Source organism: Oceanimonas sp. MB9, from assembly GCF_011319775.1.
GTDB classification, from domain to species: domain Bacteria; phylum Pseudomonadota; class Gammaproteobacteria; order Enterobacterales; family Aeromonadaceae; genus Oceanimonas; species Oceanimonas doudoroffii.
Map to the genome: position 1 here is coordinate 398,321 of NZ_VFBE01000005.1, position 449,113 is coordinate 847,433.

The window sequence follows — 449,113 nt, forward strand, 5'->3', positions numbered from 1 at the left end:
TACCGTCGTACTGGGCGGTGTGCTCAAAGGCGGCAATGGCCAGATCGAAACGGGTGCCTTGAGTCAGGCTGTTGCCGTTGGCATCCAGCTCGGCCAGCAGGCGGTCGTAGTCGCCGGCGTTGACCACGATGGCCACGTCGTTGTGGTTTTTGGCCGCGGCGCGCACCATGGTGGGGCCACCGATGTCGATGTTTTCAATCGCGTCTTCCAGGCTGCAGTCGGCCTTGGCAACGGTGTTGGCGAAAGGATAGAGGTTGACCACTACCATGTCGATGGGCGCAATGCCGTGCTCGTTCATGATGGCGTCGTCCTGGCCGCGACGACCCAGAATGCCGCCGTGTACCTTGGGATGCAGTGTCTTGACGCGACCGTCCATCATTTCCGGAAAACCGGTATAGTCGGATACTTCGGTCACGGGAAGGCCTTGTTCCGCCAGCAGGCGGGCGGTGCCGCCGGTAGACAGCAGCTCCACGCCACGGGCGTGCAGCCCCTGGGCGAATTCCACAATGCCTTGTTTGTCGGACACACTCAGCAGAGCTCGGCGAATGGGTCGGGCAGTTTCCATTATGTTCTCGTTCCTTTAACGATTCATCGGGGGGTTTGGTAAAATCGGCGAAAGGACGCCACCGGCTTTACCAAACCGCCTGGTACGCCAGAACGGAAGGCGGCATATTCTACCCGTTTTTGCCGTCCTGTGCCGGACTATTTGGTTTGGTGTCAAGAGGTTTTACGTGTAATCAATACCGCTCTGAAAGGAGAAGCGAATGTATCGCATCGGCGAGCTGGCCAGGGCCTTTGGCATCAAGACCGATACCCTGCGCTTTTATGAAAAGGAAGGGCTGCTGGTGCCCAGTTTGCGCACCCCCACGGGTTACCGGCAGTACAGCGAAGACGACAAGAAACGGCTGCATTTTATTCTGCGCAGCAAGAAGGTGGGCTTTTCCCTGAAAGACATCGAAGAGCTGCTGGCCCTGCGCATCAGCAGTTGCCAGGTGACCTGCCGCGAGGTCAAGGCGGTGGCCGACACCAAGCTGGCCGACGTGGAAGAGCGTATTCGCGAGCTGGAGCAGTTTCGCCGCTCTTTGCGTCAACTGTCCGAGGCCTGCTGCGGTGGGCAGGAAAGCGCCGAGCACTGCTCCATTCTGGAAGCGCTGGACGGCAAGCTTGAGAATACCGACAATAACGCTCGTTAACGCCCCCTGAAATGGCCGCCTTTGGCGGCCTGTCTTGTTGTGCCTTGCATGATGCTCAACGAATAGTTCGTAAATGCGCGCGATGAATTCCAACACGCAGCCGACGGCGGCATGTTGGAACCCGGTTGCGCTCATCGCCAATCTACGCCGATTTGCCCGCCAATGGCCGTGAACAACTGCGGACCTGCCGGCATCTGCTTGCTTTTTTCAACACGGGAGATGTTTCAATGCGACACCAGCTGGGGTGGGGACTGAGCGTGACTCAGTGGTTTGTGTTTTTGCTGGCCAACGCGCTGGCGCTGCCCATCGTGCTGGGCCAGGCCTTTGATCTGGACAGCAACGAAGTGGCCGGCCTGGTGCAGCGAACCCTGCTGGTGGTGGGCCTGAGCTCGGGGCTGCAGGCCTGGCTGGGGCATCGTTATCCCATCGCCGACGGTCCCGCCGGCTCTTGGGCCATCGTGTTTGTGGTGATGGCCTATATCGGCAGGGAGCAGGGCCTAGACAGTGTCGACACCCTGAGGCTGCTCTCCGGCGGCGTGCTGGTGGCGGGGCTTATCATGCTGTTGCTGGGGCTCGTGCGTCAGGTGCACCGACTGTTGTTTCTGTTTACTCCCCTGGTGACCGGTTGTTTCATTTTGCTGCTGGTGATTCAGCTGGCCGGGGTGTTTGTACGCGGCATGGTCACGGATCCGCGCACCGGCACCATGAGCCTGCCGGTGCTGCTGATTGGCCTGCTGGTGTTCCTCGGGGTGCTGCTGTGCTCCTTCAGCCGCCACAACCTGCTGCGTACCTATGCGGTACTGGTGGGCATCGTACTGGGCTGGATGGCGTTCTGGCTGTTTGGATTATCGCCGGCCACCCCGGCAGAAGGGACCGGCCTGGCGCTGCCGGCGTTGTTTGCCTGGGGCCTGCCGCGGCTGGATGCCGGCATGCTGGTGGTGGCGGTGCTGTTTTCACTGCTGCTGTTTTCCAACCAGATAGCGGCGGTGACCGCGGTCTCGGCGGTGGTGAGGGAGCGCCAGCGCGATGACAATGCCGTGATCAATCGCAGCAGCTGGGTGTCCGGCATCAGCCATGGCCTGACCGGCAGCTTTGCCACCGTCGCCGTGGTGCCGCTGCCGGTCACCGCCGGTTTTATTCAGTTGAGTGGTGAAGACAGGCGGGGTCCCTTTTTGTTGGCCTGCGGGCTGCTGGCACTGGTGTCGTTGTTCCCGGGAGCGGTAAGCGTGTTGTCGCTGCTGCCGGCGCCGGTGGCCAATGCGGCACTGCTGGCCACCTTTATCAAGCTGGTGAGCCTGGCGTTTCAGCTGATCACCAAAAGCGGGATGGACAACCGCGCCAGCACCATAGTGGGCGTGGCCCTGCTGCTGGGCGTGGGCTGCATGTTCCTGCCCCCCGGCCTGTACCGACACTTCCCCAGCATGGCGCAATACCTGCTCGGTAACGGCCTGCTTACCGGCACCCTGCTGGCACTGGCAATGGAGCAGCTCTGGTCAAAAGGGAAGGGGTAATGAACAGGGCCTGCAGTGCAGGCCCTGTGGGCAGGTTTAGGCTATCGGGATGGAGGGGCCTGAGGCACAGCCGAGAGGTTGCGTCATCCCATCAGCTTGTCTGGTAGCCAGGTGACTATCTCCGGTACCAGCATGCACAGGATCAGCACGCCCAGCTTGAGCGCTACAAAGGGCAGAATCGACTTGTAAATGTCCATCATGGTTACCCCGGGAGGGGCAATACCCTTGAGGTAGAAGAGCGCGAAGCCATAGGGCGGGGTCTGCACCGCGATCTCGATATTGAGAATCATCAATATGCCGAACCAGATGGGGTCATAACCTAGGCTGACGGCGATGGGGGTAAACAGTGGTGCGCAGATCAGCACGATGATCATCTCGTCGATGATAAAGCCAAGCAGTAGCATCACCACCTGCATCATGATGATGATGGCGATGGGCGGCAGATCCAGGCCGGCGGCAAAGTCGGCCACCATGCCCTGCACTCCCATCAGCAAGTGAAAGTTGCTGAATACCGAGGCGCCCAGCACTATCCAGATGGCCACGCTTACCAGCAATGCGGTTTCCGCTCCGGAGCGCTTCATCATGTTGAGTTTGAAGCGCCGGTAGAGCATGGCCAGCAGCAGGGCGCCGACTACGCCGATGGCGCCGGACTCGGTGGGGGTGGCGATGCCGCTGATAATACTGCCCAGCACCAGCACAATCAGCCCCAAGGCGAGAAAGCCGTCGCGCAGGGTGATCAACTTTTCGCGCCTGTTCTTGGGCACATCCAGGGCATGTCCCATCGGGGCCCGCTTGGGGTTGAGTTTGCAGGAGATCACCACATACAGCACCATCACAGTGATCGACAGCAGCGCCGGCACCAGGGCGGCGATAAACATCTTGCCCACCGAGTTCTGGGTAGTGGAGCTGAACAATATCATGGGAATGCTGGGCGGAATAAGAATGCCCAGGCCACCGCCGGCCATGATCACGCCCAGGGCCAGTTTTTTATCGTAGCCGCGCTCCAGCATGGGGCGCAGGGCAATGCTGCCCGAGGTCATGATACCGGCACCGATAATACCGACCATGGCGCCTATCATGGAGCAGACGCCGATCACACTGATGGCCAGCGACCCGCGAATGCGGCCAATCACCAACTGGCTCGCCTTGAACATGGCATCGCCAATGCCGGAGCGGGTCAGCAGCTGGCCCATGTAGATATAGAGGGGAATGGCCAGCAGCACAAAGCTGAACAAGGTGCTTTCAATGGTGGTGGGCACTATGTTGAAAATGCCTTCGCCCCAGGTGGCGTAACCGAGCAGCATGGCCACGCCGCCCAGGGCCAGCCCCACCTGGGCGCCCATGATAAAGGACACCAGTACGCCCACCAGCAGCAGACCGGTGATCAGTTCAATACTCATTGTTGTTCTTCCTCAGTCAACAGGGGCTCACCGGTGAGCAGTTGCCAGGTGTCCTTGATCATGTCGGCGGACAGCTGCAGCAAAAACAGCACGGCGGCGGCGGTGACCATGATCCAGAAATGGGAGATGGAAGGCGCCCACTCCGACTGGCGGGTATAGCCGAACTCCATGGCTTCCACTGCCTTTTCCCAGCCCTTGGTGGCGATCACCAGCAGGAAAAAGCCCCCGAGGGTGTTGGCCAGCAGGTCAAAGGCATTTTTCCAGCGCTGGGAGACCGCCAGATACACAATGTCCACGTTGATATGGGATTTCTTCAGCTGGGCGTGGGCGCCGCACAGGGCACCGATGTAGCCGAACAAAAACAGCGATACGTCGTAGGCCCAGAGGGTGGGGCGATCCAGTACATAGCGGGAGAACACCTCAAAGGCGACGGTGCCAGCCAGCAGCGGCAGGGCCAGGGAAATGGTATGGCTGGTGGCCGCCACCAGCCAGCCGGTAGCCCTGCACCAAAAACTAAGCAGTGTCTTCATGATAAATCCGAAGGGGTTGTCAGTACACTAGGGGAAAGTCGGCCATCGAGCCCACTTCAACGGCATGCCCTGGTTCATCCTTTAAGGCTTCCCTGCGTCGTCCATGGCGCAGGGGACGTTGAAGTGGCTCGCTTCGGCCTGCCGTCAACAGACGCTGTGGCCTGTTTTGGTTCGGCTTACTTCATCAGTTCTACCAGGCGGGCGCTGTACTTGTCGGTATTGCCATAATGGGCCCATACCGCCTCGGCGGCCTCACGCCACCTGGCCTGATCGGCTTCGGAAGCATTCGGGCTCCAGGTCAGTCCCTGCTGTTCCATGTCGGCAATGGCTTCCTGTTCCCACTGGGTGGATTTCTCGGCCTGCTGTTCGGCGTGCCAGTTGGCGGCGTTGCGCACCACTTCCTTCAAATCGTCCGGCAGCTTGTTCCAGGCGTTCTTGTTGACCAGGATGGGCAGGGCCTGGGCGCTGGATACCGGCAGCGGGTACATGAACTTGGCCACTTCGGCGAAGTTACCGTCGCGGTGGTCGATCAGGTTGGAGCCGATGGTGCCGTCGATCACACCGGTGGCCAGACTGGTATAAACCTCGCCCCAGGCCAGGTTGACCGGGGCGGCGCCCAGTTCGCGAAAGAAGCGGCCATAGGCGCCGGGGGCGCGAATCTTCAGGCCCTTGAAGTCGTCAATGGACTCGATCTTCTTTTTGGTGATGACATAAACCCCGGGTTGAAAGTAGGGGGTCAGCCATACCAGATTATGGCGGTCGTAGGCCTCGGTCAGTACCTGGCTCCAACCTTTTTCATAAAACAGCTGGTTCAGCTCTTCCAGGTTGCCGTCGGTACCGGGCAGGCCCACTTCCACCACACCAAAGGGAATTTCGCCCGCATGCATGGGTTGAAAGGGGGCGGCCATGTCCAGCAGGCCCGATTTGGTGGCGCCGATAATGCCCTTGGTGTCGACGCCTTCGCCGGCGTAGAGCATGTTGATCTTCATACGACCGTTGGAGTCGGCTTCAATCTTGTCGGCAAAGGACTGGTAGACATCACCAAAGGCGGTGCCGCGGGAATAGAGGTTGGTAAAGCGCCAGTTGACCTCGGCGGCCATGGCTTCCATGGTGGCCCCCATGCCGGCCACGGCAATCAGGGAAGCGGCAATTTTTGTACGGGCGGAGCTCCAGATTCTGTTCATGTGATTAGTCCCTTGTTTTATCACGTTCCGTTGGTGCCGGATGATGCCGGCGTGTTTCTGTTGGCGGGAATGAAGTTTGCTTCAGGTCAGGGTTGGGTTAAATGCACGAGAGTGAAACTTGAGTTTTATGACAATCAAACATAATGCGGAAAATCCTTGAGAATACGACGGTTAGCACCGCATTCGAGCGGCTTGACAGCACAACTGTTGGCGGGAACTGTGAGTATGATCATATTGATTCAACCGGCGCGGCGCCTGAAGGGGAGCGGCCTGATGATGAGTTAACGCGGCGAATTCCAGCATTCAGCCGGCTGCGGGCTGGTGTGAATTCGCCTCGTTCATTGCCAATCGACGGCTCGGGGGAAGGGTGGTCAGTTTTTGTTCAGCTGTTCCTTCAGCAGTTGCAGAAACAGCTGGCGCAACCGGCTCTGGCGTCCGTGGCTGCGGGTGATGGCGGCAATGCCCAGCTGGTGAGTTTTTTGCCGGGGCAGCAGCGGACGCAGGCGCCCGCCATCCACCCAGCGGCGGGCGTAGCTTTCGGGCAAAAAGCCGACGTACTGGCCCGAGAGGATCAGCGCCGCCCTGGGCTCATAGTGGTAGGCACGCCCGGCCAGCTTCAGACCCGCATGCTGGGCGCTGGTTTCCGGATTGGTATGAATGCCGGGGTGGATTAGCTTGAACTCGGGCAGGCGCTCGGCGATCACGCCGTCGTCCTGCTCGGCAAACAGCGGATGGCGGTCGCTGCAATAGAGAAAACAGCGCACCTGATAGAGGTGGTGGTAATCCAGCCCTTCCAGATCCCTGTGATAATGAATAAAGCCCACGTCGGCCTCGTCGCTCAACACTCGGCGTTCAATTTCGCCCATGTAGGCCACATCCACGCTCACGTTGACATCCGGCGCCTGCTCACCGAGGGCGGCAAAGACGTCCACCATGGAAAACTCGTCTTCCAGCCAGATGCTGTCACTGGAGACAATCTTGAGCTCACCGCTCAGTTGCTCGTGCAGCTCGTTGACCGTATAGCGAAACTCTTCCAGCCGACTGAACAGCCGCTTGGTGGACTCGTAAATCACCTCGCCGTCATCGGTCAGGGAAAACCCCGAGCGGCCACGCCGGCACAGCTTGAGCTTGAGCCGGCTTTCCAGGTTGGCCATGTGCACACTGATGGTGGATCGGCTGATATTCAGCTCGGTTTCCGCCGCCGAAAAGCCGCCGCACTCCACCACCGTCTTGAACAGTTTTAACAGGCGAATTTCATAGTCACCGATCTGGCCCAGCACGGGCCGGTTGGTCTGGCTCATAGTTTGAACTGCTTCAATGTGTATGTTGAAAGGTCGTCATTTATGGGACTTTGCGCTTGCGGCTAGCATGTTGTCAAACCATGGCCCGTGCCGTTGTGGCGTCGCTCACGGCAAAACCGGTAATCAGGCTTACGGGCGCGGATGGAATCAACATGAGGCAGCCAACTATGAGCATTTCTGCAGTGAACAGCACCCTGGTAAGGGAAAGCGGCCATATCGACGGTCGTTGGTGTCAGGCCGAGAGCGGCGCCACCATTGCCGTATACAACCCCGCCAGTGGCGAACACCTGGGCCAGGTGCCCGACATGGGCGAAACCGAGACCCGTGCCGCCATCGACGCCGCCAGCCGCGCCCTGCCGGCCTGGAGTGCGCTCAATCCCAAGGAGCGGGCCCGCCTGCTGCGGAACTGGTTCGATTTGATCATCGAGCACAAGGAAGATCTGGCCCGGCTGATGACCCAGGAGCAGGGCAAGCCGCTGTTTGAAACCCGGGGCGAGGTGCTCTACGGCGCTTCCTATGTCGAGTGGTATGCCGAGGAAGCCAAGCGTGCCTACGGCAAGGTGTTCTCCGCTCCCACCGGCGACAAGCGGGCCCTGAGCATTCAGCAGCCCATCGGCGTGGTGGCGGCCATCACTCCCTGGAACTTTCCCAATGCCATGATCACCCGCAAAATCGCGCCGGCACTGGCGGCGGGCTGCACCATGGTGGTCAAGCCCTCGGAAGAAACCCCGTTTTCCGCCCTGGCGCTGATGGCACTGGCGGAGCAGGCGGGCATTCCCGCCGGTGTGATCAATATGGTCACTTCCAGCCAGGCCGCCGTGGTGGGCCGCGTGATGACCGACGACGCCCGAGTGCGCAAGCTGTCTTTTACCGGCTCCACCCGGGTGGGCAAGCTGCTTTACGGTCAGAGCGCCGACACCGTGAAAAAACTCAGCCTGGAGCTGGGCGGCAACGCCCCCTTTATCGTGTTTGACGATGCCGATCTCGACGCCGCCGTCACCGGTGCGGTGATCTCCAAGTTTCGCAACGCCGGTCAGACCTGCGTGTGTGCCAACCGCATTTTGGTGCAGGACGGTATTTACGATGCCTTTATGGCCCGCTTCAAGGCCGAAGTGGAAAAGTTCGTCATTGGCAATGGCCTTGATGCCGCCACCACGCTGGGCCCGGTGATCAACAAGGCCGCCATCGACAAGATCGCCGGCATGGTGGACGCGGCCCTGACCGAAGGCGCCGAGCTGGTGACCGGCGGCACGCGTCATGAGGCCGGCGAGCTGTTCTTTGCCCCCACCATTCTGGGCAATGTCAGTCAGCAAATGGCCATCGCCAGCCAGGAAATCTTCGGTCCGGTGGCCCCGGTCATTCGCTTTAAGGACGAGGCCGAGGCGGTGGCCATTGCCAACGACACCCCTTATGGCCTGGCCGCCTACTTTTACACCGAGAACCACAGCCGTATCTGGCGCGTCGCCGAGCAGCTGGAGTACGGCATGATCGGCATCAATGAGGGCATTCTGTCCAACGAAATCGCCCCCTTTGGCGGCGTGAAGGAATCCGGCCTGGGCCGGGAAGGCTCTGCCGAGGGCCTGGCCGATTATATGGAAACCAAATACCTGTGCATGGGCGGCATTCGCTGAACCGTTTTTAAAGGAGCATTATCATGAGCAAGAACCAGCAACTTCAGCAGCGCAAGGACGCCGTCTTTGCCCGCGGCATGGGCAACCTGGCCCCCGTTTATGTGGATCACGCCAACAACAACGAAATCTGGGACGTGGACGGCAAGCGCTTTATCGACTTCGCCGCCGGCATCGCCGTGGTCAACACCGGTCACAGCCACCCGCGCATTGTGGCGGCGGTGAACGAGCAGCTGCAGCGCTTCAGCCACACCTGCGCCATGGTCACTCCCTATGAGAGTGCGGTCGAGCTGGCCGAGCGCCTGGTGCAGCTGGCGCCGGGCAACAGCCCGAAAAAGGCCATTTTTGTCACTACCGGGGCCGAGGCGGTGGAAAACGCGGTGAAAATTGCCCGCGCCCACACCAAGCGCAGCGGCGTCATTGCCTTTAACGGCGGCTTTCACGGCCGTACCAACCTGGCCATGGGCCTGACCGGCAAGGTAGCGCCTTACAAGGCCGGCTTTGGCCCCTTCCCGGGCGAGATCTATCACCTGCCGTACCCGAATGCCTACCATGGCGTGACCGAGGAGCAGTCCCTCAAGGCCCTGGACGAGCTGTTCCATTGCGACATTGAGCCGGGCCGAGTGGCGGCGCTGATTATCGAGCCGGTACAGGGTGAGGGTGGCTTCTATCCGGCGCCGCCGTCCTTCCTGCAAAAGCTGCGTGCCATCTGTGATCAGCACGGCATCGTGCTGGTGTGCGACGAAATCCAGACCGGTTTTGCCCGTACCGGCAAGCTGTTTGCCACCGAATACGCCGGCATAGAGCCGGATCTGATGACCATGGCCAAGGGCATTGCCGGCGGTTTCCCGCTGTCTGCCGTGGTGGGCAAGGCCGACATCATGGACGCCGCCAACCCGGGCGGCCTGGGTGGCACCTATGCCGCCTTTCCGCTGGCCTGCGTCGCCGGCCTGGAAGTGCTGAACATCATTGAAGAAGAGCAGCTGTGCGACAAGGCCCTGGCCCTGGGCGAGCTGATGAACAAACGCCTGCATGCGCTGCAGGAGAAGTATCCTCACCATATCGGCCAGGTGCGTAACCTGGGCGCCATGGTGGCGATGGAGCTGGTGCACAGTGGGGATGTGGACCAGCCCAATCCTGAACTGACCAAGGCCGTGGTGGCCAAGGGCATCGAGAAGGGCGTGATTATGTTGTCTTGCGGTGTACGCGGCAACGTGATCCGTTTCCTGCCGGCCCTGACCTCACCGCTGGAGGTGGTCAGTGAAGGTCTGGATCTGCTTGAGCAGGTGCTGGCCGAGCTCATCTGAGCCGGCTAATACGTCGATGTCAAAGTTGTTTGGCGGGCCATGGGCCCGCCTTTTTTGTTTTGGGCTTGACCTTCCCCTTGTGGCAGGGTTCAAAGTAGTGGGGAACTCACCAAATCAGGAGACTGAAGCATGCATATCCTTACCGTTCCCGACATGACCTGCGGCCACTGCGTGGGCGTGATTTCCGCCGTGCTGACCGAGTTGGATCCGGACTGCGAGCTGAGCTTTGAGCTGGCCAGCCGCCGGGTGGAGATTGGCACCCGCCTGCCGCGAAAGGAGATTGTCGAGGCCCTGAGCGACGCCGGTTACGACTGCGAATAAGGCGGAGGCGGCCATGACCACATTGAATCTGCGCCTGCCCATCGAAGGTATGAGCTGTGCGTCCTGCGTGTCCCGGGTTGAGAAGGCCCTGAGCGCGCAACGGGGCGTGCGTTCGGCCAGCGTTAACCTGGCGTCGAACAGCGCCGAGCTGACCCTGGACCAGGGCACCGCCACCACCGAGCTGGTGGCGGCGGTGAACAAGGCCGGCTACCAGTGCCCGGTGGAAAGGGTGGAGCTGGTGATTGGCGGCATGAGTTGCGCGTCTTGCACCGGCCGGGTGGAAAAGGTACTGGGCCGGCTGCCCGGTGTATTGTCCGCCAGCGTCAACCTGGCCGCCGGCCGGGCCTGGGTGGAGCTGCTGGCCGGTAGCCAGGATAGCACTGCCCTGATCGCCGCGGTGGAAAAGGCCGGCTTCAGCGCCGAGGCCGCCGATGCTGAATCCAGAGGCGAGCCCGATGATGGCCGTGAACGGGAACAGTACGCACTGAAACGTTCCCTGATGATGGCCGCGGTGCTCACCTTGCCGGTGTTCATACTGGAAATGGGATCTCACTTTGTACCCGGCATGCACCACTGGGTTGAAACCACCCTGGGGCAATCCCTCAACTGGCAGCTGCAGTTCGTGCTGACCACCCTGGTGTTGTTTGGCCCGGGGTGGTTGTTTTTGAAAAAAGGGTTGCCGGCGCTGCTGCGGGGGGCGCCCGAGATGAATTCCCTGGTGGCGCTGGGCGGCCTGGCGGCCTGGGGCTATTCCACCCTGGCCACTTTTGCCGGCCACTGGCTGCCTACGGGCAGCCGGCAGGTGTATTTCGAGGCGACGGCGGTGATCGTGACCCTGATTCTGCTGGGACGATATCTGGAGGCCCGGGCCAAGGGTCGCACCGGCGAGGCCATTAAAAAGTTGCTCAGCCTGCAGGCGCCCACCGCCAGGGTGGAGCGCGACGGCCATACCGAAGACCTTCCCCTTGAGCGGGTAAAGGTCAAGGACCGAGTGCGGGTGCGCCCGGGGGAGCGCATTCCGGTAGACGGCACCGTGGTTGACGGCGTTTCATGGGTGGACGAGTCCATGCTTACCGGCGAGCCGGAACCGGTAGAAAAAGGTGAAGGCGACGAGGTCACCGGTGGCACCGTCAACAACAAGGGCTCCCTGCTGGTGGAAGTCACCCAAGTGGGCAAGCAGACCCGGCTGGCCCAGATTATTCGCATGGTGGAGCAGGCCCAGGGGGCCAAGTTGCCGATACAGGCGCTGGTAGACAAGGTCACCGGCGTGTTCGTGCCCGTGGTCATGGGCCTGGCGACACTCACCTTTGTGCTCTGGTGGTGGCTGGGGCCGGCCCCGGCGCTGAGTTTTGCGCTGGTCAACGGCGTGGCGGTACTGATCATCGCCTGTCCCTGCGCCATGGGGCTGGCCACGCCCACCTCCATTATGGTGGGCACCGGCCGGGCCGCCGAGCTGGGAGTACTGTTCCGCAAGGGAGAGGCCCTGCAGGCCCTGCGTGGCGCCAAGGTCATCGCCTTTGACAAGACCGGCACTCTGACCGAGGGCAAGCCCGAGCTGACTGATCTGCAAGTGGGTGAAGGTTTTGACAAGGACACCGTGCTGGCGCACATTGCCGCCGTGGAGCAGCGCTCCGAACATCCGATTGCCGAGGCGCTGGTGGCGGCGGCGCAAGAGCGCAACCTGAATCTGCCCGGGGTGAGCGAGTTCGACACCGTTACCGGCATGGGCGTCTCCGCCATGGTGGACGGCGTACGGGTGAACGTGGGGGCGGACCGCTACTTGCGCTCCCTCGAGATGGACCTGGCGGTGTTTGCCGACACCGCCGGCCGGCTTGCCAGTGAGGGCAAAACGCCGCTGTATGTAGCCATTGGCGGCAAACCGGCGGCGATTCTGGCGGTGGCCGACAAGGTCAAGGCAGGCACGCCCGAAGCCATTGCCGCCCTGCATCGGCAGGGGTTCAAGGTGGCCATGATCACCGGCGACAACAAGGGCACCGCCAGTGCCATCGCCGCCAGGCTTGGCATCGATGCGGTGGAGGCCGAGGTCATGCCAGACGGCAAGGTGGAGGCGCTGGCGCATCTGCGCCGGCAGCACGGTGCCGTGGCCTTTGTGGGCGATGGCATCAACGATGCCCCGGCGCTGGCGGCGGCGGACGTGGGCCTGGCCATCGGCACCGGCACCGACATCGCCATCGAGGCGGCGGATGTGGTGCTGATGCGCGGCGACCTGCGTGCCGTGCCCCAGGCCCTGGCCCTCAGCCGGGCCACCCTGCGCAATATTCGCCAGAACCTGTTCTGGGCCTTTGCCTACAATGTGTGCCTGATCCCGGTGGCGGCCGGCGTGCTTTACCCCGCCTTTGGCCTGCTGCTCTCGCCCATGCTGGCTGCCGGCGCCATGGCGTTGTCCAGCGTGTTTGTGGTGACCAATGCCCTGCGGCTGAAGCGGTTCAGGCCGGCTGGCCAGGACGCGGAATAACTCTTTATAATGTGCGCTTTCTCACAAAAAGGACTTCTGTTATGACAACTCTGGGTACCCCCCTGTCGGCAACTGCCACCCGAGTGTTGATGTGCGGCGGTGGTGAGCTGGGCAAGGAAGTGGTGATTGAGCTGCAGCGTCTCGGCGTTGAAGTCATCGTGGTGGATCGCTATCCCAACTCTCCGGCCATGCAGGTGGCTCACCGCGCCCATGTGATTTCCATGCTCGACGGCGCCGCGCTGCGCGCCGTTATCGAACAGGAGCAGCCGCACCTGATCGTGCCCGAGATCGAGGCCATCGCCACCGATACGCTTGCCGAGCTGGAGCGGGAAGGCTTTACCGTGGTGCCTACCGCCCGCGCCACCCAGCTCACCATGAACCGGGAAGGCATTCGCCGGCTGGCGGCAGAAGAGCTGGGGCTGGCCACCTCGCCCTACCGTTTTGCCGGCACGCAGGAGGAATTTCGTGCGGCCGTGGCCGAGATTGGCCTGCCCTGTGTGGTCAAGCCGATCATGAGCTCCTCGGGCAAGGGTCAGAGCACGGTAAAAACCGAGGCCGATATCGACGCCGCCTGGCACTATGCCCAGGAAGGCGGCCGCGCCGGCGGTGGACGAGTGATCGTGGAAGGCTTTGTGCAGTTCGACTACGAAATTACCCTGCTTACCGTGCGTCATGCCGCTGGCACCGGCTTCTGCGCTCCTATCGGCCATGTGCAGGTAGACGGTGACTACCGCGAGTCCTGGCAGCCTCAGGCCATGAGCCCGGCAGCGCTGGCGGCGGCGGAAGCCATGGCTGAAAAAGTGACGTCGGCCCTCGGAGGGCGAGGCCTGTTTGGTGTAGAGCTGTTTATTCGTGGCGACGAGGTGCTGTTCAGCGAAGTGTCGCCCCGGCCTCACGACACCGGCATGGTAACCCTGATCTCCCAGAACCTGTCGGAATTCGCCCTGCACGCCCGGGCCATTCTCGGCCTGCCCATTCCCGCCATTCGTCAGTATGGCCCGGCGGCCTCGGCGGTGATCCTGCCCGAAGGCAACTCCACCCAAACCACCTTTGGCAACCTGAGCGTGGCCCTGGCCGAGCCGGACACCGATCTGCGCCTGTTTGGCAAGCCGGAAATCAACGGCCGCCGTCGCATGGGCGTGGCCCTGAGCCTGGCCGACGGCATCGACGCCGCCAGAGAAAAGGCCCGCCGTACCGCCGCCGCGGTCAAGGTGGCGTTTTAACTGGAGTTAATGCGGTTATTGCCGTGCAGGCGGCAATCCATAAAGTCCGGCCCGGTCCTAAGTGAGGCCGGATTTTTTATGGATGACAACCACAAGCCCTGCGGCATAAAGGCCGGGAGACCCATGATCATAGTTTGGAAGGAGCGAGCACACCCTTTTCTTAAGGGGAAGACTGCCCAGCATAGTTTTCAATCGGTGAGGGGTGGGGCAGGCATTGAACCTGCCGGCAGCGGTCGATACACTCGGGGAATTAGCTGGCATGATTGCAAACGCCCCTAAGTGAGGGAAGTATCCCTGGCATATTAAGCAGCGGAAATAACCATATGAGTAAGCACAAAAGAGCCGGTATCAGGCAGGTAGCAAGCCTGGCCGGGGTTTCCGTCGCTACCGTTTCCAGAGTCCTGAACATGCCGGACAAGGTGTCACCAGAGACGGCAGAAAAAGTCAGGCTGGCAGTAGAACAGCTCAATTTCATTCCAAACAGCTCGGCTCGAGCGCTGTCCACCCGCAGCACTCGTTCTATCGGTATTGTTGTACCGACACTGGAAAACCTTGTTTACGCCAAGTTTCTTGATGCACTGGAGTCGTCACTGGCAGAAAGGAATTACAACCTGGTGGTCTCAACGACAAGAAAGGGAGCCATTGCTGAAAGCCTGAGGGTTCGGGATCTGGTCAATATTGGCGTTGAAGCATTGATATTGCCGGGCCTGAATCATGATGCCGAACTACTGGATTATTTACGAAGAACCGATATTACCTATGTATTAAGCAGTGTTTACGATGAGGCGATAGAGCACCCGACCATCGGCTATGACAATTATGCCCTCGGTCGCAAGGTGGCTCGTTATCTGGTCAGTCATGGGCACAGGAACATTCAGTTGCTAAGTGGTCCTCTGGAGAACAATGATCGTACCATGATGAGGTTCCAGGGCGTCGTTGATGAGCTGCAGCAGCACTATGGCCCCGAATACCAGCCGCAGTCACAAATATTGGGCCTGAATACCCAATCGGCCTATGAATATGTGTGGGCAAGTATTGAGGAAAAGGGAGAGCAGGCGTTTTCCGAAGCTACCGCACTGCTCTGTCTTAGTGATGTGATCGCCATCGGAGTGCTGCTGGCCCTGGAGAAAAAGGGCATTGTCGTGCCGCAGGACCTGTCTGTGATCGGGTTTGATAATCTGGAGATTTCCGAATTCACCAATCCCTCTCTAACAACGGTGGACCTGCCTGTTACCGAGATGGGCAAGCGCATCGCACAGGCGCTGGTCTGCCATCTGGAACAGGGCACCCCACTGATCTCCCACCTGCTCGATGCCGAGCTGATCATTCGGGAAAGTGTCGCTGATATAGGGAATGACAGGGTCGGGAGCCGTATCAGGAACCATGATCCGTCCAGTCGGGACCATAGATAGGTTGCAACCAGGCCCGTCTTTTGTCATCTAGGGCAGAGCTGGCCTGGAACCGAATGTATTTCCATTTTTTCCTTTGAGTGAACGTCCACTCATTGGCCACACCCGATGAATAGCTTTGTAGCACGTAGTCATCTTCCTGCCGTTCGAACACAATTGCTTGCCAGATAACTTCATGTGGGGAGGAAAGGTGAAAGTCATAGCCGTCATCCGTTTCGCTCACCAGAAGCGGGTGGGTATCCAGCTCAATGCCGGTGCTGGCATAGAAGTTGCCTGATTTTATATTACTCAGTATGCTGGCTTCGTTTTTTTCGCCCGCTACTTGAATATATCCCAGCGGCGCATAATTTTCGTATACGTAGTGTGGCCGGTAGAAATCATCATTGCCGGCGAACCCCAGGCATTTATAACCGCGAGTGAGCAGGTCGTCCCAACAAGTTTCACTGAAGTAAGGGTAATAAGGTTTGCTTCCCTGGTCTTCTTCCAGCATTGACAGACCATTGTAGACTTCTATGCCGACCAGATTCAGCTGTTTTAATCGTGCACAGGGAAAGAGCAGGCTTTCAAGAATATTCCGCCATTCACCGCCTTCACGAGGTCGCGTGGTTTCAAAGAAGTTGGGATGGCAACAAAGAGATACGCCGTTCTCCCTTCCCATGGTCAGGGCGTGTATGTACTTTGCTTTCTCGTCCCGAAAGTAACCCCCCTCATAATGACCATAATTTATCGTGTCATTCTGTATTTCCCTTCCGGGGATAACCACAATGTCCTTGTGTTTCACGGTCTGGGTAAAGGTATCAATGGCATCGATATACGGATGAATGGAAGTACAGATAAAGTCAAAGTTGAACGGAGCGCTCAGGGATTTCCTTATGACGTCATCACAGTCTCCACCATACACATAATCAATCGGGCTGCCCTGTTTATCAGGGTTTGCCTTGGTATGAACATGAATGTTCCCTTTTTGCCAGGTTGTCGTGCCGATATAGGGGTTAGTCACCTTGAATGTCATGCTTGATTTTCCGTTATTGAAGATGCCGCCCCGGCAGGCGAAGGCAGCATCTTGAGTCATCATCAAGACTTGGTGGCAATACCATAGTCGGCGGTTTGCTCACTTGTTACCGTTGAGCTGTTTTCGGGGGCTTCCTGACGAATGGCACTCCAGTAAAACGCGCGGGCTTCCTCTTCATGAGCGTGAGAGGTCAGCTTGCTGACGATCCATAATGCCGACAGGGAAACAAAGAAGCCGGGGTAGGCCGCATCAATGCCGGTATCAAACATCGGCCACAGAACGGTGATACTCAGGGCGCCAGTCATGCTGGCAATGCAGCCACTGGCGGTGACTCGCTTCCAGAACATGGCGGCCAGGAAGGGAAAGATCAACGTAGTGGCCGATATTCTCAATGCCCATTGATACATGGAAATAATATCGCTCATCATGAACGAGACCCCCAGCGACAGCACCGAGATAATCACCACACTGATCCTGGCGGATTTCATCTTCTGCGCTTCGGTGGCTTGCTTGTTGAAAAAGCCGCAGTACAGGTCATGGGACAGATTGGAGCTGCCTTGCAGAATATAGGAGTCTGCACCTGTCATTAACGCAGAAAGCAGGCCAATAATGACAATGCCGCCGATTGCCGGATGAAGCAGCTCCATGGTGACAAAGGAAAAGACCAGATCTGCCGCCGTATCAAGGGGCACAAACTGCCTGGCCAGTACCCCAATGCTGTAGGGCAGGAAGGAAATCAGCATGACCAGCCCAAATCCGGTGACCCCGGCCTTGATGGCCACTTCTTCCGTCTCTGAGGCAAAGATCCGTTGCCAGGTCGATTGCCATACCAGGTAGAAGGGGGCCACGGTGAGCGCGAAGGTGATCACCTCCATGGTTCTGCCCGCCGGAATCGGTGTCAGAAATTCGGTGGGGGTGTTGAACAGGGCATTCTCGAGACCACCTGCATACAAAACGGAACAGACGGCCAGTATGATAATACCGGCAATGACGATGACACTCTGCAATGCGTCGGTCACTATGGTGGCTTCCAGCCCACCAAGAATGGTGAACCCCAGGATCAGGGCAAACGACAGCAGTAGCCCGGTATCCAGATCGATGCCGAAGATGACGTTAAATACGGTGCTCATGCCGACAATCTGCAGGGCAGTGGCGGGCACGGAATAAACAAAGGCAGAAAAAACAGAAGGAACAACACCGGCCTTTCTGCCAAAGCGTTTACCGAACAGATCGGCCAGTGTGTATAGCTTCAGCCTGCGAAGGGGTCTGCTGAAGAAGATGATCAGCAGCAGGCTCACCAGAATGCCGGGGAGGGCAAACATGAAGTAGCCTGATATGCCCTTGGTAAAGCCCATTCCTACCCAACCGATAAAGGCGGCGGCCCCGCACCATGTACTGATCAGGGTACCTGTGATTTTCCAGTACCCCATATTCCATCCGGCGATGAGGTATGCATCCGAGGTTTTGACTTTAAAGAAGTAATATCCACCGATCGCGAACATGATCATGAAATATACAACTGTATATCCAATGTACCACTCCATAGCGTTCTCCAATCCATTTACATCAAAGTGTTTCTTTGTGTTGCTTGAAAGTTGAATGTAACCGGTTACATGGTGATTTTTATCTCATCTTGATCATTTGTCAATCAGTTGTTAAGGGGTTGTGAGTGGAAGCCGAAGAAGGGGGGGGTGTAAATTTTTGTCACGCGCTGAACCTGCAGGGGTGATGTTGTGGTTCAGCGCGGTTGTTAACTGAGAGAGGGGGCTGTTTGTTCTGCCGGCCTACAACCACAACCCCAGCAGCATAAACGCCGGGATCAGTACCAGCAGCGGGCAGCGAAACACCCGCAACGCCAGCAGGCCCAGCGCCGCTGCGGCCAAAGCCGGAGCTCCGGTCACACTGGCCACAAACACCGGCTGATAGAGGGCCGCCAGCAGCAATCCCACCACGGCCGCATTGACACCGGCCACGGCGCCCGCCATGCGCCGGTTGGCCGCCAGTGCCTGCCATCCGTTCAACAACGCCAGCACCAGCAAAAATCCCGGTAAAAAGACTCCAAAGGTGGCCACCAGGGCACCGATAAGGGGGCTGGCCGGCAACAGCTCGGCCCCCAGAAAGGCAGCCAGACTGAACATGGGGCCGGGCATGGCCTGGGCGGCGGCATAACCGGTGAGAAAGGCTTCTTGAGAAAGCGTATCTGCCAGCAGGCTCTGCAGCAGCGGCAATACCACATGGCCGCCGCCAAACACCAGGCTGCCGGCCTGGTAAAAGTCGGCAAACAGGCCGGCCGAGCCGCCATGGGCCAGCAGTGGCAACAGCAGGAACAGGCCGGAAAACAGCAGCAAAAAGGGCCAGCTGAGGCGGGCGGCGGGGGCGCTGTCGGTGCCTTCATGCTTCAGCCAGAAGGCGCCGGTGAGCGCCGCTGCCAGCAGCGCCACAAACTGGGCCGCCAGCCCCGGCCACAGCCATAGCAGGGCGGCGGTGCCCACCGCCAGGGCCTGGGTCAGCCGGCGCCGGCAAAACTGGCCGGCCATGGTCAGTACCGCATCGGTCACCACCACCAGGGCAAACAGCTTAAGGCCGCCGATCAGCGCCGCGGTAACGGGCGAATTGGCGTAATGTTGACCCAACAATGCCAGGCTCAGCATCAACACAAATGAAGGCAGGGTAAAGCCGATAAAGGCGGCAATGGCACCGCCCAGGCCGGCGCGCTGATAGCCGATGGCAAACCCCAGCTGACTGGAGGCCGGGCCGGGTAAAAACTGGCACAGGGCCAGGGTGGAGGCAAACCTGTCCTGGGGCAGCCAGCCCAGCTTTTGCACGAAATGACGCTGAAAATAGCCGATGTGGGCAGCCGGCCCGCCAAAGCTGATCCAACCCAGCATAAAAAACTGCCAAAACACCGAAAGCATGACGATTCATTCACTCCATCTTGGTTGGGGGGCGCCATGCTAGCCGAAAAAGGTGACGGCCCGATGACAGATCGTCCTGAGCGCAGTCATGGCACGGCGTTGAGGGAAGTTCCCATGACCAGGCAAGGTAACAAAAATGGAAAATATTGCCCAGTAACCATGCAAGACGGCAAGGCATTGGCAATACTCTCAAGGATACATTTGAGTAACAGCTGTCACCAGGCATGTATACCGCATGTCTGACTAACTCGGATCAGGGAATTCCGATAGCTTCGGAAGTGATGGGAAGGAATGACGGTGAACGAGAATCAGTCAGTATTTGTGGCGGTGAGCAACATCAGCACCATGGAAGTCATTCGCGACATGCTTCAGGATGAAGTGAAGGCGCTGATTTTTCCGGAGCCCGGGGCGGACATGGTGAAAATGTTTGACCGCTGCCAGGCCCAGCTTATTGTGCTGGCCTTTAATCATGTCGAGCAATCCATCGAATTTTACGAGCGTCTCAAAAACGAAAGCGAAAGGCTGCACCTCAAGCCTTGTCGCATTTTGCTGTTGTGCGACAAATTTGAGGCGGAAAAGGCCTATTCCCTCTGTCGAAAGGGAACCTTTGACAACTATGTGGTGTTCTGGCCCCTGTCTTTTGATCCCCACAGGCTGAAAATATCCATCTATCAGGAGCTGAGATCGCTGGATAGCCTTTATAAAGCCCGTGACCGGCTCAGGAATACGGCCCGGCTGCATGCCGTGATAGACGAGCTGGAAGGAGTGGTGGCAAGGTTGGTGGATGGCGGCAGTGTCTTTACGGAGCAGGTCAGGGATGTGCTGGAGGAGGCCGAGGAGCTTCGCGTTGGTGCCCTGCCGCACATGGACCGGGATGCGGGGGTGAGCACCGAAGATATCGGCTCCCTCTATGACTGCATCAATGTGTTGAAGAACAAGGTCTGGCACTTTGAATCCCTTTGCCGGGAAGTTGAGCACAGCTACCAGGGGGCGTTGAAGCAGGTTGCCAGTGCAAAACCCTCGGTACTGGTGGTGGAAGACGACGCCTTTTACCGAAATATCATGATGACCCTGCTCAAGGCCGGCGACTATCAGGTTAATTTTGCCAAAACGGCGGCCGAGGCCCTGGGAATACTTCAGGAAAATACACCCGATCTTATTCTGATGGATCTGATGATGCCGGGCATGAATGGCCTGGAAGCCATTAGGCATATTCGACACAACGAATGGACCAAGCATATTCCGGTGATTGTGATCAGCGGGCAGAGCCAAAAGGAAGTTATTTCCAGGTGCATTCAATTGGGGGCCTTTGAATTTATTCTCAAGCCGTTCAATCGTCAGATTTTTATCAGCAAAATAGAAAAGGCACTGGGTTCCAGGGAAGCAAAAGGACCGGCAAACAAGGATCACTGGAACATGATGTAATGTTGCAGCTTTGGCATGGGTATTTGGCACCGGCAGTACCAAGCGCCTTCAGGCATTATGGCTATTCACTGAATACAATGGTGAACCTATGATAAGCAGGGCGGTAGCGGGAGCGAATGGCATCAATCATGGCCAGTGGCAGGCTTTCAGGCGTAGCGCCTTGCTGCTGGTTGGCTATTTTATGTTGGCGGAGCTTGGCATGTGGCTGGCCATGCCGCCCTTGCTCAGTGCGCCGGTCTGGCCCGCGGCCGGCCTTGCCCTGTATTGCCTGACCCTGTGGGGGGCCCAGTACTGGAAAATACTGTGGCTGGCGTCTTTTTCGGCCAATGTGCTGCACAAGGTCATGCTGGCGGATCATGACCTCAGTGCTTCCCTTATCGGCATGGCGGCGGTCACCGCCACCGGCTCGGTGCTGGCCACCCTGACCGGTGTCGTCATTTTAAGGAAACTGCTGCGCACTCGGGCCGAGCAGGTCAACGAGGGTTATATTATCGCCCTGTTGCTTTCGACTGTGGCGCTGGCCAGTATGATCACGGCAGTCACCGGCATCGGCAGTTTTTACCTGTTTCTGTCCCTGACCATGGAGCATCTGGCGGGAAGCCTGCTCAACTGGTGGATGTCGGAAAGCCTGGGCATGTTTATCGCCATTCCCTTTATTCAGTGCGCCGAGCTGAAAAGGACGGGCTTCAACGACTGCCGTGTGGGCAAGCTCCAGTTTTTGCCTATGCTGGTTTGCCTGTTGCTGGTGGTGGGGTTTATTGCGCTAAGCGGAGTGGAAAAGCTGAAAAGCGATCGGCAAATCGCCGCCTTCAGTACCCTGCTGCAAGACAGCCTGGAGTCCTCCCTGCTGTCGCTGGATGACGTCACCCGTTCGACCGCCGCCTACATTTCGAGCAGTGAGCGGGTCACGCCGGCAGAATTCTCCAGTTACGCAAGCAGTCTGCTGATTCGTCCCGGTATTGAAGGGCTGGCCTGGATTCCGAGGGTAATGCATCAAAGCCGGGAGGGTTTTGAGGCCAGGGCCAGACGGTCCTTTTATCCTGGTTTTTCCTTGCTGGAACATGATGATAACAGCATTCCGGTGGTGGCAGGCGTCAGGGAGGCCTATTACCCCTTCTGGCTGGTGTTTGTCAGGGGCGGGCGCCAGTCGTTGATTGGTTATGATCTTGGCAGTGAAAGCCGGGAGCTGTTGAAACTGTCCATCGACAGCGGTCAGGTGGTCTTTCAGGAACGCAGGCCGCTGCATTCCGGAGAAACCGATAGCAATGACGACTGGCGTTATTTTGTGCCGGTTTATACACCGGGGTTTAATCCGACGCTGGCCAGCGTGGAAGAGAATCGCCGCGAGTTTATCGGTTTTGTCAGCAGCCTGATTCACTTTAATGCCTTTATAGATGACATCAGGGAAAGAATGGGGCTGCTCGATGTCATTTTTCGCATCACCATGAATTACCGCAACGATGGCAGTCATTTTACCGTGATGGACACTCGACCCGCCGCCGACCGGAAAGGGGCGGCCGATATGCACAGCCACTTCGATTACCTTGGCTATAAAAGGTTCAATATTGAGGTTTGGCACGAGGATGCCTGGAAGCCCGCCAGATCCCTGAATACGCAAGGGTTTATGGTGACCGGGGTATTTATTTTGCTGCTGGTGACGGCCTACACCTATAACAGCCTGCTGCAAAATGTGCGTATCTCACAACGGGTGAGGCAGCGTACCGAAGCCCTGAGAAAAACCCGGCAGGAGCTTGCCGATATTCTGGATAACATGACCAGTTACATTGTGGAGGTGGATTTTAAAGGGTGCATTACCAATGTGAACCGAACGCTGCTCAGAGCCTATGGCGGTAACAAGGACAGCCTGCTTGGCGTGCGGGTGACCGACGCCTACTGGTTGCATGACCGGGAAGAAGAGCGGCAACGGCTGCGGAAAGACATCAACGACGCCTGGCGAGGCATGGCGGTCAGGCGCGATGTTGCCCTGACCAGAAAAGACGGCCAACTGCTCTTTGTGGACATGAACATCATTCCGGTGCGGGATGATAACGGCCGGGTCGAAAAGGTTATCATCGCTGCGGTAGACATCACCGAACGCAAGGTGGCGGAAGACAACCTCAAGAAGAGCAGCAAGCGCCTGTTTGAGCTGAACCTGGGCCTGGAAGATCTGGTGGAAGCCCGCACCGGCGAGCTCAGGCAACTGACCGATCAGCTGGAAGACCGTATCAAGGAGCGCACCGCAGAATTGCTGCAGGCACAGCAGAATGCGGAAAAGGCCAACAAGGCCAAATCCTATTTTCTGGCCACCATGAGTCATGAAATTCGTACGCCGCTCAATGGCGTGGTGGGCATGCTGGAGGTGATCTACCAGACCGGCCTGAGCCAAAAACAAAAGGAAGTGATGGACGTCATCTATTCCTCCTCTATCTCCCTGACCGAACTGATTAACTCCATTCTGGAATTTTCAAAAATAGAGTCCGGTACCCTGGATGTGGTGAAAGAGCCGCTGGACTTGACCGCGTTGGTGGAGCAGGTATGCCAGATGTTTGATTACCAGGCTCGCTCCTCCGGGGTGGAGCTGACCATGTTTGTGGATCCGGCGCTGCCGTCGCGAGTGAAATCCGACAGCCTGCGCCTGCGCCAGATACTGATCAACCTGATCAGCAATGCCATCAAGTTCAGCAGCACCAAGCAGCCCGGCAAGGTGGCCGTCAGCCTTAACATGACGCAGAGTGCGCCCTCTGCCATCAGCGTCAGGCTGGATGTGCTCGATAACGGCATCGGCATGAACGAGCAGGTGGTGGCCAACCTGTTTCAGGCCTTTATGCAGGCCGACTCCAGCACCACCCGTCGCTTTGGCGGTACCGGACTGGGGCTGGCCATTACCCATCACCTGGTGGGCTTGCTGGAGGGCAATATCGCCGTGACCAGTGAGCCCGATAACGGCAGCCGTTTCAGCGTGAGCCTGCCGTTTGAGGTGGCAGTCGATGATGAACCGGCAAAGACGGGCCATGCCCAGGTCGAGGGGCTGAACTGTCTGGTGATTGGGGATGAACAGGGCATTGTCTCGGGCCTGATGCGTTACCTTGACCATGACCGGGCCAGGGTGAAATTTGCCGAGACGATCCAGGTGGCCGAAAGCATGGCGCCCCGTTATTCGTCGGGGGACTGGGTCTGGATTTATGACCAGCCCCACCAGGAAAACGTCCTGGCGGCATTGAGGCAGGCGGCGTCGGCCTGGACCGGCAGCAAGGTGAGCTTTCTGACCATTGAGCGCGGGGCCCGGCGCAGTGCCCGACGAGTGGCGGCAGATCATGTGATGATTGATGCCAACCTGCTTCGTCGTGCCGCCTTTATGGAAGCGGTGATGATGGCGGCCGGGCTGGTTACGCTGCCCGAACACAACGGTGTGATGGAAAAACACGCCGGTTCGGCCGAAGGTGCCGATCGAGGCAAGGCGCGTATTCTGGTGGTGGAAGACAATGTGGTGAACCAGAAGGTCATCGTGCAGCAGCTGGATCTGCTCGGCTATGACGCCGATCTGGCCGGCAATGGCGTGGAGGCACTGAGTGCGATCCACGAGAGTCACTACCACCTGATCTTTACCGATCTGAGCATGCCTGAAATGGACGGTTATCAGTTTGTCGAGCAACTGCGCAGCGAAGAGAGGGACGGCGCCGCCATTCCGGTGGTGGCCCTGACGGCCAATGCCTTCAAGGAAGAAATGGCCCGCTGTTTTGAAAAGGGCATGAACGATTACCTGACCAAGCCGGTCGAACTGGCCCGGCTGAAGGAAATGCTGGAAAAGTGGCTGCCGCAGGAAAAAACCAGTGATGCCGGTAACGGTGTTGAGGGAGGCGACGCTCGTGACCACACCATTGACACCGAGGTGCTTCGAGAGCTGGTGGGTAATGACGAAGCGCTGTTTGGTGAACTGCTTCAGGATTATATGCAGCAGCTCAACCAGGATTTACCAGAAATAACCTGGGCCTTTGCCAGCGGGGAATGGTCACGGCTGCAGGCGTTGGCTCACACCCTGAAGTCCTCGTCCCGGGTCGTGGGAGCACAACGGCTGGGCGAGCTGTTTTTCGAGGTAGAAACCGCCTGCCGGAACAAGGAGGGCATTTCGAACAACACCATGGACGAGCTGGACCGCGAGGTCGGCCGCGTTCTGGCACACATCGGTAAAATAATGACTTGAGGGCGCAATGGATACGGGTATCGAGGTGCTGGTGATCGATGATGATATCGTGACCCTGAAACTGCTGGTGGGCATGTTAAACCGACTGGAAGGGTGCATGGCCACCGGATGCACCAGTGCGCGGCGCGCGCTGGAACGCATGAATGGCCAGGAGACGAGCCCGGACATGGTGTTTCTGGATATCAATATGCCGGAAATGGACGGTTTTTCCTTTATTCGAAAGCTTGAGGAGTTGGGCTTTAACGGCGCCCTGGTGCTGGTCAGCGGCCATGACCAAAAAATCATGCGCACCGCGGAAGAGCTGTCCAAGGCCTGTCACCTCAGGGTGGCGGCTCGACTGGAGAAACCGGTGTCATTCTCGACGCTGCAGGCGCTGATGGAGGAAACGCGCCGGCCCTTTGCCCATCCCGACAGGCATTGCCGGGACGAGCTGGCGAAGGATTTGCCGAGCGCCCTGCAGCGCAGGGAGTTTTTCAATGTGTACCAGCCCAAGGTGGCCCTGACCAATGGCGCCGTTGCCGGGGTTGAAGCCCTGGTGCGCTGGCGGCACCCGAGGTGCGGCATCCTCTCTCCCGATCACTTTATTACCCTGGCGGAACAACAAGGGCACATCGATGCCCTGACTCGGCTGGTGATGGAAAACGCCCTGCACGACAGCCGCCTGTGGCTGGAGAAGAGCCAGCCCTTTTCGGTGTCGGTGAACGTCTCCATGCTGAGCCTGATGTCCCCGGACTTTATGAATGGCATGTGCACACTGGTGCTGGAGCGAGGCTTTTCCCCTTCCGACTTTATCTTTGAGGTGACTGAAGGGCGTGTGCTGGAGGATACCAGGGCGCCGCTGGAGATTACCGCGCGAATCAAGATGGCGGGATTCGGGCTGTCAATGGATGACTTTGGTACCGGTTATTCAAATATGAACAGGCTTAGGGACTATCCCTTTGATGAACTAAAGCTGGACAGATCCTTTGTCACCGGCATCACCAGCAGCCCGACCACGTTGAAAATGTGCCACGCCAGCATTGCCCTGGCGCAAGCCTGCGGTATCAGGGTGGTGGCAGAGGGCATTGAAAGCAGAGACGAGTTTCAGATCCTGAAACAAATGGGCTGTGATTATGCCCAGGGTTACTTTATCTGCCGCCCCATGACCGCCGAGGCCATGAAGCTGTGGTTGTCCGCCCACCGGTTCGGATTTGCTCCCTGAGCCAGTCTGCCGTGAGGAGGCCATTTAGATTGATCTATCGGACTATACTGATAGCGTTTTCTCCACAGAAGGATGCGTTCGATGACAATCTCGAAAATGGCGTTATGGCTGCTGGCCGTTGTAACCCTGGGGCTGGGCGGCTGCAATACCCTCGCCGGGGCCGGCAAGGACATAGAGCAGGGCGGCGAGGCCGTGCAGGAGGCGGCACGGGACGCACAGGGATATTAGCGTGGATTACTCCACAGGCAAGGCCGGGCGATTGCCCGGCCCTTTTGGTTATGCCGGCCTCTCGCCTTGTCCCAAAATGCGCCTTGCTCGGGCCATGACCGGGCTGTCCACCATGTGCTCACCGACCGCCACCACGGCCCCCTTGACCCTCTGCTCGGCGGCCAGCACCCGCTCCGCCCAGGCCCGCTGGGCCGGGGAAGGGGCCATGGCGAGGTGGGCGGGGTTAACCTGGCGCGGGTGAACCAGCAATATGCCGCCAAAGCCCAGTTTCATGCCCTCGCGCACATAGGCGGTCAGCCCGGCGTCGTCATTAAAGGCGGTATACACCGCATCCAGTGGTGCGGCCAGGCCGTGCACCCGTGAACACACCACCAACTGGCTGCGAATGGGCAGAAAGGGCGTTTGATCCTGAGGCTCGTCTGCCGGCGGCGGGTAGTCCATGGCCAGATCCAGCGCCATGTCGAGCTGGCCGAACAACAGCCGGGCCACCCCATTGGCGCAGGCAATGGCATCGAGCCGGGCCAGGGCCTGGGCGGATTCGATAAAGGGCAGCAACGGCTTGTCGGTGACATTGGCCAGTTCGTTGAGGGCGTCCGGATCTTCCGCCTTGGGCACCACTACGGCGGCCACGGCATCGGAGCGGCACAGCGCCATGTCCTGGTTGAACCAGGGGCTGTCGGTACCATTGATGCGTACCAGTACCGAGGCGGGTGGCCGTGAGATCAACCAGCCGGCCAGGGTGGCGCGGGCGGCGTCTTTTTCCGCCGGTGGCACGGCGTCTTCCAGATCGATAATAACGGCATCGGCACCGCTGTTCAGGGCCTTGTCAAACCGCTCCGGGCGATTGGCCGGGACAAACAGCAGGGTTTGCAGCGCATTGATATTCATAGAAAACTCCACAAAGCCTTTCGCCGGGGCGAAGCACAGATAAGGGAGTCTTCTGTTTAGAACAAACGGGGCCCGGCCGCAAGCGGCACGGGCCGAACCGGCGAAAAAGCCGGCATGGACGGTCGATCAGCCCTGCTGGCCAAAGCGCTGCTGCAGGTAGGCGATAATGTCGCCAGACTCGTACATCCAGCGCGTTTCGCCGTTTTCCTCGATGCGCAGGCAGGGCGACTTGATCCGTCCTCCGCCGGCCTGCAGGACGTCCCGATGGGGAGAGCCGGGGTTCACATTGCGCAGCTCAATGGGCAGGTTGAGTTTATGCATGGCCCGGCGCACCTTGATGCAGAACGGACAGCGAGGCAGCTGATACAGCGCCAGCTCCCGGCAGGCGGTGTTCACCGCCTGCTGCGCCTCGGGGGTACGTTTTTGTCGGGGCGGGCGGGTCAGCAGATCGCCCACCACCATAATGCCCCCGAGCCCGTTTCGTAATGCCTTTACCAACATGGTCTTCCCTTTCTATACGAGATGAAAGCGGGAATTGTATCCGAAACGGGGCGGGCTGAGCAGGGTGTTACAGGCTTTGATGCGGCCCGAATACTTCGTAGTGCAGCCGTTCGGCGGCAATGTCCCAGCCGGCCAGCGTGTCCTTGACCATGGTCATAAAGGGCAGTGGGCCGCAGAAGTAGTAATGGGCGTCGGGCAGGTCGATGGCCTCACGCAGTGGGCCGAGATCCATCAGGCCGGCGGCGTCAAAGTCTTCCGCGGGCCTGTCGCTTGCCAGGGGAGCACGGTACCAGATGTGGGTTTCCAGGTTGGTGTGTGCCAGGCGTGTGGCCTGAAGGTCCTGCCTGAAGGCATGCTGGGCACCGTTGTCACAGGCATGCAGCCAGTAAATCGGGGCCGAGTGCTGCCGGTTGAGCAACTGGTCAAGCATGGCCCTCATCGGGGTCTGGCCCACCCCGGCGGAGATCAGCACCACCGGGGTGTTCGGGGTTACCTCCATAAAGAAGTCGCCCGCCGGGGGCAACACCTGCAGGGTGTCGCCCACACTGACCTGATCATGCAGAAAGCCGGAAGCCACACCGCCTTGTTCACGTTTGACCGCAATGCGGTAGTTTTCGCCGTTGGGTGCCTGGCACAGGGAGTATTGGCGATATTCCTTGTGCTCCAGCGTGTCGGAGTCCAGGTGCAGGTTCAGGTACTGGCCGGGTTTAAAATCAACCACGGCGCCGCCGTCGGCGGGGGCCAGCAGAAAGCTGGTGATCTGCTCGCTTTCGGCATGTTTTTCCCTTACCACAAAGGCTCGGGTACCGCGCCAGCCGCCGGGCCGGGTCTCGTTGTCCTGATAAATCTGTGCTTCCCGGCCAATAAAGATGTCGGCCAGGGCGCCATAGGCCTGGGCCCAGGCGTCAATCACCTCGGGCGTGGCGGCGTCGGGGGCCAGCTCCTTGATGGTTTCCAGCAGGTGATGGCCCACAATGGCGTACTGCTCGGGCTGAATGGAAAAGCCGGTGTGTTTGTGGGCGATGCGCTCTACGGCGGCGGCCAGTACCGCCGGGTTGTCGATGTTTTTGGCATAGGCCAGCACGGCAGTGAACAGGGCGGCGGGCTGACGGCCCGTCTTCTGGTGACTGAGGTTGAAGACATCCTTCAGCTCGGGGTTGTCGCGAAACATGCGCCGGTAGAAGTGTTCGGTAAGGGCGGTATTGGCCGACTCCAGCAGGGGAACGGTGCTTTTTACGATCTCAATGGTACGGGCATTCAGCATGGCAACCTCGACTGGTCTTTAATGTGCATTTTAAATGTGTGTTATCGGTGATGGATGATATAGGTACATTTGAAATGCATCAATTGGTTTTTGTCTTTTTTGACCGCCACGGGTCGAGCTGAGCCGGCGCTGGCGGTATGATTGCCGGCATTGAGCAAAAGGAGTAAGCCAAATGTCGCCTTCATCCCGCCTTGAGCGAGTCATGTCCGCCATCGATCAGATCAACAGCCAGGATCCCAATCAGCAGGATCACCGACCCAAGGAGCTGCTTTACAGCGAGCGTATGACTCGGCAACTGCAGCTGTTTGCTCCCAATGCCGGCGAGCTGCTGCATATTGCCGCCCGTGCGCAGCATATTCGCCGCTGGGCCATTCCTCGGGCCGACTACCCCATGGATCGGACCGGTTATAAACGCTGGCGCAGCGATTTGGCGCAATATCACGCCGATCTGACGGCAAACCTCATGGCCGAGGCGGGTTATGATGAAAACGAGCGGCGGCGGGTCGGTGATTTGCTGCAAAAAAAACGGCTCAAGCAGGATGCCGATGTGCAGATTTTGGAAGACGTGATCTGCCTGGTGTTTGTGCAGCATTACCTGGAAGACTTCGCCGCCGGGCACGATGAGGACAAGCTGGTCGACATTATTCGCAAAACCTGGCGCAAAATGTCTGAGCAGGGTCATCAAGCGGCGCTGGCATTGCCGCTGTCGCCGGCCATGCAGGCGCTGGTGGGCAAGGCCCTGGCCGGCTGAACATAGCCAAAAGGTTATGTACGGCATGCAGAAAATGTATTTATTTCAATTTGGTTAATGATGTTAATTTTTTGTTGTGCATCGGGACCGGTGCACCCTGACAGGATGTGATCAAGGGGAGAGGATCCGATGAATGCCATTGTATTGGCGATTTTGGTGATGGTGGGCCTGTGTCTGGCCCGAGTGTCCGTGGTGTTTTCACTGGTGGTGGCGGCCCTGGTGGGCGGACTCTGGGCCGGCATGTCGGTGGATCAGGTGATCTCGGCCTTTAACGAAGGACTGGGGGGCGGTGCCACCGTGGCCCTGGCCTACGCCACCCTGGGAGCCTTTGCGGTGGCGCTGTCGCGCACCGGCATTACCGCCATGGTGTCGGACAAGGCACTGGCCTGGGTGGGGGCGCGGCGTGATGCCGCTCCGGGGGAAAACAGTCAGACTGGCGGCGTAAAATGGCTGCTGTTTGTGGCCCTGATACTGGTGGGCGCGGCATCGGGCACCGTGGTGCCGGTGCATATCGCCTTTATTCCCATTCTGGTGCCGCCCCTGCTCGGGCTGATGAACATGCTGCGGCTGGACCGGCGTGCCGTGGCCTGCGTGATCACCTTCAGTATCACCATCATGTACATGACCACCCCGGTGGGCTTTGGCACCATCTTTCTCAACGATATTCTGACCAACAGCGTTAACCAGGCCGGGGAAGGGCTGGGCATGCAGGTGACCACTGCCATGGCACCCAAGGCCATGTTGTTGCCGGCGGCGGGCATGCTGCTGGGACTGCTGGTGGCGGTGCTGTTCAGCTACCGTAAGCCCCGGGGCTATCAGTCGCCGCTGAATGAGGTCAAGGAAGCCAAAGCCAGCCGGCCGCAACTGAGCCGCAAGCAGCTGATGATGATTGGTGTGGCCATTGTCGGCGCCCTGGTGGTGCAGTTGACCACCGGCTCCATGGTGCTGGGTGGCCTGCTGGGCTTTGCCCTGTTGTCGATGAATGGCCTGTTCAAGTGGAAGGATCAGGACGATGTGTTCACCCAGGGTATGCGGCTGATGGCGCTGATCGGCTTTATCATGATTGCCGCCTCCGGCTTTGCCGGGGTGATGAAGGCGTCCGGCGCCATTCCCGAGCTGGTGGCGGGCTCTGGTAATCTCATTGGTGACAATTCGGCACTGGCGGCCCTGGTCATGCTGCTGGTGGGGCTCTTTATTACCATGGGCATCGGTTCGTCGTTTTCCACCATTCCGATTATTGCCGCCATCTATGTGCCCCTGGCCATCAGCTTTGGCTTTTCGCCCCTGGCCACCCTGGCCCTGGTGGGCACCGCCGGTGCCCTGGGTGATGCGGGTTCGCCTGCGTCCGACTCCACCCTGGGTCCCACCGCCGGCCTGAATGCCGATGGCCAGCACGATCATATTCGTGACTCGGTCATTCCTACCTTTATTCACTACAATATTCCGCTGATCGTCTTTGGCTGGATAGCGGCCCAGGTGTTGTAAACCCGCCCGGATACTAGGCCGCGCATTCGCGTCGGCCTGGTGCATTCGCCGCCAGCATCAGCGCCGAAAGGCGCTTTTTTTCTGTGTATTCACATAATCAGCCAGCTCATCCAGCAGCCAGTTGGGATCATCGTGGGGCAGATCGTGACCGGCCCAGGGATGCTCGCGCACCTGCGTGTGCCAGTGTTGTGCCAGGGCATGGCTGCAGCGCGGATCCACCAGGCGATCGCCCCGGCCGCACAAAATGAGGGGAACAAGGCCCGGCGGCATGGCGGTCATGCGGTAGCGGGAGGCGGCGGCCAGCTGGCGCACAGCATTGGCGTGCGCCACCGGGCATTCGTTGGCGTAGCGAATCCATTTCGGCAGGGTGGTGTGGGCATCGCTCCGGCGGGCACAGGTCAGCCGGTAGATCAGGGCCTCCCGCTGCGCCCGGGGTGTCAGCAGCGTCAGCAATAATAGCGGCAGTGCGGCCGGGCGCAGACGCTGCCAGGGCGGGCTGAGGGCGCTGCTGGAGTTGACCAGCACCAGTCCGGCCACTTCCCGTGGGTAATGGGCGGCCCACTGCGCCGCAACCATGCCCCCCATCGATAACCCCAGCAACTGCACCGGCGCATTCAGGTCGGCCCGTTTCCGCACCTGTGCCAGCATGGCGGTAATCGACGGCGGGCAGTCTTGCCCGTGGTAAATACCGTTGCCGGGCAGGTCAATACATCGCACTCGAGTGCCAAGGCTGTCGGCCAGGCGCTCGGGAAAATCCCCCCAGTGGCGGCATTCCCGGGTCAGGCCCCGCAGTAATATCCAGCGAGGAGGCCGAGTCCTGCTCACCGCGCGCCCCAGCGGCGTTCGGCCTGGCGTTGGTGTTGCCGGCGTGCCGGCTCGCCGGGCAGCCAGTGCCGCCAGGCGGCCACGGCCCGCAGCAGAAAATCCAGCAACAGCTGATGGCGGCGCAGGGTGCGCTGGTGGCGGTGGGGCACCAGCGGGTTGAACAGGCCACTGTAACTGGCCAGCTGACGGGGATTTTTCTTTACCCAGAGCCAGGAGCCCATTTCCAGCGTCAGCGGCAGGAATACCTGGCCGCCGCGCTGCAGGTGTTGCCGGTAGAGGTAGTCCCACAGATCGCCATGGGTGCGGTAGTGGTGATGCTGCGGCTCAAACAGGTAGGGGTGATGAGGATGACTGCGTTCAAACAGCCGCAGCAGTACATGCAGCTCGGCGGCATGTTCCAGCAGCCGGCGCCGCCCGGAGTAGGGAAACCAGATCCGATCACGCAGGCCAAAGCCCGAATGGCAGTCCAGCGCCAGGCTGAACGGCGCCGTGGCGATCTGCTCTTGCACCAGGGCGCACATCGCTTGGGCCTCGGGCTCCATGGGGTTGTGGGGCCGTCCACGATACCAGGGCAGCCAGGGCCCAAGGCGATGCCCGGATACCGGCCAGGGGCCGGGCTGGTCGGCTTCAAGCGGCGCGTTGCGCATCAGATCGATGCCATTGCCGTTGCAGCGCCAGCCCCGGGCCATGCCCACCGGGTTCAGCAGCGGGCAGATCACGATACGCATACAGGCCAGCAGTTGTTGCAGGCTTGAATCCCAGTGCAGCCGCTGCAACAGGGTGGCGAGCTGGGCCAGCAGCAGCTGAGTGCCGATACGCTCAATGCCGTGCACGCCGCCGCACAGCAGCAGCACCGGGGCGGTGGCGCTGGAACTGCCCAGCTCAAGGGCATAAACCGGCAGTTGCCAGTGGCCATCCTGCACGTTTGTCAGCACTCGGCTGCGCAGGGCCGGTGCGCCCCGGCGAACAAGTCGTTCCAGCAGGCGCAGCTCCGGCAGCCGCTCCCGGCAATACTGCCGGTATGAACGTCGCCGGTCTGAAGCATTTGAATCGGGGTGAGGGAAGCCGGGGCCGGTGGTCATTGCTGATGAAGCCTTCTGTCTGTGGGCTATTCAGCAGTGTAGCGCCCCGCCGGCGCTTCGCCTGCGGAAGGCCGAAAAAACCGGCTCAGGCGGTGACGGGCCGTCCGGTCACCTGCTCGACAAACAGCCGGGCCGGTACCGACAGCGGAAAGGCCGGCGAGCGGGCCAGCACCACCCGCTGGGGCGGCACCTCATCGCTGAGCGGCACACAGGCGATGGGGGCGCCATCGTAGCTGTGATCTCCGGCGGGCCGGGTGCACGACAGCGCCACGCCGTGGCCGTGGGCCACCAGGCCACGCTGCATTTCAAAGGACAGGGTATGGTGAATACGCGCCGGCTGCAGATCCCGCTGCCAGAACAGCGACAGAAAATATTCCCGGGTCAGCGGCAGATCCTGCAGGATCAGGGTTTCCTCGGCCAGTTCCGCCAGACTCAGCCGTGGTTTTTCCGCCAGGGCATGGTGGGCCGGCAGCAGCGCATAGGGCCTGAGCTCATCCAGCACATGGGTGCTGCACTCCGGCGGCAGCCCCAGGCCGTAGCTCAACACCAGCTCGGTCTTGCCCTGCTCTAGCCCTTGGCACACGCCGGCCAGATCCTGCTCCTGCATGATCACGCGAATGCGCGGATAGCGGCGCTCAAACTCGCTCACCAGCCGGGGCAGGTAATAGGGGGCGATATCGCGAAAGCAGCCGAGCAGCAGTTGTCCTTCCACCTCGGTGCCGTGCCGATGCTGGCTGTCGAGCAGGTTGTGGGACAGGGTAAGGATATGCCGGGCTTCCCGAAACAGGGCCTCGCCCCTCGGGCTCAGGCTTACCCCCTGGCCACGGTGACGCTGAAACAGCGACTGGCCCAGCAGCCCTTCGAGCTGGTTGATGGCCACCGACACCGAGGGTTGGGACACATGCAGTGCCTCGGCGGCCCTGCTGATGCTGCCGTGCTGGGCCACGGCCACAAAGTAGCCCAGTTGGCGAAAGGTAAAGGGTATAGTCATTATGCTATGAACTTCATATTTAGACTGTATTTCCATGCTATGTAGAAAGGCTGTTAAAGTCGAGCCGTGACTGAACAAGGTAAAGGTATAAGGAGCGAAACATGACCACGGCCACCACCCAAGGCTGGCTGAGCGACGAGCAAATCGCCGCCTACCAGCGCGATGGCGCCATTGTGATCAAGGGCGTATTCAAGGACTGGATTGAGTCGCTGCGGGCCGGCTTTGACCGCGTGTTGCAGGATCCGAGCGAGCATGGTCGGGAGAACGTCACCGGCACCGATTCCGGCCGTTTTTTTGAGGACTATTGCAACTGGCAGCGCATTCCCGAGTTTCGCCGATGGATTGAGCAGTCGCCCGGCGCCGCCATTGTGGGTGAAGCCACCGGCTCCGAGGCTGTTCAGGTGTTTCACGAGCATATTCTGGTCAAGGAGCCGGGAACCTCCAAGGCCACTCCCTGGCACCAGGACAACCCCTATTACTGCGTGGACGGCGATCAGACCGGCAGTTACTGGATACCGCTGGATCCCATTACCCCGGAAAACGCCCTGCAGGTGGTGCTGGGCTCCCACCGTTGGCCCAAACCGGTGCGCCCGAGCAAATGGTCCACCAATGCTTCATGGTATGCCGACGACAGCCCCTATATGGACATGCCGGACATCGACAACGGCGACTTTGAGATTTTGATCCCCGAGATGGAGCTGGGGGATGCCCTGTTGTTCAACTTTAAGACGGTGCATGGCGCCCCGGGCAACCAGACTCGAAACCGTCGCCGGGCTTTCTCCACCCGGTTTATGGGGGATGACGTTCGCTTTGTTGACCGGGGCGGTCCTACCTCACCGCCCTTTGACGGCATCAACCTGCAAACCGGCGACAGAATGCGCGAAGACTGGTTTCCGGTGGTGTGGCGTCGTTGATCCCTGACGCGCTATAGAATAAATACTCAACAGGTTATGCTTTTTCAGCATAACCTGTTTGTTTTTATTCTTTTGGCCCCTGACTCCGCCTCGTTAGAATCCCGCCGTTAATTGGTTACCGGAGAAACAATATGACCACAGCCATTGCCACGGCGAGTGACCGCCGTGCTCCCCTGAGTCTGGGCGTGCTGGCGCTGATACTGGCCGGCGCACTCGCCCTGCTGCAGTTGGCCGGATTGCGTCAGATGGCGCTGTTTGCGGTAGGGGCCGCACTGGGTCTGGTGTTGTATCACGCCGCCTTTGGCTTTACCTCGTCCTGGCGGGTGATGATTACCGAGAGGCGCGGTCGTGGCCTGCGCGCCCAGATGGTGATGCTGGCGCTGGCGGTATTGCTGTTTTTCCCCGCCCTGAGTCAGGGCGATCTGGCCGGCCAGGCGGTGAGCGGATTTGTGTCACCGCTCGGCACCTCGGTGCTGGTGGGCGCCTTTATCTTTGGAGTCGGCATGCAGCTGGGAGGCGGCTGCGCCTCGGGCACCCTGTTTACCGCCGGCGGCGGTAACGCACGCATGCTGGTGACCCTGGTGTTCTTTTGTGTGGGCTCGCTTATCTCCACCCATCATGTGGACTGGTGGTTTTCCCTGCCGGCCCTTGAGCCCGTATCCCTGGTAGAGCAATTGGGCCTGATGCCGGCGTTGGTGCTTAACCTGGCGGTGTTTGCCTTGATCGCCGGAGCAACCGTCGTGCTGGAAAAACGCCGCCATGGTGGTTTGGAGGCGAAAGCGGCCGGCGCACATCAGGGGTTGGCGCGCCTGCTGAAAGGGCCCTGGCCGCTGATCTGGGGCGCGGTAGCCCTGGCGTTGCTGAACTACGCCACCCTGGCGCTGGCCGGTCGGCCCTGGGGGGTCACGTCCGCCTTTGCGCTGTGGAGTGCCAAACTGGCCCAGGGCGCCGGGCTGGATGTGAGCGGCTGGGCCTTCTGGCAGTATCCGGGCAATGCCAGTGCCCTGTCGGCGCCGGTGTGGCAGGACATTACCAGCGTCATGAACATCGGCATTATGCTGGGTGCCCTGCTGGCGGCGGTGCTGGCCGGCAAGTTTGCCCCCAATCTGCGCATTCCGCGCCGCTCCCTGCTGGCGGCGGTGATCGGTGGCCTGCTGCTGGGTTACGGCGCACGCATGGCCTATGGCTGCAACATAGGCGCCTACTTCAGCGGCATCGCCTCCGGCAGCCTGCACGGCTGGCTGTGGCTGGTGGCGGCCTTTGCCGGCAACATGATGGGAGTACGCCTGCGCGGCTGGTTCTTTCCGGGCGAGCGGCCCAAACCGGCGCTGAACGGCTGTTGACGCAAAAAGCCCGCCATTGCGGGCTTTTTTGTGGCCGGAGGGCTGTGCTCAGCGGTGTCCTTGATCTTCCTTGATCATGTCGGCGGCCTTTTCGCCGATCATGATGGAGGGCGCGTTGGTATTGCCGGAAACAATCAGCGGCATGATGGAGGCGTCGGCCACCCTCAGCCCTTCAATGCCGTGCACGCGCAGCCGGTGGTCGACCACGGCCATGTCGTCCTGGCCCATTTTGCAGGTGCTGGTGGGGTGGTAAATGGTCTGGCTGAAACGTCGGGCCGCCTCCAGCAGCTCGTCGTCGCTCTGGTACTGGCGGCCGGGCACATGCTCGTCGGTGATCACCGGGCGCAGGGCATCGGCTTCGGCAATGCGTCGGGCCACCTTGATGGCATCCACCGCCACTCGGCAGTCTTCCTCGGTGGACAGGTAGTTGGGCTGAATGGACGGATATTGATGCGGATCAGCGCTGCGAATGCGAATTCGGCCCCGGCTGTGCGGGCGCAACTGGCAAACGGAAGCGGTAAAGGCCGAAAAGGGGTGCACCCCTTCACCGGGCTTATCGGCACTCAGTGGTTGCATATGGAACTGAATGTCGGGCCGATCCAGTTCATCCCGGGATTGAGTAAACACATAAACCTGGCTGGCGGCCAGGGTCAGGGGGCCGGTGCGGGACAGCGCATACTGCATGCCCACGCCCATTTTCTTCAGGGGGTTGTTCACTTCATCGTTCAGGGTGCGGCAGCGGGTTTTAAACACCAGGCGGATCTGCAGGTGATCCTGCAGGTTTTCGCCCACTCCGGGCAGGGTATGCCGGCAGTCCACCCCGACCGAGGCCAGGTGTTCCGGATCGCCAATGCCGGAGCATTGCAGGATCTGCGGTGAGCCGATGGCACCGGCGCTCAGCACCACCTCCCGAGTGGCCCGGGCCAGCAGGCGCTCACCCTTGTGTTCAAATTCAATGCCGGTGGCCTGTTTGCCTTCCAGCAGAATACGCCGCGTGTGGGCATGAGTCAGCAGGGTGAGATTGGGGCGCTTGAGTGCCGGCCGCAAAAAGGCCTTGGCGCTGCTGCAGCGCAAGCCCTTGTGGGCGGTTTGCTGAAAATAGCCCACCCCTTCCTGACGTTCGCCATTGCAGTCCGGGTTGGCGGGAATACCGGTCTGCTGGGCGGCTTCGATAAAGCGCTCGGCAATTTCCCGGCGCAGGCGCAGATCGGACACTTTCAGCGGCCCGTCCACGCCATGATAGGCATTTTCGCCCCTGGACTGGCACTCGGACTTTTTAAAGTAGGGCAGCACCTCGTCAAAGCTCCAGCCGTCGTTGCCGAGGGCGGCCCAGTCGTCGTAGTCCTGGTGCTGGCCGCGAATGTAAAGCAGACCGTTCAGTGAGCTGGAGCCACCCAGCACCTTACCCCGGGGCCACTGCAGCTGGCGTCCGTCGATGCCCTGATCCGGATCCGTGACATAGCACCAGTCGGTGGCCGGATTATGCATGGTCTTGAAGTAGCCGACCGGTACGTGAATCCAGGGGTTCCAGTCCCGTCCACCGGCTTCCAGCAGCAGCACGCGAATGGCGGGGTCTTCGCTGAGCCGGTTGGCCAGCACACAGCCGGCCGAGCCGGCACCCACCACGATATAGTCGAACTCGCCGAACACACGGTTTTTATACAGAGACATAACCACTCCAGAAAAATGAGACGTTTTGTATCAAAATATACGCTATATGCGAGTTGGCAAGTTTTTTGTTGGTTTTTTGTTATGTTTTTGATGATGGTGTCACCGGTTTTATGGCTTATGCACTCGATGGATCGGCGTGAAGGAAGTGGACCAAGGTGAAACAAGGAAGGCAATATATTGAAAATAATGTGATTTAAATAAAATGAAACTTTTTGTATCACTTTTTATTGATTGCCTGTTGACACTTTGGTCAATCGATTTCTATAGTTCCACTCGTTGTTAGTGAGTAACTGTTTTTTAACATTCCGACGAGGGACAGGGAGAGGTCAATCATGAAGTACATATCAGGCGCAGTTTCATCCGCCGTGCTGGCCATGCTGATAAGCGGCCAGGCCGCCGCCGAGTATCAGGGGCCCAAGGTTCAGTTCAAGCTGGCTCACCCGGCTCCTCCGGGCAGTCATATCACCGCGGCCTACAAAAAGTTTGCCGACCTGGTCAAGGAAAAGTCCGATGGCCGTATTCGAGTCAAGGTGTTTCCGGGGGCGATACTGGGCAGCGACCGGGTGATGATCGAAGGGGCTCAGCGCGGCACCCTGGAAGTGGGAGTCAGCTCCACACCCAACCTAGCCAGTTTTACATCGGTATTCCAGGTGTTTGACCTGCCCTACATCACCAGTCCCGACAAACAGGAACAGCTGTACCGCGCCTTGGACAAGGGGCAGCCCCTGCATGCCTACCTGGAGCAGGCGGCCAACGACATCGGCCTGCAACCGCTGATGTATGCCGAATACGGCTACCGCAATTTCGTGTCCAAAGACCGCCCGCTGACCGGTCCCGACTCCCTGGCCGGTCTCAAGATGCGCACCACCGACTCGCCGGTGGACGTGGCGGTGGCCAAGGCGCTGGGCGCCAATCCTTCGCCCATATCCTGGGGGGAGGTGTATACCGCCCTGCAGCAGGGCACCATAGATGCCGAGGGCAATACCTTTGATCTGATGGTGGGCGCCAAGCATCACGAAAACCTGCAATATGCCATCACTTCGGCCCATAACTATGGCATGCAGGTGGCCATGGCCAACAAGAAGTGGTGGGACAGCCTGCCGGCCGAGGCACAAGAGATACTGGAGCAGGCGTCGGCCGAGGCCCTGGAATACCAGCGTACCGAGGCCTATCCCGCCGATCAGAAAAAGGCGCGGGAAAGCATGCTGGCCGCCGGCGTGACCATTCATGAAACCACCGAAGAAGACATGGCCCGTTTTCGAGAGCTGACCCGGCCGGTGTTCAGCCAGTTTGCCGAGCGCCTGCCCGCCGAGCTGGTAAAGCTGGTGCAAGACACCCAGAGCTGATCCTTACCCCTGGCCCGGGCACAGGCCCGGGCCCGGTAAAACCCGATACCGGAGCCTTATATGGATACCCTGAAGCTGGATGGTGCCATGGCGCACAACAAGCCGCGCTTGCAGCTGACCCGGCTGCTTCAAGACCTGGAAAAACCCCTGCTGTTTATCGGCCTGCTGGCGATGATTCTGATCATCAATTACCAGACCTTCTTTCGTTATACCCTTTCAACCCTGCAGGAGCTGGTGGCGACTCCCGGCTTTATGCAGGCCGTGGGAGGGCTGATTGATCCTGAGTCATTGCGCCAGGGCCTGCGTCAGGCCGCCGGCTGGGGTATCTGGACCGAAGAGCTGGCCCGTTACATCTTTATCTGGATCTCCTATCTGGCGGTGTCCCTGTCCATTCTCACCCGTAGTGGCATACGGGTGGACGTGCTGCATAACCGCTTGCCCGCGCGCGCCCAGGCGGTGCTGTGGATAGCCATTGACGGCTGCACCCTGGTGCTGGTCACCATGTTTGCGGTGATGGGCGCCGATTATGTTCAGATGCAGCTGGCCATGCCGCAGACCACACCGGCGCTGCAGATTGGCTATTACCTGCCTTATTTGATCCTGCCCATCGGTTTTGGTCTGATGGCGGTACGGACCCTGCAGTCGCTGTGGCGTCAGGGCCGGGCCATGTCATTGGCCGATGTGGTGCTGGGACTGGCCCTGGCGGCCATGCTGTTCATGCCCGTGCTGTTGTCGGACGAGTGGAGTGCCACCGGGCTGTTGTTTGGCTACTTTGTGCTGTTTCTGATGCTGGGGGTGCCCATCGCCTTTGCCCTGGGCCTGGCCGGCCTGGTGACCGTGCTGGGCGCCGGCACCCTGCCGGTGGATTACCTGGCGCAAATCGCCTTTTCTTCCATCGACTCCTTTCCCATCATGGCCATTCCCTTCTTTATCGCCGCCGGCGTGTTCATGGGGGCGGGCGGCCTGTCCCGCCGGCTGCTGGCGCTGGGCGATGAGCTGGTGGGGGCCCTGCCCGGGGGCATGGCGCTGGCCAGCATCATGACCTGTATTTTCTTTGCCGCTATCAGCGGCTCGGGTCCGGCTACGGTGGCCGCCATCGGCACCATCACCATTCCGGCCATGGTGGCCCGAGGTTACGACAAGTATTTTGCCGCCACCGTGGTGGCCTGTGCCGGCGCCATCGGGGTAATTATTCCCCCCAGCAATCCCTTTGTGGTCTATGGCGTATCGGCCCAGGTGTCCATCGGCGAGCTGTTTATCGCCGGCATCGTGCCCGGCCTCATCATGGGCGCGGCGTTGATGGTGGTGGTCTATGTGGTGTCCAAGAAACATGGCTGGTACGGCGAGGCGCGCGAGCGCTCCCTGAAAACCCTGCTGGCCAGCACCTGGCAGGCCAAGTGGGCACTGATGGTGCCGGTGATCGTGCTCGGTGGCATTTATGGCGGCATCATGACCCCGACCGAGGCGGCGGCGGTGGCGGCCTTCTATGGCCTGTTGGTGGGGCTGTTTATTCACAAGGAGCTGTCGCTGGCCAGTTTGTGGAATGCCAGCCAGGAAGCGGTGGGCATCTCCTCCATCATTATCGTGCTGATGGCCATGGCCACCATTTTCGGCAACATCATGACCATAGAGCAGATTCCGGAAACCATTGCCGATCTGATCCTGTCGATCACCAGCAACAAGTGGGCGATCCTCATCATGATCAACCTCTTTCTGCTGTGGATTGGCATTTTCATGGAGGCGCTGGCGGCCATCGTCATCCTGACTCCCATACTGTTGCCCCTGGTGACCGCCGTGGGTGTGCATCCGGTGCACTTCGGGGTGATGATGGTGATGAACCTGGCCATCGGCTTTGTCACACCGCCGGTGGGGGTCAACCTGTTTGTGGCCAGCGGCATTGCCAGCGTCGGCATCGGCGGCCTGGCCCGCCGGGTCTGGCCCTATCTGCTGGTGATGATAGCGGTGCTGCTGCTGATTACCTATGTGCCTTCCCTTTCCCTGCTGTTACTGTAATCGCCATTTATCAAGGGGCCTGCTGGCCCCTTTTGTTATTAAGGAGCGCCCATGAGTGAGCCATTATACCGGGCGGTAAGGGCCGCAGGCCGGCTGGCCGACACCCTGGAAAACGAGCCCGGCCCGCCGGTGTGCCTGGCGGTGGTGGATGACGGAGGGACACTGGTTTATCTTCACCGCATGGCGGGGGCGCCGGCCCGGCTGGTGGCCATTGCCACCGCCAAGGCCTATACCGCGGTCAGAATGGGCCAGCCAACCCAGTCCTTTCGTGAGCGGCTGGAGCGGGAAAGGCTGACCCTGGCCGATTTTCAGGACACGGGGCTGACTTCCCTGCCCGGAGGCTGGCCGCTGTCACTGACCGGCAACCTGTGGGCCGGCCTGGGGATCAGCGGTCGTACCCTGGCCGAGGATGAGCGGCTGTGCCGGCGCTGGCTCGATAGCCTGAATACGGACTCTCAAGGGGAGACCGGCGGCGTAGCATCCTGATTTTCCTATGATAAGATGCCTGTTCAATGTTACAGGAGAGTCTATGAGCACCGCTGCCAGCGCAACCAATTCCACCCTGCTGAGAGCCTTTGCCCTGCTGGAGGAAATCCTTGCGGAAGAGAGGGGAATAACGGCCGCCGAACTGTGCCAGCGGCTCGACGTACCCAAACCTACCATACATCGCCTGATTGGCCAGCTGGAGCAGGAAGGCCTGCTGCAAAAAGAGCCCGATGGTCGTTACCTGGCTCCGGGCCCCCGGCTGCGACGCATGGCCCTGGGGGTACTGGCCCATCGCAGTGTGGGTGCCGCCCGCCGGGCGGTGTTGCAGCGACTGGCGGACGAGCTGGGGGAAACCTGCAACCTGACCCTGCTCGACGGTCATGAGCTGGTTTATTTTGAACGGGTGGAAACCAACTGGCCGGTGCGCATTCAGTTGCATCCGGGCTCGCGCATGCCGTTGCATTGCACCGCCAGCGGTAAGCTGTTTTTGGCCATGATGCCGGTACACCAGCGCAAGGCCTTGCTGTCGACACTGAGCCTGGTTGCCCATACCGAGAATACCATCACCGACAGGGGGCAACTGGAGCAGGAGCTGGACAAAATCGCGGCCCAGGCCCTGAGCACCGACAATGAAGAATTGATCGAAGGCATGGTGGCGCTGGCGGTGCCCATTTATGACGACGTGGGCCAGGTGCGGGCGGCGGTGGCGGTGCATGCCCCCACCATTCGCAAACCGCTGGCCAGCCTGACGGAATGGGCGCCCGCCCTGCGGCGGGCGGCCCTGCAGTTGGAAAAGGTGCTCGATCTGTAACCGGCAGTCCTGGTATGAGTAGGACTTATTCAGCGCTCAGCTGCTGTTTAAGCTCCGCCAGCAGCCGTATGCCCGGCTCGATCCGCTCCAGCGGAATGGCCGAGAAACCAAGTTTGAGGGTATTGGTCGGCAGGCCTTCGCCAATGTGATAGCTGTCGCCGCTGATGATCAGCAGATCGTGATCGGCCGCCAGCCGCTTCAGGGCAGCGCCGTCCAGTCCGGAAGGCAGGGTCAGCCAGCAGGACGAGCCGCCGATGGACGAAACCCGGCAGTCGGGCAAATGCTGTTGCAGGGCCTCGGCCAGGCAACGGGCCCGCTCTTCAAACACCCTCGCCAGCTTGCGTACCAGGGCATCGTGGTAGCCCAGAGACAGAAACAGGGCAACGGCGCGCTGGTTGTTCAGGGGGGGGTGGCGCAGCATCAGCTGGCGCAGGTTGCGGGCCTCCTGAATCACCGGGGCCGGCGCCACCAGAAAGCCCATGCGCAGCCCGGGTGCCAGGGTTTTTGACAGGCTGCCGACGTAAAGCACCCGGCCCTTGTCGTCCAGGCTTTTCAGCGCCGGGGTAGGGTGGCTGTCGAAGTTCATCTCCATTTCGTAATCGTCTTCAATCAGCAGGAAGTCATGCTGCTCGGCCAGCCGCAGCAGGGCCTGACGCCGTTCCAGCGGCAGGGTGACCGTGGTCGGACACTGGTGGCTGGGGGTCAGGTAGATGGCATCACAGCCGGACAGCTGATCGTCCACCACCAGCCCCTGTTCGTCCACCGCCAGGCTTTGAATGCGGGCGCCAAAGAGGCGGGCAATATGGGCGGCGCTGGGATAGCCCGGATCCTCAATGCCAAAGCAGGCCTGCCGGTCCAGCAACAGCTGGGCCAGCAGGTAGATCGCCTGCTGGGAGCCGACGGTGATCAGAATTTCGTCATTACTGGCCCGTATGCCCCGGCTCGGCAGAATGCGTTTTTGCAGCTGTTCGATCAGCATGGGATCGTCGCTGTCGTATCTGTCCGAACCCCAGTCTCGAATGGCCTGCACGCTCACCGCATCACGCCAGCACCGGCGCCAGTGCTGAACCGGAAACAGGCTGTTGTCGAGCTGGCTGTAGACAAAGGGATAGCGATAACGCTGCCAGTTGTGAGACAGGCTGGCATTGGGCTGCTGACCCGGCCGAGCCTTGAACCGGCTGGCCCAGTCCAGGCCGGCCCCCGGGCGGGCGCCGTTGCCGGAACCGGTACCGCCGACCGCCTCGGCCTGAAAGTGGGGGTTGACGAAATAGCCGTGTCGTTCACGGGAGACCAGATACCCATCGGCCACCAGGCTGTCGTACACCAGTACCACGGTATTGCGGGACACATTGAGGTTTTTGGCCAGGTTACGGCAGGAAGGCAGCGGGCTGTCGGGGGACATAAAACCTTCCAGAATGGCACTGACCAGCTGTTCCCTTACCTGCCGTTGCAGGGTGGCCGGGGCGCTTCTGTCCAGGTGAAACAATGCGGACATGTTGGTGCTCTCCCTTGCTATCGATAAATCGTGCTGGCTGTTACCGACCAGCTACAGCATAGACAAAAAAACGAAACAACATGAGACATATTGTTTCGTTTTTTATGTGATCGCAAGGGGGATTTTGATGATGCCTTACAGCATTTGTCGCCACAGGGCCGCGGTGAGCACGCCGGCGGCAATGGCCGGCAGCGGCTTTTTCAGTACCAACATCACCAGGCCGGTAGCCAGCAGGGCGGCCCGGGCACCACCGTCGCCGTTCACCGCCTGGGGCGTGAGAATGGCGATCAGCACCGACCCCGACATGGCGCTGATAAAGTTCTGCACCCGGCGGTTGATGGGAATAAAGGACATTACCAGCACGCCGCCCAGGCGGGTGAACAGGGTCACTACCGCCATCACGGCAATGATAATCAGGGTGCCGTTTCCGGCGGTGTCGAGCATCATTCTCCTTTCTCCATCCAGATGGCACCCAGGGCGCCACCGGCCAGTGCCCCCACCACCACATGACTGTTTTCCGGCAACCACCAGTATGCCGCCATGGAGGTGACCCCAGCCACAATCCAGATGGCCAGGGTGCGCAAATCCTTGCGGGCACCCAAGGCCATGGCCAGCAGAAAGCAGCCCAGTACCATGTCCAGGCCGATACTCACCGGATCCTCAATGGCGCTGCCGAAGCGAATGCCCAGCCAGGTGCCGACCATCCAGAAGCTCCAGATGGCCATGCCGCCGCCCAGCAAAATACCCAGCGCCCGTTCGCCCTTGTGAAACTGCTGCATGGCCAGGGCCCAGTTGGCGTCTGAGGCAAACAACATAATGCCGTAACGCTTGGCCGGTGGTAGGTGGCGCAACCAGGGGTAGAGGGTGGCGCCCATCAGCAGGTGACGGGCATTAATGGCGAAAGTGGTAATCATCAAGGGCACCAGCGGAACCTGCAGGCCCCAGATATCCAGGGCGGCGAACTGGGAGGTGCCGGCGAACACGGCGGCGCTCATCAGCACGATGCTGGTGTCGCTGAGGCCGGTTTGGTGCGCGGCCAGACCAAAGGCCAGACCAAAGGCGGCTACAAAGAAGGAGAGCGGCAGCAGCTGTTTAAAGCCCAGCCAGGTGTCCTGCCGATCCAGTTGTGCCTGAGCGGCGTAGGTGTCCATAGGATTCCTGCGGTGAAGGCGGAAAACCGACAGCATACCATAGGGGATAGTAAGGGTGAGGTAGCCGTTTCACACATCAGTGCTGATGGGTCAGCGATTTGCCTCCTGAAATTGCTGTTCAAGCTCTCGGGTTCGACTTTCTGTTAGGCGTCTGAGTTCCTCGCTGTGAACCAGTGGTTGCATGGAGCCGCCTTCATAGGCCGACGACACCAGCTCGGCCTGGGCATCGCGAAAACGCAGCCAGGCGCGCTGGGCGGCTTTGAGTTTTTTCCGGCGGTCGGATGCCAATGAGTTCATCAGTTGGCCGTAAGCCTGGTTCAACGCCCTGTCGGCGGCCTGGTAGTTCCGCTGAGATTGCTGGTTCATTTCCACCTGAGTGGCGGCGAGGGTGAGGGCAGGCAGCAGCCAGAAAGCGGCCAGTAAAAGGCGTAATGTCATTATGAAAGTCCTTTGGGAGGTGCTTTACCTGAGTCAAGCCGCTAACAAAAAGGCTCGCGTGGAGCAGACCTTTGGCAGAAAGCATATGGCATAGCCTTTTATGTTTCCTTTTTTTATGACGTTTTTGGGATTCGGCCGGTTCGTGGATCGCTTGCTGGCGTTGACGAAAGCATAAGGCCATGCTCAAATTTTGCCTTTATAAAGCAACAAATATCGGGCGCAGAGGAATATATGGAAACGGATGACAGATACATCGTCCCTGGCTTGGTGCGGGGACTGGAGGCACTTCAGGCCTTCAGCAACGAAAAAAGGGAGCTGAGTGTGTCCGAACTGGCCGAAATTATCGGGGTCAACCGCTCCAGCGCCTTTCGTGTTGCTTACACCCTGGAGCATTGTGGCTTTTTGCAGAAGGAGGAAAACTCCCGGCGCTACAGCCTGAACTCAAAGGTGCTGGAGCTGGGGTTTACCTATCTTTCCGGGCTGGATCTGTTGGAGCCTTCACGGCCCATTATGCAGCGACTGCGGGATCAAACCACCATTGCCTGCCATTTGGTGATTCGCCAGGGCACCGATATCGTATTCGTGGATCGCTATCAGTCCACGGGGCCTTTTACCAGCACGGTCGGGGTCGGTACCCGCTGGCCGGCTCACGCCACCGTGACCGGCCAATTACTGCTTTCCGATATGTCCGATGAGGCCATCACCGAGCTGTACCAGGATTACCAGTGGGAAGCCTTTACCGAGGACACACCCGCCAGCCTGGAGGCGCTGTTGGCGCGTATCCGCGAGGTGCGTGGGCAGCCGGCCCTGGTCAGTTGGGGTTACTTCAATCCGGGCATGGCCGCCTGTGCCGCCCCCATTTTCCGGCAGAGCGACGGCGGCATGATTGCCTCGGTCTCGGTCAGCTGCCCGCTTGGCGGTATTCCCCGGGAAGAATTTGAAGGCCGTATACGTGATGCGGTGATCTCCGCCGCCCAGAGCCTGTCCCGCACCCTGAGCCTGAACAACGCCCATTCCTGAGTCCACTGCGCCGTTTGCGCGCCCCGACTTTCCTTGCAACGCCATGCCGACCGCATGGCGTTTTTTTTTGTGGTGTGCCTGACGCGGGCGCATTGTCGTGCTTCGACTCCGTGTGGGGTTTCCTTCTGCTTCATGTCGCCTGCGCCCCTCACCGTCCCGCCTTACTTTTTTCATTAACAATTCAGACGCTTGGCTGACACGTTTATTCACAATGTAAACATTGTGTTGACATGCTTTGTTAAGGAATCTAACCTTTGTTTTAAATGTGAATAATTGTTTTGTATGTAAAACAGGAGCAACCAAGCCATGAACTGGGTTTCCATTTGCAAGGTGGGCGACATCTCCGATGAGAGCCCGCTGGCCGTCAAGGTTGGCGACAAGGAAATAGGGGTGTTCAGGGTCGAGGGGCGGCTGCACGCCATCGAGGATATTTGCCCTCATGCCTACGCCCTGCTCACCGAAGGCTTTATCGAAGGCCGTACCGTCGAGTGTCCGCTGCACGAGGCCATCTTTGACATTCCCACCGGCAAGCTGCAGAGCGGCCCCGGCTGTCGCGACCTGAACCTCTATGAGGTACGGATCGAGGGCGACGACGTACTGCTGAACATGGCATGACAAGGAACTGCACCATGGATAATTTCAATCCCAAACTGGCCGCCTGGCTGAAAAAGGAACCCGCCACCGAGGCCGGCCTGAACAACATCCAGATCCCGGGCAAAACCCGCAACCTGGTGTGGCAGAACCGCTATCGCGAGCCCACCCGCTACGAGCAGGAGCTGGTCAGCCAGCTGGAAAGCGCTTTCGCGGAGGGGATCGTCGAGCTGGTCGAGCTGGTCGCTACCCTCAATCGGCGCGGGTTGCGCAACGAGGCCGGCGAGGCCTGGACCCTCGCCAATTTTCAGGACGAAATGGCCCGCCTCGGTTACTGAAGGGCGCATCACAGGGAATCTAGGAGAACACGATGAATCAACAGCTTGCAGTAGAACGCCATCTGGATTTGGGCCTCAAGGATCTGTGGTATCCGGTGGTGTCCAGCTGGGAAGTGGGCAACAGCCCGGTCGGCATCACCCGCCTGGGCGAGAATATCGTGCTGTGGCGCGATAACGAGGGCAGGGTCAACGCACTGGAAGATCGCTGTCCGCACCGGGGGGCGCGGCTGTCCCTGGGCTGGAACCTGGGCGACCGGGTGGCCTGCTGGTACCACGGGGTAGAAGTGAAGGGGGACGGCGTGGTCGCCGATGTTCCGGCGGTGAGTGCCTGCCCCATGACCGGCAGCAAATGCCTGCGCGCCTACCCGGTGATCGAAAAGCATGGCGCCATCTTCCTCTGGTTCGGCCTGGAGCCGGACGGTGAGCCCGACGATCTGGTGCTGCCTGAACAGCTCGAAAGCGAGGAGTGGAGCAGCTTCCTGTGCCAGGCGGACTGGGCGGTGAATCATCGTTATGCCATCGACAACGTCATGGATCCCATGCACGGCAGCTACCTGCACTGTACCTCCCACTCCATGGCGGAAGGGGACAAGAGCGCCGACATGCGGGCCCGCAATACCGAGCACGGCTTCGTCTTTGAAAAGGTCGGCCAGACCGGGGTCAACTTCGACTGGGTCGAGTTCGGCAGCAGCGGTGCTTCCTGGCTGCGTCTGTCCATTCCCTACCGCCAGCAGTTTGGCCCGGGCGGTGAATTCTGGATCGTCGGCCTGGCCACCCCGGTGGACGAGCATCACACGCGAGTGTTTTTCTGGCGGGCGCGCAAGGTCACCGGTTGGCAGCGTGACGTGTGGCGTTTCCTTTACCGCAACCACCTGGAGCAACTGCATTGGGATGTGCTGGAGCAGGATCGCGTCATCCTCGAGCAGATGGCACCCAACGCCCGCGATCACGAATTCCTCTACCAGCACGACGTCGGGTTGTCGCGCCTGCGCCGGTTGATGAAAAAAACCGCCGAACAGCAACTGGCCCGGCTGGCGGCCAGGCAAGAGGCAGAGTGCCATGAGTAAGCTGTTGCAGGGCAAAAAGCTGCTGATCACCGGCGGTGCCCGGGGGCTGGGGCTGGACTTCGCCCGCGCCGCCACCGCCGCCGGCGCCGAGGTGGCCCTGGCCGATATTCTCACCGAACAGGTGATGGCACAGGCCAAGGGCCTGGCCGCCGAGGGACATATCGCCCACGGCCTGGCCTTGGACCTGGCAGATCCGGCTTCTATTGAGGCCTGTGCCCGGGACGCCGCCGGCCGGCTCGGCGGCCTAGATGGCCTGGTCAACTGCGGAGCCATCGCCACCGGTATCGGCGGCGTCGACATGACCGAGCTGGATATAGAGGTGTGGGACAGGGTGATGACCGTCAACGTGCGCGGCAGCTGGCTGATGACCCGGGCGGCGGTGCCCTACCTCAAGGCCGCCGGGGCGGGCAAGGTGGTCAATATCGCCTCCGACACCGCCCTCTGGGGCGCGCCCCGGCTGCTGGCCTACGTGGCCAGCAAGGGCGCCTTGCTGGCGATGACCCGCTCCATGGCCCGGGAGCTCGGTGAATACAACATCTGCGTCAACGCCGTCAGCCCGGGGCTGACTCTGGTGGAGGCCACCGAATACGTGCCCCAGGCTCGCCACGACCAATACGTGGACGGCCGCGCCATCCACCGGCCCCAGTTGCCGGAGGACGTCAACGGCGCCGTGCTCTACCTGCTGTCGGATCTGTCGTCCTTCGTCACCGGCCAGAACCTGCCGGTCAACGGCGGCTTCGTCTTCAACTGACCGGCTGCCCAACAAGAGAGAGTGTGACCATGAAAATTACCGGAATTGAGGCCCTGAAATTCGGGGTGGATGACAGGCAAAAGGCCGCCCGTTTTCTCGCCGACTTCGGCCTGAGCCGTGGCGAGAGCGATATTCCCGGGGCGGATCTGTTCCTCACCCTGAACCGAAGCCGGCTCTACCTGTTCGATAGGGATGACGCCCGGCTGCCGGCCGCCTTCGAGCCCGGCTCCACCCTGCGTGAAGTGGTGTGGGGGGTCGAAAGCGCCGCCTGCCTGGAGCAACTGGCCGAGCGCCTGGTCGGCGTCGAGGGCCTGGTCTGCGACGCCGAGGGCCTGAGTTGTCGGGATCCCAACGGCATGACCCTGCGCTTCCGGCCGAGCGCCGTGCAGTCGGTCGAACTGCGGGTGGCCGCCATCAACCAGCACGGCGACATCCGCCGGGTGGATGAGGCCAGCCCGGTCTACGAGCGGGGCGAGCCCATCGGCGTGGGCCATGTGGTGTTTTTCACCCCCGACCTGGCCGGGGCCGAGGCCTTCTACCGGGATCGGCTCGGCTTTCACCTGTCCGACTGCTACGAGGGCAAGGGGGCTTTCATGCGCTGTGCCGCCGAAGGTCACCATCACGATCTCTTTTTGCTGCATGTACCGGGCAAGCCCGCCGGCCTCAACCACGTGGCCTTTACCGTGCGCGACATCCACGAGGTGATCGGCGCCGGCATGGCGATGAATCGCCGGGGCTGGTCCACCTTTATTGGCCCGGGCCGCCACCCCATTTCTTCCGCCTATTTCTGGTACGTGAACAGCCCCTTGGGCGGTGCCTTCGAGTATTACACCAACGACGACTACCTCACTCCCGCCTGGCAGCCCCGCACCATGGAGCACCGGCTGGAGCTCTTTACCGAGTGGGCGATCGAGGGTGGCCTGGACGGCGATACCCGGCGCCAGGTCAAACAGGGAGGCTGAGCCATGAATCCATCGATTTCCCGCATCGTCATTATCGGCGCAGGCCAGGCTGGCGCCTGGGCGGCTCACACCTTGAGGCAACAGGGGTATGGGGGCAGCCTGGCCGTGGTGTCCGACGAAGAGCGGGTTTTTTATGAGCGGCCGCCCCTGTCCAAGCAGGTACTGGCCGGCAACATGGCCCCGGCGGCGCTGCAATTGTTTTCGGACGAGGCCATTGACGCCATGAACATCGACTGGCACAAGCCGGCCCGGGCCACCGCCATCGATCGTCGGGCTCATGTGGTCACCCTCGACAACGGCACCAAGTTGCCCTACGACAAGCTGCTGCTGGCCACCGGCAGCCGGGCCCGGGTGCCGGTGCAGGAATGGCTGAACCTGCCCCGGGTGTTCACCCTGCGCACCCCCGAGGATGCGGCCCGTCTGGGCGAGCGGCTGGCCCCGGGCAAGCGCCTGGCCGTTCTCGGGGGCGGCTGGATCGGCCTGGAAGTGGCCGCCACCGCCCGGGCCAAGGGAGTAGCGGTCAGCCTGTTCGAGTTGGGCGAGCGGCTCTGTGCCCGCAGCGTGCGCCCCGAGGTGTCCGATTTCCTGCGGGATCTGCATCTGGGGCAGGGCGTCGAAGTTAACCTGGATTGTGGCCTCCTCGAGCTGGTGGCCGGCGATGACGGCACCCTGCGCCTGTTCCGGGGCGAACAACTGCTGCTGGAGGCCGACGCGGTGGTGGTGGGAGCGGGGGCCGAAATCGCCACCGAGCTGGGCCGCGACGCCGGCCTGGAAGTGGCCCAGGGGCTGGTCGTCGACGAACAGGGGCAGACCTCGGATCCGGACATCTATGCCGCCGGCGATGTCGCCATCCACCCCGGGCTGGGCTTTTGCATCCAGTCCTGGGCCAATGCCCAGAACCAGGCCATCTCGGCGGCGAAAGCCATGCTTGGCGAGGCCAGCCCCTATCGGGAGGAGCCCTGGATCTGGTCGGATCAATACGATTGCAATATCCAGATATTGGGCATTCCCGCCAGCGGCGGCAGCCGGCTGGTGCGGCGGCAGAGCGGCGAGCGGCAACACGCCTTTATCTATCTGGATCAGGACGATCGGTTGCAGTCGATGATCGCGGTCAACGACGCCAGGCTGGTCAAGCTCGGCAAGCGATGGCTCAGGGCCGGCACCGTGCTGCCCGCCGAGCAGCTGGCCGATCCCGCCGTTAATCTGATGTCGCTGAAACCGTAAAACGGAATAAAGGATTATAAGTATGGAAACGCTGAAGGAAGCCACCGGGGCTGTCAATATGCCGGTACCGTCTCGCCTGTTTAAGCAATGGTCCATTTCCCTCGTGCTGATGGTGTGCGTGGTACTGGCATTTTTCGACAAGATAAGCATTGCCGTGCTGTTCTCGGACCCGGTGTTTCAAGAGGCGATGGGCATCGGCACCGACAAGACCCAACTCGGCTGGCTGATGACCAGTTTCCTGCTGGCTTACGGCTTTTCTTCCATCTTCCTGAGTGGTGTCGGTGATCTCATCAACCCGCGTACCTGTCTGCTGGTGAGCGTGGGCTCCTGGGGCATTCTCATGGCGCTGATGGGCCTGGCCACCAGTTACGAACAGCTGCTGGCGTTGCGAGTGCTGCTCGGCATCGCCGAAGGCCCGTTGTTTGCCCTGGCCTACAGCATTGTCAAACAATGCTATAGCGCCGGTCAGCAGGCCCGGGCCAGCACCATGTTCCTGCTCGGCACCCCCATCGGCGCCGCACTCGGTTTTCCCATCACCGCCCTTATTCTCAACCTGTACGGCTGGCAGATGACCTTCTTCGTGATGGCGGCCCTGACCCTGGTGACCCTGGCGGTGGTGTATTTCGGCCTCAAGGGGATTCATCTTAACGCCGAGACCCGGCAGTCCGGCGGCAGGAAGCGGGTGGGCTGGCGGCAGCATCTGCGCAACAGCCGGCTGTTGTTCACCACACCGGCGTTCTGGGCCCTGTGCCTGTTCAATGTCGCCCTGCTCACTTATCTCTGGGGCCTGAACGGCTGGCTGCCGAGCTATCTGATCGAGGAAAAGGGCGTGGATCTCGAATCCTTTGGGGCCCTGTCGTCGCTGCCCTTTATCGCCATGCTGACGGGGGAAATTGCCGGTGCCTTCCTGTCGGACAAAACCGGCAGGCGTGCGGCCCAGGTGTTCGGCGGGCTGCTGGTTGCCGGCCTGTCCCTCTACCTGGTGCTGCAGTTGGAAGCGGCGGTGCCGGCCATTCTCGTCATGTCGGTGAGCGCCATGAGCTGGGGCTTCGGCGTGTCGTCGGTGTTCGCCTTGCTGGCCCGCATTACCCCGGCCGAGGTGAGCGCCACCGCCGGCGGCATTTTCAATGGCTTCGGCAACTTCGCCGGCGCCGCCGCTCCGGTGCTGATGGGCTATATCGTGACGCAGACCGGCGACTTCAACCTGGGGCTGTTGTTCCTGGTCTGGGTGGCGGTGATCGGCTCCCTGATGCTGGTGCCACTGGTCAGAAAATACTGAGTTAATCCCACTGTTTACTTGATTCCGCCTTTGCGGAAGGGCTTCCCCTTGCCCGCAAACGGCGCAAACACCACTGAGAGAGGTAACACAAGATGAACCCGAAATTCGATACCTGGAACAAGCCCGCCGAAAAGAGCCTGGGAGAATGGCTGGACAGCCGCATTGCCCGCTTCAGCACCCGTCGTTATGACTTTGAGGCCCTGAAATTTCAGGCCGATTTCGATCCCAAGTACCGCCGCGCCCAGATGCGTTACATGGGGACCGGCGCGACCGGGGTGAAGAATGACAGCAATACCGTCCCCTCCGAGCACTTCACCTTCTCCACCATGGTGTTGCCGGCTCAGTGCGAAGGTCCATTGCACGTGCATCACGACGTGGAGGAGGTGTTCTTCATGCTGCGCGGTGCCATCACCCTGTTTGTGGAGCACGAAGGGGAGAAGTTCGAGACCCGGCTGAGCGAGCGGGATCTGATCTCCATTCCGCCCGGTATCTACCGCGGCCTGTTCAACCACGGCGAGGAAGACGCCCTGATGTGCGTGATGCTGGGGGCCAACAAGCCGACCATTCCGACCTATCCGGAAGATCATCCCCTGGCCAAGATCAAGCGGGCCTGACCATGAGCGCCCTGGTCAATAGCCTGCCCGATTTTCCGCTGCGCCACCTCGACCTCGGCGGCCGCCGGCTGGCCTATCGCAGCGCCGGCCGGGGCCCGGCCCTGGTGTTGTTGCACGGCATCAGCTCGGGCTCCGGCTCCTGGGTCTGCCAGCTGGAGCGCCTGGCCCGGGAATTTACCCTGGTCGCCTGGGACGCCCCGGGCTATGGCCAGAGCGCGCCGCTGGCAACCGCGACGCCGTCGGCCCTGGACTACGCCGCCGTACTGCACGAACTCGTGGTGGCGTTGGAGCTGGAGCGGCCGCTGGTATTGGGTCACTCCCTGGGAGCCATGATAGGCGCCGCCTACGCCAGCCGCCATCCGGACGGGGTGCGCGGCCTGGTGCTGGCCAACCCGGCTCAGGGTTACGGCCGGGCCGATGCCGACACCCGCACACAGGTATACCGCAAGCGCCCGGAAATGCTGCGCAAACTGGGCCATCAGGGGCTGGCGGCGGCCCGCGGACCCGTGTTGTTGTCCCAGCATGCCGGCCAGGAACAATTGGATCTGGTCGCCCACGGCATGATGGGGCTGACCCTGGACGGTTTCGAGGCCGCCTCCTACCTGTTGGCCCATGACGATATCCGGAATTACCTGGCGGACTATTCCGCGCCCATCGGCGTTATCTACGGCGAGGAAGACGTGATCACCCCGCCCGCCGGGGTACTGGAGCTGGCCGCCGGGCATCCCGGGGTCGGCATCGAATCCCTGGCCGGGGCGGGTCACGCCAGCTATATCGATCAGCCCGACGCGTTCAACCGGGCCTTGCGCCGCCTGGCCGGGGCCTTACCGAATCGAGGAGTACAAGCATGAGTTTCAAACTGCAAGGCAAGGTGGCCGTGGTCACCGGCGGCTCGTCCGGCATCGGGCTGGAGACGGTTCGGCTGCTGCTGGCGGAGGGGGCCCGGGTGGCCTGGTGTGGCCGCAACGCCGAGCGGCTGGCCGCCTCCCTGGCGGAGATGCGTGCCGCCTTTCCCGGGGCCGAATGCCTGACCCAGGCCTGCGATGTGCTGGACAGGACCGAGGTGGCCGCCTTAGCGGCCGCGGTGGAAGCCCGCTTCGGCGGTGCCGATCTGCTGATCAACAACGCCGGTCAGGGCCGGGTATCGAATTTCGAGCAGACCGAGGATGACGACTGGGTAGCCGAGACCCGGCTCAAGACCTTCAGCGTGCTTCACCCGATCCGCGCCTTTCTGCCCCAGCTCGAGCGCTCGGATTGTCCGTCTATCACCAATGTCAACTCGCTGCTGGCGCTGCAGCCGGAGCCGCACATGATCGCCACCTCGGCGGCCCGGGCGGCGCTGCTCAACCTGACCCACTCCCTGGCCCATGAATTTTCCGCCAGGGGCATTCGGGTCAACTCCATCCTGCTCGGCATGGTGGAGTCGGATCAGTGGCGCCGCCGTTTCGCCGAGCGAAGCGACCGGGATCAGGACTGGGACAACTGGACCGGCGCCATTGCCGAACGCCGGGGCATTCCCATGGGCAGGCTGGGCAAGCCGGAAGAGCCGGCCCGGGCCCTGGTGTTCCTGGCCTCGCCGTTGGCGTCCTATACCACCGGCGCCGCCCTGGATGTGTCCGGCGGCTTCAACAAGCACCTGTAGGAGGGGCGATGAAACAGCTGATGATGATCGGGTTCGGCGCCATGGCGCGGGAAGTGCTGGCGCTGCTGCCGGCGGAGCTGAGCCTGAAATGGCTGCTGGTGCCGGCGTCCCGGGTGGCCGAGGTGCAAGCCGAGCTGGGGCCGGCCGTGACCGTGCTGAGCCGGGTGGAAGACTGTGACGCCACCCCGGATCTGGTGGTGGAATGCGCCGGCCAGGCGGCGGTGCGTGAACACGGCAGCGCCGTGTTGGCCCGGGGCTGGACCCTGGGACTGATCTCGGTCGGTGCCCTGGCCGACGAGGCCCTGGCCCGGGATCTGCGCCTGGCCGCCGCCCAGGGCGAAGGCCGCATCCTGGCCCTGGCCGGGGCCATCGCTGGCATCGACGGCCTGGCCGCGGCCCGGGAAGGGGGACTGGAGACGGTGACCTATCAGGGTCGCAAGAGCCCCCAGAGCTGGCGTGGCAGCCCGGCGGAAAGCCTGGTGGATCTGGACGGTGTCACCGAGCCGACGGTGTTCTTCAGCGGCACGGCGCGGGAGGCGGCGCGGCTGTTCCCGGCCAATGCCAACGTGGCGGCGACCATCGCCCTGGCCGGGCTCGGCATGGACCACACCCGGGTCGAACTGGTGGTGGATCCGGACAGCCGGCGCAACCAGCACCGGATCCGGGCCAGCGGCCGTTTCGGCGAGCTGGACATCGCCCTGAGCGGGCTGCCGCTGGCCGCCAATCCCAAAACCTCCACCCTGGCGGCGCTGAGTGTGGTGCGTGCCTGCCGTCAGTGCACGGATCCCCTGGTTATTTAAGGAGTCATGTCATGGTTAGACCCATTTTTATCGGCGGCGAATGGCGCCAGGGCCGGGGCCCGGTGAGCATCAGCCACTTCCCGGCGGACGGCAGCATCAACGCCGAGGTCGGCACCGCCAGCGTCGAGGACGTGGAAGAGGCGGTGCAGGCCGCCGAGCGCGCCTGGCGCCATCCGTCCTGGCGGCAGTCCCTGCCGCACCAGCGCGCCGCCGTGCTGTACCGAGTGGCGGACCTGATCGAACAGCGCAGCGAACAATTGGCCGCCCTGCAGACCCGGGACAACGGCAAGCCGCTGGCAGAAACCCGGGCCCTGGTGGCCAGCGCCGCCGGCACCGCCCGCTACTTCGCCGCCGCCTGCGAGACCCTGGACGAGCAGCTCAATACTCCGCGCGCCCCGGATTTCATGACCCTGAGCGTGCATGAGCCCATCGGCGTGGTGGCCGCCATTACCCCCTGGAATTCGCCCATCGCCAGCGAGATGCAGAAAATTGCCCCGGCCCTGGCCGGCGGCAACGCCGTGCTGCTCAAGCCCGCCGATGCCACTCCGCTGGCGGCGCTGGAGCTGGCCAAACTGTTCGAGGAGGCCGGCCTGCCCAAGGGACTGCTGAGCATACTGCCGGGGCGCGGCTCCGTGGTGGGCGAGGCCCTGGCCCGTCACCCCCTGGTGCGCAAGATTTCCTTCACCGGCGGCACCAACACCGGTCGCCGCCTGGCCCATGTGGCGGCGGACAAGTTGATCCCCACCTCGCTGGAGCTGGGCGGCAAGTCGCCCACCATAGTGCTGGAGGACGCGGATCTCGAGTTGGCCGCCAAGGGCGTGGTCTACGGCATCTTCAGCTCCGCCGGCCAGGCCTGCATCGCCGGCTCCCGGCTGTTCGTGCATCGCAGCCTCTACGATCGTTTCCTCACCCGGCTGCTGGAGCTGACCCGGGAGCTGCGGGTCGGTCACCCGGAGAGTCCCGGCATTCACATGGGGCCGCTTATCAACGAGGCCCACCTCGCCTCGGTGGCCGACTACGTGGCCCTGGCCCGGGCCGAGGGCTGCAAGGTGCTGTGCGGCGGCGAACGGCTCACCGAGGGGGAACTGGCCGAGGGCTGTTTCTATCCGCCCACCATCATCGCCGGCCTGCCCAACGGTGCCCGGGTATGCCAGGAGGAAATCTTCGGGCCCGTGCTGGTGGTGATGCGCTTCGACGACGAAGAACAGCTGGTCGCCGAGGCCAACGACAGCGTGTTCGGCCTGGCCGCCGGCATCTGGAGCGAGGACTTCCGCCGGGCCTGGCGCCTGGCGCGTCGGCTCGAGGCCGGCACCATCTGGATCAATACCTACAAAAAATTCTCGGTTTCCGCTCCCTTCGGCGGTTTCAAGGAAAGTGGTCTCGGCCGGGAAAAAGGCCGTCAGGGCGTGCTCGCCTACATGCAGCAGAAGAGCATCTACGTGGGCCTGAGTGACCAACCCAACCCCTGGTGCTGCTAAGCCCGGGCTAACGACTGAACAGAACAAGGACAGCATTATGAGCAACAGAGTCAATGTGGGCGAAGCCATCGCCCGGGTACTGGAAGCCCACGGCGTAACCAGCGCCTACGGGGTCATCTCCATCCACAACCTGCCCATCGCCGACGCCATCGGCCGGCGCGAACGGATCCGTTTCGTGGCCGCCCGGGGAGAGGCCGGCGCCGTGACCATGGCCGACGCCCACGGTCGTTTCTCCGGCCTGGGCGTGGCCATCACCAGCACCGGCGCCGGTGCCGGCAACGCCGTGGGTGCCCTGCTGGAGGCGCTGAACGCCGCCAGCCCGCTGATCCACCTCACCGGCCAGGTCGAGCGGGAATACCTGGATCGGGACGCCAGCTTCATCCACGAAACCCGGGATCAGCTGACCTTCCTCAAGGCCAGCAGCAAGGCGGCCTTCCGTATCACCAGCCCGGAGCAGGCGGTGGGCGTGTTGCGTGAGGCGATCCGCGTGGCCACCACAGTGCCCATGGGACCGGTGAGCGTGGAGCTGCCCATCGATGTACAGGCGGCGGAGATCACCCTGCCCGCCGAGCTGGGCCCGGTGCGTCCCCTGGCGCAGCCGGCGCCGGCAGAGCAGGAGCTGGACGCCCTGGCGGCGGCGCTGACGGCGGCCAGGCGCCCGCTGCTGTGGGTGGGGGGCGGCGCCCTGCACTGCAGCGAGGAAGTGGCGGCACTGGCGGATCTGGGGGTGGCGGTGATCTCCTCTACCCACGGCCGCGGCATCCTGCCCGATGCCCACCCGCGCAGCCTGGGTGCCTTCCACAACTCGGCGGCGGTCGAGGCGTTGATGGCCGATTGTGACCTGGCGCTGGTGGTGGGCTCGCGCCTGCGCAGTAATGAGACCCGCACCTATTCCCTGGCCCTGCCGCGCCCCCTGTATCAGGTGGATGCCAACCCGGCGGCGGCCCAGCGCAATTACCCGGTGGACCATTTCATCTGTGGCGACGCCAAGCCGGTGCTGGCCGCCCTAGTGGCGGCGCTGCGGGACCGGGCCAAGGTCAACCCCGAGTTCGACCGGGCCATCGCCGAGGCGAAAACGGCGGCGGTGGCGGCGCTCACCGAGCAGCTCGGCCCCTATGCCACCCTCTGCGGACAGCTGCGGGCGGCGCTGCCGGATGACGGCATCCTGGTGCGCGACATCACCATGTCCGGTAGCACCTGGGGCAGCCGGTTGTTTCCCATTCAGGCGCCCAATACCAATATCCACTCCCTGGCCGGCGCCATCGGCATGGGACTGGCCATGGCCATCGGTACCGCCGTGGCCAACCCGGCACGCAAGGTGGTGGGCCTGGTGGGCGACGGTGGCCTGATGCTGGGGGTGGGCGAGCTGGCGACCATGGTGCAGGAACAGACCAACCTGGTGCTGCTGGTGATGAACGACGGCGGCTACGGGGTGATGCGTGGCATCCAGAACCAGTACTTCGGTGGTCGCCAGTACTTCAACCAGCTGCATGCCCCCGACTTCAAGGCCATGGGCGAGGCCGTGGGCCTGGCCAGCTGGAAGGCGGCGAGCCTGGCCGAGTTCGAACAGGCCATCGGCGAGGCCATGGCGGTGCAGGGACCGGCCCTGGTGGAAGTGGAGATGAACGGCATAGGCCCGCTCAACTTCGCCGGTCCGCCCCAGAAGAAGTTGTACTGATCAAGACAATGGGCTGACCAGCCCCGCTTCCGAGGGAGCGGGGCCGGCGGTCCCTTGCCCCGGCCTCCCGTTCCGGGAAGAGGTGCAGCGTCCCGACGGCGCCCTGCGTTGCGGCCGGGTACCCTAGCCTAACAGCCGCTCTGACGCGCTGTGGCCTTGCCGTGCCCGCGGTTTGGGTATTTGCCGGCTGAGCTCCCTTTGCCTTTTCTCGCTGTGGTTGCGGGCCCTGCCGGCAGGCCGGAGGTCCGGTTGCCGATTGTTAAAAAAATGTTTCTTTTGGGGTTTGACAGGGAGAAACAAAGCGATTTAGAGTTTTATTGTATTTGAAACAAAGTTTCACATATGAAATTTTTAGGGTGAGCATCACCCGACATCACTGGATTCAACGGCACGCTTCAGGTGCCAAGGAGAGCAAAATGGAATTGACTCGCAGACTTTTTATCGGTGCGGCCCTGGCCTCCGCCGCCCTGCTGGCCGGGGGAGCACAGGCCGACGGTTATCCCAGCAAGCCGGTGTCCATCGTAGTGTCCTATCCGCCGGGCGGGGATGTGGACGCCATCGCCCGACTGTTCGCCGACAAGCTCACCAGCCGCCTGGGGCAGCCGGTGATCGTGGAAAACCGCCCCGGAGCGGCGGGCACCATCGGCAACAGTTACGTCAGCCGGGCCAAGGCCGATGGTCACACCCTGTTGTTCACGCCCAACACCTTCACCACGGCGCCCCTGGTGATGGCCCTGCCCAAGGCATCCCGTTACGACGTGCTGAACGGCTTCGAGCCGGTGATCCTGGCCAGCAAGCAGTCGGTGTTGCTGGTGGCCAATCCCAAGTCCGGCATCACCAGTGTGGCGGATCTGGTCGGTCAGGCCCGCGATGGCAAGCCGCTTAACTACGCCAGCCCCGGCGCCGGCTCGCCCATGCATATCGCCGCCGAATGGCTCAACAACGCCGCCGGCATCAAGGCGCTGCACATTCCCTACCGGGGCATCGGGCCCATCATTCCGGATCTGCTCGCCGGTCATGTGGATCTGGGGTATGTGGTCTACGGTCCCGTGGCCCAGTTGATCGAGTCGGGTCAGTTGGTGCCGGTGGCGGTGACCGATCCGGAACGTTCGCCGGTGATGCCGGAGCTGGCCACCGTGGCCGAGCAGGGCTACGACCAGGTGCGGCTGGGTGCCTGGCACGGGATGATGGCGCCAAAAGGCACCGATGATGAGGTGGTGCAACTGCTTAACAAGCACCTGAACGAGATACTGCAGCTGCCCGAGGTGGTCGAGCAGCTGGCGAGCTTCGGCGCCGTGCCGGTGGGGGGCAAGCCGGAGGCCCTGGGGGCTATCAATGCGGACGACCATGCTCGCCTGTCGGCCCTGATTGAACGTCTCGATATTCGGGGTAGTTGAGCGCGGTCGGCGCAAGCGGCGTTTCCTTGTGGGGATGGCTCCCCACAAGGAAATGGCGAAACAAGGAGGAGGGGGTTGCCATGTTGAGGCGTGACATCAAAGGCATCATCGGAGGGGTCGGACTTGCTGCCGTCGGCCTGTTCGCCGTCTGGTACGGCCAGACGCATTATCAGTTTGGCGGCGTTCACAATATGGGCCCCGGCTTCCTGCCGGTGAGCCTGGGTGTGGTGCTGGCGCTGCTGGGCATGTGCATCGCCATACCGGCCTGGTTTCGCTCCGGCGAGCCGATAAGCACCGAGTGGGGCAGCGCCTTTTTTGTCATCGTCAGCATCGCGGTGTTTGGCGGACTGCTGGCCTCGGGCGGCCTGGTGGTGGCCACCCTGGTGACGGTGCTGCTGGCCCTGGTGCCCGAGCGCAAGCTGACTTGGGGCACCAAGTGCAAGGTGGCACTGGGCATTGCCCTCATTGCCTATTTGATTTTTTCCCTGGGGTTGGGCATGGCGATCAAGACCTGGCCCTGGAGTGGCTGAGGCCTGAGCACTTACCGTTGTGGCCGGTATCCGCCTGAACAGGGCACCGGTCGGTTCGAGACTTGAGGATAACCAGGAACAGACAATGGATATTTTTGACGGACTATGGCTGGGACTGCAGGCCGCTATCCAGCCGAGCATGCTGCTGTATTGTTTCATCGGCGTTTTTCTGGGCACCCTGGTAGGGGTATTGCCCGGGGTGGGGGCCATGGCGGCCATTTCGCTGCTGCTGCCCATCACCTACTACATTCCTTCCACCGCCGCCATCGCCATGCTGGCCGGGGTGTTCTACGGCTCCCAGTACGGCGGCTCCATCGCCTCCATCCTGCTCAACCTGCCGGGCACGCCGTCGTCGGCGGTGACCAGCCTGGACGGCTATCCCCTGGCGAAACAAGGCAAGGCGGGGGTTGCGCTCTTTACCGCCATGGCCAGTTCCTTTGTGGGCTCCATGCTCGGCCTTCTGATGCTGATCGGCCTCGGCTCCGTCTTATCCCGGGTGGGCCTGGCCTTTGGCCCGGCGGAGTATTTTGCACTGATGCTGCTGGGACTGATCGCCGCCTCGGCGGTGGGCTCCGGATCGCCGGCCAAGAGCCTGGCCATGGTGGTGCTGGGGCTGCTGCTGGGCGGGGTAGGGACCGATGTGAACACCGGCCTGCCGCGCTTTACCTTCGGGGTGCCCGAGCTGATGGACGGCATCAACCTGGTGGCCCTGGCCATGGGGTTGTTCGGCATCTCCGAGGTGATTACCAGCATCCGGGCGGGGGAGACCGGCAGTATCAACACGCGCTTCAACCTGAGATCCATGCTGCCCGGGCGGGACGAGGTTCGGCGTTCGGTGTGTCCCGTGCTGCGGGGCACCGCCATCGGTAGCTTTTTCGGCGCCATGCCGGGGACGGGGGCCGCCATTGCTTCATTTATTTCCTATGCGGTGGAGAAGAAGGTATCCAGGGAGCCGGAGCGCTTCGGCAAGGGCGCGCTGGAAGGGGTGGCCGGGCCCGAGGCGGCCAACAACTCCGGCGCCATGACCGCCTTCATTCCCACCCTCACGTTGGGCATTCCCGGAGACGTGGTGATGGCGCTGATGCTGGGCGCCATGATGATCCACGGCATCCAGCCCGGGCCGCTGATGGTGTCGGAAAACCCGGCCATGTTCTGGGGGCTGATTGTCAGCTTTGGCATCGGCAACCTGATGCTGCTGGTACTGAACCTGCCGCTGATCGGCATCTGGGTGTCGCTGGTGCGGATCCCCTTCAGCATGCTCTATCCGGCGATACTGGTGTTTATCTGCCTCGGGGTCTACAGCGTCAACAACAATGTGTTCGACGTCTACGTGGTGTCGCTGGTGGGGGCGGCCGGCTACCTGCTGGCCAAGCTGGGCTTCAACCCGGCGCCCCTGCTGCTGGGCTTCGTGCTGGGTCCCATGCTGGAGGAGAACCTGCGCCGGGCCCTGCTGTTGTCCCGCGGTGATCCCATGACCTTTGTCGAGCGGCCGCTGAGCGCCGGACTCTTGTTCCTTTGTGTCGCCCTGTTGTCATGGGCAGCCTGGGGCGCGCTCAGGAAGTTGATGCGGGAGTCCGGCGCCCCGGTCGCGCCCCAGGTTTCTTAACCCCCGTTTTGCTAACCCCGGCAATCCCCGGGTCAGATCTGGCCCGGATCCCTTGTCTGTGGGCGGCGTACCGTCATTTTTCAGGAGTATTCCGGCCACCCGGCCGGTATTTAATGGAGTAATAAACGGATGAAATTGCACAAACTGGCCACCCTTGCGGCCATGACCTTTACCGTGTCTGTCCCGCTGCAGGCGGCCACCTGGTCCGATACCTTTATCGGCTACCGCTATGGCTCCGAGTTTACCGAGCCTAACAATGCGCGGGATGTGAGCAAAAACATCGTGCAGTTGACCCATGCCAGCGGTTATTCCCTGGGCCAGAACTACTTTAACCTGGACGTACTCAAGTCCGGCAGTGAGGATCCGGCCAATGGCAGCAGTGATGGTGCAACCGAGTTTTACCTGGCCTATCGTCACCAGCTGCATCTGGGTAAGCTGTTTGACACCGACCTCGGCTTTGGCCCGGTGAAGGAAGTGGCGTTGACCGCCGGTTTCGATCTCAATACCAAGAACTCGGCCTTTGCGCCGCGCAAGCGCTTTCTGGCAGTGGGACCGACCCTGAAGTTCGACGTGCCCGGTTTTCTCGATCTGAGCCTCTATTATGCCCGCGAGAGCAACCATTGTGGCCTGGCGTTCTGCACCCATCAGGATCTGAGTTTCGATCCCTACTATCAGATCAACCTGGCCTGGGGTTTGCCGTTCGAGGCCGTCGGCCTGCCGATGAAGTTCCAGGGATTCACCAATTACAACGGCGCCAAGGGGAAAGACTATTTCAACAGCGAGACCAAGCCGGAGCACCTGCTGCGCGCCTCGCTGATGCTGGACGTGGGTCAGCTGGCCTTCAACAAGAAGAACATCTTTTGGCTTGGGGTGGGATACGAATATTGGCGCAACAAGTATGGTAACCACGGCAAGCCGGGCGTCGATACCGATGCACCTACCCTGAATATGGAGTGGCATTTCTAAGCCGGGCGCTTGCCGAAAGGCTCCCGCATCGGTATTAACACGCGGCCATGGCCGCGGTGTGGGGGCAAGTCCGGTTGTGACCGGCGCCCAGCCAGATATGAAAAAGCCCGCGTTAGCGGGCTTTGGCATGAGCGGGTGCGCTTACTTGGCGATGCGCTTGTACTTGATGCGCTTGGGCTGAATGGCTTCGGCGCCGTAGGTTTTCTTCTTCCACTCTTCGTATTCGGTGAAGTTGCCTTCGAAGAATTCCACCTTACCCTCGTCCTTGTAGTCCAGGATGTGGGTGGCGATACGGTCGAGGAACCAGCGGTCGTGCGAGATCACCATGGCGCAGCCGGGGAATTCCAGCAGGGCGTTTTCCAGGGCGCGCAGGGTTTCCACGTCCAGGTCGTTGGTGGGTTCGTCGAGCAGCAGCACGTTGCCGCCGGTCTGCAGCAGCTTGGCCATGTGCAGGCGGCCGCGTTCACCACCGGACAGCTCGCCGACTCGCTTCTGCTGATCGGTGCCCTTGAAGTTGAACCGGCCCAGGTAGGCGCGGCTGGGGATTTCCAGGTTGCCGATGCGCATCATGTCGAGGCCGCCGGACACTTCTTCCCACACGGTCTTGTTGTTGTCCATGGCGTCGCGGAACTGCTCCACCGAGGCCAGCTGCACGGTGTCACCCAGGTTGATGTTACCGCCGTCCGGCTGCTCGGCTTGGGTGAGCATGCGGAACAGGGTGGATTTACCGGCGCCGTTGGGGCCGATAATGCCGACGATGGCGCCCTTGGGAATGCTGAATGACAGATCGTCGATCAGCACGCGGTCGCCGTAGGACTTGGTCAGGTTCTCGACTTCCACCACCTTGTCACCCAGGCGCGGACCGGGCGGAATAAACAGCTCGTTGGTCTCGTTGCGCTTCTGGAAATCCTGGTTCTGCAGCTCTTCAAAGCGGGCCATACGGGCCTTGGACTTGGCCTGGCGGCCTTTCGGGTTCTGGCGCACCCACTCCAGTTCCTTCTGAATGGACTTCTGGCGTGCGGCTTCGGAAGAGGCTTCCTGAGACAGGCGCTGATCCTTTTGCTCCAGCCAGGAAGAGTAGTTGCCTTCCCAGGGAATGCCTTCGCCCCGGTCCAGCTCCAGGATCCAGCCGGCCACGTTGTCGAGGAAGTAACGATCGTGGGTAATGGCCACCACGGTACCTTCGTAGTCGTGCAGGAAACGCTCCAGCCAGGCCACGGACTCGGCGTCCAGGTGGTTGGTGGGTTCGTCGAGCAGCAGCATGTCGGGCTTTTCCAGCAGCAGCTTGCACATGGCCACCCGGCGGCGCTCACCACCGGACAGCTTGCCTACTACCGCATCCCAGGGCGGCAGGCGCAGGGCGTCGGCGGCGCGCTCAAGCTGGTTGTCCAGGTTGTGGCCGTCGTGGGCCTGAATAATGGCCTCCAGCTCGCCCTGGCGCTTGGCCAGCTTGTCGAAGTCGGCGTCCGGATCGGCATAGGCGGCGTAAACGGCGTCCAGCTCTTTCAGGGCGCCGGCCACTTCGGCCACGCCTTCTTCTACTTCCTGGCGCACGGTATGCTCGGGGTTGAGCTGGGGCTCCTGGGGCAGGTAACCGATCTTGATGCCGGGCTGGGCGCGGGCTTCACCTTCAATCTCGGTGTCGATGCCGGCCATGATGCGCAGCAGGGTGGATTTACCGGCGCCGTTCAGGCCCAGTACGCCGATTTTGGCGCCGGGGAAGAACGACAGGGAGATATTTTTCAGAATATGACGCTTGGGCGGAACCACCTTGCCCACGCGGTGCATGGTGTAAACAAATTGAGCCATTTCTATATTGTCCTGATAAATCAGTGAGTTGACAGGCCGTATTGACAGATCACAGGGGCAGGCTGTGAACCAGCCCGCGGCCAACGCAGGGCCATGGCGCTATATGGTACTTGGCTTGGCGGGGAATGCCAGAGGCGAGTGGGGTGAAAAAGCGAAGATCCTGGCTGGCAGGAATGGCGGTTATGCGAAGCAGGGTAGGTTGCGAATGAGCGCAGCGAATTCCAACACGCTGGCGGCTGCGAAATGTTGGGATTCGCTGCGCTCATCGCCAACCTACTCACTGGAGCGCGGGCGGCCCGCCCGCATCAGCGCCGAAGGCGCTCAGTTATTCAACAGACAGGATCAGGACTTGGTTTTCAGGGTTTCCTTGAACGACTGGTCCACAAAATCACCGGTGGCGGGGTGGAATTCCTTACCTTCATAGGTGGTGTTCATGGTGATCTCGCCGCTGATCAGCTTTTCTGCCAGTTCATCCAGTTTGGCACGCACCTCGGGAGACACGTCTTCTGCCAGGGTCAGCTTGACCACGTCGCCCTGGCCCAGGCCGATTTCGGTAATTCGGTCGGGCTGCCATTTGCCTGTGGTGAAGTCCTGGGCGGCGTTCAAAATGGCCACGCTGGCGTCGGCCACCGCCGAGCCCACAAAGGTGTCATCCACCTGGGTCCAGTCCGACACGTTACCAATGTGGCGTACCTCGCCGTTGTGCTTTTTGATCTCGTCAATCACACCCTGACGACCGGCGTTGAGCATGGTGTAGATCACATCGGCATTATGGGCGATTTCGGCGGCGGCGGCCTCGGCGTTGATGCCGGTGTTGTCCAGATCGCCGGTGAACCAGGTCAGGTATTTGGCGTCGGGGTTGACGTGCATCAGGCCGTCATAGAAGGCGGCGCGACCGATCAGGCCCGGCTTGGGCCAGGCACCGGAGATATGACCCACCACGTTCGATTTTGTGGTCAGGCCTGCCAGGGCGCCCGCCAGCCAGGCGGAGTCTTCCTGGCGCACCACATAGCTGGACAGGTTGGGGCCCTGCACATGGCCCTGAATCACCACAAACTTGATATCGGGGAATTCCTGGCTCACGGTCTGGGCCGGGCCGTTGCACTGGCCGCCGTGGGCAATGATCATGTCGGGGCCCTTTTGGGCCAGCTCGCGCATGGCCTCGGTGAGCAGCACGGGATCGGAGGTGGCGGAGATATTGGATACAAAGCTGGCGTTTACATCCAGCTGATCACGAATCTTCTCATAGCCCCGGTGGGCGGCCTGCATAAACCCGCCGTCGTCATGCTTGCCGGGGATCAGCACGGCAATATCGGTGTCGGCAGCCATGGCCTGGGCCAGGGGAGAGAGGGCCAGGCCGGCGGCGATGAGCAGGTTACGTCCTAATTTGTGCATAATTTCTTCCTTGATTGTTTCTGCGTTGGTTGTTGGTTGTAAACCTTATTGCTGCTGGCAACACTATACCGATGCCGTACTGATGTTAACGCTATGTTGTTTTACTTGAGTTTTTGATCACAAAAATTGGCGTTGAGTAAAACAAATGTGTGATCAGGTTTGGGGGGAACGCAGTGACAGGTCAGGCAGGCCTGATGGAAGGAGAAGGCCGCGTCCCTGCGGCGAGGTATTAGTCCGGATCCCTGTGGTTGCACCAGCGGGTCAGGCAGGCAGACACCACGGTGTTGCCGAGAAAGGCCCAGTCCATCCAGACCGGTTTTTGCGCGTGTTTGTCGATGGCGGCGGCGGACACCAGCAGCGGCGTCCACAACGCCATCATCAGCACGCAGGAGAGCAAGCCTTTTCTTATTTTGATTTTTTTCATTGAAGCACTTCCGGTAACAGGAAGGTTTGCTTATATCACGGCACGCGCCGGGCCAGAAGTGGAGTGGCTGACTATTTTTTGTCTGCACCCCGAGGCCGGCACGTGGTTATTACTCTTCTTCCATCAGGATCTGGGTGGCCTGAATCTCATGCTCCTGCAAAAAGGCCAGCAGCTTCATCATGTTGTCCACGGTGACCGTGCTGTCCGACGCCAGCATCAGCTCCGCCTTCTTCAGGGCCTCCAGGTTCTGTTCAAGCACCGGCTTGAACGCCGCCCAGTCTTCATACTTTTCTCCCTGCAGTGCCCAGGCCGGGCTGCCCGCCATCATGTTGATGGTCATGCTCTTGTCCTCCTGCACCACAGAGAGCGCCTCACTGTCGGTTTTGGGCAGCTCTACCTCAAGGGACTGCAGCGGAATATTGGCGGTGAGCAACAAAAATACCAGCACGATAAATATGATATCGAGCAGGGGAGTGATGTCCGGGGTGAGGGCGCGCCAGCCGCTGTTGCCGGCGTCCGGGCTTTTGATCATGCGGCTTCCCCTACCTTGAGGCCTTCCAGGTGCAGGTTGCAGCGGTTCAGCTCGTGGGTCAGGCGGTCAAGCAGGCGATCGGCCCAGAGCCCGAACAGCTGGGCGCCGGCGATGGCAGGCAGGGCGATCAGCAGGCCGGCGGCGGTCGTGCTCATGGCCAGACCCAGGCCGTCGGCCAGCAGGGTTGGGGTAACCGGGTCACCGCTTTCACCGATGCTTTTGAACATTTCAATCAGCCCCAGAACGGTGCCCAGCAGGCCCAGCAGCGGGCTGATAACGCCCACCAGGGTCAGCACCCGCAAACCGGCATGCAGCCGGCGACGCTGCTGTTGCAGCCAGACCGCGGCCAGGTCTTCGCGAATTGGCTTGGGGCAGTCCTGATGCATCATCAGCAACTGACAGCCCTGCAGCATCAGTGACGCCGCCCGGCCGGTATCTTCCTGGGGCCATACCAGCCCCTGACGGCGCAGCCGGCGTTTTTCCTGCTCGCCGCGCAGGCTGGTCCAGAGCAGGCTCAGCCCGCGCTCCAGCCACAGTGCCAGGGTGATAATGGAGCAGATGATCAGGGGCCAGCTCATCAGGCCCAGTTGTGAGTGCAGTTGATTAAGAAACGCCATGATTTAGTCCAGTTTGAAACGAATAGGAATTTGTACACGGTGGGCCAGGGCCTTGCCGTTTTCCACATAGGCGGAAAAACGCCATTTGGCGATGGCCTTGAGCGCGGTGTTGTCGAGCACGCTCACGCCGGAAGAGCGGGCCAGCACCCGTTTGGTTTGCTTGCCCTGCTCGTCCAGCCACACTTCCACCACCACCGTGCCTTCCAGTCCGCGGCGGCGGGCCTGGGAGGGATAGGCAATGGGCGACGGCCGCGTGCGAAAACTCGGTTTTTCAATGCGTTTGGGCGCGCTGTCCTTGGCCTGCTGGGGCTGCGGCTTGGGCGTTTCCTTTACCTGCTCGGGAGCCGGCGCAGGCTGCGGAGTCGGCTCGGGCCTGGGCTGCGGTTTTGGTTCGGGCCTGGGCTCGGGCTTAGGCACCGGCTTTGGCTGCGGTTTGGGTTTTGGCTTGGGTTCCGGCTTTGGTTTTGGCGTCGGTTTGGGTTTCACCGGCTCCGGCTTGGGTTTGGGGTCCGGCTTGGGCGGCTCCGGGGGCGCGGGCTTGGCCACGGCCGGCATCATCTGCACGCTGATGGGACCGGGGTTATCGGCCGGTGCCAGGGCCATTTCCAGCGGCTGACGTTCCATGGCCTGGACCAGCAATCCATGCAGCAGAAGCGAGGTCACAATGAAGAGGCCGTAGCGTTTCAGGCTCACGATTAAACCCTTAACAAATCAAATGGGAAAGAATGAGGCTCACAGCATACGGATTTTTATATCAATGTCTATTTAAATGATAATGGGTTGCATTACTCTCGAGGCTAAAATAGCCTTTGTTTACCCTTGATAGCCCTGTTCCCACTGATGATTGAGGGAAAACATGCGTGAACTGACCGACAGGGTTAAGGCGCCGCTGGCCGCCGAGCCGGGGCAAAGAGGTCCACGTCATGGTGTTTTATGATGCCGGCCACTGTATTCATTCTTAAAATTTACCTGGGCCGCGACGATAAAGGGAAGCGGTTTCCCGAGCAGATCGGCGCCTTTCATGCACTGAAGGAGTTACCACATGGTTGACCAGACAGAAAAGCAGGCCCGGCTGCAGGGGCGTCTGGAGCCGGAAATCCGCGAATTCCGGGACAGCATGAAAGCCCTGCTGCTGGCCACGGTGGATGCCGAAGGGCAGCCCAACGTCAGTTATGCGCCCTTTGCCCTGCTGAAGGACGGCTATTACATTTTGATAAGCGAACTGGCCCGCCATGCCCGCAACCTGCTGGCCAACCCCAAAGTATCGCTGATGATGGTGGAAGATGAGCAGGACAGCCGCACCCTGTTTGCCCGCAAGCGCCTGACCTTTGACGCCAGTCCCGAACGGGTGGCGCGTGACACTCAAGCCTGGCAGGCCGGGGTGGCGGCACTCACCGCGCGTCATGGCGATATCGTGACCGGCCTGGCCGGCATGGGTGACTTTCACCTGTTCCGGCTGGTCCCCACTCAGGGACTGTTCGTCAAGGGCTTTGGTCAGGCCTTTGCGGTCAGCGGTGACGATCTGGTGGATGTGCTGCCCCTGACCGATGGCCACCAGCCGCTGGCCGCCGGCCAGTAAGCACGAGGAGGAGTGGCAAAGCCCGCCGGTCCGTCAGGTCGGCGGGCTTTTTGTTGCAACCGTCGCTGCACTGTGCCAAAACAGGGCACATACTTTGCCTTAATCGTGATGAACAGAAAAAGGAAGCTTTCTATGGCCTTGCAATCCGTTGGCGACATCATGACCCGCGAACTGTTGACCCTGGATCAGACCTCAACCCTGCAGGATGCCCACGAGCTGATGCGGGAAAAAGGCATACGCCATATTCCGGTGGTGGATCCGCTGACCGGCAAGCTGTTGGGGGTGCTCACTCAAAAGCGCATGATTGCCACCATTATGCGGCTGTTGGCCGACTACGGGGTCAACGCCCTGGAGCGGCGCGAGCGACAGTGCCGCGTGATGGAGATCCTCGATGCCGATATGGAAAGTGTGGATGTGCAGGCGCCGCTGACCGAGGTGGTGGAGTTCTTTCTCAGCAACAAGCATGGCTGCCTGACGGTGGTGGACGAACAGGGCAGGTTGCAGGGCATGGTCACCTCATCGGACTTTGTGCGCCTATGTGCCGAGCTGTTGCGGGCGCGCCCGGCCTGATCAGGCCGGGTAGTGAATGAGGTTGTAAAACACCACGGGCGAGTCGCTTCGGTTGCGGTAACCGTGGGGGTGGTCGGCGTTAAAGCGCACCGCCGCGCCCGGTGCCAGGGCTTGCCAGCGCCCTTCCAGCAGTAGTTCAAGTTCGCCCTGACGCACAATCACATGCTCAATCACGCCGGGTTCATGCGGATCTGATTGTCGGTGATAGCCCGGCAGCAGGGTCAGCTCCATCATTTCAAAGCCAAACCGTGTCTCAAACGGAAATAGTGGTGCCACCAGCATGCCGTCCCCGGCCGGTTGCTGGCGCAGGCGGTCAGGTTGCCGAAACAGCGGTCCCGGGCCGGGCTCGGGCACCGGCTCGAGAAAGGTAGACAGCGAGGTGTTGAAGCCGCCGGCAATCTTCCACAGGGTGGCCACGGTAGGGCTCGACTCGCCCCGTTCAATCTGACCCAGCATGGCCTTGCTGACCCCGGTGGCCTGTGCGCAGCGATCCAGGCTCCAGCCCTGCTCGGCACGCAGCCGTTTCAGGGTGGCGGCCAGGTGTTGATTCAGCTCTTTCATTGCTCGGCTCCCTCTGGTTTTTCTGTTGTGCGTTATAACATACATTTGCTAGCATGGCTTACCCATGCGTTATAACGCACATTGCGGAGACCCCCATGTTCAGTCTTTCCCACCTTGCCGCCGGTTTTATTGCGGTGCTGGTCGGCTACAGCAGTTCGGCCGCCATTATCTTTCAGGCGGCGTCGGCGGCCGGCGCCAGCCAGGCCCAGACCGGCTCCTGGATGTGGGCGCTGGGACTGGGCTCGGGGCTGACCACCCTGTTGCTGACCCTGCGTTACCGCCAGCCGGTGCTCACCGCCTGGTCCACACCGGGGGCGGCGCTGCTGGTCACGGCCCTGGCCGGCCTGCCCATGGGGGAAGCGGTGGGCGTATTTATGTTCAGCTCAGTGCTGTTGCTGGTGTGCGGCCTGACCGGCTGGTTTGATCACATTATGCGGCTGCTGCCCGGTGGCCTGGCGGCGGCCATGCTGGGGGGGGTGCTGCTTAACTTTGGCCTGGACCTGTTTGTGTCGGTGCAAAGCGCCCCCTTGCTGGTAATCGCCATGCTGGCGGTCTATCTGGCGTTGCGCCGGCGGCTGCCTCGCTATGTGATCCCGCTGTGCCTGCTGGCCGGTCTGGCGCTGGCGGCGGGCTCGGGCCTGCTGCACCTGGAGCGGCTCGACTGGCGGCCGGCCATGCCGGTGCTCACCTGGCCGGCATTCAGCCTGGCCAGCCTGATTGGCGTGGGCATTCCCTTGTTCGTGGTCACCATGGCCTCGCAAAACGTACCCGGTGTGGCGGTGCTGCGCGCCCATGGCTATCAGGTGCCGGCCTCTCCGCTGGTGAGCGTGACCGGCCTGGCCGGAGTGGTGCTGGCACCTTTTGGCGGCTTTGCCTTTAACCTGGCGGCGATCAGCGCGGCCATCTGCATGGGCCCCGACGTGGATGCCGCGCCCGAGCGGCGTTACAGAGCCACTCTCTGGGCCGGCCTGTTTTATGTTCTGATGGGCCTGTTTGCCGCCACCGTGGTGTCGTTGTTTGCGGCCCTGCCCAAAGAGCTCATTATGGCCATTGCCGGCCTGGCACTGCTGGGCACCATAGGTAACAGCCTGACCGTGGCATTGCGTGACGAGCGGGATGCGGCCCTGCTCACCTTTATGGTGACGGCGTCCGGGATGTCCTTGCTGGGCATTGGCAGTGCCTTCTGGGGGCTGGTGATTGGCGGGGGAGTACACTGGCTGAACCATCGACGGCTCAAGCGGGAAGCGGTATAACGGCAGACTGGATGCTAGCCGGGAAAGAGGGTGCGCAAGAGAAATAGAAACCCCGGGTCCTGGCCCGGGGTTTTGCTGTCAGCTGCTGTGCTCGGCCTGAGGGCGTGAGCGGCGACGGGGGGCGCCGGTGCGTTGACCGTCGCCATTACCGCTGCGGTTGCCGGAGCGCTGAGCGTTGCCGCCGCTGCGGTTGCCACCGGCACGTTGGCCATTGCGTTGGCCACCGTTACCACCATTGCGCTGACCGCCAGAGCGCTGGCCGCCACCATTGCGGCCACGGTTGCCACGAGCCGGCTCGGGGGCTTCCTTGGGGGCATTGGGATCGGGCTCAAAGCCGGCTACCTGTTCGAGATCGGCGCTCTGCTTGATCAGCTTCTCAATGGCCTTCAGCAGCGGCTTTTCGTCGGCGCTCACCAGTGACAGCGCTTCGCCGTTGCTGCCGGCCCGGCCGGTACGGCCAATGCGGTGCACATAGTCTTCCGCCACATGGGGCAGCTCATAGTTGACCACGTGGGGCAGCTCGCTGATGTCGATGCCGCGGGCGGCGATATCGGTGGCCACCAGTACGCGAATGCCGCCGTTCTTGAACTCGCTCAGGGCCTTGGTGCGGGCACCCTGACTCTTGTTGCCGTGAATGGCCATGGCCGGCAGGCCGTCCTTGCCCAGTTGTTCGGCCAGGCGGTTGGCACCGTGCTTGGTGCGGGTAAACACCAGTACCTGGCGCCAGTTGTGATGGCCGATATGGTAGCTGAGCAGGGCGCGCTTGCGGCCCTTGTCCACCTCGAAAAAGCGCTGGGAAATGGTCTCGGCGGTGGCGTTGCGGCGGGCCACTTCAATGTGCTCGGGCTTGTGCAGCAGATCTTCCGCCAGCGCCTTGATCTCGTCGGAGAAGGTGGCGGAAAACAGCAGGTTCTGCCGTTGTTTCGGCAGCAGTGCCAGCACTCGGCGAATGTCGCGAATAAAGCCCATGTCGAGCATGCGGTCGGCTTCGTCCAGCACCAGCATTTCAATGCGCGACAGATCGATGGAGCGTTGGGACACATGATCCAGCAGCCGTCCCGGGGTGGCCACCACCACGTCAACCTTGCGGCCCAGGGCCTTCATTTGCGGGTTGATGCTGACCCCGCCAAACATCACCAGGGTGCGCAGCTTGGTGTGCTTGGCATAGGCGCGCAAGTTTTCTTCTACCTGGGCGGCCAGTTCACGGGTGGGGGTGAGCACCAAGGCGCGCACCGGCGCCCGGCCGTTGGCCAGGGGGCGGGCCTGGGTTTCGCTCAGGCGCTGCAGCATGGGCAGGCCAAAGCCGGCGGTCTTGCCGGTGCCGGTCTGGGCGCCGGCGAGCAGATCGCCGCCCTTCAGAACCAGCGGAATGGCCTGTTGCTGAATGGGGGTCGGCTGGGTGTAGCCACATTCGTTAATGGCTTGAACGAGGTTTTCGTTCAGGCCGAGGGAAGCAAATGACATGAGACTCCGAACTAACAAGGTCCTGGCGGACGATTGAGGGATTGCCGGTGGGCAAAGTGGCGGCATGATAACAGAAAAGCGCCAAAAGCCATAAAAAGGCGCTAGGCCGTGGGCCGATACTCCTTTGGGTCGTCGGTAAAGATCATGTCCACTCCCCAGGCCTCGAGCGTGTGCATGCGGGCGGGATCGTTGACGGTGTAGCAGTGCAGTAAAAATCCGGCGGCCTTGACCGCGTTGGCCTGAGCCCGCGTCAGGTTGTGATGATTGCAGTGCAGGGCGATGCAGTTGAGTCTGAGCAACTGTGCGTGCCAGTCGGCGGGCAGGTGCTCCACCAGCAGGCCGCGGGCAATGCTCGGGGACAGTTGCCGCAGGTGAGCCAGGCAGGCGGGGTCAAAGCTGGAAAACAGCAGGGCATTCTGGGGCGAGGGAAGCCGGGTGACCACCTCGCTGACTCGCCGGCACAGCCGGGCGGCATCGTCACCGGGATGAATTTTCAGTTCGATGTTGACCCGAATACCAAAGGCTTGGGCCTGATCGAGGTAATCCGCCAGCCGGGGAAGGGGTTCGCCGGCAAATTCGGCACCAAACCAGCCGCCGGCATCCAGCCGGGCGAGCTCGGGCCATTCCAGCTGGCGCACTTTGCCCCGGCCATTGCTGCAGCGGTTGACGGTGTCATCGTGGATCACCACCACCTCATCATCGCGGCTGAGCTGCACGTCGATTTCCACCCATTCAAGCCCGAGTGCATGTGCGGCGCGCAGGCCGGCCAGCGTATTTTCCGGTGCCAGGGCGGCGACGCCGCGATGTCCGCAAATGATCATCTCAGTGCCCGCCACTGTTGGACCAGAGTTGGATCACCGCCACTCCGGCAATGATCAGGCCCATGCCGAGCATGGCCGGAAAGTCCGGAATCTGGCGGTAAAACAGCACCGCCAGCAGGGTCACCAGCACGATGCCGGCACCGGACCAGATGGCGTAGGCCACGCCCACCGGCATGGTTTTTACCACCAGGCCCAGCAGCCAGAAGGCGAGGCCGTAGCCGGCCACCACCGTCAGTGACGGACCAAGCCGAGTAAAACCGGCAGATGCCTTGAGCGCCGTGGTGGCCACCACTTCGGCGACAATGGCCAGGGCCAGCAGCAGATATGCGTTCATGTTATTTTCGTCGCGGTTGGTGAGAAGGGCTTACTGTGCCTGAAAGCAAGGTATAGCGAAAGGGGTCAGCAGTCCGGTTCGCTGATCACCACGGCGGGCAGGGGCTCGTCGGGCAGGCGGGCATCGGGCAGCGCCTGCACCTCAAGCCGCCAGAGGGGCGCCGGTGGCGTGCTTTCACCGGGCAGCACCGGGTAGATCAGCACGATTTTGAGCCCGGGGTTGCGCAGGGCCAAACGCTGGGCGGTGCCCAGGGCATCGGCGATGTGAAAGCGACCCACGGTGAGCATGACTGTGTGGCCGGGCTGTCGCTCAAGGTAGTTGGTAATGCTTTCGGCCATGGTGTCATCCCAGCTGGTCTGGGCGGCAAACTGGTTTTCCGTGGGGGGTTGGCCGTGAAAGCGGCTGGCCATAAAGCGGGCCTTGTAGGCATCGTCATTCAACGTGAGCCGGTCGGCCACCCAGCGGCGTTCGCCGGCGGGCAAACGGGCCAGATAATCCGGCCCCCGGCTGCCCACGCAGCGTACGATGTGGCGGGGAGCGTTGGCGGCAATCACCTCAATGCCGGCGGCTTTGGCCAGCTCTATCAGGGGACGATAATCGCTGCGGTAATGGGGCCAGGCGTCGGCCCGCTTGATAAAGGCGTCTTCGCCCCGCTCTCCTGCCAGATAGGCGTTGACCTCGGCCTGCTTGTCGCGGCTGAACTGCTCCATGGCCAGGGCAAGCGGACGAGGCTGAGCCAGCAGGGCAGCCAGCAACTCGGCCTGAAAATGATGCACGCCGGCATGGCCGTGCAGCTCCCCCACCATGATCACATCGGCACTGGCCAGCCGTCGGGCGGCCCGCTCCAACGGCTGGCGCTCGTCGTCGGCGTCGTACAGGGTGAAGTCATACAGGGTGGCGGGCGGTTCGGCCTGGACCTGGCAGCCGGCCAGCAGTATAAGCAGCAGGGTGGTCAGTGCGCGCATTGAGTCACCTTTTGAGGCAATGGGTTACGGCAATTTGTCATCAAGGGGTTATCATAGCTTTCATCATCCTCAAACCGTAACCGGAATGACGCCCGCCAACTGGCTTTCTCTGTTTTTTGGCCTGTACTTTTTCAGTTTTGGCACTTTTCTTCCCTACTGGGCCCTGTGGCTGCAAGGCGCCGGGGCCAGTGCCGGTTTTATTGGCCTGTTGCTGGGCCTGGGCATGGCGGTGCGTTGCCTGGGCAACCTGGGGGTGATGAGCTGCATTCGTACCGCCACTCATCTAGTGCCCGCCATTCGCGGCCTGGCCCTGGCCAGCCTGCTGGTGTTCACCGCCTTTTACGGCTGGCAGTCGAGCGTTGCCCTGCTGGTGCTGACCCTGCTGGCCAATCTGATTTATTCCTCGCTGATCCCGGCGGGAGAGGCCATGGCCTGCCGGTATATTGTGCAGGTGCAGCTGGATTACGGCCGGGCCCGGCTGTGGGGCTCGGTGGCCTTTATCGGCGCCAACCTGATAGTGGGTATGCTCAATGACCATTTTGGCAGCCAGTGGATATTGCACGGCATGGTGCTGTCGCTGGCGCTGCTGTCGTTGTTGTCCTTTGCGCCGATCTCGCCGGCGCCGCAAGAGCCCGCTACCGGCCGCCGGGCCGCTTCGCTGTTGCAGGTGCTGAAGCGCCCCGGTGTGGGCCGATTTTTGCTGGTGACCTCACTGCTGCAGGGCAGCCACGCCTTTTATTACGGCTTCAGCGCCCTGCACTGGCAGCAACAGGGCTACAACTCCAGCATCATCGGCTATCTGTGGGGGCTGGGGGTACTGGCGGAGATTCTGGTGTTTATGTTTTATAAACGCTGGCTGGGACACTGGTCGGCCAGCGGCCTGCTGATGGCGGGCATGATCTGCGCCCTGTGCCGTTGGCTGCTACTGGGCGCCACCACGGATCCCTTCTGGCTGGTGCTGGCCCAGGTGCTGCATGCGGGTAGTTTTGGCTTCACCCACCTGGGGGCGGTGCGCTTTATCAGCGGGGAGCTGGCGGGCGAGGCGGCGTTTGGTGCCCAGGCATTGTATGCGGCGGTGTCCAGCGGCCTGGCTCCGGGGCTGCTGCTGATGCTGTCGGGACTGCTTTACCCGAGCCTGGGCGGGCAGACCTACTGGCTGATGGCGGCGGCGGTGCTGCCGGTGGCCTGGCTGCTGACCGGTCCCCTGAACAAGGAGCAAACGCAATCATGATGCAGGGCTGGACCGTCATCAATATTTCCCTGGCCTATCTGGGCATGCTGTTTCTGCTGGCCTGGCTGGGCGACCGACCGCGCATGGGCGGCCATGTGCGCCGGCTGCGCCCCCTGCTCTATAGCCTGTCACTGGCGGTGTATTGCACCTCCTGGAGCTTTTTCGGCACCGTGGGGCAGGCCAGCACCGACGGCTGGACCTTTTTTACCATCTACCTCGGCCCCATTCTGATGTTCACCCTGGGCGGGCGCTTTGTGGCCCGGCTGATCGAGGTGGCCAAGCGTGAACACATTACCTCCATCGCCGACTTTATCGCCGCCCGTTACGGCAAATCCCAGCGGCTGGCGGTGTTTATCACCCTGATCGCCATCGTGGGCGTACTGCCCTATATCGCGCTGCAGCTCAAGGCCATCGTGATGGGGCTGAACCTGATGGCACCGGAGGTGGTGGCCGGCGCCGGCCGGGATGCGGGCGAAGTGGCGCTGATGGTAACCCTGCTGTTTACCCTGTTTATTCTGCTGTTCGGCACCCGTCATATCGATGCCACCGAGCATCAGCGCGGCGTTATTGTGGCCATTGCCGCCGAGTCGGTGGTCAAGCTGATTGCCTTTATCGTGGTGGGGGGCTTTGCGCTCTGGCTGGTACTGGCCTTTCCCAACCAGCAGCGGGTGATGATCACCGAGGACTTTATCGCCTCACTGAGCGTGGTCAGCGGCGGTCACCTGCTCGACATCGGCGTGTATACCCTGCTGTCGATGAGTGCCGTTATCTGCCTGCCGCGCCAGTTTCACGTGGCGGTGGTGGAGCACCACGGGCCGGCGGATCTGCGCTGGGCCCGGCGTATCTTTCCGGTGTACCTGCTGCTGTTCGGGTTGCTGGTGCTGCCCCTGGCGCTGGCGGGCCAGCAGTGGCTGTCGGCGGGCACCTCGCCCGATACCTATGTGATCAGCCTTCCGCTGAATCTGGGGCATCCCAACCTCGCCATGCTGGCCTTTATCGGCGGCGCCTCGGCGGCCACCGGCATGATGATCATTTCCACCATCGCCCTGGCCATCATGATCAGTAACGATCTGGTGCTGCCGATGATATTGCGCCGCCGCCAGCTGCAGGGGGCCGGCTTTGAAGACGTGGCCCAGTTGCTGCTCAACGTGCGCCGCACCGCCATCATGGTGATCATGGCCACCGCCTGGCTGGTGTTTCTGTGGCTGGGCGACATCAGCAGCCTGGCGCGCATCGGCTACCTCAGCTTTGCCGCCATTGCCCAGTTTGCCCCGGCCCTGGTGCTGGGGCTGCTGTGGCGTGGCGGCAACCGGCGCGGCGCCTACTGGGGCCTGAGCCTGGGCATGCTGATGTGGCTGCTCAACCTGATGGCGGAAACCGGACTCTTTGCCGGCGATGCCAGCACCAACGTGGTGCTCTGGCTGCTGACCCCGCCGGCGTTGGGCTGGCTGGCCGAGATGAGCCCGGTGACCTGGGGCATATTGCTCAGCCTGTTGTGCAACCTGGCCGGTTACCTGCTGGGCTCCTGGCTGTCGGTGCCCTCGGTGAGCGAACGTTTTCAGGCCGCCGCCTTTGTGGGCCGGCAGCACAAGGACGATGGCGACGTGTACCGGGCCAAGGTCACGGTGCGGGATCTGGAGCAGCTGGCGGCACGCTTCGTGGGCGAGTCCAGGGTGCGGCGCGCCTTTGCCCGTTACGCCGGTGAGCAGGGCACCCTGGAAGGCAGCATGCAGGCACCGGCCAGCCTCATTCGCCATACCGAGCGCGTGCTGGCGGGGGTGTTCGGCACCTCCTCGGCCCGGCTGGTGCTGGCCTCGGCCCTGCAGGGGCGCTCCATGGAGCTGGAAGAGCTGGCCACCATAGTGGATGAGGCCGGAGATGTGTTTCGTTTTAACCGAGGCCTGTTGCAGGGGGCCATCGAGCACATCGGCCAGGGCATTTCGGTGGTGGACAAGGAGCTGCGGTTGGTGGCCTGGAACCGCCGATATCTGGAGCTGTTTCAGTATCCGGCCGGACTGGTGCGGGTGGGGCGGCCCATTGCCGACATCATTCGCCATAACGCCGAAAAGGGGCTGTGCGGCCCCGGTGAGGTGGAGCAACACGTCAGCCGACGGGTGGAATACATGAAGGCGGGCAGCCGTCATGTGTCGTCCCGCATTCGGCCCGACGGCCGAGTGATCGAAATGCAGGGCAACCCCATGCCCGGCGGCGGCTTTGTCATGACCTTCAGCGACATCACCACCTTTCGTCAGGCCGAGCAGGTACTGAAGGACGCCAACGTCATGCTGGAGCAGCGGGTGGCGGAGCGCACCCGGGAGCTGTCGGCGGTGAACGAGCAACTGCTGGCGGCCAACCGCCAGGCGGAGCTCGCCAATGCGTCCAAGAGCCGCTTTTTGGCGGCGGTCAGCCACGATCTGATGCAGCCCCTCAACGCCGCCAAACTGTTTGCCTCGTCCTGGCTGGAAACTTCCGGCGATGATGAAAGCCGTCGTCTGGCCGGGCACATCGACCGCTCGCTGACGGCGGCGGAGGAACTGATTGCCGATTTGCTCGACATGTCCCGGCTGGAGTCGGGCAAGCTCACCGCCAAACCCCGGAATTTCGCCATCGCTGAGCTGTTCGGCACCCTCAGGGCAGAGTTCGGTGTGCTGGCCGAGCAGCAGGGCGCGCGCCTGAGTGTGGTGGCCAGCGACATCGTGGTGCACAGTGATCCCCGACTGTTGCGGCGCATTCTGCAGAACTTTCTCACCAATGCCCTGCGCTACAGTCCCGGCGGCCATATCGTGCTGGGCCTGCGCCGGGACGGAGAGCAGGTACGCATCGAGGTATGGGACAACGGCCCCGGCATTCCTGCCGACAAGCTGGATGTGGTTTTTGACGAGTTCACTCGGCTGGAGCCGGGTCAGCGCCATCAGCAGGGCCTGGGCCTGGGCCTGGGCCTTGCCATTGCCCAGGGGCTGGCGGGGGTGCTGGGGCACCGGTTGAGTGTGCGCTCCGAGGAAGGCCGGGGGTCGGTGTTTGGCGTGACCCTGGCCCGCTCGAGCCAGGCCGTCGATGATCTGGCGCCGGCCCCGATACCGGCCAGAAGCGGTGACCGGCTGGCCGGGCTGCGGGTGCTTTGTGTGGACAACGAGGCGAACATTCTCACCGCCATGGAAAGCCTGCTGACGCGCTGGGGCTGCGAGGTGAGGCTGGCCGGCAGCGGAGATCAGGCCAGGGCGTTGTGTCACAACGGCTTTGTTCCGGCGGTGATCCTGTCGGACTATCACCTGGACGACGGGGAAAACGGGGTGTCGGTGATCAACATGTTACGGCTGGAATTCGGACGCATTCCGGCGGTGGTGATCAGTGCCGACCGCCAGCCCGAGCTGCAGCAGCAACTGCAGCCGCTAGATCTCGGTTACCTGAGTAAGCCGGTCAAACCGCTGAAACTGCGGGCACTGCTGCAGCATCTGGTGAAAGGGGAATAAGAGGAATGAGTGGTTGTGATGAGCGAAGCGAACCACAACGCGAAGCCGCTGGCGGATTGTTGGAATTCGCTGCGCTCATTGCCAACCTACGGCTCATCCCTGGCGAATATTCCATTACGCAAGCGTGAACAGAGGGACTAGTCCCTAATGTCAGAAGTCGCCGCCGGTCAGCTGGGACAGGGCGATGACCGCCTGGGTTCGGTTTTTGACGTCCAGCTTGCGGAAAATGGCGGTGACATGGGCCTTGATGGTGGCTTCCGACACCTCCAGCTCGTAGGCGATTTGCTTGTTGAGCTTGCCTTCCGACAGCATGGTGAGCACCTTGAACTGCTGGGGAGTGAGGCTGGCCAGGCGCTCGGCCATGTCGTCCTCGGGGGCGTCCTCCAGGCTGATGCCCTCGGGAAACCAGCCGTCGCCTTCGAGCACGGTATTCAGCGCACTCACCAGGGTGGGCATGGGCGCCGACTTGGGAATAAAGCCCACCGCGCCCAGGCGCATGGCCTGCTGCACCACCACCGCGTCTTCGCTGGCGGACACCACCACCACCGGCAGGGCCGGGTACAGGGCGCGCAGCCGGGTCAGCCCGGAAAAACCGCTGGCGCCGGGCATTTTCAGATCCAGCAACAACAAATCTACCTCGTCGGAGTCTTCCAGCAACTGCAGCAGGCTGTCGATACTGTCTACTTCCTGCAGCTGGGCATCGCTGACTGCCAGCCGGACGGCCTGGTGCAGCGCGCTGCGAAACAGGGGGTGATCATCGGCAATAACGATGCGGTAGCCCGTGTCCATGTGTCTGGATCCTTGTGTCTGAGTAGTCTTCAATGGAAGCCGGTTCCATGTTTCAGCGTTATGATAGGGGTTTGACGGGCGGCTGAGAACTGCCCGGCGCCATTTTCGTGATCCATTGAAGAGGCGAAAACATGTTTGGCAACGATGCAAAGCAACGAATTATTCGGCTGCTGGCCCCGCACAACGGCGATGAAGATGCCCGCGTCTGCAAGGACATTCCCGATGACGCCTGCCATCAGGTGCCGGCCAACCGGCGCAGGCTGATCCTGGGGCAGTTGGCCTCGGCCCTGGCCGAACTGCTGGTCAATGCCAAAACCGTGCTGCCCTGGCTATTTCAGGCGGTGGGCGCGCCGGTGTGGCTGATCGGCTGGCTGGTGCCGATACGGGAAAGCGGCTCCATGTTGCCCCAACTGCTGCTGGGAGCCTGGGTGCGTCACATGCCGGTGCGCAAGGGCGCCTGGTTGTGGGGCGCCGGGCTGCAGGCCGGCTGTCTGGTGCTGATGGCACTGACGGCCCTGCTGTTTTCCGGCTGGCTGGCCGGCGTGCTGCTGCTGGGCGGGCTGGCGCTGATGAGCCTGTCCCGCGGGCTGTGCTCCATCGCCGCCAAAGACGTGCTCGGCAAGACCATTCCCAAAAACGGTCGGGGCAGGGTCACCGGCACCGGCGCCAGTCTGGCGGGGGGCCTGGGCCTGCTGTTCGGGCTGATGCTGGGCTGGTTGGGCGAGCTGCCGCTGTGGGGCTATGTGCTGATCCTGCTGGCGGCGGCCGCGGTATGGGTGCTGGGTATGCTCTGTTACCGCCGAATTGAGGAGCAGCCTGGCGCCACCGAAGGCGGGGTGAACGGCTGGCGCCACGCCCTGCACAGCCTGCAGTTGGTGCGTGACGACGCCGACTTTCGGCGCTTTTTGCTGGTTCGCACCCTGTTGCTGTCCACCGCCCTGGTGACCCCCTATTATGTGTTGCTGGCCCAGGATCATGACGGCGCCGCCCGCGTGCTGGGTAGCCTGGTGATCGCCCAGGGACTGGCCCAGTTCGCCAGCAGCTGGGTATGGGGCTGGCTGGCGGATTTGTCGTCGCGCCGGGTGCTGCAACTGGCCGGTGCGATTGCCGCACTGCTGGGGCTGGCGGTGTGGCTGCACCTGGGCGTGCTGGGCGGCACGCCGTTCGCCGGTTATTTTGCGGTGGTGGTGTTTGTGCTCAGCCTGGCCCACGCCGGGGTACGGGTCGGGCGCAAGACCTATCTGGTGGATCTGGCTGGCGGAAACCGGCGCACCGATTATGTGGCGGTGAGCAACACCCTGATGGGCGTACTCCTGCTGCTGGCGGGAGCGCTGAGCATGCTGCTGGCGCTGTTGTCGGGGCTGGCGGTGATACTGGTGTTTTCGCTGCTGGCTCTTCTTGGTGTATGGTTGGCACAAAGTCTGCCTGATGTTCAGGCCGACGCACCCAGTGAGGACAAATAATGCTGCACAAATGCCTGTTGGCGCTGGCGGGCCTGATGATGGCGACCGGCGCGGCCGCCCGAGACATTGAACAGTTGCGTGCCGAATTCGCGGTGACGCTCAACGGCGACACCACCCGGGGGGTCAACACCCTGACCATAGATCGCAACCGGGAGCAGTATCATGTGCACTTTTCCCTGCGCCACTGGTTGCTGGACGTGGATCAGAAGGCCAGCTTTGCCTGGCAGGACTGCACCGCCCGACCCGAAATCTTCAATTATCAGGCAAAATACCTGGGCACGACCCGGGAAGAGCGGCTGGTGTTCGATCAGGGCACCGACATGGTGCTGTACCAGGACAAGGAAGGGGACAAGCTGTTGTCGGCACAAGGCGGCGTGCTGGACCCGGTCAGTTTCTTTTTCGAGGCTCGCTGCGATCTGATGGCCGGTGAAACCGCCTTTAGCTACCAGGTTATTCGCGACGGTAAAATCAAGGACACGCCCTTCAAGGTGGTGGGTAGCGAAGCACTCAGAACCGGCCTGGGCACTCTGGACACCCTGATCGTGGAACGGGACCGGGGCGACAGCAAGCGCAAGACCCGCTTCTGGGTGGCGCCCGAGCTGGATTACCTGCTGGTGCAAATCAGCCACGAGGAAAGCAGCCTGCTGGCGGTGACCGCTACCCTCGAAAAAATGACCTGGAACATGGTGGACGCCCAGTAACAACAGCACTCCGGTGACGGCCCTAGCTCAGGACTCGCCGGCCTGCTGACGGTAGCGGGCCAGCTTGTCATACAGGGTCTTGCGGGGAATGCCGAGCCGCTCGGCGGCCAGCGCCACATTGTCATCGGCCTGGTGCATGGCATCCAGGATCAGCTGCTGCTCCAGGGCCGCGAGCTGGCGCGGCAGCGGCAGGGGCCTGTCGTTGTCGGCGTTAGGCAGCACCCCCAGCACATACTGTTCGGCGGCATGGCGCAGCTCGCGCACGTTGCCCGGCCAATTGTGGCTCATCAGTCGTTGCAGCATGGCCTCGCCCGGAGGCGCCACTTCCCGCCGGTATTGTTGCTGCGCCAGATCCACAAAGTGCAGAAACAACAGCGGAATGTCGGCCCGCCGCTCCCGGAGTGGAGGCAGGTGCAGGGTCACCACATTGAGCCGAAAGTAGAGATCCGGGCGAAACAGGCCGGCCTGGCCGGCCGCCTGCAGATCCACCTTGGTGGCCGCCACGATGCGGGCGTCCACGTCCACCTGTTGATTTCCCCCCAGGCGCTCCAGTACCGACTCCTGCAATACCCTCAGCAGCTTGGCCTGCAGATTGAGGGGCATGCCTTCTATTTCATCGAGAAACAAAGTGCCGTTGTCGGCATGTTCGATTTTGCCGATGCGTCGCTTGGTGACACCGGTAAAGGCGCCGGGCTCGGCCCCGAACATTTCGCTTTCAAAGATGGACTCGGGCAGGGCGGTGCAGTTGACCGCCACAAAGTGGCCCTTGCGTCCGCTGCCCTGATGCAGGCTGCGGGCCACCATTTCCTTGCCGGTGCCGGTCTCACCCAGGATCAGCACACTGGCGTTGGTGTCGGCAATATTGTCTATCTGCCGGCGCAGCAGCTCCATTTGCGGGGTATGGCCCAGCAGCAGACCCGGCCCCTTGCCGTCGGCCAGCTGCCGCCGCAGCCGGCGGTTGTCCAGCACCAGCGCCCGTTTCTCCATGGCCCGGCGCAGGCTGTGCAGCAGTTGCTCGGGCTGGTAGGGCTTTTCAAAAAAGTCCTGGGCGCCCAGGCGCATGGCTTCCACCGCCATGGGAATGTCGCCGTGGCCGGTCAGCAGCACTACTGGCAGCTCGGCGTCGCGTGCCTGTAAATGCTGCAACAGGGCCAGTCCGTCCATGCCTGGCATGCGCACATCCGACAGCATGACCACGGGGGCTTCTGCCGGCAGCGCCTGCAATGCCTGCTCAGCCCGGGCAAAGCCCCGGGCGCCGATGCCGGACAGCTGCAGGGTTTGCAGCAGGGTCTGGCGTACGTCATCGTCGTCTTCCACCAGCCAGACGTCAATGGGGGTCGGGGTCATGGTTACTCCAGTCAATACGAAATCGAATGCCGCCCTCGGGCGGGTGTTGAATATCCAGCCGGCCGTCGCTGGCCTCCACCAGGTCTCGTACGATGGACAGTCCCAGTCCCAGGCCCTGGCCGGCGCACTTGGTGGAGAAAAACGGCTCGGTAACCTTGTCGATGAGCTCGGAATCAATGCCGGGGCCATTGTCCTGCCATTGCAGCCAGCCAGGCCCGGCGGCGATGCTGATGCGGGCCGCGGTGCTGTCGCTCAGGGCATCGATGCTGTTGGTCAGCAGGTTTGCCAGCACCTGCTCCAGGGCGTGCAGCTCCATGGGCAGAAGTGCATCATCACCGTCGGGTCTGTCCAGCTCAATGTGCTGCTCGGCCAGCCGGGGCGCCAGCCAGCTTAGTATGTTGTCGAGCGCCTCGTTCAGCGGCGTCTGTCCTCGAGTACTGCGGCGGGTGGCCGCAAACAGCTTGAGCTGGGAGGTCAGTCGAGCGATGCGATCTATCAGCCTGCCCATGGTCTGCAGGCTGGTTTCCAGCTCGTCATGACGGCCATGCTGACTCAGCAGCAGGGTGTTCACCGACTGGTTGCGCAGCGCCGTCAGGGGCTGGTTGACCTCATGGGCGACCCCGGCGGCCATTTGCCCGAGGGCGGCCAGGCGGTTGCTGTGGATCAGTTCGTGCTGCATGGATCTGAGCCTGGCTTCGGCCTGAATGCGCTCCTGTATCTGTTGCTCCAGTTCCCGGTTGGTGGCGGCCAGGGCGGCAGTGCGGGACATCACCTGCTGCTCCAGCTCGCTGCGGGCCCTGAGTTGCATGCGGTAATAGCGCCGGCGCTGGCGCCAGTACAACAACAGCAGCCACAAGGCGATAAGGCCGACGCCGGTGAGGGCGCTCAGCAGGGTGGCATTCATGGCCAGCTGCCGGCTTGGCCACCACAGTTGCATGCGCCACTGCAGGCGGGGCAGGGCCAGCTCGCTGACCCCATACTGCTCGCCCTGCCATTCCACCTGGTGCCGGTCGTATGTAATGGCCAGGGGCGTCAACGGCATGGGGGTGTACTGGCGGGCATTTTCCAGCCGCCGGCGCGCCGTGGGGGTCAGCGGTGCCAGGGTGCGGAATTTGAGCTCGGCCCGGGAAGACAGGGCGATGACCTCGTCCTTGTCCACCACCAGCACCAGTTCGCGGGCCGGCTGCCAGCTGTGCTCCAGTGGCAGCAGGGTGATCTTGGCCGCCAGTACGCCTTTGGCGCCATCCGGGCCTGCCATGTGCAGGCCAAAAAAGTAGCCCGGGGTGCGGGTGGTGGCTCCCAGGGCATAAAACTCGCCCACGCTGCCGCGCAGGGCATCACTGAAATAGGGGCGGTAGCGGTAGTTCTGGCCGATAAAGCTGTGTGGCAGGTGCCAGTTGCTGGCGGCCAGGGTCACGCCGTCGGCGCCAATAAGGTACAGGGCTTCCACTCCGGTTTCTTCCGACATGTGCTGCAGCAGCCGGTTGGCCTGTTCGAGGGCGTCAGCCCTATCGGGATATTGCAGGGCGCGGGTCAGTACCGGGTGGGACTGCAAGGCGCGGGGAATATTTTCAAACCGGGTAATTTCCGATTCGAGGGCGGTGCGGTAGACCTGCAGCTGCTGCTGGGCGCGCAGTTCCTGCTCTTCAACCTGGTGCCGCCAGCTGGCTTGCCAGACCAGGGTCAGCAACAGGGCAAACAACAGCAGGGCGAGCAGCCAGGGCAGGCGTTTTTTCAATAAGGGCTTCAGTGGGCCTCCGAGTCACAGGCGGCAAGGGTCACTGTCTGTCCGGGTGTCAGCCAGTGGCTGAGCGGATGACAGCCCTCGTTTGCATCACAGAGGGTATATTCGCCGGTAAAGGTCGACCCGGCAAGGGTGACCTGGTCAAGCAGCAGGTTTGGCTGCCAGCGCCAGACCCCCTGCTCCAGGCGGGCCTCGGGGGGCGGCTCCATGCCGGCCCCCGATCCTTGAACGCTGGCCTCGATCAGGCGCAGTTGCCGCCCTTCGGCCTGGTAGGTTTCCTCCCAGCGCGTTTTTTCCACCGAGTGTTGCCAGCCCAGGGTGATGCTGCCGGTCAGCAGCATCACCGTCGTGGAGGCGGAAAGCAGGCAGATCACCCGGCTACCGCTACGGGTTGCCGGCGACGGCTTTGCCACCAGTGGCGACCCAGCACCAGGGCGGCCAGGGCCAGTCCCAGTTCATCGGTCATTGGCAGCGAGAATACCAGCAGGGCGGCGGCCGCCACGGCGATCAGTCGCTCCCACAGGGCAAAGGGCCGCAGCCAGTAGCCGATGGCGCCCATGCCCCACAGGGACACGGCCAGCAGCGCCTTGAACACCACGAACACGGTGGCCAGCATGCCGGCGTCACCCTGCAGCATCAGCTCCGGGGCATAGACCGCCATATAGGGCACCACAAAGCCGGCGATGGCGATCTGCAGCGAGCGCAGGCCAATGCGCAGGCCAGAGGCCTTGGCGATGGGGGATGCGGCAAAGGCGGCCAGGGCCACCGGCGGGGTCAGATCCGCCATGATGCCGAAATAGAACACGAACATGTGCGACACGATCAGCGGCACACCCAGTTCCAGCAGTGCCGGGGCGGCGATGGAGCTGGTAATGATGTAGTTGGGAATGGTGGGAATGCCCATGCCCAGCACCAGGCAGGTCACCATGGTCAGTGCCAGTGACAGCAGCAGGCTGTGCTCACCCAGCTGAATGATGAAGCCGGCCACTATGGTGGCGGCGCCGGTCAGCGAAATAACACCGATGATCACCCCTACCAGGGCACAGGCCACTCCCACCGGCAGGGCATGCAGCGCGCCCTGGTACAGGGCGTTGACCACGGTGGCGAGAATACCCTGTTCGCGTTTCAGCAACAGCAGTGCGGCCAGGATGGCCACCACCACAAACAGGGCGGTAATGCCGAAGTGGTTGAAGCTGGCACAGGCCAGGCCAAGCAGAACCCAGAAGCCGTAACGCAATCCCTTCGCGTTCAGTTTTTTGGCTACGCCATTGCCCATGATCAGCACCACGGTCAGCGCCAGGCCCATCATGCCCGCAAACAGGGGGGTAAAGCCGGAGAACAGCATGATCACCAGAGCCACCAGGGGCATCAGCAGGTACCAGCGCTCTTTCAGCGCCGCCAGCGGCTTGGGGCACTCGGACTTGGGCAGGCCATTGAGGCCGGCGCGGCCGGCTTCCAGGTGCACCATCAGAAAAACGGTAAAGAAGTAGAGCACGGCGGGGATCAGGGCCGCCTTGGTGATGTCCACATAGGGCACGTTGATGGTTTCGGCCATGATAAAGGCCACGGCGCCCATCACCGGCGGCATGATCTGGCCGCCCATTGAACTGGTGGCTTCCACCGCACCGGCAAAGTCTGACTTGTAGCCGAACTTTTTCATCAGGGGAATGGTGAACTGGCCGGTGCTGACCACGTTGGCCACGCCGGAGCCGTTGATGGTGCCCATCATGCCCGAGGACAATACCGACACCTTGGCCGGACCGCCACGGGTATGGCCGACCGAGCCGATGGCCACATCGTTGAACAGCTTGAGCATGCCGGCCTGCTCGAGAAAGGCGCCAAACAGAATAAACAGGAAAATGTAGCTGGATGAAACGTAGGTGGGAGTACCGTAAATGCCTTCGGTGCCAAAGGCGAGCTGGGACACCACCTGATCCAGGCCATAGCCCCGGTGCATCAGGGCATCGGGCAGGTGCTGGCCAAACAGGGCATAGCCCACGAAGCTCAGGCAGATAAGCGGCAGGGCCCAGCCCATCAGCCGGCGTGCGGCGTCAAACACCATGATCAGGGTGATGCTGCCGATCACCCAGTCGGCCTGACTCATGTCGCCGGCCCGGTAGATCAGGTCGGCTTCAAACCACCAGTGATAAAAGGCAAACAGCAGGGCCACGGCACCAAGCAGCATGCCCCACACCGAAGGGCGGGACAGCGGCTTGCCACGGCCACCGTAAAGCTGGTAGACCAGAAACAGCAAAAAGCCGACGTGCACCGCCCGCACTACCGTGGTGGACAGCGGGCTGAAGGCGGCGGTCACCACCTGAAAAATGGAAAAACACAGGGCGCCGTAAAAGATCAGCGCATGATGCCGGGTCTCGGAACTGCTCATTATTATCTCCCCGCCCGTGCCGTTGGCAGAACGGTCAGGCTGTTGTTATGTCGGTATTGGCCGAAGGGATGGCGCCTTCGGGGGGAAGGCGCCTGTGGCTTACTGGATCAGGCCCTTTTCCCTGAAGTAACGTTCGGCTCCGGCGTGCAGCGGCAGCGGCAGGCCGTTGGTGGCCTGGGCCGGATCGATGCCATTGGCGGCGTTATGGGCATTGCGCAGCGCCGGCAGGTTTTCATAGACCTGTTTTGCCATCTGGTAGGCGGTTTCGTCAGAGACCTTGTCATGGGTGATCAGCAGGTTGCTGATGGCCACGGTGGGCACGTCGCTGTCCTGGCCGGTGTAGGTGCCTGCCGGGATCACGCCGGGGCGATAGGCATCGTTGCCGATACCGGCGACCAGCTCGGCGGGAATGGGAATGAACACCACGGGGGCGTGTGACGCCAGATCGCGAAAGGCGGCCATGCCGAGGCCGGCAGACTGCAGGGTGGCGTCGAGCTGGCGGTTTTTCATCAGCTCCACCGACTCGCCAAAGGGCAGGTACTCGGTGCGCTCGAAGTCGTCGTACTCCAGTCCGGCGGCCTGAAAGATGGCGCGGGCATTCAGTTCGGTACCGGAGCGGGGGGCGCCTACCGATACGCGCTTGCCCTTGAGGTCTTCCAGGCTGCTGATACCGCTGTCGGCCCGGGCCACGATCTGAATGTAGTTGGAATAGGTGGCGCCCACGGCCCGCAGTTTTTTGAGGGGAGCGTTAAAGCCGGCCTCTTCCACGCCGTTCCAGGCGTCGGCCACACTGTCGGCCAGGGCGAAGCCGATTTCCCCCCGGCCCTTTTGCAGCAGGGTCAGGTTTTCAACCGATGCCCGCGTAGCCTGTACCTGTACTCGAGCGTCGGGAATTTCCTTGCCATAAAGCTGAGACATGGCCACTCCAAGCGGATAATAGACGCCACTGGTACCGCCGGTGAGCACGTTAATAAACTCGGCAGCCTGGGTGGTGGTCGCCGACAGCGCCAGGGAGGCGCCGAGCAGGCAATGTTTGATCAGTTTCATTGAGTCAATTCCCTTGGTTATGTAGTTGCGCCACCAGTGTTGCAGGTTTGATGCCACAAGTTTCACGTATGTTATTTTGTGTAACTTATTGATTTGTATAAGGTGACAAGAAAAGGGATTCTGAATTTTCAGAATTTTACGGTGGCGCGGTCCGTAAATTCGGAATGTGACGGTAACCGCGGGTGACATTCGGGACTGGTTGCTTCTGTGATAATCTGAAGTTTGGGCAGAGATGAAAGGCATAACAGATGATGTGGATACTGGGCGCCGTGGTGGTGGCGCTGGCGGCATGGCGACTGGACTGGCGGGGGTTGCTGGCGGACAAGGGGCGGCAACACCTGTGCTTTGGCGCGGCCATGGCGCTGGTGCCGCTGTGGATGCTGCAGGCGGGCATTCGCGACGGCCTGGAGGTGCATTTTCTCGGGCTCACCACCCTGGCGCTGATGCTGGGCTGGCGCATGAGTCAGCTGATGGCACTGCTGCCGTTACTGCTGGTCACCGCCTTTGGCATCGAGGCCTGGCCCGACCTTGCGGTCAACCTGGTGCTGGGCGTGATACTGCCTCTTGCGGTCAGCTATTTCGTGTTTTTGCTGACCTACAGTTATTTGTACCGGCATCTGTTTGTGTATATCTTCGTGGCCGGTTTTTTCAACGCGGCACTGACCATGGCGGTGAAGAGCCTGGCCATGGCCGCTTACATGCTGTGGTCGGGGCAATACGGCTGGAGCATGGTGCAGAACGACTACCTCAGCATATTGCCCCTGTTGTTGTTTCCCGAGGCGCTGCTCAATGGCATGGCCATTACCCTGCTGGTGGTGTTTCGGCCCCAGTGGGTGTGCACCTTTTATGACCGGGATTATCTTCATAACAAGTAGGAATATGGATCCTGAATGAGCCGGTCTGTTAGTCTCCCTTGAATCAAATGACAGAAGTGAGAACCGAATGAAACATCGTACTCTGAAAATCCTGGCCCCTCTGCTGGCCCTTGGCCTGCCGGCCCTGGCCCAGGCCGAGATGAGCCGGGAAGAATTTCAGCAAAAGGTGCGTGAAGCCCTGATGGCCGAGCCCGAAATGCTGCGGGACGCCATCGTCAAACTGGAAGAAAACGATCGCCTGGCCCAGCAGGCGGAGTTTGCCAAGCAGCTCAACGAGCAGTCGGCCCAGCTGTTTGATAACAAGACCGACGGCATCATGGGCAACCCAAATGGCCAGCTCAAGGTGGTCTATTTTACCGACTACAACTGCCCCTATTGTCGCCGGCTGAACCAGACCCTGGTGGAGATCATCAAGGACGAGCCCGAGCTTAAGGTGATCGTGAAGGACATCGGCATTCTGGGCCCGGACTCGGTGCAGGCGGCACGCCTGGCGCTGGCGGCGGCCCAGGAAGCCCCGAAACAGTATGAGGAGCTGCACCAGGCCCTGATGAACCAGAAGCGGGTGCAGACCGCGGCCCTGGCCAGCATTGCCGGCAAGGCCGGCTTGAATGCCAAGGAGCTGCAGGACAAGGCCGACAGCGAGGCCATTGCCGACAAGCTCAACCAGAACCTGAGCCTGTTTCGGGCTCTGGGCCTGAATGGCACTCCGGCGTTGGTGTTTCCCGACGGAACCCTGGTGCCCGGCGCCATCGACGCCGCCGGCCTGAAGGACATTCTGAAAGATCAGAAATCCTGATTCGGGGCAGTAATTAGGAGCAGGAAACCGGCGTTGCTCCGGCTCTCCATCATTCGATAGCAAAAGCCCCGGGCCATGGCCCGGGGCTTTTTGTTTTTATCGAAATCCAGCAGCCTTTACGTCCAGCTGGCGGCGCGCTTGGCCTTTTGCAGTTTTTCGTAGGTGGCCAGCAGCGCCTGGTGGGCGGCGAAGTCGGTCAGGCTTTCGTCGGCGGCGGTCAGGCCGTGGAAGCGGGCGCTGCCGTCAATCTGGGCCCAGGCCTCGCCGACGGTTTGCTCACCAAACATGCGGTCAAAGGCGGCGCGGTACTGCGCCGGCTCGCGGTCGTCGGACAGGTGCAGCTCCAGCGAGGCCTTCAGGCAGCGGTAGTAGCGGGCGCGCGCTTCGGTAAACACCGAGGCGTTAAAGCTCAGGGTCCAGTCGGCGTAGTCCAGGGCGGTTTCCAGCTCGCCAGCGGCCAGGGCCAGCATGCATTTCAGCTCGCCCACCCGCAGGGTGTGCCAGGCGGTGCCCTTGTTCGGGGCAATGCCAATCAGCTCGCGCACTCGAGTAAAGTCGTCCAGGCCTTCCTCTTCCAGGCGATCATACAGGCCCATCAGCTGCTCGCCGTCGGCGTCGCTGCCTGGCAGGCTCAGCAGGGTGGCGCGCAGGCCGGCGCCCATGTTGTTGTTGGCCAGCTCCAGATCTTCCACCGGATAGATGTCGGACATGCCCGGCACCAGAATGCGGCAGGCATACACGCCCAGGTGCTCATAGTCGGCGATGTACACCGGCTGTTCCAGCTCATTGAAGATGGCCATCAGGTGGTTGAACTCTTCTTCCGAGGTGCCGCTGAAGTCCCAGTCGGCAAAATCGTAGTCGGCCTGGTCCTGGAACAGATCCCAGCTGATCAGACCCGAGGAGTCGATAAAGTGGGTTTCCAGGTTGTGATGGTCGGCCACCTCGTCATCGTCAAAGGACGGCGGCACAAACACGTCCAGATCCTTCAGGCTGCGGCCCTGCAGCAGCTCGGTCACGGTGCGCTCCAGCGCCACCGCAAAGCGGGGGTGGGCACCGAATGAAGCGAAACAGGTGCTGTTGGCCGGGTTGAACAGCACCACGCAGATCACCGGGAAGCGACCGCCGAGTGAAGCATCATAGGCGAAGATGGGAAAGCCTTCCGCTTCCAGCGCGGCAATGGACTCCTGAATGTGCGGATAGCGGGCCATGACTTCGTCGGGAATGGCCGGCAGGCTGATGCGCTCACTGATGATACGGTTCTTGATGGAACGCTCAAATACCTCCGACAGCCCCTGAGTGCGGGCTTCGGTTTTGGTGTTGCCGGCACTCATGCCGTTGGATACATAGAGGTTGCCGACGATGTTCATGGGAATATGAACGGTCTGATTGTCACCCTGGCGCTCAAAGGGCAGGGCACAGATGCCGCGCTCTTCGTTGCCGGACTGCAGATCGATCAGCATGTCGGCGGTCAGCGCGTTTTCGGGATCGTAAAAGCGGCGAGTGTAGTCGTCGAGCAGGCCGGCGGGCAGGCTGTTGTCGTCGGTCAGGGGGAACCACTTTTCATTGGGGTAGTGCACGAAGTCGCCCTCGGCGATGTCGCGGCCCAGGTAGAAGTCGGCAAAAAAGTAGTTGGTGGCCAGACGCTCGAAATATTCGCCCAGGGCCGAGGCCAGTGCCGCCTTTTTGGTGGCGCCCTTGCCATTGGTAAAGCACAGCGGGCAGTCTTTGTCGCGAATATGTACCGACCACACATGAGGCACCGGGTTCAGCCAGGATGCTTCTTCAATGTTGAAGCCCAGGGCCTGCAGCTTGTCTTGGAAACGGCTGATGGAGTCTTCCAGCGCGGCGTCCTTGCTGGGAATAAAGGTTTTCATGAGTACCTCGGGCGTGATCGGCAAAAAAGGGGAGCGATCCTAACCCGGGGCGATAATTTGAACAAGCGGAAACAAAAACGCCCGCGCGGGGCGGGCGTTTTCAGCAGCAGGAGTAGTGCTTACGGCAGCAGGTGCAGCATGCGGCGCAGGGGCTCGGCGGCACCCCACAGCAGCTGGTCGCCCACGGTAAAGGCAGACAGGTACTCGGGGCCCATGTTCAGCTTGCGCAGACGGCCGACAGGCACGCTCAGGGTGCCGGTTACGGCGGCCGGGGTCAGCTCGTCCATGGACTGCTGGCGATCGTTGGGGATCACCTTTACCCAGTCGTTGTGGCTGGCCAGCAGCTTTTCCACTTCCGCAATGGAGATGTCTTTCTTCAGTTTGATGGTAAAGGACTGGCTGTGGCAGCGCAGGGCACCAACACGCACGCACAGGCCGTCCACCGGAATGGCGGCACCGGTCTGCAGTATCTTGTTGGTCTCGGCCTGCCCCTTCCACTCTTCGCGGCTCTGGCCGTTTTCCAGCTGGGAGTCGATCCAGGGGATCAGGCTGCCGGCCAGGGGAACGCCAAAGTTGTCGACCGGCAGGTCGCCGCTGCGGGTCTTTTCGGTGATCTTGCGCTCCAGCTCGAGAATGGCGGAAGACGGATCGGCCAGCTCTTCGGCCACTTCGTCGCGCAGCATGCCCATCTGGGTAACCAGCTCGCGCATGTGACGGGCACCACCACCGGATGCCGCCTGATAGGTAGACACGGCAACCCATTCCACCAGATCCTGCTCAAACAGGCCGCCCAGGGCCATCAGCATCAGGCTCACGGTGCAGTTGCCGCCGACAAAGGTCTTGGTACCCTTGGCCAGGGCGTCCTGAATCTGCTTGCCGTTGACCGGATCAAGCACGATCAGGGCCTCATCGTCCATACGCAGGGCGGAGGCGGCATCAATCCAGTAGCCGTTCCAGCCGGCAGCACGCAGCTTGGGGTAGACTTCCTTGGTGTAGTCGCCGCCCTGGCAGGTGAGCACCACGTCCAGCGCCTTCAGCGCCTCGATGTCAAAGGCATCCTTCAGGGTGCCGGCGTCCTTGCCGAAGTCGGGGGCAGGCTGACCGGCCTGGGAGGTGGTGAAGAAGACCGGATCGATACGGGCGAAATCGCCTTCTTCCACCATGCGGCTCATCAGAACGGAGCCGACCATACCGCGCCAGCCGACCAGACCTACTTTTTTCATCATTCAGTGTCCTTTCTTTGAAAGAGAGTCAAAAACCTGCCTTCCACAATACTGATTGCGCGCAAAGGTGCAAGGGCTAAGCAAAAAGGCCTGGGCGTTTTTTGACCTTGGTCGTTGCGGAATCAGCCGGTGGTGAACGAAAGAAAGCTCAGAATAAGCACGGGACCAGCCAGGCTCAGCACAAAGCCGGAGACAATGGCTACCGGCACTATGGCCACCCCGCCGGAGCGTTGCAGCACCGGCAGGGTAAAGTCCATGGAGGTGGCGCCGCCATAGCCGATGGCGCAGGAAGGATGGCGACGCATCAGCGCCGGTATGATCAGAATGGCAATCAGCTCCCGGGCCAGATCGTTGAGAAAGGCGGCGCTGCCCATCACCGGGCCCAGCCGGTCACCGATCAGAATGCCCGAGAGGGAATACCAGCCGTTTCCCGAGGCAAAGGCCAGCCCCTGAGTCAGCGGCAGATCCAGTAGCCAGGCGCCGGCCAGGCCCCCCAGCCAGGAGCTGACCACCACCATCAGGGCAATAGCCAGGCCCCAGCGGTTCAGCAATATCTGGCGCAGTTTCATGCCCGAGTTGCGCAGCTGAATGCCGATCAGCAGCAGCAGCAGCATCAGCGCCCACTCGCTCAGGGTGTCTACCGCGAACCACTCCGGATCGAGAAACTGGCCCAGGGCCAGGCCACCGAGGATCACCAGGCAGAGTTTGACGGAGTCCAGCAACAGTGCCCATTTGCTGATGACGGGGGCGCCGCGTTCACCTTCCACCCGGCCTCGGCGCAGATCCAGCAGCCAGAGCCCGGCCAGGTTGCAGACCGTGATACAGGCCAGAAAAACGCCGCAGAGGGTAAAAATAGTGCCCAGGTGAGTACTAAGATTATCGACAAAGGCTAGGCTGATGCCCATCAGGAACAGGATCAGGTACACCATGCGTGCCACCGCCACATTGATAAAGTGCACCAGTGACTGGGAGCGACAGGGAATGCAATAGCCGAGGGCCAGGGGCAGTAATACGATAAGCATGCCGGAGTACATGAGAATAATCTTCCAATTGATTTATTAGCGCAATTTTTGACCGTCATTGCCAATTGAAACAGCATACGTGAGCAATTCGTTAAAAAAAAGCCGACGGCGGCTTTTATGAATAACGACCTGGTTTTACTGGTTATGCACTTGCCAGGCCGCCACGCGCTAACCGAGCCTTGGATAACATTGTGAGGGTGATATTTTATTCTGCTTTGGTGCATAATTTTATACTGCGCAGTCCTTATTTTTAGTATAAAAAACCGACATCCTTGGCCTTTTATGGCTGATTGTGTTGTTATTGAACAAGACAAGTGGTAAGTTTTGCCGCAAAGGTTAACGGCTTGTTAACTTCTCAGGTAACAGGACAGGGCCAGCTGAGAGGCCCGGAAACAAAAGGTCTAACGGATGAGCAAACCCGCCCTCGAAGTCACGGGCCTGCACAAGCACTATGGCGCGCTGGAAGTACTCAAAGGCATCGATCTCACCGCCGACAAGGGAGACGTCATCTCCATTATCGGCTCCTCAGGCTCCGGCAAATCCACCTTTCTGCGCTGCATCAACCTGCTGGAAACCCCGTCAGCGGGGGATGTCAGGCTGCACGGCGAGCTGATTGAAATGCGTACCAGCCGCTCCGGCGAGCGTGAGCCGGCCAACATGCGCCAGGTGGAGCGTATTCGCTCACGGCTGGCCATGGTGTTTCAGAGCTTCAACCTCTGGTCCCACATGACCATTTTGCAAAACATCATTGAAGTGCCGGTTCATGTTCTGGGCGTGCCCAAAAAGGAAGCCATCGAAAAGGGCGAGGCCCTGCTCAAACGGGTGGGCCTCTACGAGCGCCGGGACTACTATCCGGGTCACCTGTCCGGCGGCCAGCAGCAGCGCGCCGCCATTGCCCGGGCACTGGCGGTGGAGCCGGAGGTGATGCTGTTTGACGAGCCCACCTCGGCGCTGGATCCGGAACTGGTGGGCGAGGTGCTGGGGGTCATGCGCAGCCTGGCGGAAGAGGGGCGCACCATGCTGGTGGTGACCCATGAAATGAGTTTTGCCCGGGATGTATCGAACAAACTGATGTTTCTGCATCAGGGCGTGGTGGAGGAACAGGGGGACCCCAAACAGGTGTTCGCCCATCCCTCGTCGGAGCGGTTCCGGCAATTTATTTCCTCGGTTTATTGAATCAACGTGAACAACACAAGGAGCAAGTCCATGAAAAAACTGTGGGTTGCGGGCGCCGTCATGGCGACCCTGGCGGCGGGAGCCGTGCAGGCAAAGGAATGGAAAACCGTGCGTTTTGGCATTGAAGGCGCCTATCCGCCATTTTCCTGGACCGATGAAAACGGCGAGCTGCAGGGCTTTGACGTGGACATGGCCAATGCCCTGTGCGAGCAGATGCAGGTGAAATGCCAGCTGGTGGCACAGGACTGGGACGGCATTATTCCAGCCCTGCTGGCGCGCAAGTACGATGCCATTATTGCCGCCATGTCGATCACCGAGGAGCGCAAGCGCACCGTGGACTTTACCGGCAAGTATGCCCTGGTGCCCAACAAGTTCGTGGCTCCGAAAGGCGCCGAGTTCGAGCTGAGCAAGGAAGGCCTGGCCGGCAAGAAGGTGGGCGTGCAGATTGCCACTACCCACGACAAGTACCTGACCGACAACTTTGGTGGTGACGTCAGCCTGGTGCGCTACGGCAACGCCGATGAGGCCTACCTGGATCTTAAGGCCGGTCGGGTCGACTATGTGTTCCTCGATGCCACGGCCATCGAAGAAGGCCTGCTCAACAAGGAAGGCGGTGATGCCTTTGAGTTTGTGGGCCCGTCGGTCACCGATGAAAAGTGGTTCGGTGAGGGGTTTGGCATTGCGGTGCGCAAGCAGGACAAGGATCTGAAGGAAAAGCTGAACCAGGCCATTCTGGAACTGCGTGAAAACGGCAAGTACCAGGAAGTGAACAGCAAGTACTTCGATTACGACGTTTACGGCGAGTAATCGACGTCGGCCGGCTCATCAGGGCCGGCATAACAGGAAGTTGTGATGTTCGATTTAAAAGGTTATGAAGGTGCCCTGCTTGAGGGCGCCTGGGTCACCCTGCAGGTGGCCTTGTTGTCACTGCTGCTGGCGGTGACCCTGGGATTGCTGGGGGCGCTGGCCAAGCTGTCGTCGGTGCGCCCGGCACGCTGGCTGGCCACCCTTTACACCACGGTGATTCGCGGTATTCCCGATCTGGTGCTGATGATGCTGATCTTCTTTGGCGGCCAGGTATTGCTCAACAACTCCCTTTATTCTCTTAACGAAAGCCTGAATGCCTGGCTGGGCGGGGGCGACCCCAACCATGAGTGGACCAGCTATGTGCCCGATTACATGGAGATCAGCCCCTTTGTGGCCGGCATAGTGACCATCGGCTTTATCTTTGGTGCCTATATGGCAGAGACCTTTCGCGGTGCCATTCTGGCGGTAGACAAGGGCGAGCTGGAAGCGGCCCGGGCCTATGGCATGCGTCCCTGGCTGGTGTTTCGCCGAGTGTTGTTCCCGCAGATGATGCGCCATGCCCTGCCGGGCCTGGGCAACAACTGGCTGGTGCTGCTCAAGACCACGGCGCTGGTGTCGATCATTGGCCTCGACGACATGGTGCGCAAGGCCTCACTGGCGGCGGGGGCGACCCAGCTGCCCTTTACCTTTTACATGGCGGTGGCACTGATCTTTTTGCTGTTCACCACCCTGTCCACCTCCATGCTGCGCTGGGCCGAGCGCCACTACGCCATTCCGGGAAGGTAAGCCATGGACTTTTCAATCATTCTTAATGAGTGGCCGGTGTACTGGCAGGGCCTGTATACCACCATCTGGCTGGTGGCGCTGGCACTGGTGCTGGGGCTGGTGATCGCCGTGCCCATGGGCATTATGCGCAACAGCAGCAACTGGCTGCTGAGGGGGCCGTCCTGGGCCTATATCTACTTCTTTCGCGGCACGCCGCTGCTGGTCCAGCTGTTTCTTATCTACTACGGTGCCGGCCAGTGGCAGTGGCTGAAGGAGTCGGCGGCCTGGGAGTGGTTCAGCCAGGCCTGGTTCTGCGCCGTGCTGGCCTTTACTTTGAACACCAGTGCCTATACCGCCGAGATCATTCGTGGCGCCATCAATGCCATGCCCAGGGGCGAAATAGAGGCAGCCTATGCCTTTGGCATGAGCCGGCTGACCACGATGCGGCGCATTATACTGCCCAATTCGTTTCGTCGTGCGCTGCCCGCTTACAGCAATGAGGTGATTTTCATGCTGCACGGCTCGGCGGTGGCGGGGGTGATCACCATAGTGGATCTGACCGGGGCGGCCCGTATCGTCAACTCCCGTTACTACTCGCCCTTTGAGGCGTTTCTGGCGGCGGGTCTGCTGTATATGTGCCTGACCTTTCTGCTGGTCTGGGGCTTTCGCCGGCTGGAACACCGCTGGTTCCGGCACCTGCGGCCGCGCCAGGTGTAACTGACTGCGGGGATTGGGGAATAGGGAGCAGGGAATGGTGTGTGGGGACGAGGAACGAGTCCCAACATTTATGCCGGTGGCATGGATGTTGGGATTCGCTGCGCTCATCGCCAACCTACGGCTATTTTTGTCGTTCCAGAATCGCCTGGTGGTCGGGAACAGGCGACTCGGGCGAAGCAGACACCCTGTGGCTTCCTTGTTTACTATCGAGTCGCCAGACAGTATTCAACCGGCAGCTCTGGAGTTTCTCGAAGCAGCGGCAGGGATTGCCGTAGCCGACCGTCAAATCTCAGGGATGACATTTGCCGAGCGTCCCACGGATGGGCTTGAAGCGTGTCGGCGGAGTGCAACTCTGCTGCTGCTTCGCACTTCGGGTGCAACCAGGCGAGCTTAATCCCTGAAGCTGGCCCAGATGGGGGCGTGATCCGAGGGTTTCTCGATGCCGCGCAGTTCATAGTCGATGCCGGTGTCGGCCAGTCGTTCCAGCAGCGGCTGAGTAGCCAGGATCAGGTCGATGCGCAGCCCTCGGTTGTCGTCAAAGCCCTTGCTGCGGTAGTCGAACCAGGAATAGGTGTCGGCGTTGTCCGGGTTCTGCCGGCGCCAGGTGTCATGCAAGCCCCAGCCCAGCAATCGCTCCATCCATTCCCGCTCCTCCGGCAGAAACGAGCATTTGCCATCTCGTAGCCAGCGCTTGCGGTTGGGTTCGCCGATGCCGATGTCCAGGTCGGTATGGGAAATATTCATGTCCCCGATCACCACCAGCGCCTCGTCGGGCTGGTGATATTCGTTCAGGTAGTGTTGCAGATCCTGATAGAAACGTTCCTTAGCCGGAAACTTGGTTTCATGCTTGCGATTTTCCCCCTGGGGAAAATAACCGTTGAGCACGGTAACCGGGCTGCCGTTCGGGCGAGTAAAGCGGCCGATGATCATGCGCCGCTGGGCGTCTCCCTCGTCGGTGGGAAAGCCTTTCTGAATGGCCGCCGCCGGCTCCCGGCTGAGCAGGGCCACGCCGTAATGGCCCTTTTGTCCATGAAAGTAAACGTGGTAGCCCATGGCCTGCACCGCCTCCAGCGGAAAGGCCTCGTCGTGCACCTTGATTTCCTGCAGGCCGATAATATCGGGGTTGTGTTTGTCGATAAGCGCCTGCAACTGGTGCAGGCGAGCACGCAGGCCGTTGATATTGAAGGAAATGACTTTCATAGCGCGATGAGGTTGAAAAATTTGGCCCCATGCTAGCAGAAAGTGGCCTACTCGGCAGCCGGCTCGTCCCGGTAGATCATGCGCCGGCTCATGCCGCCGTCCACAATAAATTCCTGACCGGTAACAAAGCCGCTCTCGCCGGATAGCAGAAAGCGGGCCATGGCCGCTACGTCCTCGGCCGCGCCTACCCGGCCGGCCGGGTGCTGGGCGTGATCCTCCGGTCCCGGTGCCGGGGTATCACCCGGTTGCAGGGCGGACACATCAATCCAGCCCGGGCTGATGATATTGACCCGTACCCGCGGCCCCAAGCTCACCGCCAGGGCGTGGGTCAGTGCCACCAGCCCGCCCTTGGAAGCGGCGTAGGCTTCGCTGTCGGCCTCGGACTGGTGCGCCCGGGTCGAGCCGATATTGACGATGGCGGCGCCGGGGGCGAGCAGGGGAGACAGGTGTTTGCACAGCAGCATGGGGCCGGTAAGATTGACCGCCAGCACCCGTTGCCAGTGGCTGAGCGACAGGCGTTCGATGGGTTCGTTAATCGGGTGGCTGATGGCGGCGTTATTGATGATGCCGCCCAGCCGGCCACATTGGCGCTCCACCAGGCGAGCCAGGCTCTGCACCGAGGGTTCGTCGGTGACATCCAGACGCACCAGCTGCAGGCCGGGCATATTGGCCTCGTCCAGACGGGCCAGGGCCTCCTTGTCGATATCCAGCCCCAGTACCTGGTAATCGTGCTGCAGAAAATAACGGGTCATGCCCAGTCCCAGGCCCCGGGCCGCCCCGGTAATCACGATAGTGCCACTGCTCATGCCGTTTCTCTCCGTTTTTCGCCGTTACCGCGCACTTTCATAAGCGTAGCGGGATTTTTGTGCACCGCCGCCGGTCTCCTGCCCTTGCCACACTTTGTCACAACTTTGCCGAACACAGACATAGTCTGGTGCCGTCAAACAGGTACACTGAAGGCAGTCCGTATTTGGAACCAAGTGCATGAAAAAACATCATTATTCCATGGTGGCGGCATGTTGTCTGCTGCTCTTTTCCGCCGTTACCCCGGCTCGGCAGGGGCCCGTGGTCAGTGCGGTGACGGTGACCGAACAGCAACTGCCGGCCACCTTGCAGTTGGTGGGTACCCTCAAGGCCAATCAGCGGGTGGCTATCGCCCCTCAGGTCAGCGCTCGAGTCACCGAGGTACACTTTGTGCCCGGCCAGCAGGTGGAAAAAGGACAGCTACTGCTGAGCCTGGATGACAGGGCGGCCCTGGCCGCCGTCAGCGAGGCCCGGGCCGGCCTCAGTGACGCCCGCCGCATTTTGACCAACTTTCAGGCCCTGTTTCGGCGCAAGGCGGTGACCCAGACCGAGCTGGAAGGCCAGCAGGCCGCCGTGGCCATGGCCGAAGCCAAGCTGCAGGCGGCTCAGGCCCAGGCCGATTACCTCCGCCTGAAGGCGCCCTTTGCCGGCGTCATGGGGCTGACCGATGTGGCGCCGGGATCCTTGCTGGCGGCCAACGAACAGGTGGCCGAGCTGTATGATCTGGAGCGGCTCAAGCTGGATCTGGCGGTACCGGAAAAATACTTTTTGAAACTGAAAACCGGTGATTTGCTGCAGGCCACCACCGAGGCCCACGGCGAGCGTCGCTTTGACGGCCGGCTGACGGTGGTGGCGCCGGCGGTCGACACCGAGACCCTGACCGCCCGAGTGCGGCTGGAGTTTGACAACAGTGACGGCGCCCTGGTGCCGGGCATGCTGATGCGGGTGCAACTGACCCTGGATGATGGCACCGGCCTGGCGGTGCCCGCCAGCAGCCTGCTTTATGCCGGCAGCCAGCGCTATGTGTTTGTGGTGGGTGAAGACGGCAAGGTCAGCCAGCGTGATATCTCGGTGGGGCGCAACCTGGGCGACTGGATCCAGGTGAATGCCGGCCTGGCGGATGGCGAGCGGGTGGTGAGCGAGGGCGTGGTCAAGCTGCGCGACGGCATGCAGGTGGAGGTGGCCGATGCGGCTCTCTGATCTGGCCATTGCCCGGCCGGTGCTGGCCACCGTTATCAGCCTGATGCTGTGCGTGTTTGGCCTGATTGCCTTTCTGGAATTGCCGCTGCGGGAAATGCCCGACACCACCTCGCCCATCGTCACGGTGCGCACCGATTACACCGGGGCCAGCGCCAGCGTGATGGAAAGCCAGGTGACCAAGCGGCTGGAAGACGAATTGTCGGGCATCAGCGGGGTCAAGTTTATCAGCTCCAGCACCAGCGACGGTGAGTCCCGCATTACCGTGGAGTTCGACCCCGAGCGGGATCTGGACAATGCCGCCAGCGACGTGCGCGAAGCGGTGTCCCGGGCCTCGCGCCAGCTGCCCGATGACGCCGATGCCCCTGTGGTGACCAAGGACACCGGTCGCAATGACGTGATCCTGTGGGTGACCCTGAGATCCACCGGCATGTCGGCGCTGGAGCTTGGCGACTACGCCGAGAACGTGCTGGCCGACCGCTTCAGCCTGCTCGACGGGGTGAGTTCGGTATGGGTGGGGGGCCGTAAGGAGCGGGTCATGAACGTGCGCCTGAACTGGGCCGCCATGGCCGCCCGCGGTGTGACCGTGGCCGACATTGCCACCGCCCTGCGGGCCGAGAATGTGGAGCTGCCGGCGGGCACCCTGGAAAACGATCAGCAGAATTTCGCCGCCCGTATTGCCCGGGGCTACAACAGCGCCGCCGACTTTGCCAGCCTGGCCATTCGCCGGGTGGGCAGCGAGACCATTTACCTGCGGGACCTGGCCGAGATCTGGGAAGGAGAAAAGCCCGAAGACACCCTGTTCCGCTCCAATGGCCAGGGGGTGGTGGGCCTCGGCATCGTCAAGCAGACTCAGGCCAACACTCTAGAGGTGATTGAAGGCGTCAAGCGAGCGGTGCTGGCCCAGCAGCCGTTTCTGCCCGACAACACCGAGCTGACCTGGACCTACGACAGCTCGGTGTTCATTGAAAGCGCCATCAGCGAGGTGTATCAGACCCTGATGATCACCATGGCACTGGTGGTGCTGGTGATCTACATCTTTCTGGGCCAGGTGCGGGCCACCCTGATCCCGGCGGTGACGGTGCCGGTGTCGCTGGTGAGCGCCTTTATTGTGGCACTGGTGCTGGGCTTTTCGGTCAACCTCATTACCCTGATGGCGCTGATCATGGCCATTGGCCTGGTGGTGGATGACGCCATCGTCGTGCTGGAAAACATTCATCATCATCTGGAGCAGGGCCGCCGGCCGCTGGCGGCGGCCTGGCAGGGCACGCGGGAAGTGGGCTTTGCGGTTATCGCCACCACCCTGACCCTGATCTCGGTGTTTCTTCCCATCGTATTTATGGGCGGCACCATAGGTCGCATTTTCACCGAGTTTGCGGTGTTGCTGGCGGCGGCGGTGGGTTTTTCTTCCCTGGTCGCCCTGACCCTGAGCCCGGTCATGGGCGCCCGGCTGTTGCGCCGGGAAACCGAGCCGGGTTGGCTGGCGCGCCATTTCAATGCGCTCTTTGCCCGCCTGGAAAGCGGCTATCGCCGGCTGCTGGAGCGGGAGCTCAGCCATGGCTGGTGGGCGCCGGCGATCATGGCCGGCGCCCTCGGCATTATCGTGCTGCTGTTTCAGGGCATTCCCCAGAGCCTGACCCCGCAAGAAGACAGGGGCGTGGTGTTTGTCATGGTCAAGGGCGCCGAGGGCGCCAGCTTTGACCGCATGAGCCGGGCCATGGGGGAAGTGGAAGCGCGGCTGATGCCGCTGCGTGAGGAAGGCATTATCAGCAGCCTGACGGTGCGTAGCCCCGGCTTTGGCGGCGGCGTCAACAGCGGCATCATGTTCGCCAGCCTGTCGTCCTGGGACGAGCGTGACTTGCCGGCGGCGGCGGTGGCCGGGCGCATTCGCGCCCTGACCCGGGAGGTAACCGATGTACTGGTGATCCCCATTCTGCCATCGTCCATTCGCAGCGGCTCCAGCACGCCGGTGGAGTTCGTGCTCGGCGGTGCCGACTACGAGCAACTGCTGGATTGGGCCGAGCAGCTCAGGGCCCTGGCTCGCAACAACCCGGGGCTGGAGGATCTGGAGCTGGATTTCGACCGTTCCAAGCCCGAGCTGCTGGTGCAGGTGGATCAACGCCGGGCAGCCAGGCTGGGTATTTCGGTGACCGAGGTGGCCGACAGCCTCAACGTCATGCTGGGAGGCCAGGCGGTTACCACCTATTCCCGTCAGGGGGAGGAATATGACGTCTACCTCAAGGGGCGGGAAGCCGACTTCAGCCGGCTGGACTCCCTGGCCTCGCTCTATCTACGGGCAGACAGCGGCGAGCTGGTCTCTCTCGACAACCTGGTCAGCCTGCAGGAGCAGGGGGCACCGGGTTCGCTCAATCATTACAACCGCAAAAAGGCCATTACCCTGAGTGCCAACCTGGTAGGCAGCTACAGCCTGGGCGAGGCGCTGGATTACCTTGACGGCTTGGTGCGAGACAACCTGCCCGATGCCGCCACCGTCGACTACAAGGGTGAGTCGCTGGAATACCGCACCAATCAGGGCGACGTGGCCTTTGTATTCGGGCTGGCGCTGGTGGTGGTGTTTTTGATTCTGGCGGCCCAGTTTGAGAGCTTTGTACACCCCTTTATCGTGTTGCTGACGGTGCCGCTGGGGCTGCTTGGGGGCCTGCTGGCGCTTTACCTGAGCGGCATGAGCCTGAATGCCTACAGCCAGATTGCCATGGTGATGCTGATAGGCCTGGTCACCAAGAACGGCATTCTGATTGTGGAGTTCGCCAATCAGCTGAGGGATAAGGGGCTGGAGTTTGACAAGGCCCTGACCGAGGCGGCGGTGCGCCGGTTAAGGCCCATACTGATGACCGCCTTTACCACGGTCGCCGGAGCCGTGCCGCTGATTCTGGCCAGCGGCGCCGGGGCCGAAAGCCGGCAGGCGGTGGGCCTGGTGGTGTTTGGCGGCGTGGCCCTGGCTACTCTGCTGACGCTGTTTATTGTGCCGGCCATGTACCGCATGCTGGCCCGCCACACCACCTCGCCGGAGCATCAGCAGCGACGGCTGGAAGCCGAACTGAACGAGTCTGACTGAGCCATCACCAGCCGGCCGAGCGACCGGGTGGCGCCACCACCCGGTAACCGTGCCGGTGGGGCCGATAGTAATTGCCGCCCTGGTAATAGAAGGGCTGACCGTTGAAATACAGGCTGATGTAACCGCCGGGCAGCTCGCGGATCAGGCTGCCCAGGGGCAGCACAATCGTTACCCCGGGCCGAGACGGTACACGGTAATGATGTGGTGCCGAGTAGTGGTAGCGTTCAATCACCCGCACTCGCTGCCGAGGGCGGTTGTGCTTGTGCTTGCGGTAATGGCGGTAGGCCTTGTGGCGACGTTCCGTCCGATAGTGCCGGCGGTGTTCACGATAGTGCCCGTAAGGCTGGTAATGGGGCTGCAACCGGTGATCGTGGCGGCGGTGGTCCCGATCGGCCTGAGCCGAAGGTGACACCACCAGCACCGCCAGCAGGGGCAGCAACCGGACGGCGAAGTGAACCAGTGAATATGTCATGACATATCTCCCGTACTGCTCGGCCACGGCAGGCTGCCGTGGCACCCGGAGATACTTCAAGTATGGTTCATTATCGAGGCATAAAAAAAGCCGGTGCAATGCACCGGCTTTTTAAGGATGGTGGAGGGAGCTGGATTCGAACCAGCGAAGGCTGAGCCGTCAGATTTACAGTCTGATCCCTTTGGCCACTCGGGAACCCCTCCACGAGTAAACTTGAAAATTGTGTGGTCCAGCGCCGCAGCGGTGAACTGAATAGGTGGTGGAGGGAGCTGGATTCGAACCAGCGAAGGCTGAGCCGTCAGATTTACAGTCTGATCCCTTTGGCCACTCGGGAACCCCTCCACATCAGTGGGGCGCATACTACCAAAACGAACGGCGATGTGAACCCCTGAAAGGCAATTAATTTACTAAAATTCGGGGCTTTCCGGCCGATAAGGGTTTAAATGCCTAACTTTTAAACTTTTCGCACTTTTTATGGCCGCACCCATTCACGCCAATTTGCTGATCAACGACAGCCAGCTGGGAGACAGCCTGAATCAGGCGGTCCACCAGGGCCGGCGTGAGGATTTTGGCTTGTTGCTGGCCATGCTGTCGGAAGACGCACGGGATCTGCCGCGCATTGATCAGCCGGCCGCCGGGCTGAGTGAGCCGGACTGGCGGGCCCATTTTGCCCTGCCCGAGCCTACTCCGCCCCTGTTTGCCGAGGCGGTGGATGAGGCGCGGGCCACCGGGCTGAGCCGGCTGGCGGGTGAGTTGCAACAGGACAGCCTGCGGCTGCTGCTGGCAATGCGCGGGGAGCCGCTCAAGCCGGCCCGCAGCGAATTGCCGGCGGAGGTGACCGCCAACCTGCATCCGCGTACCCTGGCGCGCATGCAAGGGCAGCTGACCGCCCACCTGCCCGAGCAACCCGAGCGCCTGCTCGAGGTACTGGAGTCGGTGCACGCCACCGCTTGATTTGTTTGAGGTAAAAGGTCAGATGTAACACGTGAGACGTAAAAACGTAAAAACGTAAACGTCTTACGTTTTTCCATTGGCCTGCCGGCAACCGGCAATGGCCGGTGCCAGCAGCTCAAGGGCGTTGTACTCACAGGGTGGCAGGGCGGCGTCGCTCGTGGCCAGGGGAGTGACCCGTTCCCCCCAGCGGATCACGCCGGCACCCCAGGTCAGGCCAGCGCCAAAGGCGGCGGTCAGCAGCAGGGCACCGGGAGCAATGCGGCCCTGTTCCAGCGCCTCGCACAGGGCGATGGGCACGGTGGCCGCCGAGGTATTGCCATAGTCGGCAATGTTGATCATGACCTTCTCCGGCGGTACCGCCATTTTTTTGGCCAGGGTTTCAATAATGCGCACATTGGCCTGGTGGGGCAGCAACAAGTCGATGTCCGACGGGCTCACTCCGGCCTGATCGAGTACGGTCGCGGCGGCCTCGCCCATGCCGCGTACCGCCCGTTTGAATATTTCCTGACCTTCAAAGTTCACTTCAAACAGGCCATCCACATGGGCAAAACGGGTGCGGCTGGTGCCGGAGTCGGGCACCGCCAGGATGTCCCTGGCCTCGGCATCACAGCCGAGTTTGTCGGCCAGCAGGCCGGCAGGGCCGTTACCGGCTTCCAGCACCACGGCGCCGGCGCCGTCACCAAAGAGCACGGCGGTGTCGCGGCGGGTCCAGTCCAGGTAGTGGGTCAGGCGCTCGGCACCGATCACCAGTACCCGCCGCAGGCTGCCGGTCCGTATCAGTGCCGAGCCCACGCTCAGGCCATAGAGAAAGCCGGTGCAGGCAGCGTTGAGGTCAAACACCGCGGCGCTGGTAATGCCGAGGTTGCGCTGCACCGCCGAGGCGGCGCTCGGCACCAGGCTGTCGGGGCTGGCGGTAGCGAGGATAATGCCGTCTATCTGGCTGGCTTCCAGGCCGGCGGCGGCCAGGGCGTGGCGGGCGGCCACGGTGGCGAGCGTCGAGGTGTTCACATGGGAAATGCGCCGGGCACGAATGCCGGTGCGGCTTTGAATCCAGTCGTCGGAGGTATCGAGAAAGGTGCTGAGATCGTCATTGCTGAGCACGGCCGGCGGCAGACACTTGCCCCAGCCGGTGATGGTGGCATAACTCATGGCATTCCCGCTGTGTTGTGTGTTATTTGAACGATTATGCCCCGGCGCGGGGCGCCTGTCATGCCGCTGATCGGGTCAGAGTCGACCTTCCCGTTCCAGCCGGCTGCGCACCCAGTGACGATAGAGCCAGGACAGGGTCGGGCGAATGACCGGCAAACCGATGAACAGGGCCAGAGGCCGCAGTCGGGGCACGCGTTTCATCAGTAATATGTAGGCATCCAGCTCCGAAAAAATCTCGCCCTCGGCGGTCTGCACATGCAGTTCCTGCAGCGCCTGCTGCGGACTGATCCCCAGGCTCAGCAACACGTCTTCCCTGTCGGTGATGTCGAACCAGCAAATTTCCTTGCCCTGCTCCCCGGCCCAACGCTCATATCGGACCCTGTCCCGTATGCAGCTTTCACAGGAACCGTCGTAAAACACCACCAGCCGGTGGCGCGGTTTTTTTTCTTCCATCGGCGGCCCTCCCTGGCCGGCATGGTCCTGATTCAGTCAGGCCCTGTTGTTGAGCATAGCCCACTCAGCCTGAATACCGTTGCTTGAGGTGGCGCTCAAAGGGGGCCGCGCTCAGGGCCTGACCACTGGCTTGGGTCATCAGAGCCTCTGTGGACAGCAGGCTGGCATGACGCCATACCTTTTGCTCCAGCCAGCCAAACACCGCCGGCAGATCCTCGCCGATCAGCCGCTCAAAAGTACCCAGTTGCTGCCGCATGGCCTCGGCCAGCTGGGCGGCGTAAATGGCGCCCAGGGTGTAGCTGGGGAAATAGCCAAAGCTGCCGTCGGTCCAGTGAATGTCCTGCAGGCAGCCGTTGCTGTAGTTGCCCTTGGTGCTGAGTCCAAGGTAGTGCTGCATCAGCTGATCCCAGCGCTCGGGCAGATCCCGGGCTTCCAGCCTGCCTTCGATCAGATCCCGCTCGATGTCGTAGCGCAGCATGACATGGGCGGGGTAGGTGACCTCGTCGGCGTCCACACGAATAAAACCCGGTTTTACCCGAGTATAGAGCCGGGCCAGGTTGTCGGCGGCAAAGGCCGGCTGCTCGCCGAAGTGCTGTGCCAGCAAGGGGGCCAGGCGAGCAAGAAAGGCCGGGTGGCGGCCCAGCTGCATTTCAAAGAACAGGCTCTGGGATTCATGCACACCCATGGATCTGGCCTGGCCCACCGGCAGCCGGCGCCAAGGGGCGGGCAGGCCCTGCTCGTAACGGGCGTGGCCGGTTTCGTGAACGATCCCCATCAGCGCCTGGGCCACATCGGCTTCGTCGTAACGGGTGGTCAGGCGCACATCCTCGCTGACACCCCCGCAAAAGGGGTGGGCACTGACGTCCAGCCGACCGTGGTGGAAGTCAAAGCCGAGCCATCCCATGACCTCCAGCCCCAGGGCCTTTTGTTTGTCGGTGGCAAAGGGACCCTGCAGTGGCAGCACGGTCTCGAAGCGCTGCTTTTCCTGCACCTCGGCAATGAGCCCCGGTAGCCAGCCGCCCAGCTCACCAAAAAGCCCGTCCAGGGTCTGGCTGCGCATGCCCGGTTCGTACTGCTCCAGCAGGCTGTCGTAACGGGACAGCCCCAGGGCGTCGGCCCGGGCACTGGCGGCTTCCCGAGACAGCGACACCACCTCTTCAAACAGCGGCAGAAAGCCGGCCCAGTCGTTGGCCGGACGCAGGCTGCGCCAGGCGTGCTCGCAGCGGGAGCCGGCAAGGGAGCGGGCGCGTACCAGATCGGCGGGCAGCAGGGTGGCGTCGCGCCAGGCCCGGCGCATCTCGGCCAGGCTTTGTTGTTGTTCGGCATTCAACGCGTCGTGTTCGGCGGCGGTAAACCAGTCGCCCAGGCGCGGATCCTGCAGTTGCTGGTGACACAATACCGCCAGGGTGCCAAGGGCCTCGGCCCTGGCCTCGTTGCCGCCGGCGGGCATCATGGTGGCCTGATCCCAGCCACAGATGGCGCCCAGGTGCTGCAGGTGATGCAGCTGTTCAAAGTGTTGCTCCAGTGCGGAATATGACATGGGAAATTCCTTGAAAAAGAGATCAGCCCTGACGGCTTTGCAGCCGCTCGCGGGTATGTTGTTTGGCCTGCTCGCCCTTGCGCAGCAGCACATAAAGGCAGCCACTGCCGCCGTGCTGGCGCTGGGCACTGTGGCAGGCCAGCACTTCCGGCAGTTGCGGCAGCCAGCCGGACACATAGCTCTTGAGCAGAGCCGGCGGCTGGCTGCGTTCGCCCTTGCCATGCACCACCTGCACGGCGCGAATGTCCCGGCGCAGGCAGCCCTGAATAAAGTTCAGCAGGGCATCCCGGGCCCGCTCCACGCTGTGATGATGCAGATCAAGTCGGGCTTCGCAGGGGTATTTGCCCAGGCGCAGCTTTTTGAATACGCCGTCCTGTACGCCGGGCTTCTTGTAGCTGACGATGTCATCGGGGCGCAGCAGCACCACCTGATCGAGGGAAAGACCGGCTTCGGCCGCCTCGGCTTCGGTTTCGGCGGCCCGGCGACGCTCGGCCAGGCTGGCAGAGTCCCGCCCGTTGCGGTGACCGGCGGGCAGGGTGTCCTGCTTGATGGGGGTAAGCCCGTCCAGCTCACCCAGAAAGGACGACCAGTCGGAATGGCTCATGGCACGGCTCCTTTGATTCGGGATTAGCCGCAGTATAAGCCAATGAATTGAAAGGGGGAACGACGGAGCCCGGGGGAGGAGGAGGTTGGGCTCCGTCGTTGGTTAACGCCTTTTTAGCGACCGGCCTGGTCGGGATCGGACTTCATCACCTTGTAAATGAAGTAGCCGGCGTAAAAGCTGATCAGCAGGGCGGTGGCGATAACGACGATCATGGACATCAAGCCCACATCGCTGCCAAACATTAAATCGAGCCAGAATGCCATGGAGTGTCTCCTTTCGCGTTGCCTTTGTGTGCATCCTAGCGAGACCTCATGCGGGCATGCTGATCCTGATCAATAAAGTGGTTACTCCTCGACCCTGGTCAGGGTATAGCCGGCCTGGCGAAGCATTGAAATGAGACCCCGCTCACCATAAAGATGCAGGGCACCCACCACCATCAGCGCCCGAGATGGCGCCAGTTGCCCCAGGCGCTCCAGCCACAAGTGATTGCGCCGGATCAGCAGTTCGTCCTCGATAAAGGCGGTTAACGCCGGGCTTTGCTGTTCCTGCAGCAAGGCCAGCAGGGCCTGTTCGTCGCCGCTCAGCCAGGTTTCCAGCAGCCGGTCGAGGTGGCCTTGCATCTGTTCCAGCTCGTTCAGGCTGTGTGCAACAAAGTCCTGCTCAAGGCCTCGATCCTGCAGTGACGCCAACAGGCCCATCGCCAATGCCGGCGACTCCAGCCCGGCCACCGGCAGGCCCTGCTGGCGGGCCCGCAGCCGCAGCCGCATATCGACCCCCTGACGACTGTGAAAGCCGAGTTCGGCTGCCCGCAACTGAGTCAGTTGCAGCGCCGCAAACCAGGGAGGTAGCCGGCGCAGATGCGGCTGGCCATGTTGGGTTACGGCCTGTTCCAGACGGCTTGTCAGGTCCTGCCCCAGCCGGGCCGGCCAGTCGCTGCCGGGTTGCAGCAGGTGGGCAATATCTGCGGTGTCGACCTTGAGCGGATCCACCTCCAACAGTAACAGCTCGCTATCTTCAAGGGCTTGCAGCAGTGACGGTGGCAAGGTGGCGAGGCGTTCATCGGCAATGTGTATCGAGCCAAACAGCCAGAGCTGCTGCTCCCCCCGAGTGGCCTGCCACAGGGCGGGGGCGGCAAGGAGCTGGCCGCACCACAGACATAGCAGCAGCGGTATAAAGAATTTCATGATGCCCTCGCTCAGGTTTGTGCCGATGTGAGTATGGGGCTTGGCGTGCGGCCTGGCATCAGCCACCCGCCTTCAGCATCATGCGATCCAGGGCGCGGTCGCTCAGCAACCGGCGCAGCCAGCCCAGCATTTTGGTGGGGCGGGTGACCGGATAGCGAATGTTCGGGTTGGCGCTGGTCAGGGCGTGCAACAGCGGCGGCAGGCAGGCTTCCGGCCCCAGGCTGTAGCGTGAGCTTGGGCCGGGTTTTTCCAAGCGGGCCAGGGTTTGCTCATAGCCTTGGCGATGGCGGCTGTGGGCCATGTCGATATGTCGCAAAAAGGCGGTTTTGGCGTTGGCACGAAAACGGGTTTCGATGGGACCGGGCTCCAGCAGGCTGACATGTACCCCGGTGCTCGCCAGCTCCAGGCGCAGGGTGTCGGTATAGCCTTCCAGGGCAAACTTGGTGGCGTTGTAGGCGCCGCGATATTGCATGGCCACCAGCCCCAGCACCGAACTGTTCTGAATAATGCGGCCTTCACCGGCGTTGAGCATCAAGGGCAGCACCAGCCGGGTTAGGTGGTGGGTGCCAAACAGGTTGGTATTGAACTGCTCGCGCAGTGCGGCGGTAGGCAGGTCTTCCAGGGCGCCGGGCTGGCCGTAGGCACCGTTGTTGAACAGGCCGTAAAGTTCGCCGTCGGTCAGTGCCAGGGCTTGTTCAAGGCCCCGTTCGATGCTGGCGTCATCGGTCAGGTCCAGCCGCACCGCTGGCAGGCCATCCTGTTTCAATTGTGCCACGTCCTGTTCATGGCGTGCCGAGGCGATAACATGAAATCCCTGCTGCTGCAGGTAGTGGGCGGCGCACTGGCCAATGCCGGAAGAACAACCGGTGATAAGAACGGATCTGGACATGTATGGCTCCCGTGATAAAGGAGTAGCCAATGTAGCAGAAAAGGGGTGAACACATCGAAGTGATGGCGTCCCCGGCAGGAATCGAACCTGCATCTAACCCTTAGGAGGGGCTTGTTTTATCCATTAAACTACGGGGACAGGGCCGGCACAATATTGCAAATTTCCCCCGTGGGCGCAACGTCGGTACGTGCGTTTGCCGATTAAGTAGCCGCTTTTACAGCTGTATCAGCCGGTCGCCGGGAGCAACCTGAATGCGGCCGGCTGCGGCATTGGCCGGCCTCAGCAGGCTGTAGTCGCCGTGGCTTTGCTGTACCACAAAGGTGGCCTGGGAGTGGGTTTCGCCGTAATAGCCGGGCGTCAGCTGGCGGCGGTGGCTGAGGGTGAAGCGATCGCCCACCTGAATGCCTTCCCGTCGGCCCAGATCCATCAATACGCCTTCCTCCGACTGCTGCACTATGTTGCCCACCGCCTTGAGGCAGGCCTGGGCCTGAGTCAGATCCCGGCCAATGGTGTCCAGCAACTGCGTCACCGCCTGGCCGTAGCCCGAATTCCAAAAGCCCTGTTCATGTACATTGACCTTGTCGTGCTTGCCATAGTCCCAACTGGAGCGGGTCTGATACTGGCGCTGCAACAGGGTATCGCCGGTGAGGGCATCCTCCAGGGTGACGCGCAGGCGGAAGTCCCGGGGAATGTCGGAAAAGGTCCATTTGGTCCAGTGGCCGTCTTCTATGCCGATATCTTCAATGACGCCACTGAGCAGCAGCCGGGCCTGCTGCCGGCTGGCCAGCACATCGCCGCCCTGGCGCAGGCCGGCATTGCGGGGCAGGGCGGTGTCGGTGCTCAGCCCTTGCGCCGGGGTTGACGTAATATTGACGTTTGGCGACAACCTGGCCGCCAGCCGTTCGGCAACGGCCGCACCCAGTTCATAGATTTGGCCGGTGCTGGCCTGCTCCGGCCGCAGCAGGGTAAGGGGAGTAATGCTCATGCCCGGACGGTAGCGGCTGGCGCACTGAGCCTGCTGGCGGCGTTCGCCGGGCCAGATGTCGGCGCGTACCGTCAGCCACAGCCGGCCCTGACGGCGCTGCTCGTCGAGGATCACGTAATCCATCAGTTCGCCCTGGGCGGAAATGTCCAGTTGCTGGCCGGTAAAGGCACCGTTGGTGGCCGACTGTACCGTGCTCAGGGACGCCCCCGATTGCAGCAGGGCGTCGCTCAGGGCTTGCTCCAGGGCCTGCTGGCGGGCGGTATCGACACCCAGGCTGAGCGGTGCCGAGCCTTCGGCCTGGTACCAGTCGGCCCGAACGAGTAGTGGAAACAGCAATAGCAGTGAAGCGAGGGATTTTATCGGCACGGCGTTCTTCCTGTAACATGATGAGCCGAATGGCTTCGGTGCAAAGATGGCAGGAATTATGCAAAATTCTTGCCGGGTACCGGCATATCGTCGGCGCGAAAGAGTAAAGTTGGTGCGCCGGCGGCCGATAGGATAATCATTCTGTTTTTGTTCGGGAGTCTGTTGATGACAAGAGCCCTTATTGTTCTGGCCGCCGCCCTGGGGCTGTCCGCCTGTGCCGGAAGCCCTCGGTTCGACGGCCAGAACCATTATCTTCCCCACGATCACGCGGCTCATTATGTCAGTCATCAGCCGCTGGGCGAACCGCCGGCCCCCGTCCGTTCTCCCCGTCACAGCCAGGATGGCGTGCCCATGCGCATGAGCGCCGGCACCCGCAGCGCCTATCTGCCCGAGGCGGGACCGTCGCTGGTGGGCGGTCAGACTCAGCTGCAACAGCACATGTCGGCCCTGGCCTACCGGCTGGTGTCGTCGGCGCATCATATGAACCGGCAGGCCGGCATTGCCGTCAGTGGCTTTGTCAGTCAGGAAGACTACACCAGCCAGGACGAGTTCGGCCGCCTGCTGTCGGAAACCATGATGTTTCAGCTGAATCAGTACGGCCTCAAGGTCATGGACTTCAAGGCGCTGCCCTTTATTCGCATTACCCCCGAAGGGGACGTGAGCACCAGCCGGGATCACCGCCAGCTGAGCGGGCGCATCAATGCCCAGTATCTGCTGCACGGCACCATCAGCGAAACCCAGGGGGGACGGCTGGTCAATGCCCGCTTGATTTCCATGGCGGATCACGGCCTGGTGGCCAGTGCCCAGCAGTTTATTCCCGACTACCTGGTGGCGGCCATGCTGGATACCCGTGGTCCGCAGCCGGTGATTCCCGATTACATAAGGAAGCGTTATGAGAAATAAGCTGCTTGCCCTGCTGGCATCACTGTGGCTGACCGGTTGTGCCGGCCAGGGCTCGGCGGACGCTCCCGCTCGAAACCATCTCTATGCGGTGGGGTATGCGCCCATCAGTTTGCAACGTCCCGCCGATTACCAGCAGAAGCTGCTGCACGCCATGCGCGCCTCGCGCATGGACGCTTACCGGGAGCTGAGTGAGCAACTGGGCGGTGTCATGATTTCAAGCTCCAGCCAGCTCGACAGCCACATATTGCAGGATGGCACCGTCAACAGCGCCAGCCGGGGGGTGGTGCGGGGCGCACGGGTAGTGAACAGCTACCCCGACGGTGACATGTACGTCACCGAGCTGGAGCTGGATCTGGCGCTTTATCGAAAACTGCGGCGGGACGGACAGTAACATCTCATCGGTTTGCCGGACGGCAGACAGCCCCGGCGTTGTTGCGTATCGCGAAGGGAAGGAATGACCCGTGATCGGCATATAGGCAACGGTCGGCCTGACCATTACACCTTGAAACCGGTGCCCTTGTTAATGCCCTTGGTGTGGCCTTTCTGATCGTAGGTCATGCTCTGGCGTTCGTGCAGCCGGCTCAGAATGTTGGCCAGCTGGCGGGTGCCGGCGAGGGATTGCTCCAACACCTGCTCCGCCACCTGGTTACGCTCCCGGCAACGGGCCATAAGGGTGCGCAGGGCATCAACCTGAGGCTGATGGGTAGTGGTGAGCTCGCTTACGTCCGGGTGAGCGCACAGGCTGGCGTCGGTAGACTGAATGTCGAGCAGCAGCTGTTGCTTTTGCTCGGTCAGGGGGGGGAGCTCCAGCGCCTTGCGCTGAACGATCAGCGCAAGCTCCTGCTCGGTGATATCGAGCAGGCGCTCAAGCTGTGCCTGTTGTTGTTGCAGCAGCGTATCAAGACTCATTAATACAGTGACTCTATGTCTTGTTCGAGATTGATGATGTTACCGGCCAGGCGCTCGGCGTCGACCTGGTAACTGCCTTCATTGATCGCTTTCTTCAGCGCTTCGAGTCGGGCGCTGTTGTCGGTGCCGCCAGAGGCCGCCAGGCTTTGTTGCATGCGGCTGAGCTGTTTGGCCTCCGGCGTCAGGGTAACTTCGTCCCGGCCCGGAACGGCCTGGGGACGGTTGTCGGCCTGGACCGTGTCGTTCTTGGCCGCATAGGGGTTGTTGCCAACCGAAGGTCCGGGGCGATATCCGGGGGGAAGTTTGTCGATGGCCATAATATTCAATCCTGATAAGCTGCTGTCAGCCATGTTATCGGCCGCCCTTTGGCCAACTTTAGCAGAATTTACAGTCCGACCGTCACTACTCCGGCTTCACTGATGCGGGCCTGAATTTCCCGACCGGAACGGGTGTTGCGAATTCGAATTCGCTCGTTAAAGGTGCCGTCCTCCTCGGCGGTGCCGTCGGTGCGAATCGACAGCCCGCCGCTTTGGGCCACTATGGTCACCCGGTCGCCCTTGCACACCACGCATAGCTGGCTGGCGAGAATGGGCCGTCCGGGGCGCAGATCCCGTTTGCTGCGGGTGCCAATCAGCGCCTGTATGTCGTCAAAGACATCCCCCCTGAGCAGCACTTCATCCTGGTAGCTCAGTTGCAGTTGTTCGGGTTGCAGCAGGGTATTGCGGGCGATAGGGTCGGCGGCGGTGACCACCGGTTTGAGAATGCGCACCCGCACCGGTACAAACAGGCTCCAGCCCGGTTGCTCATGGCACTGCAGGTAGACGTGGGTATTGCGCCTGACTTCGCCGCTGCCGCGAATATCGGCGGTCAGCATGCCCGGGCATTCGGTCAGCTGCAGCCGAGTATCGATGCCGGCAGCTTCGACTTCCACCCTGTCATGGGGTCCGGCCACCACGAAGTCACGTACATAGTCTTCGGCATATTGACGGGCCATGTCGTGTACGTTGCTTTGAGCATCGGCACTGCCGGAAAACATCCCGCATGACAGGGTTAGCCAGAGTCCGATGGAACATGTGCACCGTCGTTGTGAAAAAAAAACCTTAAGCATCTTACCCTCTTCGCCGATTAATACTGGCATAGCGCTTGCCGGGTGCCGGTGTTAAGCTTATTGATTGCAGGTTAATTCTGCATAATTCATGCCATAAAAATAATCTGGAGGCAGGGGAATGGCGGGAATACTTGACTCGGTAAACCAAAGAACGCAACTGGTGGGTCAGAACCGGCTGGAATTGTTGCTGTTCAGGCTCAACGGTCGTCAAAGATTTGGCATCAACGTCTTCAAGGTCAAGGAAGTACTGCAGTGTCCCAGGCTGAGCAACCTGCCACAACGCCATCCCATGATTCGGGGTGTGGCCAATATTCGCGGCCAGACCATCTCCATCATCGATCTGAGCAAGGCCACCGGCGGCCGCCCCATCGAGCAGACCGAGCACTCTTTCGTGATTATCTCCGAATATAACCGTTCAGTGCAGGGCTTTCTGGTCAACTCGGTCGAGCGCATTATCAACGTCAACTGGGAGTCCATATTGCCCCCTCCCAAGGGCGCTGGGCGATTCAATTACATGACGGCGGTGACCGAAATTGACGGCGAGCTGGTGGAAATTCTCGACGTGGAAAAAATCCTGGACGAGATCTCTCCGGCCAGCACCCAGGTCAACGCTTCCATCGTGGAGCAGGTGTCCCATCAAAAGGCCAGCCGGCATCGGCCGGTGCTGATTGCCGATGACTCTTCGGTGGCCCGGCGCCAGGTGCAAAAAGCCCTGGAAGCCCTGGGGCTGGAGTGCATCGTCACCGAAAACGGACGTCAGGCCCTGAACAAGCTGCAGGAAATGGCGGCCCAGGGGTCCATTCATGAGCAGCTGTCGCTGGTGATCTCCGATGTGGAAATGCCGGAAATGGACGGCTACACTCTGACCGCCGAAATTCGCAACCACCCGGCACTCAAAGATCTGCACGTGATCCTGCACACGTCGCTCAGCGGCGTGTTCAACAAGGCCCTGGTCGAAAAGGTCGGCGCCAGCGACTTCATCGCCAAGTTCCATCCCGACGAGCTGGCAACGGCCGTTAACAACGCGCTCTGAACAAGGTGTAAAACCCACGGATGAAAAATTTCACCGATGAGCAATATTCGGCCTTTTGCCGCTTTCTTGAGTCCCATACCGGCATTGTGCTGGGCAGCAGCAAGCAGTATCTGGTCAAGAGCCGGCTGTCTCCGCTGCTGACCCGTTTTGGCATGGAAAGCATGGGGTTTCTATTGGAACGGGCCATGCAGCCCCGGGAGCGGGAGTTGAAGACCGCGGTCATCGATGCCATGACCACCAATGAAACCCTGTGGTTTCGTGATACCTACCCCTTTGTACAGCTTGGCGAGCGGCTGTTTCCAGAGCTGGCCAAGCCCGGCAAGTCGCTGCGGATCTGGTCGGCGGCCTGCTCCTCGGGCCAGGAGCCGTACTCCATTGCCATGACCGCACTGGAATATGCGGCCCGGCGGCCGGGCTCCTTGCCGGGGCTGCAAATTCTTGCCACCGACATTTCCGCTACCATGCTCGAGCAATGCAAAACCGGCATTTACGACAGCTTGTCGCTGGCCCGGGGACTATCGCCGGAGCGGCGCACGCGTTTTTTTACGCCCCAGAGTGACGGCCGTATGCAATTGCAGGGCAGCGTCAGAAACATGGTCAGCTTTCGCCCTTACAACCTGCTCGACAGTTATGCACCCCTGGGCAAGTTCGATGTGATTTTCTGCCGTAACGTACTGATTTATTTCTCTCCCGAGAACAAATCAAAAATCCTTAACCAGTTTGCCGGCGCCCTCAACCCCGGGGGCTATCTGCTCCTCGGGGCGTCCGAATCGCTCACTGGCCTGTCTGACCGGTTTGAGATGATTCGCTGTAGCCCGGGTATTATTTACCGGCTTAAATAACCGCATTTGGGCCGGGTTCGCCGCTCCGGCCTCTTTTCGCACTTTTCCTTATTAAACTGGCACACCTTTTGCTTTGTTATGACCCATTAGCCGGGTCGCGCTGACCGGGTCACGATGGCAGCAGGAGGTGGCGGTGACGATATCTTTCGACAAGGCTTTCGGCATTCATCAGCATGCACTGGTGACGCGCTCGGAGCGCGCCGAGTTGCTGGCCGGTAACCTGGCCAATGCCGACACGCCGGGCTACAAGGCAAAAGACATGGACTTTCAGGCTGCGCTCAGCCAGGCCCAGGGGCAGCAGAACTTTTCCCTCAGTCGCACCAACGGCCGGCACTTTGCCGTTGAGCTGGCGCCACCCGGCACGGTGCAGTATCGAGTGCCCACCCAGCCCGATACCGGGGATGGTAACACCGTCGACGTGCAGACCGAACGTACCAGCTACATGGAAAACGCCTTGCAGTACCAGGCCTCGCTGGAGTTTCTCAACAGCAAGATCTCCGGCCTGATGAAAGCGATTAAAGGAGACTCGATGTGAGCCTTTTTAAAGTATTTGATATTTCCGGCAGCGCCATGAGTGCCCAGTCGGTTCGTCTCAATACCACCGCCAGTAATTTGGCCAATGCCGACAGTGTCAGTTCCAGCATTAACGAGACCTACCGGGCCCGCAAGCCGGTGTTTGCCGCCGACCTTGACCGGGCGCTGTCGGATCGTCAGGAAAGCGTCGGTGTCAAAGTTATGGGCATTGTGGAAACCGACAAGCCGCTGCAAAAGGAATTCAGTCCGGATCACCCCCTGGCCGACGCCGAGGGCTTTATCTACAAGCCCAACGTCAATGTGGTGGAAGAGATGACCGACATGCTGAGTGCCTCGCGCAATTATCAGACTAATGTGCAGGTAGCCGACGCCGCCAAACAAATGCTGCAGCAGACCCTGCGGCTGGGCAAGGGGTGATAACGCATGCAGGTCAATAACGATTACCTCAACGGCCTGAAGTGGCCGGGGGAGCAAAGTCCGGCGGAAAAGGCTGCCGACAACAGCCGGGCCAAGCTGGAGCAGGAAGACTTTTTTGCCCTGCTCACTCAACAGCTCGCCTATCAGGATCCGTTCAAGCCTGCGGACAACTCCCAGATGATTGCCCAGATGACCTCCTTTTCTACCGCCGACGGCATCAACAACATGACCCAACAGCTGTCGGGGCTGAGTGAGGTGATGACCTCCAGTCAGGCGCTGCAGGCGTCCAGCCTGGTGGGGCAGAAGGTACTGGTGCCAAGCGCCATGGCCTACTGGGACAACAGCGAGCCGGTGGATGGCGTGGTAGTGGCCGGTGAAGGCGCCACCAATGTGCTGATTCGTATCGAAAACGAAAAGGGCGAGCTGGTGCGTACCATTCCCCTGGACGGTAAGCAGCGCGGTAATGTCAATTTCACCTGGGACGGATTAAACGAGGCGGGGGAGCCGGCGCCCACCGGCAAGTACAACATCAAGGTCAGTGGCTTGGTCGACAACCAGCGGGAAGAGCTGAGCGCCCTGGCATTTGCCCGGGTCGACAGTGTCACTCTTGGGAGTGCCGACAGCCCGACCCTGGTCAATCTGGCGGGGCTGGGCGGCCTGCCGCTCAATCAAATTCTGGAAATAGCCAGCCGCAAGGCGGCGTAAGGAGAACTTATGTCTTTTAATATTGCTCTCAGCGGCGTGAATGCGGCCCAGAAAGATCTGGACGTAACCGCCAACAACATCGCCAACGTCAATACCATCGGTTTCAAGGAGTCCCGAGCCGAGTTTGCCGATGTCTACGCCAACTCCATTTTCGCCAACGCCAAAACCCAGTCGGGCAGTGGTGTGCAGACCGCCGCCGTGGCCCAGCAGTTCCATCAGGGCGCATTGCAGTTCACCAATAACTCCCTGGACATGGCCATCAATGGCAGCGGTTTTTTCGTGATGTCCGACGAAGTGGGCTCGCTGGATCGCACTTTTACCCGCGCCGGTGCCTTTCGCCTGAATGACGAGGGTTATGTAGTCAACTCTCAGGGACATTACCTGCAGACCTATCAGGCCAACCAGGACGGCACCCCGGCGGGACTGGGCCTGAACACTACCCAGCCCCTGCGTATACCCGACAAGGCGGGCGAGCCGGTGGCGACCACCGAGGTCAGAACCGGTGTTAACCTGCCGGCCAAGGCGACGGCGCTGGATCCGGCCAACTTCAGCCCCACCGATTCGTCGACCTATACCTCATCCACCTCCATGACCGTTTATGACTCACTGGGTGATACTCATACGGTGACCCAGTATTTCGTTAAGGACAACACCGTGGTGGCGCCGGCCAATGAGTGGAAAATGTTTGTTTATGTGGATGGCAATGATGCGCTCGCCAGCAATGGTGCTGTGCCGGCAAACAGCATGACGCTGGAGTTTGATACCAGTGGTAACCTGCTGCCGGCTTCGGCGACCTCAATTCAGACCGATCAGCTGGGCTTTACTAACGGCTCTGATGCTACTCAGCAAATCACCATCAATATCACCGACGCCAGCATGAATGCCGGTGCCTTTGAAGTGACTTCCAACACTCAGGACGGCAATACCGTGGGCCGGTTGACCAAGGTGGATGTGGGAGCCGATGGCCTGGTGCAGGCCACCTACAGCAACGGCAGCACCGAAAACCTCGGCATAGTGGCCATGGCCCGTTTTCCCAACGAGCAGGGCCTGACCCAGATTGGCGACACTCAATGGCGGCAATCGCTGCTGTCGGGCGAGGCGGTCAGCGGCCAGCCCAACACCGGTATTTTTGGCAAGGTAAGCGTGGCCGCACTGGAACAGTCCAATACCAACCTGACCAGTGAGCTGGTGGATCTCATCACCGCCCAGCGTAACTTCCAGGCCAACTCCCGGGCGCTGGAAGTGAACAGCACCCTGCAGCAGACCATACTGCAAATCCGTTAATACAAACCGGCTGCTGAAAGGAAAACCCGGCTTAAGTGCCGGGTTTTTTATATTGTCCTGATTGATGTCCATTCATTCCATGACCCATCGCGCGCTACCACGGTAGACGCCGAAGATTTCAACTGGCACTGATTTTGCATTAGTTCCATCATTACCCACTCGGCCAATCCGGGAGCTGAAATGGATCATCTGCTTTATATCGCCATGTCGGGCGCCAAGGAAAACATGCACAGTGTGGCCCTGCGCGCCAATAACCTGGCCAACGCCAATACCACCGGTTTTCGTGCCGATCTGGAGCAGGCTCGAGCCATGCAGGCCTTTGGTGAAGGCCTGCCCAGCCGGGTGTTTGCCATGACCGAGCGGCCGGGGCAAAATTTTGCCGCCGGCCCCATTCAGACCACAGGACGAGAACTTGACGTGGCCGTGGCCGGTGACGGCTGGCTGGCGGTGGAAGCGGCGGACGGAACCGAGGCTTATACCCGCTTCGGCAACCTGCAGGTGTCGGTGGAAGGCCTGCTGCAGACCAGTACCGGCCTTAATGTGCTGGACGATGGCGGCAATCCCATCGTGCTGCCGCTGCCGCTGGAGAAAATGGAGATTAACAAGGACGGTACCATCTTTGCACGGTTGGAAGGTGAGCCTGCCGATGGTGGTGCCGAGTTGCAGCGCATCAAGACGGTGTTGCCGGACCATGACCAGATTGAAAAGGGCAATGACGGCCTGTTTCGCCGCAAGGACGGTGAAGCCGAGCCGGCCTCGGCCCAGGTGCAGCTGATTGCCGGTGCGCTGGAAGGCAGTAACGTCAATCCCATCGCCGAAATGACCCATCTTATCGATCTGCAACGGCGCTTTGAGACCCAGCTGAAAATGATGAGTCACGCCGAGGAAAACGACAAGGCCCATGCCCAGCTGCTGCGCATCGGTTAAAGGAGAGCAACATGAACCCCGCATTGTGGATTAGCAAGACCGGGCTCGACGCCCAGCAGACCAATATTTCGGTGACCTCCAACAACCTGGCCAACGCCAGTACCGTTGGGTTTAAAAAGGGCCGGGCCATCTTTGAAGACCTGCTCTATCAGAATATTCACCAGCCCGGTGGCCGGGCCACCGCCGACAGCAACCTGCCTTCCGGGCTGATGCTAGGCGCCGGCAGCAAGGTGGTCGCCACCCAGAAAAGCTTTACTCAAGGGAGCGTGCAGACCACAGACAACGCCCTGGATGTGATGATCGACGGCCGCGGCTTTTTTGAAGTACTGCTTCCCGATGGTACCACCGGCTATACCCGCAACGGCCAGTTTGCCCTCAACGAAGAAGGCATTATCGTGACGCCCGGCAATGGCTACCCGGTATTGCCGGAAATGCAGATCCCGGAAAATGCCCAGAGCATCAGCGTGGGCACCAATGGCGAGGTATCGGTACAGCTGGCCGGTCAGGCCGATTCCCAGGTGATTGGCCAGCTCATCGTGACCGACTTTGCCAACCCCGCCGGCCTGCAGCCCAAGGGGGAAAACCTCTTCCTGGCCACCCAGTCGAGCGGTGCGCCGTTGCAGGGCATTGCCGGCGCCGATGGCTTTGGTACCCTCAAGCAGGGCATGCTGGAAACGTCCAACGTCAACGTGACCGAGGAGCTGGTCAACCTGATTCAGGCCCAGCGGGTCTATGAAATGAACTCCAAGGTGATTTCCGCCGTGGACGACATGCTGGCCTACGTCAACCAGCAGCTGTAACCGGAGACCGGCCATGAGATGTGTCCTGATCCTGAGCGCGGCCGCCCTGCTGGCGGCCTGTACCTCCACGCCCTATACCCCCAAGCCCGACGATCCGGCCTATGCCCCCGTGATGCCGGGGCCGGGGCAGGAGCAGCTCGAACCCAATGGCGCCATTTTTCAGGACAACTATGCCAACAGCCTCTATTCCGACATCAAGGCTCACCGGGTAGGGGACATCATTACCGTGGAGCTGGCCGAGTCAACCCAAGCCCAGAAACGAGCGACCACCCAGCAGGCCAAGGACGGCAGCCTCAATATCAATCCGCTCAACATCGGAGGCCAGCCCATCAATGTGGCGGGGTACCCGGTGACCGCCAGCATGTCGAGCAACAACGAGTTTGACGGCCAGGCGAACACCAACCAGAGCAACAGCCTGCAGGGCAGCATCACGGTGAGCGTGGCGCGAGTGTTGCCCAACGGCAACCTCATGGTGCAGGGGGAGAAGTGGCTGATGCTGAACACCGGCGAGGAATATGTGCGCATCAGCGGCATGATTCGTCCCGAGGACATCAGCGCTGACAACCGGGTAGAGTCCACCCGGGTGGCCAATGCCCGCATCTACTATGGCGGTACCGGCGACTTTGCCAATACCCAGTCCCGCGGCTGGCTGGCCAAATTCTTTAACAGTCCCTGGTTCCCTTTCTAGGAGAAACGGCATGAAACGATTCAGTGGCCTTTTGCTTGTTTGCCTGCTGGCGCTGCCGGCGCAGGCGGCCCGCATCAAGGACATCAGCTCGGTGGCGGGCGTGCGTGCCAACCAGTTGGTGGGTTATGGCCTGGTAGTGGGCCTGCCCGGCACCGGCGAGCGCAATAACGCCTTTGCCCAGCAGACCTTTCGCACCATGCTGACCAATTTCGGCATTACCGTGCCTGATAACCTGCGGCCCAAGATGAACGACGTGGCGCCGGTGGCGGTGCATGCCGAATTGCCGCCGTTCTCCAAGCCGGGCCAGACCATAGACGTGACGGTATCGGCCATTGGCGAGGCCAAGAGCCTGCGTGGCGGCACCCTGTTGCAGACCTTTCTGAAGGGAGTGGACGGTCGGGTCTACGCCCTGGCCCAGGGCAGCCTGGTGGTTGGCGGTTTGGGGGCGGAAGGCGCCGATGGTTCTTCCATCATGATCAATACGCCCACCGTGGGCCGCATTCCCGCGGGCGCCATGGTAGAGCGGGAAGTGCCCAGCTCCTTTGCCCGGGGCGATACCATTACCTTTAATCTACACAGGCCCGACTTTACCACCGCCAAACGCATGGCGGAGGTGATCAATGATCTGGTCGGTCCCACCAGCGCCCAGGCGCTGGATGCCACCTCGGTGAGCGTGTATGCCCCTCGTGACACCGGCCAGCGCGTCAGTTTTTTGTCAACCCTGGAAAACCTGAGTGTGGATGTGGCCGACGAAGCGGCGAAGATCATCGTCAACTCCCGCACCGGAACCGTGGTGATTGGCCAGCAGGTTCAGCTTAAACCGGCGGCCATTACCCATGGCGGCCTCATTATCACCATTAACGAAAACCCTCAGGTGTCTCAGCCCAATGCCCTGGCCGGTGGCGATACTGTGGTGGTGCCCAACAGCGGCATCAATGTGGAGCAGCAAGACGGCCGCATGTTCAAGCTCGATACCGGCACCACCCTGGATGATCTGGTGCGGGCGGTGAATCAGGTGGGCGTGGCCCCGGGTGACCTGGTGGCAATACTGGAAGCTCTGCGCCAGGCGGGCGCGATTCAGGGCGAACTGGTGATTATTTAACGCCTTTAAACAGGGTGAGCGGAGGCAGCGCATGAAACATCTCGACTCGGTTCAGAACAGCCTGCTGGCCAATGACATTCAGGGCCTGGATAGGCTGCGGCAGCAGGGCTTCGAGCAGGACAGGGGCAAGGCGCTGGACGAAGCCGCGCGCCAGTTTGAAAGTCTGTTCACCCAGCAGTTGTTCAAGTCGATGCGTGAGGCCAACCAAGTGTTTGAGGCCGACAGCCCCATGAACAGCCGCTACACCCAATTTTACCAGGACATGCACGATCAGCAGATGAGCAGCGAACTCAGTCGCCAGGGCAGCCTGGGGTTGGCGGATCTTATTGTGCGCCAGCTGGGTGGCCAGGAGGACGAGGCCGCCACCGAGGTCCGCCATTTCAGCCTGGAGAATGTGCGGCGCATTCAGGGTAAGGTGGTACGTCCGCCCGACGCCGGCAGTGACGGGGAGGCTGCTGATGCAGTCAGACCGCCCCTGAAGGCGGCGCAGAACACACTCGAACATGCCGTGACCCTGGCAGCGGGTCAGAAGTTTGAATCGCCGAAGGATTTTGTACGCCGGCTGCTGCCGGCGGCCACCGCGGCGGCTGAACGGCTGGGGCTGGACCCAAAAGCCATGGTGGCCCAGGCGGCCCTGGAGACCGGCTGGGGCAAAAAAATCATCGGTAAAAAAAATGGTGAGTCCAGCCATAATCTTTTTGGCATCAAGGCCGATAACAGCTGGAAAGCGCAAAAAACCTGGGTCAATACCCTGGAATACGAACAGGGTATCGCCGTGCAAGTAAGGGCACCGTTCAGATCCTATGCGTCCTTTGACGACAGTTTTAACGACTATGTCCGGTTTCTGAACGACAATCCTCGCTATGGCCAGGCGCTGCAGCAAACCGGCTCGCCCCGGCAGTATTTTCAGGCCCTGCAGCAGGCGGGTTACGCTACCGATCCGAATTATGCCAGCAAGCTCTCGGCGGTGCTCGACACCGTCGATCGGCTGGCTTCACAAGCATAAGGACACACCATGGCTGTTGATATGTATCAAACCGGGGTAAGCGGGCTGCTGGCGGCCCAGGCCCAGCTGGCCACCACCGGCCACAACATTGCCAACGTGAACACCGAAGGCTACAGTCGTCAGCGGGCCGAGCAAGCCACTACCATGCACATGTTTTCAGGTGGCAATTTTTACGGCACCGGCACTCGGGTTAATGACGTGACCCGCATGTATCAGGAATACGCCTTTCGCGATGTGCTGATCAACAACACCGAAAAGGCCGGTGCCGAGGCGCTTTACAATCACCTCGATTACCTCGACAAGACCATGACCAGTGTGAATGCCGGCCTGGCCAGCAGCCTGGATGATCTCTACGGTGCCATTAACGCCGTGGCCGATAACCCGGGCAACCTGGGCAACCGGGAACTGATGCTGGCCAATGCGCAGGATATCGTCGACCATTTCAACGACTTCTACAGCTCGGTGGAGCAGGAGCGCATGATCAAGAACCGGGACATTGAATCCCGGGCCGAACACATCAGTTCGCTCACCGCCGGTATTGCCGATCTCAACCAGCAGATATTGAACGCCGGCCAGAACGCGCCGCCCAACGACCTGCTGGATCAGCGTGACCGGCTGATTCAGGAGCTGGGCCAGCAGGTACATATCACCACCCTCAAGGAAAGTAACGGCATGGTGTCGGTCATGCTGGGCGGACGCGAGCCCCTGGTATCGGGCAATCAGGCCTATCAACTGGAGGTGCGGCCGGGCTCGCCGGATCAGCAACAGACTGAGCTTTACCTGCTTCCACCCAACAGCAATGGCCAGGCTACCCGGCTCAGGGGCAGCCAGGCTCTGGGCGGTGAAATGGGCGCCCTGTTTCATTATCGCGATCAGGTGCTGGGCCCCAACCTGAGTGACATGGGTAAAACCGCCATTGCCATTGCCGATGCCTTTAACAAGATTCAGGCTCAGGGGGTGGATCTGAACGGCAATGCCGGCCAGAACATGTTTAACGATATCAACGATCCCGACGCCATGGCCAAGCGCTTTGTGGGGGACAATCCCGGTGTGTCGGGCGCGGTGGAAATCACCGATACCGGCAAGCTGACCGGCGGTGAGTACAGCCTCAAATATCAGCCCAATGGTGACTTTCTGTTTACCGACGTCGCCAGCGGAACCGAAATAACGGTGGCTGCGGGTGATGTAGTGACCGGCCCCGGCACCCAGATGGCCATTACGCCGCCCAACCTTGGCTTTACCCTGACCCTCAGTGACACTCCCAACACCGGGGATGAAATGCTGGTTCAGCCCACTCGCCAAGGCGCCATTGATTTGACCCTGAACCTGAAAACCGGGGATCAGATTGCCGCATCCGGCTCGCTGATGGTCAGCCCCGATGGCGATAATACCGGCACTGCCAAACCTTCGGTCAGTCTGACCGAACCGACTCCGCCGGCCACCGCCATTGCCAAGGCCGACTACCCGCTTAACCTCAAGGTGGAAGATGATGGTTCGGGAGGCTTTGTCTATAACGTCACCGATCGCAACGGCAATAGCCTGTTCAGCGGCGTGCCTGATGCCGATGGCAAGATAGCCTTTAACGATGTTGAGCTAAGCATGAACGGCGATGCTCAGCTTTATGATCAGTTCGAAATTCGTCAGGCCAGTGGCTCGGGCAACAACGAAAACGCCCTGGCCTTTGCCGAGCTGCAAAACAAAAAGTGGCTCAACAATGGTAAATCCACCGTCACCGACAGCCTGAATCAGACGGCCGTGGGCATTGGCAGCATGACCCGAAACCAAAGGGTCAAGGCGGATGCGGCGGATGCGGCCTACCAGCAATCCTATGATCGCATGCTGGCCACCTCGGGCGTTAACCTGGACGAAGAGGCTGCCAATCTGCTGCGTTTTCAGCAGTCCTATATGGCGGCGGCACGGGTGGTGTCCACCGCCAGTGAAACCATGAATACCCTGTTGCAGATCCGCTAAGGAGTCATAATGCGTGTTGCCAGTTTTCAGTTTATTCAGCGCAACCTGAACAACATCAGCGCCCGCACCTCCCAGGCCAATGAGCAACTGGGGCAGATGTCATCCGGAAAGCGGGTGGAGCATGCCAGCGACGATCCGGTATCGGCCAACGGCATCCTTAACTACAAGCAGGAGCTGCGCAAGCTCGAGCAGTATCAGAACAATATCAACCTGGCGGAAAACCGGCTGCGTCGGGAAGAGTGGGCGTTAAGCTCCGCCGAAACCATTACCCAGCAGGTAAAGGAAATCATGCTGGGGGCCAACAATCCCGCCATGACCCAGCAGGAACGGAATGCCTACAAGGAAGAGCTGCAAAGCCGCATCGACGAAATGCTGGATCTGGCCAACACCCAGGATGAGTTTGGTCAGTATATTTTCGGCGGGTTTCAGACCGATGATTCCCCCTTCAGCCGCCAGCCCGACGGTACCGTGGTATATGGTGGTGACGGCGGTCAGCGAGACATGATGGTGGGTGACAACGTCAGGGTGGGGATCAACCACAGTGGCGAGCTGGTGTTTGGTGGTGTGCCTAATCCGCGGGGTGATTTTACCGTTAGCTATGAACTGGGCAGCCAGTCGCGGGAAGACAACCTGCGTGTTGAACGGGCCCATATCAATGACAAAAGCAGCTTTACCGACGCGCACCCCTATACCATCGACTTTGTCACCGATCCCAACAGCCCCGACGGCGTGGCCTTTACCATCACAGACGCAGGTGGCAATGTGGTGCCGGCGCCGCCCGCAGATCCGACGCCTTATGTTCCGGGTGACACCGTCACCGTCGATGGTGTTGACATCACCATCAAGGGTGAAGCCAAAGTGGGCGATAAAGTCACCCTTTCTTCTGACGTCAAAGACGGCACCGGCCAGGATAGCCGCAATGTGTTTGATGTGCTCAAAAGGGCCAAAGACTGGCTGGAAAGCGACGGCCATAACCCCTCTGGCCAGAGTGAAATGATCGAAGTGCTGGATGAACTGGATGCCATGGCCGGGCATTTTACCCGCGTACGCGCCGATACCGGCAACCGCATGCAGCGGCTGGAAAACCAGCAGCTCACCCACGAAGACATGAGCCTGACCCTGAACAAGCTGCGCAGCGGCATGGAAGATCTTGACTACGCCAAGGCCACCGGCGAGTTCAGCCAGACCATGGTGGCGCTGCAGGCTACTCAGACCATGTTCGGCAAGGTGCAGAGCATGAGCCTGTTTAACTACATTTAACGATATAACTACGTGCCGGCGTACCGGCACCAGGTTGTACTGAAAACAGACGGGGCCGGCATTTGCCGGCCCCGATGTTTATTCCGCCACACAATCCACAAAGTAGCGGGTTTCGCCCTGCTGCTCTTCCGCCACCAGACCGTGAATGTAGGTTTCAAAGCCAGGAAAACGCTGGTTGAACTCGCGGGCAAAGCGCAGGTAACTGATGATGGTGTCGTTAAACACCTCTCCCGGGATCAGCAGCGGAATGCCGGGCGGGTAGGGGGCCACCATCACCGCCGTGGTGCGCCCGGTCAGCTCGTCGAGAGGGACCCGCTCGATTTGCTTGTGGGCCATTCTGGCAAAGGCGTCGGCGGGCTTCATGGCCGGCACCAGATCCGACAGGTACATTTCCGTGGTCAGCCGGGCCACGTCGTTTTCCTTGTACACGGCATGAATTTGCTCGCACAGATCCCGCAGCCCCACTCGCTCGTAGCTGGGCTGGCTCTGCACAAACTCCGGCAAAATCTTCCATAACGGCACGTTGTTGTCGTAATCGTCCTTGAACTGCTGCAGTTCGGTCACCATGGTGTTCCAGCGGCCCTTGGTGATGCCGATGGTAAACATGATAAAGAAGGAATAGAGCCCGGTTTTCTCGATCACGATGCCGTGCTCGGCCAGGTATTTGGTCACCACCACCGCCGGAATGCCGGACTCGGCAAACTGGCCCTTCATGTTGAGCCCGGGGGTGAGAATGGTGGCCTTGATCGGGTCGAGCAGGTTAAAGCCGGGTTCAATGTCGCCAAAGCCGTGCCAGCCGTCCTCCGAGCGCAGCATCCAGGCGTCGCGCTCGTCCAGGCCGTGATCGGTGAGATCGTCCGGACCCCATACCTTGAACCACCAGTCGATGCCGTACTCGTCGTCCACCTTGCGCATGGCCCGGCGAAACTCCAGTGCCTCGGCCAGGGACTCTTCCACCAGGGCGGTGCCGCCCGGCTCTTCCATCATGGCCGCCGCCACGTCGCAGGACGCAATAATGGCGTATTGCGGGCTGGTGGAGGTGTGCATCAGGTAGGCTTCGTTGAACACATGCCGATCGAGCCGGGTCTTTTCGCCGTCCTGGATCAGGATTTGAGATGCCTGGGACAGGCCCGCCAGCAGCTTGTGGGTGGACTGGGTGGCGAACACCATGGAGTCTTCACAGCGCGGCCGGCCTTCGCCAATGGCGTGATAGTCACCGTAAAAGTCGTGAAAGGCGGCGTGAGGCAACCAGGCTTCGTCGAAATGCAGGGTTTCAATCTCACCGTCGAGCAGGCCCTTGATCTCTTCCACGTTATAAAGAATGCCGTCGTAGGTGGACTGGGTAATGGTCAGCACTCGGGGTTTGGTATCGGGATTTTTAGCCAGAATTTCCCGGCAGAAGGGGTTGGCTTCCATCTTTTGGCGAATGCGCGCGGGCTCGAATTCGCTGCGGGGAATGGGGCCGATAATGCCGTAGTGGTTGCGGGTTGGCATCAGGAATACCGGCACGGCACCGGTCATCATGATGGCGTGCAGAATCGACTTGTGGCAGTTGCGATCCACCACCACGATATCGCCGGGGGCCACGGTGGAGTTCCACACGATTTTGTTGGAGGTGGAAGTGCCATTGGTCACGAAAAACAGGTGATCGGCATTGAAAATACGGGCGGCGTTGCGCTCCGAGGCGGCCACCGGGCCGGTGTGATCGAGCAGCTGACCCAGCTCGTCCACCGAGTTGCACACGTCGGCGCGCAGCATGTTTTCGCCGAAAAACTGGTGAAACATGCGCCCCACCGGCGATTTCAGAAAGGCCACGCCACCGGAGTGCCCCGGGCAGTGCCAGGAATAAGAGCCGTCCTGGGCGTAGTGGGTCAGGGCGCGGAAAAATGGCGGTGCCAGGGAGTCGAGGTAGCTTTTGGCCTCGCGAATAATGTGCCGGGCCACGAAGTCGGGCGTGTCTTCGTGCATGTGAATAAAGCCGTGTAGCTCCCGCAGAATGGCGTTGGGAATATGACGGGCGGTGCGGGTTTCACCGTAAAGGTAAATGGGAATGTCCGGGTTACGGTGGCGAATTTGCTCCACAAACCCGCGCAGCTGCTCCAGTACCGAGTGCGCTTCTTCCCGGCTGCCGGCCAGCTCTTCGTCGTCGATGGACAGCACAAAGCCGGCGGCCCGGCTCTGCTGCTGGGCGAATGAGGTCAGGTCACCGTAGCTGGTGTAACCCACCACGTCCATGCCGGCCTTTTCAATGGCCGACGCCAGCTCGCGAATGCCGGAGCCGCTGGTGTTTTCGGAGCGAAAGTCTTCGTCGATGATAACGATGGGAAAGTAAAAGCGCATCAATGGTCCCTTGTTGCCTGGAGCGAGTGCCAAAATCATAGCCGATCCGCATTCTACTGCCTGACCAAAAGGCTGACAAAAGATAGTTATGCATTTTGGGTGATTAAATAATATTTGATGGCGTCCGGCGAGGAGCGGTGAGACGTCAAATGCTTTACCTCCACCGCCTTTCGTGTGGAAAAGGAGCGGCATCGCAGGCACTATTTGAGACTGGCTTAAGACAGGACACCTTCATGCCCGGACTTTTTCGACTCGCCGGCCTGGCCCTGGCAACCGCACTGGTGACTGGTTGTGCCACGGCGCCGCCAAAGAACCCCACCAATCTCTGTGCCATCTTTGAGCAATATCCCGACTGGCACGAGGCGGCGGAAGACACACGGCAAAAATGGGGCGCGCCGGCGCACGTGACCATGGCGATGATGTTTCAGGAAAGCAGTTTTCGTCACGATGCCCGGCCACCCATGCGCTGGTTTTTGTTTATTCCCTATGGCCGGGCTTCCAGTGCCTATGGCTATGCCCAGGCCAAGGACGAAACCTGGGCCGATTATCGACGGGAAACCGGCAACGGCTGGGCCGACCGGGACGATTTTGACGACGCCATGGACTTTATGGGCTGGTATATGAGCAAAACCAGTCGCTTGAACGGCATCTCCAAGTGGGATGCCTACGGCCAGTATTTGAATTATCACGAAGGCTGGACCGGCTACCGCCGTGGCAACCACCTGCGCAAGCGCTGGCTGCTGGGTGTTTCACGCAAGGTGGAAAGCCGAGCCAAACGCTATGCCGAGCAATACTGGGGCTGTAAGGACAAGCTTAACAGCGGCTGGTTCTGACCCCTTCGGGGAGCTGTCAGAGTGTAGGTTGCGAATGAGCGCAGCGAATTCCAACAATCCGCCGGTCCGCCGGCGGCTTCGCGTTGTGGTTCGCTCCGCTCATCACAACCTACTTTACTTACAGCTTGTGTTCAGGTATTTGGTCATTTCGTCTTCGGGCACCATGCCGCCGCCGGTGGCCCACACCAGGTGATGGGCGCGTGCCAGCCGTGCCGGTGTCAGCCCCATGCGTTCCCGGTAACCCTGATCCTCATTTTCCACGCGCCAGGGACCGGGCATGCCGGCCAGGGCCGAGGGCTCGAGAAACATGTTTTCCTGCCGGGCCAGCAGGCCGAGCAGGTTCAGCATTTGTTCATCGGGCAGGGTGTAAAAGCCGTCGAGCATCGGCGCCATCACTCGGCCCACAAAACCGGATGGCCGGCCCACCGCCAGCCCGTCGGCGGCGGTGAGGTTGTCGATACCCAAATCCTGTACCGAAATGGCGTCGTGCAGGCCGGTATAGACCCCGAGCAGCATGCAGGGCGAATGAGTGGGCTCGGCAAACACGCAGTGCACGGCATCGCCAAAGGCCAGTTTCAGGCCAAAGGCCACGCCCCCTGGGCCACCGCCCACGCCGCACGGCAGGTAAACGAACAGCGGGTGCTCCTTGTCTACGCGAATGCCCTGCTGCTCCAGTTGGGCTTTGAGCCGCAGTCCGGCCACGGCATAGCCCAGGAACAGCTGCACCGAGTTTTCATCGTCCACAAAGTGGCAGTAGGGATCGCTCTGTGCCTGGGCCCGTCCTTCGGCCACCGCCACCGAGTAATCGCTCTGATATTCCACCACCTTGACGCCGTGGCTGCGCAGCAGCGCCTTCTTCCATTCCCGCGCATCCGCCGACATGTGCACACTGACCTGAAAACCCAGTTTGGCACTGATGATGCCGATGGACAGCCCCAGATTACCGGTGGATCCCACGGCCACGGAATAACGGCCAAAAAATGTGCGGAATTCGTCGCTGTCGAGCCGGGCGTAATCGTCATTCAGGTGCAGCAGGCCGGCCTTGAGCGCCAGCTTCTCGGCATGGTGCAGCACCTCATAGATGCCGCCTCTGGCCTTGATGGAGCCGGAGATCGGTAGCAGGTCGTCCCGCTTCAACAGCAGGGTGCCGGCAAGAGAGCCGTTCAGCTGCTGGTCCAGGGCGTGCTGCATGGCGGGAATAGCCTGCACCGGGGATTCCAGAATGCCATTAAGCGCACGAGTGTCGGCAAACACGGTGCGAAAATAGGCGGCGAATCGGCCCAGCCGGGCGGCGGCGTCGGCGACATCGTCGGCGGTCAGCGCCACGCCCTTTAACGCCCGCTCCAGCGGCTGGCGTTCGGGGTTGAACCAGGTGACCGGCGTCAGCGCCATCAGCGGGTTGAGCAGCGGATAACGGTGGCAGAGCTCGTCGATAGCCTGCCGGGAATAATGAGGATGTGAATGCATGGAAAGGGTGTCCTGAATACAAGCTGGCGCCAGTATAACAAGCAAAGCCGGACCCTTGCAGTCCGGCTTGTGAGTTCATCGTCAGTATTAACTTGAATGATAAGAGGCGGCCCTGAGGCCGCTTCTTGGTTCGGTCAGCCCGCTTTTTGCCGGGCAAAGTACTCTTTGGTCAGGCGGAACACCACCGGGCTCAGCAGCGCCAGGGCGATCAGGTTGGGAATGGCCATCATGGCGTTCAGGGTGTCGGCCAGCAACCAGATAAATTCCAGCGACTGAGTGGCACCAATGGGCAGGGCCAGCACCCAGGCAATGCGGAAGGGCACGATGGCCTTGACGCCAAACAGGAACTGCACACATTTCTCGCCGTAGAAGCTCCAGCCAAGAATGGTGGTGAAGGCGAAGATGGCCAGCGCTACCGAGACGATGTATTCACCGCCGGGAATGGCCAGGGAGAAGGCCAGGGTGGTGAGGGACGCCCCGGCTTCACCGCTGGTCCAGCTGCCGGTCACGATAATGGCCAGGCCGGTGACCGAGCACACGATAATGGTATCGATAAAGGTACCCAGCATGGCGATCAGGCCCTGACGTACCGGGTTGTCGGTTTTGGCGGCGGCGTGAGCGATGGGCGCACTGCCCAGGCCCGCTTCGTTGGAAAATACGCCCCGGGCCACACCAAAGCGAATGGCGGCCCATACCGCGGCGCCGGCAAAGCCACCCTGAGCGGCGATAGGGGTAAAGGCATGTTCAATGATCAGGGCAAAGGCGGCGGGAATTTCACCCAGGTTCATTGCCAGCACCACGATACCAGCGGCGAAGTAGGATACCGTCATCAGCGGCACCAGTTTGCCCGCGACTTCCGAAATCCAGCGAATACCACCGATCAGCACCAGGCCCACCAGCACCATCAGCACAATGCCGGTCATGGTGTGGGATATGCCAAAGGAGGCATCCAGGGCGTCGGCCACCGAGTTGGCCTGCACGGTATTGCCAATGCCAAAGCCGGCAAAGCCGCCGAAGATGGCAAAGGCCACGCCCAGCCATGCCCATTTGGCACCGAGGCCATTGCGAATGTAATACATGGGGCCACCCACATGGTTGCCCAGTTTGTCGGTTTCCCGGTATTTCACCGCGCACACCGCCTCGGCGTATTTGGTGGCCATACCCACCAGGGCGGTCATCCACATCCAGAACAGGGCGCCGGGGCCGCCAAAGAAGATGGCGGTGGCCACACCGGCAATGTTACCGGTACCAATGGTGGCCGACAGGGCCGTCATCAGGGCGTTGAAGGGAGATATTTCGCCGGCACCGGCCTCGGCCTTGCTGAACAGCAGCTTAAAACCGGTGCCCAGCTTGCGAATGGGCATCAGGCCAAGGCCCAGTTGCAGGTAAAGGCCGAGGCCGAGAATACCAACCAGCATGGGGACGCCCCATACCACGCTATTTACAGAGGTCAGCAAAGAGGTGAGCCATTCCATCGGTGTCACTCCTGGAGGAAGAAAAATGCCAAAATTGGGCCGTTCAGTAAGAGACTAGACCCATTCAGACCATTAGAGTACCCAGTTCATGTTTCGAGCGAAACTAAAAGTAGCATTTCATGGCAAGGCGTAATGCCGTGATCACGCTTTTTTGCCCGGCGTAGCCCAGCCGTTTTGCCACTTGGGCCGGCTCTGCGCCGGGATGCAAGGCCGTCTGCAGCAGGGCTTGCTGGTGTGGCGCTGGCGGATGTACCGGTGTGTTATGGGCGATAAAGCGGCGCAGGGCGGGGCGATCGGCGTGCAGATCTCGGTGATAACAGGCAAAGTCATGGGCGCGTTGCGCGTCCCGCTGTTCATTGACTCGTGGTGGGGGCAGAGGCAGGCCGGCGGGCATGGTACGGCCTTCGTCACGCATATCGGCACCGAACTGCCCCTGCCACTCATGCAGCACTGATTGGGCGCGGCTGGATGCCGGCCACAGCATCATGGCCGCGTGCAGACCGCTGACACCATCGGCGGCCAGCCCCAGGCGTACCGGAAGAAAGCCGTTGCGGCTCCAGAACGTCAGCAGCTCGGGGCTGGCACCAAAGCTGGTGCCGAGAAAATCGGTGTTCACCTGCTGTTTGAGCCAGCCCAGCAGCTGCGAGCCGATGCCGGCCTGCTGGCAGGCCGGGTGCACCACAATGCGCATAATGCGGGCATAGCCAAAATCACAGGCATCCATCAGGCCGCCATGAAAGCACAGCGATTGGGGCAGCAGATGGCCCCGTGGTCGGCGCTGGCCGCGCCAGATAGCGGTAGCCAGGGCGCCATCCAGCTCGCCTTCCCGCTGTAGCAGCGCCGCCGCTACCGGCACGCCCTGACGAAAGACCACCGCCAGCGATACCCCGGGGGCATCCAGCAGTTGGCGCAGATCGCTCGGCCGGGTCTGATAATGGGCCAGGGTCAGCAGACCAAATACCTGCTGCAGCAGGGTATCGTCGGCCAGCAGGCGCTGGCGGGTGACCCATTCCATGTTCGGTGCACCGGTCGAAGGGGGCGCGGGCGGATTCGAGTCCAATGCCAGCAAGCGAAACAGCAAGGGTTCCAGCGGATCACCCTGGCTCCAGCGGGCCGGCGTACCGATATGCGCATTGCCCACCGTCGGGCTCAGGGCGGCCAGTGCCGGCTGAAATTTGAGGGTAAAGCCCAGCCCGGTGCCCTCGTAGCCATGCTCGGTGCTGGCAAACAGGCAGCAGTAGCGGCGGGCAAGCGCAAGCAGCATGGGCACCGGCAGGGCGGCGGCTTCGTCGACCAGCACCACATCGGCCGCGGGCCGCTCCGCCAGCAGGGCGTCGGGAGCCATAAAGGGCAGATCAGGTTCGCAGTGGGCTAAGGCCCGGGCAGCGGCGTCCGGGCTGGGGGCGGTAAGCAGCACCCGCTTGCCGGTGCGCAACAGCCGGCCCGCCGCCAGCCCCAGCAGGCTGGATTTGCCCCGGCCCCGGTCTGCAGTGAGCACGACGGGTTCTCCGCGGCGTGCGCCGCGCAGCAACAGCGTCAGGGCATGGCGTTGTTGCCGGTTCAGGCAACCATGCCGGTCCCGTTGCAATCGCCATGGGGCGCCGGACAGCAGCGGCAGTGTCGGTGCCGGCCGATGTTGTTGCCACAGCAATACACCAGGGGCGGAGCGCAGCAGGGCGATGGCTCGAGTGATAAATCGGCTGTTTAGCCCCTCGGCCTGCTCGGGCAAGGCCACGTAGCGGCGCAAGTCCGGATCCGCATAGGCGTGCCAGCGCTGCAGGGGAGGGCACAGCAGCACCAGCAGGCCTCCGGCGGCCAGGGCCCCCACCGCGGCGCCAAGGGCATCCGGATGCAGGCCGCTGAAGGCATTGAAGACCAGGTGGTGATATTCCCGGCCTAGGGCGGTGTGAAACTTGCCAAGGGGGCAGTGCGGCTGAGCGAACGGGGCCTCGCCCAGCCAGAGAATATGTGCAGGAGCAAGACTCGTGAGCAGGGACTGCGCCCGGGCTTGTGCCCAGTCCTGCTCGCCACTCACTATCAGCAGCCGACGTTCACCCCGTTGCAGCAGTTGCCGGCAGAAGCCGGGCCAGTCAGTCAAACAGGCGCTCACCGTTTTCGTCGATGAGGCGTTGGGCCTTTCCGATCATCAGCTCGGCGGCCTGCTCGGCACTGGGCAGCAGATCGGCCCTTATCAGCCGGTATTCCCGCCGCTCGCCGTCTTTTAGTTGCACAATGCGTCCCTGCAGCCGGTATTGTCCGCCCTCGGCGCCGGGCTCGGGATGAATGACAAAACCCTTGTATTCCACCGCTTCAAAACGGGGGCCGGCAGGAGCGGAAGAAGAAAACAGTCTGGTGAGCCAGCCGAACATGGGGGTTACTTCCTCACCCGCAGGATCACACTCTCACCCTGGGTCACAATGCCGCTGAGCTTGCTCAGATCCTTGACCTCGTCCATGTTGGAAATCACCACGGGAGCGAGGGTAGACTTGGCCTTTTGCTCCAGCAGGGCCAAATCGAACTCCAGAATGGTCTCGCCTTTTTTCACCTGCTGGCCTTCCTGGGCGATGCGGGTAAAGCCTTCGCCTTTTAGCTCGACGGTATCAATGCCGAAATGCACGAACATCTCAAGGCCGGAGTCGGACTCAATAGAAAAGGCGTGGTTGGTTTCAAAGATTTTGCCGATGGTGCCGTCGCAGGGGGCCACCATTTTGTTGCCGCTGGGCTTGATGGCGATGCCGTCACCCACGATTTTCTCGGCGAACACCACATCGGGCACTTCCTCAAGAGGCACGATTTCACCGGAGAGGGGAGCGAACACCTCTATGGTGTTGGCATCATTTGTGTCGTCTGACACCATTTTTTTCAGTTTATCGAACAGACCCATTGCCTAAGCTCCTGAAGGATTCAACCGATGATGATAGCACGGCCCCAAAGCAGGTAAACAGCCGTTGCGCATGGGAAAAGTTTGCGAGCACGGCATGCTCTGGAGGGAGAGTAGTTTGTCCTCACTGGCGGCGTTACATTCATCCTGAACGACGTGTTTAACGAGTGCCATATCGGCTGTGTGCCGGTTTCCTCGTGGCGTCATTCACATCATAAAAAAGGCGCCTTGCGGCGCCTTTTGAATCACGGCTGATTACTGTTGCAGTTCCTGCTCGGTAAAGATGCCCTGGAACAGGGCGGTGCTCAGATAACGCTCACCGGAGCTGGGCAGGATCACCACGATGTTCTTGTCGGCGAACTCGGGCAGTTCGGCAATACGGTTGGCGGCCACCACGGCAGCGCCAGAGCTGATGCCGGCGAGAATGCCTTCGTCCTTCATCAGGCGGCGGGCCATGTCGATGGCGTCTTCGCTGCTGATCTGCTCAACCCGGTCGATCAGAGACAGATCCAGGTTGCCGGGAATGAAGCCGGCACCAATGCCCTGAATCTTGTGCGGGCCGGGCTTGATTTCCTGGCCGGCCAGGGCTTGGGTGATCACCGGGGATTCCACCGGCTCAACCGCCACCGTGGTAATGGCCTTGCCCTGGGTGTTTTTGATATAGCGGGACACGCCGGTCAGGGTGCCGCCGGTGCCCACGCCAGCCACGAACACATCCACTTCGCCGTCGGTGTCTTCCCAGATTTCCGGACCCGTGGTCTTTTCATGAATCTCCGGGTTGGCGGGGTTGTTGAACTGCTGCAGCAGTACATATTTTTCGGGCTGGGATTCTTTCAGCTCCATTGCCTTTTCAATGGCGCCCTTCATACCCTTGGCGCCATCGGTCAGCACCAGGTTGGCACCCAGGGCCTTGAGCAGCTGACGGCGCTCCAGGCTCATAGTGTTGGGCATGGTCAGGGTAATGGGATAGCCACGGGAAGCGGCGACAAAGGCCAGGGCGATGCCGGTGTTGCCGCTGGTGGGCTCAATCAGTTCCTTGCCGGCAACCAGTTCACCGCGCTTTTCCGCGTCCCAGATCATGTTGGCGCCAATGCGGCACTTGACGCTGAAGCTCGGGTTGCGGCTTTCCACCTTGGCAAAGACACGGCCCTTGGCGACCCGGTTCAGCCTGACCAGAGGTGTACGGCCAATGGTGAGAGAGTTATCTTCAAAAATCTTGCTCATTGTGGCTATCCCTGATGTAAATGATCATGAAAGAGGGTTTACCATGTCAGCTTAATCTTTCCTGCGGGAATGAGAAGTGACGATTTGTTATAACAATATGTTATTAAATGATAAAATCATATTCCTTGTTTTTCGTGTTTTATCATCGATTGAAACCCGCCATTCGGGAGTCATTCGCGGTCGTCTGTGCGGCATGACCATGAGGTCAACGGCGATGGTTACAGTAAGGAACATAATCGGCCCTGGGTCCGGTCCTGATCCCGGGCGGAGTGACGGATATTCAGTGATGAAAAAAATCGGCATGACAATCTGGCTGTGGAGCATGCTGCTGCTCAGCGGCACGGCCCTGGCGTCTTCCTGGCAGGGCTCCCCCGAGGCGCGGCTGCAGTTGCATCAGCTGGGGCTGGAGCTGGCCCTGGCCGATGTCCACCCCGAACTCACCCTCCGCTGGCAGCAGGCGGTGTCGCCGGAAACCGCCTCCGATGCGGCGGACGACAGCCTGTGGCTGGGGCTGGCTGCCTTCTGGCGGCAGTGGGCCACCCTGAACTTTGAGCAACGCCAGTATCTGCAAACTCGGGACCTGGCACTGGTGGCCAGCGAGGCAGAGATTGCGGGGCTGCATGAGGCGAGACTGAACAACAACCTGCTGGCGCTGGTGCGATCGCAGATCCCCGGTTACGGCGACTATGACATCCTCAAGCAGCAGCTGGCCCGTTTGCTGGCCATGGCCGACGAGCCCTGGCCCGCTCTGGCCGGCCCCACCCTGCGTCCGGGAGAGCAAGGGCCGGCGGTAGCGCTGCTGCGCCAGCGGCTGCAGCGGTTAGGGGACATGGAGCCGGCCCTTGAGCCGGAAGAAACCGGCGACGACAACGTTTTTGATCAGGCGCTGGCGGCGGCGGTGGCGCGTTTTCAGCATCGCCACGGTCTGCAGGTGGACGGCGTGGTCGGGCCGCACACCTATGCCTGGCTCGATGTGTTGCCCCGCAGCCGGGCCCAGCTGCTGATGCGCAGCATGCTGCGCACCCTGATCGGCGACAGTCTGCCGGCCTCCTACTTGTTGGTGAACATTCCCGAATACCGACTGCGGCTGTATCAGCGGCAGGTGATGGTGCTGGAAAGCGATGTTATCGTGGGGCAGGACAGCCGAAAAACCCCCATCATGCACAGCAACATTACCAATGTGGTGGTCAATCCGCCCTGGAATGTGCCTCGCTCCATCATCAACAAGGACATAGTGCCCCGTTTGTATAAGGATCCCGGCTACATTGCCCGTCAGGGGTTTGAGGTGCTCGACGGCAGCGGTCGCGTGGTACCCGACGAAGAATGGCGGTTTGTGTTGTACACGGAAAACCGCTTTCCCTTTCGCTTGCGGCAACGGCCCGGCAACCTTAATGCCCTGGGAGCGTGGAAGTTTCATCTGCCCAACAACGAGGCCATCTATCTGCACGACACGCCCGCCCGAGGGTTGTTTGCCCGGGACAGCCGGGCACTGAGCTCGGGTTGCGTGCGGGTGGCCAACGCCGAGCAACTGGCGCTGTGGCTGCTGAGTGATCGCTGGAGCCCGGAGCGGCTGGCGGCGCTGAAAGCCACACGCCATACTCGCTGGCTTCCGGTGAGCGAGCCGTTGCCGATCTTTATGGTGTACTGGCGCGGCTGGCTGGGTGAAGACGGCCTGCCCCGCTTTCGTGACGATATCTACGACTTCGACCTGTCTCTCAATGACCCCTTTGCCCGTCGCGACAGCCAAACCTGAATGAGTCTTGAGTCTCGCTTTTGCGACTCCTTATAACCATTGGTTGTTGATCTGGCGTGTTTATTCAGGTTAGCTTGCGCTCACTTTTGTCGTATTAATCGGGCTGTCCCACACCCTGTGTAGGGCGGCCGACTCACGCATTGCTCAGGAGGTTGTATGCTGAAACGCCATGTGGATCGCCGCCGTTTTTTAATGGGCCTGGGAGGGCTGAGTGCCGCCGCACTCATGGTGCCCGGCCAGGCTCGGGCCAGTCGTTCGGCGCCGGTACGCAAGCTCAGCCTGCACAACCTGCACACCGGCGAGCAGGTCAGCGCCAGCTTTTGGGAAGAAGGCCACTACATTGATGACGGCCTGGCTTCGTTCAACAAGGTGATGCGTGACTTTCGTACCAACGAGGTGCATGCCATCGATCCCAAGCTGTTTGACCAGCTGTTTTTGTTGCAGCACCGCCTGGGCAAACAGGGCGAAATCCAGATTATTTCCGGCTACCGTTCACCGGCCACCAATGCCATGCTGCGCAAAACCAGCTCCGGGGTGGCCAAGAAGAGCTATCACATGAAGGGCCAGGCCATTGATTTGCGCCTGCCCGGCGTGGAGTTGGCCAACCTACGCCAGGCCGCCCGCAAGCTGGCGGTGGGCGGCGTGGGCTATTACCCCGGCTCCAACTTTGTTCACCTCGACACCGGTCCGGTACGCAGCTGGTAAAAGTGATCCACCCACAGGGCGGTGGCACCGCACACCGCCACCGGCATCACCAGCAAATTGATAAAGGGCAGGCTTGAGCAAAGGGTCACGCTGGCACCAAAGCCCCAGGTCAGCCGGCGACGAGTGCCGAGCTCGCGTTGCATCAGGCTGAAGTCGATTTTGTGGTTGTCAAAGGGGTAGTCGCAATACTGAATGGCCATCATCCAGGCGCTAAAGGCAAACCAGATAAGCGGCGCCAGGGTCTGGCCCACCACGGGCACCAGAAACAATAACAGGCAGCCCAGCGCCCGGGGCAGGTAATAAGCCATTTTGCGCCACTCTCTACCCAGCATGCGCGGGGTGTCCTTGATCAGATCGAGCCAGCCACTGTCGGGCACCGGATTACCGGTTAGCTTGAGCTCCACCCGTTCGGCCAGCAGGCCATTAAAGGGAGCCGCCAGCATATTGGCAAAACCGGTAAACACGAAGGAAAAGCCCATCGCTATGGTCACCAGGGCCAGCGGCCACAGCAGGTAGCCCAGCCAGTGCAGGTAGTCGGGAGTCTGCTCCGCCAGCCAGGTGAACACCGCTTCCAGCTGCACAAACAGATAGTAGAAGGCGCCGCCAAACAGCAGTAGGTTGACCAGCAAGGGGATAATCACAAAGGGACGTAAATCCCGCTCATTGATCAATGACAGGCCCTTCATCAGATATTGGGGCCCGCTGGCGCTGTGATAACTGGCAGACATAAACATGTTCCAAAAGTAACCGAGCGCTCATTTTAAAGAAGCTTACCAGCAACCGCCACCGTCGCTGATACGGCGCGAAATGCGCTGTCGCAGCCATTTTTCTTGCTTAAACCCCGCTTTGAGGCGATAAAGGTCATGATTTTATGTGACTGGTGCCTGTCAGACTCTTGTCAAACCCGCATGGTAAACATACCCTTGTCGGCAGTATTCGGGATTGTGCCGGGGCCTGCGGCTCGGCCGGCAATAACAAGACAGAGAAACGATAATGCAGGATTTGCGAATTATCTTGATTATTCTGGGCGCCATTGCCATTGCCGCCCTGCTGATCCATGGACTGTGGACCAGTCAGAAGGAACGCCAGGCCCCCATGCGCAACAAGCCTCTGGGCAAGGTGGCCACCGAGCCGGCTGCCAGCGATGACTTTGACCAGGACGGCATCGGTCGAGTGCGGGTAGTGAGTGGCCGCAAGGCCGCCCGGGATGACGACTGGCAGCCGCAGCCCGGGTTTTCGGCCCTGGATGATGATGAGGACGCCGATGAGCCGTCCCTGCGGCGGGCCGAGGCCAAGCCTCAGCCCACCCAGCACCAGCCTGCCGCCGCGTCAGTGGTTGAGGAAGAAGAATTCGATCCCCTGTTTGACGAACCGGTCCGTCCGGCTGCTGAAAGGGGTGAGACCGCCCACTCACCGGCCCCGCAGGCCGAGCCAGCAGGTCCGGCTGAACCGGTACAGCCCACAGCCAAGGCCCAGCCGCAACCACCAAAGGCTGCTCCCCGGCCCGAGCCGGTGGTGGCCGAGACTATTAACGAGCCGCAAGTGCACGCCGAGCCGGCGCCTCAGCTCAGACCCGAGCCTCAGCCGGTGCTGCGAGAGGTGCCGCGTACCTGGCAGGATGTGTATGTGGTGAACCTGATGGCCCGTCCCAACCAGCAGATTGACGGTGCCGCCCTGATGCGTGCGCTCACTACCAACGGGTTTCACTTTGGTGAGATGGATATTTTCCATCATCACCAGACCCCGGCGGGGCAGGGCAGTGTGCTGTTCAGTCTGATCAACATGGTCAAGCCCGGCACCTTCAACCCCAAGGCCATGAGTGATTTCAGCACACCGGGTGTGTCCATCTTTATGCAATTGCCCCGTCCGGGTATGGCCAAAAATCAGTTCAACCTGATGGTGCAGACCGCCGAAAACCTGGCAGAAGAGCTTGATGCCCTGCTGTTTGACGTGGAGCGAGCCCCGCTCAGCCCCGATTATCTGGCGCATTGCCGCGAGCAATTACGGGACTACGACAGCCAGGCCCAGTGACCGACTTGTTTTGAAAGTTAAGTGCGGCGTTAGCCGCACTTTTTGTTTAAACGGAACTCCATTAATGAACGACGCCCACGCCCGCCTTCTCGCCCTGCGCGAGCAGCTTAATACCTGGAATTATCAATACTACGTGGAGGATGCCCCCTCGGTGCCCGATGCGGAATATGACCGCTGCATGCGCGAGTTGATGACCTTGGAAGCCGAGCACCCCGAGTGGCGGGATGCAGCTTCGCCCAGTCAGCGGGTGGGTGGTGTGCCGGTGTCGGCCTTTCCCGAAGTACAGCATGCCCTGCCCATGCTTTCCCTCGATAATGTGTTCAGCGAAGACGAGCTGACCGCCTTTGAGAAACGTATTCTCGACCGCCTGGGACGCACCGAGCCCCTTGAATTTTGCTGTGAGCCCAAGCTCGACGGCCTGGCGGTGAGCCTGGTGTATGAGCGTGGCCAGCTGGTGCAGGCCGCCACCCGGGGCGATGGCAGTACCGGCGAGGGCATTACCGAGAACGTCCGCACCATACGGGCGGTACCTTTGACCTTGCGTGGCGAGGGGTGGCCCGAGCGACTGGAAGTGCGGGGGGAGGTCTATATGCCCCGGGCTGGCTTTGAACAAATGAATGAGCGCGCCCGGGCCGAGGGTGGCAAGGTGTTTGCCAACCCCCGCAACGCTGCCGCCGGCAGCCTGCGCCAGCTTGACTCACGTATTACCGCCACCCGCCCCCTGGCGTTTTACTGCTACGGCACCGGCCTGGTAGAAGGGGCGCCTCTGGGTGAGCGCCACTTCGATATTCTGCAAACTCTCAAGGGCTGGGGCCTGCCGGTGAGCCCGGAGATAAAACGGGTGAGCGGCCGGGAAGGTTGCCAAGCCTATCATGACGATATTCTGGCGCGTCGTGATCGACTGCCCTATGAAATTGACGGTGTGGTCTACAAGGTGGACGAGCTGGCGCTGCAGGCACGACTGGGCTTTGTGGCCCGGGCGCCGCGCTGGGCCACCGCCCACAAGTTTCCTGCCCAGGAGGAGCTGACCGAGCTGCAGAACGTGGAGTTTCAGGTGGGCCGCACCGGTGCCATTACCCCGGTGGCCAAGTTGAAACCCGTAGCGGTGGCCGGGGTGACCGTGTCCAACGCCACCCTGCACAACGCCGACGAAATCGCTCGCCTGGGGGTCATGATTGGCGACACCGTCATTATTCGCCGTGCCGGCGATGTGATCCCTCAGGTGGTGGGCGTGGTGGAAGAACGTCGTCCCGCAAACGCGGCGGAAGTGGTGTTTCCGGCGCGTTGCCCCGTGTGTGATTCCGAGATTGAGCGCATCGAAGGCGAAGCCGTGGCACGCTGCACCGGCGGCCTGATCTGCGCCGCTCAGCGTAAGGAGGCCCTGCGCCACTTTGCCTCCCGCAAGGCGCTGGATATAGAAGGCCTGGGCACCAAGCTGGTGGAGCAGCTGGTGGACCATGAGCAGGTCAAAACCCCGGCGGATCTGTTCCACCTTGAGCAAGATACCCTGATGGGGTTGGAACGCATGGGCGAAAAGTCGGCGGCCAAACTGCTGGCCGCCTTTGACAAGGCTCGCCACACCACGCTGCCCCGTTTTCTCTATGCCCTTGGCGTGCGTGAAGTGGGTGAAGCCACTGCCAATAACCTGGCGCGCCATTTTCTTGAACTGAATACGGTGATGAACGCCGAGGTGGAAAGGCTCATTGAAGTGCCCGATGTGGGCGAGATTGTGGCCAAGCACATCTACTACTTCTTTCGCCAGCCCCATAACCGGGAAGTGGTGGATGCTCTGGTCAAGCCTCGGGAAGAAGGTGGCTGCGGCCTGACCTGGCCGGCGATGGAAGCGCCCAAGGCTGATGCCCAGCCACTGGCGGGCCAGACCTTTGTGCTTACCGGCACCCTGAACCGTATGTCGCGCACCGAGGCCAAGGCCGCCCTGCAGGCGCTTGGGGCCAAGGTGGCCGGCTCCGTCTCCGCCAAAACCAGCGTGCTGGTCGCCGGCGAAGCCGCCGGATCCAAACTGACCAAGGCCCAGGATCTGGGCGTGACCATTATGGATGAAGAAGGCCTGCAGGCACTGCTGGCAGAATACAATCCAGTTTAAATTTTTTCGAGGGATGGAGCAGAGTGGCGTTATTGCCAGTAATTTTCCGTGAAGCGGTACTGGTAATGTGACGAGGACGCAGTGGTAAAGTTGACAGGATGTTGGACATATAAAATTGCGCTACCTTAACGTCAATAAAGGTAGCGCTTTTTATTAGGCTGGATTTATAGAATACTCCGACCAGATATTATGTATGAGACGTAGTTCTATATCGTCTTTAACCCTGAACACCCCGGCAGTATCTATTTTATCTACCACTTCTAGATGTTCTAGTACACAATGGTACTGCGGTCTGTTCCAAAAGTCATGTATGAATATTAAAGAGCTGTTTTGATTTTCGTGTTTGATTATGTGCTCGATAGTAGTCATGACGCAGGCCACTCTGAATCGTCCATCAATTAGAATGAAATCGAAGGCCTTGTTATGACTTAATATAGCTTGGCTATAGAGGGGGAACTTATCCTTCTGTTCTGTTAGTGGGTATCCCCAATCGCCTGTAGGTCCTATATCTACAACCTTTACCTGACATTGTTGACCAAGCGTGTTCTGTAGTGCACTGACCCAATTTGGATCGCTCTCCACACCTTCGACAGCCAACCCTTGTTCAACCGCCCATACGGTGGAACCACCCGATCCAAACTCGAAGTAGTGGTTTGCTTCTTTTAAGTGCTTGATAAACAATTTTTTTTCACTATCCGTCATGGCTGGGCAAGTAGGGATAGGGAAGGTGTTTTTTTTTAAGCTTTTGCTTTGTAAGTAAAGCTTGGCTTGCTCAGGGTTTAAGCTATGTAATAGCTTAAACGTGACTCCTTGCATGTTATGTATTGAGTCTAATAGAAATGCCAGTTTATTTACCTGATCGTTGGAGTAGGTGTCTAGTTTTTTGTTATCAGGTATGAAAATGAGTGTACCTGATGCCAGCTCACTTTCTTCCTGATTGAGTTCGGGATTCGGGTGAAAGTTATTGTGCTTTATGTCATTTATTTTTAACAATCTGAATCCAAGCTGATTTAACTTTTTGCTTATGTTTTCAAAATTGACTTGTGTGGAATGCTCAGGTGAAAAACTAATGCCTACTTCAATCAGTAAAGCGTTGGCAAGTTTTTGTTTGCCGTGTTCAAGAATGCTCAAGTTATGGTGTTGTTCATCAAGTATCAGCCAGTCAATATGCTCGATACCTTCAATATCATCGATTCGGTTGCTGGTGACCAGCATAGTGCTAACCAGTTCGGGTGAGGCCTGTCCTGGAATGATTGAAACTGGGTCAGCTTGATAGATAGGTAAGGTGGTAGAGCGTTCAGCCTGTACTGCGAGTGCAAGTTCCATCTCACTGCCATCACCTAGAACGGTAAGTGGGAAATGCTGAAACAGGCCGGTGTGCTGCAACGGTTGTGCATCGCGTATTAAACCACCCGGATCCAGACAAATGTAGTTTACCCCTCCTTGTTTTAAAAAATCTTCGAAATATGGCTTGCAAGTGAGTATGGCTCCATGTTCAAGCGCAATAATATGGCCTGTAAAGTTGAAGCTGAAGGAGCCTTCTGCTGATTGCATTGTTTCTCGTTGGGGTGATGTTGATCGTTGCGTGGCATCAAGATCTTCCGTGGCACTCTTGTCACCAGTGGCCAGTAGAGGTGTTTCAAGTTGTTTTCGCTCAAACTCGGACAGGCTGTTTCGGTAGTCCTCAGCCATATCAGGATCAAGTTCTGCCAGTAATTGATGGGCACATGCATGCGATTGGTACACAGCATGAAGCAGAAAGGCCAGTTTCAGGCGCTGGTTGGCGCCGAGATCGGCACAGCGATCGGCATTGGGAATGAAAACGGCGTCGGCGAACAGCAGCTGTTCATCGTAGTTGGTACAGGCGTCAATTTTGCGCCGGTTGAACAGGCTGTGAAAGTCAAAGCCCAGTTCGGCCATACGTTGCTGGCAGTCGGCGAGGGCTATCTGCTTCCGGTGGGTCGGCAAAAAATTGACGCGAATCTGCACCAGCAGTGGGTGAGCCAGGGTGGCCACCCCATTGGCCAGAATGGGGTCGAAGTCGTTCAGGTTGTCCAGAACCAGCCATTCCAGGGTTTCTATGCCGGCGATATCGTCGAGCCGAACGGTGTTGATAGGCACCTGTGCAATCTGCTGGTATATCTGTGCCGTCTGTTCGGGCTGCTGGTCGAACTCCAGGGGCGGCAGGGTTCCGCTATAGGCGGGATCCTGAGTAATGCTCAATATGACTTGTTCGCCATCACCCAGGGTGGTCATGGGCACATGTTGAAAATCGCCGGTCTGCTGCAATTGCTGGGCATTGGCGATACGGCTGCCCGGATCCAGACACAGGGTACTGAACACATTCAGCTTATGGAACATGCTGAAGCGATGCGAGCTGGCAAGAATGCCGCCATTATCCAGCACTACTATCTTGCCGTTGAAGCGAAAGCGGAATTCATCCTCTTCAATCACCAGGGGGTCTGCCGGCAATTGCAGTTGAACCGGTTCGGCTTCGCCTTCAAACCGGGCATGTCCGTTGGTATCCAGTGTCAGGGCGGCGGGGGCCTTATGTTCGCAATGGCGTTGCCAGATGGCGCGCATGGCGTTGCTGAAGTGGCGGGCGAAACGGGGGGCGTCACATAGGGGGGATTCCAGTAGTGCGGCCCTCAGATGGGCGCGGATATTTGACAGGTTGTCCAGATCACCGGCCAGACTCACCACTATGTCGTGGTATTGCTGCCAGTTCTCGGCCACCAGTTGCCCCAGCCCGACATTGGTCAAGTGGGTGGCGGAATGGCGCCCGGCAAAGGTGGGGCCGGGCAGGGTAACCACGGGGACGCCCATGTACATGGCTTCGCAGGTGGTGAGACCGCCGGAATAGGGCCAGGGATCCAGGGCAATATCTACCTTGTTGTAGGTTTGCAATAGTTCGGCATGGGGGGATGGCCCCTCAAACAAAATCCGGTCGGCCTCGATATTCAGCCGGCCGAATTGTGCCCTGACGTTGTTTCTTAGGGTGTCGCTGCTGAACTGAAATCCTTTCAACAGCAGGCGAGAGTGGGGCAGTGCATGCATGATGCCGGCCCATTTCTCCAGCAAATACGGATTGAGCTTGGTCGGGTTATTGAAGCAGCCCAGGGTGATGTAGCCATTATATTTGGCCGGGGGAGCGTGAATATCGGGCGTATAGATGGGGGAGTTGTAACAGATATAATCATCCGGCAGGCGAATAAGCTTCTCGGTATAAAATTCGTCTTCTCCCTCGGGCGTTTCAATCTGATCGCTCAGCAGATAATCCATGGTGCTGAGCCCTGTGGTGTTAATCAGGCCCCCCACCCATTTGACCAGAATGGGTGCGGGTTTCATCGCCATGGTGCGCATGTGGCTACCGCTGTTGTGACCGCACAGATCGAACAGAATATCGATGTTATCTTCAATCAGCTGGTGAGCCAGATCCTGCTCGCCCAAGTGCACTACCGTCATCCATTTCGCCGATAGGTTCTTTATACGTTGCGTCACGGTATCTTCGGAAAGATTGGTGCTGTACGCATAGATTTCTATTTCATGGGCGGGAATTTCCTCCAGGGCGGAGGTGATCATTTGTCCCACGGGGTGAGTACGAAATCCATCGGAAATCATGCCGATACGCAGTGTTTTATCCGGGTTTAACGCCGTTGCCGGAAGCGGCATTTTGCTGATGTTTTTCGCGTAACGTTCTTCCCACTCCTTGTAGAGTGTTAGGATTTTTTCTTTCGGGTAGTGCGGAATATAATGACAAAAACTCAGGTAGTTATTGTAAGCGATGTCATTGTCGCCGGACAGCTCGATAGCGGTCAGATAGTAGCGTTCGGCTTTCTCAAACATACCTAAGCCTTTGTATATGTTGGCCAGGTTGTTCCAGTTGAAATGGTGGGGCTTGCCGTGCTCGATGATATGCTCAAGGATGGCGGCGGCTTCATTGTATCGGTGCAGCCCGCCGAGAATCATGCTTTTGTATTCAAGGGTTTGTTGGTGTTTGGGCTGGTTTTTTTCGGCGAGTTCAATGTGATGAAGTGCCACTCGGTTTTCGTTGGCATTGTGGTACAGCTTGGCCAGTTCTAGGTTGGCTTCATGGTGAGCCGGGGCCAGAGATAAAATGTGCTGAAAATCACGAACCGCATGCTCTGTTTCGCCTCTCTCCCGGTGGATCTTTCCTTTGAGCAACAGAGTGGATATTTGGTCTGGGGTGTTCGTCAGTGCCTGTTGTAATAGATCCAGGGCTTGTTTGGACTGTGATGAGCGCAGGAGTTGTAGGGCCTTTTCCAAAGTTGGGCGGGTTTGCTCTGCAAACTGGGTCGTTTGTTCTTTGTCGTTTTTACTCTGCGTCATGAGGCAGCCCCAAAGTCGTGATGATATGACTCGTGTCAAAGAACAAAAGAGGATACAACCAGAAGCCGTTAATGGTCTAGCTTGGTCGAGTCAGATGGGTTGGTTGTAAATGAGTCCTAAAGTTGGCTGGAATGAGGCCGATACTCGAAGTAACCAAGGGCATCGAGAGGATAGCGAAAAATTTTCTAAAGTCGCTTTTTTCACAGCCGATATCCTGAGTAACACGACCTGACCGGCAGTGTGCCGGCACCCTCAACGGAGAGCTTATTATGGCGATTACAGTCAACACCAACGTCACCGGCATGACCGCACAACGTAACCTGAACCAGTCCAGCAATGCTTTGGCCACTTCCATGGAGCGTCTGGCTACCGGTAGCCGTATCAATTCCGCCAAGGACGATGCGGCTGGTTTGCAAATCTCCAACCGATTGAACTCCCAGGTACGTGGTCTGGGTGTGGCCATGAAGAATGCCAGTGATGGTATCTCCATTGCGCAAACCGCCGAAGGCGCCATGAATGAATCTACCAATATTCTGCAGCGTATGCGTGACTTGGCCCTGCAATCCGCTAACGGCACCAACTCCGCCGAAGATCGTAAGGCGATTCAGAAAGAAGTGTCTGCATTGCAAAGCGAGCTGACCCGTATCGCCGAAACTACCTCTTTCGGTGGCCAGAACCTGATCGACGGCACCTTCGGCAGTCGTACCCTGCAGGTAGGCGCGAACTCCAACGAAACCATCGACCTGAGCCTGAAGAGTGTGGCGGCGAATGCCATCGGCTCTAATCGTGTAACCCTTGCGGCAGCAACTACAGCAACAGCAGGTCTGGGGGGGGGGATTGCCGCTGTAGCCGCTATTACCACTTCCACTACCAATGGCATTACCGCAGCGACCATGACCATCAATGGTGCCGAGACCGCCACTGTGGCCATTGCTGCCGGTGATTCTGCAAAGTCCATTGCTTCCAAAATTAATTCCGAGAGTGCCAAAACCGGTGTAACCGCCGAAGCCCGCACCGAAGCGGTTATTTCCGGCCTGAGTGCTCAGGGTCAAATCAGCTTTGAGTTGAATGGCACAGCGGTATCCGCCAACGTGGCTGACACCAACGATCTGTCCACCCTGGCCGATGCTATTAACGCCAAGTCTTCCGAGACTGGTGTCAAAGCAACGGTAGACGGCGGTGAGTTGACTATCGTTAATGACAACGGTGAGGACATCAACATCGAAAACTTCACTGGTGCCAATGCCACCTTGCAGGGTAAGGATATCGATGGCAACGATGCCGGTGACGCTGTTGCTCTGGCTACCGGTGGTTCCGACAGCACCATAGTGGCTGGTTCCATCCGCACTAACTCCAACGACTCGTTTGCTCTGTCCGTAGGCACGACTAATGCCACTGTTGACTTGACTAATACCGCTGAATTCTCTGTCCTGAGCGCAGTTTCTGAGCTGGATCTTTCCACTCAAGGTGGTGCCCAGTCGGCCATCTCCGTTCTCGACGGCGCCATCGGCATGATTGACGCTCAGCGTTCAGACTTGGGCGCCATGCAGAACCGTCTGAACAGCACCATCAACAACCTGGCCAACACCCGTGAAAACGCGGCTGCCGGTATGTCCCGTATCAAGGACGTGGACTTTGCTCAGGAAACCGTGAACCTGACCAAGCAGCAGATCCTGCAGCAGGCCGGTACCTCCATCCTGGCGCAAGCCAAGCAAATCCCGCAGGCGGCCCTGTCCCTGCTGGGTTAAGCCAACCTCAACCGGGGGGCAACCCCCGGTTTTTCGCCCTTGAGCTTAGTGGTACAGCCTGTTGTTCACTAAGCTGAATGGCGTTTTCACCCTGGTGATGAGGATTTAAAACATGGACTCGCTTTCCCTTAATCAACGCCCCACCGCTTCGGCGGCCGATACCAGCCACAAGTCACCGGCTTCCGTTCCTGCTCCCGCTGGCAGTGAGCTGACGCAAACCGCCCGAGCAGTTCAGGCGGCCGACAAGGCGCAAGGAGCCACGCCTTCCGGTGAACAGCTGGAGAAAATGGCGGAGCAGATGGAAACCTTTATCGGCACTTTTAACCGGGGGCTGCAATTCAGGGTAGATGAAAACTCCGGTCGTAATGTGGTGACTGTGGTGGATACCGACAGCGGTGATATCATTCGCCAGATACCCACCGAGGAGCTGCTTCAGGTGATCAACCGTCTGGCCGAGGCCAGCGGCGGCCTGATAGACACCAAAGCATAAGCCTTGGAGCAAAGAGCATAGGAGAAACAGCGTGGCCGATCTCAAACTGCCGGGCGTGGGCTCGGGCTTTCCCATTCAGAGTTTTGTGGATGCCACCGTGGCCGGTGAGCGGGCACCCAAGGATAAAATGTTCTCCCGCCGTGCCAACGACATTGGTGTTCAACTTTCATCCTACGGCACGCTCAAGGGGGTGCTGGACGAATTCAAAACGGCCCTGGGCAAGCTGGGTGAAGAAGAAGCCTTTGAAAAGCGTTCCACCAGCTTTACCAACAGTGGTTTTGCCAGCGCTACGGCCGATAAAACCGCCGTGGCCGGCAGCTATACCCTGTCGGTAAAGCAGTTGGCCGAGGCCCATAAAATTGGCACCTCCGCAGTGCCAAAGGCCGACGCCGAGAAAAAGCTGGGTTCAGGTACTCTAACGCTGAATGTCGGATCTGAGTCCTTTAGTGTGTCCATCGCGAAAGACAAAAGCTCACTGGCCGAAGTGGCCGATGCGGTCAACAATGCCGAAGACAACAAGGGCGTGCGCGCGACCGTGGTCACCGACGACACCGGTTCACGCCTGGTATTTTTTGCCGATAAGACCGGTACCGAGAGTCAAATCAGTGTCTCCGCGTCCGGCAATGCCGACGGTGACGGCGGCGCCAGCCTGGATGTCCTGGGTGTAACCACCGAAATTCAGGCCGCAAAGGATGCGCAGCTCACCATAGATGGCGCCCTGATCACCAGCCAGAGCAATGAAATTGAAAATGCCATCCAGGGCGTGACCCTGGACCTGAAAAAGGTCAATGACGCCCCCGATGGTGAAAAGCCAGACACCAAACTGACCATTGGCTACGACAAGGGCACGGTGGAAAAAAATCTGCAGGAGTTCGTTAAGTCCTTTAACACCGTGATGGCCACCATCAATCAGCTGACTTCCTATGATCCGGAAACCGAAAAAGCCGGTCCGCTTAATGGTGACGGCACGGCCCGAAACCTGACTTCGCAAATTCGCCGCATGCTCAGTGAACCGGTGGAAGGAGCCAGTCCACCGATACAATCCCTCACCGATCTGGGCATCACCACCAAGAAAGACGGAAAAATAGAGCTGGACGAAGACCTGCTGAAAAAGCAGGTGGATGAGAACTTCGCCAAAATCGGCCAGTTGTTTGCGTCCGAAAAGGGGGTATCCAACAAGCTGGATGAAATGCTGGAAAGCTTTGTCGGCACCGAGGGCATTCTGACCAAGCGAGACACCTCACTCAATGAGCAAATGAAGAAGCTGGATAATGAACGGGCGGACTTTGAGCTTTACATGGAAAAGTATGAAGAGCGTATCTATAAGCAGTTCTCCGGCATGGACATAATGGTGGCTCAGCTTAACCAGCAGCTGAATTCGGTCATCGCCGCCTTTGATAATATGCCTGACATCAGTGGCGGACAGTCATGACGCCCCTCGAGCAGTTGCAGAAGCTGGATGAGCAGTTGCTGAGGATGCTGGCCAATCCGGAAGAGCTGGATGAAAACGGCGTTGCCGAGCAACTTGCAACCCGGGCACGGTTGTTGCAAGACGTCATCGAATTGGGTGATGTCTCAAAAAGCGAGTCCGCCGAGCTGATTAAACGCTCTCGCCAGCTCAAGGAAGCAGCCGAACAGACCCAGCGTAAGCTGGGCGAAAAGCTCAAAGCCATGCACAAAGGCCGGCGTTCGGTGCAGGCCTATCAAACCGTTAAACGCAGTTAGACATTATTTAGGAGTAAGTGCCTATGCGCGGCTCAATGAAAGCCTATAAGTCCGTGGCCCTGGACAGCCAGAAAACCCTAGCTTCTCCCTACAAGGTGGTGCAGATGCTGCTTTCGGGCGCACTGGAGCGCCTGGCCCGTGCTCGTTCTGCCATGGAGCAAGGCAAACCTGCCGAACAGGGGGAGTTGTTGGGAGCGACCATGGCCATCGTGGCCGAATTGCGTGCCGCACTGAACCATGAGGAAGGCGCCGAGATAGCCGCCAATCTCGACAACCTGTATGAGTTCATCATGGGTGAACTTGTGTTGGCCAACAGCGAGAACAGCGTAGAGCGGCTGGAAGCCATCAGTGGCCTGCTGCGTGATATCAAGGAAAGTTGGGACGCCATTCCCATGGAGCAGCAGCAAGTTCCTGCCTGATCCCTTAGCCAGCCCCGGAATGTTGTATGGGGCTGGTTTGTCGTCATTTTTATGTGGTTCCTGCCATTCAGCCCCATTGTTGTAGTCAAAAAAACATCTTTGCCCTGTAATATTTGATCCAGATCAATTCAGATCCACTTTTTGCGCCTATCTTTGTCGAGTTGTTTTGACGCCTGTGTCAGAATTACGACTCATATGGTTCATTTTGATGCCGTCAAGGTGTTAAGCTGGTACCTGGGTCAGGGATGGCGTTCGCAATAAAAACCTAATAACTAACTGAATGTAAAGGATATTTACTTTATGGGCTTTAACGGCTGTGTCTTGATCATGGATCATAACCAGGAACGGCGGTCAAGACTGGAAGCTATCCTTTCCTTTATGCAGGTCGAGTGGCGCAGTGGCAGTCGCGCCAACGATCTGGCGTGTTTGCGGGAGCAACCACACACCATGACGGTATTGCTGGGGGAAACGGATTCTCTACCCGAAGAACTGCTGCAAGAGCATGCCCAGCATGTGTTTATTACCCTTGAGCCCCTTCGTGTAACGGCGGCCAACCTGCTGGGTACCTTGAATGATCTCACTTATGACGAACTGACTCGTTTGCTGGGCCAGGCCGAGCACTGGCGTCCGGTGGCACAAAGCCATAAGCAGGAGCAGTGCCTGAAGGAGCTGCTGGTGGGTGAAAGTCCCTCCATGCAGGCCGTTAAGGGGCTGATCCGTCAGGTAGCAGGCAAGCAGGCCAATGTGTTGCTGCTGGGAGAGTCCGGCACCGGCAAGGAGGTAATAGCCCAGGCGATTCATTCGTTGTCGCAACAGGCCGAGGGGCCTTTTGTGCCCATCAACTGTGGCGCCATTCCGGCGGAATTGCTGGAAAGCGAACTGTTCGGCCATGAGAAGGGGGCCTTTACCGGTGCCGTGTCGGCCCGCAAGGGGCGTTTCGAGCTGGCCAATGGCGGCACCCTGTTTCTTGACGAGATTGGCGATATGCCATTGCCCATGCAGGTGAAACTGCTGCGGGTACTACAGGAGCGTACCTTTGAGCGGGTGGGAGGCACCCGGCCCATCAAGGCCAATGTGCGCATCATTGCCGCTACTCACCGTGATCTGGAATCCATGATTCGGGAACAGCGCTTTCGGGAAGATCTCTATTACCGGTTGAATGTGTTTCCCATTACCGCGCCCCCCCTGCGGGAGCGACGGGACGATCTGTCGTTGTTGCTGACCGAGCTGATTGAGCGCCACCGGGCTGTGCATCATGTGGACCTGGGGTTCACGCCGGCGGCGGTTCATGCCCTGCAGGGGTATCACTGGCCAGGCAACGTGCGCGAGCTGTCAAATCTGGTGGAACGCATGATGATCCTGTGTCCGGACAAGCAGGTTGATCCCATGGATCTGCCGGAAAAATACCGGGGTGATCATGTGCCTGAGTCCTTTGATGACATGGATGAGCAGGCCGCGCTGGCATCCATCTTCAGTGGTGACGGCGTTGATGTCGACCATGAAGTCGCCAGCTTCTTTGATATGGAAATGCAGGCGCAGGTGCCCGCGGGCGTCAACGGAGACGCTCACATGCCTGAGCTGGGCGATGAAGGCATTAACCTCAAGGAAATGCTGGCGGGTATCGAGGTCGAGATGATCGGTCGCGCCCTGGACGCCAGCGACGGCGTGGTGGCCAGGGCCGCGGAGCATCTGGGCATGCGCCGCACCACCCTGGTGGAAAAAATAAAAAAATACGGTATCGGGCGAGAATGAGGCCCATTGGGGCTGCGGCAGGGCGTTGTATCTGGCACACATCTTGAATAATGCAGGCCATGACGCTTCCAACTTCCATTTCAACTACTGCCGATGCCCGCTGGCTCAGCCTGCTGGGGCCAGAGCGGCTTGACGAAATTCTGCACACCATGCCAGGCGGTTTGCTGTGGGTCAACGGCCAGGGCGTGGTTAGCCGGGCCAACACCGCCGCCCGTGAGCTGCTGGGAGATCCCCTGCTCAATACTCCCTGGCTTGAGGTGATCGCTCGGGCTTTTGCGCCCCGGCCCGACGACGGCCTGCAGGTGTCACTGAAAAACGGCCGCCGGGTGCAGCTGGCCATTTCCCATTTACAGGGGCTGCCGGGGCAGCTGGTGCAGCTGACCGATCTCACGCCAACCCGGGCCTGGGCCGCACAGCAGGGCCACGCCGAGCGCTTGGCGGCACTCGGGCGCATGGCCGCCACCCTGGCCCATCAGGTTCGTACCCCATTGTCGGCGGCCATGCTCTATGGCGCCAACCTGGCGAGTCCGGAGCTCAATTCGGCCCAGCGGGCGCGGTTTCAGCAGCGGCTGATGGATCGGTTGACCGACATTGAGCGTCAAATAAACGACATTTTGCTGTACGCCCGGCCCGATCAGGCGGCCCTGGCAACACCACTTAGCCTTGCTCAGCTGTTGAATACGATCGCCGAGGCGGCAGGACCACTGTTGCAGGGCAAGGCCGGGCTTGAGTGCAAGGCTGAGGAACAGCCGGTGATTCTGGGTAACGCCAACAGCCTGCAGGGTATTGTGCTCAACCTGCTTGAAAATGCGCTGGAAGCGGGCGCCGATGTGCTGACGCTGACGGTCGGGCAACAAGGCGATCTGGCCTTTATTCGGCTTGCCGACAATGGCAAGGGCATGGATGACGCCCTGCAACAGCAAATTTTCACACCCTTTTTCACCACCCGCAGTCAGGGCACCGGCCTGGGACTGGCGGCGGTGGCGTCGGTTGTGCGCGCCCACCAGGGCAGTGTGGAGGTCAGCTCCGCACCGGGGCAGGGCAGCTGTTTCAGCCTGTGGCTGCCTTTGGCGCAGCAAAAGGAGGCATGATGAACACCGATATTCTGATTGTGGAAGACGATACCGGCCTGCAGCAGGCGCTGCAGGACACCCTGGAACTGGCCGGTCTTGATTGTCGCTGTGTGGACAGTGCCGAAGACGCCATCCTGTGTCTGCAGCAGGCACCGGTACGAATGGTGATCACCGATGTGCAGATGACGGGCATGGATGGCCTGTCCCTGCTCAACTGGATAAACGAGCGCCTGCCCGGGTTGCCGGTGCTGGTGATCACCGCCCATGCTCAGGTGTCGGGGGCAGTGGCGGCCATGCGTGCCGGTGCGGTGGATTACCTGGCCAAGCCCTTTACGCCGGCGGCCTTGCTGAAGCGTGTTCAGCGCTTTGTGCGCCCGGTCGAGAGCGGTGAGCAGGATCCGGTCGCGGAAGACGCCGTCAGCCGTCAGTTGCTGCAATTGGCTGCCCGCGTGGCGAGCACCGATGCCAGCGTGATGATCACCGGCCCCAGCGGGACCGGCAAGGAAGTGCTGGCGCGCTTTATCCATCGCCATTCCCGACGTGCCGAGGGCCCCTTTGTGGCCATCAATTGTGCCGCCATTCCCGACAACATGCTGGAAGCCACCCTGTTCGGCTATGAAAAGGGGGCCTTCACCGGGGCGGTGCAGGCCTGCCCGGGCAAATTTGAGCTGGCCAATGAGGGCACCCTGCTGCTGGACGAGATCACCGAAATGGACGTGGCGCTGCAGGCCAAGCTGTTGCGGGTGCTGCAGGAGCAGGAAGTGGAGCGCCTGGGCGGACGCAAGTCACTGTGTCTTAATGTCAGGGTACTGGCCACCAGCAACCGGGACTTGCGGGCCGCCGTAAGCGAGGGGCGCTTTCGTGAAGATCTCTACTATCGGCTCAATGTCTTTCCGCTCACGCTGCCGGCCCTGGCCGAGCGCCCCGCCGACATTCTGCCGCTGGCCCGTTTTCTGTTGGGCCGTCATGCCGAACGGCAGGGGCGGCATGGCGTCAGGTTGTCACGCGAAGCGGAAACTCGGCTGCGGGGCTGGCACTGGCCTGGCAACGTACGCGAGCTCGACAACGTTATTCAGCGGGCGCTGATCCTGTGTGCCGGCCAGGATATAGGCGATGGCGACATTTTGTTGGACGAAATGGCAACGCGAATTTCACCGGCGCCCCCGGTCGGTCCCCAGGAGCTGGGCGAAGAGCTGGAGTGTCAGGAGCACCGCATTATTCTTCAGGCGCTGCACAGCAGCGGTGGCAGTCGGCGCGAGGTCGCCGAGCAGTTGGGCATCAGCCCGCGCACCCTGCGTTACAAGTTGGCACGCATGCGGGAAGCGGGTATTCACGTACCCGCCTGACGCCGAAAAGATGAACTGGCCCGAGCTTTGCATTAGTATGCGTGAATGCCAGACATTTACTGATTGAGGAGCCAAACGTCATGGATATCAAAGCCGCTGCGCTGTTGGCCGAAATGCAATCAATGCAGGGGGAGGCCAGAAACCTGGCCCCGGTTCAGGGTGCCGTCCCTCAACAGGATTTTGCCGAATTGCTCGGGCAGGCCGTGAACAAGGTCAATGGCCTGCAGCAGACCACCAGTGATTTGCGCACCCGCTTTGAGCTGGGTGACTCCGCCGTGGGGCTGGAGCAGGTGATGATCTCGGCCCAAAAGTCGAGCATTGCCTTTGAGGCCACCGTGCAGGTGCGCAACAAGCTGGTGGATGCTTACAAAACCATTATGAACATGCCGGTGTAAGGAGCTGACGGGTGGCTGACAATCCGCTGGCGGAAACCGACAAAAACACGCTTCCGGCCAATACCGAGGGGGCCTCCATGGAGGCGGAAGAGCGTAAGAGTACGCCCTTTGCCTTGCTGGGCAACACCGACGTGCTGCGCCAGATCGTGATTGTGCTGGCCCTGGCCATCTGCTTGGCCATGGCGGTGTTTGTGCTGCTGTGGGGCAAGGAGCCCGAAATGCGGCCGCTGGGGGTATACGGCAACCAGGAACTGATCGAAACCCTCGATTACCTGGACGCCCAGAAGGTGGAATACGCGATTGACGGCAACAGCGTCTTGGTGCGCGCGGATCAATACGCCGACATTCAACTGGGACTGCGTCGTTCCGGCCTGACCCAGGCGCCTCCCGAAGGCGACAGCATACTGCTTTCCGATCCCGGCTTTGGCATCAGTCAACGGCTGGAGCGGGAGCGTCTCAATCTCAGCCGAGAGCGTCAGCTGGCCCGGGTGATCGAGCAATATAACAGTGTGTCCTCGGCTCAGGTGTTGCTGGCCATTCCCAGAGAAAACGTTTTCGTGCGCGACAAGCGCAAACCCAGCGCCACCGTGGTACTCAACCTGCGCCGGGGCGGTGCCCTGCGCCAGGAAGAAGTGGACGCCATTGTGGATACCGTGGCATCGGCGGTGCCGGATCTTACCCCGGGCCGGGTCACGGTCACCGATCAGAACGGCCGCCTGCTCAATTCCGGCTCCCAGGATCCCATGTCTGCCCGCACACGGCGTGAGTTTGAGCTGCAGCAAAAGCAGGAAGCGGAATACCGCCAGAAGATTGACGCCATTCTCAGTCCGGTGCTGGGGCTTGGCAACTACACGGCGGAGGTAGATCTGCGACTGGACTTTCGTCGGCAGCAGCAAACGGTCAAGACCTACAACCCCGACATGCCCGCGGTTCGCTCGGAAATGGTGATGGAAGATAACACCAGTGGCCGTGGCGCCATCGGCATTCCCGGTGCCCTGACCAACCAGCCGCCGATGGATGCGGATATACCCGAGGAAGCCGGCCAGGCCGCAGAGCAGAGCGCCACCGAGCGCAACCGTCGTGAGGCCACCCGTAATTTTGAGCTGGACACCACCATTCGCCACACCGAGAACGCCGTGGGCGATATTCGCCGGCTGACGGTGTCCGTGGCGGTGGACTACAAAACGGTGACCCAGGCCGACGGCAGCCTGGAGCGGGTACCCCTTGAGGCTCCCGAGCTGGCCCGTATCGAGCGACTGCTTAAAGGCGGCCTGGGTTTTGACGTTAGCCGGGGTGATGCCATTGAGGTGGTAAGCATGTCCTTCAATCGCCCCGATCTGGAGGCGGTGGCCGGAGTGCCCTTCTATGAGCAGTCCTGGTTCTGGCGACTGGCTCGCATTGTCGGTGCCGTGCTGGTGCTGGTGGTGTTGCTGCTGGCGCTGGTGCGGCCCATGGTGAAACGGCTGCTCAATATGGATGATAAAGGCGAAGAGGTGGATCTCGACAGCCAGAGTGCCCTGGCCGGCAGCGATGAGCTCAGCCTGCTGTCGCAACAGGCTGAGCTGGAAGATGGCATGTTTGGCATCAAGGACGGCCAGCTCAAGCTGCCCAACCTCAATAAGGACGAAGATCTGCTGGCTGCGGTGCGCGCCCTGGTGGGTAACGAGCCGGATCTGGCGGCGCAGGTAATCAAAGACTGGGTGCAGAGCGATGAGTGATGATGGGCTGGTAATTACCGACGAGCAGCGCCAGCTGCTGTCCCGCATGACGGGCACCGAAAGGGCGGCCCTGCTGATGCTGAGCCTGCGTGAAGAAGACGCGGCACAAATCTTTCGCCACCTGGATCCCAAGCAGGTGCAGCGCCTCGGCATGAAAATGGCCGCCCTGGGAGATTTCAGCCCCGATCGGGTCAACGCCGTGCACCGCTTGTTTATTGAAGACATTCAGCGCTTTACCAAGATAGGCGTGGGCAGCCAGGACTTTGTGCGCAACGCCCTGGTGGCGGCCCTGGGTGAAGACAAGGCGGGCAGGTTGGTTAACCAGATCGCCGCCGGCGCCGGCTCCCGTGGCCTCGACTCACTCAAGTGGATGGATGCCCGACAGGTGGCCGGCATTATTCATAATGAACACCCGCAAATTCAGACCATAGTGCTGTCGTATCTGGACGCGGATCAGGCGGCGGCCATTCTGCAGCAGTTTCCCGAGCCCATGCGGCTGGATCTGGTCATGCGTATTGCCGAGCTGGAAGAAGTGCAGCCGGCGGCGCTGCAGGAGCTTAACGACATCATGGAAAAACAATTTGTCGGCAAGAGCAACGCCAAGGCGGCCAAGATGGGTGGCCTGAAGACCGCGGCCGACATCATGAACTACCTCGACACCTCGGTGGAAGGTGCGCTGATGGACTCCATTCGCGAGCAGGACGAGGAAATGAGCATGAAGATTCAGGATCTGATGTTCGTGTTCGAAAACCTGATCGACGTGGACGACAGGGGCATTCAGGTATTGTTGCGGGAAGTGGATGCCGATCTGCTGCAACGGGCGCTCAAGGGCGCCGACGATCAGCTCAAGGAAAAGTTTCTGGGCAACATGTCCAAACGGGCGGCCGACATGCTGCAGGAAGATCTGGAAGCCATGGGACCGGTACGGGTCAGCGATGTGGAAACCGCCCAGCGCGAGATCCTCGCCATCGCCCGCCGGCTGTCCGACAGCGGCGAGCTGATGTTGTCCAAGGGCGGCGGGGATGATTACGTATGAGTAACCCGGAGCACACCGAAGATCGCACTCAGGCCGACGCTCAGGACAACAGTGCCTGGCAGTGGCCGGAGCTTGAGATTGAGCGCAAGCGTCAGCAGATGCGCAGCGCCGCCCTGCGGCTGCGGGCCGAGCCCGAGCCCAGGGAGGCCGTGCCGGCTGCCCCCGAGCAGCCGGCGCCCGAACCCCTTACCGCCGAGGCCCTGGAAAGCATTCGTCAGGCCGCCTTTGAGGAAGGCCATGCCGAAGGCAAGGCTCAGGGGGTTGCCGAAGGCCGGGAAGAGGGGCGCCTGCAGGGCATGGAGGAAGGCCTTCAGACCGGCCTGCAACAGGGGCTGGAGCAGGGACTGGCCGAAGGCCGAAAACAGGTGGCGCAGCAGCTGGAACACTGGAGCAGCCTGGTGGAGCAGCTGCAGGCCCCCCTGTCGGAAATTGATCACACCGTGGAGCAAAGCCTGGTGACCCTGGCCATGGAGCTCGCCCGCAACCTGCTAAAGTCCGAGGCCAGTGCGTCCCCGCAGTTGCTGCTGGCCACGGTACAGGAGGCCTTGAAGGCGTTGCCGGCCCAGAATGGCCCGCTGACCTTTTACCTGCATGCCGAAGATCTGGTGATGCTGGAGGCCCATTACGATCAGGACGCCCGGGCAAAACGGGGATGGGAATTTATTGCCGAGCCGGGTCTGACTCGGGGCGAGCTGAAAATTATCACCCCCCTGTCGCAGTTGGATGTGAACCTGGCACAACGCATTGATGCGCTCATGGCCAATTTCATCAAGGCTAACTGGAGCCGTTTCCATGACGCTGGCTGAGCGTCTGACCGCTTATCAGTGCGCCGGCCTGGCGCCGCCCCTGGCCGCCAGCGGCAAGTTGACCCGAGTGGTGGGGCTGACCCTGGAAGCGGTGGGGTGCACCGCCGCCGTGGGCAGCCAGTGCCGAGTGCAGACCCAGTTTGGCGAGATGGATGCGGAAGTGGTCGGGTTCGCCGATGACAAGCTCTACCTGATGCCGAGTGAGTCCCTAAAGGGAGTGATCCCCGGAGCCCGGGTCACGCCGGCAGGTGACGGCGCGGGTGTGCCGGTGGGCATGGCACTGCTGGGCCGGGTGATCGACGGCGTGGGCCAGCCCCTGGACGGACAGGGGCCGATACATACTTCCACCACCGCCGACTTTGTCTCCCGCCCCCTCAATCCCATGGCGCGCAAACCCATCGATGCGCCCATGGATGTGGGGGTTCGTGCCATCAACTCGGTGCTGACCGTGGGGCAGGGCCAGCGCATGGGGCTGTTTGCCGGCTCCGGCGTGGGCAAGAGCGTGCTGCTCGGCATGATGACCCGGGGAGCCCGGGCCGACGTGGTGGTGGTGGGGCTTATCGGCGAGCGGGGCCGGGAGGTGAAGGAATTTATCGACGTCATTCTGGGGAATGAGGGCCGGGCCCGGGCCGTGGTGGTGGCGGCCCCCGCCGACGCCTCGCCGCTGATGCGGCTCAAGGGCTGCGAGACCGCCCTGACCCTGGCGGAATATTATCGGGATCAGGGGCTGAATGTGTTGCTGCTGATGGACTCCCTGACCCGCTATGCCCAGGCTCAGCGGGAGATTGCCCTGGCGGTGGGCGAGCCGCCGGCCAGCAAGGGCTATCCGCCGTCGGTGTTTGCCAAATTGCCGGCGCTGGTGGAGCGGGCCGGCAACGGTGCCGAGGGGCAGGGCAGCATCACCGCCTTTTTTACCGTGCTGACGGAAGGGGATGATCTGCAGGATCCCATTGCCGATGCGGCCCGGGCCATTCTCGACGGCCATATTGTGCTGTCGCGGCAGCTGGCCGACAGCGGCCATTACCCCGCCATCGACATTGAAAAGTCCATCAGTCGGGTAATGACGGCGGTCACCACTCCTGAGCACCAGCAACAGGCCCGAGCACTGAAACAGGCCTACGCCCTCTATCAGCAGAATCACGACCTGATCAACCTCGGTGCCTACAAGAGTGGCGCCGATCCCCGGCTCGACATGGCCATCACCATTCGGCCCCGGCTCGACCGCTTTCTGACCCAGGGCATGACAGACGTCATTGGCCTTGATGACAGCCTGAAAGAGCTGGAAGTGGTGACCATGCCGCTGCTGAGGGCCGGCTGATGAGCCGGGCCCTGAACCTGCTGCTTGAACAGCTCGACGGCGAAGAGCGCAAGGCGGCGGCCGAGATGAACGTCGCCCAGCTGCAACTGCAACGCATGGAGCAGCAGCTGCAGACCCTGAGCCAGTATCAGCGTCAGTATGTACAGACCTTTCAGCAACGGGGCCGAAGCGGCCTGGAAGCCCATCAGTTTGGCCACTTTCGCGGTTTTATCGACAAGCTGGAAATCGCCCAGCAGCAGCAGCAGCAGGGCCTGCAACAAGCCCGGGACGAGCTGGAACAAAGCCGTAATGCCTGGCTGGCGGTACGTACCCGCAAGCAGGCCATTGAAAAGTTGCTGGCTCGTGAGGCCGAACGCAAGCAGCAGGAAGCCGCCCGCCAGGAGCAGAAAATGCTCGACAACCTCGCCATCTACCGCTTTCACCGCAAGCCGCTCTAGTGCTCATACTCACGCCCTCGCTTACGCGTTATTAAAGTTGGTACATAAATTGCTTTTTTGAAGTAACAGTATCGAGGCCGCACCGGCCACAGCGACAATCAGGGGATCAGCATGACCACAGTCATTCCCGCCCTGTTCGGCGGCATGAATTCGTCAAGGGCCGCTTTGCAGCCGGGCGAGGCGGGAAAGCCATCCGGTTTTTCCGAACTGCTGAGCAAGGCCGGCGCCGAAACCGGCGACAAGGGCATGCCGGCCGTTCCGGGGGCGGACAGTGGCGAAGACCGGGTTATGGCTGAATCCACTGAGTCCGGCGCCAATAAATTGTCAACGGTCGATGCAACAACCAACGAAGCGGCCGAGAGTGACGGGACCGACTCAAGTCCGGGCGATACCAAGGAAGGCTTCGCGGCTGGCGATGCCGTTTCCGCAGTGCCGGCCGAGGAGATCCCTTCCACCGCGGCGGCAGTGGGCGGCAAGCCGCTGCCGGAGGCGGCAACGGCAGCCGCCGACCTGCTGGAAGCGCATGCCGAATCACTGCGTCAGGGCCGCAGGGAGCCCGCTCAGCCGGTTGCTCAGGCCGTCCGGCAGGACGATCACGCCTCGGCAGATAGCGCCGAACCGGATGTGAAACCGGCAAAAACCGGCAGTTCGGCGGCAAACGAATCCTTTGTAACGGCTCAACAGGCTGCAGTAAAGGCCTCCTCTCCAGGGCAGCATTCCACCCAGGCGCAGCCCAAAGAGCCGCCGAGTGGTAATCCGCCCCCTGTGGCCGCCAAGGCGGAAACGGCGGGGCCGGGCGACAAAGGAATTCCCGCTGCCGCCCTTCATGCCGGTATGACCGGTGAAAGCGAACGCGCTACTACCACGATTTCTTCCAGCGGCAAGGCCGGTGACCAGCCTGCTCAGGTGGCGCCCCCGGTTGGGGCCGACGACGCCGGGGCGGAGGCATTACCGAAACAGCCTTCAGACATCCGTGATTCAGGTGCTCAGCCATCGGCGGCTGAACAGGCCGGCCGCGCCTCCCCGTTAGCACCAGAGCAGGCTGAAACTGCGCGAGCTTCTTCGCCCGTCCCGGTGAATACTGTGGCCGGCGAGGGGCCGGACATGACGGGGGAGACGGAGGCAGAGCCGCCGATTGCGCCCAGGCAGGATGTTGCTTCGGTTCGGCAGGAAAGGACGGCCACGCCCGACTGGCTGGCCCAGATCGAGCACGGTCGTCGCTGGCAGCAGACCCAACAAGGCCAGGCGACGGAGCCCGGCGTCAAGGGGGATGCCGAGATTGCCCTCAAATCGAATGACGGCGACGAGCAGGCGGCCATTGATCTCAGCGCCGGGACAATAGAGGGTTCCGAGGGCGACGAGGAACTGCCGCTCAGCGAGCGACCGGCCAGTACTTCTCTGGTTGCTCAGGGAACAGCCGGTGATGCCGTGACCCGGCCGGCCGCCGGCGTCAGCGATCCACAGTTGGTGACGACGACGGCAGCCACACGGGACGCCGCCCCGGCACCAGAGCGCGTGCCTCAGCCCCAGGGGGAACGCATGCTCAACCTGCACCAGGCCTCACCGGAGCAGAATGCCCGCCAGCTGAGCCAACAGGTGCAGGTGATGGTGAATCAGGATTTGCAACAGGCAGACATTCGTCTGAATCCGTCCGAGCTGGGCGGCATGCGCATTCAGCTCAGGTTTGAGCAGGGCGAGCTCAGCATGCATATCCAGGCGCAGCATCCTCAGGCCCGGGAACTGCTGGAGCAGGCCATGCCGAGACTCAGAGACATGCTGGGCCAGCAGGGTATTCAGCTCGGCCAGGGGCAGGTGGGCGGTTTTGCCGGCCAGCAGGGCGGCGCCCAGAACGGGGCCTCGGGGCAGGATGCAACCGGTCGGGAAAGGGGGCATAATCCATCCCCGTTTGAGCAGGGGCCGAGTGAAGACCAGGCGGCCTATGGCTCCCGCGGGGCGAACACCTTTTTCAACGATGGCAGAATTGATTTTTTTGCATGATATCAATGGTTTATATATAAGGGCAGAGCATGGCAGAAAACCTCACCATTCCCAAGGTGGCATGGTATAAACGCAAGCTGATCTGGATAGTGCTGCTGGTGGTACTGGCCGGCGGTGGCGGGGCCGCGGCCTGGCTGCTGATGACGCCGGCCGAGCCGGTCGCCAGTACCGAGCCGGATCCTGCCGCCAATCAGGCCATGTATGTGAGTCTGACCCAGCCCTTTGTATTCAGTGTACCCGGTGGCACTCGGGATCGGCTGGTACAGGTTGAAGCCCAGCTGATGGTCAGGGGCATGGCCAACGCCGAGCTGGCCAAACAACATTTGCCCCTGCTGGAAAGCACCCTGCTTGACGTGTTCAGCCGTCAGAGCGCCGACAATTACCTTACCGCGGCCAGCAAGCAGGCATTGCGAAAAGAGGCGCTCGACGAGCTGAACCACGCCACCGCCGAGGTGCTGGAAAAGCGGCTGTTCGAGCGAGTGTTGTTTACCAGCATAGTGATGCAATAGGTGACTTGTGAGCGATCTGTTATCTCAGGATGAAATCGATGCCCTGCTGCACGGGGTAGACGACGTCGAAGAAGAGGAAGTCGGCTCCGAAGGGGGCGTGGCGTCCTTTGACTTCTCGTCCCAGGATCGCATTGTGCGCGGGCGCATGCCGACCCTGGAAATGGTGAACGAGCGCTTTGCCCGCCATATGCGCATCAGTTTGTTCAACATGATGCGGCGCACCGCCGAGGTATCCATCAATGGTGTGCAGGTGATCAAGTATGGCGAATATGTGCATTCGCTGTTTTTGCCCACCAGCCTGAACATGGTGCGCTTTCGACCGCTCAAGGGCATTGGCCTGGTCACCATGGAAGCCCGGCTGGTGTTTATTCTGGTGGACAACTTCTTCGGCGGCGATGGCCGCCACGCCAAGATCGAAGGGCGGGAGTTCACCCCCACCGAGCGTCGAGTGATTCAGTTGCTGTTGAAGCTGGTGTTTGAAGACTATAAAGAAGCCTGGGCGCCGGTGATGGACGTGGGGTTCGAGTACCTGGACTCCGAGGTGAACCCCACCATGGCCAATATCGTCAGCCCCACCGAGGTGGTGGTGGTGAGTTCCTTTCATATCGACCTTGACGGCGGCGGCGGTGACTTTCATGTGACCCTGCCTTACGGCATGCTGGAGCCCATTCGCGAGTTGCTCGACGCCGGGGTGCAGAGCGACAAGGGAGAAAACGATCTGCGCTGGGGCAAGGCCCTGCGGGATGAAATTCTCGATGTGGAAGTGGACATGGCGACCCGCCTGCTGGAAAAGCAGGTGAGCCTGCGCGACATCATGGACTGGAAGGCCGGCGATATTATTCCCATCAACATGCCCGAGCACCTGCTGGTGTCGGTGGAAGACCTGCCCACCTTTCGCGCCCAGCTGGGCCGTTCTCAGGAAAAAATGGCGATTCGCATTACCGAAAAGATAAAACGCCCCGAAACCGTCAAGACCGAACTGCATGAAGTCACCCGCCGTGGGGTGCGCATTGACGGCGAGGCCGAGCTGGAAGAACTGGAAAGAACCATTGAGGACGCATAATGAGCGACGAGCAGAACGATCAAAATGAGCTGGATGATATCTGGGGCGACGCCATGGCGGAGCAGGAAGGGGAGGTGAAAAAGGCCGAGCTGGACGACTTCAGCAATGATGGCCAGGCCCCCATCACTCAGGAGGAGCGGCGCAAGCTAGACACCATACTGGATATTCCGGTGACCATTTCCATGGAAGTGGGTCGCAGCCAGATCAGCATTCGCAACCTGCTGCAGCTCAATCAAGGCTCAGTGGTGGAGCTGGACCGGCTGGCGGGGGAACCCCTTGACGTCATGGTCAACGGCACTCTGATCGCCCACGGTGAGGTGGTGGTGGTGAATGACAAGTTCGGCATTCGCCTGACCGACGTGATCAGCCAGACCGAAAGGATCAAAAAGCTCAAATGAGGCAGTTACCGGTTTACCTGCTACTGGCCACCAGTGCCCCTCTTTACGCTCAGGGCGGTCCCGACATTCAGTGGACTTCATGGGCGCTGTCGTCGGCGCTGGTCATTGGCCTGCTGCTGGTTTTGGGCTGGGCGGTGCGGCGGCTTAAATTACCGGCGCTGGGCGGCAATCGCCAGCTCAGGGTGGTAACCAGCCTGGCCCTGGGCCACAAGGAGAAACTGGTGGTGGTGCAGGTGGGCGAGGAGCAGTGGCTGCTGGGCATCACCCCCCAGAACATCAACCGGCTGGGCAAGCTGGATCACCCACTGGCGGAGCCTCAGGCCGGCAGGAAATTGACGGGTGGGCAGCATGAGCCGCATTAACCGCTGGCTGCCGCTGTTGTTGCTGTGTGCCACCCCCGCCCTAGCCCAGCAGGGCATGTCGGCGGTAACGGTGACCACCAACCCGGACGGTAGCCAGGAATACAGCCTGACCCTGCAGGTACTGGCGCTGATGACGGCGCTGTCGTTTCTGCCGGCGGTGGTCATCATGATGACGTCCTTTACCCGCATTATTGTGGTGCTGTCGATTTTGCGTCAGGCCCTAGGACTGCAGCAGAGTCCGTCCAATCAGGTGCTGATCGGCATCAGCCTGTTTTTGTCGTTTTTCATCATGTCACCGGTGCTGGATCGGGTCAACAACGAGGCCCTGCAGCCCTATCTGGCGGAAGAGATCGGCTCGAAAGAAGCCCTGGCCCGGGCCGAGCAGCCCATGCGCGATTTTATGCTGGCCCAGACTCGGGTCAAGGATCTGGACACCTTTCTCAATATTGCTGATGTGCAAGTGGACAGCGAGGCCGAGGTGCCGCTGCGCGTGCTGATTCCGGCCTTTGTTACCAGCGAGCTGAAAACCGCCTTTCAGATAGGCTTCATGCTGTTTTTGCCGTTTCTGGTGATTGATTTGGTGGTGGCCAGCATACTGATGGCGATGGGCATGATGATGCTGTCGCCCATGCTGATCTCGCTGCCGTTCAAGCTGATGCTGTTTGTGCTGGTGGACGGCTGGAACCTGATCATGGGTACCCTCGCCACCAGCTTTGGACTGGGAGCCCCGTAATGAGCCCGGAAACCTTCGTCGATCTGTTCCGCAGCGCCCTCTGGCTGGTCACGGTACTGGTGTCGGCGGTCATTTTTCCGAGCCTGGCGGTGGGGCTGCTGGTGTCCATCTTTCAGGCCGCCACCTCCATCAACGAGCAGACCCTGAGTTTTCTGCCCCGCCTGCTGGTGACCCTGGGCGCCCTGGCCGTGGGCGCCCATTGGGGGTTTGGCATGCTGATTGATTATTTTCACGAGCTGGTCGGCCAGATCTCTCAGGTTATCGGGTAAGACATCACTGGAAGCTTTAAGCCGAAAGCTGGAAGACAACCCCAATTGTTTGCGGGAACCGAGTTTGCCTCACAAATAAGGTTGTAACTGAAGTCTTGCCACCCACTCGGGCTGCTTCCAGCTTTCGGCTTAAAGCTTCCAGCTATGTTTTAAGGAGTTTGCTTGAGTTATACCACCGCCGAGCTGATGCAATGGCTGGCCTCCTACCTCTGGCCCTTGTGCCGCATTGCCGGGTTGATGATGACCATGGTGATGTTTGGTGCCAACCTTACGCCGGTTTATACCCGGCTGCTGCTGGCGGTGGCCATGACCCTGGCGGTGGCGCCGGTGCTGCCGCCGATGCCGGCGGTGGAACTGTTTTCGATGGCAGGCTTTCTGATCACCGTTCAGCAGGTGCTGATCGGCGCCGTTATTGGCCTGCTGTCCCAGTTCCTGCTGCAGACCTTCGTCACCGCCGGCCAGATTATTGCCATGCAGACTAGCCTGGGGTTTGCCTCCATGGTCGATCCCCTGAATGGTCAGTCGGCGCCGGTGGTGGGTCAGCTTTACCTGATGCTGGGCACCCTGCTGTTTCTCGGTCTTGATGGCCACCTGGTGATGATCGAGGCCATTGTGCTCAGCTTTACCTCGGTGCCGGTGGCCGTCAGTGGGCTGACGGTCGGCGACTGGCAGAACCTCGCCGGTTTGCTGACACTGTTGTTTCAGGCGGCGGTGGCCATGTCGCTGTCGGCCATCGTGGCCATGCTGCTGATCAACTTCAGTTTCGGGGTCATGACCCGGGCCGCCCCCCAGCTCAATATCTTCAGCGTGGGCTTTGCCATCAGCATGGTATGCGGCCTGTTTATCATGTGGCTGACCCTGGGCGGCTTTATGGATCATTTCGAAAATCAATGGCTGCGCATGCAGCAGGTGATGTGTGACACCCTGAGACTGACCTGCGAGGGAGGCTGACATGGCAGAGTCGGACGGCCAGGAAAGAACGGAACAGCCCACGGAGCAGCGCCTTCGGCAGGCGCGGGAAAAAGGCCAGATTCCCCGTTCCAAGGAGCTGGGCACGGCGGCGGTGCTGCTCAGTGCCGCCGCCGCCCTGCTGATGCTGGGGGATGCGCTCGGGGCGGCGTTGTCCATGGTGTTTGAGCAGAGTTTTCGGCTGGAGCGGGCGGCCATTTTCGATCCGGCTACCATGATGCCGGCGCTGGCCGAGGCCATTGGCGGGCTGATGTGGCCGTTACTGGGCATGTTTGCCGTGGTGCTGGTGGCGGCCCTGGTGGGCAACAGCCTGCTAGGGGGCTTTAACTTCAGCACCCAGGCAATGATGCCAAAATTCAGTCGTCTCAGCCCGGTGAACGGCCTCAAGCGCATGTTTGGCGTACAGGCGCTGGTCGAGCTGCTGAAGTCCATTGCCAAGGTGGTGTTTATTGCCACCATCGCGATCTGGCTGCTGTGGAGCCAGTTCGACCATATTCTGCGCCTCAGCGGCGAAACCCTGAACCTGGCCATGAAGGACGCCCTGGAGCTGTTGCTGTGGATGGGACTGGCACTGTGCCTGGCGCTGTTGCCCATCGTCGCCATCGATGTGCCCTTTCAGGTGTGGAACCACACTCGTCAGCTGAAAATGACGCTGCAGGAGGTCAAGGACGAATACAAGAACACCGAGGGCAAACCCGAGGTGAAAAGCCGTATTCGCCGGCTGCAGCAGGAAATGGCCAATCGCCGCATGATGGCCGAAGTGCCCACCGCCGACGTGGTGGTGGTCAACCCGACCCATTTCTCGGTGGCCCTGCGTTATGACAAGGACAAGCCCGGTGCGGCCCCCGTGGTGGTGGCCAAGGGGCTGGATGAAGTCGCCCTCAAGATTCGGGAAGTGGCCCGGGAGTATCAGGTGCCGGTGATTTCGTCGCCGGCCCTGGCCCGGGCGGTGTACTTCTCCACCAAGCTCGATCGGGAAATTCCCGATGGCCTGTTTGTGGCCGTGGCCCAGATCCTGGCCTATGTGTTCCAGCTTAACGCCTGGCGCAAGGGGCAGGGCAACAAGCCGGTACCGCTCAAGGACGATTTGCCCATCCCTGATGAGTACCGGGTATAAAGCACCGCAAGGCTGAAGCCACAAGGAAGCGAGACTCCTGTGGCTTCAGTCCATGACATCTCCCCCTCTGGCTGTTGATTTAAGTTGGTTTGTTTTTTGCATGTCAACCACCATGATTTTTGAACGTCAGCGAGTGTCATGGAGTTAAGGGCGAGGCTTTCACAGGCAAAACAGTGGTCCAGGTGGGTCAACAAGGGCATGGGTACGCCGCTGCTGGTGCTGGCGGCGCTCGCCATGGTGGTGTTGCCCATTCCGGCCCTGATGCTGGATGTGCTGTTTTCCTTCAATATCTCCCTGGCCCTGGTGGTACTGCTGGTGGCGGTTTACACCCAGCGCCCCCTCGACTTTGCCGCCTTTCCCACCGTGCTGCTGGTGGCCACCCTGCTCAGGCTGGCACTGAACGTGGCGTCCACTCGCGTGGTGCTGCTGGAAGGTCACCAGGGCGGCAATGCCGCCGGTAACGTGATCGAGGCCTTTGGCTCCGTGGTGATCGGCGGCAACTATGCGGTCGGCCTTATCGTTTTTCTGATCCTGATGATCATCAACTTCGCGGTGGTGACCAAGGGCGCCGGACGTATTTCCGAAGTGAGTGCCCGTTTTACCCTGGATGCCATGCCCGGCAAACAGATGGCCATCGATGCCGATCTCAACGCCGGCCTGATCAATCAGGATGAAGCCCGTACCCGCCGGGAAGAGGTCACGCGGGAGGCGGACTTCTACGGCTCCATGGACGGTGCGTCAAAATTCGTTAAGGGGGATGCCATTGCCGGCATCATGATCCTCTTTATCAATATCATCGGCGGTTTCATTATCGGCATGGCCCAGCACCAGCTGTCCTTTGGCGATGCCGCCCGGGTTTATACCCTGCTCACCATAGGTGATGGCCTGGTGGCGCAGATCCCCTCGTTGCTGTTGTCCATTGCCGCCGCCATTATCGTGACGCGGCAAAACACGCGGGAAGACATGGGCCAGGCCATGCTGGGTCAGCTTTTTGACAACCCGCGCTCCCTTGCCATCGCCGCCGGCATTCTGATCGCCATGGGGCTGGTGCCGGGCATGCCCCATTTTGCCTTCTTACTGCTGGGTGGGTTGTCTGCCTTTGGTGCCTGGTGGATGCACAAGCGCCAGGGCGAGCGTGCACAGCAACAGCAGGAAGCCGCGGCCCAGCCGCCGGCGGTGGCCGGCGGCAGCGAAAGCCGCGAGTTGAGCTGGGACGACGTGGTGCAGGTGGATACCATCGGCCTGGAAGTGGGCTACCGGCTGATCAGCCTGGTGGATGTGTCCCAGGGCGGCGAGCTGCTCAGTCGTATCAAGGGGGTACGCAAGAAGTTGTCCCAGGAGTTGGGCTTTCTCATTCCCGCCGTGCACATTCGCGACAACCTGGAGCTGGGCCCCAACCAGTATCAGATCACCCTGATGGGGGTCAGCTCGGGGCTCGCCGACATCTATCCCGAGCGGGAGCTGGCCATCAACCCGGGCCAGGTGTTCGGCCCTCTGCAGGGCATCGATACTCGGGATCCGGCCTTTGGCCTGGAAGCCACCTGGATTGCCCGGGATCAGATAGAGCACGCCCAGAGCCTGGGTTACACCGTGGTGGATGCCGCGACCGTGGTGGCGACCCATCTCAGCCAGCTGCTGACCAACAGCGCCGCCGTACTGCTGGGTCATGAAGAAGTGCAGAACCTGATCGATCAGATAGGTCGCAGTCAGCCCAAGCTGGTGGAAGGCCTGGTGCCCAATACCCTGAGTCTGGCCCTGGTCACCAAGGTGCTGCAGAGCCTGCTGAACGAAGGCGTGTCCATTCGTGACATGCGCACCATACTGCAGACCCTGACCGAGTACGCCCCCAAGAGTCAGGATCCTGAAGTGCTGACCGCCGCCTGCCGAATCGCCCTGCGGCGGTTCCTGGTGCAGGAGATTGCCGGCACCGAGCGGGAACTGCCGGTCATCACCCTGGCGCCAGAGTTGGAACAGATTTTGCAAAACTCTTTGCAGGCCGGTGGCGCACAAGGGAGCGGCATAGAGCCGGGACTGGCGGAGCGCATGCAGCAGTCCCTGTCCCAGGCCGCCGCCAACCAGGAGCTGGAAGGTCAGCCGGCGATATTGCTGACCTCGGGCATGTTGCGTACCACCCTGGCGCGCTTTGTGAAACATACCATTCCCAGTCTGCGGGTGCTGTCTTATCAGGAAGTGCCGGACGATCGTCAGATCCGCATCGTAGCCTCGGTCGGACAGCAGTAGCGGGGGGAGACTGAATGAAGATTAAACGGTTTTTTGCCAAGGACATGCGGGCCGCCCTGGCCGAAGTCAAGGAAGTGCTCGGGCCCGATGCGGTGATCATGTCCAACAAGAAGGTCTCGGGCGGCATTGAAATCGTCGCCGCCGTGGATGACGACGACGGAGCGCCGGTGGACAGCCCCCCCCGCGCCTTGTCCGACGACAATGTCAGAATTTCGTCGCAGGCCCGTCAGTTTGTACCGCCGCTCAGTAGTCAGCAGCAGGCCGACTCCCTGCAGGCCCTGCTCAGCCGGGGCAAACGCGACCCTTCCCCCAAAACCCTGGCCGAACAGGTGGACTGGGGCCAGCCCGAGAAGCGCCGGGAGCCGGTGCTCAACCGGCCGTCGTCACTGTTTGCCGGCGGTGGCAAGGGCAGCCGTGACAGCCGTCAAAAGGAAAGTTCCAAAGACAAGGAGCTGAACGCCATGCGCCAGGAAATTGCCAGCATTCGCCGGCTGCTGGAGCACCAGGTGTCGGGGCTGATGTGGCAGGAAGTGGAGCGGCGCGAGCCGGTGCGGGCCATGGTGATCAAGCAGCTCAGGCAGCTGGGCTTCAGCGACGGCTTTGCCGACATGCTGGCCATGCGGGTACACGAAAGCGCCGCCCCCCACGAGGCCTGGACCCAGATTGAAGCGGCGCTCAACGAGCTGCTGGTGACCGGCGAAGACGAAATCATGCGCCAGGGCGGTGCCGTGGCCCTGCTCGGTCCCACCGGGGTGGGCAAAACCACCACCATCGCCAAACTGGCGGCGCGGTTTGCCGCCCGTCATGGTGCCGATCAGCTGGCGTTGATCACCACGGATCACTATCGCATCGGCGCCCACGAGCAACTGCAGACCTATGGCCGAATCATGGGCGTGGCGGTCAAGCAGGCGCGCACCTACGAAGAGTTGGCGCAGGCCCTGTATCAGCTGCGTCATCGCCGTCTGGTGCTGATTGACACCGCCGGCATGGGCCAGCGGGACATGCGCCTCAACGAGCAACTCGACACCCTGGTGGGGGATCGCCAGATTCGTATTCGTAATTACCTGGTGCTGCCGGCCACCGCCCAGCGCCGGGTGCTGCAGGAGGCGGTGGAGCATTTTCGCCGCATTCCCCTGGCCGGCTGCATTATGACCAAGCTGGACGAAAGCCTGTCGCTGGGCGACGTGCTCGACATCAGCATTCAGAACAGCCTGCCCATCAGTTATGTCACCGACGGTCAGCGGGTGCCGGAAGACCTGCGTCTGGCCAAGGCCGAGGAGCTGGTTCGCCAGGCCCTGGGCCGAGTGGAACAGCAGCAGGAAGAGCCCTACTACTGGGCCGCTTCCGACGCAGACGATGAGGATGCGCGTTTCTATGACTAATTGGTTTCAGGACCAGGCAAGCGGACTGCGGCTTATGAGCAAAATGAACAGAGTGCAGGTGATCGCCGTCACCGGGGGCAAGGGCGGGGTGGGCAAGACCAATATCACCCTCAATCTGGCCTCGGCCATGGCGGCACAGGGCAAGCGGGTAATGGTGCTGGATGCGGATCTGGGGCTGGCCAACGTGGATGTGCTGCTGGGCATTCGCGTGCGGCGCAACCTGTCCCATGTGTTGCGGGGAGAGTGCAGCCTCGACGACATCATGGTGGAGGGTCCACAGGGCATTCGCATTATTCCCGCCACTTCCGGCAACCAGTCGATGACCGAGCTGTCACCCCTGGAGCATGTCAGCCTGATTCGGGCCTTCAGCGAGATGCGCACCCCGGTGGATGTGCTGCTGGTGGACACCGCCGCCGGCATTTCCGACATGGTGCTCAGTTTTTCCCGGGCGTCCCAGGAGGTGCTGGTGGTGGTGTGCGACGAGCCCACCTCGATCACCGACGCCTATGCGCTGATCAAGCTGTTGTCCCGGGAGCACGGTGTCTTCCGTTTCAAGATTGTGGCCAACATGGTGCGCAGCCAGCGAGAAGGCATGGAGCTGTTCGCCAAGCTGACCCGGGTTACCGACAAGTTTCTCGACGCCTCCCTGGAACTGGTGTCCTGCATTCCCTTTGACGGTAACCTGCGCATGGCGGTGCGGCGCCAGACCCTGGTGGTGAACCAGTACCCCAAGGCGCCGTCGGCCATCGCCATTCGTGCCCTGGCCACCAAGGCCCTGACCTGGCCCACACCGCACCGGGCCCAGGGACACCTGCAATTTTTTGTAGAGAGGCTGCTCGCCAATCCGGTGGCTGAGCAGGATGCCCATGGTGATTAAGGCGCAGGCCTACGCCCGGCACAACAGCCAGGGCCTGGTGGAGCGGCACGCCGCCCTGGTGCGGCGCATTGCCCAGCATTTGCTGGCGCGCCTGCCCGACAGCGTTCAGCTCGACGATCTGGTGCAGTCGGGCATGGTGGGGCTGCTGGAGGCGGCGAAAAGCTTTGATGCGTCCAAGGGCGCCAGTTTTGAGACCTTTGCTGGCATTCGCATTCGTGGCGCCATGCTGGATGAAATTCGCCGGGGCGACTGGGTGCCGCGTTCGGTGCACCGCAACGGTCGCCAGATTGCCGAGGCCATGCATGCCATTCAGCGCCGTGAGGGCCGCCCGGCCCAGGATCGGGAAATCGCCGACGAGCTGGGGGTGTCGCTGACCCAGTATCACACCATGCTGGCCGACGTAAATCACGGCAAGCTGCTGGAAATGGATGAATTTGAGCAGGGAGTGGAATACCAGGCCGATCCGGCCGTACATACCGGCAGCCCCTTTGCCGGTATGGCCAGAGACCGGTTTCAGCGCGCCCTCGCCGACGGCATTAAAACACTGCCGGAGCGGGAAGCCCTGGTGCTGTCGCTTTATTACGATGAAGAACTGAACTTGCGGGAAATCGGGGAGATCCTGTCGGTTTCCGAGTCGAGGGTGAGCCAGATCCACAGTCAGGCCATGCTGCGGCTTCGTTCCCGCTTAAAAGATTGGCAACAATGACATTTTTCGCGGCTTTCGGCGTAAAAACCTGATATTCGGCTCAAGAAGCCGGCGCGGCTGCCGATTTAACCCGGTGGCACGTTTTCATGGTCAGCGCTGATTGGCTCAGCGGACAGGAGGAATCGGTTGGACAAAAACATGAAAATCCTCATCGTGGATGATTTTTCCACCATGCGCAGGATTATAAAAAATTTGCTCAGGGATCTGGGCTTTAACAATACCCACGAGGCGGACGACGGCACCACGGCTTTGCCCATGCTCAAGAGTGGGGATTTTGACTTTGTGGTGACCGACTGGAACATGCCCGGCATGCAGGGCATTGATCTGCTCAGGGCCATTCGCGCCGACGACAAGCTCAGACACCTGCCGGTGCTGATGGTGACCGCCGAAGCCAAGCGCGAGCAAATCATCACCGCCGCGCAGGCCGGCGTGAACGGTTACGTGGTCAAGCCCTTTACCGCCGCCACTCTCAAGGAAAAACTCGAGAAGGTTTTTGAGCGCATCGGATAAGGGCATTGCCATGACACAACAACAAGGACTCATCAGTCTGGAGCAGGCCAGAGAGCTGGTGGCGCTGCTGGAGCGGGGCGATCAGGCCGGCGCCGACCGGCTGATGACCGATGTCTGCATGCCGCACGCAGATGCGCTGCTGGACCAGGTGGGCCAGCTGACCCGTCAGCTGCACGACGCCCTGCAGGAGTTTCGTACCGATCCTCGGCTGCCGGAGCTGGCGCAGACCGATATTCCTGATGCTCGGGAACGGCTCAATTATGTCATCGACATGACCGACAAGGCGGCCAATCGTACCATGGATGCGGTTGAGGCCAGCCTGCCCATTGCAGACCGGCTAAACGATCGTATTCAGCAGGTGATGCCGGGCTGGCGCGGGCTGATGCAACGGCAGCTGGAACTCAACAAGTTCAAGGAACTTTGTCATCAACTGGACGACTTTCTCCGGGATTCCGAGCAGGATGCCGACAGACTGCGCCAGTTGCTTACCGAGATCCTGATGGCCCAGGATTACCAGGATCTAACCGGTCAGGTGATTCGCCGAGTGATCAAGCTGGTGCAGGAAGTGGAAGCCAAGCTGGTGGAAATTTTGTCGGTGTTTGGTCGCCTGCCCGGTGTCGAGCCCGCCACCGTCACCGGCAGCGCCTCGGCCATTGAGGCGGAAGGCCCCATCATCAATAAAGAGCAGCGCAATGACGTGGTCTCGGATCAGGACGAAGTGGATGATCTGCTGTCCAGCCTGGGATTTTAAGGAGCAAGCATGGGCTTTGAGGTAGACGAGGATATTCTGCAGGACTTTCTGGTGGAAGCATCGGAGATCCTTGAGCAGCTGTCGGAGCAGCTGGTGACCCTGGAGCGCCGGCCCGACGACAAGGATCTGCTCAACGCCATTTTTCGCGGTTTTCACACCGTCAAGGGAGGCGCCGGTTTTCTGTCGCTGACCGCCCTGGTGGATACCTGCCACAAGGCCGAAAACGTGTTCGACATTCTGCGAACCGGCCAGCGCCGTGTTACCTCGGAGCTGATGGATGTGATTCTGCGGGCGTTGGATACGGTCAACGGCATGTTCAGCGAAATTCAGAGCCGCCAGGAGCCGACCCCGGCGAATCCGGTCCTGCTTGAGGAGCTGGAGTTTTATTGCGGGCCCGAACAGCCGGGCGAAACCCCGCCTCAGTCCAACACAGCCGAGCCGGCACCGGTGGCGAAAGGCATCGACGGCCTCGGTGAGCAGGAATATCAGCGCATGCTGGACGAGCTGAGCCAGCCCCAGAGCGAGGCCGACCATGACGACATTACCGATGACGAGTTTGAAGCCCTGCTCGATCAACTGCATGGGGCCGGCAAACACGGTGGCCTGCCTCAAACGCCGCCTGCGGCCGAGGACGAACCGGCTCATACCGAGGCGGCCGGACCCCTTGGACAGGACGACGATCTGATCGACGACGGCGAATTCGAGGCCCTGCTCGATCAACTGCACGGGGCCGGCAAGGGCCCGACCGGGGCGGCCGGGGTCGAACCTGCCGTCGCCCCAGCCGCCCCGGCGGCGCGGCCGGAGCCGGCTCCCAAGGCCGCGGCCCATCAACCGCCTCCCGCCGACACCACGGTGCGAGTCGATACCAGAACCCTGGACAGCATCATGAACATGGTGGGTGAGCTGGTGCTGGTGCGTAACCGTCTGCTCAGCCTGCAGTCGGGTCACGAAAACGAGGATATCACCAAGGCGGTCACCAATTTGGATGCGGTCACCGGAGATCTGCAGGGGGCGGTGATGAAGACCCGCATGCAGCCCATCAAGAAGGTGTTTGGCCGTTTTCCGCGAGTGGTACGGGATCTGGCCCGCAGCCTGAACAAGGAGATCGAGCTGGAAATGTCCGGCGAAGAGACCGATCTCGACAAGAACCTGGTCGAGGCCCTGGCCGATCCCCTGGTGCATTTGGTGCGCAATTCCTGCGATCACGGCATTGAAGCGCCCGAACAACGAGAAGCCGCCGGCAAGCCGCGCAAGGGCATCATTCGCCTGACCGCATCCCAGGAAGGCGATCATATTCTGCTCGGCATTGAAGACGACGGTGCCGGCATGGATCCGGAAAAACTCAAGGGCATCGCCATGCAGCGGGGCATTCTCGACGCCGACGGTGCCGCCCGCATGAGCGACAACGAGGCCTACAACCTGATTTTTGCCCCGGGTTTTTCCACCAAGAGTGAAATCACCGATGTGTCCGGCCGGGGCGTGGGCATGGACGTGGTCAAGACCGGCATAACCTCGGTCAACGGCTCCATCTTTATCGACTCGGAAAAAGGCAAGGGTACCCGGCTGCAGATCAAGGTGCCGCTGACCCTGGCGATTCTGCCGACCCTGATGGTGGTGGTGGGCAGTCAGACCTTTGCCCTGCCGCTGACCAACGTCAATGAAATCTTCCACCTGGATCTGACCAAAACCAGCATGGTGGACGGCCAGCTCACCGTGGTGGTGCGCAACAAGGCCATTCCACTGTTTTATCTGCAGGACTGGCTGCTGCGGGGCGCTCGGCGCGAGCGCAAGCAAAAGGGACACGTGGTGATCGTGATGATCGGCAACCAGCAGGTGGGTTTTGTGGTGGACGGCCTCATCGGCCAGGAAGAGGTGGTGATCAAACCACTGGATCAGCTGCTGCACGGTACCCCCGGCATGGCCGGCGCCACCATTACCAGTGACGGTGGCATCGCCCTGATCCTGGACATTGCCGGCCTGATCAAGGCCTACGCGCGTCGCTACGCCTGACGCCATAACAGGGAGCACGACAACGATAATGACTATTCGGGTTCTGGTGGTGGATGACTCCGGTTTCTTTCGCCGACGGGTAAGCGAGATCCTGGCACAGGATCCGCTGATTGAGGTGATCGACACCGCCGCCGATGGCAGAGAAGCCATCAACAAGGCCAAAATGCTGCGGCCGGATGTGATCACCATGGACATAGAAATGCCGGTGATGGACGGCATCAGTGCGGTGCGTGAAATCATGAAGGATACGCCCACGCCGGTGCTGATGTTTTCTTCCCTCACCCACGAAGGCGCCCGGGCCACCCTGGAAGCGCTGGAGGCCGGTGCCATGGACTTTCTGCCCAAGCGCTTTGAAGACATCGCCCGCAGCAAGGAAGAAGCCATTTTACAGTTGCAGCAACGGGTGCGGGCCATTGCCCGTCGCCGTCCGCGGCTTGCTTCGCGACCGGCTTCGGCCCCGCCACCCCGTCCGGTCTCACCGGCTCCGCTCCGCCCCGGTCGCACCGAGGCCCCGGCGGCGGCCCCCGAGCGGCGCAGCCTGCCCCGGCGCAGCGGCAAGAGTTACCAACTGTTGGCCATCGGCACCTCCACCGGTGGCCCGGTGGCGCTGCAGACGGTGCTGACCCGACTGCCGGCGAACTTTCCCCATCCCATCGTGCTGGTGCAGCACATGCCTGGCACCTTTACCAGTGCCTTTGCCGCCCGGCTCGACGGCCTGTGCCAGATTCGGGTCAAGGAAGCGGAAGATGGCGATGCCCTGCGCCCTGGCCATGCCTACCTGGCCCCCGGCGGCCGGCAGATGCTGTTTGAAGGCCGGCCGGGCTCTGCGCGACTGCGCATCATGGACGGCAACGACAAGGTCAATTACAAACCCAGTGTCGACATTACCTTTGCCTCTGCCGCCAAGACCTATGGCGGCCGGGTGCTGGCGGTGGTGCTGACCGGCATGGGCGCCGACGGCCGCGACGGTGCCCGCCTGCTCAAGGACCAGGGCGCCAGTATCTGGGCTCAGGACGAGGATACCTGCGTGGTATATGGCATGCCCCAGGCGGTGGCCCGGGCCGGCATCGCCACCGAGTCGCTGCCGCTGCCGATCATTGGTGAGGCCATTGTCAACGAGATGGCGGGCTGACCCATGGCGCTCGCCGGCCTGTTACTCGCCCTTGCCTGCATCGCTCTGGCCCAGTGGTCTCATGGGGGGGATCTGTCGGTGCTACTCGACGGCCCGGCCCTGCTGATCGTGCTGGGCGGCAGCCTGGGGGCGGTCTGGCTGCAGACCCCCTGGTTTCAGCTGCGTTCCGCCCTGGTAGCGTTGGGCGCGGTCTTTGTTAGGCCGGTCTGGCCCTTTGGCGATCAGAGCGCCCGGCTGCTGCGTTGGTCTCACGAGGCGCGCCAGTCGGGCTTTCTGGTGCTGGAAAACCGGCTGCATTCCGACCGCTTAGACGACTTTACCCGCCAGGGCCTGCAGTGGCTGGTGGACGGCACCGAGCCGGCCATGATGGAGCAACTGCTCGACAACGAGCTGACCCGTATCGAGGAGCAAAAGGAGCTGGAAGCCCGCGTGTTTGAGGCCATGGGTGGCTACAGCCCGACCATCGGCATTATCGGCGCCGTGCTGGGGCTGATCCAGGCCATGTCGCACCTGGACGATCCGGCCCGGCTGGGCAGCGGCATTGCCGTGGCCTTTGTCGCCACCCTCTACGGGGTGGGGCTGGCCAACCTGCTGCTGTTGCCGCTGGCCAACCGGCTCCGGGCCATCTACCGGCTGGAGCTGCGTTATCGGGAGCTGACCGCCATCGGCCTGCTGGCCATTGCCCGGGGCGAAGGCAGCCTGTCGGTGAGTCGTCAGCTCAGTCAGTATCAGGGCGGCCGTCAATGAAACGCCGTTCGTTGTTGCCGGCGCACCAGGATCAGCATACCGAACGCTGGCTGGTGTCCTACGCCGACTACATGACCCTGGCCTTTGCCCTGTTTGTGATGCTGTATGCGGTGCATGCCAGCCGCAGCGAGCTGCGCCAGCCGGTGGTGGAAGGGGTGCAGCAGGCACTGGGACAACTGGGCGCTCATCCCACTCGGGAAGGGGCCATGACGCTGCAGGGACAGCCGGCCCTGCCGGTGAGCGAGCTGCCGGCGGCCACGTCTTCCGCCAACAGCCTGCATCGGCTTAGTGTGGGCTTGGGCGAGCGGCTGGCCCCTTTGCTCGACAAGGAGCTGGCCAGCGTTGAGTTGGGTGAGCAGGAGCTGGTGCTTACCCTGGACGGCAGCCTGTTGTTTTCCCAGGGCAGCGCCCTGCTCGGGCCCAACAGCGAGGCGTTGTTTTCGGCCCTGAGCCCACTGCTCAATCAGCATTTGAACTACCTGCGCGTGCGTGGTTTTACCGACAATGTGGCGGTCAGCAATGAGCTCTATGCCTCCAACTGGCAGTTGTCGGCGGAGCGGGCGCGGGCAGTGCTGGAGCGCTTGGAGCAGGACGGAGTGGCGCCGGCGAGGCTGGTGCTGGAAGCCTATGGCCGCAACCGGCCTCGGGCCGAGGGGCGGGGCGAGGCCGGCCGGGCACCCAACCGACGGGTGGAAATCGCGGTCTCCAGCCGGCGCTGGGCGCCCCCTGAGCCACCGCCACCGGCGCGTCCGCTGAGCCCCGAGGAGCAGGGCGGCATTCAGGTTTATGAGCTGCCGGGAGGCGGCATTCGCATTACCAACGACAGGGTGAGCCCGTGATAGTCTGGACAGTAGCAAATCAGAAGGGCGGCGTGGGCAAAACCACCTCAGTGGTGGCGCTGGCGGGCCTGCTGGCCCAGCGCAACAAGCGGGTGTTGCTGATCGACACCGATCCCCATGGCTCGCTCACGGCCTACCTGGATTACAACCAGGACGGCCTGAGCCACACCTTGTTTGATCTGTTTCTGACGCCGGGAGCGGGGCGGGAGGATTTGCAGCGGGTAGCGTTGCAAACCCGTTTTGACGGCATCAGCCTGCTACCGGCGTCCATTTCCCTGGCGACCCTGGAACGCAACTCCAGCAGTCGGGAAGGCATGGGACTGGTGCTCAAGCGGCTGCTGGCCGAGGTGCAGCAGGACTATGATGTGGTGCTGATCGACTGCCCCCCTGTGCTCGGCGTAATGATGGTGAACGCCCTGGCTGCCTGTGATCGTATTCTGGTGCCGGTGCAGACCGAATTTCTGGCACTCAAGGGGCTGGAGCGCATGGTCAGCACTTTTCGGTTGATGCACAAGGCGCGCCGGGACGGATTTAATTACACCGTGGTGCCGACCATGTATGATCAGCGCACTCGTGCCTCGGTGCAGAGCCTGGAAAGCCTGAAAGAGCAATACGGCGACCGGGTGTGGCCGGCGGTGATTCCGGTCGACACCAAGTTTCGTGACGCCAGCCTGCGTCATGAGCCGCCATCCTATTTCGCCAAGGGCAGCCGGGGCGTATATGCCTACCAGACCCTGCTGCGCCATTTGTGGCGTCTCGACGGAGGGGATGAGCCATTATGAATCAACGTCAGTTTTCTGCCCTCGACGACTATTTCGATGCCCTGCTGGAAGAGGGCCCCGAGCCGCAACCCAAAGTGGCGGTCGAGGCCGAGCCTGAATCAAGGCCAGTTGCCGCCGCGGATCCGCAGGAAGAAGCGCGACGCCGTTCGCTGGAGTCGTTGCTTGCCCGGGTCGCCGAGCTGAAGGAAGAAGAGGCGGGCATCGTCCTGCCAGAAGCGTCTGTTGAGGCGCCGGCCATCGAGGTCGAGCCCGGGGTTCCCCCGAAAGCCGAGCCGGTGGTGGTGCCCGAGCCGCCGACACCCGCCCCGGCGCCGGAACCGGCGATGCCACCCGAGCCGGACGCGCCGGCCTGGCGCAACATGGACACCGAGCCTCGCTTTCAGGCACTGTTTTTTGAGGTGGCGGGCATGACCTTTGCTGTGCCCCTGACGCATCTAGGGGGCATCTATCAGGTGTCCAAACTGACCAGCCTGTTTGGCAAGCCGGCCTGGTTTGCCGGCATCATGACCGAGCGGGAACGTCAGCTCAGCGTGGTGGACACGGCCCGCTGGGCCATGCCCGGCCACCGTCAGGAGGAGGAATACCAGTATCTGGTGACCCTGGGTGAAAGCAACTGGGGGCTGGCCTGTCACCAGCTGAAAGGCACCGCCCTGCTCGCGCGGGAGCAGGTCAAGTGGCGCGCCGTGCCCGGCTCCCGGCCCTGGCTGGCGGGCATGGTAAAGGAAAAAATGTGTGCCCTGCTGCACGTGGATGCATTGATTGCATTGCTGGAGCAGGGCAAGAATATTGACGGAAAGCGGGTTTGAGTGACTCGGGAGTTAAAGGTATGAGCAATCATCGCAATTTAGCGGAAAATCTGGCCGAAGACGAAGTGTTGCAGTGGGTGACCTTTCGCCTGGACAACGAAACCTATGGCATCAACGTGATGCAGGTACAGGAGGTGTTGCGTTACAGTGACATCGCACCGGTACCGGGCGCCCCTGACTACGTGCTGGGCATCATCAACCTGCGCGGCAATGTGGTGACTGTGCTCGACACCCGGTTGCGCTTTGGCCTGCCACCGGCGGAAATCAGCGACAGTACCCGCATCGTCATTATCGAGGCGGAAAAGCAGGTTATCGGCATATTGGTGGACAGCGTGGCCGAGGTGGTTTATCTCAAGTCCTCGGAGATTGAAAGCGCGCCCAATGTTGGCACCAGCGAAAGCGCGCGCTTTATTCAGGGGGTGTGCAACCGGGAGAATGAGCTGCTGATCCTGGTGGATCTCGACAAGCTGCTTTCCGACGACGAATGGGATGAGTTGAGTCAGCTTTGATGATAGGCGAAACCGCACTTATCCTGGCGGCCCTGGCGCTGTTGTTGGCGCTGGCTGCCATCATGATTGCCTGGCAGATGTGGCGCCGCAGCCAGCGCAAGCTGGACGCCATGAGCACGTTGATGCGGGAATTGTCACGCAGTCGCGACAGCTATCGCAAACAGCTCGAAGAGCTGCAGACGGCCAATATCGGCATGGGCAAGAAACTGGCCGATCTGGGCCGCCAGCTCGGCGGTTTGCAGGAGCAGCAACAGGAGCTGGCGCTCAAGGATCCCCAGAGCAAGCTCTACAGCCGGGCCGCCCGCATGGTGCAGTTGGGGGCAGACGTGGAAGAGATCATGGCCGAATGTGAAATGCCCCGCGCCGAGGCCGAACTGCTGCTGTCACTGCACCGCCAGCGCTAAGTGACTGGAGCGCAGGCTGCCAGCCTGCATTAGGCGTAGGTTGCGAATGAGCGCAGCGAATTCCAACACGCAGGCGGCTGCAAAATGTTGGGATTCGCTGCGCTCATCGCCAACCTACTGCTTCTCCTGCCACCGAAGTTTGTTCCGTAATAAACGCCCGGTCATACGGCCCAATGAGCCGATGGGCAGGTCTGTGCTGCCACCTTGTGTTAAACTGGCGCTCCTTTTTGAACGTTCTGAATGCTTACCTATGCTTGAAGCCCACGCCCTGACCTGTGTTCGTGAGGAACGCACCCTGTTCAGCGAATTGTCGCTGTCGGTGTCTCCCGGTGAGCTGGTGCAGATCGCCGGCCCCAACGGTGCCGGCAAGACCAGCCTGCTGCGGTTGCTGGCCGGCCTGTCCCGCCCTTATGAGGGGGAAGTGTGCTGGCAGGGAGAAAACATCGAGCACTGCCGCGACGGTTATCACCAGGAGCTGTTTTACCTGGGCCATCAAGCCGGCATCAAACACGAGCTCACCGCCTATGAAAACCTGGCCTTCTTTCGCCGCATGCATCACCAGGGCAGCCGGGCCAATCTGTGGGAGGTGCTGGCGCGGGTGGGCCTGGCCGGTCTGGAAGAGCAGTACGCCGGCCAGTTGTCCGCCGGCCAGAAACGTCGCGTGGCACTGGCCCGGCTGTGGCTGGGCGGCCCTCGCCTGTGGATCCTCGATGAGCCCTTTACCGCCATCGACAAGCACGGCGTCAAGGTACTGGAGCGGCTGCTTATCGATCATACCGACGCCGGCGGCATGGTGCTGATCACCACCCACCAGGATCTTCACCTCTGCGCCGATCGGGCGCGTATTCTTCACCTGGCTCCGTCCCGGGAGGACGACGCATGATGCACACCTTTACCGGCGTGGTGCGCCGGGAGCTGGTCGGCGCCCTGCGCCGGCGCGCCGACATTCTTAATCCGCTGTGGTTTTTTGTGATCGTCATTACCCTGTTTCCGCTGGGGGTGGGGCCGGAGCCGGCATTGCTGGCGCGCATTGCCCCGGGCATCGTCTGGGTGGCGGCACTGTTGTCGTCGCTGCTGGCGCTGGAGCGGCTGTTTCGGGACGACTATATTGACGGCACCCTGGAACAAATGATGCTGATGCCCTGTCCTTTAGGGGTGGTGGTGCTGGCCAAGGTATTGTCGCACTGGTTGCTCACCGGGCTGCCGTTGCTGCTGCTGTCACCGCTGGTGGCGGTGTTGCTGAGCATGGACATGGCCGGCTTTCAGGGCATGTTCTGGACGTTGTTGCTGGGCACGCCCATCCTCAGCCTGCTGGGGGCCATTGGCGTGGCGCTGACCGTGGGCATCGGCAAGGGCGGGGTGCTGCTCAGCCTGCTGACCCTGCCGCTGTATATTCCGGTGCTGATCTTTGCCACCTCGGCCATTGAGACCGCCGGCCTGGGGCTGCCCTACAGTGGCCAGCTGGCGATACTGGGAGCCATGCTGGCGGGCAGTGTGACCCTGGCGCCCTTTGCCATCGCGGCGGCGCTGCGGGTAAGTGTAAATTAGTTTTATTTCAAGCAGTTTGGCGGGCAAAGATTTCTAAAGCGAGCAAATTTGGGGTATCTTAAGCCCGCCCAAAAAATGATTAGTACAAAAAAGGTCTGTGAGCAAGATGTGGAAATGGTTACACCCTTACGCCAAGCCGGAAGAGGCCTACCGAATTGCCGGCCTGTGGCTGCCCTGGTTCGCCGTGTTCAGCCTGGTCTCCTTTATTGTGGGGCTGGTCTGGGGACTGGCGTTTGCGCCCGCCGATTATCAGCAGGGTGACGCCTTTCGCATCATCTACATTCACGTGCCTGCGGCCATCATGTCGATGGGGGCCTATTCTTCCATGGCGGTGGCCGCCTTTATCGGCCTGGTGTGGCAGATAAAAACTGCCGACATGGCGGTGTCGGCCATCGCCCCGGTGGGCGCCGTGTTCACCTTTATCGCCTTGTTTACCGGTGCCGCCTGGGGCAAGCCCATGTGGGGCACCTGGTGGGTGTGGGACGCTCGCCTCACCTCCGAGCTGATTCTGCTGTTCCTCTATCTTGGCGTTATCGCCCTGTACAACGCCATTTCCGACAAGGTGCTGGCCGGTCGCGCCGCCGGCATCCTGGCGCTGGTGGGGGTGATCAACCTGCCCATCATTCACTACTCGGTGGAATGGTGGAACACCCTGCACCAGGGCGCCACCATCACCAAGTTTGACCGGCCATCCATTTCCAATGACATGCTCTGGCCGCTGCTTATCATGATATTTGCCTTTATCTGTTTTCTGGGGGCACTGACCCTGATGCGGTTACGCAATGAGCTGATTCGTCGCGAATCCCACCGTCCCTGGGTGCTGAAACTGGCGGAGGAACACCATGAAATTTGATAGCTGGTCAGCCTTTCTTGCCATGGGCGGCTACGGCTTCTTCGTGTGGTTGTCTTTTGCCGTCACCCTACTGGCCCTGCTGGGGCTGGTGGTGGCCACTATAACAACGAGAAAACGCTTGCTGCGCCAGGTCAGCCAAAAACAGGCCCGGGCCGCCCGACGCGAGGCCGCCCGCAAGTTGGAGAACACCCTATGAACCCCAGACGTAAAAAGCGAATGACCCTACTGTTGGCCGTGGTGGCCGGGCTGTCGGTAATGACCGGCCTGGTGCTCTATGCCCTGCAGCAGAACATCGACCTGTTTTATACCCCCACCGAGCTGGTGCAGGGTAAGGGCAAGGAGCAGATCAAACCGGAAGTGGGTCAACGCCTGCGTATTGGTGGTCTGGTGGTACCGGGCACAGTAGTACGGGATCAACAGAGCCTTAAGGTCAGCTTTGGACTGGTGGACGCCGGTGGAGAGCAGGTGACCGTGCGGTTTGACGGCATATTGCCCGATCTGTTTCGTGAAGGACAGGGCATAGTGGCACAGGGGACCCTGGCCGACGCCCGCACCGTGGACGCCTTTGAGGTGCTGGCCAAGCACGATGAAGAATACATGCCACCCGAGGTGGCGGAAGCGCTCAAGGGAATGGAGCACTTGAAACCCGAGTACACGGAGGCGCAGCTGAAGGGTAGCTCCCTATGATTCCCGAGTTAGGTCAATTCACCCTGGTGCTGGCCCTGGCCAGTGCCCTGGTGCTGAGTATTTATCCGCTGCTGGGAGCAACCCGTGGCAACACCGGCATGATGCTGTTGGCCCGGCCCCTGGCTTATGCCCAGTTTGGCTTTCTGCTGATTTCCTTTCTGTGCCTGACCTGGGCCTTTGTGGAGCACGATTTTACCGTGCTTTACGTGGCGTCCAATTCCAACAGCCTGCTGCCGCTGGCCTACCGTATTTCGGCAGTATGGGGCGCCCACGAAGGCTCGCTGCTGCTGTGGGTGCTGATCCTGGCGGGCTGGACCGCCGCCGTGGCCCGCTTCAGCCGGGCGCTGCCGCTGGATGCGGTGGCCCGGGTACTGAGTGTGATGGGCATGATCGCCATCGGCTTTTTGCTGTTTGTGCTGTTCACCTCCAACCCCTTTGAACGTACGCTGCCGTATTTTCCGGTGGATGGTCGGGACCTGAACCCGCTGTTGCAGGATCCGGGGCTGATTTTCCACCCGCCCATGCTCTATATGGGCTATGTGGGCTTTTCGGTGGCCTTTGCCTTTGCCATTGCCTCACTGATGAGCGGCAAGCTGGATGCAGCCTGGGCCCGCTGGTCCCGGCCCTGGACCATGGCCGCCTGGATCTTCCTGACCCTTGGTATTGCGCTGGGCTCCTGGTGGGCGTATTACGAGCTGGGCTGGGGTGGCTGGTGGTTCTGGGACCCAGTTGAAAATGCCTCCTTTATGCCCTGGCTGGCGGGCACGGCGTTGATCCACTCCCTGGCGGTGACCGAGAAGCGCGCTACCTTCAAGGCCTGGACCGTGCTGCTGGCAATAATGGCGTTTTCCTTAAGCCTGCTGGGTACCTTCCTGGTGCGCTCCGGGGTACTGGTGTCGGTGCACGCCTTTGCGTCCGATCCCACTCGGGGCCTGTTTATTCTGGTGTTCCTGCTGCTGGTGGTGGGCTCGTCCCTGCTGCTGTATGCCATTCGCGGCGCCGAGGTGCGCAGCCACGGCAAACATGAGCTGGCCAGCCGAGAAAGCCTGCTGCTGGGTAACAACATCATTCTGATGGCCGGCCTGGTGGTGGTGCTGATTGGTACCCTGTTGCCCCTGGTACACAAAGAACTGGGCATGGGCAGCATCAGCATAGGGGCGCCCTTCTTCAACAGCCTGTATGCCTGGCTGATCATTCCCTTTGCCCTGCTGCTGGGGGCCGGCCCCCTGTTCCGCTGGCGCCGTCAGCCGATGCAGGAAGTGAACGGCAAGCTGCTGCTGGCGCTGGTACTGAGCGTGGTGCTGGGCGTCAGCCTGCCCTGGTGGTTCTCCGACCATTTTGAGCCCTGGGCTGCCCTGGGCATTGGCCTTGGGGTGTTTATCACCATTACCAGCCTGCAGGAAACCTGGACCCGGGCTACCCATCGCCATACCTTTATGACCGGGGTGCGCAAGCTGGGTAACAGCCACTGGGCCATGATCCTGGGCCACATCGGTCTGGCGGTGACCATAGTCGGCATCAGCTGCACCCAGCTTTACAGCATTGAGCGGGACGTGCGCATGACCGAGGGCGATACCGTCACCTTTGCCGATTACACCTTTACCTTTGAGGGCATTCGTGAGGCCGATGGCCCCAACTACGACGGCTACAAGGGCGTGATCAGCGTGGCCAAGAACGGCCGGCCGCTGACCGAGCTCAAGGCGGAAAAGCGCATGTACCTGGTGCAGCGCATGTCGATGACCGAGGCCGCCATTGATGCCGGCTTTACTCGGGATCTCTATGCCGCCCTGGGTGAGGAGCTGGACGACGGCGCCTGGGCGGTGCGGCTTTACTACAAGCCCTTTGTGCGCTGGATCTGGTTTGGCGCCGTGTTGATGGGCATTGGTGGCGTGATCGCCATGCTCGACAAGCGTTATCGTTTTGGCCGCAAACAGACCCTGGAGGCTTCATGAACCGGCGCATTCTGATCCTGTCCATTCCGCTGCTGCTGTTTCTCGGGGCCAGTGTGTTCCTGTACAAGGGGTTGTTTTCCGATCCCACCGAGCTGGAGTCGGTGCTGATCGATCAGCCGATTCCCGAGTTCACCCTGCAGGACCTGCATGATCTCGACAAGCAGCACGACAAGGGCATCTTTACCGGTCAGCCCATGTTGCTCAATGTGTGGGCCACCTGGTGCCCGACCTGTTATGCCGAGCATGAATACCTCAATGAGTTGAAGGCGAAAGAGGGCATTTACATCATCGGCATGAATTACAAGGACGAACGGGAAAAAGCCCTGCGCTGGCTGGACAACCTGGGCAATCCTTATGCCATCGACCTGTATGATCCGCGCGGCATGCTGGGACTGGATCTGGGCGTCTACGGCGCTCCCGAGACCTTTCTTATCGACAGCAATGGGGTCATTCGCTACCGCCATGTGGGTGACGTGAACGACAGGGTATGGCAACAGACCCTCAAGCCCATTTTTGAACGAATGGAGTAAACCCCCATGTGGATGAAAATGTGGATGCGCGTGCTGACCCTGGCCGCCCTGTTGTGGCTGCCCCTGGCCCAAGGGGCCATCGACGTGTACGAATTTGAGGATTCTGCCCGCGAAGAGGTATTTCGCGAGTTGCTGCGGGAGTTGCGCTGTCCCAAGTGTCAGAATCAGGACATTGCCGACTCCAATGCCGAACTGGCCAAGGATCTGCGGGACAAGACCTATCAGATGCTGCAGCAGGGGAGCAGCAAGCAGGAAGTCATCGATTACATGGTGGCCCGCTACGGCAACTTCATTCTCTACAAGCCGCCCTTTATGGCATCCACCCTTATCCTCTGGGCCGGCCCGGTACTGGTGCTGGTGATCGGTGCCCTGGTGGTGCTGGTACGGACCCGCAAAAAATCGGCCACCGCCAACGACGAGGCCCTCAGCGCCGAGGAAAAACAACGCCTCGACCGCCTGCTGAACAAGAACAAAGAGAGCTGACATGACCGTATTCTGGATCCTCAGTGCCGCGCTGACGGTGCTGCTGGCACTGGTGATTATTCTGCCCCTGATGCGGGGCCGCGCCGAGTCGAGCGAAAGCCGCAACGAGCTCAATACCCGCCTTTATCGCCAGCGCCTGCAGGAGCTGAAACAGGAGAGCGAGCAGGGCCTGCTGGAAGATGACGCCGCCCTGCAGCAGGAGCTGCAGAAGAGCCTGCTGGACGATGTGGTCGGTGATGAGCCCGCCGCGCGTCGTGGCCGCAGCCCGCTGGTGCTGATCTCTGCCCTGGTACTGGTGGTGCTGGTGAGCTACGGGGTGTACTGGCAACTTGGCGCCCATCGTCAGGTGGCGGAATGGCAGCGGGTGTCCGCCGAACTGCCCGCGCTGTCCCGTCATGTGCTGATCCAGCCCGATGAAACGGTGACCGACCAGGACGTGCGCGAACTCATGCTGGCGTTGCGCACTCGGCTGCATCAGGATGGCGATGACTACCGGGGCTGGCTGCTGCTGGGCCGGCTGGCGCTGGAGCTGCGGGACGGAGAAACCGCACGGGATGCGCTGGATAAAGCCCTCAAGCTGACCGATGAGCCCGACGCGGTGCGTGTGCCCTATGCCGAAGCCCTGGCCATGACAGGCGAAACCCTGCGGGCCGAGCAGCTGGTGCGCGGCGTGCTCACGCGTCAGCCCGGCAACCTGGAGGCATGGTCGGTATTTGCCTTTATGGCGTTGCAGCAGAATGACTTCGGCCAGGCCATTGCCCGCTGGCAGCAAATGCTTGAGATCATGCCCGCCGATCATCCACGCTATGCCATGGTGCAGCGCTCCATTGCCTTTGCCGAGCAGCAAGCGGGCAGTGAGCAATCGCCGGTCACCGGGCCGCGCTACCAGGTGGAGGTCAATACCGCAAGCTCGGTGCCCTATCATCCGGGAGCGGTGCTGTTCGTGTTTGCGGTGGACGCGGCTGGAGGAGAAATGCCGTTGGTGGCCCGGCGCATTGAACGGCCGTCCTTTCCCATGACCATTACCCTGAGCAATGCCGATGCCATGGTGCCCGACAACAACCTGAGCAGCCGTGAGGCGGTGGTTATCAAGGCCCGCATCGCCCCCAGTGGCAATGTCACCGATGCCACCGACGCCTGGGAAGGCCGCAGTGGCGTGCTGGACACCGACGAGGACAGCCAGCTCAGCGTACTGATCGACACGCCGCTGTAAATTGCGGCTGGCCGTGACGGCCGGCCGCCGGTAGACTTTAATCTTTCATAACAACAAGAAATGAGCGACTCATCATGTGGCATCGAGTGCTGATGCCCGCCGCCGGTATTGTGTTGACCGGCTGCGCGGCACACCAGGGCGTGGAGCAGGAGCGGGTCAATGACCCCTTCTCGCCGGCCGTTCCGGCGGACTACGCCAAATCCACCGCGGCCGATCCCCGCGACCCCTTTGAACCGGTAAACCGGGCCAGCTGGGTGATCAACTACGACGTGGTTGATCCCTTTGTAGTGCGTCCGGCGGCCCACGCCTACGCCGACTATGTGTCGCGTCCGGTGCGGGTTGGCATTCAGAACGTGGTGCTCAACCTGGAAGAGCCGGCCAGCTTCGTCAACCATCTGGTAACCGGCGATCTGCCCGGTGCCGGCAATAACCTGGTCCGCTTCGGTGTTAACAGCACCGTGGGCGTGCTTGGCTATTTCGATGTGGCGCAAAAGCTGTCATTTGAGCCTCAACCCAAGGATTTCAGTCAGGTGTTGGGTCAGATTGGCGTGGGTGACGGCCCTTTCCTGATGGTGCCGTTCTATGGTCCTACCACGCTGCGTCAGCTGTCCGGCGATATGGTCGACAGCCTGTATTTTCCCTATGATGTCATGACCTTTGCCATGCGCACCGGCAAGTGGGTAATGGATGGCCTCTACCAGCGCAGCGAGCTGATTGAGCGGGAAGCCATTATCGACAATTCCCTCGATCCTTATGGTCTGACCAAGGATCTCTACCTGCAGTATCAGGACACCAAGATCGGCAAGGAATTCGAGCCCGCTTCGGAAGAGGAGCTGGAAGCCTTTATGGAAGAGATCGACGGCTGATCCAGTCAGGCGCGATAAGGCGGGGAGGGGAGAGCAAGTCCACTCCCTCATTACGCTTGCCCCTGCTCCTTTTTGGGCGGTTTACCGCTGACGCCGCCGCTGACGATAAAGGTGGTGACGGTACCGGCGGGCGCATCCAGTGCCCTAACCTGTTCCCGTTCCACCAGCAACAGGTTGCCGGCGAAGTTGTAGGACTGGGGCAGGTATACCGCCACCTTGCCCGGCAGGCCAAAGGCCGCCATGTCCTGGCGCGTGACAAATCCCATCACCATGACCTCGCCTCCCATCAGGCTGACCGCCACCGGCTGATCGAACCGACGGTTGTCGCCCAGCAGGGCGTTGAACAGATCCTGCAGTGAGTTATACAGCAACTTGACCAGGGGAATGCGGGTCAGCAGCCGGTGAAACAGCGACAGCAGGGCCTGGCCCAGGTAGAAGGAGGCAAACATGCCGGTCAGAATGATCAGCACCAGGGTGATCAGGCCGCCGGCCAGATCCGCCAGCCAGCCCGCTTCCAGGGCCGGAAACACCATGCCCAGCAGGCCGCCCAGGGCGGAAAACAGGGTCTGGTTGAGCAGGGTGAAAATAAGGTAGACCAGATACACGGTGAGCACCACCGGCAGCAGGATCAGCAGGCCTTGAAAGAAAAAGCGGATCAGTCGTTGCATCATTGCGGCTCCGAAACAAGGAGCCACATCATGGCAGATTCTGCCGTAAAGCACAGCGGCATTTGGTGTGTCGTGGTCAGCTCCGGTCGTGTCTTCTTCGACACAGCCAGTGCCACCAGCGCCGATACCAGGGCGGGCTGAACCTGCGCTGATGCTCGGCGGCGAACAGGGCCTTGTGCAGGGTCAGGGCGCTGGGCCGGTAGCCGTAGTGCTGCTGCCAGGTCAGCGCCACCTCCTGCAGAATAATGCGGCACTGGTGATCGTACAGGGTGTTGTAGTCATAGGACGGCGTGCTTTGCCGGTAATCCACGCCATAATGATCCAGTATGCGCCCCAGGGCGATAACCAGCTCCCGGTATTCATGCTCGTTCATTTGCATCCAGGCTCCTTGGTTCTGTTCAGTATAGATTGACCCGCCTGCGGCTCTTTTCTGCACAGTTGACCGGCTCAACTCAAAATAACCAGGGTTTTGCTTCATCTTGAGCTTTGCAAGGCCGGTCAGCCTTGGTAAGGTGAAGGTGGTTGCGTAAAAGAGAAATAATGATAAGTCAAACCAAAGGCTGTCTTTTCTTTTTACTTGGTTGTCATTATAAGTTTACAGGTGAGGATGTCATCATGCAGAAAGACACACTGAACAATATTCATATTCAATCCGAAAAGGTGATGATCACCCCGGCGGAACTCAAGGCCAAGCTGCCGATTTCCCAACAGGCGCTGGATTACATCGGCCAGGCCCGTCAGACCATCTCCGATATTGTTCACCGCAAGGATCACCGTCTGCTGGTGATCTGCGGACCCTGTTCCATTCACGACATCGATGCAGCCAAGGAATACGCAACCCGCCTCAAGAAACTGCATGATGAATATAGTGACAGCCTTTATATCGTGATGCGCGTCTATTTTGAGAAGCCGCGCACCACGGTGGGATGGAAAGGCTTTATCAACGATCCTCACCTGGATGGCAGCTTTGACATTGAACTCGGCCTGCACAAGGCCCGCGAGCTGCTGTGCTGGCTGGCCGAGCTGGAGCTGCCCCTGGCCACCGAAGCGCTGGATCCCATCAGCCCGCAATACCTGGCCGAGCTGTTCTCCTGGTCGGCCATCGGTGCCCGCACCACCGAGTCCCAGACTCACCGGGAAATGGCGTCTGGCCTGTCGATGCCGGTCGGCTTCAAGAATGGCACCGACGGTAACCTGGGCACCGCCATCAATGCCATGAAGGCGGCGGCCGAGCCCCATGCCTTTATGGGTATCAACCAGGAAGGCCAGGTGGCGCTGCTGGTCACTCAGGGTAACCCCGATGGCCATGTGATCCTGCGGGGCGGCAAGCAGCCCAACTACGACTCGGTCAACATTGCCCTGGCGGAAAAGGCCATGAACGCCGCCGGCCTGGATCCGAGACTGGTGGTGGACTGCAGCCATGGCAACTCCAACAAGGACTACAGCCTGCAGCCCCTGGTTACCGAGAACGTGGTGCACCAGATTCAGGAAGGCAACCGCTCCATTCTGGGCATTATGCTTGAGTCCCACCTGTTTGCGGGCAACCAATCCAGCGAACAGCCGGTGTGTGACATGCAGTACGGTGTGTCCATCACCGACGCCTGCATTGGCTGGGACACCACGGTCGAGCTGCTCAAGCGCTGTCATCAGCAGCTGGCGACGGCCCTAAAGGAACGGGTGGCCTGACCCGCAATTGTCACGCCGGGCCTTGAACAGGCATAATGCAAAGGCGCCGGACCTTCAGTGGTCCGGCGCCTTAATTCTGGGATGGAATCAATGGTAGATGAACTCAAGGTCCTACGGGATCAAATCGATGAAGTCGATCAGCAGCTGGTGGAGCTGTTTGCCAAGCGGCTGAAGCTGGTGGCCGGCGTCGGCGAAGTCAAAAGCCGCCATGGGCTGCCCATTTACGCCCCCGACCGGGAAGCCGCCATGCTGGCGCGGCGGCGGGCCGAGGCACAAGCGCAGGGGGTGCCGCCGGATCTGATTGAAGACGTGCTGCGCCGCTTTATGCGGGAGTCGTACGCCAGTGAAAAGGACACCGGCTTCAAGTGCGTGAACCCAACGCTCGGCAAGGCGGTGGTGATCGGCGGCGGCGGTCAGCTCGGCGGCCTGTTTGCCCACCTGCTGACCCTGTCCGGCTATCAGGTAGTTGTGCTGGAAAAGGATGACTGGAACCGTGCCGACACCCTGCTGGCCGATGCCGGCCTGGTGATGATCGCCGTGCCCATCGATCAGACGGTGGCGGTGATCGAGCGGTTGCCGACCCTGCCCGCAGACTGCCTGCTGGTGGATCTGACCAGCGTCAAGAGTGAGCCGGTGGCGGCCATGCTCAAGGCGCACACCGGCCCGGTGCTGGGGCTGCACCCCATGTTCGGCCCCGATGTGTCGAGCCTGGCCAAGCAGGTGATCATTCATTGCGACGGCCGTGGCGCCGAGCAGTATGAATGGCTGCTGGCACAAATCCGCATCTGGGGTGCCCGGCTGCAGCCGGTGCCGGCGGAAGAGCACGACGAGGCCATGAGCCTGGTGCAGGCCCTGCGCCACTTTACCAGCTTCGCCTACGGTGCCCACCTCTGTGCCGAGGGCGCCGACCTGGCCAAGTTGCTGCGGCTGAGTTCGCCCATCTACCGGCTGGAGCTGGCCATGGTAGGGCGGCTGTTTGCCCAGGATCCGGCGCTCTATGCCGACATCATACTGTCGTCCCCGCGCAACCTGGCAATGATCCGTCGCTATCATCGCCGTTTTGGCGAACTGCTGGATCAGCTGGAAAGCGGTGAGCGTGCGGCTTTTGTTCGCCAGTTTGAGAGCGTCAGCGAGTTTTTCGGCGATTATGCCGATACCTTCCTCAAGGAAAGCCGCTTACTGCTGGCCCAGGCCAACGACAGCCGCCATCACGCGGATTAATGGGGCGCACTAGCCCCGCTTGAGCGGCGCATTAACGTGAATACAAAAAAGCCCGGCCAATAGGCCGGGCTTTTTATGTCTTGGTCAGGCGTGACTTAATCGCGATACAGGCTGTGGGCCAGCTGCTCAAGGGCACCGTCGTCGCCGTTAACGGCGAGGCAGAAGCCGCTGACGCCGGCGGCGTTAAGGGCCTCACCCAGGCGGGGCAGGGCGGCGGCATCGCCGCTCAGCCGGCTCACCAGGGGCAGATGGGTCTGGCTGTTTAGATCGAGCAATCGGGCCAGGGGCAGTTCCTGGGTGTCCAGCAATGCCAGCTGCTGGTTGCCCTGCTGCAAAATGTGCTGGGCCAGGCTCAGGCTTTGCTCGGGCTCGTCGGCCAGCTCCAGCAGCAGCGGACGGGTGCAGCGGCCGGCGGCGCCGATCAGCTCGTCGTTGCGTACCGCGGACGCCTCCAGCAACAGCAGCTCCACCGACTCGGCGGCCCGTTGTACCTGCTCGGCACTGGTCACTCGCGTCATGGCAGCGAGATCAAAGCGGGCGGCGGTGGCGCGCAGTTGCCGAAGCCGGGCCATGCCCCGCTCGGTATCGACGCCGTCAAAGCAGTCCGCCGCCAGCACCTGGGCGCCCTGCTCCTTGACCCGGCGGGCGGTTTCCTGCAGCCGGGCCTCGTCGGGAAAGCCGTTCAGCTCGGCAATCAGCAAGGGATCGTCACCGCCAAGCACATAGGGGCCCACCTGTACCTGAGTATTGTCGGCCTGATAATGGCGGCTGGGGCGCACCGGCTCTGCCCGCTCACCGGTGTTCGGCTTGCTCAGCAGCCGGGGCGGAATGCGGGTGGGAGCCACCTCGGCGCTGGGGTAGCAGCCCATTACCTTGATAAAGCGGGTAATTCGGCCCAGCTCCTTCAGTGCCACCTGCATGGCTTCACTGTTGAGGTTGCCGGCCACGTCCACATAAAACATCTCCTCCCAGGGGTTGCCGATAATGGGGCGGGATTCCAGTCGGGTCATGGTGATGCCGTGGCTGCGCAGCACCAGCAGGGCTTCCACCAGGGCACCGCTCTGTTGGCCGGTAGACATGATAAAGCTGGTCTTGGCCGGGATCTGCTCCGCCACTTCGATGGGCTTGCGGGCCACCACGATAAAGCGGGTCATGTTCTGCTTCTGGTTGGCCAGGCCTTCCACCAGGGGTGTCAGGCCATGCAGTTCGCCACCATCAGCACTGCCCAGTGCCGCCACGTCGGGACGCTTCAGCCTGGCCACCTGCTCCATGGCATTGGAGGAAGCGGCGCAGAACTTCACGTCCAGCTCGCCCAGCCGGCTCAGATACTGGGAGCACTGCTGGTAGGGCTGGGAGTGGGTGTAGAGGGTCTTGATCTGCTCAACCTGGGTATCGGTGGCCACCAGCAGGCAGTGCTCAATGGGCTGGGTCAGCTCACCGACAATGGACAGGCTGGTGTGCTGCATCAGGTCAAACACCTCGTTGATGGAGCCGGAGCTGGTGTTCTCGATGGGCAGAATGCCGTACTGAGCCTGCCCGGACTCCACGGTCTCAAGGATCTGCTGAAAGCTTTCGCAGTTGTGCTCCAGCAGCGGCGCCTGAAAACGCGCGAGATACTTGCGCGCCGCCATGTTGGAGTAGGAGCCCTTGAGCCCGAGAAAGGCCACGCTGATGGCGGGCTCGCTGTCCTGAGGATTAAGCAGATCCTGCAGCAACACCTGCTGGGACAGCACCGAGTCCTCAATAATGGTCTGAAAAATACGGGTAACATAATGGGCGTCCAGACCCAGTTTGCGTCCCTGGCTGACCAGCTCCACCAGCAGCGCCTGTTCCCGCTCCTGATCCCGAATGGGGCGGGGGTTTTCCAGTTTGGAGCGAGCCACGTCCAGACTCAGGGCCTTGCGTTGGGCCAGCAGGCTGAGCAGCTCGCTGTCCAGGCGACTGATATTGCTTCTTATCTCGTCCAGGTTCATGAATAGGGCTTCCTTCCTCGCCAGACTGCGCTTGAGTTAAAGAATAAAAAAAGCCTCCCGGTGGGAGGCTTGGCTGTTCGTCTTTCGCTTGTTTCTCGCCAGACCGCTGCCTCCCGAAGTCAGGATGCAAAAAAGAAGCGAAAGAAAAACGGCTGAACGGACATCACATTACAAACTCTTGAACATTAGAACCCATAGGAATACTGAAAAGCGGCGGCGCTGGCAAGCCTTTTCCCGGCTTTTTATTCTTTGGCGCAAAAAAAGCGGCGAAACCGCCGCTTGAAAATGGGAATGAACGGAATCGGGTTTAGCCTTCCTGGACTTCGGGTTGTGTGCCGTGGGCGCGCTGGGCCAGGGGCTTGTCGGCATAGCGGCTCAGCTGACGCTCAAGCTTCAGGCCCAGATCCTTGATGGCGGCATAGAGGTTTTCGTCTTCCGCCTGGGCGAACAGGGTTTCACCGGGTACCCCGGCACTGGCTTCCACCAGGTAATTGAGGCCTTCCTTCTGAATGACGACATGGGGGGTAATCAGCGCGATCTGGCGCCGGTTGAGCTTCTCGAAACGACTTTCAATCCGTTCACGAATGGCGGGAGTGATGTCGATAACATGGCTGGTAATCGCAATGGACATAAGGAACCCCCTGGTTGCTCTGTGTGACTGTACGGTTTCAGATTACGCCCTTTGCAAATTCGTTTTGTGAGCCAGGTCAATTAATGACGGCATGACCATGGGTGCCAATAGGAAATGTGAGCGAGGCGTAAAAATGACGTCTGGCGACTTTGTTTGTCTTGCCGGCACAAAGAATTTGCGGCGCCCCATTGGCAGCCCAGCCGCCATTTCTTAGGATAGCTGCATTAACTTGGCGTGGGAGAAGCAAAGGTGTTCAGACGGCTTGGATTGGGAGTGTTATTGCTGGGCCTGGGATGGTGTGCCCAGGCGTCACCGCTGCGGGATCAATACCGGCAGGCGGAGCAGGCCCTGGAGCAGGGCAAGGTGAATGAATACCGGCAGCTGCGCTCGGGGCTGGATGCCTACCCGCTGGTGCCCTACCTGGATTATCGCTACCTGGCCGACCGCCTCAACCACATCGGTACTCAGGACGTGCGTGGCTTTATGAGCCGCTATCCCGACTCCCAGCTGGCCGATCGGCTGGAACGGCTGTACCTGTTCCGGCTGGCCCGGGAGCAGCGCTGGCGCGAATTTCTGTCCCTCTATCCCGAGCTGCCCAACAGCACCGAACTGAAGTGCGCCCATTACCGGGCCAAGTGGGCCCTGGGTGACCGGGCGGTGGCGATCAAGGGCGCCGAGCAGCTGTGGCTGTCGGGTCATTCCCGGCCCAATGCCTGCGACCCCCTGTTTGACGCCTGGCAGACCGTGGGCGGACGCAGCAACGAGCACGTGTGGCAGCGCATGCTGCTGGCCTATGAAACCGGCCAGAGCGGCCTGATCAAATACCTGTCGGACATGCTGGCGCCGTCATCTCGTGCCGCCGGCGAGCTGCTGTTGGCGCTGGACAAGGATCCGGGTCTGCTTGCCGACACCGCCCGTTTTGAACACGCCGATAAGCGCCATCGCGCGGCCATGGCGGTGGCGCTGGCGCGGCTGGCGGACAGCAACCCGCAACTGGTCATGGAACTCTACCCCCGCTACCAGCGTCAACCCGGGCTGAGCTCGTTACAGGTGGCCGAGGTGGAGCGCAGCCTGGCCCGCCGGCTGATGTATAACCGCACTCATGAATACCGCAGCTGGCTGGACCGGCGCCTGCCGGAAGTGGGCTCCGATGCCCTGTTTGAGCTGCGAGCCCGGCTTGCCATCTGGGAGCAGGACTGGGACCACCTGAACGACTGGCTGGACCGTCTGCCCGCCGATGAGCAGGGCAACAGCCGCTGGCAATACTGGCGGGGCAGGGCCCTGGCCGAAGCAGGCAAGGCCGGTGCGGCCGATGCCGCCTGGGCAAAGGCGGCCGGCGAGCGGGACTATTATGGCTTTCTCGCCGCCCAGCGTAGCCAGCGCCCCTATGCCCTGAACTTTCAGGCGCCGCCACCGGCCCCGGAATGGCGCCTGGCCGTTGGTCGTTGGCCGGCGCTGGCCCGGGTGGAAGAGTGGCTGGCTCTGGGCAACAAGGCCTCGGCCCGCAGCGAGTGGTATCACCTGATGGGCAAGCTCGGCAAGGACGACCAGCTGGCTCTGGGCGCCCTGGCATTGCGGCGAGGCTGGCATGACAAGTCGGTGCTGGCCAGCATCAGTGCCAAGGCCTGGGATCAGCTGGATCTGCGCTTTCCGGTGGTCTATCGCGACATCTTTCGCAGTCAGGCCCGTCGCCTGGCCGTGGAAGAGTCGACCCTCTTTGCCATTGCCCGCCAGGAAAGCGCCTTCTATGAGCAGGCCCGCTCCCCGGTGGGCGCCGGCGGCCTGATGCAACTGATGCCGGCAACCGCCCGGGAAACCGCGCGCAAGTATGGCATCCGTGATTATCAAGGGGCCGCCGATGTGTATCGGCCCGAGGTCAACGTGCAATTGGGTGCCCATTACTTCAAGGAGTTGCTGCAGCGTTATCAGGGCAACCGGGTGGCCGCCATTGCCGCCTACAACGCCGGCCCTGGCCGCATCAACCGCTGGCTGGCCAACAGCGGCAGCCGTCCGCTGGATGTATGGGTGGAAAACATACCCTACCGGGAAACTCGGGGCTATGTGCAGAACGTGCTGGCTTATTCGGTGATTTATCAGGATAAACTGGGTCAGCAAAAACGCTTTCTGACCCCGCTGGAGCTGAATTATGTCTACTGAACAGAGTGTGGCCATTCTTGGGCTGGGCTGGCTGGGCGAGCCCCTGGCCCGCACCCTGCTGACACAGGGCTGGCAGGTGGCTGGCACCACCCGCGACGAGGAAAAGGCGGTGCGGCTGAACGATGCCGGCATTGTCACCTTGTGCTGGGACTTCAGCGCCGCCATGCCGGCTCGCTGGCCCGAGCGGCTAAGGGCCCACACCCTGGTGCTGTGCGTGCCACCGGGCAAGGTAGATGACTACCCGCATACCCTGGGCGCCCTGGCCCGGCTGGCGGTGGCCGGCGGCGTGCAGCGAGTGATCTTCACCAGCGCCACCTCGGTGTATGGTGGCACCGGCATTAAAACCGAGGCCGACGCCGCCCCCGATGGTCCTCGGGGCGAGCGTATGCTGGCCGCCGAGCGGGCGGTGCAGGCCTGTTCCGCCGCCCAGGTGCTGGTGTTGCGGCTGTCCGGGCTGGTGGGCGGTAGCCGGGAGCCGGGGCGGTTTTTGTCGGGCAAGCGCTTTGACGGCGGAGACGAGCCGGTCAACCTGGTGGCACTGGAGGATCTGCTGCGCTTTATTCCCGCCCTGCTGGCGCGCAGCGACTGGCCTGCGGTGGTCAACGTCAGCGCTCCCCATCACCCTGCGCGCCGTGATTTCTACGGAGAAGCGGCCCGGCTGCAGGGCTTGCCGCCCCCGGAGTTTGGCGGTGGCGGCGAAGGCAAGACCATAGACGGCAGCGGCCTGTGCCGCTGGCTGAACATGGACTATTCGGTGACCGACTGGTTTCAGTGGCTGGCGGCGCGCCGCGGGTAGACTGAGCCGCGTCCACGCCATGAAAATTGCGGGGGGCTGTTCGGGGGATTATGATGCCGGTTTCAGTCTGAACGATGAGTACTTCTATCATGAGCGAACCACAAGACCCACGGGGCGATCTGCTGCTGCGCACCATGGCCATGCCGGCCGACACCAATGCCAACGGCGATATTTTCGGCGGCTGGATCATGTCGCAGATGGATCTGGGCGGCAGCCTGCTGGCCAATGAGATCGCCTTTGGCCGAGTGTGTACCGTGGCCGTGGACAAAATGGTGTTTGCCCGTCCGGTTCAGGTGGGTGACGTTATCTGCTGCTATGGCGAGCTGGTGAAAGTGGGCCGCACCTCCATCACCATCAAGGTGGAAGTCTGGGTCAAGCCGGTGCTGACGCCGGAGAGTGGTCCCCGTTATCCGGTGGCCGGGGCCGAGTTCGTGTATGTGGCCATTGACGAGAACGGACGTCCCCGTGAAGTTAAAGGGCGCGACTAGGGCACTATTGCTGGGCACCACCCTGGCCCTGGCGGGCTGCCTGGAGGTGCCCGAGCGGTTGCTGCTCAGCGACCAGTTTGCCCCCGGCAGCGATTGCCTTCATCCCTCACTGGCCGGCAGTTCGCCGCTGCCCGCCACCTTTTCGCTGCTGAGCTGGAACATTTACAAGCAGCAGGGTGACTGGCGTCCGGAGCTGACCCGCTGGAGTGCGCAGGCCGATCTGCTGCTGTTGCAGGAGGCCAGTGGTCGGGAAGGGCTGTACCGCTGGCTCAATGAGCAGCAACTGCACTGGTTTCAGGTGGCCGCCTTTAACTGGCAACGGCTGCCCACCGGTGTGCTTACCGCCAGTACCGGGCAGGCGGCCCAGGCCTGTGGCCAGCGTATAACCGAGCCCGCCACCCGCATTCCCAAGTCGTTGCTGGCCAGTCGCTATTCGCTGCAGGGGGCGGCCGAGCAGTTGTTGGTGATCAACCTGCACGCGGTCAACTTCTCCCTGCGCGGCCGCACCTACCAGGCTCAGCTCGACATGATAAGCGAGGCCATGGCCGGCCATGGCGGCCCGGTGATAGTGGCGGGAGACTTCAACCGCTGGAATGCCCGCCGTCAGCGCCTGCTGAGCGCCTGGGCCAGCCGTCATGGCCTGCAGGAGGCGCAGCCCGAGCCGGATCTGCGTACCCGGTTCTGGGGCTATCCCCTCGATGGCATCTATTACCGTGGCCTGAACCTGGAGCGGGTGGAAAGCATGGCATCTGACGCCTCGGATCACAGCCCGCTGAAGGCGGTGTTTAGCGTGCCGGGGCAGTAAATGGCGCGATAACACAAAAAAGGGAGCCTTTCCGGCTCCCTTTTGCATTGAACGGGCAAAGCATCAGCCGGCGTTGGCGGCCACGATCAGCTGCTGGCCGGTGCGCAGCATGTGCTTGTCGGTCAGCTGGTTCCAGCGCAACAGATCCGAGATGGTTACGCTGAAACGGCTGGCGATGGCCGACAGCGAGTCGCCGGCCTGCACGCGATAGGTGCCGCCTGCGGTCTCGTCCCGGGCCGGGGCCGTGGTGGCAGACGGCACCAGCAGGGTCTGACCAATGCGAATGGTATTGCCGCGCAGGTTGTTGGCCTGTTTCAGCGCCACCACCTGAGTACCGTAGCGGCGGGCGATTACGCCCAGGCTGTCGCCGCCCTTGACCCGGTAGCGCTGGTAATGCATGCGCTCTTCGGCGGGCAGATCGGCCATGGCCAGTTCAAAGGTTTCGGCATGGCGCACCGGCACCAGGATTTCGGCGTCGATCAGCGGCGAGGTGGCGGTGTGCTTGTAGGCCGGGTTCAGGGCCTTGAGCTGGCTACGGCTAACGCCGGCCAGATCCGCCGCCATGTTCAGATCCACCTGGCCTTCCACCGCCACGGCGGTAACCTGGGGTCGGTTGGGAATGTCCGGGATCTCCATGCCGTAGTGACCCGGCTGCTTGAGAATATCGGCCAGGGCCATCAGCTTGGGCACATAGTTCTGGGTTTCCTTGGGCAGCGACAGCGACCAGTAGTCGGTGGGCTTGCCCTGGCGGCGGTTGGCGCGAATGGCGCGCTGAACCCGGCCTTCACCCGAGTTGTAGGCGGCCAGGGCGTGAGTCCAGTTGCCGTCAAAGAAGTTGTGCAGATACTCCAGATAATCGAGCGCCGCCCGGGTCGAGGCCATGATGTCATAGCGGCCGTCGTACCAGCTGTCGTAATGCAGGCCAAAGTTTTTGCCGGTGCCCTGCAGCATTTGCCACAGGCCGGCGGCATGACCGTGGGAATAGGCCTTGGGATTAAAGGTGCTCTCCACCACCGGCAGCAGCGCCAGCTCCATCGGCATGTTCCGTTTCTCTATCTCTTCCTTGATGAGATAGAGAAACGGTCTGGCGCGCTCGGAAACGGAGCGCATGTATGCCGGTTGTTTCAGGTACCAGTTACGCTGGGCCACCACGCGCGGATGATGAGCCGGAATGTCCAGCGTCATGTCGTCGGCGATGGCCTGCCACAGATCCGTTTGCTGCACATCCTGCTGCTGCCGGGTCGGGCGTTCATCCGAGGAATGCCGGCTGTTTTTGCCGTCGTTCCGTGTACTTTTCAGCACGGTATGTTCCGATGCTTTGGGGTAGAGCGGCGCGTTTGCTCGCTCTCCAGCGGTATCCTGGTGGCCATGAGGCTGGCGCGCCGAATCGGTCGCCGCCATCTGGCAGCCGGCCAGGAGCAAGGCACTGGATAAAATGCAAAGTCTTATCATGGTGTCTGCGTCTCAAAAAAACGGCGGCCAGTGTATGCTTTGTGAGCAACTTAATCAAGTTCGTTAAAAATGGTCTTTCCAGCGGCGAAGTGCGGCGAACACTTGACAGTCTTCATTTAACTCCGCCATGGCGTGCACTTGGGCGGCGGCCCGGACCGCAGGCTCGGCGGTGCGCAGAAACACATTGATGGCCTTTTCACGGCCGATGCGGGACGGCAGGGTGGGCACGCCCTGCTGGCGCAACTTGGCGACTTCTTTCATGTAGCCCAGCAGGGCGGCATTGCCGGGCTCTACCGCATGGCAGAAGGCCAGGTTGGACTGGGTGTATTCGTGGGCGCAGTACACCCAGGTGTGTTCGGGCAGGGCGGCCAGTCGCTGCAGTGAGTGATGCATCTGCTCCGGTGTGCCTTCAAATAGTCGGCCACAGCCGCCGGAAAACAGGGTGTCACCGCAAAACAGCAATTCCTGGCCGTAATAGGCAATGTGGCCCAGGGTATGGCCGGGCACGGCGATGACTTCAAGCTCCAGACCCACCATGGGCAGCGCCAAGTTGTCGCCGTCCGCCACGGCAATGGCGCCGGGGCAGGGCAGGCGCTCGCCGGCAGGCGCATAGACCGGGGCGTCGGGCCAGTCGGCCTGCAGGGCGGATACGCCGCCGGTGTGATCATGGTGGTGATGGGTAATGAGAATGGCGACCAGCTCAAGGTGGCGCTCGGCCAGTGCGGCCTGCACCGGAGCCGCATCGCCCGGATCGACCACGACGGCTTGGCGACCATTGCCAATCAGCCAGATATAGTTATCGTTAAAGGCATGAAGCGGTGTTACGTTCATTTGACATCCTTGAGCTGAAAACAGAGAGGGGCGGCAGGCCGACCCGATATAATTCCAAAGCTTACCAGAGGGATCATGACCACAGCCAGCCAGCCGGCGCCGCAACACTGGCGCGATCTGCCCCGGGGAGCCTACCTCGCCGACCAATTGCAGCAACGACTCGATGCCTGGGCACCGGGCCTGTATGGCTTTAGCCTGCTCAAGGTGGACGCCCTGAGCACGGCGCTGTCATTGTCTCGCAGCCGCTTGCGCCAGGATGTGGTCATGGCCCAGCAGGAGCTGGATGGCATGGATTTGCTGGGGGATGCCACCGCCATGCCCTTTGCTCCGGGCAGCCTGGATGCCTGCCTGCTGGCCCATGTGCTCGACTACAGTGAACATCCCCATGCCATTCTGCGGGAAACCGAGGTGGTATTACGGGACGACGGCTGGCTGGTGCTGACCGGCTTTAACCCCTATGGCAGCGCCGGCCTGGCCCGGCTGCTGCCGGGCTGGCGCCAGCGCCTGCCGCCCTGGCGGCGTATGCTGGCGCCGGCCCGAGTGGAAGACTGGCTGAAGTTGTTGGGATTTGACGTGATTGAGCGGGACTATATCGGTTTTACCGGGTTTATGCCCTGGCTCGACCGCTGGCAGCAGCGTTATTGCCCGGCGGTGCTGCCGTCACCGGCGGCGGTATACATTTTGCTGGCGCGCAAGCGGCGTTTTCCGCTCACGCCGGTGCGCGAGCGCCGGCCGGCGCCGGCGCCGGTGGGGCGGCCGGAGATGGCCCGTCAGCGGGAGTAGCCTTCGTCGTCGCGTTCGGCGTCGTTCAGCGCGGCCTCCCGCGCCAGATCGTCGCAGCGTTCGTTTTCCGGATGACCGGTGTGGCCACGTACCCAGTGCCACTCCACCTGGTGGTGCTGGCAGAGTTCGTCGAGCCGCTGCCACAGGTCGGCGTTTTTAACCGGGGTTTTGGCGGCGGTGCGCCAGTTATTGCGCTTCCAGCCATGAATCCACTGGGTGATGCCCTGACGCACATACTGGCTGTCGGTGGTCAGATCCACGGCGCAGGGGCTGCTGAGGGTTTCCAGCCCCTTGATGGCGGCCAGCAGCTCCATGCGGTTATTGGTCGTCAGGCGATAGCCGCCGCTGAGCTCCTTGCGGTGCTGCTTGTAGATCAGCACGGCGCCGTAACCGCCGGGGCCCGGATTGCCGAGGCAGGAGCCATCGGTAAAAAGCTGAACCTGTTTCATGGTATTGCCCGTGAATAACTAGGATAAAAGCACGCAGTCTGCCACAGGGGCCAAGGCCGGGCCAGCATGGCGGCCTTTATCATGACGACGCTGTCGCTATATACTTGGTGCTGAATTTGCGAAGGAGAACACAGTGATCATCGAATCTGGCTACCAACGGCAAGTGGTGCTCGATACCGAAACCACCGGTATGAACATGGACACCGGCCCTCACTACATCGGGCACCGGGTGATTGAGATCGGCTGTGTTGAGGTGGTGAACCGTCGGCTGACCGGCCGTCACCTGCACCTGTATCTGAAGCCGGATCGTCAGGTGGACGAAGAAGCGATTCGCGTTCACGGCATTACCGATGACTTTCTCGCCGACAAGCCCGAGTTTTCCAGCAAGGTTGACGAATTTCTCGACTTTATTCGCGGCGCCGAGATGGTCGCCCACAATGCGCCCTTTGACGTGGGCTTTCTCGACTATGAAATGGAGTTACTGGGGCGGCCCGAACGCATGGCCGAGCTGTGCAAGGTAACCGATACCCTGGCCCTGGCCCGGCAGCTCTACCCGGGCAAGCGCAACAACCTGGACGTGCTCTGCGATCGTTACGGCATCGACAACAGTCACCGTACCCTGCACGGGGCCTTGCTGGATGCCGAGATACTCGCCGACGTCTACCTGCTGATGACCGGCGGGCAAACCAAGCTGAACCTGTATAGCGATGCCGGCCAGCAAGGCGACAGCAATGGCGGAGAAATTCGCCGGCTGCCGGCCGGGCGAGCGCCGTTGCGGGTGATTCGGGCCGGCAGCGACGAGCTGCAGGCCCATGAAAACCGGCTCAATATTATTGAACAGAAGGGCGGCAGTTGCCTGTGGCGCCCCTGATGGTGCGTGCGCTGGGGCTGCTGCTGCTGGGGCTGGCGGCGCTGAGTGCTCAGGGCGAAGAGCAGCGTTCGCGCTGGCTGGGCAATACCTTTCGCATTGACCCTTCAATCGAAGAACTGACCCTGATCATCGAGCGGACCTCACCCTCGACGCCGGTGGTGCTGATAAAGCCCGATGGCAGCAAGTATTACTATCAGCGTCACCCGGATCATATTAATTGGGCCTCTACCGACACCCGCGATGTAATTACCCTGTGGCGGCCGGAGCCGGGGCCCTGGCAAGCCACCGGCAAGCTGGCCGGTGAGCATGGCATTACCCTGCTCAGCGTGTTTCGGCTGAGCATCGACGAGTTGCCTGCCCGTGTCTATCAGAACGAGGTGATTCGGCTCAATGGCCAGCTGATGCATGGTGACACCCGGCTCGACGCCAATTATTACCTTGAGGGGTTGAGGCTGCTGGCGCAGTTGTATTCCCGCGGCGACGAAGAAAACGACCAGGCTTATCCGCAACCACCCCTGCGGCTGGCCGAGTTTGTGGACGACGGCACCGGACTGGATGCTGTGGCCGAAGACGGCCAATTGACGGCAGAGGTGGTGTTTGATGCCGCGCCCGGCAATTACCTGTTTCAGGCCGAAGTCTCCAATGGCGTACTGGCCCGTTACGCCGAGCAGGAAATCACCCTTTATCCCATGCCGGTCCATGCCCGTGTTACCACGCCCGACTCTCAGCGGCAGTGGCGCATAGAGCTGGAAACCGACAGTGACATTCTCGACGACAGCCTGGTGGTGACCGGGCAGTTGCTGACACCGCTGGAGCAGCGCCTGCCAATATCCGGTCAGGGGCGGCAGATTGAATTACCTCCGGCGCGCCAGCCCGGCAATTACCACTGGCAGGGGCGAGTGTTTGCCACCACGGTGGATGGCCGGGAAATTCAGCTGAACATGAAAGAGCAACTGGTGCGGGTGGCGCCGCCGCTGGTCAGGGAAGCTCCCAAGGCCGCGCCACCACCGCCCTGGTGGCAGGGCTGGCCATTGTGGGCCGGCGTGGCCGGCCTGACCCTGCTGCCGGCGGGGGGCGGATTCTGGTGGTGGCGAAGAAAGCGTATCAACGCCGCCGACGTGAATGAAAAATAAACTTTTGAAGCGTTGAGTTTAAAAAACGACCGAACGCATTAAAGTTGCCATTTTTCTGCTTGACGCCTGCGCCCGGTGCCCCTAATATTCGCCCCGCTTGCAGCGAAAGCCAAGCACCGGAGCGGTAGTTCAGTTGGTTAGAATACCGGCCTGTCACGCCGGGGGTCGCGGGTTCGAGTCCCGTCCGCTCCGCCACATTTAAGAAGCCCTTAGCTAGTTGATAGCTAAGGGCTTCTTGCTTTTCTGTCGTCAGTAAAACCATCCTTCCTCAATCTGTCAAATCCCTCCTCGTGACCAAACCGTGACCATTTCGTGACTCAGGCGCTGTTTTGACCGGTGCTTAAAGCACACTATCTGCGCTATCCATATGAGCTGATAAAGCTTCAGATAGAAATATTGAGCCCGCTTTTTGAATTTGAGTGAAACGTGCCTCTTATATTCGTGGAATCATGATTTTTTCGTATTCCTCTGTGTGAAAGTATCACTGGCGCTTGCTCAGGTATTTGGTTCTGATAACTCCCAGCGTTTAGTACAGGGAGAGAGAAATCCATGGCCACAACACAGCGGCAATACCGTATTGAAGAGGACTTGATAGGCGAACTGGAGGTGCCGGCACAGGCGCTTTTTGGAGTGCAAACGCAAAGGGCAATCGACTTGTATCCGCTCAATGGCGAGAAACCCCTGTCGGCCTATCCGGAGTTGCTGCGCGGCTTGCTGCTGGTTAAAAAGCTGGCGGCCCAGACCAATCTCAATACTGGAGAACTTGAGCCCGAGGTTGGGCAGGCCATTGTGTCGGCGGTGGACCTGCTGCTTGCAGAAATGCCTGCCGATGCATTTCCGGTGCATGCCTTTCATGGCGGCGGAGGGATCTCCAGCAACATGAACGTTAATGAGGTGGTGGCCAACCTGGCCAACCACCATGCCTTTGAGCGTCCGCTGGGTAGCTACCAGCCGGTGCACCCCAATGATCACGTCAACCTGAACAACTCGACCAGTGATGCGTTGAACACCGCCTGCCACCTGGCGGTGATCGACAAGATGAAGCAACTGGACGGCGAGCTGGCGGCCTTGCTCGGTACCTTCGATGAGCAGGGGCAGCGATGGCAGCATGTGCTGAAAATTTCCCGCACCTGCCTGCAGGACGCAGTCGAGATCAGTTTTGCCGATCTGTTTGGTGGTTATGCTTCACAGCTTGAACGTCACCGGGAACGCTTGGAGAGAGACACCGATGAGCTGTACCGGGTCAACCTGGGGGGCAATATCATCGGGCGCAAGGGGGATTGCTCCGAGGCCTTCTTCAATCAGGTTATCGATGGGCTGAATCAAATGACGGGAGAGAAGCGGTTCGCGCACGGCGACAACCTGTTTGATGCGTCCCAGAGTCATGACGATCTTGCCCGGGTGGCTGCCGGACTGGACCAGCTGGCGAGGGCCCTGCTGCGCATTGCCAAGGACTTTCGCCTGATGGCGTCGGGGCCTGAAACCGGGCTTGGCGAAATTCGCCTGCCCGCGGTGCAACCCGGCTCCTCGGCCATGCCGGGCAAGGTCAACCCGACCATTCCCGAATACCTGATCCAGTGCTGCATGCAGGCCTGCGGGCGCTGTTACTCGGTGCAGATGACCCAGGATCATGGTGAGCTCGACTACACCCCCTGGCAGTCTGTGGTGATCAGCAATCTGCTCGACGCCATCTCGGTTTTGACCAGCGGCATGGAGGCATTTAGGCAGCACTGCCTGGCCGGTATGGAGCCCGATCTGGCGCGAAATGCCCATAATGTTAATACGCTGATTCCCACATTAATTCGGCTTAAGCAGCAACGTGGCTATTCGTTCGCTGCCCGCGTTTACAAGGAAAGCGGCGGAGATCTGGAGCAAATTCGGCGTTATCTGAAGGAATAAGCATCAGGGAATAAGGATGAGTTTTTTGCACGGCGCCATACCCTAATGTCAATTGTGCTCGAAAAGCCATCCTTCTACTCTCGTTAGCAACCGTTACAGCAAACGTCCTCACAGGATGTCACCGTCGTCGCAAGAGAAATGGAGTATCAAATGGATTCTGTAAAAAACATTCCCCTGTCCTGGGCCCATGACTGGCTGCAGCAACCCAAGCGGCAATATATCGATGGCCAGTGGGTAGACGGCACCGGTCAGGACAAGTGGGTAGTGACCAACCCGGCCAATCGTGAAGCGCTGTGCGAATTCGTGATGGCCGATGCGGAGCAGGTGGAATACGCCGCTCAAATTGCCAACCAGCGGCACGAAGCCGGTGCCTGGTCCAAGGTCAGCCGCACCCAGCGGGCAGAGATGCTGCGTCAGGTAGCCCGGCTGATCCGTGAGCATACCGAAGAGCTGGCGGTGCTTGAATCTCTGCCCAATGGCAAGCTGTTCGCCGAGTCCATGGCCGACGACATTCCCACCTGCGCCGATATTTTTGAATACTACGCCGGCTGGACCGACAAGTTCTATGGTGAAACCTCGCCGGTTGAAGACGGCTTTCTGAACTACACCCTGAAAGAGCCCATTGGGGTCTGCGCGCTGATCGCCCCCTGGAACTTCCCCCTGTACCAGACCAGCCTCAAGGTGGCGGCGGCGCTGGCCATGGGCAATACCGTGATCATCAAACCGTCGGAATACACGCCGCTGACCACCATCTACCTGATGGAGCTGATCGACAGCGAGCTCGAGTTTCCGAAGGGCGTGATCAACATGCTGTTGACCAACGGCGAGATGGCCAACCAGTTGACCCTGAGCAACAATGTGCACAAGGTGTCCTTTACCGGCAGCACCGGGGTAGGGCGCAAAATAGTGCAAAACTCCGGTCTGTCCAACCTCAAGGCGGCCACCCTGGAGCTGGGCGGCAAGTCACCCTGCATCTTCTTTGAAGACACACCGGATCTGGACGGTGCCATCGATCGGGCCTTTACCGTGATGTTTTCCCACAAGGGGGAGAAGTGCTCGGAGCCGACCCGCTTCCTGATCCACGACAGCATTTACGATCAGGTGCTTGAAAAGCTGATTGCCAAGGCCAACGCGGTGAAGTGCGGCAATCCCTTTGATGAAAACGTCGACCAGGGACCCCAGTGCAACGAGGCCCAGTTCAACAAGATCCTGGAGTACATTGAAATCGGCAAGGGCGAGGCCAAACTGGTGGCCGGCGGCTGTGCCGATACTGAGGGTGACAATGCCAACGGCTATTTCATTCGCCCCACCATTTTCTCCGAGGTGGACCAGAATGCCCGCATCGCCCAGGAAGAGATTTTTGGCCCCGTGCTGTGCTGTACCCGTTTCCACACCACGGAAGAAGCCGTGCAAATGGCCAATGCCACTGCCTACGGCCTGGCGGCCGGCATTTATACCGCAGACGTATCCCGTGCCCATCGGGTAGCGGAACAAATCGACGCCGGCATGCTGTTTATCAACCGCTACGGTTGCTATGGCCTGGCCGCCCCCTTCGGTGGTTTCCGCCAGAGTGGCTGGGGCAAGGAGATGGCAATTCACTCCCTGTCTTCCTACACCAAGACCAAGGGCGTCTGGGTATATTACGGCGACGCCTGATACCTGAAATAGAAATGCAAGGGGGGCCATCAGGCCCCCTTTTTACGTTATGCGCCATGCCTGGCGCGTAGCGCCGTGACGGTGATTAACATTATCCGGTATTTCTGTTCGTCGGCCGAGCAGTCGGAGTCGCAAACCCAGTCGGGTCGGGCCGTCCCGGCTCTGTTTTGAGAAACAACACCACTGTGAACTCTACTTATAACCATGAGTAATTGGGGATGTATGAGTCTCCATTTAGTCGTGCTCTGTTATATAAAGAGCATGACTTTATCTCATGGCCCCTCTAGTTTAACTCACTTCCTCCTGTTGTGCTTTTGTGACAATCTGTAACATATCCGGAACAACTCGAGCAGGGCTCCCGTTATCCGTATTTATTGTTACTGGGCGCAATTACTACTTTCAGGAAGGTTTAATAATGAAAAGCATGAATCCATTCTCAGTTTCATCTTCGAATCGAAAGATAGATCCTTCTCGCCGGCGGGGTGGTCAGTTCAAGGCAGATGGCTCTGTCAACGACAATGATCGTGTTGAAATCGGACCAACAGAGCTTGCATTTCAAGAATGGGAAGAGTTGGGGTTAACACCTCCTAACCTTGCTCGCATGCGAGAGTATCGCCTTCAGAGAATTGTAAAAGAGTTGCAGAAAAGAGATCTCGCTGGTGTGCTGTTGTTTGACCCGCTCAACATTCGATATGCGACCGACTCAACCAACATGCAAGTTTGGGTCACTCACAATCATGCCAGAGCCTGTTTCGTATCTGCTTCCGGACATATTATTCTGTGGGATTTTCACAACTGTGATCATTTGTCTGCCCACCTTCCCTTGGTAAAAGAGGTGAGGGGTGGTGCTTCCTTCTTTTATTTCGAAACGGGAAATAGAACTGACGAGCACGCGGCTCGATTTGCTTCGGAAATAAAGTCCATTCTGCATGAGCATGCTGGAGAAAATAAAAGGCTGGCGATTGATAAAATAGAAATTGCAGGTTTCAGTAAACTGACGCAGTTAGGAATAGAGATTTTTGATGGTCAAGAAGTCATGGAGCTTGCTCGGGCCGTCAAGAATGAAGACGAAATCAATGCCATGCGTTGCTCCATTGCATCAACCGAAATTGCAATGAAAGCAATGCAGGAGGCCACTGTGCCCGGTGTAACCGAGAACGATATCTGGTCTGTTCTCCATGCAGAAAATATTCGCCGCGGAGGCGAGTGGATAGAGTGTCGTATTCTTTCATCGGGCCCAAGAACTAACCCCTGGTTCCAGGAGTGTGGTCCTCGGGTTGTGCAAGAAGGCGAGCTACTGGCTTTTGATACTGATCTTATTGGTCCCTATGGAATCTGCGCTGATTTATCTCGAACCTGGATGATCGGTGATCGGGGGCCAACCGCTGAGCAGAAGCATCTTTATCGGGTTGCCTATGATCATATCCAGCATAATATGAATATCTTAAAGCCGGGAATGACATTCAGAGAGGTAACGGAGGCAGGCCTGCTGCTACCTGAAGAATACCGTCCACAGAGATATGGTGTAATGATGCATGGTGTGGGCCTTTGTGATGAATACCCATCAATTCGTTACCCCGAAGATCTTGAATGCCATGGTTATGATGGGGTGCTAGAGCCCGGCATGGCGCTGTGTGTGGAGGCTTATGTAGGTCGAGTCGGTGGCAAAGACGGTGTCAAGCTCGAAGATCAAGTTATTATTACAGAGACAGGCTTTGAAAACCTGACTAATTACCCATTTGAAGACAGCTTGTTGAGCGATTGAGTTTAGTGTTGTTGTCTGACTTTTAATGGGTTTGGATAGGCAAGGTTGAATTTGTATGACTTTGCCTATTTCACAGCGATGCTAAGGTTGTTTGTGATTTTATAAGTAGGCTTGTTTGAATGTAAATAATGTTGATGCGAGTTTGCCAGTTGTTGTTGAATATATCGAGGAAGGTGGATTTACATGGAACAGTCATTTAATGCCCACAAGAAAAGAGTTGCAATAAAGTCAATATTGATATTGGCTATTTTCATTGCTTTTTTGTTTGCCTTACCTGAAAAGACGGGAGAGTTGTTCAAATTCTTTCAAAGTTGGATTGGTGAGAAGTTCGGATGGTTTTATATGTCAAGTGTGGCATTTTTCATGCTGATACTTGCTTATTGCGGATTCGGACGCGCCGGAAACCTCAGGCTGGGGAAAGATAACGAGCGACCAGAGCATAACTTTTTTGCCTGGGGCGCCATGCTGTTTTGCACCGGCATGGGGATTGGCCTGGTGTTTTTTGGTGTCGCTGAACCCGTTATGCACTACCTTTCTCCCCCTGTGCTAGAAGGAGGTACAGATGAGGCCGTGCGGAAGGCGATAAATATTTCGTACTTTCACTGGGGAATCAATGCCTGGGCAATCTATTGTATTGTTGCTCTGCTGATCTCCTATGCGGCATATAGAAAAGGCAGGCCCATTGAAATGCGTTCCGCTCTGTATCCTTTAATTGGCAACAGAGTAGATGGCTGGATTGGGGATTTTGTTGATACCTTTGCCGTGTTGGCAACCGTGGTAGGCATTGTTACACCGCTTGGCTTTGGTGTGATGCAGATAAACTCGGGCCTTAACTATGTTATGGATGTGCCGCAGAGCCTGTCGGTTCAGCTGATGTTGATCCTTTTCATCAGCCTTGTAACTTGTGCATCTCTGATTCTGGGGTTGGAAAAGGGTATTAAAAGGCTGTCTGTTTTTAATATCTTTGTCGCCATATCACTGATGTTGTTTGTTTTTGTTGTGGGTGAAACATCTTATATTTTAAACGCGACTGTTGAGAATGTTGGCGACTACCTGGCAAATTTGATACCCCTCACATTTGAAACCTATTCACTTTCCAACCCTCAGTGGTTTCAGGGGTGGACCCTGCTTTACTGGGCCTGGTGGATCGCGTTTGCAGCCCCGACAGGACTGTTTATTGCCAGAATTTCAAAAGGAAGAACCATTCGTGAGTTTATTCTTGGTGTGTTGATCATCCCTGTCGGTTTCTCTTTTGCCTGGTTTTCCATCTTTGGTAATACGGCGTTGGATATGATTCATAACCAAGGTATGAGTGAGCTGGGTGCCGCTGTTATGGCCGACTCCTCCACCGCGCTTTTCAAGTTCTTCGACATGTTTTCCGGCTGGTCTATCATTGGTTATGCAGTGTTGCTGTGTATATTTGTGTTTTTTATAACCACGGCTGACTCGGGAACCATGGTAATAAACATTCTAACTTCTCGTCATGAAGACAAGGCGCCTAAATTAGAGCGCATATTCTGGGTTGCGCTCGTGTCGGGTATTACAGGCGTATTGCTGGCTGTTGGGGGGATGAGTGCCATTCAATCAGTTCTTGTCGTTCTTGGCTTTCCATTTGCACTTTTGGTGACCATTATGTGCTTTGGTTTTGTCAAGTCCATAGCTTTAGAACTTAATGCTGAAAAGAAGGGGAGCTTGGGAAGTCAAGTGAATGAGCCGAATAGCCATACTCCCAGTCTCGATACCAAACCCCAGCAAGAGGTGCCTAAATTCAGCCAACTTGGGTAAGTTAGTAAGTCATAACCTTAAGACTTGATTTGTTTGCCAAGCTGAGTGTCTTTTATTTATACCTTCATAAGACACTCAGCCTGGATGAATGATGTTTTGTTGTCTAGCTGAACTGTTAAATTTTATTTCATTTATGTTAATAGGCGTTTCGTCTTTTAACTATGGGGTGATCATTATTGTGTTTTAAACACTGGCTTAATATTTTGGAGTGAAACATGGAATATGTACGCCTTGGCCAGTCCGGCCTGAAAGTATCCCGTCTCTGCCTCGGCACCATGAACATGGGCTCGAAGGAATGGAAACCCTGGATCTTTAATGAAAAGGAAAGTGAGCCCATTATCGCGCATGCCCTGGATAAGGGGGTCAACTTCATCGATCTGGCAGACTTTTACTCCACCGGTGCCGGTGAGGAAGTGGTGTGCAACGTGCTGCGCCGCATTGCCCGTCGCGACGAGCTGGTGATCACCACCAAGGTGGGCTACGCCATGAGCGATGACATCAATGCGCAGGGGCACTCACGCAAGCATATCTTTGATGCCATCGACGCCTCGCTCAAGCGCATGGGCATGGATTATGTCGATATCTACATGCTGCATTATTTCGATACCGAAACCCCGGTGGAAGAGACCATGGGTGCCCTCAACGACATCGTGCTGGCCGGCAAGGCCCGCTATATCGGGGTATCTACCATGTACACCTGGCAGCTGGCGAAGATCCTGCAGGTGTGTGACAAGAATGGCTGGGCCCGCCCGATCAACATGCAGCTGCAGCTGAACTGTGCCTACCGTGAAGAAGAGCGGGAGATGATTCCCTTCTGCATGGATCAGGGCATTGGCGTGTCGGTCTTCAGTCCGCTGGCCCGGGGCATTCTGACCAGCGATCTGCAGTCCACCCGCAACCAGACCGACTTCTTTACCGCCGAGATGTATAACGATCAGGCCTCCAGGGATATCGCCCACTCCGTGGCCAAGGTGGCCGACGCTCGCGGTTGCCTGCCGGCACAGGTGGCCCAGGCCTGGGTACTGCAGAAGCCGGAAGTGTCTTCCATGCTGGTGGGTGCCGACAGCCCGGCCCAGTTTGACAGTGCGCTGGCCGCCCTTGAAATGCAGCTGACCGCGGAAGAGCTTTACGAGATTGAGCGTAATTACACGCCCTGCGATCTGATCAACGACTATACCGCCGGCAAGCGTATTGCGCGCAGCCCGCGCCCCGCTCAGGCGCCCTTTATTGACTGATCACCTGTTGGCATTTTCATAGCACGTTGTTTTAGGTCTCTTTTGCCCCGCTTGTCGGGGCTTTTTTATGTTCGGATATAAAGGAACACGACATGTGGCTCGTCTGGCTTATGCTCGTCTAGCTGACCTGCATCCACCCCTTTGTAATCTAAGTGCTTGGTAGAAAAACAGATTTTTGTTTGTTTTTTGTTATGACATTTTTTCATGGTTGATCGCATTTATGTCATTTTGAGTTTCTTTTCCGCTGAAGCATGCTGAGCGGCGATTGGAATAGTTGAAGGAAGATTCACTACACAGGTGAATCATTACGTAGGGATTTATATGAAAAACATCAGACCCATTACCTTCTGGCCAGCATTTGCCTGCCTTGCCCTGACGGTTATCTACACCATCATCGACAAGCAGAACTTCATTGCCGGTACCTCAACGCTGAATAGCGTGATCATGGCCAACCTTTCCTGGCTGTTTAATCTCAGTGCCTTGTTGATGGTGTTTATCGCCGCCTATGCGTTTTGCTCGCCCATCGGTCGAGTGCGCATTGGCGGCGAAAAGGCCGCTCCCATGCTAACGCCGTTCCGCTGGTTTGCGGTTTCCTTAACCACCGTCATTGCCATGGGCATCCTGTTCTGGTCGGTGGCCGAGCCGGTGCTGCACTACCATGAACCCCCCAAGTACCTGGGAGTGATGCCCGAGAGCGCCGAGTCAATGCGCTTTGCCATGTCCACCATCTTCGTGCATTGGACCATTACCCCATACAGCATCTATACCGTTGCTGGCCTGGCCTTTGCGCTGGCATTCCACAACCTCAAGCTGCCCTTTTCCATCGGCTCCATGCTGCGTCCGCTGCTGGGCCGCCGGGTGGATGGCATCGGCGGCCAGGTGATTGACGGTCTGGCGCTGTTTTCGGTGGTGCTGGGCATGTCCGCCACCCTGACCTCCGGCCTGCTGGTGATCGGCGATGGCATGGAGTCGGTACTGGGCATCGAGAAAAGCGTGGCCGGCTACGCGATTATCGCCATTGCCATTATCGGCTCCGCCATCATGTCGGCCGCGTCAGGCCTGTACCGCGGCATTCAGACCCTGGCGCGCATCAACACCTGGCTCTACTTCATCGGTGCTTTGTTCATCTTTATCGTGGGGCCCACCGTGTTCATCCTGTCTTTGGGCGTGGAGTCACTCGGTGTTTATCTGTCCGACTTTTTCGCCCGTAACCTGGTAACCGGCGCCTCCGGTAACGACCAGTGGCCGGGTTGGTGGACCGTGGCCTTCTTTGCCAGCTGGTTTGCCTGGGCTCCGCTCAGTTGTTTGTTCCTCGGCAAGATTGCCCGTGGCTACACGGTGCGTCAGTTCATCATTGTTAACCTGTTGCTGCCGTCGCTGTTCGGTTTCCTGTGGTTCAGCATCTTCAGCGGCTCTTCGCTGTATTTCGATACCACCCTCGGCGGCATCATGTACCAGGCCTATCAGGAGCATGGCTTTGCCTCGGTCATTTATGTGCTGTTCGAGCAGCTGCCCGGCAGCACCCTGCTCAGCGCATTGTTCATCTTTGCCTGTTTCATCACCTTCATTACCGCGGCCGACTCCAATACCGATGCCATCGGTGGCCTTTGCATCAAGGGCGTGGATGCCGAAAACCTGAAATCACCCTTGTGGGTCAAGGCCACCTGGGGTTGTGCCATCGCCTTTGTCGCCTGGATCAGCGCAAGTTATATCGGGGTCGATGCGATCAAGATGCTGTTCAACCTGTCGGGCGTACCGGGCATGTTGATTGTGCTGGGAGCGGGCTTTGCCTTTCTGAAATTGGCGCAACGGGTCCAGGTTAACGGCCAGATCGTGGAGCTGAAGCCGAGCGTACTGGCCGAGATGGAAGCCGGCTCTGAAACCGAGCGTGTTAGTCCGCTGGCAGGACTGGGACAGAAATAAACGATTCAACCTTGTAACACATGGAGTCGGGCTGACTCGGCTCCACCATTACCTTTGAGGATTTAACATGCAATACGTAAGACTTGGCCAGTCCGGCCTGAAAGTATCCCGTCTCTGCCTCGGCACCATGAACATGGGCTCGAAGGAATGGAAACCCTGGATCTTTAATGAAAAGGAAAGTGAGCCCATTATCGCGCATGCCCTGGATATGGGGGTCAACTTCATCGATTTGGCAGACTTTTACTCCACCGGTGCCGGTGAAGAGGTAGTGTGCAACGTGCTGCGCCGCATTGCCCGTCGCGACGAGCTGGTGATCACCACCAAGGTGGGCTATGCCATGAGCGATGACATCAATGCCCAGGGGCACTCACGCAAGCATATCTTTGATGCCATCGACGCCTCGCTCAAGCGCATGGGCATGGATTATGTCGATATCTACATGCTGCATTATTTCGATACCGAAACCCCGGTGGAAGAGACCATGGGTGCCCTCAACGACATCGTGCTGGCCGGCAAGGCCCGCTATATCGGGGTGTCTACCATGTACACCTGGCAGCTGGCGAAGATCCTGCAGGTGTGTGACAAGAATGGCTGGGCTCGCCCGATCAACATGCAGCTGCAGCTGAACTGTGCCTACCGTGAAGAAGAGCGGGAGATGATTCCCTTCTGCATGGATCAGGGCATTGGCGTGTCGGTCTTCAGTCCGCTGGCCCGGGGCATTCTGACCAGCGATCTGCAGTCCACCCGCAACCAGACCGACTTCTTTACCGCCGAGATGTATAACGATCAGGCCTCCAGGGATATCGCCCACTCCGTGGCCAAGGTGGCCGACGCCCGCGGTTGCCTGCCGGCACAGGTGGCCCAGGCCTGGGTACTGCAGAAGCCGGAAGTGTCTTCCATGCTGGTGGGTGCCGACAGCCCGGCCCAGTTTGACAGTGCGCTGGCCGCCCTTGAAATGCAGCTGACCGCGGAAGAGCTTTACGAGATTGAGCGTAATTACACGCCCTGCGATCTGATTAACGACTATACCGCCGGCAAGCGTATTGCGCGCAGCCCGCGCCCCGCTCAGGCACCCTTTATTGACTGATAACCGGCCGACAGCACTCGTAGTACGTTGTTATGCTTCAGGTCTCTTTTGCCCCGCTTGGCGGGGCTTTTTTATTGCATCTCGCTGGTGAAGGCGGTGCCTGTGCAAATTGCAGGGATTTAGTCCGGGCTGATCTCACGCAACCACTGAGTAAAGCGAATGACCTTGGCCAGCCCCTGGCGTTCGGCGTTGATGTCCAGCCAGTAACCATAGGGGCCACTGACTTCAATCTCGCTGAAGGGAACCAGGGCGCCAGACTGCAGTTCGCGGCTGATCATGTGCTTGTCAATGATGGCAAAGCCAGCGCCATTAATGGCGGCATTGGTCACCTGATCCAGGGTGCTGAACTCCATGCCGCGGCTGGCATCCACCTGATCGGTGAGGCCGGCGGCCTGCAGCCAGTTTTGCCACACCGGCAGCCGTTCACCCTTGTGCAGAATATGCAGCAGGCTGCCATCGGCGTGTTCCAGATCGTGTGCCTGTTCAAGCAGTTCCGGCGAGCAGACGGCGACGTGCTGCTCCAGCATGATCAGCTCACTGTAATGGCTTGGTTTGGCCGTGCGCCCGAAGCGAATACAGCAGTCGAATAATTTGCTGTCCACATCGCTGTTGTGAATGGATAACTCCAGCTCCGGCGAGTGCCGGTGCAGGCTCGCCAGCCGGGGCGCCAGCCAGCGGGTGGCAAAGGTAGGGGGCACCAGCAGGGCCAATTTTTGCCGTTGTTTGGGATCCCGCAGCTCCTGTACCGCACTTTCCATCAGGTTGAAGGACTGTTCCAGCTTGGCAAGCAGTTGTTTTCCGGACTCGGTCAGCTCCAGGTGGTGATGGCGGCGAATGAACAGCGCTACCCCAAGGTAGTCTTCCAGTTGCTTGATCTGCCGGCTGACCGCGCTCTGAGTGACATGCAACTGGGTTGCCGCCTGCGTAAAGCTCAGGCACTTGCCTGTGGTTTCGAACACGCGTAGAGAGGTCAGTGCCGGTAATGAACGCATAAAGGTTACTCTTGGATTAAAGCCGTCTTGAAGCAGGATTATATCTAAGCATGCGCGGCAAATCGTTTTTTCTGATCTGGTGTGTTTATCTTTACCGGCTTTGCAACGAATAGGGTAACCGAGCAAAGTGATTTGGTCAGTTTTCCAGCTTCATCACCGATTGCGCGGTTTCGCGTATGCAGTTGGCCAGGGGCGTGTGAAAGCTGCTCTCCAGGGTGGGGGCATACACCAGATTCATGCTGAACACATGATGCCGGGGCAGGCCGTCAACGCCCTGCAGGGGCGTGGTGCAGGCCACCAGGCTGGACTCGGGCAACAGGGCGGCCGCCAGGCCGCTGTTCACCGCCGCGCAGATGTTTTCCAGATCGGTGCTGGTCATCACGGGATCATGACTTATTCCGGCCTGTTTCAGATCGTTAAGGCTAAGTTCCCGCAAAATGCAGTCACCGGTAAACAGCGCCACCGGCAGCGGCGAGCCCGGCTCGGGGGCCAGGCCGGCGGCGGCCGACCACTGCAGCCGCTCCGTCCACAGCACTTCTTCCTGCGGAAAGCGGGGCTCGCCGGTCACGATGGCAATATCCAGCTCGGAGCGCTTCACCATGTCCCGCAAGGCACGGCTGCGGGCACAGGTCACCCTGGGCTGAAGCTCGGGAAACGACACGCGCAGCCGGGGAATAAAATGCTGCAAAAACGCCTGGGCGTAATCGGTGGGCACACCAAAGTGCACCCGCCCCCGCAGTGGGCTGTCACTCAGCGCGCTCAGGGCCTCGTTGTTCAGTCGCTGGAATTGTTCGGCATAGCGCAGCAGGGTGCTGCCCGCCGTCGTGAGGGAGATGCCCTGGTTGCTTCGTTGCAGCAGACAGGCGCCGGCCTGCTCTTCAAGGCGTTTTATCTGCATGCTCACCGCCGCCTGAGAACGAAACAGCCTGGCGGCGGCGTCCTTGAATCCCCCCTCGGCCACGACCACCGTGAAGGTGTTGAGTAACTCAAGGTCCAGCAGGGGTTTCATTGGGCGGCTCCTGTTTGTTAAAGGTGGTTCACTTTTTCTTAATTACTTCATTGTATCTATTCGTTTGACTGAATTATAGTCGGCTTTTTATGCTGACAGCCACATCACCACCGAGTGGTGATCCTTTTAAACCCTACGCAAAGGTGGCAGGCATGACGGTAGACAAGATTCCAAAGACCATGGCAGGCGTGGTGCTCACGGGGCATGGCGGGCCTGACAAACTGGTGTATCGAAACGATCTTCCCGTGCCCCGGCCCGGCGCCGGCGAGGTGTTGATGCAAGTGGGCGCCACGGCGATCAACAACACCGACATCAACACCCGTATCGGCTGGTACTCCAAGGGAGTGACCACGGGCACCGATGCCGCCACCAGCAGCGGACTGGCATCGGCCCGGCATGAAGACGCCAGCTGGTCGGGCAGCCCCATTGCGTTTCCCCGCATTCAGGGGGCGGATTGTTGCGGCACCATAGTGGCAGTGGGGCAGGGCGTGGACGAGGGGCGCATTGGAGAGCGGGTGCTGGTGCGGCCCATGCATGCACCCTCGACCACCTCCAGGCCCTACGAGCTGGTGACCTTTGGCTCCGAATGTGACGGCGGCTATGCGCAATACGCCGTGGCCCCGGCGCACGAAACCTTTGCCGTAGAGAGTTCGCTCACCGATGCCGAGCTGGCGTCGTTTCCCTGCGCCTATTCCACGGCGGAAGGCATGCTGGAGCGGGCGGAACTCAAGGCCGGTGAGCGGGTGCTGATCACCGGCGCCTCCGGTGGTGTCGGCTCGGCGGCGGTGCAGCTTGCCAAGCGCCGGGGCGCGGAGGTGATTGCGGTATGCGGAGAGCATAAGTTTGATGCCGTGCGCGCCCTGGGGGCCGATCGGCTGGTGGCCCGGGGCACCTCGCTGCTTGAGGACGTGGGGGCAGACAGCGTGCAGGTGGTGGTGGATCTGGTGGCTGGACCGCAGTGGCCCGAGCTGCCGGAGCTGTTGTGCCGGGGCGGACGCTATGTGGCTTCCGGTGCCATTGCCGGGCCCTTGGTGGAGCTGGACGTGCGCACGCTCTACTTGAAAGATCTGAGCCTGCTGGGCTCAACCTGGCAGCCCAGACATGTGTTCGAAAACCTGATCCGCTACATAGAGCGAGGAGAAATTCGGCCCCAGGTGGCAAAAACCTATGCGTTGGCGGAAGTACACCAGGCCCAGCAGGATTTTATGACCAAGCAGCTGGCCGGCAAGCTGGTGCTGACGGTAGCGGAGTCATAACGGCAAGGCCGGTGCCGAAAGGCACCGGCCTTCATTATGCTGCCGTGTTGTCAAAACTCACTTCTGGCGTTGGTAAAGCCAGGGTGTGGTAATGAATTACGGCTCAAACCCTTCAAGCACCAGCTTGCCCACGGCGCGGCCCGATTCCAGCTCGGCATGGGCGGCCCTGAGATTGGCGGCGTTAATGACGCCCAGCTGCTTGCCCAGGGTGGTGCGAATATGCCCCTGATCGATCAGTTGCGCCACCTGCTGCAGCAATTCATGCTGGGCGCCCATGTCGCGAGCCTGGTGCATGGAGCGGGCAAACATGAACTCAATGTGCAGCGACAGGCTTTTGGGCTTGAGCTTCATCACATCCAGGGTGTCGGGATCGTCAATCATGCCAATGCGGCCAAAGGGCGCCAGCAGGTCGACATAGGTCTCGAAATAGTCTTCGGTGGCGTTCAGGCTGGCAATATGGGTGACCGGACCCAGGTTGTGCTGCGCTATCAGGGCATCAATCTGGGGCTTCAGCGGTTGCCGGTGATCCACGACATAATCGGCTCCCAGCTCGTTTACCCAATGGCGCGATGCCTCGCGAGAAGCCGTGGCGATAATGGTGGCGCCGGTCAGCACCCTGGCCAGTTGCAGCAAAATGGAGCCCACACCACCGGCGGCGCCCACCACCAGCAGTACTTCATTTGACGTTTGGCCGCCGTTGGGCTCGGTACGGGCCAGCTGCAGGTGTTCAAACAGCAGCTCCCAGGCGGTAATGCTGGTCAGCGGCAGCGCGGCCGCCTCGGCATCGGACAGGCTGCTGGGCTTGTGGCCCACCAGGCGTTCATCCACCAGCTGATATTCGGCATCGCTGCCCGGACGGGTCAGATCGCCGGCGTAATACACGCGGTCTCCCGGCTGGAACAGGCTAACCTCTGCACCGGTGGCCACCACTTCGCCCACGGCATCCCAGCCCAGCACCTTGTACTGACCGGGCTCGGCCGCCGCGCGCTGGCGCACCTTGTAATCCACCGGGTTCACGGCAATGGCGTGCACCTTCACCAGCAGATCACGGCCGGTGGCCACCGGTTGCGGCAGTTCAATATCCACCAGGGCACTGGCTTCGCTGATGGGGGCGGGGTGTTGGTATCCAATGGCTTTCATAACAGACTCCTTTAAGCGTCAAAGCGTGATTTGGTATCGGCTTGATCATCATTGTGTGCATTGCAGCTTTCAGGAAAAACAGCATAATCAGATAAACATATTCAAAAACTATTTGAAAATATGCAGATCGAAGACTTGCAGGTGATCCTCAAGGTGGCCCAGTTTCGCAGCATCACGGCGGCGGCGGCCAGCCTGGACATGCGCACCGCCACCGCCAGTGCCGCGGTAAAACGGGTGGAAAGCACCCTGGGCGCCGAGTTGTTTGTGCGCACCACCCGCAAATTGCGGCTGTCGAGCGCCGGGGAGCGCTTTCTGCCCCAGTGCGAGCAGGCACTGCAGCTGCTGGAGCTGGCGCGAACCAATATTCGTCACGACAGCGAGCAACTGACCGGAGAGCTGCGGTTGGCGGTGTCGTCGGATCTGGGGCGCAACCTGGTGCTGCCCTGGCTGGATGAATTCATGGCCAAGCACCCCGATATTCGGCTACGGATCAATGTCAGCGACAGCAATATCGACTTTTACCGGGACGAGGTCGACATGGCGCTGCGCTATGGCTCACCCAAAGAGACCAACCTGTACGGCTTTAAAATCTGCGATGTGCAGGGCATTCTGTGCGCGGCCGAGCCTTATCTGCAACAACACGGCAGCCCGGCGCACCCGCAGGAGCTGGCCACCCATAACGGCCTGTTTTATCAGTTGCACGACATATTGCACGATGTCTGGACCTTCACTCGGGACGGCCAGAGCCACCGGGTCAAAATGAGCGGCAACCGGGCTTCCAACGACGGCGATCTGGTGCGGCGCTGGTGCGTGGCGGGCCGGGGGGTGGCGGTCAAGTCCTGCCTCGACATGGCCGAGGATCTGCTGGCCGGGCGCGTGCAGCCGCTGATGCCGGGCTATCGAGCGCGGGTGTCGGAGCTGTGGCTGGTGTGCCCCAGCCGTCACTCCATTACGCCGGCCATGCGGCTGTTGCGAGACTTTATGCAGGAAAAATGCGGCGCCCTGCTAAGCCGGCTCAATGAGCGCGGCCTGCTGTAAGGAGGACCCATGCCAAACCAGTTGTCGCTTCGCTCCTATACTCGTCAGCGCCGCAGTCATGCCCACGACTTCCATCAGCTGGTGCTGCCCCTGCGCGGAGTGATCCAGCTTGAAATGGCGGGCTTTGGCGGCAAGGTGGCCCCGGGAGAATGCGCGGTAATACGGCGGGGTGAGCAGCATCATTTTACCGCCGACACCGAGGCCCGGTTTGTGGTGGCGGATCTGGATGCGCTGCCACCCAACCTGCTCGGCGGCGAACGGCTGGTATTTGCCGTCAGCCCGCCCCTGAGTCGTTACCTGGAATTTATCGAGGCGCAGCTGGAACATCAGGTGAATGCCGACATCGAGCGTGCCATGGTGGCTACCTTTGCGGTATTGGTGGCCGAGCAACGGCTGAGCCCGCGCCTGGATGCGCGTATTCGGCAGGTGCTCTCGCATATTGAACGCCACCTGACGGAGAAAATGACCCTGCAGCGGCTGGCCGGGGTGGCCTGCCTCAGTGAGACCCAGCTAAAAAAATTGTTTCGCCAGCAAGTGGGGCTCACCGTGATGCAATATGTCACGCAAAAGCGCATGGACAAGGCCAGGGCGCTGATTCAGCACACCGACTATTCCATTCAGCTGGTTGCCGAGCTGGTGGGATATACCGACCTGTCGGCCTTCAGCAGGCGGTTTTCCCAGCATTTTGGCATGACGCCCACTCGTTTCTCGCAGTAACTTTCCGTCTTTGCGGCATGGCAAAGCGTCCTTTCGGCACAAACAAACCTTGTTTGCTGACATACCATGACAGCCATTGTTTGATGAGGGAGCGGATTGTCATGGCACAGTCTCGGGAAGTAATGATGGGCATACTGACCATAGTGGTGGCCAGTGTGCTGTGGGGAACCACGGGCACCGTGGCCAGTTTTGCCGAAAATGTCAGTGCACTGGCCACCGGGGCCTTTGCCATGGGAGTGGGAGGCATATTGCTGGCGCTGAATGCCGGCAAGGCGCTGCGAAAAGACCGGGCGAAACTGTGGGCCAGCCCGGGCGCACTGGCCCTGGGGGGACTGTCGGTGGCAGCGTATCCGCTGGCGTTTTACAGCGCCATGCAACTGGCCGGGGTTGCCATTGGCACCGTGATCTCCATTGCCAGTGCCCCCCTGTTTGCGGTGATCATGGAGTGCCTGATTGGCAGGAAAAAGCCATCCGCCCAATGGTGCCTCAGCTTTGTCTTTGGCATGGTGGGGGTGCTGCTGCTGGCCCTGGGCAAGCAGCAGGAAGTGATGCCGTCCGGCGGCGAGCTGGCGCGGTATGCGGGCATGGCCCTGGGGCTGCTGGCTGGGCTGACCTACGCCACTTATTCCTGGGTGGCCAGGGGCATGATCGCCAGGGGCGTGCACTCCAGCTCGGCCATGGCGGGCATGTTTGGGGTAGCGGCCCTGCTGTTGCTGCCGTCACTGGCCTTTACCGGCAGTAATCTGTTTGCCACTGCCACCAATACCGGCGTGGCCTTGTACATGGCGGTGGTGCCGATGTTCCTCGGTTATCTCTGTTTCAGCTACGGGCTCAGGCATGTGGATGTGAGCCAGGCAACCCTGCTGACCCTGCTGGAGCCGGTGGTGGCCATGTTACTGGCGGTCGTGGTGGTGGGGGAGCGATTTTTGCTGCTGGGCTGGTTCGGCATGGGGCTGATTATTGTCTCCATGCTGGTGCAGACGGGCCGGGGGCCTTTTCGCCTGCCCGGGCGCCGGGCGCTTCAGCCCGGCTGAGAAACCTTACAGTTCGTGCACGATGGCGTCCAGGTCGGCCGTTCGCTCATCGTGCACATGCTCCATCATGTGATCGATAAACAACCGGGTTTTCGCCGGCAGGTAGTTGCGAGAGGAATAGTAAATTTTCACCTGAATGGGATCGGCCTCGTATTCACGCAACACGCGGCGAAAGCAGCCCTGCTCGATACAGGTCTGGGCATGACCAATGCCCACGGCCGCAATACCCACCCCCATTTCCACGGCCTTGATGGCGGCCGACAGGCTGTTGACGGTCAGGTTGCCCTGAGGCTCCCGGTGAATTACCTCGCCATTCACACGAAAATCCCAGGTCTTCTTACGGCCGGTAGTGGAAGAGCGATAGGCAATGCAGTTGTGCTGAGACAGATCATCCGGTGTTTTGGGCTCGCCAAACTTCTCAATGTAGTCACTGTTGGCCACCAGTACCGGCTGCAGTTTGTAGAAGTCGCGGGCGATCAGGCGGCTGTCCTGATTGAGCATGACGCCAATGCCCACGTCGGCACCTTCCTTGACCAGATCGCCGATACGGTCATCGAATTGCAAATCCAGTTCAATGTCCGGGTATTTTTCGATAAAGGCGGGCAGCAGGGGCAGCACCACCATGCGCCCGAAGCTGTCGGGCAGGTTGATCTTCAGGCGGCCGTGAGGCTGCTTTTTCTTGTCTTTGCTGCGCCGAATCTGATCTTCCAGCTGCTCAACCAGGGGCTCGGTTCTCTTGTACAGTTCATGGCCATCTTCGGTCAGGGTGAGCGAGTGCGTGGTGCGGTGAAACAACCGCAACTCCAGCGATTTTTCCAGTTGGGCCACGGCCTTGCTGACGGCCGCCGAGGTTACCCCCAGGTGCCGGGCCGCGGAAGAGAAGTTACCGTTCTTGACCACGGCAAGAAAAATGTTGAGCTGGTTGGGGATCATGACGGGCTGGGTGTTCTCCGGTTATTCAGCGCCCCGCCAAAAGCAGGGCGCCAGGGTGAATGTCAGGCGGGGTTGAAATCATCCGCACCGTGCCGTTCGGCCAGTTGCTCTGACTCATCGCCCCAGACCCGGTTAACCCGGCGACCGCGTTGCACCGCCGGCCGTTCGGCAATGCGGTTGGCCCAGCGCTGCACGTTTTTATAGTCAGAGACGGAAAGAAACTCAGCCGCATTATACAGATCACCCCGCACCAGGGCACCATACCAGGGCCAGATGGCAATATCGGCAATGCTGTAGTCGTCACCGGCAATATAGGGCCGGTCGGCCAGTTGGCGATCGAGCACATCCAGCTGGCGCTTGGTTTCCATGCTAAAGCGATTTATCGGATATTCCAGTTTCTCCGGTGCATAGGCATAAAAATGGCCAAAACCGCCACCCAGATAGGGGGCCGAGCCCATTTGCCAGAACAGCCAGTTCATGACCTCTGTTTTCTGCGCCGGATCTGTGGGCAGCAGGGCGCCGAACTTCTCGGCGAGGTAAAGCAGAATGGAGCCGGACTCAAACACGCGTATCGGCTGGTCGGTGCTGTTATCCGCCAGTGCCGGAATCTTGGAGTTGGGGTTCACGTCCACAAAGCCGGAGGAAAACTGGTCTCCCTCACCGATGCGAATCAGCCAGGCGTCATATTCGGCGCCGCTGTGGCCCAGGGCCAGCAGCTCTTCCAGCATTATGGTCACCTTGACGCCGTTGGGCGTGGCCAGGGAATACAACTGCAGCGGGTGCTTGCCCACCGGCAGGGTTTTCTCATGGGTGGCCCCGGCCACGGGGCGGTTGATATGGGCAAACTCGCCGCCGTTACTGCTGTCCCAGGTCCAGACCGTGGGCGGAGTGTAAGGGGTCGTCATTATGGCAGTCTCCTGATGGTTCAATCACATAAAGAGGGAAAGGGAATGGCCGCTTCCTGTTCGAGCCCTTGCAGCCGGTGCGTGTATTGTTCAAGTAACGCTATGCGGCCATGCTCACACAGGCAGGCCGGCTGATAGGCGACAAAGGGTTCCAGTACCTGAAAGCCGGCCAGGGCCAGCATGCCCTTGTGTATGGGGCTTAAGACTTCCGGCATGGCGCCCAGGGGGCCGTCGGCGGAGTACTGTGAGGCCGGGCCTCCCGTGGTCAACGACAGCATGGCGCGTTTTTCCCTGAAGGGGGCGGCATCACAACGATATTTGGTTTCGTCGTCGTGCTGACAGGTAAACACGCGGTCTACCCAACCCTTCATCATGGCGGGCATGCCACACCACCACAGGGGGAACTGAAAAATCAGCAGATCGCACCATGCCAGTTTTTGACGCTCGCTCTGACAATCTTCCGCAAAGCCATCATGTCTGGCGGCATGGGCCTCTTCGTCCTGCTGCTTGAAGTAATCCGGATTGGCCGTGGTGATAAAATTATGACGGCCCGAGACCGGGTTGAACGCCATCTCGTTCAGGTCGGAAATCTGTACCTCGTGCCCTTCGGCGGTCAGTACTCGACTGGCGGTGCGCAGCATGGCGGCGTTGAAGCTGGCCGGCTCCGGATGCCAGTAGACGATTAAAACTTTCATACATTGGTCTCCATATTTCGAAGACAGCGTAGGATAAGAGGGCAGGGCTCGTGTAGCGGGTTGGTGTTTAAAATGGCTTCAACCTGAAGTTTAAGCGACTCGAGCTGCCTTGGTGATCGGATCCCGTGTCATTATAAATATAAGGGTAATCCGACTCATCATAGGGAGCACTTTTTAAGTGTGTACCCCAGTGCCGGTTTAATCGGCTGTAACGAAAAGTTGATACCATTTGGGGCAATGCATGGCCTGTAACGGCATGCCGGGGCCAGAGATCCTGACCCCGACATGCACCGGGCATTTACATATTAGCGGACAACGCCTGCGCCATTACTTGGCCCAGCTTGGCCGCAGACTGGGGGTTTTGGCCGGTGATCAGGCGGCCATCCTGCACCACGAAGGGCTCAAACTTGCCGCCTTCCTGATAAATGCCACCCAGGCGTGACAGTTCATCCTGCAGCAGATAAGGCACAACCTCTGTCAGTTCAATGGCTGCTTCTTCTACGTTGCTGAAGCCGGCCACTTTTTTGCCCGCGATTATCGGGTTTCCATCCTGGTCAACAATGTTGAGCAGGGCGGCGGGGCCGTGACACACGGCGGCGACATAACCACCCTGCTCATAGATGGCGGCGCCAATGCGATTGACGGCGTCACTCTTGGGAAAATCCCACACGCTGCCATGCCCGCCGGCAAACAGAATGGCCTGATATTGCTCGGGGTTAACATCGCCCAGCGCCAGGGTGTTGTCCAGCAGGGTACGGGTTGCGGGGCTGGCCATGAATTCATGGTTGATGGCGTCGTCATCGGCTAGGCTGCGGGGATCGATGGGGGCCGCGCCGCCCTTGATGCTGGCAATGTCAACGTCAATGCCGGCCTGCTTGAGCTCGTGATAGGGGTGGGTCATTTCCGCCAGCCACAGGCCGGTTTTTTCATCGGTATTACCCATCTGATCATGACTGGTCACCACTATCAGTACGCGAGGCGCGGCAGAGGCCAGGGTGGTATAAGACACAAAAAACAGTGTCGCCAATAGCGTGAAGAATTTACGCATGGTGTTTTCCTTTTGGTTAGTAAAGGGGGAATCGAAGCGTGTTGGGTACATGCAAGGATTGTTACGTGCTCGACATGGCAGCATGATTTGGCGCTTGCCTTGTGTAAGCCGGGTAGTCAGTCAGGCCTTCAGCACCACCGCCAAAAAAGGTGTCCCGGTGTGGTGGGTTCCAGGGCAGCCCGTGCTGAATGCGAAAGGGCAGATCGGGGTTGGCAATAAAGGGGCGACCAAAGCCAACCATGTCGGCCCAACCGGACTTAAGCGCCTGTTGGGCCCGCTCTGGAGTATATTTCCCGGCATAAATGATGACACCGTTGAAGGCATTTCGAATGGCCTGTTTGAAGCTCACTGGCATATGGGGAGCATCCTCCCAATCGGCCTCGGCAATATGAAGGTAACCTACTCCGGCTTCATTCAGGGCCTTGGCAGCGGCGACATAGGTCGTTTCCGGATCCTTGTCTACGCTGCCCTGAAGGGTGGTTAGCGGCGCAAGACGAACCCCCACTCGTTCCGGACCGATGGCATCGCTTACGGTACTGACCACTTCGCGCAGAAAACGCAACCGGTTTTCCAAGCTGCCGCCGTAGGCGTCGGTGCGCTGGTTGGACTCGGAGTCGATGAACTGGTTGATCAGATACCCATTGGCGGCATGCAGCTCAATGCCATCAAACCCGGCCAGAATGGCGTTGTGCGCGGCCTGACGGAACTCTTCGATGGTGGCATCAATGTCCTGCTGGGTCATGGCCCGGGGCGTGGCCGCCGCAACAAACTCGGGGTGACCATGGTGTTCAACGAATACCTGAACATTTTCAGCCTTGATGGCGGAAGGGGCGATGGGTGCCTCACCTCCCAGATTCTGGGGGTGGGAAACCCGGCCAACGTGCCACAGCTGGGCAAACATAACGCCGCCGGCTTCATGCACCTTGTCGGTGACCAGGCGCCAACCCTTGATGTGTGCCGGTGAATAAATGCCGGGAGTCCAGGCATAACCTTTCCCCATGGGAGAAACTTGGGTTCCTTCGCTGACGATGAGTCCGGCCGAGGCCCGTTGCGCGTAGTAGGTGGCCATGAGTTCATTGGCCACGTCTTCGGGCTGAGACGAACGAGATCGGGTCATCGGGGGCATGACAATACGATTTTTCAAGGTGAGTGAGCCCAGTTTAAGGGGCTCAAACATCGCGTTTATATCGGCCTTATGTTCAGACATGGGGTGATTCCTCACGTAATGCTCAATTCAGGGCGGAAAGAGGGAGCGAGCCCCTCTGTGTTGTTTAAACGCTCAGCCCGGTTGCTTGGCAGAATTGATCCAGCAGGGTTTGAGTGTGGATGGCCCGGCGGGCCGCCAACGCGCGATGTTCGCCCTGTCCCTGGCTTATCAGGTCGCAGAAGTTCTGAATCATGTGCACGGCTTGCGGACGATCGGTGGTCACCCGCTGCTGAATAAATTCGGTCGGTGACGCCATGCCCTGACGAAGACGGAAGCTAGCCACCTGATCGGGGTGGTCAAAGGCAAAACCGTCTTTCCAGTCGAGCACATAGTCATCAAGCTGAATGAGGCCGTTCTCGCCGATAATATCGAGATCCATCTGGCAGACGCCGGCGTCGTAGCCAAAGTCGAAGCTGGAGCTCTGACCGCTGGTGAAGGCGATAAGCCCGGCCCCGCCAACAACGGCACCGGTTTGCGGATCATGCCTAAGCAGACCATTGATGGCGTGTACCTCGGCATTCGGTTGCATGTATTCCACGATGGCGCGCAGGTTGTACCAGGCCATGTCGCCCACGGCCCCGGTGGGCTCTTTGGTGGGATCGAAGCGAATATTCTCCCGATCCATAAAAGGAAAGAAGAAAGAGGTTCGAATACGGTTAACCGCACCCAGTTCGGATTGTTGCCGGCGAATGACCTCGGCCGTTCTGGGATGATGGCTGAAGTGAGTGGCATCCATAAACGCCAGCCCTTTGGCTTTGGCCAGGGCGGCAATGCGAGTTACCGAGCCCTGATTAAGAAAGGGTTTTTCACTGATCAGGTGCTTGCCGGCCTCCAGCACCGCCATGCAGATTTCCTCACGACCCGCCGTTGGCGTGGCCACGTAGACGGCATCGATGTCATCGCTTTGTACCAGCTGTTGCCAGTCGGTAAATACCAGGGGAATATGGTGCTCCTGGGCAAAAGCGGCGGCCTTCTCCTGGCGTCGGCTGGCCACTGCCTTGAGCGTGGCACCATCGGCCTGATGGATTGCCCTGGCGATCACTCCCGCAATCATGCCGCTGCCGATAATGCCAAATTGTACTTGAGTCATAAGAGTCTCCTTTAGCTGCGAAGAGCAGACAGACCTGCCGGTATTGGCCGCTATCAATGGCTGGTCATGCTAGGAGAATGAATGATATAAATTAAATTTGTTGTTTTAATATCGGTGATTCAAAAAATGAATATCACTGGCAAGGATCTTAATTTACTCAAGCTGTTTCAGGTTCTGTATGAGGAGCGCAGTGTCTCCCTGGCCGCGGAGCGCATGAACCTGAGTCAGCCGGCACTGAGCCACAAGCTGGTCAAGTTGCGCAGCGAGTTTGACGATCCCCTCTTTGCCCGTGCTCCCAGGGGGCTGACGCCCACGCCCCGGGCTCATCAATTGGCGCCACTGGTTCAGCAACTGGTTCAGTCACTGGAGTCGTTCTATGACTATTGCGACGAAGACAGCTTCCTGCTGCGTGAAGACAGGGTGCATATTTTCAGCACCGACTACATAGAACAACTGCTGATGCCCGTGTTGCTGCCACGAGTCAGGAAGCAGGCTCCCAACCTTCAGCTGGTATTTCATCACACGCGGGGCAAGCTGCCTCGAAACGAGCTGGAAACCGGCGCCTGTGATATCGCCATCGCGGGCTTTTTTGAGCAATTACCCGACACCTTTTATCAGCAGAAAATCCACCAGGAAGGCTTCTCGGTGCTGGCCAGTCGCAGCAACAGCGCCATCAAAGGCGCACTGGACCTGCCGGCCTTTCTGGCCTGCGATCATCTGGTCACCACCCTGACCGGTGATCTTGACGGTGTGGTAGACCGGGTATTGCAGGGAATGGGGCACCGGCGCCGGGTGGTGGCAGGGCTGTCGAGCTTTTTGTCACCGGCATCCATGATAGAGGGCAGCAACCTGCTGATCACCTGCCTGAATTCGGTGGCACAGCAGGCCTGCCGCAGGGCGCCCGATCTGGTGAGCCACCCTTGTCCTGTGCCCATGCCGACGGTCGATATATTGCAGACCTGGCATCGGCGAACTCATGAGGATCCCCTTCGTGGTTGGCTGAGGCAGCAAATACGTGATGTGTTGCAGGATGAAAAAAACGGTTGAAACGGTTTTTACGCAAAGTTCGGCAAGCGCCGCTTTTGATGTGGCCCGCTCGGCGGTACCGTTTTTAGGCATAACCCTTGCCATCATCGTGCGTCGTCAGGCGATCGGACGGGTGGCGCATGATTTACGTGAAAACAGGAACAGGCATGAAAGCGATTACCTACCAAAAACAACAGGATCAATTTCGTCTTGACGAGCTGGCCGTGCCCAGGCTGCAAACGGACTATGACGTATTGATCAAGGTTTATGCCGTGGGCCTGAATCCAGTCGATGCCAAGGTGAACCTCTGGCATGCCATGGTGGAGCAGATGGATGACCAGTTTGTGGGTGGCCTGGATGTGTCGGGAGAGATTTGTGCCGTCGGCAGCAAGGTAACGGGCTGGAAGGTGGGAGACAGAGTGCTCTATCACGGCAACATGCGACGCCATCATGGTGGTTTTGCCGAATATGCCCTGCAGGACGCCCGTACCCTGGTGACTCACCCCGCGGTGGATCCGGTGCAGGCGGCAGCCACTCCCTGTGCGGGCTGGACGGCGTATCGTGCCCTGGTCGACAAACTGAACATTGCCGAGCGCAAAAATCTCTTTGTGGCCGGTGGCGCCGGCGGGGTAGGGGGTTTTGCCATTCAGCTGGCCAGGTACTTTGGCATCGACACCATTGTCGCCACCGCATCGGCGGCCAATCATGACTACCTGCGTTCGCTCGGAGCGACCCATCCGCTGGATTACCGGCAGAGTAATTTGCTGGAGCGCGTACTACAGGTTGCCGGCCCGGAAGGGATGGAAGCATCACTGGATGCGGTGGGCGGAGCCAATGCCGCGTTGGCTGCCGATGTGCTCGGCTATGAAGGGCACATGGTGGAGCTGGTGGATACCATCAACGGCCAAGCCTTTTCCGATGCGTTCGGAAAAGGATTGAGCTTTCACCAGCTTAGCCTAGGCTCCGGCCATGTAAATGGTGAACACGGCCGCAATACCATTGTTCAGGCCGGCAAGGCCTTTTCGTCCCTGCTGGAAGCCGGGCAGATTATTTGCCCTCGACTGCAAGTGATCGAGCTATCGGACATAGGGGATGCCCTGATGGAAATGCGTCAGCAACGTACCGTGGGCAAGGTTGTCGCGACCATTTCGGGCTGAGTCCACTGCCCCTTGCTACACCGCTTATTTCAGCTTCAGGCGAGGGGCAATATAGTCGAGAAACGCGGTGATGCGGCTGGACAGGGTGGTATTGCGGTAATAAACGGCATGAATCAGCTCACGGTCATTGGGGGTAACGATGTAGCCGTCCAGTACCTTGACCAGTCGGCCACTGGCCAGCGCGTCACAGATCATGAAGTCGGACAGCAATGCCAGGCCCTGTCCGGCCAGGCAAAGCTGGCGAATGGTCTCGCCGCTGCTGCTGGACAGGTTGGGCACCACGGTAACCGGGGGCGACAGTGGCCAGCGGTTGAGGTGGGGTGCATCGGCAAAGCCGATGATCTGGTGGTGAAACAGTGCATCCAGGGTCTGGGGTGTGCCGTGTTGTTCCAGGTAGGCCGGCGAGGCCACCATATGCAGCGGGCTGCGCCCCAGAAAACGGGCATGCAGGTTGGAGTCCTGCAGGGCGCCGATGCGAATGGCGAGATCGGTGCGGCGTTCAATCAGGTCGATGATGTTTTCGCTGGCGACCAGCTCCAGTTCAATCTGCGGAAAGCACTCGCGAAAGCCCGGCACCAGTGGCACCAGCTGATGCAGAATAAAGGGCGTGACCGCATCCACCCGCAGTCGCCCCGCCGGAATGCCCCGCAATGCCTTCAGGTTTTCTTCGGCCTTGGCCAGTCGATCCAGTCCTTGCCTGACCTCATCACTGAACAGGCGGCCTTCTTCGGTCAGCTCCAGTTTGCGCGTGGTGCGGTTCAGCAGGGTGCAGTCCAGTTCCTTTTCCAGCCGGCTCAGGGCACGGGATACGCGGGCCACCTGAATGTCGAGAATGCGGGCCGCCGCCGACAGGCTGCCGCTGTCGATCACGGTCAGTAAAATTTCCAGATCTTCGGTACGAGAGACTATTGCCATTTTTGCAAAGGTATTTTGTTGATAGTGCTGTTTTTGTAAAAGATACCAGTGGGCATACTTCGCAGCAACCTAACTCATAGCGGAGACTGTTATGCCTATTGCTCTTCTTGCGCTGACCCTAAGCGCATTTGCAATCGGTACCACCGAATTTGTGATTGTCGGACTGGTACCCACCATTGCCCAGGATCTGGGTGTATCCCTGCCATCGGCCGGCCTGCTGGTCAGCCTTTATGCCCTTGGTGTGGCCGTGGGCGCACCTGTGCTGACCGCACTGACCGGACGCTGGCAACGTAAAAACGTATTGATGGTCATTATGTCGCTGTTTGTGATCGGCAACCTGCTGGCATGGATGGCACCGGGCTATAACTCCCTGATCATGGCGCGCATTCTTACCGGCCTGGCTCACGGGGTGTTTTTCTCGATTGGCTCCACCATTGCCACCAGCCTGGTGAGCAAAGACAAGGAAGCCAGCGCCATTGCCATCATGTTTACCGGCCTGACCGTGGCCCTGGTGACCGGCGTGCCCCTGGGCACCTGGATCGGCCAAAGCTTCGGCTGGCGCGCCACCTTCATGGTGGTGGCGGCACTGGGTCTGATTGCCCTTATCGGCAGCGCCCTGCTGGTACCGAAAAACCTCAAGCAGGCACCGCCGGCGCGTATTTCCCAGCAACTTAAGGTGCTGACTCAGCCGCGCCTGCTGCTGGTGTATGCCATGACCGCCGTGGGCTATGGCGGCACCTTTACTGCCTTCACCTTTTTGGCGCCGATTTTGGAGCAGGTGTCCGGTTTCGAGTCCGGTGCCATCGGCCTCATCATGCTGGTATACGGCGTATCGGTGGCCATCGGCAATATCTGGGGTGGTCGTCTGGCGGATCGCCTGGGCCCCATCAAGGCACTGAACATTATTTTTGCGGCGCTGGCGCTGATCCTGCTGGTCTTCACCTTTACCGCCGTACACCCGGTGGCCGCGGTGCTGACCATTCTGGTCTGGGGCGCGTTCGCCTTCGGTAATGTGCCCGGGCTTCAGGTGTATGTGGTGCAACTGGCCGAAAAATACACCCCCGAGGCAGTGGATGTGGCATCCGGCCTGAACATCGCCGCCTTTAACGTGGGCATTGCCTTTGGTTCGGTACTGGGTGGCGTGATTATCGAAGGCATGTCGCTGATGGACACCGCCTGGATTGGCGCCCTGATCGTGCTGCTGGCACTGGTGCTGACCCGCTTCTCCGGCTCCCTCGACAAGCGTGCCGAGGCACGAGCCGCCTGAGACTGAAATGTAAACAAGGGCGAAGCCAGGCTTCGCCCGGGAGTTTTTATAATGAGCATTGAAAAACTGACCCAAGGCGGTTTTTCCATCGGACTGGAACTGCCCCTCGACAATGACTGGTCTGCCGAGGGCGACACGCGCCGTCGGCAGGATGGCCGCCCTTTTGGTGTGCCGGACATGCAACGACACGCCGAACTGATTCGGCTGGCCGATCAACTGGGATTTAGAGCGGCCTGGGTGCGCGATGTGCCCCTGTACGACCCGAAATTCGGTGATGCCGCCCAGGTGTTCGAAACCTTTACCTACCTGGGTTACCTGGCCTCACACACGCAGCAGATTCTGCTGGGCACCGCCGCCGTGGTGCTGCCGCTGCGCCAGCCCTGGCTGGTACGCAAGGCCGCCGCCACGGTCCAGGCACTGAGCGGCGATCGCCTGTTGCTGGGGGTTGCCAGCGGAGACCGCCCCAGTGAATACCCGATTTTCGGGGTGGACTTTCCCGGCCGGGGTGAGCGTTTTCGCGACGCCGTGAGCGTGCTTCGTGGCGACCAGGACGGCGCGCTGGCAAGCGGCATGGAGGTGCTGCCCAAGGCGCCCCAGCCGCCCTTGCTGGTGGCCGGACTGGCACAACAAAGCCCCGCCTGGGTGGGTGAGCATATGCAGGGCTGGCTGGCCTATCCGGGCACGCCGCAGGATCACGTCAAACGGGTTGAGCTCTGGCGCCGCGTTGCAGGAGACAAGCCCTACATCAGCTTTATTCACCTGGATCTGGTCGGGGATGTGGACGCCCCCATACGGCGACACCACTTCGGCATCAGCACCGGCATTAACGGCCTGATCAAGGAACTGGAAGACATGAAATCCGCCGGGGTGGATCACATCGGCCTGCATGTGCGCCGCAATCAACGACCACTGGATGACACTTTTCACGACATCGGCGAGCGTGTTTTGCCGCTGTTTCACTCGCAATAACTTTCACTCGCAATAACAGGAGTTGCCCGTAATGAATATGATGCCTTCTCTGGGAATGGGAACCTTTCGTCTGGAAGGGGATGATGCCTACAACGCGGTCAGCATGGCGCTGGAGACCGGGTTTAGTCATATCGATACCGCACAGATTTACGGTAATGAAGCCGAAGTGGGCCAGGCGATTGCCGACAGCGGCATTGCCCGGAATGAGCTCTTCCTGACCACCAAGGTGTGGCTGGAAAACCTGGGCGAAGATGCCTTTATTCCCAGCGTGGAAGAAAGCCTGCGCAAGCTTCAGGTAGAGGCCGTTGATCTGTTGCTGATCCACTGGCCGGAAGTCAGCGGCAAGGTGGCCATGGACACTTATCTGCCGCAGCTGGCCGAGGCCCAGCGCCGCGGGCTGACCCGGTTTATCGGTGTGTCCAACTTTACCAATGCACAGCTGGATCAGGCCATTGAGATCCTGGGCGAGGGCAGCATTCTGACCAACCAGGTCGAGGTGCACCCCTACCTGCAAAACCGCCGTGTTATCGAGCACTGCCAGTCCCGCAACATTCAGGTGACCGGCTATATGCCCCTGGCCGTTGGCAAGGTAATGAAAGACGACGTGCTGCAACGCATTGCCGAGCGCCATGAGGTGTCGGTGGCCGAGGTGGTGCTGGCCTGGCAACTGCAGCAGGGGCTGGTTACCATTCCTTCCTCCACCAAGCGGGTGAATCTGGAAACCAACCTGAACGCCCTGCGCCTGGAGCTGAACGACGACGACATGGCCGACATCGCTTCCCTTGAGCAAGGCGAGCGCATTGCCAACCCTGACTTTGCACCGCAATGGGACTGAATCACATGATCACGATGGAATCCTTGCCCGACAGCATGCAGGCCTGGATCTGGGCCAAATCCGAACGTGCCATCTCCCTTGCCACTCAGGCCATGCCCGAGCCTGGTCAGGGTGACGTTCTGATCGCCAACAAGGCGATCGGCCTGAACCCGGTCGACTGGAAATTCATTGATGCCGCACTGGGAGAGCAGTGGTCCGACGGGCACATTCCCGGCGTTGATGGCGCCGGTGTGGTCGTGGCGGTTGGCGATGAGTCGTTGCGCCACTGGCTGGGAGTACCGGTGTGTTACCACCAGTCCCTGCTTCGAAATGGCAGCTTTGCCGAATATACCGCCATTGATGCCCGCACCATCATGCGCATGCCCGAACGGATGTCCTGGAGTGAGGCCGCTGCCTTTCCCTGCCCGGTGATGACGGCCTGGCAGGCCATTGAGAAAATTCCAACACCACTGGATGCAGAGATCCTGATTACCGGCGCCTCTGGCGCCGTTGGTCGTATATTGGTCCAGCTGGCCAGGGCCCGTGGCTTTCATATCACCGTCATCGCCTCCGGTGCCAGACATGACAGCCTGATGGCGCTGGGCGCCCATCGTTGTGTGGAGTCGGCCAGCCAGCTTGAAGCGCGCTATTTCGCGGTATTCGACACCGTGGGAGCGGCCCATGCCGAAACACTGGCCTCTTACGTTGAAGCCAATGGCCACCTCATCTGCATTATGGGTCGATTGGAAAAGGCCGTGGTGCCGTTGTTCTCCACGGCGATTTCACAGCACGAAGTGGCGCTCAATGCCCTTCATGGCACCGGCTCCGAGGCCCAGTGGCAACGCTTTGCCCGTGAAGGCGAGCGACTGCTGCACCAGCAGTATCAGGGCGGCCTGAAAGGCCCCGACATGCTGGTTGAACCTTTTGAGCGCCTTGATGCTGCCCTGTTGGAGTTCAAGAGCCATCGCAAGGCCCTGAAATACGGTATTGAGCTGGGCTAAGTAACATCGGCTTTGGCTTCAACTTTCATTCATGATGGTTCCAAAGCCGACATGACTACACAGTCGAGGCAGGTTCTGGCGCAATATGGCCGTGCCTTTGGCAGGCAGAACCTGCCTGTAACGATAGCGAGGATTCCAATGACAGATCTCTTTACGCCGATTCGGCTTGGTGCCGTTGAACTGAACAACCGGGTGCTGATGGCCCCGCTGACACGTATTCGCGCCGATGCCGACCATGTTCCTACCGACCTGATCGTGGAGCATTATGCCCAGCGTGCGTCCGCCGGCCTGCTGATTGCCGAAGCGACCATGGTGATGGAAGGCAACTCGGCGTTCTGGCGTGAGCCGGGCATCTATTCTGACGCCCAGGTGGCCGGCTGGAAAAAGGTTACCGACGCCGTGCATGCCCGCGGCGGCAAGATTTTCCTGCAAATCTGGCACGGTGGTCGTGCCTGTCACCCGCTGCTCAATGAAGGCCGGGTGCCGGTGGCCCCCAGTGCGGTAGCCATCACCAATGATGAAGTGCATACCCCGGAAGGGAAAAAGGCCTACACCGTGCCCCGTGAACTGCGCGATGACGAGATTCCGGCCATTGTTGAAGGGTTTAAAATCGCCGCCGAAAATGCCAAACGCGCCGGTTTTGATGGCGTGGAAGTGCACGGTGCCAATGGTTATCTGCTGGATCAGTTCCTGCGTGACGGCGGCAATCAGCGCACCGGCCCTTATGGTGGTCCGATAGAAAATCGAGCCCGACTGCTGCTGGAAGTGCTGGATGCCGTCGTGGGCGTCTGGGGCAGTGAGCGGGTGGGGGTGCGTCTGTCGCCGCTGAACAGCTTCAACAGCATGAAAGACAGCGATCCGGTCGGCTTGATCACCTGGATGGCGCAGCGCCTGAATGACTACAACCTGGCCTATCTGCACCTGATGCGCGGCGACGTGCTTGGCGAGCAGCAAGGCGATGTGGTCACCCCCGCCCGTGAGCACTATCGGGGCAACCTGATCCTGAACATGGGTTATGACGGCGAGGAAGCCAATGCCGCCGTTCAATCCGGTCAGGCACAGGGTATTGCCTTTGGCGTGCCCTTTATTGCCAACCCGGATCTGGTGGAGCGTCTGCAGGCCGGTGCCGAGCTCAATGAGCCCGACCCGACCACCTTTTACAGCCAGGGGGCCGAGGGTTATAACGATTACCCCACCCTGGAAGCGCTGGCGGAAGCCTGATATCAAGGCGGGAGCTTCGGCTCCCGTTGGTCGTGATGCACAAGCTGCTTGTGCCAAGGAGACGAATAACATGATTTATGTCATTGCCACCATCAATGCAAAGGCGGGGCAACGGGAAAAGGTGCTGAGTGAGCTGCTGCGCATTCGGCCCGCGGTGCTGGATGAAGAGGGCTGCCTTGAATATGCGCCGGTCGAGCATGTTGCCACCGACATTCCGATTCAGGAAACACTTGGTAAAGACACCCTTGTCGTGATGGAGCAATGGGCGTCGGTGGCGCACCTGGATGCGCACCTGGCAACCCCACACATGAAAAGCTATCAGGAGGCGGTCAGCTCCCTGGTGGAAGAGGTCAGCATCAAGGTCCTGGGGGCAAGCGCTTAACGCTTGCAAGTGATGGCTGTGCAAAGGCCGGTGATGAATCATTATTCATCACCGGCCTTTTTTATCTGCGGCATTACAGCTCGTGCACTTCCGACCATACGCGTAATTGCTCAAGAAGGTCCAGGGCACTTTGTCCGAATTCCGTCAGCGTGTAGGTCACCGCCAGCGGACGTTCGCTCAAGACCTGCCTGACCACCATGCCTCTGCTTTCCAGCTCCTTCAGGCGCTGATCAATCATCTTCTTGCTGGCGCCGCCCAGCATGCGGTTCAGATCGTTGAAGCGCACCGGGCCATCCTTGAGGTGGTAGATGATGGATCCCGTCCACTTTCCTCCGATCAGGCGCATGCCCTTCTCGATGGCGCAGGGCTCCATGCAGGGATTGATGACTTTTTTTCTGCCATAACCATCTGTTTCTACAATGCTTTCCAATTTAACCCCCTTTGAGCCCGCCAGGTTACCAAAAGTTAACTAATTGAACCGAGCTTCAAGGTAACCATAATACACCTGGTAATCAAAAGTTACCATTAACTTACCCAGGAGACGACACCATGAGTAATGTGCTGATCATCAATGCCCACCGCCACTATCCCTTTGCCCAGGGCCGATTGAACCGCTCCCTGACCCAACTGGCCGATGAACTGATCCGTGCCAAGGGCCATAGTACCCGCATTGTGACCGTGGACGATGAGTGGCAGGTAGAGCAGGAGCTGGAAAATCATCAGTGGGCCGACATCATTTTGCTGCAGTCCCCGGTTAACTGGATGATGGTGCCCTGGTCCTTCAAGAAATACATGGATGAGGTCTACACCGCCGGCATGGGCGGCGCCCTGTGCAACGGGGATGGCCGCCACCAGGATGCGCCCAAGGAAAACTACGGTGCCGGCGGCACGCTGCAGGGCAAGAAATACATGTTGTCACTGACCTTCAATGCGCCCGCAGAATCCTTTAACGACGAAAGCGAGTACCTGTTCCAGGGCAAGAGTGTGGATGATCTGTTTTTCCCGATGCACATGAACTTCCGCTTCTTTGCCATGGAGCCGCTGCCGACCTTTGCCTGTTTCGACGTGATGAAGAATGCCAGTGTCGAACAAGACTTTGAGCGTTTCCAGCAGCACATTGACGCGCACTTCTGATAAACGAGAGGCAAAAGCCATGAACAAGGTATTGAGCAGAGTTATCGTTGGGGTCATCGCGCTGGCCGGCCTCGCTTCGGTGGCCGGCGCCCAGGAGGCGGCCCATATCGCCTCGCCGGAGCAGTATGAACGGATATTTGAAAATGACAGTGTCATGGTGCTCAGGATGGAGCTGGAGCCCGGGGAAGCCGACACCATTCATCGACACAATAATGAAACCGTCTACTTTCAGTCCGGTGGAAAAATTCGAATCGATGAGCAAGGGGAGGTGTTTGAGGCGGAGATCCCGGACGGTCACGTGATGTGGCATCAAGCCTGGGTTCATCAGGTAACGAACGTGGGCGATACCCCCGTTGTGGCCATCATAGTGGAAGAAAAGCACTGAACAATATCGTGGTTGTGCAACCGGTATAAACGTCTGTTATCAGTAGAGGTGTTGTTATGTTTGAGTACTATGAAATTGATACCGCGCCGGCAGAGTCCAAGCCACTGATGGAAGAGTCAAAAAAAGGATTCGGCATGATCCCCAACCTGCACAAAATTCTGGCGGAAGCGCCGGCGACCTATGAGGCCTACAACACGACTTTTTCATTGTTTATGAAAAAGACCACCCTGACTCCCCTGGAGCAGCAGGTGGTCTTTATGACCTCCAACTTTGAAAACAACTGCCACTATTGCGTGCCCGGCCATACCTGGATGATGAAATCGGCAGGCATGCCGGAAGAGGTGATTGAGGCGTTGCGCGAAGGCACCCGTATTCCCGATGCGCGTTTGCAGGCGCTGCATGACTTTACCAAGGCGTTGCTGGATCAACGCGGGCATATCGGGGACGAGCAACTGCAGGCATTTCTGGACGCCGGCTTCACCCGTCGGCAGGCGCTTGAAGTCCTGACCGGACTGGCCTCAAAGCTGATTTCCAACTTTACCAATGCGCTGACGCACACCGAGGTGGATGGGGCAATGCAACCCTACGCATGGACTCATCCGGCCGAGCGCTGAAGGCCTTGGTGTGAGCAACCAGCGATAACCCGTGAGCGGAGGGAAAATGATGAGCCACATGCATACCGTCCATTGTGACTGTGAGGCGGTAGAAGTCACCATGACGGGGCAGCCGAAGGTACATGGCTACTGTCATTGTGAGGATTGCCGTGAGCTGCTGCAGGTACCGTACCACTCGGTGCTGGCCTGGCAAGCGGACCAGGTCGCCATTACGCGAGGCAAGGAGGATGTTATTGAGTTTCAGCATCCTCGCAAGCGCATGACGCGCATCTTTTGCAAGCATTGTGGCGATGTGATGTATAACACCAATGCCATGGGATGGAAGCTGGTGTCTCAGTTGTTGTTCCGGCGCTGCAACCCGGGCCCTTTGCCCGATGGCTTTGAGTCAACGGCCCATTTTTTCTATGACCGCAGGATCATAGATATCAATGACGGGTTGCCGAAACGATGAGATAAACGCGAACTTCCCCCGATGATCGGGGGAAGTATTGATAACCCGGGTTAGAGCATCACAATCACGTCTTCGGCGGCCAGACGCGCCTTGGGCCGGCCGTGATTGAAGTCTTCGCCTTGCTTGTAATAGCCCATGGCCAGCGCCACTTCGCAGACGTAGCCGTCCAGTTCGTGCTTGAACTGTTCGCCAATCAGCTCGGAGTCAACGCCTTCCATGGTGGTGGAGTCAATACCCAGGCGTGCCAGGGTGTGCAGGGTGTTGCCCAGGGCCAGGTACATCTGCGACTTGGTCCAGTGGCCGTTGAAGCCGTTCTCATCGGTGTTGGCCTCGGCAAAGGCGTAGGCCCCCAGCATTTTGTCGTACATTTCTTCGGGCAGGTGGCCGGAAGAGACCTCGACATCCACCCGCTTGCGGTATTTGTCTTTGGTGAAGTGCGGATCATAGGCAAACAGTATGGTGTGTGACGCCTCTTTGGCATGGGGCTGGTTGAACTGGTGCTTGTTGGCAAAGGTCTCGTGAAAGCGCTGCTTGGCTTCATCGCTTTCGATCACGATGAATTTCCAGGGCTGGGAATTGATGGAGGAGGCAGACAGGCGCAGCGCCTCCAGCACAATGTTCAGATCCTCGGCCGGAATGCGCTTGCTGCTGTCGTATTTCTTGACGGTGTAGCGACGGTTAAGGTCCTTGATGATTTGATGAGACATGGTTCTCCCCGAGTAATGATGTTCAGAAAATACGGTATGTGAAGGTCGGCCTGGGCGATGCCCGGTGGCGACATGGCAGTGTTTGCTGCGGAGTGGGGCCATTCTATTTGAATTACGAAGAATAAAAAGCCGGGCGCTGTTGAATAACTTTATAAAATTTTTTGATAATCCCTGAGAGGGGAAAACGGTATGATTATTCATCAATCGGCGAAATGGTCTCCCTTTGAAACTCACCTGAGCAGGCCACCCTCATTGTTATCTTTCCATTTGAAGCCATGACCATGCCCCGAATGGGTACGCTTCAACTTTTTGTTTAAGCCAATTTAACCAACAACCCGCTACAGAGTTGAAGCCAACTTCCGGATACTTGCGCTCCGTAATTTACTGGATCGCCAACCCTCAACCGGAGCGAGGCTCATGCAATTTCGTTTACTGTCCTGTCTGTTGTTTACCGCTGTACTGGCGGGATGCTTCGCCGAAGCGGAGTCGACCGCAAAAGCAACGCCTGCCGCCCAGCCGGTGGACGTTGCCGCCGTGTTGTACGCCCAATACAGCCCCGAATACACCTTCACCACTCGACTGGAGTCGCCCCAGCAGGTTGAACTGCGGCCTCGTGTCTCCGGCGTTATCGAGTCGGTGGAATTTCGCGAAGGGAGCCATGTAAAACAGGGTGACCTGCTGTTTCGCATCGACCCGCGCCCCTTTGCGGCCGAGGTGGCCCGCCTTGAAGCCGAGCTGAACCGGGCCCAGGCGGCGCTGCATCAGGCCAACTCCGAGGCTCAGCGCGCCAAGCGCCTGCAAGGCCGTAATGCCATCTCGGCAGAGCAGGCCGAATCCCGCCTGTCGCTGGCCAGTCAGCGTCGGGCCGAGCTGGCCTCGGTGCAGGCTGCCCTGCAGGCCGCTCGTCTGAACCTGGAATTTACCGAGGTGCGGGCGCCGATCGATGGTCAGGTTTCCAATGCCTTTATCACCGAAGGCAACAATGTGCAGGCGGGCCAGAGCGTGCTGACCTCATTGGTGGCCACGGACCGTCTCTACGCCTATTTCGACGTGGATGAGCGTACCTGGAATGCGTCATTTTCCAATGTCACCGACAATGGCGAAACCCAGGCAACCCTGGCCCTGGCCGGCAGCAATGGCGAACAGCATACCGGTGCACTGGACTTCATTGATAACCAGATCAATGAACAGACCGGCACCCTGCGTGTACGTGCGGTCTTTACCGCCAAAGACGCCCAGCTGCGTCCGGGCGCCTTTGCCCGCATCAGCCTCAAGGCCGCCGACAGCCGCCCCACCGTCATGGTGCCGGATCGCGCCGTGGGCACCGATCTGAAAAACCGCTTTGTACTGGTGGTGAATGCCGAGAATGTGCTCGAGTATCGCCAGGTGGAACTCGGTCGTCGTGAAGGCACGCTGCGGGTGGTGGAAGCCGGCCTGGAGCCGGGAGAGCGCATTGCCGCCAACGGACCGGCCCGCGTAGGCCCGGGCATGCCGGTCGCGCCGCAGAATGTTGAAATTGAGACCCAGAACCTGACCTTGGCCAAGCCCCAGTCCGCCGCCGAACCGTCTGCATAATCGGATTAGAGACGTCATGAAATTCAGTCATTTCTTTATCAGCCGGCCGATATTTGCGGCCATGCTGTCACTGTTGATCCTGGTAGGGGGCAGCATCTCGCTGTTCCAGCTGCCGGTCAGTGAATATCCCGAGGTCGTACCGCCCACCGTAGTGGTAACGGCAAACTACCCGGGCGCCAACCCCAAGGTGATCGCCGAAACCGTGGCGGCACCGCTGGAGCAGGAAATGAACGGCATTGAAAACATGCTGTACATGTCCTCCCAGGCCACCACAGACGGTCGCATGACCCTGACCCTGACCTTTTCGTTGGGCACGGATCTGGACCGGGCTCAGGTTCAGGTACAAAACCGGGTGACCAGTGCCCTGCCGCGTTTGCCGCAGGAAGTACAGCGCCTGGGGGTAGTGGCGGAAAAATCCTCGCCCAACCTGACCATGGTGGTGCATCTGATCTCACCTGAAGGGGATCGGGAAACCAGCTATCTGTCCAACTACGCCGATATCTACATCAAGGATCAGCTGGCGCGTTTGCCCGGGGTGGGTGATGTGCAGATGTTTGGTGGTGGCAAATACTCCATGCGCCTGTGGCTGGATCCTGAAGCGCTGGCCTCTCGCAGCCTGGTGCCGGGTGATGTGGTGCAGGCCGTTCGTGCGCAGAACCAGCAGGTTGCCGCCGGTAGCCTGGGTGCCCAGCCGGTCAGTACCGACAGTGAATTCCAGGTTTTGCTGAACGTAAAAGGTCGTCTGGAAAGCACCGAAGAATTTGAAAATATCGTGGTGCAGGTGGACCCCAGCGGCGCCATCACTCGCCTGAAGGATGTGGCGCGCATTGAGCTTGGCCTGGAAACCTACGCACTGCGCTCCCTGCTGAATGGGCAGACCGCCGTCGCCATGCCGATCTTCCAGCGCCCCGGCGCCAATGCCATTGAGCTCTCGGATCAGGTACGGGCCACCATGGATGAACTGTCTGAGCAGTTCCCCGCTGGCGTGGAATACCGCATCGCCTACGACCCGACCGTGTTTGTGCGTGGCTCTATCGATGCCGTTATCGACACCCTGCTGGAAGCCATTGTACTGGTGGTAGTGGTCGTTATCCTGTTCCTGCAGACCTGGCGTGCCTCCATCATTCCGCTGATTGCCGTGCCGGTGTCCCTGATTGGTACCTTTGCGGTCATGCAGTGGCTGGGGGTATCCATCAATACCCTGTCGCTGTTTGGCCTGGTACTGGCCATCGGCATTGTGGTGGATGATGCCATCGTGGTGGTGGAAAACGTGGAGCGTAATATCGGCAACGGGCTGTCGCCGGTGGAAGCCACTCGTCAGGCCATGACCGAGGTAACCGGTCCCATCATCGCGATTGCACTGGTGCTGTGTGCGGTATTTATTCCCACGGCGTTTATTCAGGGCCTGAGTGGTCAGTTTTACAAGCAGTTTGCGCTGACCATTACCATCTCTACCCTGATTTCGGCCTTTAACTCGCTGACGCTGTCTCCGGCACTGTCTGCACTGCTGCTGCGTAGCCACGATGCCAAGCCCGACTGGCTGACGCGCGGCATGAATGCCCTCTTTGGACGCTGGTTGTTTGCTCCCTTTAACCGCCTGTTCGAGCGCGGTGGTCGTATGTACGAGAAAGGGGTGAAAAAGCTGATTCGCCTGAGTGTGGTGGTGGGCGTGGTCTACGTCGGCCTGCTGGGCGGAACCGTTACCCTGTTCAATGCGGTACCGGGCGGCTTTATTCCCCTGCAGGACAAACAGTATCTGGTGGCGGTAGCGCAGCTTCCCGACGCCTCCAGCCTGGACAGAACCGAGTCGGTGGTGCGGGAAATGGAGCAAATTGCCCTGAAAACCCCGGGTGTGATGCAAACCGTGTCCTTCCCCGGACTGTCGGTGAACGGCTTTACCAACAGCCCCAACAGCGGCATCGTGTTCGTTACCCTGAAGGACTTTGACGAGCGCAAGGATCCAAGCCAGTCTGCCAATGCCATTGCCGGCCAGCTCAATGGTCAGTTTGCCAGCATTGACGAGGCCTTTGTGGCCGTGTTCCCGCCGCCGCCCATTCTGGGTCTGGGCACCACGGGTGGATTCAAGCTGCAGATTGAAGACCGGGCCAGCCTGGGCTTTGAGGCGCTATTCGACAACCTGCAAAAGGTACTGGACGCGGCGCGCCAGGATCCCGCACTGACCGGACTGTATTCCAGCTTCCGTATTCAGGTGCCGCAGATGGACATCGAGATCGACCGTGAGCAGGCCATGCTGCAGGGCATTCCCCTGGAGCAGGTGTTCGACACCCTGCAAATTTACCTGGGCTCGCTGTATGTGAACGATTTCAACCTGTTTGGCAAAACCTACCAGGTGAATGCCCAGGCCGATGCCGAGTATCGTGTGGACCCCGAGCAGATCCTGCGGCTCAAGGTGCGCAATGCGGCCGGTAACATGGTGCCCCTGGGCTCGGTTCTGACCGTGGAGTCCACCATAGGACCGGATCGGGTAATGCACTATAACGGTTATCCGACCGCCGAACTGAACGGCAACCCGGCTCCCGGTTACAGTTCTGACCAGGCGCAGCAGGCGATTGAGCGCATTCTGAACGAACAGCTCGACAAGGGCATGGAATTTGAGTGGACCGAGGTGACCTATCAGCAGATCCTGGCGGGCAACACCATGGTGTATATCTTCCCGCTGGTGGTATTGCTGGTGTTCATGGTGCTGGCGGCGCAGTACGAAAGTTTGACCCTGCCGCTGTCGATCATTCTGATCGTGCCCATGACCATCTTGTCGGCATTGGCTGGTATCTGGCTGATGGACGGGGCTAACGATATCTTCACCCGCATTGCGCTGATTGTTCTGGTGGCCCTGGCCTGTAAGAACGCCATTCTGATGGTGGAATTCGCCCGGGACAGCCGTAACGAGGGCAACTCCAGGCTGGAAGCCATTCTGGAAGCCTGTCGCCTGCGTCTGCGGCCGATACTGATGACCTCCATCGCCTTTACCGCCGGTGTGGTCCCCCTGGTACTGGCCAGTGGTGCCGGTGCCGAAATGCGCCAGGCCATGGGTGTGGCGGTATTCTCGGGCATGATTGGCGTGACCGTCTTTGGCCTGCTGTTTACGCCGGTATTTTACATGGCCATGACCGCCCTGGAGCGCAAGCCCGCGACCAATGAGAACACCGAGAAGACCAGCCGTCAGGAGGCCGAGCATGCGTAAGCGCACTAAAACTGTGGCCCTGGGTCGAATCCCGACCCTGACCGCCATCGCAGTACTGCTGGCGGGGTGTGCCGTGACCACAGAGCATGAAGCACCCTCGGCTCCCAATCAGCAGGTGATGCAACAGATTACCGAGCAGGTGAGCCGAAACGGTGAGCAGGCCGAGGCGGCTGCCAAGTGGTGGCATGCCTATGGCGATGCACAGCTGAACCGCCTGGTGGAACAGGCCCTGGCCAACAATCACGACCTCGAGGCGGCGGCCTTGCGCCTCGAGGCCGGCATGGAACGCCTGCGGGTGAGCCGTGACCAACTGCGGCCCCAGGGAGGCGTTGCCGGCAACGTATCCCTGACCCGCCAGCAGGACCCTCAGAGCCTGGATGTGGTCCGTCAGGAAAGTGCCACACTGGGGCTGGCCGCCGACTGGCAGCTGGATCTGTTTGGCCGCATTCGCGCCCGTGTGAGACAGGCCCAGGCAAACCTTGAACATCGTCAGGCCTTTGAGGCTCAGACCATGGCCGATGTGGTCAGCGGCGTTGTGGCTACCTATACCCGGCTGATGGGCGCGGAAGAGCAACTGGCCTTGCTCGACAAGCAGCTGACGTTGCTTGATGAAGGCGTGGATGTGCTGACACTGCGGGTGGAAGAGGGGCTGTCGACGCCCCTGGAGCTGAGCCGGGCTCAGGCCCTGCGGTATGAATATCGTGCTCGTCGCCCGGAACTGGAAGTGCTTCGAACCCAGTATCAGGACGCCATGGCCATTCTGACGGGGATAACCCTGCCCGAAGTGCGGGAGCAGGTGTCGGCCGCCGGTCTGCCGGCACTGGCATCACTGCAGTTGCAAATCCACGAGCCCGAGCGGGCATTGCGCCAGTCACCGGAGATACGGCTGGCCGAAGCTCGAGTGGCCGAGGCGGTGGCCCTGTCTGACGAGGCCAAGGCGGCGCTTTTTCCGAGCATCAGTGTGAGTGGTGTGCTGGGCTGGATGAGCAGTACCAGCCTGGGGTTGGGGGGCGCCGATGAAAACCTGGGTATTCGCCCGCAACTGAACTGGTCCCTGCTGAACCTGTCGGCCCTGAAAGACGGCCTGGATGCCCAAAAGCTGGAAGAGCGGGCCGTGCTGGCCGAGTTCGAGCAGACCTGGCTGCGTGTGCTGAACCGGGCCGACCGCTCGGTTCAGGACTGGCAGGCCCAGCAGCAGCAAATGCTGGCGCTGACGCGCCGGCAGGAATATGCCCGCAGCGCCTATGAACAGGCCGAGTCCAGATATGAAGAGGGTATGATTCCCTATCTGGACTTCCTGGATGCCCAGCGGGATCTGCTGACCTCCGAGGCCGGCGTTATCGACGCCAACAGCCGGCTGCTGGAAGCCTTCAGCGAGTTGCAGCGGGCCTTTCCCGGTCACTGGATAAATTTATTGTAAGTATGGTTATGGACAGTGCTTTGCCCGCCTTATGGCGGGCTTTTTTTCGTTATGGTCAGTACTCAATATAGGGGGGATTTATGACAGAAAAAGGTCTTTCTGCCGTGCCGGATTATCAAAAAATCATCGATGTTATCAACTTGTATGTGGAAGGCTGGAAAGGGGATGTCGACAAGTTCAAAGCGGCGTTTGATGAAGACGCCTGGATCTTCTTCATCGATGCCAGTGGCAAGCGGCATAAATATTTGCTGACAGACTGTTTTGAGAGCTGGTCCCGCACCGGGTGGGACATTGATGCTCAAATCGTGTCGATTAATCAGGTAGGCAGTGCGGCGAATGTTATCATGAATTTTAACAATCTGACCGATCCGGCGGCCTCATTTGTTGATTTTCACAACATGCTGGAGGTGAATGGACGGTGGCTGATCACCAATAAAACGGCGGTTCATATCGACTGATAGATATAGGCATGAGAAAGGCAGTAATGCCCATTTAAAATGCTGCACGGCTGCCTAAAATGGCAGCCTTTCATTTAATCGAAACCTTCTCGTGCGCTAATGCGCTATCATCACTCGGCACCTGTTGTCTCTGTGCTTTACAGGCTGGTATCTTGCGCGGCAATGACGCTGACAGGGGCTAGATTATGGGACTCCCGAAAGGGTGTTTTGGTGTTGTTGCGGGTATGTTTAAATTTTTGAGGTGTAATAACCTAATGTCGTTGCAGAGATACGTTTGATGAATCAGAGTTCGTTACATTCAAAGAAATCAATTCTGTTTGTGCTGGCGCTGGGCGGCTTCATATTGGGCCTGACCGAATTTGCCATGATGCCAATGCTTCCCCTGTTTACCGACGCATTCGGTTCAACACCGGCACAAAGCAGCTATGCGATCAGTGCTTATGCCCTTGGGGTGGTGGTAGGCGCGCCGGTGTTTATGTTGTTGACGGCCAATATCAGAAAGCGCCAGGCATTGATGTTATTTGTTGCCATGATGCTGGTGTTCAATGGTCTGGGCGCATTGGCACAAACACTTGAACAACTGGTACTTTCCCGGTTTCTGAGCGGGCTGCCCCATGGTTGTTACTTTGGCACGGCGGCCATTATGGCGGCAGAAATTGCCCCCAGGAATGAAAGGGTTTCCTATATATCCAAAGTATTTATGGGGCTGACCATTGCCACCATTATCGGGGTTCCCCTGGTCACTCTTATCGGCCAGAACTTAAGCTGGCGTTACTGCCTGGCGCTGGTTTCATTTATTTCGCTGATCGCCTTGTTGTTGATGTTCAGGCTGCCCAATGAACCCAATAAAACCCGAGTGACGCTGGCGAATGAGTTGGGGGTTTTTAAAAGTAAATCGGTGTGGTCGATCATCGCGATGATCATCGTCGGCTTCGGTGGCATCTTTTGTATGTACACCTATGTCGCCGATACCATTTTAAAACACACCCAGGCACCCGCCTATGCCGTGTCCATCGCTATGGTGGTGTTTGGTATTGGCAGCACGGTGGGCAATGTCGTGCTGGGTAAAATAGGCAACCGCCAGCCGGTGATGACCACAGGGGTGGTTCTGGCCTTGGCGGCGTTCTTTTCCCTGCTGTATGTGTTTGTCAGCAGCAGCATGGTGCTATTGTGTGTGGTGGTGTTCTTTATTGGTTGCACCATTGGACTGGCGGCCATTGTTCAATCTCTGCTGATGGAAGCCGCGCCAAACGGGCAGGCCATGATAGGGGCAATCGTGCAGTGTTCATTTAATACCGCCAATGCCATCGGCCCCTGGGTAGGCGGTCTTTACATTGCCGCCGGCGGAGAAATACATGAGTCGGGCTATGTGTCTGCCATTCTGTTTGCTGGCGGATTTGTTATCTGGGCTGCCAGTGCCAAATTATTGTCTCGCCAGCGGGAGAGCGTGCCGGCAGGCCCGAATGTGGTATTAAACAACTGAGGGGGTAGGCGCCAAACCAGGCTCCCATAAAAATGAACCATACCGGGCGCCTGCGGTAACCAACTCAACGGAAAAAGCCAGCATTCATTGAATGCTGGCTTTTTTAACGCCAATGTATGTTCACATTATGATTTTAGCCATGAAACAGCTGGTTAATTCGCACGATTTCTTGCTCAAGAATGCCTGCAATCACAATGGCCGGTGTGCGGCGCCGAAAGCGCCGTGCACGGTTTCGAATGCCTCACACCGGTGGTGATACGCCGGCACTGCTTTGCGGGGGCACGCCAAAGTAGCGCTTGAACTCGCGACTGAACTGGGTGGGGCTTTCATAGCCCACTTCGGCGGCGGCCTGCTTGACCTTGACGTCTTTGTCTTGCAGCAGCTCCCGAGCCCGGGTCAGCCGCAGTTTTTTCAGATATTGCAGGGGCGGGGAGCCGGTCGCCTGGCGAAAATGGCGGTGAAACGATGACGTGCTCATGCCGGCCAGCACCGCCAGCTGATCAACCTCCTGACTTTCCTGATAATGTTCGTGCATATGTTTCAGCACCCGTTCCATTCTCGCCAGCTGAGTGTTGTGCCGGGCCAGATCGAACAGCGGGGAGGCGTGCTCACCGGTCAGGATCAAATACAGAATTTCACGCAGCGCCCCTTCTCCCAGGGCGGAGGCGGTCAGGGGAGACTCAAGGCACTGGCATAGTCTCACGGCCGCGGCGGAAAGCCCCTCGGTGACCCGGCTGACATAGAGCCCGGGCTGCGCGGTGCCATTGGTCTCGGGCGGCAGCCGGTTGTGCTCATCCATCAGCCGGATCAGCGGTTGCAGCATGTCCATGCGAATGTCGAGCAGCAGGGCCAGCAAGGGCTCACCGGGCGTGACCAGGGTTTCACACTCGACAGGAATGGGCAGGGTCATTACCAGGTAGTTGTTGGCATTGTAGTCATAGACACGACCGTTAAGATGAACCTGTTTGGCCCCTTGTGCCACCAGAATAATGCCCTGGGTATAGCACATGGGCTCTCTTGGCACCGACTTGCTGGCGCGATATACGCTAACGCCGGCCAGCGCTGTGCCATTTAAGCCTTCTTGAGGGGAGAGGGCATCCAGTAAGTGAACCAGTTCATTCATCGGCGGTATGCTCGCAGGGGCTGGAAAGCTGAGTTCTCTACTATATCAAAAAAAGCCAGAGGTGATAGTTTTGGGCATGATAAAGGCAGTAATGCCCATTCAAAACCCTGCTCGCATCCTTAAAATGGCCGTCGTTCACTTAACGGAGGCCTACTGATGCAACAGTTTGATTATCACAACCCGACCCACATTGTTTTTGGACAGGACCGGCTGGCCGAGCTGGATAAACTGGTGCCTGCCGACGCCCATGTCATGGTGCTTTATGGCGGTGGCAGCGTGCAGCGCAACGGCACCCTGGAAAAGGTGCGTCAGGGCCTGGGCCAGCGCCGCGTCACCGAGTTTGCCGGCATTGAGCCGAACCCGCGTTTCGACACCCTGATGAAGGCGGTAGAGATAGTCCGCCGTGACGGCGTGGATTTTCTGCTGGCGGTCGGCGGTGGCTCCGTGATGGACGGCACCAAGTTTGTGGCCGCCGCAGCGCCCTATGCCGGTGAGGAAACAGATCTGCTGAAGAGCGGCTTCACCCCGATTCCGATCAGCGAAGCCCTGCCGCTGGCCACCGTGGCCACCCTGCCGGCCACCGGCTCGGAAATGAACATGGGTGCCGTGGTCAGCCACGAAGGCGGCAAGTTTCCGGTAATGAGCCCGCTGCTGTTTCCGCGGTTTTCATTCCTCGATCCGACCCTGACCTTCACCCTGCCCGCGCACCAGGTGGCCAATGGCATTGTGGATGCCTTCGTCCATGTGGTGGAGCAGTATGTGACCTTTCCGGTGGGGGCCCAAGTTCAGGATCGCACCGCCGAAGGCATTCTGCGCGCCCTGATTGAGGTGGGTCCTCAAACCCTGGCAAACCCCACCGACTACGACGCCCGGGCCAACCTGATGTGGAGTGCCACCTGCGCCCTGAACGGCTTTATTGGTGCCGGTGTGCCCCACGACTGGAGCACTCACATGATCGGCCACGAGCTGACCGCGCTGTTTGGTATCGATCACGCCCAGACCCTGGCCATCGTGCTGCCGTCATTGTGGCGTGTACGCAAGGATCAGAAAGGTGCCAAACTGCTGCAATATGCCGAGCGGGTATGGGACATTCGTGAAGGCAGCGACGAGCAGCGCATTGAACAGGCCATTGAGCGGACTCAGGCATTTTTTGAGTCTCTGGGTGTCAAGACCCGACTGTCCGACTATGGTGTGAGCGCCGAGCAGATTGACGATGTCATCAAGGCCCTGACCGATCACGGCATGGTGGCGCTGTCTGAAACCGGCGATCTGACCCCCGTCGTCAGCCGGGAAATTCTGCACGCCGCCCTGTAAGTCATGCGTCGCGCCGGGCAGGCTTTTTTGAGGGCCTGCCTTTTCAGACGCCGTGCAGCAAACGACCTTTTTCGACCAGAAAGTCAATCAAAGCCCGCACCCTGCGGGCTTTTTGGCTGTTGCGCACAAAGTAGAGAAACAGGCCGGAATAAGGGTACCAATGGGGCTGAAGTACCGGGCGTAAACGGCCCGATGCGAAGTGCTCGGCCACCATGGGAGTGACGACTCGGCCAATGCCCAGCCCCTTCTCGGCGGCATCGACCATGGCATCGGTGTCATTCACCACCAGTGCCACCGGCATATTGACGGTGGTGGTTTGACCGTCGTTGAGCAGCTTGAGCGGGGCCAGCTGATTGGACGCAATAAAGCGATATTGAATCAGTTTATGCTGGCGCAGATCCTCCAGGGAAGCCGGCTCGCCATGGCGCTCCAGGTAGGCATCTGAGGCAAACAGAGCCTCCTGCATGGGGGCCGTTACTTGACGTGCCACCATGCCGGGCTCGACCCGATCGCCAAAGCGAATACCGATATCATGGCCGGTGCCCAGAATATTGACGGATTCATCGGAAACGGAAATCTCCAGCTGAATATCCGGGTAACGCCGGCAGAACTCCGCATAAACCGGGCGTAAAAAGAACTGAAAAACAAACCGTGGCAGCGTGATGCTGACATTGCCGGAAGGTTCAACCGACAGATCCTGCACACTTTCCAGGGCGAAATCGAGGGTTGAGACGGCATCGGCGGTGTTGTCGTAGAGCATCTGGCCGGCTTCGGTCAGCTCAATGCGGCGAGTGCTGCGGGTAAACAGTGGCAACTTGAGCTCGGTTTCGAGCTGCTTGAGGGCCTGGCTGACGGACGGGGGGGCCATCTCCAGCTTGCGGGCCGCGCCGCGAATGCTGCCTTCCCTGACGATGGTTTGAAAGATGCTCAACTGATTGAAGGTGCTGCCTTTCATCGGTTCCAGCCAAAGGGTGAATTTGACTGTTAGTTTTTGGCTAACAGTTATGTGGGTGTTGGTCGTCTAAACATTATCAATCGACATATATAAACTCCAGCTGTTTCTTGTTCATACCTGGTCAATGGTGGAGTTGATATGAGTCATGTCGTTGTTATTTCCGGTCACCCGAACCTTCAGCAATCCAATACCAACAAGCTGATCATCGAGCGGTTGGCCGGCTCCCTGGACAGCGTGGATGTTCGTTGCCTGGACACCCTTTATCCCGACTATCAGATTGACGTGGCCGCCGAGCAACAGGCGCTGTTGGCGGCGGATGCCATTGTGCTGCAGTTTCCCTTTTACTGGTACTCGGTGCCGGCGCTGCTGAAAAAGTGGATTGACGATGTGCTGGCCTACGACTTTGCATTTGGCTCCAAAGGAGACAAGCTGAAAGGCAAGGCGCTGTTCCTGTCGCTGACCGTGGGCGGCCCCGAGGCGTCTTATCAGCCTTTGGGGTACAACCACTTTACCATCGAACAAATGCTGCGCCCGCTGCAACAGACCGCCTATCTGGCCGGCATGGCATATCAGCCGCCCATTGCTACTCACCGCATGGTCTACATTCCCGGCGTTTACAACAAGCTGGAAGAGGTGCAGGAGCGGGCCGAGAGTCATGCTCGGCGGTTGCTGGCGGCCCTGCAGGAAGTGCTTGAATCCGATGAAGAGCGCATTCGCCGGTTTGTGAGTGAGTGGTTCGAGCAGTTTGATCAGCTGCCCGAGGCCAGTGAGTACTTCACCGCCCGGCTGGCGGCAGACGTAGACTGGAATATGCCCGAAGGCCGGTTTCTGGGGCACGATGGCTTTCGTGACTGGTATGCGATCGTGCGAAAGGTCTTTAAACCCGGCTGTGATCATCGGGTTGAGCAGGTAACCATCCAGCCCGATAGCGACGATTATCGGGTTGAGCTGAGAATTCGGTTACTCGCCGACACCTTTGCAGACTCTGATCTCAAGGGGGAGCCGATTGATTTGCTGGTAAATGAAATCTGGCAGGTCAGGCTCGACGAACAGGGCCGAGTCACCATTCACAACTATCGGGTCGTGCCGGTTGGCTGAGCCTGTAAGATAGCCGGACCGGCCGGAACACGCCCTTGCCGAAGCCGCAATTTTTGGATACCGAGACATGATCATGAACAGACGACTGAAACCTCTGATATTAACGGCCTTTGCCACCTTTTCGACCGCCTCGGTGGCAGATGTGAACCCTGAGAGCAAGCTGCCTTCACTGCATCAGGCGGTGATCGCGGGAGACTTAGCGCAGGTCCGCACCCTGGTGGAAAGTGGGGCTGATGTGAATCAGCTGGACCGAAAAATGGGCAACGCGCCCGTCCATATCGCGGCCCAGTCCGATCATCCTGAAATCCTTAAATACTTGCTGGATCAGGGAGCCTTCATCAATCTGCAAACCCCCAGATCGGGGTTTACTCCCCTGATGAAGGCCAGCTGGTATTCCAAAGCCGAGAACATTGATGTGTTGTTTGGCTACCCCGAGCTGAACATTGAGCTGACCACGCGTGTCGGTGCCAAAGCCGAAGACATGGTTGGCGGCTGGGACAGAAATATTGAGCCCCATGAAGCCAGGCTCTATGAACAACTGAAGCAGCGTTTTGTGGCCAAGCGTGATGAGCAACAGGCACTGCTGGAAGGACAGCACATTCTGAACACACTGGATGACACCACGCTGTCGAGTGCCGAGAAGGCGTCACGTATCAAGGTGCTGCTGGAGCAGGGGGCCGACGTTAATCAGCGCCGGCCGGTCTTTTCAAACAGGAACGACTGGCATACACCATTGCTGGTGGCTTCCCGTGAAGGCGATACCGAGGTGGTCAAGGTGTTGCTGGAGTATGGCGCGGATCAAACCATTACCGGTTATCCGATGAATGCCATTGCCATGCATAAAGCCGCCTATATGGGGCACCCCGAAATTTTGAAGCTGCTGGTCAATGGCCGCCTCGCCGACAGGGTGTTGAATGATCAGGGGCCGAATAATGGTTATACGCCGCTGCACGATGCCATTTGGCATGGCAATGCGGAATCGGCCAGGGTACTGCTGGAGGCGGGGGCGGATACCTCACTGAAAAGCTATGAACAGGACACCCCGGAAGCACTGGCAACGCGTTATCGGTATGAGAATATCGAGGCGTCTTTCAAGGAGTAAACGTAGCGCTGCGCGCTCACCGGGTCACTTGATTGACCATGTGCTCAATTAAATTTCTTACTCGGGCAGGCAGCAATCGCTTGCTCGGGTAAACGGCATACATGTCACGAGATAACACCTGCGCCTCCTTGAGGGTCACCTCCGCCAGGGCGGGTTTGCCTGCCCCCTCGGCCATCATGTCCTTTGGCAGCATGGCCATCCCCATTCCCTGTGCGACGGCGTCGCGAATCAAATCCGGCTCATCTATCTCATGGATAATGTTCTTTAACTGAAGTGTTTCGCCGGTGTCCAACAGCCAGGGCTGGTGGGAAACAATGGCCGGAAGCGCCAGAAAGTCGTCTCGGCCGAGGCTGGTGTTGATGTTCCGTTCACGCAGGAATTCCCGACTGGCGCAAAAGCAGTAAGGCACATGCCAGAGTTGGCGTGCTATCAGGCTTGAATCGGCGAGGGGGCCCACGCGAAAGGCGAAGTCGATATTGTCGCGAAAGAAGTCCAGGTTGCTGTAGCTGGTAGAAAGCTTTACCGAAACTGAGGGGTTTTGCCGCAAATACTGCAGCAACAGCGGCCCTATGGTGGTGCGGGCCGCCAGTGCCGGTGCCGTAATGTGAATGGTCTGATGGCGAGTATCTTCGGCAAAACCGGCGATCTCCTGCAATATCTCCACCGGATCCTGGCAGCGGTCCAGCAACCGCCTGCCTTCTTCGGTCAGGCGGACTCGGCGGGTTGAGCGTTCCAGTAATTTGACCCCCAGGTGCTGCTCCAGCTCCTGTATGCGTCGGCTGACCCGACTCAATGGAATGCCGGTTTGCCTGGCGGCCTCGGAAAAGCTTAGGTGGGTCGCCACCGCGGTAAACAAGGCCAGATCGTTGTAAATCATTATTCCGCTACCGTGACAATATCCAGGGAAAGAGTCTAATTGTCACGATAACAGAATATTGGTTCGAGCGCGTATTTAAACGGCGGGAACAGGAATGATACGCAGCTGCGACATGGCTTTTTCGTCACGCAGGGCCTTCAGCGGAGCATACTCGGGTGAGTTCAGCCACTGTCGCACCGCTTCAAGGGATGGCCACTGCTGAATCACACACACATCCGCCTGGGTCTCACCGTGCAGTGCGGTGGGCTCGCGGTTAATGGCGATGGTCCGACCGCCATAGGCCGTGACGGTATCACCCACTCGACTGGCATATTCCTGAAACGCCTGCGGGTTCCGAACAGAAAACTGAATATATATGTAAGTTAGCGACATACGAAACCTCGTTATCAGCCGCCTGTCGCGCAGGCGGCGGTGGTTGGTCAGCCTTTGCTGGCTACCCTGATTTCGGCAGACTGAGCGCCGTTCAGCAGTGCCAGATAATGTTCGGCAACCTCGGCCGCGGGCAGTCCGGGAGCGATATCCATGCCCATGGCGGCCAGGGTCTCGCTGATCCAGCCCGGCGACACGGCATTGATGCGCACCTGCTCAAGCTCAAGACTAAAGGCGCGAATGGCGGCTTCGACCGCGGCATTTACCGCCGATACCATGGCGCTGCCCGGCAGCGGCGTTTGTGCCAGGGTGCCGGTAGTCAGCACTATGGTGCCACCCGCCTTGACATACGCATGACCCAGACGAATGACGTTGATCTGTCCCATCAGTTTGTTGGCCAGTGCAAACTGCCAGTCTGCATCGGTGGTCTCTGACAAGGGCTTGAAGTATGCCACCCCGGCCGTACAGATGATTGCATCCACGGGACCGACTTTTTCAAACAATGCCTTGAGTGATTGCGGGTCAGACAGCTCGACCGAATATTCGCCATGGCTGCGGGATGCTGCGATCACTTCAACCGAGTTGCCCAGTTTGGCGGTAATGGCTTGTCCGAGCAGGCCGGTGGCTCCGATTAACAGTACTTTTTTCATGGTGTGACCTCATTGAAATGGCGCCTGCGTTGGCAAACGTCTTGAGTTCACTGTAGGGGCGTTCATGCTATTGTTGAAATGGATAACCTGAATTCATTATATTTATTTTATGAATATAAATACCCTCGATCTGAATTTGTTGCGTGTTTTTGATGCGCTGTACCGGGAACGCAATGTCAGCCGCGCGGGCGAGCGTATCGGCCTGGCGCAGTCATCGATGAGCAACGCGCTCAATCGGCTGCGTGAGCAACTGGACGATCCCTTGTTTCAACGTACGCCCGGGGGCATGGAGCCAACCGAGCGTGCCGAGCAACTGGCGCCGGGCATACAGCAGGTGCTGCAACAGCTGCACAGCCTGCTGGCACCACAGGTGTTTGATCCGGCCACTGCCAGCGGGCGCATTCGCATTGCCGCCGCCGATTTAACGGTGATGTCGCTGGCCGCCCCCTTGATGGGGCGGCTCAGCAAGCAGGCCCCGGGCATGCAGCTCAGCTTTTTGCCACTGGAGAAAGCCTCGGTTTTTCGGCAACTGGATGATCGGCTGATTGATCTCGCCATCGGCAATTTCAGCCGAGTGCCGGCTCACTTGCGGCGTAAAACTCTGTCGCATGAGCAGTTCATAGTGATCGCTCGCCGGCAACACCCGGCACTGCAGCAAAGGCTGACACTGGAGCAATATTGTCGACTGCCCCATGCGTTGATGACGCTCAACCAGGACCAGACCGGCATTATCGACAGTCACCTGAAGAAACGTGGTCTGCAGCGTTTTATTGCCATGACCTGTGCGCATTTTGCCCCACTGGCCGATGTGGTGGGCCAGACGGATCTGATTGCTACGGTGCCGCAATCGCTGCTGGCCACTGCCGAGCGTGCGGGCTGTTGCAGTTATCCGCTGCCGTTACCACTGGACAGCTGGCCGCTGGAACTGGTGTGCACTCAAGGGTTTTACGGCGCGAACGCGGGACGCTTTGTTACGGATATGCTCATGCAGGTGGCACGACAGCACGGCTGATTATCTCATTATCAGGAATATGTGTCTTTTTTAAGGAAATTATCACGAAATCAAAAAACCTTTATCTTGAATATCACTGTCAGCCCAGCATATTCAGAGAGGTTATTCCCATGTCAGCCAACCCGTCTTACGGCATCAGCATTACCGCCAACGGTACCCCCGAGGTGTTGCAACCCGTCGCGTTTGATACCCCGGCACCCGCGGCCGGAGAGGTCCTGATCCGCAATCATGCCGGTGCGGTTAATTTTATCGATACCATTATTCGCCGTGGCGAAATGCCGGCAGGCATGGCGCCGGCGCTGCCCCATATTCCGGGTGTGGAAGGGGCCGGTGTGGTCGAAGCCCTGGGTGAAGGGGTGAAAGGCCTGAATGTCGGCGATCGCGTCGCCTGGATGGGACCGATTGGTGCCCAGGGATACTCCACCCACTCGGTGATTGCCGCGCCTTATGTGACACGTATCGCCGATGAGGTGAGCTTCGCCCTGGCAGCCTCACTGCCGGTGAACAGCCTGACCGCTTGGCATATGCTGGTAAACCTGGGCCGCGCCAAGGCCGGTGACTGGGTCCTGATCCACGCCGCGGCCGGTGGGGTGGGCACCATGGCACTGCATATTGCCAAACATCTGGGGCTGACCACCATTGCGTCGGTCAGCACCGATAAACAGTATTACGCCGAGTCCCAGGGGGCCGATTATGTCATCGACTATCGCAACGAAGACCTGACGGCACGGGTGCACCAAATTACCCAGGGGCGCGGTGTTGATATCAGCCTGAATCCTGTCTCCGGCGATAGCCTGAGCAAGGATCTGGACATGCTGGCGCCATTGGGCACCGCTGTGTTGTTTGGTTTTCTGGCTGGTGCACCGAGCGGTACCTTTGCGGACGATTTGGCCAAGCACTTTCAGAAGTCCATTGCGGTTCGAGTCAGCGATATCTACACCTACTTCGTCAATCAGCCGAGCAACTTCCACGCCGACATGGTGACGGTATATGAACTGCTGGCCAGGGGCATTTTGCGGCCAAATATCACCACCCTGCCACTGGAGCAGGCCGTACAAGCCCATGCCCAACTGGAATCGGGCCAGACCACCGGCAAGCTGGTACTGACCATAGACTGATGCAACAGGGCACGGCGGGTTTCTGCCGTGCCTTGTGCTGGCTCAGGGGGTATCAGAGACTGTGTCCTGAATATGCTGTTACTCCGCCAGTTTTTTCTGAACCAGACGGTTTTCGCCACGCCAGCCGGTTTCTGTCAGCCAGGCTCTGAAGGTTTTGAGGTGTGGGTGAATGTGCCGCAACGACACATGATCACGTTGCATGCCCACTTCGCGATGAAAGCGAAAGTGATTCAGGGCATCGTGTGCAAAGTCGCCACTGGCAAGAAACTCTTCGTCACTCATGGGGTTGTAGCTTGCCTTGATGCCGGTTACCTGTTCAAACTGCGCGGCCATCTCAACGCCCGTCACCGCATCACTACCAATGTTCAGGGTCTGGCCTGCAAAGGTTTCTGGATGCTCCAGAATGTGCCGAGTGAACCAGCCGATATCATCCAGCGCCACCATGGAAAAAGGCGCATCGCCAATGGGCAAGCGAAACACCATGGTCGTTTCGCCATCAACTACTTTCTGTTGCGGTGGAAAGAAAGACATCAGGTTTTCGAAGTAGGGCAGGGTACGCAATACGGTCACGTTATTGCGGTAAAACCCCGGTGTTTTATGAAAGTGTTCAAGGGACCGTTGCCAGTTAATCTCCTGCTCGACCATGGCCTTGGAGTCAAAGTGGGTGACCGGAATTTTCCCATTCGACAAACTGACGCAATTTTCCAATGAGCTGAACACTACCTGAGCAATGTTCAGTGAGTTGGCAATGGCCAGTAACTGCAACATTTGCTGGCGTTCATTGTCCGGATGCTTGGTGTTGGTCCAGAAGTCGGTGTTGATAAACAGCGCATCCATGCCGTGCAGTGCGGCACGAATGTCGCCGGGGTTGTCGGTATTTCCCTGAAACAGTTCGACAGTATCGGACACTAATGACTGAGCGATCTGGCTGTGGGTGTTGCGCGTGAACGCGCGCACTTTCCAGCCACTCAGGTGTTTAATCACGTAACGCCCCATTGCGCCGGTGGCGCCAATAACCAGTATGGATTTCATCATCACACTCCTGCTGTGCATTTACTCGGCCAGATCGGCAAAATCAGGGTCAACAATGGGGTAATCGGTCAGGCCTTTTCGATCACCGCCGTAGTAGGTTGAGCGGTCGGAATGATTCAGCGGAATGTGGTTGTGAAAGCGATACACCAGGTCCGGGTTGGCAATGAAATACTCGCCAAAGGCAACCATATCGGCATGACCGGATTCAATCATGTCTTCTGCAGATTCCCTGGTATGACGACCCGCTACCAGGACGCTATGTGGCCATGCCGCCCGCACCTGTCGACGGAAACGGGTCGGCACCGGGCGCCAGGTGGCCACGTGCTCGGAGAAATGGACATAGGCCAGTGGCAGATGAGCGAGGGCCTTTAGCGCCTTGATGGCCAGTTGTGGCATTTCGCTATCGACATCCGGATCATCAAGCACCAGATAAGGCGATAACCGAAAGCCGACTTTTTGCGCACCAATCGCTTCCGCCACCTGGGTCACGGTTTCAATTAAGAAACGAAGACGATTTTCCTGAGCGCCACCGTATTCATCCGTACGCTGGTTCGCGCTGCGCAGCATAAACTGTTCAAACAGATAGGTATTGGCACTGTGCAGTTCAACGCCATCAAACCCTGCTTCAATGGCATTGCGTGCGGCCTGAACAAATTCCTGCTGAACTTGTTTTATGTCGACCAGCGACATGGCCCGGGGCGTTTGCTGTTCAAGAAAACCATAACGGCCGTCACCCAGCGGGCCGTAGGGCTTATTGGCACCTTTGACGGCAGACGGGGCCATTGCCTGCAGGCCACCGGTAATATCCGGATGGGTGACTCGTCCGACATGCCAAAGCTGAATAAAGATGTTGCCACCACGCTGGTGTACCGCATCGGTTACCTTTTTCCAGCCATCGATTTGCGCCTGGGTGTAAATGCCCGGGGTAAAGGCATAACCCCGGCCCAGCTCGGAGATCGGACTGCCTTCGGTAATAATCAAACCGGCACCGGCACGCTGGGCGTAGTATCGTGCCATTAAGTCATTGGGTACGTGATCTGAGCCGGCACGGGAGCGGGTCATGGGGGCCATTACCACTCGGTTAGCAAGGGTCATATCACCCAGCTGGACTGAAGAAAACAACATAGTGAAACCTCGAAACAAGCCTTAACACGGGCTTCACTATATGAAATAAGAAAGATGGCTTAAATGTTCATAATGATAAGTGTCTATGAACTAAAAGGTGCGTAATATGGCGATGGCGAGATCAGGCGTTACTGGCGGTAAACGCTTGTTTGATGGCCTCCAGCAACTGACGCGCGGCAAAGCTCAGGTCGCGGTTGGGGTAGATGGCATATACCGGGTCTTCCGCCGCGAAATCAATATGTGAGAACAGCGCTACCAGTTCACCGCGCGAAATGGCGTCGCCAAGGTTATGATTGGTGACCATGGTGTAAAACAGGCCGGCCTTGGCGCTTTGCACCAGTGAGTCGGCGGAGCTGGAGCGATAACCAATATTCAGCTTGAGCGACAGCAGCTGGTCATTTTGGTAATAACGTAGGGTGTCTCGAACCAGGCCGTGACGGGCATAACAGGCCGCCGGTAATGACGCCAGTTGCTGCAGCGTATCGGGCTGACCGTGCTGCTTTAGAAAGGCCGGGCTGGCAACAACCATCAGGCGTGAGTCACTGAGCTTCTGCCCGATCAACGTGGTGTCTTCCGGCTTCCAGACGCGCAGTGCCAGATCAAAACCCTCTTTTATCATGTCGACGCGGCGGTCGTCATAATCCACTTCAAAGGTAATATTCGAATAGCGTTGTCGAACCTGGGCGATGGCGGGAAGGACAATACGCTCGCTTAAATGAGCGGCGCACGTCAGTTTAACGTGCCCGCCCTGAACGTGATTACGGTTTTGCGCCGACTGATTGATTTGCTGCTCCAGATCCCGTGCCTGTAATGCCAGGTGATAAATATCCTTGCCGGCATCGGTCAGGGAAACGGAGCGGGTGGTGCGGTTAAATAACGTCAGGCCCAGGTTTTTCTCAAGCTGCTTGATGTTGCGTGACAGCAAGGACGCCGGCATATCACGGTGCTTTGCGGCCTCGTTGAAGCTGCCAAAATGCACCACATCAATAAATGCCATTAAATGTTTATTCAGATTGATGGCCATATCGCTTGTCCGCTACCCCGGTGGCGAAATTATCGCGTTATTGCAAGGGCAATGCCACTGCTCATGATGACACCATTGACCGTTTCGGTCTGGCGATATATGCCGACAAGTGGCTTGCAACGCGAGTGCAAGAAAGGGGTATCATCATGACCATGGTGATACCAACGGAGTGGGGGAGCCCTTGTCTCTCGATCTGAAAAGCCTGGAACTGTTTGTACGAGTGGCCAGCCTGGGGGCCATTGGACGGGCGGGAGCCGAGTTCAACCTGTCGCCCACCAATGCCACGCAGCGCATCAAGGCGCTGGAAGCCGACCTGGGGGTAACCCTGCTCAACCGTACCACGCGGGCCATTTCCCTCACGCCCGACGGGGAGATACTGTTGGAGCATGCCCGGCGCATTCTTGATGATGTGGAAGCCACTCGAAACGTGTTGTCGCATACCACCAACACGGTGTCTGGCCTGGTGCGAGTGACGGTCTCGGCCTCTTTCGGGCGCTCTCATATCGTGCCCTTTGTTCCGGCCTTTTTGCGCCGCTATCCCGAGGTAACCCTGGATCTGCACCTGACGGATCGGGTCGTGGATATTGTCGAAATGGGTTACGACCTGGCGTTTCGCATCGGAGCCCTGGCTCCGTCCACACTGCTGGCGCGCAAGATTGATGACAACCCGCAACTGCTGGTGGCGTCACCGGCGTATCTGGCGCGGGCCGGATACCCACAAACCCCCCAGGATCTGGCGCACCATGCCTGCCTTTTTCTGGGGGAAAACCGGCTCTGGAAGCTGAGTGACAAGAATGGCACCGTGCACGATGTCAGGGTCTCCGGGCCGGTTTCGGTCAACCTGGGCAATGCGGTGGGGGAGTGGCTGGTGGCGGGCATGGGCATCGGCCTGACGGCACTGTGGCATGCCGCTCCGGACATCAAGGCGGGTCGGCTGGTGCCCTTGCTGACGAATTATCGCGTCTGGCCCGAAACCAAAATTTGGGCGGTGCGTCCTCCCGGACGACTGATGCCCGCCAGGGTCAAGGCCTTTCTGGATTTTATGCAGACCCATATTGTCGACACCAGTGCCGAGCGCTGTCGTGGCCTGATCGATGAACAGGGAGAAATCTGCATCAAGACGGAAGCACCGGGCGCCCCAGGGGCACCCTGAACGAGATTGTTTTAAAAAACGGAATAATGTTTTTGGTTTTTGACCCATAGTTCAGGTAAGTCCGGCCTGTTATTGTGTGTCCCATCAAAGGGGGCTCGCACCATGGTCAACCGAACAGGCGCCATGGTGAATACCACGGTTACTCTTTGGTGACCCGGGCCTGAACGCCCCCTGATTTCCCGAATATTGGCATTCGGGCTAACAACCCCGCAATTTACTCGTTGCAGTGAGCGCGACGATGTCATTGGCAAGGCCGCCTCAACACATGAGGAAAGACACATGGGCTCTTCCATTCGCATGATTGCGACCCTGACGGTATTGCCTGACTCAAAAGACAATATCAGGACGGCACTGCACAAGATGGTGTCGGCCACCCAGGCCGAAGCCGGCTGTCTGCAATACGACTGTTATGACATTGCCGCCGAAGGTCTGCCCGGCGTCACCAGTACCGGTGGCGATTTCGTGGTGATTGAACACTGGCGCGATGAGGCTGCCTTGCAGTCGCATAACGAGTCCGACCATTTCCAGGCGTTTGTTTCTGCCTTTAAGGCCGAAGAGTTGCGCCTGTCGGTTCAGGTATTAAAACAGGCCTGAACCGGTATAACGGCCAACTGATTGGCGCCGAGGCCTGCTGCCCGGTCCTGGCCGGACGCCTCTTTGGGTAGCAACCAGTCCTGCTAACAATATTGAGAGAGAATAATGATGCGTAAGCAAACCTTGCCCGCCGTAGCCCTGTTGTCCCTGTTTGCCATGGGCGCCGCCCATGCCGATGGCATTGACCGCCATGAGAAACGTATGGCCGAACTGCGTGCATCCCAGGCCGAAAAGGCACAGTTCACTGCAGTACAGTCAGGTCAGGAGCTTTCCAGCCAGCACCTGCAAAATGGTACCGATGGCATCGATCGACACGAAAAGCGCATGGAAGAACTGCGCAAGGCCCGAGGCTAAGCGTGAATACCAGTGCCGAATAACGAAAATGCACCCTGAGCGGTGCATTTTTTGTTTGGTGTTAGGTACTGGAGCAAGCCATTGATGAATTTGATACTGTATGCCCTTTTGGGCGAGCTGAACAGGTAGAGCATGAGTAAACCCGGCGAGTCACTGGGCAGACAGTTATATCGCATGACCTGGCCGATGCTGATTGGCGTGCTGGCCACCATGAGCAGCCAGCTGGTAGACAGTGCCTATATTGGCCAGCTGGGCACCCAGCCCCTGGCGGCGGTGGGGTTCACCATTCCTGTGTTTCAGCTCATCATCGGCATACAGGTTGGCTTGGGTATCGCCACCACAACGATTATTTCCACCGCCCTGGGAGCCGGCAAGCAGGGCAATGCCCGGCAACTGGGCAGCCTGGTGCTGGCAACCGGCGGCGCAGTGGTGTTTGTGCTTTGTCTGCTGATCTGGGCTGGCCAGCAACTGATCCTCTCCGCGCTGGGGGCCAGTGAGGCCCTTTACCCTTTGGTGCGGGCATACTGGCTGCCGTGGCTCGGCAGCTGCTGGTTGGGGGCGATGTTGTATTTTGGCTATAGCATTTTTCGGGCTAATGGCAAAACCATGCTGCCAGGCATGGTGATGGTATTGACCAGCCTGCTGAATATTGTGCTGGACCCATTGTTTATCTTTGTCCTGGACATGGGCCTGGCCGGTGCGGCCTGGGCCACCATTTGCGCTTATGGTGCCGGTTGCCTCATTCTCGTGGTCAGCATGGCGCGCCTGCGGTTGGTCCAACTGCCCGGCAGCGTGGCCCGCATTCGCGCCGGGCTGAAACGCCTCATCTCCTTTGTAGTGCCTTCCACCCTGAGTCAGCTGGTGCCGCCGTTGTCGGCCATGCTGGCCACGGCCATTGTGGCCGTGAATGGCGAGGACGCGGTGGCGGCCTGGGGGCTGGGCAGTCGTATTGAGCTGATGTCCATCATTGTGGTACTGGCGCTGACCATGGCGATGCCACCCATGATAGGCAGACTGCGTGGCAGCAATGACCTTGAGCAGATTCGGCTGCTGGTGGGCAAGGCGGTGAAGTTCGTGGTGCTGTGGCAGCTGATCCTGGCCGCGCTGCTGGCCGCCCTGTCGGCTCCCCTGAGTCGAGTGCTGATCAGTGACGGGGCCACGGCGGCCATTCTGGCTGAATACCTCTGGCTGGTGCCGATAAGTTATGGTGCCCTGGGGCTTTGCATGATCATGGTGTCGGTGTGCAATGCCATGGGCAAGCCCAGGCTGGCGCTGGTTATTTCCGCATTGCGCCTGTTGGGCTGCTACCTGCCCCTGATCTGGCTTGGATCCGAGCTGTACGGTTTGCGCGGGCTGTTTTTCGGGGCCACATTCGGAAACGTGCTGGCCGGCCTGATGAGCTGGTACATGTACAAAAAACATGCCATGGAGCCGGCCGCGCGTGCCATGGGCTCGTCAGGGCGAGTCACCATATAAGCCCCGCCTGGGGACATGGCTAGCCGAGTGTTTTGGTGGACATCATCAGGAATCCGGTAAAGGCGGCATTATCCTGCTGCAACGAGGCATCCACCATGTTTCTCATTTCAATGATTTGCTCACGATAGGTGGTGTAAAACGGATAGCTTGGGGTTGGGTTATAAACCAGCCCCTGCAGTTCAAAGAAGCGAATAACCCCTTTGGTGGTGGTGGGTTTAACAAAGACCTCCACCCGGGGCGCATAGTAATAAGGCAGAATGGTCATCAATGACCACTTGGCCAGCCGGGCGGGGCGCAGCAGGTCCAGCATGATGTTAAAGCCGTATTCCTGATCCCCGTGCAGCATGTCATTCAGGGCAAAGGCGTAGCTTTCTCTTTCATGATGGGTCATGGCCCTGACCCAGTCCCTGAGTCTGGGTTTTTCAAACATGGAGATCATGGAGGAGCGGCTGATCAGTTTGATCATGTCTTCGGCCACCTGTTGTGGCCGGGAAAAGCATTCGGGCGCAAAACACTGCTGTGCCTGCGCCGTGCGTTGAGCTATCTGATGCTTTTTTCCTTCACGAACCATCAGGGGGTGGGAGAATCCGCCGGGGTAGAGGGTTAAAAACTCGCTTTCCGCGGCCAGCAGACGTTGCTTATTCATGGATGCTCCCAAAGGTAAATGTGCTAAACCGGGTCACACCTCAAAGAGGACATCGGAGCGAATGATGTACTTGACCCCTTTGGTAATGGTCTCCGAGCTGTGCAGGCAGTGCATGGGGTGTCTGCCGTGAGGGAAACATAACACGCTGCCCGCCGGCGTGCGAACCCCCACCTTGCTGGTCTGCCGGGAATGCGGCTCGTTAACCCAGAATTCGGTGGCGCCTCCTTCAAACTCGTCCGAAAGCAGCACAAGGAACGTCATTTTGCTCCAGCGATCGGGGTAGGCATCGCCGACCAGGGTGCGATCGATGACACGGCTGCCCGGCCAGTCTCCGTCGATATGGGGCTTGAAGAAGTCACCTTCGCCATAGCGGTAGAACCTGAACCGGGCATTGATGCCCAGCGGCCGCTTGCCGTCAAAAATACCGGCTGGGTCACTCATGAAAGGCCGGCTGCGTTCCCAGATGATGTTGTCGGTTGCCTCATCCACCACCCAGGTCAGGCTGTGGTTATGGCGAACCGAGCGGGGCAGGGAGACGGCCGCATCCTCCAGGTAACCAAGGGTTTCCGAAATTTGAATCAGGCGCTCGCACTCTTCCCGGGAAAGCACGTTAAGAATCTGAAAGGCGCCGGGCACTTCCGGTATCTCTCGACGCTGAATGTCCCAGTCAACCTTGTCGAGTAGCAGGGCCGGGTTGGTGCGGTCACTTGCCCAGGTGGGCAGGGCCGAATGCTCGGCGCCAGGCTCCCTGGCCACCACGTAGAAATCATTGATGTTCATGTTATTCTCCTAACGGCGTCGGCTCAGCACCCTGACCTGGGCAAACTGCCTGTGGCCGTCCGGCGAGCCATGAAAACCATAACCACTGTGTTTTGCCCCGACCCAGGGGCTGTCGCCGGTGCCGCCTACGCCGCTGTTGATGGCGACCATGCCGGCTTCCAGCTGCTCCGCCACCTGTTCGGCGCCTTCACCACCAAACACCACGGCACCCAAGCCGTAGGGGGACTGGTTGGCCCGGGCTATTGCCTCATCCAGCCCTTTCACGGTACCGATGGCAATCACCGGCCCAAAGGTTTCTTCCTGTTCAATCAGCATGTCTGGCGTGATATTCGTGATCACCGCGGGCGAAATATAGGGCGGCGCCTGCTCGACGGAGCCCAGCCGCAGCCGGGCCCCCCTGCCGATGGCATCCTGCAGATGGTGCATAACATGCCGGTGCTGCCTTTGGTTGACCAGGGGGCCCAGCTTGACGCCCGGCTCGTTCCAGGGGCCCGCCTTATAGCGGGCGGCGAGTTGCACAACACGCTCGATAAAGGCATCCGCCACCTCGGACGCCACATAAATGCGTTCGGTGGAGGTGCACATCTGGCCGGTATTCTCAAGGCTGCTGGCGACCGCGAAGTGGGCGGCCGTTTCGATGTTGGCGTTGTTCATGACGATCATGGGGTCATTTCCACCCAGCTCCATCACCAGGCGTTTCAGGCCCGATGAGGCGCTGGCCATAATGTCTTTTCCGGCGGCCACCGAGCCGGTAAAGGCGATCAGGTTAATGTCACTGTTGACCAGTGCCTTGCCGGCCTCTTCGTTGCCGTGCACGATCTGCAGTACATGTGCGGGCAGGGTCTGGTTGAGAATATCAACCAGGGCCTGGGCGATAAGCGGGGTCTCTTCCGAAGGCTTGAACACCACGGTATTGCCCGCCACCAGGGCGGGCACGATAAGGTTGCCGGCCATGGCCAGCGGGTAATTCCAGGGGGAGATCACCGCGGCGACACCCAGGGGCTGATATTGCAGCCGGGTGGTTGCGTTCAGCGTGCGTGTGGCAAGGGCGGCGCCCGCTTCTTGTGCCGTGTAATCGGCGGCATAGGCGGTACCGGTCACTTCCGACATGGCCCGGCGCAGATCCTTGCCCATCTCCTGGGCGAGCAGTGTAGCCAGTTCTTCCGCCCTGTCGATGACGGGGGCAAACGCCGCCTGAACGAGGCGCACGCGCTCTGAGGTAGTCAGACGGCGCCAGGACTGCGCCGCCCGTTTGGCATTGGCGATGATCTCGGGCATCACCGACGCCGGCGTTATTGCAACCTGACCCAGCACATCGCCAGTGGCAGGATTGAACGACTGTAACAAGGAAGTCATGACATTCACCCAAATGAATGGTGGTGGGCCGATATGGTACAAACGCCATGATACAATTTGAAACAAGGGTGGCTTGTTAAAGGTACAACTGTGAGTGGTGAGTTTGATCTGAAGCAACTCAGGGTGTTGCAGTCATTGCTGCAGGAGCGCAGCGTGTCCAGGGTCGCCGGGAAAATGGGACTGACCCAGCAGGCTATCAGCGAGCAGTTGCGCAAGATGCGTGCCCTGTTTGGCGATCGGCTGTTTATACGCCAGGGCAACAGCATGGTGCCGACTCCGCTGGCCGAACAGTTGGGGCTCAAGGCTTCGCGTATTCTGAGCGAGGTTGATGATCTGTTGACCGCAGGGCAGTTTGAACCCGAACACTACCAGGGCACCTTCTGTATCAGCGCCAATGATTACGCCATACAGGCCATTTTGCCGCGGTTTCTGGAAAGCGTACGGGCCGATGCGCCCAATATGAAAATCATCGTACGTGATTTTGTGTCAGATAACCTTGAACAGCTGATGGCCACCGGGGAGATCGATCTGGCATTGAGCTTTCCCCCCTTTATTCCCGCCTCCATTCATTATCTGGTGTTGTTTGAAGAGCAGCATATCTGTATTACGGCCCGCCACTCCAAACGTCTGGAAAAAACCTGGACCCTGGAGGAAGTGGCGCGGCTGCCGCAGCTTATCGTGTCACCCTCTCGGGCCAATCTGCGTGGCTCTCATGATGAATGGTTTGCCCTGCAAGGCCTGAAACGCAATATCGTGATGTCGGTACCGAGCTTTTCGGCTGCCCCCGATATTATTGGGGCTACCGACATGATTTCATTTTATCCCTCCAGGCTGCTGCCCAATCCCAAGGTGGCGTCGTTGCAGCTGGACACCCTGACTCCCAAGTTCGAGGTGATTGTGGCTTGGCACAGCCGCACGCGACACAGTCCCCTGCATACATGGATGCTTGAGCGACTGAAGGCGTTGTTTGTCCGTTAACTTTCCTTACCGTCGACCCCTTCGGACTTCAGCGTTTTTTCCAGCCACTCCACAAAGGTGGCCACACGTGCCCACCGCTCCTTATGGGGCGGAATGCTGAGATAGTAACGGGGCAGGGGAGGCAGCTGGGAGTCATCAATGTCGAACGGAATACAAAGCTCGCCGGCGGCCAGCATGCCCTGGGCATTGACCCGGTTGCCCAGGGCCACGCCAAGCCCCTGGGCCGCCGCTTCAAAGGCATGCAGGGAGTAACCCATCGATAAAAACGGCTGATCCCTGACCCAGGGAAAGTCCGCCAGAATGGACTTCCACGAGTTCAGGCGGCGTTCGGTTTCAATCAGTGTCAGCCCGCGCAGGCCCTCAATGCTGTTCAGCTGGTGTTTCTCCACATACTCGGGGCTCGCCAGGGCGACGATCTCATCGTCAAGCAACTGGTGTGTCTTGAAATGGGGATCGGCCTCAAAGCGGTATTCAATGGCGATATCGATGCCCTTTTCTTCCGGCTCCAGAATCATGCGATCCAGCAGGCGAACATCGTATTGAGGGCAGGTGGCAAAGAAGCTGGCCAGTCGTGGAATCAGCCACTTGGTGGTTAATGAAGGGGGCGCGGCTATGGTCAGGGTTTCACGGTTTTTCTTCTGCGAGGCAATGGCCGTGGCGCGGCCGATGGCCTGCAGGCTGGGGCGAATCTCGGTCAGGTAATCGCGGGCCACCTCGGTCAACAGCAGATTGCGGCCTTTGCGTATAAAAAGGGGGGACTCCAGGTATTCCTCCAGCTTGGCCAGCTGGTGGCTCACCGCCGGAGGAGTCACACACAGTTCCTGGGCCGCCTGCCGAACCCCTCCAAGGCGGGCCACCGCTTCAAATACCCGTAACGCATAAAGAGGTGGAAATTTGTACATTCTGTCATCACTCCTGAGCGGCGAATGTTGGACGCCTTGTCATCAAGGGCGCGGGTTATGGGAGTGTTACCACCCGGTCGAGTTTGACCCAGGTTGGTCTGGCTGGTTGTAAAAATAAAGCCTAACACCTTGATGCTTAAGCCAATATATCCAGCATTCCAGGCATGTCGGTGAGATTCCAACTGTAAAAAAAACGTTTACAACAAGCAAACAAAAAGTCAATTTATTTTCCCTTTCGTGGTCTTTATAGTCCCTCCTGTAGCCGATTGGTTAACTAAATGTGCGCTTTATGGGTTGTTTATTTACATCCTCGGGAGGGTTTATGCGACCACTGGAAGGTTTGCTGGTTGTATCCATTGAACAGGCCCTGGCGGCCCCACTGTGCACGGCCAGGCTGGCCGAGGCCGGTGCCAGGGTCATCAAGGTGGAACGGGCCGAGGGCGACTTTGCCCGCGGCTATGATCGGGCGGCCAAGGGCGCCAGCTCTTATTTCACCTGGACCAACCAGGACAAAGAGTCGGTGGTCCTTAATTTTCGTGAACAGGACGATGCCGAGCTGCTTGAGCAGTTGCTGGCCGAGGCCGATGTCTTTATTCAGAACCTGGCGCCGGGCGCCATGGCCAGGGCCGGGTTTGGCGCCGAGCGGCTGCGCCGCGATTACCCTCGGCTGATCACCCTGGACATTACCGGTTACGGAGAGAGTGAAGCGGTACGCCACCTCAAGGCCTACGACTTTCTGATCCAGGCGGAGTCCGGCCTGACCGGCATCAGCGGCGGGGTGAATGAGATGGGCCGCATCGGGGTGTCCATCTGTGATATCGGCGCGGGCATGACCGCCCATGCCGCCGTGCTTGAGGCCCTGATGAAACGGGAGCGTACCGGTGAAGGCTCGGCCCTGGCGGTTTCGCTGTTTGACGTTGCCGCCGACTGGATGAGTGTGCCGCTTATGCACGAGGAATATGGCAAGGGCGCGCCGAAACGGGTGGGCCTCAAACACCCCAGCATGGCTCCGTATGGCGCATTTGAAACCCGTGAAGGCGCGCTGACCCTGATTTCCATTCAAAACGATCGGGAATGGCCGCGTTTCTGCGAGATCGTGCTGGGTGATGCCGCCATTGCTCAGGACGAACGCTTTCAGTCCAACAACGAGCGGGTTCGCCACCGTGAGGAGCTGGAGCAGCTGATCACCGGGGTGACCCGCACCATTGACCAGAACGAATTCAAGGCTCGACTGAGCGAAGCCGGCATCGCCTTTGGCGCGGTGAACAGCGTGGCCGAGCTGGGGCAGCATCCGGCCCTGCGCCGTCGGGAAGTCGGTACCGACAACGGCGCTACCGTCAGCATTCCTGCGGCCCCCATTCGTTGGCTGGACGCCATCCCTCACCACGAATCAGGCCATGCTCCGGCGACCGGCGCCGATACCGAACGGGTGCGTCAGGAATTTACCAAGCAGCAGCAAAAGGAAGCCTTTAATGTCTGAAAGTAACGTAATGAACTGGCTGGGCCGCAGTGAAACCTTTGAGGACGAACTGCGCCTGCAACCGGCCCGTTTTATGGAAGCCACCCTGGATCGGGACGCGCAGCTGAAAAAAGGCGATGAACTGCCACCCCTGTGGCACTGGCTGTATTTTCTGGAAGCCAAACCGGCATCCCTGCTGGGCCGGGATGGTCACCCGAAAAAGGGCGGTTTTCTGCCCCCGGTAGACCTGCCCCGGCGCATGTGGGCGGGTGGACGTTTTGAGTTTCTGGCGCCGCTGCGCATGGGGGAGCCGGTTCGCAAGGTGTCAACCATCAGCAACATTACCCACAAGGAAGGCCGCACCGGTGCCCTGTGCTTTGTGACCGTGCTGCACGAGATTTATTCCGGTAGTCACCTGGCTTTCACCGAGGAGCAGGACATTGTTTACCGCGAAGATCCCGCCGCCGATGCGCCGCAGCCCGCTCCCAAACTGGCGCCCGACGACGCCGATGTGGTCGAGACGGTGTCTCCCACCGAGGTGATGCTGTACCGCTATTCGGCCCTGACCTTTAATGGCCACCGTATTCATTACGATGTGGACTACTCCCGGGATGTAGAAGGTTACGAAGGCCTGGTATTCCATGGTCCGCTGACCGCCACCCTGCTGGTTGATCTGGCCACGCGCACCATGGGACGTCAGCCCGCCCGCTTCAGCTTTAAGGGATTGGCGCCGATCACCGCCAACCATTCCTTCAAGATTGAAGGCCGGCGCGAAGGTAACGTGATGAAGCTCTGGGCCCGACGCCATGACAACGCGCTGGCGATGCAGGCTGAAGCCGTCTTTCTGGAACAGTAACAAGGTATTCCCATGACCCTATCCGCTTTTTCCGAACAGTTTTGCACCTGGGCAACGGCTCCCGATCTGGCGCTGTGCCAGGAGGCCCGGGCCGTCGCCCGTTTCAGTCTGGTAGATACCCTGGCCTGTATGTTCCTGGGTAAGGACATGCACCAGCCCCTGGCGGTGGCGGCAGCCCTGCAGGAGGATGGAGACAGTGGCAGCGTGGTGGCTGTCGGTGGCGGACAGGGTCATACCCTGAGCGGTGCCGCCCTGCTGAACGGGGCCCGTGTGCATGCCCTGGACTTTGACGATTATGAATTGTCCGGCTCCAGCCATGCCAGCGGCCCGCTGTTCAGTGCCCTGTTCAGCCTGGCGTCTGCCCGCGGGCTGTCCATCAGGGAAGTCTGTGATGCCTGGCTGGTCGGCCATGAAGCCATCGTGCAAATGGGGCAGGCGTTGGGTTATGGCCACTATGACAAGGGCTGGCACTCCACCCTGACCCTGGGCCCTGTGGGCGTGGCGGCGGCCGTTAGCCGTGCCCTGGGGCTTGACCGCGAACGCATGGCCCATGCCATGGCGCTGGCGGCCAGTTCCTCGGCCGGTACCCTGCGCCAGACCGGCTCTCACGCCAAGGCCATTCACGAAGGCCTGGCCGCCCAGGCCGGCCTTCGGGCGGCCCTGATGGCCAAGGCCGGGGCCACCGCCAATACCGAACTCTGGGATATTCCGTCCGGCTTTATCAGCCTTTATGGCACCTCGGACTCACCCGGGTTTGCTCAGGTCATGGCCCGCGCCGAGCTGGGGCAGGGAGTGCGGCTGTATCCGGTGATTCGCAAGCTGTGGCCCAGCTGCGCCTATACCCAGCGCGCCATCATGAGCGCCGAGCGGATTTCTGCGCAACTGACGCCGGGCGACGCCATCGTTCAGGTGCAGTATCGCATGCCGCGGCCTTTCCATCAGGTGGCTCATTTTGGTCTGCCTGAAAACGATGCCGAGGCCCGTTTCTCCATTCCTTATTGCGTGGCCGCCGGCCTGCTCTGTGGTCATGTGACGCCGGACGACTTTAACGAACGGGCGTTTCGTGATCAGGCGCGGCGCCAGTTGACCGGCCTGGTTGAACTGGACCTTTACGAGCTGCCGGCAGGGCACTCCGGTGATATCGGCCCCACCAGCCCCGAAACCCTGGTGGTGACGCTGGAAAGTGGCAAGCAACTGGTGGATGAAGGCCTGGCGGTGCCGGGGGGAGCCGATATGCCGATGACCGAAGCACAGCTGCTGCAAAAGGTACATGACTGCGGCCTGCCTTTCGAACTGGCCAAGGCACTGCTGCGGAATGATGAAACGGCGCCGCTGGTGCGAACCTCCCTGTTTGTGGCCGCTCAGCAGGCGGCGGGAGAAAGCAAATGAAAACGCCAGGAATCATGCGCTCGCTTTTGTATGTACCCGGACAAAACGAAAAACTGGTGGGCAAGGCGGTAGCGGGTAGTGCCGATGTGATCGTACTGGATCTGGAAGACGCGGTACCGGCGGCCACCAAGCCCCAGGCGCGCCAGGCGCTGGCCATGCACTGCCAACAAATTCGTCAGGCCGGCAAGGACGCGGCGGTGCGGGTGAATGCCCCCAACGATCTACTGGCCCTGGATCTGCCGGCCGTTATCGGCGCCGGCGCCAATCTGGTGGTGCTGCCCAAGGTGGAAAGTGCGCTGCAGGTGCAAACCCTGGCCAGCGCCCTGGACGAAACGGACATTGGCATTATCGGCCTGATTGAAAGCCCGGCGGGTTTGCTGAACGCGGCGGAGATCGCGGCAGCACACCCCCGCCTGCTGGCGCTGAGCGTGGGCACGGAAGATCTGTCTTTTGATATGGAAATGACCCCCTGCTGGGACAGCCTGCTGGTGCCCAGCATGCAGGTGAACATTGCCTGCAAGGCCGCCGGTATTGCGGTATTGGGTTACGTGGGCAGCATTGCTGAATTTCGCGACATTGCCGCCTTTGAGGCCAGTGTCAGCCGCTCGTTGCCCCTTGGTTTTTCCGGCGGTTTTGCCATTCACCCGGCCCAGGTTGAGGTGCTTAACCGTGTGTTTTCTCCCGGCGAGGAAGAAGTGGTTTTGGCCCGGCGCATTGTTGAGGCGTTCGCCCAGGCCAGGCGGGATGCCGTGGGGGCCATTGCCGTGGACGGCAAAATGATCGATCTGCCGGTGGCACGGCGGGCGGAAAAGCTGCTGGCACGACTGGCGCTGGTGGCCGCCCGAGAAAACAAACAGTAAACGAGGCGCAATCATCATGTTCTCCCGAAATGATAATTGTGAGTTGAATTGTTGGTGATGTAAGAGGAGTGACATCATGGCTGATACTATTCGTGCCCGTTTGGCAAAAAAGAATTATCTCAGTGATGAAATCTGCAACTTTACCTTTGAGGCGATAGATGGCGCGTTCGAGTCATTTGAAGCCGGATGTCATGTGGACGTTTTTCTGGGCCCCGATCTGGTCAGAAACTACTCGGTCTGGGAATGGCAGGATGACGGAACATCGTTTTCTGTCGCGGTAAAGCGTGAGGACAATGGCCGGGGCGGCTCGCTGGCGATGCATCAGCTTGAGCAGGGGGTTGAAATTGAGATTGGCGGCCCACGCAATAACTTTGCGTTGCAGAGCAGTGATGAGCCCATCGTGCTGATCGGCGGCGGCATTGGGGTAACGCCCATTTACTCCATGGCGTGTGAATTAAAGAAAGCCGGTCGTGACTTCAGTGTTTATTACCTGGTCAGAAGCCATGAGCATGCCGCCTTTGATGCTTTATTCAACCAACTGGAGCTGGGTGACAACTACCATCTGCATTGCGATGAGGTAGACGGTTTTCTTGATTTTGACGCCTTTGTACTGGCTCAAGCCGAAGATTGTCATTACTACATCTGCGGCCCCGAGCCCTTGCTGAATCGCCTGCAAACCGTCAGCGCCGAACACAAGCGCGGCACCGTTTATTTTGAGCGATTCGCCGCGCCGGCCACGGAAGGGGATGTTGAAAATACTCCCTTTACCGTGGTGATTAATTCAAGTGGTGAAAACATAGAAATTCCTTCCGATCAAACCATTCTTGCCGTGCTCAAGGACAAGGGGTTTGACATTCATTACGGCTGCTCATCCGGCTTGTGCGGTTCCTGCATTACCGATGTGCTGGATGGAGAAATAGATCACAGGGACAACGTACTCGACGACGAAGAAAAAGCCGAAGGCGATTGCATGTGTATTTGTGTGTCACGGGCAAAGTCTGACGTTTTGGTGCTTGATATCTAACATCAACCTTCATGGATGAACATCATGACAACTATTACCAAAGTTAGTGTGTGGAAAATCGCTCTGGAAAGCCATGTGCCCTATTACATGGCCGGTGGCAAGGTCTGCCTTTCGGTACCGTCCATTATCGTCAGAATCGACACGGATGCCGGTATTTGTGGCTGGGGTGAGGTTTGTCCCATTCCGCACTATTTGCCCGCCTATGCCGATGGTGTCATTCCTGCCATTTCGGAAATGGCCGAGGTGCTGATCGGCGCGGATCCCATTGGTCCGGAAGCACTGATGCGCAAGCTGGACAAACACCTGATCGGGCACGTTTACGCCAAGTCAGCCATCGACATTGCGCTGTGGGATCTGACCGCCAAGGAAGCGGGGTTGCCGCTGTACCGCCTGCTTGGCGGCCTGCAAACCGAAAAGCTGCCGTTATACAAGTCCATTACCTGCAGCGATCCGGAAAAAATGGCCGATATCGCCAAAGAAGGTTATCAGAAAGGGATCCGTCAATTCCAGGTCAAGCTCGGTAGTGACAATGACTGGCGCCGGGATGTGGAGCGAATGGAAGCGGTGCGGGCCGCCGTGGGAACTGGCCCGCTGGTATTTGGCGACTGGAACTGCTGCGCTAGTCAGCTGGATGCCATTCGTGCCGGTCGCGCCTTGTCATCACTGGATGTGATGCTGGAGCAGCCCTGCGCCACCATCGAGAGTTGCAATGTGGTGCGGCAGACCACGGGCCTGCCCATGAAGCTGGATGAGAGCGTGCATGATATTCACAGCCTGTTGCATGGGCATCAGCTGGGCTGCATGGATGCGGCGGCACTGAAACTGTCCAAGTTTGGTGGTATCAGCGCCACCCGCCGGGCCCGCGATCTGTGCCTGGAAATCGGCACCAAAATGGTCATTGAAGACACCTGGGGCAGTGACATCACCACCAGTGCCCTAATGCACCTTGCTACCTCGACAGATCAGGGCGCCATTATGAACGTGTGCAATCTGGCCGATTATGTCAGCCCCAAACTGTCCCACGAAAGTTACTTTGTCAGCGAAGGCTTTGCATCAGTGACCGATGCGCCGGGTTTGGGAGTGTCTCCTGATCTAAGTGTGCTCGGAGAGCCCCTGTTTGTAATCTCCTGATCTCATGGCGATTCATGCCAGCTCAGGCATGAATCGCCTTATCAAGATTATTCGGAATACTTGCTTTAAGTATGAAGGAGTCTTTGAAATGACTGACAAAGAGAAAGTGATCTCGCCCGATGGCCATGTAAACAGTATTGAAACAGACTATGAACTTGGCCAGGATAATATAAAATCAAGCATTGGCCCCATTTCCTTTGATGTACACAACCGAGTATTTATTGTCGCCGGTATTATCGTATTGTCGATAGCGTTCTTTTCTATCGTATTTCAGGATCTTGCCGAAGTTATTTTTGTCACCATGAGAGACTGGTTGACGGTTGAATTGAGTGGCTTCTTTATTATGGCCGCCAATATCTTTTTGCTCGTCTGTATTCTGGTGACCGTGACTCGGCTGGGCAGTGTCAGGCTGGGCGGGACGGATGCAAAACCGGATTATAGTTACCTGGGTTGGTTTTCGATGCTGTTTGCGGCGGGAATGGGAACCAGTCTTATTTTCTTCGGTGTGTCCGAGCCCCTGACCCATGCCCTTGATTCCTACGGTGGGGCAGTGGTCAATGAACAGGGCATCAGATCAGACTGGAGTCCGCTGGGAGGCACTCCGGGAGATGTCGTCGCATCGGGCAGTGTGGGCATGGCGGCGTCGGCATATCACTGGGCCCTGCACGCCTGGGGTATTTATGCCTTTATGGCCCTGGCCCTGGCGCTGTTCGCCTTTAACAAAGGCCTGCCGCTGACCATGCGCTCCATGTTTTACCCGATTTTGGGTGAGCGTATCTGGGGCTGGCCCGGGCATGTGATTGATGTGCTGGCCATCGTGGCGACGATCTTTGGTATTGCGCCCACCCTGTCCTTTGGCTCGGCACAGACCGCTTCCGGCCTGAACTACCTGTTCGGCCTGCCCGATGGAGATCTGGCCCAGATCATCATTGCCATACTGATCACCGGAGGCGCCCTGGTCTCGGTATTGCTGGGAATCAAGGCTGGCATCAAGAAGCTATCTGAAATCAATATGATACTGGCCGCCATTTTGCTGCTGCTGGTAGTGATGGTGGGACCCACCTTGCAGATAATAGGTGGCGTTGGTGACTCTTTCATCGCCTATCTGGGTTTTCTGCCCGAGCTGTCCAATCCTTTTGGCCGGAGCGATCAGAATTTCGCGGCGGGCTGGAGTGCCTTTTACTGGGCCTGGTGGGTTGCCTGGAGTCCCTTTGTTGGCATGTTTATCGCCCGTATTTCCCGAGGACGGACGGTGCGCGAATTTATGATTGCCGTGCTGCTGATACCCTCATCGGTCTGCATTTTGTGGTTCAGTGTGTTTGGTGGATTGGGACTGGATATGTATTTCAATGGCGGCTACACCGCATTGAAGGAAGCCGACCTGCCCCTCAAGCTGTTTGTAATGCTTGACCGCTTGCCACTGGCCGAAATCACCTCTTTCATCACCATGATGTTGATTGTGATCTTCTTTATTACCTCGGCAGACTCTGGCGCCCTGGTACTGGATTCCATGGCGGCCGGCGGTAAGATGGAAACGCCGACCCCCCAGAAGGTATTCTGGTGCATGAGCTCGGGTGTGGTGGTGGTGGCACTGATTCTGGGCGGCGGAATGAGTGCGCTGCAGGCCATGACGGTGTCCACCGGGCTTCCCTTTGCCATTGTACTGCTGGTTGCCTCTTATTCTGTTATCAAGGGACTCAGGGATGAGCCTGTGAAGGGAAAAATAGCTCAGGGAAATAAACCTGTTTTGTTGAAGCATAAATAAACCGCATTGCCGGTGATGATGCCGAAGCCTGCGATGGCAGGCTTCGGGCTTTATCAGGCCTGAAGCCTGGTGAAGCGCTCATCATTGCCCGTATGTTCGGACTCACTACAGTCGAGCTTTATATGCAAAGTAACAGTAAAGAGTTTCAGCCCGGATTAAACGCCGTGGTATTTTACGGCTCCGCCGTGATTGCCAGCCTGATCGTGTTTTTCTCATTGTTCTGGCCGAATGTGGCCAGTCAAACCTTTAATGCGGTCCAAAAGGGAATAACGGACTTTGGCAGTTGGTATTACATACTGATGGGGGGCTTCATTTTCCTCATCTGTATCTACCTTGCCTTGTCACGCTATGGGGATATCAAGCTGGGGCCGGATCATGCCAAGCCCGAATACAGCCGCCCCACCTGGTTTGCCATGTTGTTTTCGGCGGGCCTGGGAATTGCCCTGGTCTTCTATGGGGTGGCGGAGCCGGTAATGCACTTTCTGAATCCGCCGGTCATGGAGGGGGGCACGCGGGAAGCCGCCAAAGAGGCACTGAATATCACCATTTTTCATTGGGGATTTCACGCCTGGGCCATCTATGTGATCATCGCGCTGATCCTGTCGGTTTATTGCTATCGGCACGGGCTGCCCCTTATGGTTCGCTCCGTGCTGTATCCGTTGATCGGGGAACGAATTTATGGCCGCATTGGCGATGTTGTCGATATCTTTGCCATCTGCGGCACCCTGTTTGGGGTGGCGACCTCCATGGGATTTGGTGCCATTCAAATCAATGCCGGCATCAATCATCTGGTGCCGGCAATACCGGCCTCGCTGACCGTGCAGTCGGTATTGATCATGCTGGTGACCCTGCTGGCTACCCTATCGGTCGTGTCCGGCCTGAACAAAGGCATAAAAATTCTTTCCAACATCAATATGACGATTGCCGTGATATTGATGCTTTTTGTGCTGTTTGCCGGCAACACGGTGCCGGTGATGAATATGTTTGTGCAGAATCTGGGCGAGTATTTCAACAGCCTGATGGGCAAGACCTTTAACCTCTATGCCTACGAAGAAACCAGCTGGATTGGCGGCTGGACCGTATTCTACTGGGCCTGGTGGTTTGCCTGGTGTCCCTTTGTGGGCATGTTTATCGCCAGAATTTCCCGCGGACGCACCATTCGAGAGTTTGTGCTGGGGGTGCTGCTGGTTCCCACCTGTTTTGTTGCGCTGTGGATGTCCATTTTTGGCAACAACGCCATCAGCCTGATCCTGGACAGTGGCCTGACCCAGCTGGGGCAACAGGTGACCAATGATGTGTCCGTCGCCCTGTTTGTCTTCCTGGAGCAGCTGCCGTTCAGCACCCTGACCCAGTCGATCGCCGTCTGCCTTATCGTGATCTTTTTTGTCACCTCGGCGGATTCGGGTTCGCTGGTGATTAACATCCTCAGCTGTAATGGTGCCGACAATCCGCCTAACTGGATGCGGGTGTTCTGGACGTCAACCATAGGTGTTGTTGCCTTTGTGCTGCTTTATGCCGGCGGCCTCAGTGCCCTGCAAACCATGACGATTGTGTCCGCACTGCCGGTCAGCATTATTCTGATGTTTGCCATCTACGGCCTGTTCAAGGTGCTGATTGTGGATTATCACAAGCAGGAAGCGTTCTCCTTTACCGCCTACCTGCCCCAGGGGCACGCGCCCAACTGGCGTACCCAGCTGCAGAACATGACCACCTTTCCCAATGCCAAAGAGGCCGAGGGTTACCTGAACGGTACTGTGACCAGCGCACTGAACATGGTCGTCGAGGAGATCAATGCCTACTCGGCCGATCGTGAGCTGCAGGCATCGGTTGAGGGCCGGGACGGCTTTGCCAGGATCGTTATTCGCAACGGCAGCGATTATGACTTCCGCTATGAAGTTCACCTGGTCGAGCACGCCACGCCGGTGGCGATGGAAGGCACGTCAGCCAGCACCTATTACCGGGCAGAGGTGCACCTGGCCGAAGGTGGCAAGGGCTACAGCATCATGGGCTGGAGCCAGGACAGCGTGATTGCCGACGTGCTGAGTCAGTTTCAGAAGCACATGCATTTCCTGCATAACATCAGTGAAGCTGGGCACCGGGCTCACACCAGTCATGCCGGTCGTCAGGCCACGGTTGCGGCGGTTTCCGACGACATCAAAACCCGGATTCTGGAACAAGGTAAACCTGTAGTTAACATGTAACGTTAACTGTGGTAAATAATCCCATGGGCCTTGCCATCAGGCAAGGCCCATGCTTTTGGGAGTAAGCAGGGCGCCGGGAGTGTGCTGATTATTGTCCCGCAGATTCTATATGTCGCATTAGCAAGGGTTAATGCGGTTATGTGTGAATGACGACGACATGGACGTTTGATGCAAATGAGGCTGATCTTTATTTCCCTGCTGGCACTGTTTGCCAGCCTTGTCCTCCTGCTCGTGGGTAATGCCTTTCTCGTTACCCTGCTTGGCCTTCGCTTCAGTGCCCTGGGGGCGAGCTCCTCCAGTATCGGCCTGGTCATGGTGTGCTATTCGGCGGGGTTCGTGATTGGCTCTTGCTATGCCGAGAAGGTTATCAAGCGGGTAGGGCATATCAGGGCCTTTTCCGTCTTTGCATCTTTGGCGGCCATGTCGGCATTGCTCTATTCGGTATCAGACAGCCTGTTGCTCTGGGGTGGACTCAGGGTGGTGGGTGGGCTGTCGATAGCCTCCCTCTATATTGTGATTGAAAGCTGGTTTAGTGCGGTGGCATCCAATGCCAATCGCGCCAAGATTTTTTCCCTCTATCAGGTCGCGGTGTACTGTTCCTCGGCCGCCGGGCAGCTGCTGCTGGGTCTTGGCGAGCCTGCAGACAACCTGCTGCTGTCGGTGTCTGCCATTTTGATCATGGCCGCAATTATTCCGTTGTCCCTGTCGAGAATGCACTCACCGGAACTGGTTGAGGTGCAAAGCAGAATGTCTTTGTGGGCGCTATTCCATACCGCACCACTGGGCATGGTGGCCTCTTTTATCGTGGGGATTTTTCTGGGCACCTTCTTTGGCCTGGTGCCCCTGTTCGCCAGCTTGTCCGGGCTCGGCAATGACGAGATTGCCCTATACATGTTTGGCGCCATCCTGGCCGCCATGCTGACGGCCTGGCCGGTTGGCTGGATTTGCGATCGGCTGCAGCGAAGTTATGTGTTGCTGATCGTCACCCTGCTGACGGTGGTGGCTTGCCTTGCCAACGCCTTCCTGGCGAATGAAAGCTTCCTGCTGAGGTTGGCGGCCATCTGCGTGTGCATGGGACTGGGCTCAACCATTTATCCCATCGCGGTGGCGATTACCCATGACATAGTGGATCGATCCCAGGTGATTACCGCCAGCTCGGGGCTGATGCTGAGCTATGCATTTGGCAGCGTGCTGGGGCCTTTCTTTGTCTCCTTGCTAATGGAGTCGTACGGTCCCGAAGCCTTGTTTCATACCCTGTCCCTGACCCTGGTGTTCATGGCGGTGTATACCCTGTATCGCCAGTACCGTCAGCCACCCATTCCCCTGGAAGGACAGGAGCACTTCGTGTCTACCAGTCCGGACGTTCATGTTATCTCGGATATTGACCCTCGAAACGATGACTTTTGTGAAACGCCCATCGAAAACATCTTCAGGGATCATGAGCCGCAAGAACCGCACCAGGAGCCGAAGGCGGGGGAATGTCTGAGCAAGGGCAACGAAGGTTAGCGTGAACCCGTCAAGCCGGGGTGGCGGCGGGTGACGGGTGCTCCCGTTCGTGGTCTGCGGCTTCTTCCAGTATCCATGAGCGGAAGATCTCGGCATGGGGGTGAATATACTGATCCATGGGGTAAACCAGGTGAAAGGCCTCCGAGGTTTTTACCTTTTGGCTGAAGGGAGCAATCAGCCGGCCACTGGCTATCATGCCTTCCACCAGTGAGCTTCTGCCCAGGGCAAATCCCAGCCCCTGGGCGGCCATTTCCATGGCCGAAATCAGGGTGTCGAACTGCAGCCCGTTGGGAGTGTCCACGTGGCCATGGCCGGTCTGATTCAGCCAGTAGCCCCAGCCTTCTTCATAACCGATAACATGCAGCAGCGGGTAGCGCGCCAGCGCCTCAAGGGACGCCAGGGACGAGGCCCCCTCCACCAGGCTCGGGCTGCAGACCGGAAACAATTCGTCTTGCGTCAGCCGGTCAGACGTCAGGCCGGGCCAGGTGCCTTTTCCATAGCGGATTTCCATGTCCGCTTCCTTGTCCGTTTCCCCTACCCAGATGTTACTGGTGAAGCGCAGTCCTATCTCGGGGTGTCGCGCCCTGAAGCGGGCAAGGCGAGGCGCCAGCCAGGAGGTCAGAAACACCAGATTCACCCTGAGCGTTAGCTGATGGGTGCGGCCCTGGCCAAAAATTTCATCGGTGGCCACGGAAAGCCGTTGAATGGCCTCATGAATGGCCGGTAAATAGGCCAGTCCGGCATCCGTCAGCTCCAGGCCTCGGGGCAGGCGTTTAAACAGGGAGGTACCCAGTTGGGACTCCAGGCCCTTGACCTGCTGACTGACCGCGGCCTGGGTCAGGTTCAGTTCACTGGCGGCATGGGTGAAACTCAGGTGGCGGGCGGCGGCTTCAAAGGAGCGAAGCCAGTTGAGTGGCGGAAGCCGTTTCTTCATGGTGTCTTTCCCTGACCAGGCTTCATTTAAAGCCATTATGGTGTGCCAAGCGACCTTGCTTTTGGCGGCGCCGTTCATGTGCCATCGGCGTCGTCCTTCCTATCCTCGGGGCGATAACCGTAAAAATAAAGAGCCGCATGTCCCAAAGGAGATGCGGCTCAAATTGTTTGGTTAATCCCGTTGCAAGGCGTTACTTCATGGTCGGCATGGAGAACTCGGCCCCTTCACGTACGCCTGCGGACGGCCAGCGCTGAGTGACCGTTTTGCGTTTGGTATAAAAGCGAACGGCATCGGGACCATAGGCATGCAAATCACCGAACAGGGAGCGCTTCCAGCCGCCAAAGCTGTGATAGGCCACCGGTACCGGCAGGGGAATATTGATGCCCACCATGCCCACCTGAATGTTATCGGAGAAGTAGCGGGCCGCCTCGCCGTCGCGGGTAAATATGCAGGTGCCATTGCCGTATTCATGGGCATCGATCAAATCCATGGCATCCTGCATGGTGGCGACCCGTACCACCTGCAGCACAGGCCCGAAGATCTCTTCCTGGTAGCTGGTCATCTCGGGGGTGACGTGATCGATCAGGGTGCCGCCCACGAAAAAGCCATTTTCATGGTTGGGCACCTTCGGCTGGCGTCCGTCCACGACGATGGTGGCCCCCTGTTGTTCGGCGCTGTTGATGTAGCCGATCACCTTTTCCTGGTGCTGGCGGGTGATCACCGGCCCGAAGTCATTACCGCTGTCGGTGCTGGGGCCCACCTTGAGCTTTTGCATGGCTTGCGTCATTTTGCTCACCAGTGCGTCTCCGGCGGCATCGCCCACGGCCACCGCCACCGACAAGGCCATGCAGCGTTCGCCGGAAGAGCCAAAGGCCGCCCCCAGCAGCTGATTGACCGCGTTGTCCATGTCGGCATCCGGCATCACAATGGCGTGATTCTTGGCGCCACCCAGGGCCTGGCAGCGCTTGCCGTTGGCGCTGGCGGTACGGTAGATGTACTCGGCGATGGGGGTGGATCCGACAAAGCTGACCGCCTTGACCCGGTCGTCGTGCAGCAGGGCGTCGACGGCCTCCTTGTCGCCGTTGACCACGTTCATCACGCCGGCGGGCAGGCCGGCTTCCTGCAGCAGCTGGGCAATATACAGGGTGGATGACGGATCCCGTTCGGACGGCTTGAGCACGAAACAGTTGCCGCACACGATGGCCATGGGAAACATCCACAACGGCACCATGACCGGAAAGTTGAACGGCGTAATGCCCGCCACCACCCCCAGAGGCTGAAACTCGCTCCAGGAGTCGATGCCGGGGCCCACATTCCTGCTGTGTTCACCCTTGAGCAGCTCGGGGGCGCCACAGGCATACTCCACGTTTTCTATGCCCCGCTGCAGCTCACCCATGGCGTCATGGGCAATCTTGCCATGCTCCTCGCCGATCAACCGGCAGATCTCATCGGCGTGCTGCTCCAGCAACTCCTTGAAGCGGAACATGACCCGCGCCCGCTTCAGCGGTGGTGTATTGCGCCAGGCGGGAAAGGCGTGTTGCGCCGCAGAGATGGCCTGCTCTACCGTTTTGGTGGAGGCGAGATCAAGCTGCTTGCCGATCTCCCCGGTGGCGGGATTGAATACGTTCTGGCTGCGTGTGTTTTCGGTGACCAGCTGGCCGTTGATGAGATGTCCTATGGTGGTCATGTCATTTTCCTCGTTGTTATGAATAAGGGGTGGAGTTATTGCCCGGGCGATGTGTCAACTACCAGAGCTGGCGGTAGATCTCGACGATCTCGCCAACGCCCGGCACCCTTGGGTTGTTGTTGGGTGAGCCGGATGCCAGCGCCTGCTCGGCCATGGTGGGCATGAGGTCAAAAAAGGCGTGCTGTGCAATGCCATACTCGGCCAGCGTCGGCACCTGCAGTTCTTCATTCAGGGCGTAGAGTTCCTGCAACAACATGTTGTTGGCCTGCTCGTCACTGTCGTTGACGTTGGCCACGCCCATGGCCCGGGCGCACTCGGCATAACGGGCCGGGGCGGCGGGAATCGAGAACCGGGTGACGCTGGGCAGCAGCATGGCATTGGACAGGCCGTGGGGCACATGAAAGGCGGCGCCAATGGGGCGGCTCATGCCATGAACCAGGGCCACCGAGGCATTGGAAAAGGCCACGCCGGCCAGGGTGGAGCCCAGCATCATCGCCTCGCGGGCCGCCTTGTCATTGCCATTGTGATAGGCCCGGCGCAGGTTGGGGCCCAGCAGGCGCATGGCCGACAGCGCCTGGCTGTCGCTGTAGGGGCTGGCCTTTTTGCTGACGTAAGCCTCAATGGCGTGGGTCAAGGCATCAATGCCGGTATCGGCGGTGATCCGCGGCGGCAGGCTCAGGGTCAGGGTGTAATCCACCAGGGCCGCGACCGGCATAAAGCCAATGCCCACGCACAGCATTTTTTCGTCGGTATCTTCATCGGTGATAATGGTAAAGCGGGTCACTTCCGAGCCGGTGCCGGCGGTGGTGGGCACGGCGATGATCGGCAGTCCGGCTTCAATGACCACCCGGGGGAATTTATAGTCCCGCATGTGGCCACCGTGCTTGCCCAGAATGGAAATGGCCTTGGCGCTGTCGATGGGGCTGCCCCCGCCCAGGGCGATGATGCAATCATAATTGCCCGCCTGCACCTCACTGACCCCGGCCTGAATCGAACCGACGGTGGGCTCGGGCACGGTGTCGGAAAACACATGAGAAGCGATGCCCTGTTGGGACAACGACGCCTGAATGCGGCCGGCATAGCCGAGCTCTACCATCATTTTGTCGGTGATGATCAGGGGCCGGCAACAGCCGAGGCTGTTCAGTACATCGGGAAGCTCATGGCTGGCGCCTTCGCCAACCTGCATGATGCGCGGAAGAATGACCTGTGTTGACATGGAAAACTCCGTTCCTGTTAAACCATGGTTTGCATGATGAGTGTGGATGGTTTTTGGGCACGGGCCACTCGGCCCGCGCTCATTCCCGTAGTGCTCAAACCCCCTTGGGCACTTTTATGGTGTCGGCCTGCAATGCCTGATCCGATGGACGGGCCTGCGTGTCGGTTTCGGCCTTGAGTGCCTTGCACAAGCCATAGATGGCCATGATGATCACGCCCGAAAAGGGCAGGGCGGCCACCACTGAGGCGGTTTGCAGTGCCGTCAGCCCGCCGGCAAACAGCAGCACGGCAGACACGCCACCAATGGCCGCCCCCCAGAACACGCGGTAACGGGCCGGCGGGTGTTCCTGCCCCATTGCTACCAGGGTGCAGATCACCAGCGTGGCCGAGTCTGCAGACGTCACGAAATAGGTGACCAGCATGATGGTGCAGACCACCGCCAGCAGCAGCGTCAGCGCCTGACCCAGCTCCAGAAACTCTATGGTCTTGAACAGGGCCATGGTGATGTCTTCGTTGACGGCGTTCACCACACCACCATTACCGAACAGCTCCATAAAAATGGCGGTGTTGCCAAACATGGTGATCCAGAAGGCGCCGAGCACGGTGGGCGCAATCAACACGCCCAGCACAAATTCCCGAATGGTCCGTCCCCTGGAGATGCGGGCAATGAAAATGCCAACGAAGGGAGACCAGGCAATCCACCAGCCCCAGTAAAACAGGGTCCACCAGCCCTGCCAGGGATCCTCGGGGTTCGGATTAACCCAGAACCCCAATTCCACCGCGTGCACCAGGTAGTCGCCCATGTTGGTAAAAAAGGCGCCCAGCAGATAGGCGGTTGGGCCGAACACAATAAACAGCACCAGGATCAGTACCGTCAGGTGCATATTCAGCTCGCTGAGAATACGAATGCCTTTTTGAACCCCGGTAAGGGCCGACACGGTGGCAATGATTGAAATAATGGCGATCAGCACCGCCTGGTTGGCACTTGATACGTCAATGCCGGTCAGGTACTGCAAGCCCGCGTTGATTTGCTGTGCCCCCAGCCCCAGCGAGGTGGCAATGCCAAATACGGTACCGAAAACGGCCAGTAGATCGGCCAGGTGCCCAATGGGACCATAGATGCGTTCACCAAATACCGGATAAAGGCTGGAGCGGATAGACAGCGGCAGCCCTTTGCGATAGGAGAAATAGGCCAGGATCAGCCCCATCACCGCAAACAATCCCCAGCCATGCAGGCCCCAGTGAAAAATAGAGATACGCATGGCAACCTGGGCCGCGGCGGTCGTCATGTTATCGCTTTTCGCAATAAACGGATTGCCTTGAAAGTGATTAATCGGTTCGGCAATGCTCCAGAACAAAATGCCGATACCAATGCCGGCACCAAACAGCATGGCAAACCAGGAAAAGTTGCTGAACTCCGGCCTGTCGCTATCTTTACCGAGCCTTATTTTTCCGTAACGGCTGAAGATGATCCAGATGGAGAAAAACAAGGTGAAGCTGATTAACCCGATGTAATACCAGGCCAGCTCTTCGGCAATAAAGTCCTTGGCGGTGCTATAAATGGCATTGGCCAGTTCGGGGTTGATGGAGGTAAATAATACTACCGAGAGCACCAACAAGGCCGAGCCCAGCACCATCACGGAATGTTCATGTTCCAATAATCCTTTACCCTTTTCCAAAATGAAGTCCTCTCATTTGTGTTCGCTGAAATTCATGGTTCGCTGTGAATAACAGGGGGCGACGTCCATTCATCAAGGCCGGCATATATTCACCGACACTTGCAATCCTGGTGACTCAGCGATTGTTGTTCAGTCGCCGAGCCATGGAAAGCAATAAAAAAAACGTCTCAGACCATAGATAATTTATGGCTTGGCCTTGCCGGCCCCCGTGGCTGCCTCACCGTGGTGCCGAGTGTTGGGCGCCTCAGTTACTGCTGAAAGCCTTTGCCGGCCTGGGGTTGATGGGATTGCCTCTGTCGCCGGGTTTTGTGGCGATACCTGCAACGACACGGGCTATTAAACACGAGCAATAAATAAAATGAGGGCTCAGGCCTTTTTTTTATTGCTGGTTTTCGGTGTTGCCCCAAATCTAGTATCCCCTTGCCAAGCAGGCATAACTTATTTCAGTTCACCGGTGCCGACTCAGTTGCATTGGCGAGGCCAATGAGCGGTAGGGTTCAAGGCAAGTTGAATCACAAGGATAGATAAACATGAAACAAACTCATTCATTGCCGTTGTCGGGTGTCCGTGTTGTGGATTTTGGTCAGCAGATTGCCGGTCCGGCAGTGGCCATGATACTGGCGGATCTCGGTGCGACCGTGGTGCATATCGACCCGCCCGCCGGCCCGCAATGGGATCATCCGGCCAATGCCATTCTCAATCGCAACAAAAGCTGCCTTCGCCTGGATCTGAAACAAGCCTCCGAAGTAACGCGGGCACTGGCATTGATTGAGCAGGCCGACGTGGTTATTGAAAGCTTTCGGCCCGGCGTCATGAAAAGGCTGGGTATCGACTTTGGGCAATTGCGGGCCGCGCGTCCGGAGTTGGTTACCCTGTCGCTGCCGGGATTTGCCAGCAATGATCAACTGCGCCGCGAATGGAAAGCCACCGAGGCCGTGGTGGCCGCCACCTCGGGTGCCTTTACCGACATGGGGTTCAACCGGGTACTTATGGGGCTGAATCCCAGTTTCTCCCCCTTGCCTCTGGGATCGGCCTATGCCACCACCCTGGCCGCCAGCTCGGTGGTCATGGCCCTGCTGGCCCGGGAAAACTCCGGCCGTGGCGATGCCATTGAGGTGCCCATTGCTGCCGCACTGATGGAGGGCCTGTCCTACAACTCCATCGTGATTGAAGGCATGCCCGAGCGCTACAAGACCATGCGGGAAGAGGAGATTGAGCGTCGCCGGGCAGCCAACCGGCCCATGGACGTGAGCTATGAGGATCTGCAGGAATACCTGGATCCCTTTTACCGCACTTACGAGTGTGCCGATGGCCGCATGTTTTATGTGGTATGCCCGTCCCACCGTCATCACGCCAAGCGCTGCCTGAAGGCGCTGGGACTCTATGAGCAGCTGGTCGCCGATGGCTTGCCGGATGTAGAGGACCTGTTCCTGCCCATTGCCGAGTGGAGCGGTGAAACCTCCATCGGTGTCTATCCCCTGCCTAAAAAGTGGGCCGATATTATTTCCGCCCGCATGAAGAATGTCTTTCTGACCAAAACCTCGACCGAGTGGGGGCGTATCTTTGGAGAAGGCCAGATTCCCGGCGCTCCCCACAGAACCACGCAGGAGTGGGTCAATGACGAGCATACCAACGCCGCCGGGTTGATTGTGGAGGTGCAGGATCCGGAGTTCGGGTTGATGAAACAACCCGGCCCCATCGCCTGGCTGGAAGAGTGTGCCGAGCAGATGCTGTCTCCCCGTCCGAGGGCCAATGTCAACTTTGAGCAGGCGCTCGCCGAGCTGACTTCGGTGGCGCAGCGGGAGGTGATTACCCGTCCTCAGGGTGCGGAGATAGCGCCGGCTCGGCAATCAGGCTGGCTGGATGGCCTGAAGGTGCTGGATCTGACCAACGTGATTGCCGGTCCTCACTCCACCGCCTTTCTCGGACGCTTTGGCGCCGAGGTGATCAAGCTGGACCCGGTGACCCCGTTTTATGATCCGCTGATCGGCACCCTGTTCAGCTTTCAGACCGGCATGGGCAAAAAGAGTGCCCTGGTGGATATCACCACCCCTGAAGGCCGGGAAGTGTTTAACCGGCTGGTGCGTTCCGTGGACATGGTGGTCATCAATGCCCCGGAGCGGCAAATGCGCCCCCTGGGGCTGGATCATGACAGCCTGCAGGCGATCAATCCGGGTGTGCTGTTCTGCCGCCTCGACTGCCTGGGGGGCCCAAGGCGCGGCCCCAAGACCGACTATATCGGCTATGACGACATCATTCAGGCCAACAGCGGCATCATGAGCCGTTTCGGTGGCCCGGAAACGCCGGAAGAGCATGCCCACCTGGGCACCCTGGATGTGAACTGTGGTTTTGCCGGCGGCCTGGGCATGGCGGTTGCGCTTTATCACAAGCTGAAAACCGGGGCCGTTTCTCGCGCCAGAACCTCGCTGTCGGCCATCACCAACTTAGCCCAGGTCTCGTTTGCCTTTGACTATCAGGGGCGGGCGCCCTTTGATGAAGCGTCCGGCCGGCAAGCGCTGGGGAATCACCCCTTGTCCCACTTCTACCAGGCCAGTGACGGCTGGGTATACCTGGATGCCGGCTGGAGCGAGCTTGATAAGCTGGCCGCGGTCGAAGGACTGGCAGGCATCGAGAAGGCAACGGACCTTGGCCTGTTCCTCACCGAGGCGTTTCGCGCGGCCAGTGCCGATTACTGGGTCAAGGTGCTGCACGAGGCCGATATCGCCGCCGCCAGGCCGCTCAGCATTGAAGAGCTGCGTGAAGCATACAGCCGTCAGGCCGACGGCCGGGTAGGTACCGACAGGGGCAGCTACGCCTTTTCGGTTTACGATAACCACCCCAGCGGCCACAAGGTCACCCAGATCGATCATTACTCGATTCGGCCTGCCGAGGCGCCGTTGGTTGCGCTCACCCCAACCGAGCAGTTTGGCCACTCCACTCGCGCCATACTGGCGGGGCTGGGGTACAGCGCGGAGCAGATAGATGACATGCTGGCGGCCCGCATTGCCGGCGAGTTCTGGGGAAGGGAATACCTGCCCAGCTGAGCCGCCAGCGTTAGAGACTCACCGTAAAAACCGTTGTTTATGAAACTGCCAGCCGGGGCTAACCCGGCTGGCAGTTTTTATTGGGTCAAGGCCTTGCTTGAAGGGGGAAGGCACAGGCTTCGTTGCGGCCAGAGCATGTCTTCGAGGCCCTCGCTGTTCGTGTGATGATATTGGTTAATAAAAGTAAATGAACTGTTAGCTAAAAATAAATTTTTTTATTGATGGCGCTGACGTATCTTCGTGATCGTGCATGGATGCAGAAGGGCATGTATGCGGTGAAACCTAGTCAGTAATGACTTAAGTGCTTATTTTTAGGTGAGATATTAGCGATGAGTAATCACGACAGCTTGATCTTTGCTCTCGAGCCCAAGTACTACAACGATCCTGCCATTTATGAAAAAGAAAAGCAGACACTGCTGGCGACTACCTGGCAGTTTGCGGGGCACATATCACAAATTCCTAACAAGGGTGATTACTTTCGCCTGGAGATTGCCGGAGAAAGCCTGTTCTGTGTGCGTGACCGCAAGGGCGACATTCGCACCTTCTACAATGTGTGCCAGCATCGAGGCCACGAGATAGTACAGAACGAGTCGGGCAACACGCGCATGCTGGTATGCCCTTACCACACCTGGGGCTATGATCTCACCGGACAACTGCGCAATGGTCCCAACCTGGACTCGGTCAGGGGGCTGGACAAGGGCAAGATTTGCCTGCCCCAGGTGAGCACTGAAATCTTTTGCGGTTTTATCTTCGTGAACCTGGACCCGAACGCCAAGCCGATGGATGAGGTGTTTCCGGGCGTTCGTGACGAGCTGCGTGAGTACGTGCCCCATATCGACGAACTCAAACCCCTTGAGTTTGTTGAAATCTTTGAAAACTGTAACTGGAAAGTCTCTGTAGAGAACTACTCCGAGTGTTACCACTGCGGGGCCAATCACAAGACCTTTGTCGATGGCGTCATAAAGCCCGAGACTTACAACGTCAAGCATGTGGGCCATACCCTGCAGCATACTACCGAGTGTCAGAACCTTGAGAGAATGACCTATCCGGTTGATCCGACCTCGAATGCCTATGCCACCCGCTACAAGTCCTGGTTCCTGTGGCCCGGCTTTTCGTTCCAGGTTTATCCCGGCAACGTGCTGAACACCTATCACTGGCGGCCGGTTGCCGTTGACAAGGTACTGGTCTATCGCGGCTGGTACACCATAGATGGGGAAGAGTCGGATGTGATTCGTCAGCTGGCCAAGCAGGATCACGACACTACGGTCGCGGAGGACCTGGTACTGGTTGAGTCGGTACAACGCGGCCTCAACAGCCGGGGTTATCGGGGCGGCCCGCTGGTGGTCGATCCGGAAGAAGGCGTGATGTCAGAGCACTCACTGGTCGCCATTCATAACTGGGTAAGGGAAGCTATCAATGACTGAACAATGGACACTGCCCCGCGAGCACTGGCTTAACTTTGTCGATGGAGCCTGGGTTGACGGTCAGGCAAGCCCGGTACCGGTATCCGATCCCGGCACCGACCAAGTGATTGCCACTCAGGCCTGCGCATCTGCCGAAGACGTGGATCTGGCCGTGCAGGCGGCAAAGCGTTGCCATCAGCAGGGGGAATTCCGGCACATGGTGCCGGTGGAGCGGGGTAGGCTGGTGCAGCGCATGGGTCAGTACCTGCTGGATAACCTCGACGAAATCGCGCAAGTGCTGTGCCTGGATGCAGGCAAACCCTACTGGGAAGCGAAACTGGAAGTCGAAAGTGCCGCCCGCTATTTCGAATATTACGGTAATCAGGCCGAGACCATGGAGGGGCGATCCATTCCCCTCGGCGGGCAGTATTACGACTTTACCGTATATGAGCCCTATGGCGTGACCGCGCATATTATTCCGTGGAATTATCCCCTGGAGATGACGGCCCGCTCGGTATCGGCGGCACTGGCCACGGGCAATACCTGTGTGGTCAAGACCCCGGAGCTGGATCCGCTGTCGGTGGGCTACATTGCCCGGGCCGCAGAGCATGTGGGTCTGCCGGCCGGCGCCCTGAATATTTTGTGCGGCTATGGCAAAGAAGCGGGGGCGGCCCTGTCGGCACACCCCGATATCAATCAGCTGGTGTTCACCGGCTCGGTGCCGACCGGCATCGCCATTGCCGAGGCGGCCGCCAGAAACGTAGTGCCCTGCGTGCTGGAGCTGGGCGGCAAATCGGCGGCCCTGGTGTTTGATGACGCGAATATTGACGCCCTGGTAGAAGACGTGCGCTGGGGCATCTTCTTCAATGCCGGTCAGGTCTGCTCCGCCATGTCCCGCCTTATCGTGCATGAGTCGGTCTATGACCAGGTGGTCACTCGGGTAGCCGACATGGCAAGCCGGCTGACTGTGGGCGAAGGCCGCCGCTTTTCGGAGTTTGGCCCCAACATGGGCGCCATGATCTCCCGGCAGCAGCGCGACAAGGCCGAGGCCATGTGCACGCGTGCCGAGGACCAGGGAGCCCGCATTGCCGCGGGTGGCCAACGGCTCGAGCAGGCCGGATATTTCCTGGCCCCGACCGTGGTGGCCGAGGTCACCCCCGACATGGAAATTGCCCGGGATGAGGTATTTGGCCCCGTGGTGGCGGTATTGAAGTTCAGCACCGAAGAAGAAGCCATTGCCCTTGCCAACGGGACCGATTATGGCCTGGTCGGCGGCGTCTACTCCGCCGATGTGAATCGGGCCATGAGGGTGGCTCGTGACCTGAGGGCTGGGCAGATTTTTGTCAATGAATGGTATGCCGGCGGTGTGGAAACCCCGTTTGGTGGCTATGGCAAGTCCGGGTATGGTCGTGAAAAAGGACGTGAGGCCCTGCTCAACTATGTGCAAACCAAGAACATTGGTATCGCCATCAAGCAGTAAGTTGTATCGGTTTTTACCCTGACTGCCCTATCTGTTGTATTTCCCCTGGCTTGCCTGCAGCCAGGGGTTTTTTTTATGGCTTTCTGCCGGCGTGATGGTCATTCATTCTGGCGAAGTCACGAGGTCGAAGCAGCCCGCCGGGGTTGATTTTTACCCTGTTCAATTCCTGCCCGAGTGTGCTTGATGAATCCCATTTGCCTCCCTGCCTGTGCTACCATTTGCAGGTTGAAAACAACATATTCCCTTTATAAAGGAAGTACTTTCATGGCAGAACAGGATAACCACGATGTTATCGCCCCCGAGGGCAAGGCCAATCCCATTGATACGGATTATCAAATAGGGCAGGACAACATTGCCCTGCAGATAGGGCCATTCGGACTCGACATTCACAACCGGGTCTTTCTCATTTCCGGACTGGCCATTGTGGCCTTTGTCTTTCTCACCCTGGCGTTTCAAAATCAGGTGGGTCCCATGTTCAGCAGCCTGCGCGGCTGGCTGACCTCCACCCTGGACTGGTTTTTTCTGAGTGCCGGCAATATCTTTGTGCTGGTGTGCCTGGGACTGATCCTCTCTCCTCTGGGCCGAGTGCGTATTGGTGGCACCCAGGCCACGCCCGACTTCACCTACCTGGGCTGGTTTTCCATGTTGTTTGCCGCCGGCATGGGCATTGGCCTGATGTTCTTTGGCGTTTCCGAGCCGCTCTCCCATTTCAGTACCTCCATGGCCGGCACCACGGTGGAAAACGGCGTGCGCACCGACTGGGCGCCGCTGGGGGCCGCCGCCGGTGACGCCGCCGAGGCCACTCGGCTGGGTATGGCCGCCACCCTGTATCACTGGGCGCTGCACCCCTGGGCCATCTATGCGGTGCTGGCGCTGGGGCTGGCCATTTTCTCCTTTAACAAGGGCCTGCCGCTGACCATGCGCTCTGTGCTCTATCCGCTGCTGGGCGAGCGGGTATGGGGCTGGCCGGGCCATGTGATTGACATTCTGGCGGTGGTGGCCACCCTGTTTGGTCTGGCCACGTCGTTGGGGTATGGCGCTGCTCAGGCCTCTGCCGGGCTGAACTTTTTGTTCGGTATTCCCGATACCACCACCACCCAGGTGGTCCTGGTGATTCTGATCACCGCGGTGGCCCTGGTATCGGTGCTGGCCGGTCTGGATGCCGGGGTGAAACGACTGTCGGAGATCAATATGACACTGGCGGCGCTGCTGCTGGTGTTCGTGATCATCGTGGGACCGACCCTGATGATCTTCAGTGGTTTCTTCTCCAACATCGTCTCCTATTTTGAGTATTTCCCGGCGCTGTCCATGCCCTTTGGTCGTGAAGACGCCAATTATTCCCAGGGCTGGACCTCCTTCTACTGGGCCTGGTGGATCTCCTGGTCACCCTTTGTCGGCATGTTTATCGCCCGGGTTTCTCGCGGCCGCAGCGTGCGCGAGTTTTTGGTGGCGGTGCTGCTGGTGCCCACCACCGCCTGCATGCTGTGGTTCAGCGCCTTTGGCGGTACCGCCATTCACCAGCTGGTAAGCGAAGGCTATCAGGCGGTGGCCGACGCCGATCTGCCGTTGCAGCTGTTTGTGATGCTGGAGGATCTGCCGCTGACCGCCATTACCTCCTTTATCGGCATCGTGCTGGTGGTGGTGTTCTTTGTAACCTCATCCGATTCCGGCTCCCTGGTGATCGACACCATCGCCGCCGGTGGCAAGGTCAATGCGCCCAAGCCTCAGCGGGTATTCTGGTGCACCTTTGAGGGCCTGGTGGCCATCGCCCTGATGTTGGGCGGTGGCCTGGCCGGCCTGCAGGCCATGTCGGTGTCTACCGGTTTTCCCTTTACCATAGTGCTGCTGATCTCCTGCGTGGCCCTGATCAAGGGGCTGATGTCGGAGCCGAGGGGCGACTAAGGCGGTTCACTCATTATCAAGGCAGCCTGAGTGCTGCCTTTTTTTCGCTTTGCAGGAGAGAACAATGGAAGCGGAGCAGCTGGAAGTACTGGCCTTTATTCGCCAGTGGTATCCGTTCAAGGAATTGCCGGAGGAAGTGCTGGAGCGCATTGCCACCGAGGTGGAAGTGGCCTATTACCGCGCCGGCACGCGCATTCTTGAATACGGTGACCCGGTGCATGACCTTTATCTGGTGCGCTGCGGCGCGGTGGAGCTATACCGGCGCAACGGCGAGCTGCACAACCGGCTGAGCGAAGGCAATTTGTTTGGCCAGATGGGATTGTTGATGCACAACAAGAACCGGTTGCCTGCCTCGGCGCTGGAGGACACCCTGATTTATTGCCTGCCGGAGTCGGTATTCAACGAGCTCTATGAACACCACGAGGCGTTTTCCGACTTTGTTGAGGTCGGGGAAAGCACTCGGCTGCGCCATGCGGTATCCCGCCACCAGGGGGCCAACGAGCTGATGACCTCCAGTGTGCGCGAGCTGATTTCCCGGGACACCGTGTCCATCGGCCGCTCGGCCAGCGTGTTTGACGCCGCCCGCAAGATGACCGAGGAAGGGGTATCGTCCATTCTGGTGCTCCACGAAGGCGGCGAGGACGACGCCGAGGTGGCCGGCATTATCACCGACCGGGATCTGCGCACTCGCGTGCTGGCGGAAGAGCTGCCGTCGAGCACGCCGGTGGGCGAGGTGATGTCCGCCGAACTGGTGGCCGCCGAAAGCGATCAGTACGTGTTTGAGGCCATGCTCACCATGCTGCGCTACAACCTGCACCACCTGCCGGTGCTGCACCGGGGCAAGCCGGTGGGAGTGGTGGCGCTGTCGGATGTCATGCGTCATGAGTCCCGCAACAGCCTGTTTGTGGTGCGCCATATCTTTCGGGCCCAGGATGCCGACGAGCTGGCCACCATCGCCGATGATGCCCGTGCCTGCTTTGTGCGCATGGTCAATGAAGACGCCAACTCCCACATGATTGGCTCGGCCATGGCGGTGATCGGGCGCAGTTTCAAACAGCGGCTGCTGGAGCTGGCGGAAGAAAAGCTGGGGCCGCCGCCGGTGCCCTACTGTTTTCTGGCGCTGGGCTCCATGGCCCGGGACGAGCAGCTGGTGGTGACCGATCAGGACAACGCCATCATTCTCGACAATGGCTACGATGCCGAGGCCCACAATGCGTATTTCGCCGCCCTGGCCAAGTTTGTGTGCGACGGCCTGGCCGCCTGTGGCTACAGCTATTGCAGTGGTGACATCATGGCCAGCAACCCGGAGTGGCGTAAAACCCGGCGGGAGTGGGAACTGTGCTTTATGGACTGGATCGACAACCCCAGTGCCCGCTCCCTGCTCAACAGCAACATCTTTTTTGACCTCGACGGCGTCTATGGCCACCTGGAATGGGCCGAGCAGCTCAACCGGCTGATCCTGCGCCGGGCAAAGCGCAGCCCGCGCTTTCTGGCCAGCATGGCCCGCAACGCCCTGCTGCGCACGCCGCCACTCGGCTTTTTCAAGGAGTTCGTGATGGAGCAGGACGGCAAACACAACAACTCCATCAACCTCAAGCGCCGGGGCACGGCGCCGCTGGCGGATCTGATACGCGTGCATGCCCTAGCGGTGGGCTCCAAGGCGCGCAATTCCTTTGAGCGGCTCAATGACGTGATTGAGGCCGATATTCTGCCTCGGGGCCGTGGGCCGGATCTGCGTGATGCCATGGAGTTTATTGCCATGGTACGCATTCGCCACCAGGCCATGGACGTGGAGGCGGGCAGGGAGCCCGACAACAATATCGAGCCGGAAAACCTGTCCGACTTCGAGCGGCGCAACCTCAAGGATGCCTTTCAGATCCTGAGCCAGGCCCAGAAGTTTCTGAAATTCCGCTATCAGCCCGGACGGGCGTCCTGAGGACGTTATGGTATATCTGAGACCTTCTTCCCTGACGGAGTCGGCCCATGCTCCCGACTGGCCGGCGCTGTTTGAAGAGCGGGCGCGCACCGCCCGGGACTACCGGCTGCAGCGTTTTTACCGGGCCGGGCTGCCGGCCCCCGATACGCCCCTGGCCGAAGTGCCCTTTGTGGCACTGGACTTTGAAACCACCGGGCTGGACGCCAGAAAGGACGCCATCGTCAGCGTGGGGCTGGTGCCCTTCAGTCTGCAGCGCATTCGCTGCCGCGACGCCGCCCACTGGATCCTCAATCCGCACAAGCCCATGGCGAACGAGACTGTGGCCCTGCATCGCATTACCCATTCCGAGGTAAAGGAAGCGCCGGATCTGCTGCAGGTGCTCGACGATCTGCTGGCCGCTTTGGCGGGCAGGGTGGTGGTGGTGCACTACCGGCGCATCGAACAGGTGTTTTTTGCCACCGCCCTCAAGGCCAGGCTGTATGAAGACATTCGTTTTCCGGTGATCGACACCATGGAGCTGGAAACCCGCTTTCATCCGCGTCGGCTGGGCCTGTGGGCCCGGTTGCGCGGGCACAAGCCGGTGTCCATTCGGCTGGCCGCCAGCCGTGAGCGTTATCACCTGCCTTACTATGCGCCCCACCATGCCCTGAGCGATGCCCTGGCCACCGCCGAGCTGTTGCAGGCCCAGGTGGCCCACCATTACAGCCCGGATACCCCGCTCAGCGAATTATGGCTGTAGATCTTGTGGAGTGCAGGCTGCCCGCCTGCATTGGCCGGCGGCTTCATGTTGTGGTTCGCTTCGCTCATCACAACCTACGAGAGTCGCTATAACCGAAAGCGGGGTTCGTCGTCGTGGTCTTCGTCGGGCAGGCTCAGCACCGGCTCCTGGCGGCCGCCGCCAAGGGGCGGCGTCACCTCGGCGGGCCTGAGCAGGGATTGCAGCTCGTCACGCAACTCGGCGGGCGTGGGCCAGCCCTTGGGGGACAGGTGCACCACCGGCAGGCCGGCGTCTTCAATGCGGGCCAGCAGGGCATGACGATGGCGGCCGTCGGCCTGGCTCAGGCTGTCGTCCATCAGGGCCACCACCAGGCGCACGCGCAGATCGTCGGGGGAGCACAGCACGAAATCCAGCTTTTCCCCGTAGATGTCCTGCCAGGCCCTTTCCCGATGGGCCTTGCCAAGCTCGGGTGCCAGCTCCAGCACTTCTGTCATGGGCACCGAGGGAAACACCCGCAGTCGGTCGGCGGATGCCTGCTCCAGCAGTTTCAGGGCGGTGGCGGCTTCGGGAGTAAACATCAGTTTTTGCACATACCTTTTGCCCGGCCTGCCGCGCCAGATGCGGCGCAGCAGGCTGAACAGAACAAGCAATACCAACAGGGTGACCAGGCCAAACACCAGCCAGTCGAGCAGGGAAACGGGCAACATATCGATCATCGGGAAGCAATCCGGAGCGAAGGGAATAACGGGTTGTCATGCAGTTTACTCAGCCTGTGCAGGAAAATGAACTGTTCGCCGTCGGTCGCCGCTGGCATGCGCCGGCTCGGGCCCCTATAATCCACAGCCATTAACCGCAGCCAGAGGTTTGCATGTCCCGGCGATTACCCCCGCTTAATGCGCTCAAGGCCTTTGAGGCCGCCGCCCGCAACCTGAGTTTTACTCGGGCGGCGGAAGAACTGTTTGTCACACAGGCGGCCATCAGTCACCAGATCAAGGGACTGGAAGAGTTTCTGGGGATCAAGCTGTTTCGCCGGCGCAATCGCTCGTTGCTGCTGACCGAGGAAGGGCAGAGCTACTTTCTGGAGATAAAGGATATCTTCACCGCCATCTCCGATGCCACCGAGCGACTGCTGGCGCGCAGCGCCAAGGGCGCACTGACCGTCAGCCTGCAGCCGAGCTTTGCCATTCAGTGGCTGGTGCCCCGGCTGGTGCGTTTCAGTGAGGCGCACCCGGACATTGACGTGCGCATCAAGGCGGTGGATCTGGACGAAGGCTCGCTCACCGATGACGTGGATGTGGCCATCTATTACGGCAAGGGCAGCTGGCCCGGGCTGCGTGCCGACAAGCTGCACGCGGAATACCTGATTCCGGTATGTTCGCCCATGCTGCTGATGGGCACCCGGCCGCTGAAGGTCCCAGAGGATTTGACCCGTCATACCCTGCTGCACGACACCTCTCGGCGCGACTGGAAGGCCTGGTTCAAACAGCTCGACATTCAGGCGGCCAACGTTAACCAGGGGCCGATTTTCAGCCATTCCTCCATGGTGATTCAGGCCGCCATTCACGGCCAGGGCGTGGCGCTTGGCCACAGTGTGTTGACCCAGCCGGAAATCGACGCCGGCCGGCTGGTATGCCCCTTTGAACAGGTGCTGATGTCGAAAAACGCCTATTACCTGGTGAGTCACGAGTCCCAGGCCGGCCTTGGCAAGATTGCCGCCTTTCGCGAGTGGATGCTGGCCTTGTTAGAGCAGGAACAAAAACAGAAGACCATGAACCCATGAAGATACTGAAAAACGGCCCCGACGGCGCTGCCAGTCGAGTGCTGCTGGCCCACGGTGCCGGCGCCGGCATGGAGCACGCCGTGATGCAGACCCTGGCCGAGGGCCTGGCCTGCGAGGACATTCAGGTACTGCGCTTTGAATTCCCCTATATGCAGAAGACCCGGGCCGACGGTCGCCGCCGGCCGCCGGATCGCGAACCCGTGCTGCTGGACTGCTGGCGGCAACTGGCCGGTGAGTTCGCTCATCCCAGGTTGTTTCTGGCGGGCAAGTCCATGGGCGGACGCATGGCCTCGCTGGTAGCCGATGAGCTGGCTCCGGCCGGCCTGCTGCTGCTGGGCTTTCCCTTTCATCCGCCGGGCAAGCCGGACCGCTTTCGCGGCCAGCACCTGGCCACCATAGGCACGCCCACCCTGTTGCTGCAGGGCGAGCGGGATACCTTTGGCAACCGCGAGGCGGTGGCGGAGTATGATCTGGCCGATACCGTCATTACCCACTGGGTGACCGACGGCGATCACGGCTTCAAGCCGCGCAAGGCGTCTGGCGCTACTCTTGAGAGCAACCTGGCGGGAGTGATTGAGCGCATGAGGCACTTTATTCATGAGCATTAATCTCGCCTTTTATGGCGCGGCGCTGTTTGGCCTGACCGGCACCGCCCTCGGTGCCTACGGCGCCCATGGCCTGGCGGCCGGAGGCACGGCACCGGCGCTGGTGGCGGCCTTCAATACCGGGGTGCAGTACCAGTTTCTGCATGCCCTGGCACTGCTGTTGCTGGCGGTGATGTTGAAGCGGCGTGTCACGGCGGCGCTGAACGCCGCCGTCGTCTTTTTTGTGCTGGGCATACTGATGTTCAGTGGCAGTATTTATGCCCTGGTGCTGTTTGGCGCCAGGGGAATTGGTTTTGTGACTCCCCTGGGGGGAGTGAGTTTTATGGTGGGCTGGCTGTGCCTGTTGCTGGCCGGTCGCACCTGGTTGAGGTCTGAATGAAACAGTTGTTGATATATTGCCGTCCCGGATTTGAAAAAGAGGCGGCGGCCGAAATTCAGGACCGGGCCGGGCAGATGGGCTGCCCCGGCTTTGCCCGTGCCAAGGACGACAGCGGCTATGTGGTGTATGAGTGCTTTCAGCCGGAAGACGGCGATTTACTGGCGCGCAAGCTGCCGTTCCGCGAGCTGATCTTTGCCCGCCAGATGCTGGTGGTGTGGGCCGAGCTGGCCGACTTGCCCCTGGACGATCGCATCAGTCCGCTGCTGGACGCCGCCGAAGGCATGCCCCTGTGCGGTGATATTCGAGTGGAAACCGCCGATACCAACGATGGCAAGGAGTTGTCCCGCTTCTGCCGCAAGTTTACCGTGCCGGCACGTCAGGCCCTGCGTGGCAAAGGGGTGCTGACCCGGGCCGAGGCCCGCAACCGGCCCACCCTGCACCTGTTTTTTACCGCCAACAACCGAGTGATGCTGGGCTATTCCTATTCCTACAACCAGTCGCCCTTTCACATGGGTATTCCCCGGTTGCGCTTTCCCGCCGACGCGCCCAGCCGCTCCAGCCTCAAGCTGGAAGAGGCCTTTCACGTGTTTATTCCTCGGGAAGAGTGGGACACTCGGCTGACCTCCGGCCTGCGTGGCGTGGATCTGGGCGCCGCCCCCGGTGGCTGGACCTATCAACTGGTGGCCCGAGGCATGATGGTGGCGGCCATCGACAACGGCCCCATGGCCCAGAGCCTGATGGACACCGGTCAGGTCAAGCACTACCGGGAAGATGGCTTCAGGTGGCGGCCCAGCCGCAAGAACGTGTACTGGCTGGTGTGCGACATGGTGGACAAGCCGGCCCGAGTGGTGGCGCTGATGGCCGACTGGCTGTTGGAGGAAGACTGCCAGGAAGCCATTTTCAACCTCAAGCTGCCGATGAAAAAGCGTTACGCCGAGGCGGTGTACAACCTGCAGCAGTTGCAGGAAAAACTCGATCAGCTGGGCGGCTTTCAGATCCAGGCCAAGCAGCTTTATCACGATCGGGAAGAGATCACCGTGCATGTGTGCCAGCCGCGCAAGGTGGCCAAGCTCGAGGCCAAAGCCTGACCCTTCTGGGAGCTGTCAGCCGTAAGCTTTCAGCTGTAAGTGGTGTGGCCGGTAACCCAGGCCTGCTTTCGCAGCAACACGAAGGCGGCGGTGGTACTGCCCTGCTTCGAAGAGCGAGAAGTCAGCGTAGGTTGCCGATGAACATCGCGAATCGCAACATCAAGGCGACCGCGGAATGTTGGAATGCGCTTCGCTCATTCCAACCTACGCGGCCGCTACCAGCCTTACTAAACCACGTATAAAAAACGGCGCTGTTTTCACAGCGCCGTTTTACTTCCGGCTTTCAGCTTCTCGCTTCCAGCTGGTATTCAGAGGTTGGCGATAATGGCGTCGGTAAATTCCGTGGTGCTGGCGTTGCCGCCCAGATCCCGAGTGACCGTCTTGCCATCGGCAATGGTCTTGCGTACCGCATTGCGAATTTGCGCCGCCTTGTCGGCCATGCCCAGATGCTCCAGCATCTGAATGGAGGCCAGGATCACCGAGCAGGGGTTGGCGATGTTCTGGCCGGCGATATCGGGCGCAGAGCCGTGCACCGCCTCGAAAATGGCCACATCCTTGCCGATGTTGGCGCCCGGGGCCATGCCCAGACCACCCACCAGACCGGCACACAGATCCGACAGAATGTCGCCGAACAGGTTGGTGGTTACGATGACGTCAAAGCGTTCGGGGTACATCACCAGATTCATGCAGGCGGCATCCACGATCATCTCGGCGGTTTCGATGTCCGGGTAGCGCTTTGACACTTCCCGGGCCACTTCCAGAAACAGTCCGGAGGTCGACTTGAGGATGTTGGCCTTGTGCACCACGGTGACCTTTTTCCGGCCTTCGTTGCGCGCCAGCTCATAGGCGAAGGTAACGATGCGCTCGGCCCCTTCGCGAGTGATGATGCTCATGGCCTCGGCGCTGCTGTTGTCTTCGGTGCGCTTCTGGCCGGCGCCCGAATACATGCCTTCGGTGTTTTCCCGAATGGTAATGATGTCGATGTTTTCAAAGCGGCTCTTGGTGCCCTCAAACGACACCACGGGGCGCACGTTGGCGTAGAGGTTGAACAGCTTGCGCAGGGACACGTTGATCGAGGTGAAACCACCGCCCACCGGCGTGGTGAGAGGACCCTTGAGGGTGATTTTATTTTCGGCGATAAGGTCGAGGGTGGCTTGGGGAAGAAGCTCGCCGTGTTTTTCCAGGGCGGTCAGGCCGGCGTCGGCGTAGTCGTAGTGAAAGTCACAACCTGCGTGATCCAGAATACGCAGGGCGGCATCGATAATGCTGGGACCGATGCCGTCCCCCGGGATCACGGTAATACTGCGTTTATTCATGGGGCAGCTTCCGTTGTCAGTGGTCGAGTTATATTGTATTTTGCAGCCACTTTATAACATTTTATACCTATTTTGCCTATGGCTCTTTGGTCTAATAGTGATATCTAAGTTGCTGTAAATTTACCCCCAGCTCAATATCATCCACCAATTTGACCAGTTGACGTGCCATCAGTGCCTCATTTTTGTGCGTCTGCACGCTATTTTGTTCTTTGGACTGGCCGGGGCTGGCGAGCAGGGTATCCAGATCACCGAACTGATGCAGCAGCGCTTGTGCCCGCTTGGGGCCAATTCCGGGGACGCCCCGAATACCGCTGCCGGACACTCCGGTCAGCGCCCAGTAATCCACCAGCTGGCCAGGTTCGAGCCCGAATTTTTGCCGCACATGAGCCTCATCGAGCCAGCGCTGGCCAAAGTGATCCCACAGCCGAATGCCAGGACTTAGCAACTGGCAGAAGCCCTTGTCGGTAGACACTATGGTGCTGTGGCCGCCGTGTCGCGACAGCCGGCGGGCCAGGGTGGCGACCAGGTCGTCCGCCTCTTCGTTGTCCGATAACAGGGCGTCCACTCCCTGGCGCAGCAGGGCTCGTTGCAGTTCGCCCAGGTGGCCCGCAAGGGCTTCGGGCATGGGCGAACGGTTGGCCTTGTAGTCGGGGTGAAGGCGGTGGCGAAAACCCGTCGGGGCACCGTCGAACACCGCCACCACATGGCTGGGCCGAAAGCGGGCCAGCAGCTTGCCGGTGGCCTGCAGCAGGGCGGCCTCGGTGGCCGCCAGCTGAGCGGCCGGTTGTTCATGCTGGCCCTGCTGGACGGCGTGCAGCCGGCGGATCAGGTTCAGGGCATCGAGGATCAGCAGCTGCACGGCCATCTCAGCGATTGATGCGATAGCAGGGCACGTAGGCGGAGCCGGGCAGCTTCATGCGCTGCTGCTCCACAAACTGGCGCAGCAGCTTGTCCATCATTTTCATCAGCCGGGGATCGCCGTTGATCAGGAAAGGCCCCTTTTTCTCGATGGCGCGCAGGCCGCTTTCCTTGACGTTGCCCGCTACGATGCCGGAAAAGGCCCGGCGCAGGTTGGCGGCCAGCTGCTGAGGCGCCTGATCCCAGTGCAGGTTGAGGTTGGCCATGCCGTCGTGATCGGGTTCAAAGGGCAGCTGAAACTCGGGCTCAATCTTGAGCGACCAGTTAAAGGAATAGGCGTCGCCCACCGACTTGCGGTAGTCCCGCACCAGCGGCATGGCGGTTTTCATGCGACGGGCCACCTCGGCCGGATCATCAATGATGATTTGGTACAGCGACTGGGCTTCCGGCCCCAGGGTATTGCCGATGAAGTCGTCGACGCTGCGAAAGTAACTGGCGCTTTCCTTGGGGCCGGTCAATACGATGGGCACCGGCTGATTACGGTTTTCCGGGTGCATCATGATGCCCAGAATGTAGAGGATCTCTTCCGCGGTGCCCACGCCGCCGGGGAACACGATAATGCCGTGACCCAGGCGCACAAAGGCTTCCAGGCGCTTTTCGATATCCGGCAGTATCACCAGCTCATTAACGATGGGGTTGGGCGGCTCGGCGGCGATGATTGAAGGCTCGGTCAGGCCCACGTAACGACTGCCGGTAATGCGCTGTTTGGCATGGCCCACGGCGGCACCTTTCATCGGACCTTCCATGGCGCCAGGACCGCAGCCGGTGCAGATGTTGAGCTCGCGCAGCCCCAGTTCGTTGCCCACTTCCCGCGTGTATTGGTACTCCGACGGGCTGATGGAATGACCGCCCCAGCACACCACCAGGCTGGGATCTTCGCCCGGGTTAATGGCCCGGGCATGGCGCAGAATGGAAAACACCAGATCGGTGATATGGGTGGACGCGGTCAGGTTCAGTTGAGGATTGGCCTGCAGGTGGCTGTTGACGTAAATGATGTCGCGCAGCACCGAAAACAGGTGATCCTGAATGCTGCGAATGATTTCGCCGTCCACGAAGGCGTGCTCGGGCGGATTGAACAGCTCCAGCTTGATGCCGCGCTCGCGGCGGATTACGTTGATGTCGAAATTCTTGTAGCGCTCCAGAATTTCCTTGGAGCTGTCGGTCTGGCTGCCCGAGTTGAGCACCGCCAGCGCACAGTTGCGGAACAGCTGGTACAGGTTGCCCGAAGCGGACTGCTTGAGGCGATCGACTTCGATTTGCGACAGCAGGTTCATGCTGCCGACCGGATTGATATGGGTAATCATCGGGTATCCCTAATATGATGACGACAATTCAGTCGATGATAAGCCGGTTGCGCCCCGCGTGTTTGGCCTGATAGAGGGCCTGATCGGCGCGCTCCATGGCGGAGGTGGTGCTGTCGCCTGCCTGCAGCAGGGTGGCGCCGATAGATATGGTGATGGTAACCCGCTCATCCTTGAAACGAAAAGGGATGCTCTCTATCTTTTTGCGCAATTGCTCCAGTGGCCGGGACACCAGCCCGGGGTCCACATTGAGCATCAGCACCACAAACTCCTCACCACCAAAGCGGGCCACAAAGTCGGTTTCCCGCAAGTTTTCGCGAATGGTACGGGCAATCACCCGCAGGGCCTTGTCACCGGCGAGGTGACCGAAGTTGTCGTTGATGTCCTTGAAATGGTCGATATCGAGCAAAACGATGGCCAGGGGGTCGCCGTGGCGCAGCCAGCGACGATATTCCGACTCCAGCCGCTCATTGAGGGCGGTGCGGTTGTAGATTTGGGTCAGGTGGTCAATCAGCAGCTTCTGGTTCTGGCTGGTGAGCCGGTGGCGATACTCTGCGGCTTCGTGTTGCATGCTGTGCAGCCGGGTCTCCACCTCGTTCAGCCGTTGCAGCAGGGCCTGCTCCCGCTCCTGCAACTGTTCGTGGTGGCTGAGCAACTGGGTGATGCTGTGCACCCGTTCGGCAATTTCCTCGCGCAGCCGCGAGTTGTCTGCCCGGCCCAGGCTCTCACCCATGGCCTTCAGCTCGCCGGCCAGGCTGCGATCGTCCCGGGCCCGGTCGCTGGCCAGATTGCGGCCTTCAATCACCGAGGCGGAAAAGTGGCTCTGCATGTCTTCCAGGCTGTCGTTGAGCCGGGCCAGAAAACGGGTGGAGTGTTGCCGCTCGCTGCGGCAACCTTCTATGACCAGTTCAATCAGGCGCAGGCAAAGATCCGCCAGCACGGTATTTTCGGGTTGCCTCAGCAGGCGCTGCTGAATGCTGCTGATTTCCTCGCCCGAGGTGCCGTTGTAGTCCAGCTCGTCGATAAGCTGCAACAGCCGCTGGCATAAATCGGCACGAAACTGGCGTTGCTGCCGGGCTTCGCGCATCGCCAGCTCCAGGCTCTGCTGGTAGCACTCAAACAGCGGCCCGAGGTGGTGCAGGCCGCCGGCGTCCGGGGTTTCCAGCTCAGGCAGCAGGCTTTGCAGCCGTGCCGGCACCTGCGGCAGACGGCTCAGGCATTGGGCCGCCTGCAGCATCTGCTCGTTGAGCACCTGTTGCAGGCGGCCCGATTGCTGGTGATAGCGCCTCAGCCTGGCCAGGTGTTGTTGCAGGCCAGCCAGAAGTTGCGTCAGCTCGGGCGGGCGTGGTCCCCCCTGTTCCTGACTGCCCTGACCCTGAAAGAGTTTATGCCACTGTACCAGCAGGCCGCGCCCGTCCTGGTCGCTGTCCGTCTGCTCCGGGAGTGCCTCCAGTGCCTCGACCATGTTTCCCAGTCCGGCTATTACGGCGGTCAGCTCCTGCAGCATCATTCGTTCGTTCAGCTTGTTCATTTATCACCATTGAGGTCTGCCGGTGCCGCAACACCCTTAGCCTTGAGTGGGCAGGGGCGGCATCAGCGCCTGCCAGTCTATTTGTTGCTTCTTGTGCGAGCTGTTTACCTTGACCAATCCCTTCATTATACCCTGAATGCAACAGAGTCGAACGTCTCCATTGAAAAAGGCCGCCTGCTGGCAGTCAACCGCCACCAGCTCCACCCACGCCGGCTCATTGCTGACCTGAGTCAGCTGGTGGGCGGCGGCCATCGCCAGGTAGAGAATGTCGCCCAGCTTCATGTCGTCCAGGGCATGGGGGGACTTGGGCAGGAAGGGATGTCCGATAATGCCGGTAGCCAGGCGGCGATCCAGTTCGAACGAGCAGGGAAATTCCGCAAACATGCGGGCCAGGGCGCTCAGGGTCTGTTGCAGATCCGCCACCTCTTTCTGGGGGATCACATAGATAAACTCACCGTCGCGCAGGTCATACAGCCGGGCGCGGGGGTGAATGCGGCCGCGCAGGTAATCGCCAAGCTGGCGCTGAATTTCGGTGGCGTGGCTCAGGCCGGTTTTTTCCCGCAAATCCACCATAAACGGCACCTGCAGCAGAAGGTAGTAAATCTTGTCGTCAAAGGGGCGGTACTCTTCGTTGAGATACCACTGTTCCGAACGCAGTTGCTGACGGGCCATCTCCTGGGGCAAGCGCTGCATCAGTTGGCGCCAGTTCGGCAGGCCGGTGCCGGGCTCCACCATCAGCGCCTGTTGCAGCTCCTGATTCTGTTGCAGCAGGCGGCGGTTGCGTACCAGGTTGCGCAGCATGCCGTAGAGTAGCAGTGGCAGCAGCAGGCTGAGTCCGGCGGCGAGCAGGGCAAAGCGTTCCCTGTCCTGCAGCAGCCGTTCGCTGCGCCGGCCCAGCTCGGTCAACTCCCGCTCCTGTTGCAGTTGCTGATCGTTGTTTTGCACCAGGCTCTGGGTTAGCAGCCGGTTGACGGTGGTGGCCTGTTTGAAGAAGGCATGCAGGGCCTTCTGGTGGCGCAGCGCCTCGGTCATGTTGCCGCTGGTTTCAAACAGCTGGGCCAGCAGCCGGTGGCTTTCCATCAGCCGCAACACATCTTCCTGCTGCTCGGCCAGCTGGCGGGCCCGCTCCAGCCGCACCAGCGCCAGGCCGAACTCCTGTTGGGTCAGGTGCAGCCGGCCCAGCTGCAGCAGCACGTCGACTTGGCTGGGCAGATCCCGGCTGCGCTCAAAGCCGCGGCGGGCCTTGTCGAGGTAATACTGGGCATCGTTCAGGCTGCCCAGCTGCAGGTAGGACTGGCCGATTTCCAGATAGAGCCGGGTTTGCTGCTCTACGTCGTCCTGAATCTTGACCAGCTCCAGGGCATTGAAGAAATACACCAGCGCCAGGTTGGCATCTTCACCGGAGCGGGTTACTCGGCCCAGGTTAACCAGTGAGCTTATCAGCAACGGACTGTTGCCCAGCTGCTCGAATTCGGTGGTGGACTGATTGGCGTATTGCAGCGCCTTGTCGTGTTGCCCCAGGGCGGCGTAGATGGCGGCGGCCTTTTTGGCGGCCAGGGCCTTGAGGTAGAACTGGCGTCGGCCCTTGAGCAACTCCAGTGATTCCACGAAATGGGACAGGGCCAGCTCGTCCTGCTGCAGCTGCAGGTAATATTCGCCCAGCAGAAAATTGGCCCAGGCCTGGCGCGGGTTGTCGCTCTGTTGCATGGCCTGCAGTCGCACCTGCTCAAAGGTCTGGCGGGCCTCATCAAACTGTTGCTGACGCAGCAGCACCGCCGCCTGCAACAGTTGCTGATCGCCCCGCAGTCCGTGAGCAGCCGGCAGGGGGACCTGGCCGGCCTCTTGCAGCAGTCGTTCGGCCTGCTCCGGTTGCTGGCGTGCCAGCGCCAGCTTGGCCTTGATCAGCAGGCTGGCGACCAGGGCCTCATGTTGACGGTGCTGGCGAGCCAGGGAGATGGCGTGATTGATGCTGGCATCGGCGGGCAGCAACAGGCCTTCGTTGGCCTGACACAGGGCCTGCAGCTGCCAGGCGGTAAAGGTCTGCCCCCGCGTACGGTACTGTTTGGCCTGCTCGAGCCGGTCCGGCTCCTGGCGAGAATTGAACATGGCGCCGGGGCTGGCTTCCCGGCGTTGCAGAAAATGGCGGGTAAAGGCCACACACTCATTGGGCCGGCTCAGCATCAGCTGCCGGGCCCGCTGCAGTTCGGCGGGCTCGGGTTGATAGGTGGACAGAGGGGGCGCACCCGCCAGGTGCGACACCAGAACGGCGACAGACAGAATCACAAATAAGCCATACCAAAAATGCTAGCCGGTAGGGCAGTTTACGAACCTCGCCGGTCCGCGTCCAGCCTCAAGGTGGCCCGGGTTACTGACGCAGCAGGCGCACATTGGCGGCCTTGCCGGCCACATTGCTGCGGTAGGGGTTGATGTCGAGGCCGCCCCGGCGGGTATAACGGGCGTAGACGGTCAGCTCCTCGGGCCGGCAATGCTGCATCAAATCCATGAAAATGCGCTCTACGCACTGCTCGTGAAACTCGTTGTGCTGGCGAAAACCCACCAGGTAGCGCAGCAGGGCGTCCTGGTGAATGCGCGGACCCTGATAGCGGATCATCACGCTGCCCCAGTCGGGCTGGCCGGTCACCAGGCAGTTGGACTTGAGCAGGTGGGAGTGCAGGGTTTCGCTGACGATGTCGGCGTCGGTGGCATTGGCCAGCAGGTCGGCGTCGGGCTGGTAACGGTCGATATCGATGTCGAGCTGATCGATGCAGTGGCCGGGCAGGCGGCCAAACTGGGCGGGGGCGTATTGCAGTTCATAGAGGCTGACGCTGACCCGGCCCTGGGCGCAGGCCGAGAGATCCCGGGTCATGGTTTCCTCGACCGCCGCCAGGCTTTCAAAGCGGCTTTGATTGAAGCTGTTGAGATAGAGCTTGAATGACTTGGACTCAATCAGGTTGGTGCTGTTGGCGGGCACCCGTACCTCGCCCATGGCCACCATCGGCTTGCCCCGGGAATTCAACCAGGACAGCTCATACAGGTTCCACAGATCTTCGCCGGAAAAGGGCAGGGCAGCGGCATCCAGGCCCAGATCGTCCCGGTTCAGGCTGCGGGGTACCGCCTGCAGCTGAGACGGATCATATTCGCTGACATAGTCGCTGTGCTTGCCCAGGGGCAGCTCGGCGAGGGCGGGGCTCTGTTGGTATTTCTGCTCTGGTGTCATTTGAAGTTCCGGTTGGTAAAATGAAACAGGCCGGCGACATGGCCTTCGCCATAGGCGATTGGAACCATCTCGGTATTATTCGTTGTTTACATTTCCGTATTGTGAGGCTTTGCCATGGAGAATCAAGAGGTGCCAGCACTGGCCGCCCTGTTTGAGCAGTATCGCCGGTGTTATGGCCAGCCCCTGGCCGAGCATGATGCCGCCGAGCCGTCCCCGGCCGAGCTGCTGCCGGCCCACGGCGGCCGGGTGGCCTGGCGCCCTTTTTTACGCCCCGAGCCGGGCAGCTTTGACAACCTGGGCCATGCCCTGGAGATGCCGGTGCACGCCTCGCTGACGGCGTTGTTCGGCCATTATTACGCCGGGCATTTACCCCTGTGTTACAAGGGACTGTTTGTGACCCTGCTGCAACCCTGGAATTCGGCCGACTTTGAGCGGCTGCAGCAAAACCAGATTGGCCATCAGCTGATGCAGCGCAAGCTGGGGCTGCCGGCCACCTGGTTTATCGCCACCTGCCGGGACGAGCACCGGCTGGTGACCCTAGACAACGCCAGCGGCGCCGTGTTGCTGGAGCGCCTTGGCAAGGGGGCGATTGGTGAGCTGGCGCCGGATCTGGCCACCTTTCTGCACCGGGCCGAGCCGGTCAGTCTTTGAAATCCCAGGACAGGTTGGACACCAGCCGGCAGGGCCCGCAGAAAAAGTCGAAAATATCGTGCAGCGGGGCGTCGAGGCGCCAGTCACCGCCACAGCCAGGGCAGGGGCGGGCCTGCTCCGCCGCCAGGCTGTCGCCGCCCACCCGGTACAGGTAGTAAAAGGTTGGCACCTTGGTCAGGTATTCGATGCGCTTGGCCAGATCCCGGCCACGACGGCTGAGCAGGCTGGAGGTGGTGGAAAGCTCCTGCACCGCACCATGCTCGAGAATGGAGCCGTTCATCTGCAGCTGATCGCAGGCCTCCCAGTCCTCCTGCCATTTCACTACCTGCTTGAAGTCGCCGTTGGCCACCGGCGGAATGCGATAGAGGGGAATGGGGGCAAAGTGCTCGCCGCAGCGCAGCGGTGAGCAGGTATGCAGGTAGCTGGTATAGAGCACCTGCCACTCGGGCTGGTGGGGTTCGTCTGTGGTGTCGGAGTTGAGATCCGGCCCGCGCGGGTTCACCTTGGGGCTGGTGAGCCCGGCCTGATGCAGCCGCTCCACCGCCAGCTCCACCTGGCGACTGTGATGGCGCGGGTGCAGGCTGTCGGCTTCCGGGCACACCACTCGGCTGGTGAGCCAACCCTGATGAATAACGGTGGGAAACTCCCGGCCGATGATCTGGCCGTTGTAACGCAGGGCATCCAGCAGCTGGCGCACCGCCTGTTCGGCCTCGGCCAGCCCGGTGTCTTGGTAGCAGTCAAACTGAAGTTCACAAACCCACATCAGGCACCGAGCTCCTCTAACCGCGCCAGCCGGGCTTCCAGTAGGCGCACCTTTTCTTCCAGCGCCGCCAGGCGATCCTCCGTCGGCGAGGTGGCTGGGGCCGGGGTCGGTGCGGCTACCTCGGCCGGCAGCGATTCCGGCGACTGGCGATAGCGGTTCACCAGGCTGATCAGCTCGGCCATGTTGACCGGGCCCGACAGCCGCGCCCGCACCGTGGCGGTGGTAATGGCCTTGCCGTCGGCGGCAAGGCGATGAATGGCATCAATAATGTCCTGAGACATGAAAACTCCGTTGGTTATCTCAGACTGGCGTTGAGCTGATCGATCACCTCGGCCCAGTCCGAATCTTCCTGCAGTCCTTCCTTCAGAAAACTGGCCTGGGCATGGCTCCAGAATGGCGCCTCGACCAGCTCCACTTCGGGTGGCAGTCGGTGATTATGCAAAAAGTGCTCTATGCCTTTGTGGCTGGCATCCAGTCCCAGTTGTTCAAACAGTTCGCTGAACGGGTGAACAATATGCTCCATGTTGACCTCCTGTTTTTGCGGTAAGCCATCAGCCGTAAGTGGCGTTGTTTGAAAGATAGTCGTTGGCCCCGAACCTTGTCACTCCGGCGCAGGCCGGCGGCCATCTCACCAGGAACGCCACATTAGCAGGCACCAAGCGGAATCTTCAATCAACACCACGTTAAGCCGACCACTTAACGCTTATAGCTCCTCGAAGGGGCCCGGCGGCTCTCGCAGCACCGGCACCGAGACCTCCACCACCCGCAGGCCGGCAAGCCAGAGCTCGCCCTCGTTATGCTGCACGCCGTCGTGGCTGAATTCAAAACGAAAATGGGCCAGTAACCGGCCCTTACGCCAGCAAAAACGGTAGCGGTAAATGCTCAGCAACTGAAACTGCTGGCGCTTGCAATAGTGTTGCAGCCAGCGGCCGGCAAACTCGCTCTGGCGGCGCAGTTGCCAGACCCCGGCGCCCAGCAGAAACAGCGCCAGCAGCCCGAGCAGCTCAGCCACGGGCGGCGCTAAACAGGCTGCCCAGGGCCTGTTTGAGCGGGCCGGGCAGCTCGGGGTTGTGCAGGTTGGCCAGGATCAGCGGACGCAACGCCGGCACCGACACCAGCTCGGCAAACAGGCCGTTGAACAGCTCGCCGTGCTGCTCTGCCAGCAGGGTCAGGTATTGCAGCAGCAGGGTTTCATCGGTCAGCTCCTGCCACAGTCGGGCCGCCAGGGTCAGCATCAGGGTGGGGCCCGGATTCAGGCTCATCAGGCTGGCCAGCTTGACGCTGCGCTCGCGAAAGGGGGGGCAGCCGGCGGTGGCGCGCAGCAGCAGGCCAATGCGCTCTTCATCGGGGCCGGCGCGCTCCTGCTCACCGTTAATGGCTTCAATCATGGTTTTGGCCAGGGCCTGGGGCAGGGGGTGGTGTTCGCACTGGGCCAGCAGCGCCTGCTGCACCGGTGCCGGCAGTTGCCACAGTCGCTGCTGCACTCGTTTGGCCAGCGTGGCATCGGTGCCGAGCCGGGCGGCCACGTCCGCCAGCCCTTGCAGGCCCAGCCGTTGCCAGTCGTGGGTATCGGGGCTGTCCAGGTAGTCGAGCACGCCCTGGTAAAAGGCCGAGGGCGCATGGCCCAGGCTCAGGCTGAGGCGGGCATGAAAGGCGGCCAGCTTGTCCTGGGGCGGCTGAAAGGTAAAGGGCGTATCGGCCAGCCGTTGTTGCTGCTCCTCGGTCAGCGGCGCATGAATGTCACCACCGAGCTGTTCCACCAGCGCCGACAGGAAATGCTTGACCGCGGCGTTGTTGAACAGGCCGCGCTCGTCCAGGGGAATTTTAAGGAACCACACATAGGGCTGGCCACCCTGTTGCTGCCAGTAACACACCGCCAGCCAGGCGTGGCGCTGCAGCGGCCAGGGGTAGGGGCGGCGGCCGGCCTCGATGGCGGCAAAATCGTCCTGCGCCAGGGGCTGCAGGCGCCGGCCCAGATCGAACAGGCGAAAGTCGGTGCCGGCCTGGGTCAAAAAGTCGCTGAGTGTGTCTATGTGCATGGGCTCCTCCTGTCTTGAGGGCGAATTATAGGGAGTCGGCGGCCGGGATGGTATAGTAGCGGGCCGTTTTACTCGGAGTTTGCTCAATGACCGCCGACATTTCCCGCCTGCTGCTCGACATTGAACAGGAGCTGAAAACCCTTGGCTGGTGGGACAGCGAGCCCCCCTCTGCGGCGGCACTGGCCAGTACCCAGCCATTTTGCATCGACACCCTTAGCCTGCCTCAGTGGCTGCAGTTTGTGCTGCTGCCGCGGTTGCGAGCCATGCTGGCGGCGGGCAGTCCGCTGCCCGGCCGCATTGCCGTCTATCCCGTGGCGGTGGAGAGCTTCAAGGGGGTGAATGCAGATGCGAGTGCACTGAACGAGGCCATCGCCCGCCTGGATGAAGCCCTGAGCGGCCGGCCGGTGGTGCGTGAGTCATGAGCATTGAACTGGTGTACGAAGACGACTGGCTGGTGGCGGTCAACAAGGAGCCCGGCCTGCTGGTGCACCGCAGCTGGCTCGACCGCCATGAAACCCGCTTTGCCATGCAACTGACCCGGGATGCCGTGGGCTGCCACGTGTTTCCGGTGCACCGGCTGGACCGGCCCACCTCCGGCCTGCTGTTGTTCGGCAAAAGCGCCGAGGTGGCCCGCAGCCTGACCGACGCCTTTGGCGAGCGCCGGGTGAACAAAACCTACCTGGCGCTGGTACGGGGTTACCTCGAAGGCGAGGGCCGGCTCGACTATGCCCTGACCCGGGAGCTCGACGACATTGCCGACAAGTTCGCCGATGCCGACAAGCCGCCCCAGGACGCCATTACCCGCTGGCAGGAGCTGGCCCGGGTAGAGTTGCCCTTCGCAGTGTCGAAAAAGCATGCTACCAGTCGCTACAGCCTGGTGCGACTCAGTCCGGAAACCGGTCGCAAGCACCAGCTGCGCCGGCATATGGCCCACCTGCGCCACCCCATCGTGGGCGATACCAGCCACGGCGATGGCCGTCACAACCGCTTTTTTCGCGAGCAGTACCAGTGCGACCGGCTGATGCTGCACGCCGCCCGGCTGCAATTGACGCATCCGGTGACCGGCATGCCACTGCGGCTTGACGCGCCGCTGGACACAACCTGGCGTTCGCTTATTTGTGAATTTGGTTGGGAAAGGGCGCTCGCCGCGAGCAGGGAGAGCGAGGTAGAATCCGCGCTTTCAGCGGGTTAGGCGTATCGTGACACTTCAACCTTTACTCGACCGGATTGACGCTCAGGCCCGTGCATTTTTTGGCCAGGGCAAGGTAGCCGATTACATTCCCGCGTTGGCACAGGTGCCCGCCCGGCGCTTTGGCATGGCCATCTGTACCTTGGATGGCGAGCTGTATTGCAGTGGTGATGCCGAGGAGCCATTTTCCATTCAGAGCATCTCCAAGGCCTTTGCCCTGGCCATGGCGCAGCAGCGTTATGGCGACGAACTGTGGCAACGGGTAGGAAAGGAGCCATCTGGCAATGCTTTCAATTCTCTGGTACAGCTGGAATTCGAGCAGGGCATTCCACGCAATCCCTTTATCAATGCCGGCGCCCTGGTGGTGGTGGACGCACTCAGCTCCCGGCTGTCGGCACCGGTGCATGCATTTCTGGAAGCGATGCGGCTAAGGGCCGGCAATACGGGCATACGCATCGATCACAAGGTCACCAACTCCGAATACGAGCACCGCTTTCGCAATGCGGCCATGGCCAACCTGATGAAGAGCTTTGGTAATTTCCACAATGAGGTGGACGAGGTGCTGAGGGCCTACTTCAGCTACTGCGCCCTGTCCATGAACTGCGTGGATCTGGCCCGCGCCTTCAGCTTTCTCGCCAACGGCGGACGCTGTGTGATGACGGGTGAGCAGTGGCTGCCCCGGCTGCAGACACAGCAACTCAATGCCCTGCTGTTTACCTCGGGGCTGTATGATGCGGCCGGAGACTTTGCCTACCGGGTGGGCATGCCGGCCAAGTCCGGTGTGGGGGGCGGCATAGTGGCGGTGGTGCCGGGGCGCTTTACGGTGTGCGTCTGGTCGCCGGAGCTGAATGGTTATGGTAATTCGGTGGCGGGGATCTGGGCGCTGGAGGAGCTGTCCCGAGCCCTGGACTTACGACTTTTCTGACAGGAGGAAGTATGGCAACAGTGGATATTATTATTGGCACCGTTTACGGCTCGGCCGTGCTGGTGGCGGAAACCCTGGAAGAAGAACTGGTCAAGGCGGGGCACGGCGTGACCCTGCATGAAGATGCGGAGCTGGCGGATCTGGATCCGTCTCATTTCTGGCTGTTTGTCACCTCCACCACCGGTCAGGGGGACATTCCGCCCAACCTGGTGCCGCTGTTTGAGACACTGCGCGAAGCCTGCCCGCCTATCCCCGCGGTGCGTTATGCCCTGGTGGCCCTGGGCGACAGCAGCTACGAGGACTTCTGTGGTGCCGGCAAAAAGCTTGATGAACAGCTGCAGGAACTGCAGGCGCAGGCGGTGACCGACCGCCTGTTGGTGGATGCCACCGAAACCCTGGAGCCGGAAGTGCCGGCGTTGGACTGGCTCAAGGGCTGGATGGACAGGATTTAAAACCAGGGTACCGCCTTGCGGCAGGAGGTGGGCATGGCCACCCACACTCCTTTCCTCATCACTTCTCAGCCGACAGCCGGATCCCGTCCGCTTCAATGACAATTTTGCCCTGCTTGTAGAGGCCGCCAATGGCTTTTTTGAAGGTGCCCTTGCTGATACCGAACTGGCGGTAAATGGTATCGGGATCGGTCTTGTCGCTCACCGCCAGTCGGCCACCGGCGGCTTCAAGCCGGGCCAACACCTTGTCCGCCGCCTCGTCGGTCTTGCCTGGGCCGGGTTTGAACAGGGTCAGATCCAGCTTGCCGTCGTCCCGTACCTGCTTGATGTAGCCGCGCAGGCTCTTGCCCATCGGCAGTCGTTCGGGCAGCTCCGATTTGAACAGCTGCCCCCAGTATTGGCCATCCACCACCGCCTTGAGCCCCAGAGGAGTGCCGGCCACGATCAGCAGGTCGACCTCGTCGCCGGCACGATAGCGGGGCAGCTCCTTGCTCAGGAAGGGCTCCAGTTTGCTGGTGGCCACCATACGACCCTCGTGATCCAGCGACAGCCGCACCACATAATGCCGGCCCACCTGCATGGGCTGGGCCTGATTGCGGGCGGGCACGAAAATATCCTTCTTCATGCCCCAGTCGAGAAAGGCCCCCAGGCGGTTGACCGTAACCACCTTGAGCGAGGCGAACTGGTTCACCCTGGCCTTGGGGCGGCTGGTGGTGACAACCGGCTCCAGATCCGCATCCAGATAGACAAATACCTCCACGCCGGCGCCGGGCCGGCAGCCGACGGGCAGCTGGCTCTTGGGCAGAAACAGCTCGCCGAAGTCGCCGCCGTCCAGCCAGCCGCCCTTGTCGTCGAGCCGCAGCAGGGGCAGGGAGTTGTTGTCGCCAAGCTTGATCATGGAGGTCACCGTCGTCGTCAAAAAGGGCGATCTTAGCCTGCCCGCACCACAAACACCACGACGATGGCGGCCGGTTGCCGGTAAATTCGTTTTACGCCTTTATATTCAAGGTATTATCATTTTTCTGTTGTCAGCAGCCGGGGAATGACTGCTACACTCGGGCAAAATCTGTCGGTGTTCCGGCCCCTGCTGGCGGGGTGGTTCCGGTCGCCATGGCGGCACAGGATGTGCCCATTTCAGGAGCGGAAATCATGGAGCAGGCGCAGATCACCATTCTCGTCATACTGGTCGCCACCGTGGGCATGTTTTTGTGGGGGCGCTGGCGACACGACATGGTGGCCGCCGGCGCCCTGCTGGCCTGTATTCTCGCCGGCCTGGTGCCCGCCGAACAGGCCTTTGAAGGACTGGCGCACCCGGCGGTGATCACCGTGGCCTGCGTGCTGGTGCTGAGCAAGGGGCTGCAGAGTTCTGGGGCGGTCGACGTGCTGGCGCGCACGTTGCTGCCCAGCCAGTCCGGCACCGTGCTGGCCATGGTGGCCCTGACCGGACTGGGCGCGGTGCTGTCGGCTTTTATGAACAACGTGGGGGCGCTGGCGCTGCTGATGCCGGTGGCGCTGCAGATGGCCCGACGGCAGCAGTTGCCACCGGGGCGCATTCTGATGCCGCTGGCCTTTGGCACCATTCTGGGGGGCATGACCACCCTTATCGGTACCCCGCCCAACCTGATCGTATCGGGCTTTCGCCAGGCCAGCGGTGCCGATGGTTTTGGCATGTTTGACTACACCCCGGTGGGACTGGCGGTGGCGGCCTTGGGTGTGGCCTTTGTGGCCCTGGTGGGCTGGCGACTGGTGCCCGAGCGCAAGCAGGCGGGCATGGAAGGCTTTGAGTCCGGCGCCTACATTACCGAGGCCAGGGTGCCGGCGGGCTGCAAGGCCGAAGGGCTTACCCTGCGGGAGCTGGAGCTGGCGCTGGTGGAAGCCGATGCTCAGGTGCTGGGGCTGGTGCGAAACGAGGTACGGGTGATGACGCCCAGCCCGCGCCGGCGCACTCGGGCCGGCGACATTCTGATGCTGGAGGCGGAAGCCGATACCCTGTCCCATGCCCTGTCGAGTTTGGGGCTCAAGCTGGAAGAAGCCCAGGCCACCAAGGAAGAGCGGCAAAAGGAAAAAGAAAAGGAAGAAAAAGAGAAGGAAAAAGACAAGGGCAATGCCGATCCCGAAGGCGCCGCCGAGCAGGACGATGAAGCCAGGGCCAAAAAGGACAAGAAAGAGAAAAAGGACAAGCCCGAGGTTGACGGCTATGACGAGGTGGTGCTGATGGAGCTGGTGATCCTGCCCAGCTCGGAGCTGCTGGGCCGCACCGCTCGGGGCATTCAGCTGCGCACCCGGTTTGGTGTGAACCTGCTGGCGGTATCCCGCCAGGGGCAGCGTTCCTTCAAGCGGTTGCGGGCGCTGGCCTTTCGCGCCGGCGATCTGCTGCTGATGCAGGGCACGCCCGAGCTGATTGCCGAGTTTGCCTCCAGCACCGGCTGTGTGCCCCTGGCGGAGCGGGAGCTGCGTATTCCCGACAAGAAGAAGGCGCTGACCGCCGCCGGCATTATGGCGGCCTCGGTCACGGTGGCGGCCCTGGGCTGGTTGCCGGCGGCGGTGGCTTTTGCCGCCGGGGTACTGGCGTCCATGGTGTTTCGCACCGTGCCGCCGCGCTCGGTATACAACGCCGTGGACTGGCCGGTGGTGGTGTTGCTGGGGGCGCTGATCCCGGTGGCGGACGTCATGGAATCGACGGGAACGGCGCGCCTGCTGGCGGGACTGCTGCTCGACGGCATTGCCCAGGGCAGTGCCCTGGTGGCCCTGGTGCTGATCCTGGTGGTGACCATGACGCTGTCGGATTTGATGAACAACGCGGCCACGGCGGCGGTGATGTGTCCCATTGCGCTCGGGGCCGCCAACCAGCTGGCGGTGAGTGCGGATCCCTTTCTGATGGCGGTGGCCATCGGCGGCTCCTGTGCCTTTCTGACCCCCATCGGCCACCAGAACAATACGCTGATCCTGGGTCCGGGCGGCTTTAGATTCGGGGATTACTGGCGGCTGGGGCTGCCACTGGAGCTGCTGGTGGTGGCGATCAGCGTGCCCATGCTGTTGTGGATTTGGCCGCTTTAAATGAGGAGAAACAGATGCAGAACGAACTGGATAATCGCGTGATCCTGGAAGTGTTCGACAAGATTCGCCGTTTTGGCGAGCCCTATGAAGACGGGCACATGCTGGAAGGCATAGTGGCCACCAGCGATTTTGACGGTTACAGCGTGGTGCTGTCGGGCAGTGGAGTGACCTTACAGCTCAACTTCCATCAGAGCTATCACTTCGAGTATGACAGTGCGACCCTCAAGGAGCAGTTCATGTCAAAGGTTGACTACATTCATCGCCACTTCAACGAGTCCTGATCCGGCAAACGCCGCCCTGGACCCAGGGCGGCGTTTGGCCATCAGCCCAGCCGGCTGACCCGCACGCTGCGTCCCTTGATCTTGCCCTGTTGCAGGTGCCTGAGCGCCTGCCGGGCCACGTCCTTGTGTACCGCCACATAGGACTGCATTTCGGCGATGTCGATCTTGCCCACCAGGTTGCCGGCAAGGCCGGCGTCCCTGGTGAGGGCGCCGAGAATGTCGCCGGCGCGAATCTTGCTCTTGCGGCCGCCGGCGATATTGAGAGTGACCATCTCCGGCTGGCGCGGAGCGGCCTGGCCGTTCAGTGCCGCCAGTGAACCCTGTGCCATGGGTGCCTGCTGGTATTCCTCAATCATGTTGACCCGAAAGGCTTCCTGCGGACTGTACAGGCTCAACGCCAGGCCTTGCTGGCCGGCGCGACCGGTGCGGCCGATGCGGTGCACATGCACTTCGGGATCCTGGGTGATGTCGTAGTTGATCACCGCCGCCAGCTCCTTGATGTCGAGGCCGCGGGCGGCCACGTCGGTGGCCACCAGAATATTGGCGCTGCCGTTGGCGAAGCGGATCAGCACCTGATCCCGTTCCCGCTGCTCCAGGTCACCGTTCAGCGCCAGGGCGGCAAAACCCAGGGTGCCGAGGTGGTCGGCCACTTCCTGGCAGGCCCGTTTGGTATTGCAGAACACCACCGCCGAGGCGGGGGCGTAGTGTGCCAGCAGGGTGGCCAGGGCAGTCTTGCGCTGCTCGGGGCGGGTTTCAAACAGCAGCTCGACGATGTTGTCGCTGCTCGGCTCCTCGGCCACCGAGATGGTGTGGGGCTGGCGCTGCAGGCCTTGGCTGAGCTCGGCAATGCCGTCGGGATAGGTGGCGGAAAACAGCAGGGTTTGGCGTGCGGCCGGGGTAAAGGCCACCGCCTTGCGTATGTCATCGGCAAAGCCCATGTCGAGCATGCGGTCCGCCTCGTCCAGCACCAGGGTGTTGAGGGCGTCCAGGTTCAGGCTGCCCTGTTGCAGGTGCTTGAGCACTCGCCCCGGGGTGCCCACCACGATATGGGCGCCAAACGCCAGGGTGGCGGTCTGGGCCGCGGTGGGTGAGCCGCCGCACAGTGACACCAGTTTGACGTTGGCCATGGCCCGGGCCAGTTTGCGCAGCTCCCGTGCCACCTGATCCGCCAGCTCCCGAGTGGGGCAGAGCACCATGGCCTGTACCCGGTTCAGGCTGACGTCGAGCCGGGACAGCAGGCCGAGGCCAAAGGTCAGGGTCTTGCCGCTGCCGGTACTGGCCTGGGCGATCACGTCTTCGCCGGCCAGCACCGCCGGCAGGCCCTGGGCCTGAATGGGGGTCATGCGGGTATATCCCAGGGTGGCGAGGTTGTCGAGCAAGGCAGAGCCCAGGGGCAGGGTGGAAAAGTCGGTGTTGGTCACGGAAGGCTTCGCTGTGTGATGAAATGAAAGGGCCGAAGCGGCCGGGCGCGCATCATAGCAGAAATGCGGGGTGAGTGGTGTTTTTCTGGTCGGTAAAACAAAAACGGCGCCGAGGCGCCGTTTGCATCATTGGGCCTTCTGGCCGCTTAGTTGTGCTTGTGCAGTTCGGCGTTCAGCTCGATGGCAGACTTGTTGGTCTTCACCTCGATGCGGCCGGTCTGGGAGTTGCGGCGGAACAGCAGATCCGTTTTGCCGGCCAGATCGGCGGCCTTCACGGTCTGTACTTCATTGTTCTGATCGTCCAGCACGGTCACCTTGGCGCCGGCGGTGATGTACAGGCCGGATTCGATGGTGCAACGATCCCCCAGGGGAATGCCGAGGCCGGAATTGGCGCCCAGCAGGCTGCCTTCACCCACGGAAATGACGATGTTGCCGCCGCCGGACAGGGTGCCCATGGTGGAGCAGCCACCGCCCAGATCGGAGCCGTTGCCCACCACCACACCGGCGGAGATGCGGCCTTCGACCATGCTCACACCCAGGGTGCCGGCGTTGAAATTGATGAAGCCTTCATGCATCACGGTGGTGCCTTCACCCACGTGGGCACCCAGGCGAATGCGGGACGCGTCGCCGATACGCACGCCGGCGGGCACGACGTAGTCGGTCATTTTCGGGAACTTGTCCACGGAGTTGACGCTGATGGTGCGACCCTGGGCGCGGGCCTGCAGTTGACGTTTGGCCAGCTCATCCACGGCAATGGCGCCTTCGCTGGTCCAGGCCACGTTGGGCAGCAGGCCGAACATGCCGGACAGATCCAGGCCGTGCGGCTTGACCAGGCGGTGTGACAGCAGGGCCAGCTTGAGGTACACCTCGGCGGTGCTGGCAGGGGCGGCGTCGGTTTCCAGAATGGTAAGCACCAGCGGCTGGGTGCTGCCTTCCAGCACTTCGGCGATCTCGGCCTGGGCGGTGGCGTCCACCGACAGCAGTGCGGCCTTCAGCTCGCTCAGCCGGGCGGCATCCAGCTCGATGGCGGCGTTGCCACCCTGATAGCCGGTCTGGTCGGCCACGGCCTTGATCAGGGCCTCATCGGCGTTCAGCAGCGGCTGGTTGTAATAAACCTCGAGCCATTCTCCTTTGGCGGATTTGGTACCCACGCCCAGACCGAAAGCAAAGTTTGCCATGGTGTTCACTCCATAAATGTGTCGGATTCCTGAATTGGTGCCCGTTTTATCATATTTTGCCGCCATGGTTGAGTTCATCTGCCAATTTTTCCCGCAGCCGAGTGCACTCCTGCTCAGTTAATGGCCGATCGTCGCTGTTGGTGAGGCTGAAAAAGTCTTCCACTCGCTCGCCGATGGTGGTGATTTTGGCGGCGTGCAGGTTCAGGCCCTGGCGGCTGAACACGGCACCGATGCGTGCCAGCAGGCCGGGCGTGTCGAGGGCGATCACCTCCATCAGGGTGCGTTTGCTGCTGCGCGCCGGGTCCAGAAAGTGCACTTGAGTGGGCACATGAAACTCCCGGTGCCGGCGCGAGGGCGGGCGCAGCCGCGCCACCGGTGGCGTGCGGCTGTTGAGCGCCAGGCTCAGGCCGGAGCTGAGCTCGTTCAGGCGGTCGCCGCTTACCGGCTGACCATCCGGCTCCAGCACGATAAAGGTGTCGAGGGCATAACCGTCCTTGGAGGTCATGATCTGGGCGTCGTGAATGTTGAGGTTTTTCTGATCCAGGGCCGCCGCCACGCGGCCGAACAGGTTGGGGGAGTCGGGGCTGTAGATAAACAGCTCGCTACCGCCCCGGCCCGGTTGCTGGCTGATCTGCACCAGGGGCCGGTGTGGATCGTCGTGAGCCAGAATATGGCTGCTGTGCCAGGCGATTTGCTCCGGGCTGTGGCGCAGAAAGTAATCCGCGGGCAGCCGTGACCACAGCGTCTTGAGGTGTTCGGTGGGGCTGTTCATGTGCTCCAGCAGGCGGCGGGCCTGCTGCTGGTTCTCGCGAATGCGCAGGCGCAGGTCCGGTGGGTTCTCCAGCCCACGGCGCAGGGCCTTTTGTGTGGCGAAATACAGCTCGCGCAACAGGCTACCCTTCCAGTCGTTCCACAGGCCGTCGTTGGTGGCGCAGATATCGGCCACGGTCAGGCAGTAAAGAAAGTCCAGGCGCAGCTCGTCCCGCACCTGAGTGGCGAACTCGCGGATCACGTCCGGATCGTGAATATCCCGGCGCTGGGCGGTGACCGACATCAACAGGTGCCAGCGCACCAGCCAGGCCACCAGGCGGGCGTCGGAGCGGTCGAGATCATGGTCCAGGCAAAAGGCCAGGGCGTCATCGGCACCTAGGGTGGAATGATCGCCCCCCCGGCCCTTGGCAATGTCGTGGAACAGTCCCGCCAGCAGCAGCAGCTCAGGCTTGCGCAGCCGGTTGCTGATCTCATGGCACAGTGGGTGGCTGCGCCGGCGGTCGGCATCGCGAAAACGGGCGATGTTTTTCAGCACGCGGTGCGTGTGCTCATCCACCGGGTAGGCGTGAAACATGTCGAACTGCATCTGGCCGACAATCTTGTTCCACTGGGGAAAATAGGCGGCGAGAATGCCATAGCGGTGCATCAGGGTCAGTGCCAGGCGGCCGCTGCCGGGATGGCGAAGCAACATCATGAACAGGCGGCGGCAGTCGGCCCGTTCGCACAGAAATCCCGGCAGCCGGCGGCGTGCATCCCTCAGTTCGCGCAGGGTGGTGGAGTAGATGCCGGCGATTTGACCGTGCACCGCGATCTGGTAGAACAGCCGCAGCATGGCCGCCGGCTCCCGCATAAACAGCTCGGGATCCACCACGTCAATCAATCGCCCGCGCAGGCGGAATTCCGGGGTCAGGCTTTTTACGTCCATGGCGATATGGCCGAGAATGGCCTCGTCAAACAGCTGCAACAGCAACTCGTTCAGCTCGGCCACCCGGCGCACCGTCTGATAGTAGCGCTTCATCATGTGTTCGATGGACTCGTTGCCCTCGCCGGCAAAGCCCAGGGCCGCGGCCACGGCGCGCTGGCGGTCGAACAACAGACGGTTGTCGGGGCGGCGGGTGACGGTGTGCAGGGCAAAGCGCAGTTTCCACAAAAAGGTCTGGCAGTCCTGCAGCTCGGCAAACTCAGCCTCGCTGAGAAAGCCGTGGCTGACCATTTCCCCCAGGGTGGTGGCGCCGAAATGACGACGGGCAACCCAGCTGATGGTCTGAATGTCACGCAGGCCACCCGGACTGTTCTTGATGTCGGGCTCCAGCTTGTAGCTGGTATCCCGAAACTGACGGTGACGCAGTTCCTGCTCCTGGCGTTTGGCCTCGAAAAAGGCCTGGCTGGGCCAGAATTTGTCCGGCGCCGTGGCCTGGGTAAGGGCGGCAAAGGTGTGATAGCAGCCGGTGATCAGCCTCGCCTCAATCAGGTTGGTGGCCACGGTGATGTCTTGCTCACCCTGGGCGACGCATTCGGCCACCGACCGCACGCTGTGGCCCACTTCCAGGCGCAGATCCCAGAGCTGGGTGACAAAATCGGAAACGCGCTCGTTCAGGGCCTCGTCCAGGGCATGACGGCTCAGTATCAGCAGATCGATGTCGGAGCAGGGGTGCAGCTCGCCGCGACCATATCCCCCCACTGCCACCAGCGCCAGATCCGGTTGCTGATGCAGACCGTGCCGGGCCCAGAGTCCGGTCAGCAGTTGATCCATGTGCTGGGAACGGGTGCATACCAGTTCGGTGACATCGTCACCGGACTGAAAGCGTTGCTCCAGCCAGTCCTGTAACTGGCCCAGCATGTCGCGGCAGCGGACCAGGGTCAGTTCATCGGGAGACAACAGGGCGGGGGCAAGCGGGCTGGCTTCCATGGGGGCGATTTCCTTTTTGGGCTGGTGTTGTTTAAGTTAACAGAGCCCGTGAGCCGGGAAAAGCACGCCGGCCCGGAAGCTTGTGTCAACCGTTTGCGGAGCCATCATGACTCAACCCGACAATGCGCTGCCGGCCTGGATTCGGCGTTTCACCGGTTCATTCTGGCTGTTGCCACTGTTGTTTGTGCTGTCGTTGCTGGAGGCGCTGATGCTGCCGGTGCCCCTGGAGCTGGTGCTGATCCCGTTGTTGCTGATTGAACGACAGCGGTTGTGGCTGCTGGCCGGGGTGACCCTGGCCGGTTGCCTGTGCGGCGCGTTGCTGGGGTACGGTGCCGGTGCCTGGTTGTTTGACAGCCTGGATCATTCTCTGCTGGCCCATCTGGGCAGTGCCGAACAGTTTGATGACTTCTCCCGGCAGCTCGCCGAGCGGGGTTTTATGGCCATTCTGACGGTGGCGGTTACGCCGGTGCCCTTTCAGGTGGCCATGCTGGCCGCCGGCGCCGGCGATTATCCGCTGGGCCTGTTTATGCTGGCATCGGCCATAGGCCGGGGCATTCGCTATTACGGCCTGGCCTTGCTGGTGCGGCTGACCGGCAAACAGGCGCTGCGGTTGTGGCGCCATCATGCCCGTCCGCTGGGGTTGGCACTGCTGGGGCTGGCCTTGCTGGGATTTGGGCTGGGCTTCTGGTTGAACGACTGAGCCACAAAACGAAAAAGAGGCGCCTGTTGGCGCCTCTTTTCAGAAGGATGGGGTACCATCCCGTGCTTTATTATGCCGGCTCTCCTGCAGGCTCAATGCTTACCGCATGGTTGCCTTTGGGGCCTTTTTCTGTTTCGTATCGAACGACCTGGCCTGCTTTCAGGGTACGATAGCCCTCCATCTTGATGGTGGAAAAGTGCGCGAAGACATCTTCGCCCCCTTCCGTCGGACAGATAAAACCAAACCCTTTGGCGTTGTTAAACCATTTAACCGTTCCGGTTGTCATACTCGTGCGTCCTTTTACTCAAACATCCTAAACAACATTGAGAAACTGGCTGCGGCCCATTATAACTGGCGTTGATTTATCGCCGAATGAAACCGCTCGCAGTAAGCTTCGAACGAAACTACCACCGATTGCCACTACTCACTCTAGTGCAACCGGTGGGGGAGTCAAGGGGGTAGCGAGAGGCTTTTTGCGAAAGTGTCCCGTTTTGCCAGTCTTTCCGCATGACCCCGAGGATGTGTTGACAGCCCCGGTCCAGGCGGTAGGGTGAAAGACGGGAGTGGTTGCCGTGGTGGTCGGCATGATGGCTTCGGGCGACACCAAAACATTCGGCGCAGATCACAGCCACAGTCTGAAACAAGGCCAAATGCCGTTCCGCTGTAGCAGGATCCAACACCGTGATTTAGAGTAATTATATGGGCAGAAGAACACAGCAGACCGTCGAGGAGCAGGTAAGGGAGGCGGAAGAAACTGCGTTGCAGCCCCCTCCTATGTACAAGGTTATCTTGAATAATGACGATTACACCCCCATGGATTTTGTAGTGGAAGTACTGCAGCGATTTTTCGCCATGGACGTCGACAAGGCCACCGAGGTCATGCTGGCGGTACATTACCAGGGGAAGGGGGTTTGCGGACTGTTTACCGCAGAGATTGCGGAAACCAAGGTTGCGCAAGTAAACAAGTTTGCCCGTACGCACGAACACCCGTTGTTGTGCACCATGGAGCAGGCGTAAGACATGACCCAAGCAAAAGGGTGACCGGAGTTTCTTAGGGGAGGTGCCTATGTTGAACAAAGATCTTGAGAGCACGTTGAATGATGCCTTCAACGATGCCCGTCGATCCCGCCATGAGTTCATGACGGTGGAGCACCTGTTGCTGGCGTTGCTGGAAAACCCCGCGGCGAAGGAAGCGTTGCAGGCCTGTGGCGCCGATCTGGATCTGTTGCAGCGGGAAACCCGCAGCTTTATTGAACAGACCACGCCGCTGATTCCGGTGGGCGATGATGATCTCGAAACCCAGCCTACCCTGGGCTTTCAGCGGGTGTTGCAGCGAGCCGTGTTTCATGTGCAGTCCTCGGGCAACGCCGAGGTTACCGGCGCCAACGTGCTGGTGGCCATCTTCAGCGAGCAGGAGTCCCAGGCCGCCTATTTGCTGAAAAAGGTCGGCGTGGGCCGGCTCGATGTGGTCAATTTCCTTTCCCATGGCGTCCGCAAGGACGGTGAACAGGAAGACGCCTCGTCATCCCGTCAGGAAGAGCACAACGATGAGGCGGCCAGCAACCAGACCGAAGGCTTTGTCATCAACCTTAACCAATGGGTCAAGGACGGACGTATCGATCCGCTGATCGGCCGGGATCAGGAACTGAACCGCACCATTCAGGTGTTGTGCCGCCGGCGCAAGAACAACCCGCTGCTGGTGGGTGAGGCCGGGGTGGGCAAGACCGCCATCGCCGAGGGGCTGGCCTACCGCATTGTACACAACGACGTGCCGGAAATTATTGCCGACAGCACCATCTACTCCCTCGACATGGGCTCCCTGCTGGCGGGTACCAAGTACAGGGGCGACTTTGAAAAACGCTTCAAGGCGGTGCTCAAGCAGTTTGAGAAACAGAAAGGTGCCATTCTGTTTATCGATGAAATTCACACCATCATCGGTGCCGGCGCCGCTTCCGGCGGCCAGCTGGATGCCGCCAATCTGCTGAAACCGCTGCTGTCCAGTGGCCAGATCCGTTGCGTAGGCTCCACCACCTATCAGGAATACAGTCAGATCTTTGAAAAGGACAGGGCCCTGGCCCGGCGTTTTCAGAAGATTGATATTCTCGAGCCGTCGGTGGACGACACCGCCCGCATTCTGCAGGGGCTGAAAAGCCGCTACGAGTCGCACCATGATGTGCGTTATACCACCAAGGCATTGCGGGCCGCGGCCGAGCTGTCGGCCAAGTACATCAATGACCGGCACCTGCCGGACAAGGCCATCGATGTCATCGACGAGGCCGGCGCCCAGATCCGCATGATGCCGCCGTCCAAGCGCAAGAAGACCATAGGGGTGGGTGACATTGAAGCCATTGTTGCCAAGATTGCCCGCATTCCGGAGAAGTCCGTATCCAGCTCCGACAAGGAGGCGCTGAAGAACCTGGAGCCCAACCTGAAAATGGTGGTGTTTGGTCAGGATAAGGCCATCTCAGTGCTGACCGACTCCATTCGCCTCAGCCGTGCCGGCCTGGGCAACGAGAAGAGCCCCATCGGCTCCTTCCTGTTTGCCGGCCCCACCGGGGTGGGCAAGACCGAGGTGACCCAGCAGCTGGCGCGCATTCTCGGCATTGAGCTGATTCGTTTTGACATGTCCGAGTACATGGAAGCCCACACGGTGTCCCGACTGATTGGGGCGCCTCCGGGTTACGTGGGGTTTGACCAGGGCGGCCTGCTGACCGATGCGGTGATCAAGCATCCTCATGCGGTACTGCTGCTGGACGAGATCGAAAAGGCGCACCCGGATGTGTTCAACATTCTGCTGCAGGTGATGGACAACGGCACCCTGACCGACAACAACGGCCGCAAGGCGGACTTCCGCAATGTGATCCTGGTGATGACTACCAACGCCGGGGTGCAGGAAACCGTGCGCAAGTCCATCGGTTTCCAGCAACAGGATCACAGCCATGATGCCATGACCGAAATCAACCGCACCTTTGCCCCTGAGTTCCGTAACCGGCTGGACCATATCATCTGGTTCAACCACCTCAATATGGACATTATTCACCGAGTGGTGGACAAGTTCATTGTGGAGTTGCAGGCCCAGCTGGATGCCAAGGGTGTGTCACTGGAGGTCAGCGAGCAGGCTCGCCATTGGCTGGCGGAAAAGGGCTATGACAAGTCAATGGGTGCCCGTCCCATGGGCCGGGTCATTCAGGAACAGCTGAAAAAGCCCCTGGCCAACGAGCTGCTATTTGGCGAGCTGGTCGGCGGCGGTGCGGTACGGGTGATGTTGCGCAACGAGCAGTTGCACTTCGAGTTTCAGTCGGAGGCGTCCCTGGCGCACTGAGCCGGTAATGAAAGGCAACATGCCCGGCGCCGTTTACGGCGCCGGGCATTTTTTCTTCCAACGAAAACGGAGCAGTGCCTGGCGATGAAGGGCGAAGCTTCGCCCCTGGCTGTTAAGCCTGTTGCCTCAACCGAAACGGGGAGTGACGACTTAGCGAGAGCGGAAGACGATGCGACCCTTGGACAGGTCGTAGGGAGTCAGCTGGACAGTGACCTTGTCACCGGTGAGAATGCGAATGTAGTTCTTGCGCATCTTGCCGGAGATGTGAGCGGTGACCACATGGCCGTTTTCCAGCTCAACGCGAAACATGGTGTTGGGCAGGGTTTCCAGAATGGTCCCCTGCATTTCAATACTGTCTTCTTTAGCCATTGAGTCCTCTTGTTAACGCAGGCAATAAAACGGCAGGGATCATGCCGGATTTCGCATTCAGTGTAAAGTTTATGCTCAGTCTTTCATCGCCCGCCAATGGCCGCCAACCAGCCGTTCGTGGGGGCGAAAACGTTGCTTATAGTTCATCTTGCGGCAGCCGTCGACCTGGTAGCCCAGATACAGCCATTGCTTGTTCAGCTTTTGAGCCAGCTGAATCTGACAGAGAATGGCAAAGCTGCCCAAAGAGCGCCGCTCTTCCTTCGGGTCGTAGAAGGTATACATGGCACTGAGGGAGTGGCTCAGTATGTCGATGACCGCCACTGCGATCAGCCGCTCACCGGCGTGGATTTCCAGAAAGGCCGGCGGTAGCCACTGACACAGCAAAAAGCCGTCGTACTGCTGGTGGCTGGCCGGATACATGCTGCCGTCCTGGTGCCGGCAACTGATATAGCGCTGGTACAGCTCGAAGTATTCCGGTTTGTCCTGCTGGCTGAGGCGTATGTCGAGATCCCGGTTTTTGCGCAAAATGCGTTTCTGGCTGCGACCCGGCATAAAGTCGGATACCGGAATTCGCAACGACTCGCAGGCCTGGCAGGCCTGACAGCGGGGCCGGTAGATATCGGAGCCGCTGCGGCGAAAGCCCGCCGACAGCAGTTGTTCATAGCCTTCCGGGCAGAGCAGCTCGCGGTCGAGCAGCACCAGCAACTGCTCCAGCCGGCCCGGCAGGTAACTGCAGGGGTGTTTGGGGGTCAGCCCCACCTTCAGATTGACTTCCCTCATAGGCTCAGCTCGGTTGGTTGCCAGCAGGTGGCGGACACGGACGCATGTTGCAGCCCTTTGAGTTTATGCAGAAAGCGGGATCTGGGCCAGCTCACCACGCCCAGGCTTTGCAGGTGCGGATTGGGCAGCTGGCAGTCGATCAGCTCACCGCCGTGAGCGGCAAAATGGCGGCACAGGGCCAGCATGGCCAGCTTGGAGCCGTTGCTGACCAGGTGAAACATGGACTCACCGCAAAACAGCCGGCCCAGACCAATGCCGTAGAGCCCGGCCACCAGCCGGTGCTGGTCCCATACTTCCAGCGAATGGGCATGGCCCAGGTGGTGCAGCCGGCAGTAGTTGCGCTCGATATCCGGCGTGATCCAGGTGCCGGGGCCGCTTTCACGCAGCTCGCGGCAGTGGCGAATGACCGCCTCAAAGGCGTGGTTCACCGTCAGCCGGTAGCGTTGCTGGCGTGCCAGTTTGGCCAGGCTGCGGCTGACGTGCAGCTCGGCGGGCACCAATACGGCACGAGGATTGGGCGACCACCACAGCGGCGGCTGAGACTCGTCAAACCAGGGAAAAATGCCCATGCGGTAGGCCAGCAGCAGCCGCTCGGGACTCAGATCGCCGCCCACCGCCAGCAGGCCCTCGGGATCGGCCAGGGCTAGGTCCGGCTCGGGAAACCACAGCCGGTGATCCAGTTGCGTCAGATACATGGTCATGGCTCCGGTTCAGGATGAAGACGCGTGCCAGTCTTCACCGGCCTTCTGCTCGATGTACTCACGAATGAACTGCCGCACCTTCTGGGACGGGGTGACGTCTTCTTCGGCGCAAAGTTGTTCAAACAGCGCCTTCTTGCGCGGGTCGATAAGCAGGGTCAGTCGGGCGGTACGGTGTTCCATATAACCTCCAGCGTACATCACATGTTAATCATATTAACATTGAATGTGTTGCAGACGCGCCTACACTGAATATCCGCTCATGTTTCAACCTGTTACCGGAGCCCGCCATGCCCCACCGTGCCCACCTGTTTTCCCTTCGTCCCGGCCATGCGCTGAGAGAGAGTTGCCGGGGATATGGCCGGACGCATTTGCTCAGGGATGTGCTGGCCGGGATCAGCGTCGGCATTATCGCCATTCCCCTGGCCATGGCGCTGGCCATTGCCAGTGGAGTGGCGCCCCAGTATGGTCTCTATACCGCCATTGTTGGCGGTTTTGTCATCGCCCTTGCCGGCGGCTCCCGGCTGAGCATTTCCGGCCCGACCGCCGCCTTTGTGGTGATCCTCTATCCCATTGCGCAACAGCATGGCCTGGGCGGACTGCTGCTGGCCACCCTGATGGCCGGAGTTCTGCTGGTCGTGATGGCGCTGTTACGCGTGGGGCGTCTGGTGGAATACATTCCCGAGCCGGTGATTCTGGGCTTTACCGCCGGCATTGCCGTGGTGATTGCCGGCTTGCAGCTGAAGGACTTCTTCGGGCTGACCGTGGACGGACTGCCCGAGGCATTTCTGCCCCGGCTGGGAGCGCTGGCCTTGCATCTGCCGGAGCTGCACTGGCCCAGCCTGCTGGTGGCCGGGATTACCCTGGCCATCATGCTGCTCTGGCCTCGCCTGAACACCGGTGTGCCCCCGCATCTGCCGGCAGTGTTGCTGGCCGGACTGGCGGCGGCGTGGCTGAATCAACAGGGGCTGGCCATAGACACCATCAGCAGCCGGTTCAGCTATTTGCTGCCCGATGGCACTCAGGGGGCGGGCATTCCGCCGGTACTGCCCGCCCTGGTTTGGCCCTGGCAACAGCCGGGTCCCCATGGTGACGCCATCGGGTTGAGCTGGACATTGATACAAGAACTGTTGCCGGGAGCCTTTGCCATTGCCATGTTGGGGGCAATCGAATCCTTGCTGTGTGCCGTGGTGCTGGACGGCATGACCGATCAGCGCCACAGTGCCAACAGTGAGCTGTTGGGGCAGGGCATTGGCAACCTGGTGGTGCCCTTCTTTGGTGGCATCCCCGCTACCGCTGCCATTGCCCGTTCGGCCGCCAATGTCAGGGCCGGCGCAGTGTCACCGGTGGCGGCCATGGTGCATGCCCTGGTGGTGCTGGCGGGGTTGGTGCTGCTGGCCCGTTGGCTGGCCTATCTGCCCATGCCGGCCATGGCTGCCTTGTTGCTGGTGGTGGCCTGGAACATGAGCGAAGCGCACAAGGCGGTGCATTTGTTTAAAACCGCTCCCAGGGGCGATGTGTTGGTATTTTTGACCTGTTTTTCCCTGACCATTGCCCTGGACATGGTGATCGCCATTACCGCCGGCATGCTGATGGCCATGGTACTGTTTGTGAAAAACATCGCCGAAATGACTCGAGTGAGCGACATTTCCCACCATACGGGACTGGTGCCCGAGGCCTTGCCGGTGGGCTGGGCGGTATACCGCATCAATGGGCCGCTGTTTTTTGCCGCCGCCGACAGGGTGTTTGGTGAGCTGGCGTTGTTGACCCGTGATCATCATGGCGTGGTGCTGAGCATGGATGCGGTGCCGGTACTGGACGCCGGTGGCCTGTCGGCGTTGAGCCGTTTTGTGAGCGAGTGTGGCCGCAGAGGCATGAAGGTGGTAGTGGCGGATCTGCCGTTTCAGCCGTGGCAAGTCCTGGTCCGCGCCGGCCTGGCTTCGGCGAATGGCGAGCTGTCCTTTTATCCTACCCTGCCGCAGGCGCTGGACCATGTGCGGCAACACCGCCCGGCACCGGCTCACACCGCCTGAGCAAAAAAAACGGCGCTGTGCAGACAGCGCCGTTTTTATCTTTCAGCCAGAGGCAGCCGCGATGACCGCGTTCGGTGTTACAGCTGGGCCTGGGCGTCCAGGTAGCGCTCGGCGTCGAGGGCGGCCATGCAGCCGGTGCCGGCGGAAGTAATGGCCTGACGGTACACATGATCCATGACGTCGCCGGCGGCGAACACGCCTTCGATGCTGGTCTGGGTGGCATTGCCGTGCAGGCCAGACTGCACCTTGAGGTAGCCGTTCTCCATTTCCAGCTGCTCGGCAAAAATGCCGGTGTTGGGCTGGTGGCCGATGGCGATAAAGACCCCGGCCACGTCCAGCTGCTCGATGGCGTCGGATCTGGTGTCCTTCAGCCGTACGCCGGTTACGCCCATGTCGTCACCCAGCACTTCGTCCAGGGTACGGTCGGTGTGCAGCACGATATTGCCGTTGTTGACCTTGTCCATCAGCCGGTCGATCAGGATCTTCTCGGAGCGGAACTGGTCGCGACGGTGAATCAGGTGCACTTCGGAAGCGATGTTGGACAGGTACAGGGCCTCTTCCACGGCGGTGTTGCCGCCGCCTACCACGGCGACCTTCTGGTTACGGTAGAAAAAGCCGTCGCAGGTGGCGCAGGCCGACACGCCGCGACCCTGAAAGGCTTCTTCCGACGGCAGCCCCAGGTACTTGGCCGAGGCTCCGGTCGCAATGATCAGGGCGTCACAGGTGTACTCGCCGCTGTCGCCCCGCAGGCGGAAGGGGCGCTGGCTCAGCTCCACACTGTTGATATGGTCGAACACAATCTCGGTTTCAAAGCGCTCGGCATGCTCCTTCATTCGCTCCATCAGCGCCGGACCGGTCAGGCCTTCTGCATCGCCGGGCCAGTTTTCCACTTCGGTGGTAGTGGTCAGCTGGCCGCCCTGCTGAATGCCGGTGACCAGCACCGGGCTGAGGTTGGCCCGGGCGGCATAAACGGCGGCGGTATAACCGGCGGGGCCTGAGCCCAGAATTAGCAGTTTGGCGTGTTTGGCTTGACTCATGTGTTTCTCCAAGCTTGGGAAAGTAGGCGACGAAAATATGGCTTTCGATTGTAGGGGATAGGCCTTGGGGAATAAAGCGTGACGGCATTGATTCTCCGTCGTGCAGGGCGATACACGGAGAAAAGTGTTATAACGAATTCTTATGCAATATAACTGCAATCAATCTAAGTGCGGTTGCCTCCGCCGTCTTGCCAGAGAAAATGCTGTCCAGTGGCGGCCATGTCCGGGGTATACACCTGGCCAAGCCGCAGGTGCACGAGTTTTTTAGAGGGATCTGTGGCGCTGCTTTAGATGAAACTAAAAATGGGACGTTTCAGGGCAATTAGCTGACAGTATTTCTGCAAACTGGAGTTTGACGCTTTTTTTACCTTAATGACAAACATATGTGCTACCTGTTTGCGGTTTATCATGTTAAGCTTCTGTTTGCTGCTTTTTGTATATGTAATCAATAATTTCATATTTTTATTTTCCTTATCGCAGCCGTCACCGAATCGGGGTTCGTCCCGGTCAAGACAATATTGCCTGAACCACTCCCGATTCGAACAGAGGCGGGGGTGACTAGTCCGGAACCAAAAGTGGAATCTAGCGAAATGAGCCAAAGGATGGATGAAGTATTGGATGCGAACAATCGCCCCCTCAAGGAGCTTGATCGCATCGACCGCAACATACTTAACGAACTGCAACAGGATGGCCGTATCTCCAATGTGGAGTTGTCCAAGCGAGTGGGCCTGAGCCCCACACCCTGCCTGGAGCGGGTACGTCGGCTGGAGCGGCAGGGATACATCGAAGGCTATACCGCCATTCTCAACCCGCAGTTTCTTGACGCCTCACTGCTGGTGTTCGTGGAAATCACCCTGAACCGGGGCACCCCGGACGTGTTTGACGAGTTCAATGACGCGGTGCAGAAGCTGGAAGAAATCCAGGAGTGTCACCTGGTGTCGGGGGATTTTGACTACCTGCTGAAAACCCGGGTGGCTGACATGTCTGCCTACCGCAAGCTGCTGGGGGAGACCCTGCTGCGCCTGCCCGGTGTGAACGACACGCGAACCTATGTGGTGATGGAAGAGGTCAAGCAGAGCAACCGACTGGTGATCAACACCCGTTAAGCTGTGCTATTGTGCCCGGCTCTGGTATTTTTATGCCGGCGGGACTCGAACACCACACCCAGCGAGCGGCCCAGGCCGCTCGTTTGTCGTTGTATGGTGGCGACTTTTTTCGTCGCCCTATCCTGATAACCTGAGCACAATCATAATAACGAGGAGCGGACGTTTGGCGGAGAAAAAGCTGTTTACTCCCATGTCTGGTTTGCAGCGTCTCTTTGAGGCCGGTCTGATAGCCATCATTGTACTGGCCGTGTTCATGATGCTGTCGCTGGTGTCTTATCACCCATCCGATCCGGGCTGGTCACAAACCGCCTGGGGCGGTGACATCCGCAATGCTGCCGGCCCGGCCGGGGCCTGGCTGGCCGACATACTGCTGTTCGCCTTTGGCTTTTCTGCCTACCTGCTGCCGCCCTTCATGGTGTTTGTAGGCTGGGTGACGCTGTGGCGGCCCAAGGGGCTGATCGATATCTGCTACCTGACCCTCAGTCTGCGTATCATCGGGTTTCTGATGGTGATGCTGAGCCTGCTGACGCTGGCCAGCATGAACATCGGCGACATCTACTATTTCTCTGCCGGCGGTCTTATCGGTGACATGCTGGCCGGTTCCCTGCACCCGGTGTTTGGCGGCCTGGGCACCACGCTGTTGCTGCTGTGCTGTTTCGCCACCGGTGTCACCTTCTTCACCGGCTGGTCCTGGCTGCTGATTGTAGAGCGCCTCGGCGCCCTGGTGATGGAGGCGCCTTCCTGGCTGTCGGCGTTACCGGAGCGCATTGCCGACTGGCAGGCTCGCCGCCGCAGTGGTGAGGGGATGATGACTACGGTTGCCGCCGTGGCCGAACCGGTGGCCGAGGTAGCGGCCCCGGCCCGGGAAGTGGGCTTTGCCGGCTGGCGCCGTTTTCGCGATCGCCTGGGCCGAGCCGACGACGAAGAGCCGGAACAGCACGGCGACGACGATCCGCTGCTGGCTCCGGTGCCGGAACAGGCCGACCCCAGACCTGCGCCTCAGAAAAAGGCGCCACCGCAACGCCGGGAGCCGGTACTGGGCGCGTCCGAGGTCAATGACGAGCCGCCGCTGGCCACCCTGGCCGAAGCCAACGGCTGGAGCCTGGACGACGATGACGACGACGAAGTCCTGGAGCTGCCCTGGCTTAACGAGGATGACGACGACGCCACGCCGGCGCCCGAGCCTGCGCGTCCGGCGGCACCGCCGGCCCCGGCCCGCAGGACCCCCGCCAGCCAGCTCAGCCCGGTGCCGGAAGTGACCCTGCTGGACCCCCCCAAGCCGCGACAGCACGCGGTAAGCGAGGACGAACTGGAGCGTATCGCCCGGCTGGTGGAAGCCAAGCTGGCCGACTACAACGTGCAGGCCAATGTGGTGGGGGTCTATCCGGGCCCGGTGATCACCCGTTTTGAGCTGGACCTGGCTCCCGGGGTCAAGGTCAGCAAAATTACCAACCTGGCGCGGGATCTGGCCCGCTCCTTGTCCGCCATCAGCGTGCGGGTGGTGGAAGTCATTCCCGGCAAGCCCTATGTAGGGCTGGAGCTGCCTAATACCCGGCGCGAGACCGTGTATCTGCGCGAGGTGATAGACACCGAGCTGTTCCACCACAGCCAGCACCCGCTGACCATGGTGCTGGGTCAGGACATCGCCGGTGATCCTGTGGTGGTGAACCTGGCCAAGATGCCCCATGTGCTGGTGGCCGGTACCACCGGCTCGGGCAAATCGGTAGGGGTCAACGTGATGATCCTGTCGATGCTGTTCAAGGCCACGCCGGAAGAAGTGCGCTTTATCATGATCGACCCCAAAATGCTGGAGTTGTCGGTGTATGAGGGCATTCCGCACCTGCTCACCGAGGTGGTGACCGACATGAAGGAAGCGGCCAATGCCCTGCGCTGGTGCGTGGGCGAGATGGAGCGTCGTTACAAGCTGATGTCGGCCATGGGGGTGCGCAACCTCAAGGGCTTTAATACCAAGGTGCAGGACGCCATTGATGCCGGCGAGCCGCTGCGGGATCCGTTATGGCAGCCCACCCAGTCGATGGATACCTATCCGCCGGCACTGGAAAAGCTGCCCCATATCGTGGTGGTGATCGATGAATTTGCCGACATGATGATGATCGTCGGCAAAAAAGTGGAAGAGCTGATTGCCCGTATCGCCCAGAAGGCCCGGGCCGCCGGTATTCATCTGATTCTGGCGACCCAGCGGCCCTCGGTGGATGTGATCACCGGCCTCATCAAGGCCAACATTCCCACCCGGATGTCGTTCCAGGTGTCGAGCAAAATCGACTCCCGCACCATTCTCGATCAACAGGGTGCCGAGTCGCTGCTGGGTATGGGCGACATGCTTTATTTGCCTGCCGGCGACAGCAATCCCACCCGGGTTCATGGCGCCTTTGTGGACGATCATGAGGTGCACCGGGTGGTGGCGGCCTGGAAGGAGCGGGGCGAGCCCGATTACATCGAAGACATTCTCAGCGGCGACGTCGGTGCCGACGGCCTGCTGCCCGGCGAGGCGCCGGAAGGAGGCGACGGCGAACTGGACGAGCTGTTCGACCATGCGGTGGCTTTTGTCGTAGAGTCGCGCCGAGGCTCTACCTCCAGTGTGCAGCGCAAGTTCAAGATAGGCTACAACAGGGCTGCCCGTATCATCGATCAGATGGAAGCCCAGGGCATCGTCAGCCCGGCGGGCAGCAACGGTCAACGGGAAGTGCTGGCACCACCGCCGGCGAGGGGATAACACATGAAAAAACTGATAACTCTGGGTGTGATGCTGTGGTCGGTCAGCACCCTGGCGCTGGCCGATGCCGCCGGTGAACTGCAGCAAAAGCTGTCGGCGTTGGGGCGGTTTTCCGCCGACTTCAGCCAGCAGGTGTATGACGAAAGCGGTGCTCCCATGCAACAGGCCGAAGGCAGCATGCAACTGGCCCGGCCCGACCGCTTTCGCTGGCATACCACCTCGCCCGACGAAAGCCTTATCGTTTCCGACGGCACCGATGTATGGATGTACGATCCCTTTGTGGAGCAGGTGAGCATAGTACCCCTGGCCCAGGCGGTTAAAAATACTCCCTTTCTGCTGATTTCCGGGGCCGATAGCTCGCGTTGGCAGGGTTACAAGGTCAGCAAGCAGGGTGGCCGTTTTGTGGTGGCCAGCAAGGATCCGGCTGAGCTGATTCAGCGCTTTACCCTGGGTTTTGACAGTCTGGGCCGGCTGGCACGCTTTACCGTGGTGGAGTCCGGCGGTCAGCGTAGCGAGTTTACCCTGAGCCGGTTCAACGCTAGCCCCGAGCTTGCCGCCAACGCCTTTCGTTTTACCCCGCCCGCCGGTGTGATGGTGGACGATCAGCGGTAAGGTGCGGCCATGAGTACCCTGAGCCTGGACTTTGATCAGGACGACTTTCGCCCGCTGGCGGCGCGCATGCGTCCGGAGCGTATCGATCAGTACCTGGGGCAGCAGCATATTTTGGGGCCGGGCAAGCCGCTGCGCCGGGCGCTTGAGGCGGGCCATTGCCACTCCATGATCCTGTGGGGGCCGCCGGGTACCGGCAAGACCACTCTTGCCGAATTGGTGGCGCACTACTGCGATGCCCAGGTGGAGCGGGTATCGGCAGTCACCTCCGGAGTGAAGGACATTCGCGCAGCCATTGACCGGGCCCGGGAGCACAAGCTCGCCGGCCGGCGTACCATTTTGTTTGTGGACGAGGTGCACCGCTTCAACAAGTCCCAGCAGGATGCCTTTCTGCCCCATATCGAGGACGGCACCGTCACCTTTATCGGCGCCACCACCGAGAACCCGTCCTTTGAACTGAACAACGCACTGTTGTCCCGGGCCCGGGTTTACCTGCTCAAGCGCCTTGAAACCAGTGATGTGGAGGCCATGCTTGAGCAGGCCCTGCACGACAAGCGTGGCCTGGCGGGGCAGGGTATTCAGCTTGCCGAAGGCGTACGGCACGCCCTGGCAACGCTGGTGGATGGCGACGGCCGCAAGGCGCTCAATTATCTTGAACTGCTGGCAGACATGGCCGAAGAGCACAATGGCGAACGCCACATCGACAAGGCGCTGCTGGCGGAAGTGACCGGCGAGCGCCTGGCCCGATTTGATAATCAGGGCGATCTCTATTACGACCTGATCTCTGCCATTCACAAGTCCATTCGCGGCTCCAACCCCGATGCCGGCCTGTATTGGTATGCGCGCATGGTGACTGCCGGCTGCGATCCCCTCTATATTGCCCGCCGGCTGCTGGCCATTGCCTCGGAAGACATCGGCCTGGCCGACCCCAAGGCCATGGACGTGGCCCTGGCGGCCTGGGACTGCTTTACCCGGGTGGGCCCGGCGGAAGGGGAGCGGGCCATTGCCCAGGCCATTGTCTATCTCGCCTGTGCCCCCAAGAGCAACGCCCTCTACACCGCCTGGAAGGCGGCGCTGAAGGATGCCCGCGAGCTGCCCGATTTTGAGGTGCCGGTGCACCTGCGCAACGCCCCCACCAAACTGATGAAGGAGCTGGGCCACGGCGCCGAATATCGCTACGCCCACAACGAGCCCGGTGCCTATGCCGCCGGCGAGACCTATCTGCCCGAGGCCATGATTGGGCGGCGCTACTATGAGCCCAATGAGCGGGGCTTTGAGCAGAAAATACAGGCAAAGCTCGACTACCTCAGCAAGCTTGACGAGCAGGCCGGCAACAAGCGGTAGCCGAACCGGCCCCGCTTGCCTTGGCCCGCCGGCGAGGATGCTGATAAACTGTGGCCCGAACCGATTTCAAGAGCCCGCGTGAAAACGCATCACACGAATTAAGGTAACTCATGCTGGATCCCAAATACCTGCGCAGCGACATTGACGACACGGCCGCGCGGCTGGCTAGCCGTGGTTTCACCCTCGACACCGCCCTGTTCAACGGCCTGGAAGAGCGCCGCAAAACCCTGCAGGCCCGCACTCAGGAGCTGCAGGCGGAGCGTAATGCCCGCTCCAAGGCCATTGGCCAGGCCGCCCGCAACGGCGAAGACATTGCTCCGCTGAAGGCGGCGGTAACCGCCATCAATGACGAGCTCGATGGCTGCAAGGTGGAGCTGGATCAGCTGCTGAACGACATTCAGGCCTTTTGTGCCGCCATTCCCAACCTGCCTCACGAGTCGGTACCGGTGGGCAAGGACGAGAACGACAACGTCACCGTGCGCAGCTGGGGCGAGCCTACCGAACTGGGCTTTGAGCCCAAGGATCACGTGGCCCTGGGCGAGGCCCTGGCCGGCCTCGACTTTGAAGGTGCGGTCAAGCTGTCCGGCTCCCGTTTTGTGATCATGCAGGGGCAGATCGCCCGCATGCACCGGGCCCTGGCCCAGTTCATGCTGGATCTGCACACCAGCGAGCACGGCTATACCGAATGCTACGTACCCTATCTGGTGAACAGCGACAGCCTCTACGGCACCGGCCAGCTGCCCAAGTTCTCCGCCGATCTGTTCCACACCGCCATCGAGGGTGAGGGTGACGAAGAAGGCAAGGTACGTCGTTTCTCACTGATCCCCACTTCCGAAGTACCGCTGACCAACATCGGCCGGGACGAAATCTTTGACCCAGCCCAGTTGCCGCTGCGGCTCACCGCCCACACCCCCTGCTTCCGCTCCGAGGCCGGCTCCTACGGCCGCGATACCCGCGGGCTTATTCGCATGCACCAGTTCGACAAGGTGGAAATGGTGCAGCTGGTGCACCCCGACACTTCCTGGGACGCGCTGGAAGAGATGGTTGGCCATGCCGAGAAGGTGCTGCAGCGCCTGGAGCTGCCCTATCGGGTGATGGCCCTGTGCACCGGCGACATGGGCTTTGGCGCCACCAAGACCTACGATCTGGAAGTGTGGCTGCCGGCCCAGGACACCTACCGGGAGATCTCCTCCGTGTCCAACTGCGGCGACTTCCAGGCCCGCCGCATGCAGGCCCGGGTACGCGGCGCCGATGGCAAGCCCCAGCTGCTGCATACCCTGAACGGCTCCGGCCTGGCGGTGGGCCGCACCCTGGTGGCGGTGCTGGAAAATTACCAGCAGGCAGACGGCCGCATTCGTGTGCCCGAGGTGCTCAAGCCCTACATGGGTGGCCTGGAGTTTATCGGCTGAGAGGCACCGTGAAGGCAGCAAGGCCGGGGTATTGCCCCGGCTTTTTTATTGGCTGCCGCTCGTCACGTTAGCCCGCAGGGATACGCAACCGGCCGCGCATTCCCACGTCGCCGTCTTACCTCCCGGGCTGGACGCGATAGGTGCCGACCTGCGTCTGCAGACGTCGCTCCTTGCCCGCGATAGTTTCATCTTGAATGAAGTTTATCCGCATTTTCGTCGCCTTTTACCGGGTGGGTTTGATAGAATGCGCGGCAATCAGGAGGGCTTCGGCACTAACATGATGATTTGGATAGACTACGTAATACTCGGCGTTATCGGCCTGTCGGCCCTCATCAGCCTGGTCCGGGGCTTCGTCAAGGAAGCCATGTCCCTTGCCACCTGGGTGGCCGCCTTCTTTATCGCCAGCCGTTTTTACGCCGATCTGGCGGTGTTTCTCGACATTACCGATCCGCTGTTCCGCAATGGCGCCGCCATTGCCATTCTGTTTGTGCTTACCCTGATCCTGGGCGCCCTGGTCAACTACATCGTCGGCGAGCTGGTCACCCGTACCGGCCTGTCGGGCACCGACCGGGTGCTGGGCGTCTGTTTTGGCGCCGTGCGTGGCGTGTTTATCGTCGCCGCGCTGCTGCTGTTTATCGATACCCTGACCGCCTTTCCCCAAAGCCTGTGGTGGAAACAGTCGGTGCTCATCCCCGAGTTTGGTATCGTGATCCAGTGGTTCTTTAATATGCTGCAGAATTCATCCAGCTTTTTACCCCCCAAGCTATAGTAATTCGAGGAAATTTGGACATGTGTGGGATTGTCGGTATTCAAGGTACGACCCCGGTCAACCAGGCGCTGTACGATGCGCTTACGGTACTTCAGCACAGAGGACAGGATGCCGCCGGCATCGTCACCATCTCCGGTGACACCTTTCGTCAGCGCAAGGCCAACGGCCTGGTGCGGGACGTGTTTGAAGAACGCCACATGGAGCGTCTCATCGGTAACGTCGGCATCGGCCACGTCCGCTATCCCACCGCCGGCAGCAGCAGTGTTGCCCAGGCCCAGCCATTTTATGTGAACTCGCCCTTTGGTATTGCCCTGGCCCACAACGGCAACCTGACCAACGCCGATGAGGTGAAGGAAGAGCAGTTTCGCGTGGCTCGCCGCCACATCAACACCACCTCCGACTCGGAAGTGCTGATCAATGTGCTGGCTCACGAGCTGGATCAGCAGACTCAGAAGCTGCACCTGGAGCCGGAGCACGTGTTTGCCGCCGTGGCCAAAGTGCATGAGAAGGTGCGTGGCGCCTACGCGGCGGTGGCGGTGATCATCGGCCACGGCATGCTGGCGTTTCGGGATCCCAACGGCATTCGCCCGTTGGTGCTGGGCAAGCGCGATGCCGAAGACGGCAACACCGAATACATGGTGGCGTCCGAGAGCGTGGCCCTGGATGCGGTTGGCTTTACCCTGATCCGCGACGTGGCCCCGGGTGAGGCGGTATACGTCACCGAGCAGGGTGAACTCTTTACCCAGCAGTGCGCCGCCGAGCCCCAGCATCATTCCTGCATTTTTGAATACGTCTATTTCGCCCGTCCGGATTCCTTTATCGACAAGGTTTCTGTTTATGCCGCCCGTGTGCGTATGGGCCAGAAGCTGGGCGCCAAGATTGCCCGTGAATGGGAAGATCTCAATATCGACGTGGTTATTCCCATTCCCGAAACCTCCTGCGACATCGCGTTGGAAATCGCGCATAACCTGCAGCTGCCTTACCGCCAGGGTTTTGTGAAGAACCGCTATATCGGCCGTACCTTCATCATGCCCGGCCAGCAGCAGCGCCGGCAGTCGGTGCGCCGCAAGCTCAATGCCATTCCGTCGGAATTTGCCGGCAAGAACGTACTGCTGGTGGATGACTCCATCGTGCGCGGCACCACGTCCGAGCAGATCATCGAGATGGCTCGGGACGCCGGTGCCAAAAAGGTGTATTTCGCTTCTGCCGCTCCGGAAATTCGTTTCCCGAACGTTTATGGCATCGACATGCCTTCGGCCAATGAGCTGATCGCCTATGGTCGTGAGTCGGAAGAAATTTGCAAGCTCATCGGTGCCGACGGCCTTATTTTCCAGGAGCTGGAAGATCTGGAAGACGCGGTGCGTCATTTCAACCCGGAGCTGCGCCGGTTTGAAACCTCGGTATTTACCGGTGAGTACGTAACCAAGGACGTTAACCAGGAATATCTGGACGCCCTTAATTCCCAGCGCAACGATGCGGCCAAACAAAAGGACAGCATCGATAACAGTCACCTGGAGATGTACAACGAAGGCCAGTCTTAAGGCCTCAAAAAAAGCCGGGGATGCCCCGGCTTTTTTATGCTCGTCATGTTGCCTTAATTGGTATAGATGGGTCCCAGCCCCCAGCTCCATACAATCACAGAGCCAACCATGATGCACACCAGCAGAATAAGGCCGCAGGTTACCACCGAGCTTGCGTAAATAAAGCCGCGCTCTTCGGGAATGTGCATGATAATCGGCACGCCGGAATACAGCAGGTAGACCGAATAGGCCAGGCCCGCCAGGCCCACCATCATCAAGAACACCGGCTCCGGATAAAGGACCGCCAGGCCGGTCATAAACAGCGGGGTGGCGGTGTAGGCGGCCAGCTCCATGCTTTGGGTGAAGGTCGGGTTGGCACCAAAGGTCTTGGCCATCCAGAAGGTCAGGTAGGCCAGGGCAAAGACCCCGCCAATCAGGGTGAAGTACATGCCCACTGACATGATCAGCGCACTTTGGGTGGTCATCATGATGGTGTTCTGGGTTCCAAAATGCCAGCCGATGAGGGTGGCCGAAATAAAGGTACATACCGACGGGATCAGGGCGATGAAAATCAGGTGGGTCAGGCTGTAACTGAGGCTTTCATGGTGATCATCTATGGTATGCCACTCATCCTTGGGGTGGGCATACAGACCCCAGATGTGGTTCAAAATCATGGCTCATTCCCCCAAAAGTTCCGTAGCCACATGGCTGACAGCGAGTGTTGAGTTGAAACGGCCGGCGCCGTCCCGCCTCTGATTAGTTATTGGCCAGCCCAGGGCCAGCGTCAAGTTTTTCTACGTATAAACCACAGGATCGATTTTTCTGATGTCGACGGTGGCAATAGCTGCTGGTATTTCAAAAGGGACGTTTTGATTGCCGGCGATGATGCTGCTAATCTTGCCCAGGTTCTTATTATGTGAGAAGGATGGCGGCTAAGTTGCTGTATTAACGCCGTAATCTGATAAACTGCGAGTTCGCCTTCCGGCTTGAAAATGGCAATGCCGGTTTTGCCTTTTGCTCTGCCTGCTACATATGGCCGACCGATGCTGTATTTGAATATGAATGTAAATGCTTAATATCGTGATTCAACAGGCCGTGGTGTTGCTGGCCATGGGCTGGTTGCTGACCCTGAATGCGCGCAAGGGCCGTCACCATCCGCGCCTGGCCATAGTGACCACAGGATTCTGGTTTGGTCTGGCGGCCATCGTTTGCATGCTGCTGCCCTTTACCGTGGCGCCCGGCGTGTTGCTCGACGCCCGCAGCGGCGTGATCTTTGTGGCCGGGGTGTTCGGCGGTCCCTTGTCTGGCGCCCTGGCGGCGCTGATGGCGGCCCTGTGCCGACTCTGGATCGGCGGAGCCGGTGCCTTTAGCGGGGTACTCAATATCGGATTTGCCCTGGTCCTGGGACTGGCCTTTCGTCACGGAGTTGGCCGGGGCTGGCTGCGCATCAACCTGTGGCACTTGCTGCCGGCGGTGCTGGTATTGCATGCCGCCAGCCTGCTGCTGATCGCGGCCCTGATGACGCCGGTGCAGCGGGAACTGATGCCTGAGTATATCTGGCCCTATCTGGCGGTGGTCGTACCGCTGACCCTTATCCTTACCCTGATTTTGCACGATGCCGAGCAACGCCAGCGGGAGCAGGCGTTGCTTGAGCACAGCGAAGCCCGCCTGCGCGCCATTACCGGCGCCTTGCCGGATCTGATGTTCGTGATGAACGAGCAGGGCCGATGTCTGGAGGTGATGGCTTCATCCTCGGCACAGCCTTACCCCGTGGCCAACAACGTGATTGGCAAGCTTTTACCCCAGCTGTTTGAGCCGGCACTGGCCAGGCGTTTCCAGGACTTTATTCGGCGTACCTTGACGCAACAGGGCTGTCAGCGGCTGGTGTATGAGCTGGGCGAGGGAGACGACCGGCGAGTATTTGAAAGCCGGGCTCAGGCCATGGAGGCGCCCCTGAACGAAGGGCCTGCTGCGGTGGTGCTGACCCGCGACATCACTCAACGGGAGCTCAATGAAACCGAACTGCGTATCGCGGCGGTGGCTTTTGATAGTTTTGAGGGCATGATGATCACCGATGCCCAGACCCGTATTTTGCGGGTAAACCGGGCCTTTACCGAGATCACCGGTTACGGGGTGGAGGAGGTCATTGGCAATACGCCGGCGATGCTGGGCTCCGGCCAGCACGACGGTGCATTCTACCGGCAGATGTGGCGCCATATTCACGACCATGGCCACTGGCAGGGGGAAATACTCAACCGGCGCAAGTCGGGGCATGTTTATCCCCAGTGGCTGTCGATCAGTGCAGTGCGCGACGTACAGGGAGAGGTTAGCCATTATGTGGCGTCCATCAACGATATTTCCCAGCGTAAAAAGGATGCGGAGCGCATCAATCACCTGGCCTTTTATGACGGGGTGACCGGCCTGCCCAACCGACGCTTTCTGTATCAGCGTCTGGCGGAGCTTATCGACGTGCAGCGGGACTTGAGCGGCCTGATCTTTATCGATCTCGACAAGTTCAAGCACATCAATGATCTCTGGGGGCTGTCGGTGGGGGATCAGGTATTGCAGCAGGCGGCCCTGCGCCTCAGCAACCTGATGCACCCCGGCGACCTGGTGGCGCGGCTGGGCGGTGACGAGTTTGTGGTGCTGAGCACCGGCCTGCCGGCGGACAAGCGCCAGGCCGCGGCTCACCTGGAGCAACTGGGATACACCCTGCTGTCGGCGCTGGAGCAGCCTTATGCTCATGAAGAACATGCGTTGCGTTGTGGCGCCAGCCTGGGCATGGTGCTGCTTGAAGGGCAGCACGCCTCACCGGACGAACAGGTGCAACAGGCGGAGCTGGCCATGTACCAGGCCAAGTCGGAGGGCAAGGGCAAGCTGTGCTTCTTTGACCGGGGCATGCAGGAGCGGGTGGCTCGGCGGCTGCGACTGGAAGAAGACATTCAGCGTGGCCTGGATGCGGGAGAGTTCGTGGCCTGGTATCAGCCCCAGTTTGATCATCGTGGGCGCATTATCGGCGCCGAGGCCCTGGCACGCTGGCTGCACCCGGAGCAAGGTACGCTGGCACCCGGTGCCTTTATTGACGTGGCCGAAGGCAGCGGCCTGATGAACCGTATCGATCACATGGTGCTGCAGAGTGCCTGCCGGCAAATGGCGCGCTGGGCACAGCTGAGTGAATTCGGCAGTTTCACCCTGTCGGTAAATATCGGGGCCTCGCGCCTGTATCAGGCCGGCTTCGTCGAAGAGGTGCTTCAGGTGTTTACGCAGACCGGCGTGGATCCGGGCTGTATCAAGCTGGAAATTACCGAGTCGATGCTGCTTGACGACATGCCCGGGGCCATTGACCGCATGCAGGCGCTCAAGGCCCACGGCGTGCGCTTTGCCATTGACGATTTCGGCACCGGTTATTCCTCGTTGCTTTATCTGCAGCGGCTTCCCTTGGACCAGCTCAAGATCGATCAGTCCTTTGTGCAAGCCCTGCCTCATGACGACAACAGCCTTGGCATCATCAAGGCCATTATCGGCATGGCGCAAAGTCTGGGATTGGAAGTGATTGCGGAAGGGGTGGAAACGGATGCTCAGCGTACTCAGCTGTACCAGCTGGGCTGTCATCGTTATCAGGGTTACCTGCTGTCGCGGCCCGAGCCTGCCGAGCGGTTACAGGCCCTGATGCAAAGCCCCCGTTACGGCTAATTCGCGGTGGCCATGGCCACCCGGTTACGTCCTTCTCGTTTGGCCCGGTACAGGGCCTGGTCGGCCCTGTTGAGCACCGTTTTAGTGCTCTCGTCGTTACCGGCCCAGTGTGCCACACCCAGCGACAGGGTTATGTGGCCCACGACCGGCATGGGGTTGGATGCCACGCCCTGGCGTAATCGCTCTGCAACCTCACGGGCATTGTCTGCCGAAGCCTGGGGCAGGAAAATCATAAACTCTTCGCCGCCGCTTCGGCACAGGGCGTCCTCCCGGCGGGCCTGCTCTTTCATGACCGAGGCCAGGCTGCTCAGTACCCGATCTCCGGCATCATGACCGTGGGTATCGTTGACCTGTTTGAAATAATCGATATCCAGGGTAATGACCGAAAAGGGCGTCTGTTGCTGGGTGTAGCTATCCAGCAGTTGCTCCATGCCTCGGCGATTGAGCAGGCCGGTGAGGGCATCGGTGTGACTGTCGGTATGCAGCTGGTCAATACGATCGTTCAGCCGTCCTATGCCACGCAGAATGGCACGCTTGAGCTGGGCCGCCTCGTAATACCAGGAGCGTACACCGGAAATGTCGGCCTGTGCGTCCTGTCTGCTCATCAGGCCGGTGGAGGTGGCCAGTTGCCAGAGCGGGCGGGAAATAAACAGTGCCGACAGCCAGATGCCGATCAGAGTCAGTAATGACAGCGGAATGCTTTTCAACACTACCCGCAACAGGTGCTCGTTGATACCAGCCAGCGTCGCGGCCTTGGGGCGCTGTGCCACTATGCCCCAGCCGGTGCTGGGGACCGGGGCGAACCCGGCCAGCATGTTCACCCCTCGGGAATTGATCACGGGATGGGCATATTCATGTCCCTGCAGCACATCGTCTATTGCGCTGTTATCGCGAATGCGTTCGCCAATGCGGTCGGGGTTGGGGTGATAAATCAGGGTCTTGTGGCGGTCCACCACATACAGGTAGGAACCGTCCTGATAATAATGCTGGCCCAGTATTCGACCCAGAATATTGCTCTGTTCCAGATAGATGGTGCCAGCCACATAACCCAGGTAGTCGCCATTGGTGGCAAACACCGGGTGTGACATGCTGATGATGTAGTTGCCGGCCGGGGACACAAAGGGATCGGTGATCAGCGGTGTTTTGGCTTTAAGCGACTGCCGAGCACTCGCAGATGTGAGTCTAACCCCCTTGACCTTGAGGGTCTGGGGCGAGGTCGCGATAATGACACCCTTGGCATTGACCACCACCACCGAATTGAAGGTATCACTCTGCTGGTGAAGCCTTGCCGTCTCTGCGAGCAGCGCCGCCTCATCGTCCATTCTGGTGACCAGTTGTCCGGCACTATAGGCCAGCTGTTGGCGGGTGGCGGCGATAACGCTTTCGGTGACTTCTGCCAGCTTGGCGGCATACACCCGGTTGGCTTCCAGGGTATTGTTGATAAGCAGAGAGCGCTGCACGTCATAGGTGGCGTACAAGCTGTTGCACAGGGTGATGATGACGCTGAAAACCGCCATGGCCAGCATCAGGTTGCGAAGATTGAGCCGGGGCAGTGAACTGGATGACATGACAGCAGAACCTGAGGGAAGGGCAAATAAACCCGTAAGTCAATTTTCTGGAATGTTACTGGAACCGGACTCAAAAAACCATGCCGGACACAGGAGGTTAGATGGCACTGGCAGGACACTGGCCAACAAAAAGGCCCCATTAAGGGGCCTTCCAATCGATTGGTGGAGCTGGCGGGAGTTGAACCCGCGTCCGAAAAACCTACGTCGTCGGTACTACATGCTTAGTCAGTCATTAAATTCGCCAGCTGCTGCGGACTGACACGCCACAGACAGACTATCCTGAATTGGTTTTAACGCTTCAACCGTCAGGCACGGCATCCACGCGATCCTGTGAAGGATGACCTTCCGATTCCCTAAGTCACAGGCAAGTTAGGGCAGAAGGGCTCTGCGCAGGTTATTAAGCTGCCAGTGCGTAGTTTTCGTCGTTTGCGACTATTTTTTTGCGATTGTTTAACGAGGCCTATCGCACCTCGGCATGCACCTTGGAGTTCGAGAATCTCGTCGAATCCTGAATCAGCCCCAAGTTGAACTTTGATCTTATTGCAATTACTGCCGAAACACAAGCCCTGCTTAGCGGCCCTTGTGTTTCATCATACGGGCCTTTTCCCGTTGCCAGTCGCGTTCCTTCATGTCCTGGCGCTTGTCGTGGGCTTTTTTACCCTTAACCAGGCCAATCTCGGCCTTGACCCAGGACTTGGACCAATACAAAGACAGCGGCACCAGGGTGTAGCCTTCCCGTTCAATCAGGCCGGTCAGGCGGTCCAGCTGGCGTTTGTGCAGCAGCAGCTTACGGGTGCGTAACGGATCGCAGACCACATGGGTAGAGGCCATGTTGAGAGGGTTAATGGTGGCGGCAAACAGGAACGCCTCGCCATTTCTCATGAACACGTAAGCCTCGCCGATGTTGGCCTTGCCGGCGCGCAGCGCTTTAACTTCCCATCCCTGCAGCTCGAGTCCGGCCTCGAATTTTTCCTCGATGGAATATTCGTGCCGCGCCTTGCGATTGACGGCGATGCTGCTGGAGACGGGTTTCTTTTTGGGTTTGTTTTTTGCCATAGTGCGCGCATTATACGGTGCCCTTTGGTGCTTGGGAATTGGCTAACTGGCGACCGGTCACTTTTTGAGCTTCACCTGAGGGTGAGCCCGGCTCGCATAAGTGTTAAAATCGCCCCGTCAGAATGCCAGGAGAGGTTATGCCGAGTATTACTCGAAGTGCGCTGGTGATGTTCAGTGCCAAGCAGATGTATGAGCTGGTCAATAATGTGGACGATTACCCGCAGTTTCTGCCCGGGTGCGTGGCCAGTCGCGTACTGGATAAAAACGAACACAGCATTACGGCGGCGCTCGATGTGGCCAAGGCTGGAATCCGCAAGACCTTTACTACCCGCAACCGCCTTGAACAGGACCACAAAATCAACATGGAACTGGTCGATGGTCCCTTCAAGGCGCTGAACGGTGGCTGGACTTTTATTCCCCTTGATGAAGACGCCTGCAAGGTGGAGCTGAAGCTGCATTTCGAGTTCAAGTCCCGGCTGGTGGAGCTGGCTTTTGGCGGTATCTTCAAGGAGCTGACCAATGCCATGGTGCATGCCTTCAGTGAGCGGGCGCGGGAGGTATACGGCAATGCATCTTATTCAGGTTGAAGTGGTATACGCCCTGCCGGACCGGCAGACGGTGCTGAGCCTGCGTGTGTCTCCCGAGGCCACGGTGCGGGAGATCATCGAGCAGTCCGGTATTCTGCAGCAGTTTCCCGATATCGATCTCGAGCAGAACGCGGTGGGCATATTCAGCCGGCAGGTCAAGCTGGGCCAGTCGGTACACGACGGTGACCGCATTGAAATCTATCGGCCGCTGCTGGCGGATCCGAAAGACATACGCCGGCGCCGGGCCGAGCAGGCCAAGGAAGAAGGCCGGGCCGACAAGGTCACCGGCGGCCGGCCGGATCCCAAGCGTACTCGCAAATAAAAACGGAGCCCGCGGGCTCCGTTTTTATTGGGATAATGGCATTACAGACCCTGTTCAAAGGCTTCGGGTGAGGTGAAGTCGCCGCCCATGGTCACCAGACCATCATTGACGAAATCCAGCACCAGACGTTTTTGTTCCAGCTCACCCCGACCCGGCTTGAAATAATAGAGATAGACCCAGCGGTCGTGATTAAAGCCATCCAGGCTCATGGGATTTCCCAGCAGGAAGCGCACCTGCTCCTTGGTCATGCCCTGGCGAAGCTGTGCCACCTGTTTTTCTTCCAGGTAGTTGCCCTGGGGAATGTCGACCTTGTAGACCAGGTTACAACCGGTCAGGGGCAGGGCGAGAAAAAGGGGTAATATCAAGCTTTTGAGTTGCATAGGCGGTGTTGTCCTGTGAATCCTGCCGGCATCATAGCGGCACTGCAATGGGATGTAAAAGACTGACCGGTGCCGCTTGAATTGGTTCCGCGGGTTAACATGGTGATTTTCCCCGGGCTGGCTTACTATTCGAGGCTATTGTACTCGCTTGAGGAACTTCGTGATGACCAAACATGTTTTTCATCTGGGTGTGACCGATGAGGATTTGCGTGGCGCCGCACTGGCCATTCTGCCCGGTGCACCGGAACGGGTAGAGCGCATTGCCCGTCAGCTGGAAAATCCGGTGCACCTCGCCAGCCAGCGGGAGTTTACCTCCTGGCTGGGAGAGCTGGATGGCAAGCCGGTGGTGGTGTGTTCCACCGGCATTGGCGGACCCTCCACTTCCATTGCGGTGGAAGAGCTGGCTCAGCTGGGAGTACGTACCTTCTTGCGGGTGGGCACCACGGGGGCCATACAGCCCGAGGTGGCGGTGGGTGACATTATTGTGACCACGGCAGCGGTGCGCCTCGACGGCGCCAGCGGTCATTTTGCCCCCCTGGAGTTTCCGGCCGTGGCCAATTTTGATTGTACCTGTGCCCTGGTGGATGCGGCACGGGAGCTGGGCGTGGCGCCCCATGTGGGCATTACCGCGTCGTCCGACACCTTTTATCCTGGCCAGGAGCGCTACGACACCCATTCGGCCCGCATGTTGCGCCGATTTCAGGGCAGCATGAAGGAATGGCAGTCGATGGGCGTGCTGAACTACGAAATGGAGTCGGCGACCCTGTTCACCATGTGTGCCAGTCAGGGCCTGAAGGCCGGTTGTGTGGCGGGGGTGATCGTCAACCGAACCCAGCAGGAAATTCCTGACGAAAGCACAATGCAAAACACCGAGCAAAAAGTGATCGACATCGTGGTGGGTGCCGCCCGCCGGCTGGTGTAGACGTTGGAAATAAGATGTGGGACGTGTTATGTCTTCCCGTTTCCACATCTTCCGTTTCCCCGTTTCACTCACACACCAGCAGTTCCCGGGCATTAGCCAGGGTATTGTCGGTAATGCGGTTGCCACCCAGCAGTCGGGCCAGTTCCTGCAGGCGGAGTGGTTCGTCCAGCTCCTGCATGCGGGTTTCGGTATTATCGGTATTGCTGCTCTTGCTCACAAAGAAATGCTGATGGCCATTGCCCGCCACCTGGGGCAGGTGAGTGATCACCAGCACCTGGGTTGACTCGCCCAGTTTCCGCAGCAGCTTGCCAACCACAGCGGCGGTGGGGCCACTCACGCCCACGTCCACCTCGTCAAAAATCAGCGTCGGGGTTTCCACCTTCTGGGCGGTAATCACCTGAATCGCCAGGCTGATACGTGACAGCTCGCCGCCCGACGCCACTCGGGCCAGCGGGCTCATGGGCTGGCCCGGATTGGTGCTTACCAAAAACTCGACCCGGTCGATGCCCAGGGGAGAGAACCCGGCGCTGGCATCGGCGTGCACCTGTATTTCAAAACGACCCTTTTCCATGCTGAGCTGGTGCAGGCTATGGGTGATCTGCTTGTTAAGGGCGTCGGCGTATCGCTGGCGGCTCTGGCTCAGTCGCTCGGCAGCCTGTACAAAGTTTTCCCGGGCCTGCTCCACTTCTTCATCGAGTCCTTCCAGCCGGCTGCTGCCGTGATCCATGTCGGCCAGTCGGGCCTTGAGCTGCTGGTGGAACAGGAACAGCTCGGCGGCGGGCACATGGTGCTTGCGCGACAGCTCCATCACCTTGCTCATACGACTTTCCACCTCATGCAAGCGCTCCGGATCCAGTTCCAGCCGATCCAGGTAACGGCCGAGCTCGCTGTGGCCTTCTTCCAGCTGAATGAGGCTGCCTTCCACCATTTCCAATACCGGGCCCAGGCGCGAGTCCATGGCAACCAGCTCGCTCAGGGTTTTCAGTCCCTGGCGCACCAACTGCAGGGCATTGCTTTCGTCGTTGTCGCCCAGCACATTAAGGGCCAGCTGGCAGTCAGTGAGCAGCTCGGCACCGTTTGACAACCGTTTGTGCTCGGCTTCCAGCTCGGGGAATTCGTCTTCGGCCAGGGCGAGCTCGTCGAGCTCCGCCACCTGATATTCCAGCAACTGGCGCTCCGCCTGCCATTTTTCCTGTTCGGCTTGCAGCTGTTTGCGCTCGTTGTTGAGCTGCCGCCAATGCTGATAACCGGCGCTGACACCGGCCAGCAGCTGGTGGTGACCGGCATAGGCGTCGAGCAGGGCGCGCTGATGATCGGGTTTTTGCAGCTCCTGATGGGCATGCTGGCCGTGAATATTGACCAACAGGCCGCCCAGGGCCTTGAGTTGCGACAGCGGCACCGGGGTGCCGTTGATATAACCGCGGGAGCGGCCTTCCCGGCTCAGGGTGCGGCGCAGTATGCACTCATCCTGCTCGTCCAGCTCCTGCTCGCACAGCCAGGCCTTGACTCGGGGCAGTTTGTCGATGCGAAAGCGGGCACTGATGTCGGCCTTGTCGGCACCAGGGCGCACCGAGTCGGCATCGGCGCGCTCGCCCAGGGCAAGGGCCAGGGCGTCGATGGCGATGGATTTGCCGGCGCCGGTTTCGCCGGTAATGCTGGTCATGCCTTTACGCAGATCCAGCTCGAGAAAGGAAACGATGGCGAAATTGCTGATGGTGAGCTGAAGCAACATGGTGATTCCCCGCAACAAAATAGATGCTGTATGGGAATACAGTATACTGTTGTTTTATACAGTGCAAGGGGAGGGGGTGGTGAGGGGTAAGGTGTGAGGCGAATCCGTAATTTACTTCTCACCCCTCACTCCTCACCCCTCACGGGATCAGAACAGCTTGCTGCCCCAGCCCAGTTTGCTGCGCAGTACTTCAAAATAACTGTGGCCCCGCGGGTGCAGCAGCTTCAACCGGTGTGGGCTCTTGTTGATGTGAATTTCATCACCGGGTTGCACCGCCAACGACACATGGCCGTCACAGCTCACCAGCATGTGCTCGCTCTTGTTGGCGGGGGAGAGCACCATTTTTATCTGGGCGTCGGCGTCGATCACGATGGGCCGGCAGCTCAGGGTATGGGGGAACATGGGCACCAGGGTAATGGCGTTGAGGTTGGGGGTGAGAATGGGGCCGCCTGCGGAGAGGGAATAGGCGGTGGAGCCGGTAGGGGTGGCCACTATCATGCCGTCGGCGCGCTGGCTATACATGAAATGGCCGTTGATATATACCTCAAACTCAATCATGTGGGCGATTTTGCCCGGGTGCAGTACCGCTTCGTTCATGGCGGTATTGCTGGCCTTGAGCTGCCCGTGGCGGTGCACCTGGGCTTCCAGCAGAAAGCGGTGTTCGGTCTGGTAATCACCGGCCAGCAGCCGTTCCAGTGGCTGCTCAAAGCTGTCGGGGGAGATATCGGTCAGAAAGCCGAGGTTGCCCCGGTTAACACCCACTACCGCCACATCAAAGCGGGACAGCACGCGGGCCGAGCCCAGCATGTTGCCGTCACCGCCCACCACGATGGCCAAATCGGCGCGCTCGCCCAGCTCCACCATTTCCAGCAACTCGGCGTCGGCCAGGCCCAGTTGTTCACCCACCCGGCGCTCGATCACCACATTCAGACCCAGCCCCGCCAGGTAGCGGTACAGCGCCACCAGGGTCTGGTTGGCGCCCTGATGATCCGGTTTGCCGATAAGGGCGATGGTATTGAAGTCGGTTTCCATAAATCACTGTCCGGCGAAGCGGTCCACATTGCTCGACGTTGTTGAATAATCGCCATTCTAATCAGAGTGTTGCCCAAGTGCTACCAGGGGGAATGCAAGTCTCTGTGCTTTCGCCCTTGAAATGACAATCCGCGTCCCCATATAGCCAGCAAAGTTCATTGATACTGACGGGAGACAACATGAGCAGCAAGCAGAATCAGGTGGATACGGAGCAGGCCGCAGAACTCGAGCAGGAGCAACAGCCGGCCGCCGAGGCTGAGCAGGTCGAGCAAGCGCAGGATGCCGTCCAGCCCGATGCGGCTTATGTCGCCGAACTGGAACAGAAACTGGCCGCCGCCGAAAGCAGTGCCAAGGAAGAGCGGGACAACGCCCTGCGTGCCGTGGCCGAGATGGAAAATATTCGCCGCCGCGCCGCGCAGGACGTGGAAAAGGCACAAAAATTTGCCCTGGAAAAGTTTGCGGGTGAGCTGCTGCCGGTGATCGACAGCCTGGAACGGGCCATCGAGCACACCAGTGAGGAAAGCGATGCCTTTAAGGCAGTGCACGAAGGCGTGGAGCTGACCCTGAAGTCGTTGCTGAACGTGGTGGAAAAATTCGGCGTTGAGCCCATCGACCCCAAGGGCCAGCCCTTTGACCCCAACAAGCACCAGGCCATGAGCATGGTGGAAAGCGACGAAGTGGCGCCCAATGCCGTGCTGGCGGTGATGATGAAGGGCTATGAGCTTAACGGCCGGGTGCTGCGCCCCGCCATGGTCATGGTGGCCAAGGGCCCGGCCATCGACACTCAGGCCTGAACCAGTTTCAGCAAAAAAATGTGACCGTCGTCTTGAAAGCCTTCACCGGCAGCCACATATAGACGTTAAAGCAAAATACACCAAACGCTTGTTACCGAATTAGCAATATCAAGAGAGGATTCTATGGGTAAAATCATCGGCATCGATCTGGGTACCACCAACTCCTGCGTTGCGATCCTGGACGGGGATACTCCACGGGTCATTGAAAACGCCGAGGGTGCCCGCACAACTCCCTCCATCATCGCCTATACCGACGATGGCGAAACCCTGGTAGGTCAGCCCGCCAAGCGCCAGGCCGTGACCAACCCCAAAAACACCCTGTTTGCCATCAAGCGCCTGATCGGCCGTCGCTTTGAAGACGAAGAAGTGCAGCGCGACATCAAGATCATGCCCTTCAGCATCGTTAATGCCGACAACGGCGACGCCTGGGTGGAAGCCAAAGACAAGAAAATGGCACCGCCGCAGATCTCTGCCGAAGTGCTGAAGAAGATGAAGAAGACCGCCGAAGACTATCTGGGTGAGGCCGTCACCGAAGCCGTTATCACCGTGCCGGCCTACTTCAACGACGCCCAGCGTCAGGCCACCAAGGATGCCGGCCGCATCGCCGGTCTGGATGTAAAACGTATCATCAACGAGCCCACCGCCGCCGCTTTTGCCTATGGCGTGAACAAGGCTCAGGGTGACCGCAAGGTGGCCGTATACGATCTGGGTGGTGGTACCTTTGATATTTCCATCATCGAAATCGATGACATGGACGGCGAAAAGACCTTTGAAGTACTGGCTACCAACGGTGATACTCACCTGGGTGGTGAAGACTTTGACAACCGCCTGATCACCTACCTGGTGGAAGAGTTCAAGCGCGAGCAGAACTTCGATCTGCGCAACGACATGCTGGCCCTGCAGCGTCTGAAGGAAGCCGCCGAAAAAGCCAAGTGTGAGCTGTCTTCCGCCCAGCAGACCGAGGTGAACCTGCCCTACATCACTGCCGACGCCAGCGGTCCCAAGCACCTGAACATCAAGGTAACTCGGGCCAAGCTGGAGTCCCTGGTAGAAGACATGGTCAAAAAGTCCCTGGATCCGGTGCGCACCGCGCTCAAGGATGCCGGCCTGTCCGTGTCCGATATCGACGACGTTATTCTGGTGGGCGGTCAGACCCGTATGCCGCTGGTGCAGAAGGCCGTAAGTGACTTCTTTGGCAAGGAGCCGCGCAAGGACGTGAACCCCGATGAAGCCGTGGCCGTGGGTGCCGCCATTCAGGGTGCCGTACTGTCCGGTGACAAGAAGGACGTGCTGCTGCTCGACGTGACCCCGCTGTCTCTGGGTATCGAGACCATGGGTGGCGTGATGACCGCGCTGATTGAGAAGAACACCACCATTCCGACCAAGAAGTCCCAGGTGTTCTCTACTGCCGAAGACAACCAGTCTGCCGTGACCATTCATGTTATTCAGGGTGAACGCAAGCGTGCCGCCGACAACAAGTCACTGGGCCAGTTCAACCTGGAAGGCATTCGTCCGGCGCCGCGTGGCCTGCCGCAAATCGAAGTGACCTTTGACATCGACGCCGACGGTATTCTGCACGTGTCCGCCAAGGACAAGGACACCGGCAAGGAGCAGAAGATCACCATTCAGGCCTCTTCCGGTCTGAGCGAGGAAGAGATCGATGCCATGGTACGCGCCGCCGAGGCCAATGCCGCGGAAGACAAGAAGTTCGAAGAGCTGGTAGCGGCCCGCAACCAGGCCGACGGTCTGGCTCACGCCACCCGCAAGCAGCTGGAAGAAGCCGGTGACGCCCTGGCCGCCGACGACAAGAGTGCCATCGAGTCTGCCCTGAGCGCACTGGAAACCGCCGTTCGTGGTGAAGACAAGGCCGAGATCGAAGCCAAGCAGCAGGCGCTGCTGGAGGCGTCCCAGAAGCTGATGGAGGCCGCTCAGGCCAAGGCTCAGTCTCAGGCCCAGGATGCGGGTGCCCAGACTCAGGATGCCGGCAGCAACAAGGCCGACGATGACGTGGTGGATGCCGAATTCGAAGAAGTCAAAGAAGACAAGAAGTAAGGCAACCCCGGCGCACAGACGCTGACCGTGCGGGCGTTGGGACACCAACGCCCGCCTTTGTGTTAATCAGCAGGTAAGCACGCAAGCTATGTCGAAACGAGATTACTATGAGGTGCTTGGCGTCTCCAAGGGAGCCGACGAGCGCGAAATAAAGAAAGCCTACAAGCGAATGGCGATGAAATATCATCCCGATCGCAACAAGGACGATGCCGACGCGGCCGACAAGTTCAAGGAAGCCACCGAGGCCTACGAGGTGCTCACCGATGCCCAGAAGCGGGCGGCCTACGACCAGTTTGGCCACGATGCGGTCAATGGTCAGCACGGTGGCCACGGCGGTTTTGGCGGCGGTGCCGATTTCAGTGATATTTTCGGTGACGTATTCGGCGACATCTTCGGCGGCGGACGGGGCCGGCAGCAGCGTTCTGCCCGCGGATCGGATCTGCGCTACAACATGGAGCTGACCCTGGAAGAAGCGGTCAGGGGCGTGACCAAAGAGATCAAGGTGCCCACCCTGGTCGGCTGTGATGTCTGTGACGGCAGCGGCGCCAAGCCGGGTACCCAGGCCAAGACCTGCCCCACCTGCCATGGCCATGGCCAGGTGCAGATGCGTCAGGGCTTTTTCACCGTGCAGCAACCCTGCCCTCATTGCCGCGGCAAGGGCAAGATCATCAGTGATCCCTGCACCACGTGTCATGGCGAAGGTCGTTACCAGAAGACCAAAACCCTGTCGGTGAAAATTCCGGCGGGTGTGGACACCGGCGATCGCATTCGCCTGTCCGGCGAAGGGGAGGCGGGTGAAGCCGGCGCCCCGGCGGGTGACCTCTACGTGCAGATGCACGTGCGTGAGCACGAAATTTTCGTGCGCGACGGCAACAACCTGTTCTGCGAAGTGCCCATCAGCTACACCGCCGCGGCCCTGGGAGGCGAGGTGGAAGTGCCCACCCTGGACGGCCGGGTCAAGCTCAAGATCCCCGCCGAAACCCAGACCGGTCGCATGTTCCGGCTCAAGGGCAAGGGCGTGCGTTCGGCCCGCAACGGCCAGCTCGGGGATCTGGTGTGCAAGGTCTACATCGAGACTCCGGTGAACCTGACCGAAGAGCAGAAGGAGCTGCTGCGTCAGCTCGAGGACTCCTGCGGCGGCTCTGCGGCCAAGAAGCACAGGCCCAAGTCGGAAGGCTTCTTTGACGGGGTTAAGCGTTTCTTTGACGATTTGACCCGCTAAGCCCGCTGTATTAGGCTGGTCCTACAGCCAAAGCGGCCTTTGGCCATGTAAAAATGCTAACGATTTGAGCCCTGTTCCGGCAGGGCTCTTGTTATTTTGTTGTTTGAAAGGAACCGGGTTTCCACCATGAAACAAACACCCATGACCATTCGCGGCGCGCAAAAGCTGCGTGAAGAGCTGGACCACCTCAAGTCGGTGCGTCGCCCCCAGATTATTGAAGCCATCGCCGAGGCCCGCGAGCACGGCGATCTGAAGGAAAACGCCGAGTATCATGCCGCCCGTGAGCAGCAGGGCTTTTGCGAAGGCCGCATTCAGGAAATCGAGTCCAAGCTGTCCAATGCCCAGGTCATCGACATCACTCGCATGCCCAACAATGGCAAGGTGATCTTCGGCTCCACCGTGACCCTGTTCCGCGTGGATGACGAGCGCGAAATCACCTACCGCATCGTGGGCGACGATGAGTCCGACATCAAGGCCAACCTGATTTCGGTCAATTCGCCCATCGCCCGGGGCCTGATCGGCAAGGAAGAAGACGATGTTGCCGTGGTCAAGACGCCCTCCGGTGACGTGGAATACGAAATCATCAAGGTCGAGTACCTGTAACCTGCGCCGGGAGTGGCCGTTCAGCGCCGCTCCTGCTCCCTGCTTTTCAGAAACTCCCGAAACACGAATTCCGACAACGCCAGCCTGTCGGCAATGGCCAGCTCAAACTGCACCGAACTGATGCACACGCCCCGTTGACGCCGTTTGCGCAACAACTCCAGCTGCATCGGTAAGCGCTGGCCGTCGTTCAGCTCCAGTAATACCCGTCGGCTGACCTGCTGCCGGAACAAGGGATGTGCCGAGACCAGCTGCATGCCGCTGACCGAGAGATCGGCAATGTCCGCTGCCAGCGGCAGGCCGTTGTCGCGCAACAGCCGCACCCCGGCGGGTGAGGGCAGGCGCCAGGCCCGTTCCTGCACCCCGCCGGAGATAATCTCGGGCACACACAGACGGGCCTCTTCGGCATGCTCCTGGCGCTGATCCAGGCTGAGGGGAAAGATCAGATAAATACCGTCCAGTGTCAGGGTCAGCTCCAGGGTCGAGGCATCGGACAGCAAGGGGCGCAGTGCCGCGTCCATGTGAATGGACAGGCTGAGCGGGGGCTCGGCATGTTGCTGACGAAACACCTCGTTCAGCATGGCCAGCTCTTCATCGTCAAGGTATCGGTGAGGCATGGACAGTTGCGCCTGGCAAGTTCCCTTTAAGATTAGGAGCAGTTTGGCCGGCGGCCATCATTTTGTTGTTGCACAAGGGCAGAAGGCAAGGTTACAACGGGGTGAGGGGGTACCCTGGAAGGGAATATCAGCGAGGCCCGACCGGACCTCGCTGTGACGGGCCGGGTCAGCCCCTGGGCAGAATGATTTTTCTCTGCTCGCTCTGACGGTAGATAGTCAGAATGTGACCAATGGTCTGTACCTTGACGGCGCCGGTTTCGCGCACAATGGCGTCCATGATCAGCTTTTTGACGTCCCTGTCTTCGGCGGCGACCTTGACCTTGATCAGTTCGTGGTGGTTCAGGGCCAGGTCAATCTCGGCCAGTACGCCTTCGGTCAGGCCATGCTGGCCAAGCAATACCACCGGCTTCAGGCTGTGGGCCAGTCCCTTGAGGTATTGTCTTTGCTTATTGTTCAGGGTCATTGCAAAATGCTTCGGTTAATCAGGTTGAAAGGGGAGCATTGTACCCCCATCTAGGCATTAATGGTAATAGCAGAGCGACAAATTAATGGGCAAAAAGAAACGCTCGGCCAGCTCAACCCGCTGGCTGAAGGAACATTTTGACGACAAATATGTACAACAGGCGCAAAAGAAGGGCCTGCGCTCGCGAGCCGTATTCAAGCTGGAAGAACTGCAGGGCCGCGACAAACTGCTGCGTGCCGGCATGACGGTGGTGGATCTGGGGGCCGCCCCGGGTGGCTGGAGTCAGTACGCCACCGAGCAGGTGGGCCAGGCCGGCAAGGTTATCGCCTGTGACATTCTGCCCATGGACCCCATTGCCGGCGTCGATTTTCTGCAGGGTGACTTCCGTGACGAAGACGTGCTCAATGCGTTGCTGGAACGGGTAGGGGACGACAAGGTGGATGTGCTGCTGTCGGACATGGCGCCGAACATGAGTGGCACGCCCGAAGTGGACCAGCCCAGGGCCATGTACCTGGTGGAGCTGGCCCTGGATATGTGCCGGCAGGTACTTGCTTCCAGAGGCAGTTTCGTGGTGAAAGTGTTCCAAGGGGCCGGATTTGATGAATTTCTCGGCGAAGTACGCCGGTCTTTTGCTACGGTCAAGGTAAGAAAACCAGACTCTTCCCGGGCTCGTTCCCGCGAAGTCTACATTGTGGCTACAGGTTTTAAACTGTAGTACCCTGTTTCAGTCATAAACTGTCAGCCGGTGAGGTTAGTAATTTGAGTGACATGGCGAAAAACTTGATCCTGTGGTTGGTCATTGCCGTGGTGTTGATGTCGGTATTCCAGAGCTTCAGCCCCGGCGAACCGTCCGGCCGCCAGACGGATTATTCCACCTTTGTGCAGGAAGTGGCCCAGGGCCAGATCCGTGAAGTGCGTATGGACGGCCAGACTATCAACGGCGTCAAGCGCAGCGGTGATCGGTTTACTACCATCATGCCTTCCGAAGATCCTCAGCTGCTTAACGATCTGCTCAACAATAATGTGCGGGTAGTGGGCGAAAAGCCGGAAGAGCCAAGCCTGCTGACGTCCATCTTTATTTCCTGGTTCCCCATGCTGCTGCTGATCGGCGTCTGGGTGTTCTTTATGCGCCAGATGCAGGGCGGTGGCGGCAAGGGCGCCATGACCTTCGGCAAGAGCCGGGCGCGGCTGATGAGCGAAGATCAGGTGAAAACCACCTTTGCCGACGTGGCCGGCTGTGACGAGGCCAAGGAAGACGTGAAGGAGCTGGTGGATTACCTGCGTGATCCCAGCCGCTTCCAGAAGCTGGGTGGCCGAATTCCTACCGGTATTCTGCTGGTAGGTCCACCCGGCACAGGTAAGACCCTGCTGGCCAAGGCCATTGCCGGCGAGGCCAAGGTGCCCTTCTTTACCATCTCCGGCTCCGATTTTGTGGAAATGTTCGTGGGTGTGGGCGCCTCCCGAGTGCGCGACATGTTCGAACAGGCCAAGAAGTCCGCGCCCTGTATCGTGTTTATCGATGAAATCGATGCCGTCGGTCGCCAGCGTGGTGCCGGTCTGGGTGGCGGGCACGATGAGCGCGAGCAGACCCTGAACCAGATGCTGGTGGAAATGGACGGCTTTGAAGGCAACGAGGGCGTTATTGTCATCGCCGCCACCAACCGTCCCGACGTGCTCGACCCCGCACTGCTGCGTCCGGGCCGTTTCGACCGCCAGGTAGTGGTAGGGCTGCCCGATGTACGTGGCCGTGAGCAGATCCTCAAGGTACACATGCGTCGTGTACCGCTGGGCGACGACGTAGAGGCTTCCCTGATTGCCCGGGGTACCCCTGGCTTCAGTGGTGCCGATCTGGCCAACCTGGTGAACGAGGCCGCCCTGTTTGCCGCCCGTGGCGGTCGCCGTCTGGTGTCGATGGAAGAGTTCGAAAAGGCCAAGGACAAGATCATGATGGGTGCCGAGCGCCGCTCCATGGTGATGTCCGAGTCCGAAAAGGAAATGACCGCCTATCACGAAGCCGGTCACGCCATTGTGGGCCGTATCGTGCCTGAGCACGATCCCGTGTACAAGGTGTCCATCATACCTCGTGGCCGAGCCTTGGGTGTGACCATGTATCTGCCCGAGCAGGACAGGTTCAGTTACAGCAAGCAGCACCTGGAGTCGATGATTTCCAGCCTGTACGGCGGCCGCCTGGCGGAAGAAATCATCTATGGCTTTGACAAGGTGACCACGGGCGCGTCCAACGACATCGAGCGGGCCACCGAAATCGCCCACAAGATGGTGACCCAGTGGGGTCTGTCCGAAAAAATGGGCCCCCTGTTGTATGCGGAAGAAGAGGGCGAAGTGTTCCTGGGTCGCAGCGCGGCCAAGAGCAAGCACATGTCCGATGAAACCGCCAAGCTGATCGATGCCGAGGTCAAGCAGGTCATTGAGCGCAACTTCAACCGGGCCAAGCAGATCCTGAACGATAACATCGACATTCTGCATGCCATGAAGGACGCGCTGATGAAGTACGAGACCATTGACGCTCGCCAGATCGACGATCTGATGGCGCGCCGGGATGTCCGTCCGCCCGCCGACTGGAAGGATGAGCACGGTGACAAGCCCCAGGGGCCGACCGCCGGCACCGGTGACAAGCAGGAAGAGGGCGAAGACAAAAAAGCGACGTCTCCCGACCTGAACAAGCCCGGTGACGCCACCAGCAACTGAGTTTTATGATAAATTAAGCCCCGGTCATCCTTACCGGGGCTTTTTGTTTTTAGGAATCACCCGTTTATGTTGTTATCTTCTTTATCCCGTACGCTGGATCTTTCCACGCCACAGGTAATGGGTGTGCTCAATATCACCCCAGACTCTTTTTCCGACGGCGGCCGTTTTCACGGCCAGGACGCCGCCCTGCGCCATGCCCTGCAAATGGTGGCCGACGGTGCCAGCATTATTGATGTGGGCGGTGAGTCGACCCGGCCCGGTGCCGATGAGGTGGCCGAGCAGCAGGAGCTGGAACGGGTGGTGCCCGTTATTGAACGGCTGCGGGCCGAGCTGGACTGCTGGATATCGGTGGATACCAGCAAGGCGGTGGTCATGGGCGAGGCGGTCGGGGCCGGGGCCGATCTGATCAATGACATTCGCGCCCTGCGCGAGCCCGGTGCCTTGCAGGTGGCTGCTGCCAGCGGTGCCGCCGTCTGCCTGATGCACATGCAGGGTCAGCCTCGTACCATGCAGCAGGCGCCGGATTACGACGATGTGGCCGCCGAGGTAGCCGTTTTTCTCGAGGAACGGTTGGCCGCCTGTGCGGCGGCGGGCATTCCCCGCGAGCGCATTTGTCTGGATCCTGGCTATGGCTTCGGCAAGTCCCTGGAGCACAATTACGAACTGCTGGGCCGCATCGGCGAGCTGCACCGGCTCGGACTGCCACTGCTGGCAGGTATGTCGCGCAAGTCGATGATTGGCCAGTTGCTGGATCGTGAGGTCGGTGAGCGCCTGGCCGGTACCCTGGCGGCCCATCTGTTTGCAGTGGCGCAAGGCGCGCAAATTGTACGGGTGCACGATGTAAAGGAAATGGTCGACGCCCTGCGCGTATGGCGCAGGGCCGCCCACTATCAGGAACAATCTTCATGAGCAGAAAATATTTTGGTACCGACGGCGTACGCGGCCGGGTCGGTGAGTACCCCATTACCCCCGAATTTGTGATGAAGCTGGGCTGGGCCGCCGGCAAGGTGTTGTCGCAAACCGGTACCAGAAAGGTACTGATTGGCAAGGACACCCGTATTTCCGGTTACATGCTGGAGTCGGCACTGGAAGCGGGCCTGTCTGCCGCCGGCCTGCAGGCGGCACTGCTGGGCCCCATGCCGACCCCGGCCATTGCCTACCTGACCCGCACCTTCAGGGCCGAGGCGGGCATCGTCATCAGTGCGTCACACAATCCCTATTACGACAACGGCATCAAATTCTTTTCTCACGACGGCACCAAGCTGCCCGACGAGGTGGAGCTGGCCATTGAAGCCATGCTCGATCAGCCCATGGACTGCGTGCCGTCGGATCAGCTCGGCAAGGCCAGCCGTATCAACGATGCCGCCGGCCGTTACATTGAGTTCTGCAAGAGCACCTTTCCTAGCGGTCTGCACCTGGATGGCCTGACCATAGTGCTTGACTGTGCCCATGGTGCCACCTATCACATTGCGCCGGCGGTGTTTGAAGAGCTGGGGGCCAAGGTGATCCGTACCGGCGTGCAGCCCAACGGGCTTAACATCAACGACGGCGTCGGTTCCACCGCCCCGGCGGCCTTGCAGGCGGCGGTGCGGGAGCATGGTGCCGACCTGGGTATTGCCTTTGACGGTGACGGCGACCGCCTGGCCATGGTGGATCACACCGGGGCCCTGGTGGACGGTGACGAGGTGTTGTACATCATTGCCCGGGACGCCCAGCGCAGGGGCAAGCTCGGTGGTGGCGTGGTTGGCACCCTGATGAGTAACATGGCCCTGGAGCTGGCCCTGGCAGAGCTGGACATTCCCTTTGAGCGCGCCAAGGTAGGGGATCGTTACGTCATGGAGCAGCTCAAGGAGCACGGCTGGAAACTGGGTGGTGAGAACTCCGGCCATATCATCAGCCTGGATCACAACAGCACCGGTGATGGCATCGTCGCCGCGCTGCAGGTGCTGCGGGCCCTGATCAACCAAGGGGAGACGCTGGCCGAGCTGCGTACGGGGCTGATTTTGTTTCCCCAAGTACTGGTTAATGTGCGCTATGCTCCCGGCACCGATCCCCTGGCCCAGGAAGAAGTACAACAACGGGTGGCCGTGGCCGAGGCGGAGCTGGCCGGCAAGGGCCGAGTGCTATTGCGAAAGTCGGGCACGGAACCGTTGATTCGAGTGATGGTGGAAGGCGCCGATGAGCCCCAGGTGCGCCGCCTGGCCGAATACATCGCCGAAGCGGTGGTCTGAACCGGGTGGAGTGTGAGGAGGGAAGTAAAATGCGCTTAATTACCTCCGTCTTCTCACACTTCAGGCAAAAACGGTTGTGTAATCATCGCTTTGCCTTCTTTTTATGCACTTGAACGAATTTTTTAAAATTGCGCTTGTATCCCATCGGGGGTGTCGCTAGTATTAGCCCCGCTCCCAAGGGCAGCCTGCCAAGGGAAGCGAGCGCCAACCAAAGGTAGCAAAATGTACGAGATTCTTTTGGTGGTGTACCTGCTGATAGCCCTTGCCCTGATTGGCCTGGTGCTGATACAGCAAGGAAAAGGCGCCGATATGGGCGCCTCCTTCGGAGCGGGTGCATCCAATACGGTTTTCGGATCCAGCGGTTCAGGTAATTTCCTGACCAAGACGACCACATTGCTGGCGGCTGGTTTCTTTGTAGTAAGCCTGGTGCTTGGTAATCTCTCTACCAATGCAACCAAGCAGAGCAGTGAGTGGGAAGACCTGACGGCTCCCGAAGTAGTTGAAACTCCTGTTCAGGGTGACGTTCCGGTCGAAAGCGGCAGCGACGTACCCAACTAAGTTTTTGCCGAGATGGTGGAATTGGTAGACACGCTATCTTGAGGGGGTAGTGCCCGTATGGGCGTGCGGGTTCAAGTCCCGCTCTCGGCACCAATTTATAGTCCGGTTGAGATGAATGCTCGATTTGACTATAATCTCGCACGATTTCGGACGCGGGGTGGAGCAGCCTGGTAGCTCGTCGGGCTCATAACCCGAAGGTCGTCGGTTCAAATCCGGCCCCCGCAACCAATTTCACGTTCATCGTCTGCTCACGATGAATGGTCGCTGCGAGGCGACAATCAGGGTCCAGGTGAATAGCCCCGATTTGAATATCGGGGCTTTTTGTTATCTGGACTTTGGCATCGGTTTGGCGATGCATATTTAAACTGGGCTGCGAGCCCTTTTTTTGTTTTTGAAGGGGGTAGCTTTGGCTACATTGGAACAACGATTGACCGAGATGCTCAGCGAACCGGTAGCGGCGCTGGGCTTTGAACTGCTGGGGCTGGAATTTGTTCGCGCCGGCCGTCACTCGACCCTGCGGCTGTACATCGATCATGAAAACGGCATCGATGTGAACGATTGCGCCGAAGTCAGCCGGCAGGTCAGCGCCGTGCTGGATGTGGAAGATCCCATTTCCACCGAGTATGATCTGGAAGTCTCATCCCCGGGGCTCGCACGACCTCTGTTCAAACCGGCCCATTACCAGGCCATTATCGGCCAGGAGGCCGAACTGGCACTGCGCATGGCCGTGAACAATCGCCGCAAACTCAAAGGCATTGTGGTGTCGGCCGACGACACCATGGTCCGGCTGGAGGTGAATGGCCAGGAATTTCCCGTGGCCTACGCCAACATTCAAAAAGCAAATCTGGTTCCGAACTTTGACTGACGAGGCCCTCGGACATGAATAAAGAAATATTGCTGGTTGTAGACGCCGTTTCCAACGAAAAGGCGGTGCCTCGCGAGAAAATTTTTGAGGCGCTGGAAACCGCGCTGGCCACGGCCACCAAGAAAAAATACGAAGGCGACATCGAAGTCCGGGTTGCCATCGACCGCAAGAGCGGCGACTTCGATACCTTCCGTCGCTGGCAGGTGGTGGAAGATCAGGAGTCCCTGACCAACGCCTACCGGGAAATCACCCTGGAAGCGGCCCAGATCGACGAGCCCGAAATTCAGGTCGGTGACTACGTAGAGGATCAAATCGAGTCCATCACCTTTGACCGCATCACCACCCAGACTGCCAAGCAGGTTATCGTGCAGAAGGTGCGTGAAGCCGAGCGCATGCAGGTGGTGGAGCAGTTCCAGGACCAGGAAGGCGAAATCATCACCGGTGTGGTGAAAAAGGCCACCCGCGACAACGTGATCCTGGATCTGGGCAACAATGCCGAGGCCGTGATCTTCCGCGAAGATCTGCTGCCCCGCGAGTCGTTCCGCTCCGGTGACCGGGTGCGTGGTCTGCTCTACGCAGTTCGCCCCGAAGCCCGTGGTGCCCAGCTGTTTGTCAGCCGCTCCAACCCGGAATTTCTGAAAGAGCTGTTCCGCATTGAAGTGCCGGAAATCGGTGAAGAAATCATCGAAATCATGGCCGCCGCCCGGGATCCGGGCAGCCGCGCCAAGATTGCGGTCAAGACCAACGACCGCCGCATCGATCCCATCGGTGCCTGTGTGGGCATGCGTGGTGCCCGTGTGCAGGCGGTATCCGGTGAGCTTGGTGGCGAGCGCGTGGACATCGTGCTGTGGGACGACAATCCCGCCCAGTTCGTGATCAACGCCATGGCGCCGGCCGATGTGGCCTCTATCATCGTGGATGAAGACGCCCATTCCATGGACATTGCCGTGGAAGCCGGCAACCTGGCCCAGGCCATTGGCCGTAATGGTCAAAACGTGCGCCTGGCTTCCCAGCTGACCGGTTGGGAACTGAATGTGATGACGGTGGAAGACCTGCAGCAAAAGCACCAGGCCGAAAACGACAAGATCATTACCCTGTTTGTAGACAGCCTGGACATCGACGACGACTTTGCTTCCCTGCTGGTGGGCGAAGGCTTCTCCACCCTGGAAGAAATCGCCTATGTTCCGGTCAGCGAGCTGCTGAGTGTGGAAGGTCTGGACGAAGATACCGTCGAAGAGCTGCGCAACCGGGCCAAGGACGCACTGACTACCCGTGCCCTGGCCCAGGAAGAATCCTTTGAAGGGGTAGAGCCGGCAGAAGACCTGCTGGGTCTGACCGGCATGACCCGCGAGCTGGCCTATCAACTGGCCGCCCGTGGTGTCGGGAATCTGGAAGATCTGGCAGAGCAGGGCATTGACGACCTGGAAGGCATTGAAGGCCTCGATGAGACCCGCGCGGGCGAACTCATCATGGCTGCCCGTAACATCTGCTGGTTCGGAGAGCAGAACGAAGATTAAGATCATCGGAGGTAAATGAATGGCAGAAGTATCATTGACGCAACTTGCCAGTGACATCGACACGCCGGTTGATCGTCTGATCCAGCAGTTTCGTGAGGCGGGCATGGAGAAATCCGGCAACGACACCGTTTCCGAAACTGAAAAGGCCGCCTTGCTTGCGCATTTGAAAAAGCAGCACGGTGCCAATGACGATAATGAACCCAAACGGATGACCCTGCAGCGCAAGACCATGAGTACCCTGAGTGTTCAGGGTGCCGGCGGCAAGAGCAAGGCAGTGCAGGTAGAGGTGCGCAAGAAGCGCACCTACGTAAGACGCGATGCGCTCGAAGACCAGCGTCGTGAAGAGGAAGAAAAGGCGCGCCAGGAAGCCGAGGCTCAGGCGCGTCGTGAGGCCGAGGAAGCGGCCCAACGAGAAGCAGCAGAACAAGCCAAGCGCGAGGCGGAAGAAAAAGCCAAGCGCGAAGCGGAAGAAAAAGCCAAGCGTGAAGCGGAAGAAAAAGCCCGTCAGGCTCAGCTGCAGGCTCAGAAGAACACCGAGCAGGGGACCGACCAGTCCCAGAGCAAAGAGCAGAAAAAGGCGGATGAGATGGCCAAGCGCGAAGCAGAAAACCTGAAGAAACAGCGCGAAGAAGAAGCCCTGCGCAAAGCCGAGCTGGAAGCCCAGCAGAAGGCGGAAGAAGTGCGCAAGCTGGCGGAAGCAAACGAGAAGCGCTGGGCCGAAGAAGCGGCCAAGAAGCCGGAAGACGCGGACTACCACGTGACCACCAGCCAGCACGCCCGTGCCGCCGAAGACGAAGCCGATCAGAGCGAAGAGCAGAAAGCCCGTCGCACCGGTGGCAAGAAGCGCAAGGGTGGTAAGTCGAAGGAAGATCGTGAAGATCGCGAAAGCCGCAACGAGCGCCAGCGCAAGGGCAAGCGCGCCAAGGTGATGACGCCCAAGTCCATGAAGCATGGCTTCCAGAAGCCGGCCCAGCCGGTGAGCCGTGAAGTGGAAATCGGCGAAACCATCAGTGTGGCCGAGCTGGCCAACCGCATGGCGGTCAAGGGCACCGAAGTCATCAAGGCGATGATGAAGATGGGCGCTATGGTCACCATCAACCAGGTGATCGATCAGGAAACCGCTCAGCTGGTGGCCGAGGAAATGGGCCACAAGGTGGTGCTGCGCCGCGAAAACGAGCTGGAAGAGCGCGTGCTGTCCGACCGTGACACCGACGCCGAGCGCAAGTCCCGCGCGCCTGTGGTGACCATCATGGGTCACGTTGACCACGGCAAGACCTCCACCCTGGACTACATTCGTCGTACCAAGGTGGCGTCTGGCGAGGCCGGCGGCATTACCCAGCACATCGGTGCCTACCACGTAGAAACCGAGAACGGCATGATCACCTTCCTGGATACGCCGGGACACGCGGCCTTTACCTCCATGCGTGCCCGTGGTGCCAAGGCCACCGACATCGTGATTCTGGTGGTGGCCGCCGACGACGGTGTGATGCCCCAGACCATTGAAGCCATTCAGCACGCCAAGGCCGCCGAAGTGCCGCTGATCGTGGCCGTGAACAAGATGGACAAGCCGGAAGCGGATCCGGATCGGGTCAAGAGCGAACTGGCTCAGCACGGCGTGATGTCGGAAGACTGGGGTGGCGAAAACATTTTCGTACACATCTCCGCCAAGGCTGGTACCGGTATCGACGAACTGCTGGAAGCTATCCTGCTGCAGGCCGAAGTACTGGAGCTGACCGCGGTATACGACGCCATGGCCTCCGGCGTGGTGATCGAATCCCGTCTCGACAAGGGCCGCGGCCCCGTGGCCACCGTGCTGGTGCAGGACGGCACCCTGAACCAGGGTGACATCGTGCTGTGCGGCCTGGAGTACGGCCGGGTACGCGCCATGAAGGACGAGCTGGGTCGCGAAGTGAAAGCCGCCGGTCCGTCCATTCCGGTAGAGATTCTGGGCCTGTCCGGCGTGCCAACTGCCGGTGACGAAGCCACGGTAGTACGGGACGAGAAAAAGGCCCGGGAAGTGGCGCTGTACCGTCAGGGCAAGTTCCGCGAAGTCAAGCTGGCCCGCCAGCAGAAGGCCAAGCTGGAGAACATGTTCGCCAACATGAGCGAAGGCGAAGTGGCCGAGGTCAACCTGGTGCTGAAGGCGGACGTACAGGGCTCCATCGAGGCGATCTCCGACTCGCTGATGAAGCTGTCCACCGACGAAGTGAAGGTGAAGATCGTGGGCTCCGGCGTAGGTGGCATTACCGAGACCGACGCCAGCCTGGCGGCCGCGTCCAACGCCATCATTCTGGGCTTCAACGTGCGTGCCGACGCTTCCGCCCGCAAGATGATCGAGGCGGAAGAGATCGATCTGCGCTACTACAGTGTGATCTATGAGCTGCTGGACGAAGTGAAGCAGGCCATGACCGGCATGCTGGCACCCGAGTTCAAGCAGGAGATCATCGGCCTGGCCCAGGTGCGTGACGTGTTCCGTTCACCCAAGTTCGGCGCCATCGCCGGCTGTATGGTCACCGAAGGCGTGGTCAAGCGCAGCAATCCGATTCGCGTACTGCGCGACAACGTGGTGATTTACGAAGGCGAGCTGGAATCCCTGCGTCGCTTCAAGGATGACGTTCAGGAAGTGCGTAACGGCATGGAATGCGGCATCGGCGTGAAGAACTACAACGACGTGCGCGTAGGCGACCAGATCGAGGTATATCAGATTGTGGAAGTGCAGCGCACCCTGTAAGGTCGCGGCCAACCACGTCTGAACACTGTTATCAACGGGGGCCTCGAGGCCCCCTTTGTCTTGGAAAAAAGCAATGGCCAGAGAATTCAGCCGTACCCGCCGGGTAGCACAGGAACTGCAAAAAGAGATTGCCGTTATCCTGCAGCGGGAAATCAAAGACGACCGTCTGGGCATGGTCACCGTTTCCGGAGTCGAAGTGTCCCGGGATCTTAATTACGCCAAGGTATTCGTGACCTTTCTCGACAACGACGCCGAGCGCGTGGAGCAGGGCATGGAGGCGCTGAAGGACGCCAGCGGTTATATTCGCAGCCTGGTGGCCAAGGCCATGCGCCTGCGGGTCACCCCGGAGCTGCGCTTCTCCTATGATCAGAGCCTGGTGGAAGGCATGCGCATCTCCACCCTGGTGTCGAGCACCGTCGCCGAAGACAAGCGCCGCAGCGCCGGTCGCGACGACGAAGACGACAAGGAGCAGGACTGAGATGGGGCGTCAGCGACGTTTTCGCGGCCGTGAGGTAGACGGCATTCTGCTGCTCGACAAGCCGGCGGGTATTACCTCCAACGATGCCCTGCAGCAGGTCAAGCGTATCTACGCCGCCGCCAAGGCCGGCCACACCGGTGCCCTGGACCCGCTGGCCACCGGCATGCTGCCGATCTGCCTGGGTGAAGCCACCAAGTTTTCCCAGTTTCTGCTTGATGCCGACAAACGCTACCGGGTGGTGGCCAAGCTCGGTGAGCGCACCGACACCAGTGACGCCGATGGTGAAGTGGTGGAGACCCGCCCGGTGAATGTGTCCACCGGCGAGCTGATTGAGGCGCTGGATCACTTTCGCGGCGACATTGAACAGATCCCCTCCATGTATTCGGCGCTCAAGTACCAGGGCAAACCCCTGTATCAGTACGCCCGGGAAGGCATTGAGGTACCCCGGGAAGCGCGCCCGATCACGGTGTTTGAGCTCAAGCTCATTCGCTTTGAAGGAGACGAGGTGGAGCTGGAAGTACACTGCAGCAAGGGTACCTATATTCGCACCATCGTCGACGATCTGGGCGAGCGCCTGGGTTGTGGTGCCCACGTGACCGTGCTGCGCCGGCTGGCGGTGGCCGGATATCCGGGCGAACGCATGCTGACCCTGGAGCAGCTGCAGTGCATTCTCGACAACTGCAAGGCCAATGAGATTTCGCCCCGGGTGGAGCTGGATCCGCTGCTGCTGCCGATGGACACCGCGGTGCAGAGCCTGCCCGAGGTGAACCTGTCGGAGCTGGTGGCCGGTTACCTGCTGCACGGCCAGGCGGTGCAGGTGTCGGGCGCGCCCCTTGAGGGGTTTGTGCGCATGACGGTGGGCGAAGACCACCGTTTTGTCGGCGTCGGTGAAATCGATGACGACGGCAAGGTGGCGCCGCGCCGGCTGGTGCGCTGAATTTAGCGCGCATTTCAGGTTGCCAAGCGCGGCGTTGCTGGTAGAATGCCGTGCTTCCTTCCGGCTGAATTAGTGATCGGCTGGAATTCATTCATGTTATTTGGAGTAGACACCATGTCACTAAATGCTGAAACCAAAGCCCAGATCGTTGCCGAATTCGCCCGTGGCGAAGGCGACACCGGCTCTCCCGAAGTGCAGGTAGCTCTGCTGAGCGCCCAGATCAACCACCTGCAGGGCCACTTCAAGCAGCACATCCACGATCACCACAGCCGCCGCGGCCTGCTGCGCATGGTATCCCAGCGTCGTAACCTGCTGGACTACCTGAAGCGCAAAGACGTAGAGCGCTACCGTGCCCTGATCGAAAAGCTGGGCCTGCGTCGTTAATCGACTCCAAAGCCTTGTTAAAAAGGGAGCCTCGGCTCCCTTTTTTATTGCCTGTTTTTTAGTTGTGAGGGGTAAAGCATCCACCTCACTCTTCACGCCTTACCCCTTACGCTTTTATTCCAGCCATTCTGTCCTTTAAACAGGAATCAAGTATACTGTGCCGGCGTATTAAAGAATCAAACAGTTAAAGGAATCTACCACGTGAATCCTATCGTAAAGACCTTCCAGTACGGTCAGCATACCGTCACCCTTGAAACCGGCGTGATCGCCCGTCAGGCTACCGCCGCCGTGATGGCCAGTATCGACGACACTTCCGTGCTGGTAAGTGTGGTCGGCAAGCGCGAAGCCGACGAAAGCCGCGACTTCTTTCCGCTGACCGTCAACTACCAGGAGCGGGCCTACGCCGCCGGCCGTATTCCCGGCAGCTTTTTCAAGCGTGAAGGCCGTCCCACCGAAGGTGAAACACTGACCGCGCGTCTGATCGATCGTCCCATTCGTCCGCTGTTTCCCGATGGATTCAAAAACGAAGTTCAGGTGATTGCCACCGTGATGTCCGCCAACCCGGAAATCGCCCCGGACATCATTTCCATGCTGGGCACCTCCGCCGCCCTGGCCATCTCCGGCATTCCCTTTGCCGGCCCCATTGGTGCCGCCCGTGTGGGTTACCTGAACGGTGAATACGTGCTGAACCCCAGCATCACCGAGCTCAAGGAAAGCCAGCTGGATCTGGTCGTGGCCGGTACCGCCGGTGCCGTGTTGATGGTGGAATCCGAAGCCTCTGTGCTGCCCGAAGACGTCATGCTGGGTGCCGTGATGTACGGTCACGAGCAGATGCAGGCCGCCATTAACGCCATCAACGAGCTGGCCGCCGAAGTGGGCACCCAGCCCTGGGACTGGCAGCCCAAGGCCGAAAACGAGGCCCTCAAGGCCAAGGTCGCCGAGCTGGCCTCCGCCGAGCTGGGTGAAGCCTACCGCATCACCGACAAGACCGCCCGTCGCGACGCCATTGCCGATATCAAGGCTCGGGTACAGGCCGCCGTACTGGAGCAGTCACCGGAAGCGGAAATCAAGGAAATCCAGGAACTGCTGGGCAAGCTGGAAAAAACCATCGTGCGTGGCCGTGTGGTTCGCGGCGAGCCGCGTATCGATGGCCGTGAGCCCGACATGATCCGTGCCCTGAACGTGGCCACCGGCCTGCTGCCCCGTGCCCACGGCTCTTCCCTGTTTACCCGGGGCGAGACCCAGGCCCTGGTGGCCGCGACCCTGGGCACCGAGCGTGACGCCCAGCTGATCGATGAGCTGACCGGCGAGCGCGCCAACCGCTTTATGCTGCACTACAACTTCCCTCCCTACTGCGTGGGTGAAACCGGCATGGTCGGCAGCCCCAAGCGTCGGGAAATCGGTCATGGCCGCCTGGCCAAGCGCGGCGTGGCCGCGGTGATGCCGAGCGCGGAAGAATTCCCCTACACCGTGCGGGTGGTGTCCGAGATCACCGAATCCAACGGCTCTTCCTCCATGGCTTCCGTGTGTGGTACTTCACTGGCCCTGATGGACGCCGGTGTGCCGATCAAGGCCTCGGTGGCCGGTATCGCCATGGGTCTGGTGAAGGAAGAAGAAGGCTTTGTGGTACTGTCCGACATTCTGGGTGACGAAGACCACCTGGGTGACATGGACTTCAAGGTGGCCGGAACCAACGAGGGCGTAACCGCCCTGCAGATGGACATCAAGATCGAAGGCATCACCAAGGAAATCATGGAAGTGGCCCTGAACCAGGCCCGCAACGCCCGCCTGCATATTCTGAAGGTGATGGACGAGGCCCTGCAGGCGCCCCGTGCCGACATTTCCGACTTCGCGCCGCGTATTCACACCATCAAGATCAACCCTGAGAAGATCCGTGATGTGATCGGCAAGGGTGGCGCCACCATTCGCGCCCTGACCGAAGAAACCGGTACCACCATCGAGCTGGATGACGACGGCACCGTGAAGATTGCCGCCGTTGACGGTGAAGCCGCCAAGGCCGCCATTCGCCGCATTGAACAGCTGACCGCGGAAGTGGAAAGCGGCACCATCTACGAAGGTCAGGTGGTTCGTCTGGCCGACTTTGGCGCCTTTGTTAACATTCTGCCCGGCAAGGACGGTCTGGTGCACATCTCCCAGATCACCGAAGAGCGGGTGAAGAATGTGTCCGATCACCTGAAAGTGGGTGACACCGTCAAGGTCAAGGTGCTGGAAGTGGACCGCCAGGGCCGCATTCGCCTGTCCATCAAGGAAGCGAACAAGCCGGAAGAAGCCGAAGCGCCTGCCGCCGAGGCCAGCGAAGAAGCCAAGACCGACAGCGCCGAATAAGCCACTCGGTTAACGCCAAAGCCGGAGAGTCCTTCTCCGGCTTTTTTATTTTCATTTCTCTCCTCACCCCTTACATTTCACGTCTCTGCGTCCCACGTCCTGGCAACAACACTTGCCAAGCCCGAGCCGGCTTTGCACAATGAAGCCACTTTCAGCCGACGGAAACAACACACATGGAGCTGGCGGATTACCGACGGGAATACCTGCAGGGCGGCCTGCGGCGTAATGACCTGCCCGACACCCCCCTTGCCTTGTTTGAAACCTGGATGCAGCAGGCCATTGCCGCCGGGCTGCCCGATCCCACCGCCATGGTGGTGGCCACGGTCGACGAGCGAGGCCAGCCTTATCAGCGCATCGTGCTGCTCAAGCAGGTGGATGAGCAGGGCTTTGTGTTTTACACCAACATGGGCAGCCGCAAGGCCGCGCACCTTAACCACAATCCCCGCATCAGCCTGCTGTTTCCCTGGCATCCACTGGAGCGCCAGGTGCACATTACCGGCCAGGTTGAAAAACTCGCCGCCACCGAGGTGATGAAATATTTCGCCAGCCGCCCCAAGGACAGCCAGATTGGCGCCTGGGTATCAAAACAGTCCTCACGGATCTCGGCCCGAGGCCTGCTGGAAGCCAAGTTTTTGGAAATGAAGCAGAAGTTCGCCAGCGGCGAGGTGCCGCTGCCCAGCTTCTGGGGCGGCTTTCGCGTGAAATTCGATGCGGTGGAATTCTGGCAGGGAGGCGCCAACCGGCTGCATGACCGCTTTGTGTACCAGCGCGAGCAGGACGGCTGGACCATTTCCCGCCTGGCACCCTGAGCGTACGGAAGGCAGTATGCTGATTTGCAGAACCGAACGTCCCGGTGACGGCGACGATATCGATGAGGTGGTGTACGCCGCCTTTGACCGCCCCGACGAGGCCGACCTGGTGCTGGCCCTGCGCGAGCAGGGCGCCATCAGTGTCAGCCAGGTAGCGGAGTATGAGGGCGCCGTGATTGGCCATCTGGCCATGAGCCCGGTGCTGATCAACGGTGAGGACATCGGTTGGCTGGGACTGGCCCCGGTGAGCGTGTGGCCCGACTGCCAGAATCAGGGCGTGGGCTCGGAGATGATTCGTGAGGCCATTCAGGCCGCCAACGACTTTGACTGGGCCGGCATCGTGGTGCTGGGCAACCCGGCCTATTACCAGCGCTTTGGCTTTCGTCCGGCGCGGGAGCTGGGGCTGACCTGCCCCTATCCCGATGCCGGCGATGCCTTTATGGCGCTGGCCCTGAAACAGCCGGCGCCCGCCGGCCTGGTGACCTACCACCCGGCCTTTGACGCACTCTGAACCGACCCGTTTCTGTCTTGGTGCCGGCTTACTCCCGTCGTTATACCCACGCCGGGCGGCTTGTACCTATGATTATGCCCGCGCCGCGGGCATAATGGCGGCCATAGTTAACGCCATTATGCCCTCGTTGCGAGTTTTTCATGCACAGCCCACTTAAACTGGATATCGACCACTTTCTGGCCCACGATTGGCAGCGCCGGCCGCGCCTGTTCAAGGCTGCCCTGCCCGAATTTGATGATCCCCTGAGCCCCGACGAGCTGGCCGGCCTGGCCCTCGAGCCCCATATCGAATCCCGCCGGGTCTGGCGTGAGCAGGACCGCTGGCAGGCGGAAACCGGGCCTTTCGAGTCATACGACCACCTGGGTGAAAACGACTGGACCCTGCTGGTGCAGGCGGTCAACCAGTGGCACCCCGGCGTGCAGGATCTGGCCGAGCTGTTTCGTTTTATTCCCGGCTGGCGTTTTGACGACGTCATGGTGAGCTTTTCCACCCCGGGCGGTGGCGTGGGTCCGCACATCGACCAGTACGGTGTCTTTATTCTTCAGGGCGCCGGTAGCCGCCGCTGGCGGGTAGGGGAGCGCCAACACCTGCGGGAGTTCGCCGCCCACGGCGCCCTGCGTCACTGCGACGAGTTCGAGGCGGTGATCGACGAGGTATTGCAGCCCGGCGACATGATTTACATTCCCCCCGGCTGCCCTCATGAGGGCTACGCCGAGACCCCGGCAATGAACTATTCCATCGGTTTTCGTGCCCCGGACGCCCGGGATCTGTTTTCGAGCTTTGCCGACCATCTGCTGGCCCACGTCGACGGCACCCGGCGTTTTGACGATGCCGGCATGAGTGCCGCCGCCGCCCATGGCCGCCTCGATGCCAGCGTGATGGATCAGGTCAAGACACTGATGCGCGAGCTGCTCGACGACGACACTCGATTGAATGACTGGTTTGGCGAAATGATTTCGGAAGCCAAACACGACCTCGATCTTGAAACCGCCGAGCCCGTCTACAGCCTGGAAGAACTGGTGCTGCGTCTGGATCACGGCGACCACCTCTACCGCCTGGGCGGTGTGCGTTGTTTCTACCATGAAGGCAGCGCGGATGTGTTTTATCTGGATGGCGACCGTTATCAGCTGGCCGAGCCCGATGCCGACGCCATTGCACTGCTGTGTGATCAGGCCCGCATCTGTGGCCCGGAAGTGGCCTGCCTGAAGGCGCCCCGCAACCTGCTCGACTGCCTGCTGCCGCTGGTGAACCAGGGCTATTGGTATTTTGAGGAAGACGAGTAATGTCGGTGGAGTTGTATTTCGTACTGGAGTCGCCGGCCCGTCCGGAAAACGTCGGCGCCGCGGCCCGCGCCATGAAAACCATGGGCTTTTCGCGCATGCGCCTTGTCAACAGCCGGGTGCATGAGCAGGCTCAGGCCCAGTGGGTGGCCCACGGCGCCCAGGAGATACTGGAGCAGGCCGAATATTATCCTACCCTGGCCGAGGGCCTGGCCGACATGGATCTGGTGATCGCCACCACGGCCCGCCGCCGGGGCCGCTATCAGCATTATCTGACCCCCCGGGAAGCCGTGTCCCAGATCAACAACAAGGCGGTACAACGGGTGGCGGTGTTGTTTGGCTGTGAAGAGTCGGGCCTGAGCAACGAGCACCTGGCCCAGGCCGATATCATCAGCTATCTGCCGCTCAAGGTGAGTTATCCGTCGCTGAATCTGGGGCAGGCCATCATGCTGTATGCCTGGGAGTTCAGTCAGGGGCTGGCACCGAAAGCTGAACAAAAAAGCGACGTTCGGCAGGAAAACGCTCAGCTTCGCGTGCTGCAACAAAAAACAGAACAATTACTGGATTTTATCGGGGTTTCTCAGCAGGAAAAACTGGCCGAGTGGGTTAAAGACCGATTGCCTGTGCTGGAGCAGCGGGACCTGAACCTGTTGCACCTGCTCTGCAAGGACCTTGAACGGGCCCTCAAACACCGGGAGTGAAGTTGACAAGCCGCCGGCCCCGGGTTATTGCTATGCCATTCGTTGTTACAGGTTGTATGTCATGCTGCAGTTCACCCGCACCACCACCATTATTATTACCGGCACCACCATGGGTGGCACCGGGGCGGGCTGATGCGCTGACGACAAACAGAATTTGAATCGAAAAGCCCGTGTCCCTACCAGATACGGGCTTTTTTAGTTTTACACAGGGAGTAATGAATGCGAGTCCTGAAATTTGGCGGTACATCGCTGGCCAATAACGAACGGTTCGACACCGTGGCCGATATCGTGGTCAACAACCAGCGGCAGTCCCAGGTGGCGCTGGTGCTGTCGGCACCGGCCCGAGTAACCAACCACCTGGTGGCCGTGGTGGAGCAGACCATTCGCGGCCTGGAAGCGGCGCCGGTGCTGAAGGAAATCGAGCAGATTTTTCACGGCATCATCGACGGACTCAAGGGCAAGTATGCCGAACTGGACGACACCGGGCTCAAGGCCGTGGTGGAGCGCGAGCTCAACCAGCTGACCCGACTGTTGCAGGGGGTCAGCCTGCTGCAACAGTGCCCCGACAATATTCAGGCCCGCATTCTCAGCCGGGGCGAGGCGCTGTCCATCGCCACCATGGCCGAACTGCTGCGCGCCCGGGGCGAGCAGGTGGAAGTGATCTCGCCCCAGGAAATGCTGCTGGGCGAGGGCAGTGTGCTGGAGGCTCAGGTCAATATCGAGGTGTCCCGCCAGCGCTTCGCCGACAAGGGCCTGCGTGACGACTGCGTTTACCTGATGCCGGGCTTTACCGCCGGCAATGAAAAGGGTGAAACCGTCATTTTGGGCCGCAACGGCTCCGACTACTCCGCCGCCGTGCTGGCCGCCTGCGTGGGTGCCGAGTGCTGCGAGATCTGGACCGACGTGGACGGCGTGTACAACTGTGACCCGCGGCTGGTGCCCGACGCCAAGCTGCTGCGCCAGCTGTCCTACAAGGAAGCCATGGAGCTGTCCTATTTCGGCGCCAAGGTACTGCACCCTAAAACCATCGCTCCCATCGCCCAGTTCCACATTCCCTGCCTGATCAAGAATACCGGTAACCCTCAGGGCGAAGGCTCGCTGATTGGCCCGGAGTGCAGTGACGACGATCTGCAGGTCAAGGGCATTTCCGATCTGGCCGGCATGACCATGATCAACATCTCCGGCCCGGGCATGAAGGGCATGGTGGGCATGGCCGGCCGGCTGTTTTCCTGCATCTCCCGTGCCGGTGCCAGCATAGTGCTAATCACCCAAAGCTCGTCGGAATACAGCGTCAGCTTCTGTATTCATACCTACGACAAGCAAAAGGTGCAAAAGGCCATCGCCAACGAATTTGCCCTGGAGTTCAAGAACAACCTGCTGGAGCCGCTGGATGTGATTGACGATCTGGCGATCATCTCCCTGGTGGGGGACCGCATGCGCACCGCCCGGGGCGTGTCTGCCCGCTTCTTCAATTCCCTGGCGGAAGCCTCGATCAATATCGTGGCCATCGCTCAAGGGTCCAGCGAGCGCTCCATCTCGGCGGTGATCCGCAAGGAAAAGGTGACCGAGGCGATCAAGGCCTGCCACCAGAACTTCTTCTCCAGCCGTCAGTTCATCGATGTGTTCCTGGTGGGCTGTGGCGGCGTGGGCGGCGCCCTGCTCGAGCAGATCCGTCGTCAACAATCGGTGCTGGAAGCCCAGGACATCGGCATTCGGGTGGTGGGCATCGCCAACTCCCGCAAAATGCTGCTGGATAAAAACGGCATCAGCCTCAATGACTGGCGCGATCGCCTGGAGCAGGCCCAGGAAAGCTTCAGCCTGGAGCGGGTCACCCGGCTGGTGGAAGACAGCCACCTGATCAACCCCGTGCTGGTGGACTGTACCACCAGCGAGCAGATTGCCGATCAGTACGCCGACTTTCTTGCCGCCGGCTTTCACGTGGTTACCCCGAACAAAAAGGCCAACACCGCCAGCCTGGATTACTACCGCGAGCTGCGCCGTTCGGCCCGTTCCACTCGTCGCAAGTTCCTGTATGAGACCAACGTGGGCGCCGGCCTGCCGGTGATCGAGAACCTGCAGAACCTCATTCGTGCCGGCGACAAGCTCAAGGCCTTTGGCGGCATACTGTCCGGCTCTCTGTCCTATATCTTTGGCAAGCTGGATGAGGGCATGAGCTTTGCCGAAGCCACCCGCATCGCCCGGGAGAACGGCTTTACCGAGCCGGACCCCCGCGACGATCTGAACGGCATGGACGTGGCCCGCAAGCTGCTGATCCTGGCCCGGGAAGCGGGCATGGAGCTCGGCCTCGACGAGATTGAGGTGGAGCAGGCGCTGCCGCCGGGCTTTGACGCCAGCGGTGATATCGAGTCCTTTATGGCCCGATTGCCGGAAGCGGACGCCTGGTTTGCCGAGAAGGCCGCCGAGGCGGGCGAAGGACGAGTGCTGCGTTATGTGGGCGTTATCGAAAATGGCCGATGCAAGGTTGCGATCAAGGCCGTGGACGGGGATGATCCCCTGTTTAAAGTGAAGGACGGCGAAAACGCCCTGGCGTTTTACACCCAGTATTACCAGCCCATTCCGCTGGTGCTGCGTGGCTACGGTGCCGGTGCCGATGTTACCGCCGCCGGTGTCTTTGCCGACCTGTTGCGCACCCATAACTGGAAGCAGGAGATTTAAATGAGTGTTGTAGCCTACGCGCCGGCCTCTACCGCCAACGTCAGTGTTGGGTTTGATGTACTGGGGGCCGCGCTGGCCCCCCTCGATGGCTCCCTGCTGGGGGACCGCGTGCTGGTGGAAAACGCCAGCGGCGATTTTTACCTTACCAATGCCGGTCCCTATGCCCACAAGCTGCCGGACGATTACACCCAGAATATCGTTTACGATTGCTGGCTGTCCTATGAAAAGGCGCTCGACAAAAAGGGCCTGGCGCGCAAGCCGCTGACCATGACCCTGGAAAAGAACCTGCCGGTGGGTTCGGGGCTGGGCTCCAGCGCCACCAGCATAGTGGCCGCCTTTGTGGCCCTGAACGCCTTTTACGATAACGCCATGAGCGAGCATGAGCTGATGCTGCTGATGGGTGAGCTGGAAGGGCGAATCTCCGGCTCGGTGCATTACGACAACGTGGCACCCTGTCACCTGGGCGGCATGCAACTGGTGCTGGACGAAGCCGGTGTAGTCAGCCAGACCCTGCCGTCCTTTGAAGAATGGTACTGGGTGGTGTGTTACCCCGGCATCGCAGTGTCTACCTCTGCCGCCCGGGAAATTCTGCCGGCCCAGTACCGTCGTCAGGACTGCCTGGAATACGGTCGTCGCCTGGCGGGCTTTGTGCACGCCAGCCACACCGGTCAGGAGCAGGTGGCCGCGGCCATGCTCAAGGACGTGATTGCCGAGCCCTATCGTGCTCAGCTGATCCCCGGCTTCAAGGAAGTGCGTGAGCACGCCGCCGCCATGGGGGCCCTGGCCACCGGCATTTCCGGCAGTGGCCCCACCGTGTTTACGGTGATGAAGGATCTGCATCAGGCGGAAAAACTCAAGGCCTGGCTGGCCGACCACTTTATTCAGAATCAGGATGGCTTTTGCCATATTTGCAAACTCGACGCCGAAGGCGCGCGAGTCACAGGAACCAAGCTATGAAGTTGTACAACATCAAGGATAACGCAGAGACCATCAATTTTGCCGGCGCCGTCAAGCAGGGCCTGGGCCGGGGCCAGGGCCTGTTCTTTCCGGAAAACCTGAGCCCGCTTGCCAACATCGACGCCCTGCTGGAGCAGCCGCTGGTGCCCCGCTCGGTAGCCATACTGCAGCATCTGATCGGTGACGAAATTCCCAAGGACACCCTCACCGCCATGGTGGAGCACGCCTTTACCTTTCCGGCGCCGCTGGTGAAGGTGGACGAGCACACCTACGCCCTGGAGCTGTTCCACGGCCCGACCCTAGCGTTCAAGGACTTTGGCGGCCGCTTTATGGCCCAGTGTCTGGCCACCCTGAGCAGTGAAGGCAAGATCACCATTCTGACCGCCACCTCCGGCGACACCGGTGCCGCCGTGGCCCACGCCTTCTACGGCCTGCCCAATATCGAAGTGGTGATCCTCTACCCCGAGGGCAAAATCAGCCCGCTGCAGGAAAAGCTGTTCACCACCCTGGGTGGCAACATTCGCACCTTTGCGGTGCAGGGTGACTTTGACGCCTGCCAGGCGCTGGTCAAGAATGCCTTTGACGACGAAGAGCTGAAGGCCGCCGTGGGCCTGAATTCCGCCAACTCCATCAACATCAGCCGTCTGCTGGCCCAGGTGTGCTACTACTTTGAAGCCGTGGCCGAGCTGCCTGCCGAGCAGCGCAACAAGGCGGTGATCTGCGTGCCGTCCGGTAACTTCGGCAACCTGACCGCCGGTCTGATTGCCAAGGCCATCGGCCTGCCGGTGAAGCGCTTTGTGGCCGCCACCAACGCCAACGACACCGTGCCGCGTTACCTGGAAAGCGGCAACTGGGACCCGCAGGCCACCGTGGCCACCCTGTCCAACGCCATGGACGTGAGCCGACCCAACAACTGGCCGCGGGTGGAAGAGCTGTGCCGGGTCAAGGGCTGGAGTCTTTCCGATATCGCTTCCGGTGCCCTTAACGATGAGCAAACCCAGGACGCCCTCAAGCGGCTGTTTGCCAAGGGCTACCTGTGCGAGCCCCACGGTGCCATCGCCTGGGATCTGCTCAACAAGGAGCGCGGCAAGGACGAAGTGGGCATCTTCCTGTGTACCGCTCATCCGGCCAAGTTCAAGGAAAGTGTGGACCGCATTCTGGAGCAGGACATTGAACTGCCGGGCCCGCTGGCCAAGCACGGCGCCATGGAATCCCTGTCCGAGACCATTCCCGCCGACTTTGCCGCCCTCAAGGCGAAAATGATGGGCTGAGGCGAACCGCTTGCCATATCACCATGCCGGGCTTGCCCCGGCATTTTTTATTTGTAATACCGCTGTTTATCCATACGCCAGCCTGCCTTTGGGTCGTGAGTCCGTGGTATTCGGCGCCAAACGACCATTATCTCTGGGGCGACTGATGATTCCCCTTCCTGATTTACCCCCGCTCCCTGTAAGCGATCTCTCAAGGCACGCATGGAAAAGGCGCTTTTGATATATGGATTTTGGCGGAAATTAGTTGTAAGTTTTTGAATATAAAAAGTTTTTGTTGTCAGGTTGAATTTCAAGCAGAGGCGTGAACCTGCCCACCGCATTGTGTCGGCCGGGGGAAAGGATATGATGAATACCAACAGCAAGGCAGGCTGAGTTGCCGGGAAGGCAGCGAGCAGGAAGGCTCACAGGACACACCAACACGGAAGGTGTGAAGAAAGGAATCGGGGAAGACGGTGCAGGCAGGATGCCGGCAGCCAGGAACGGCAAGGGACACGGCCATGAAGGCCAAGTGGAACAGGTCAGGAAGATCAGGGATACCTTCAGGAAGAAGCGGTTGGCAGCAGGACGGCGGCCATTCATGGAAGATGCAGGGACGAGCCCGACGGAACGGGAAAGAGGAAGACTCGGAGGAGTCAGGTCAGGGATTGCAGGGAGCAATCAGGTTCAGGAACGAGCCGACGACATCAAAAAGGGGCAGCCACCGGCTGCCCCTTTTCTATTGGTGAGTGCGGGCCATGCACTACATGGCCGGCGTCTGTACATCCAGCTCGTCCACAAAGCGTTCCACCGTTTTCTCCGCCTGTTTGATCTCGTCAAACAGGGCAATATGGCAGATGGCGTCGCCTTCATTGACCAGCGGCATGGTCAGGCTGCCGATCACAATGCCGCTGCGCGGTGCAATGATATCCCGGTTTTCCGTGCCCAGGGGGGCGGTGATGGTGCCCAGGCAGTCACCTTTGCGAATGCGCTCTCCCAGGCGCACCTTCAGGTGCAGCAGGCCGTCGTGCTCGGCTCGAATCCAGGTGCTGGCGCGGGCGATAATGGGTTCGGTCACGGATTTGGCGGTGGTGGCCCTGAGCATGCCCAGCGTGCGCATCACCCTGAGCACGCCCCGCACCCCGGCCTTGATCGGCAGCGGGTCGAAGCGCAGCGCCTCGCCGGCCTCATAGAGGATCACCGGCACCCCCTGGGTCTCCGCCACCGAGCGCAAGGAGCCGTCGCGAATGCTGGCATCCAGAATAATGGGCGCGCCAAAGCTCTCCGCCATTTGTCGAGTGACCGGACAGTCAAGCTGGGCACGAATCTGGGGCAGGTTGCTGCGGTGAATCGCACCGGTGTGCAGGTCGATAATATGGCTGCACTTGCTGACGATCTCATTCACGAAAAAGTGCGCAACCCGGGCGCCGAGTGAGCCTTTTTCCGAGCCGGGAAAGCAGCGGTTGAGATCGCGCCGGTCCGGCAGGTAGCGGGACTTGTGAATAAAGCCGAACACATTGACCACGGGCACCGCTACCAGGGTACCTCTGAGGCGGGCCGGGTTGATCCTGGCCAGCACCTGGTTGACCACCTCAATGCCGTTGAGCTCATCGCCGTGAATGGCGGCGCACAGCAGCAGCACCGGGCCCGGCAGTTTGCCGTGCACCACTTCTACCGGCACCGTCAGTGGCGATTGAGTATAGAGCTGGGCCAGGGCCAGCTGCATGGTCTGGCGGCGGCCGGGAGCCACATGCTGGCCGGCGAGTTCAAAAGTCGCTCTCATCAGCCACGCTCCCGGTGACGGGGTTTGCGATGGGCATGGCTTTCGATGTGCTGAATGATCAGGTCCGCCACGTCCTTGCCGGTGGCACTTTCAATGCCTTCCAGGCCGGGGGATGAGTTGACCTCCATCACCAGGGGGCCACGCTTGGAGCGCAGCAGATCCACCCCGGCCACCTGCAGGCCCATGGCCTTGGCCGAGGCGATGGCGGTCTTGCGCTCTTCGGGGGTAATGCGCACCAGGCGCGCTTCGCCCCCCCGGTGCAGGTTGGAGCGAAATTCGCCCTCCTGAGCCTGGCGTTTCATGGCGGCGATTACCTTGTCACCCAGCACAAAGCAGCGAATGTCGGCGCCGCCGGCTTCTTCGATAAATTCCTGCACCATGATGTTGGCCTTGAGGCCCATAAAGGCTTCCAGCACGCTTTCCGCCGCCTTGCGGGTTTCCGCCAGCACCACGCCAATCCCCTGGGTGCCTTCCAGCAGCTTGATCACCAGTGGGGCGCCGCCCACCATGTCGATCAGATCGGGAACGTCGTCGGGCTTGTTGGCAAAGCCGGTGATCGGCATGCCCACGCCGTGGCCCGACAGCACCTGCAGCGAGCGCAGCTTGTCCCGGGAGCGGCTGATGGCCGCCGAGTGGTTGAGGGTGTAGCAACCCATCATTTCAAACTGGCGCAATACGGCGGTACCGTAAAAGGTGACCGAGGCGCCAATGCGGGGAATGATGGCGTCGAAGTGCGCCAGATCTTCCCCCTTGTAATGGATGGAGGGCTTGTTGTCGTTAATGTTCATGTAGCAGCGCAGGGCATCGATGATGCTGACCTCGTGGCCCCGGGCCTCGGCGGCTGCCTGCAGGCGCCGGGTGGAATACAACGAGGGATTGCGGGAAAGAATGGCGATCTTCATGAGTGCGCGGCGGTGTCCTGTAACTGAGTGTGCAAGGTGATTTCGGGCTTCCTTCTACGCCATCACGGCGCATTGTGCCAACGAGAAAAAACGGGGCTGAGGCCAAAAAATCATGGTTGTCATTCCCCTTGCAGTATGGCCCCTAAGCCGGTCGCCGGCCATTTTTTGATCCTTGTTCGTCCTTGGGCCATAATCAATTCCTAACTGTCTGATATATAAAAATAATGCTTATTCGGCGGCACTGCCGTAACGGGGTGCCGGACGCTCAGGAACCAAGGAGGAAACATGTCTTCCGAACTGACCCGCACCGTTCAGGCCCGGCTTGGCCTGAACGGCCGTGATTATCATTATTATGCCCTCAACCAGGCGCCCGGCGGCACGCAGCTGACGCGACTGCCCAAATCCCTCAAGGTGCTCACCGAAAACCTGCTGCGCCACGGCGACCATGGCCTGAAGGAGGAGCTGCAGGCCATGGTGGACTGGCTGAAGCACGGCCACAGTGAGCGGGAAATAGCCTTTCGCCCGGTACGGGTGCTGATGCAGGACTTTACCGGGGTGCCGGCGGTGGTGGACCTGGCCGCCATGCGCGAGGCGGTGAAACGCCTGGGCGGTGAGGTGGAAAAGGTCAACCCGCAGTCGGCGGTGGACCTGGTTATCGACCACTCGGTGATGGTGGACGAATTTGCCAATGAGCAGGCCTTTGCCACCAACGTGGATCTGGAAATGGCTCGCAACGGCGAACGTTACGCCTTTCTGCGCTGGGGCCAGCAGACCTTTGACAATTTTCGCGTGGTACCGCCCGGCACCGGCATCTGCCATCAGGTCAACCTGGAATACCTGGGCCAGACGGTGTGGCAGCAGGACACCGGCGACGGCACCCTGATCTGCCCCGATACCCTGGTGGGCACCGACTCCCATACCACCATGATCAACGCCCTGGGCATTCTGGGCTGGGGCGTGGGTGGCATTGAGGCCGAGGCCGCCATGCTAGGCCAGCCGGTGTCGATGCGTATTCCCGAGGTGGTGGGCTTCAAGCTGACCGGCAGCCTGCGTGAAGGCATGACCGCCACCGATCTGGTATTGACCGTCACCGAAATGCTGCGCAACCACGGCGTGGTGGGCAAGTTTGTGGAGTTCTACGGCGATGGCCTGGCCAGCCTGCCCCTGGCGGACAGGGCCACCATTGCCAACATGGCCCCGGAATACGGCGCCACCTGCGGTTTTTTCCCCGTGGATGAAGAAACCCTGCGTTACCTGCGCCTGACCGGCCGAGCCGAGCAGCAGCTGGCACTGGTGGAAGCTTACAGCAAGGCCCAGGGACTGTGGCGCAACCCCGGAGACGAACCGGTGTTTACTGACACCCTGGCGCTCGACATGGGCGAGGTGGAAGCCTGCCTGGCCGGCCCCAAGCGTCCTCAGGACAGGGTGGTGCTCAGCCGGGTGCCTCAGGCCTTTGAGCTGGCCCGGGGGCAGTCGGTCAGCGACAGCGCCGAAAGCCGGTTGGAAGGCGAGGGCGGTCAGACCGCAGTGGGTTGCGAGCAGGCCCAGAAGGGCACCCCCTTTCATCTGGATGGCGCCACCCATCATTTGCGCGACGGCGCCGTGGTGATTGCCGCCATTACTTCCTGTACCAACACCTCCAACCCCAGCGTGCTGATGGCCGCCGGCCTGATGGCCAGGGCCGCGGTGGAAAAAGGACTGACTCGGGCGCCCTGGGTGAAAAGCTCGCTGGCCCCCGGCTCTCGAGTGGTGACCCGCTACCTGGAAGCCGCCGGCATGATGCCGGCCCTGGAAGCGCTCGGCTTTCACCTGGTGGGTTACGGCTGCACCACCTGCATCGGTAATTCCGGGCCCTTGCCCGAGTCCATTGAAGCGGCCATTCGCAAGGATGATCTCACCGTGGCCTCGGTGCTGTCGGGCAATCGCAACTTCGAGGGCCGTATTCATCCGTTGGTGAAGACCAACTGGCTGGCGTCACCGCCCCTGGTGGTGGCCTATGCACTTGCCGGTAACATGCATGTGGATCTCACCAAGGATGCGCTGGGTACCGACAAGAACGGCAAGCCGGTCTATCTGAAGGACATCTGGCCATCACAAAAAGCCGTGGCCGAGGCGGTGGCCAAGGTGAAAACCGACATGTTCAGCAAGGAGTATGGCGAGGTATTTGACGGCGACGAACGCTGGCGCGCCATTGATGTGACCGGCAGCGCCACCTTTGACTGGCAGGACGACTCTACCTATATTCGTCACCCGCCGTTTTTCAGCGACATGGCGGCAAAGCCCGCGCCGGTGACCGACATTGAGTCGGCCCGAGTGCTGGCGCTGCTGGGCGACTCGGTGACCACGGATCACATTTCGCCGGCGGGCAGCATCAAGGCCGACAGCCCGGCGGGCAAATACCTGCAGGAATGCGGCATCAAGCGCAAGGACTTCAACTCCTACGGCTCCCGGCGCGGCAACCACGAGGTGATGATGCGCGGCACCTTTGCCAATATTCGCATTCGCAACCTGATGCTGGACGATGTGGAAGGGGGTGAAACCCGTCATTATCCCAGTGGCGAGCAACTGTCCATTTATGACGCCGCCATGCGTTATCAGGACGAAGGCGTGCCCCTGGTGGTGGTGGCCGGCAAGGAATACGGTACCGGCTCCAGCCGGGACTGGGCTGCCAAGGGCACCCGGCTGCTGGGGGTGAGGGCGGTGCTGGCCCGCTCCTACGAGCGCATTCACCGCTCCAACCTGATTGGCATGGGCGTGCTGCCGCTGGAGTTTTCCGGCGACGACAGCATGGAAAGCCTGGGGCTGTCCGGCGAGGAGCAGTTGTCGATTCGTGGCCTGGACGGCCTCAACCCCGGCTGCCGCCTGACCGTGGCCATTACCGACGGTGATGGCAAGACGCGGGAAATCGAGGCTCTGTGCCGCATCGACACGCAGGACGAGCTTACCTACTATCGCCACGGCGGCATACTGCACTATGTGATCAGGAATATGCTGTGACGTTCGAAGCTGTCAGTCAGTGAACCGTAGGTTGGAATGAGCCTTGCGAATTCCAACACGAAGCCGGCGGTATAATGTTGGGATTCGCTGCGCTCATCGCCAACCTACGCCTCTTGCCACATGCTACAAGCTGGCCCGGCTGAAGCCGGGCCTGTATCAGGGCTCCAGCGTGGCCAGGATCACCTGCTCCGGGGCAAAGCAGGCAAATGCCCGTGCGCCGAGGGCGGGCAGGGTTTCATGGATCGGACGCAGGGCGCAGATTTCGCCGCCCTGATCCAGCGTCAGCATCACTTCGTTAAAGCGATCACCGGCCATGACCGCCGACACCGTGCCGGCCAGACGGTTGGGGGTTTTCCCTGACCCGGTTTCAATGGTCACCCAGGGGGCCTTGATCAGCACCAGCACCTCCTTGCCCGGGATCAGCCCGAGCCGCCGGCAACTGCGCTCGGTAATGTCCGCCAGCAGGGTGGCGCCACCATTCAGCCTCAGGCCGACCTGATGGCTGAGATCCCGGCGGCCCACCGATGTCACCTGTGCAAAAAACTGGTTGCGGGCACTGGTCTGCAGGCCAAAGCGCGACACCACCGCCAGCAGGCTGTCGAGGGAAGCGCTTTCGTCCTGCAGGGCGTTTACCGCCATGCGCTCAATACGCCCCAGCAGGGCATAGATTTTCAGCAGCCGTTCGCCATAAGGGGTCAGCCGGGCGCCGCCGCCGCCCTTTCCGCCGGCTTCGCTGGCCACCAGGGGCTGGCCGGCCAGGGTGTTCATGTCCTTGACCGCATCCCAGGCCGACTTGTAGCTGATGCCCGCCGCTTGCGCGCCGCGGCTGATGGATCCCTGCTCACGAATGCACTCCAGCAGACGCACCCGCTTGGGGGAAATAAACAGTCGCCCCTGTTGCTGCAGGCTCAGCAATATGTCCAGTTCCACCTTGTTCCTCGCATGTGTTGGCAGGGCCAGGGGGCCATGATACGTCATTAGCGTTGTGTTTTTTATTTTATAGCGATACATTGCTTCGCTATATACATGGCTATATAACCCAAGGACGATTCGTGATGCCCAAACTTTTCTCCGCCACGTTGCTGTTGTGCGTATCCATGCCGGCCCTGGCCGATGAGGTCAGGGTGGCGGTGGCCGCCAATTTTCTCGATGCCATCACCACCCTGAGCGGGCAGTTTGAGCGGCAAAGCGGTCATACCGTGCTGATCTCGTCCGGCTCTACCGGTAAGCTCTATGCTCAGATCAAGAACGGCGCGCCCTTTGATGTGTTTCTGGCCGCCGACGAGGCGCGGCCCGCACTGCTGGAGCATGAAGCAGCCATCGTGCCCGGCAGCCGTTTTACCTATGCCCTGGGTACCCTGGTGCTGTGGAGCCCGGACCGGGGGCTGATAGACGCCGAACAGTCGGTACTCAACAATGGCGATTTTCGTTTTCTGGCCATCGCGAACCCGGCTACCGCCCCCTATGGCCGCGCCGCCCAGGAGGTGCTCACCGGCATGGGGCTGTGGGAGCGCTTCAGCAAAAAGATGGTGCGGGGCGAAAACATCGGCCAGACCTACCAGTATGTGTACAGCCGCAATGCCGATCTGGGTTTTGTGGCCAAGTCCCAGGTGTTCAGCCAGGGGCAATTTGCCGACGGCTCCTGGTGGGAAGTGCCCGCCGACCGTTATGCACCCATTGTGCAGCAGGCGGTACAGCTGCGCGATACTCCGGCGGCAACGGCCCTGCTGGACTATCTACGCTCCCCCGCAGGCCTGGCGGTGATCCAGGCCTACGGTTACGGCACCGACGCGGCGCAGTAAATGCTGGCGCCTCAGGATATGGCCGCCCTCGGGCTGACCCTGCGGCTGGCCGGGGTCACCGTGCTGGTGTTGCTGGTGCTGGGCACGCCCCTGGCCTGGTGGCTGAGCCAGACCCAAAGCCGCCTCAAAACCGTCATCGAGGCGGTGGTGGCGCTGCCGCTGGTGTTGCCGCCCACCGTGCTGGGCTTTTACCTGCTACTGGCGCTGGGGCCCCATGGGGTGATTGGCGGTTTGTCCATGGCGCTGGGAGGTGGCAGCCTGGCCTTTACCTTTACCGGCCTGGTGATTGGCTCGGCGTTTTATTCGCTGCCCTTTGTGGTGCAACCACTGCAAGGGGCCTTTGAGGCCATGGGCCGGCGTCCGCTGGAGGTGGCCGCCACCCTCGGGGCTTCACCCCTGGACCGGTTCCTTACCGTGGCGGTGCCCCTGGCCCGGCGCGGTTTTCTTACCGCCATCGTGCTCGGCTTTGCCCATACCCTGGGGGAGTTCGGCGTGGTGCTGATGCTGGGCGGTAATATTCCCGGCGCCACCCAGGTGATTTCCATCGCCATTTACGATCATGTGGAGATGCTGCAATACGGTCAGGCCCATACCCTGTCGGCGCTGCTGCTGGTGCTGTCGTTCAGCATTCTGATGGCGGTGTATGCCCTTAACCGCCGCTTTTCGGTGGTGCACCCATGATCAGCGCTCGGTTTAAGCTGGTGCGCCCCGGATTTTGCCTCGACGCCGCCTTTGAGCAGCCATCAACTGGGGTTACCGCATTATTTGGCCCGTCCGGTTGTGGCAAGACCACGCTGCTGCGCTGCCTGGCCGGGCTGGAGCGGGCCGATGGCGAGTTGTGGCTGAACGGCGAGAGCCTGCATGGTCTGCCGGTGCACCGGCGCCGCTTTGGCTACGTATTTCAGGAGGCCAGCCTGTTTAACCACCTGTCGGTGCGCGACAACCTGCTCTATGGCTGGCGCCGGCTGCCCAAAGGCATCACCAGACCCGATGTAAACGAAGTGGTGGGCTGGCTGGGACTGTCGCACCTGCTGGCGCAGGGGGCGTCCTCACTCTCCGGCGGCCAGCGTCAACGGGTGGCCATTGGCCGGGCCCTGCTGACGGCGCCCCGGTTATTATTGCTGGACGAACCCCTGTCGGCCCTGGACACTCAGGCCAAACGGGAGATTTTGCCCTGGATTGAGGGACTGTCGGCCCGGGCCGGAGTACCGGTGTTTTATGTCACTCATGCTCCGGACGAAGTGGAACGGCTGGCGGACCGGGTGATCTTTATGGCGCGCGGCCGCACCACCCAGGTTGAGCCATTGCAGCAGGCCATGGCCCGGCCCGATTCGCCGCTGTTTGTGGAGCAGGGGGCGGCCAGCATACTGGAAGGCACGCTGGAAGCCGAGCTGGAGGATGGCCGAACACCCTTTGCCTTTAACGGTCAGACCCTGTGGCTGGTGCATGCCCGCCGGCAGGGAGGTGAACGGGCCCGAGTGCGCATTCAGGCCTCGGATGTGAGCCTGGCGCTGGCGCCGGTGGCAGGGGTATCGATACTGAACCAGTTGCCGCTTAGGCTGGTGGCGCTGCATCAGCTGGGTGAGGGCAGGGTACTGGTGGACGGGAAGCTTGATGGCGGCCAGCGATTGCTGGCCGAGGTATCCGCCTGGTCGGCGGGGCAGCTGGGGCTGCATCAGGGCATGGCGTGTTATGCCCTGATCAAGGCGGTGGCCCTGGTGAACTGAATATTGGCTGTCATCTCCGCGACGCGAAGATCCAGTCCGTAGGTTGGAATGAGGAACGAATTCCAACATTTGGCAGGCGTCTGCCTGTGTTGCGATTCACTTCGTTCATCGGCAACCTACGGTTTGGGTTGAGCAGTGATATCAGCCGCCCTGGCGCACCACGCCGTCGGGGGTGCCAATCAGCAGCACGTCGGCACCGCGTTCGGCAAACAGGCCGTTGGTCACGACGCCCACAATGGCGTTAATGCGGGTTTCCAGCACCTTGGGCTCGGTAATGGCCAGGCCGTGTACGTCCAGTATGTGGTTGCCATTGTCGGTGACCACACCGTCCCGGTATACTGGCCGGCCGCCCAGCTTGCGCAGCTCCCGGGCCACGTATTCCCGGGACATGGGGATCACTTCCACCGGCAGCGGAAAGGTGCCCAGCACCTCGACGGTCTTGGTACCATCAACAATGCACACGAACTTGTCGGCCACGGCGGCCACGATTTTTTCCCGGGTCAGGGCCGCGCCGCCGCCCTTGATCATGGCCATGGAGCCGTCGATTTCATCGGCGCCATCCACATAGACGTTGAGCTCGCTGATGTCGTTGAGATCAAACACCGGAATGCCCAGATCCTTCAGCCGGGCGGTGGAGGCCTCGGAGCTGGATACCGCGCCCTTGATTTGATCCTTGATGGAGCCGAGGGCATCGATAAAGTGATTGACGGTGGAGCCGGTGCCCACACCAACAATGCTGCCCGGGGTCACGAACTCCAGCGCCGCCCAGCCGGCGGCCTTTTTCATTTCGTCTTGTGTCATGGCTGTGCTGTTCTCCTGCAAAAGTGCCGCGCATTATAGCAAAGCCGGCCCCGGTTGCATGGCTTGTGTTTGCTGAGTGACAGGTAGGACAGCGTAGGTTGCCGATGAGCGAAGCGAATCGCAACAAACAACCGGCGGCGGAATGTTGGAATTCGCTACACTCATTTCAACCTACGGTCTGCAGCAGTAATAAAATACCGGCAGGGCTTTTACCAGCGCCAGTGCCGGGCCGGGGTGAGCAGCTCGGGCAGGGGGACGTCCCAGTGATCGGTGGGAATGGCGGGCAGCTGCTGGCAGTCGTGGGCCAGGCCCACCGGGCGCGGGCCCTGTCCTTGATGCCAGCCCGCCAGGGTGCGGTCGTAAAAACCGCCTCCCATGCCAATGCGGTTACCGGTGGCATCAAAGGCCACCAGGGGGGTGTAAATCACGTCGAGTTCATTTTTGGGCAACAGCAGGCGAATATCGAGGCGGGGCTCGGGAATGCCGAAGCGGTTGGCCACCAGGCGCGCGTCGGGATCATAGCGCAAAAACATCAGGTGCCCGGGGCTGAAGGGGTGCAGCACCGGTAGATATACCTGGGTGCCCTGGGACCAGTACCAATCGATCAGCGGGTGGGGGTCGAGCTCGCCGTCATTGGCAAGATACAGTGCCACCTTGCCGGCCTGGGCCAGGTGTGGCGTGTCGGCCACCCGGTCCACAATGGCATGGGCGGCGGCCTGCTGTTCGGCATGGCTCAGCCGGCGACGGGCGTTTCTGATCTGCTGACGGATGATATGGCGTTCTGACATGGCTCATTCCATTGAAAACGAGAATGTGCCGAGCTTATTCCCAATACCGGGTGCGAGGCAAAGGGTCAGCGATGCCAGGGACTGTTTTTGAGACGCAGGTAAAGCTCTTCCACCTGAGTGCGGGCCCAGGGCGTGCGGCGCAGAAACTTCAGGCTCGATTTGATGCTGGGATCGTTCTTGAAGCAGTTGATATTGACCCGGCGGGCCAGCTCGTCCCAGCCGTATTTTTCTACCAGCTCGGTCAGCAGGGCTTCAAGGGTAATGCCGTGCAGGGGATTGTTGGGTTGTTGCTGGGTCATGACAAGGCCGAAAGTAATGAGGGGTCCCCAGAGTGCCGTTGCGAGTGTTAGTCCTTGAACCCGTCGGTTCAAGGCGGAAGCCCGGTACCCGCCGCAGGCGTCTCGGTCGAGGCCGAGCATGCTCAATAGCGAGCAACGCGGGATTCCTGTGCTGTTGATATCGGCTCAGGGACGCCACTCACTGACGAACACCCCAGGGAAAAACAAATTGTCGGAACAGGCTCAGTTTACCTTGCTGGCGAGGGCCTCTTCAATGGTGTGTTGAAGCATCTTGATGCGTCTGTCCATGGCGTCAGCATATTGATGATTCTTGTCCTTTTCAAGCTCAAGCTCGTGGCAGACATTCAGCGCCAGCATAATGGCGATTTGCTCATTGGATGCGGACTTGCCGCTTTCGCGAAACTTGCGAATGCGCTCGTTGAGCATGTCGGCCGCCCGATGCAATGCCTCTTCCTGCCCGGCAGGACAGGCCACCTTGTATGGGCGCCCGAGAATTACGATGTCGATTGCCGCTGTGGTCATGTGGTCCTCAGGTGGCTTGCAATGAGCAATGAAAGTCCCGCGAATATATAGTGGCGTATCAGAACTTTCAAGGGGTTGCTGGTCTGCAATGAGCGACGGTGCTAGGATCTGCGGTAATTCAGCACCACTTTCGAGTAAATGATGAACGATAACGCCCGCCTTAACTTTGATGCCTTCACCACATTGCTGGAACAGCACAACATGGTGGTGACCGCCGCCGAAGTTCACGGCGTGATTTGTGGCCTTGTCTGCGGTGGCATGGCCCGGGACGACGCCCGCTGGCAGCAACATTTCAACGATCTGCTCAACGATGGCTTTGGCCTGCCCGCCGAACTGAAAAAGGCGGTGAATCTGCTGTTTAACCGAGTGTTTGACGATCTGCTGGAGCAAAGCCGGTTTGAGCTGTTGCTGCCCGCCGACGAAGAGCCCCTCGACGACCGGCTCGACGCCATGATGGAATGGGCCGGCGCCTTTCTGGCCGGTTTTGGCGTGGTTCAGCAGGAGCTGAACAAGGCCTCTCCCGAGCTGCAGGAGATGATCCAGGACATCAGCAGCATCACTCAGGTTTCCGGCGAGTTCGAGCAGGAAGACGAAGAAAGTGAAGCCGCCTTTGTGGTGCTCTACGAACACCTCAAGCTCGGTGCCACCATGGCCTTTGAAGAATTCGGCAAAGGCCGCCCGGTGCCCGAGCGTCCAACCCTGCACTGATTTAGCACGACAACACACAACCGCAATGACCCATTACGACGTGGTAATCAACGGCGCCGGCATGGCCGGGGCCGTGCTGGCGCTGGGCCTGGCCGGGCTGCGCCGGCCCGATGGCGGCCGGCTTTCCGTGGCAGTGATCGAGGCCGTGCGCCCCGAGCACGACCGCCATCCTGGCTTTGATGCCCGCAGCATTGCCCTGGCCTGGCACAGCCAGACCCTGCTGCAACGGCTGGGGATCTGGCCGGCGCTGGCGCCCCTGGCGACCCCCATCACCCATATTCAGGTGTCCGATCAGGGTCACTTTGGCCGGGTGGCCATGCACGCAGCGGAATACGGCGTGCCCGCCCTTGGCCAGGTGGTGGAGCTGCAGCCGGTGGGCAGTGAGCTGCACCGGCGGCTGACGGCCTGTGAGAACATCACCCTGTTCTGCCCCGATCGCATCATTCGTTTTGAACAGCATCCCGAGCGCGTGACCATAGCGCTCGAGGGCGGCGCGGCGTTTTCCACCAGCCTGCTGGCGGCCGCCGACGGCAACCGTTCCCTGGTTGGCCAGCAGCTCGGCGTGCCACGCCGCCAGCTGGATTACCACCAGAGCGCCATCATCGCCAATATCGCCACCGCCGAGCCGCATTTGGGCCGTGCCTTTGAGCGCTTTACCCCGGAAGGCCCGCTGGCGCTGCTGCCCATGAGTGAGGGGCGCAGCTCCCTGGTATGGTGCATCAGCCCCGAACGGGCCGAACGACTGATGGCGATGGAGGACAATGCCTTTCTGTCCGCCCTGCAGCGGCAGTTTGGCTACCGCCTGGGCAGACTCACCCGCACCGGCAAGCGCCACTGTTACCCGCTGGTGCTGGACGAAGCGCCCAAGCCCTGGCATCACCGCGTGGTGCTGTTGGGCAACGCCGCCCACCTGCTGCACCCCATTGCCGGCCAGGGCTTTAACCTTGGACTGCGGGATGTGGCCACCCTGACCGACCGGGTGAGTCAGGCCCTGGCAGAAGGGCGGGACATCGGCAGTCATGGCGTGCTGAGTGGCTATGGCCGGGCGCGGCTGCCGGATCAGGCCGGCATGGTGAATTTTACCACGGCGCTGGCACTGCTGTTTTCCAACAACAACCCGGTGCTCGCCGCCGGACGCAATCTGGGGTTGTCGGCCATGGCCGCCTGTGCCCCGTTAAAGAGTCAACTGGCCTGGCGGGCCATGGGCAAGAGGTAATCGATGCAAGCGGCAGACATCATTATTATTGGCGGCGGCATGGTGGGGCTCACCCTGGCGCTGGCGCTGGCCCCAAGCGGTATGAAGGTGGCGGTAGTGGAAGGGCAGACGCCCGACTCCGACTTTGGCGATATCGCCGACAACCGGGTCAGTGCCATTAACCTGGCGTCCCAGACCCTGCTTGAGCGACTGAATGCCTGGCCGGGTAACAGCGACCGGCTCGGCCCCTATACCGAAATGGAAGTGTGGGAAGCCGAAAGCCGGGCCCGCATCGGCTTTTCTGCCGAGCTGATGCATCAGCCCCACTTGGGTCATATTGTGGAAAACCGGCTGCTGCAGCACCACCTGCTGGAGCAGGCGCGGCTCAGCCCGCACATAAGCCTGCACCTGCCAGCCCGGGCCGCGACCGTGTCGGCCAGCGATGGCGGTGCCTTTGTGCTGCTGGACAATGGTACCCCCATTACCGGCCGGCTGCTGGTGGGAGCGGACGGCGCCCGCTCCTGGCTGCGCGGGCAGATGCAGCCGGGCATGACCGAATGGGATTATGATCATCACGCCCTGGTGGCCACCATTGAAACCGACGAGCCCCACGGCCGCTGCGCCCGGCAAATCTTTCGTGGCGATGACATTCTCGCCTTTCTGCCCCTGGCCCACCCGCACCGCTGCTCCATTGTCTGGTCCTGCCCGCCGGCGCGGGCCGAGGCGCTGCTGGCGCAGAGTGACGCCGAGTTCAACAAGCGACTGGCCACTGCTTTTGATCTGCGTCTGGGGTTGTGCCGCGTGCTGGGTCCCCGTGCTGCCATTCCGCTCAAGGCCCGCTACAGCCAGCAATTTTGCGGCCCGCGCTGGGCGCTGATTGGTGACGCCGCTCACACCATACATCCATTGGCGGGGCAGGGGGTCAACCTGGGCCTGCAGGACGCCGCGGCCCTGGCCGACACCCTGCTGGCACGTCACGCCGAGGGCAAGGATATTGGCGAACTGGCCGGCCTGCGCGCCTTTGAGCGCTGGCGCAAGGCCGAGGCCGCCACCATGCTGGCGGGCATGGAAGGGCTGAAGCGGCTATTTGGCAGCCGGTTGCCGCTGGTGCGGGAAGTGCGTACCCTCGGCCTGACCCTGACCGACGGCCTCATGCCCCTTAAGCGTCGGCTGGCGGCCCATGCCCTGGGCATTGGCGGACTGCAGCCCCGGCTTTCCCGTATGGGTAAAAATACTTGAGAAAAACTAATCCGAGCCTTGTTGGTAATTAGTTTTTTTAAGCCGATTTTTCCTTCGAACACAGGCGTAACTTTTGCGCTTGTGCTTGTCATAAGGCAATTAAATACATCAAATTTTAATTTTTTGTTAATTTTTGGTTTTAAAAGCCACGAATGTAGCTTTCTTCACGTTAAAAAGGCTGTCGATGGATAGCTCACATTTCGCACTGTGTTAATAAACGATTAGTTTTTTTTGACTTCCTTGCTGTGTTATCCCAAATCTGCTTGAGTATAATCAAACACGCTAGACCGGATTATCGCTCGCTGGCCGGGCTCGGAATATAAGGAAGCGTCATGACTCAGCAAACAGTTTTGCATCCGCAGCACCTGGAAGCCGGTGCCAAAATGGTGGACTTTCACGGTTGGGAAATGCCCATCAACTATGGCTCTCAGCTTGAGGAGCACCACGCCGTCCGCCAGGACGCCGGCATGTTCGATGTCTCTCACATGACCATTGTGGATGTGAAGGGCACCCAGGCCAAAGCCTACCTGCAGCGCCTGCTGGCCAACGACATCGGCCGCGCCAACCAGCCGGGCAAGGCTATTTACAGCGGCATGCTCAACGAACAGGGCGGGGTCATTGACGATCTCATCACCTATTTCTTTGCCGACGACGATTACCGCATGATCGTCAACTCCGCCACCCGCGACAAGGATCTGGCCTGGATGGCCAAACAGGCCGAAGGTTTTGACGTTACCCTGACCGAACGCCCCGAACTCGCCATGATTGCGGTGCAGGGCCCCAATGCCAAGGCCAAGGCCGCCACCGTATTCAGTGCCGAACAAAACGCCGCCGTGGAAGGCATGAAGCCCTTCTTCGGGGTGCAGGCCGGCGACCTCTTCATTGCCACCACCGGCTACACCGGTGAAGACGGCTACGAAATTGTGGTGCCCGCCGACCAGGCCGGCGCCCTGTGGAATGCCCTGAAAGACGCCGGCGTACGCCCCTGTGGCCTGGGTGCCCGTGACACCCTGCGCCTGGAAGCGGGCATGAATCTTTACGGCCAGGACATGGACGAAACCGTCTCCCCTCTGGCCGCCAACATGGCCTGGACCATTGCCTGGGAGCCGGCCGAGCGTGACTTTATTGGCCGCGCCGTGCTTGAGAGCCAGCGCGCCGCCGGCGATCAACCCAAGCTGGTTGGCCTGGTCATGAAAGAAAAAGGCGTGTTGCGCGCCGGAACCCCGGTGCGGTTTACCGATGCCGAGGGGAATGAACAGCACGGCGTGATCACCTCCGGCACCTTCTCGCCTACACTGGGTTTCAGCATTGCGCTGGCGCGGGTGCCGCGCGCCATTGGCGACAATGCGGAAGTGGAACTGCGCAAGAAATGGATGCCGGTGGCCGTGGTCAAGCCGACTTTTGTACGATTTGGCAAGGCGGTTGCCGAGTTTTAAGAACCAAGAGGAACAACTGATGAGCAATATCCCCAGTGAACTGAAGTATGCCCGCTCGCACGAATGGGTACGTATTGAAGAGAACGGTGAAGCGGTGATCGGCATTACCGAACATGCGCAGGATCTGTTGGGTGATATGGTATTTGTTGAGCTGCCGGAAGTGGGCCGCAACGTGGACGCCAGCGAAGAGTGCTGCGTAGCCGAGTCGGTCAAGGCCGCATCCGACATTTATGCGCCGGTGAGCGGCGAAATCATTGCCGTGAACGAGGATCTGGAGGACAGCCCCGAGCTGGTGAACTCCGACCCTTACGGTGACGGCTGGCTGTTCCGCATCAAGCTGGCAGACGAGTCCGATCTGGACGAGCTGCTGGATGCCGAAGGCTACGAAAACAGCATCGACGAAGAATAAGCACGTTTAAAGCCCCCGTATGGGGGCTTTGTTGATGTTGCCCTGGTCACGCAGCCCCGGCTGTTGATGTGCAATCTCAATATCAGACTCTTTGCCGGCAAGTACCCCCCACGGGGCCGGTCGTCTGTCTACCCTCGGGCCTTGTGCCCGAAGAAGGAAGTAAGGAAATATGACCCAGTCTTTGTTTGAACTTGAGCAGAATAACGCCTTTATCGGCCGTCATATTGGTCCTTCCGAGCAGGAAGTGGCCGACATGCTGGCGGTGGTGGGCGCCGACAGCCTAGACGATCTCATCAAGCAGACCGTGCCGGCGAGCATTCTCAACGACCAGCCCCTTGGCATTGGCGCCCCGCGCACCGAGCAGGAAGCCCTGGGCTACCTGAAAACCCTGGCCGATCAGAACAAGGTGTTCAAGAGCTATATCGGCATGGGCTATCACGATACCCATGTGCCCCTGGTGATTCAGCGCAACGTGTTGGAAAATCCGGGCTGGTATACCGCCTATACCCCGTATCAGCCCGAGATCGCCCAGGGCCGCCTTGAAGCCCTGCTCAACTTCCAGCAAATGACCCAGGATCTGACCGGTCTGCCCCTGGCCAGCGCCTCACTGCTGGACGAAGCCACCGCCGCCGCCGAGGCCATGGCCCTGGCCCGCCGGGTCAGTAAAAACAAGAAGGCCAACATCTTCTTTATTGCCGACGACGTGCACCCCCAGACCATTGACGTGGTCAGCGAGCGCGCCGAGCACTACGGCTTTGACATCAAGGTCGCCCCCGCCGAGGCGGTGGTGGAACACGACGTCTTTGGCGCCCTGTTCCAGTATCCGTCCACCACCGGCCAGATCCGCGACCTCAAGGCGCTGATCGCCCAGGTGCAAAGCGGCAAGGGCATTGCCTGTGTGGCCGCCGACATTCTCTCCCTGGTGCTGTTGAAGGCTCCGGGCGAACTGGGTGCCGACGTGGTACTGGGCAACGCCCAGCGCTTTGGAGTGCCCATGGGTTACGGTGGCCCTCACGCCGCCTTCTTCGCCACCCGAGACGAGCACAAGCGTTCGCTGCCGGGCCGTATTATCGGTGTGTCCAAGGACACCCGCGGCCGTCCGGCCCTGCGTATGGCGATGCAGACCCGCGAGCAGCACATTCGCCGCGAAAAAGCCAACTCCAACATCTGTACCGCTCAGGTGCTGCTGGCCAACATGTCCAGCTTCTACGCCGTGTATCACGGTCCGGAAGGCCTGAAACGTATTGCCGATAGGGTGCACCGCCTGACCGACATTCTGGCCCTGGGCCTGCAGAGCAAGGGCGTGGCGCTCAAGCACGACACCTGGTTCGACACCATTACCGTGGAAACTGCCGACAAGGACGTCATTCTGGCCCGTGCCGAAGCCAAGGGCGCCAACCTGCGTTCCGATTTGGCTGGTGCTCTCGGGGTGTCCCTGTCCGAGACCACCACCCGGGGTGACGTGGCCGAGCTGTTCGACATCTTCCTGGGTGAAGGCCACGGCCTGAGCGTGGACAGCCTGGACGCCAAGGCCGCCGCCGGCACCGCCTCCATTCCCGCCGGGCTGGTGCGCGACACCGCCATTCTCGAGCACGAGGTGTTTAACAGCTACCACTCCGAAACCGAGATGCTGCGCTACATCCACAAGCTGGAAATGAAGGACCTGGCGCTGAACTACGGCATGATCTCGTTGGGCTCCTGCACCATGAAGTTGAACGCCACCGCCGAAATGGTGCCGGTGAGCTGGCCCGAGTTCGCCCGCATTCACCCCTTTGCGCCGCTGAGCCAGACTCAGGGCTACCAGAAGATGATCGGCGAGCTTGAAAGCTGGCTGGTGAAGATCACCGGTTACGATGCCATCTGCATTCAGCCCAACTCCGGTGCCCAGGGTGAATACGCCGGCCTGCTGGCCATCAAGAAATACCACGAGTCCCGGGGAGAAGGGCATCGCGATATCTGCCTGATCCCGAGCTCCGCCCACGGTACCAACCCGGCGTCGGCCCAGATGGCCAACATGAAGGTGGTGGTGGTGGCCTGCGACAAGCGGGGCAACATCGACATGGTCGACCTCAAGGCCAAGGCCGAGGAAGCGGGCGAGAACCTGTCGTGCATCATGGCGACTTATCCGTCTACCCACGGCGTGTATGAAGAAAACATTCGCGAAGTGTGCGAAATCGTGCACGGCTTTGGCGGTCAGGTATACATGGACGGCGCCAACATGAACGCGCAGGTGGGCATTACCTCACCGGGCTTTATCGGCTCCGACGTGTCGCACCTCAACCTGCACAAGACCTTCGCCATTCCTCACGGTGGCGGCGGCCCGGGCATGGGCCCCATCGGCGTCAAGGCGCATCTGGCGCCCTTCGTGGCCGGCCACGCCGTGGTGAAAACCGATAAGGAAAGCCGCAACAACGGCGCCGTGTCGGCCGCACCCTTTGGCTCCGCCAGCATTCTGCCGATCAGCTGGATGTATATCGCCATGCTGGGCGACGAAGGCCTGAAGCGCTCCACTCAGCTGGCCATTCTCAACGCCAACTACCTGATGCGCAGCCTGGCCGAGGATTACCCCATCCTCTACACCGGCCGCAACGACCGCGTGGCCCACGAGTGTATCGTGGACATTCGCCCGCTCAAGGAAACCAGCGGCATCAGTGAAATGGATGTGGCCAAGCGTCTGAACGACTTTGGTTTCCATGCCCCGACCATGAGCTTCCCGGTGGCGGGCACCCTGATGATCGAGCCGACCGAGTCCGAGTCCAAGGTGGAAATCGACCGCTTCATTCACGCCATGAAACAGATCCGCGCCGAAATGCGCAAGGTGGAAAGCGGCGAGTGGACCCTGGAAGACAACCCCCTGGTGCATGCCCCGCACACCCAGGACGACGTCATGGACTCCGAATGGAACCGTGCCTACAGCCGCGAGCTGGCCGTGTTCCCGTCTGAAGACGTGCGCCGCAGCAAGTTCTGGCCCACCGTCAACCGCATCGATGATGTGTACGGTGACCGCAACCTGTTCTGCAGCTGCCTGCCCACCGAAGCCTACGGCGAGTAATTCGGTTACTTGCTGTGGTCTGGTGAGATAGCAAAAGCCCCGCTGAAAAGCGGGGCTTTTTGTTTGTGAGCGATCTTTTTTCATATCTATCTCATTCATGATGATTTCGCCCTTTGGAGTCATCTTGTCGCTATCGCTTTACTCGGCTGAGCCGGTGCGCCGAATCGGGTCGTTGGGGGTCATTCAGCGCCATGCAATTCGGCAGGAATCAACAATACTTAGAACGCTCAACCATAAGGTTGGGGTGTTCAACCAGCAAAAGAGGTGTGATATGCCATTGCCAGACTGGATCGTTGTTGCCGATTCTGCCAAAGCCGTTTTCTACCAACAGGACTGGGTGGAGAACACCGGGGAAGTGGTGATGAATCTGGTTCATCCGCAAGCTCGCCTCAAGGCGAGTGACCTTGTTACCGACGTGCAGGCCATACCGGAGAAGAGCGATCCCTGTCATACCGAGAATCAGCGCTTTGCCCGCGATATTATCGACGAGGTACGTCATGCGCTGGATCACAACCAAATCGGGGGTTTTTATCTGGCGGCACCGCCCCAGTTTCTTGGCCTGCTGCGCGAAGCCATGGACGATCGGTTGCGCAAGGCACTGCAAAGGGATCTGGATAAAAACCTGAGTGGCGAACCTTACGGCGAAGTACTGGCCGCCCTGACCAACGGCGGTAAAAAGGCCTGATCACACAGGCCTTTTTTACCACTACCGATTTAACTTTTTCGCCTTAAACAAGGGTGCCGGCTTATTGCTTTTCCAGGCTCAGTACAAAATTCACCGGCACGGTGCGGGTGATGGAGGGCAGGCCGGCCAGTTCCTGCAACTTGTCGATGCCGGCGGTAAAGCCAAAGTCGTCCTGTTGCACAATAACCGGTTTCCAGCTCGAGACCACCAGATCGCCGTTGCCCTTGTGGCTGACCAGCACGGCGATGGGCAGGGTCTTTTCGGTGCCGTGCAGGTTGAGGGTGGCGTCGGTTTCAATCACTCGATCCTCGCCCTGGGTCAGGGCCTCGAGCTGGCCGGAAAGATCCGCGCTCAGGGTGAGTTTGGGAAAGCGGCCGGTTTCAAACAAATATTCCTCCAGCCGCTCGTTACGAATGGGAATGCCGCTTTCCACGCTGGCCAGATCAATGGTCAGCTCAAACCGGCCGGCGTCGCTGAGCGTGCCCGAGACCCGCTCAAAGTGATTGGGCTCGCCCACGTTTTCCTTTTTCACGGTAACAAAGCTCACTCGGCTCAGTTCGTTGTTCAGTTGCCAGTCGGCCAGGGCGGAGGTGCTGGCCAGGCATGCGGACGCCAGCAGCAGGCTTTTCAGTTTCATGGTTGCTCCTTTTACGGGATTGGGCTGGTTCGAGTATAGGGCAGGGCGGTCGAAGGGAAAGGGCCGAAGCCGTCACGGTCGTGCGGCTGCGACGGTCTCGATCGCATCCTTCACCAAAATGCGATGCGTGGCTGGCCAAGTATCACGGGAGGGAATATGGTGTACACAGAGCGTGCAGTTTTGTTCAAGTGGTTAAGATCAACTGAAACGAGGAGGCACCATGGCCGGTAAGTACGCAGCAGAACGCGCCGCCCTGATGGACGACATCAGGCAATTGCTCAAAGACGCGGAGGCACTCTATCAGGCTGCCGCCGATGACGGCAGCAAGGAAGGCAAAGCCCTGAAGGAGAAGCTCAAGGCCCAGCTTGACCGGGCCCAGCAGCAGTTTGCGGATATGGAGGACTCGGTGGTGGAGCGCACCCGTCAGGCCGCCGCCGACGCCGATGATCTGGTGCACAGTAAGCCCTATCATGCCATGGGCGTGGCCGCCGTGGTGGGTCTGCTGTTGGGTGCGCTGCTGTGCCGGGGTCGTTGAGGTCATGACCGGAAAAACGCCGCTGCGGGATCTGCTCGACACCCTGATCGAGCTGCTGTTCGTGCGCTTTCGCCTGGCTCGCATCGAGTTTATCGCCCAGAAGGAGCGCATGGTGCGTCTGGGTGTGCTGGCGCTGCTGGCGGCGGCGCTGTTTTTCATGGCCTTTGTCAGCCTGCTGTTCGGGCTGCAGGAGGTGTTGTCGCCGGTGGTCCGGGTGTGGGTGTTCTTCGGCCTAGCGGGAGCCCTGCTGCTGGGCATGCTCTGGGCCTGCCAGGCCATGGTGAACAACCTGGCCGGGCAGCGGCGTTTTCTGGAGCAGACCCTGAAGGATCTGCAGGAAGACGTCAGTTACCTTCGTGGCCAGCGCGACATGAGCGACTGGTCGATGAAGGACTGAGGAGGCGCAATGCACAGAGACCTGCGGGAAGAGCAACAAATGCTGCAACTCAAGGCCGAGGCGCTGCGCCTGAAGCTGCTGACCCAACAGGCCCGGCGCCGCCAGCAACCTGGGGTAGACTGGCTGGCACTGGCCGAGCAGGTGCCCAAAGTGAGCCTGGCCTGGCGGCTGGCGACCAGCCCCAGGCGTCTGCGCAATAAACTGCTGCTGGGGGCAGGGCTGCTGGCACTGATATGGTGGCGGCTGTAGTAACCGGGTCGCCTCAGCTGCGGTAATCCCCGATATCCGGCCGACGGCTGGGGCCGCGCAGGGCGATGTCTACCGGGTGAAAGGCCTTGATCGCTTCAAAGCAGAAATCCCCCACCGCGCGGTGCAGTGACTGCGGATCATGGTTGCTGATGATGATAATGCTCTTTGACAGGTTGCGCCGGCGGCGCAGCAAATGGCCCAGAAAGCTGGACTGGCTCTCCGCCAGCCGGCTGCGGTTGGCGGCCACTTCATCCAGCACCAGCAAATCCACCTCTTCCAGGGCACGGCGATACTGGTTGCGGCTTTCCTGATCTTCAATCACCCCGAAGAACAGCCGATCCACCACCGAAGCCCACTGCTGAAAGATCACCGACTTCTGGTGCTGTCGAATCAGCTCGTGAGCAATGGAGCCGGCCAGGGTCGACTTGCCGGTGCCGAAGTCACCATAGATCAAAATGCCGGTACCGCCCTTTTTTTCCCAGTGATCAAAGGCGTTGATAAAGTGATGGGCGGTTTCAATATGCGACGCCAGTGCGGGATCGCTGGCGTCCATGTTGGCAAAGGTCCAGTCGCTGTTCAAGTCGGCCTGGGCCAGCAGCCGCTCGGTGCGGTGCACTTTGGCCTGCTGCTGCAACCGTTTCACGTCGGCGTTGGCCTGCTGTTCATACTGCCGGCGCAGGCCGTTGTAATCGTACTGGGGCAGGTTGCCGCCGGCGCGCAGCTGTTGCAACCGGCTCAGCACCTGCTTGATATCGCCGGAGGCGGCCGTCGGGCTGAGATCCTTGTGGCGCTGCTGGCGCCGCCGGCGGGCAATGTCGGCCAGATCGGCGGCCATCTCTTCAGGTGTCTTTTTCATCATGGCTCTCCTGTTGCTCGTCGCGCAGGCGTTGGGCTTCTTCCATCATTTCCCGGGCCCGCTTGCTGGGGCCGGTGTCGGTGCTGGTGGGAGCGGCCTGTTGCTGATAACCGGTGGCGGGCGCCGGGTTGGTATCCCGACGCAGGGCCCGCTGTTTTTTCAGCTGGCGCACAAAACGCAGCATCCACTGGTGCTGGTTTTCAAACACTTCCGGGCGGCCCAGCCAGTAGGCGATAAATTCCCCCAACTCGGTGTCGTCATAGCGGCTGTCGAGCAGGCCACACAGCCGTGCCAGGCCGTCGAGCTGCTCATCGGGACGCCAGTCCGGGTGCATGGCAAACTGGCGGACGGGCAGGGGCGTGAGCCCCTGCAGCCGCTTCAGCTCCAGGCGAAAACGGGCCCCGTGATAATGCTGCGGATGGGCCCGCTGCTGCAGCACCAGCAGGCCGGCCTGTTGCAGCTCGTCAATTAGCTCGGTCAACCCGGCCGGGGTCACCCGGTAACGGTATTCCCCTTCGCCCTGCACCGCCAGTGCCCGGCCCAGGCTCGGATAATCAAGGGGCTGAGTCTCGTCGCCCCGGGCCTGGTGCCTGAGGTAGAGCAGGTACAGGCTGCGGGCGGGGTGTGACAGTCTGGGAGAGGTGAGTGCCTGATATTCTGCGGGAGTCATAGCGCCTGGGTGCCGGAATGGTGTGACCATTATCCAATAAAGCGTCGCCGGAATACAGTCGTGGCTGAGGTTGTCTGCCGGTCCGAAGGAAATCGGCTAGGCTGAATTTATGACCTTTAACCACGGAATAAACCATGTTCACACCGGCTACCCTGGTGCTGCTGATAGACGATGACGACGTATTTCGCCGGCAGGCGTTTGCCTGGCTGGAGTTGTGGGGCGCCCGCGTGCTGGAGGCCGACAGTGCCGCCGAGGGGGTGATGCTGGCGGCCCGGCTTCGGCCCGATCTGGTGCTGGGCAACCTGTGGCTGGCCACGCCCGGAGGCCTGCCTCTGGTAACCCTGTTGCACCAGCAGCAACCGTCGCTGCCCTTTGTGGCGGTGTCGGGGGCCGGCAACATGGCCGAGGTGGCCCAGGCACTCAGGGCCGGTGCCAGTGATTACCTGATAAAGCCGGTGGGTGACTGGACGGCGGTAAAAAGCCGGCTGGCCGCCAGTCTGCTGCCGGCGGGCATGCGCGAACACAAGGAGTTGCGGGAGCTGGCGTCACACCTGGAGTTCTATCGCCACCGGGACATGGCCGCCACGCGTTTGCTCAGGGAGTTGGGGCCGTCGGGGGAGCAGCACCTGGGTGACTGGCGGCTGCAGTGCCGGCACAGCACGCCTTGGATGGTTACCCAGTCGGTGCGGCTGGAAGACGATTTGTTATTGCTGGTGGCGGAGTTCGACCCACTGCATCAGGACACCCCCATGCTGATGCTGCTGGTGGCATTTTTGCTCAATGAGCCGTTGCGGCAGTACCGCAGTGGCGCCAGCAGCCCGCTGCACAGTCCGGCACAGACCCTGGAATACATCAATCAGCGGCTGTTTGAGGCGGGATTGACCGCGGGCATCAACCTCATGCTGCTGCGGCTCAAGGCCCACAGCAATACCCTGGAGGCGGCCAATGGCGGCATGGTCGGCTGTGACTGGCTGGAGCAGTGCAATGTCGGCCCGGTGGGGCGGGGCAGCTTTAGCGCCAGCCCCTGGCAACAGTATTGCCGTTTTCCCCTCGAGCTCAGCCTCAGCGGCAGCCATGGCGGCCGCATTGAGCTGACCGCCAGCCGGGTGCCTTACTGAGCCTGCAGTTGCTGCAGGCTTTGGCGAAACGCCTCGCCCAGCTCCTTGTGGCGCAGGCCGTATTCCACGTTGGCCATCATATAACCCAGCTTGCTGCCACAGTCGTGGCTCTTGCCGGTGATGTGGTGGGCATCTACCCGCTCTTCGGCCATCAGCATGGCAATGGTGTCGGTGAGCTGCACTTCATCGCCCTTGCCCAGCGGGGTTTTCTTCAGCAGCGGCCAGATGGAGGCCGGCAGCACATAGCGACCCACCACCGAGAGATTGGACGGCGCTTCGTCCCGGGCCGGCTTCTCCACCATGGCGGCAATGGCCGCCGACTCGCCCTGGTTCAGGGTGGCATCCCCCAGGTCGACGATACCAAACTGATCCACCAGCTCATCGGCTACCGGCTCCACCAGGATCTGGCTGTGCCCGCTGTCGCCAAAGGCGGCAATCATGGCGGCCAGGTTGTCTTTGTCCAGATCGCAGGCGGCGTCGTCAATCAGCACGTCGGGCAGCAAAATGGCAAAGGGGGCATCGCCCACCAGGGGATGGGCACAGAGAATGGCGTGGCCCAGGCCACGGGCTTCGCCCTGGCGCACGTGCATTATGGTCACGTCGGGGGGACAGATGTTCTGCACTTCGCTCAGCAGCTGGCGCTTGACCCGTTTTTCCAGGGTGGCTTCCAACTCGAAGCTGGTGTCGAAGTGGTTTTCAATGGAATTTTTGCTGGCATGGGTGACCAGCACAATCTCCTTGATGCCGGCGGCCACCGCCTCACTCACCACATACTGGATCAGCGGCTTGTCGACCACCGGCAGCATTTCCTTGGGAATGGCCTTGGTGGCAGGCAGCATGCGGGTACCGAGGCCGGCCACGGGGATCACGGCCTTGCGAATGGATTGTTGCTTTGACATGGGAAAACCGGAATGGGGAACAAGGCGGCTATCATAACCAAAGCTGCCCCGTTCGGCCATTCACCGAACGGGGCAGTGTGTTTATTCAGCCAATCAGTTGCTCAGCAGGTGGCGGTTTTTCTCTACCGTGGCTTCGCCGATGCCCCTGACCTGCATCAGATCATCCACCGACTCAAAGGGGCCGTTGGCTTCCCGGTAGGCCACAATGGCATCGGCCTTGGCCTGCCCCACACCGGATAGCTGCGCCAGCTGATCACGGCTGGCGGTGTTGATGTTGATGCTGGTTACCACCTGGCTGTCGGCCTGGGTTTCGTTGGCCAGCGCCGGCACGCCTGCGGTCAGTAATACTCCCAGCAGGGCTGAAGTCAGTAATTTATGCATGTTGCTATGTCTCCCGTGTGCTTATTATGTCCTTCAAGCAAGGACATAAATGAGCCTTATCCATAGTGTGGAAATAGGCAAATTTACCGCTCGTTTTTTGTTCAAAAGCGTGAGCCGAGGGCACACCGGCATGCCTTAGAGGCTAACAGACCGGCACGGGGGAGGAGAGCAGTATGTCGTAAAGTGCCTGGGCGGCGACGGACAATTCGTGATCCGTCCTGCTGAGAATGCCCACCGGGCGCTCAATCACCGGGTCGATCAACGGCATGCAGCAGGCACCCAGTTCGTGCATCTGCTCCCTGCACAGCGCCGGCACCACGCTGACGCCCAGGCCGCAGCCCACCATTCTGCCCACGGTGGCGAGCTGGTGGCTTTCAAATGCCACCGGCAAGGCCAGCTGCCATTCCCGCAGGTGCTGCTCCAGCAACAGCCGCACCGCCGAGGGGCGCTGCAGGGTAATAAACGGCTGTGTCAGCAGCTGCCGCCAGGTCACTTCTTGGTTACTGGCCAGTTCAGCGTCCGCCGGCACCACGGCAACGAAGCGATCCCGGTACAGCGGGATGAACTGCAGGCGGGTGGACGGCGGCGGCTCAAAGGCGATTCCCAGCTCCACCTGGCCATCCTGCACCATGTCGATCACCTGCTCGTTGATCACGTCATTGACTGTCACATTGATTTTTTCATAACGGTTGCGAAAGGTTTTCAGCAGAGGCGGCAACAGGTTGCCGGCAAAAGACGGCATGGCGGCCAGGGTGACGCGACCCTGCTGAAGGTCAAAGCGCTGACGCAGCTGCTCTTCGGCATTATCCCACTCCGCCATCAGGCGCCGTGCCAGCGGCAGCAGGGCCTCGCCTTCCGGTGTCAGGCGAACCTGGCGTGTGGTACGGCTGAACAGGCGGCCGCCCAGGTGATCTTCCAGGGCTTTGATGGTCAGGCTCAGGGCCGACTGGGACAGGTGCAGCCGTTCACAGGCCTGGGCAAAATTCAGGGTTTGGGCAACGGCGATAAAGGCACGGAGCTGCTTGGCGGTCATGAAATCAACGTTCTCGCGGTGGTCAATTATTTTAAAAAGTAAATCAATTGATTGATAAATTTAACTTAACAAATAAATAACTCGAATGGATACTCTTTGCAACATTCAGTTGCCGTAGTGACAGAAAGAGGAAATGTGATGGCGGGTTTCGATAAGCGAGTAAATTCCTACGAGGAGGCCCTTGCAGGCCTTGAGGATGGCATGACCCTGCTGGCGGGCGGTTTCGGCTTGTGTGGCATTCCCGAAAACCTGATCGCCGAGGTAAGGCGCCGGGGCACTCGGGATCTGACCGTGGTATCCAACAACTGCGGTGTGGACGGCTTTGGACTCGGGCTGCTGCTGGAAGACCGGCAGGTGTGCAAGGTGATCGCGTCTTACGTGGGGGAAAATGCCCTGTTCGAGCAGTTGTTGATCAGTGGTGAACTGGAAGTGGAGCTGACGCCACAGGGTACCCTGGCCGAAAAGCTGCGCGCCGGCGGAGCCGGGATTCCCGCCTTCTATACCGCCACCGGTTTCGGCACCCTCATTGCCGAGGGCAAGGAAATACGCGAATTCAACGGCCGGCCGCACATTCTCGAACAGGCCATTACCGGCGACGTTGCCATCGTCAAGGGCTGGAAGGCCGATCACTATGGCAATGTGATCTATCGCCATACCGCCCGTAACTTCAATCCGCTGGTGGCTACCGCCGGCAAAATCACCGTGGTCGAGGTCGAGGAAATCGTCGAGCCCGGCGCACTGGAGCCCGGTGAGATACACACCCCCGGCATTTACGTGGACCGGGTTATCTGCGGCCGGTTTGAGAAACGCATTGAACAGCGCACCCTGCGTGGCTGAAGCGGCTGGCCGGTCATGGCAGTCGACACCCTGGATCAGTAAAAGAGGCAATCTTATGGCACTTTCCCGCGAACAAATGGCCCGGCGCGTTGCCCGTGAGCTGCAGGACGGTTTTTATGTCAACCTGGGTATCGGCATTCCCACCCTGGTTGCCAACTATGTTCCCGACGGCATGGAGGTCATGTTGCAGTCCGAGAATGGCCTGCTTGGCATGGGGGCCTTTCCCACCGAAGAAGAGCTGGATGCCGACATGATCAATGCCGGCAAGCAGACGGTCACCGCACGCACCGGGGCGTCCATTTTTGACTCGGCGGAGTCTTTCGCCATGATACGGGGCGGCCATGTGGATCTGACCGTGCTCGGCGCCTTTGAAGTGGATGTTGCCGGCAATATTGCCTCCTGGATGATTCCCGGCAAACTGGTCAAGGGCATGGGCGGCGCCATGGATTTGGTGGCCGGCGCCGACAACATCATAGTGACCATGACCCATGCCTCAAAGAACGGTGAGTCCAAGCTGTTGCCCCATTGTACCCTGCCGCTGACCGGCGCCGGCTGCATCAAACGGGTGCTGACGGATCTGGCCTATCTGGAGATCGAAAACGGTGCCTTTATTCTGCGGGAGCGGGCCCCCGGGGTCAGCGTGGAAGAGATTCAGGCCAAAACGGCTGGCAAGCTGATCGTACCCGACCAGGTACCGGAAATGACCTTCACGGCCTGACGGCGAAGCGTCCACCAAAGCTGTTCATCTACATAAAGGACTTAATGATGTTCAATACAGTAACAGGGCTCAGCGTGAGCCTGGTGCAGCGTTACCTGCCTTCTCCGTTTGTGTTTTCCACCCTGCTGACGCTGTTTGTGCTGGGCGCCGGCATGGTTTCCACGCAGCAGACGCTGCCCGAGATGGTGCAGCACTGGAGTGCGGGATTCTGGACCCTGCTTGGTTTTGCGATGCAGATGGGACTGATCTTCGTCACCGGCCACGCCCTGGCGTCGGCCCCGGTGATCAACCGCCTGCTGGACCGCCTGGCGACCCTGGCCCGCTCACCGGGGCAGGCGGTGGTCATGGTAACCCTGGTGGCGCTGGCCGGTTGCTGGCTCAACTGGGGCTTTGGCCTGGTGATCGGCGCCGTGTTTGCCCGGGCGCTGGCGCGCCAGGTTGAAGGGGTAGATTATCCGCTGCTGGTGGCTTCCGCCTATTCCGGTTTCCTGATCTGGCACGGGGGCCTGTCCGGCTCGGTACCGCTGTCGCTGGCCAGTGGTGGCGACAGCCTGCGTCACATTACCGCCGGCGTGCTGTCCGATCCGATTGGCGTGTCCCAGACCCTGTTTACGTCTCTCAACCTGACCATTATTGCCCTGCTGGTGATTGGCCTGCCACTGCTCAACCGCGCCATGCACCCGCGCCAGCAGGCCAAGGTGGCCGATCCGACCCGGCTGGTGGAATCCCGCAGTGAACAGCCTCGGCGTGACACGCCGGCGCAGCGCCTGGATGACAGCCGCCTGTTGGGATTGGGGCTGGTGGCCATTGCCGCCATTTACCTGTTCAACCACTTCAGCAGCAAGGGGTTTGTGCTGGGCCTGGATGTGGTCATCGCGATTTTCCTGTTCTCCGGGCTGCTGCTGCACGGCACGCCGGAGCGCTACATGCGCACCGTGGACGAAAGCGTGCGGGGCATCAGCGGTATTGTGCTGCTGTTTCCGTTCTACGCGGGCATCATGGGCATGATGATGGGCGCCAACGGCGAAGGCATTTCCCTGGGCCGCCAGATCACCGAGACCTTTGTGTCCTGGTCTTCCGCCGATACCTTTCCGCTGCTGGCTTTTCTCAGTGCAGGGCTGGTCAATGTGTTCGTGCCTTCCGGCGGTGGCCAGTGGGCGGTGCAGGCGCCCATTATGCTGCCGGCGGCAGAGGCACTGGGGGTGTCCCCCACGGTGACCGCCATGGCCATCGCCTGGGGCGACGCCTGGACCAACATGATTCAGCCGTTCTGGGCCCTGCCGCTGCTTGGCATTGTCGGCCTGGGCGCCAGGGACATCATGGGCTATTGCCTGATCATGCTGGTGTACTCCGGCCTGGTGATTTCCGGTGCGCTGTATTTTATGACCTGATGCCCGAGGGCTGGTGAAGGAAGGCGAAAGAAGGCCGGCGCTGTTTTAGTAACAGCGCCGGCTTGCTGTCAGGGCAGGACTTTCTTGAAGGGCTTGACTACCACGCTGGCATAGACGCCGGCGGCGACATAGGGATCGTCATCGGCCCAGGCTTGAGCGGCCTCGAGGGAGTCGAACTCGGCAATGACCGTGCTGCCGGTAAAGCCGGCATCGGCCGGGTCTTCAGCGTCAATGGCCGGGTTGGGGCCGGCTACCAGCAGCCGGCCTTCGTCGGCCAGGGCCTGCAACCGGGCCAGGTGGGCCGGACGGGCTTCCTTGCGCAGGGGCAGGCTGTCGGGAATGTCCTGGCTGAAAATCACATACCACATGAGGTTTGTCCTTAACGGTTATTGTTGTGTTCGGGTTGCTGGCGGTAGAGGTAGAGCACGGTCGCCAGGGTAAACAGCAGGGTCAGGCCGAGCAGGCCAAATACCTTGAAGTTGACCCACCATTCCTGGGGCAGGTTGAACGCCACATAGACGTTGAGCGCGCCGCAAAAGGCAAAGAAACCGGCCCAGGCCAGGTTGGCCTTGTCCCATACCGCATCGGGCAGGGTGAGCTCCTTGCCCAGCATCTGCTGAATGAGGTTTTTGCCAAAGCCGTAGCGGCTTATCAGCAGGCCAAGGGCAAAGAGGCCGTTGACCGCGGTTACCTTCCATTTGATAAAGGCGTCATCCTGAAAAAACATGGTCATGCCGCCAAAGCCCAGCACCAGCACCAGGGTGACCAGGTGCATTTTTTCCAGTTTTTTGTGGCGCAGCCACTGCACCAGCATCTGCACACAGGTAGCGGCCATCAGCGCGCCGGTGGCGGCATAGATATCCACCGTTTTGTAGACCACAAAGAAAATGATCAGCGGAATAAACTCGGCAAATTGCTTCATTATCGAAATCCGAACAACCTAGATGCAGCCAGTTTACTCATTAGCAGGGCGGCTGGCAAAGCCGCCCGTTGCGGAAGGCCACCGGCCTATTGATGCCGGCGGTCTATTTCCTGGCGCCAGCGGCTTTCCAGGCTTTCGGGATGGGTGGGGCCGTAACAGGCCTGGGGCTGACCGCGGTACCAGGCCCATAACTGGTTGCCGAAGTCGTAATGCCACCATTCGCTGGGCAGGTTGGTAAAGCCGGCGTCGATCATGGCCCGGTAGAGCAGGCGACGGTTGGCAATCACCTGCTGCTCATGGGGCGTGGGCGAAGCCAGCTGTTCAAAGGCGGCGGTGTGTGACCAGGGCGTGGCTTCGTCGAACTGGCTGCCCATGTCCAGCATCAAACCGTGCTCATCGATCAGCGTTACGTCCACCGAGCCTCCGGTCAGATGGGGACTGGGGGCTCGAGGATTGGTGCTGGGCAGCGACACAAACTCCCGGGTCAGTTGCTCCAGCTCGGCGGCGGGCTTGTCGGGCCAGTGGTTTTCAATGGCGTTATACAGGGTGTCGTACAGATATTGCTGTACCGAATAGGGGCGCCAGCTGTCCATCACCAGCAGGGTCAGGCCCTTGGGCAGGCTGCGGGACGCCGCCAACAGGCGTTGATACACTCCCCGGCGCATATAGCATTCGGGCACCGCGTTGGGAATGCCCAGCTTGTAGTAGGCCGGATAGCACGCCAGGTTTGCCGGGGCCAGGCTGGCGGGCACCAGATCCTCATGGTTTTCTCGAATGGGAAGCGCAGACACGCGCGTCCAGTCGGGATCATTCAGCAGGGGAATAGGGGCGTTCATAGCTGTCCTCCGAACAGTCCGGGCAGCCACAGCACCAGCCCGGGAAACAGGATCAGCACCACCAGCACCAGCAACGCGATGGCAACAAAGGGCCAGATGGTCTTGAACAGCTCGGTAATTTCCAGCCGGCTGACGGCGGCGGCCACAAAGACGCAGGCGCCCATGGGCGGGGTTATCAGGGCAATGGTGATGTTCAGGGTGATGATGATGCCGAGGTGCACCGGATCCACGCCCGCCGCCATGGCTACGGGCATGAAGATGGGGGTCAGCAGCATCAGGGCGGACACCTCTTCCATGAACATGCCGGTGGCAAAGGTGATCAGGCTAAGCAGCAACAGCACCAGCACCGGCTGTTCGATAATGGGATCAAACAGGGTCACGAAGGCCTTGGGCACCTGGGCGTAAGACAGCAGCCAGCTGACCACCGCCGAGGCGGCCATGATCAGAAACACGGCACTGGTCAGGCGCGCGGTTTCCACCAGGGCGCTCCACAGCCGGTGCCAGCTCAGCTGCTTGGTGAACAGGCCGATCAGGGCCACATAGGCCACGGTGAGGGCACCCGACTCCGTGGGTGTGACCACCCCAAAGACGATACCACCGACGATGATAAAGGGGGCCAACAGTGCCGGCAGGGCGCCCCACAGGGCCTGCAAAAACAGTCCCATGGTCGGGCGCTGGCCCGACACCGGCAGCTGTGCCTTGCGGGCGTAAAACCAGTTCATGATCATGAACACCAGGCCCAGCAGCAAACCGGGAATAACGCCGGCCAGGAACAGATCACCCACCGAGGTATTGGTGAGCGAGGCATAGAGGATCATGAAAATGCTGGGCGGAATAATGGGGCCGATCAGCGAGCTGCCCGCGGTCAGGCCGGCGGCATAGGAGGCCGAATAGCCTTCCTTTTTCATCGCCGGCACCAGCAGGGAGCCCAGCGCCGAGGTGTCGGCCACCGCCGAGCCGTTGACGCCGGCAAAGAATACGCTCGACACCACATTGACATAACCCAGCCCGCCCCGCAGGTGGCCCACCAGGACCCGGGCAAGGGCCATCAGCTGTTGCGTCAGGCCGGCACTGTTCATCAGGTTGCCGGCCAGAATGAACAGTGGAATGGCCATCAGGGAAAAGACATTAATGCCGCCAAAAAACTGCTGCGGCACCATGCGGCCCAGCATGGACGGATCGATAAACATGAAACCGACCACGGCGGTGAACAGCAGGGCAATAAACAGTGGCAGGCCCAGCAAGACATGCATGATAAAGGAGGCAAACATGGCCAGGGTCATGAGCGGGCTTCCTTGCAGCCAAAGGGGCCGCGCAACAGGTTGAATACAAACAGCAGGCCAAAGCCCAGCGGCAGGCTGAGCACCGGCCAGGTGCGGCTGATGCCGAGCCCCATGGTGGTGAAGCGGCTTACCGAAAAGGCGTAATGCCAGGAGTACCAGCAGAATCCGGCGCTGATGACCAGGATCAGCAACCACTGGTACAGCTTGAGGAGGCGGGCTAGTGGCAACGGCAGCCGTTGCTCGAGCAGGCCAATACGCATGTGTTCGTTGCGTATCAGCACCACGCCGGCCATCAGCAGGGCACAGGCAATGATCAGAAAACGTGACAGTTCGTCCATCCAGATGGGCGAACGGCCCAACAGGTAACGAGCAGCCACGCCGTACAGCAGCACCAGCAGGTTGGTCAGGATCAGGGTACCGACCACCGCCTCAACCAGCCGGCTCATCAGGGTTATCAGTCGTTGTCTCATGGCGTAAAGGGGCGGCCGTCAGGCCGCCAGAAAGGTAGGATGATTCAGAAAAAACTCAGAACTTGCCGGCGTCTTCCAGGGCAAGGTCCACCCACTTCTGCTCAATGTTCTGCTCTTTGAGCCAGTTGATGTAGGAGGGCTTGGCCTTTTCCTGGAACTGCGCCAGCTCCTCGGCGGTGGGACGGTACACTTGCATGCCCTTGTCGGCCAGGAACTGAACGCGCTCTTCCACCTTGGCTTCCACGGACTCGCGGTTGAGCTGGTTGGCTTCGGCCACGGCATCTTTCAGCGCCTGACGCTGTTCGTCGGTCAGCGACTCAAGCAGTTCGCCGTTGGCCACCAGGAACTGGTCGGAATACTGAATGTTGGCCAGGGTCAGGTGCTGCTGCACCTCCTGCAGGCTGCCCAGAATGATGTACATGGGCGGGTTCATCTGCCCATCGGCCACCCCGGTTTTCAGCGCCATGTAGACTTCGGTCCAGGGAATGGGGGTGCCTGAGGCACCAAAGGCTTCATACAGCGCTACCTGGCTCTTGTCCATGGCACGAAAACGCAGGCCCTTGAAGTCCTCGGGTGACTTGATCGGGCGCTTGCTGTTGGTAAAGGCGAGGAAGCCGCCTTCTTCCACCACCGCCAGCAGGTGGGTGCCGGTACGGTCGGTAAATTCCTGCTGGGCGGCCTTCCAGTATTCCCCTTCATCAAAGAAGCGGCGGGCATGGTCGAAGTCGCGGAACAGGAAGGGAATAGAGCTGGTGTAAATTTCCGGGAACAGGGGCGAAATACCGGCAAACGACGCAATGTTCAGGCCGGGGGCGGCCATCACCTGCTCCATGCGCTGCACTTCTTCGCCCAGCATGCTGTTGGGATAGAGGGTGAGCTCCAGCTCGCCATCGGTTTTTTCTTCCACCAGCCGTTTCAGGTTGCTGGCAAACAGGTGAACCGCGTTTTTGTCTGCATCCGGCGCACCGTTGTAAGACAGATCGATGGTGGTGGCGGCCTGGGTCAGTCCGGTTGCCATCAAGGTGCCGGCGCCCAGCAGGGTAACCATGGCCTTGCGCAGGGGAGAAAGGGCAAATGACGCTTTCATCGAATGATCTCCATATCGTGATACTGGTTGGGGGACGGCTTCAGGTTAGGTGTTGATCTGTTGACTTTTCAATAGTCAAGGTGTTGATATTTACGCAACACCTATGGTGGTGATCATTATCTGCCCTGACTGAAAAACAGCATGCCCTCGCTCAGGTGGCGCAGCAGGCGCTCGCCGGCCACGGTCAGCTCGCGACCCTTGTGGCTGATGATCTGCGCCTCAGCCCTGGCCAGGAGCGGATGGGGCGCGGGCAGGCAGATAATTTTTCCCGCCATGACTTCCTCGTGCACGGTCAGCCTGGGCATAAAGGTCAGCCCCATGCCGGACAGCACAAAATTCTTGAGGACCGACACCGAGTTGGTTTTCAGCTGCGGCTTGAAGCGAATGTGTTCCAGTTGCTCAACCAGCCTGGGCAGCTGGCCCATGCCAAATTGCTGATCGATCAGCGCCAGCGGGTAGTTCAGGACGTCGTGAATGTCGGGCCGGCCCTTGCGGGAAAGCGGATGCCCGGGCGGGGTGATCAGATCGAGCGGGCGATTGCGGGTCACGTGGCAATGCAGTGCCGAATCCGGCTGGGGCGCATAGACCAGCGCCAAATCGACTTCGTCTTCCTTGACCAGGCGGACGGCCTCGTTGGCACCGGCCATCTCCACGGAAATGGCAATGTCCGGATAGTGCTGCATAAAGCTTTGCAGCGGTGCCGAGATCAGATCGGCGATAAAGCCTTCGCCCACGGCCAGGGTAACCTGACCGCGGCGCAGATCCTGCAGTGCCTCGATGCGGGACAGGGTGGCGTCTTCGCTCGCCTTTTGCTGACGATAGAGGGAGATCAGCTCTTCGCCCACCTCGGTTGGCACAAAGCCCTGGCCGTTGCGATAGCCCACCGGCAGGCCGATTTCCTCTTCCAGCTGGTGCAGTTGCCGGCTGATAGCCGAAACATCCACATTCAGCCTGGCGGCCGCCTTGCGCAGCGAGCCCTGACGGGATACCTCGTTGAGATAGCGCAGTGCCCGCGGGTTGAGTTTCCACATATAAAGACGCTCCTTGTCAGGCTCGCACGGGATTAACGGCGAGCGGCCGCCGTTCCAGCACGGCCTTGATGATCATGGCCAGCAACACGATGGCGCCGCCCACCAGTCCCAGGTTGCTGGGGCGTTCGCTTAAGAACAGCCATACCAGCAGGGTGCCGAATACGGTTTCCAGCAGTATCAGCAGGTTGACTTCCGCCGAAGGCAGATAGAGCGGGCCCCGCTGGATCAGGGTAAAGCCCGCCGGCAGCAGCACCAGGCATAACAGTACCAGCCAGCCCAGGCTGGCGCCCTCGGGCAGTATGATCTGGCCGCTCCAGGCAAAGGTGAGCAGGGCGGTGAACAGGCCACTCAGGGCCAGCATGGGGCTCATGTCCACGCCGGGTTTGCTGCGCGCCAGGGTCAGGTTACCGGCCAGTCCCAGGGCGGCCAACAGTGCCAGCAGGCTGCCGGTGAGGGAGCCGCTGCCGGCGTCATCAAGCACGATCAGGCCGATGCCAAGCAGGCAGGCAATAATGGCCACCCAGGTGCGCAGGGGCAGCCGTTCATGCAGAAACACGCGGCTCAGCAGGGCCGCAATCAGCGGTGAGCACGCCAAGATCACCAGTACGTTGCCCGCCTTGGTAAAGTGGTTGCCGAGCACAAAGCCAAAGGTGCCCAGGGTAAACAGCAGGGCGCAACCCACCCCGGTCAGGCCACACACGCGAAAAGCTTGAGGCCAGTGCCGGCGGTGGCGGGCCACCACGATCAGCCAGAAACCCAGCATATTGAGCAGGCCGCGCCACAGCACCAGCTGCTCCGGCGGCACGTTGACCAATCGCAGCAGCAGGGCATCGGGGGAGATGATAAGCACCCCCAGGGCGGTGAGCAGCAGTCCTTTCTGATGATTATCCATAAGTCATTGCGGTTCAGGGTAAACCCCCGAGGCTAACCGCAGTGACGTTAAATGGCCAGGGGAGCACTGCTTTCCCGCGCCACCAGGCTGGGCTCCAGAGGCAGGATACGCCGGGGAGCATGGGGGTTCTGAATGCGTGCCAGCAGGGCATCCACCGCCAGTGCCCCCAGTCCCGCCTTGGGTTGCTCTATGCTGGTGAGGCGCGGCACCAGGTAACGGGCCAGCTCGATATTGTCGTAGCCCACCAGGGACATGTCTTGCGGCACATGCAGGCCGGCATCGGCCAGGGCCCGCAGGGCACCGGCGGCCATCATGTCGTTGCAGGCAAACACCGCCGTGGGACGGTCGGGCAGGGCCAGCAGACGCGCCATGGCCGCCTGGCCGCCGGCCAGTTCAAAGTTACCTTCCACCACCCAGGGGCGGTGCACCGCCAATCCGGCCCGGGCCAATGCCGCCTCGAAGCCGGCCAGCCGCTCCTCGCTGGCGCGCTGGCCGGCGGGGCCGGTAATGCAACCGATGCGACGGTGGCCCAGGCGAAGCAGGTGTTCGGTGGCCAGCCGGCCTCCGCGCTGGCTGGAGTCCTGGATCAGATCGGCATCGAGATCCACCGGGCCCCAGTCGGCCATCACCAGCGGCAGGCTGGCGTGCCGTTCAAGATCGCCCGCGGTCAGGTTGACGCGAGTACACATAACGATAATGCCGTCCACCCGCTTTTGCTGCAGCATGTCGAGGCTGGTGCCCAGGCGGTTGCTGTCGGCGCCGGTGTTGCACAGCACCAGGCTATAGCCCAGCTCGTAGCAGCGCTGCTCCACTCCCTGAACCACTTCGGCAAAAAACGGGTTGGCGCTGGAGTTCACCAGCATGCCAAGGGTACGGGTCTGGTTGACCTTGAGGCTGCGTGCCAGTGCCGACGGCGTGTAGTGCAGCTGGTCGATGGCCTGTTGTACCCTTTCGGTGATTTCCGGGCTGACGAAACGGGTTTTGTTCAGCACGTGGCTGACGGTGGACGTAGACACGCCGGCGAGCCTGGCCACGTCCTTGATGGTGGCCATTCAAGCCTGCTCCAGCAATGCCTCGATCTCGGCCCGATAGGGCACCGAGGTCTGGGCACCGGGGCGGGTCACGGAAAGGGCCGCCGCGGCCTGGGCAAACCGCACCGCCGGCTCCAGTGCCTGGCCTCGTTGCAGGGCAGCCACCAGGGCGCCATTAAAGGTATCGCCCGCCGCCGTGGTGTCTACCGCCTTGACCGCAAAACCGGGTATGCGCCGGCCATGGCCTTGCTCACTTAGCCACACGCCGCGAGCCCCAAGCGTGATGATGACGGTGGCAATGCCTTGCTGGTGCAACGCCCTGGCCGCCGCAGCGGCCCCGGCTTCGTCATTGACGGCCACGCCGGTGAGCCGCTCGGCCTCGGTTTCATTGGGGGTGATCAGGTCCACCAGCGCCAGCAGCTCGGCGGGCAAGGCTTGAGCGGGAGCGGGGTTGAGCACCACGCGGGCGCCCTCGGCCCGGGCAAGGCGGGCGGCGGCCAGGTTGGTTTCCAGCGGAATCTCCAGCTGCAGCAGCAGTTGCTTGCAATGCAGGGCGCTGGCATGACTCTGCAGCCGCTCCGGGGTCAGGGCGGCGTTGGCGCCGGCGGCCAGGGCGATGGTGTTTTCGCCGGTGTCGTTCACCTGGATCAGCGCCACGCCGGTGTTGACCCCGGCCACGGTGTCGATGGCGCTGGTATTGATGCCGTCGGCGGCAAAGCCGGCGACCAGGCTGGCGGCCATGGGGTCTTCGCCCACACAGGCTACCAGCTGGGTGACGGCACCGGCCCGGGCGGCAGCCACTGCCTGGTTGGCACCCTTGCCACCGGGCACAATGCGGTAGTCATTGCCGGTCAGGGTTTCGCCGGGGCGGGGAAACTGGGGCAGCCGAATCACGTGATCGATATTGATGCTGCCGGTTACGGTTAAAGTCATGTTCCGAGTCTCTGGGTCTTTTGTCGTTGCCGTGTTAGTCGGCCGGGCCTGTGCAACGGGCCTTGAATGCATGATGGACCGGCCGCAGGCGGTGCCTGCGGCGGTAGGGGATGTTACTTGCCGATCACCTGCAGTGGTACCGGAATATGGCTGGCCACGGTTTCGCCGTTCAGCACCTGCACGGCGGTTTCCACCGCAATGGCACCGATTTCGCCGGGCTGCTGGGCAATGGTGGCGGCCAGACGGCCGCCTTCCACGGCCTTGATACCGTTTTCGGTACCGTCAAAACCCACGATCAGCACGTCTTTCTTGTTGGCGGCCTGCAGCGCGCGCATGGCGCCCAGGGCCATTTCGTCGTTCTGGGCAAACACCGCCTGCACCTGCGGATTGCCGGTGAGCAGGTTTTCCATCACGTTCAGGCCCTTGGTGCGGTCAAAGTCGGCGGGCTGGCTGGCCAGCAGGTTAAAGCCGTGCTCGCTCACCGCCTGGGCAAAGCCTTCGCCGCGCTCACGGGCGGCGCTGGTGCCGGCAATGCCTTCCAGCTGAATCACCTTGGCGCTTGCGCCCACTCGCTCGGCGATAAAGTCGCCGGCCATTTTGCCCCCGGCCACGTTGTCGGAGGCAATATGGGACACCACGTCACCACGGCTGGCGGCGCGGTCCAGGGTCAGCACCGGCAGGCCGGCACGGTTGGCCAGGCGAATGGCGTTGGTGACGGCGTCGGAGTCGGTGGGGTTTATCAGCAGCACTTTGGCGCCGCGCACGCTCAGATCTTCCACATTGGCGAGCTCCTTGGCGGGATCGTTCTGGGAGTCAAGCACGATCAGGTCATAGCCCAGCTCGGCGGCCTTTTGCTCGGCGCCTTCCTTCATGGTCACGAAGAAGGGGTTGTTGAGGGTGGAAATCACCAGCGCCAGGGTATCCTGGGCATAGGCGCCGGCGGTCATGGTGGCGCTTACCAGCGCGGCGGCGAGCATGGTGGTCAGTTTTTTCATGATGCGTTTCCTTTCCTTGTGTGAATTACTTGTTTTTGTTGTCAACCAGTACCGCCAGCAGGATCACCGAAGCCTTGGCGATCATCTGGTAGTAGGAAGACACGTCGAGCAGGTTCAGGGCGTTGTTGAGAAAACCGATGATCAGGGCACCGATCAGGGTACCCATAATGGCGCCCCGGCCGCCGGCCAGGCTGGTGCCACCCAGCACCACCGCGGCGATGGCGTCCAGCTCATAGCTGGTGCCGGCGGTGGGCTGGGCCGACGACAGCCGGCTGGTGACGATAATGGCCGCCAGCGCCGACAGCATGCCGCAGATGGCGTAGACGCCCATCTTCACTCGGGCCACGTTGATGCCCGACAGCCGGGCCGCGGCCTCGTTGCCGCCCACCGCATAGATATAGCGGCCGAAACGGGTATGGTTAAGCAGATACCAGGCGCCGAGGAAGGTCAGGCCCATCAGCCACACCGGCACCGGAATGCCGAACACATAGCCGGTACCGAACCAGGCGAAAATATCCCCGGCATCGGTAAAGCCGGTGGAAATGGGTCTGCCCTCGGTATAGACCATGGTCACGCCGCGCAGTAGGGTCATGGTCACCAGGGTGGCAATAAAGGCCTGCACTCGGCCTTTGGCCACGATCACACCGCTTAGCCCGCCCAGGGCAAAGCCCGCCAGCAGCACCGCCGGCAGGGTGATGAAAATCGACAGCTCCATCGACACCATGCTGGCGGCAAAGGCCCCGCACAGGGCCAGCACCGAGCCCACGCTGAGATCGATGCCGGCGGTGAGGATCACCAGGGTCATGCCCACGGCGATAATGGCGTTGACCGAGGTCTGGCGCAGAATATTGAGCAGGTTGTCCACGGTAAAGAAATTGGGGCTGAGCAGGGAGACCACCCCAATCAGCAGGATCAGCGCGATCAGCGATTTCTGGGCGATCAGCCATTCCTTGCTGAACCAGCGACGGCCGGGGTTGAGAGCGGTGTTCATGCCATTTCCTCTTGTTGCGCCTGGCCCACGGCGGCGGCCAGCAGTTGTTCCTGAGTGGCCTCGGCGGCCTTGAATTCACCGGTAATGCGCCCTTCGTGCATTACCAGAATGCGATCACTGATGCCCAGCACTTCCGGCATGTCGGACGACAGCAGCAAAATGGCCATGCCCTGCTGCTTGAAGCGGTTGATCAGCTGGTAAATTTCCTTCTTGGCGCCCACATCCACGCCCCGGGTGGGTTCGTCCAGGATCAGCACCTTGGGGTTGGTCATCAGCCCCTTGGCGATGGCCACCTTTTGCTGGTTGCCGCCGGAGAGGTTGCCGATCAACTGCTCCCGGGTCGGGGTCTTGATATTGAACAGGCGAATAAATTCGTCCACCGCCGAGCGTTCGGCGCCGTGATTGAGCTGGGGGCCTCGGCTGAATTCGGCCAGGGCCGACAGACTCATGTTGGCCAGCACCGACAGCCCCAGCACCAGGCCGTCGCCCTTGCGGTCTTCGGAGATATAGGCAATGCCGGCGTCCAGCCCCTGATGGGGCGTCCTGGCGTGATAGGGCTGGCCGGCCAGGGTTACCGTGCCGGCGTGGCGGGGCTCGGCGCCGTAGAGAATGCGCGCCAGCTCGGTGCGGCCGGCGCCCATCAGTCCGGAGAAGCCGAGAATTTCCCCTTCCTTCAGGGTAAAGCTAACGTCCTTGACCCCGGCGCCGGCGAGGTGTTCCACCTTCAGCACTTCCGGGCCCGAGTCCACCGCCAGGCGAGGGTACTGCTCGTCGAGGCGGCGACCCACCATCATCTCAATCAGGCGGTCTTCGTCGATGTCGGCCACCGCTTCCTCGCCAATCCACTTGCCGTCGCGCAGCACGGTGATGCGATCGCAGATCTCAAAGATCTCCGCCAGCCGGTGGGAAATATAGACGATGCCGCAACCACTCTGGCGCAGCTCTTCTATCACGCGAAACAGGGCACGGGTTTCGGTATCGGTGAGGGCGTCGGTGGGCTCGTCCATGATGATGACATCGGCGTTGAACGACAGCGCCTTGGCGATCTCCACCATCTGCTGGGCCCCAATGCTGAGATCGCCCACCCGGGTTTTGGGGGAGTGCTTGATCTGCAGCCGGTCGAGCAGGCCCTGGGCGTCGGCATAAAGCCGGCGCCAGTCGATTTTGCCAAAGGCGTTGACCGGCTCCTGACCGAGAAAGATGTTTTCGGCAATGGTCAGCTCCGGCAACAGGTTCAGCTCCTGATGAATAATGCCAATGCCGGCCTGTTGCGACTCGCGCGGGCCTTTAAAACGGCGCGCTTCGCCCCGGTAGTGAATGGTGCCGGCGTCGGCCTGATAGATGCCGGTAAGCACCTTCATCAGGGTGGATTTGCCGGCGCCGTTTTCACCCATCAGGGCCATCACCTGGCCCGCATAAACATTGAGCCCGGCCTGATCCAGCGCCTTGACGCCGGGAAAGGCCTTTTCAATGCCGGAAAGAGACAATACTGCGTTCATGGTTACCTCAGAAGGGCACGCCGGCGCACAACACCAGGTTGGCGTAGGGCGTGCATTCACCGGTGCGCACCACGGCCCGGCTGTGGCGGTTACGCTGCTTGAATTCGCCATGGCTGACATAGCTGACGGCAATGTCGCGACCCTGAGCTCGACCGGCGTCGGCCAGCTGAGCCAGCAGGCGCTGATGCAGCTCCGGGCTGACCATCTTGATTTCTTCCGCCAGCACCACGGCCTCCAGCTGCAGCTCGGTGAGCAGCGCGCAAAGTGTGCTTTCAAGGCCCGGCAGGCCAGGGCTGACCGCCAGATCGATGCGTTCCACCCCGGCAGGCACGGGCAGGCCGGCGTCCCCCAGGGTGATTTCGTCGGTGTGGCCGAGGCTTGCCACCAGCGCGGACAGCCGGCTGTTCAGCAGAGTGGTTTTTTTCACGGTAGCGCCCTGTCAGTGAGGAAGCGAAGTCCTCTGATTAAACGAAGAATCGGCTGGCGAAACGATTACGCAAACGATTCGATGGCGGGATTTTAGGTAAAACCAGCAATAATGTTAGATGAAAATAGGCTTTGCCTTAAAAACTGTGACGCGGGTCAGGTTTGCCGAGAACCCCATTGTTCAAATGGTTCTCGTTCGGGGCTGGTTGTTGCTCGATATCGATGAGCGGACGGTTTTGCCGGCTCGCCGAAGCGGAAACGCCGGAAAAAGACCGATACAAGGCTGCCTCGGGTTCGGTGAATTGGTACACTGCGGGCCGCCGTTTTAGCACCGAACAGGTAATGATTGTGACCGCCAGCCCGTTGACCACCGAATTTGATACCCTGCTTGCCCCCATTCACGACTTTCTGCACTGCGCGACCCCCGAGGCATGGCTTGCCGAGGCCAGAAAGCCCGAGCGACTGGCGGTGCTGCTGGTGGATCACGCCAACTGCGAAATGAAGGCGGCGATGAGCGCCCACAGCCTGGTGCGCCGCTATTGCCTGCCCAAGGACAAGCGCAAGCTGTTGCCCAATCTCGACTTTTACAAGTCCCTTGATGCCCTGCCGGACAAGGGCGAGGTGCTCGGCAAGCAGACCCTGATGGGCGACAACCGCCGCGTGTTTGACGAGCTGGCCAAGAATGATTTGCTGGTGAAGATGGTGCGGCTGATCCAGGAAGAGCTGCACCATTTCGAGCAGGTACTGGAGATCATGCAGGCCAGGGGCATCGGTTACGATACCCTGTCGGCGTCCCGCTATGCCAAGGGCATGCTGGCTCATGTGCGTACCCACGAGCCAGCGGCCATGGTGGACCGCCTGATCATCGGCGCCTATATCGAGGCCCGCTCCTGCGAGCGCTTTGCGCGACTGGCGCCCTTCCTGGATGGGGAGCTGAGCCGGTTTTACGTGTCGCTGTTACGGTCGGAAGCCCGCCATTATCAGGACTACCTGGTGCTGGCACGGGACTACGCCGGGGAAAGTATCGATGCGCGGGTGGCGTTTTTCGGTGAACAGGAAGCGGCGCTTATTCGGCAGCCCGACGAGCTGTTTCGCTTTCACAGCGGCGTGCCCACGGCCCTGGCCTAGCACTCATTGGTTGGAAAAAGCGGCATTGCCAAAAGGCGATGCCGCTTTTTTATGTCTGGGCCGCTCCGAGCCTTGCTCAACCGGGGCCAATCCCGAACTCCGCCAGAACGGCGTCGGCTTCCTGCATAAAGAGCCGATGAAAGTCGTCAGTGGTACTGGCCCTGGGTCTGTGCCGGGGCTGCAGCAGGTAGCAGGTGAAGGGAATGATCGGCTCAAAGGGGCGAACCTCATAGCCCAGTGAACGATGCGAGCTGGCGGAAAAGGGATCCACCAGGGCCACGCCCAACCGGTTGGCCACATAGTGGCAGCAACTGGCGTTCATTGAGGTTTCATGCTCTATGTTCAGGGCCACGCCGGCCTGGTGGAACACCTCGACCAGCTCCTGATGATTGCGGGAGCTTTGTTCTGTGGTCACCATGGGCTCGCCCCGCAGATCCTCGCAGGTAATCACCGTTTTATTCACGAGCGGGTGGTCGGCCGGCAACAGGCATACCTTGGGGGTGATCAGAGGCTGGGCACTGTAGTCATCGCTTGGTTCGGCATGCATGGCCATGGCCAGGTCGCAGTGTCCCGCCCGCACCTGTTCAATGACCTGTTGCGAACGCTCGGTGGTCAGTATTACATGAATGTTGGGAAAGGCCTTCTTGAAGCGGGCGATGGCCCGCGGCAGAAAACCGATGGTCAGCGCCGGCATGGCGCAGACCCGAACCATGCCCGATTCCTTTTTTCGAATCCGTCTGGCGGTATCGTGCAGCCGCTCCATTCCCTGGTAGGTATGCTCCACTTCCTGAAAAAACAGTTCGCCCTCGGGGGTGGGATACAGTCTGCCCTTGACCCGCTCGAACAGCGCAAAGCCCACCTGGTGCTCCAGCTGGCTCAGCATGCGGCTCACGCCGGGCTGGGTGGCGCCAATCATGTCGGCGGCACGGGTGACATTGCCGTAGCGCATGACCGCGCGGTAGGCGCGTAACAATTCGAATTTCATACCATATCAAAAGTGTATGGGTGGATGCTTTATTATAATTGGATTTTATGGGTCTGAGCGCATAATTTTCACCCACTTGTAACACGCTCGGATGAACTCATGCAGGAAGTGATCGTAATCGGCGCCGGCGTCGTGGGCAGCGCCGTCGCCTATGGCCTCGCCAGGCAGGGACTGTCTGTGACCCTGCTGGATGAAGGCGATAGGGCGCTGCGGGCGTCCCGGGGCAATTTCGGACTGGTCTGGTGCCAGGGCAAGGGCTTTGGCGCCCCGGCCTACGCCGACATTACGGCGCGTTCCTGTCGGGAGTGGCCGGGTTTCGCCGAGCAATTACAGGCCGAGACCGGTATCGATGTCGAGTACGACAACCGGGGTGGCCTGTACTTTTACTTTGACGCCGCCGGCCGCGATGCCCGCCAGCAACGGCTGAGCGCGGTCCAGCAGCAGGCCGCAGAGGCGCTTCCCTTTTCCCTGCTTGATCGTGAGCAACTGCTCGAGACCCTGCCGGATTTGGGCCCCGAGGTACTCGGTGCCTCCTTTTGTCCACTCGACGGCACCTGCGATCCGCTCAAGCTGCTGTACGCCCTGCTGTCGGCCGCCCGCCGCCAGGGCGTCAGCCACCGTACCCGCTGCCGCGCCAACCGCATCCTGGTAGGCCAGGATCAGCGTCTGGAGGTGGAGACCACCGCCGGCACCCTGAAGGCCGACAAGGTGGTGATTGCCGCCGGCCTGGACAGCGACCGGCTGGCCGGCCAGGTTGGGCTCAAGGTACCGCTGGAGCCGGTACGGGGCCAGATCATGGTGTCGGCCCGCCAGCCCGAGCGTCTGGCCCTGCCCAGCCTGCAGGTGCGTCAGACCCGCGAGGGCACCATCATCTGCGGTGATTCCCACGAGCACGTGGGTGAGGATTGCGGCACCACGGTCGAGGTGATGCAGGCCATCGCGCAACGGGCGGTACGCATCTATCCGTTTCTGGCCGACATTCAGGTCAACCGGGCCTGGGGTGCCTTGCGCATCATGACCCCGGACGGCCTGCCGCTTTACGAACAGGCGCCCATGCATCCCGGCATTTTCAACGTGTCCTGCCACAGCGGCATTACGCTGGCCGCCTTTCATGCCAACCAATTGGCCAACTGCATCGCCGACGGGCAGTTGCCGGCGTCGCTGGCCAGTTTTCGGGGAGACAGATTCGATGTTTAACAGCCTTACCGACCCGTTTCGGGTCATCGCCCTGGTTAACGGGGAAGAACGCCAGCTGATGGCCGGCATCAGCGTGGCGGCCGCCCTGATGGAGCTGGGGGTGCTCACCATCGGTTGTTCGCTGCGCCGCGGCCAGCCCCGGGCGCCTTACTGCATGATGGGCGTGTGTTTCGGCTGCGAGCTGACCATTGACGACAAACCGGGCGTACGCGCCTGCATGACCCGGGTAAGGCCCGGCATGCGTATCGACACGGGAGAGCTGGAATGAGCAGGGTGGATCTGGTGATCATCGGCGCCGGACCGGCGGGGCTGGCGGCGGCCACCGAGGCCGACGACCACGGGCTGGAGGTGGTGGTGCTCGACGAGCAGTGGCAGCCGGGCGGACAGATTTACCGCGCCCTGGAGAGCACGCCGCTGCAGGACCGTTCGGTACTGGGCGAGGATTACTGGGCCGGTGAGTCGCTGATCCGCGGCTTTCGGGACAGCGGCGCCGAGTTCCGGCCGGGCAGTACCGTCTGGCGTATCGACCGGGACGGCACCGTCTGTTACCGGCAGCAGGATCGGGTCGCCCAGGTACAGGGCCGAGCCCTGCTGGTAGCGTCGGGCGCCATGGAGCGTTCGGTGCCCTTTACCGGCTGGCAGCTGCCCGGGGTCATGACCGCCGGGGCCGGTCAGATCTTGCTTAAGAGCGCCGGCATTAGCGCCCAAGACGTGGTGCTGGCCGGAGCCGGTCCCTTGCTCTCGTTGCTGGCCTGGCAGTATGTGCGCGCCGGAGTTAGGCCGGCGGCGGTGGTCGATCTGACCCCACGCATCAACTATCTGCGGGCGCTGCGGCAGTTGCCCAGCGCCGTGGCAGGTTGGCGCTACCTGAAAAAGGGGCTGGCGCTGCAGGCCGAGGTTCGCCGCGCCGGCGTACCCTGGCTGGACGGCTGCAGCCAGCTGGCGGCCGAGGGCTGCCAGCGGCTGCAGGCGGTGACCTTTTCCCACCGTGGCCAAACCCGGCGGCTGGACACCGAGCACCTGATGACCCATTTCGGCGTTATCCCCAACACCAACCTGTTGGCATCGGTCGGTGCTGATCTGCATTGGGATGACAGCCAGCACTGCTGGCGACCGGTGCGGGCGGACGGGTTTCGCACCACGGTGCCGGGCATCTATGCGGTGGGCGACGGACAGGGCATCTTTGGCGCCAGATCCGCCGCCCTGTCCGGGGCTCTTGCGGTGCGCCAGTGCCTGCGCGAGTTCCACTGGCTCGACAGTGTGGATGAGGCGCGCGATCGTCAGCTAATGCGGGATTACCAGGACGATGCCCGTGTGCGTCCCTTTCTGGAAACCCTGTTCTTACCGCCTTTCGACCAGCTGCTGACCCTGGACGATGAGGTGGTAGTATGTCGCTGTGAAGAAGTCACGGTGGCAGAGCTGAAACAGGCCTGCGAGGCGGGGGCCCGCGGGGTGAATCAGTTGAAAACCTACACCCGTTGCGGCATGGGGCCCTGCCAGGGCCGTCAGTGCGGTAATGCGGTCAGCCTGTTACAGGCCAGATGGCTGGGAGAGCCCGTCAGTCAGGTCGGTTACTACCACGCCCGTTCACCCGTGGTGCCTGTCACCTTCGGAGAGCTGGGCAACATTCAGGGCCATCGGCCTTCTTCAAACACTTAGGGAGTTAAAACATGTCAGGGATTAACTGGCTGACGTTGGCGGTGATCGGCGGATTTTTTGCCGCCATGCTGTTCATCGGCTATCTGTCTTCCAAAAAGATGAAAACCAGCGCGGATTTTCTGATCGGCGGCCGTAATTTCGGCATGCTGACGGTGACCGCCACCCAGTGTGCCTCCGCTTTCGGCGGCGGTATGATGATTGCCCATGTAGGCATCGGCTACAAGTGGGGGTTTTCCGAGCTGGCCTACAGCAGTATAGCCATTCCCATCGGTGGTATGCTGCTGGCGTTTGTAGTGGCCAAGTGGCTGCGCAAGCAGGACTTTTATACCACCACCGACTGGATGTGCCATCAATACGGTGATTCAAAGGTACTAAGGGTGGTCAGCTCCTGTGTGGTGATGATGGTTACCATGGGCTGGTGGGTGGCTCAGCCGGTGGCTGCCGGCAAGATCCTGAATCTGCTGACCGGATTACCGCTGGAATGGGGCATTATTATTTCGGCGGTGGTGGTCATGCTGTACACCATGGGGGGCGGCATCATGGCAGTGGCGTATACCGATGTGGCCCAGCTGATCCTGATGCTGATCGCGGTGTTTATTATTTTGCCGCTGGCCATCAACAATGCCGGTGGCCTGGACGTGGTCTTTGCCAGTGTGCCCAGCGAGAACCTGAGCATCTGGGCCGCCGGCGATGCGGTGGTGTGGGGCTGGATGCTGTCCATTATACCTGGTCAGCTGGTGCTGCAGATTTACCATCAGCGTATCTATGCTGCCAAAACCGAGGCCATTGCCCGCAACAGTATGGTGATAAAGTCCATCGCCTCTGCCGGCATGGGAGTGTGGGCAGCCCTGCTCGGTATGAGCATTTACACCATGAACAGCGGCTTGGAAGACAAGGAACAGGCTATGACCTGGGCGCTGATGGAGCTGTTGCCGGAAGGCGTGGCCATTCTGATGGTGGGGGCCATTGTTGCGGCCATTGTCTCTACCGCCGATTCGGCACTGCACAGCACGGTATCCAGCATTACCCGGGATATCTACCACCAGGTGCTGAACCCCAAGGCCACCGATAGGCAGATTTTGCGCTTTACCAAGGCCTGTGTGCTGGTGGTGGGCGTGACCGGTATCGTGATCGGCATTTATGTGCCAGCGGTGTTCAAGATCCTGCTGATGGGCTATACCCTGACGGCATCCGGCCTGCTGATCCCTCTGTATGCCGGCAGATTGTGGCAGGGTGGCACGGCAGCCGGCGCCATCGCCGGCATGGTTACCGGGGTGAGTGCCGCCTTTGTCTGCTCCAGCTACAAACTGCTGACTTTCCTCCCCGCGGTGGTGTGGGGCGTCGGTATGTCGGCGGTGGTATTCGTGGCTGTCAGCCTGATGACCCAGCCGGGGGCATCGCGTCTGGCCAAGGCGAACCGTTAACCGTCAACGGTCGCCGTTGTGAAAAAAACAGCCCGACCTGGTCGGGCTGTTTTTTCTGCGGTAGGCTCAGCGTTACGAATGACGTCAGAACCTGGCCGGACGCCAGCGATACTCATTGTTATAGCTTTGCAGCAGGCGCGCGGCCTGCTCGCTCTGTGGGTTGTTGAGCACCCTGAGGGTGGGTCCGGCTTCCACCACATGGCCTTCGTGCATCAGGATGACCTGATCGCTGATATGGCGCACCACCCCGAGATCGTTGGCCACCAGCACGTAAGACAGCCCCAGGCTTTGTTGCAGGCTGAGCAGCAGGTTGATGATCTGGGAGCGTACCGAAATATCCAGGTTGGAGATGGCCTCGTCGGCGACGATGATGTTGGGAGAGAGGATCAGCGCCCGGGCCAGGGCCACTCGATGCTTTTGGCCGGTGGAGATCATCTGCGGGTAGAAGTGGTAGTGGTCCGGCAGCAGCCCCACCATGCGCAGGGTATCCAGCACCAGGGCCTCGCGTTGCTCGGGATCGAGATCGGTGTTCAGCAGCAGCGGTGCTTCCAGGATCTGGCCGATGCGGCTGCGTGGGTTAAGCGAGGTGCCGGGATCCTGAAAAATCATGCGAATAAGCTGGCAGCGCTTTTTGTAATCCCCGGCCTCGATTTTTTCCCCGTCGATATAGATGCTGCCCTTGGACGGCGGCAGCACTCCCGCCAGTACCTTGGCCAGGCTGCTCTTGCCCGAGCCGGCATCTCCCATCAGCGCCAGGGTCTGGCCCCGTTCCAGGGTAAAGCAGAGGGGGTGAAAGGCGGTTTTCACGGTCTTGCGAAACAGCCCGGTGTGGTTGACGAACACCTTGCTGAGGTTGTCGACCTTGAGCAGCGGAGGGCGGGTCATTTCTTTTTGCCCTTTGGCATGTTGAGGGGAAAGTGGCAGTAGTAGCTCTGGCCCTTGTATTTGGCCAGCGGCGGCGCCACCACGCATTGGCGCTGGGCCCGGGGGCAGCGCGGCCCCAGCCGGCAGCCAATGGGCAGGCTCTGCAGCGGCGGAATGACCCCCGGCAGGGTATTGAGCCGCGACTTGTGCGGCAGACTGCCGTCGAGATCTGGCATCATCTGCAGCAGGGCGGCGGTGTAGGGGTGATGGGGGTGAGTCAGGATCTGCTCGCGGCTGCCCGACTCCACCGCCTGGCCGCAATACATCACGGTAATGTTGTGGGTCAGGCCGGCAAAACTGGTAATGTCGTTGCCGATCAGCAAAATGGTGGTGCCCGAGAGCTTGTTGACCCGCTCCAGCAGGCGGAATATCTGGGCCTGGTTGGTGGCCTCCATGGCATTGGTGGGTTCGTCGGCCACCAGCAGCTTGGGCTGATTGGCGATGGCCATGGCGATCATCACCTTCTGGCATTCCCCGTCGGAGAGCTGAAAGGGGTAGGCGTTCATCACCATTTTGTGGTCGCGAATGCCCACCCGATGCAGCAGACCCACCGCCTGCTTGCGGCGCCATTGCCAGCGCTGCCACCACTTGCCCTGAAAGCTGCGGGACGGAATGGCCTCAATCAGCTGGGCACCCACCTTTTCGGACGGATCCAGACTGGTAGAGGGCTCCTGAAATACCATGGCCATGTCCCGGCCCATCACCAGCCGTCGCTCCTTGGGTGACAGGCTCTGCAGATCGACGTTGTCGAGATACATGCGATCGGCGGTCACCCGCCAGTTATCCCTTTCTATGCCCACTATGGTCTGCGCCACCAGGCTCTTGCCCGATCCCGACTCGCCCACCAGGCCGCGAATTTCCCCTTCGGCCAGGGTCAGGCTGAACTTGTCGACCGCCTTGACCATGCCCTGGGGCGTGTCGATTTCAATGGTGAGATTGCGAATGTCCAGCAGTGCCATCAGTCCATCACCTCGTTAATGGCCTGGCGCAGGCCTTCACCCACCATGTTGACCACCAGCACGCTGAGCAGGATCGCCAGTCCCGGCAGGGTGACCGTCCAGGGGGCCAGAAACACCAGCTCCATGGCGTCCGACAGCATGGCGCCCCATTCCGGTCGGGGGGGCTGGGCGCCCAGGCCGAGAAAGCCCACGGCGGTGATGTCGAGCATGGCGGTCGACAGCGCCCGGGTGGTCTGGCTTATCAGGGTATCGCTCAGGTTGGGTAGTATGCCAAAGCGCAAAATGCGCCAGGGGTTGGCCCCGTCCAGGCGAATGGCGGTGATGTATTCCTTCTGCATTTCGTCCGACACCGCGTTGTAGGTGGCGCGTATGTACTGGGGAATCAGCGCCAGGGTGATGGCGATCAGGGTGTTGAACAGCCCCGGACCGAGCATGGCCACAAAGATGATGGCCAGCAGCAGCGACGGAATCGACATCAGGGTGTCGAGCAGATGGTTGAGCACACTGGCCTTGAGCCCTCGGCTCATACCGCCAAGCACGCCGATGGCGCTGCCCACAACGAGTGCCAGCACCACCACCAGCACCGCATTGCCAAAGGTCAGCCGGGCGCCGTTTACCAGCCGGGAGAGCATGTCCCGGCCCAGATCGTCGGTGCCGAAGAAGAAGTCCACATTGCCCTCGTCGGCCCAGGACGGCGGCAACAGCAGGGCCTCACCAAATTGTTCATTGGGGGCATAGGGGGCCAGCCAGGGCCCGAGCAGGGTGAGGGCACACAAAATGCCTAGGCCCCAGAGCCCGATCATGGCCAGGGTATTTTGGCGAAACAGCTGCCAGGCCCGCTCCCGAGGAGAGCGCACGTGCAGCTCGGGGTAGATGTTAGCCCTTGCTGGCATAGATGGCCTTCCTTCTGCTGGGATAGATCAGGGTAGAGAGAATATCCATGCTGACGCTGGCTACAATGATAAAGGTGGCGATGGCCAGGGTGCCTCCCTTGATGGCGGCATAGTCCTGCAGCGAAATGCTGGTCACCAGCCAGCGCCCCAGGCCCGGCCAGTCAAACACGATTTCGGTCATCATGGCGGAGGTAAGCACGGTGCCAAACTGCAGCCCCAGGGTGGGAATGGCCATGGGCAGGGCGTTGCGCAGGCCGTGACGCAGCACTACGTGGGCTTCGCTAAAGCCCTTGGTCAGTGCCGCCCGAATGTAGTTTTGCTTGAGCACTTCCAGCAGGGCGCTGCGGATCTGGCGAATGACTTCGGTGGTGGGCACGATGGCCAGCACCAGTGCCGGTAGCACCAGGTGACGCAGGGCATCGACAAAGGCTTCCCAGCGATAGGGATGATCGGTGATCAGGGTGTCGATGGTCATGATGCCGGTGACCGGCGTAATTTCATACAGCAGGCTGAGCTGGCCCGACACCGGCAGCCAGCCCAGGTGCAGGGAAAACAACATCACCAGCAACAGCCCCAGCCAGAATACCGGCACCGAATAGCCCACCAGGGTACCGGTGAGGATCAGGGTGTCCTGCCAGCGGCCCTGACGCACCGCCGCCAGGGTACCCACCGGCACGCCCACCACCAGGGAAATCACAAAGGCCGCCAGGCATAGCTCCAGGGTGGCGGGAAAATACTGGCCCAGAGCCCCCAGCACCGGCAGGCCGGTGGCGCTCGAAATGCCGAAATCGCCCGCCAGCAGCGCCTGCATAAAGCGCAGATATCCCGGCCAGAAGTCGCCGTCCCCCTGATGCAGCAGTCGGTATTCCAGGGCATAGGCCAGCAGGGTAAGCAGCAGCAGGGTACTGAACAGCAGGTTGAAACGACGCAGCAGATAAATCAGCATGGCTATTCCTTACGGGCCTGGCGCAGTACCACTCCGCCATAAGGTTGCAGTTGCAGATCCTGAACCGAACGACGATAGGCCTGCTGCTTGAGGGTGTGATTAAGGGGGATCAGCGGCATGTCCTGGTAGATCAGCTCCTGGGCCAGGTGATAATGACGAATGCGTTCGCTCAGGGTGGGGGCGCGGCGGGCCGCGTTGATCTGCTGCTCAAACAGCGGATGGCACCAGCGGCTGGCGTTGGTGCCGGCCGCGATGGCCTGGCAGCCGAGCAGGTTGTGCAGCAGGTTGTCGGGATCCGGGGTGTCGGCGGACCAGCCGGTGAGCACCGCATCCTGCCGGCCGGCCATCAGCTCCCGGCGCAAAATCTGCTCTTCCAGGCTCTGCAGCCGAACGCGAATGCCCAGCTCCTCGAGCCGGCGCTGGATCAACTGTCCGGTCTTGAGTCCGTCCGGGTTAAAGCTGCGGGCCCCCGTGGGGATCAGCAGGGTCATGTCAAAGCCCTTTGCCAGCCCGGCCTGCGCCAGCAGCCAGCGTGCCCGCTCGGCATCGGGCAGGGGCATCAGCAGGTTGGGGTTGTAGCCCCAGGACACCGGCGGCAATACCGACTCGGCCTCGGAGCCAATGCCGAAATAGACCGCCTGCAAAATATCGTTGCGCGACAACGCCAGCGCCAGCGCCTTGCGCACCCGCACGTCGTTGAACGGCGCCTTTTGGGTGTTGAGTGCCAGTACCGACACATTCATGCCGGTGGCCTGATCCAACACCAGCTCGGGGTGGGACTTGATCACCGCCATCTGGCTGGCACCCGGATGGGCCATGACATCACACTCGCCGGTCAGCAACTTGGCCAGACGCTTGGAAGACTTGGGGGTGATGTCAAACACCAGCTGCGCCAGCTTGACGCCGCCGCGCCAGTAGCCGGGATGACGGTGGTAACGAATAAAGTCGTCCAGCCGGTACTGGGCCAGGTAAAAAGGCCCGGTGCCCACCGGCTGCTGATCGAGCAGTTCGGGGGTGCCCGCCGCCAGCAGCTGACCGGCGTATTCCGCCGACAGCACCACGGCGTAGTCGGTGGCCAGGTTGCCAATAAAGGAGGCGTCGGGGCGGCGCAGTTCAAACTCCACTTCCCGAGGGCCCAGGGCCCTGACACGTTTCACCAGCCCGCCGAGGCCAATGCTGTCAAAGAAGGGGTAGTGGCCGCCGCTGACGCCGTGAAAGGGGTGGGTGTTGTCGATAAGTCGCTGAAAGCTGAACACCACATCGTCGGCGTTAAGCGGCCGGCTTGGCGAGAACCAGGCGGTGTGGTGAAACTGCACGCCGGGCCGCAGGGTAAAGCGATAGCGCAGGCCGTCGTCACTGCGGTGCCAGTCCAGCGCCAGCGCCGGCACCGGCTGCAGGGTTTCCGGATCGATGTCGAGCAGGCGATCGTAAAGCTGGTGGGCGGTGGCGTCCAGGGTCTGGGTGGCGGCGGCCAGCTGCGGGTTGAAGGTAAAAGGGGCGCCTTCTGCACAATAAAGCAGGCTTTCTTTTGCCAGTTGTCGGTCGCCGGTGTCGCACCCCGTCAGCAGCAGGGCGCTCAGCCAGCATAGCCAGAAACGCATGTTCAGTCCTTGTGCTTCGATGCCGCAGGCGACTCGAAGGAAGTAGTAACCCCGTGTTTGCGCAGCAGGCCGCGCAGCTGGTGATAGCTCAGCCCCAGCAGTTCCGCCGCCTGGCGCTGATTATAACGGGCATGAGTGAGCGCAGTACGCAACAGATCCCGTTCCTGTGACGCCAGATGGGTTTTCAGATCCATCGGCCAGGCCGGCGCGGGCGTGCTTTGGCCCTGGCCGCCGGCCCGAGGCCGCCAGGGCGACGCAAAGGGGTCCAGGCACAACGCCTCAAGGGGTTGTTCGGGCTCACGCTGGCGTCCCAGGCTGCGCTCCACCACGTTTTTCAGCTCGCGCACATTGCCCGGCCAGGGGTGGGTCAGCAGTTGCCGGCGCGTTTCCTCGGCAAAGCCCGGAAACAAGGACTGGCCCAGCTCCGCACACCATTTCACCGCAAAATGCTCCGCCAGATGCAGCACGTCTTTTTCCCGGGCGCGCAGGGGCGGCAATGTAATCACATCAAAGGCCAGTCTATCAAGCAGATCGGCCCGGAATTGCCCCTTTTTGACCAGGGCGGGCAAGTCCTGATTGGTGGCGCACAGCAGGCGCACGTTTACCCGCACCGGCTGGCTGGCGCCCACCCGCTCGAATTCGCCATATTCGATGACCCTCAGCAGCTTTTCCTGCACGCGGGCGCTGGTGGTGGCCAGCTCGTCCAGAAACAAGGTGCCGCCGTCGGCCCGCTCAAAGCGGCCGGCGTGGCGCTTTTGTGCCCCGGTAAAGGAGCCCGCCTCGTGGCCGAACAGCTCGCTTTCCAGCAGGCTTTCGGCCAGGGTGGCGCAGTTGATGGACACAAAGGGCTGTTGCCAGCGGGATGACAGGTAGTGCAGCCGGTGCGCCACCAGCTCCTTGCCGGTGCCGCGTTCGCCCACCACCAGCACCGGCCGGTTGAGGGGCGCGAGCCGGGAGACCTCGTCGAGCACTTCCAGCAGGGCGTTGGACTGGCCAATGAGTTCGTTGTCCATGATGATCACGTGTGGTGAATTTCGCCAAATGGTAGTGTGTTTAACCATGGGTGGCCAGCGCCGTCCCGTAAAGATTAATTTTTATATTTTAAAAACAATGGATTACCTTTATTTATGGTGCTGGCACGATAGTTGTATTAAATAGGGGCAGTGGAGCGGGGTGTTGACCCGCCCTATGACCAAGGAGACGCTTTATGAGCATATTTTCCCGCATGGCCGACATCATTAACGCCAACCTCAATTCGCTGCTCGACAAGGCGGAGGATCCGGAAAAAATGGTGCGGCTGATCATTCAGGAAATGGAAGACGAGCTGGTGCGCGAGCGCTCCAACTTGGCCCGCTTTCTGGCCGAAAAAAAGGACCTGCTGCGCCAGATTGAACGGCACCATGAACGGGTGGACGAATGGCAGGGCAAGGCCGAGCTGGCGCTGACCAAGCAACGGGAAGATCTGGCCCGGGCCGCGTTGCTGGAAAAGAAAAAGCAAAGCGAGCTGCTTACCGCCCTGGAGCAGGAGTGCACCCTGGTGGAAGACAGCATGAACAAACTGTCCGATGCCATTGCCAAACTCGAAGCCAAGCTGGCCGACGCCCGTACCCGTCAGCAGGCCATGCAGCTGCGCCAGCAAAGCGCCCAAAGCCGCATTCAGGTGCAGGAGCGGGTGCGCCGCAGCGAGAACCAGTCGGCCATCGACAAGTTTGATCGCATGGAGCGTAAAATTGATGAACTGGAAGCCCGGGCCGATCTCTACAGCCAGAGCAAGGGCCTGGATCAGGAGTTTGCCGAGCTGGAGGTGGACGACGCCATCAGCAAGGAGCTGGAGCGGCTCAAGGCGAAAATGCATGATAACAAGGAGCCGCAATGACCGAATTGGCCTGGGCCCTGGTGGCCCCGTTAAACATCTTTCTGTTCCTGGTGGTGCCCATCTGGCTGGTACTGCATTACCGCAGCAAGCGTCGACTCGATGAGGGCCTGGACGACAGCGCCCGCACCCGCCTTGAGCAGGCCCTGCAACAGTCCGAGCAGCTGGCGGAGCGGGTAGATACCCTGGAACGGCTGCTGGATCAGGAGGTGCCCGAATGGCGTCAACGCTGATTAACCTTTATCGCGACAAGCGCAACGGCAAGCTGGGCGGGGTGTGCGCCGGCATTGCCCGGCGGCTGGAGGTCGAGCCCTGGCTGGTGCGGGTGCTGGCCATTACCGGCCTGCTGTTTGCCAGCTTTCTTACCCTGGTGCTTTATATCGCCGCCTGGCTGTTGCTGGACGACATACCGGACAACCCTCAGCCCGAGCCGGCCCAGGAGCACGTCAAGGCCGCCGGCTGGCGCTCGGGGCTGGCCCCGCGTGAGGCGCTGGAGCGGCTCGAAACCCGGCTGACGCGACTCAATACCAGGGTGGCGGCCATGGAGCGACTGATTACCTCCGGCGAGTTTCGCCTGCGACGACAATTCAACGATCTGCGCGAGGATAAATGAACAAAACGGCCATTCGGCAGTGGCGCAACAAGGCCGAGTCCTGGGTGCAGCGGGGGCTCGACAAACGGCTGCGGCTGGCGGTCACGGGCCTGAGCCGCAGCGGCAAGACCGCCTTTATCACCAGCCTGGTCAACCAGCTGGAGCATGCCGGGCTCGATGCCCGGCTGCCCCACTGGTTGCCGGCGGCAGAAAGGCGCGTACTGGGCAGCCGGCGGGTGCCGGGGCGACATCACCATGTGCCGGCCTTTGGCTACGAGGCGGCGCTGAGCCAGCTGGCGGCCACGCCACCGGCCTGGCCCGAGCCTACCCGGGGCATCAGTGAAATCACCCTGGCCATTCGTTACTGCCCCAAAAACCGGCTCAAGCGCCGGCTGCAGGACACCGCCACCCTTTACCTGGAGCTGGTGGACTATCCCGGTGAATGGCTGCTGGATCTGCCGCTGCTGTCCATGAGCTACGCCGAGTGGAGTGCCCAGCAGCGGGGGCTGCTGCAAACACCGGTGCTGGCCCGTCTGGCTCATCGCTGGCTCAGCGCCGGCGAGGCCATCGCCCCCGACAGCCCTGCCGACGATAACCGGCTGGCGCCCCTGGCGGCGGCCTATACGCAGTGGCTGCACGACATCAAACGGGAATGCGGCGCCTACCTGGTGCAGCCGGGGCGCTTTATTTTGCCCGGTGAATACCAGGGTGCGCCCATGCTGCAGTTTGTGCCCTGGGTATGGGACGAGGTGCCGGCGGGGCTTAACGAGCAACACCACTACGGCATGATGGAAACCCGCTTTGAGCATTACAAAAAACACCTGGTGGCGGGCTTTTACCGGGATCACTTCGCCGGTTTTGATCGCCAGATAGTGCTGGTGGACTGCCTGAGCGCCCTGAACCGTGGCCCCGGCAGTTTTGCAGATCTGGGCCGGGCGGTGAACGCCATTGTGCAGAGCTTTGATTACGGCAAGAGCAACTGGTGGCGCCGGCTGTTTGCGCCGCGCATCGACAAGCTGCTGTTTGCCGCCACCAAGGCCGATCACCTCACCCCGGACCAGCACGGGCGGCTGGCTCACTTGCTGGATACCCTGGTTCGGGGTGGGCAGCGCCATGCGAGGCTTTCTGGTATCGACATCGAGACCCTGGCGCTGGCCTCCATCAAGGCCACCACCAGCGGTGAGGTCAGCCACCAGGGTGAAAGCATTCCCGCCCTGCAGGGCCGGCGCCTGGATAACGGCGAGCCGGTGACCCTGTATCCGGGTGAGGTGCCGGAACGCTTGCCCGACGCCGCCTTCTGGCAGCGACAGGGCTTTGATTTTATCGACTTCGCGCCCCCCGGCTGGCAGCCGGAACAGCCGCTGCCCCATGTGCGCCTGGATCGGGCGCTGGCCTTTTTACTGGGAGACAAACTCGCGTGACCCTCAAGAGCAAGGTCATTCTTGACCAACCCCTGAACGCCCCCAAACCCGAGTCCTTGCGCCCCGGAAAACCCCTTGACGACGAGGACTTTCTGCAGGCCGAGCCTACTCCCGATGGCCTTGCCGAGGCGTTGCGGCCCAGGCGTCGGCACCGGCTGTGGGGCGGAGCGCTGGGTTTGATGGTGGTGGTGCTGCTGGTGCAGTCCGGGCTGTCGCTATGGCAGACCTGGCAGGACAACCAGTGGCTGGGGGCGGCCTGGAGCCTGGCGCTGGCGTTGCTGGCCCTGGCCGCCGGGCGCAGCCTGTGGTGGGAACTTAAGCAGCTGCGCCGGCTGAGCCGGGTGTCCCGGCAGCGGGTCCGGGCCGAACAGTTGCTGGCCGAGGCCGGCCATGGCCAGGCCCGGGGCTTTTGCGAGCAGCTGGCGCGGCGCAGTGGCCTCGACAACGGCGATGCCTTTGCCTACTGGCAAGCCGGGCTGACCGGTGACGAGCAGGACGATGAGGTGCTGAGCCTGTACAGTCGCCAGGTGCTGGCCAGCCAGGACAGGCAGGCTCGGGCCAGAGTATTGAAATGGTCCGGCGAGGCGGCGGTAATGGTGGCGGCAAGCCCCCTGGCGGCGGTGGACATGCTGTTGGTGCTGTGGCGCAACCTGAAAATGATGGAAGACATTACCCGGTGCTACGGCATTCGCCTCGGTGCCCTGAGCCGGCTGCGGTTGCTGAAAGGAGTGTTGCATCACATGCTCTATGTGGGGGTGTCGGAAGCGGCCATCGACGCCGGCATGGACCTGCTCGGGTTGGAGCTGGCCGGGCGGCTGTCGGCGCGGGCCGGGCAGGGGGTGGGCGCCGGCCTGCTTACCGCCCGCCTGGGCCTGCAGACCATGGACTTGTGCCGGCCCATTCCCTGGCAGGGCGATGAGAAAAAGCAACTGGGCGGCATTCGTCGTGCGCTGATAGACCGGGTGGCGAGCCTGCTGGCCCGGCGCGAACAAAAGGAGACGCAATAGTGGATGTAAACAAGCTGATGAAATCGTTTCTGGGCAATTCGTCGGGCTTTGGCAAGGGCGCGGCCACCGGCGGCATTCTGGGGGCCGTGCTCGGCAGCAAGAAGGGCCGTAAAATGGCCGGTAGCGGCCTGAAATACGCCGGGCTCGCCGCCGCCGGGGTCATGGCCTGGAAGGCCTATCAGGGCTGGCAGCAAGGCAAACAGCCCGAGCAGGCCACGCCGGTGCAGGAGGATGACTTTCGGCGCGTGGATCCGCGTTTCTCACCAGACGCGCCTTCCGCCGGCGGCGAGCCGTTTCAGCTGTCGCTGATGCGCGCCATGATAGGCGCCGCCAAGGCCGATGGTCATGTGGATGCCGCCGAGCAGCAACGCATTTTTGAGCAGGTGGAGCAGCTGGGGCTGGCCGCCGACGAAAAGGCGCTGGTGTTTGACATGCTCTCGGCGCCGGTGG

Annotated in this window: 422 protein-coding genes, 6 tRNA genes, 2 other RNA genes, 1 pseudogene and 1 other annotated feature (2 of these 432 cut by a window edge); of the genes and pseudogenes, 265 read left to right on the forward strand and 166 right to left on the reverse strand. The window is 60.3% G+C overall.

Annotated elements, in window-relative coordinates:
- On the reverse strand, nt 1–565 hold the 5' end (the start) of the coding sequence (gene purH / locus OJHNALOF_RS05095; RefSeq protein ID WP_165661357.1) for a bifunctional phosphoribosylaminoimidazolecarboxamide formyltransferase/IMP cyclohydrolase. The gene continues 1,019 nt to the left of window position 1, outside the view; the window shows 565 of its 1,584 coding nt (coding positions 1–565); the start codon lies at nt 563–565; the stop codon falls past the left edge of the window.
- A gap of 199 nt (nt 566–764) precedes the next feature.
- Here purH and zntR point away from each other — a divergent pair, with 199 nt between their 5' ends.
- Entirely contained in the window at nt 765–1,193 is a 429-nt protein-coding gene (gene zntR, locus OJHNALOF_RS05100; RefSeq protein ID WP_094200162.1) for a Zn(2+)-responsive transcriptional regulator, read from the forward strand.
- A 227-nt stretch (nt 1,194–1,420) separates the two neighbouring features.
- On the forward strand, nt 1,421–2,704 hold the full coding sequence (locus OJHNALOF_RS05105) for a purine/pyrimidine permease (protein WP_165661358.1): 1,284 nt from the start codon (nt 1,421–1,423) through the stop codon (nt 2,702–2,704).
- Nucleotides 2,705–2,787: 83 nt separating this feature from the next.
- On the opposite strand, the gene OJHNALOF_RS05110 is transcribed toward OJHNALOF_RS05105, so the two are convergent.
- From OJHNALOF_RS05110 to OJHNALOF_RS05125, 4 genes are all read right to left on the reverse strand, one after another.
- Nucleotides 2,788–4,104, reverse strand: a complete 1,317-nt coding sequence (locus OJHNALOF_RS05110; protein ID WP_165661359.1) for a TRAP transporter large permease subunit — start codon at nt 4,102–4,104, stop codon at nt 2,788–2,790.
- Nucleotides 4,101–4,634, reverse strand: coding sequence for a TRAP transporter small permease subunit (locus tag OJHNALOF_RS05115; protein WP_165661360.1), 534 nt, complete (start codon nt 4,632–4,634; stop codon nt 4,101–4,103). The genes OJHNALOF_RS05110 and OJHNALOF_RS05115 overlap by 4 nt, the downstream gene beginning before the upstream one ends.
- 176 nt (nt 4,635–4,810) lie before the next feature.
- Nucleotides 4,811–5,818: a TRAP transporter substrate-binding protein DctP gene (dctP, locus tag OJHNALOF_RS05120; protein ID WP_165661361.1), complete on the reverse strand. Its 1,008-nt coding sequence runs from the start codon at nt 5,816–5,818 to the stop codon at nt 4,811–4,813.
- A 371-nt stretch (nt 5,819–6,189) separates the two neighbouring features.
- The gene (locus OJHNALOF_RS05125; RefSeq protein WP_165661362.1) at nt 6,190–7,119 is read right to left on the reverse strand and encodes a LysR family transcriptional regulator; all 930 of its coding nucleotides are present in this window, start codon (nt 7,117–7,119) and stop codon (nt 6,190–6,192) included.
- A 167-nt stretch (nt 7,120–7,286) separates the two neighbouring features.
- Between OJHNALOF_RS05125 and OJHNALOF_RS05130 the strand changes: the two genes are divergently transcribed.
- The 6 genes from OJHNALOF_RS05130 to OJHNALOF_RS05155 all read left to right on the forward strand — a co-directional run bounded on the left by OJHNALOF_RS05130 (nt 7,287) and on the right by OJHNALOF_RS05155 (nt 15,486).
- Nucleotides 7,287–8,750 (forward strand): NAD-dependent succinate-semialdehyde dehydrogenase, encoded by a 1,464-nt coding sequence (locus OJHNALOF_RS05130; protein ID WP_165661363.1) that lies wholly within the window; start codon nt 7,287–7,289, stop codon nt 8,748–8,750.
- Nucleotides 8,751–8,773: 23 nt separating this feature from the next.
- The gene (gene gabT, locus OJHNALOF_RS05135) at nt 8,774–10,054 is read left to right on the forward strand and encodes a 4-aminobutyrate--2-oxoglutarate transaminase (RefSeq protein WP_094200157.1); all 1,281 of its coding nucleotides are present in this window, start codon (nt 8,774–8,776) and stop codon (nt 10,052–10,054) included.
- A 129-nt stretch (nt 10,055–10,183) separates the two neighbouring features.
- A complete protein-coding gene (locus OJHNALOF_RS05140; RefSeq protein WP_165661364.1) occupies nt 10,184–10,375 on the forward strand; it encodes a heavy-metal-associated domain-containing protein in 192 nt (63 codons plus the stop codon).
- 13 nt (nt 10,376–10,388) lie between these two features.
- A complete protein-coding gene (locus OJHNALOF_RS05145; RefSeq protein ID WP_240919638.1) occupies nt 10,389–12,851 on the forward strand; it encodes a heavy metal translocating P-type ATPase in 2,463 nt (820 codons plus the stop codon).
- A gap of 41 nt (nt 12,852–12,892) precedes the next feature.
- Nucleotides 12,893–14,074: a formate-dependent phosphoribosylglycinamide formyltransferase gene (purT, locus tag OJHNALOF_RS05150; protein WP_165661365.1), complete on the forward strand. Its 1,182-nt coding sequence runs from the start codon at nt 12,893–12,895 to the stop codon at nt 14,072–14,074.
- Between the two features lie 323 nt (nt 14,075–14,397).
- Complete coding sequence (locus OJHNALOF_RS05155; RefSeq protein WP_165661366.1) at nt 14,398–15,486, forward strand: LacI family DNA-binding transcriptional regulator; 1,089 nt, start codon at nt 14,398–14,400, stop codon at nt 15,484–15,486.
- Here OJHNALOF_RS05155 and OJHNALOF_RS05160 read toward each other — a convergent pair.
- From OJHNALOF_RS05160 to chrA, 3 genes are all read right to left on the reverse strand, one after another.
- Nucleotides 15,449–16,558: a hypothetical protein gene (locus tag OJHNALOF_RS05160; protein ID WP_165661367.1), complete on the reverse strand. Its 1,110-nt coding sequence runs from the start codon at nt 16,556–16,558 to the stop codon at nt 15,449–15,451. The genes OJHNALOF_RS05155 and OJHNALOF_RS05160 overlap by 38 nt on opposite strands.
- Entirely contained in the window at nt 16,558–18,039 is a 1,482-nt protein-coding gene (locus OJHNALOF_RS05165) for a sodium:solute symporter (RefSeq protein ID WP_165661368.1), read from the reverse strand. Before OJHNALOF_RS05165 ends, OJHNALOF_RS05160 begins: the two co-directional genes overlap by 1 nt.
- A gap of 240 nt (nt 18,040–18,279) precedes the next feature.
- Nucleotides 18,280–19,410: a chromate efflux transporter gene (gene chrA, locus OJHNALOF_RS05170; protein ID WP_165661369.1), complete on the reverse strand. Its 1,131-nt coding sequence runs from the start codon at nt 19,408–19,410 to the stop codon at nt 18,280–18,282.
- A gap of 297 nt (nt 19,411–19,707) precedes the next feature.
- On the opposite strand from chrA, the gene OJHNALOF_RS17145 reads away from it, so the two are divergent.
- The 4 genes from OJHNALOF_RS17145 (at nt 19,708) to OJHNALOF_RS05190 (ending at nt 26,465) form a co-directional block, all read left to right on the forward strand.
- A complete protein-coding gene (locus OJHNALOF_RS17145; RefSeq protein WP_165661370.1) occupies nt 19,708–20,835 on the forward strand; it encodes a response regulator in 1,128 nt (375 codons plus the stop codon).
- A gap of 88 nt (nt 20,836–20,923) precedes the next feature.
- The gene (locus OJHNALOF_RS05180) at nt 20,924–25,036 is read left to right on the forward strand and encodes a response regulator (protein WP_165661371.1); all 4,113 of its coding nucleotides are present in this window, start codon (nt 20,924–20,926) and stop codon (nt 25,034–25,036) included.
- Between the two features lie 7 nt (nt 25,037–25,043).
- On the forward strand, nt 25,044–26,237 hold the full coding sequence (locus OJHNALOF_RS05185; protein ID WP_165661372.1) for an EAL domain-containing protein: 1,194 nt from the start codon (nt 25,044–25,046) through the stop codon (nt 26,235–26,237).
- Between the two features lie 81 nt (nt 26,238–26,318).
- Entirely contained in the window at nt 26,319–26,465 is a 147-nt protein-coding gene (locus tag OJHNALOF_RS05190; RefSeq protein WP_206063565.1) for an entericidin A/B family lipoprotein, read from the forward strand.
- 48 nt (nt 26,466–26,513) lie between these two features.
- On the opposite strand, the gene OJHNALOF_RS05195 is transcribed toward OJHNALOF_RS05190, so the two are convergent.
- From OJHNALOF_RS05195 to hmpA, 3 genes are all read right to left on the reverse strand, one after another.
- Complete coding sequence (locus OJHNALOF_RS05195) at nt 26,514–27,353, reverse strand: CoA ester lyase (protein WP_165661373.1); 840 nt, start codon at nt 27,351–27,353, stop codon at nt 26,514–26,516.
- Between the two features lie 126 nt (nt 27,354–27,479).
- Complete coding sequence (locus OJHNALOF_RS05200) at nt 27,480–27,854, reverse strand: glutathione S-transferase N-terminal domain-containing protein (protein ID WP_094200148.1); 375 nt, start codon at nt 27,852–27,854, stop codon at nt 27,480–27,482.
- Between the two features lie 67 nt (nt 27,855–27,921).
- On the reverse strand, nt 27,922–29,118 hold the full coding sequence (gene hmpA / locus OJHNALOF_RS05205; protein ID WP_165661374.1) for an NO-inducible flavohemoprotein: 1,197 nt from the start codon (nt 29,116–29,118) through the stop codon (nt 27,922–27,924).
- A 172-nt stretch (nt 29,119–29,290) separates the two neighbouring features.
- Between hmpA and OJHNALOF_RS05210 the strand changes: the two genes are divergently transcribed.
- Both OJHNALOF_RS05210 and OJHNALOF_RS05215 read left to right on the forward strand, forming a co-directional pair.
- A complete protein-coding gene (locus tag OJHNALOF_RS05210) occupies nt 29,291–29,869 on the forward strand; it encodes a DUF4202 domain-containing protein (protein ID WP_165661375.1) in 579 nt (192 codons plus the stop codon).
- Nucleotides 29,870–29,998: 129 nt separating this feature from the next.
- Nucleotides 29,999–31,354, forward strand: a complete 1,356-nt coding sequence (locus OJHNALOF_RS05215) for a Na+/H+ antiporter family protein (protein WP_165661376.1) — start codon at nt 29,999–30,001, stop codon at nt 31,352–31,354.
- 57 nt (nt 31,355–31,411) lie between these two features.
- Here OJHNALOF_RS05215 and OJHNALOF_RS05220 read toward each other — a convergent pair whose 3' ends face one another.
- From OJHNALOF_RS05220 to OJHNALOF_RS05230, 3 genes are all read right to left on the reverse strand, one after another.
- On the reverse strand, nt 31,412–32,179 hold the full coding sequence (locus OJHNALOF_RS05220) for an alpha/beta fold hydrolase (protein WP_370462294.1): 768 nt from the start codon (nt 32,177–32,179) through the stop codon (nt 31,412–31,414).
- On the reverse strand, nt 32,176–33,261 hold the full coding sequence (locus OJHNALOF_RS05225) for a M14 family zinc carboxypeptidase (protein WP_165661377.1): 1,086 nt from the start codon (nt 33,259–33,261) through the stop codon (nt 32,176–32,178). The genes OJHNALOF_RS05220 and OJHNALOF_RS05225 overlap by 4 nt, the downstream gene beginning before the upstream one ends.
- Nucleotides 33,262–33,346: 85 nt before the next feature.
- On the reverse strand, nt 33,347–34,252 hold the full coding sequence (locus OJHNALOF_RS05230) for a LysR substrate-binding domain-containing protein (RefSeq protein WP_165661378.1): 906 nt from the start codon (nt 34,250–34,252) through the stop codon (nt 33,347–33,349).
- 101 nt (nt 34,253–34,353) lie between these two features.
- On the opposite strand from OJHNALOF_RS05230, the gene OJHNALOF_RS05235 reads away from it, so the two are divergent.
- A complete protein-coding gene (locus OJHNALOF_RS05235) occupies nt 34,354–35,166 on the forward strand; it encodes a phytanoyl-CoA dioxygenase family protein (RefSeq protein WP_165661379.1) in 813 nt (270 codons plus the stop codon).
- A gap of 131 nt (nt 35,167–35,297) precedes the next feature.
- On the forward strand, nt 35,298–36,509 hold the full coding sequence (locus tag OJHNALOF_RS05240; protein WP_165661380.1) for a YeeE/YedE family protein: 1,212 nt from the start codon (nt 35,298–35,300) through the stop codon (nt 36,507–36,509).
- A gap of 48 nt (nt 36,510–36,557) precedes the next feature.
- On the opposite strand, the gene OJHNALOF_RS05245 is transcribed toward OJHNALOF_RS05240, so the two are convergent.
- Nucleotides 36,558–38,180, reverse strand: coding sequence for a GMC family oxidoreductase (locus OJHNALOF_RS05245; RefSeq protein WP_206063566.1), 1,623 nt, complete (start codon nt 38,178–38,180; stop codon nt 36,558–36,560).
- A gap of 332 nt (nt 38,181–38,512) precedes the next feature.
- On the opposite strand from OJHNALOF_RS05245, the gene OJHNALOF_RS05250 reads away from it, so the two are divergent.
- The 4 genes from OJHNALOF_RS05250 to OJHNALOF_RS05265 are packed head-to-tail and all read left to right on the forward strand — an operon-like array spanning nt 38,513 to nt 42,836.
- Complete coding sequence (locus tag OJHNALOF_RS05250; RefSeq protein ID WP_094200140.1) at nt 38,513–39,526, forward strand: TRAP transporter substrate-binding protein; 1,014 nt, start codon at nt 38,513–38,515, stop codon at nt 39,524–39,526.
- A gap of 60 nt (nt 39,527–39,586) precedes the next feature.
- Complete coding sequence (locus OJHNALOF_RS05255; protein WP_206063567.1) at nt 39,587–41,539, forward strand: TRAP transporter large permease subunit; 1,953 nt, start codon at nt 39,587–39,589, stop codon at nt 41,537–41,539.
- Nucleotides 41,540–41,590: 51 nt separating this feature from the next.
- Nucleotides 41,591–42,025: a heme-binding protein gene (locus OJHNALOF_RS05260; protein WP_165661381.1), complete on the forward strand. Its 435-nt coding sequence runs from the start codon at nt 41,591–41,593 to the stop codon at nt 42,023–42,025.
- A 43-nt stretch (nt 42,026–42,068) separates the two neighbouring features.
- The gene (locus OJHNALOF_RS05265; protein WP_094200138.1) at nt 42,069–42,836 is read left to right on the forward strand and encodes an IclR family transcriptional regulator; all 768 of its coding nucleotides are present in this window, start codon (nt 42,069–42,071) and stop codon (nt 42,834–42,836) included.
- Nucleotides 42,837–42,861: 25 nt separating this feature from the next.
- Here OJHNALOF_RS05265 and OJHNALOF_RS05270 read toward each other — a convergent pair whose 3' ends face one another.
- From OJHNALOF_RS05270 to OJHNALOF_RS05285, 4 genes are all read right to left on the reverse strand, one after another.
- On the reverse strand, nt 42,862–44,331 hold the full coding sequence (locus tag OJHNALOF_RS05270; RefSeq protein ID WP_165661382.1) for a PLP-dependent aminotransferase family protein: 1,470 nt from the start codon (nt 44,329–44,331) through the stop codon (nt 42,862–42,864).
- A gap of 135 nt (nt 44,332–44,466) precedes the next feature.
- Complete coding sequence (locus OJHNALOF_RS05275; protein WP_094200136.1) at nt 44,467–44,778, reverse strand: AzlD family protein; 312 nt, start codon at nt 44,776–44,778, stop codon at nt 44,467–44,469.
- Complete coding sequence (locus OJHNALOF_RS05280; protein ID WP_094200135.1) at nt 44,775–45,482, reverse strand: AzlC family ABC transporter permease; 708 nt, start codon at nt 45,480–45,482, stop codon at nt 44,775–44,777. The genes OJHNALOF_RS05275 and OJHNALOF_RS05280 overlap by 4 nt, the downstream gene beginning before the upstream one ends.
- Before the next feature lie 90 nt (nt 45,483–45,572).
- On the reverse strand, nt 45,573–45,920 hold the full coding sequence (locus tag OJHNALOF_RS05285) for a lysozyme inhibitor LprI family protein (protein WP_165661383.1): 348 nt from the start codon (nt 45,918–45,920) through the stop codon (nt 45,573–45,575).
- 231 nt (nt 45,921–46,151) lie between these two features.
- On the opposite strand from OJHNALOF_RS05285, the gene OJHNALOF_RS05290 reads away from it, so the two are divergent.
- From OJHNALOF_RS05290 to OJHNALOF_RS05375, 18 genes are all read left to right on the forward strand, one after another.
- Nucleotides 46,152–46,940, forward strand: a complete 789-nt coding sequence (locus OJHNALOF_RS05290) for an IclR family transcriptional regulator (RefSeq protein WP_094200133.1) — start codon at nt 46,152–46,154, stop codon at nt 46,938–46,940.
- Nucleotides 46,941–47,246: 306 nt separating this feature from the next.
- Nucleotides 47,247–47,555: a non-heme iron oxygenase ferredoxin subunit gene (locus OJHNALOF_RS05295; protein WP_094200132.1), complete on the forward strand. Its 309-nt coding sequence runs from the start codon at nt 47,247–47,249 to the stop codon at nt 47,553–47,555.
- Between the two features lie 14 nt (nt 47,556–47,569).
- Nucleotides 47,570–47,869: a recombinase-like helix-turn-helix domain-containing protein gene (locus OJHNALOF_RS05300; protein ID WP_165661384.1), complete on the forward strand. Its 300-nt coding sequence runs from the start codon at nt 47,570–47,572 to the stop codon at nt 47,867–47,869.
- 32 nt (nt 47,870–47,901) lie between these two features.
- Nucleotides 47,902–48,936 carry an aromatic ring-hydroxylating dioxygenase subunit alpha gene (locus OJHNALOF_RS05305; RefSeq protein ID WP_165661385.1) on the forward strand — a complete coding sequence of 345 codons (1,035 nt, stop codon included), beginning with the start codon at nt 47,902–47,904 and terminating at the stop codon, nt 48,934–48,936.
- Nucleotides 48,929–49,687: an SDR family oxidoreductase gene (locus tag OJHNALOF_RS05310; RefSeq protein ID WP_165661386.1), complete on the forward strand. Its 759-nt coding sequence runs from the start codon at nt 48,929–48,931 to the stop codon at nt 49,685–49,687. The genes OJHNALOF_RS05305 and OJHNALOF_RS05310 overlap by 8 nt, the downstream gene beginning before the upstream one ends.
- Before the next feature lie 29 nt (nt 49,688–49,716).
- Complete coding sequence (locus tag OJHNALOF_RS05315; RefSeq protein ID WP_165661387.1) at nt 49,717–50,649, forward strand: VOC family protein; 933 nt, start codon at nt 49,717–49,719, stop codon at nt 50,647–50,649.
- Nucleotides 50,650–50,652: 3 nt separating this feature from the next.
- Nucleotides 50,653–51,873, forward strand: a complete 1,221-nt coding sequence (locus OJHNALOF_RS05320) for an NAD(P)/FAD-dependent oxidoreductase (protein WP_206063568.1) — start codon at nt 50,653–50,655, stop codon at nt 51,871–51,873.
- 22 nt (nt 51,874–51,895) lie between these two features.
- Nucleotides 51,896–53,152 (forward strand): MFS transporter, encoded by a 1,257-nt coding sequence (locus OJHNALOF_RS05325; RefSeq protein WP_165661388.1) that lies wholly within the window; start codon nt 51,896–51,898, stop codon nt 53,150–53,152.
- A 92-nt stretch (nt 53,153–53,244) separates the two neighbouring features.
- On the forward strand, nt 53,245–53,766 hold the full coding sequence (locus tag OJHNALOF_RS05330) for a cupin domain-containing protein (RefSeq protein ID WP_094200125.1): 522 nt from the start codon (nt 53,245–53,247) through the stop codon (nt 53,764–53,766).
- Between the two features lie 2 nt (nt 53,767–53,768).
- The gene (locus tag OJHNALOF_RS05335) at nt 53,769–54,617 is read left to right on the forward strand and encodes an alpha/beta fold hydrolase (protein WP_165661389.1); all 849 of its coding nucleotides are present in this window, start codon (nt 53,769–53,771) and stop codon (nt 54,615–54,617) included.
- A complete protein-coding gene (locus OJHNALOF_RS05340; protein ID WP_165661390.1) occupies nt 54,614–55,408 on the forward strand; it encodes an SDR family oxidoreductase in 795 nt (264 codons plus the stop codon). Before OJHNALOF_RS05335 ends, OJHNALOF_RS05340 begins: the two co-directional genes overlap by 4 nt.
- Nucleotides 55,409–55,416: 8 nt before the next feature.
- On the forward strand, nt 55,417–56,208 hold the full coding sequence (locus OJHNALOF_RS05345) for an aspartate dehydrogenase (RefSeq protein ID WP_165661391.1): 792 nt from the start codon (nt 55,417–55,419) through the stop codon (nt 56,206–56,208).
- Nucleotides 56,209–56,219: 11 nt separating this feature from the next.
- Nucleotides 56,220–57,686, forward strand: a complete 1,467-nt coding sequence (locus tag OJHNALOF_RS05350) for an aldehyde dehydrogenase (protein WP_165661392.1) — start codon at nt 56,220–56,222, stop codon at nt 57,684–57,686.
- A 37-nt stretch (nt 57,687–57,723) separates the two neighbouring features.
- On the forward strand, nt 57,724–59,364 hold the full coding sequence (locus OJHNALOF_RS05355) for a thiamine pyrophosphate-binding protein (protein ID WP_165661393.1): 1,641 nt from the start codon (nt 57,724–57,726) through the stop codon (nt 59,362–59,364).
- 416 nt (nt 59,365–59,780) lie between these two features.
- The gene (locus tag OJHNALOF_RS05360; protein ID WP_165661394.1) at nt 59,781–60,761 is read left to right on the forward strand and encodes a tripartite tricarboxylate transporter substrate binding protein; all 981 of its coding nucleotides are present in this window, start codon (nt 59,781–59,783) and stop codon (nt 60,759–60,761) included.
- A gap of 80 nt (nt 60,762–60,841) precedes the next feature.
- On the forward strand, nt 60,842–61,291 hold the full coding sequence (locus OJHNALOF_RS05365) for a tripartite tricarboxylate transporter TctB family protein (protein WP_165661395.1): 450 nt from the start codon (nt 60,842–60,844) through the stop codon (nt 61,289–61,291).
- Between the two features lie 85 nt (nt 61,292–61,376).
- A complete protein-coding gene (locus OJHNALOF_RS05370; protein ID WP_165661396.1) occupies nt 61,377–62,897 on the forward strand; it encodes a tripartite tricarboxylate transporter permease in 1,521 nt (506 codons plus the stop codon).
- A gap of 129 nt (nt 62,898–63,026) precedes the next feature.
- Nucleotides 63,027–63,863, forward strand: a complete 837-nt coding sequence (locus OJHNALOF_RS05375) for an outer membrane protein OmpK (RefSeq protein ID WP_165661397.1) — start codon at nt 63,027–63,029, stop codon at nt 63,861–63,863.
- Between the two features lie 141 nt (nt 63,864–64,004).
- Here the strand turns inward: OJHNALOF_RS05375 and ettA are convergent, their stop codons facing one another.
- The 6 genes from ettA to OJHNALOF_RS05405 form a co-directional block, all read right to left on the reverse strand.
- Nucleotides 64,005–65,672, reverse strand: a complete 1,668-nt coding sequence (gene ettA, locus OJHNALOF_RS05380) for an energy-dependent translational throttle protein EttA (protein WP_165661398.1) — start codon at nt 65,670–65,672, stop codon at nt 64,005–64,007.
- Nucleotides 65,673–66,014: 342 nt separating this feature from the next.
- The gene (locus OJHNALOF_RS05385) at nt 66,015–67,067 is read right to left on the reverse strand and encodes a BMP family protein (RefSeq protein WP_165661399.1); all 1,053 of its coding nucleotides are present in this window, start codon (nt 67,065–67,067) and stop codon (nt 66,015–66,017) included.
- A 229-nt stretch (nt 67,068–67,296) separates the two neighbouring features.
- Nucleotides 67,297–67,491, reverse strand: coding sequence for a hypothetical protein (locus tag OJHNALOF_RS05390; protein WP_094200113.1), 195 nt, complete (start codon nt 67,489–67,491; stop codon nt 67,297–67,299).
- 109 nt (nt 67,492–67,600) lie between these two features.
- Nucleotides 67,601–68,023, reverse strand: a complete 423-nt coding sequence (locus OJHNALOF_RS05395) for a biopolymer transporter ExbD (protein WP_165661400.1) — start codon at nt 68,021–68,023, stop codon at nt 67,601–67,603.
- Nucleotides 68,020–68,640 carry a MotA/TolQ/ExbB proton channel family protein gene (locus tag OJHNALOF_RS05400; RefSeq protein ID WP_165661401.1) on the reverse strand — a complete coding sequence of 207 codons (621 nt, stop codon included), beginning with the start codon at nt 68,638–68,640 and terminating at the stop codon, nt 68,020–68,022. Before OJHNALOF_RS05400 ends, OJHNALOF_RS05395 begins: the two co-directional genes overlap by 4 nt.
- A 3-nt stretch (nt 68,641–68,643) precedes the next feature.
- Nucleotides 68,644–69,333 (reverse strand): energy transducer TonB, encoded by a 690-nt coding sequence (locus OJHNALOF_RS05405; RefSeq protein WP_165661402.1) that lies wholly within the window; start codon nt 69,331–69,333, stop codon nt 68,644–68,646.
- A gap of 349 nt (nt 69,334–69,682) precedes the next feature.
- Here OJHNALOF_RS05405 and hutZ point away from each other — a divergent pair, with 349 nt between their 5' ends.
- Nucleotides 69,683–70,219 (forward strand): heme utilization protein HutZ, encoded by a 537-nt coding sequence (gene hutZ, locus OJHNALOF_RS05410; protein ID WP_165661403.1) that lies wholly within the window; start codon nt 69,683–69,685, stop codon nt 70,217–70,219.
- Between the two features lie 132 nt (nt 70,220–70,351).
- Nucleotides 70,352–70,789 carry an HPP family protein gene (locus tag OJHNALOF_RS05415; RefSeq protein WP_165661404.1) on the forward strand — a complete coding sequence of 146 codons (438 nt, stop codon included), beginning with the start codon at nt 70,352–70,354 and terminating at the stop codon, nt 70,787–70,789.
- On the opposite strand, the gene OJHNALOF_RS05420 is transcribed toward OJHNALOF_RS05415, so the two are convergent.
- A complete protein-coding gene (locus OJHNALOF_RS05420) occupies nt 70,790–71,350 on the reverse strand; it encodes a helix-turn-helix domain-containing protein (RefSeq protein WP_165661405.1) in 561 nt (186 codons plus the stop codon).
- A gap of 95 nt (nt 71,351–71,445) precedes the next feature.
- On the opposite strand from OJHNALOF_RS05420, the gene OJHNALOF_RS05425 reads away from it, so the two are divergent.
- Nucleotides 71,446–72,603: a benzoate/H(+) symporter BenE family transporter gene (locus OJHNALOF_RS05425; protein ID WP_165661406.1), complete on the forward strand. Its 1,158-nt coding sequence runs from the start codon at nt 71,446–71,448 to the stop codon at nt 72,601–72,603.
- A 78-nt stretch (nt 72,604–72,681) separates the two neighbouring features.
- On the opposite strand, the gene OJHNALOF_RS05430 is transcribed toward OJHNALOF_RS05425, so the two are convergent.
- The 4 genes from OJHNALOF_RS05430 to OJHNALOF_RS05445 form a co-directional block, all read right to left on the reverse strand.
- Nucleotides 72,682–74,067 carry a DEAD/DEAH box helicase gene (locus OJHNALOF_RS05430; RefSeq protein ID WP_165661407.1) on the reverse strand — a complete coding sequence of 462 codons (1,386 nt, stop codon included), beginning with the start codon at nt 74,065–74,067 and terminating at the stop codon, nt 72,682–72,684.
- A gap of 101 nt (nt 74,068–74,168) precedes the next feature.
- On the reverse strand, nt 74,169–74,888 hold the full coding sequence (locus tag OJHNALOF_RS05435; RefSeq protein ID WP_165661408.1) for a glycerophosphoryl diester phosphodiesterase: 720 nt from the start codon (nt 74,886–74,888) through the stop codon (nt 74,169–74,171).
- A gap of 1 nt (nt 74,889) precedes the next feature.
- Nucleotides 74,890–75,222 carry a multidrug efflux SMR transporter gene (locus OJHNALOF_RS05440; protein WP_094200101.1) on the reverse strand — a complete coding sequence of 111 codons (333 nt, stop codon included), beginning with the start codon at nt 75,220–75,222 and terminating at the stop codon, nt 74,890–74,892.
- Between the two features lie 65 nt (nt 75,223–75,287).
- Complete coding sequence (locus OJHNALOF_RS05445) at nt 75,288–76,187, reverse strand: ChaN family lipoprotein (RefSeq protein ID WP_165661409.1); 900 nt, start codon at nt 76,185–76,187, stop codon at nt 75,288–75,290.
- An 85-nt stretch (nt 76,188–76,272) separates the two neighbouring features.
- Here OJHNALOF_RS05445 and OJHNALOF_RS05450 point away from each other — a divergent pair, with 85 nt between their 5' ends.
- Both OJHNALOF_RS05450 and OJHNALOF_RS05455 read left to right on the forward strand, forming a co-directional pair.
- The gene (locus OJHNALOF_RS05450; protein WP_165661410.1) at nt 76,273–77,418 is read left to right on the forward strand and encodes a 3-phenylpropionate MFS transporter; all 1,146 of its coding nucleotides are present in this window, start codon (nt 76,273–76,275) and stop codon (nt 77,416–77,418) included.
- The gene (locus OJHNALOF_RS05455) at nt 77,415–80,888 is read left to right on the forward strand and encodes a PAS domain-containing hybrid sensor histidine kinase/response regulator (protein WP_165661411.1); all 3,474 of its coding nucleotides are present in this window, start codon (nt 77,415–77,417) and stop codon (nt 80,886–80,888) included. Before OJHNALOF_RS05450 ends, OJHNALOF_RS05455 begins: the two co-directional genes overlap by 4 nt.
- A 150-nt stretch (nt 80,889–81,038) precedes the next feature.
- Here the strand turns inward: OJHNALOF_RS05455 and OJHNALOF_RS05460 are convergent, their stop codons facing one another.
- Entirely contained in the window at nt 81,039–81,677 is a 639-nt protein-coding gene (locus OJHNALOF_RS05460) for a response regulator transcription factor (RefSeq protein ID WP_094200097.1), read from the reverse strand.
- A 131-nt stretch (nt 81,678–81,808) separates the two neighbouring features.
- On the opposite strand from OJHNALOF_RS05460, the gene OJHNALOF_RS05465 reads away from it, so the two are divergent.
- Together OJHNALOF_RS05465 and OJHNALOF_RS05470 are read left to right on the forward strand one after the other, a co-directional pair.
- The gene (locus tag OJHNALOF_RS05465; protein ID WP_165661412.1) at nt 81,809–83,140 is read left to right on the forward strand and encodes an MFS transporter; all 1,332 of its coding nucleotides are present in this window, start codon (nt 81,809–81,811) and stop codon (nt 83,138–83,140) included.
- Nucleotides 83,140–83,841 (forward strand): DUF3108 domain-containing protein, encoded by a 702-nt coding sequence (locus tag OJHNALOF_RS05470; protein WP_094200095.1) that lies wholly within the window; start codon nt 83,140–83,142, stop codon nt 83,839–83,841. The genes OJHNALOF_RS05465 and OJHNALOF_RS05470 overlap by 1 nt, the downstream gene beginning before the upstream one ends.
- Nucleotides 83,842–83,868: 27 nt before the next feature.
- On the opposite strand, the gene OJHNALOF_RS05475 is transcribed toward OJHNALOF_RS05470, so the two are convergent.
- From OJHNALOF_RS05475 to OJHNALOF_RS05495, 5 genes are all read right to left on the reverse strand, one after another.
- Nucleotides 83,869–85,188, reverse strand: coding sequence for a sigma-54 dependent transcriptional regulator (locus OJHNALOF_RS05475; protein WP_165661413.1), 1,320 nt, complete (start codon nt 85,186–85,188; stop codon nt 83,869–83,871).
- Nucleotides 85,169–86,926 carry an ATP-binding protein gene (locus OJHNALOF_RS05480; protein ID WP_165661414.1) on the reverse strand — a complete coding sequence of 586 codons (1,758 nt, stop codon included), beginning with the start codon at nt 86,924–86,926 and terminating at the stop codon, nt 85,169–85,171. Before OJHNALOF_RS05480 ends, OJHNALOF_RS05475 begins: the two co-directional genes overlap by 20 nt.
- A gap of 8 nt (nt 86,927–86,934) precedes the next feature.
- Entirely contained in the window at nt 86,935–87,306 is a 372-nt protein-coding gene (locus OJHNALOF_RS05485) for a DUF1850 domain-containing protein (RefSeq protein WP_165661415.1), read from the reverse strand.
- Complete coding sequence (locus OJHNALOF_RS05490; RefSeq protein ID WP_165661416.1) at nt 87,303–89,318, reverse strand: TRAP transporter permease; 2,016 nt, start codon at nt 89,316–89,318, stop codon at nt 87,303–87,305. Before OJHNALOF_RS05490 ends, OJHNALOF_RS05485 begins: the two co-directional genes overlap by 4 nt.
- Nucleotides 89,319–89,417: 99 nt before the next feature.
- Nucleotides 89,418–90,365 carry a TAXI family TRAP transporter solute-binding subunit gene (locus OJHNALOF_RS05495; protein ID WP_094200090.1) on the reverse strand — a complete coding sequence of 316 codons (948 nt, stop codon included), beginning with the start codon at nt 90,363–90,365 and terminating at the stop codon, nt 89,418–89,420.
- A gap of 248 nt (nt 90,366–90,613) precedes the next feature.
- On the opposite strand from OJHNALOF_RS05495, the gene OJHNALOF_RS05500 reads away from it, so the two are divergent.
- Together OJHNALOF_RS05500 and OJHNALOF_RS05505 are read left to right on the forward strand one after the other, a co-directional pair.
- Nucleotides 90,614–91,240, forward strand: coding sequence for an energy-coupling factor ABC transporter permease (locus tag OJHNALOF_RS05500; protein WP_165661417.1), 627 nt, complete (start codon nt 90,614–90,616; stop codon nt 91,238–91,240).
- A gap of 67 nt (nt 91,241–91,307) precedes the next feature.
- Complete coding sequence (locus OJHNALOF_RS05505) at nt 91,308–92,036, forward strand: DsbA family protein (RefSeq protein WP_165661418.1); 729 nt, start codon at nt 91,308–91,310, stop codon at nt 92,034–92,036.
- Nucleotides 92,037–92,152: 116 nt separating this feature from the next.
- Here OJHNALOF_RS05505 and ycaO read toward each other — a convergent pair whose 3' ends face one another.
- From ycaO to OJHNALOF_RS05520, 3 genes are all read right to left on the reverse strand, one after another.
- Nucleotides 92,153–93,910, reverse strand: a complete 1,758-nt coding sequence (gene ycaO / locus OJHNALOF_RS05510; RefSeq protein WP_165661419.1) for a 30S ribosomal protein S12 methylthiotransferase accessory factor YcaO — start codon at nt 93,908–93,910, stop codon at nt 92,153–92,155.
- Between the two features lie 119 nt (nt 93,911–94,029).
- Entirely contained in the window at nt 94,030–95,133 is a 1,104-nt protein-coding gene (asd, locus tag OJHNALOF_RS05515; protein ID WP_094200580.1) for an aspartate-semialdehyde dehydrogenase, read from the reverse strand.
- A gap of 122 nt (nt 95,134–95,255) precedes the next feature.
- Nucleotides 95,256–96,167: a lysine exporter LysO family protein gene (locus OJHNALOF_RS05520; RefSeq protein ID WP_165661420.1), complete on the reverse strand. Its 912-nt coding sequence runs from the start codon at nt 96,165–96,167 to the stop codon at nt 95,256–95,258.
- 396 nt (nt 96,168–96,563) lie between these two features.
- Between OJHNALOF_RS05520 and OJHNALOF_RS05525 the strand changes: the two genes are divergently transcribed.
- The 4 genes from OJHNALOF_RS05525 to OJHNALOF_RS05540 are packed head-to-tail and all read left to right on the forward strand — an operon-like array spanning nt 96,564 to nt 99,620.
- Nucleotides 96,564–97,331 (forward strand): ABC transporter ATP-binding protein, encoded by a 768-nt coding sequence (locus OJHNALOF_RS05525; RefSeq protein ID WP_094200085.1) that lies wholly within the window; start codon nt 96,564–96,566, stop codon nt 97,329–97,331.
- A gap of 30 nt (nt 97,332–97,361) precedes the next feature.
- Nucleotides 97,362–98,138, forward strand: coding sequence for an ABC transporter substrate-binding protein (locus tag OJHNALOF_RS05530; RefSeq protein ID WP_094200084.1), 777 nt, complete (start codon nt 97,362–97,364; stop codon nt 98,136–98,138).
- A gap of 45 nt (nt 98,139–98,183) precedes the next feature.
- Nucleotides 98,184–98,924, forward strand: a complete 741-nt coding sequence (locus OJHNALOF_RS05535) for an ABC transporter permease (RefSeq protein ID WP_094200083.1) — start codon at nt 98,184–98,186, stop codon at nt 98,922–98,924.
- A gap of 3 nt (nt 98,925–98,927) precedes the next feature.
- Nucleotides 98,928–99,620, forward strand: coding sequence for an ABC transporter permease (locus OJHNALOF_RS05540; protein ID WP_094200082.1), 693 nt, complete (start codon nt 98,928–98,930; stop codon nt 99,618–99,620).
- A gap of 390 nt (nt 99,621–100,010) precedes the next feature.
- Here OJHNALOF_RS05540 and xthA read toward each other — a convergent pair whose 3' ends face one another.
- Both xthA and OJHNALOF_RS05550 read right to left on the reverse strand, forming a co-directional pair.
- Nucleotides 100,011–100,820 carry an exodeoxyribonuclease III gene (xthA, locus tag OJHNALOF_RS05545; protein WP_094200080.1) on the reverse strand — a complete coding sequence of 270 codons (810 nt, stop codon included), beginning with the start codon at nt 100,818–100,820 and terminating at the stop codon, nt 100,011–100,013.
- Nucleotides 100,821–100,867: 47 nt separating this feature from the next.
- On the reverse strand, nt 100,868–101,626 hold the full coding sequence (locus OJHNALOF_RS05550; protein WP_094200079.1) for an SDR family oxidoreductase: 759 nt from the start codon (nt 101,624–101,626) through the stop codon (nt 100,868–100,870).
- A gap of 178 nt (nt 101,627–101,804) precedes the next feature.
- Between OJHNALOF_RS05550 and OJHNALOF_RS05555 the strand changes: the two genes are divergently transcribed.
- Together OJHNALOF_RS05555 and OJHNALOF_RS05560 are read left to right on the forward strand one after the other, a co-directional pair.
- On the forward strand, nt 101,805–102,824 hold the full coding sequence (locus tag OJHNALOF_RS05555; protein ID WP_165661421.1) for an efflux RND transporter periplasmic adaptor subunit: 1,020 nt from the start codon (nt 101,805–101,807) through the stop codon (nt 102,822–102,824).
- A complete protein-coding gene (locus tag OJHNALOF_RS05560; RefSeq protein WP_165661422.1) occupies nt 102,811–105,897 on the forward strand; it encodes an efflux RND transporter permease subunit in 3,087 nt (1,028 codons plus the stop codon). Before OJHNALOF_RS05555 ends, OJHNALOF_RS05560 begins: the two co-directional genes overlap by 14 nt.
- Nucleotides 105,898–105,901: 4 nt before the next feature.
- Here the strand turns inward: OJHNALOF_RS05560 and OJHNALOF_RS05565 are convergent, their stop codons facing one another.
- The 3 genes from OJHNALOF_RS05565 to OJHNALOF_RS05575 all read right to left on the reverse strand — a co-directional run bounded on the left by OJHNALOF_RS05565 (nt 105,902) and on the right by OJHNALOF_RS05575 (nt 106,711).
- On the reverse strand, nt 105,902–106,369 hold the full coding sequence (locus tag OJHNALOF_RS05565) for a DUF6515 family protein (RefSeq protein ID WP_165661423.1): 468 nt from the start codon (nt 106,367–106,369) through the stop codon (nt 105,902–105,904).
- 118 nt (nt 106,370–106,487) lie between these two features.
- Nucleotides 106,488–106,572: transfer RNA gene (locus OJHNALOF_RS05570), tRNA-Tyr, on the reverse strand.
- Between the two features lie 54 nt (nt 106,573–106,626).
- Nucleotides 106,627–106,711, reverse strand: a tRNA-Tyr gene (locus OJHNALOF_RS05575).
- Between the two features lie 132 nt (nt 106,712–106,843).
- Between OJHNALOF_RS05575 and OJHNALOF_RS05580 the strand changes: the two genes are divergently transcribed.
- Entirely contained in the window at nt 106,844–107,323 is a 480-nt protein-coding gene (locus OJHNALOF_RS05580) for a VC2046/SO_2500 family protein (RefSeq protein WP_094200075.1), read from the forward strand.
- 63 nt (nt 107,324–107,386) lie between these two features.
- On the opposite strand, the gene OJHNALOF_RS05585 is transcribed toward OJHNALOF_RS05580, so the two are convergent.
- From OJHNALOF_RS05585 to OJHNALOF_RS05625, 9 genes are all read right to left on the reverse strand, one after another.
- On the reverse strand, nt 107,387–108,472 hold the full coding sequence (locus OJHNALOF_RS05585) for a ketoacyl-ACP synthase III (protein WP_165661424.1): 1,086 nt from the start codon (nt 108,470–108,472) through the stop codon (nt 107,387–107,389).
- 75 nt (nt 108,473–108,547) lie between these two features.
- The gene (locus OJHNALOF_RS05590) at nt 108,548–108,925 is read right to left on the reverse strand and encodes a thiol-disulfide oxidoreductase DCC family protein (protein ID WP_094200073.1); all 378 of its coding nucleotides are present in this window, start codon (nt 108,923–108,925) and stop codon (nt 108,548–108,550) included.
- Nucleotides 108,926–108,989: 64 nt separating this feature from the next.
- Complete coding sequence (locus tag OJHNALOF_RS05595; protein WP_165661425.1) at nt 108,990–110,465, reverse strand: carboxypeptidase M32; 1,476 nt, start codon at nt 110,463–110,465, stop codon at nt 108,990–108,992.
- A 22-nt stretch (nt 110,466–110,487) separates the two neighbouring features.
- Entirely contained in the window at nt 110,488–111,069 is a 582-nt protein-coding gene (gene smrA, locus OJHNALOF_RS05600) for a DNA endonuclease SmrA (protein WP_165661426.1), read from the reverse strand.
- A gap of 113 nt (nt 111,070–111,182) precedes the next feature.
- The gene (locus OJHNALOF_RS05605; protein ID WP_094200070.1) at nt 111,183–111,332 is read right to left on the reverse strand and encodes a DUF3149 domain-containing protein; all 150 of its coding nucleotides are present in this window, start codon (nt 111,330–111,332) and stop codon (nt 111,183–111,185) included.
- Between the two features lie 81 nt (nt 111,333–111,413).
- Nucleotides 111,414–112,253 carry a TraB/GumN family protein gene (locus OJHNALOF_RS05610; RefSeq protein ID WP_165661427.1) on the reverse strand — a complete coding sequence of 280 codons (840 nt, stop codon included), beginning with the start codon at nt 112,251–112,253 and terminating at the stop codon, nt 111,414–111,416.
- Nucleotides 112,254–112,311: 58 nt separating this feature from the next.
- A complete protein-coding gene (locus OJHNALOF_RS05615) occupies nt 112,312–113,142 on the reverse strand; it encodes an SDR family oxidoreductase (RefSeq protein ID WP_165661428.1) in 831 nt (276 codons plus the stop codon).
- 63 nt (nt 113,143–113,205) lie between these two features.
- Nucleotides 113,206–113,280 (reverse strand) — tRNA-Arg (locus OJHNALOF_RS05620).
- A 76-nt stretch (nt 113,281–113,356) separates the two neighbouring features.
- Nucleotides 113,357–114,493, reverse strand: coding sequence for a flagellar assembly protein T N-terminal domain-containing protein (locus OJHNALOF_RS05625; protein ID WP_370462295.1), 1,137 nt, complete (start codon nt 114,491–114,493; stop codon nt 113,357–113,359).
- Nucleotides 114,494–114,658: 165 nt separating this feature from the next.
- Here OJHNALOF_RS05625 and OJHNALOF_RS05630 point away from each other — a divergent pair, with 165 nt between their 5' ends.
- Nucleotides 114,659–115,396: a FlgO family outer membrane protein gene (locus OJHNALOF_RS05630; RefSeq protein WP_094200068.1), complete on the forward strand. Its 738-nt coding sequence runs from the start codon at nt 114,659–114,661 to the stop codon at nt 115,394–115,396.
- Entirely contained in the window at nt 115,386–115,787 is a 402-nt protein-coding gene (locus OJHNALOF_RS05635; protein ID WP_094200067.1) for an LPP20 family lipoprotein, read from the forward strand. The genes OJHNALOF_RS05630 and OJHNALOF_RS05635 overlap by 11 nt, the downstream gene beginning before the upstream one ends.
- 104 nt (nt 115,788–115,891) lie before the next feature.
- Here the strand turns inward: OJHNALOF_RS05635 and flgN are convergent, their stop codons facing one another.
- The 3 genes from flgN to flgA form a co-directional block, all read right to left on the reverse strand.
- Nucleotides 115,892–116,305 carry a flagellar export chaperone FlgN gene (gene flgN, locus OJHNALOF_RS05640; protein ID WP_094200066.1) on the reverse strand — a complete coding sequence of 138 codons (414 nt, stop codon included), beginning with the start codon at nt 116,303–116,305 and terminating at the stop codon, nt 115,892–115,894.
- Nucleotides 116,305–116,622: a flagellar biosynthesis anti-sigma factor FlgM gene (flgM, locus tag OJHNALOF_RS05645; RefSeq protein ID WP_165661429.1), complete on the reverse strand. Its 318-nt coding sequence runs from the start codon at nt 116,620–116,622 to the stop codon at nt 116,305–116,307. Before flgM ends, flgN begins: the two co-directional genes overlap by 1 nt.
- 68 nt (nt 116,623–116,690) lie before the next feature.
- Nucleotides 116,691–117,299: a flagellar basal body P-ring formation chaperone FlgA gene (flgA, locus tag OJHNALOF_RS05650; protein WP_240919639.1), complete on the reverse strand. Its 609-nt coding sequence runs from the start codon at nt 117,297–117,299 to the stop codon at nt 116,691–116,693.
- Nucleotides 117,300–117,531: 232 nt separating this feature from the next.
- On the opposite strand from flgA, the gene OJHNALOF_RS05655 reads away from it, so the two are divergent.
- The 13 genes from OJHNALOF_RS05655 to flgL all read left to right on the forward strand — a co-directional run bounded on the left by OJHNALOF_RS05655 (nt 117,532) and on the right by flgL (nt 129,982).
- Complete coding sequence (locus tag OJHNALOF_RS05655) at nt 117,532–118,446, forward strand: chemotaxis protein CheV (RefSeq protein WP_165661431.1); 915 nt, start codon at nt 117,532–117,534, stop codon at nt 118,444–118,446.
- Nucleotides 118,447–118,466: 20 nt separating this feature from the next.
- On the forward strand, nt 118,467–119,288 hold the full coding sequence (locus OJHNALOF_RS05660) for a protein-glutamate O-methyltransferase CheR (protein ID WP_165661432.1): 822 nt from the start codon (nt 118,467–118,469) through the stop codon (nt 119,286–119,288).
- A 133-nt stretch (nt 119,289–119,421) separates the two neighbouring features.
- Nucleotides 119,422–119,823, forward strand: coding sequence for a flagellar basal body rod protein FlgB (flgB, locus tag OJHNALOF_RS05665; protein WP_165661433.1), 402 nt, complete (start codon nt 119,422–119,424; stop codon nt 119,821–119,823).
- On the forward strand, nt 119,820–120,239 hold the full coding sequence (gene flgC / locus OJHNALOF_RS05670) for a flagellar basal body rod protein FlgC (RefSeq protein WP_094200060.1): 420 nt from the start codon (nt 119,820–119,822) through the stop codon (nt 120,237–120,239). Before flgB ends, flgC begins: the two co-directional genes overlap by 4 nt.
- A 6-nt stretch (nt 120,240–120,245) precedes the next feature.
- The gene (locus OJHNALOF_RS05675; protein ID WP_094200059.1) at nt 120,246–120,944 is read left to right on the forward strand and encodes a flagellar hook assembly protein FlgD; all 699 of its coding nucleotides are present in this window, start codon (nt 120,246–120,248) and stop codon (nt 120,942–120,944) included.
- A 9-nt stretch (nt 120,945–120,953) separates the two neighbouring features.
- Entirely contained in the window at nt 120,954–122,228 is a 1,275-nt protein-coding gene (gene flgE, locus OJHNALOF_RS05680; protein ID WP_094200058.1) for a flagellar hook protein FlgE, read from the forward strand.
- 180 nt (nt 122,229–122,408) lie between these two features.
- Nucleotides 122,409–123,155 carry a flagellar basal-body rod protein FlgF gene (flgF, locus tag OJHNALOF_RS05685; RefSeq protein WP_094200057.1) on the forward strand — a complete coding sequence of 249 codons (747 nt, stop codon included), beginning with the start codon at nt 122,409–122,411 and terminating at the stop codon, nt 123,153–123,155.
- Between the two features lie 11 nt (nt 123,156–123,166).
- Nucleotides 123,167–123,955 (forward strand): flagellar basal-body rod protein FlgG, encoded by a 789-nt coding sequence (gene flgG, locus OJHNALOF_RS05690; RefSeq protein ID WP_094200056.1) that lies wholly within the window; start codon nt 123,167–123,169, stop codon nt 123,953–123,955.
- A 13-nt stretch (nt 123,956–123,968) separates the two neighbouring features.
- Nucleotides 123,969–124,643 (forward strand): flagellar basal body L-ring protein FlgH, encoded by a 675-nt coding sequence (gene flgH / locus OJHNALOF_RS05695; RefSeq protein WP_094200055.1) that lies wholly within the window; start codon nt 123,969–123,971, stop codon nt 124,641–124,643.
- Between the two features lie 10 nt (nt 124,644–124,653).
- Complete coding sequence (locus OJHNALOF_RS05700) at nt 124,654–125,745, forward strand: flagellar basal body P-ring protein FlgI (RefSeq protein ID WP_094200054.1); 1,092 nt, start codon at nt 124,654–124,656, stop codon at nt 125,743–125,745.
- A 31-nt stretch (nt 125,746–125,776) separates the two neighbouring features.
- Nucleotides 125,777–126,751: a flagellar assembly peptidoglycan hydrolase FlgJ gene (gene flgJ, locus OJHNALOF_RS05705; RefSeq protein WP_094200053.1), complete on the forward strand. Its 975-nt coding sequence runs from the start codon at nt 125,777–125,779 to the stop codon at nt 126,749–126,751.
- A gap of 9 nt (nt 126,752–126,760) precedes the next feature.
- A complete protein-coding gene (gene flgK, locus OJHNALOF_RS05710) occupies nt 126,761–128,722 on the forward strand; it encodes a flagellar hook-associated protein FlgK (RefSeq protein ID WP_240919640.1) in 1,962 nt (653 codons plus the stop codon).
- A 9-nt stretch (nt 128,723–128,731) separates the two neighbouring features.
- Nucleotides 128,732–129,982: a flagellar hook-associated protein FlgL gene (flgL, locus tag OJHNALOF_RS05715; protein WP_094200051.1), complete on the forward strand. Its 1,251-nt coding sequence runs from the start codon at nt 128,732–128,734 to the stop codon at nt 129,980–129,982.
- A gap of 78 nt (nt 129,983–130,060) precedes the next feature.
- Here the strand turns inward: flgL and OJHNALOF_RS05720 are convergent, their stop codons facing one another.
- The gene (locus OJHNALOF_RS05720) at nt 130,061–132,361 is read right to left on the reverse strand and encodes an arginine/lysine/ornithine decarboxylase (protein WP_206063569.1); all 2,301 of its coding nucleotides are present in this window, start codon (nt 132,359–132,361) and stop codon (nt 130,061–130,063) included.
- A 194-nt stretch (nt 132,362–132,555) separates the two neighbouring features.
- On the opposite strand from OJHNALOF_RS05720, the gene OJHNALOF_RS05725 reads away from it, so the two are divergent.
- Nucleotides 132,556–133,155 carry a hypothetical protein gene (locus tag OJHNALOF_RS05725; RefSeq protein ID WP_165661434.1) on the forward strand — a complete coding sequence of 200 codons (600 nt, stop codon included), beginning with the start codon at nt 132,556–132,558 and terminating at the stop codon, nt 133,153–133,155.
- A 114-nt stretch (nt 133,156–133,269) separates the two neighbouring features.
- Here the strand turns inward: OJHNALOF_RS05725 and OJHNALOF_RS05730 are convergent, their stop codons facing one another.
- The 6 genes from OJHNALOF_RS05730 to cysK all read right to left on the reverse strand — a co-directional run bounded on the left by OJHNALOF_RS05730 (nt 133,270) and on the right by cysK (nt 140,202).
- Nucleotides 133,270–134,622, reverse strand: coding sequence for a D-serine ammonia-lyase (locus tag OJHNALOF_RS05730; RefSeq protein WP_165661435.1), 1,353 nt, complete (start codon nt 134,620–134,622; stop codon nt 133,270–133,272).
- Nucleotides 134,623–134,756: 134 nt separating this feature from the next.
- Nucleotides 134,757–136,097 (reverse strand): sodium:alanine symporter family protein, encoded by a 1,341-nt coding sequence (locus OJHNALOF_RS05735; protein WP_094200047.1) that lies wholly within the window; start codon nt 136,095–136,097, stop codon nt 134,757–134,759.
- 103 nt (nt 136,098–136,200) lie between these two features.
- The gene (locus OJHNALOF_RS05740) at nt 136,201–138,195 is read right to left on the reverse strand and encodes a tRNA(Met) cytidine acetyltransferase TmcA (RefSeq protein WP_165661436.1); all 1,995 of its coding nucleotides are present in this window, start codon (nt 138,193–138,195) and stop codon (nt 136,201–136,203) included.
- Entirely contained in the window at nt 138,188–138,466 is a 279-nt protein-coding gene (locus OJHNALOF_RS05745) for an HlyU family transcriptional regulator (protein WP_094200045.1), read from the reverse strand. Before OJHNALOF_RS05745 ends, OJHNALOF_RS05740 begins: the two co-directional genes overlap by 8 nt.
- A 5-nt stretch (nt 138,467–138,471) precedes the next feature.
- A complete protein-coding gene (crr, locus tag OJHNALOF_RS05750; RefSeq protein ID WP_165661437.1) occupies nt 138,472–138,981 on the reverse strand; it encodes a PTS glucose transporter subunit IIA in 510 nt (169 codons plus the stop codon).
- Nucleotides 138,982–139,233: 252 nt separating this feature from the next.
- Entirely contained in the window at nt 139,234–140,202 is a 969-nt protein-coding gene (gene cysK / locus OJHNALOF_RS05755) for a cysteine synthase A (RefSeq protein ID WP_165661438.1), read from the reverse strand.
- 301 nt (nt 140,203–140,503) lie between these two features.
- Between cysK and OJHNALOF_RS05760 the strand changes: the two genes are divergently transcribed.
- Entirely contained in the window at nt 140,504–141,955 is a 1,452-nt protein-coding gene (locus OJHNALOF_RS05760) for a murein L,D-transpeptidase (RefSeq protein WP_240919641.1), read from the forward strand.
- Nucleotides 141,956–142,111: 156 nt separating this feature from the next.
- The gene (locus OJHNALOF_RS05765) at nt 142,112–142,660 is read left to right on the forward strand and encodes a DUF882 domain-containing protein (protein WP_094200041.1); all 549 of its coding nucleotides are present in this window, start codon (nt 142,112–142,114) and stop codon (nt 142,658–142,660) included.
- Here the strand turns inward: OJHNALOF_RS05765 and cysZ are convergent.
- Nucleotides 142,627–143,388 carry a sulfate transporter CysZ gene (gene cysZ / locus OJHNALOF_RS05770; RefSeq protein ID WP_094200577.1) on the reverse strand — a complete coding sequence of 254 codons (762 nt, stop codon included), beginning with the start codon at nt 143,386–143,388 and terminating at the stop codon, nt 142,627–142,629. The genes OJHNALOF_RS05765 and cysZ overlap by 34 nt on opposite strands.
- Nucleotides 143,389–143,653: 265 nt before the next feature.
- On the opposite strand from cysZ, the gene zipA reads away from it, so the two are divergent.
- Nucleotides 143,654–144,691 carry a cell division protein ZipA gene (gene zipA / locus OJHNALOF_RS05775; protein WP_165661439.1) on the forward strand — a complete coding sequence of 346 codons (1,038 nt, stop codon included), beginning with the start codon at nt 143,654–143,656 and terminating at the stop codon, nt 144,689–144,691.
- Between the two features lie 64 nt (nt 144,692–144,755).
- Nucleotides 144,756–146,795 carry an NAD-dependent DNA ligase LigA gene (gene ligA, locus OJHNALOF_RS05780; RefSeq protein WP_165661440.1) on the forward strand — a complete coding sequence of 680 codons (2,040 nt, stop codon included), beginning with the start codon at nt 144,756–144,758 and terminating at the stop codon, nt 146,793–146,795.
- Between the two features lie 153 nt (nt 146,796–146,948).
- Here the strand turns inward: ligA and OJHNALOF_RS05785 are convergent, their stop codons facing one another.
- Complete coding sequence (locus OJHNALOF_RS05785; protein WP_165661441.1) at nt 146,949–151,145, reverse strand: tetratricopeptide repeat protein; 4,197 nt, start codon at nt 151,143–151,145, stop codon at nt 146,949–146,951.
- A 269-nt stretch (nt 151,146–151,414) separates the two neighbouring features.
- Here OJHNALOF_RS05785 and OJHNALOF_RS05790 point away from each other — a divergent pair, with 269 nt between their 5' ends.
- The 47 genes from OJHNALOF_RS05790 (at nt 151,415) to OJHNALOF_RS06020 (ending at nt 194,654) form a co-directional block, all read left to right on the forward strand.
- Nucleotides 151,415–152,893, forward strand: coding sequence for a flagellin (locus tag OJHNALOF_RS05790; RefSeq protein WP_094200037.1), 1,479 nt, complete (start codon nt 151,415–151,417; stop codon nt 152,891–152,893).
- A 112-nt stretch (nt 152,894–153,005) separates the two neighbouring features.
- Nucleotides 153,006–153,383: a flagellar protein FlaG gene (locus tag OJHNALOF_RS05795; protein ID WP_094200036.1), complete on the forward strand. Its 378-nt coding sequence runs from the start codon at nt 153,006–153,008 to the stop codon at nt 153,381–153,383.
- A gap of 31 nt (nt 153,384–153,414) precedes the next feature.
- Nucleotides 153,415–154,815, forward strand: a complete 1,401-nt coding sequence (fliD, locus tag OJHNALOF_RS05800) for a flagellar filament capping protein FliD (RefSeq protein ID WP_094200035.1) — start codon at nt 153,415–153,417, stop codon at nt 154,813–154,815.
- Nucleotides 154,812–155,108, forward strand: a complete 297-nt coding sequence (locus OJHNALOF_RS05805) for a hypothetical protein (protein WP_094200034.1) — start codon at nt 154,812–154,814, stop codon at nt 155,106–155,108. The genes fliD and OJHNALOF_RS05805 overlap by 4 nt, the downstream gene beginning before the upstream one ends.
- 35 nt (nt 155,109–155,143) lie before the next feature.
- Nucleotides 155,144–155,527, forward strand: a complete 384-nt coding sequence (gene fliS / locus OJHNALOF_RS05810; RefSeq protein ID WP_240919642.1) for a flagellar export chaperone FliS — start codon at nt 155,144–155,146, stop codon at nt 155,525–155,527.
- A gap of 327 nt (nt 155,528–155,854) precedes the next feature.
- Nucleotides 155,855–157,279, forward strand: coding sequence for a sigma-54 dependent transcriptional regulator (locus OJHNALOF_RS05815; protein WP_370462296.1), 1,425 nt, complete (start codon nt 155,855–155,857; stop codon nt 157,277–157,279).
- A gap of 59 nt (nt 157,280–157,338) precedes the next feature.
- Nucleotides 157,339–158,370, forward strand: coding sequence for a PAS domain-containing sensor histidine kinase (locus OJHNALOF_RS05820; protein WP_240919643.1), 1,032 nt, complete (start codon nt 157,339–157,341; stop codon nt 158,368–158,370).
- The gene (locus OJHNALOF_RS05825; RefSeq protein WP_370462297.1) at nt 158,367–159,698 is read left to right on the forward strand and encodes a sigma-54-dependent transcriptional regulator; all 1,332 of its coding nucleotides are present in this window, start codon (nt 158,367–158,369) and stop codon (nt 159,696–159,698) included. The genes OJHNALOF_RS05820 and OJHNALOF_RS05825 overlap by 4 nt, the downstream gene beginning before the upstream one ends.
- An 80-nt stretch (nt 159,699–159,778) precedes the next feature.
- Nucleotides 159,779–160,093, forward strand: coding sequence for a flagellar hook-basal body complex protein FliE (fliE, locus tag OJHNALOF_RS05830; RefSeq protein ID WP_165661445.1), 315 nt, complete (start codon nt 159,779–159,781; stop codon nt 160,091–160,093).
- Nucleotides 160,094–160,170: 77 nt separating this feature from the next.
- Nucleotides 160,171–161,811 (forward strand): flagellar basal-body MS-ring/collar protein FliF, encoded by a 1,641-nt coding sequence (gene fliF / locus OJHNALOF_RS05835; protein WP_240919670.1) that lies wholly within the window; start codon nt 160,171–160,173, stop codon nt 161,809–161,811.
- The gene (gene fliG / locus OJHNALOF_RS05840) at nt 161,804–162,847 is read left to right on the forward strand and encodes a flagellar motor switch protein FliG (RefSeq protein WP_094200027.1); all 1,044 of its coding nucleotides are present in this window, start codon (nt 161,804–161,806) and stop codon (nt 162,845–162,847) included. The genes fliF and fliG overlap by 8 nt, the downstream gene beginning before the upstream one ends.
- Nucleotides 162,844–163,653, forward strand: coding sequence for a flagellar assembly protein FliH (gene fliH, locus OJHNALOF_RS05845; protein ID WP_165661447.1), 810 nt, complete (start codon nt 162,844–162,846; stop codon nt 163,651–163,653). Before fliG ends, fliH begins: the two co-directional genes overlap by 4 nt.
- A complete protein-coding gene (gene fliI / locus OJHNALOF_RS05850; protein ID WP_165661448.1) occupies nt 163,640–164,971 on the forward strand; it encodes a flagellar protein export ATPase FliI in 1,332 nt (443 codons plus the stop codon). The genes fliH and fliI overlap by 14 nt, the downstream gene beginning before the upstream one ends.
- Nucleotides 164,971–165,408 carry a flagellar export protein FliJ gene (gene fliJ / locus OJHNALOF_RS05855; RefSeq protein WP_094200024.1) on the forward strand — a complete coding sequence of 146 codons (438 nt, stop codon included), beginning with the start codon at nt 164,971–164,973 and terminating at the stop codon, nt 165,406–165,408. The genes fliI and fliJ overlap by 1 nt, the downstream gene beginning before the upstream one ends.
- 111 nt (nt 165,409–165,519) lie before the next feature.
- Complete coding sequence (locus OJHNALOF_RS05860) at nt 165,520–167,406, forward strand: flagellar hook-length control protein FliK (protein ID WP_165661449.1); 1,887 nt, start codon at nt 165,520–165,522, stop codon at nt 167,404–167,406.
- Nucleotides 167,407–167,435: 29 nt separating this feature from the next.
- On the forward strand, nt 167,436–167,915 hold the full coding sequence (locus tag OJHNALOF_RS05865) for a flagellar basal body-associated FliL family protein (RefSeq protein ID WP_094200022.1): 480 nt from the start codon (nt 167,436–167,438) through the stop codon (nt 167,913–167,915).
- A gap of 7 nt (nt 167,916–167,922) precedes the next feature.
- On the forward strand, nt 167,923–168,978 hold the full coding sequence (fliM, locus tag OJHNALOF_RS05870) for a flagellar motor switch protein FliM (RefSeq protein ID WP_094200021.1): 1,056 nt from the start codon (nt 167,923–167,925) through the stop codon (nt 168,976–168,978).
- The gene (gene fliN, locus OJHNALOF_RS05875; RefSeq protein WP_165661450.1) at nt 168,978–169,376 is read left to right on the forward strand and encodes a flagellar motor switch protein FliN; all 399 of its coding nucleotides are present in this window, start codon (nt 168,978–168,980) and stop codon (nt 169,374–169,376) included. The genes fliM and fliN overlap by 1 nt, the downstream gene beginning before the upstream one ends.
- Complete coding sequence (gene fliO / locus OJHNALOF_RS05880; RefSeq protein WP_165661451.1) at nt 169,373–169,738, forward strand: flagellar biosynthetic protein FliO; 366 nt, start codon at nt 169,373–169,375, stop codon at nt 169,736–169,738. The genes fliN and fliO overlap by 4 nt, the downstream gene beginning before the upstream one ends.
- Nucleotides 169,725–170,471, forward strand: a complete 747-nt coding sequence (gene fliP, locus OJHNALOF_RS05885; protein ID WP_094200576.1) for a flagellar type III secretion system pore protein FliP — start codon at nt 169,725–169,727, stop codon at nt 170,469–170,471. The genes fliO and fliP overlap by 14 nt, the downstream gene beginning before the upstream one ends.
- Nucleotides 170,471–170,740, forward strand: coding sequence for a flagellar biosynthesis protein FliQ (gene fliQ / locus OJHNALOF_RS05890; RefSeq protein WP_165661452.1), 270 nt, complete (start codon nt 170,471–170,473; stop codon nt 170,738–170,740). The genes fliP and fliQ overlap by 1 nt, the downstream gene beginning before the upstream one ends.
- Nucleotides 170,741–170,902: 162 nt before the next feature.
- Complete coding sequence (gene fliR, locus OJHNALOF_RS05895) at nt 170,903–171,691, forward strand: flagellar biosynthetic protein FliR (protein WP_094200017.1); 789 nt, start codon at nt 170,903–170,905, stop codon at nt 171,689–171,691.
- A 1-nt stretch (nt 171,692) separates the two neighbouring features.
- Nucleotides 171,693–172,826 (forward strand): flagellar biosynthesis protein FlhB, encoded by a 1,134-nt coding sequence (gene flhB / locus OJHNALOF_RS05900; RefSeq protein WP_165661453.1) that lies wholly within the window; start codon nt 171,693–171,695, stop codon nt 172,824–172,826.
- Between the two features lie 138 nt (nt 172,827–172,964).
- Nucleotides 172,965–175,067 carry a flagellar biosynthesis protein FlhA gene (gene flhA, locus OJHNALOF_RS05905; RefSeq protein WP_165661454.1) on the forward strand — a complete coding sequence of 701 codons (2,103 nt, stop codon included), beginning with the start codon at nt 172,965–172,967 and terminating at the stop codon, nt 175,065–175,067.
- Between the two features lie 14 nt (nt 175,068–175,081).
- Nucleotides 175,082–176,449, forward strand: a complete 1,368-nt coding sequence (gene flhF / locus OJHNALOF_RS05910; RefSeq protein ID WP_165661455.1) for a flagellar biosynthesis protein FlhF — start codon at nt 175,082–175,084, stop codon at nt 176,447–176,449.
- Between the two features lie 34 nt (nt 176,450–176,483).
- On the forward strand, nt 176,484–177,326 hold the full coding sequence (locus OJHNALOF_RS05915; RefSeq protein WP_206063570.1) for a MinD/ParA family protein: 843 nt from the start codon (nt 176,484–176,486) through the stop codon (nt 177,324–177,326).
- Complete coding sequence (locus tag OJHNALOF_RS05920; protein WP_206063571.1) at nt 177,316–178,032, forward strand: RNA polymerase sigma factor FliA; 717 nt, start codon at nt 177,316–177,318, stop codon at nt 178,030–178,032. The genes OJHNALOF_RS05915 and OJHNALOF_RS05920 overlap by 11 nt, the downstream gene beginning before the upstream one ends.
- A gap of 126 nt (nt 178,033–178,158) precedes the next feature.
- On the forward strand, nt 178,159–178,542 hold the full coding sequence (cheY, locus tag OJHNALOF_RS05925) for a chemotaxis response regulator CheY (RefSeq protein WP_094200012.1): 384 nt from the start codon (nt 178,159–178,161) through the stop codon (nt 178,540–178,542).
- Nucleotides 178,543–178,552: 10 nt separating this feature from the next.
- On the forward strand, nt 178,553–179,293 hold the full coding sequence (locus tag OJHNALOF_RS05930) for a protein phosphatase CheZ (RefSeq protein WP_165661457.1): 741 nt from the start codon (nt 178,553–178,555) through the stop codon (nt 179,291–179,293).
- Nucleotides 179,294–179,302: 9 nt separating this feature from the next.
- Nucleotides 179,303–181,303: a chemotaxis protein CheA gene (locus OJHNALOF_RS05935; RefSeq protein WP_165661458.1), complete on the forward strand. Its 2,001-nt coding sequence runs from the start codon at nt 179,303–179,305 to the stop codon at nt 181,301–181,303.
- 28 nt (nt 181,304–181,331) lie between these two features.
- Nucleotides 181,332–182,435, forward strand: a complete 1,104-nt coding sequence (locus OJHNALOF_RS05940; RefSeq protein WP_165661459.1) for a chemotaxis response regulator protein-glutamate methylesterase — start codon at nt 181,332–181,334, stop codon at nt 182,433–182,435.
- Nucleotides 182,436–182,438: 3 nt separating this feature from the next.
- Complete coding sequence (locus OJHNALOF_RS05945) at nt 182,439–183,182, forward strand: flagellar motor protein (RefSeq protein WP_094200009.1); 744 nt, start codon at nt 182,439–182,441, stop codon at nt 183,180–183,182.
- The gene (locus OJHNALOF_RS05950) at nt 183,179–184,021 is read left to right on the forward strand and encodes an OmpA family protein (protein ID WP_094200008.1); all 843 of its coding nucleotides are present in this window, start codon (nt 183,179–183,181) and stop codon (nt 184,019–184,021) included. Before OJHNALOF_RS05945 ends, OJHNALOF_RS05950 begins: the two co-directional genes overlap by 4 nt.
- The gene (locus OJHNALOF_RS05955; RefSeq protein WP_165661460.1) at nt 184,018–184,803 is read left to right on the forward strand and encodes a ParA family protein; all 786 of its coding nucleotides are present in this window, start codon (nt 184,018–184,020) and stop codon (nt 184,801–184,803) included. Before OJHNALOF_RS05950 ends, OJHNALOF_RS05955 begins: the two co-directional genes overlap by 4 nt.
- Nucleotides 184,800–185,609 (forward strand): chemotaxis protein CheW, encoded by an 810-nt coding sequence (locus OJHNALOF_RS05960; protein ID WP_165661461.1) that lies wholly within the window; start codon nt 184,800–184,802, stop codon nt 185,607–185,609. The genes OJHNALOF_RS05955 and OJHNALOF_RS05960 overlap by 4 nt, the downstream gene beginning before the upstream one ends.
- Before the next feature lie 20 nt (nt 185,610–185,629).
- Complete coding sequence (locus OJHNALOF_RS05965; protein WP_094200005.1) at nt 185,630–186,118, forward strand: chemotaxis protein CheW; 489 nt, start codon at nt 185,630–185,632, stop codon at nt 186,116–186,118.
- Nucleotides 186,118–186,522 carry a DUF2802 domain-containing protein gene (locus tag OJHNALOF_RS05970; RefSeq protein ID WP_094200004.1) on the forward strand — a complete coding sequence of 135 codons (405 nt, stop codon included), beginning with the start codon at nt 186,118–186,120 and terminating at the stop codon, nt 186,520–186,522. Before OJHNALOF_RS05965 ends, OJHNALOF_RS05970 begins: the two co-directional genes overlap by 1 nt.
- Before the next feature lie 250 nt (nt 186,523–186,772).
- On the forward strand, nt 186,773–187,405 hold the full coding sequence (gene ccmA / locus OJHNALOF_RS05975; protein ID WP_094200003.1) for a cytochrome c biogenesis heme-transporting ATPase CcmA: 633 nt from the start codon (nt 186,773–186,775) through the stop codon (nt 187,403–187,405).
- Nucleotides 187,405–188,070 (forward strand): heme exporter protein CcmB, encoded by a 666-nt coding sequence (ccmB, locus tag OJHNALOF_RS05980; protein ID WP_370462307.1) that lies wholly within the window; start codon nt 187,405–187,407, stop codon nt 188,068–188,070. The genes ccmA and ccmB overlap by 1 nt, the downstream gene beginning before the upstream one ends.
- A gap of 106 nt (nt 188,071–188,176) precedes the next feature.
- A complete protein-coding gene (locus OJHNALOF_RS05985) occupies nt 188,177–188,923 on the forward strand; it encodes a heme ABC transporter permease (RefSeq protein WP_094200001.1) in 747 nt (248 codons plus the stop codon).
- Nucleotides 188,913–189,119 carry a heme exporter protein CcmD gene (ccmD, locus tag OJHNALOF_RS05990; RefSeq protein WP_094200000.1) on the forward strand — a complete coding sequence of 69 codons (207 nt, stop codon included), beginning with the start codon at nt 188,913–188,915 and terminating at the stop codon, nt 189,117–189,119. The genes OJHNALOF_RS05985 and ccmD overlap by 11 nt, the downstream gene beginning before the upstream one ends.
- A complete protein-coding gene (gene ccmE, locus OJHNALOF_RS05995) occupies nt 189,116–189,610 on the forward strand; it encodes a cytochrome c maturation protein CcmE (protein WP_094199999.1) in 495 nt (164 codons plus the stop codon). The genes ccmD and ccmE overlap by 4 nt, the downstream gene beginning before the upstream one ends.
- On the forward strand, nt 189,607–191,562 hold the full coding sequence (locus OJHNALOF_RS06000) for a heme lyase CcmF/NrfE family subunit (RefSeq protein ID WP_165661462.1): 1,956 nt from the start codon (nt 189,607–189,609) through the stop codon (nt 191,560–191,562). The genes ccmE and OJHNALOF_RS06000 overlap by 4 nt, the downstream gene beginning before the upstream one ends.
- Nucleotides 191,559–192,092, forward strand: coding sequence for a DsbE family thiol:disulfide interchange protein (locus OJHNALOF_RS06005; RefSeq protein ID WP_094199997.1), 534 nt, complete (start codon nt 191,559–191,561; stop codon nt 192,090–192,092). The genes OJHNALOF_RS06000 and OJHNALOF_RS06005 overlap by 4 nt, the downstream gene beginning before the upstream one ends.
- Before the next feature lie 24 nt (nt 192,093–192,116).
- Nucleotides 192,117–192,575, forward strand: coding sequence for a cytochrome c-type biogenesis protein (locus tag OJHNALOF_RS06010; RefSeq protein ID WP_240919671.1), 459 nt, complete (start codon nt 192,117–192,119; stop codon nt 192,573–192,575).
- A gap of 1 nt (nt 192,576) precedes the next feature.
- Nucleotides 192,577–193,788, forward strand: a complete 1,212-nt coding sequence (gene ccmI / locus OJHNALOF_RS06015) for a c-type cytochrome biogenesis protein CcmI (protein ID WP_094199995.1) — start codon at nt 192,577–192,579, stop codon at nt 193,786–193,788.
- A gap of 74 nt (nt 193,789–193,862) precedes the next feature.
- Nucleotides 193,863–194,654 carry a VacJ family lipoprotein gene (locus OJHNALOF_RS06020; RefSeq protein ID WP_094199994.1) on the forward strand — a complete coding sequence of 264 codons (792 nt, stop codon included), beginning with the start codon at nt 193,863–193,865 and terminating at the stop codon, nt 194,652–194,654.
- A 50-nt stretch (nt 194,655–194,704) separates the two neighbouring features.
- Here OJHNALOF_RS06020 and OJHNALOF_RS06025 read toward each other — a convergent pair whose 3' ends face one another.
- Both OJHNALOF_RS06025 and OJHNALOF_RS06030 read right to left on the reverse strand, forming a co-directional pair.
- Nucleotides 194,705–195,325 (reverse strand): DUF502 domain-containing protein, encoded by a 621-nt coding sequence (locus OJHNALOF_RS06025; RefSeq protein WP_206063572.1) that lies wholly within the window; start codon nt 195,323–195,325, stop codon nt 194,705–194,707.
- 73 nt (nt 195,326–195,398) lie between these two features.
- The gene (locus tag OJHNALOF_RS06030; RefSeq protein WP_165661463.1) at nt 195,399–195,695 is read right to left on the reverse strand and encodes a hypothetical protein; all 297 of its coding nucleotides are present in this window, start codon (nt 195,693–195,695) and stop codon (nt 195,399–195,401) included.
- A gap of 242 nt (nt 195,696–195,937) precedes the next feature.
- On the opposite strand from OJHNALOF_RS06030, the gene OJHNALOF_RS06035 reads away from it, so the two are divergent.
- Complete coding sequence (locus tag OJHNALOF_RS06035) at nt 195,938–197,008, forward strand: 3-deoxy-7-phosphoheptulonate synthase (RefSeq protein WP_094199993.1); 1,071 nt, start codon at nt 195,938–195,940, stop codon at nt 197,006–197,008.
- Between the two features lie 90 nt (nt 197,009–197,098).
- Complete coding sequence (gene tyrA, locus OJHNALOF_RS06040) at nt 197,099–198,229, forward strand: bifunctional chorismate mutase/prephenate dehydrogenase (RefSeq protein WP_165661464.1); 1,131 nt, start codon at nt 197,099–197,101, stop codon at nt 198,227–198,229.
- 812 nt (nt 198,230–199,041) lie between these two features.
- Here the strand turns inward: tyrA and OJHNALOF_RS16990 are convergent.
- Together OJHNALOF_RS16990 and hpf are read right to left on the reverse strand one after the other, a co-directional pair.
- A pseudogene (locus OJHNALOF_RS16990) lies at nt 199,042–200,202 on the reverse strand (chorismate mutase); the annotation flags it as partial.
- Between the two features lie 43 nt (nt 200,203–200,245).
- Nucleotides 200,246–200,367 (reverse strand) — a sequence feature (Phe leader region).
- A 142-nt stretch (nt 200,368–200,509) separates the two neighbouring features.
- On the reverse strand, nt 200,510–200,833 hold the full coding sequence (gene hpf, locus OJHNALOF_RS06050; RefSeq protein WP_094199990.1) for a ribosome hibernation-promoting factor, HPF/YfiA family: 324 nt from the start codon (nt 200,831–200,833) through the stop codon (nt 200,510–200,512).
- 249 nt (nt 200,834–201,082) lie between these two features.
- On the opposite strand from hpf, the gene OJHNALOF_RS06055 reads away from it, so the two are divergent.
- The 4 genes from OJHNALOF_RS06055 (at nt 201,083) to OJHNALOF_RS06070 (ending at nt 205,079) form a co-directional block, all read left to right on the forward strand.
- Entirely contained in the window at nt 201,083–202,990 is a 1,908-nt protein-coding gene (locus tag OJHNALOF_RS06055; protein WP_165661466.1) for a transglycosylase SLT domain-containing protein, read from the forward strand.
- Entirely contained in the window at nt 202,980–203,786 is an 807-nt protein-coding gene (locus OJHNALOF_RS06060; RefSeq protein WP_165661467.1) for an NAD(P)-binding domain-containing protein, read from the forward strand. The genes OJHNALOF_RS06055 and OJHNALOF_RS06060 overlap by 11 nt, the downstream gene beginning before the upstream one ends.
- An 89-nt stretch (nt 203,787–203,875) precedes the next feature.
- Nucleotides 203,876–204,274, forward strand: a complete 399-nt coding sequence (gene yciA, locus OJHNALOF_RS06065; protein ID WP_094199987.1) for an acyl-CoA thioester hydrolase YciA — start codon at nt 203,876–203,878, stop codon at nt 204,272–204,274.
- Nucleotides 204,252–205,079 carry an endonuclease/exonuclease/phosphatase family protein gene (locus OJHNALOF_RS06070; RefSeq protein WP_165661468.1) on the forward strand — a complete coding sequence of 276 codons (828 nt, stop codon included), beginning with the start codon at nt 204,252–204,254 and terminating at the stop codon, nt 205,077–205,079. The genes yciA and OJHNALOF_RS06070 overlap by 23 nt, the downstream gene beginning before the upstream one ends.
- Nucleotides 205,080–205,142: 63 nt before the next feature.
- Here the strand turns inward: OJHNALOF_RS06070 and OJHNALOF_RS06075 are convergent, their stop codons facing one another.
- Both OJHNALOF_RS06075 and gloB read right to left on the reverse strand, forming a co-directional pair.
- Nucleotides 205,143–206,381: a LysM peptidoglycan-binding domain-containing protein gene (locus OJHNALOF_RS06075; RefSeq protein ID WP_370462298.1), complete on the reverse strand. Its 1,239-nt coding sequence runs from the start codon at nt 206,379–206,381 to the stop codon at nt 205,143–205,145.
- Nucleotides 206,382–206,594: 213 nt separating this feature from the next.
- A complete protein-coding gene (gloB, locus tag OJHNALOF_RS06080; RefSeq protein WP_165661470.1) occupies nt 206,595–207,362 on the reverse strand; it encodes a hydroxyacylglutathione hydrolase in 768 nt (255 codons plus the stop codon).
- A gap of 75 nt (nt 207,363–207,437) precedes the next feature.
- Between gloB and OJHNALOF_RS06085 the strand changes: the two genes are divergently transcribed.
- Nucleotides 207,438–208,145: a class I SAM-dependent methyltransferase gene (locus OJHNALOF_RS06085; protein WP_094199983.1), complete on the forward strand. Its 708-nt coding sequence runs from the start codon at nt 207,438–207,440 to the stop codon at nt 208,143–208,145.
- On the opposite strand, the gene rnhA is transcribed toward OJHNALOF_RS06085, so the two are convergent.
- On the reverse strand, nt 208,133–208,594 hold the full coding sequence (rnhA, locus tag OJHNALOF_RS06090; protein ID WP_094199982.1) for a ribonuclease HI: 462 nt from the start codon (nt 208,592–208,594) through the stop codon (nt 208,133–208,135). The genes OJHNALOF_RS06085 and rnhA overlap by 13 nt on opposite strands.
- Nucleotides 208,595–208,727: 133 nt before the next feature.
- Here rnhA and dnaQ point away from each other — a divergent pair, with 133 nt between their 5' ends.
- The 10 genes from dnaQ (at nt 208,728) to OJHNALOF_RS06140 (ending at nt 221,948) form a co-directional block, all read left to right on the forward strand.
- Nucleotides 208,728–209,465, forward strand: a complete 738-nt coding sequence (gene dnaQ, locus OJHNALOF_RS06095; protein ID WP_094199981.1) for a DNA polymerase III subunit epsilon — start codon at nt 208,728–208,730, stop codon at nt 209,463–209,465.
- Entirely contained in the window at nt 209,453–210,598 is a 1,146-nt protein-coding gene (locus OJHNALOF_RS06100; protein ID WP_370462299.1) for a choice-of-anchor X domain-containing protein, read from the forward strand. The genes dnaQ and OJHNALOF_RS06100 overlap by 13 nt, the downstream gene beginning before the upstream one ends.
- 118 nt (nt 210,599–210,716) lie before the next feature.
- A tRNA-Asp gene (locus tag OJHNALOF_RS06105) sits at nt 210,717–210,793 on the forward strand.
- A 354-nt stretch (nt 210,794–211,147) separates the two neighbouring features.
- Nucleotides 211,148–212,497 carry a lyase family protein gene (locus tag OJHNALOF_RS06110; RefSeq protein WP_165661471.1) on the forward strand — a complete coding sequence of 450 codons (1,350 nt, stop codon included), beginning with the start codon at nt 211,148–211,150 and terminating at the stop codon, nt 212,495–212,497.
- A gap of 150 nt (nt 212,498–212,647) precedes the next feature.
- Nucleotides 212,648–214,153, forward strand: a complete 1,506-nt coding sequence (locus OJHNALOF_RS06115; RefSeq protein WP_165661472.1) for an aldehyde dehydrogenase — start codon at nt 212,648–212,650, stop codon at nt 214,151–214,153.
- A gap of 415 nt (nt 214,154–214,568) precedes the next feature.
- The gene (gene dddP, locus OJHNALOF_RS06120) at nt 214,569–215,918 is read left to right on the forward strand and encodes a dimethylsulfonioproprionate lyase DddP (protein ID WP_206063573.1); all 1,350 of its coding nucleotides are present in this window, start codon (nt 214,569–214,571) and stop codon (nt 215,916–215,918) included.
- A 183-nt stretch (nt 215,919–216,101) separates the two neighbouring features.
- On the forward strand, nt 216,102–217,703 hold the full coding sequence (locus tag OJHNALOF_RS06125; protein WP_165661473.1) for a BCCT family transporter: 1,602 nt from the start codon (nt 216,102–216,104) through the stop codon (nt 217,701–217,703).
- Between the two features lie 215 nt (nt 217,704–217,918).
- Nucleotides 217,919–218,938: an aldo/keto reductase gene (locus OJHNALOF_RS06130; protein WP_165661474.1), complete on the forward strand. Its 1,020-nt coding sequence runs from the start codon at nt 217,919–217,921 to the stop codon at nt 218,936–218,938.
- Nucleotides 218,939–219,259: 321 nt separating this feature from the next.
- Nucleotides 219,260–220,861: a BCCT family transporter gene (locus tag OJHNALOF_RS06135; protein WP_165661475.1), complete on the forward strand. Its 1,602-nt coding sequence runs from the start codon at nt 219,260–219,262 to the stop codon at nt 220,859–220,861.
- Nucleotides 220,862–220,928: 67 nt separating this feature from the next.
- Complete coding sequence (locus OJHNALOF_RS06140) at nt 220,929–221,948, forward strand: aldo/keto reductase (RefSeq protein ID WP_165661476.1); 1,020 nt, start codon at nt 220,929–220,931, stop codon at nt 221,946–221,948.
- A 119-nt stretch (nt 221,949–222,067) separates the two neighbouring features.
- On the opposite strand, the gene OJHNALOF_RS06145 is transcribed toward OJHNALOF_RS06140, so the two are convergent.
- Nucleotides 222,068–222,940, reverse strand: coding sequence for a LysR substrate-binding domain-containing protein (locus OJHNALOF_RS06145; RefSeq protein ID WP_094199951.1), 873 nt, complete (start codon nt 222,938–222,940; stop codon nt 222,068–222,070).
- 136 nt (nt 222,941–223,076) lie between these two features.
- Nucleotides 223,077–223,949: a LysR family transcriptional regulator gene (locus tag OJHNALOF_RS06150; protein ID WP_165661477.1), complete on the reverse strand. Its 873-nt coding sequence runs from the start codon at nt 223,947–223,949 to the stop codon at nt 223,077–223,079.
- A gap of 152 nt (nt 223,950–224,101) precedes the next feature.
- On the opposite strand from OJHNALOF_RS06150, the gene OJHNALOF_RS06155 reads away from it, so the two are divergent.
- A complete protein-coding gene (locus tag OJHNALOF_RS06155; RefSeq protein WP_165661478.1) occupies nt 224,102–225,205 on the forward strand; it encodes an alcohol dehydrogenase family protein in 1,104 nt (367 codons plus the stop codon).
- Between the two features lie 96 nt (nt 225,206–225,301).
- On the opposite strand, the gene OJHNALOF_RS06160 is transcribed toward OJHNALOF_RS06155, so the two are convergent.
- Nucleotides 225,302–226,345, reverse strand: coding sequence for a zinc-binding alcohol dehydrogenase family protein (locus tag OJHNALOF_RS06160; RefSeq protein ID WP_165661479.1), 1,044 nt, complete (start codon nt 226,343–226,345; stop codon nt 225,302–225,304).
- Between the two features lie 120 nt (nt 226,346–226,465).
- On the opposite strand from OJHNALOF_RS06160, the gene OJHNALOF_RS06165 reads away from it, so the two are divergent.
- The 3 genes from OJHNALOF_RS06165 to OJHNALOF_RS06175 all read left to right on the forward strand — a co-directional run bounded on the left by OJHNALOF_RS06165 (nt 226,466) and on the right by OJHNALOF_RS06175 (nt 229,134).
- Nucleotides 226,466–227,383 (forward strand): LysR family transcriptional regulator, encoded by a 918-nt coding sequence (locus OJHNALOF_RS06165; protein WP_094199947.1) that lies wholly within the window; start codon nt 226,466–226,468, stop codon nt 227,381–227,383.
- A gap of 9 nt (nt 227,384–227,392) precedes the next feature.
- Complete coding sequence (locus OJHNALOF_RS06170) at nt 227,393–228,100, forward strand: AraC family transcriptional regulator (RefSeq protein WP_094199946.1); 708 nt, start codon at nt 227,393–227,395, stop codon at nt 228,098–228,100.
- 101 nt (nt 228,101–228,201) lie between these two features.
- Nucleotides 228,202–229,134, forward strand: coding sequence for a DMT family transporter (locus OJHNALOF_RS06175; RefSeq protein WP_165661480.1), 933 nt, complete (start codon nt 228,202–228,204; stop codon nt 229,132–229,134).
- Nucleotides 229,135–229,140: 6 nt separating this feature from the next.
- Here OJHNALOF_RS06175 and OJHNALOF_RS06180 read toward each other — a convergent pair whose 3' ends face one another.
- The 6 genes from OJHNALOF_RS06180 to OJHNALOF_RS06205 all read right to left on the reverse strand — a co-directional run bounded on the left by OJHNALOF_RS06180 (nt 229,141) and on the right by OJHNALOF_RS06205 (nt 235,012).
- Nucleotides 229,141–230,067 carry a LysR family transcriptional regulator gene (locus OJHNALOF_RS06180; RefSeq protein ID WP_094199944.1) on the reverse strand — a complete coding sequence of 309 codons (927 nt, stop codon included), beginning with the start codon at nt 230,065–230,067 and terminating at the stop codon, nt 229,141–229,143.
- A gap of 62 nt (nt 230,068–230,129) precedes the next feature.
- A complete protein-coding gene (yghU, locus tag OJHNALOF_RS06185) occupies nt 230,130–230,972 on the reverse strand; it encodes a glutathione-dependent disulfide-bond oxidoreductase (RefSeq protein ID WP_206063574.1) in 843 nt (280 codons plus the stop codon).
- A gap of 20 nt (nt 230,973–230,992) precedes the next feature.
- The gene (locus OJHNALOF_RS06190; protein ID WP_165661481.1) at nt 230,993–231,667 is read right to left on the reverse strand and encodes an NAD(P)H-dependent oxidoreductase; all 675 of its coding nucleotides are present in this window, start codon (nt 231,665–231,667) and stop codon (nt 230,993–230,995) included.
- Nucleotides 231,668–231,965: 298 nt separating this feature from the next.
- A complete protein-coding gene (locus tag OJHNALOF_RS06195) occupies nt 231,966–232,715 on the reverse strand; it encodes a type 1 glutamine amidotransferase domain-containing protein (protein ID WP_165661482.1) in 750 nt (249 codons plus the stop codon).
- Between the two features lie 61 nt (nt 232,716–232,776).
- Nucleotides 232,777–233,892 carry an alkene reductase gene (locus OJHNALOF_RS06200; RefSeq protein ID WP_370462308.1) on the reverse strand — a complete coding sequence of 372 codons (1,116 nt, stop codon included), beginning with the start codon at nt 233,890–233,892 and terminating at the stop codon, nt 232,777–232,779.
- Nucleotides 233,893–233,986: 94 nt separating this feature from the next.
- Entirely contained in the window at nt 233,987–235,012 is a 1,026-nt protein-coding gene (locus OJHNALOF_RS06205) for a Gfo/Idh/MocA family protein (protein WP_165661484.1), read from the reverse strand.
- A gap of 126 nt (nt 235,013–235,138) precedes the next feature.
- On the opposite strand from OJHNALOF_RS06205, the gene OJHNALOF_RS06210 reads away from it, so the two are divergent.
- Genes OJHNALOF_RS06210 through OJHNALOF_RS06220 form a run of 3 tightly spaced genes read left to right on the forward strand, consistent with a single transcriptional unit; the run spans nt 235,139 to nt 237,195 of the window.
- On the forward strand, nt 235,139–236,059 hold the full coding sequence (locus tag OJHNALOF_RS06210) for a LysR family transcriptional regulator (RefSeq protein ID WP_094200566.1): 921 nt from the start codon (nt 235,139–235,141) through the stop codon (nt 236,057–236,059).
- Nucleotides 236,043–236,252, forward strand: a complete 210-nt coding sequence (locus OJHNALOF_RS06215) for a hypothetical protein (protein ID WP_165661485.1) — start codon at nt 236,043–236,045, stop codon at nt 236,250–236,252. The genes OJHNALOF_RS06210 and OJHNALOF_RS06215 overlap by 17 nt, the downstream gene beginning before the upstream one ends.
- Nucleotides 236,206–237,195: a zinc-binding dehydrogenase gene (locus tag OJHNALOF_RS06220; protein ID WP_165661486.1), complete on the forward strand. Its 990-nt coding sequence runs from the start codon at nt 236,206–236,208 to the stop codon at nt 237,193–237,195. The genes OJHNALOF_RS06215 and OJHNALOF_RS06220 overlap by 47 nt, the downstream gene beginning before the upstream one ends.
- A gap of 24 nt (nt 237,196–237,219) precedes the next feature.
- Here OJHNALOF_RS06220 and OJHNALOF_RS06225 read toward each other — a convergent pair whose 3' ends face one another.
- Nucleotides 237,220–238,110 carry a LysR family transcriptional regulator gene (locus OJHNALOF_RS06225; RefSeq protein WP_094199940.1) on the reverse strand — a complete coding sequence of 297 codons (891 nt, stop codon included), beginning with the start codon at nt 238,108–238,110 and terminating at the stop codon, nt 237,220–237,222.
- Between the two features lie 91 nt (nt 238,111–238,201).
- Between OJHNALOF_RS06225 and OJHNALOF_RS06230 the strand changes: the two genes are divergently transcribed.
- From OJHNALOF_RS06230 to OJHNALOF_RS06255, 6 genes are all read left to right on the forward strand, one after another.
- Nucleotides 238,202–239,377: an MFS transporter gene (locus tag OJHNALOF_RS06230; RefSeq protein ID WP_094199939.1), complete on the forward strand. Its 1,176-nt coding sequence runs from the start codon at nt 238,202–238,204 to the stop codon at nt 239,375–239,377.
- A gap of 51 nt (nt 239,378–239,428) precedes the next feature.
- Nucleotides 239,429–240,346 (forward strand): TIGR03571 family LLM class oxidoreductase, encoded by a 918-nt coding sequence (locus OJHNALOF_RS06235; RefSeq protein ID WP_165661487.1) that lies wholly within the window; start codon nt 239,429–239,431, stop codon nt 240,344–240,346.
- 31 nt (nt 240,347–240,377) lie between these two features.
- A complete protein-coding gene (gene dkgB / locus OJHNALOF_RS06240; protein WP_165661488.1) occupies nt 240,378–241,181 on the forward strand; it encodes a 2,5-didehydrogluconate reductase DkgB in 804 nt (267 codons plus the stop codon).
- A gap of 5 nt (nt 241,182–241,186) precedes the next feature.
- Complete coding sequence (locus tag OJHNALOF_RS06245) at nt 241,187–242,161, forward strand: alcohol dehydrogenase (protein WP_165661489.1); 975 nt, start codon at nt 241,187–241,189, stop codon at nt 242,159–242,161.
- 138 nt (nt 242,162–242,299) lie between these two features.
- Complete coding sequence (locus OJHNALOF_RS06250; protein ID WP_094199935.1) at nt 242,300–243,382, forward strand: alkene reductase; 1,083 nt, start codon at nt 242,300–242,302, stop codon at nt 243,380–243,382.
- A 70-nt stretch (nt 243,383–243,452) separates the two neighbouring features.
- Complete coding sequence (locus OJHNALOF_RS06255) at nt 243,453–243,764, forward strand: putative quinol monooxygenase (RefSeq protein ID WP_094199934.1); 312 nt, start codon at nt 243,453–243,455, stop codon at nt 243,762–243,764.
- Nucleotides 243,765–243,837: 73 nt separating this feature from the next.
- On the opposite strand, the gene OJHNALOF_RS06260 is transcribed toward OJHNALOF_RS06255, so the two are convergent.
- Entirely contained in the window at nt 243,838–244,194 is a 357-nt protein-coding gene (locus OJHNALOF_RS06260) for a helix-turn-helix domain-containing protein (protein WP_165661490.1), read from the reverse strand.
- Nucleotides 244,195–244,313: 119 nt separating this feature from the next.
- Here OJHNALOF_RS06260 and OJHNALOF_RS06265 point away from each other — a divergent pair, with 119 nt between their 5' ends.
- The 4 genes from OJHNALOF_RS06265 to OJHNALOF_RS06280 are packed head-to-tail and all read left to right on the forward strand — an operon-like array spanning nt 244,314 to nt 246,348.
- Nucleotides 244,314–244,898, forward strand: a complete 585-nt coding sequence (locus OJHNALOF_RS06265; RefSeq protein ID WP_165661491.1) for an NAD(P)H-dependent oxidoreductase — start codon at nt 244,314–244,316, stop codon at nt 244,896–244,898.
- A gap of 19 nt (nt 244,899–244,917) precedes the next feature.
- Nucleotides 244,918–245,283: a hypothetical protein gene (locus tag OJHNALOF_RS06270; protein ID WP_165661492.1), complete on the forward strand. Its 366-nt coding sequence runs from the start codon at nt 244,918–244,920 to the stop codon at nt 245,281–245,283.
- Between the two features lie 56 nt (nt 245,284–245,339).
- Nucleotides 245,340–245,897, forward strand: a complete 558-nt coding sequence (locus tag OJHNALOF_RS06275; RefSeq protein WP_165661493.1) for a carboxymuconolactone decarboxylase family protein — start codon at nt 245,340–245,342, stop codon at nt 245,895–245,897.
- A gap of 58 nt (nt 245,898–245,955) precedes the next feature.
- Nucleotides 245,956–246,348, forward strand: coding sequence for a GFA family protein (locus tag OJHNALOF_RS06280; RefSeq protein WP_165661494.1), 393 nt, complete (start codon nt 245,956–245,958; stop codon nt 246,346–246,348).
- A gap of 50 nt (nt 246,349–246,398) precedes the next feature.
- Here OJHNALOF_RS06280 and OJHNALOF_RS06285 read toward each other — a convergent pair whose 3' ends face one another.
- The gene (locus tag OJHNALOF_RS06285) at nt 246,399–247,055 is read right to left on the reverse strand and encodes a nitroreductase family protein (RefSeq protein WP_165661495.1); all 657 of its coding nucleotides are present in this window, start codon (nt 247,053–247,055) and stop codon (nt 246,399–246,401) included.
- A 417-nt stretch (nt 247,056–247,472) separates the two neighbouring features.
- On the opposite strand from OJHNALOF_RS06285, the gene OJHNALOF_RS06290 reads away from it, so the two are divergent.
- The 5 genes from OJHNALOF_RS06290 (at nt 247,473) to OJHNALOF_RS06310 (ending at nt 255,193) form a co-directional block, all read left to right on the forward strand.
- Entirely contained in the window at nt 247,473–248,630 is a 1,158-nt protein-coding gene (locus tag OJHNALOF_RS06290) for an efflux RND transporter periplasmic adaptor subunit (RefSeq protein ID WP_165661496.1), read from the forward strand.
- Between the two features lie 16 nt (nt 248,631–248,646).
- Nucleotides 248,647–251,832 (forward strand): efflux RND transporter permease subunit, encoded by a 3,186-nt coding sequence (locus OJHNALOF_RS06295; protein ID WP_165661497.1) that lies wholly within the window; start codon nt 248,647–248,649, stop codon nt 251,830–251,832.
- Nucleotides 251,825–253,252, forward strand: coding sequence for an efflux transporter outer membrane subunit (locus tag OJHNALOF_RS06300; protein WP_165661498.1), 1,428 nt, complete (start codon nt 251,825–251,827; stop codon nt 253,250–253,252). The genes OJHNALOF_RS06295 and OJHNALOF_RS06300 overlap by 8 nt, the downstream gene beginning before the upstream one ends.
- A gap of 80 nt (nt 253,253–253,332) precedes the next feature.
- Entirely contained in the window at nt 253,333–253,710 is a 378-nt protein-coding gene (locus tag OJHNALOF_RS06305) for a nuclear transport factor 2 family protein (RefSeq protein WP_165661499.1), read from the forward strand.
- 277 nt (nt 253,711–253,987) lie between these two features.
- Nucleotides 253,988–255,193 carry an MFS transporter gene (locus tag OJHNALOF_RS06310; RefSeq protein ID WP_094199923.1) on the forward strand — a complete coding sequence of 402 codons (1,206 nt, stop codon included), beginning with the start codon at nt 253,988–253,990 and terminating at the stop codon, nt 255,191–255,193.
- Between the two features lie 241 nt (nt 255,194–255,434).
- Here the strand turns inward: OJHNALOF_RS06310 and OJHNALOF_RS06315 are convergent, their stop codons facing one another.
- On the reverse strand, nt 255,435–256,316 hold the full coding sequence (locus OJHNALOF_RS06315; RefSeq protein WP_165661500.1) for an AraC family transcriptional regulator: 882 nt from the start codon (nt 256,314–256,316) through the stop codon (nt 255,435–255,437).
- 156 nt (nt 256,317–256,472) lie between these two features.
- On the opposite strand from OJHNALOF_RS06315, the gene OJHNALOF_RS06320 reads away from it, so the two are divergent.
- Nucleotides 256,473–257,630 (forward strand): iron-containing alcohol dehydrogenase, encoded by a 1,158-nt coding sequence (locus tag OJHNALOF_RS06320; RefSeq protein ID WP_165661501.1) that lies wholly within the window; start codon nt 256,473–256,475, stop codon nt 257,628–257,630.
- A 43-nt stretch (nt 257,631–257,673) separates the two neighbouring features.
- Here the strand turns inward: OJHNALOF_RS06320 and OJHNALOF_RS06325 are convergent, their stop codons facing one another.
- Complete coding sequence (locus OJHNALOF_RS06325) at nt 257,674–258,585, reverse strand: LysR family transcriptional regulator (protein ID WP_165661502.1); 912 nt, start codon at nt 258,583–258,585, stop codon at nt 257,674–257,676.
- Between the two features lie 138 nt (nt 258,586–258,723).
- Between OJHNALOF_RS06325 and OJHNALOF_RS06330 the strand changes: the two genes are divergently transcribed.
- A complete protein-coding gene (locus OJHNALOF_RS06330; protein WP_165661503.1) occupies nt 258,724–259,683 on the forward strand; it encodes an NAD(P)H-dependent oxidoreductase in 960 nt (319 codons plus the stop codon).
- Between the two features lie 73 nt (nt 259,684–259,756).
- Nucleotides 259,757–260,785: an ankyrin repeat domain-containing protein gene (locus tag OJHNALOF_RS06335; RefSeq protein ID WP_165661504.1), complete on the forward strand. Its 1,029-nt coding sequence runs from the start codon at nt 259,757–259,759 to the stop codon at nt 260,783–260,785.
- A 16-nt stretch (nt 260,786–260,801) separates the two neighbouring features.
- Here OJHNALOF_RS06335 and OJHNALOF_RS06340 read toward each other — a convergent pair whose 3' ends face one another.
- The 3 genes from OJHNALOF_RS06340 to OJHNALOF_RS06350 all read right to left on the reverse strand — a co-directional run bounded on the left by OJHNALOF_RS06340 (nt 260,802) and on the right by OJHNALOF_RS06350 (nt 262,681).
- Entirely contained in the window at nt 260,802–261,662 is an 861-nt protein-coding gene (locus OJHNALOF_RS06340; RefSeq protein WP_165661505.1) for a LysR family transcriptional regulator, read from the reverse strand.
- A gap of 75 nt (nt 261,663–261,737) precedes the next feature.
- On the reverse strand, nt 261,738–262,034 hold the full coding sequence (locus tag OJHNALOF_RS06345; RefSeq protein WP_165661506.1) for a DUF1330 domain-containing protein: 297 nt from the start codon (nt 262,032–262,034) through the stop codon (nt 261,738–261,740).
- A gap of 47 nt (nt 262,035–262,081) precedes the next feature.
- On the reverse strand, nt 262,082–262,681 hold the full coding sequence (locus OJHNALOF_RS06350; protein WP_165661507.1) for a short chain dehydrogenase: 600 nt from the start codon (nt 262,679–262,681) through the stop codon (nt 262,082–262,084).
- Between the two features lie 109 nt (nt 262,682–262,790).
- On the opposite strand from OJHNALOF_RS06350, the gene OJHNALOF_RS06355 reads away from it, so the two are divergent.
- Entirely contained in the window at nt 262,791–263,693 is a 903-nt protein-coding gene (locus OJHNALOF_RS06355) for a LysR family transcriptional regulator (RefSeq protein WP_165661508.1), read from the forward strand.
- A gap of 110 nt (nt 263,694–263,803) precedes the next feature.
- Nucleotides 263,804–264,811, forward strand: coding sequence for a zinc-binding dehydrogenase (locus OJHNALOF_RS06360; RefSeq protein ID WP_165661509.1), 1,008 nt, complete (start codon nt 263,804–263,806; stop codon nt 264,809–264,811).
- A 78-nt stretch (nt 264,812–264,889) separates the two neighbouring features.
- Here the strand turns inward: OJHNALOF_RS06360 and OJHNALOF_RS06365 are convergent, their stop codons facing one another.
- The 3 genes from OJHNALOF_RS06365 to OJHNALOF_RS06375 form a co-directional block, all read right to left on the reverse strand.
- The gene (locus OJHNALOF_RS06365) at nt 264,890–265,846 is read right to left on the reverse strand and encodes an NmrA/HSCARG family protein (RefSeq protein WP_165661510.1); all 957 of its coding nucleotides are present in this window, start codon (nt 265,844–265,846) and stop codon (nt 264,890–264,892) included.
- Between the two features lie 18 nt (nt 265,847–265,864).
- Nucleotides 265,865–266,968, reverse strand: coding sequence for an alkene reductase (locus tag OJHNALOF_RS06370; protein ID WP_165661511.1), 1,104 nt, complete (start codon nt 266,966–266,968; stop codon nt 265,865–265,867).
- Between the two features lie 121 nt (nt 266,969–267,089).
- Entirely contained in the window at nt 267,090–267,965 is an 876-nt protein-coding gene (locus OJHNALOF_RS06375; RefSeq protein ID WP_165661512.1) for a LysR family transcriptional regulator, read from the reverse strand.
- Nucleotides 267,966–268,173: 208 nt separating this feature from the next.
- Between OJHNALOF_RS06375 and OJHNALOF_RS06380 the strand changes: the two genes are divergently transcribed.
- From OJHNALOF_RS06380 to OJHNALOF_RS06395, 4 genes are all read left to right on the forward strand, one after another.
- Entirely contained in the window at nt 268,174–269,145 is a 972-nt protein-coding gene (locus OJHNALOF_RS06380; RefSeq protein ID WP_165661513.1) for a LysR family transcriptional regulator, read from the forward strand.
- Between the two features lie 279 nt (nt 269,146–269,424).
- A complete protein-coding gene (locus OJHNALOF_RS06385) occupies nt 269,425–269,739 on the forward strand; it encodes a putative quinol monooxygenase (RefSeq protein WP_165661514.1) in 315 nt (104 codons plus the stop codon).
- Nucleotides 269,740–269,847: 108 nt separating this feature from the next.
- On the forward strand, nt 269,848–270,093 hold the full coding sequence (locus OJHNALOF_RS06390) for a hypothetical protein (RefSeq protein ID WP_165661515.1): 246 nt from the start codon (nt 269,848–269,850) through the stop codon (nt 270,091–270,093).
- Nucleotides 270,094–270,225: 132 nt separating this feature from the next.
- Nucleotides 270,226–271,569, forward strand: coding sequence for an MATE family efflux transporter (locus tag OJHNALOF_RS06395; RefSeq protein ID WP_165661516.1), 1,344 nt, complete (start codon nt 270,226–270,228; stop codon nt 271,567–271,569).
- 19 nt (nt 271,570–271,588) lie between these two features.
- Here OJHNALOF_RS06395 and OJHNALOF_RS06400 read toward each other — a convergent pair whose 3' ends face one another.
- The 3 genes from OJHNALOF_RS06400 to OJHNALOF_RS06410 are packed head-to-tail and all read right to left on the reverse strand — an operon-like array spanning nt 271,589 to nt 274,351.
- Nucleotides 271,589–272,215 (reverse strand): hypothetical protein, encoded by a 627-nt coding sequence (locus OJHNALOF_RS06400; RefSeq protein ID WP_165661517.1) that lies wholly within the window; start codon nt 272,213–272,215, stop codon nt 271,589–271,591.
- A 33-nt stretch (nt 272,216–272,248) separates the two neighbouring features.
- Nucleotides 272,249–272,995, reverse strand: a complete 747-nt coding sequence (locus OJHNALOF_RS06405; protein ID WP_165661518.1) for a 2OG-Fe(II) oxygenase — start codon at nt 272,993–272,995, stop codon at nt 272,249–272,251.
- Nucleotides 272,996–273,004: 9 nt separating this feature from the next.
- Nucleotides 273,005–274,351, reverse strand: a complete 1,347-nt coding sequence (locus OJHNALOF_RS06410) for an aldehyde dehydrogenase (protein WP_165661519.1) — start codon at nt 274,349–274,351, stop codon at nt 273,005–273,007.
- Between the two features lie 90 nt (nt 274,352–274,441).
- Between OJHNALOF_RS06410 and OJHNALOF_RS06415 the strand changes: the two genes are divergently transcribed.
- The gene (locus tag OJHNALOF_RS06415; RefSeq protein ID WP_206063575.1) at nt 274,442–275,329 is read left to right on the forward strand and encodes a LysR family transcriptional regulator; all 888 of its coding nucleotides are present in this window, start codon (nt 274,442–274,444) and stop codon (nt 275,327–275,329) included.
- Here the strand turns inward: OJHNALOF_RS06415 and OJHNALOF_RS06420 are convergent.
- Nucleotides 275,326–276,231, reverse strand: coding sequence for a LysR substrate-binding domain-containing protein (locus tag OJHNALOF_RS06420; RefSeq protein ID WP_094199912.1), 906 nt, complete (start codon nt 276,229–276,231; stop codon nt 275,326–275,328). The genes OJHNALOF_RS06415 and OJHNALOF_RS06420 overlap by 4 nt on opposite strands.
- A 322-nt stretch (nt 276,232–276,553) precedes the next feature.
- Between OJHNALOF_RS06420 and OJHNALOF_RS06425 the strand changes: the two genes are divergently transcribed.
- From OJHNALOF_RS06425 to OJHNALOF_RS06465, 9 genes are all read left to right on the forward strand, one after another.
- On the forward strand, nt 276,554–277,711 hold the full coding sequence (locus tag OJHNALOF_RS06425; RefSeq protein WP_094199911.1) for a CaiB/BaiF CoA-transferase family protein: 1,158 nt from the start codon (nt 276,554–276,556) through the stop codon (nt 277,709–277,711).
- Nucleotides 277,704–278,546, forward strand: coding sequence for a MaoC family dehydratase N-terminal domain-containing protein (locus OJHNALOF_RS06430; RefSeq protein ID WP_165661521.1), 843 nt, complete (start codon nt 277,704–277,706; stop codon nt 278,544–278,546). The genes OJHNALOF_RS06425 and OJHNALOF_RS06430 overlap by 8 nt, the downstream gene beginning before the upstream one ends.
- Nucleotides 278,547–278,558: 12 nt before the next feature.
- The gene (locus OJHNALOF_RS06435; protein WP_165661522.1) at nt 278,559–279,935 is read left to right on the forward strand and encodes an MmgE/PrpD family protein; all 1,377 of its coding nucleotides are present in this window, start codon (nt 278,559–278,561) and stop codon (nt 279,933–279,935) included.
- Nucleotides 279,932–280,795 (forward strand): CoA ester lyase, encoded by an 864-nt coding sequence (locus tag OJHNALOF_RS06440; RefSeq protein WP_165661523.1) that lies wholly within the window; start codon nt 279,932–279,934, stop codon nt 280,793–280,795. Before OJHNALOF_RS06435 ends, OJHNALOF_RS06440 begins: the two co-directional genes overlap by 4 nt.
- A 76-nt stretch (nt 280,796–280,871) precedes the next feature.
- Nucleotides 280,872–281,819, forward strand: a complete 948-nt coding sequence (locus tag OJHNALOF_RS06445; protein WP_165661524.1) for a PDR/VanB family oxidoreductase — start codon at nt 280,872–280,874, stop codon at nt 281,817–281,819.
- Nucleotides 281,820–281,843: 24 nt separating this feature from the next.
- Complete coding sequence (locus tag OJHNALOF_RS06450; protein ID WP_165661525.1) at nt 281,844–282,950, forward strand: mandelate racemase/muconate lactonizing enzyme family protein; 1,107 nt, start codon at nt 281,844–281,846, stop codon at nt 282,948–282,950.
- A 4-nt stretch (nt 282,951–282,954) separates the two neighbouring features.
- Nucleotides 282,955–284,715 carry a BCCT family transporter gene (locus OJHNALOF_RS06455; RefSeq protein WP_240919646.1) on the forward strand — a complete coding sequence of 587 codons (1,761 nt, stop codon included), beginning with the start codon at nt 282,955–282,957 and terminating at the stop codon, nt 284,713–284,715.
- A 122-nt stretch (nt 284,716–284,837) separates the two neighbouring features.
- Nucleotides 284,838–286,916: a BCCT family transporter gene (locus OJHNALOF_RS06460; RefSeq protein WP_165661526.1), complete on the forward strand. Its 2,079-nt coding sequence runs from the start codon at nt 284,838–284,840 to the stop codon at nt 286,914–286,916.
- 168 nt (nt 286,917–287,084) lie between these two features.
- Complete coding sequence (locus OJHNALOF_RS06465; RefSeq protein ID WP_165661527.1) at nt 287,085–288,422, forward strand: MFS transporter; 1,338 nt, start codon at nt 287,085–287,087, stop codon at nt 288,420–288,422.
- A 10-nt stretch (nt 288,423–288,432) separates the two neighbouring features.
- On the opposite strand, the gene gcvA is transcribed toward OJHNALOF_RS06465, so the two are convergent.
- The 4 genes from gcvA to OJHNALOF_RS06485 all read right to left on the reverse strand — a co-directional run bounded on the left by gcvA (nt 288,433) and on the right by OJHNALOF_RS06485 (nt 293,916).
- A complete protein-coding gene (gcvA, locus tag OJHNALOF_RS06470) occupies nt 288,433–289,356 on the reverse strand; it encodes a transcriptional regulator GcvA (protein WP_165661528.1) in 924 nt (307 codons plus the stop codon).
- A 190-nt stretch (nt 289,357–289,546) separates the two neighbouring features.
- Complete coding sequence (locus OJHNALOF_RS06475) at nt 289,547–291,043, reverse strand: CoA-acylating methylmalonate-semialdehyde dehydrogenase (protein ID WP_165661529.1); 1,497 nt, start codon at nt 291,041–291,043, stop codon at nt 289,547–289,549.
- Between the two features lie 58 nt (nt 291,044–291,101).
- On the reverse strand, nt 291,102–292,259 hold the full coding sequence (locus tag OJHNALOF_RS06480; RefSeq protein WP_165661530.1) for an iron-containing alcohol dehydrogenase: 1,158 nt from the start codon (nt 292,257–292,259) through the stop codon (nt 291,102–291,104).
- Between the two features lie 94 nt (nt 292,260–292,353).
- Nucleotides 292,354–293,916 (reverse strand): BCCT family transporter, encoded by a 1,563-nt coding sequence (locus OJHNALOF_RS06485; RefSeq protein WP_206063576.1) that lies wholly within the window; start codon nt 293,914–293,916, stop codon nt 292,354–292,356.
- Between the two features lie 551 nt (nt 293,917–294,467).
- On the opposite strand from OJHNALOF_RS06485, the gene OJHNALOF_RS06490 reads away from it, so the two are divergent.
- From OJHNALOF_RS06490 to OJHNALOF_RS06515, 6 genes are all read left to right on the forward strand, one after another.
- Nucleotides 294,468–296,981, forward strand: a complete 2,514-nt coding sequence (locus tag OJHNALOF_RS06490) for a CoA transferase (protein WP_165661531.1) — start codon at nt 294,468–294,470, stop codon at nt 296,979–296,981.
- Between the two features lie 329 nt (nt 296,982–297,310).
- Complete coding sequence (locus OJHNALOF_RS06495) at nt 297,311–298,405, forward strand: aromatic ring-hydroxylating dioxygenase subunit alpha (RefSeq protein ID WP_165661532.1); 1,095 nt, start codon at nt 297,311–297,313, stop codon at nt 298,403–298,405.
- The gene (locus OJHNALOF_RS06500; protein ID WP_206063577.1) at nt 298,398–299,864 is read left to right on the forward strand and encodes an aldehyde dehydrogenase family protein; all 1,467 of its coding nucleotides are present in this window, start codon (nt 298,398–298,400) and stop codon (nt 299,862–299,864) included. The genes OJHNALOF_RS06495 and OJHNALOF_RS06500 overlap by 8 nt, the downstream gene beginning before the upstream one ends.
- Nucleotides 299,865–300,128: 264 nt before the next feature.
- Complete coding sequence (locus OJHNALOF_RS06505) at nt 300,129–301,766, forward strand: BCCT family transporter (RefSeq protein ID WP_094199895.1); 1,638 nt, start codon at nt 300,129–300,131, stop codon at nt 301,764–301,766.
- A gap of 64 nt (nt 301,767–301,830) precedes the next feature.
- Nucleotides 301,831–303,702, forward strand: coding sequence for a DUF294 nucleotidyltransferase-like domain-containing protein (locus tag OJHNALOF_RS06510; protein ID WP_094199894.1), 1,872 nt, complete (start codon nt 301,831–301,833; stop codon nt 303,700–303,702).
- Between the two features lie 7 nt (nt 303,703–303,709).
- Nucleotides 303,710–304,441: a 3'-5' exonuclease gene (locus OJHNALOF_RS06515; RefSeq protein ID WP_094199893.1), complete on the forward strand. Its 732-nt coding sequence runs from the start codon at nt 303,710–303,712 to the stop codon at nt 304,439–304,441.
- Between the two features lie 86 nt (nt 304,442–304,527).
- Here the strand turns inward: OJHNALOF_RS06515 and OJHNALOF_RS06520 are convergent, their stop codons facing one another.
- Nucleotides 304,528–305,136 (reverse strand): DUF2726 domain-containing protein, encoded by a 609-nt coding sequence (locus OJHNALOF_RS06520; protein ID WP_165661533.1) that lies wholly within the window; start codon nt 305,134–305,136, stop codon nt 304,528–304,530.
- A 152-nt stretch (nt 305,137–305,288) separates the two neighbouring features.
- Between OJHNALOF_RS06520 and OJHNALOF_RS06525 the strand changes: the two genes are divergently transcribed.
- From OJHNALOF_RS06525 to rlmM, 4 genes are read left to right on the forward strand one after another with little or no spacing between them, the layout of a single operon-like run.
- The gene (locus tag OJHNALOF_RS06525) at nt 305,289–306,200 is read left to right on the forward strand and encodes a transcriptional regulator GcvA (protein WP_094199891.1); all 912 of its coding nucleotides are present in this window, start codon (nt 305,289–305,291) and stop codon (nt 306,198–306,200) included.
- Nucleotides 306,197–306,808, forward strand: coding sequence for an alpha/beta fold hydrolase (locus OJHNALOF_RS06530; RefSeq protein ID WP_165661534.1), 612 nt, complete (start codon nt 306,197–306,199; stop codon nt 306,806–306,808). The genes OJHNALOF_RS06525 and OJHNALOF_RS06530 overlap by 4 nt, the downstream gene beginning before the upstream one ends.
- Nucleotides 306,798–307,184 (forward strand): DUF423 domain-containing protein, encoded by a 387-nt coding sequence (locus tag OJHNALOF_RS06535; protein ID WP_165661535.1) that lies wholly within the window; start codon nt 306,798–306,800, stop codon nt 307,182–307,184. The genes OJHNALOF_RS06530 and OJHNALOF_RS06535 overlap by 11 nt, the downstream gene beginning before the upstream one ends.
- A complete protein-coding gene (gene rlmM / locus OJHNALOF_RS06540) occupies nt 307,181–308,272 on the forward strand; it encodes a 23S rRNA (cytidine(2498)-2'-O)-methyltransferase RlmM (RefSeq protein ID WP_165661536.1) in 1,092 nt (363 codons plus the stop codon). Before OJHNALOF_RS06535 ends, rlmM begins: the two co-directional genes overlap by 4 nt.
- 308 nt (nt 308,273–308,580) lie before the next feature.
- On the opposite strand, the gene OJHNALOF_RS06545 is transcribed toward rlmM, so the two are convergent.
- The 6 genes from OJHNALOF_RS06545 to queF form a co-directional block, all read right to left on the reverse strand.
- Nucleotides 308,581–309,588, reverse strand: coding sequence for an isocitrate dehydrogenase (locus tag OJHNALOF_RS06545; RefSeq protein ID WP_165661537.1), 1,008 nt, complete (start codon nt 309,586–309,588; stop codon nt 308,581–308,583).
- A gap of 91 nt (nt 309,589–309,679) precedes the next feature.
- On the reverse strand, nt 309,680–310,453 hold the full coding sequence (xni, locus tag OJHNALOF_RS06550; protein ID WP_165661538.1) for a flap endonuclease Xni: 774 nt from the start codon (nt 310,451–310,453) through the stop codon (nt 309,680–309,682).
- 1 nt (nt 310,454) lies between these two features.
- On the reverse strand, nt 310,455–311,810 hold the full coding sequence (ppnN, locus tag OJHNALOF_RS06555) for a nucleotide 5'-monophosphate nucleosidase PpnN (protein ID WP_094199885.1): 1,356 nt from the start codon (nt 311,808–311,810) through the stop codon (nt 310,455–310,457).
- Between the two features lie 28 nt (nt 311,811–311,838).
- Complete coding sequence (locus OJHNALOF_RS06560; protein ID WP_240919647.1) at nt 311,839–313,338, reverse strand: diguanylate cyclase; 1,500 nt, start codon at nt 313,336–313,338, stop codon at nt 311,839–311,841.
- A 36-nt stretch (nt 313,339–313,374) separates the two neighbouring features.
- The gene (locus OJHNALOF_RS06565; RefSeq protein WP_094199884.1) at nt 313,375–315,621 is read right to left on the reverse strand and encodes a tetratricopeptide repeat protein; all 2,247 of its coding nucleotides are present in this window, start codon (nt 315,619–315,621) and stop codon (nt 313,375–313,377) included.
- A gap of 82 nt (nt 315,622–315,703) precedes the next feature.
- Nucleotides 315,704–316,555: an NADPH-dependent 7-cyano-7-deazaguanine reductase QueF gene (gene queF / locus OJHNALOF_RS06570; protein ID WP_165661539.1), complete on the reverse strand. Its 852-nt coding sequence runs from the start codon at nt 316,553–316,555 to the stop codon at nt 315,704–315,706.
- A gap of 114 nt (nt 316,556–316,669) precedes the next feature.
- Between queF and OJHNALOF_RS06575 the strand changes: the two genes are divergently transcribed.
- On the forward strand, nt 316,670–317,206 hold the full coding sequence (locus OJHNALOF_RS06575) for a SecY-interacting protein Syd (protein WP_165661540.1): 537 nt from the start codon (nt 316,670–316,672) through the stop codon (nt 317,204–317,206).
- On the opposite strand, the gene OJHNALOF_RS06580 is transcribed toward OJHNALOF_RS06575, so the two are convergent.
- The 5 genes from OJHNALOF_RS06580 to OJHNALOF_RS06600 all read right to left on the reverse strand — a co-directional run bounded on the left by OJHNALOF_RS06580 (nt 317,196) and on the right by OJHNALOF_RS06600 (nt 320,008).
- On the reverse strand, nt 317,196–317,969 hold the full coding sequence (locus OJHNALOF_RS06580) for a Zn-ribbon-containing protein (RefSeq protein ID WP_165661541.1): 774 nt from the start codon (nt 317,967–317,969) through the stop codon (nt 317,196–317,198). The genes OJHNALOF_RS06575 and OJHNALOF_RS06580 overlap by 11 nt on opposite strands.
- Entirely contained in the window at nt 317,969–318,250 is a 282-nt protein-coding gene (locus OJHNALOF_RS06585; protein WP_165661542.1) for a hypothetical protein, read from the reverse strand. The genes OJHNALOF_RS06580 and OJHNALOF_RS06585 overlap by 1 nt, the downstream gene beginning before the upstream one ends.
- A 14-nt stretch (nt 318,251–318,264) precedes the next feature.
- A complete protein-coding gene (locus tag OJHNALOF_RS06590; protein ID WP_094199879.1) occupies nt 318,265–318,492 on the reverse strand; it encodes a DUF2789 domain-containing protein in 228 nt (75 codons plus the stop codon).
- A 180-nt stretch (nt 318,493–318,672) separates the two neighbouring features.
- On the reverse strand, nt 318,673–318,981 hold the full coding sequence (locus OJHNALOF_RS06595) for a DUF3301 domain-containing protein (protein ID WP_094199878.1): 309 nt from the start codon (nt 318,979–318,981) through the stop codon (nt 318,673–318,675).
- Nucleotides 318,974–320,008 carry a DUF3549 family protein gene (locus OJHNALOF_RS06600; RefSeq protein WP_165661543.1) on the reverse strand — a complete coding sequence of 345 codons (1,035 nt, stop codon included), beginning with the start codon at nt 320,006–320,008 and terminating at the stop codon, nt 318,974–318,976. The genes OJHNALOF_RS06595 and OJHNALOF_RS06600 overlap by 8 nt, the downstream gene beginning before the upstream one ends.
- Nucleotides 320,009–320,094: 86 nt before the next feature.
- Between OJHNALOF_RS06600 and OJHNALOF_RS06605 the strand changes: the two genes are divergently transcribed.
- From OJHNALOF_RS06605 to OJHNALOF_RS06620, 4 genes are read left to right on the forward strand one after another with little or no spacing between them, the layout of a single operon-like run.
- On the forward strand, nt 320,095–320,430 hold the full coding sequence (locus tag OJHNALOF_RS06605) for a YqcC family protein (protein ID WP_094199876.1): 336 nt from the start codon (nt 320,095–320,097) through the stop codon (nt 320,428–320,430).
- Nucleotides 320,427–321,200 carry a tRNA pseudouridine(65) synthase TruC gene (gene truC / locus OJHNALOF_RS06610; RefSeq protein ID WP_165661544.1) on the forward strand — a complete coding sequence of 258 codons (774 nt, stop codon included), beginning with the start codon at nt 320,427–320,429 and terminating at the stop codon, nt 321,198–321,200. The genes OJHNALOF_RS06605 and truC overlap by 4 nt, the downstream gene beginning before the upstream one ends.
- 4 nt (nt 321,201–321,204) lie before the next feature.
- The gene (glsB, locus tag OJHNALOF_RS06615) at nt 321,205–322,122 is read left to right on the forward strand and encodes a glutaminase B (protein WP_370462309.1); all 918 of its coding nucleotides are present in this window, start codon (nt 321,205–321,207) and stop codon (nt 322,120–322,122) included.
- 11 nt (nt 322,123–322,133) lie between these two features.
- Nucleotides 322,134–322,574, forward strand: coding sequence for a flavodoxin (locus tag OJHNALOF_RS06620; RefSeq protein ID WP_165661545.1), 441 nt, complete (start codon nt 322,134–322,136; stop codon nt 322,572–322,574).
- A 58-nt stretch (nt 322,575–322,632) separates the two neighbouring features.
- On the opposite strand, the gene OJHNALOF_RS06625 is transcribed toward OJHNALOF_RS06620, so the two are convergent.
- A complete protein-coding gene (locus tag OJHNALOF_RS06625; protein WP_165661546.1) occupies nt 322,633–323,469 on the reverse strand; it encodes a S1 RNA-binding domain-containing protein in 837 nt (278 codons plus the stop codon).
- A 251-nt stretch (nt 323,470–323,720) separates the two neighbouring features.
- Between OJHNALOF_RS06625 and OJHNALOF_RS06630 the strand changes: the two genes are divergently transcribed.
- Together OJHNALOF_RS06630 and OJHNALOF_RS06635 are read left to right on the forward strand one after the other, a co-directional pair.
- The gene (locus OJHNALOF_RS06630; protein WP_094199871.1) at nt 323,721–325,628 is read left to right on the forward strand and encodes an SLC13 family permease; all 1,908 of its coding nucleotides are present in this window, start codon (nt 323,721–323,723) and stop codon (nt 325,626–325,628) included.
- Nucleotides 325,629–325,642: 14 nt separating this feature from the next.
- Nucleotides 325,643–325,909, forward strand: coding sequence for a DUF3081 domain-containing protein (locus OJHNALOF_RS06635; RefSeq protein WP_094199870.1), 267 nt, complete (start codon nt 325,643–325,645; stop codon nt 325,907–325,909).
- 41 nt (nt 325,910–325,950) lie between these two features.
- Here OJHNALOF_RS06635 and dbpA read toward each other — a convergent pair whose 3' ends face one another.
- The 3 genes from dbpA to glnD all read right to left on the reverse strand — a co-directional run bounded on the left by dbpA (nt 325,951) and on the right by glnD (nt 331,188).
- On the reverse strand, nt 325,951–327,330 hold the full coding sequence (dbpA, locus tag OJHNALOF_RS06640) for an ATP-dependent RNA helicase DbpA (RefSeq protein ID WP_165661547.1): 1,380 nt from the start codon (nt 327,328–327,330) through the stop codon (nt 325,951–325,953).
- Nucleotides 327,331–327,476: 146 nt separating this feature from the next.
- Entirely contained in the window at nt 327,477–328,508 is a 1,032-nt protein-coding gene (gene dapD, locus OJHNALOF_RS06645; RefSeq protein WP_094199868.1) for a 2,3,4,5-tetrahydropyridine-2,6-dicarboxylate N-succinyltransferase, read from the reverse strand.
- Between the two features lie 49 nt (nt 328,509–328,557).
- Nucleotides 328,558–331,188, reverse strand: coding sequence for a bifunctional uridylyltransferase/uridylyl-removing protein GlnD (glnD, locus tag OJHNALOF_RS06650; protein WP_165661548.1), 2,631 nt, complete (start codon nt 331,186–331,188; stop codon nt 328,558–328,560).
- A 106-nt stretch (nt 331,189–331,294) separates the two neighbouring features.
- On the opposite strand from glnD, the gene OJHNALOF_RS06655 reads away from it, so the two are divergent.
- Nucleotides 331,295–331,888 carry a YqaA family protein gene (locus OJHNALOF_RS06655; protein WP_165661549.1) on the forward strand — a complete coding sequence of 198 codons (594 nt, stop codon included), beginning with the start codon at nt 331,295–331,297 and terminating at the stop codon, nt 331,886–331,888.
- A 70-nt stretch (nt 331,889–331,958) separates the two neighbouring features.
- On the opposite strand, the gene cspD is transcribed toward OJHNALOF_RS06655, so the two are convergent.
- Nucleotides 331,959–332,174 (reverse strand): cold shock domain-containing protein CspD, encoded by a 216-nt coding sequence (cspD, locus tag OJHNALOF_RS06660; protein WP_094199865.1) that lies wholly within the window; start codon nt 332,172–332,174, stop codon nt 331,959–331,961.
- Nucleotides 332,175–332,587: 413 nt separating this feature from the next.
- Here cspD and clpS point away from each other — a divergent pair, with 413 nt between their 5' ends.
- Together clpS and clpA are read left to right on the forward strand one after the other, a co-directional pair.
- Nucleotides 332,588–332,905, forward strand: a complete 318-nt coding sequence (clpS, locus tag OJHNALOF_RS06665) for an ATP-dependent Clp protease adapter ClpS (protein WP_094199864.1) — start codon at nt 332,588–332,590, stop codon at nt 332,903–332,905.
- Between the two features lie 49 nt (nt 332,906–332,954).
- Nucleotides 332,955–335,210 carry an ATP-dependent Clp protease ATP-binding subunit ClpA gene (gene clpA / locus OJHNALOF_RS06670; protein WP_165661550.1) on the forward strand — a complete coding sequence of 752 codons (2,256 nt, stop codon included), beginning with the start codon at nt 332,955–332,957 and terminating at the stop codon, nt 335,208–335,210.
- Nucleotides 335,211–335,360: 150 nt separating this feature from the next.
- Here clpA and infA read toward each other — a convergent pair whose 3' ends face one another.
- The 4 genes from infA to OJHNALOF_RS06690 all read right to left on the reverse strand — a co-directional run bounded on the left by infA (nt 335,361) and on the right by OJHNALOF_RS06690 (nt 337,240).
- Nucleotides 335,361–335,579 (reverse strand): translation initiation factor IF-1, encoded by a 219-nt coding sequence (infA, locus tag OJHNALOF_RS06675; protein WP_014291892.1) that lies wholly within the window; start codon nt 335,577–335,579, stop codon nt 335,361–335,363.
- A 75-nt stretch (nt 335,580–335,654) separates the two neighbouring features.
- Nucleotides 335,655–336,359, reverse strand: coding sequence for an arginyltransferase (locus OJHNALOF_RS06680; RefSeq protein WP_094199862.1), 705 nt, complete (start codon nt 336,357–336,359; stop codon nt 335,655–335,657).
- On the reverse strand, nt 336,356–337,060 hold the full coding sequence (aat, locus tag OJHNALOF_RS06685; protein ID WP_206063578.1) for a leucyl/phenylalanyl-tRNA--protein transferase: 705 nt from the start codon (nt 337,058–337,060) through the stop codon (nt 336,356–336,358). The genes OJHNALOF_RS06680 and aat overlap by 4 nt, the downstream gene beginning before the upstream one ends.
- 9 nt (nt 337,061–337,069) lie before the next feature.
- Nucleotides 337,070–337,240, reverse strand: a complete 171-nt coding sequence (locus tag OJHNALOF_RS06690) for a CopG family transcriptional regulator (protein WP_094199860.1) — start codon at nt 337,238–337,240, stop codon at nt 337,070–337,072.
- A 107-nt stretch (nt 337,241–337,347) separates the two neighbouring features.
- Between OJHNALOF_RS06690 and dauA the strand changes: the two genes are divergently transcribed.
- A complete protein-coding gene (gene dauA / locus OJHNALOF_RS06695; RefSeq protein ID WP_165661552.1) occupies nt 337,348–339,090 on the forward strand; it encodes a C4-dicarboxylic acid transporter DauA in 1,743 nt (580 codons plus the stop codon).
- Between the two features lie 77 nt (nt 339,091–339,167).
- Here dauA and trxB read toward each other — a convergent pair whose 3' ends face one another.
- Complete coding sequence (gene trxB, locus OJHNALOF_RS06700) at nt 339,168–340,127, reverse strand: thioredoxin-disulfide reductase (protein ID WP_094199858.1); 960 nt, start codon at nt 340,125–340,127, stop codon at nt 339,168–339,170.
- Nucleotides 340,128–340,729: 602 nt separating this feature from the next.
- Here trxB and lrp point away from each other — a divergent pair.
- From lrp to purF, 7 genes are all read left to right on the forward strand, one after another.
- Nucleotides 340,730–341,233, forward strand: a complete 504-nt coding sequence (lrp, locus tag OJHNALOF_RS06705; RefSeq protein ID WP_019935522.1) for a leucine-responsive transcriptional regulator Lrp — start codon at nt 340,730–340,732, stop codon at nt 341,231–341,233.
- A gap of 163 nt (nt 341,234–341,396) precedes the next feature.
- The gene (locus OJHNALOF_RS06710; RefSeq protein ID WP_165661553.1) at nt 341,397–343,967 is read left to right on the forward strand and encodes a DNA translocase FtsK; all 2,571 of its coding nucleotides are present in this window, start codon (nt 341,397–341,399) and stop codon (nt 343,965–343,967) included.
- 3 nt (nt 343,968–343,970) lie between these two features.
- A complete protein-coding gene (gene lolA / locus OJHNALOF_RS06715; RefSeq protein ID WP_165661554.1) occupies nt 343,971–344,579 on the forward strand; it encodes an outer membrane lipoprotein chaperone LolA in 609 nt (202 codons plus the stop codon).
- Nucleotides 344,580–344,588: 9 nt separating this feature from the next.
- Nucleotides 344,589–345,920 carry a replication-associated recombination protein A gene (locus tag OJHNALOF_RS06720; RefSeq protein WP_165661555.1) on the forward strand — a complete coding sequence of 444 codons (1,332 nt, stop codon included), beginning with the start codon at nt 344,589–344,591 and terminating at the stop codon, nt 345,918–345,920.
- Between the two features lie 110 nt (nt 345,921–346,030).
- Nucleotides 346,031–347,329: a serine--tRNA ligase gene (gene serS, locus OJHNALOF_RS06725; protein ID WP_165661556.1), complete on the forward strand. Its 1,299-nt coding sequence runs from the start codon at nt 346,031–346,033 to the stop codon at nt 347,327–347,329.
- Nucleotides 347,330–347,609: 280 nt separating this feature from the next.
- Nucleotides 347,610–348,098 (forward strand): CvpA family protein, encoded by a 489-nt coding sequence (locus OJHNALOF_RS06730; RefSeq protein WP_094200564.1) that lies wholly within the window; start codon nt 347,610–347,612, stop codon nt 348,096–348,098.
- 20 nt (nt 348,099–348,118) lie between these two features.
- Nucleotides 348,119–349,639, forward strand: coding sequence for an amidophosphoribosyltransferase (gene purF / locus OJHNALOF_RS06735; RefSeq protein ID WP_094199853.1), 1,521 nt, complete (start codon nt 348,119–348,121; stop codon nt 349,637–349,639).
- Nucleotides 349,640–349,692: 53 nt separating this feature from the next.
- Here the strand turns inward: purF and OJHNALOF_RS06740 are convergent, their stop codons facing one another.
- Nucleotides 349,693–350,292: a Yip1 family protein gene (locus OJHNALOF_RS06740; protein ID WP_094199852.1), complete on the reverse strand. Its 600-nt coding sequence runs from the start codon at nt 350,290–350,292 to the stop codon at nt 349,693–349,695.
- A 394-nt stretch (nt 350,293–350,686) separates the two neighbouring features.
- On the opposite strand from OJHNALOF_RS06740, the gene OJHNALOF_RS06745 reads away from it, so the two are divergent.
- Nucleotides 350,687–353,311 carry an EAL domain-containing protein gene (locus OJHNALOF_RS06745; protein WP_165661557.1) on the forward strand — a complete coding sequence of 875 codons (2,625 nt, stop codon included), beginning with the start codon at nt 350,687–350,689 and terminating at the stop codon, nt 353,309–353,311.
- Here OJHNALOF_RS06745 and OJHNALOF_RS06750 read toward each other — a convergent pair.
- The 3 genes from OJHNALOF_RS06750 to smpB all read right to left on the reverse strand — a co-directional run bounded on the left by OJHNALOF_RS06750 (nt 353,308) and on the right by smpB (nt 355,935).
- Complete coding sequence (locus tag OJHNALOF_RS06750; RefSeq protein ID WP_165661558.1) at nt 353,308–354,879, reverse strand: sensor domain-containing diguanylate cyclase; 1,572 nt, start codon at nt 354,877–354,879, stop codon at nt 353,308–353,310. The two genes, OJHNALOF_RS06745 and OJHNALOF_RS06750, sit on opposite strands and share 4 nt — an antisense overlap.
- Before the next feature lie 160 nt (nt 354,880–355,039).
- Nucleotides 355,040–355,400, reverse strand: a transfer-messenger RNA (tmRNA) gene (ssrA, locus tag OJHNALOF_RS06755).
- Between the two features lie 49 nt (nt 355,401–355,449).
- Nucleotides 355,450–355,935: an SsrA-binding protein SmpB gene (gene smpB / locus OJHNALOF_RS06760; RefSeq protein ID WP_165661559.1), complete on the reverse strand. Its 486-nt coding sequence runs from the start codon at nt 355,933–355,935 to the stop codon at nt 355,450–355,452.
- 137 nt (nt 355,936–356,072) lie between these two features.
- On the opposite strand from smpB, the gene OJHNALOF_RS06765 reads away from it, so the two are divergent.
- Nucleotides 356,073–356,522 (forward strand): SRPBCC family protein, encoded by a 450-nt coding sequence (locus tag OJHNALOF_RS06765; protein ID WP_094199848.1) that lies wholly within the window; start codon nt 356,073–356,075, stop codon nt 356,520–356,522.
- A complete protein-coding gene (locus tag OJHNALOF_RS06770) occupies nt 356,503–356,844 on the forward strand; it encodes an RnfH family protein (RefSeq protein ID WP_165661560.1) in 342 nt (113 codons plus the stop codon). Before OJHNALOF_RS06765 ends, OJHNALOF_RS06770 begins: the two co-directional genes overlap by 20 nt.
- Nucleotides 356,845–356,885: 41 nt before the next feature.
- On the opposite strand, the gene OJHNALOF_RS06775 is transcribed toward OJHNALOF_RS06770, so the two are convergent.
- Entirely contained in the window at nt 356,886–357,224 is a 339-nt protein-coding gene (locus OJHNALOF_RS06775) for an outer membrane protein assembly factor BamE (protein WP_094199846.1), read from the reverse strand.
- Nucleotides 357,225–357,387: 163 nt separating this feature from the next.
- Here OJHNALOF_RS06775 and udp point away from each other — a divergent pair, with 163 nt between their 5' ends.
- Nucleotides 357,388–358,146 carry a uridine phosphorylase gene (gene udp, locus OJHNALOF_RS06780; protein WP_094199845.1) on the forward strand — a complete coding sequence of 253 codons (759 nt, stop codon included), beginning with the start codon at nt 357,388–357,390 and terminating at the stop codon, nt 358,144–358,146.
- A gap of 64 nt (nt 358,147–358,210) precedes the next feature.
- Here the strand turns inward: udp and recN are convergent, their stop codons facing one another.
- Nucleotides 358,211–359,878: a DNA repair protein RecN gene (gene recN / locus OJHNALOF_RS06785; RefSeq protein WP_094199844.1), complete on the reverse strand. Its 1,668-nt coding sequence runs from the start codon at nt 359,876–359,878 to the stop codon at nt 358,211–358,213.
- Nucleotides 359,879–360,025: 147 nt separating this feature from the next.
- Nucleotides 360,026–360,910 (reverse strand): NAD(+) kinase, encoded by an 885-nt coding sequence (gene nadK, locus OJHNALOF_RS06790; RefSeq protein ID WP_094199843.1) that lies wholly within the window; start codon nt 360,908–360,910, stop codon nt 360,026–360,028.
- Nucleotides 360,911–361,089: 179 nt separating this feature from the next.
- Between nadK and grpE the strand changes: the two genes are divergently transcribed.
- From grpE to greA, 4 genes are all read left to right on the forward strand, one after another.
- Nucleotides 361,090–361,704, forward strand: a complete 615-nt coding sequence (grpE, locus tag OJHNALOF_RS06795; RefSeq protein ID WP_094199842.1) for a nucleotide exchange factor GrpE — start codon at nt 361,090–361,092, stop codon at nt 361,702–361,704.
- Nucleotides 361,705–361,827: 123 nt separating this feature from the next.
- Nucleotides 361,828–363,756 carry a molecular chaperone DnaK gene (gene dnaK / locus OJHNALOF_RS06800; RefSeq protein WP_094199841.1) on the forward strand — a complete coding sequence of 643 codons (1,929 nt, stop codon included), beginning with the start codon at nt 361,828–361,830 and terminating at the stop codon, nt 363,754–363,756.
- Nucleotides 363,757–363,844: 88 nt separating this feature from the next.
- The gene (dnaJ, locus tag OJHNALOF_RS06805) at nt 363,845–364,978 is read left to right on the forward strand and encodes a molecular chaperone DnaJ (RefSeq protein WP_094199840.1); all 1,134 of its coding nucleotides are present in this window, start codon (nt 363,845–363,847) and stop codon (nt 364,976–364,978) included.
- 126 nt (nt 364,979–365,104) lie between these two features.
- Entirely contained in the window at nt 365,105–365,581 is a 477-nt protein-coding gene (greA, locus tag OJHNALOF_RS06810) for a transcription elongation factor GreA (protein ID WP_094199839.1), read from the forward strand.
- A gap of 20 nt (nt 365,582–365,601) precedes the next feature.
- On the opposite strand, the gene OJHNALOF_RS06815 is transcribed toward greA, so the two are convergent.
- Nucleotides 365,602–366,195, reverse strand: a complete 594-nt coding sequence (locus OJHNALOF_RS06815; RefSeq protein ID WP_165661561.1) for a PilZ domain-containing protein — start codon at nt 366,193–366,195, stop codon at nt 365,602–365,604.
- 166 nt (nt 366,196–366,361) lie between these two features.
- Entirely contained in the window at nt 366,362–366,658 is a 297-nt protein-coding gene (gene yhbY / locus OJHNALOF_RS06820; protein ID WP_094199837.1) for a ribosome assembly RNA-binding protein YhbY, read from the reverse strand.
- An 85-nt stretch (nt 366,659–366,743) separates the two neighbouring features.
- Here yhbY and rlmE point away from each other — a divergent pair, with 85 nt between their 5' ends.
- The 21 genes from rlmE (at nt 366,744) to thrC (ending at nt 389,616) form a co-directional block, all read left to right on the forward strand.
- Complete coding sequence (gene rlmE / locus OJHNALOF_RS06825) at nt 366,744–367,373, forward strand: 23S rRNA (uridine(2552)-2'-O)-methyltransferase RlmE (protein WP_165661562.1); 630 nt, start codon at nt 366,744–366,746, stop codon at nt 367,371–367,373.
- 44 nt (nt 367,374–367,417) lie between these two features.
- Nucleotides 367,418–369,364, forward strand: a complete 1,947-nt coding sequence (ftsH, locus tag OJHNALOF_RS06830) for an ATP-dependent zinc metalloprotease FtsH (RefSeq protein ID WP_165661563.1) — start codon at nt 367,418–367,420, stop codon at nt 369,362–369,364.
- 66 nt (nt 369,365–369,430) lie between these two features.
- The gene (folP, locus tag OJHNALOF_RS06835; protein WP_165661564.1) at nt 369,431–370,273 is read left to right on the forward strand and encodes a dihydropteroate synthase; all 843 of its coding nucleotides are present in this window, start codon (nt 369,431–369,433) and stop codon (nt 370,271–370,273) included.
- Nucleotides 370,270–371,595: a phosphoglucosamine mutase gene (gene glmM / locus OJHNALOF_RS06840; RefSeq protein ID WP_165661565.1), complete on the forward strand. Its 1,326-nt coding sequence runs from the start codon at nt 370,270–370,272 to the stop codon at nt 371,593–371,595. The genes folP and glmM overlap by 4 nt, the downstream gene beginning before the upstream one ends.
- A 222-nt stretch (nt 371,596–371,817) precedes the next feature.
- A complete protein-coding gene (gene secG, locus OJHNALOF_RS06845) occupies nt 371,818–372,153 on the forward strand; it encodes a preprotein translocase subunit SecG (protein ID WP_094199832.1) in 336 nt (111 codons plus the stop codon).
- 6 nt (nt 372,154–372,159) lie between these two features.
- Nucleotides 372,160–372,246 (forward strand) — tRNA-Leu (locus OJHNALOF_RS06850).
- A 58-nt stretch (nt 372,247–372,304) separates the two neighbouring features.
- Nucleotides 372,305–372,381: transfer RNA gene (locus tag OJHNALOF_RS06855), tRNA-Met, on the forward strand.
- 178 nt (nt 372,382–372,559) lie between these two features.
- Nucleotides 372,560–373,018: a ribosome maturation factor RimP gene (gene rimP / locus OJHNALOF_RS06860; protein ID WP_014291934.1), complete on the forward strand. Its 459-nt coding sequence runs from the start codon at nt 372,560–372,562 to the stop codon at nt 373,016–373,018.
- Between the two features lie 14 nt (nt 373,019–373,032).
- Nucleotides 373,033–374,535, forward strand: coding sequence for a transcription termination factor NusA (gene nusA, locus OJHNALOF_RS06865; protein WP_165661566.1), 1,503 nt, complete (start codon nt 373,033–373,035; stop codon nt 374,533–374,535).
- 19 nt (nt 374,536–374,554) lie between these two features.
- Nucleotides 374,555–377,266: a translation initiation factor IF-2 gene (gene infB, locus OJHNALOF_RS06870; RefSeq protein ID WP_094199830.1), complete on the forward strand. Its 2,712-nt coding sequence runs from the start codon at nt 374,555–374,557 to the stop codon at nt 377,264–377,266.
- Between the two features lie 73 nt (nt 377,267–377,339).
- Complete coding sequence (rbfA, locus tag OJHNALOF_RS06875) at nt 377,340–377,744, forward strand: 30S ribosome-binding factor RbfA (protein WP_094199829.1); 405 nt, start codon at nt 377,340–377,342, stop codon at nt 377,742–377,744.
- A 1-nt stretch (nt 377,745) separates the two neighbouring features.
- Nucleotides 377,746–378,681 carry a tRNA pseudouridine(55) synthase TruB gene (gene truB, locus OJHNALOF_RS06880; protein WP_094199828.1) on the forward strand — a complete coding sequence of 312 codons (936 nt, stop codon included), beginning with the start codon at nt 377,746–377,748 and terminating at the stop codon, nt 378,679–378,681.
- 114 nt (nt 378,682–378,795) lie between these two features.
- Nucleotides 378,796–379,065 (forward strand): 30S ribosomal protein S15, encoded by a 270-nt coding sequence (gene rpsO, locus OJHNALOF_RS06885; protein ID WP_094200563.1) that lies wholly within the window; start codon nt 378,796–378,798, stop codon nt 379,063–379,065.
- Nucleotides 379,066–379,266: 201 nt separating this feature from the next.
- Entirely contained in the window at nt 379,267–381,411 is a 2,145-nt protein-coding gene (gene pnp, locus OJHNALOF_RS06890; protein WP_165661567.1) for a polyribonucleotide nucleotidyltransferase, read from the forward strand.
- Between the two features lie 173 nt (nt 381,412–381,584).
- On the forward strand, nt 381,585–382,220 hold the full coding sequence (pdxH, locus tag OJHNALOF_RS06895; protein WP_094199826.1) for a pyridoxamine 5'-phosphate oxidase: 636 nt from the start codon (nt 381,585–381,587) through the stop codon (nt 382,218–382,220).
- A 16-nt stretch (nt 382,221–382,236) separates the two neighbouring features.
- Nucleotides 382,237–382,731 (forward strand): GNAT family N-acetyltransferase, encoded by a 495-nt coding sequence (locus OJHNALOF_RS06900; protein ID WP_094199825.1) that lies wholly within the window; start codon nt 382,237–382,239, stop codon nt 382,729–382,731.
- Nucleotides 382,732–382,871: 140 nt separating this feature from the next.
- Complete coding sequence (locus OJHNALOF_RS06905) at nt 382,872–384,014, forward strand: cupin domain-containing protein (RefSeq protein WP_165661568.1); 1,143 nt, start codon at nt 382,872–382,874, stop codon at nt 384,012–384,014.
- 5 nt (nt 384,015–384,019) lie between these two features.
- Nucleotides 384,020–384,712, forward strand: a complete 693-nt coding sequence (locus tag OJHNALOF_RS06910) for a tRNA/rRNA methyltransferase (RefSeq protein WP_165661899.1) — start codon at nt 384,020–384,022, stop codon at nt 384,710–384,712.
- Nucleotides 384,713–384,931: 219 nt separating this feature from the next.
- Entirely contained in the window at nt 384,932–387,388 is a 2,457-nt protein-coding gene (thrA, locus tag OJHNALOF_RS06915) for a bifunctional aspartate kinase/homoserine dehydrogenase I (protein ID WP_165661569.1), read from the forward strand.
- A complete protein-coding gene (gene thrB / locus OJHNALOF_RS06920) occupies nt 387,389–388,345 on the forward strand; it encodes a homoserine kinase (protein WP_094199821.1) in 957 nt (318 codons plus the stop codon).
- Nucleotides 388,342–389,616, forward strand: a complete 1,275-nt coding sequence (gene thrC / locus OJHNALOF_RS06925; protein WP_165661570.1) for a threonine synthase — start codon at nt 388,342–388,344, stop codon at nt 389,614–389,616. The genes thrB and thrC overlap by 4 nt, the downstream gene beginning before the upstream one ends.
- Before the next feature lie 739 nt (nt 389,617–390,355).
- Here thrC and OJHNALOF_RS06930 read toward each other — a convergent pair.
- Nucleotides 390,356–391,375: a succinylglutamate desuccinylase/aspartoacylase family protein gene (locus tag OJHNALOF_RS06930; RefSeq protein WP_094199818.1), complete on the reverse strand. Its 1,020-nt coding sequence runs from the start codon at nt 391,373–391,375 to the stop codon at nt 390,356–390,358.
- Nucleotides 391,375–392,277, reverse strand: a complete 903-nt coding sequence (rimK, locus tag OJHNALOF_RS06935; RefSeq protein ID WP_094199817.1) for a 30S ribosomal protein S6--L-glutamate ligase — start codon at nt 392,275–392,277, stop codon at nt 391,375–391,377. The genes OJHNALOF_RS06930 and rimK overlap by 1 nt, the downstream gene beginning before the upstream one ends.
- A gap of 285 nt (nt 392,278–392,562) precedes the next feature.
- Here rimK and acnA point away from each other — a divergent pair, with 285 nt between their 5' ends.
- On the forward strand, nt 392,563–395,274 hold the full coding sequence (gene acnA, locus OJHNALOF_RS06940; RefSeq protein WP_165661571.1) for an aconitate hydratase AcnA: 2,712 nt from the start codon (nt 392,563–392,565) through the stop codon (nt 395,272–395,274).
- 156 nt (nt 395,275–395,430) lie between these two features.
- On the opposite strand, the gene OJHNALOF_RS06945 is transcribed toward acnA, so the two are convergent.
- Nucleotides 395,431–396,204 carry a TOBE domain-containing protein gene (locus OJHNALOF_RS06945; protein WP_165661572.1) on the reverse strand — a complete coding sequence of 258 codons (774 nt, stop codon included), beginning with the start codon at nt 396,202–396,204 and terminating at the stop codon, nt 395,431–395,433.
- Between the two features lie 125 nt (nt 396,205–396,329).
- Here OJHNALOF_RS06945 and modA point away from each other — a divergent pair, with 125 nt between their 5' ends.
- The 3 genes from modA to modC are packed head-to-tail and all read left to right on the forward strand — an operon-like array spanning nt 396,330 to nt 398,803.
- Nucleotides 396,330–397,076 (forward strand): molybdate ABC transporter substrate-binding protein, encoded by a 747-nt coding sequence (modA, locus tag OJHNALOF_RS06950; RefSeq protein ID WP_165661900.1) that lies wholly within the window; start codon nt 396,330–396,332, stop codon nt 397,074–397,076.
- A complete protein-coding gene (gene modB / locus OJHNALOF_RS06955; protein WP_165661573.1) occupies nt 397,077–397,757 on the forward strand; it encodes a molybdate ABC transporter permease subunit in 681 nt (226 codons plus the stop codon).
- Complete coding sequence (gene modC / locus OJHNALOF_RS06960) at nt 397,754–398,803, forward strand: molybdenum ABC transporter ATP-binding protein (protein WP_165661574.1); 1,050 nt, start codon at nt 397,754–397,756, stop codon at nt 398,801–398,803. The genes modB and modC overlap by 4 nt, the downstream gene beginning before the upstream one ends.
- Before the next feature lie 141 nt (nt 398,804–398,944).
- On the opposite strand, the gene rpiA is transcribed toward modC, so the two are convergent.
- The 5 genes from rpiA to OJHNALOF_RS06985 all read right to left on the reverse strand — a co-directional run bounded on the left by rpiA (nt 398,945) and on the right by OJHNALOF_RS06985 (nt 401,213).
- On the reverse strand, nt 398,945–399,604 hold the full coding sequence (rpiA, locus tag OJHNALOF_RS06965) for a ribose-5-phosphate isomerase RpiA (RefSeq protein ID WP_165661575.1): 660 nt from the start codon (nt 399,602–399,604) through the stop codon (nt 398,945–398,947).
- 209 nt (nt 399,605–399,813) lie between these two features.
- Complete coding sequence (locus tag OJHNALOF_RS06970; protein WP_094199810.1) at nt 399,814–400,392, reverse strand: 5-formyltetrahydrofolate cyclo-ligase; 579 nt, start codon at nt 400,390–400,392, stop codon at nt 399,814–399,816.
- A 65-nt stretch (nt 400,393–400,457) separates the two neighbouring features.
- Nucleotides 400,458–400,691, reverse strand: coding sequence for a VF530 family DNA-binding protein (locus OJHNALOF_RS06975; RefSeq protein ID WP_094199809.1), 234 nt, complete (start codon nt 400,689–400,691; stop codon nt 400,458–400,460).
- A gap of 20 nt (nt 400,692–400,711) precedes the next feature.
- A non-coding RNA gene (gene ssrS, locus OJHNALOF_RS06980) (6S RNA) lies at nt 400,712–400,894 on the reverse strand.
- Between the two features lie 19 nt (nt 400,895–400,913).
- A complete protein-coding gene (locus OJHNALOF_RS06985) occupies nt 400,914–401,213 on the reverse strand; it encodes a cell division protein ZapA (RefSeq protein WP_094199808.1) in 300 nt (99 codons plus the stop codon).
- 141 nt (nt 401,214–401,354) lie between these two features.
- On the opposite strand from OJHNALOF_RS06985, the gene OJHNALOF_RS06990 reads away from it, so the two are divergent.
- The 7 genes from OJHNALOF_RS06990 to OJHNALOF_RS07020 all read left to right on the forward strand — a co-directional run bounded on the left by OJHNALOF_RS06990 (nt 401,355) and on the right by OJHNALOF_RS07020 (nt 409,937).
- On the forward strand, nt 401,355–401,921 hold the full coding sequence (locus tag OJHNALOF_RS06990; RefSeq protein ID WP_094200562.1) for a UPF0149 family protein: 567 nt from the start codon (nt 401,355–401,357) through the stop codon (nt 401,919–401,921).
- A 25-nt stretch (nt 401,922–401,946) separates the two neighbouring features.
- Nucleotides 401,947–403,137, forward strand: a complete 1,191-nt coding sequence (gene ubiH, locus OJHNALOF_RS06995) for a 2-octaprenyl-6-methoxyphenyl hydroxylase (RefSeq protein ID WP_165661576.1) — start codon at nt 401,947–401,949, stop codon at nt 403,135–403,137.
- Between the two features lie 3 nt (nt 403,138–403,140).
- Nucleotides 403,141–404,355 carry an FAD-dependent oxidoreductase gene (locus OJHNALOF_RS07000; protein ID WP_165661577.1) on the forward strand — a complete coding sequence of 405 codons (1,215 nt, stop codon included), beginning with the start codon at nt 403,141–403,143 and terminating at the stop codon, nt 404,353–404,355.
- A gap of 332 nt (nt 404,356–404,687) precedes the next feature.
- Nucleotides 404,688–405,791: a glycine cleavage system aminomethyltransferase GcvT gene (gene gcvT, locus OJHNALOF_RS07005; protein WP_165661578.1), complete on the forward strand. Its 1,104-nt coding sequence runs from the start codon at nt 404,688–404,690 to the stop codon at nt 405,789–405,791.
- Between the two features lie 19 nt (nt 405,792–405,810).
- The gene (gene gcvH / locus OJHNALOF_RS07010; RefSeq protein WP_094199804.1) at nt 405,811–406,200 is read left to right on the forward strand and encodes a glycine cleavage system protein GcvH; all 390 of its coding nucleotides are present in this window, start codon (nt 405,811–405,813) and stop codon (nt 406,198–406,200) included.
- Between the two features lie 169 nt (nt 406,201–406,369).
- Nucleotides 406,370–409,252 (forward strand): aminomethyl-transferring glycine dehydrogenase, encoded by a 2,883-nt coding sequence (gene gcvP, locus OJHNALOF_RS07015; protein WP_165661579.1) that lies wholly within the window; start codon nt 406,370–406,372, stop codon nt 409,250–409,252.
- A 271-nt stretch (nt 409,253–409,523) separates the two neighbouring features.
- On the forward strand, nt 409,524–409,937 hold the full coding sequence (locus tag OJHNALOF_RS07020) for a host attachment protein (RefSeq protein WP_165661580.1): 414 nt from the start codon (nt 409,524–409,526) through the stop codon (nt 409,935–409,937).
- 61 nt (nt 409,938–409,998) lie between these two features.
- Here OJHNALOF_RS07020 and OJHNALOF_RS07025 read toward each other — a convergent pair whose 3' ends face one another.
- Entirely contained in the window at nt 409,999–410,574 is a 576-nt protein-coding gene (locus OJHNALOF_RS07025) for a YceI family protein (protein ID WP_165661581.1), read from the reverse strand.
- 220 nt (nt 410,575–410,794) lie between these two features.
- Between OJHNALOF_RS07025 and OJHNALOF_RS07030 the strand changes: the two genes are divergently transcribed.
- The 3 genes from OJHNALOF_RS07030 to OJHNALOF_RS07040 are packed head-to-tail and all read left to right on the forward strand — an operon-like array spanning nt 410,795 to nt 411,755.
- Entirely contained in the window at nt 410,795–411,109 is a 315-nt protein-coding gene (locus OJHNALOF_RS07030; RefSeq protein ID WP_165661582.1) for a YqjD family protein, read from the forward strand.
- A 4-nt stretch (nt 411,110–411,113) separates the two neighbouring features.
- The gene (locus OJHNALOF_RS07035; protein ID WP_165661583.1) at nt 411,114–411,506 is read left to right on the forward strand and encodes a phage holin family protein; all 393 of its coding nucleotides are present in this window, start codon (nt 411,114–411,116) and stop codon (nt 411,504–411,506) included.
- 9 nt (nt 411,507–411,515) lie between these two features.
- On the forward strand, nt 411,516–411,755 hold the full coding sequence (locus OJHNALOF_RS07040; protein WP_094199798.1) for a hypothetical protein: 240 nt from the start codon (nt 411,516–411,518) through the stop codon (nt 411,753–411,755).
- A gap of 13 nt (nt 411,756–411,768) precedes the next feature.
- Here the strand turns inward: OJHNALOF_RS07040 and OJHNALOF_RS07045 are convergent, their stop codons facing one another.
- Together OJHNALOF_RS07045 and OJHNALOF_RS07050 are read right to left on the reverse strand one after the other, a co-directional pair.
- Complete coding sequence (locus tag OJHNALOF_RS07045; protein WP_094199797.1) at nt 411,769–412,611, reverse strand: DnaA ATPase domain-containing protein; 843 nt, start codon at nt 412,609–412,611, stop codon at nt 411,769–411,771.
- Entirely contained in the window at nt 412,595–413,281 is a 687-nt protein-coding gene (locus OJHNALOF_RS07050) for a DnaT-like ssDNA-binding domain-containing protein (RefSeq protein ID WP_165661584.1), read from the reverse strand. The genes OJHNALOF_RS07045 and OJHNALOF_RS07050 overlap by 17 nt, the downstream gene beginning before the upstream one ends.
- A 134-nt stretch (nt 413,282–413,415) precedes the next feature.
- On the opposite strand from OJHNALOF_RS07050, the gene OJHNALOF_RS07055 reads away from it, so the two are divergent.
- On the forward strand, nt 413,416–414,399 hold the full coding sequence (locus tag OJHNALOF_RS07055) for a response regulator (protein ID WP_094199795.1): 984 nt from the start codon (nt 413,416–413,418) through the stop codon (nt 414,397–414,399).
- Here OJHNALOF_RS07055 and galU read toward each other — a convergent pair.
- From galU to OJHNALOF_RS07070, 3 genes are all read right to left on the reverse strand, one after another.
- Complete coding sequence (galU, locus tag OJHNALOF_RS07060; protein ID WP_094200561.1) at nt 414,393–415,298, reverse strand: UTP--glucose-1-phosphate uridylyltransferase GalU; 906 nt, start codon at nt 415,296–415,298, stop codon at nt 414,393–414,395. The two genes, OJHNALOF_RS07055 and galU, sit on opposite strands and share 7 nt — an antisense overlap.
- Before the next feature lie 93 nt (nt 415,299–415,391).
- Nucleotides 415,392–415,679, reverse strand: coding sequence for a helix-hairpin-helix domain-containing protein (locus tag OJHNALOF_RS07065; RefSeq protein WP_165661585.1), 288 nt, complete (start codon nt 415,677–415,679; stop codon nt 415,392–415,394).
- Between the two features lie 142 nt (nt 415,680–415,821).
- Nucleotides 415,822–416,712 carry a LysR family transcriptional regulator gene (locus OJHNALOF_RS07070; RefSeq protein WP_165661586.1) on the reverse strand — a complete coding sequence of 297 codons (891 nt, stop codon included), beginning with the start codon at nt 416,710–416,712 and terminating at the stop codon, nt 415,822–415,824.
- Nucleotides 416,713–416,850: 138 nt separating this feature from the next.
- Here OJHNALOF_RS07070 and OJHNALOF_RS07075 point away from each other — a divergent pair, with 138 nt between their 5' ends.
- From OJHNALOF_RS07075 to OJHNALOF_RS07085, 3 genes are read left to right on the forward strand one after another with little or no spacing between them, the layout of a single operon-like run.
- The gene (locus OJHNALOF_RS07075) at nt 416,851–417,549 is read left to right on the forward strand and encodes a CoA transferase subunit A (protein ID WP_165661587.1); all 699 of its coding nucleotides are present in this window, start codon (nt 416,851–416,853) and stop codon (nt 417,547–417,549) included.
- Between the two features lie 55 nt (nt 417,550–417,604).
- The gene (locus OJHNALOF_RS07080) at nt 417,605–418,267 is read left to right on the forward strand and encodes a CoA transferase subunit B (protein WP_094199791.1); all 663 of its coding nucleotides are present in this window, start codon (nt 417,605–417,607) and stop codon (nt 418,265–418,267) included.
- A gap of 47 nt (nt 418,268–418,314) precedes the next feature.
- Nucleotides 418,315–419,658, forward strand: coding sequence for a short-chain fatty acid transporter (locus OJHNALOF_RS07085; protein WP_165661588.1), 1,344 nt, complete (start codon nt 418,315–418,317; stop codon nt 419,656–419,658).
- A 68-nt stretch (nt 419,659–419,726) separates the two neighbouring features.
- On the opposite strand, the gene OJHNALOF_RS07090 is transcribed toward OJHNALOF_RS07085, so the two are convergent.
- The 14 genes from OJHNALOF_RS07090 to rbsD all read right to left on the reverse strand — a co-directional run bounded on the left by OJHNALOF_RS07090 (nt 419,727) and on the right by rbsD (nt 432,055).
- On the reverse strand, nt 419,727–420,026 hold the full coding sequence (locus OJHNALOF_RS07090; RefSeq protein WP_094199789.1) for a YciI family protein: 300 nt from the start codon (nt 420,024–420,026) through the stop codon (nt 419,727–419,729).
- 11 nt (nt 420,027–420,037) lie between these two features.
- On the reverse strand, nt 420,038–420,580 hold the full coding sequence (locus tag OJHNALOF_RS07095; RefSeq protein ID WP_165661589.1) for a septation protein A: 543 nt from the start codon (nt 420,578–420,580) through the stop codon (nt 420,038–420,040).
- A gap of 86 nt (nt 420,581–420,666) precedes the next feature.
- Entirely contained in the window at nt 420,667–421,416 is a 750-nt protein-coding gene (locus OJHNALOF_RS07100) for a M15 family metallopeptidase (protein ID WP_094199787.1), read from the reverse strand.
- Complete coding sequence (locus OJHNALOF_RS07105; RefSeq protein WP_094199786.1) at nt 421,413–422,699, reverse strand: TRAP transporter large permease; 1,287 nt, start codon at nt 422,697–422,699, stop codon at nt 421,413–421,415. Before OJHNALOF_RS07105 ends, OJHNALOF_RS07100 begins: the two co-directional genes overlap by 4 nt.
- Nucleotides 422,696–423,145: a TRAP transporter small permease gene (locus OJHNALOF_RS07110; protein WP_165661590.1), complete on the reverse strand. Its 450-nt coding sequence runs from the start codon at nt 423,143–423,145 to the stop codon at nt 422,696–422,698. The genes OJHNALOF_RS07105 and OJHNALOF_RS07110 overlap by 4 nt, the downstream gene beginning before the upstream one ends.
- 79 nt (nt 423,146–423,224) lie before the next feature.
- A complete protein-coding gene (gene dctP / locus OJHNALOF_RS07115) occupies nt 423,225–424,256 on the reverse strand; it encodes a TRAP transporter substrate-binding protein DctP (RefSeq protein ID WP_165661591.1) in 1,032 nt (343 codons plus the stop codon).
- Nucleotides 424,257–424,372: 116 nt separating this feature from the next.
- Nucleotides 424,373–425,287, reverse strand: a complete 915-nt coding sequence (locus tag OJHNALOF_RS07120) for a LysR family transcriptional regulator (protein ID WP_094199784.1) — start codon at nt 425,285–425,287, stop codon at nt 424,373–424,375.
- A 16-nt stretch (nt 425,288–425,303) separates the two neighbouring features.
- A complete protein-coding gene (locus tag OJHNALOF_RS07125) occupies nt 425,304–426,179 on the reverse strand; it encodes a DMT family transporter (protein ID WP_165661592.1) in 876 nt (291 codons plus the stop codon).
- Between the two features lie 47 nt (nt 426,180–426,226).
- Nucleotides 426,227–427,231 carry a substrate-binding domain-containing protein gene (locus tag OJHNALOF_RS07130; protein ID WP_094199782.1) on the reverse strand — a complete coding sequence of 335 codons (1,005 nt, stop codon included), beginning with the start codon at nt 427,229–427,231 and terminating at the stop codon, nt 426,227–426,229.
- A complete protein-coding gene (rbsK, locus tag OJHNALOF_RS07135; RefSeq protein ID WP_094199781.1) occupies nt 427,232–428,143 on the reverse strand; it encodes a ribokinase in 912 nt (303 codons plus the stop codon).
- Between the two features lie 113 nt (nt 428,144–428,256).
- Complete coding sequence (gene rbsB, locus OJHNALOF_RS07140; protein WP_165661593.1) at nt 428,257–429,138, reverse strand: ribose ABC transporter substrate-binding protein RbsB; 882 nt, start codon at nt 429,136–429,138, stop codon at nt 428,257–428,259.
- 25 nt (nt 429,139–429,163) lie between these two features.
- Complete coding sequence (gene rbsC / locus OJHNALOF_RS07145; RefSeq protein ID WP_094199779.1) at nt 429,164–430,129, reverse strand: ribose ABC transporter permease; 966 nt, start codon at nt 430,127–430,129, stop codon at nt 429,164–429,166.
- On the reverse strand, nt 430,126–431,628 hold the full coding sequence (rbsA, locus tag OJHNALOF_RS07150; RefSeq protein WP_094199778.1) for a ribose ABC transporter ATP-binding protein RbsA: 1,503 nt from the start codon (nt 431,626–431,628) through the stop codon (nt 430,126–430,128). The genes rbsC and rbsA overlap by 4 nt, the downstream gene beginning before the upstream one ends.
- A 7-nt stretch (nt 431,629–431,635) precedes the next feature.
- The gene (gene rbsD / locus OJHNALOF_RS07155) at nt 431,636–432,055 is read right to left on the reverse strand and encodes a D-ribose pyranase (protein WP_094199777.1); all 420 of its coding nucleotides are present in this window, start codon (nt 432,053–432,055) and stop codon (nt 431,636–431,638) included.
- 341 nt (nt 432,056–432,396) lie between these two features.
- Between rbsD and OJHNALOF_RS07160 the strand changes: the two genes are divergently transcribed.
- Nucleotides 432,397–433,182, forward strand: a complete 786-nt coding sequence (locus tag OJHNALOF_RS07160; protein ID WP_094199776.1) for a tRNA-(ms[2]io[6]A)-hydroxylase — start codon at nt 432,397–432,399, stop codon at nt 433,180–433,182.
- Nucleotides 433,183–433,258: 76 nt separating this feature from the next.
- Here OJHNALOF_RS07160 and OJHNALOF_RS07165 read toward each other — a convergent pair whose 3' ends face one another.
- Complete coding sequence (locus OJHNALOF_RS07165; protein ID WP_165661594.1) at nt 433,259–434,167, reverse strand: LysR substrate-binding domain-containing protein; 909 nt, start codon at nt 434,165–434,167, stop codon at nt 433,259–433,261.
- 99 nt (nt 434,168–434,266) lie between these two features.
- On the opposite strand from OJHNALOF_RS07165, the gene OJHNALOF_RS07170 reads away from it, so the two are divergent.
- From OJHNALOF_RS07170 to OJHNALOF_RS07185, 4 genes are read left to right on the forward strand one after another with little or no spacing between them, the layout of a single operon-like run.
- Entirely contained in the window at nt 434,267–435,364 is a 1,098-nt protein-coding gene (locus tag OJHNALOF_RS07170) for an FAD-binding oxidoreductase (protein ID WP_165661595.1), read from the forward strand.
- The gene (locus OJHNALOF_RS07175; RefSeq protein ID WP_094199773.1) at nt 435,357–435,632 is read left to right on the forward strand and encodes a (2Fe-2S)-binding protein; all 276 of its coding nucleotides are present in this window, start codon (nt 435,357–435,359) and stop codon (nt 435,630–435,632) included. The genes OJHNALOF_RS07170 and OJHNALOF_RS07175 overlap by 8 nt, the downstream gene beginning before the upstream one ends.
- A complete protein-coding gene (locus OJHNALOF_RS07180; protein WP_165661596.1) occupies nt 435,629–437,023 on the forward strand; it encodes an NAD(P)/FAD-dependent oxidoreductase in 1,395 nt (464 codons plus the stop codon). The genes OJHNALOF_RS07175 and OJHNALOF_RS07180 overlap by 4 nt, the downstream gene beginning before the upstream one ends.
- 11 nt (nt 437,024–437,034) lie before the next feature.
- The gene (locus tag OJHNALOF_RS07185; protein ID WP_165661597.1) at nt 437,035–438,447 is read left to right on the forward strand and encodes a sodium:solute symporter; all 1,413 of its coding nucleotides are present in this window, start codon (nt 437,035–437,037) and stop codon (nt 438,445–438,447) included.
- An 84-nt stretch (nt 438,448–438,531) separates the two neighbouring features.
- Here OJHNALOF_RS07185 and OJHNALOF_RS07190 read toward each other — a convergent pair whose 3' ends face one another.
- From OJHNALOF_RS07190 to pspF, 6 genes are read right to left on the reverse strand one after another with little or no spacing between them, the layout of a single operon-like run.
- On the reverse strand, nt 438,532–439,332 hold the full coding sequence (locus tag OJHNALOF_RS07190; protein ID WP_094199770.1) for an ATP-binding cassette domain-containing protein: 801 nt from the start codon (nt 439,330–439,332) through the stop codon (nt 438,532–438,534).
- Nucleotides 439,329–440,330: an oligopeptide/dipeptide ABC transporter ATP-binding protein gene (locus OJHNALOF_RS07195; protein ID WP_094199769.1), complete on the reverse strand. Its 1,002-nt coding sequence runs from the start codon at nt 440,328–440,330 to the stop codon at nt 439,329–439,331. The genes OJHNALOF_RS07190 and OJHNALOF_RS07195 overlap by 4 nt, the downstream gene beginning before the upstream one ends.
- A complete protein-coding gene (locus OJHNALOF_RS07200) occupies nt 440,330–441,223 on the reverse strand; it encodes an ABC transporter permease subunit (RefSeq protein WP_094199768.1) in 894 nt (297 codons plus the stop codon). The genes OJHNALOF_RS07195 and OJHNALOF_RS07200 overlap by 1 nt, the downstream gene beginning before the upstream one ends.
- Nucleotides 441,207–442,169, reverse strand: coding sequence for an ABC transporter permease subunit (locus tag OJHNALOF_RS07205; RefSeq protein WP_165661598.1), 963 nt, complete (start codon nt 442,167–442,169; stop codon nt 441,207–441,209). Before OJHNALOF_RS07205 ends, OJHNALOF_RS07200 begins: the two co-directional genes overlap by 17 nt.
- A 2-nt stretch (nt 442,170–442,171) precedes the next feature.
- Complete coding sequence (locus OJHNALOF_RS07210) at nt 442,172–443,770, reverse strand: ABC transporter substrate-binding protein (RefSeq protein WP_165661599.1); 1,599 nt, start codon at nt 443,768–443,770, stop codon at nt 442,172–442,174.
- A gap of 2 nt (nt 443,771–443,772) precedes the next feature.
- Nucleotides 443,773–444,783 (reverse strand): phage shock protein operon transcriptional activator, encoded by a 1,011-nt coding sequence (gene pspF / locus OJHNALOF_RS07215; RefSeq protein ID WP_165661600.1) that lies wholly within the window; start codon nt 444,781–444,783, stop codon nt 443,773–443,775.
- 194 nt (nt 444,784–444,977) lie between these two features.
- Between pspF and pspA the strand changes: the two genes are divergently transcribed.
- The 6 genes in view from pspA to OJHNALOF_RS07245 are tightly spaced (each overlapping or abutting the next) and all read left to right on the forward strand, a layout consistent with a single transcriptional unit that may run on beyond the window.
- Nucleotides 444,978–445,646 (forward strand): phage shock protein PspA, encoded by a 669-nt coding sequence (gene pspA, locus OJHNALOF_RS07220; RefSeq protein WP_094199764.1) that lies wholly within the window; start codon nt 444,978–444,980, stop codon nt 445,644–445,646.
- The gene (pspB, locus tag OJHNALOF_RS07225; protein ID WP_094199763.1) at nt 445,643–445,876 is read left to right on the forward strand and encodes an envelope stress response membrane protein PspB; all 234 of its coding nucleotides are present in this window, start codon (nt 445,643–445,645) and stop codon (nt 445,874–445,876) included. The genes pspA and pspB overlap by 4 nt, the downstream gene beginning before the upstream one ends.
- Nucleotides 445,861–446,256, forward strand: coding sequence for an envelope stress response membrane protein PspC (gene pspC / locus OJHNALOF_RS07230; RefSeq protein WP_094199762.1), 396 nt, complete (start codon nt 445,861–445,863; stop codon nt 446,254–446,256). Before pspB ends, pspC begins: the two co-directional genes overlap by 16 nt.
- Nucleotides 446,253–447,656 carry a YcjX family protein gene (locus OJHNALOF_RS07235; RefSeq protein WP_165661601.1) on the forward strand — a complete coding sequence of 468 codons (1,404 nt, stop codon included), beginning with the start codon at nt 446,253–446,255 and terminating at the stop codon, nt 447,654–447,656. Before pspC ends, OJHNALOF_RS07235 begins: the two co-directional genes overlap by 4 nt.
- Nucleotides 447,653–448,663, forward strand: coding sequence for a YcjF family protein (locus OJHNALOF_RS07240; RefSeq protein WP_165661602.1), 1,011 nt, complete (start codon nt 447,653–447,655; stop codon nt 448,661–448,663). Before OJHNALOF_RS07235 ends, OJHNALOF_RS07240 begins: the two co-directional genes overlap by 4 nt.
- Nucleotides 448,663–449,113, forward strand: the 5' portion of a protein-coding gene (locus tag OJHNALOF_RS07245) for a tellurite resistance TerB family protein (protein ID WP_094199759.1). Its footprint extends 191 nt past the window's final position; 451 of the gene's 642 nt are visible here — the first part of the coding sequence; it begins with the start codon at nt 448,663–448,665; its stop codon lies off the right edge, out of view. The genes OJHNALOF_RS07240 and OJHNALOF_RS07245 overlap by 1 nt, the downstream gene beginning before the upstream one ends.

Coding starts and splice junctions, on each gene's coding strand:
- aat (WP_206063578.1), bottom strand. CDS start 337,060: ATGACCATGTATCTGACGCAACTGGATCACCGGCTGTGGTTTCCCGAG.
- OJHNALOF_RS05280 (WP_094200135.1), bottom strand. CDS start 45,482: ATGGACACCTACGCCGCTCAGGCACAACTGGATCGGCAGGACACCTGG.
- OJHNALOF_RS06110 (WP_165661471.1), top strand. CDS start 211,148: ATGGCCACAACACAGCGGCAATACCGTATTGAAGAGGACTTGATAGGC.
- crr (WP_165661437.1), bottom strand. CDS start 138,981: ATGGGTCTGTTCGATAAACTGAAAAAAATGGTGTCAGACGACACAAAT.
- dauA (WP_165661552.1), top strand. CDS start 337,348: ATGCCCCACCGTGCCCACCTGTTTTCCCTTCGTCCCGGCCATGCGCTG.
- OJHNALOF_RS05475 (WP_165661413.1), bottom strand. CDS start 85,188: ATGACCCCGACCCCCATTGACGTCTGGCTGGTGGAAGACGACGATGAC.
- OJHNALOF_RS05660 (WP_165661432.1), top strand. CDS start 118,467: ATGAAAAATTTCACCGATGAGCAATATTCGGCCTTTTGCCGCTTTCTT.
- OJHNALOF_RS07055 (WP_094199795.1), top strand. CDS start 413,416: ATGTTCACACCGGCTACCCTGGTGCTGCTGATAGACGATGACGACGTA.
- OJHNALOF_RS05295 (WP_094200132.1), top strand. CDS start 47,247: ATGAACTGGGTTTCCATTTGCAAGGTGGGCGACATCTCCGATGAGAGC.
- OJHNALOF_RS06035 (WP_094199993.1), top strand. CDS start 195,938: ATGCAGAAAGACACACTGAACAATATTCATATTCAATCCGAAAAGGTG.
- OJHNALOF_RS06180 (WP_094199944.1), bottom strand. CDS start 230,067: ATGATCCCCAACCAGCTCAACATTTTTCTTGCCGTGGTCAAGAACGGT.
- OJHNALOF_RS05915 (WP_206063570.1), top strand. CDS start 176,484: ATGAGCAAAATGAACAGAGTGCAGGTGATCGCCGTCACCGGGGGCAAG.
- OJHNALOF_RS05240 (WP_165661380.1), top strand. CDS start 35,298: ATGACCACAGCCATTGCCACGGCGAGTGACCGCCGTGCTCCCCTGAGT.
- OJHNALOF_RS05785 (WP_165661441.1), bottom strand. CDS start 151,145: ATGACGCAGAGTAAAAACGACAAAGAACAAACGACCCAGTTTGCAGAG.
- OJHNALOF_RS06475 (WP_165661529.1), bottom strand. CDS start 291,043: ATGACCACCATAGGACATCTCATCAACGGCCAGCTGGTCACCGAAAAC.
- fliF (WP_240919670.1), top strand. CDS start 160,171: ATGGAGGCGGAAGAGCGTAAGAGTACGCCCTTTGCCTTGCTGGGCAAC.
- OJHNALOF_RS07125 (WP_165661592.1), bottom strand. CDS start 426,179: ATGGATAATCATCAGAAAGGACTGCTGCTCACCGCCCTGGGGGTGCTT.
- truC (WP_165661544.1), top strand. CDS start 320,427: ATGAGCATTGAACTGGTGTACGAAGACGACTGGCTGGTGGCGGTCAAC.
- OJHNALOF_RS05935 (WP_165661458.1), top strand. CDS start 179,303: ATGGGCTTTGAGGTAGACGAGGATATTCTGCAGGACTTTCTGGTGGAA.
- OJHNALOF_RS05330 (WP_094200125.1), top strand. CDS start 53,245: ATGAACCCGAAATTCGATACCTGGAACAAGCCCGCCGAAAAGAGCCTG.
- flgE (WP_094200058.1), top strand. CDS start 120,954: ATGTCTTTTAATATTGCTCTCAGCGGCGTGAATGCGGCCCAGAAAGAT.
- ligA (WP_165661440.1), top strand. CDS start 144,756: ATGAACGACGCCCACGCCCGCCTTCTCGCCCTGCGCGAGCAGCTTAAT.
- OJHNALOF_RS06310 (WP_094199923.1), top strand. CDS start 253,988: ATGAATCAGAGTTCGTTACATTCAAAGAAATCAATTCTGTTTGTGCTG.
- OJHNALOF_RS06560 (WP_240919647.1), bottom strand. CDS start 313,338: ATGAACAAGCTGAACGAACGAATGATGCTGCAGGAGCTGACCGCCGTA.
- pspB (WP_094199763.1), top strand. CDS start 445,643: ATGACCGAATTGGCCTGGGCCCTGGTGGCCCCGTTAAACATCTTTCTG.
- OJHNALOF_RS05230 (WP_165661378.1), bottom strand. CDS start 34,252: ATGACTATACCCTTTACCTTTCGCCAACTGGGCTACTTTGTGGCCGTG.
- OJHNALOF_RS05605 (WP_094200070.1), bottom strand. CDS start 111,332: ATGGCATTCTGGCTCGATTTAATGTTTGGCAGCGATGTGGGCTTGATG.
- OJHNALOF_RS05495 (WP_094200090.1), bottom strand. CDS start 90,365: ATGAAACTGATCAAACATTGCCTGCTCGGCGCCTCCCTGGCGCTGTCG.
- OJHNALOF_RS05370 (WP_165661396.1), top strand. CDS start 61,377: ATGGATATTTTTGACGGACTATGGCTGGGACTGCAGGCCGCTATCCAG.
- OJHNALOF_RS06750 (WP_165661558.1), bottom strand. CDS start 354,879: ATGTCATCCAGTTCACTGCCCCGGCTCAATCTTCGCAACCTGATGCTG.
- OJHNALOF_RS05525 (WP_094200085.1), top strand. CDS start 96,564: ATGAGCAAACCCGCCCTCGAAGTCACGGGCCTGCACAAGCACTATGGC.
- OJHNALOF_RS06145 (WP_094199951.1), bottom strand. CDS start 222,940: ATGCGTTCATTACCGGCACTGACCTCTCTACGCGTGTTCGAAACCACA.
- OJHNALOF_RS06330 (WP_165661503.1), top strand. CDS start 258,724: ATGAGTCATGTCGTTGTTATTTCCGGTCACCCGAACCTTCAGCAATCC.
- OJHNALOF_RS06405 (WP_165661518.1), bottom strand. CDS start 272,995: ATGAACATCAATGATTTCTACGTGGTGGCCAGGGAGCCTGGCGCCGAG.
- OJHNALOF_RS05270 (WP_165661382.1), bottom strand. CDS start 44,331: ATGTCCGCATTGTTTCACCTGGACAGAAGCGCCCCGGCCACCCTGCAA.
- OJHNALOF_RS05930 (WP_165661457.1), top strand. CDS start 178,553: ATGACACAACAACAAGGACTCATCAGTCTGGAGCAGGCCAGAGAGCTG.
- OJHNALOF_RS07180 (WP_165661596.1), top strand. CDS start 435,629: ATGAGCAGGGTGGATCTGGTGATCATCGGCGCCGGACCGGCGGGGCTG.
- pspC (WP_094199762.1), top strand. CDS start 445,861: ATGGCGTCAACGCTGATTAACCTTTATCGCGACAAGCGCAACGGCAAG.
- OJHNALOF_RS05250 (WP_094200140.1), top strand. CDS start 38,513: ATGAAGTACATATCAGGCGCAGTTTCATCCGCCGTGCTGGCCATGCTG.
- OJHNALOF_RS05585 (WP_165661424.1), bottom strand. CDS start 108,472: ATGAGTTATGCCACCATCACCGGCTGGGGCAAGTGTCTGCCGCCGGCC.
- OJHNALOF_RS06350 (WP_165661507.1), bottom strand. CDS start 262,681: ATGAAAAAAGTACTGTTAATCGGAGCCACCGGCCTGCTCGGACAAGCC.
- OJHNALOF_RS05245 (WP_206063566.1), bottom strand. CDS start 38,180: ATGTCTCTGTATAAAAACCGTGTGTTCGGCGAGTTCGACTATATCGTG.
- OJHNALOF_RS05675 (WP_094200059.1), top strand. CDS start 120,246: ATGCAGGTCAATAACGATTACCTCAACGGCCTGAAGTGGCCGGGGGAG.
- gcvA (WP_165661528.1), bottom strand. CDS start 289,356: ATGAAGAAACGGCTTCCGCCACTCAACTGGCTTCGCTCCTTTGAAGCC.
- OJHNALOF_RS05105 (WP_165661358.1), top strand. CDS start 1,421: ATGCGACACCAGCTGGGGTGGGGACTGAGCGTGACTCAGTGGTTTGTG.
- OJHNALOF_RS06210 (WP_094200566.1), top strand. CDS start 235,139: ATGAATATCACTGGCAAGGATCTTAATTTACTCAAGCTGTTTCAGGTT.
- OJHNALOF_RS05275 (WP_094200136.1), bottom strand. CDS start 44,778: ATGATGCTCGACACCGCCGGAAACGGCACCCTGATTATCATTGCCGTG.
- OJHNALOF_RS05130 (WP_165661363.1), top strand. CDS start 7,287: ATGAGCATTTCTGCAGTGAACAGCACCCTGGTAAGGGAAAGCGGCCAT.
- OJHNALOF_RS06440 (WP_165661523.1), top strand. CDS start 279,932: ATGAAAACGCCAGGAATCATGCGCTCGCTTTTGTATGTACCCGGACAA.
- OJHNALOF_RS06720 (WP_165661555.1), top strand. CDS start 344,589: ATGAGTACCCTGAGCCTGGACTTTGATCAGGACGACTTTCGCCCGCTG.
- OJHNALOF_RS05450 (WP_165661410.1), top strand. CDS start 76,273: ATGACGCCCGCCAACTGGCTTTCTCTGTTTTTTGGCCTGTACTTTTTC.
- hpf (WP_094199990.1), bottom strand. CDS start 200,833: ATGTCCATTGCGATTACCAGCCATGTTATCGACATCACTCCCGCCATT.
- OJHNALOF_RS05655 (WP_165661431.1), top strand. CDS start 117,532: ATGGCGGGAATACTTGACTCGGTAAACCAAAGAACGCAACTGGTGGGT.
- OJHNALOF_RS05440 (WP_094200101.1), bottom strand. CDS start 75,222: ATGAACGCATATCTGCTGCTGGCCCTGGCCATTGTCGCCGAAGTGGTG.
- OJHNALOF_RS05115 (WP_165661360.1), bottom strand. CDS start 4,634: ATGAAGACACTGCTTAGTTTTTGGTGCAGGGCTACCGGCTGGCTGGTG.
- OJHNALOF_RS06250 (WP_094199935.1), top strand. CDS start 242,300: ATGACAGATCTCTTTACGCCGATTCGGCTTGGTGCCGTTGAACTGAAC.
- OJHNALOF_RS07210 (WP_165661599.1), bottom strand. CDS start 443,770: ATGCGTTTCTGGCTATGCTGGCTGAGCGCCCTGCTGCTGACGGGGTGC.
- OJHNALOF_RS05920 (WP_206063571.1), top strand. CDS start 177,316: ATGGTGATTAAGGCGCAGGCCTACGCCCGGCACAACAGCCAGGGCCTG.
- fliN (WP_165661450.1), top strand. CDS start 168,978: ATGAGCGACGAGCAGAACGATCAAAATGAGCTGGATGATATCTGGGGC.
- OJHNALOF_RS07105 (WP_094199786.1), bottom strand. CDS start 422,699: ATGACCCTGGCCATGTTTGCCTCCTTTATCATGCATGTCTTGCTGGGC.
- OJHNALOF_RS06590 (WP_094199879.1), bottom strand. CDS start 318,492: ATGGAGCATATTGTTCACCCGTTCAGCGAACTGTTTGAACAACTGGGA.
- OJHNALOF_RS06495 (WP_165661532.1), top strand. CDS start 297,311: ATGAGTAATCACGACAGCTTGATCTTTGCTCTCGAGCCCAAGTACTAC.
- OJHNALOF_RS07070 (WP_165661586.1), bottom strand. CDS start 416,712: ATGACCGCCAAGCAGCTCCGTGCCTTTATCGCCGTTGCCCAAACCCTG.
- OJHNALOF_RS05500 (WP_165661417.1), top strand. CDS start 90,614: ATGATGTGGATACTGGGCGCCGTGGTGGTGGCGCTGGCGGCATGGCGA.
- smpB (WP_165661559.1), bottom strand. CDS start 355,935: ATGGCAAAAAACAAACCCAAAAAGAAACCCGTCTCCAGCAGCATCGCC.
- yciA (WP_094199987.1), top strand. CDS start 203,876: ATGAGCGAACCACAAGACCCACGGGGCGATCTGCTGCTGCGCACCATG.
- OJHNALOF_RS06620 (WP_165661545.1), top strand. CDS start 322,134: ATGGCAACAGTGGATATTATTATTGGCACCGTTTACGGCTCGGCCGTG.
- OJHNALOF_RS05345 (WP_165661391.1), top strand. CDS start 55,417: ATGAAACAGCTGATGATGATCGGGTTCGGCGCCATGGCGCGGGAAGTG.
- OJHNALOF_RS06605 (WP_094199876.1), top strand. CDS start 320,095: ATGACCGCCGACATTTCCCGCCTGCTGCTCGACATTGAACAGGAGCTG.
- ccmD (WP_094200000.1), top strand. CDS start 188,913: ATGAAATTTGATAGCTGGTCAGCCTTTCTTGCCATGGGCGGCTACGGC.
- flgK (WP_240919640.1), top strand. CDS start 126,761: ATGGCTGTTGATATGTATCAAACCGGGGTAAGCGGGCTGCTGGCGGCC.
- gloB (WP_165661470.1), bottom strand. CDS start 207,362: ATGAACGTAACACCGCTTCATGCCTTTAACGATAACTATATCTGGCTG.
- hutZ (WP_165661403.1), top strand. CDS start 69,683: ATGGTTGACCAGACAGAAAAGCAGGCCCGGCTGCAGGGGCGTCTGGAG.
- OJHNALOF_RS05765 (WP_094200041.1), top strand. CDS start 142,112: ATGCTGAAACGCCATGTGGATCGCCGCCGTTTTTTAATGGGCCTGGGA.
- OJHNALOF_RS07035 (WP_165661583.1), top strand. CDS start 411,114: ATGACCGGAAAAACGCCGCTGCGGGATCTGCTCGACACCCTGATCGAG.
- OJHNALOF_RS06140 (WP_165661476.1), top strand. CDS start 220,929: ATGCAATACGTAAGACTTGGCCAGTCCGGCCTGAAAGTATCCCGTCTC.
- OJHNALOF_RS05225 (WP_165661377.1), bottom strand. CDS start 33,261: ATGACCACCGGCCCCGGCTTCCCTCACCCCGATTCAAATGCTTCAGAC.
- OJHNALOF_RS05300 (WP_165661384.1), top strand. CDS start 47,570: ATGGATAATTTCAATCCCAAACTGGCCGCCTGGCTGAAAAAGGAACCC.
- OJHNALOF_RS05200 (WP_094200148.1), bottom strand. CDS start 27,854: ATGTTGGTAAAGGCATTACGAAACGGGCTCGGGGGCATTATGGTGGTG.
- OJHNALOF_RS06360 (WP_165661509.1), top strand. CDS start 263,804: ATGTCAGCCAACCCGTCTTACGGCATCAGCATTACCGCCAACGGTACC.
- OJHNALOF_RS05310 (WP_165661386.1), top strand. CDS start 48,929: ATGAGTAAGCTGTTGCAGGGCAAAAAGCTGCTGATCACCGGCGGTGCC.
- secG (WP_094199832.1), top strand. CDS start 371,818: ATGTACGAGATTCTTTTGGTGGTGTACCTGCTGATAGCCCTTGCCCTG.
- OJHNALOF_RS05305 (WP_165661385.1), top strand. CDS start 47,902: ATGAATCAACAGCTTGCAGTAGAACGCCATCTGGATTTGGGCCTCAAG.
- flhA (WP_165661454.1), top strand. CDS start 172,965: ATGGAGTTAAGGGCGAGGCTTTCACAGGCAAAACAGTGGTCCAGGTGG.
- OJHNALOF_RS05590 (WP_094200073.1), bottom strand. CDS start 108,925: ATGGAAGAAAAAAAACCGCGCCACCGGCTGGTGGTGTTTTACGACGGT.
- rimK (WP_094199817.1), bottom strand. CDS start 392,277: ATGAAGATCGCCATTCTTTCCCGCAATCCCTCGTTGTATTCCACCCGG.
- OJHNALOF_RS06085 (WP_094199983.1), top strand. CDS start 207,438: ATGACCACAGCCAGCCAGCCGGCGCCGCAACACTGGCGCGATCTGCCC.
- OJHNALOF_RS05615 (WP_165661428.1), bottom strand. CDS start 113,142: ATGTCCAGATCCGTTCTTATCACCGGTTGTTCTTCCGGCATTGGCCAG.
- OJHNALOF_RS06010 (WP_240919671.1), top strand. CDS start 192,117: ATGCGCGTGCTGACCCTGGCCGCCCTGTTGTGGCTGCCCCTGGCCCAA.
- OJHNALOF_RS06395 (WP_165661516.1), top strand. CDS start 270,226: ATGAGTAAACCCGGCGAGTCACTGGGCAGACAGTTATATCGCATGACC.
- OJHNALOF_RS06585 (WP_165661542.1), bottom strand. CDS start 318,250: ATGTCTCAGGACATTATTGATGCCATTCATCGCCTTGCCGCCGACGGC.
- OJHNALOF_RS05460 (WP_094200097.1), bottom strand. CDS start 81,677: ATGGACACGGGCTACCGCATCGTTATTGCCGATGATCACCCCCTGTTT.
- OJHNALOF_RS06020 (WP_094199994.1), top strand. CDS start 193,863: ATGTGGCATCGAGTGCTGATGCCCGCCGCCGGTATTGTGTTGACCGGC.
- smrA (WP_165661426.1), bottom strand. CDS start 111,069: ATGAGCCATTCCGACTGGTCGTCCTTTCTGGGTGAGCTGGACGGGCTT.
- OJHNALOF_RS06690 (WP_094199860.1), bottom strand. CDS start 337,240: ATGGAACACCGTACCGCCCGACTGACCCTGCTTATCGACCCGCGCAAG.
- OJHNALOF_RS06430 (WP_165661521.1), top strand. CDS start 277,704: ATGTCTGAAAGTAACGTAATGAACTGGCTGGGCCGCAGTGAAACCTTT.
- OJHNALOF_RS05865 (WP_094200022.1), top strand. CDS start 167,436: ATGGCAGAAAACCTCACCATTCCCAAGGTGGCATGGTATAAACGCAAG.
- OJHNALOF_RS05945 (WP_094200009.1), top strand. CDS start 182,439: ATGGCGCTCGCCGGCCTGTTACTCGCCCTTGCCTGCATCGCTCTGGCC.
- OJHNALOF_RS06200 (WP_370462308.1), bottom strand. CDS start 233,892: ATGTTTGAGCCCCTTAAACTGGGCTCACTCACCTTGAAAAATCGTATT.
- OJHNALOF_RS06255 (WP_094199934.1), top strand. CDS start 243,453: ATGATTTATGTCATTGCCACCATCAATGCAAAGGCGGGGCAACGGGAA.
- OJHNALOF_RS07085 (WP_165661588.1), top strand. CDS start 418,315: ATGTTCAATACAGTAACAGGGCTCAGCGTGAGCCTGGTGCAGCGTTAC.
- OJHNALOF_RS06600 (WP_165661543.1), bottom strand. CDS start 320,008: ATGCACATAGACACACTCAGCGACTTTTTGACCCAGGCCGGCACCGAC.
- OJHNALOF_RS07075 (WP_165661587.1), top strand. CDS start 416,851: ATGGCGGGTTTCGATAAGCGAGTAAATTCCTACGAGGAGGCCCTTGCA.
- OJHNALOF_RS05520 (WP_165661420.1), bottom strand. CDS start 96,167: ATGTACTCCGGCATGCTTATCGTATTACTGCCCCTGGCCCTCGGCTAT.
- OJHNALOF_RS06275 (WP_165661493.1), top strand. CDS start 245,340: ATGTTTGAGTACTATGAAATTGATACCGCGCCGGCAGAGTCCAAGCCA.
- OJHNALOF_RS07195 (WP_094199769.1), bottom strand. CDS start 440,330: ATGGCACTGCTGGACATTCGCAATCTCACCATTGAAATCGACACGCCC.
- OJHNALOF_RS05580 (WP_094200075.1), top strand. CDS start 106,844: ATGGCCGCACCCATTCACGCCAATTTGCTGATCAACGACAGCCAGCTG.
- recN (WP_094199844.1), bottom strand. CDS start 359,878: ATGTTGCTTCAGCTCACCATCAGCAATTTCGCCATCGTTTCCTTTCTC.
- dctP (WP_165661361.1), bottom strand. CDS start 5,818: ATGAACAGAATCTGGAGCTCCGCCCGTACAAAAATTGCCGCTTCCCTG.
- OJHNALOF_RS05550 (WP_094200079.1), bottom strand. CDS start 101,626: ATGAGCAGTGGCACTATCGTGATTACCGGGGCGGCCCGGGGCCTGGGA.
- xni (WP_165661538.1), bottom strand. CDS start 310,453: ATGGCCGTGCAGCTGCTGATCCTCGATGCCCTGAACCTGATCCGCCGG.
- OJHNALOF_RS07045 (WP_094199797.1), bottom strand. CDS start 412,611: ATGAAAAAGACACCTGAAGAGATGGCCGCCGATCTGGCCGACATTGCC.
- zipA (WP_165661439.1), top strand. CDS start 143,654: ATGCAGGATTTGCGAATTATCTTGATTATTCTGGGCGCCATTGCCATT.
- OJHNALOF_RS05735 (WP_094200047.1), bottom strand. CDS start 136,097: ATGGAATGGCTCACCTCTTTGCTGACCTCTGTAAATAGCGTGGTATGG.
- ettA (WP_165661398.1), bottom strand. CDS start 65,672: ATGGCTCAATTTGTTTACACCATGCACCGCGTGGGCAAGGTGGTTCCG.
- glmM (WP_165661565.1), top strand. CDS start 370,270: ATGAGCAGAAAATATTTTGGTACCGACGGCGTACGCGGCCGGGTCGGT.
- OJHNALOF_RS06060 (WP_165661467.1), top strand. CDS start 202,980: ATGTCTACTGAACAGAGTGTGGCCATTCTTGGGCTGGGCTGGCTGGGC.
- OJHNALOF_RS06280 (WP_165661494.1), top strand. CDS start 245,956: ATGCATACCGTCCATTGTGACTGTGAGGCGGTAGAAGTCACCATGACG.
- dnaK (WP_094199841.1), top strand. CDS start 361,828: ATGGGTAAAATCATCGGCATCGATCTGGGTACCACCAACTCCTGCGTT.
- OJHNALOF_RS05790 (WP_094200037.1), top strand. CDS start 151,415: ATGGCGATTACAGTCAACACCAACGTCACCGGCATGACCGCACAACGT.
- OJHNALOF_RS06400 (WP_165661517.1), bottom strand. CDS start 272,215: ATGAATAAGCAACGTCTGCTGGCCGCGGAAAGCGAGTTTTTAACCCTC.
- yghU (WP_206063574.1), bottom strand. CDS start 230,972: ATGACGACCCCTTACACTCCGCCCACGGTCTGGACCTGGGACAGCAGT.
- flgM (WP_165661429.1), bottom strand. CDS start 116,622: ATGGCCATCGACAAACTTCCCCCCGGATATCGCCCCGGACCTTCGGTT.
- flgN (WP_094200066.1), bottom strand. CDS start 116,305: ATGAGTCTTGATACGCTGCTGCAACAACAACAGGCACAGCTTGAGCGC.
- ubiH (WP_165661576.1), top strand. CDS start 401,947: ATGACCCATTACGACGTGGTAATCAACGGCGCCGGCATGGCCGGGGCC.
- OJHNALOF_RS05540 (WP_094200082.1), top strand. CDS start 98,928: ATGGACTTTTCAATCATTCTTAATGAGTGGCCGGTGTACTGGCAGGGC.
- OJHNALOF_RS06505 (WP_094199895.1), top strand. CDS start 300,129: ATGGCAGAACAGGATAACCACGATGTTATCGCCCCCGAGGGCAAGGCC.
- OJHNALOF_RS05140 (WP_165661364.1), top strand. CDS start 10,184: ATGCATATCCTTACCGTTCCCGACATGACCTGCGGCCACTGCGTGGGC.
- OJHNALOF_RS05820 (WP_240919643.1), top strand. CDS start 157,339: ATGACGCTTCCAACTTCCATTTCAACTACTGCCGATGCCCGCTGGCTC.
- OJHNALOF_RS06520 (WP_165661533.1), bottom strand. CDS start 305,136: ATGATCGATATGTTGCCCGTTTCCCTGCTCGACTGGCTGGTGTTTGGC.
- OJHNALOF_RS06745 (WP_165661557.1), top strand. CDS start 350,687: ATGCTTAATATCGTGATTCAACAGGCCGTGGTGTTGCTGGCCATGGGC.
- OJHNALOF_RS05970 (WP_094200004.1), top strand. CDS start 186,118: ATGATAGGCGAAACCGCACTTATCCTGGCGGCCCTGGCGCTGTTGTTG.
- OJHNALOF_RS05260 (WP_165661381.1), top strand. CDS start 41,591: ATGAGTGAGCCATTATACCGGGCGGTAAGGGCCGCAGGCCGGCTGGCC.
- OJHNALOF_RS05435 (WP_165661408.1), bottom strand. CDS start 74,888: ATGATCATTTGCGGACATCGCGGCGTCGCCGCCCTGGCACCGGAAAAT.
- OJHNALOF_RS07170 (WP_165661595.1), top strand. CDS start 434,267: ATGCAGGAAGTGATCGTAATCGGCGCCGGCGTCGTGGGCAGCGCCGTC.
- OJHNALOF_RS06490 (WP_165661531.1), top strand. CDS start 294,468: ATGAAACAAACTCATTCATTGCCGTTGTCGGGTGTCCGTGTTGTGGAT.
- rbfA (WP_094199829.1), top strand. CDS start 377,340: ATGGCCAGAGAATTCAGCCGTACCCGCCGGGTAGCACAGGAACTGCAA.
- OJHNALOF_RS05565 (WP_165661423.1), bottom strand. CDS start 106,369: ATGACATATTCACTGGTTCACTTCGCCGTCCGGTTGCTGCCCCTGCTG.
- pdxH (WP_094199826.1), top strand. CDS start 381,585: ATGGAGCTGGCGGATTACCGACGGGAATACCTGCAGGGCGGCCTGCGG.
- ycaO (WP_165661419.1), bottom strand. CDS start 93,910: ATGAAAACCTTTATTCCCAGCAAGGACGCCGCGCTGGAAGACTCCATC.
- gabT (WP_094200157.1), top strand. CDS start 8,774: ATGAGCAAGAACCAGCAACTTCAGCAGCGCAAGGACGCCGTCTTTGCC.
- nadK (WP_094199843.1), bottom strand. CDS start 360,910: ATGGAAACCGACTTCAATACCATCGCCCTTATCGGCAAACCGGATCAT.
- OJHNALOF_RS06340 (WP_165661505.1), bottom strand. CDS start 261,662: ATGATTTACAACGATCTGGCCTTGTTTACCGCGGTGGCGACCCACCTA.
- OJHNALOF_RS05490 (WP_165661416.1), bottom strand. CDS start 89,318: ATGAGCAGTTCCGAGACCCGGCATCATGCGCTGATCTTTTACGGCGCC.
- OJHNALOF_RS05815 (WP_370462296.1), top strand. CDS start 155,855: ATGGATCATAACCAGGAACGGCGGTCAAGACTGGAAGCTATCCTTTCC.
- OJHNALOF_RS05400 (WP_165661401.1), bottom strand. CDS start 68,640: ATGGCGTTTCTTAATCAACTGCACTCACAACTGGGCCTGATGAGCTGG.
- OJHNALOF_RS06410 (WP_165661519.1), bottom strand. CDS start 274,351: ATGACTTCCTTGTTACAGTCGTTCAATCCTGCCACTGGCGATGTGCTG.
- OJHNALOF_RS06500 (WP_206063577.1), top strand. CDS start 298,398: ATGACTGAACAATGGACACTGCCCCGCGAGCACTGGCTTAACTTTGTC.
- OJHNALOF_RS06900 (WP_094199825.1), top strand. CDS start 382,237: ATGCTGATTTGCAGAACCGAACGTCCCGGTGACGGCGACGATATCGAT.
- xthA (WP_094200080.1), bottom strand. CDS start 100,820: ATGAAAGTCATTTCCTTCAATATCAACGGCCTGCGTGCTCGCCTGCAC.
- OJHNALOF_RS06625 (WP_165661546.1), bottom strand. CDS start 323,469: ATGATCAAGCTTGGCGACAACAACTCCCTGCCCCTGCTGCGGCTCGAC.
- OJHNALOF_RS05805 (WP_094200034.1), top strand. CDS start 154,812: ATGACGCCCCTCGAGCAGTTGCAGAAGCTGGATGAGCAGTTGCTGAGG.
- tyrA (WP_165661464.1), top strand. CDS start 197,099: ATGGTAGATGAACTCAAGGTCCTACGGGATCAAATCGATGAAGTCGAT.
- OJHNALOF_RS06235 (WP_165661487.1), top strand. CDS start 239,429: ATGAGCATTGAAAAACTGACCCAAGGCGGTTTTTCCATCGGACTGGAA.
- hmpA (WP_165661374.1), bottom strand. CDS start 29,118: ATGCTGAATGCCCGTACCATTGAGATCGTAAAAAGCACCGTTCCCCTG.
- OJHNALOF_RS06265 (WP_165661491.1), top strand. CDS start 244,314: ATGAGTAATGTGCTGATCATCAATGCCCACCGCCACTATCCCTTTGCC.
- OJHNALOF_RS05155 (WP_165661366.1), top strand. CDS start 14,398: ATGAGTAAGCACAAAAGAGCCGGTATCAGGCAGGTAGCAAGCCTGGCC.
- OJHNALOF_RS07160 (WP_094199776.1), top strand. CDS start 432,397: ATGATTGTGACCGCCAGCCCGTTGACCACCGAATTTGATACCCTGCTT.
- OJHNALOF_RS07065 (WP_165661585.1), bottom strand. CDS start 415,679: ATGCATAAATTACTGACTTCAGCCCTGCTGGGAGTATTACTGACCGCA.
- gcvP (WP_165661579.1), top strand. CDS start 406,370: ATGACCCAGTCTTTGTTTGAACTTGAGCAGAATAACGCCTTTATCGGC.
- OJHNALOF_RS06270 (WP_165661492.1), top strand. CDS start 244,918: ATGAACAAGGTATTGAGCAGAGTTATCGTTGGGGTCATCGCGCTGGCC.
- trxB (WP_094199858.1), bottom strand. CDS start 340,127: ATGAGTCAAGCCAAACACGCCAAACTGCTAATTCTGGGCTCAGGCCCC.
- cysZ (WP_094200577.1), bottom strand. CDS start 143,388: ATGTCTGCCAGTTATCACAGCGCCAGCGGGCCCCAATATCTGATGAAG.
- pspA (WP_094199764.1), top strand. CDS start 444,978: ATGAGCATATTTTCCCGCATGGCCGACATCATTAACGCCAACCTCAAT.
- dapD (WP_094199868.1), bottom strand. CDS start 328,508: ATGGCAAACTTTGCTTTCGGTCTGGGCGTGGGTACCAAATCCGCCAAA.
- rbsA (WP_094199778.1), bottom strand. CDS start 431,628: ATGAACGCAGTATTGTCTCTTTCCGGCATTGAAAAGGCCTTTCCCGGC.
- clpS (WP_094199864.1), top strand. CDS start 332,588: ATGGGCAGAAGAACACAGCAGACCGTCGAGGAGCAGGTAAGGGAGGCG.
- fliJ (WP_094200024.1), top strand. CDS start 164,971: ATGAGCCGGGCCCTGAACCTGCTGCTTGAACAGCTCGACGGCGAAGAG.
- OJHNALOF_RS07095 (WP_165661589.1), bottom strand. CDS start 420,580: ATGAAGCAATTTGCCGAGTTTATTCCGCTGATCATTTTCTTTGTGGTC.
- OJHNALOF_RS05420 (WP_165661405.1), bottom strand. CDS start 71,350: ATGAAAGAGCTGAATCAACACCTGGCCGCCACCCTGAAACGGCTGCGT.
- OJHNALOF_RS06295 (WP_165661497.1), top strand. CDS start 248,647: ATGAAATTCAGTCATTTCTTTATCAGCCGGCCGATATTTGCGGCCATG.
- OJHNALOF_RS06205 (WP_165661484.1), bottom strand. CDS start 235,012: ATGACTCAAGTACAATTTGGCATTATCGGCAGCGGCATGATTGCGGGA.
- flhF (WP_165661455.1), top strand. CDS start 175,082: ATGAAGATTAAACGGTTTTTTGCCAAGGACATGCGGGCCGCCCTGGCC.
- OJHNALOF_RS05325 (WP_165661388.1), top strand. CDS start 51,896: ATGGAAACGCTGAAGGAAGCCACCGGGGCTGTCAATATGCCGGTACCG.
- OJHNALOF_RS06990 (WP_094200562.1), top strand. CDS start 401,355: ATGAACGATAACGCCCGCCTTAACTTTGATGCCTTCACCACATTGCTG.
- OJHNALOF_RS05385 (WP_165661399.1), bottom strand. CDS start 67,067: ATGCACAAATTAGGACGTAACCTGCTCATCGCCGCCGGCCTGGCCCTC.
- fliP (WP_094200576.1), top strand. CDS start 169,725: ATGAGCCGCATTAACCGCTGGCTGCCGCTGTTGTTGCTGTGTGCCACC.
- rnhA (WP_094199982.1), bottom strand. CDS start 208,594: ATGAAACAGGTTCAGCTTTTTACCGATGGCTCCTGCCTCGGCAATCCG.
- OJHNALOF_RS05560 (WP_165661422.1), top strand. CDS start 102,811: ATGCGGCTCTCTGATCTGGCCATTGCCCGGCCGGTGCTGGCCACCGTT.
- OJHNALOF_RS06445 (WP_165661524.1), top strand. CDS start 280,872: ATGGCTGATACTATTCGTGCCCGTTTGGCAAAAAAGAATTATCTCAGT.
- OJHNALOF_RS06195 (WP_165661482.1), bottom strand. CDS start 232,715: ATGCGTAAATTCTTCACGCTATTGGCGACACTGTTTTTTGTGTCTTAT.
- dctP (WP_165661591.1), bottom strand. CDS start 424,256: ATGAAAGCGTCATTTGCCCTTTCTCCCCTGCGCAAGGCCATGGTTACC.
- OJHNALOF_RS07030 (WP_165661582.1), top strand. CDS start 410,795: ATGGCCGGTAAGTACGCAGCAGAACGCGCCGCCCTGATGGACGACATC.
- OJHNALOF_RS05215 (WP_165661376.1), top strand. CDS start 29,999: ATGAATGCCATTGTATTGGCGATTTTGGTGATGGTGGGCCTGTGTCTG.
- flgG (WP_094200056.1), top strand. CDS start 123,167: ATGAACCCCGCATTGTGGATTAGCAAGACCGGGCTCGACGCCCAGCAG.
- infB (WP_094199830.1), top strand. CDS start 374,555: ATGGCAGAAGTATCATTGACGCAACTTGCCAGTGACATCGACACGCCG.
- OJHNALOF_RS06815 (WP_165661561.1), bottom strand. CDS start 366,195: ATGCCTCACCGATACCTTGACGATGAAGAGCTGGCCATGCTGAACGAG.
- flgA (WP_240919639.1), bottom strand. CDS start 117,299: ATGGCCCGTCAATATGCCGAAGACTATGTACGTGACTTCGTGGTGGCC.
- OJHNALOF_RS06460 (WP_165661526.1), top strand. CDS start 284,838: ATGCAAAGTAACAGTAAAGAGTTTCAGCCCGGATTAAACGCCGTGGTA.
- OJHNALOF_RS07120 (WP_094199784.1), bottom strand. CDS start 425,287: ATGTGGAAACTCAACCCGCGGGCACTGCGCTATCTCAACGAGGTATCC.
- OJHNALOF_RS05635 (WP_094200067.1), top strand. CDS start 115,386: ATGAGAAATAAGCTGCTTGCCCTGCTGGCATCACTGTGGCTGACCGGT.
- OJHNALOF_RS05595 (WP_165661425.1), bottom strand. CDS start 110,465: ATGTCATATTCCGCACTGGAGCAACACTTTGAACAGCTGCATCACCTG.
- rpiA (WP_165661575.1), bottom strand. CDS start 399,604: ATGACACAAGACGAAATGAAAAAGGCCGCCGGCTGGGCGGCGCTGGAG.
- OJHNALOF_RS07205 (WP_165661598.1), bottom strand. CDS start 442,169: ATGCTGATTTATCTGCTGCGTCGTTTCAACCTGCTGTTCAGTACCCTG.
- OJHNALOF_RS06230 (WP_094199939.1), top strand. CDS start 238,202: ATGCCTATTGCTCTTCTTGCGCTGACCCTAAGCGCATTTGCAATCGGT.
- OJHNALOF_RS06455 (WP_240919646.1), top strand. CDS start 282,955: ATGGCGATTCATGCCAGCTCAGGCATGAATCGCCTTATCAAGATTATT.
- asd (WP_094200580.1), bottom strand. CDS start 95,133: ATGAAAAAAGTAGGTCTGGTCGGCTGGCGCGGTATGGTCGGCTCCGTT.
- purT (WP_165661365.1), top strand. CDS start 12,893: ATGACAACTCTGGGTACCCCCCTGTCGGCAACTGCCACCCGAGTGTTG.
- OJHNALOF_RS06635 (WP_094199870.1), top strand. CDS start 325,643: ATGCAGAACGAACTGGATAATCGCGTGATCCTGGAAGTGTTCGACAAG.
- OJHNALOF_RS06355 (WP_165661508.1), top strand. CDS start 262,791: ATGAATATAAATACCCTCGATCTGAATTTGTTGCGTGTTTTTGATGCG.
- OJHNALOF_RS05290 (WP_094200133.1), top strand. CDS start 46,152: ATGGAAACGGATGACAGATACATCGTCCCTGGCTTGGTGCGGGGACTG.
- rbsK (WP_094199781.1), bottom strand. CDS start 428,143: ATGACTTTAACCGTAACCGGCAGCATCAATATCGATCACGTGATTCGG.
- OJHNALOF_RS06285 (WP_165661495.1), bottom strand. CDS start 247,055: ATGTCTCATCAAATCATCAAGGACCTTAACCGTCGCTACACCGTCAAG.
- OJHNALOF_RS06970 (WP_094199810.1), bottom strand. CDS start 400,392: ATGTCAGAACGCCATATCATCCGTCAGCAGATCAGAAACGCCCGTCGC.
- OJHNALOF_RS06320 (WP_165661501.1), top strand. CDS start 256,473: ATGCAACAGTTTGATTATCACAACCCGACCCACATTGTTTTTGGACAG.
- OJHNALOF_RS06530 (WP_165661534.1), top strand. CDS start 306,197: ATGAAGATACTGAAAAACGGCCCCGACGGCGCTGCCAGTCGAGTGCTG.
- ccmI (WP_094199995.1), top strand. CDS start 192,577: ATGACCGTATTCTGGATCCTCAGTGCCGCGCTGACGGTGCTGCTGGCA.
- OJHNALOF_RS05465 (WP_165661412.1), top strand. CDS start 81,809: ATGTTTGGCAACGATGCAAAGCAACGAATTATTCGGCTGCTGGCCCCG.
- OJHNALOF_RS06345 (WP_165661506.1), bottom strand. CDS start 262,034: ATGTCGCTAACTTACATATATATTCAGTTTTCTGTTCGGAACCCGCAG.
- serS (WP_165661556.1), top strand. CDS start 346,031: ATGCTGGATCCCAAATACCTGCGCAGCGACATTGACGACACGGCCGCG.
- OJHNALOF_RS06975 (WP_094199809.1), bottom strand. CDS start 400,691: ATGACCCAGCAACAACCCAACAATCCCCTGCACGGCATTACCCTTGAA.
- OJHNALOF_RS06150 (WP_165661477.1), bottom strand. CDS start 223,949: ATGAAACCCCTGCTGGACCTTGAGTTACTCAACACCTTCACGGTGGTC.
- lrp (WP_019935522.1), top strand. CDS start 340,730: ATGGATGAAGTATTGGATGCGAACAATCGCCCCCTCAAGGAGCTTGAT.
- OJHNALOF_RS06545 (WP_165661537.1), bottom strand. CDS start 309,588: ATGAATAAACGCAGTATTACCGTGATCCCGGGGGACGGCATCGGTCCC.
- OJHNALOF_RS06000 (WP_165661462.1), top strand. CDS start 189,607: ATGATTCCCGAGTTAGGTCAATTCACCCTGGTGCTGGCCCTGGCCAGT.
- OJHNALOF_RS07080 (WP_094199791.1), top strand. CDS start 417,605: ATGGCACTTTCCCGCGAACAAATGGCCCGGCGCGTTGCCCGTGAGCTG.
- OJHNALOF_RS07165 (WP_165661594.1), bottom strand. CDS start 434,167: ATGAAATTCGAATTGTTACGCGCCTACCGCGCGGTCATGCGCTACGGC.
- OJHNALOF_RS06510 (WP_094199894.1), top strand. CDS start 301,831: ATGGAAGCGGAGCAGCTGGAAGTACTGGCCTTTATTCGCCAGTGGTAT.
- folP (WP_165661564.1), top strand. CDS start 369,431: ATGTTGTTATCTTCTTTATCCCGTACGCTGGATCTTTCCACGCCACAG.
- OJHNALOF_RS05125 (WP_165661362.1), bottom strand. CDS start 7,119: ATGAGCCAGACCAACCGGCCCGTGCTGGGCCAGATCGGTGACTATGAA.
- OJHNALOF_RS05505 (WP_165661418.1), top strand. CDS start 91,308: ATGAAACATCGTACTCTGAAAATCCTGGCCCCTCTGCTGGCCCTTGGC.
- OJHNALOF_RS05355 (WP_165661393.1), top strand. CDS start 57,724: ATGAGCAACAGAGTCAATGTGGGCGAAGCCATCGCCCGGGTACTGGAA.
- OJHNALOF_RS05535 (WP_094200083.1), top strand. CDS start 98,184: ATGTTCGATTTAAAAGGTTATGAAGGTGCCCTGCTTGAGGGCGCCTGG.
- OJHNALOF_RS06375 (WP_165661512.1), bottom strand. CDS start 267,965: ATGGCATTTATTGATGTGGTGCATTTTGGCAGCTTCAACGAGGCCGCA.
- truB (WP_094199828.1), top strand. CDS start 377,746: ATGGGGCGTCAGCGACGTTTTCGCGGCCGTGAGGTAGACGGCATTCTG.
- OJHNALOF_RS06535 (WP_165661535.1), top strand. CDS start 306,798: ATGAGCATTAATCTCGCCTTTTATGGCGCGGCGCTGTTTGGCCTGACC.
- OJHNALOF_RS05190 (WP_206063565.1), top strand. CDS start 26,319: ATGACAATCTCGAAAATGGCGTTATGGCTGCTGGCCGTTGTAACCCTG.
- OJHNALOF_RS06390 (WP_165661515.1), top strand. CDS start 269,848: ATGCGTAAGCAAACCTTGCCCGCCGTAGCCCTGTTGTCCCTGTTTGCC.
- OJHNALOF_RS05965 (WP_094200005.1), top strand. CDS start 185,630: ATGAGCAATCATCGCAATTTAGCGGAAAATCTGGCCGAAGACGAAGTG.
- OJHNALOF_RS05825 (WP_370462297.1), top strand. CDS start 158,367: ATGATGAACACCGATATTCTGATTGTGGAAGACGATACCGGCCTGCAG.
- fliI (WP_165661448.1), top strand. CDS start 163,640: ATGACGCTGGCTGAGCGTCTGACCGCTTATCAGTGCGCCGGCCTGGCG.
- OJHNALOF_RS07235 (WP_165661601.1), top strand. CDS start 446,253: ATGAACAAAACGGCCATTCGGCAGTGGCGCAACAAGGCCGAGTCCTGG.
- OJHNALOF_RS05725 (WP_165661434.1), top strand. CDS start 132,556: ATGCCCGGACTTTTTCGACTCGCCGGCCTGGCCCTGGCAACCGCACTG.
- OJHNALOF_RS05390 (WP_094200113.1), bottom strand. CDS start 67,491: ATGAAAAAAATCAAAATAAGAAAAGGCTTGCTCTCCTGCGTGCTGATG.
- OJHNALOF_RS06515 (WP_094199893.1), top strand. CDS start 303,710: ATGGTATATCTGAGACCTTCTTCCCTGACGGAGTCGGCCCATGCTCCC.
- fliE (WP_165661445.1), top strand. CDS start 159,779: ATGGATATCAAAGCCGCTGCGCTGTTGGCCGAAATGCAATCAATGCAG.
- OJHNALOF_RS05860 (WP_165661449.1), top strand. CDS start 165,520: ATGACCACAGTCATTCCCGCCCTGTTCGGCGGCATGAATTCGTCAAGG.
- cspD (WP_094199865.1), bottom strand. CDS start 332,174: ATGACAACCGGAACGGTTAAATGGTTTAACAACGCCAAAGGGTTTGGT.
- OJHNALOF_RS06930 (WP_094199818.1), bottom strand. CDS start 391,375: ATGAGAGCGACTTTTGAACTCGCCGGCCAGCATGTGGCTCCCGGCCGC.
- pspF (WP_165661600.1), bottom strand. CDS start 444,783: ATGGACAACGAACTCATTGGCCAGTCCAACGCCCTGCTGGAAGTGCTC.
- nusA (WP_165661566.1), top strand. CDS start 373,033: ATGAATAAAGAAATATTGCTGGTTGTAGACGCCGTTTCCAACGAAAAG.
- OJHNALOF_RS06420 (WP_094199912.1), bottom strand. CDS start 276,231: ATGTACAAATTTCCACCTCTTTATGCGTTACGGGTATTTGAAGCGGTG.
- modC (WP_165661574.1), top strand. CDS start 397,754: ATGATCAGCGCTCGGTTTAAGCTGGTGCGCCCCGGATTTTGCCTCGAC.
- rbsC (WP_094199779.1), bottom strand. CDS start 430,129: ATGAACACCGCTCTCAACCCCGGCCGTCGCTGGTTCAGCAAGGAATGG.
- OJHNALOF_RS06680 (WP_094199862.1), bottom strand. CDS start 336,359: ATGAGGGAAGTCAATCTGAAGGTGGGGCTGACCCCCAAACACCCCTGC.
- infA (WP_014291892.1), bottom strand. CDS start 335,579: ATGGCTAAAGAAGACAGTATTGAAATGCAGGGGACCATTCTGGAAACC.
- OJHNALOF_RS06740 (WP_094199852.1), bottom strand. CDS start 350,292: ATGATTTTGAACCACATCTGGGGTCTGTATGCCCACCCCAAGGATGAG.
- ccmE (WP_094199999.1), top strand. CDS start 189,116: ATGAACCCCAGACGTAAAAAGCGAATGACCCTACTGTTGGCCGTGGTG.
- OJHNALOF_RS06385 (WP_165661514.1), top strand. CDS start 269,425: ATGGGCTCTTCCATTCGCATGATTGCGACCCTGACGGTATTGCCTGAC.
- rpsO (WP_094200563.1), top strand. CDS start 378,796: ATGTCACTAAATGCTGAAACCAAAGCCCAGATCGTTGCCGAATTCGCC.
- OJHNALOF_RS05425 (WP_165661406.1), top strand. CDS start 71,446: ATGTTCAGTCTTTCCCACCTTGCCGCCGGTTTTATTGCGGTGCTGGTC.
- OJHNALOF_RS06775 (WP_094199846.1), bottom strand. CDS start 357,224: ATGCAACTCAAAAGCTTGATATTACCCCTTTTTCTCGCCCTGCCCCTG.
- OJHNALOF_RS07040 (WP_094199798.1), top strand. CDS start 411,516: ATGCACAGAGACCTGCGGGAAGAGCAACAAATGCTGCAACTCAAGGCC.
- OJHNALOF_RS06165 (WP_094199947.1), top strand. CDS start 226,466: ATGCAGATCGAAGACTTGCAGGTGATCCTCAAGGTGGCCCAGTTTCGC.
- OJHNALOF_RS06225 (WP_094199940.1), bottom strand. CDS start 238,110: ATGGCAATAGTCTCTCGTACCGAAGATCTGGAAATTTTACTGACCGTG.
- flgL (WP_094200051.1), top strand. CDS start 128,732: ATGCGTGTTGCCAGTTTTCAGTTTATTCAGCGCAACCTGAACAACATC.
- greA (WP_094199839.1), top strand. CDS start 365,105: ATGAAACAAACACCCATGACCATTCGCGGCGCGCAAAAGCTGCGTGAA.
- modB (WP_165661573.1), top strand. CDS start 397,077: ATGCTGGCGCCTCAGGATATGGCCGCCCTCGGGCTGACCCTGCGGCTG.
- OJHNALOF_RS06305 (WP_165661499.1), top strand. CDS start 253,333: ATGACAGAAAAAGGTCTTTCTGCCGTGCCGGATTATCAAAAAATCATC.
- grpE (WP_094199842.1), top strand. CDS start 361,090: ATGAGCAGCAAGCAGAATCAGGTGGATACGGAGCAGGCCGCAGAACTC.
- OJHNALOF_RS06190 (WP_165661481.1), bottom strand. CDS start 231,667: ATGAAAGTTTTAATCGTCTACTGGCATCCGGAGCCGGCCAGCTTCAAC.
- OJHNALOF_RS07200 (WP_094199768.1), bottom strand. CDS start 441,223: ATGCCAGCAAGGGCTAACATCTACCCCGAGCTGCACGTGCGCTCTCCT.
- OJHNALOF_RS06575 (WP_165661540.1), top strand. CDS start 316,670: ATGGAGAATCAAGAGGTGCCAGCACTGGCCGCCCTGTTTGAGCAGTAT.
- OJHNALOF_RS07100 (WP_094199787.1), bottom strand. CDS start 421,416: ATGAACGCCCCTATTCCCCTGCTGAATGATCCCGACTGGACGCGCGTG.
- cysK (WP_165661438.1), bottom strand. CDS start 140,202: ATGAGCAAGATTTTTGAAGATAACTCTCTCACCATTGGCCGTACACCT.
- glnD (WP_165661548.1), bottom strand. CDS start 331,188: ATGGAAGCCAGCCCGCTTGCCCCCGCCCTGTTGTCTCCCGATGAACTG.
- flgF (WP_094200057.1), top strand. CDS start 122,409: ATGGATCATCTGCTTTATATCGCCATGTCGGGCGCCAAGGAAAACATG.
- OJHNALOF_RS05395 (WP_165661400.1), bottom strand. CDS start 68,023: ATGATCAAAAGCCCGGACGCCGGCAACAGCGGCTGGCGCGCCCTCACC.
- OJHNALOF_RS06525 (WP_094199891.1), top strand. CDS start 305,289: ATGTCCCGGCGATTACCCCCGCTTAATGCGCTCAAGGCCTTTGAGGCC.
- OJHNALOF_RS05415 (WP_165661404.1), top strand. CDS start 70,352: ATGGCCTTGCAATCCGTTGGCGACATCATGACCCGCGAACTGTTGACC.
- OJHNALOF_RS05145 (WP_240919638.1), top strand. CDS start 10,389: ATGACCACATTGAATCTGCGCCTGCCCATCGAAGGTATGAGCTGTGCG.
- OJHNALOF_RS05700 (WP_094200054.1), top strand. CDS start 124,654: ATGAAACGATTCAGTGGCCTTTTGCTTGTTTGCCTGCTGGCGCTGCCG.
- OJHNALOF_RS06005 (WP_094199997.1), top strand. CDS start 191,559: ATGAACCGGCGCATTCTGATCCTGTCCATTCCGCTGCTGCTGTTTCTC.
- OJHNALOF_RS06335 (WP_165661504.1), top strand. CDS start 259,757: ATGAACAGACGACTGAAACCTCTGATATTAACGGCCTTTGCCACCTTT.
- OJHNALOF_RS07185 (WP_165661597.1), top strand. CDS start 437,035: ATGTCAGGGATTAACTGGCTGACGTTGGCGGTGATCGGCGGATTTTTT.
- OJHNALOF_RS05365 (WP_165661395.1), top strand. CDS start 60,842: ATGTTGAGGCGTGACATCAAAGGCATCATCGGAGGGGTCGGACTTGCT.
- OJHNALOF_RS05455 (WP_165661411.1), top strand. CDS start 77,415: ATGATGCAGGGCTGGACCGTCATCAATATTTCCCTGGCCTATCTGGGC.
- flgH (WP_094200055.1), top strand. CDS start 123,969: ATGAGATGTGTCCTGATCCTGAGCGCGGCCGCCCTGCTGGCGGCCTGT.
- OJHNALOF_RS06175 (WP_165661480.1), top strand. CDS start 228,202: ATGGCACAGTCTCGGGAAGTAATGATGGGCATACTGACCATAGTGGTG.
- fliS (WP_240919642.1), top strand. CDS start 155,144: ATGAAAGCCTATAAGTCCGTGGCCCTGGACAGCCAGAAAACCCTAGCT.
- clpA (WP_165661550.1), top strand. CDS start 332,955: ATGTTGAACAAAGATCTTGAGAGCACGTTGAATGATGCCTTCAACGAT.
- OJHNALOF_RS06465 (WP_165661527.1), top strand. CDS start 287,085: ATGCAAATGAGGCTGATCTTTATTTCCCTGCTGGCACTGTTTGCCAGC.
- galU (WP_094200561.1), bottom strand. CDS start 415,298: ATGTCAAAGCAACAATCCATTCGCAAGGCCGTGATCCCCGTGGCCGGC.
- OJHNALOF_RS05195 (WP_165661373.1), bottom strand. CDS start 27,353: ATGAATATCAATGCGCTGCAAACCCTGCTGTTTGTCCCGGCCAATCGC.
- OJHNALOF_RS06125 (WP_165661473.1), top strand. CDS start 216,102: ATGGAACAGTCATTTAATGCCCACAAGAAAAGAGTTGCAATAAAGTCA.
- OJHNALOF_RS05350 (WP_165661392.1), top strand. CDS start 56,220: ATGGTTAGACCCATTTTTATCGGCGGCGAATGGCGCCAGGGCCGGGGC.
- OJHNALOF_RS06245 (WP_165661489.1), top strand. CDS start 241,187: ATGATCACGATGGAATCCTTGCCCGACAGCATGCAGGCCTGGATCTGG.
- gcvT (WP_165661578.1), top strand. CDS start 404,688: ATGACTCAGCAAACAGTTTTGCATCCGCAGCACCTGGAAGCCGGTGCC.
- ccmA (WP_094200003.1), top strand. CDS start 186,773: ATGCTTGAAGCCCACGCCCTGACCTGTGTTCGTGAGGAACGCACCCTG.
- gcvH (WP_094199804.1), top strand. CDS start 405,811: ATGAGCAATATCCCCAGTGAACTGAAGTATGCCCGCTCGCACGAATGG.
- OJHNALOF_RS05960 (WP_165661461.1), top strand. CDS start 184,800: ATGAATCAACGTCAGTTTTCTGCCCTCGACGACTATTTCGATGCCCTG.
- OJHNALOF_RS07000 (WP_165661577.1), top strand. CDS start 403,141: ATGCAAGCGGCAGACATCATTATTATTGGCGGCGGCATGGTGGGGCTC.
- lolA (WP_165661554.1), top strand. CDS start 343,971: ATGAAAAAACTGATAACTCTGGGTGTGATGCTGTGGTCGGTCAGCACC.
- OJHNALOF_RS05210 (WP_165661375.1), top strand. CDS start 29,291: ATGTCGCCTTCATCCCGCCTTGAGCGAGTCATGTCCGCCATCGATCAG.
- OJHNALOF_RS05985 (WP_094200001.1), top strand. CDS start 188,177: ATGTGGAAATGGTTACACCCTTACGCCAAGCCGGAAGAGGCCTACCGA.
- OJHNALOF_RS07110 (WP_165661590.1), bottom strand. CDS start 423,145: ATGAGCCGGCTGGTTGAGGCGGTGGTCGGTACCCTGATCCTGACCAAC.
- purF (WP_094199853.1), top strand. CDS start 348,119: ATGTGTGGGATTGTCGGTATTCAAGGTACGACCCCGGTCAACCAGGCG.
- OJHNALOF_RS05180 (WP_165661371.1), top strand. CDS start 20,924: ATGATAAGCAGGGCGGTAGCGGGAGCGAATGGCATCAATCATGGCCAG.
- OJHNALOF_RS05160 (WP_165661367.1), bottom strand. CDS start 16,558: ATGATGACTCAAGATGCTGCCTTCGCCTGCCGGGGCGGCATCTTCAAT.
- rlmE (WP_165661562.1), top strand. CDS start 366,744: ATGGGCAAAAAGAAACGCTCGGCCAGCTCAACCCGCTGGCTGAAGGAA.
- OJHNALOF_RS06325 (WP_165661502.1), bottom strand. CDS start 258,585: ATGAAAGGCAGCACCTTCAATCAGTTGAGCATCTTTCAAACCATCGTC.
- OJHNALOF_RS05315 (WP_165661387.1), top strand. CDS start 49,717: ATGAAAATTACCGGAATTGAGGCCCTGAAATTCGGGGTGGATGACAGG.
- OJHNALOF_RS05760 (WP_240919641.1), top strand. CDS start 140,504: ATGACAATCTGGCTGTGGAGCATGCTGCTGCTCAGCGGCACGGCCCTG.
- thrB (WP_094199821.1), top strand. CDS start 387,389: ATGAGTGTTGTAGCCTACGCGCCGGCCTCTACCGCCAACGTCAGTGTT.
- OJHNALOF_RS05375 (WP_165661397.1), top strand. CDS start 63,027: ATGAAATTGCACAAACTGGCCACCCTTGCGGCCATGACCTTTACCGTG.
- OJHNALOF_RS06170 (WP_094199946.1), top strand. CDS start 227,393: ATGCCAAACCAGTTGTCGCTTCGCTCCTATACTCGTCAGCGCCGCAGT.
- OJHNALOF_RS05255 (WP_206063567.1), top strand. CDS start 39,587: ATGGATACCCTGAAGCTGGATGGTGCCATGGCGCACAACAAGCCGCGC.
- OJHNALOF_RS07020 (WP_165661580.1), top strand. CDS start 409,524: ATGCCATTGCCAGACTGGATCGTTGTTGCCGATTCTGCCAAAGCCGTT.
- OJHNALOF_RS06580 (WP_165661541.1), bottom strand. CDS start 317,969: ATGTGGGTTTGTGAACTTCAGTTTGACTGCTACCAAGACACCGGGCTG.
- OJHNALOF_RS06770 (WP_165661560.1), top strand. CDS start 356,503: ATGCATCTTATTCAGGTTGAAGTGGTATACGCCCTGCCGGACCGGCAG.
- fliO (WP_165661451.1), top strand. CDS start 169,373: ATGAGGCAGTTACCGGTTTACCTGCTACTGGCCACCAGTGCCCCTCTT.
- dkgB (WP_165661488.1), top strand. CDS start 240,378: ATGAATATGATGCCTTCTCTGGGAATGGGAACCTTTCGTCTGGAAGGG.
- OJHNALOF_RS05185 (WP_165661372.1), top strand. CDS start 25,044: ATGGATACGGGTATCGAGGTGCTGGTGATCGATGATGATATCGTGACC.
- flgJ (WP_094200053.1), top strand. CDS start 125,777: ATGAAACATCTCGACTCGGTTCAGAACAGCCTGCTGGCCAATGACATT.
- OJHNALOF_RS06480 (WP_165661530.1), bottom strand. CDS start 292,259: ATGTCAACACAGGTCATTCTTCCGCGCATCATGCAGGTTGGCGAAGGC.
- OJHNALOF_RS07190 (WP_094199770.1), bottom strand. CDS start 439,332: ATGACCCGCCCTCCGCTGCTCAAGGTCGACAACCTCAGCAAGGTGTTC.
- OJHNALOF_RS06290 (WP_165661496.1), top strand. CDS start 247,473: ATGCAATTTCGTTTACTGTCCTGTCTGTTGTTTACCGCTGTACTGGCG.
- rbsB (WP_165661593.1), bottom strand. CDS start 429,138: ATGAAAAAACTGACCACCATGCTCGCCGCCGCGCTGGTAAGCGCCACC.
- OJHNALOF_RS06985 (WP_094199808.1), bottom strand. CDS start 401,213: ATGACCACAGCGGCAATCGACATCGTAATTCTCGGGCGCCCATACAAG.
- fliH (WP_165661447.1), top strand. CDS start 162,844: ATGAGTAACCCGGAGCACACCGAAGATCGCACTCAGGCCGACGCTCAG.
- dnaJ (WP_094199840.1), top strand. CDS start 363,845: ATGTCGAAACGAGATTACTATGAGGTGCTTGGCGTCTCCAAGGGAGCC.
- ppnN (WP_094199885.1), bottom strand. CDS start 311,810: ATGATTACCCATATCAATCCGGTCGGCAGCATGAACCTGCTGTCGCAA.
- OJHNALOF_RS07130 (WP_094199782.1), bottom strand. CDS start 427,231: ATGGCCACCATCAAGGACGTGGCCAGGCTCGCCGGCGTGTCTACGTCC.
- OJHNALOF_RS05265 (WP_094200138.1), top strand. CDS start 42,069: ATGAGCACCGCTGCCAGCGCAACCAATTCCACCCTGCTGAGAGCCTTT.
- OJHNALOF_RS06220 (WP_165661486.1), top strand. CDS start 236,206: ATGAAAGCGATTACCTACCAAAAACAACAGGATCAATTTCGTCTTGAC.
- thrA (WP_165661569.1), top strand. CDS start 384,932: ATGCGAGTCCTGAAATTTGGCGGTACATCGCTGGCCAATAACGAACGG.
- OJHNALOF_RS05730 (WP_165661435.1), bottom strand. CDS start 134,622: ATGCATTCACATCCTCATTATTCCCGGCAGGCTATCGACGAGCTCTGC.
- OJHNALOF_RS06160 (WP_165661479.1), bottom strand. CDS start 226,345: ATGAAAGCCATTGGATACCAACACCCCGCCCCCATCAGCGAAGCCAGT.
- OJHNALOF_RS06025 (WP_206063572.1), bottom strand. CDS start 195,325: ATGATGCAACGACTGATCCGCTTTTTCTTTCAAGGCCTGCTGATCCTG.
- OJHNALOF_RS06130 (WP_165661474.1), top strand. CDS start 217,919: ATGGAATATGTACGCCTTGGCCAGTCCGGCCTGAAAGTATCCCGTCTC.
- OJHNALOF_RS05470 (WP_094200095.1), top strand. CDS start 83,140: ATGCTGCACAAATGCCTGTTGGCGCTGGCGGGCCTGATGATGGCGACC.
- OJHNALOF_RS05940 (WP_165661459.1), top strand. CDS start 181,332: ATGACTATTCGGGTTCTGGTGGTGGATGACTCCGGTTTCTTTCGCCGA.
- OJHNALOF_RS07175 (WP_094199773.1), top strand. CDS start 435,357: ATGTTTAACAGCCTTACCGACCCGTTTCGGGTCATCGCCCTGGTTAAC.
- OJHNALOF_RS05110 (WP_165661359.1), bottom strand. CDS start 4,104: ATGAGTATTGAACTGATCACCGGTCTGCTGCTGGTGGGCGTACTGGTG.
- OJHNALOF_RS06365 (WP_165661510.1), bottom strand. CDS start 265,846: ATGATGAAATCCATACTGGTTATTGGCGCCACCGGCGCAATGGGGCGT.
- modA (WP_165661900.1), top strand. CDS start 396,330: ATGCCCAAACTTTTCTCCGCCACGTTGCTGTTGTGCGTATCCATGCCG.
- OJHNALOF_RS05340 (WP_165661390.1), top strand. CDS start 54,614: ATGAGTTTCAAACTGCAAGGCAAGGTGGCCGTGGTCACCGGCGGCTCG.
- OJHNALOF_RS05285 (WP_165661383.1), bottom strand. CDS start 45,920: ATGACATTACGCCTTTTACTGGCCGCTTTCTGGCTGCTGCCTGCCCTC.
- OJHNALOF_RS05555 (WP_165661421.1), top strand. CDS start 101,805: ATGAAAAAACATCATTATTCCATGGTGGCGGCATGTTGTCTGCTGCTC.
- OJHNALOF_RS05610 (WP_165661427.1), bottom strand. CDS start 112,253: ATGAAATTCTTTATACCGCTGCTGCTATGTCTGTGGTGCGGCCAGCTC.
- OJHNALOF_RS05530 (WP_094200084.1), top strand. CDS start 97,362: ATGAAAAAACTGTGGGTTGCGGGCGCCGTCATGGCGACCCTGGCGGCG.
- OJHNALOF_RS06905 (WP_165661568.1), top strand. CDS start 382,872: ATGCACAGCCCACTTAAACTGGATATCGACCACTTTCTGGCCCACGAT.
- dddP (WP_206063573.1), top strand. CDS start 214,569: ATGAAAAGCATGAATCCATTCTCAGTTTCATCTTCGAATCGAAAGATA.
- OJHNALOF_RS07090 (WP_094199789.1), bottom strand. CDS start 420,026: ATGTGGTATGTGATTTTCAGCCAGGACATTCCCGACAGCCTGCCCCTG.
- rlmM (WP_165661536.1), top strand. CDS start 307,181: ATGAAACAGTTGTTGATATATTGCCGTCCCGGATTTGAAAAAGAGGCG.
- OJHNALOF_RS06300 (WP_165661498.1), top strand. CDS start 251,825: ATGCGTAAGCGCACTAAAACTGTGGCCCTGGGTCGAATCCCGACCCTG.
- OJHNALOF_RS06730 (WP_094200564.1), top strand. CDS start 347,610: ATGATTTGGATAGACTACGTAATACTCGGCGTTATCGGCCTGTCGGCC.
- OJHNALOF_RS07050 (WP_165661584.1), bottom strand. CDS start 413,281: ATGACTCCCGCAGAATATCAGGCACTCACCTCTCCCAGACTGTCACAC.
- queF (WP_165661539.1), bottom strand. CDS start 316,555: ATGACACCAGAGCAGAAATACCAACAGAGCCCCGCCCTCGCCGAGCTG.
- OJHNALOF_RS06450 (WP_165661525.1), top strand. CDS start 281,844: ATGACAACTATTACCAAAGTTAGTGTGTGGAAAATCGCTCTGGAAAGC.
- OJHNALOF_RS06630 (WP_094199871.1), top strand. CDS start 323,721: ATGGAGCAGGCGCAGATCACCATTCTCGTCATACTGGTCGCCACCGTG.
- chrA (WP_165661369.1), bottom strand. CDS start 19,410: ATGCTTTCGGTGTTTTGGCAGTTTTTTATGCTGGGTTGGATCAGCTTT.
- udp (WP_094199845.1), top strand. CDS start 357,388: ATGACCAAACATGTTTTTCATCTGGGTGTGACCGATGAGGATTTGCGT.
- yhbY (WP_094199837.1), bottom strand. CDS start 366,658: ATGACCCTGAACAATAAGCAAAGACAATACCTCAAGGGACTGGCCCAC.
- ccmB (WP_370462307.1), top strand. CDS start 187,405: ATGCACACCTTTACCGGCGTGGTGCGCCGGGAGCTGGTCGGCGCCCTG.
- OJHNALOF_RS05630 (WP_094200068.1), top strand. CDS start 114,659: ATGACAAGAGCCCTTATTGTTCTGGCCGCCGCCCTGGGGCTGTCCGCC.
- OJHNALOF_RS05745 (WP_094200045.1), bottom strand. CDS start 138,466: ATGTTCGGCTGGCTCACCAGACTGTTTTCTTCTTCCGCTCCTGCCGGC.
- OJHNALOF_RS06215 (WP_165661485.1), top strand. CDS start 236,043: ATGAAAAAAACGGTTGAAACGGTTTTTACGCAAAGTTCGGCAAGCGCC.
- OJHNALOF_RS06765 (WP_094199848.1), top strand. CDS start 356,073: ATGCCGAGTATTACTCGAAGTGCGCTGGTGATGTTCAGTGCCAAGCAG.
- OJHNALOF_RS05720 (WP_206063569.1), bottom strand. CDS start 132,361: ATGATTTTGGCACTCGCTCCAGGCAACAAGGGACCATTGATGCGCTTT.
- OJHNALOF_RS06370 (WP_165661511.1), bottom strand. CDS start 266,968: ATGTTGTTTTCTTCAGTCCAGCTGGGTGATATGACCCTTGCTAACCGA.
- OJHNALOF_RS05335 (WP_165661389.1), top strand. CDS start 53,769: ATGAGCGCCCTGGTCAATAGCCTGCCCGATTTTCCGCTGCGCCACCTC.
- fliG (WP_094200027.1), top strand. CDS start 161,804: ATGAGTGATGATGGGCTGGTAATTACCGACGAGCAGCGCCAGCTGCTG.
- OJHNALOF_RS06315 (WP_165661500.1), bottom strand. CDS start 256,316: ATGAATGAACTGGTTCACTTACTGGATGCCCTCTCCCCTCAAGAAGGC.
- zntR (WP_094200162.1), top strand. CDS start 765: ATGTATCGCATCGGCGAGCTGGCCAGGGCCTTTGGCATCAAGACCGAT.
- OJHNALOF_RS05165 (WP_165661368.1), bottom strand. CDS start 18,039: ATGGAGTGGTACATTGGATATACAGTTGTATATTTCATGATCATGTTC.
- OJHNALOF_RS06425 (WP_094199911.1), top strand. CDS start 276,554: ATGCGACCACTGGAAGGTTTGCTGGTTGTATCCATTGAACAGGCCCTG.
- OJHNALOF_RS07025 (WP_165661581.1), bottom strand. CDS start 410,574: ATGAAACTGAAAAGCCTGCTGCTGGCGTCCGCATGCCTGGCCAGCACC.
- OJHNALOF_RS06115 (WP_165661472.1), top strand. CDS start 212,648: ATGGATTCTGTAAAAAACATTCCCCTGTCCTGGGCCCATGACTGGCTG.
- OJHNALOF_RS05445 (WP_165661409.1), bottom strand. CDS start 76,187: ATGCGCGCACTGACCACCCTGCTGCTTATACTGCTGGCCGGCTGCCAG.
- OJHNALOF_RS05235 (WP_165661379.1), top strand. CDS start 34,354: ATGACCACGGCCACCACCCAAGGCTGGCTGAGCGACGAGCAAATCGCC.
- flhB (WP_165661453.1), top strand. CDS start 171,693: ATGGCAGAGTCGGACGGCCAGGAAAGAACGGAACAGCCCACGGAGCAG.
- OJHNALOF_RS06030 (WP_165661463.1), bottom strand. CDS start 195,695: ATGAACGAGCATGAATACCGGGAGCTGGTTATCGCCCTGGGGCGCATA.
- OJHNALOF_RS06655 (WP_165661549.1), top strand. CDS start 331,295: ATGACTCAACCCGACAATGCGCTGCCGGCCTGGATTCGGCGTTTCACC.
- OJHNALOF_RS06135 (WP_165661475.1), top strand. CDS start 219,260: ATGAAAAACATCAGACCCATTACCTTCTGGCCAGCATTTGCCTGCCTT.
- thrC (WP_165661570.1), top strand. CDS start 388,342: ATGAAGTTGTACAACATCAAGGATAACGCAGAGACCATCAATTTTGCC.
- OJHNALOF_RS06155 (WP_165661478.1), top strand. CDS start 224,102: ATGACGGTAGACAAGATTCCAAAGACCATGGCAGGCGTGGTGCTCACG.
- OJHNALOF_RS05360 (WP_165661394.1), top strand. CDS start 59,781: ATGGAATTGACTCGCAGACTTTTTATCGGTGCGGCCCTGGCCTCCGCC.
- OJHNALOF_RS05950 (WP_094200008.1), top strand. CDS start 183,179: ATGAAACGCCGTTCGTTGTTGCCGGCGCACCAGGATCAGCATACCGAA.
- OJHNALOF_RS05430 (WP_165661407.1), bottom strand. CDS start 74,067: ATGTCATTTGCTTCCCTCGGCCTGAACGAAAACCTCGTTCAAGCCATT.
- OJHNALOF_RS06435 (WP_165661522.1), top strand. CDS start 278,559: ATGACCCTATCCGCTTTTTCCGAACAGTTTTGCACCTGGGCAACGGCT.
- acnA (WP_165661571.1), top strand. CDS start 392,563: ATGTCTTCCGAACTGACCCGCACCGTTCAGGCCCGGCTTGGCCTGAAC.
- fliQ (WP_165661452.1), top strand. CDS start 170,471: ATGAGCCCGGAAACCTTCGTCGATCTGTTCCGCAGCGCCCTCTGGCTG.
- OJHNALOF_RS05320 (WP_206063568.1), top strand. CDS start 50,653: ATGAATCCATCGATTTCCCGCATCGTCATTATCGGCGCAGGCCAGGCT.
- OJHNALOF_RS05795 (WP_094200036.1), top strand. CDS start 153,006: ATGGACTCGCTTTCCCTTAATCAACGCCCCACCGCTTCGGCGGCCGAT.